General features: G+C 45.3%; 321 protein-coding genes, 12 tRNA genes, 1 rRNA gene, 9 pseudogenes, 1 riboswitch and 1 other annotated feature. Of the genes and pseudogenes, 108 read left to right on the top strand and 235 right to left on the bottom strand.

Annotation, left to right across the window (positions count from 1 at the left end; genetic code table 11):
• Nucleotides 1–105 precede the first annotated feature (105 nt).
• Genes ACZ07B_RS19400 through ACZ07B_RS19390 form a run of 3 tightly spaced genes read right to left on the bottom strand, consistent with a single transcriptional unit; the run spans nucleotide 106 to nucleotide 3,513 of the window.
• Entirely contained in the window at nucleotides 106–234 is a 129-nt protein-coding gene (locus tag ACZ07B_RS19400; RefSeq protein ID WP_187290710.1) for a class III lanthipeptide, read from the bottom strand.
• Nucleotides 197–2,884: a class III lanthionine synthetase LanKC gene (gene lanKC / locus ACZ07B_RS19395; RefSeq protein WP_464877560.1), complete on the bottom strand. Its 2,688-nt coding sequence runs from the start codon at nucleotides 2,882–2,884 to the stop codon at nucleotides 197–199. Before lanKC ends, ACZ07B_RS19400 begins: the two co-directional genes overlap by 38 nt.
• A 14-nt stretch (nucleotides 2,885–2,898) precedes the next feature.
• Nucleotides 2,899–3,513: a trypsin-like serine peptidase gene (locus tag ACZ07B_RS19390; RefSeq protein WP_224912735.1), complete on the bottom strand. Its 615-nt coding sequence runs from the start codon at nucleotides 3,511–3,513 to the stop codon at nucleotides 2,899–2,901.
• A 191-nt stretch (nucleotides 3,514–3,704) separates the two neighbouring features.
• Here ACZ07B_RS19390 and ACZ07B_RS19385 point away from each other — a divergent pair, with 191 nt between their 5' ends.
• The 3 genes and pseudogenes from ACZ07B_RS19385 to ACZ07B_RS19375 form a co-directional block, all read left to right on the top strand.
• Nucleotides 3,705–3,854 (top strand): hypothetical protein, encoded by a 150-nt coding sequence (locus tag ACZ07B_RS19385; protein ID WP_153801663.1) that lies wholly within the window; start codon nucleotides 3,705–3,707, stop codon nucleotides 3,852–3,854.
• Between the two features lie 63 nt (nucleotides 3,855–3,917).
• A complete protein-coding gene (locus ACZ07B_RS19380; protein WP_187290709.1) occupies nucleotides 3,918–4,040 on the top strand; it encodes a class III lanthipeptide in 123 nt (40 codons plus the stop codon).
• An 809-nt stretch (nucleotides 4,041–4,849) separates the two neighbouring features.
• Nucleotides 4,850–5,010 (top strand): annotated as a pseudogene (locus ACZ07B_RS19375) (tyrosine-type recombinase/integrase); the annotation flags it as partial.
• Nucleotides 5,011–5,093: 83 nt separating this feature from the next.
• On the opposite strand, the gene ACZ07B_RS19370 reads toward ACZ07B_RS19375, so the two are convergent.
• From ACZ07B_RS19370 to ACZ07B_RS19335, 8 genes and pseudogenes are all read right to left on the bottom strand, one after another.
• Nucleotides 5,094–5,177: transfer RNA gene (locus tag ACZ07B_RS19370), tRNA-Leu, on the bottom strand.
• Between the two features lie 81 nt (nucleotides 5,178–5,258).
• Nucleotides 5,259–5,340 (bottom strand) — tRNA-Leu (locus tag ACZ07B_RS19365).
• A gap of 11 nt (nucleotides 5,341–5,351) precedes the next feature.
• Nucleotides 5,352–5,427, bottom strand: a tRNA-Lys gene (locus tag ACZ07B_RS19360).
• Nucleotides 5,428–5,454: 27 nt separating this feature from the next.
• Nucleotides 5,455–5,529: transfer RNA gene (locus ACZ07B_RS19355), tRNA-Gln, on the bottom strand.
• Between the two features lie 11 nt (nucleotides 5,530–5,540).
• A tRNA-Glu gene (locus ACZ07B_RS19350) sits at nucleotides 5,541–5,612 on the bottom strand.
• 29 nt (nucleotides 5,613–5,641) lie between these two features.
• Nucleotides 5,642–5,732 (bottom strand) — tRNA-Ser (locus tag ACZ07B_RS19345).
• A gap of 4 nt (nucleotides 5,733–5,736) precedes the next feature.
• A tRNA-Asn gene (locus ACZ07B_RS19340) sits at nucleotides 5,737–5,811 on the bottom strand.
• Between the two features lie 112 nt (nucleotides 5,812–5,923).
• A pseudogene (locus tag ACZ07B_RS19335) lies at nucleotides 5,924–6,384 on the bottom strand (SprT family protein).
• A 103-nt stretch (nucleotides 6,385–6,487) separates the two neighbouring features.
• Between ACZ07B_RS19335 and cmpA the strand changes: the two are divergent.
• Entirely contained in the window at nucleotides 6,488–6,601 is a 114-nt protein-coding gene (cmpA, locus tag ACZ07B_RS19330; protein WP_003225207.1) for a cortex morphogenetic protein CmpA, read from the top strand.
• A 9-nt stretch (nucleotides 6,602–6,610) separates the two neighbouring features.
• Here cmpA and ACZ07B_RS19325 read toward each other — a convergent pair whose 3' ends face one another.
• The 14 genes from ACZ07B_RS19325 to acpS form a co-directional block, all read right to left on the bottom strand.
• A complete protein-coding gene (locus ACZ07B_RS19325; RefSeq protein WP_464877559.1) occupies nucleotides 6,611–8,770 on the bottom strand; it encodes a Tex family protein in 2,160 nt (719 codons plus the stop codon).
• A gap of 107 nt (nucleotides 8,771–8,877) precedes the next feature.
• On the bottom strand, nucleotides 8,878–9,477 hold the full coding sequence (gene rsbX / locus ACZ07B_RS19320; RefSeq protein WP_003234303.1) for a phosphoserine phosphatase RsbX: 600 nt from the start codon (nucleotides 9,475–9,477) through the stop codon (nucleotides 8,878–8,880).
• The gene (sigB, locus tag ACZ07B_RS19315) at nucleotides 9,477–10,265 is read right to left on the bottom strand and encodes an RNA polymerase sigma factor SigB (protein ID WP_003246715.1); all 789 of its coding nucleotides are present in this window, start codon (nucleotides 10,263–10,265) and stop codon (nucleotides 9,477–9,479) included. Before sigB ends, rsbX begins: the two co-directional genes overlap by 1 nt.
• Entirely contained in the window at nucleotides 10,231–10,713 is a 483-nt protein-coding gene (gene rsbW / locus ACZ07B_RS19310) for an anti-sigma B factor RsbW (RefSeq protein ID WP_003234299.1), read from the bottom strand. Before rsbW ends, sigB begins: the two co-directional genes overlap by 35 nt.
• The gene (gene rsbV, locus ACZ07B_RS19305; RefSeq protein WP_003234298.1) at nucleotides 10,710–11,039 is read right to left on the bottom strand and encodes an anti-sigma factor antagonist RsbV; all 330 of its coding nucleotides are present in this window, start codon (nucleotides 11,037–11,039) and stop codon (nucleotides 10,710–10,712) included. Before rsbV ends, rsbW begins: the two co-directional genes overlap by 4 nt.
• A 61-nt stretch (nucleotides 11,040–11,100) precedes the next feature.
• A complete protein-coding gene (gene rsbU / locus ACZ07B_RS19300) occupies nucleotides 11,101–12,108 on the bottom strand; it encodes a phosphoserine phosphatase RsbU (protein WP_003234295.1) in 1,008 nt (335 codons plus the stop codon).
• Between the two features lie 11 nt (nucleotides 12,109–12,119).
• Nucleotides 12,120–12,521, bottom strand: a complete 402-nt coding sequence (gene rsbT / locus ACZ07B_RS19295) for a serine/threonine-protein kinase RsbT (protein ID WP_003246640.1) — start codon at nucleotides 12,519–12,521, stop codon at nucleotides 12,120–12,122.
• Between the two features lie 3 nt (nucleotides 12,522–12,524).
• On the bottom strand, nucleotides 12,525–12,890 hold the full coding sequence (rsbS, locus tag ACZ07B_RS19290) for an RsbT antagonist protein RsbS (RefSeq protein WP_003225190.1): 366 nt from the start codon (nucleotides 12,888–12,890) through the stop codon (nucleotides 12,525–12,527).
• Between the two features lie 4 nt (nucleotides 12,891–12,894).
• Entirely contained in the window at nucleotides 12,895–13,719 is an 825-nt protein-coding gene (gene rsbRA / locus ACZ07B_RS19285) for an RsbT co-antagonist protein RsbRA (RefSeq protein WP_009966610.1), read from the bottom strand.
• 114 nt (nucleotides 13,720–13,833) lie between these two features.
• Nucleotides 13,834–14,184, bottom strand: a complete 351-nt coding sequence (gene ndoA, locus ACZ07B_RS19280) for a type II toxin-antitoxin system endoribonuclease NdoA (protein WP_003156187.1) — start codon at nucleotides 14,182–14,184, stop codon at nucleotides 13,834–13,836.
• Between the two features lie 4 nt (nucleotides 14,185–14,188).
• Nucleotides 14,189–14,470, bottom strand: coding sequence for a type II toxin-antitoxin system antitoxin EndoAI (gene endB, locus ACZ07B_RS19275; RefSeq protein WP_003225183.1), 282 nt, complete (start codon nucleotides 14,468–14,470; stop codon nucleotides 14,189–14,191).
• A 115-nt stretch (nucleotides 14,471–14,585) separates the two neighbouring features.
• Nucleotides 14,586–15,755, bottom strand: a complete 1,170-nt coding sequence (alr, locus tag ACZ07B_RS19270; RefSeq protein WP_395530733.1) for an alanine racemase — start codon at nucleotides 15,753–15,755, stop codon at nucleotides 14,586–14,588.
• Nucleotides 15,756–15,869: 114 nt separating this feature from the next.
• Nucleotides 15,870–16,886, bottom strand: a complete 1,017-nt coding sequence (locus tag ACZ07B_RS19265; protein WP_003234282.1) for a LolA family protein — start codon at nucleotides 16,884–16,886, stop codon at nucleotides 15,870–15,872.
• 165 nt (nucleotides 16,887–17,051) lie between these two features.
• On the bottom strand, nucleotides 17,052–17,417 hold the full coding sequence (acpS, locus tag ACZ07B_RS19260; protein ID WP_015252768.1) for a holo-ACP synthase: 366 nt from the start codon (nucleotides 17,415–17,417) through the stop codon (nucleotides 17,052–17,054).
• Between the two features lie 94 nt (nucleotides 17,418–17,511).
• Here acpS and ACZ07B_RS19255 point away from each other — a divergent pair, with 94 nt between their 5' ends.
• Complete coding sequence (locus ACZ07B_RS19255; protein WP_123372836.1) at nucleotides 17,512–18,111, top strand: rhomboid family intramembrane serine protease; 600 nt, start codon at nucleotides 17,512–17,514, stop codon at nucleotides 18,109–18,111.
• Nucleotides 18,112–18,308: 197 nt separating this feature from the next.
• On the opposite strand, the gene ACZ07B_RS19250 is transcribed toward ACZ07B_RS19255, so the two are convergent.
• The 5 genes from ACZ07B_RS19250 to ACZ07B_RS19230 form a co-directional block, all read right to left on the bottom strand.
• Nucleotides 18,309–19,790 carry a PH domain-containing protein gene (locus tag ACZ07B_RS19250; RefSeq protein ID WP_217003206.1) on the bottom strand — a complete coding sequence of 494 codons (1,482 nt, stop codon included), beginning with the start codon at nucleotides 19,788–19,790 and terminating at the stop codon, nucleotides 18,309–18,311.
• The gene (locus ACZ07B_RS19245; RefSeq protein WP_464877558.1) at nucleotides 19,780–20,259 is read right to left on the bottom strand and encodes a PH domain-containing protein; all 480 of its coding nucleotides are present in this window, start codon (nucleotides 20,257–20,259) and stop codon (nucleotides 19,780–19,782) included. The genes ACZ07B_RS19250 and ACZ07B_RS19245 overlap by 11 nt, the downstream gene beginning before the upstream one ends.
• A 172-nt stretch (nucleotides 20,260–20,431) precedes the next feature.
• Complete coding sequence (locus tag ACZ07B_RS19240; protein ID WP_003246685.1) at nucleotides 20,432–21,916, bottom strand: degradosome RNA helicase CshA; 1,485 nt, start codon at nucleotides 21,914–21,916, stop codon at nucleotides 20,432–20,434.
• A 399-nt stretch (nucleotides 21,917–22,315) separates the two neighbouring features.
• On the bottom strand, nucleotides 22,316–23,689 hold the full coding sequence (locus tag ACZ07B_RS19235) for a UDP-N-acetylmuramoyl-tripeptide--D-alanyl-D-alanine ligase (protein WP_464877557.1): 1,374 nt from the start codon (nucleotides 23,687–23,689) through the stop codon (nucleotides 22,316–22,318).
• A 71-nt stretch (nucleotides 23,690–23,760) separates the two neighbouring features.
• Nucleotides 23,761–24,846, bottom strand: coding sequence for a D-alanine--D-alanine ligase (locus ACZ07B_RS19230; protein WP_042977094.1), 1,086 nt, complete (start codon nucleotides 24,844–24,846; stop codon nucleotides 23,761–23,763).
• Nucleotides 24,847–24,999: 153 nt separating this feature from the next.
• On the opposite strand from ACZ07B_RS19230, the gene ACZ07B_RS19225 reads away from it, so the two are divergent.
• Nucleotides 25,000–25,320 (top strand): thioredoxin family protein, encoded by a 321-nt coding sequence (locus ACZ07B_RS19225; protein ID WP_003234326.1) that lies wholly within the window; start codon nucleotides 25,000–25,002, stop codon nucleotides 25,318–25,320.
• Between the two features lie 14 nt (nucleotides 25,321–25,334).
• Here ACZ07B_RS19225 and ACZ07B_RS19220 read toward each other — a convergent pair whose 3' ends face one another.
• Complete coding sequence (locus ACZ07B_RS19220; RefSeq protein WP_464877556.1) at nucleotides 25,335–26,207, bottom strand: cation diffusion facilitator family transporter; 873 nt, start codon at nucleotides 26,205–26,207, stop codon at nucleotides 25,335–25,337.
• A 246-nt stretch (nucleotides 26,208–26,453) separates the two neighbouring features.
• On the opposite strand from ACZ07B_RS19220, the gene ACZ07B_RS19215 reads away from it, so the two are divergent.
• Nucleotides 26,454–26,618, top strand: a complete 165-nt coding sequence (locus ACZ07B_RS19215; protein ID WP_003225157.1) for a Fur-regulated basic protein FbpA — start codon at nucleotides 26,454–26,456, stop codon at nucleotides 26,616–26,618.
• Nucleotides 26,572–26,751: a Fur-regulated basic protein FbpB gene (fbpB, locus tag ACZ07B_RS19210; RefSeq protein WP_010886410.1), complete on the top strand. Its 180-nt coding sequence runs from the start codon at nucleotides 26,572–26,574 to the stop codon at nucleotides 26,749–26,751. Before ACZ07B_RS19215 ends, fbpB begins: the two co-directional genes overlap by 47 nt.
• A 23-nt stretch (nucleotides 26,752–26,774) precedes the next feature.
• On the opposite strand, the gene ACZ07B_RS19205 is transcribed toward fbpB, so the two are convergent.
• The 8 genes from ACZ07B_RS19205 to dctS all read right to left on the bottom strand — a co-directional run bounded on the left by ACZ07B_RS19205 (nucleotide 26,775) and on the right by dctS (nucleotide 35,306).
• Nucleotides 26,775–27,920: an acyl-CoA dehydrogenase family protein gene (locus ACZ07B_RS19205; protein ID WP_015715274.1), complete on the bottom strand. Its 1,146-nt coding sequence runs from the start codon at nucleotides 27,918–27,920 to the stop codon at nucleotides 26,775–26,777.
• 128 nt (nucleotides 27,921–28,048) lie between these two features.
• The gene (locus ACZ07B_RS19200) at nucleotides 28,049–28,384 is read right to left on the bottom strand and encodes a hypothetical protein (protein WP_003225151.1); all 336 of its coding nucleotides are present in this window, start codon (nucleotides 28,382–28,384) and stop codon (nucleotides 28,049–28,051) included.
• A gap of 94 nt (nucleotides 28,385–28,478) precedes the next feature.
• A complete protein-coding gene (locus ACZ07B_RS19195; protein ID WP_015715273.1) occupies nucleotides 28,479–29,246 on the bottom strand; it encodes an ABC transporter permease in 768 nt (255 codons plus the stop codon).
• The gene (locus tag ACZ07B_RS19190) at nucleotides 29,239–30,165 is read right to left on the bottom strand and encodes an ABC transporter ATP-binding protein (RefSeq protein WP_021481708.1); all 927 of its coding nucleotides are present in this window, start codon (nucleotides 30,163–30,165) and stop codon (nucleotides 29,239–29,241) included. The genes ACZ07B_RS19195 and ACZ07B_RS19190 overlap by 8 nt, the downstream gene beginning before the upstream one ends.
• A gap of 276 nt (nucleotides 30,166–30,441) precedes the next feature.
• Nucleotides 30,442–31,494 carry an AI-2E family transporter gene (locus ACZ07B_RS19185; protein ID WP_003246523.1) on the bottom strand — a complete coding sequence of 351 codons (1,053 nt, stop codon included), beginning with the start codon at nucleotides 31,492–31,494 and terminating at the stop codon, nucleotides 30,442–30,444.
• 148 nt (nucleotides 31,495–31,642) lie between these two features.
• Complete coding sequence (gene dctP / locus ACZ07B_RS19180) at nucleotides 31,643–32,908, bottom strand: C4-dicarboxylate transporter DctP (RefSeq protein WP_014475862.1); 1,266 nt, start codon at nucleotides 32,906–32,908, stop codon at nucleotides 31,643–31,645.
• Nucleotides 32,909–33,028: 120 nt separating this feature from the next.
• Nucleotides 33,029–33,709, bottom strand: coding sequence for a two-component system response regulator DctR (gene dctR / locus ACZ07B_RS19175; RefSeq protein WP_003234347.1), 681 nt, complete (start codon nucleotides 33,707–33,709; stop codon nucleotides 33,029–33,031).
• Nucleotides 33,699–35,306, bottom strand: a complete 1,608-nt coding sequence (dctS, locus tag ACZ07B_RS19170; RefSeq protein WP_116316429.1) for a two-component system sensor histidine kinase DctS — start codon at nucleotides 35,304–35,306, stop codon at nucleotides 33,699–33,701. The genes dctR and dctS overlap by 11 nt, the downstream gene beginning before the upstream one ends.
• Nucleotides 35,307–35,375: 69 nt before the next feature.
• Here dctS and dctB point away from each other — a divergent pair, with 69 nt between their 5' ends.
• Both dctB and ACZ07B_RS19160 read left to right on the top strand, forming a co-directional pair.
• Nucleotides 35,376–36,428, top strand: a complete 1,053-nt coding sequence (gene dctB / locus ACZ07B_RS19165; protein ID WP_167559127.1) for a C4-dicarboxylate TRAP transporter substrate-binding protein DctB — start codon at nucleotides 35,376–35,378, stop codon at nucleotides 36,426–36,428.
• A gap of 83 nt (nucleotides 36,429–36,511) precedes the next feature.
• A complete protein-coding gene (locus tag ACZ07B_RS19160) occupies nucleotides 36,512–37,333 on the top strand; it encodes a manganese catalase (protein WP_024572055.1) in 822 nt (273 codons plus the stop codon).
• 36 nt (nucleotides 37,334–37,369) lie between these two features.
• Here the strand turns inward: ACZ07B_RS19160 and ACZ07B_RS19155 are convergent.
• From ACZ07B_RS19155 to ACZ07B_RS19140, 4 genes and pseudogenes are all read right to left on the bottom strand, one after another.
• Nucleotides 37,370–37,728 (bottom strand): annotated as a pseudogene (locus ACZ07B_RS19155) (YdbC family protein).
• Nucleotides 37,722–38,063, bottom strand: a complete 342-nt coding sequence (locus tag ACZ07B_RS19150; RefSeq protein WP_017697014.1) for a cupin domain-containing protein — start codon at nucleotides 38,061–38,063, stop codon at nucleotides 37,722–37,724. Before ACZ07B_RS19150 ends, ACZ07B_RS19155 begins: the two are co-directional and overlap by 7 nt.
• A 131-nt stretch (nucleotides 38,064–38,194) precedes the next feature.
• A complete protein-coding gene (gene gsiB / locus ACZ07B_RS19145; RefSeq protein ID WP_003246542.1) occupies nucleotides 38,195–38,566 on the bottom strand; it encodes a glucose starvation-inducible protein GsiB in 372 nt (123 codons plus the stop codon).
• A gap of 128 nt (nucleotides 38,567–38,694) precedes the next feature.
• Entirely contained in the window at nucleotides 38,695–39,513 is an 819-nt protein-coding gene (locus ACZ07B_RS19140) for an EcsC family protein (protein ID WP_024572682.1), read from the bottom strand.
• A gap of 117 nt (nucleotides 39,514–39,630) precedes the next feature.
• Here ACZ07B_RS19140 and ACZ07B_RS19135 point away from each other — a divergent pair, with 117 nt between their 5' ends.
• From ACZ07B_RS19135 to ACZ07B_RS19115, 5 genes are all read left to right on the top strand, one after another.
• Nucleotides 39,631–40,083, top strand: coding sequence for a DUF2188 domain-containing protein (locus tag ACZ07B_RS19135; RefSeq protein ID WP_003246574.1), 453 nt, complete (start codon nucleotides 39,631–39,633; stop codon nucleotides 40,081–40,083).
• 77 nt (nucleotides 40,084–40,160) lie between these two features.
• The gene (locus tag ACZ07B_RS19130) at nucleotides 40,161–40,418 is read left to right on the top strand and encodes a GlsB/YeaQ/YmgE family stress response membrane protein (protein ID WP_003246519.1); all 258 of its coding nucleotides are present in this window, start codon (nucleotides 40,161–40,163) and stop codon (nucleotides 40,416–40,418) included.
• A 234-nt stretch (nucleotides 40,419–40,652) separates the two neighbouring features.
• Nucleotides 40,653–41,930: an Nramp family divalent metal transporter gene (locus ACZ07B_RS19125; RefSeq protein WP_032680356.1), complete on the top strand. Its 1,278-nt coding sequence runs from the start codon at nucleotides 40,653–40,655 to the stop codon at nucleotides 41,928–41,930.
• Nucleotides 41,931–42,033: 103 nt separating this feature from the next.
• Nucleotides 42,034–42,300 (top strand): hypothetical protein, encoded by a 267-nt coding sequence (locus tag ACZ07B_RS19120; RefSeq protein ID WP_009966591.1) that lies wholly within the window; start codon nucleotides 42,034–42,036, stop codon nucleotides 42,298–42,300.
• Nucleotides 42,301–42,328: 28 nt separating this feature from the next.
• On the top strand, nucleotides 42,329–42,469 hold the full coding sequence (locus ACZ07B_RS19115; protein ID WP_217003212.1) for a hypothetical protein: 141 nt from the start codon (nucleotides 42,329–42,331) through the stop codon (nucleotides 42,467–42,469).
• 56 nt (nucleotides 42,470–42,525) lie between these two features.
• Here ACZ07B_RS19115 and ACZ07B_RS19110 read toward each other — a convergent pair whose 3' ends face one another.
• From ACZ07B_RS19110 to lrpC, 10 genes are all read right to left on the bottom strand, one after another.
• Complete coding sequence (locus ACZ07B_RS19110) at nucleotides 42,526–44,250, bottom strand: pyruvate oxidase (RefSeq protein ID WP_464877555.1); 1,725 nt, start codon at nucleotides 44,248–44,250, stop codon at nucleotides 42,526–42,528.
• Between the two features lie 63 nt (nucleotides 44,251–44,313).
• Nucleotides 44,314–44,754: an NUDIX hydrolase gene (locus ACZ07B_RS19105; RefSeq protein WP_464877554.1), complete on the bottom strand. Its 441-nt coding sequence runs from the start codon at nucleotides 44,752–44,754 to the stop codon at nucleotides 44,314–44,316.
• Between the two features lie 58 nt (nucleotides 44,755–44,812).
• Complete coding sequence (gene kimA / locus ACZ07B_RS19100) at nucleotides 44,813–46,636, bottom strand: potassium transporter KimA (RefSeq protein ID WP_341283388.1); 1,824 nt, start codon at nucleotides 46,634–46,636, stop codon at nucleotides 44,813–44,815.
• Nucleotides 46,637–46,828: 192 nt separating this feature from the next.
• Nucleotides 46,829–46,972: riboswitch (cyclic di-AMP (ydaO/yuaA leader) on the bottom strand.
• 135 nt (nucleotides 46,973–47,107) lie between these two features.
• Entirely contained in the window at nucleotides 47,108–49,219 is a 2,112-nt protein-coding gene (locus ACZ07B_RS19095) for a cellulose biosynthesis cyclic di-GMP-binding regulatory protein BcsB (protein WP_464877553.1), read from the bottom strand.
• Between the two features lie 5 nt (nucleotides 49,220–49,224).
• Nucleotides 49,225–50,487 carry a glycosyltransferase family 2 protein gene (locus ACZ07B_RS19090; RefSeq protein WP_464877552.1) on the bottom strand — a complete coding sequence of 421 codons (1,263 nt, stop codon included), beginning with the start codon at nucleotides 50,485–50,487 and terminating at the stop codon, nucleotides 49,225–49,227.
• Nucleotides 50,480–52,189: a DUF2334 domain-containing protein gene (locus ACZ07B_RS19085; RefSeq protein ID WP_464877564.1), complete on the bottom strand. Its 1,710-nt coding sequence runs from the start codon at nucleotides 52,187–52,189 to the stop codon at nucleotides 50,480–50,482. The genes ACZ07B_RS19090 and ACZ07B_RS19085 overlap by 8 nt, the downstream gene beginning before the upstream one ends.
• Before the next feature lie 10 nt (nucleotides 52,190–52,199).
• Complete coding sequence (gene epsK / locus ACZ07B_RS19080) at nucleotides 52,200–53,051, bottom strand: cyclic-di-GMP receptor EpsK (RefSeq protein WP_003234384.1); 852 nt, start codon at nucleotides 53,049–53,051, stop codon at nucleotides 52,200–52,202.
• The gene (locus ACZ07B_RS19075) at nucleotides 53,032–54,120 is read right to left on the bottom strand and encodes a lipoprotein YdaJ (protein ID WP_464877551.1); all 1,089 of its coding nucleotides are present in this window, start codon (nucleotides 54,118–54,120) and stop codon (nucleotides 53,032–53,034) included. The genes epsK and ACZ07B_RS19075 overlap by 20 nt, the downstream gene beginning before the upstream one ends.
• Nucleotides 54,121–54,321: 201 nt before the next feature.
• The gene (locus tag ACZ07B_RS19070) at nucleotides 54,322–56,505 is read right to left on the bottom strand and encodes a DNA topoisomerase III (RefSeq protein WP_464877550.1); all 2,184 of its coding nucleotides are present in this window, start codon (nucleotides 56,503–56,505) and stop codon (nucleotides 54,322–54,324) included.
• A 64-nt stretch (nucleotides 56,506–56,569) separates the two neighbouring features.
• Nucleotides 56,570–57,004, bottom strand: a complete 435-nt coding sequence (gene lrpC / locus ACZ07B_RS19065; RefSeq protein ID WP_464877549.1) for a transcriptional regulator LrpC — start codon at nucleotides 57,002–57,004, stop codon at nucleotides 56,570–56,572.
• Between the two features lie 185 nt (nucleotides 57,005–57,189).
• On the opposite strand from lrpC, the gene ACZ07B_RS19060 reads away from it, so the two are divergent.
• Nucleotides 57,190–57,480 (top strand): DUF3817 domain-containing protein, encoded by a 291-nt coding sequence (locus ACZ07B_RS19060; protein ID WP_014478869.1) that lies wholly within the window; start codon nucleotides 57,190–57,192, stop codon nucleotides 57,478–57,480.
• 44 nt (nucleotides 57,481–57,524) lie between these two features.
• On the opposite strand, the gene amj is transcribed toward ACZ07B_RS19060, so the two are convergent.
• The 5 genes from amj to ACZ07B_RS19035 all read right to left on the bottom strand — a co-directional run bounded on the left by amj (nucleotide 57,525) and on the right by ACZ07B_RS19035 (nucleotide 61,356).
• Entirely contained in the window at nucleotides 57,525–58,334 is an 810-nt protein-coding gene (gene amj / locus ACZ07B_RS19055; RefSeq protein ID WP_003234394.1) for a lipid II flippase Amj, read from the bottom strand.
• 505 nt (nucleotides 58,335–58,839) lie between these two features.
• Nucleotides 58,840–59,262 (bottom strand): pyridoxamine 5'-phosphate oxidase family protein, encoded by a 423-nt coding sequence (locus tag ACZ07B_RS19050; protein WP_464877548.1) that lies wholly within the window; start codon nucleotides 59,260–59,262, stop codon nucleotides 58,840–58,842.
• 77 nt (nucleotides 59,263–59,339) lie between these two features.
• Nucleotides 59,340–59,891 (bottom strand): GNAT family N-acetyltransferase, encoded by a 552-nt coding sequence (locus tag ACZ07B_RS19045; protein ID WP_003234398.1) that lies wholly within the window; start codon nucleotides 59,889–59,891, stop codon nucleotides 59,340–59,342.
• 85 nt (nucleotides 59,892–59,976) lie between these two features.
• Nucleotides 59,977–60,480 carry a D-lyxose ketol-isomerase gene (lyxE, locus tag ACZ07B_RS19040; protein WP_003234400.1) on the bottom strand — a complete coding sequence of 168 codons (504 nt, stop codon included), beginning with the start codon at nucleotides 60,478–60,480 and terminating at the stop codon, nucleotides 59,977–59,979.
• Nucleotides 60,481–60,495: 15 nt separating this feature from the next.
• Nucleotides 60,496–61,356, bottom strand: coding sequence for an SDR family oxidoreductase (locus ACZ07B_RS19035; protein WP_003246648.1), 861 nt, complete (start codon nucleotides 61,354–61,356; stop codon nucleotides 60,496–60,498).
• 155 nt (nucleotides 61,357–61,511) lie between these two features.
• On the opposite strand from ACZ07B_RS19035, the gene ACZ07B_RS19030 reads away from it, so the two are divergent.
• Nucleotides 61,512–62,108 (top strand): class I SAM-dependent methyltransferase, encoded by a 597-nt coding sequence (locus tag ACZ07B_RS19030; RefSeq protein ID WP_216996211.1) that lies wholly within the window; start codon nucleotides 61,512–61,514, stop codon nucleotides 62,106–62,108.
• Between the two features lie 19 nt (nucleotides 62,109–62,127).
• Here the strand turns inward: ACZ07B_RS19030 and ACZ07B_RS19025 are convergent, their stop codons facing one another.
• From ACZ07B_RS19025 to pbpC, 4 genes are all read right to left on the bottom strand, one after another.
• Complete coding sequence (locus ACZ07B_RS19025; protein ID WP_464877547.1) at nucleotides 62,128–63,639, bottom strand: class I adenylate-forming enzyme family protein; 1,512 nt, start codon at nucleotides 63,637–63,639, stop codon at nucleotides 62,128–62,130.
• Nucleotides 63,640–63,850: 211 nt separating this feature from the next.
• Nucleotides 63,851–65,935: a mannitol operon transcriptional activator MtlR gene (mtlR, locus tag ACZ07B_RS19020; RefSeq protein WP_327846901.1), complete on the bottom strand. Its 2,085-nt coding sequence runs from the start codon at nucleotides 65,933–65,935 to the stop codon at nucleotides 63,851–63,853.
• 185 nt (nucleotides 65,936–66,120) lie between these two features.
• Nucleotides 66,121–67,023 (bottom strand): aldo/keto reductase, encoded by a 903-nt coding sequence (locus ACZ07B_RS19015; protein WP_217003220.1) that lies wholly within the window; start codon nucleotides 67,021–67,023, stop codon nucleotides 66,121–66,123.
• 100 nt (nucleotides 67,024–67,123) lie between these two features.
• Nucleotides 67,124–69,130, bottom strand: coding sequence for a penicillin-binding protein 3 (gene pbpC, locus ACZ07B_RS19010; protein ID WP_464877546.1), 2,007 nt, complete (start codon nucleotides 69,128–69,130; stop codon nucleotides 67,124–67,126).
• A gap of 150 nt (nucleotides 69,131–69,280) precedes the next feature.
• Between pbpC and ACZ07B_RS19005 the strand changes: the two genes are divergently transcribed.
• Entirely contained in the window at nucleotides 69,281–69,568 is a 288-nt protein-coding gene (locus tag ACZ07B_RS19005) for an antibiotic biosynthesis monooxygenase family protein (RefSeq protein WP_003234413.1), read from the top strand.
• 5 nt (nucleotides 69,569–69,573) lie between these two features.
• Here the strand turns inward: ACZ07B_RS19005 and ACZ07B_RS19000 are convergent, their stop codons facing one another.
• From ACZ07B_RS19000 to ACZ07B_RS18960, 9 genes are all read right to left on the bottom strand, one after another.
• Nucleotides 69,574–69,819: a YczI family protein gene (locus ACZ07B_RS19000; protein WP_003240256.1), complete on the bottom strand. Its 246-nt coding sequence runs from the start codon at nucleotides 69,817–69,819 to the stop codon at nucleotides 69,574–69,576.
• 172 nt (nucleotides 69,820–69,991) lie between these two features.
• Nucleotides 69,992–70,633, bottom strand: coding sequence for a spore germination lipase LipC (gene lipC / locus ACZ07B_RS18995; RefSeq protein WP_024572562.1), 642 nt, complete (start codon nucleotides 70,631–70,633; stop codon nucleotides 69,992–69,994).
• Between the two features lie 63 nt (nucleotides 70,634–70,696).
• Nucleotides 70,697–71,449, bottom strand: coding sequence for an IclR family transcriptional regulator (locus ACZ07B_RS18990; protein WP_014478857.1), 753 nt, complete (start codon nucleotides 71,447–71,449; stop codon nucleotides 70,697–70,699).
• Nucleotides 71,450–71,464: 15 nt separating this feature from the next.
• Complete coding sequence (pxpC, locus tag ACZ07B_RS18985) at nucleotides 71,465–72,472, bottom strand: 5-oxoprolinase subunit PxpC (protein WP_101169847.1); 1,008 nt, start codon at nucleotides 72,470–72,472, stop codon at nucleotides 71,465–71,467.
• A 2-nt stretch (nucleotides 72,473–72,474) separates the two neighbouring features.
• Nucleotides 72,475–73,197, bottom strand: a complete 723-nt coding sequence (gene pxpB / locus ACZ07B_RS18980; protein ID WP_464877545.1) for a 5-oxoprolinase subunit PxpB — start codon at nucleotides 73,195–73,197, stop codon at nucleotides 72,475–72,477.
• Nucleotides 73,198–73,241: 44 nt separating this feature from the next.
• Nucleotides 73,242–74,015: a putative hydro-lyase gene (locus ACZ07B_RS18975; RefSeq protein WP_010886407.1), complete on the bottom strand. Its 774-nt coding sequence runs from the start codon at nucleotides 74,013–74,015 to the stop codon at nucleotides 73,242–73,244.
• Nucleotides 74,016–74,038: 23 nt separating this feature from the next.
• Entirely contained in the window at nucleotides 74,039–75,253 is a 1,215-nt protein-coding gene (locus tag ACZ07B_RS18970; protein WP_024573240.1) for an NRAMP family divalent metal transporter, read from the bottom strand.
• A 14-nt stretch (nucleotides 75,254–75,267) separates the two neighbouring features.
• The gene (pxpA, locus tag ACZ07B_RS18965) at nucleotides 75,268–76,041 is read right to left on the bottom strand and encodes a 5-oxoprolinase subunit PpxA (RefSeq protein WP_454430704.1); all 774 of its coding nucleotides are present in this window, start codon (nucleotides 76,039–76,041) and stop codon (nucleotides 75,268–75,270) included.
• A gap of 205 nt (nucleotides 76,042–76,246) precedes the next feature.
• Nucleotides 76,247–76,996 carry a phosphoglycolate phosphatase gene (locus ACZ07B_RS18960; RefSeq protein WP_003234424.1) on the bottom strand — a complete coding sequence of 250 codons (750 nt, stop codon included), beginning with the start codon at nucleotides 76,994–76,996 and terminating at the stop codon, nucleotides 76,247–76,249.
• Between the two features lie 132 nt (nucleotides 76,997–77,128).
• Here ACZ07B_RS18960 and ACZ07B_RS18955 point away from each other — a divergent pair, with 132 nt between their 5' ends.
• Nucleotides 77,129–77,293 (top strand): hypothetical protein, encoded by a 165-nt coding sequence (locus tag ACZ07B_RS18955; protein WP_032678934.1) that lies wholly within the window; start codon nucleotides 77,129–77,131, stop codon nucleotides 77,291–77,293.
• A 32-nt stretch (nucleotides 77,294–77,325) separates the two neighbouring features.
• Here the strand turns inward: ACZ07B_RS18955 and ACZ07B_RS18950 are convergent, their stop codons facing one another.
• Complete coding sequence (locus ACZ07B_RS18950; protein ID WP_122895042.1) at nucleotides 77,326–77,718, bottom strand: 3-hydroxyacyl-ACP dehydratase FabZ family protein; 393 nt, start codon at nucleotides 77,716–77,718, stop codon at nucleotides 77,326–77,328.
• Nucleotides 77,719–77,803: 85 nt separating this feature from the next.
• Between ACZ07B_RS18950 and ACZ07B_RS18945 the strand changes: the two genes are divergently transcribed.
• The gene (locus tag ACZ07B_RS18945; protein ID WP_217020435.1) at nucleotides 77,804–78,412 is read left to right on the top strand and encodes a dienelactone hydrolase family protein; all 609 of its coding nucleotides are present in this window, start codon (nucleotides 77,804–77,806) and stop codon (nucleotides 78,410–78,412) included.
• A gap of 68 nt (nucleotides 78,413–78,480) precedes the next feature.
• On the opposite strand, the gene sipU is transcribed toward ACZ07B_RS18945, so the two are convergent.
• The 6 genes from sipU to ACZ07B_RS18915 form a co-directional block, all read right to left on the bottom strand.
• Complete coding sequence (gene sipU, locus ACZ07B_RS18940; protein ID WP_024573243.1) at nucleotides 78,481–79,044, bottom strand: signal peptidase I sipU; 564 nt, start codon at nucleotides 79,042–79,044, stop codon at nucleotides 78,481–78,483.
• A 133-nt stretch (nucleotides 79,045–79,177) separates the two neighbouring features.
• A complete protein-coding gene (locus ACZ07B_RS18935; RefSeq protein WP_217003225.1) occupies nucleotides 79,178–80,242 on the bottom strand; it encodes a tartrate dehydrogenase in 1,065 nt (354 codons plus the stop codon).
• A gap of 90 nt (nucleotides 80,243–80,332) precedes the next feature.
• Nucleotides 80,333–81,454: a mannitol-1-phosphate 5-dehydrogenase gene (locus tag ACZ07B_RS18930; protein ID WP_029946494.1), complete on the bottom strand. Its 1,122-nt coding sequence runs from the start codon at nucleotides 81,452–81,454 to the stop codon at nucleotides 80,333–80,335.
• Nucleotide 81,455: 1 nt separating this feature from the next.
• Complete coding sequence (locus ACZ07B_RS18925; protein WP_024573245.1) at nucleotides 81,456–81,887, bottom strand: PTS mannitol transporter subunit IIA; 432 nt, start codon at nucleotides 81,885–81,887, stop codon at nucleotides 81,456–81,458.
• A 24-nt stretch (nucleotides 81,888–81,911) separates the two neighbouring features.
• Nucleotides 81,912–83,348 carry a PTS mannitol transporter subunit IIBC gene (locus tag ACZ07B_RS18920; RefSeq protein WP_010886406.1) on the bottom strand — a complete coding sequence of 479 codons (1,437 nt, stop codon included), beginning with the start codon at nucleotides 83,346–83,348 and terminating at the stop codon, nucleotides 81,912–81,914.
• A gap of 172 nt (nucleotides 83,349–83,520) precedes the next feature.
• Nucleotides 83,521–83,874, bottom strand: a complete 354-nt coding sequence (locus tag ACZ07B_RS18915) for a hypothetical protein (RefSeq protein ID WP_003234445.1) — start codon at nucleotides 83,872–83,874, stop codon at nucleotides 83,521–83,523.
• A 164-nt stretch (nucleotides 83,875–84,038) separates the two neighbouring features.
• On the opposite strand from ACZ07B_RS18915, the gene ycnK reads away from it, so the two are divergent.
• The 3 genes from ycnK to ACZ07B_RS18900 are packed head-to-tail and all read left to right on the top strand — an operon-like array spanning nucleotide 84,039 to nucleotide 86,898.
• Nucleotides 84,039–84,611 carry a copper uptake transcriptional regulator YcnK gene (ycnK, locus tag ACZ07B_RS18910; RefSeq protein WP_080528927.1) on the top strand — a complete coding sequence of 191 codons (573 nt, stop codon included), beginning with the start codon at nucleotides 84,039–84,041 and terminating at the stop codon, nucleotides 84,609–84,611.
• A gap of 34 nt (nucleotides 84,612–84,645) precedes the next feature.
• Complete coding sequence (ycnJ, locus tag ACZ07B_RS18905) at nucleotides 84,646–86,271, top strand: copper transporter YcnJ (RefSeq protein ID WP_217020573.1); 1,626 nt, start codon at nucleotides 84,646–84,648, stop codon at nucleotides 86,269–86,271.
• Nucleotides 86,272–86,283: 12 nt separating this feature from the next.
• A complete protein-coding gene (locus ACZ07B_RS18900; RefSeq protein ID WP_077671286.1) occupies nucleotides 86,284–86,898 on the top strand; it encodes a YcnI family copper-binding membrane protein in 615 nt (204 codons plus the stop codon).
• Nucleotides 86,899–86,942: 44 nt separating this feature from the next.
• On the opposite strand, the gene gdh is transcribed toward ACZ07B_RS18900, so the two are convergent.
• The 4 genes from gdh to gabT all read right to left on the bottom strand — a co-directional run bounded on the left by gdh (nucleotide 86,943) and on the right by gabT (nucleotide 91,501).
• Nucleotides 86,943–87,728 (bottom strand): glucose 1-dehydrogenase, encoded by a 786-nt coding sequence (gdh, locus tag ACZ07B_RS18895; protein WP_024573629.1) that lies wholly within the window; start codon nucleotides 87,726–87,728, stop codon nucleotides 86,943–86,945.
• A 19-nt stretch (nucleotides 87,729–87,747) separates the two neighbouring features.
• On the bottom strand, nucleotides 87,748–88,611 hold the full coding sequence (glcU, locus tag ACZ07B_RS18890) for a glucose uptake protein GlcU (RefSeq protein ID WP_003234455.1): 864 nt from the start codon (nucleotides 88,609–88,611) through the stop codon (nucleotides 87,748–87,750).
• Between the two features lie 122 nt (nucleotides 88,612–88,733).
• On the bottom strand, nucleotides 88,734–90,122 hold the full coding sequence (gene gabD, locus ACZ07B_RS18885) for a succinate-semialdehyde dehydrogenase (protein ID WP_015382777.1): 1,389 nt from the start codon (nucleotides 90,120–90,122) through the stop codon (nucleotides 88,734–88,736).
• Nucleotides 90,123–90,190: 68 nt separating this feature from the next.
• Nucleotides 90,191–91,501 carry a 4-aminobutyrate--2-oxoglutarate transaminase gene (gene gabT, locus ACZ07B_RS18880; protein ID WP_464877544.1) on the bottom strand — a complete coding sequence of 437 codons (1,311 nt, stop codon included), beginning with the start codon at nucleotides 91,499–91,501 and terminating at the stop codon, nucleotides 90,191–90,193.
• Between the two features lie 105 nt (nucleotides 91,502–91,606).
• On the opposite strand from gabT, the gene gabR reads away from it, so the two are divergent.
• Nucleotides 91,607–93,046: a MocR-like transcriptional regulator GabR gene (gene gabR / locus ACZ07B_RS18875; RefSeq protein ID WP_257433777.1), complete on the top strand. Its 1,440-nt coding sequence runs from the start codon at nucleotides 91,607–91,609 to the stop codon at nucleotides 93,044–93,046.
• Between the two features lies 1 nt (nucleotide 93,047).
• Here the strand turns inward: gabR and ACZ07B_RS18870 are convergent, their stop codons facing one another.
• Nucleotides 93,048–93,362, bottom strand: a complete 315-nt coding sequence (locus ACZ07B_RS18870; protein ID WP_003234476.1) for an ArsR/SmtB family transcription factor — start codon at nucleotides 93,360–93,362, stop codon at nucleotides 93,048–93,050.
• A 139-nt stretch (nucleotides 93,363–93,501) separates the two neighbouring features.
• On the opposite strand from ACZ07B_RS18870, the gene ACZ07B_RS18865 reads away from it, so the two are divergent.
• The 4 genes from ACZ07B_RS18865 to ACZ07B_RS18850 all read left to right on the top strand — a co-directional run bounded on the left by ACZ07B_RS18865 (nucleotide 93,502) and on the right by ACZ07B_RS18850 (nucleotide 97,035).
• The gene (locus tag ACZ07B_RS18865) at nucleotides 93,502–93,789 is read left to right on the top strand and encodes a putative quinol monooxygenase (RefSeq protein ID WP_003234477.1); all 288 of its coding nucleotides are present in this window, start codon (nucleotides 93,502–93,504) and stop codon (nucleotides 93,787–93,789) included.
• A 16-nt stretch (nucleotides 93,790–93,805) separates the two neighbouring features.
• Nucleotides 93,806–94,555, top strand: a complete 750-nt coding sequence (gene nfsA, locus ACZ07B_RS18860; protein ID WP_003234479.1) for an oxygen-insensitive NADPH nitroreductase — start codon at nucleotides 93,806–93,808, stop codon at nucleotides 94,553–94,555.
• Nucleotides 94,556–94,718: 163 nt separating this feature from the next.
• A complete protein-coding gene (locus ACZ07B_RS18855) occupies nucleotides 94,719–95,597 on the top strand; it encodes a TetR/AcrR family transcriptional regulator (protein ID WP_464877543.1) in 879 nt (292 codons plus the stop codon).
• 19 nt (nucleotides 95,598–95,616) lie between these two features.
• Nucleotides 95,617–97,035, top strand: coding sequence for an MDR family MFS transporter (locus ACZ07B_RS18850; RefSeq protein WP_015382772.1), 1,419 nt, complete (start codon nucleotides 95,617–95,619; stop codon nucleotides 97,033–97,035).
• Between the two features lie 46 nt (nucleotides 97,036–97,081).
• Here the strand turns inward: ACZ07B_RS18850 and yclQ are convergent, their stop codons facing one another.
• From yclQ to yclN, 4 genes are read right to left on the bottom strand one after another with little or no spacing between them, the layout of a single operon-like run.
• Complete coding sequence (gene yclQ / locus ACZ07B_RS18845; protein WP_014478834.1) at nucleotides 97,082–98,035, bottom strand: petrobactin ABC transporter substrate-binding protein YclQ; 954 nt, start codon at nucleotides 98,033–98,035, stop codon at nucleotides 97,082–97,084.
• Between the two features lie 21 nt (nucleotides 98,036–98,056).
• Entirely contained in the window at nucleotides 98,057–98,815 is a 759-nt protein-coding gene (yclP, locus tag ACZ07B_RS18840) for a petrobactin ABC transporter ATP-binding protein YclP (protein ID WP_003234487.1), read from the bottom strand.
• Nucleotides 98,809–99,756 carry a petrobactin ABC transporter permease YclO gene (gene yclO, locus ACZ07B_RS18835; RefSeq protein WP_003246705.1) on the bottom strand — a complete coding sequence of 316 codons (948 nt, stop codon included), beginning with the start codon at nucleotides 99,754–99,756 and terminating at the stop codon, nucleotides 98,809–98,811. Before yclO ends, yclP begins: the two co-directional genes overlap by 7 nt.
• Nucleotides 99,749–100,699 (bottom strand): petrobactin ABC transporter permease YclN, encoded by a 951-nt coding sequence (yclN, locus tag ACZ07B_RS18830; RefSeq protein ID WP_014475804.1) that lies wholly within the window; start codon nucleotides 100,697–100,699, stop codon nucleotides 99,749–99,751. The genes yclO and yclN overlap by 8 nt, the downstream gene beginning before the upstream one ends.
• Nucleotides 100,700–101,083: 384 nt before the next feature.
• On the opposite strand from yclN, the gene ACZ07B_RS18825 reads away from it, so the two are divergent.
• The 3 genes from ACZ07B_RS18825 (at nucleotide 101,084) to ACZ07B_RS18815 (ending at nucleotide 102,887) form a co-directional block, all read left to right on the top strand.
• Nucleotides 101,084–102,448, top strand: a complete 1,365-nt coding sequence (locus ACZ07B_RS18825) for an aspartate kinase (protein ID WP_327846519.1) — start codon at nucleotides 101,084–101,086, stop codon at nucleotides 102,446–102,448.
• Nucleotides 102,449–102,600: 152 nt separating this feature from the next.
• Nucleotides 102,601–102,714, top strand: a complete 114-nt coding sequence (locus ACZ07B_RS18820; RefSeq protein WP_003234495.1) for a YjcZ family sporulation protein — start codon at nucleotides 102,601–102,603, stop codon at nucleotides 102,712–102,714.
• Between the two features lie 83 nt (nucleotides 102,715–102,797).
• Nucleotides 102,798–102,887 carry a YjcZ family sporulation protein gene (locus ACZ07B_RS18815; protein WP_015482794.1) on the top strand — a complete coding sequence of 30 codons (90 nt, stop codon included), beginning with the start codon at nucleotides 102,798–102,800 and terminating at the stop codon, nucleotides 102,885–102,887.
• 99 nt (nucleotides 102,888–102,986) lie between these two features.
• Here the strand turns inward: ACZ07B_RS18815 and phrC are convergent, their stop codons facing one another.
• The 4 genes from phrC to yclJ all read right to left on the bottom strand — a co-directional run bounded on the left by phrC (nucleotide 102,987) and on the right by yclJ (nucleotide 106,496).
• Nucleotides 102,987–103,109, bottom strand: a complete 123-nt coding sequence (phrC, locus tag ACZ07B_RS18810) for a phosphatase RapC inhibitor PhrC (protein ID WP_003224994.1) — start codon at nucleotides 103,107–103,109, stop codon at nucleotides 102,987–102,989.
• Nucleotides 103,093–104,241, bottom strand: coding sequence for a response regulator aspartate phosphatase RapC (gene rapC / locus ACZ07B_RS18805; RefSeq protein WP_014475800.1), 1,149 nt, complete (start codon nucleotides 104,239–104,241; stop codon nucleotides 103,093–103,095). The genes phrC and rapC overlap by 17 nt, the downstream gene beginning before the upstream one ends.
• Before the next feature lie 163 nt (nucleotides 104,242–104,404).
• Nucleotides 104,405–105,826, bottom strand: a complete 1,422-nt coding sequence (gene yclK, locus ACZ07B_RS18800; protein ID WP_464877542.1) for a two-component system sensor histidine kinase YclK — start codon at nucleotides 105,824–105,826, stop codon at nucleotides 104,405–104,407.
• Nucleotides 105,813–106,496, bottom strand: a complete 684-nt coding sequence (gene yclJ / locus ACZ07B_RS18795; protein WP_003246532.1) for a two-component system response regulator YclJ — start codon at nucleotides 106,494–106,496, stop codon at nucleotides 105,813–105,815. The genes yclK and yclJ overlap by 14 nt, the downstream gene beginning before the upstream one ends.
• 212 nt (nucleotides 106,497–106,708) lie before the next feature.
• Here yclJ and ACZ07B_RS18790 point away from each other — a divergent pair, with 212 nt between their 5' ends.
• On the top strand, nucleotides 106,709–108,175 hold the full coding sequence (locus tag ACZ07B_RS18790) for an ABC transporter permease (protein ID WP_464877541.1): 1,467 nt from the start codon (nucleotides 106,709–106,711) through the stop codon (nucleotides 108,173–108,175).
• 15 nt (nucleotides 108,176–108,190) lie between these two features.
• Nucleotides 108,191–108,871 (top strand): ABC transporter ATP-binding protein, encoded by a 681-nt coding sequence (locus ACZ07B_RS18785; protein WP_128740020.1) that lies wholly within the window; start codon nucleotides 108,191–108,193, stop codon nucleotides 108,869–108,871.
• 104 nt (nucleotides 108,872–108,975) lie between these two features.
• Here the strand turns inward: ACZ07B_RS18785 and gerKB are convergent, their stop codons facing one another.
• The 3 genes from gerKB to gerKA are packed head-to-tail and all read right to left on the bottom strand — an operon-like array spanning nucleotide 108,976 to nucleotide 112,969.
• On the bottom strand, nucleotides 108,976–110,097 hold the full coding sequence (gerKB, locus tag ACZ07B_RS18780) for a spore germination protein (protein WP_216996226.1): 1,122 nt from the start codon (nucleotides 110,095–110,097) through the stop codon (nucleotides 108,976–108,978).
• A gap of 24 nt (nucleotides 110,098–110,121) precedes the next feature.
• Nucleotides 110,122–111,345 carry a Ger(x)C family spore germination protein gene (gene gerKC / locus ACZ07B_RS18775; protein WP_216996228.1) on the bottom strand — a complete coding sequence of 408 codons (1,224 nt, stop codon included), beginning with the start codon at nucleotides 111,343–111,345 and terminating at the stop codon, nucleotides 110,122–110,124.
• Nucleotides 111,335–112,969, bottom strand: a complete 1,635-nt coding sequence (gene gerKA, locus ACZ07B_RS18770; RefSeq protein ID WP_464877540.1) for a spore germination protein GerKA — start codon at nucleotides 112,967–112,969, stop codon at nucleotides 111,335–111,337. The genes gerKC and gerKA overlap by 11 nt, the downstream gene beginning before the upstream one ends.
• Nucleotides 112,970–113,094: 125 nt before the next feature.
• Here gerKA and ACZ07B_RS18765 point away from each other — a divergent pair, with 125 nt between their 5' ends.
• Nucleotides 113,095–113,316 carry a YczF family membrane protein gene (locus ACZ07B_RS18765; RefSeq protein WP_015252828.1) on the top strand — a complete coding sequence of 74 codons (222 nt, stop codon included), beginning with the start codon at nucleotides 113,095–113,097 and terminating at the stop codon, nucleotides 113,314–113,316.
• 14 nt (nucleotides 113,317–113,330) lie between these two features.
• Here the strand turns inward: ACZ07B_RS18765 and ACZ07B_RS18760 are convergent, their stop codons facing one another.
• Nucleotides 113,331–115,085 (bottom strand): right-handed parallel beta-helix repeat-containing protein, encoded by a 1,755-nt coding sequence (locus ACZ07B_RS18760; RefSeq protein WP_326145456.1) that lies wholly within the window; start codon nucleotides 115,083–115,085, stop codon nucleotides 113,331–113,333.
• A 279-nt stretch (nucleotides 115,086–115,364) separates the two neighbouring features.
• Between ACZ07B_RS18760 and ACZ07B_RS18755 the strand changes: the two genes are divergently transcribed.
• Complete coding sequence (locus ACZ07B_RS18755) at nucleotides 115,365–116,843, top strand: peptide MFS transporter (RefSeq protein ID WP_032726541.1); 1,479 nt, start codon at nucleotides 115,365–115,367, stop codon at nucleotides 116,841–116,843.
• A 40-nt stretch (nucleotides 116,844–116,883) separates the two neighbouring features.
• On the opposite strand, the gene ACZ07B_RS18750 is transcribed toward ACZ07B_RS18755, so the two are convergent.
• The 5 genes from ACZ07B_RS18750 to ACZ07B_RS18730 form a co-directional block, all read right to left on the bottom strand.
• Nucleotides 116,884–117,729 carry an alpha/beta fold hydrolase gene (locus tag ACZ07B_RS18750; protein ID WP_124060091.1) on the bottom strand — a complete coding sequence of 282 codons (846 nt, stop codon included), beginning with the start codon at nucleotides 117,727–117,729 and terminating at the stop codon, nucleotides 116,884–116,886.
• 65 nt (nucleotides 117,730–117,794) lie between these two features.
• Entirely contained in the window at nucleotides 117,795–118,259 is a 465-nt protein-coding gene (locus tag ACZ07B_RS18745) for a pyridoxamine 5'-phosphate oxidase family protein (protein WP_015715237.1), read from the bottom strand.
• The gene (gene bsdD / locus ACZ07B_RS18740) at nucleotides 118,256–118,483 is read right to left on the bottom strand and encodes a phenolic acid decarboxylase subunit BsdD (protein ID WP_024571634.1); all 228 of its coding nucleotides are present in this window, start codon (nucleotides 118,481–118,483) and stop codon (nucleotides 118,256–118,258) included. Before bsdD ends, ACZ07B_RS18745 begins: the two co-directional genes overlap by 4 nt.
• A 16-nt stretch (nucleotides 118,484–118,499) precedes the next feature.
• Nucleotides 118,500–119,921, bottom strand: a complete 1,422-nt coding sequence (gene bsdC / locus ACZ07B_RS18735) for a phenolic acid decarboxylase BsdC (protein ID WP_003234529.1) — start codon at nucleotides 119,919–119,921, stop codon at nucleotides 118,500–118,502.
• Between the two features lie 2 nt (nucleotides 119,922–119,923).
• Complete coding sequence (locus tag ACZ07B_RS18730; protein WP_014478815.1) at nucleotides 119,924–120,538, bottom strand: non-oxidative hydroxyarylic acid decarboxylases subunit B; 615 nt, start codon at nucleotides 120,536–120,538, stop codon at nucleotides 119,924–119,926.
• Between the two features lie 89 nt (nucleotides 120,539–120,627).
• Here ACZ07B_RS18730 and bsdA point away from each other — a divergent pair, with 89 nt between their 5' ends.
• From bsdA to ACZ07B_RS18700, 6 genes are all read left to right on the top strand, one after another.
• On the top strand, nucleotides 120,628–121,500 hold the full coding sequence (gene bsdA, locus ACZ07B_RS18725; protein ID WP_464877539.1) for a transcriptional regulator BsdA: 873 nt from the start codon (nucleotides 120,628–120,630) through the stop codon (nucleotides 121,498–121,500).
• 115 nt (nucleotides 121,501–121,615) lie between these two features.
• Nucleotides 121,616–122,422, top strand: coding sequence for a cystine ABC transporter substrate-binding lipoprotein TcyA (gene tcyA, locus ACZ07B_RS18720; RefSeq protein WP_003246699.1), 807 nt, complete (start codon nucleotides 121,616–121,618; stop codon nucleotides 122,420–122,422).
• Nucleotides 122,409–123,113, top strand: a complete 705-nt coding sequence (gene tcyB / locus ACZ07B_RS18715) for a cystine ABC transporter permease TcyB (protein ID WP_003234541.1) — start codon at nucleotides 122,409–122,411, stop codon at nucleotides 123,111–123,113. Before tcyA ends, tcyB begins: the two co-directional genes overlap by 14 nt.
• Nucleotides 123,114–123,126: 13 nt before the next feature.
• Nucleotides 123,127–123,870, top strand: coding sequence for a cystine ABC transporter ATP-binding protein TcyC (gene tcyC, locus ACZ07B_RS18710; protein ID WP_003234543.1), 744 nt, complete (start codon nucleotides 123,127–123,129; stop codon nucleotides 123,868–123,870).
• Nucleotides 123,871–124,190: 320 nt separating this feature from the next.
• Complete coding sequence (locus ACZ07B_RS18705; RefSeq protein WP_003234545.1) at nucleotides 124,191–124,838, top strand: YczE/YyaS/YitT family protein; 648 nt, start codon at nucleotides 124,191–124,193, stop codon at nucleotides 124,836–124,838.
• A gap of 104 nt (nucleotides 124,839–124,942) precedes the next feature.
• Nucleotides 124,943–125,617, top strand: coding sequence for a 4'-phosphopantetheinyl transferase (locus ACZ07B_RS18700; protein WP_003234549.1), 675 nt, complete (start codon nucleotides 124,943–124,945; stop codon nucleotides 125,615–125,617).
• Here ACZ07B_RS18700 and ACZ07B_RS18695 read toward each other — a convergent pair.
• Complete coding sequence (locus ACZ07B_RS18695) at nucleotides 125,612–126,946, bottom strand: aminotransferase-like domain-containing protein (protein ID WP_464877538.1); 1,335 nt, start codon at nucleotides 126,944–126,946, stop codon at nucleotides 125,612–125,614. The two genes, ACZ07B_RS18700 and ACZ07B_RS18695, sit on opposite strands and share 6 nt — an antisense overlap.
• Nucleotides 126,947–127,069: 123 nt before the next feature.
• On the opposite strand from ACZ07B_RS18695, the gene ACZ07B_RS18690 reads away from it, so the two are divergent.
• On the top strand, nucleotides 127,070–128,008 hold the full coding sequence (locus tag ACZ07B_RS18690; protein ID WP_041336873.1) for a DMT family transporter: 939 nt from the start codon (nucleotides 127,070–127,072) through the stop codon (nucleotides 128,006–128,008).
• Nucleotides 128,009–128,061: 53 nt separating this feature from the next.
• Nucleotides 128,062–128,619, top strand: coding sequence for a YcxB family protein (locus ACZ07B_RS18685; protein WP_464877537.1), 558 nt, complete (start codon nucleotides 128,062–128,064; stop codon nucleotides 128,617–128,619).
• A 14-nt stretch (nucleotides 128,620–128,633) separates the two neighbouring features.
• Here ACZ07B_RS18685 and ACZ07B_RS18680 read toward each other — a convergent pair whose 3' ends face one another.
• From ACZ07B_RS18680 to hxlR, 6 genes are all read right to left on the bottom strand, one after another.
• On the bottom strand, nucleotides 128,634–129,860 hold the full coding sequence (locus ACZ07B_RS18680; RefSeq protein ID WP_445214609.1) for an MFS transporter: 1,227 nt from the start codon (nucleotides 129,858–129,860) through the stop codon (nucleotides 128,634–128,636).
• A gap of 101 nt (nucleotides 129,861–129,961) precedes the next feature.
• Nucleotides 129,962–130,690 carry a surfactin biosynthesis thioesterase SrfAD gene (gene srfAD, locus ACZ07B_RS18675; RefSeq protein WP_015715230.1) on the bottom strand — a complete coding sequence of 243 codons (729 nt, stop codon included), beginning with the start codon at nucleotides 130,688–130,690 and terminating at the stop codon, nucleotides 129,962–129,964.
• Nucleotides 130,691–130,718: 28 nt separating this feature from the next.
• Complete coding sequence (gene srfAC / locus ACZ07B_RS18670; RefSeq protein WP_464877536.1) at nucleotides 130,719–134,546, bottom strand: surfactin non-ribosomal peptide synthetase SrfAC; 3,828 nt, start codon at nucleotides 134,544–134,546, stop codon at nucleotides 130,719–130,721.
• A 36-nt stretch (nucleotides 134,547–134,582) separates the two neighbouring features.
• On the bottom strand, nucleotides 134,583–145,334 hold the full coding sequence (gene srfAB / locus ACZ07B_RS18665; RefSeq protein WP_464877535.1) for a surfactin non-ribosomal peptide synthetase SrfAB: 10,752 nt from the start codon (nucleotides 145,332–145,334) through the stop codon (nucleotides 134,583–134,585).
• A gap of 12 nt (nucleotides 145,335–145,346) precedes the next feature.
• On the bottom strand, nucleotides 145,347–156,110 hold the full coding sequence (srfAA, locus tag ACZ07B_RS18660) for a surfactin non-ribosomal peptide synthetase SrfAA (protein WP_464877534.1): 10,764 nt from the start codon (nucleotides 156,108–156,110) through the stop codon (nucleotides 145,347–145,349).
• A 577-nt stretch (nucleotides 156,111–156,687) separates the two neighbouring features.
• The gene (gene hxlR / locus ACZ07B_RS18655; protein ID WP_003246265.1) at nucleotides 156,688–157,050 is read right to left on the bottom strand and encodes a transcriptional activator HxlR; all 363 of its coding nucleotides are present in this window, start codon (nucleotides 157,048–157,050) and stop codon (nucleotides 156,688–156,690) included.
• 231 nt (nucleotides 157,051–157,281) lie between these two features.
• Between hxlR and hxlA the strand changes: the two genes are divergently transcribed.
• From hxlA to nin, 5 genes are all read left to right on the top strand, one after another.
• Nucleotides 157,282–157,914, top strand: a complete 633-nt coding sequence (gene hxlA, locus ACZ07B_RS18650; RefSeq protein ID WP_003234604.1) for a 3-hexulose-6-phosphate synthase — start codon at nucleotides 157,282–157,284, stop codon at nucleotides 157,912–157,914.
• Nucleotides 157,915–157,919: 5 nt separating this feature from the next.
• On the top strand, nucleotides 157,920–158,477 hold the full coding sequence (gene hxlB / locus ACZ07B_RS18645; RefSeq protein WP_338732238.1) for a 6-phospho-3-hexuloisomerase: 558 nt from the start codon (nucleotides 157,920–157,922) through the stop codon (nucleotides 158,475–158,477).
• Between the two features lie 110 nt (nucleotides 158,478–158,587).
• Entirely contained in the window at nucleotides 158,588–160,309 is a 1,722-nt protein-coding gene (tlpC, locus tag ACZ07B_RS18640; protein WP_217020468.1) for a methyl-accepting chemotaxis protein TlpC, read from the top strand.
• A 167-nt stretch (nucleotides 160,310–160,476) separates the two neighbouring features.
• The gene (gene nucA, locus ACZ07B_RS18635) at nucleotides 160,477–160,926 is read left to right on the top strand and encodes a DNA-entry nuclease (RefSeq protein WP_017696127.1); all 450 of its coding nucleotides are present in this window, start codon (nucleotides 160,477–160,479) and stop codon (nucleotides 160,924–160,926) included.
• 26 nt (nucleotides 160,927–160,952) lie between these two features.
• Entirely contained in the window at nucleotides 160,953–161,351 is a 399-nt protein-coding gene (gene nin / locus ACZ07B_RS18630) for a DNA-entry nuclease inhibitor (RefSeq protein WP_015252845.1), read from the top strand.
• 36 nt (nucleotides 161,352–161,387) lie between these two features.
• On the opposite strand, the gene bglC is transcribed toward nin, so the two are convergent.
• The 7 genes from bglC to ACZ07B_RS18595 form a co-directional block, all read right to left on the bottom strand.
• Nucleotides 161,388–162,821 (bottom strand): 6-phospho-beta-glucosidase, encoded by a 1,434-nt coding sequence (gene bglC / locus ACZ07B_RS18625; RefSeq protein ID WP_464877533.1) that lies wholly within the window; start codon nucleotides 162,819–162,821, stop codon nucleotides 161,388–161,390.
• Between the two features lie 71 nt (nucleotides 162,822–162,892).
• Nucleotides 162,893–163,621 (bottom strand): AAA family ATPase, encoded by a 729-nt coding sequence (locus tag ACZ07B_RS18620; protein ID WP_021481826.1) that lies wholly within the window; start codon nucleotides 163,619–163,621, stop codon nucleotides 162,893–162,895.
• An 18-nt stretch (nucleotides 163,622–163,639) separates the two neighbouring features.
• A complete protein-coding gene (locus ACZ07B_RS18615; protein ID WP_032724911.1) occupies nucleotides 163,640–163,981 on the bottom strand; it encodes a DUF3147 family protein in 342 nt (113 codons plus the stop codon).
• Nucleotides 163,969–164,391: a MarR family winged helix-turn-helix transcriptional regulator gene (locus tag ACZ07B_RS18610; protein ID WP_174616579.1), complete on the bottom strand. Its 423-nt coding sequence runs from the start codon at nucleotides 164,389–164,391 to the stop codon at nucleotides 163,969–163,971. Before ACZ07B_RS18610 ends, ACZ07B_RS18615 begins: the two co-directional genes overlap by 13 nt.
• Nucleotides 164,392–164,518: 127 nt before the next feature.
• Complete coding sequence (locus ACZ07B_RS18605) at nucleotides 164,519–164,851, bottom strand: YckD family protein (RefSeq protein WP_464877532.1); 333 nt, start codon at nucleotides 164,849–164,851, stop codon at nucleotides 164,519–164,521.
• 81 nt (nucleotides 164,852–164,932) lie between these two features.
• On the bottom strand, nucleotides 164,933–165,388 hold the full coding sequence (locus ACZ07B_RS18600) for an RDD family protein (RefSeq protein ID WP_464877531.1): 456 nt from the start codon (nucleotides 165,386–165,388) through the stop codon (nucleotides 164,933–164,935).
• Nucleotides 165,389–165,406: 18 nt separating this feature from the next.
• Nucleotides 165,407–165,604: a hypothetical protein gene (locus tag ACZ07B_RS18595; RefSeq protein WP_128737493.1), complete on the bottom strand. Its 198-nt coding sequence runs from the start codon at nucleotides 165,602–165,604 to the stop codon at nucleotides 165,407–165,409.
• A 160-nt stretch (nucleotides 165,605–165,764) separates the two neighbouring features.
• Here ACZ07B_RS18595 and ACZ07B_RS18590 point away from each other — a divergent pair, with 160 nt between their 5' ends.
• Together ACZ07B_RS18590 and ACZ07B_RS18585 are read left to right on the top strand one after the other, a co-directional pair.
• Complete coding sequence (locus ACZ07B_RS18590; protein WP_163131170.1) at nucleotides 165,765–166,628, top strand: transporter substrate-binding domain-containing protein; 864 nt, start codon at nucleotides 165,765–165,767, stop codon at nucleotides 166,626–166,628.
• Between the two features lie 9 nt (nucleotides 166,629–166,637).
• Nucleotides 166,638–167,318 (top strand): amino acid ABC transporter permease, encoded by a 681-nt coding sequence (locus ACZ07B_RS18585; RefSeq protein WP_024572176.1) that lies wholly within the window; start codon nucleotides 166,638–166,640, stop codon nucleotides 167,316–167,318.
• A gap of 48 nt (nucleotides 167,319–167,366) precedes the next feature.
• Here the strand turns inward: ACZ07B_RS18585 and zinU are convergent, their stop codons facing one another.
• The 5 genes and pseudogenes from zinU to ACZ07B_RS18560 all read right to left on the bottom strand — a co-directional run bounded on the left by zinU (nucleotide 167,367) and on the right by ACZ07B_RS18560 (nucleotide 171,823).
• Nucleotides 167,367–168,560, bottom strand: coding sequence for a zinc metallochaperone ZinU (gene zinU / locus ACZ07B_RS18580; RefSeq protein ID WP_024572175.1), 1,194 nt, complete (start codon nucleotides 168,558–168,560; stop codon nucleotides 167,367–167,369).
• Between the two features lie 27 nt (nucleotides 168,561–168,587).
• Nucleotides 168,588–168,767, bottom strand: a pseudogene (locus ACZ07B_RS18575) (hypothetical protein).
• A gap of 238 nt (nucleotides 168,768–169,005) precedes the next feature.
• Nucleotides 169,006–169,590 (bottom strand): L,D-transpeptidase, encoded by a 585-nt coding sequence (locus ACZ07B_RS18570; RefSeq protein ID WP_464877530.1) that lies wholly within the window; start codon nucleotides 169,588–169,590, stop codon nucleotides 169,006–169,008.
• Nucleotides 169,587–170,501 carry a GTP cyclohydrolase FolE2 gene (gene folE2, locus ACZ07B_RS18565; RefSeq protein ID WP_464877529.1) on the bottom strand — a complete coding sequence of 305 codons (915 nt, stop codon included), beginning with the start codon at nucleotides 170,499–170,501 and terminating at the stop codon, nucleotides 169,587–169,589. Before folE2 ends, ACZ07B_RS18570 begins: the two co-directional genes overlap by 4 nt.
• A 116-nt stretch (nucleotides 170,502–170,617) precedes the next feature.
• Nucleotides 170,618–171,823, bottom strand: coding sequence for an MFS transporter (locus ACZ07B_RS18560; RefSeq protein ID WP_015252853.1), 1,206 nt, complete (start codon nucleotides 171,821–171,823; stop codon nucleotides 170,618–170,620).
• Nucleotides 171,824–172,002: 179 nt separating this feature from the next.
• Between ACZ07B_RS18560 and nasB the strand changes: the two genes are divergently transcribed.
• From nasB to cobA, 5 genes are all read left to right on the top strand, one after another.
• Nucleotides 172,003–174,318, top strand: coding sequence for an assimilatory nitrate reductase electron transfer subunit NasB (nasB, locus tag ACZ07B_RS18555; RefSeq protein ID WP_464877528.1), 2,316 nt, complete (start codon nucleotides 172,003–172,005; stop codon nucleotides 174,316–174,318).
• Between the two features lie 6 nt (nucleotides 174,319–174,324).
• Nucleotides 174,325–176,457 (top strand): assimilatory nitrate reductase catalytic subunit NasC, encoded by a 2,133-nt coding sequence (gene nasC / locus ACZ07B_RS18550; protein ID WP_464877527.1) that lies wholly within the window; start codon nucleotides 174,325–174,327, stop codon nucleotides 176,455–176,457.
• Nucleotides 176,458–176,577: 120 nt separating this feature from the next.
• Entirely contained in the window at nucleotides 176,578–178,995 is a 2,418-nt protein-coding gene (gene nasD, locus ACZ07B_RS18545; RefSeq protein ID WP_029946275.1) for an NADPH-nitrite reductase, read from the top strand.
• Nucleotides 178,996–179,026: 31 nt separating this feature from the next.
• On the top strand, nucleotides 179,027–179,347 hold the full coding sequence (nirD, locus tag ACZ07B_RS18540) for a nitrite reductase small subunit NirD (protein WP_014475751.1): 321 nt from the start codon (nucleotides 179,027–179,029) through the stop codon (nucleotides 179,345–179,347).
• Between the two features lie 60 nt (nucleotides 179,348–179,407).
• Nucleotides 179,408–180,859 carry a uroporphyrinogen-III C-methyltransferase gene (gene cobA / locus ACZ07B_RS18535; RefSeq protein WP_124060111.1) on the top strand — a complete coding sequence of 484 codons (1,452 nt, stop codon included), beginning with the start codon at nucleotides 179,408–179,410 and terminating at the stop codon, nucleotides 180,857–180,859.
• A 31-nt stretch (nucleotides 180,860–180,890) separates the two neighbouring features.
• Here cobA and ffoR read toward each other — a convergent pair whose 3' ends face one another.
• Complete coding sequence (gene ffoR / locus ACZ07B_RS18530; protein WP_464877526.1) at nucleotides 180,891–181,901, bottom strand: ferredoxin--NADP(+) reductase; 1,011 nt, start codon at nucleotides 181,899–181,901, stop codon at nucleotides 180,891–180,893.
• A gap of 161 nt (nucleotides 181,902–182,062) precedes the next feature.
• Here ffoR and ACZ07B_RS18525 point away from each other — a divergent pair, with 161 nt between their 5' ends.
• The 3 genes from ACZ07B_RS18525 to ACZ07B_RS18515 all read left to right on the top strand — a co-directional run bounded on the left by ACZ07B_RS18525 (nucleotide 182,063) and on the right by ACZ07B_RS18515 (nucleotide 184,763).
• Entirely contained in the window at nucleotides 182,063–182,917 is an 855-nt protein-coding gene (locus tag ACZ07B_RS18525) for an alpha/beta fold hydrolase (RefSeq protein ID WP_464877525.1), read from the top strand.
• A 99-nt stretch (nucleotides 182,918–183,016) separates the two neighbouring features.
• Nucleotides 183,017–183,901 (top strand): permease, encoded by an 885-nt coding sequence (locus ACZ07B_RS18520; RefSeq protein ID WP_010886400.1) that lies wholly within the window; start codon nucleotides 183,017–183,019, stop codon nucleotides 183,899–183,901.
• A 4-nt stretch (nucleotides 183,902–183,905) separates the two neighbouring features.
• Entirely contained in the window at nucleotides 183,906–184,763 is an 858-nt protein-coding gene (locus tag ACZ07B_RS18515; RefSeq protein ID WP_015252860.1) for a TIGR03943 family putative permease subunit, read from the top strand.
• A gap of 36 nt (nucleotides 184,764–184,799) precedes the next feature.
• Here ACZ07B_RS18515 and putR read toward each other — a convergent pair whose 3' ends face one another.
• The 7 genes from putR to ACZ07B_RS18480 form a co-directional block, all read right to left on the bottom strand.
• Nucleotides 184,800–186,035 (bottom strand): proline utilization transcriptional regulator PutR, encoded by a 1,236-nt coding sequence (gene putR, locus ACZ07B_RS18510; protein WP_003234651.1) that lies wholly within the window; start codon nucleotides 186,033–186,035, stop codon nucleotides 184,800–184,802.
• 152 nt (nucleotides 186,036–186,187) lie between these two features.
• Complete coding sequence (putP, locus tag ACZ07B_RS18505; protein ID WP_464877563.1) at nucleotides 186,188–187,642, bottom strand: sodium/proline symporter PutP; 1,455 nt, start codon at nucleotides 187,640–187,642, stop codon at nucleotides 186,188–186,190.
• 90 nt (nucleotides 187,643–187,732) lie between these two features.
• Nucleotides 187,733–189,280, bottom strand: coding sequence for an L-glutamate gamma-semialdehyde dehydrogenase (gene pruA / locus ACZ07B_RS18500; RefSeq protein ID WP_003234655.1), 1,548 nt, complete (start codon nucleotides 189,278–189,280; stop codon nucleotides 187,733–187,735).
• Between the two features lie 16 nt (nucleotides 189,281–189,296).
• Nucleotides 189,297–190,208, bottom strand: coding sequence for a proline dehydrogenase PutB (gene putB, locus ACZ07B_RS18495; RefSeq protein ID WP_003246421.1), 912 nt, complete (start codon nucleotides 190,206–190,208; stop codon nucleotides 189,297–189,299).
• 190 nt (nucleotides 190,209–190,398) lie between these two features.
• Nucleotides 190,399–191,181 carry a nucleotidyltransferase domain-containing protein gene (locus tag ACZ07B_RS18490; RefSeq protein WP_042977248.1) on the bottom strand — a complete coding sequence of 261 codons (783 nt, stop codon included), beginning with the start codon at nucleotides 191,179–191,181 and terminating at the stop codon, nucleotides 190,399–190,401.
• 83 nt (nucleotides 191,182–191,264) lie between these two features.
• Nucleotides 191,265–192,221 carry a cephalosporin C deacetylase gene (gene cah, locus ACZ07B_RS18485; RefSeq protein WP_049140234.1) on the bottom strand — a complete coding sequence of 319 codons (957 nt, stop codon included), beginning with the start codon at nucleotides 192,219–192,221 and terminating at the stop codon, nucleotides 191,265–191,267.
• Nucleotides 192,222–192,292: 71 nt separating this feature from the next.
• Nucleotides 192,293–193,267, bottom strand: coding sequence for a LysR family transcriptional regulator (locus tag ACZ07B_RS18480; protein WP_464877524.1), 975 nt, complete (start codon nucleotides 193,265–193,267; stop codon nucleotides 192,293–192,295).
• A 117-nt stretch (nucleotides 193,268–193,384) separates the two neighbouring features.
• Here ACZ07B_RS18480 and ACZ07B_RS18475 point away from each other — a divergent pair, with 117 nt between their 5' ends.
• Nucleotides 193,385–194,146 (top strand): class I SAM-dependent methyltransferase, encoded by a 762-nt coding sequence (locus ACZ07B_RS18475; RefSeq protein ID WP_326237388.1) that lies wholly within the window; start codon nucleotides 193,385–193,387, stop codon nucleotides 194,144–194,146.
• Between the two features lie 27 nt (nucleotides 194,147–194,173).
• Here the strand turns inward: ACZ07B_RS18475 and ACZ07B_RS18470 are convergent, their stop codons facing one another.
• Nucleotides 194,174–194,734 carry a shikimate kinase gene (locus ACZ07B_RS18470; RefSeq protein WP_019712415.1) on the bottom strand — a complete coding sequence of 187 codons (561 nt, stop codon included), beginning with the start codon at nucleotides 194,732–194,734 and terminating at the stop codon, nucleotides 194,174–194,176.
• Between the two features lie 276 nt (nucleotides 194,735–195,010).
• Here ACZ07B_RS18470 and tmrB point away from each other — a divergent pair, with 276 nt between their 5' ends.
• Nucleotides 195,011–195,604, top strand: a complete 594-nt coding sequence (tmrB, locus tag ACZ07B_RS18465; protein ID WP_029727058.1) for a tunicamycin resistance ATP-binding TmrB — start codon at nucleotides 195,011–195,013, stop codon at nucleotides 195,602–195,604.
• Nucleotides 195,605–195,653: 49 nt separating this feature from the next.
• On the opposite strand, the gene nadE is transcribed toward tmrB, so the two are convergent.
• Together nadE and ACZ07B_RS18455 are read right to left on the bottom strand one after the other, a co-directional pair.
• The gene (gene nadE, locus ACZ07B_RS18460) at nucleotides 195,654–196,472 is read right to left on the bottom strand and encodes an ammonia-dependent NAD(+) synthetase (RefSeq protein WP_003246440.1); all 819 of its coding nucleotides are present in this window, start codon (nucleotides 196,470–196,472) and stop codon (nucleotides 195,654–195,656) included.
• Nucleotides 196,473–196,601: 129 nt separating this feature from the next.
• Nucleotides 196,602–197,198, bottom strand: a complete 597-nt coding sequence (locus tag ACZ07B_RS18455; protein WP_003246345.1) for a DUF1989 domain-containing protein — start codon at nucleotides 197,196–197,198, stop codon at nucleotides 196,602–196,604.
• A gap of 129 nt (nucleotides 197,199–197,327) precedes the next feature.
• Here ACZ07B_RS18455 and ACZ07B_RS18450 point away from each other — a divergent pair, with 129 nt between their 5' ends.
• Complete coding sequence (locus ACZ07B_RS18450; RefSeq protein ID WP_216996272.1) at nucleotides 197,328–198,668, top strand: amino acid permease; 1,341 nt, start codon at nucleotides 197,328–197,330, stop codon at nucleotides 198,666–198,668.
• A gap of 1 nt (nucleotide 198,669) precedes the next feature.
• Here the strand turns inward: ACZ07B_RS18450 and ACZ07B_RS18445 are convergent, their stop codons facing one another.
• From ACZ07B_RS18445 to ACZ07B_RS18435, 3 genes are all read right to left on the bottom strand, one after another.
• Entirely contained in the window at nucleotides 198,670–199,431 is a 762-nt protein-coding gene (locus ACZ07B_RS18445) for a YqcI/YcgG family protein (protein ID WP_464877523.1), read from the bottom strand.
• Between the two features lie 69 nt (nucleotides 199,432–199,500).
• Nucleotides 199,501–200,130 (bottom strand): LysE family translocator, encoded by a 630-nt coding sequence (locus tag ACZ07B_RS18440; RefSeq protein WP_003246469.1) that lies wholly within the window; start codon nucleotides 200,128–200,130, stop codon nucleotides 199,501–199,503.
• 73 nt (nucleotides 200,131–200,203) lie between these two features.
• Nucleotides 200,204–200,668, bottom strand: coding sequence for a MarR family transcriptional regulator (locus ACZ07B_RS18435; protein ID WP_003246360.1), 465 nt, complete (start codon nucleotides 200,666–200,668; stop codon nucleotides 200,204–200,206).
• Between the two features lie 112 nt (nucleotides 200,669–200,780).
• Here ACZ07B_RS18435 and bmr3 point away from each other — a divergent pair, with 112 nt between their 5' ends.
• Nucleotides 200,781–202,319, top strand: coding sequence for a multidrug efflux MFS transporter Bmr3 (gene bmr3 / locus ACZ07B_RS18430; protein WP_003234681.1), 1,539 nt, complete (start codon nucleotides 200,781–200,783; stop codon nucleotides 202,317–202,319).
• A 44-nt stretch (nucleotides 202,320–202,363) separates the two neighbouring features.
• Here bmr3 and ACZ07B_RS18425 read toward each other — a convergent pair whose 3' ends face one another.
• The 5 genes and pseudogenes from ACZ07B_RS18425 to ACZ07B_RS18405 all read right to left on the bottom strand — a co-directional run bounded on the left by ACZ07B_RS18425 (nucleotide 202,364) and on the right by ACZ07B_RS18405 (nucleotide 209,442).
• On the bottom strand, nucleotides 202,364–203,989 hold the full coding sequence (locus ACZ07B_RS18425) for an L-lactate permease (protein ID WP_464877522.1): 1,626 nt from the start codon (nucleotides 203,987–203,989) through the stop codon (nucleotides 202,364–202,366).
• Nucleotides 203,990–204,020: 31 nt separating this feature from the next.
• Nucleotides 204,021–204,986 carry an L-lactate dehydrogenase gene (locus ACZ07B_RS18420; protein ID WP_014478761.1) on the bottom strand — a complete coding sequence of 322 codons (966 nt, stop codon included), beginning with the start codon at nucleotides 204,984–204,986 and terminating at the stop codon, nucleotides 204,021–204,023.
• Between the two features lie 176 nt (nucleotides 204,987–205,162).
• Nucleotides 205,163–207,142 (bottom strand): alpha-amylase, encoded by a 1,980-nt coding sequence (amyE, locus tag ACZ07B_RS18415; RefSeq protein ID WP_464877521.1) that lies wholly within the window; start codon nucleotides 207,140–207,142, stop codon nucleotides 205,163–205,165.
• Between the two features lie 208 nt (nucleotides 207,143–207,350).
• A pseudogene (locus tag ACZ07B_RS18410) lies at nucleotides 207,351–207,893 on the bottom strand (DUF6773 family protein).
• Between the two features lie 115 nt (nucleotides 207,894–208,008).
• Nucleotides 208,009–209,442 carry a YfcC family protein gene (locus ACZ07B_RS18405; RefSeq protein ID WP_086343423.1) on the bottom strand — a complete coding sequence of 478 codons (1,434 nt, stop codon included), beginning with the start codon at nucleotides 209,440–209,442 and terminating at the stop codon, nucleotides 208,009–208,011.
• Between the two features lie 149 nt (nucleotides 209,443–209,591).
• Here ACZ07B_RS18405 and ACZ07B_RS18400 point away from each other — a divergent pair, with 149 nt between their 5' ends.
• Complete coding sequence (locus tag ACZ07B_RS18400; RefSeq protein ID WP_464877520.1) at nucleotides 209,592–210,743, top strand: M20 peptidase aminoacylase family protein; 1,152 nt, start codon at nucleotides 209,592–209,594, stop codon at nucleotides 210,741–210,743.
• A 38-nt stretch (nucleotides 210,744–210,781) separates the two neighbouring features.
• Here the strand turns inward: ACZ07B_RS18400 and opuAC are convergent, their stop codons facing one another.
• The 3 genes from opuAC to opuAA are packed head-to-tail and all read right to left on the bottom strand — an operon-like array spanning nucleotide 210,782 to nucleotide 213,769.
• Nucleotides 210,782–211,663 carry a glycine/proline betaine ABC transporter substrate-binding protein OpuAC gene (opuAC, locus tag ACZ07B_RS18395; RefSeq protein WP_003246462.1) on the bottom strand — a complete coding sequence of 294 codons (882 nt, stop codon included), beginning with the start codon at nucleotides 211,661–211,663 and terminating at the stop codon, nucleotides 210,782–210,784.
• Nucleotides 211,663–212,511 carry a glycine/proline betaine ABC transporter permease subunit OpuAB gene (gene opuAB, locus ACZ07B_RS18390; protein ID WP_003234703.1) on the bottom strand — a complete coding sequence of 283 codons (849 nt, stop codon included), beginning with the start codon at nucleotides 212,509–212,511 and terminating at the stop codon, nucleotides 211,663–211,665. Before opuAB ends, opuAC begins: the two co-directional genes overlap by 1 nt.
• A 1-nt stretch (nucleotide 212,512) precedes the next feature.
• Nucleotides 212,513–213,769, bottom strand: coding sequence for a glycine/proline betaine ABC transporter ATP-binding protein OpuAA (opuAA, locus tag ACZ07B_RS18385; protein WP_024571578.1), 1,257 nt, complete (start codon nucleotides 213,767–213,769; stop codon nucleotides 212,513–212,515).
• Between the two features lie 289 nt (nucleotides 213,770–214,058).
• On the opposite strand from opuAA, the gene ACZ07B_RS18380 reads away from it, so the two are divergent.
• The gene (locus ACZ07B_RS18380) at nucleotides 214,059–214,361 is read left to right on the top strand and encodes an ArsR/SmtB family transcription factor (protein ID WP_076458377.1); all 303 of its coding nucleotides are present in this window, start codon (nucleotides 214,059–214,061) and stop codon (nucleotides 214,359–214,361) included.
• A gap of 68 nt (nucleotides 214,362–214,429) precedes the next feature.
• Nucleotides 214,430–215,602: an MFS transporter gene (locus ACZ07B_RS18375; RefSeq protein ID WP_464877519.1), complete on the top strand. Its 1,173-nt coding sequence runs from the start codon at nucleotides 214,430–214,432 to the stop codon at nucleotides 215,600–215,602.
• Between the two features lie 197 nt (nucleotides 215,603–215,799).
• Here ACZ07B_RS18375 and niaP read toward each other — a convergent pair whose 3' ends face one another.
• The 7 genes from niaP to ACZ07B_RS18340 form a co-directional block, all read right to left on the bottom strand.
• On the bottom strand, nucleotides 215,800–217,002 hold the full coding sequence (gene niaP, locus ACZ07B_RS18370) for a niacin permease NiaP (protein ID WP_464877518.1): 1,203 nt from the start codon (nucleotides 217,000–217,002) through the stop codon (nucleotides 215,800–215,802).
• Between the two features lie 121 nt (nucleotides 217,003–217,123).
• A complete protein-coding gene (locus ACZ07B_RS18365; protein ID WP_003234715.1) occupies nucleotides 217,124–218,215 on the bottom strand; it encodes a toxic anion resistance protein in 1,092 nt (363 codons plus the stop codon).
• 15 nt (nucleotides 218,216–218,230) lie between these two features.
• On the bottom strand, nucleotides 218,231–219,844 hold the full coding sequence (locus tag ACZ07B_RS18360; protein ID WP_464877517.1) for a YceG family protein: 1,614 nt from the start codon (nucleotides 219,842–219,844) through the stop codon (nucleotides 218,231–218,233).
• An 83-nt stretch (nucleotides 219,845–219,927) separates the two neighbouring features.
• Complete coding sequence (locus ACZ07B_RS18355; RefSeq protein WP_003246458.1) at nucleotides 219,928–220,701, bottom strand: TerC family protein; 774 nt, start codon at nucleotides 220,699–220,701, stop codon at nucleotides 219,928–219,930.
• A gap of 51 nt (nucleotides 220,702–220,752) precedes the next feature.
• On the bottom strand, nucleotides 220,753–221,331 hold the full coding sequence (locus tag ACZ07B_RS18350; RefSeq protein WP_003241242.1) for a TerD family protein: 579 nt from the start codon (nucleotides 221,329–221,331) through the stop codon (nucleotides 220,753–220,755).
• A gap of 34 nt (nucleotides 221,332–221,365) precedes the next feature.
• Complete coding sequence (locus tag ACZ07B_RS18345; RefSeq protein ID WP_003234723.1) at nucleotides 221,366–221,947, bottom strand: TerD family protein; 582 nt, start codon at nucleotides 221,945–221,947, stop codon at nucleotides 221,366–221,368.
• Between the two features lie 21 nt (nucleotides 221,948–221,968).
• Complete coding sequence (locus ACZ07B_RS18340; RefSeq protein WP_014662676.1) at nucleotides 221,969–222,568, bottom strand: TerD family protein; 600 nt, start codon at nucleotides 222,566–222,568, stop codon at nucleotides 221,969–221,971.
• Between the two features lie 284 nt (nucleotides 222,569–222,852).
• Between ACZ07B_RS18340 and ACZ07B_RS18335 the strand changes: the two genes are divergently transcribed.
• Complete coding sequence (locus tag ACZ07B_RS18335; protein WP_185184479.1) at nucleotides 222,853–223,848, top strand: LLM class flavin-dependent oxidoreductase; 996 nt, start codon at nucleotides 222,853–222,855, stop codon at nucleotides 223,846–223,848.
• Nucleotides 223,849–223,885: 37 nt separating this feature from the next.
• Here ACZ07B_RS18335 and znuB read toward each other — a convergent pair whose 3' ends face one another.
• The 6 genes from znuB to rapJ all read right to left on the bottom strand — a co-directional run bounded on the left by znuB (nucleotide 223,886) and on the right by rapJ (nucleotide 230,297).
• Nucleotides 223,886–224,728 carry a zinc ABC transporter permease ZnuB gene (znuB, locus tag ACZ07B_RS18330; protein WP_003246340.1) on the bottom strand — a complete coding sequence of 281 codons (843 nt, stop codon included), beginning with the start codon at nucleotides 224,726–224,728 and terminating at the stop codon, nucleotides 223,886–223,888.
• Nucleotides 224,686–225,381, bottom strand: coding sequence for a zinc ABC transporter ATP-binding protein ZnuC (gene znuC, locus ACZ07B_RS18325; RefSeq protein WP_014475714.1), 696 nt, complete (start codon nucleotides 225,379–225,381; stop codon nucleotides 224,686–224,688). The genes znuB and znuC overlap by 43 nt, the downstream gene beginning before the upstream one ends.
• A gap of 54 nt (nucleotides 225,382–225,435) precedes the next feature.
• Nucleotides 225,436–226,395 (bottom strand): metal ABC transporter substrate-binding protein, encoded by a 960-nt coding sequence (locus ACZ07B_RS18320; protein WP_003234733.1) that lies wholly within the window; start codon nucleotides 226,393–226,395, stop codon nucleotides 225,436–225,438.
• Between the two features lie 187 nt (nucleotides 226,396–226,582).
• Nucleotides 226,583–228,268, bottom strand: coding sequence for a glycoside hydrolase family 13 protein (locus ACZ07B_RS18315; protein ID WP_445214624.1), 1,686 nt, complete (start codon nucleotides 228,266–228,268; stop codon nucleotides 226,583–226,585).
• Between the two features lie 24 nt (nucleotides 228,269–228,292).
• The gene (locus tag ACZ07B_RS18310; RefSeq protein ID WP_003234739.1) at nucleotides 228,293–229,069 is read right to left on the bottom strand and encodes an SDR family oxidoreductase; all 777 of its coding nucleotides are present in this window, start codon (nucleotides 229,067–229,069) and stop codon (nucleotides 228,293–228,295) included.
• A 106-nt stretch (nucleotides 229,070–229,175) separates the two neighbouring features.
• Nucleotides 229,176–230,297 (bottom strand): response regulator aspartate phosphatase RapJ, encoded by a 1,122-nt coding sequence (gene rapJ / locus ACZ07B_RS18305; RefSeq protein ID WP_464877516.1) that lies wholly within the window; start codon nucleotides 230,295–230,297, stop codon nucleotides 229,176–229,178.
• A 122-nt stretch (nucleotides 230,298–230,419) separates the two neighbouring features.
• Here rapJ and cwlK point away from each other — a divergent pair, with 122 nt between their 5' ends.
• A complete protein-coding gene (gene cwlK, locus ACZ07B_RS18300) occupies nucleotides 230,420–230,923 on the top strand; it encodes a peptidoglycan L-alanyl-D-glutamate endopeptidase CwlK (RefSeq protein ID WP_017695036.1) in 504 nt (167 codons plus the stop codon).
• 6 nt (nucleotides 230,924–230,929) lie between these two features.
• Here the strand turns inward: cwlK and ACZ07B_RS18295 are convergent, their stop codons facing one another.
• On the bottom strand, nucleotides 230,930–232,291 hold the full coding sequence (locus ACZ07B_RS18295; RefSeq protein WP_464877515.1) for a YcdB/YcdC domain-containing protein: 1,362 nt from the start codon (nucleotides 232,289–232,291) through the stop codon (nucleotides 230,930–230,932).
• A 186-nt stretch (nucleotides 232,292–232,477) separates the two neighbouring features.
• A complete protein-coding gene (locus ACZ07B_RS18290) occupies nucleotides 232,478–233,899 on the bottom strand; it encodes a YcdB/YcdC domain-containing protein (RefSeq protein WP_464877514.1) in 1,422 nt (473 codons plus the stop codon).
• 173 nt (nucleotides 233,900–234,072) lie between these two features.
• Here ACZ07B_RS18290 and ACZ07B_RS18285 point away from each other — a divergent pair, with 173 nt between their 5' ends.
• Nucleotides 234,073–234,204, top strand: a complete 132-nt coding sequence (locus ACZ07B_RS18285; RefSeq protein ID WP_003246334.1) for a hypothetical protein — start codon at nucleotides 234,073–234,075, stop codon at nucleotides 234,202–234,204.
• A gap of 22 nt (nucleotides 234,205–234,226) precedes the next feature.
• A complete protein-coding gene (locus ACZ07B_RS18280; RefSeq protein ID WP_464877513.1) occupies nucleotides 234,227–235,291 on the top strand; it encodes a DUF4352 domain-containing protein in 1,065 nt (354 codons plus the stop codon).
• A 38-nt stretch (nucleotides 235,292–235,329) separates the two neighbouring features.
• Here ACZ07B_RS18280 and ACZ07B_RS18275 read toward each other — a convergent pair whose 3' ends face one another.
• The 3 genes from ACZ07B_RS18275 to natA form a co-directional block, all read right to left on the bottom strand.
• On the bottom strand, nucleotides 235,330–236,262 hold the full coding sequence (locus ACZ07B_RS18275) for an aldo/keto reductase (protein ID WP_464877512.1): 933 nt from the start codon (nucleotides 236,260–236,262) through the stop codon (nucleotides 235,330–235,332).
• A gap of 135 nt (nucleotides 236,263–236,397) precedes the next feature.
• Nucleotides 236,398–237,558, bottom strand: coding sequence for a sodium ABC transporter permease NatB (gene natB, locus ACZ07B_RS18270; RefSeq protein ID WP_277736892.1), 1,161 nt, complete (start codon nucleotides 237,556–237,558; stop codon nucleotides 236,398–236,400).
• Nucleotides 237,559–238,299: a sodium ABC transporter ATP-binding protein NatA gene (gene natA, locus ACZ07B_RS18265; protein WP_445214626.1), complete on the bottom strand. Its 741-nt coding sequence runs from the start codon at nucleotides 238,297–238,299 to the stop codon at nucleotides 237,559–237,561. It lies immediately after the preceding gene.
• Between the two features lie 143 nt (nucleotides 238,300–238,442).
• Here natA and natR point away from each other — a divergent pair, with 143 nt between their 5' ends.
• Together natR and natK are read left to right on the top strand one after the other, a co-directional pair.
• Nucleotides 238,443–239,144: a two-component system response regulator NatR gene (gene natR / locus ACZ07B_RS18260; RefSeq protein WP_003234759.1), complete on the top strand. Its 702-nt coding sequence runs from the start codon at nucleotides 238,443–238,445 to the stop codon at nucleotides 239,142–239,144.
• Nucleotides 239,145–239,156: 12 nt separating this feature from the next.
• Nucleotides 239,157–240,113, top strand: a complete 957-nt coding sequence (natK, locus tag ACZ07B_RS18255; RefSeq protein WP_221777303.1) for a two-component system sensor histidine kinase NatK — start codon at nucleotides 239,157–239,159, stop codon at nucleotides 240,111–240,113.
• Between the two features lie 39 nt (nucleotides 240,114–240,152).
• Here natK and ACZ07B_RS18250 read toward each other — a convergent pair whose 3' ends face one another.
• Nucleotides 240,153–241,229 carry a helix-turn-helix domain-containing protein gene (locus tag ACZ07B_RS18250; protein ID WP_003246276.1) on the bottom strand — a complete coding sequence of 359 codons (1,077 nt, stop codon included), beginning with the start codon at nucleotides 241,227–241,229 and terminating at the stop codon, nucleotides 240,153–240,155.
• Between the two features lie 234 nt (nucleotides 241,230–241,463).
• Between ACZ07B_RS18250 and ACZ07B_RS18245 the strand changes: the two genes are divergently transcribed.
• Nucleotides 241,464–241,847: an RDD family protein gene (locus tag ACZ07B_RS18245; protein WP_009966469.1), complete on the top strand. Its 384-nt coding sequence runs from the start codon at nucleotides 241,464–241,466 to the stop codon at nucleotides 241,845–241,847.
• A 37-nt stretch (nucleotides 241,848–241,884) separates the two neighbouring features.
• On the opposite strand, the gene lipA is transcribed toward ACZ07B_RS18245, so the two are convergent.
• The gene (gene lipA, locus ACZ07B_RS18240) at nucleotides 241,885–242,523 is read right to left on the bottom strand and encodes a lipase LipA (RefSeq protein WP_014475698.1); all 639 of its coding nucleotides are present in this window, start codon (nucleotides 242,521–242,523) and stop codon (nucleotides 241,885–241,887) included.
• Nucleotides 242,524–242,684: 161 nt separating this feature from the next.
• Nucleotides 242,685–243,812, bottom strand: coding sequence for an asparaginase AnsZ (gene ansZ, locus ACZ07B_RS18235; protein ID WP_124060129.1), 1,128 nt, complete (start codon nucleotides 243,810–243,812; stop codon nucleotides 242,685–242,687).
• A gap of 216 nt (nucleotides 243,813–244,028) precedes the next feature.
• On the opposite strand from ansZ, the gene lmrA reads away from it, so the two are divergent.
• A complete protein-coding gene (gene lmrA, locus ACZ07B_RS18230; RefSeq protein ID WP_014478725.1) occupies nucleotides 244,029–244,595 on the top strand; it encodes a transcriptional regulator LmrA in 567 nt (188 codons plus the stop codon).
• A gap of 38 nt (nucleotides 244,596–244,633) precedes the next feature.
• Entirely contained in the window at nucleotides 244,634–246,073 is a 1,440-nt protein-coding gene (lmr(B), locus tag ACZ07B_RS18225; RefSeq protein ID WP_464877511.1) for a lincomycin efflux MFS transporter Lmr(B), read from the top strand.
• A 41-nt stretch (nucleotides 246,074–246,114) separates the two neighbouring features.
• Here lmr(B) and ACZ07B_RS18220 read toward each other — a convergent pair whose 3' ends face one another.
• Nucleotides 246,115–247,227 carry an aminotransferase class V-fold PLP-dependent enzyme gene (locus ACZ07B_RS18220; protein ID WP_464877510.1) on the bottom strand — a complete coding sequence of 371 codons (1,113 nt, stop codon included), beginning with the start codon at nucleotides 247,225–247,227 and terminating at the stop codon, nucleotides 246,115–246,117.
• Nucleotides 247,228–247,305: 78 nt separating this feature from the next.
• Between ACZ07B_RS18220 and pcp the strand changes: the two genes are divergently transcribed.
• Nucleotides 247,306–247,953: a pyroglutamyl-peptidase I gene (pcp, locus tag ACZ07B_RS18215; protein ID WP_130573403.1), complete on the top strand. Its 648-nt coding sequence runs from the start codon at nucleotides 247,306–247,308 to the stop codon at nucleotides 247,951–247,953.
• Here the strand turns inward: pcp and tatC are convergent.
• The 6 genes from tatC to cwlJ all read right to left on the bottom strand — a co-directional run bounded on the left by tatC (nucleotide 247,950) and on the right by cwlJ (nucleotide 252,255).
• Nucleotides 247,950–248,678 carry a twin-arginine translocase subunit TatC gene (tatC, locus tag ACZ07B_RS18210; protein ID WP_014475692.1) on the bottom strand — a complete coding sequence of 243 codons (729 nt, stop codon included), beginning with the start codon at nucleotides 248,676–248,678 and terminating at the stop codon, nucleotides 247,950–247,952. The genes pcp and tatC overlap by 4 nt on opposite strands.
• Before the next feature lie 60 nt (nucleotides 248,679–248,738).
• Nucleotides 248,739–248,951 (bottom strand): sec-independent protein translocase protein TatAD, encoded by a 213-nt coding sequence (tatAD, locus tag ACZ07B_RS18205; protein WP_003223835.1) that lies wholly within the window; start codon nucleotides 248,949–248,951, stop codon nucleotides 248,739–248,741.
• 12 nt (nucleotides 248,952–248,963) lie between these two features.
• Nucleotides 248,964–250,715 carry an alkaline phosphatase PhoD gene (gene phoD, locus ACZ07B_RS18200; RefSeq protein ID WP_014475691.1) on the bottom strand — a complete coding sequence of 584 codons (1,752 nt, stop codon included), beginning with the start codon at nucleotides 250,713–250,715 and terminating at the stop codon, nucleotides 248,964–248,966.
• 18 nt (nucleotides 250,716–250,733) lie between these two features.
• Nucleotides 250,734–250,910, bottom strand: a complete 177-nt coding sequence (locus ACZ07B_RS18195) for a hypothetical protein (RefSeq protein ID WP_003234785.1) — start codon at nucleotides 250,908–250,910, stop codon at nucleotides 250,734–250,736.
• A 79-nt stretch (nucleotides 250,911–250,989) separates the two neighbouring features.
• Entirely contained in the window at nucleotides 250,990–251,721 is a 732-nt protein-coding gene (locus ACZ07B_RS18190) for a vWA domain-containing protein (protein ID WP_217003255.1), read from the bottom strand.
• Between the two features lie 105 nt (nucleotides 251,722–251,826).
• Nucleotides 251,827–252,255: a cell wall hydrolase CwlJ gene (cwlJ, locus tag ACZ07B_RS18185; RefSeq protein WP_015715185.1), complete on the bottom strand. Its 429-nt coding sequence runs from the start codon at nucleotides 252,253–252,255 to the stop codon at nucleotides 251,827–251,829.
• A gap of 310 nt (nucleotides 252,256–252,565) precedes the next feature.
• Between cwlJ and ACZ07B_RS18180 the strand changes: the two genes are divergently transcribed.
• Both ACZ07B_RS18180 and ACZ07B_RS18175 read left to right on the top strand, forming a co-directional pair.
• Complete coding sequence (locus ACZ07B_RS18180) at nucleotides 252,566–252,952, top strand: YndM family protein (RefSeq protein ID WP_014478718.1); 387 nt, start codon at nucleotides 252,566–252,568, stop codon at nucleotides 252,950–252,952.
• Nucleotides 252,912–253,046: a hypothetical protein gene (locus ACZ07B_RS18175; protein ID WP_119898962.1), complete on the top strand. Its 135-nt coding sequence runs from the start codon at nucleotides 252,912–252,914 to the stop codon at nucleotides 253,044–253,046. Before ACZ07B_RS18180 ends, ACZ07B_RS18175 begins: the two co-directional genes overlap by 41 nt.
• On the opposite strand, the gene ACZ07B_RS18170 is transcribed toward ACZ07B_RS18175, so the two are convergent.
• The 15 genes and pseudogenes from ACZ07B_RS18170 to glnK form a co-directional block, all read right to left on the bottom strand.
• Nucleotides 253,007–253,693, bottom strand: a complete 687-nt coding sequence (locus ACZ07B_RS18170) for an ABC transporter permease (RefSeq protein ID WP_134982394.1) — start codon at nucleotides 253,691–253,693, stop codon at nucleotides 253,007–253,009. The genes ACZ07B_RS18175 and ACZ07B_RS18170 overlap by 40 nt on opposite strands.
• A gap of 18 nt (nucleotides 253,694–253,711) precedes the next feature.
• Nucleotides 253,712–254,635: an ABC transporter ATP-binding protein gene (locus ACZ07B_RS18165; RefSeq protein WP_024572520.1), complete on the bottom strand. Its 924-nt coding sequence runs from the start codon at nucleotides 254,633–254,635 to the stop codon at nucleotides 253,712–253,714.
• 91 nt (nucleotides 254,636–254,726) lie between these two features.
• A complete protein-coding gene (ycbM, locus tag ACZ07B_RS18160; protein ID WP_101169870.1) occupies nucleotides 254,727–255,662 on the bottom strand; it encodes a two-component system sensor histidine kinase YcbM in 936 nt (311 codons plus the stop codon).
• 1 nt (nucleotide 255,663) lies between these two features.
• Complete coding sequence (gene ycbL, locus ACZ07B_RS18155) at nucleotides 255,664–256,344, bottom strand: two-component system response regulator YcbL (RefSeq protein WP_080262630.1); 681 nt, start codon at nucleotides 256,342–256,344, stop codon at nucleotides 255,664–255,666.
• A gap of 96 nt (nucleotides 256,345–256,440) precedes the next feature.
• Nucleotides 256,441–257,378 (bottom strand): annotated as a pseudogene (locus tag ACZ07B_RS18150) (DMT family transporter).
• 20 nt (nucleotides 257,379–257,398) lie between these two features.
• A complete protein-coding gene (gene rtpA / locus ACZ07B_RS18145) occupies nucleotides 257,399–257,560 on the bottom strand; it encodes an anti-TRAP regulator (RefSeq protein WP_003234807.1) in 162 nt (53 codons plus the stop codon).
• Nucleotides 257,561–257,656: 96 nt separating this feature from the next.
• Nucleotides 257,657–257,904: a binding site (T-box leader), on the bottom strand.
• A 56-nt stretch (nucleotides 257,905–257,960) separates the two neighbouring features.
• Nucleotides 257,961–258,881, bottom strand: a complete 921-nt coding sequence (gene mphK, locus ACZ07B_RS18140) for a macrolide 2'-phosphotransferase MphK (protein ID WP_153255622.1) — start codon at nucleotides 258,879–258,881, stop codon at nucleotides 257,961–257,963.
• Between the two features lie 276 nt (nucleotides 258,882–259,157).
• A complete protein-coding gene (garD, locus tag ACZ07B_RS18135; protein WP_327826117.1) occupies nucleotides 259,158–260,690 on the bottom strand; it encodes a galactarate dehydratase in 1,533 nt (510 codons plus the stop codon).
• A gap of 91 nt (nucleotides 260,691–260,781) precedes the next feature.
• Nucleotides 260,782–261,483 carry a FadR/GntR family transcriptional regulator gene (locus ACZ07B_RS18130; protein WP_464877509.1) on the bottom strand — a complete coding sequence of 234 codons (702 nt, stop codon included), beginning with the start codon at nucleotides 261,481–261,483 and terminating at the stop codon, nucleotides 260,782–260,784.
• 69 nt (nucleotides 261,484–261,552) lie between these two features.
• On the bottom strand, nucleotides 261,553–262,920 hold the full coding sequence (gene gudD / locus ACZ07B_RS18125; protein WP_464877508.1) for a glucarate dehydratase: 1,368 nt from the start codon (nucleotides 262,918–262,920) through the stop codon (nucleotides 261,553–261,555).
• A gap of 36 nt (nucleotides 262,921–262,956) precedes the next feature.
• On the bottom strand, nucleotides 262,957–264,324 hold the full coding sequence (gene gudP / locus ACZ07B_RS18120) for a glucarate transporter GudP (protein ID WP_014475680.1): 1,368 nt from the start codon (nucleotides 264,322–264,324) through the stop codon (nucleotides 262,957–262,959).
• 84 nt (nucleotides 264,325–264,408) lie between these two features.
• Nucleotides 264,409–265,875: an alpha-ketoglutaric semialdehyde dehydrogenase GucD gene (gucD, locus tag ACZ07B_RS18115; RefSeq protein ID WP_086343399.1), complete on the bottom strand. Its 1,467-nt coding sequence runs from the start codon at nucleotides 265,873–265,875 to the stop codon at nucleotides 264,409–264,411.
• Between the two features lie 29 nt (nucleotides 265,876–265,904).
• Nucleotides 265,905–266,831, bottom strand: coding sequence for a 5-dehydro-4-deoxyglucarate dehydratase (kdgD, locus tag ACZ07B_RS18110; RefSeq protein WP_003246372.1), 927 nt, complete (start codon nucleotides 266,829–266,831; stop codon nucleotides 265,905–265,907).
• A gap of 226 nt (nucleotides 266,832–267,057) precedes the next feature.
• Nucleotides 267,058–268,002 carry a glutamine utilization two-component system response regulator GlnL gene (gene glnL / locus ACZ07B_RS18105; RefSeq protein ID WP_003234824.1) on the bottom strand — a complete coding sequence of 315 codons (945 nt, stop codon included), beginning with the start codon at nucleotides 268,000–268,002 and terminating at the stop codon, nucleotides 267,058–267,060.
• Between the two features lie 10 nt (nucleotides 268,003–268,012).
• Complete coding sequence (glnK, locus tag ACZ07B_RS18100) at nucleotides 268,013–269,245, bottom strand: two-component system sensor histidine kinase GlnK (RefSeq protein ID WP_464877562.1); 1,233 nt, start codon at nucleotides 269,243–269,245, stop codon at nucleotides 268,013–268,015.
• Nucleotides 269,246–269,546: 301 nt separating this feature from the next.
• Here glnK and ACZ07B_RS18095 point away from each other — a divergent pair, with 301 nt between their 5' ends.
• The 4 genes from ACZ07B_RS18095 (at nucleotide 269,547) to mmuP (ending at nucleotide 274,597) form a co-directional block, all read left to right on the top strand.
• Nucleotides 269,547–270,530 carry a glutaminase gene (locus ACZ07B_RS18095; protein ID WP_464877507.1) on the top strand — a complete coding sequence of 328 codons (984 nt, stop codon included), beginning with the start codon at nucleotides 269,547–269,549 and terminating at the stop codon, nucleotides 270,528–270,530.
• A gap of 22 nt (nucleotides 270,531–270,552) precedes the next feature.
• Nucleotides 270,553–271,989, top strand: coding sequence for an alanine/glycine:cation symporter family protein (locus ACZ07B_RS18090; protein ID WP_029317243.1), 1,437 nt, complete (start codon nucleotides 270,553–270,555; stop codon nucleotides 271,987–271,989).
• Between the two features lie 128 nt (nucleotides 271,990–272,117).
• On the top strand, nucleotides 272,118–273,065 hold the full coding sequence (gene mmuM, locus ACZ07B_RS18085) for a homocysteine S-methyltransferase (RefSeq protein WP_335388827.1): 948 nt from the start codon (nucleotides 272,118–272,120) through the stop codon (nucleotides 273,063–273,065).
• Between the two features lie 119 nt (nucleotides 273,066–273,184).
• Nucleotides 273,185–274,597, top strand: a complete 1,413-nt coding sequence (gene mmuP, locus ACZ07B_RS18080; protein WP_464877506.1) for an S-methylmethionine permease — start codon at nucleotides 273,185–273,187, stop codon at nucleotides 274,595–274,597.
• A gap of 26 nt (nucleotides 274,598–274,623) precedes the next feature.
• On the opposite strand, the gene ACZ07B_RS18075 is transcribed toward mmuP, so the two are convergent.
• The 3 genes from ACZ07B_RS18075 to gamR all read right to left on the bottom strand — a co-directional run bounded on the left by ACZ07B_RS18075 (nucleotide 274,624) and on the right by gamR (nucleotide 276,920).
• Nucleotides 274,624–275,694 carry a branched-chain amino acid aminotransferase gene (locus ACZ07B_RS18075; protein WP_326210760.1) on the bottom strand — a complete coding sequence of 357 codons (1,071 nt, stop codon included), beginning with the start codon at nucleotides 275,692–275,694 and terminating at the stop codon, nucleotides 274,624–274,626.
• Between the two features lie 209 nt (nucleotides 275,695–275,903).
• Nucleotides 275,904–276,179, bottom strand: coding sequence for a DUF1648 domain-containing protein (locus ACZ07B_RS18070; protein WP_326210762.1), 276 nt, complete (start codon nucleotides 276,177–276,179; stop codon nucleotides 275,904–275,906).
• A 33-nt stretch (nucleotides 276,180–276,212) separates the two neighbouring features.
• Nucleotides 276,213–276,920, bottom strand: coding sequence for a transcriptional regulator GamR (gene gamR / locus ACZ07B_RS18065; protein WP_003234841.1), 708 nt, complete (start codon nucleotides 276,918–276,920; stop codon nucleotides 276,213–276,215).
• Between the two features lie 218 nt (nucleotides 276,921–277,138).
• Between gamR and nagB the strand changes: the two genes are divergently transcribed.
• The 3 genes from nagB (at nucleotide 277,139) to gltP (ending at nucleotide 281,193) form a co-directional block, all read left to right on the top strand.
• Complete coding sequence (gene nagB, locus ACZ07B_RS18060; RefSeq protein WP_123373992.1) at nucleotides 277,139–277,888, top strand: glucosamine-6-phosphate deaminase; 750 nt, start codon at nucleotides 277,139–277,141, stop codon at nucleotides 277,886–277,888.
• A 20-nt stretch (nucleotides 277,889–277,908) separates the two neighbouring features.
• Nucleotides 277,909–279,804 carry a glucose-specific PTS transporter subunit IIBC gene (gene ptsG / locus ACZ07B_RS18055; RefSeq protein ID WP_134155990.1) on the top strand — a complete coding sequence of 632 codons (1,896 nt, stop codon included), beginning with the start codon at nucleotides 277,909–277,911 and terminating at the stop codon, nucleotides 279,802–279,804.
• A gap of 144 nt (nucleotides 279,805–279,948) precedes the next feature.
• A complete protein-coding gene (gene gltP / locus ACZ07B_RS18050; protein WP_464877505.1) occupies nucleotides 279,949–281,193 on the top strand; it encodes a glutamate-aspartate/proton symporter GltP in 1,245 nt (414 codons plus the stop codon).
• 36 nt (nucleotides 281,194–281,229) lie between these two features.
• On the opposite strand, the gene trhO is transcribed toward gltP, so the two are convergent.
• The 10 genes from trhO to purT form a co-directional block, all read right to left on the bottom strand.
• The gene (gene trhO, locus ACZ07B_RS18045) at nucleotides 281,230–282,198 is read right to left on the bottom strand and encodes an oxygen-dependent tRNA uridine(34) hydroxylase TrhO (RefSeq protein ID WP_003246287.1); all 969 of its coding nucleotides are present in this window, start codon (nucleotides 282,196–282,198) and stop codon (nucleotides 281,230–281,232) included.
• A 247-nt stretch (nucleotides 282,199–282,445) separates the two neighbouring features.
• On the bottom strand, nucleotides 282,446–283,786 hold the full coding sequence (locus tag ACZ07B_RS18040) for an erythromycin esterase family protein (protein ID WP_464877504.1): 1,341 nt from the start codon (nucleotides 283,784–283,786) through the stop codon (nucleotides 282,446–282,448).
• Nucleotides 283,787–283,891: 105 nt separating this feature from the next.
• Entirely contained in the window at nucleotides 283,892–284,170 is a 279-nt protein-coding gene (locus ACZ07B_RS18035) for a hypothetical protein (protein WP_464877503.1), read from the bottom strand.
• A gap of 54 nt (nucleotides 284,171–284,224) precedes the next feature.
• Nucleotides 284,225–285,016, bottom strand: a complete 792-nt coding sequence (locus tag ACZ07B_RS18030) for a phosphatidylserine decarboxylase (RefSeq protein WP_003234858.1) — start codon at nucleotides 285,014–285,016, stop codon at nucleotides 284,225–284,227.
• Nucleotides 285,009–285,497 carry a DedA family protein gene (locus tag ACZ07B_RS18025; protein WP_003234861.1) on the bottom strand — a complete coding sequence of 163 codons (489 nt, stop codon included), beginning with the start codon at nucleotides 285,495–285,497 and terminating at the stop codon, nucleotides 285,009–285,011. The genes ACZ07B_RS18030 and ACZ07B_RS18025 overlap by 8 nt, the downstream gene beginning before the upstream one ends.
• Nucleotides 285,488–286,021, bottom strand: coding sequence for a CDP-diacylglycerol--serine O-phosphatidyltransferase (gene pssA / locus ACZ07B_RS18020; protein ID WP_014475661.1), 534 nt, complete (start codon nucleotides 286,019–286,021; stop codon nucleotides 285,488–285,490). The genes ACZ07B_RS18025 and pssA overlap by 10 nt, the downstream gene beginning before the upstream one ends.
• A gap of 195 nt (nucleotides 286,022–286,216) precedes the next feature.
• Complete coding sequence (gene cesB, locus ACZ07B_RS18015; RefSeq protein WP_185184498.1) at nucleotides 286,217–287,107, bottom strand: enantioselective carboxylesterase CesB; 891 nt, start codon at nucleotides 287,105–287,107, stop codon at nucleotides 286,217–286,219.
• Nucleotides 287,108–287,277: 170 nt separating this feature from the next.
• Entirely contained in the window at nucleotides 287,278–287,676 is a 399-nt protein-coding gene (locus ACZ07B_RS18010; RefSeq protein ID WP_024571582.1) for a YbfJ family protein, read from the bottom strand.
• Nucleotides 287,639–288,580: an extracellular metalloprotease Mpr gene (gene mpr / locus ACZ07B_RS18005; protein WP_015252930.1), complete on the bottom strand. Its 942-nt coding sequence runs from the start codon at nucleotides 288,578–288,580 to the stop codon at nucleotides 287,639–287,641. The genes ACZ07B_RS18010 and mpr overlap by 38 nt, the downstream gene beginning before the upstream one ends.
• Nucleotides 288,581–288,723: 143 nt before the next feature.
• Nucleotides 288,724–289,878: a phosphoribosylglycinamide formyltransferase 2 gene (gene purT / locus ACZ07B_RS18000; RefSeq protein ID WP_130573415.1), complete on the bottom strand. Its 1,155-nt coding sequence runs from the start codon at nucleotides 289,876–289,878 to the stop codon at nucleotides 288,724–288,726.
• Nucleotides 289,879–290,107: 229 nt separating this feature from the next.
• Between purT and ACZ07B_RS17995 the strand changes: the two are divergent.
• Nucleotides 290,108–290,935, top strand: a pseudogene (locus tag ACZ07B_RS17995) (AraC family ligand binding domain-containing protein).
• On the top strand, nucleotides 290,932–291,852 hold the full coding sequence (locus ACZ07B_RS17990; RefSeq protein WP_464877502.1) for a DMT family transporter: 921 nt from the start codon (nucleotides 290,932–290,934) through the stop codon (nucleotides 291,850–291,852). Before ACZ07B_RS17995 ends, ACZ07B_RS17990 begins: the two are co-directional and overlap by 4 nt.
• 259 nt (nucleotides 291,853–292,111) lie before the next feature.
• Here the strand turns inward: ACZ07B_RS17990 and ACZ07B_RS17985 are convergent, their stop codons facing one another.
• The 3 genes from ACZ07B_RS17985 to ACZ07B_RS17975 form a co-directional block, all read right to left on the bottom strand.
• Entirely contained in the window at nucleotides 292,112–293,362 is a 1,251-nt protein-coding gene (locus ACZ07B_RS17985; RefSeq protein ID WP_464877561.1) for an MFS transporter, read from the bottom strand.
• A complete protein-coding gene (locus tag ACZ07B_RS17980; protein ID WP_076458346.1) occupies nucleotides 293,359–294,276 on the bottom strand; it encodes a bifunctional helix-turn-helix transcriptional regulator/GNAT family N-acetyltransferase in 918 nt (305 codons plus the stop codon). Before ACZ07B_RS17980 ends, ACZ07B_RS17985 begins: the two co-directional genes overlap by 4 nt.
• Nucleotides 294,277–294,367: 91 nt before the next feature.
• Nucleotides 294,368–294,616, bottom strand: coding sequence for a YbeF family protein (locus tag ACZ07B_RS17975; protein ID WP_015715167.1), 249 nt, complete (start codon nucleotides 294,614–294,616; stop codon nucleotides 294,368–294,370).
• A 296-nt stretch (nucleotides 294,617–294,912) separates the two neighbouring features.
• Here ACZ07B_RS17975 and glpT point away from each other — a divergent pair, with 296 nt between their 5' ends.
• Both glpT and ACZ07B_RS17965 read left to right on the top strand, forming a co-directional pair.
• A complete protein-coding gene (gene glpT, locus ACZ07B_RS17970) occupies nucleotides 294,913–296,247 on the top strand; it encodes a glycerol-3-phosphate transporter (protein ID WP_017694971.1) in 1,335 nt (444 codons plus the stop codon).
• Nucleotides 296,248–296,345: 98 nt separating this feature from the next.
• The gene (locus tag ACZ07B_RS17965) at nucleotides 296,346–297,227 is read left to right on the top strand and encodes a glycerophosphodiester phosphodiesterase (protein WP_464877501.1); all 882 of its coding nucleotides are present in this window, start codon (nucleotides 296,346–296,348) and stop codon (nucleotides 297,225–297,227) included.
• Between the two features lie 46 nt (nucleotides 297,228–297,273).
• On the opposite strand, the gene ACZ07B_RS17960 is transcribed toward ACZ07B_RS17965, so the two are convergent.
• Entirely contained in the window at nucleotides 297,274–298,893 is a 1,620-nt protein-coding gene (locus ACZ07B_RS17960) for an APC family permease (RefSeq protein ID WP_003246447.1), read from the bottom strand.
• Nucleotides 298,894–299,160: 267 nt separating this feature from the next.
• Here ACZ07B_RS17960 and ACZ07B_RS17955 point away from each other — a divergent pair, with 267 nt between their 5' ends.
• Nucleotides 299,161–299,421 carry a hypothetical protein gene (locus tag ACZ07B_RS17955; protein WP_003234883.1) on the top strand — a complete coding sequence of 87 codons (261 nt, stop codon included), beginning with the start codon at nucleotides 299,161–299,163 and terminating at the stop codon, nucleotides 299,419–299,421.
• A 40-nt stretch (nucleotides 299,422–299,461) separates the two neighbouring features.
• On the opposite strand, the gene cypC is transcribed toward ACZ07B_RS17955, so the two are convergent.
• Nucleotides 299,462–300,715: a fatty-acid peroxygenase gene (gene cypC / locus ACZ07B_RS17950; RefSeq protein ID WP_086343388.1), complete on the bottom strand. Its 1,254-nt coding sequence runs from the start codon at nucleotides 300,713–300,715 to the stop codon at nucleotides 299,462–299,464.
• A 172-nt stretch (nucleotides 300,716–300,887) separates the two neighbouring features.
• Here cypC and blaOXA point away from each other — a divergent pair, with 172 nt between their 5' ends.
• Entirely contained in the window at nucleotides 300,888–301,691 is an 804-nt protein-coding gene (gene blaOXA, locus ACZ07B_RS17945) for a class D beta-lactamase (protein ID WP_326214284.1), read from the top strand.
• A 26-nt stretch (nucleotides 301,692–301,717) separates the two neighbouring features.
• On the opposite strand, the gene ACZ07B_RS17940 is transcribed toward blaOXA, so the two are convergent.
• The 4 genes from ACZ07B_RS17940 to ACZ07B_RS17925 all read right to left on the bottom strand — a co-directional run bounded on the left by ACZ07B_RS17940 (nucleotide 301,718) and on the right by ACZ07B_RS17925 (nucleotide 305,176).
• Entirely contained in the window at nucleotides 301,718–301,909 is a 192-nt protein-coding gene (locus ACZ07B_RS17940; protein WP_003234886.1) for a DUF5370 family protein, read from the bottom strand.
• A gap of 16 nt (nucleotides 301,910–301,925) precedes the next feature.
• Entirely contained in the window at nucleotides 301,926–302,174 is a 249-nt protein-coding gene (gene csgA, locus ACZ07B_RS17935; protein ID WP_024571599.1) for a sigma-G-dependent sporulation-specific acid-soluble spore protein CsgA, read from the bottom strand.
• Between the two features lie 111 nt (nucleotides 302,175–302,285).
• On the bottom strand, nucleotides 302,286–303,674 hold the full coding sequence (locus ACZ07B_RS17930; RefSeq protein ID WP_015252942.1) for an amino acid permease: 1,389 nt from the start codon (nucleotides 303,672–303,674) through the stop codon (nucleotides 302,286–302,288).
• 317 nt (nucleotides 303,675–303,991) lie between these two features.
• Nucleotides 303,992–305,176 carry a DUF4885 domain-containing protein gene (locus tag ACZ07B_RS17925; protein ID WP_217020533.1) on the bottom strand — a complete coding sequence of 395 codons (1,185 nt, stop codon included), beginning with the start codon at nucleotides 305,174–305,176 and terminating at the stop codon, nucleotides 303,992–303,994.
• A 131-nt stretch (nucleotides 305,177–305,307) separates the two neighbouring features.
• Here ACZ07B_RS17925 and ACZ07B_RS17920 point away from each other — a divergent pair, with 131 nt between their 5' ends.
• Nucleotides 305,308–306,165 carry a hypothetical protein gene (locus tag ACZ07B_RS17920; protein WP_024571601.1) on the top strand — a complete coding sequence of 286 codons (858 nt, stop codon included), beginning with the start codon at nucleotides 305,308–305,310 and terminating at the stop codon, nucleotides 306,163–306,165.
• Between the two features lie 85 nt (nucleotides 306,166–306,250).
• Complete coding sequence (locus ACZ07B_RS17915; protein WP_124060146.1) at nucleotides 306,251–307,021, top strand: serine/threonine protein kinase; 771 nt, start codon at nucleotides 306,251–306,253, stop codon at nucleotides 307,019–307,021.
• Here the strand turns inward: ACZ07B_RS17915 and ACZ07B_RS17910 are convergent.
• From ACZ07B_RS17910 to ACZ07B_RS17895, 4 genes are read right to left on the bottom strand one after another with little or no spacing between them, the layout of a single operon-like run.
• On the bottom strand, nucleotides 307,006–307,269 hold the full coding sequence (locus ACZ07B_RS17910) for a hypothetical protein (RefSeq protein WP_024571603.1): 264 nt from the start codon (nucleotides 307,267–307,269) through the stop codon (nucleotides 307,006–307,008). The two genes, ACZ07B_RS17915 and ACZ07B_RS17910, sit on opposite strands and share 16 nt — an antisense overlap.
• Nucleotides 307,270–307,326: 57 nt before the next feature.
• Nucleotides 307,327–308,313 (bottom strand): sensor histidine kinase, encoded by a 987-nt coding sequence (gene ybdK, locus ACZ07B_RS17905; RefSeq protein WP_217003269.1) that lies wholly within the window; start codon nucleotides 308,311–308,313, stop codon nucleotides 307,327–307,329.
• Nucleotides 308,310–308,981 (bottom strand): two-component system response regulator YbdJ, encoded by a 672-nt coding sequence (gene ybdJ / locus ACZ07B_RS17900; protein WP_217003270.1) that lies wholly within the window; start codon nucleotides 308,979–308,981, stop codon nucleotides 308,310–308,312. Before ybdJ ends, ybdK begins: the two co-directional genes overlap by 4 nt.
• A gap of 1 nt (nucleotide 308,982) precedes the next feature.
• Entirely contained in the window at nucleotides 308,983–309,960 is a 978-nt protein-coding gene (locus ACZ07B_RS17895) for an alpha/beta hydrolase (RefSeq protein ID WP_217003271.1), read from the bottom strand.
• Nucleotides 309,961–310,081: 121 nt separating this feature from the next.
• Here ACZ07B_RS17895 and ACZ07B_RS17890 point away from each other — a divergent pair.
• Nucleotides 310,082–310,204: pseudogene (locus tag ACZ07B_RS17890) on the top strand (MerR family DNA-binding transcriptional regulator); the annotation flags it as partial.
• Nucleotides 310,205–310,354: 150 nt separating this feature from the next.
• Here ACZ07B_RS17890 and ACZ07B_RS17885 read toward each other — a convergent pair.
• The 10 genes from ACZ07B_RS17885 to adaA form a co-directional block, all read right to left on the bottom strand.
• The gene (locus ACZ07B_RS17885; protein ID WP_095010790.1) at nucleotides 310,355–310,708 is read right to left on the bottom strand and encodes a hypothetical protein; all 354 of its coding nucleotides are present in this window, start codon (nucleotides 310,706–310,708) and stop codon (nucleotides 310,355–310,357) included.
• Between the two features lie 201 nt (nucleotides 310,709–310,909).
• A complete protein-coding gene (locus tag ACZ07B_RS17880) occupies nucleotides 310,910–312,082 on the bottom strand; it encodes an MFS transporter (RefSeq protein WP_406901828.1) in 1,173 nt (390 codons plus the stop codon).
• Between the two features lie 126 nt (nucleotides 312,083–312,208).
• Nucleotides 312,209–312,511, bottom strand: coding sequence for an ArsR/SmtB family transcription factor (locus ACZ07B_RS17875; protein ID WP_003234907.1), 303 nt, complete (start codon nucleotides 312,509–312,511; stop codon nucleotides 312,209–312,211).
• 471 nt (nucleotides 312,512–312,982) lie between these two features.
• The gene (locus ACZ07B_RS17870; protein ID WP_003246482.1) at nucleotides 312,983–313,357 is read right to left on the bottom strand and encodes a Na-translocating system protein MpsC family protein; all 375 of its coding nucleotides are present in this window, start codon (nucleotides 313,355–313,357) and stop codon (nucleotides 312,983–312,985) included.
• Between the two features lie 57 nt (nucleotides 313,358–313,414).
• Nucleotides 313,415–313,705: a DUF6407 family protein gene (locus ACZ07B_RS17865; RefSeq protein ID WP_014475635.1), complete on the bottom strand. Its 291-nt coding sequence runs from the start codon at nucleotides 313,703–313,705 to the stop codon at nucleotides 313,415–313,417.
• 63 nt (nucleotides 313,706–313,768) lie between these two features.
• Nucleotides 313,769–314,296, bottom strand: a complete 528-nt coding sequence (locus ACZ07B_RS17860; RefSeq protein ID WP_217020541.1) for a carbonic anhydrase — start codon at nucleotides 314,294–314,296, stop codon at nucleotides 313,769–313,771.
• 76 nt (nucleotides 314,297–314,372) lie between these two features.
• Entirely contained in the window at nucleotides 314,373–316,988 is a 2,616-nt protein-coding gene (locus tag ACZ07B_RS17855; RefSeq protein WP_217020543.1) for a DUF2309 domain-containing protein, read from the bottom strand.
• A 14-nt stretch (nucleotides 316,989–317,002) separates the two neighbouring features.
• Complete coding sequence (locus ACZ07B_RS17850; RefSeq protein WP_217020545.1) at nucleotides 317,003–318,520, bottom strand: NADH dehydrogenase subunit 5; 1,518 nt, start codon at nucleotides 318,518–318,520, stop codon at nucleotides 317,003–317,005.
• A gap of 517 nt (nucleotides 318,521–319,037) precedes the next feature.
• The gene (gene adaB / locus ACZ07B_RS17845) at nucleotides 319,038–319,580 is read right to left on the bottom strand and encodes a methylated-DNA--[protein]-cysteine S-methyltransferase (protein WP_041335168.1); all 543 of its coding nucleotides are present in this window, start codon (nucleotides 319,578–319,580) and stop codon (nucleotides 319,038–319,040) included.
• Nucleotides 319,564–320,202 carry a bifunctional transcriptional activator/DNA repair enzyme AdaA gene (adaA, locus tag ACZ07B_RS17840; protein WP_464877500.1) on the bottom strand — a complete coding sequence of 213 codons (639 nt, stop codon included), beginning with the start codon at nucleotides 320,200–320,202 and terminating at the stop codon, nucleotides 319,564–319,566. The genes adaB and adaA overlap by 17 nt, the downstream gene beginning before the upstream one ends.
• Nucleotides 320,203–320,473: 271 nt before the next feature.
• On the opposite strand from adaA, the gene alkA reads away from it, so the two are divergent.
• Nucleotides 320,474–321,385, top strand: coding sequence for a DNA-3-methyladenine glycosidase II (gene alkA, locus ACZ07B_RS17835; RefSeq protein ID WP_464877499.1), 912 nt, complete (start codon nucleotides 320,474–320,476; stop codon nucleotides 321,383–321,385).
• Between the two features lie 243 nt (nucleotides 321,386–321,628).
• On the opposite strand, the pseudogene ACZ07B_RS17830 reads toward alkA, so the two are convergent.
• The 12 genes and pseudogenes from ACZ07B_RS17830 to ACZ07B_RS17775 form a co-directional block, all read right to left on the bottom strand.
• Nucleotides 321,629–321,769: pseudogene (locus ACZ07B_RS17830) on the bottom strand (hypothetical protein).
• A 46-nt stretch (nucleotides 321,770–321,815) separates the two neighbouring features.
• The gene (glmS, locus tag ACZ07B_RS17825) at nucleotides 321,816–323,618 is read right to left on the bottom strand and encodes a glutamine--fructose-6-phosphate transaminase (isomerizing) (RefSeq protein ID WP_464877498.1); all 1,803 of its coding nucleotides are present in this window, start codon (nucleotides 323,616–323,618) and stop codon (nucleotides 321,816–321,818) included.
• A 433-nt stretch (nucleotides 323,619–324,051) separates the two neighbouring features.
• On the bottom strand, nucleotides 324,052–325,398 hold the full coding sequence (gene glmM, locus ACZ07B_RS17820) for a phosphoglucosamine mutase (protein WP_014478651.1): 1,347 nt from the start codon (nucleotides 325,396–325,398) through the stop codon (nucleotides 324,052–324,054).
• 18 nt (nucleotides 325,399–325,416) lie between these two features.
• Nucleotides 325,417–326,871: a CdaA regulatory protein CdaR gene (cdaR, locus tag ACZ07B_RS17815; protein WP_024571951.1), complete on the bottom strand. Its 1,455-nt coding sequence runs from the start codon at nucleotides 326,869–326,871 to the stop codon at nucleotides 325,417–325,419.
• Nucleotides 326,864–327,685 carry a diadenylate cyclase CdaA gene (gene cdaA / locus ACZ07B_RS17810; RefSeq protein WP_042975593.1) on the bottom strand — a complete coding sequence of 274 codons (822 nt, stop codon included), beginning with the start codon at nucleotides 327,683–327,685 and terminating at the stop codon, nucleotides 326,864–326,866. Before cdaA ends, cdaR begins: the two co-directional genes overlap by 8 nt.
• 160 nt (nucleotides 327,686–327,845) lie before the next feature.
• Entirely contained in the window at nucleotides 327,846–328,472 is a 627-nt protein-coding gene (rsiW, locus tag ACZ07B_RS17805) for an anti-sigma-W factor RsiW (protein ID WP_015252964.1), read from the bottom strand.
• 13 nt (nucleotides 328,473–328,485) lie between these two features.
• On the bottom strand, nucleotides 328,486–329,049 hold the full coding sequence (gene sigW / locus ACZ07B_RS17800; protein ID WP_014478649.1) for an RNA polymerase sigma factor SigW: 564 nt from the start codon (nucleotides 329,047–329,049) through the stop codon (nucleotides 328,486–328,488).
• A 230-nt stretch (nucleotides 329,050–329,279) separates the two neighbouring features.
• Nucleotides 329,280–329,351, bottom strand: a tRNA-Gln gene (locus ACZ07B_RS17795).
• 4 nt (nucleotides 329,352–329,355) lie between these two features.
• A tRNA-Tyr gene (locus tag ACZ07B_RS17790) sits at nucleotides 329,356–329,440 on the bottom strand.
• Nucleotides 329,441–329,462: 22 nt separating this feature from the next.
• A tRNA-Thr gene (locus ACZ07B_RS17785) sits at nucleotides 329,463–329,535 on the bottom strand.
• Between the two features lie 4 nt (nucleotides 329,536–329,539).
• Nucleotides 329,540–329,615: transfer RNA gene (locus ACZ07B_RS17780), tRNA-Val, on the bottom strand.
• A 3-nt stretch (nucleotides 329,616–329,618) separates the two neighbouring features.
• A tRNA-Glu gene (locus ACZ07B_RS17775) sits at nucleotides 329,619–329,693 on the bottom strand.
• A gap of 179 nt (nucleotides 329,694–329,872) precedes the next feature.
• Between ACZ07B_RS17775 and ACZ07B_RS17770 the strand changes: the two genes are divergently transcribed.
• From ACZ07B_RS17770 to ACZ07B_RS17710, 13 genes are all read left to right on the top strand, one after another.
• Nucleotides 329,873–330,328 (top strand): 2-thiouracil desulfurase family protein, encoded by a 456-nt coding sequence (locus ACZ07B_RS17770; protein WP_003234960.1) that lies wholly within the window; start codon nucleotides 329,873–329,875, stop codon nucleotides 330,326–330,328.
• Nucleotides 330,329–330,340: 12 nt separating this feature from the next.
• Entirely contained in the window at nucleotides 330,341–330,823 is a 483-nt protein-coding gene (locus tag ACZ07B_RS17765) for a GNAT family N-acetyltransferase (protein ID WP_464877497.1), read from the top strand.
• 109 nt (nucleotides 330,824–330,932) lie between these two features.
• Complete coding sequence (gene murQ / locus ACZ07B_RS17760) at nucleotides 330,933–331,847, top strand: N-acetylmuramic acid 6-phosphate etherase (protein WP_339238907.1); 915 nt, start codon at nucleotides 330,933–330,935, stop codon at nucleotides 331,845–331,847.
• A 16-nt stretch (nucleotides 331,848–331,863) separates the two neighbouring features.
• Nucleotides 331,864–332,715 (top strand): MurR/RpiR family transcriptional regulator, encoded by an 852-nt coding sequence (locus tag ACZ07B_RS17755; RefSeq protein WP_015252968.1) that lies wholly within the window; start codon nucleotides 331,864–331,866, stop codon nucleotides 332,713–332,715.
• Nucleotides 332,716–332,740: 25 nt separating this feature from the next.
• A complete protein-coding gene (locus ACZ07B_RS17750) occupies nucleotides 332,741–334,108 on the top strand; it encodes a PTS transporter subunit EIIC (RefSeq protein WP_015715132.1) in 1,368 nt (455 codons plus the stop codon).
• A gap of 56 nt (nucleotides 334,109–334,164) precedes the next feature.
• A complete protein-coding gene (amiE, locus tag ACZ07B_RS17745; protein WP_464877496.1) occupies nucleotides 334,165–335,490 on the top strand; it encodes an N-acetylmuramoyl-L-alanine amidase in 1,326 nt (441 codons plus the stop codon).
• Between the two features lie 27 nt (nucleotides 335,491–335,517).
• Nucleotides 335,518–337,446, top strand: coding sequence for a beta-N-acetylhexosaminidase (gene nagZ, locus ACZ07B_RS17740; RefSeq protein WP_464877495.1), 1,929 nt, complete (start codon nucleotides 335,518–335,520; stop codon nucleotides 337,444–337,446).
• Between the two features lie 13 nt (nucleotides 337,447–337,459).
• A complete protein-coding gene (locus ACZ07B_RS17735; RefSeq protein WP_070548397.1) occupies nucleotides 337,460–338,704 on the top strand; it encodes an exo-beta-N-acetylmuramidase NamZ family protein in 1,245 nt (414 codons plus the stop codon).
• A 190-nt stretch (nucleotides 338,705–338,894) separates the two neighbouring features.
• Entirely contained in the window at nucleotides 338,895–340,484 is a 1,590-nt protein-coding gene (gene btr / locus ACZ07B_RS17730; protein ID WP_464877494.1) for a bacillibactin transport transcriptional regulator Btr, read from the top strand.
• A 90-nt stretch (nucleotides 340,485–340,574) separates the two neighbouring features.
• Entirely contained in the window at nucleotides 340,575–341,528 is a 954-nt protein-coding gene (feuA, locus tag ACZ07B_RS17725) for an iron ABC transporter substrate-binding protein FeuA (RefSeq protein ID WP_282627572.1), read from the top strand.
• A gap of 18 nt (nucleotides 341,529–341,546) precedes the next feature.
• Nucleotides 341,547–342,551, top strand: coding sequence for a FecCD family ABC transporter permease (locus ACZ07B_RS17720; protein ID WP_015715127.1), 1,005 nt, complete (start codon nucleotides 341,547–341,549; stop codon nucleotides 342,549–342,551).
• Nucleotides 342,544–343,554 (top strand): iron ABC transporter permease FeuC, encoded by a 1,011-nt coding sequence (feuC, locus tag ACZ07B_RS17715; RefSeq protein WP_464877493.1) that lies wholly within the window; start codon nucleotides 342,544–342,546, stop codon nucleotides 343,552–343,554. The genes ACZ07B_RS17720 and feuC overlap by 8 nt, the downstream gene beginning before the upstream one ends.
• A complete protein-coding gene (locus tag ACZ07B_RS17710; protein WP_464877492.1) occupies nucleotides 343,551–344,303 on the top strand; it encodes an alpha/beta hydrolase in 753 nt (250 codons plus the stop codon). Before feuC ends, ACZ07B_RS17710 begins: the two co-directional genes overlap by 4 nt.
• A 9-nt stretch (nucleotides 344,304–344,312) precedes the next feature.
• Here the strand turns inward: ACZ07B_RS17710 and ACZ07B_RS17705 are convergent, their stop codons facing one another.
• Nucleotides 344,313–345,233: a bile acid:sodium symporter family protein gene (locus tag ACZ07B_RS17705; RefSeq protein ID WP_072557088.1), complete on the bottom strand. Its 921-nt coding sequence runs from the start codon at nucleotides 345,231–345,233 to the stop codon at nucleotides 344,313–344,315.
• Between the two features lie 145 nt (nucleotides 345,234–345,378).
• On the bottom strand, nucleotides 345,379–346,815 hold the full coding sequence (locus tag ACZ07B_RS17700) for a SulP family inorganic anion transporter (RefSeq protein WP_464877491.1): 1,437 nt from the start codon (nucleotides 346,813–346,815) through the stop codon (nucleotides 345,379–345,381).
• 443 nt (nucleotides 346,816–347,258) lie between these two features.
• On the opposite strand from ACZ07B_RS17700, the gene ACZ07B_RS17695 reads away from it, so the two are divergent.
• Complete coding sequence (locus tag ACZ07B_RS17695) at nucleotides 347,259–347,435, top strand: hypothetical protein (RefSeq protein ID WP_249852470.1); 177 nt, start codon at nucleotides 347,259–347,261, stop codon at nucleotides 347,433–347,435.
• Nucleotides 347,436–347,586: 151 nt separating this feature from the next.
• Here ACZ07B_RS17695 and rrf read toward each other — a convergent pair.
• A 5S ribosomal RNA gene (gene rrf / locus ACZ07B_RS17690) occupies nucleotides 347,587–347,702 on the bottom strand.
• Between the last annotated feature and the right edge of the window lie 90 nt (nucleotides 347,703–347,792).

The raw sequence follows: 347,792 nt of genomic DNA, 5'->3' as shown, positions 1-347,792 counted from the left end.
TGATCTGCCTTTTAATAGAGTAACCTCTTTATCAAGTGCTTTGTGCTGAAGAGATAATAGCTTTTTCATTTGTTTCACCTCCTTTAGTCTAAACAGTGAGTAATCTTAGTTACCGCAGAAATACAAACTAACTGTACTGATCTTATCGCAGCCTAAGCTTACTGATGATCTGCCTTTTAATAGAGTAACCTCTTTATCAAGTGCTTTGTGCTGAAGAGATAATAGCTTTTTCATTTGTTTCAGCTCCTTTAATGAACTTGTCTATTTCAAAGAGATTCAGATTATTGTTTTTAGGTAACGGTAACCAACTGCTCCATTTATCACTATCTATATCAGAAAGAGCAAGTAGTAATCCGCTGTTCCCTGTTTGTAAGTCTAAAGATAGTCGGTAACCATACTCTCCTGGACTTAAAATTCCTTCGTGTTTCTTATACAGGAGATAATTCCCGAGTGCTTTAATGGTATATTCTAATGAGCCTGTATTTACCCCTTCACATTTCATTGCATTCGCAAGAATAATCATTCCTCCCACACCTCGAAAGATGCCACTTGCAAATGTGCTATATAAGTCTGTAACATTAGTTAGTTTTTTGAATAGTTCAGTATTACTTTCTGTCATAAAATCAGGAAGATTTTTATTGAATTCAAGCATAATTAATGCAATCCCAGCTGCACCTTCACCAAGATATGGTATCAACCTTTTATAGCCCAATGAATATTCTTTTATTTGTGCTAATTCTAATTTAGAATCAATTTCAATGTTTTTGCTTATTTCTTTATTAAAAATTTCGCTAGCCAGCTTTATTAAGTCATTGTCATTTGTCGCCTTGCCTAACATTAGAATATACAAGCTGATTCCAGACCAGCCATTTAACAAGCCATACGGCATTGCATAAGGATCCCTTACAGTGATGGAGCAGTCTTCTTTATAGGCATCTATTATTCTATTTCCTATTTTTATAGAGCGATCTAGAAAGTCCTTTTTCTGAGTAATGCTATAAAACGCCAGGTAGTTTAATCCAATTCCCGATAATCCGGAAAACAGTGTTAAATCTGAATCTTCAGTATCTGGCAAAGGCATTGTCTCTAACAGTTTAATTGATTCTTCTTTATATCCAATGTCGTATAAAACGGACAATATGCCTGAGATACCATTAAATAAACCGAGCGGGAAATTTTTATATGTTTCCGTGTCTAAATTCAATATTGTCTCCAATACATGATCAACCCATTGATAAACTGAATTGGATAGAGTCCCTGTTCTATCCAAGGCCATTATTCCACCAAATCCTCCATTAGCGATTGATAGACTGCCCATTTTTTCAATGAATTGCCTGATATCTCCGGATATTAAACTTTCTGACTTAGGTTTTAAATGACTCATAATTCCAGCTCGCAAACCTTCAGTTATCTCATTAACATTCTTGTAGTTTATTTTCATTGGTGGAATTGTTAAAGTAGCAGCTTCACTTAATTTCTTGATGGTTGGTAATGTCTTCTCTTGAATTTCTTGAATTTTATTTAAAACTGCATCCCCAAAATTCTCTCCAATCCATTTATCTTGATTTATTTCAATATCAATTGACAGATCAGATAAATTTTCTATCGGTAAAAATAAAAACCTGCAAATTCTAAGTAATGCATACCAATCTGCTTGCTCAAAAGTTTCTGCTTGATCCGTAACGTAACCAGGAGTCATTAAGGCGGGGGTGTATTTGCTTTCGGGAGTTACAGCAGTTTCTAGGTCTATTAATTTGATTGAGTAATCCTCTAATACCAATACATTATTTGGCTGTAAATCTCCGAGTGCAATCTTACTTCTATGAAGATCTTTTAAAGCATCAATCAACTGATCTATCACATGCATCATGCGTTCCATATAAATATCTTTATCTTCTTTATATGAAAACGGAAAGTTTTGAGATACATATTCCATAAGAGAAATTCCTGATACATGTTCTTCAATCAAATAGTTATTTTCCCAAATCTCAAAATAATCGTAAAAATCAACTATGTAAGGCTTCTCACTTAATTGCTTTATTGTTTCAGCCTCTTTATAAATTCGTTTAAAACCATCTAGTTTCAACCGATCCAAACCTGAACCAAGTCTTCCTTCTTTCATAACAAACGTTTTCCCGTTTTTTTCAACTTTATATACTCCACCACCATTGCTAAAATGCAGTGCAGAAATAACATTGTATGAATCAAACTTCGATGTGTCTTCTTTATCAAGTTCTGCATCAACTTTTTTAGTCATGATTTGTATTTCAACAGGTTCTTCAACAAAGTCAGGAACTTCATAATATGGAGCACGGACATCTGGAATTAATGTGCCATCAGGTCGCTGAATTGCTGGAACATTTTGTCCATCTTTATTCACATACATAGATACAAATGCTCCATAACGAAAGAAGACATTTGAATACTTCCAGCGTTTATCATTCAATATATAAGGACCTTTTTTTAAAGCTTTAGTCAGATTATCTAAATCTGAAAGTAATGTTAGAAAAGTCTTGTTATCATAAGGATAGATTGTAATGAATTTACCCGAAGATGCTCTGTCTCCGTTTTTAGAGTTTTTGAATAATAATTGCCTTTCATTAGGAACAAATTTAAAGGATATTTCATTTTCAATGAGATATGGAAGGACAATATCTAAAGTCTTTTGTGCCTCATCAATATCTGTAGTGATATGTATTTTCCATCCTTGTTTGGGCATCTTTTTCTTTGTGTTAATACAATAACTCCAATTAATATCCGTGTTTTGTTTCCACTCTTCAGAATTTAAGTTTGGGATACGATAATTGTTTACTATTTTATTCGGTGTTACCAATTCATAAAATAAATTGCCTGGGCTCAAAAACTCAACATATCTTAAATCCATCAAAATCCCTCACTTTAGGCTAGAATAATTTTTTCTTGCATCTCACTTGTCAATAACTTGTTTAGTATTCTTTCTGTATCTTTAGTCCAAATAGACGCCCAAACCTTATTTTTGAAACTTTTAATTCTTGCAGATGTAACACCAATCTGGAATTTTTCATTATCACTTTCAAAAAACCAAGGACCGCCAGATATCCCATGTTTAAGTTTGGATCTCATTCCAATAAGCTGCTCTTCTTTAAAAAGAGTTAAATCTAAATCTCCTTTAGAGTATTTCTTCTGAGATTTAAAAAATGAAATTGGGTAGCCTGCTAATGTAACCGCTTTATTATGCTCTTCTATCATCCCACTTAAATCAAAGTTAGGAATAAAAGCAACATTCCTCATGCTTTCAGGCAATTTAATCCATCCAAAAGCATAGTCATAAGTTAACCTATGAGTACTAATCCATTTTTCAGGTATTACTATATTTAGTACATCATACGATTCTTTCATTCCACAGTTCTCTACTTCTATTGATATGTTTTTAGCTATTTCATTACTGCCTACATCGTATAGGCAATGAGCTGCAGTAGCAACAAAGAATTCATCTTTGTATATGATAATAGATGCGCTACCTAATGAATTCACTTTTGATTTTCCTAATTGAAAACTAAGTTTACATATATTATCCATGACTCATTACCTTTCTATTTCTTTTTTTTCTTTTTTAGGCAATTTAAGTTATTTATATTGTAATACCCTATGGGAAATATTACAATGGAGAAAAGTGAAAATTTTCACTTTTTTTACAAAATCATAATCAAAAAGGAGGTGTTATAATGTCTGATAAAATTTTGTCACTTCAAAAATTATCAACGAAAAAAAGTGACAGCCCTGATAAAAAGTCAGTTCTCAGTATTTTTATTTGTGAGGGTGGTCAAGGCAGCTCAGTAAGTCTATACGCTTGTACTTCCATAGGTGGTTTTTAATGAAGATTTCCATTAGGTTTTTACTATTTCACAATCTAATGAATAAACTGGAGGTATAGCATTATGAAAAAAGTTCTTTCACTTCAGAAACTTTATGACACCGATATACCTAAGAGTAATAAAATTCAATCCAATGTGAGTATTGGCTGTTTAGGCAGAAGTAACATAAGTTTGTTTATTTGTTAATTTATAGTGAAGTTTATATCATCTTGCTGTCCTTAAAATTTTTAAGGGCAGCTTCTTTATAGCCCTTTTTATTTAGGTTATATCGTACAAATTAGATCAGAGGTTTGGAGGCGTACCAAAGTAGCCGTAATTAACCCAGGTGTATGAATATGGAGCAGAAAAGTGAATTGCTACCATATGCAGGGGTTAATGGTATAGGTTTTACTCTGTGCAATCTATTCAAAAGAAAAAAAGAGAGCAAAGTACAGCTTCATTAATTCATCAGTTGAAATAAAATAACCTGCTCATCTAACCAGGTTATTGGGAACGCGACTGATAGAAGGTAGAGTTACGAGAATGGTGTCCGTTTAAGGAAGTTATAGAGGAAGATCGCCCATTCTTTTTATCAATATTGGACTAAGAATATCTAGTTTAGGGGGATAGAAAGCTAAATAAACAAGTACGGGTGGAAAACGCAAAAGATCTCCCCACAAAAAGATTTTAAACTTTACACAATCACCTTTGAATCTTTTTAGAGTTTGTATAGACTTTCTCTAATTTTAGTGACCTTATATGGACGACAATCGCATCGTAACTTGGAACCATTCTATATAGCTCATTGACATATATTTACATCATGTATTTTCCTAGTACTCAGTAATTAAGATAATCTCTTTTTTCATAATTACCTATCAAATGAATAGATGTTTTCCTATTCGTTCCCTTCACATTCTCTCTTTAATAAACAAGTCCCTCTTTGCTATTCACATGATTTTATAGTAGCGGTTCTTAAATTGAGAAGGAGTTTAACCAACCTGACTTCACAGCTAAAGTATTCCCATGTCAAATTGTTAATTGATCAAAGAGAAGATTATATCACAATAAAAGAACGACTTGGACATGCTCCCATCAGAACAACAACTGATTTTTCTTGCATCTCTTTTCCAATAAACAAAAAGAAACTGCTGATAAGCTGGATGCATTATTCTAACAAGTGGGTAAAAAGGAGTAAACCTTAAAATTATAAGAGAGCATAAAAAAATACCAAAGGTCTACAACCCTTGGTATCATTGATGCGGCCGAGAGGACTTGAACCTCCACGGGTTATTCACCCACTAGGCCCTCAACCTAGCGCGTCTGCCATTCCGCCACGACCGCGTGATCATTAAATTGTGTTTGTGCTGGTTTAGTAGGCTCTTAACCTAGTAAAACCGATTTGCGTGCACTTTGTAAATAAAGTGCGGGTGAAGGGACTCGAACCCCCACGTCGTAAGACACTAGATCCTAAGTCTAGCGCGTCTGCCAATTCCGCCACACCCGCAAAAAGACAAATGGTGAGCCATGAAGGACTCGAACCTTCGACCCTCTGATTAAAAGTCAGATGCTCTACCAACTGAGCTAATGGCTCTTACTATTAGATTTCAAAAAATAAAAATGGCTGGGCTAGCTGGATTCGAACCAACGCATGACGGAGTCAAAGTCCGTTGCCTTACCGCTTGGCTATAGCCCAACGAAATGGAATGACCCGTACGGGATTCGAACCCGTGTTACCGCCGTGAAAGGGCGGTGTCTTAACCGCTTGACCAACGGGCCGATGGTTGAGAACTTATATCGAAATCTTATGGCGGAGAAGGAGGGATTTGAACCCTCGCGCCGCTTACGCGACCTACACCCTTAGCAGGGGCGCCTCTTCAGCCACTTGAGTACTTCTCCAATATGGCTCCACAGGCAGGATTCGAACCTGCGACCGATCGGTTAACAGCCGATAGCTCTACCACTGAGCTACTGTGGAATAATGAGACAAGACTTATTATATCAGCCTTGATTTACAGTGTCAAGAGGTAAATGTTTTTATTTATCTCTCGTAACGACTTTTATAATGTAACATAGGCTTGCCATATTCGTCAACCTTTTTCACGAAAAAATTCTTTTATTTTTCCGCGGCATTTTCCGCACCTGTATCTGTCAGGGTTCATGGCGCGCTTCTTTATATACTGTTGGCCGCAGGCCGTACAGATATACATATAAGTTTTTTTTTTTCCGCTTTTTTCTTAAGGGGTGTACAGAACCTCGGCGCGTTGACTTGCTGCAAAAGCATTCTAAAATCTCTGTCTCTGTGCTTGTACCCTTTTCCTTCAAGATGAAGATGATAATGGCAGAGCTCGTGCTTGATGATGCCGATCAGTTCCTCCCTGCCGTGTTCAATCAGATATTTTCTGTTCAATTCAATGTTATGGGAGGTTAACAGGTACCTGCCGCCAGTGGTTTTAAGCCTGTCATTAAAAAGCGCCTGATGGCGGAACGGCTTTTTAAAATACGTTTTAGAAATATCCTCTGTCAGCTTTTGAAGCTCTATATTATCCATAGTGCACCTCACTTAAAAAACATTGAACGGGACAATTCACCGTTCGCATACAATATGGTAATCACCGTCCCTCTTATGATAAAAGCTGAGGAGGAATGAGCCTATGCCAAATTGGCTTAAAAAGCAGATGCAAAAAGCGTTCCTTGAAAAAGATAATTACCAAATTAAACTGCTGAATCAATGCTGGTATTTCTATAGGAAAAAACACTGCTCGTAAGCAGTGCTTTTATTTTACCATAGACAGCGATACTCTGCCTTTTTGTACATCTACGCCGTCAACCCAAACTGTCACGATATCGCCCACAGATACGACATCAAGAGGATGCTTGACGAATTGATTGCTCAGTTTTGAGATATGCACAAGCCCGTCTTGTTTGACTCCGATATCAATAAACGCTCCGAAGTCCACTACATTGCGCACGGTGCCCTGCAGTTCCATTCCCTCTTTCAAATCTTCCAGCTGAAGGACGTCTGTTTTCAGCAAAGGCTTAGGCACCTCATCGCGCGGATCGCGTTCCGGCCTTGTCAGCTGTTCACAAATGTCTTTCAGAGTGATTTCGCCGATTCCCAGCTCTTTTGCCGTTTCAGAAAGCGCCAGCTGATTGATTTTGTCCTTCAATTCCGCCGTGCCGATATGTTCTGTTGAAAGTCCGAGTTTTTTCAAAAGCGCTTTTGTTTCTTTATATCTTTCCGGGTGAATGCCTGTTCTATCCAAAGGCTCTGTCCCTTCCTGCACTCTTAAGAAACCGATACATTGTTCATAGGTTTTCGCACCGAGCCTTGGGATGTCCTTCAGTTCTTTTCGATTTGAAAACTTTCCGATTTCCTCGCGTTTTTTGACAACGTTGCCTGCTACAGACTTCGATAATCCAGCTACATATTGAAGCAGTGCGGCGGAGGCTGTGTTGACGTTTACTCCAACCTGGTTTACGACAGTTTCGACGACAAACCGCAGAGATTCATTTAAGCGTTTTTGGCTGACGTCATGCTGATACTGTCCGACACCAACAGACTTCGGATCGATCTTAACGAGCTCCGCGAGCGGGTCTTGAAGTCTCCGCGCAATAGATACGGCACTGCGCTCTTCAACCTTAAGGTCAGGGAATTCTTCTCTGGCAAGCTCTGAAGCCGAATAGACGCTTGCTCCCGCTTCATTGACGATCACATAATAAATTTTGCGCGGCATGTCTTTGAGTACATTGACGATGAATTGCTCTGTTTCTCTGGATGCTGTGCCGTTTCCGATCGCCACCATCTCGACTTGATACTGCTCAAGAATCTTTTTCACTTTTTCATGGGCTTCTTTTGTTTTGTTGACTGGCGCATGCGGATAGATCACATCAATTTTCAAGACTTTTCCGGTCTCATCTAACACAGCGAGCTTACAGCCAGTTCGAAAGGCTGGGTCAACACCGAGAACAGTTTTGCCTTTCATCGGCGGCTGCAAAAGAAGCTTTCTCAAATTCTCTGAGAAAATATGAATCGCCTGTTCATCAGCTTTTTCTGAGAGCTCTTTCCTGATTTCACGCTCGATTGCCGGCTGGATCAGCCTTTTATAGCTGTCTTCAATTGTCTCCTGCAAAATCTCTCTTACGGATGTTGAGCGATTTTTGATGATTTGTTTTTCTAAATACGCCTTAATGTGATCCGCAGGCGGTTCAATCGCTACCTTTAAAATGTCTTCTTTTTCGCCGCGGTTCATTGCCAGCACCCTATGCGGAACAACTTTTGCAATTGGCTCTTCATACTCGTAATACATTTCATACACATTTTTCTCATCGGTGTCTGCCGACTTTCCGGCTGCAGACTTAATGGTTCCTCTTTTGAAGGTTTCCTGGCGAATCCACTTTCTGAAGGTCGGCTCGTCTGAGATTTGTTCTGCAATAATGTGCTTGGCACCTTCAATCGCTTCTTCTCGTGTGAACACTTCTTTTTCTTCGCTGATGTATTGGTCTGCAGTTGCTGCCAGACGATCATCTTGGGGAAGTGTCAGGATATAGTCGGCAAGCGGCTCCAGGCCTTTGCTTTTGGCGACTGTCGCCTTTGTTTTACGTTTTTGTTTATAAGGGCGGTAAAGGTCTTCCACTTCCTGAAGCTTCACCGATTGCTCGATTTTACGTTTTAGATCATCTGTCAGTTTATCCTGCTCTGCAATCAGCCTGATGACTTCTTCTTTTCGCTGATTCAGGTTTTGTATGTATTGCCAGCGTTCAGAAATCGTCTGAATCTGAACCTCATCCATTGAACCCGTCTGCTCTTTTCGATACCGGGCAATAAACGGGACTGTATTGCCGTCCTCAAGCAGGCGGATGACACTTTCAACGTGTTTTTGTGATAAACCTATTTCTTTCGCAATTTGCTGTTTTAAAAGGGCTGACGTTTCCATGTAACCAAAGCCTCCAATTTTGTCGTTCTTTCTCTAGTGTATCAAAAACCGAAAAAAACACATAAAAAAAAGAAGCCGGTATTCCAGCTTCTTCTTGTTCTTATTCTCTAGGACAGCTGTCCGAGAATATAGGTCAGGTCATCTTTTCTCGATGTCGTATACATTTTCAGCGAATTCGATATTTCTTCTACCGATTGGCCTTTTTTCAAGTGGGAGCGGATATCAGGTACGTTGAGTCCATCTGTATGTATAATGAACTTTGAACCCTTTTCATAGGTGGCGGTGTGCGTTTTGTATTTTTGCGGCTTGCCTGATAAATAGCCCGAAATCGGCAGAGGATAAAAGCTTTCACCAGACGGGGAATGCAGAATAAACCGTACATTTCCGACAGAGCAGTACGTAAACTGCCTTTGCTCAAAATTGATTTTCAGGATAGATGCTGTAGCGCCTCTTTTGTTTTTCATCGCCTGATTACAGCGTTCGATAATGCTTTCTACGTCTTCATTCGCATAGTTTTCCACTAAGTCTTTGATGGCTGCAGAAGATTCGTTAGCAAGTGATCCACTTCCCAGTCCGTCAGCAACCGCGCAAATTAACTCCTTATCATCAGCTTTCATAAAAAAGCTGTCACCGCAAATCGATTTCCCTTCTTTATTCAGTTGATATACTAGAGTTTGAATATGCTCGTTTTCTTCAACCTGGATCATTACATTAACTCCATCGAGGGATCTTCAATCAAGGCCTCTCTGAGCTTCTTCACAGCTTTGCGTTGCAAGCGCGAGACGTGCATTTGAGATATACCGAGAATGTCCCCAGTTTCTTTTTGGCTTTTGTTTTGAATATACGTAAGGTCTATGATTTGTTTTTCACGATCTGAAAGGACATGAAGCACGCTTTGCAGCATCAATTGCTGGTTGACCCGCTCATATCCGTCCTCCTGTGATCCGACGATATCAAGAATCGTGACGGTGCTTCCGTCCGAATCCGCTTCAATGCTGTGGTCAACGGATAAAGCTTGATAGCTTTTGCCCATTTCCATCGTTTCAAGAACCTCTTCTTCAGAAACATCGAGGAATTCGGCAATCTCTTCGACTTTCGGCGATCTTTGTGTTTCAGTGGTCAGCTGATCAACCGCCATTTTGATTCTTGGACCCAGTTCTTTAATTCGTCTCGGCACATGAACGCTCCATGTTTTATCTCTGAGGAAACGTTTAATTTCACCGATGATTGTCGGAATTGCAAAAGCTTCAAACGATTTGCCGACAACAGGATCGTATCGCTTAATCGCGCCTAGCAACCCGATCATGCCGACCTGGCGGAGATCCTCGTGGAAGCTTTTGCCTTTTGAATATTTTTTCGCAAGCATATCAACCAGATTTGTATACACCCGCACAAGCGTTTCCTGCGCCTGTTCATCTTGCTTTGTTTGGTAATCGCTTATGAGCCGATCGACTTCATCTTTAGTTAGTTTCGTAGTTTTTGATGGTTGTGTCATGATCAACTCGCTCCCCATTTAAATACTTTGTCATCGCTACGGTGACGCCGGAGTGGTTTTGCACTCTGACTTCATCCATGAGCGTTTCCATTAAATATAGACCGAGCCCTCCTTCTGATAATTGATCAACTGTGTGCGAAGGTGTGTACGGCCCTAGATCCTGCTGCTTTTGATCAAAGTCAAAGCTGTCTCCTTCATCCGCCACAATAACCTCTAAACGGTCTTCAAACACACCGAATCGTATTGACACTTCCCCATTTTTATCTTCTTTGTAAGCGTGCTGGACCGCATTTGTGCACGCCTCGCTGACTGCGATTTTCAAGTCTTCAATTTCATCGTACGTATAGCCCATTCTGCTTGCGACCCCTGACAGCGTCAGTCTTATAATTCCCACATATTCAGGTTGGGCCGGCACTTTCATTTCGATGTAATCAGCGTTATTCTTCATTGCACTCCACCTTCTGACTTTGCAGAAATATCAATGATGTCCTTCAAGCCTGTAATGTCAAACAGTCGGATCAGCCGTTCAGAAAGATTTTCAAGTTTCAGCGAACCGCCTTGTTTTTTCACCATTTTAAAGGTCCCTACAAAAACGCCCAATCCGGTACTGTCCATGTAGCTGACATCTTTCAGGCAAATTCTTAAGTCAGCTCCTTGTTCTGCCAGAGGAACGAGCTTCTCTCTAAGCACCGGGGCTGAGTATACATCAATTTCTCCTGCAATGTTTACTTGTATATCATTCTCGTTTTGCTTCACATCAACATTTATATTCATTCGTATCACCTCAAATTTTCCTTCAAATCACTAGTTGCTTTATACCCTGGTCTGACAGACGTTAAACCTTTCTCCGCAAAACAATTAACGTAAAATCATCGTGAAGCTGAAAATCCTGCAATTTGAGGAGGCTGTCATAAATGTTTTTGACCATTTCCTGCGCGGAGGAACACATATGTTCCTCAATGAGCTTCTGCAGATCAGGACGCTCCAAGAAACCGTTTTCCGTTCTGCATTCTGTGACGCCGTCAGAAAATAAAACAATCATATCGCCCTTTTCCAGATGCTGATCGAATTGTTTGTAGTCATAGTCCTGCGAGATGCCGAGAACGAGTCCTTTGGCCTCTAAATCGTAAAACGTGTTGTCTTTTTGAGAATAATAGAATCCCGGTTCATGTCCCGCTGAAGCATATGTAAATTGATGCTTGTCCATATTGTAATTCGCATAAAACATCGTAATAAACATACTGGCATCAACGTTTTGTTCAACAACACGATTCAAATTTTTCAGCACTTGAGAAGGGTGTATGCCCGTTTCCGGCAAAGAGTCCATCGCGTATTTAATCATGGACATGCATAAAGCCGCTGGAATGCCTTTTCCGATCACGTCCGCGATTGCGATATTGATGGATTCCTTGTCTTTGACAAAGTGGTAGTAATCACCGCTCATCTGTTTAGCGGGAACACTGATGGCGCCGATATCCAGCGCTTCTTCCTGAGGAACTTTAGTTCCGAGCAGCGTCTGCTGGACATTTGCCGCGATTTCAATTTCTGATTTGATTTCCTGCTGTATCCCTCTAAGGGTTTGATGCTCCTGATAAGCCATTCCATAACCAATCATGACTTCTATTAAAAAATCCAGCGAATGAAACACATCTTCCGGGAGACTTGGATACAGCTCCTTCAGCACTTTTCTGTGAATGCTGATGATTTCTTCCGGAGGAATTTGGTGCTCGATTGTTTTTCGGCTGAATTTTTGGGCTTGATATAAAGATGTTTCTGTTAATTCGGCTATATATCGACTAAGCAGCTGATGATACCGCTGCTCAATAACCTCCCTAAAATCCACGTTCTTACCTCCTACCGAAGCCATTTGATGGCTTGTATCTCTGTTCCTTCCCCCGCTACGGAATTTAAGCTGAATTCATCCATCAGCCTTTTGACCCCGGGAAGTCCCGCACCAAGTCCTCCAGACGTTGAAAACCCGTCTTCCATGACTTTTCGGATATCAGGAATTCCCGGCCCTTGGTCTTCCGCTATAATTTTCAGGCCTTTTTTTCCTCTGTCTGCGACCTGTTCAATTCCAATCTGCCCTTTGCCGGCATATAAATAAATATTCCTGGCTAATTCTGAAATAGCCGTTGTAATTCTAGCCTGGTCTACCGTGCCGAAACCCAGTTCTTTCGCAACGTTTCGTCCCAACTGTCTGGCGGCCACAATATCCCATTCTGTCATGATTCTTACACAGGATTGGTCGTTCATTCGCTATTCCCCCAATTCCCGCTTCAATGTCTCAAGCCCCTGCTCTAAGTCGAGCGCAGTTTCGATTTCCTCAAGTGCGATTCCAAGTTCAATCAGCGTCACTGCCACAGCAGGCTGAATGCCGGTCAAGACGACTTTAGCCCCCATTAACTTAGACATTGTAATGACGTCGCCCAGCACTTTCGCGATAAATGAATCAATCATATCCACAGATGTCAGGTCAATGACGACTCCGTTAGCACCTGTTTCGTATATTTTATTTAATAAGTCTTCTTGAAAGGTTAATGCTGTTTGGTCATCAAGTTCCCACTGAATGGACACTAATAAGCAATTATACAGTTTCAAGATCGGGATTTTCGGATGTCTCAAAATGTTATTCCCCCAATGAAACGATTTTTCGATCCGTCATTTCCAATGCTGTTTGAATTCCTTTTTGCAGGGTATTCTTAGTTATAACTTGGGATAAATCAATCCCCAAATTGACGATGGTTTGAGCAATTTCCGGGCGGATTCCGGCCAGCAGGCATTTTGCTCCGACAAGCCTTACTGCTTCTGATGCCTGAATAATATGATGGGCAACCATCGTATCGACGACAGGGACACCTGTAATGTCAATCAGCACGACTTGGGAACGGTGTTTGACAACGCCATTAAGAAGATTTTCCATAATTCGTTTCGCGCGTTCAGTATCAATTGTTCCGACAAGAGGCATCACAGTGATATTTTCAAACACCGGGATAAGCGGCGCAGACAGCTCTTGCAGCGCGATTTTTTGCAGGGATACTGTTTTTTCCCATGAGATTGAGTATTGATTAAAAATTTCTGTGTTAATCGGGCTGAAAAAGCGATCAATCTGCCAGATTAATTCCGTGCTCTCTTGATCTGGCAATCTCTTATCATTCATTTTCGTGTAGAGACGCTTCCAGAATTCAGCAAGTGCAGTAGCCAAAAACTTCATAGACAGTCCGATTTGGACCGCTCGAAGCGCCAGTTCGCTGATTTGGCTTTCAGCAGCGTTTTCGTCCTTAACAGACAGCAGCAGAATGTCGATATATTCTTTAGATATATTTTCATACACTTGGTCAGTCAGCTGATAGGATTCTTGCTCGCTTAATTCTTTTAGTGTGTCAGTCCACAGTTGGAGCAGTTCATTTTGATTTTCGGCAATGAACTGGTATACAGTCTGATTCGACATCAAATTCGCTTACCTCCCAATAAAAAACAACATATTTTTTCGTTATTTCACTATTATATCGTTTATGTTTTTTGAAAACAAAAAAAGTTGCTCTATTTGAGCAACCTGCAAATATGTCTAAAAATCAATGAGTGCCAAACTGATTTGTAAGGCTTCATCAACCTTATCCATCATTTCATCATCCAGATGAGTAATCTTATCCGTTAACCTTTGCTTGTCAATCGTCCGAATTTGCTCCAGCAAAATAACGGAATCTCTTTCAAAACCGTAGCGTTTTGCATCGATTTCGACGTGGGTTGGTAATTTCGCTTTCTGTATTTGTGCTGTTATGGCTGCAACAATAGCAGTTGGGCTGAAGCGATTTCCGATGTCATTTTGGATCACTAAAACCGGGCGCACCCCGCCTTGCTCTGAGCCAACAACAGGAGATAAATCAGCAAAATAAACATCGCCGCGTTTCACAATCAAATGATTATCCTCCGCTGACTAAGCGCTCAACTGTCGTTTCAGCCTCGCACTCCGCAAAGTGAGCCTCAGAAGAAATATTCAGGTTGATTTTCGCCATTTCCATATAGCCGCGTCTCATCAAATCACGGTTGTGACGAGTTGTTCGTTCGCTGACATACGCTCTCACTGCTTGTGATATCAGTTCGTTTCTGCTTCGTTTCTCCCGCATCGCTACACCATCCAATTCAGCTACTAGGTTTTCGGGCAAGCTGATTTTCATTTCGGTTCTTGCGCTGGATTCAGACAAAAAACATACACCTCCACCAAACTTACGGATACGACTCTTTTATCCATCCAGTGATAATGATACCATTATTCACTCTTCAAGCAAAGCTGTTTTATGAATTCTCCATTTAGGTAAGTTAATTGCTTGTATTTACCTGCAATAAAGGATTTCTTACTTCCATTATACTCCCATTTTCCAAAAACATACGGGGAACACGGGAACTTATTGTACAGGCCACCTCATAGTTAATGGTTTCGAGCCTTCCTGCAATCTCATCCATGGAAATATATTCATCCCCCTGCCGGCCTATTAATGTGACTTTTGTGCCCGGCGGATATTCCTGATCCAGCTCCACCATAAATTGGTCCATGCAAATTCGGCCGGCAATTTTCAGGCGTTTTCCCTTCACAAGGATGTCGGTCCCTTTCAATTGTCGGAGCCAGCCGTCCGCATAGCCTACAGGCACCGTCCCGATCCATGTATCTCTTTCTGCTGTGTACTCGGCTCCGTAGCTGACGCTCTCGCCTTTTCTGATCAGTTTGACATGTGACAGCGTCGAATGCAGGGTAAATGCCGGACGCAGCTGAAACGGTATCTCGTCCGAAATGTCAGCAGACGGGCGAAGGCCATACATGCCGATGCCGAATCTGACTGCATTAAAAAAGCCTTTTTTCAGCCGGAGTCCGGCGGCGCTGTTCGCGCAGTGGACCATCAGATTCTTTAACGGCAGCGGAGCAATCAGCTCTTTAAAGCGCTCAAACTGCATTAAGAAATAGCCTCTTTCTTTTTCATCCGCTGTCGCAAAATGGGTAAATACCCCTTTGCACTTTAAACGAGGGTTGCGGTCAAGAATGGCCATCACGTTCTGAACTTCTTCCTCTGTTTTTACACCAAGCCTGTTCATCCCCGTATCGACCTTTAGATGAAAATGAAGAGAACCTTTTTTCGTGTGGCGGGCTGCCTCCTGAAGCCATTCAACAGAATAACCCGTTAAGGTCACGTCATACTCAGCAGCGATTGCCACATACTCTGGGGGAACCGCGCCAAGCACCAAAATAGGCGCCTTCAAGCCCTTTTTGCGCAGTGAAATCGCTTCATCCAAAATGGCCACGGCCAAGCATGAAGCACCTGCGTCAAGAGCAGCCTTTGCTGTTTCTGCATCACCATGCCCGTAGGCGTTTGCTTTCACAACTGCCATCAGGTGGACATGTTCACCGATATGTTTTTTCATATTGCTGACATTTTCCTTTATCGCGGACAAGTCAATTTCCGCCCACGTATCTCTGTAAAAAGGTTTTGTGCTCATTACGACACTTCCTAGCTTTTATTCAATATCATTTACATATCATACTAAAATTAAAGGCTAAAGGGAAACGATGTCTAACGAAAAAAAGGCCAAATCATGTTTGGCCTTTGGCGGTTATTTCGATGATTGTCCCTGCATGCTTTTCGCTACTGTCACCATTTCCTCTTTAGAAAGATCTTTAGAAGAGAGAAGGTAATCTACACCGTCATATGTCCATGATAATGATGCATCCGACAGGGCGCCGATGGTGTAGCCGAGATTTACCGGTTCGCCGTTCAGCGTAACGGAGGAGGAAGCCTTGGCAATCTGGGCTTTTTCCTGAATTAACGTAAATGATTTTTCTCCTCCGTACGTCATGATGATGCGCTTCCCGTCCTCAGTAGATATATCTTTTTCTTCAAGCAGCTTGACGCCAAGCGGCAGTTCCAGCGGCGTTTTGACCGCAAATGTATCGGAAGGCTTCGCGCTTGTGGCGACATCCATTTGAGAAAGGGTCATATTTTTCTTTTCATCAAATGATTCTTTATCAAATTGTTTATTAAATTCAAAGCTGCTGAATTCTACTTTGACCATCACTTTCCGGTCGGTATCCATCACTTTAACAGATGACGGGCTCATATCTTTTTTGTTAAATGTGATTTCTTGCGTCGGCAGCATTTTGTTATGCTGATAGTTTGTTTTTGTTTCGAATACGTATTTCTTTTCTTTCGCTGTGAAAACTGCATCCGAATCGTTTTGAACATCCTTTACGAGCGATTCAAACAGATAAACCTGGCTGCTGTTGTTTGGCCAATCGCTTTGAAATCTGAAGCTCTTATTTAAAGACGGCGTGAGAACGAATACTCCGTTTTCATTTCGTAAAATGACTTGATTTTGGTCCTTTTTCGGATTTTCTAAATAAACCCTGTACAGAGACGGCTTTTTGTGCCAGATTTCCACATTGTATACTTGAGGCTCACTCCCTGTCTCGATGGTCATTTTCGCTTTTGCTTTGTACGAGGTGTATTCTTTCGCCTTTTCATCTAACCCGGCCACAATATCTTGCTGTGTTTTTTGCCCGCAGGCAGAAAGAATAAGAACAGCAAGCAGTCCCGTTAAAAGCAAAACAAAGCTTTTTCTCACCTTTTTCAACCCCTTTTTCTCAATTGATGTAAAAGGAAGAAATCGCTTGTTTGACTTTAACGGTACGCTCGGTACACGTTTAGGCAGAACAGATGCGTACCATAAAAGCCTCAAACAACTTGTCTCCCTTAATGCACTATCAAATATATGAGTGGGGTTTCCCTAATATGCAGACTAGCTTGACAACCTTTCAATCACAACCTGCGCGGCAGCGTATTCTTTTGTATGAGTGATCGATACGTGAACGGCAGCCTGGCTCAGTTTCGTGCAAATGATATAGGGCTTGCCATTTTGGTCTTTCCTAATTTCAATGTCCTGAAAGCTGAGCTGCCTCCCAATGCCGGTGCCAAATGCTTTCGAGAACGCTTCTTTTGCCGCGAATCTGCCCGCGAGAAATTCGATTTTTCTTTTCTCTGAAAGCTCATAGTATTGGTCAAGCTCGCTTCGCGTCAAAATCCGCTCGGCAAACCTTTTCTGGCGTCCAGCCATAGAGGCGATGCGTTTAAGCTCGGTAATGTCCAGCCCAATGCCGTAAATCATGTATGATAACCTCCTTTGCGTACGTACTATTTAAATGGTTTGTCTCATAAACGTGTTACTATAGATATACCAAAATGAAGAAAAGGGGCTCGGAATGTTTATACGGACTGAAAATTTTCAAACGTTTATCAGGCTTTACCCCGTTGTCACCTTTATATTGGCTTTGCAAGCTGTTCTCTGGCTGTTTTTTTCACTTCCTGCCCATTCAGTCGTGTTATGGAGGGATACCGTCACAGGCTATAATCTAGGTGTCGCAAACGGTGAATGGTGGCGGCTGATCACACCGATTTTGCTGCACGCCGGTTTCACACATCTGCTGTTTAATTCCATGTCCATCTTTTTATTTGCCCCGGCTTTGGAACGCATGCTGGGAAAAGCGCGTTTCCTTCTTGTATACGCCGGCTCCGGCATCATCGGCAATATCGGCACTTATATTACAGAGCCGCTTGATTACGTGCATGTCGGTGCTTCAGGCGCAATTTTCGGGCTATTCGGCGTGTACCTGTTTATGGTTCTTTTTCGCAATGAGCTAATAGGGCAGGAGCATTCCAAAATGATCATCACACTGCTCGCATTTGCCGTTCTCATGTCGTTTATCAACTCCAATATTAACATGATGGCCCATCTGTTTGGACTATGCGGCGGGTTTCTTCTTTCGTTTTTATGCGTGCAAAAAAAAGAGCGGCGGTATTAACCGTCCGCTTCAGATTGTTGACAAAATCCTAAAATGGTTTTCATTTTAGGATTTTGTCATCTTTTCAGCGTGATTGAAAACCCTTGAAGTCTAGGAATGACGAGCATAGGAGCGGAGCGAATGTTCTAATTCGTGAGCACCGAAGCGCAGTCCTGACAACGAATGCGAGGGTTTGTCGACACGCTGGAGCGGCGGTATTAACCGTCCGCTTTTTCATATGAGTACCAGTTTAAAATGAAGGCTGCATCCTCTTCACCTACATCCCTCACCGTTAATTCTTCCATATGGCTCGATGATTTCACCGAAGTAGAAATGGTATACAAGCGGCCTTTCTTTTGGAAATAGGATTGGCTGAACTTGCAGACCTGCATTCGTTTTTTCAGTACAATGGCGGTTGTTCTGCCTATAAATCTAGACGTCAGCTGAAGACGGTCCCCGTTGATCGTCCATGCAGCCTCTTTATACGCGAGATAGCCGAAGAGCAACTCTATCGGCAGCAGGATGACTGACAGATAGCCCCATGGCTGAAAGAAGATACATAACGGAATGATCAAAAAGAGTGAAAAAATGACAGAACGGAACAAATAGCGTTTCAACGCGCGCCGCGGCAGGCGTCGGCAGTTTTCTTCCAGCGTATATTCCGGCGTAAATGTTCGGAGCATGTACGGAAGCTTTTTTTTATGAATCATTGGAAAGAGAATAGTCAAAGCGCCTTCTTCTTTTTCCCGGTCGCCGCCTCCTGCGCTGACGATGGACACCGTTACAAAGCCGAAAAGCTGGCGAATGATATTTTCTTTGATTTTAATGGCTTGTATTTTTCGCAATGGAATCGTGACTTGATGTTTTTCAATAATTCCCCTTGAAATCACCAGTTCCTGCTCTTTTTTTATGATTTGAAAGTTCGCGTATCTAAACATCATGCCCGCGATGCTGAAAATCCAGGCGATAAATAAACCGATAAAAATCAGTACCGCGTAAATACCGATGCTGGCGTGCTGAAGGAAGGAAAATTTATCAAATAACCAATCCATTGGCAGCACTTCATCAAGCTGGGAAATAAGTGCAAATACAGCGGAGATAATGACTCCGATTCCGCCGGAGGTAGAAGCGGCCATGAGCAATTCTTTCGCGTTCATGCGATAGTGCTCTTGCACCTCAACGGCCGGAACCAACTCCTTTTCAGCTTCAAGCCGTTCTTCATCAAGTTCATTTTCTCGTCTTTGCGCTTTTTTCTTAAAGACAGCTTCTTTGATGCGTTCCGCTTCTTCAACAGAAATAGCAGAAAGAACGGCTTCTGCCTCCTTGCCTCCGCCTGCTGTTTCAATTTGCAGCTTCACAAGCTTAAAGATTTGCTGGACAAGGCCTGCGCTCGTATTCATCGTTTGAATCCGATCAATCGATATGTATCGCTTTTTCGTAACAAATAAGCCTTCTTCGATTCTAAATTCATCATCTTCAATTCGATAGGTAAACCTTCTCCATTTGATAATGCTTGCCGCTACAAGCCAGATGAATAGCACACCGAGCGCAATGGCTCCGTAAAAACGGACAGTATGGTTTGAATTGACAATATACACAAAAAAGAATGGCAGAATGATATTTTTTATCGTTTGAATAATGGTATGGCATAAATTCAAAATGACTGCTGCCGGGTGCAGGCGTTTCGGTTCAGACATCATCGTCAGTCACCCTCGCCAGACGGGAAATGGAGTCTCTCAGCCGATCCGCTTCCTCCATCTCTAAAGCGGGGATCGAATGAACGGTCGCGGCCGTGGAAATTTTCACGGTTGCCAGGTTGTATTTTTTTAATAATGGCCCTTGTGACGTATCGACGTGCTGAACTCTGACCATCGGAACAATCACACGTGTCACCACAAAAATACCTGACTGAATATCTATTTCATGTTCATGGACTTCATATCGCCACACCTTATGACGGACCTTCGGAATGATAAAGACCGTCACAATCGATCCCAGCAGCCAAACTGCGCCGAGCACGCCGCCTATCCAGTACGGCCAATGAAAATAATAGCTTAACACTGCAACTGCAATGACAATAAGCAAGCAAACAGCGGATATGATGATCTCTTGAAGTCGCCAAACCTTTAATCCGTCTGGACTGATTTGGTTTTTTGGCTGCTCTCTCAAAAATACCTACCTCCCTTTTTTTCGTCGTTACTTATACGTCTCTTTTACAGAAAGGTTTCATTCTTAAGCATACAGAGAAAAATGGCTTCCGTCAGCTGAAAGTTTGCTGAATAACAAATCGCGAACATAAAAAAACCCAAAACATCATGTTTTGGGCTCTGAATCGATCAAATTAGTAAGATTTTTTCTGGCGTCTGTCACCTGAAGAACGGCGATCGTTTGAACGCTTTTTATCGTAGGAAGAACGGTTGTTGCTTTTCCCTTTTCCGCCGCGGTAGCCGCCGCCTTGACCGTCTCTGCGTTTAGAAGAGCGCTGGTTCTTGTAGCGTTTGCTGACCATCGGCGCTTCGTCTGTTAAGCGAACCGGTGTGTCGTCTGGCTCTTTTGTAGCCATTTTGATAGCCGCCGCAACCACTGTTACTGCATCATGATCTTCAAGCAGCTCAGCTGCCGCTGTCATGTAGAAGTTCAGGTTGTTTTCACTGATTGTTGTGCGAAGACGTTCAACAGTAACCTGCTGCTGGCCTTCTAACGCTTCATCAAGTGTAGGCTCCTTCATGCGGTCCATTTTGCGTTTTGTTGTTTGTTCAATTGCGCGAAGCATGCTTTTCTCACGCGGTGTAATGAACGTCATTGCCATACCTGTTTTTCCTGCACGGCCCGTTCTTCCGATACGGTGAACGTAGCTTTCAGGATCTTGAGGCACGTCGAAGTTGTATACGTGTGTAACACCTGAGATATCAAGTCCGCGAGCGGCAACATCAGTTGCGACTAGAACTTCGATTGCGCCTTCTTTAAATTTACGAAGCGCAACCATACGTTTCGCCTGCGTTAAGTCACCGTGAATTCCTTCAGCTGCATATCCGCGAAGGTTCAGGGCTTCAGCCAGCTCATCGACACGGCGTTTTGTACGTCCGAATACGATCGCAAGCTCAGGAGACTGAATGTCAAGAAGACGAGTCAGTGTATCGAATTTTTTGCGTTCTTGCACTTCCAAATAGAACTGCTGAATGTTAGAAACCGTCATTTCTTTCGCTTTTACTTTTACGTGTTCCGGCTCAGTCATGAAGCGCTCTGCAATGCGTTTGATCGGCGCAGGCATTGTGGCAGAGAACAGAAGTGTCTGATGCTCGCTTGGCACGTTTGAAAGGATAGATTCAATATCGTCAATGAATCCCATGTTCAGCATTTCATCCGCTTCATCCATTACAACGGTATTTACGTTGTTTAAACGAATTGTGCGGCGGTTGATGTGGTCAAGAAGACGGCCAGGTGTTCCGACAATAATATTCGGATTCTTCTTTAACGCCCGGATTTGCCGTCCAATATCCTGTCCGCCGTAAATAGGAAGAACCTTCGCACGTTTATCTTGTCCGATTTTATACAATTCTTCAGATACTTGAATGGCTAATTCACGGGTTGGCGCGATTACGATTGCTTGAATATTAGGAGACTCGGGGTTAATTTTTTCAACAAGGGGTATACCAAACGCAGCTGTTTTACCTGTACCTGTTTGCGCTTGTCCAATGACGTCTTTATTTGAAAGTCCGAGCGGTATCGTTTGTGCCTGAATCGGTGTTGCTTCTTCAAATCCCATACGATTAATTGCTTTCATGAGATCAGAACTTAAATTAAAATCTTGAAACGTTATAGTCAAATTATTCAAACTCCTTCTAATTGCTGTTTCAGTAATGTCGTGATTTACCACTTATAAAACTGCCCTTTAGACAAGAAGGACAGGATCCATCCGTATACAAAGCCCGAATTACTTTAAGTTTTATCTTACCATTACACTATTTGTTTTTCAATAAGATGAGAAGCAGATCGGCATCTCGAATATGCCGGCTGCTGCTCCATCCGCTCCCAAGAATCCAGCGGAGAACTTCGGGTCACGATGAAAAGTCCGGACGAATATGTTCGTATCGCGAAATAACCTATATATATTGTATCATAGCCGCAGCCGGCCAGATATACATAATTTTCGGCCGGCATACATTAGTGTTTGCATATCATGTTATTTTATGATGCAATATGCGTTTTTTCGCAAAATATTTTCTTATGAAAGCGGGCTCTCTATTAAATCTTTAACGATTTCTTCAAGCTTCATACCTCTGGACGCTTTGAATAAAATCAAATCGCCTTTTGATGCGTTTTTCTTCACAGCTTGGAGGAGATCTTTTTTCTCAGTGTAATGGCTGACGCGGTCTTTCTCAAAGTGTTTCAGGGCGCCTTCCGCGATAAAAGCTCCCAGTTTTCCGTACGTAAAGACGCGGTCAATTTTATCAGGGCTGATCACAGCGCCGCACTCTTTATGGAACGTTTCTTCAAGATCGCCGAGTTCAAGCATATCACCGAGCACGAGCATTTTTTTGCCGTAGCCTTCGAGGCTTTCTGTCAATTGAATTGCAGCTTTCATGGAAGTCGGGCTCGCATTATAAGCGTCATTGATTATCGAAAGGCCGCTGTCTGTTTTGATGAGTTCAAGCCTCATCCCGGTTACCTTAAGGCCGCTCAGTCCTTTTGCCGCATCCTCAGGCGCGATGCCAAAATAAGCCCCTGCAGCAATTGCAGCCATGGCGTTCATCACATTGTGCTTGCCGAGTATCGGAATAAAAAACGTGTTTTCTATCCCTTTGATTGTAAAATGGGTTCCTTCCTCACTCTGGCTGACATCCTGAAGCTGATAATCATTATGCGTTCCCGTACCGTACGTTTTCGTCTGGCAGCTGTATGCATTTTGAAGGAGCGGCTCGTCCCCGATATAAATCAGCACTCCGTCTTCTTTAAGCCCGTTAATGATTTCAAGCTTCGCCTCCGCGATGCCCTCTCTAGAGCCGAGGTCTTGCATATGCGATTCGCCGATATTCGTAATCACTGCCGCATCCGGGTTTGCCAGGCGGCTCAAGAGGTCAATTTCTCCTTTGGCGCTCATTCCCATCTCCAATACGGCGATCTCCGTATTTTCAGGCATCGCTAAAACTGTCAGCGGCAGACCGATGTGATTATTGAAGTTTCCTCCAGTTTTGTGGACACGGTACTTGGTCCCCAGTACGGCGTGAATCATATCTTTTGTTGTCGTTTTGCCATTGCTTCCGGTTACTCCGATGACACGCGTGCCAAGCTCCTGCAAATAGGCTTTTGCAAGCTGCTGAAGTGCGGTAAGGGTATCGTCCACTAAAATGACGGCGTGATTCTCGGGCGGATTTGGTTCTGACCGATCCCAAAGAACAGCCGCTACACCAGCTTCAAAAGCCTGCTCCACAAAAGTGTGGCCGTCAAAACGTTCCCCTTTCAGCGGAATGAAGAGCTGATGTTGTTCCAGTTTTCTTGTATCGGTTGCCACTCCATGAATGACTGTTTGTTCATATTGCGGATTTGTTAGTGTGCCTTTAACCATTTCGGCAATGTTTTTTACTGTTCGCTTAATCAAGTAAGGTCCCTCTCTTTCTTTTGTATATACGGGAAAAAACACTGCCCTTTTACCGGCAGTGTCCTTCTTCATTAGAATGTATGCTTAATCAATTGTTTTTCAGCGTGGCGTTCTTTTGCAAGCTCCACAAGCTGTTCAATCAGGTCAGCATATTCCACTCCGGCTTCTTTCCAGAGCAGCGGGAACATGCTGAAAGGTGTAAAGCCAGGCATTGTGTTGACTTCATTGATCAGAACTTCGCCGTCAGCTGTCAGGAAAAAGTCCGCTCTGACGAGTCCTGAACCGTCGATCGCTTTAAACGCTTTGATCGCCATATCACTGATTGTTGCGTATTCCTCATCAGACACAATCGCCGGAATCATCAGATCAGTATCTCCATCCTCATATTTCGCTTTGTAATCGTAGAAATCTGTCTTCGGTGCGATTTCTCCCACAACAGAGCATTTAGGATCGTCATTTCCAAGAACGCCGATTTCGATCTCGCGGCCGTTAATGCCTTCTTCAACGACGACTTTGCGGTCATATTGGAAAGCAAGCTCAAACGCTTTTTGCAGTTCTTCACGGTTTCGGCATTTGCTGATTCCGACACTTGAGCCGAGGTTCGCCGGTTTTACGAAGCAAGGGTAGCCTAATTCCTGTTCAACCTGCTCACAGCTTTCTTTCGGAGAACGAGTCCAATCTTTCTTAAGGAAAGCTGCGTATTTAGCCTGAGCAAGGCCGGCCTGCGCAAATAAATGTTTCATGACAACTTTATCCATGCCAGCTGAGGAAGCAAGCACTCCGTTGCCGACATAAGGAATGTTCAACAGCTCGAGCATTCCCTGGATCGTACCGTCTTCTCCATTCGGTCCGTGGAGGAGCGGGAATACGACGTCGATGGCTTCATTTTGCTGTGACGCTTCCTGCGGAAACATCTCCTGGTTCAAGGCAGCTGGAGAAAAAGCACTGCCTCCTTGCTCAAATTGAAGCATTTTCACATTTGAAACAGGCTCAGTTAAACGGGCGCCTCTTACCCATTCGCCTTTTTCTGTTATATAAATCGGATGTATATCAAACTTCTCAGTATTTAGCGCTTTGATTACAGCCAGAGCCGTCTGCAGGGAAACATTATGTTCTGCCGACTTTCCTCCGTACACTAATCCTAGACTTGTTTTCAATGGATACTCCCCCCACTACAATTCATCTTTACTATCTTATCATTTTCACCGGAAAATGATCTAATTATTTTTGGGCATGCTGATGTTGAATGCATTTGTATGTAATTCCTTTTTATTTTATATTAAAATGGCATTGAAAAGGAGATGTGACATATGAAAAAAATCACGACAAACGAACAATTTAATGAACTGATTCAATCTGATAAAGAAATCATTGTAAAGTTTTATGCTGATTGGTGCCCAGACTGCACACGCATGAATATGTTCATCGGCGATATTTTGGAAGAGTACAACCAAAACGATTGGTATGAGCTGAATAAGGACGAGCTTCCTGACCTGGCTGAAAAATACCAAGTAATGGGCATTCCCAGCCTGCTTATTTTCAAAAACGGTGAAAAAACAGCTCACCTTCACAGCGCCAATGCCAAAACGCCTGAAGAAGTGACTGAATTTTTATCTGAACATATAAGCTAATTCGTTAAACAGCCTTATTTTATGTCGTCAGGCTCTACATGAACATGAACATGAGTGACATCGTGTTCATGTTTTATTTTGTCTTCTACTTCATCCGCCACTCCATGGCCTTCTTCTACTGTAAGCTTCGGATCAACCGTAATCACCATCTCGATATGAACTGTACTGCCTAAATACCTCGCTTTCACATCCTTTAGGCGATGCACATTTTCGATCCTGCCGACGGTCTGTTTGTAAGGCTCGAGATCTTTTAAATGGAAGCCGTCTGATAAGGAATGTGAAGCGTCTTTAAAGATATCCCACGCCGTTTTGCAAATGATGATGCCGATGATAAAAGCCGTTACCGGATCAATCCACGGCAGCTTCAGCTGGGACGAAAAAACACCGATAAACGCGCCGGCACTTACAAAAGCGTCTGACCTGCTGTCCTTGGCCGCTGCCATCAGGGCAGAGCTTTTAATGGACGCTGCCAGCCTTTTGTTATATAAATAGATGCCATACATAAACACAGCACTGCCTAACGCCGTCCATGCCGCGATAAGATTTGGCGTTTCCGTTGTGCCGCCCGCAATCGCTTTTCCTCCGCCGATTAACACTTCAATGCCGACTGCCATCATAATAAAAGACGCAACAAGAGACGAAATTGTTTCAGCCCGATAATGGCCGTATGGATGATCGCTGTCAGCCGGTCTTTGAGAAATCCGCAATCCTATCAGCACTGCTACTGACGCAACAATATCTGTTCCATTATTTAACCCGTCTGCTCTCAGCGCTTCAGAATGATATAGAATCCCGATAACTAGCTTTACAACAGCAAGGATGACATATGCAAAAATATTGAGGAGCGCCCCTTTTTCTCCCTTTTTCAGATTTTCTGTCCGCTCCATTGAATACCAGCCTCCATTCTATTACATAGTATGGTTCAAAACATGAAAAATAGCAGGACGCGTTCAATGAAGCGGAATATTTCGACAGCAAATTATTGCCCGGGAAACTTTTTGTCGATTTGTTGAATGTTTGTAAATTGGCCAAGAATAGGACTCTTTTCATCTTTACAGGCTATTGCGGACATTGTATACTGAAGTTAATTGATAATGATTATCAATATCGTTTGATTGGAGGTTGGTGACACAATGACACCTCAGTCTGCAGAAATCAGAAAAAAACAGCTCATTCATCTGTTAATACAGAATGGTATATACAAAAAGTCAAAGCGTCATCTGTATGAATTGTCGCTGACGGAGTTAGAAAGTGAATACAAACATGTCAGGAGGGCGCCGGAGCATGCCGAAGCGTAAAGTGAAAACTTACCAACAGCTGATCCAGGAAAACAAAGAGGCGATTATGGGCAATCCAAAGCTGATGAACGTTATTTATGACAGAATTGACCGCAAGCATCAAAAAAATCTGCAAGAGCAAAACAATACATAAAAAGAGCCGGCTAGGCTCTTTTTTTATGACTCAAACGCTTCAGCCGCCAGCTTGTGTATCACGGCGTCATCCATCGGCGGGTTGTGAAGACCGGCGCGCACATCACGGTAATAGCGCTGAAGCGGGTTGGTTCGTTCCAGGCTTTTGGCCCCGACAATTCTCATCGCTTTATCAACAACAGACAGCGCAGCGTTTGTGACGATATGTTTCGCCGCACCGAGCTCGCTGGTCAAGTGTGGACGCCGCTCCGGATCGTCATACAATTGAGCGATATGGAAAAGAAAGTGTCTGGCATTGAGCAGTTCAAGCTCCATTTCGCCTGTTCTTTGCTGTACGGCCGGGACATTCTTGATCGGTCCATTCAAGCTGTTTGGAGAATACTCAGATGCAAATTGCACTGCATAGTCACGAGCAGCTTGAGCCACACCAAGATAAATCGCAGGAATGTGAAGCAGCCAGCCATTGGGCTTAGCTCCACGAGGCCCTTGAAGCAGTTCCACCAGCTTATTCTCATCAAGCATTACTTCGTTCAGTACAAGGTCATGGCTCCCAGTCGCCCGCATCGCCATCATATCCCACGTCTCTTCAATCGACAAGCCGGGATCATCTTTATGAATGAGAAACACGCCTGTTGTTTGTTTGTCTTCAATCCATGCGGTTACTAAAAAATAATCCAGAGCTTGTGACATCGTCGTAAAGGTTTTTCTCCCGTTCACTGCCCATTTGCCATCCTTTTTGACGGCGTGTGTACCCGGACGCCCTCCTCTTGTCGGGCTTCCGGTTTTCGCTTCAGTCGCCGCCCTGTTAATGACGGCTCCGTTTTGAACTTCCTTGGCAACAAATGCAAATACGTCTTCATCCCAGCTGTTGCCTTCTCCAAGCTCCCCGATCACGCTCAAATGCCAGCCGATGCTAAGAGCCGTCGGAGCATCTCCCCGTGCAAGCCGTTCTTGAAACAGGAGCATATCGTAAACAGAAATGCCCCCTCCGCCATGAGATGCCGGCAATGTTAATGCTGTATACCCAGCATCACGCAATTTTTGTATTTTCTCTGCAGGAAAACGTCCCTGTTCGTCATCTTCAGCAGCTGTTTGCTGAAATTCATCCGCAATCCGTCCGATTTTCTCCATCCATTGCCGCTGTTGATCGTTTTGTATAAATAATGACATCCGGCAGCCCCCCAAGTTTTAATTCCGATAAATTTAATATGTATTATAGATTTCCTGCCATTTTTCCGCAACTGTTAATCTTTTGCCCAGTATAGAAAAACACGCCGTTCCCCAAGGGAACAGCGCGATTACACAGGATTTGCATCCCGGTCTTGTTTCATGCCGAGATAAATCAGCATATATGTCAGGTAACCCATCGTCATCACCAGGCCGCCAAAGAAAAAGCTTGAGAAAATCGGCTCTTCAAAAGCGGTCACTGCGGCCAACACAATCCAGCTGGCATACAGATAGATGATAAAATAGCGGATGCCCGTCTTCATTTTATATATCATGTACAGTCCCACGAGAGAAAACAACCCAAGCGCGAGCCTGAAATAAACAAGATGTTCAAACTGAAACATGAATGACACAAATGAGAATCCAAGCAGCAATACGATCGGTAAAGCGGTAATAAAGTTCCTCAATCGAGACACCTCCGTCAGTACCTTTAGTATAAACCAAAATATCAAATGATATTGATTTACGTGAGCTTTTTCACAAAAATGTCATTCCTTGCCTTTAGACCCGAACATCCCGTTTACAGAAGCACCACCAGCCAACAACGATGAAGAATATGGCATGTATGATGAGAATTCCAATTGAAAACAATGGCGTCATGCCTGAAAACAACGCTGTCTCTCCGCTTCTGTATTGCGTAAAGTCAGTGTTCGCAAAAAGCAAAAAGCTGCCCCACTTGTTTTCAAACAACTTCATGAGCTGAACAAGTGTACTCGCTCCGTATAAAACGACAAAAGAAACAACAACTGCTACCGCGCTGTTGCGGAACAGCGAAGAACAAAGCAGCCCGAATAATCCCATCATTACAGCTTCAAGCCAGTTTGACCCGATCAGCGCCAAGGTGTTGACCAGCAATGTCTTTGATTCCGCAGTCACCGATGTGCCAAAAAACACGAGACCGAATAATAATGCCAGAATGTAGTATGCCAGATACAAATAGAAGCTGACCATCACGACTGTGATTAATTTTGACCAAAAGACCTTTTGGCGTTTAACCGGACGAATGAGCAAAAATTTGATCGTCTTTTTATCAAATTCCATCGAAACAATTGTTGCTGCAATTACGATCGTTAAAGCCTGCAGCAAAATGTTCAGGCTCGGTGTATACGATAAATAGCCGATGAAGTTTTCATCTGTTCCGGCACTGATGACAATCCGTTTAATGATCAAAGCCATGAAGAATTGAAAGACAGCCATCAGGATAAGGGAAACCAAAGTGACCTTCCGATTAAAAAGTTTCATATGTTCATTCCAAATTAATTTAGACAAGCTCTTCTCCCTCCTCTTGATGAGCGGTCGTCGCTTTTATAAATTCGTCTTCCAGTGATTGCGTGTAAGGCGTAATGGAAAATACATTCAGATCTTGTCCGACAAGTGATCGGTTCAGCTCCGGTATGTTTTCTTTTGCCACATCAACTACAATCGTCCCGTCTTGGCTCTCAGCTTGATATTGATTGCCTGTCAGCCAATTGAGCGCTTTTTCTTGCGGCTGCACTTCTATAATCGCTTTTTCTGTGGTTTGATCAGTTCCTTGTAAGCTGACTTCCGCTTTGATCTCACCTTTTTGAATGATGATGACACGGTCGCACAAGTCTTCAACCTCCCGCAATAAATGAGTGGCGAACAGGACAGCTGTTCCTTCCATTTCTGCGAGCTCTTTAATATGATCGCGAAAATCCTTCATCCCCGCAGGATCCAGGCCGTTTGTCGGTTCATCTAGAATGAGAAGCTTCGGCCGGTGAAGAATTGCCTGGGCGATTCCCAGACGCTGGCGCATCCCAAGGGAATAGGTTTTCACCTTATCATGAATCGCTGACGTCAGCCCGACACGCTCCACCACTTCATCAAGCCGTTCATCCGCTATTTTTTTGTGCATATTCGCAAAGTGCTTGAGGTTTTCCCAGCCTGTCAGGTACGGATAGAACTCAGGGTTCTCAACAATCGCTCCAACCGCTTCCATCGCTTTTTCAAACTCTGTATCATGCTGGAATCCGCTGATTGTCACGCTTCCGCTGTTTTGTTTCAGCAGCCCGACGATGATACGGATGAGTGTTGTTTTTCCGGAACCATTCGGACCGAGAAGGCCGATGATTTCACCCTCCATGACGTCCATGCTGATCTGTTTTAAAATCTGTTTAGACCCAATCTTTTTATCGAGGCCTTCAATATGTAAAATCGGCTCAGCCATAAAGCCTTCCTCCTTTTTCGACAAAAAATAAACAGTGCCTAACATTAGGCACTGTTTGTATTATAGCATTTGTTGCTTCCAAATGTTTGGTTAAACCGATGATGAGCGTTTGCTCCGACTGTTTGTTCATTTCAGTTTCTGTAATGATGACAGGCATTGTCACCTGTTGTGTTCACCACTGTGCGGAGCAATGCCAAGCTCCGATTCCGAGTCTTAATTCCATGCCCTGAACAGGCAGGCCGGCAGATCGAGGCACACTCATTATTCGATTTTAAACTACTTTTTATCGCTATTCTCTCGGGGTCCTTTAGACCTATCTTCCTTGTTGGTGACATCCAGAATATCAAGGAGAAACACAAAGATCGGAATCCCGATAATTAAACCCCAAATGCCGAAGAAGTGTTCAGAGAAAATGAGTACTGTGAAGGTGAAAAAGATTGGCAGCTCTGTTTTCGCCGACATCAGCTTCGGATTTAAGAAATATGTTTCGATCGCATGAATGGCGAATATGACAAGGACAATGTAAAGCACATACATTCCGCCGCCAGTGCTGTAGGCGATAATGCTGAGCGGAATCAGGGAAATGACGACGCCTGCTACAGGGATCAACCCAAGGAAGAACACCATAATCGACAGCCCAAACAGCTGCGGAAAATGCATAATCCAAAGCGCGATAAACGTCAGAATACAGTTGACGAGCGCAATGATAAATTGAGCCTCGAGCACCTTGCCGAACGTTCTTGCAAATTTGCTTCCGAAAAAAGCAATTTCCTCATAAAAGACCCTCAGTTTGCTCGTTTTAAATTTCGCCATGAATTCAGAAAGCCGTTTTTTCTCAAATAAGAAAAACATGCTGAGAATGAGCGCCATCACGACCTGCAAGCCGAATGTGCTGATATCGGCCAGATACGTATACACTACATTGAAGCCCTCTTTGACATATGAACTGATGTTAATATCTCCGAAGACACTGGTGATCTCATCAAAGAAAGGGATGCTGTCAGGATGATACGCAATATGTTTAATCTGCTTTACCAGCTGCTGGATCTGCGCCGCGACGACCGGATAAAACACAAAGCCCCCGACTGTGAGCAGCACAGCCAGCAACATGTAAAGAAACGTAATGACAACCCGCTGGCTCACGCGGAAGAACTGGCTTACAAACTGCCGCACGACAAGCTCCAAACGATCCATTAGAAATGTGAAAATGAAGGTAAGCAATATTAAGTTGATCATGCTCTTAAATAGATATAACACACCAGTTAACACGACAAAGATGGAGAAACGCCTTACTCCCGGGTGCTGAAAAAATTTAACTAAAGCGGCCATTTATACACTCCTGTTAGGACAAACGTCCTTCATTCAATATAGTATCCATTTGTAAATTATATAACAAAAAAATGCTGAGGTCTCTGTCCTTACCTTAATAATTCTTAAACAATTAAAAAAACGGCCCCATGGATGGGCCGTTCTTTTTTCAGACTGCTGTTTTCATTTTTTTCATGCCTTCAACAGCCTCTACGCTTTTTGCTTCATCAAATTCATTTTCGCTTTTGGCAACAATGATCGTGGCGATTCCGTTTCCGATCAGGTTCACAATGGCTCTTCCTTCACTCATGAAACGGTCGACCCCGAGCAGGAGTGCAAGACCCTCCAGCGGAATGACCTGCAGCGCTGACAGCGTTGAGGCAAGGACGATAAATCCGCTTCCCGTCACACCTGCCGCTCCCTTCGATGTCAGCATCAGAACGAGGATAATCGTAATTTGCTGGCCGATGCTGAGGTCTACTCCAAACACCTGTGCCAGAAAGACAGTCGCCATTGATAAATAAATGGATGTGCCGTCGAGGTTAAACGAATAGCCCGTCGGAATAACAAGCCCGACAACGGATTTGGAACAGCCGTAGCGCTCCATTTTATCCATCATACGCGGAAGCACCGATTCGGAAGAGCTTGTGCCAAGCACGATCAAAAGCTCATCCTTAATGAAGCGAAGGTAATTCCACAGGCTGAATCCGTAAAGCTTGCAGATGATATTTAAAGCAACAAATACGAACAGGAACATCGTAATATAAACAGACATCATTAAGCTTGCCAGCGGTTTGATGGAATCGAGCCCGAAGTGTCCGATTGTATACGCCATCGCCCCGAATGCCCCGATTGGCGCGGCACGCATAATATAGCCGATAATTTTGAAAAAAACGTGAGAAACCTTGTCGAAGAAATCAATGACGCTTTTCCCTTTTTCGCCTAATGCCGCAAGACCCACTCCGAAAAGAATAGAAAAGAATAAGACCTGCAAAATGTCCCCTTTTGCGAAGGCATCAACCATGTTGGATGGAACAATGTGTGTAACAAATTCAATCCAGTCGATTCCCTGACCGCCATTTTGCGTGTATTGTGATACATCTCCCTTTTCAAGCTTGCTGTAATCAAGACCCGCACCCGGCTTCATAATATTGACGACAAATAAACCGATAATGAGTGCGAGGGTGGTGACAACCTCGAAATAGATAAACGCTTTTCCCCCTACTTTTCCAACCTTCTTCATATCGCCCATTTTTGCAATCCCGAGAACGATTGTGAAGAAAATAATTGGTGCAATCACCATTTTAACAGCGTTGATAAATGTATCGCCAAGCGGTTTCATTTCTTTGCCGACATCCGGCCAGACCAGCCCGACAATGACCCCGATGATGACCGCGGTTATGACCTGAACTGTTAAATTTTTAAACAGTTTCATATCCTTCATCCCCCTGTCCTATTCGCCTTTTGTGTCTTTCTTACTAGAATGATAGCGTTTTCATAACGTCTGGGGAAGTTTATGATCATAACGAACATTTTGGTCTTTTTGGTCTCAGGTTTATCCTTTTAACACGTAGCGGTTGACCGGCCGGCCGACTCCGCCGTATTGAACGTCCAATTTGATGATCCCGGTTTTTTCTAAGTAATCAAGATATCGTCTGGCTGTCACTCTGGCGATGCCAAGCGCCTTGGCGACCTCTTCAGCAGAAAGGGATGCGGTTTGCTGTTTCAAAAAAGCAGTGACTTCATTCATCGTGAAGTGATTCAACCCTTTCGGCAGATCCTGTACGGCCTGCTGCGGAATATTCAGGATCGCATCGAGCTGTTCCTGGGACAGCGTATCATTCGCTTCGATTTTTTGTTTATATTGCTTGTACTTTTCGAGTGCCTGTCTCATTCGCTCAAGCTTAAACGGCTTTAAGATATAGTCAACCGCCCCGTTTTGCAGCATGAGTGAGATCGTTTCCTTGTCTTTTGCAGCGGAGACGACAATGACATCCACTTCAAGCTTTTGCTTTCTGATCTCCTGCAAGGTCTTGATGCCGTCTTTTTTCGGCATGTACACATCGAGAATGACGAGATCCGGCTGTTCTTCTTTAATCAGCTTCATGCCTTCCTCTCCGTTTCCTGCCGTTGCACAGACAGTAACGCCTTTAACAGTTGTAATGAAATCCTTATTGACCTCTTGAACCATCGGATCGTCTTCAATGAGCAGAACCTTCCATTCTTTACGAGCCATGCTGTGCTTCCTCCCCCTTCATTGGAAAAACGATAGAAAAAGATGTCCCCTGCCCCGCATGTGAATCAACTTCTATCGTGCCCGATCCTTTGTCTATGATTTGTTTCACTAGATACAGGCCATAGCCTGTGCCGCCAGTTTTATTGACCGTAAAACCTTTGTCGTAAAGGCGAGGCATATGTGCCGGATCAATTCCGCAGCCGTTATCTTCTATTAAAATAGCAAGGATATCATCTGTTTGTTCGATACTAATGTCAATTCGTTTGTCTTCAGATTGAACGGTTTCAAATGAGCCGAAGGCATTTTCAATCAGATTCCCCAAAAGCACCACAATATCATGCTGATCAACATGCTCGGGAAATTGCTGAAGACTGCTGTTTTCATCTATATGAACAGCAATGCCGAGCTCTCTTCCCCTTCTGATTTTACTTAAAAGAAGGCCTGCCGCAGCGTCATTTTGAATCGAGCGGTGCAGAAATTCAGTCACATTTTCCTGCTCAGTTGATGCCTGGAATGCAAGCTGCAAGGCTTTTTCAGATTTCCCCAGCTGGATGAGACCGGCGATCGTGTGCAGCTTATTCATATGCTCATGGTTTTGGACACGGAGCGCCTCCACAAAGTTTCTGACACCAGTCAATTCCTCTGCCATCTTGGCCGCTTCCGTTCTGTCCTGAAAAATCGCAACGGCGCCGATCACTTTTTTCTTCATGACGATCGGAATTCTGCTGCTCATGATGACTTTTCCGCTGACACGAATTTCTTCATTATAAACCGCTTTGTTCCGCTCCACGATTTCGGGCAGGCGCGAATCCTTGAGAACCTCCCAAATCACCTTGCCGATCAGATCCCCATGCACTTCAAAGATCTGTTTCGCTTTTTCATTGAAAATCGTAATGACGAGCCGATTGTCAATGGCGATCACCCCTTCATTCATCGAGTGAAACGTCGCTGTCCGTTCTTCATACATTCGGACAATCTCATGGGGTTCAAGCTGAAACATTTGTTTTTTGATATGGCGGGCCAGCAAAAAGGAACCAGCAAGGCCAAAGCCGAGTGTCAGCACAACGATGAAGGCGATATCACGCTTTAAATGAAGCAGGATGTCAGCGATCCCCGGCAGCGTTTTTCCGACAAGCACCACGCCTATTTGGTTCAGGTCTTGATCCTTAACCGGATAAAAAGCGCGAACCGCCGTGCCGATCTCGCCCTTTGCTTCAGAGAAATAAATGTGCTCCGCAAACGCTGCCTCCTCGTCTGCACCTTCTGATTTCTTGCCGATGCTTGTGCTGACAGGATGCGTATATCGGATGTGATTCATATCCATGACGACAATATAGTCTGCTTCATTAATCATCCTGATTTCTTCAACCGCATGGCGAACAGCTTCTGTTTGTTTTTTTCGCGCCAAGGCTTCTTTCACTTCTGTCATCTCTGACACCGTCCGGGCCGTATTCATCAGCCGCTTTTTCAGCTCCCGCTCCTCTGTATGCTGAATGTTGCCGATGAGCACAATGCCACCGATCAAAAAGGAGAAAATGACGAGTATATAGGATAAGATCGTGATTTTCCAACGGATTGAGAGCTTCTTTTTGTTCATCAGCTTCTCCTTTCAGGTCTTTACGAATGTCATTACCCCCATTATCCTTAACATAGGGGAGGGCTTTTCATGAAGAGTTTGCTTGCATGTCTCGCACTGATGATCGCTGGAATTGCAACCGCTTTATTTATTGGATTCCATGATCATACAGGCAATAAAAAGATTGTTTATGATGACGACCAGGAAGGCCTGAAGGATCAAATCGTGTTTAAATTCAGCCACGTGGTTGCTGAAAATACGCCAAAAGGGCTGGCCGCCAATAAATTCGCTGATCTGGTGAACGAAAAATCAGGCGGGAAAATAAAAATAGAAGTATTTCCGAATGGAAGCCTGTACTCGGACATCGAAGAAATTGAAGCATTGCAAAACGGTGATGTTCAATTTATCGCCCCCTCCACATCGAAGCTCGGCATGCTCTCGCCTGAATGGGGAGTGCTGGATCTGCCGTATGCATTTACAGATTACAACGCCGCCAAAAAAGGGCTGAACGGAAGCATCGGCACACAGCTGTTTGATTCTCTAAAGAAAAACCAATTAAGAGGACTGGCCTATTGGACGAACGGCTTTAAGCAAATCACAACAAATCAAGGGCCGGTCAAAACACCGGATGATTTAAAAGGGCAGGATCTGCGCATTATGCAAAGCGATGTGATTGAGGATCAGTTCAAGCTGCTTGGCGCAACACCTCATCAGGAATCCTTCAATTCTACCTTTCAGCTGTTAGAAAACAATGTAGTCGATGGCGAAGAAAATACAATTTCAAACATCTATTCTAAAAAATTTTATAATGTTCAGGACTATTTGACAATAAGCAGCCACGGTTATCTCGGCTACGCTGTCATGACTGATGAACACTTCTGGAAGGCGCAAACACCAGAAACAAGGCGCATTTTGACTGAAGCGATGAAGGAGACGACGGAGTGGAATGAAACGTATGCCGAACAAATGAACAAGGAGCAGCTGGAAGAAATCAAAAAGAATTCTGCTATACATATTTATGAGCTGTCAGATAAAGAGAAAAAAGAATGGATGAAGCGTCTTGACCCTGTTTACCGGCAGTATGAGCCCATCTTTGGCCGGGAGCTGATCCGGGAACTGTTGGAGCTGCGAATAGATTCATAGTTCCTATCTCGATACGCTGTTTTTCGTTTATCTTTCTATCGATCGGAAATATAAAAAGAGATAAACGAAAAGGAGATGGGTACATGTTTAAGCACACAAAAATGCTGCAGCATCCTGCTAAACCAGATCGTCCAGATCCATTATTCGCTAAAAAAATGCAAGAAATTTTAGGCGGGCAATTCGGAGAAATTTCAGTTGCCATGCAGTACTTATTTCAAGGCTGGAACACAAGAGGAAATGAAAAATACAAGGACTTGCTGATGGATACGGCAACTGAGGAGCTCGGGCATGTTGAAATGATCGCAACGATGATTGCCAGACTTCTTGAGGATGCCCCTCTTGATCAGCAGGAAAAAGCTGCTGAAGATCCGGTCATCGGCTCCATCCTAGGCGGCATGAACCCTCACCATGCTATTGTATCAGGACTTGGCGCCATGCCGGAAAGCAGTACAGGCGTACCTTGGAGCGGCGGTTATATCGTAGCAAGCGGAAACCTGCTGGCAGACTTCCGCGCCAACCTGAATGCAGAATCACAGGGCCGTCTGCAGGTCGCACGCCTGTTTGAAATGACGGATGACAAAGGCGTCAAAGATATGCTCAGCTTCCTGCTGGCGCGTGACACAATGCACCAGAACCAATGGCTTGCCGCCATTAAAGAATTAGAAGCACAGGAAGGTCCGGTTGTGCCGGGTACCTTCCCGAAAGCGCTCGAAAAACAAGAGTTCTCACATCAGCTTATCAATTTCTCTGAAGGCGAAGAAAGCGCCAAGCAAAACTGGCTAAATGAAAAAGCGCCGGACGGAGAAGCCTTTGAATATGTGAAAGAGGCAAAAACGTTTGGAGAAAAACCGGAGTTAAAACCAGCACCGCCTTATGTTCATAATACACTTCCGGGACGCGAGTAAAGAGACAAGCCCAAAACATGATGTTTTGGGCTTTGATTATGCCTTCAGAACCGTCCAGTTTGGTTCGTACCGGATATCGGGGTTATGTAACAGATCGTGAACGAACGGTTTATCCTCTTCGTACACCGTCACCTCTATCGAAAGAATTACAGCCTTCTGATCGTTTTCCTCGTATATGCTGTCATGTTCGTTCTCCATAAAATGATCATAGGCTTCTCTGTTTTCCCATACACTGATGATTTCTGCGGTGAGCGGCTCGTCTATCGTTTTTCGCCAGCCGCCGGCCTGTTTGATAAAGCCGCTTATATGCGATAATGCTCCCCACTGTGACTGCGCTTTTGCAAATGCTTCAGCGTTTGCAGCGTCTACTTCACATATCTCTTTTTGATTAGCATGGCTGCTCCTCTATGATGACGGTTTTGGCTTGTTTATGCTCCACACAGAGATTTACCGTTCTGACGTAAGAGCGTGTGCGGTGAACCGTGCCTTTCGGGATCAGCAGGCTGTCATTTGCTTTGAGCACCGCGGTTTCTTTGTCCTTAAAATCGATCAGCAGCTCCCCTTCAAGAACAATAAACAATTCGTCTGAGTCAGGGTGATGGTGCCAGTCATATTCTCCCGTAAACACCGCAAGGCGCACGCAGTGGTCGTTGACCTCTGAGATTGAAAAATTGGCGTGCTTTTCTTTGACTTCATTTGCGATGGCGAGCAAGTTTTGCATCTTGGACATTAGCGAAAACCCCTTTTTCACTTATTGTATCGCAATAGTGGCATAAATTGAGAAGATTCCAAAAAAAAGCGATCCAGCTGATGTGCCGGATCGCTTTTTTATTTACAGGTTGTCTGCCTTTATGCTTTTGATTAGTCGTTGTTGCGGGCGTTTCCGCCTTTTGAGCCAATTTCTTGGTAGAATTCTTTATCATGATTTTTGCTTGTTGCCTCTCCGCCTTTTCGGCCGATTTCTTGATAGAATTCTTTGTCATGGTTTTCGCTAGTGGCTTCTCCGCCTTTTTCACCGATTTCTTGATAGAACTCTTTGTCATGGTTCTTGCTAGTGGCTTCTCCGCCTTTTTCGCCGATTTCCTGATAGAATTCTTTGTCATGGTTTTTGCTGGTGGCTTCTCCGCCTTTTTGACCAATCTCTTGATAGAATTCTTTGTCATGGTTCTTGCTTGTTGTTTCTCCGCCTTTTCTACCTGCTTCTTCTCTGCTCATTTTGTTATTGTCTGCCATTTTGAATTCCTCCTTTAATTGGTGTTGGTTGTTGTATTCCCGCTCACAATTCTTTTAAACAAACAAAACACATTGGGTATGTTTCCACTAAAAAAAGCAGGCGGATCGCGGTGTCCGTCTGCTTTCTGCTATTCCATCTCTCGTTCTGTTTCTTTCAGTCGTTCAAGAATGCGCCTCTTTTTGTACAGCATCATGCCTGTCTCGGTAATGTCGTTTAATGTTGAGCGATTGGCAGCGGCGCCAAAAACCATTCCGGCAACCGGCACCATCTGGAAAAGTTTTTTCCAGCCAAACGTGTCTCGATAGCCCAAAACGACTTCTCGCCAGCCTTGGATTTGAGAAGCGACATTCTTATATGTACGGTCTTGATCGTAGTGTTTTAATTCCTGCAAAATCGATCTTTTGCCGACAACATCAGCCGACGTCAGCTGCAGGCATTTCACAATGAAGACGCGTTCTTTTTTCTCCTTTGGGTCATAGCCGTATGCGACTGCGATATCCTGTAATGTTTTTAGTGATAAGCCAAGCACTGCCGGAATGTCTGCCGCCAGCGTAAACACGCCGCCCACACCGGTTGTCGCGCCTTGAACGGTTGCTGCGTTGGTTCTGTTTTTGCCCATTCCTTCCGCAATTTCATCCATGACAGAAAGAGGCGCTTTCCGGACGTCCTCCAGCGATTCAAAGATCTCCTCCGGCAGTTTCTTTTGAAATATCCTGATAATCTGTTTTTCAGATGTCAGGTACTGTCCGCCTGTTTGAACAAAGCTGCCGACCTCATCCAAGAGCTTGCCGATCTTTTTCTGGATGAATTCCGGTGTCAGCTTGTCCAGCAGCTGAAACGGGAGACGGCTGAGCTTTTCCCAAAACCAGACTTTTTGCTGATCTTTTTCCCATTTCTCTATCTCTTTTAATTGCTGATGTAAGTCTTCTTTTCGTTCTGTTGGCACCCAATCCGCACTTCCCTTCCGTTTTTTCTACTATATAGTATACCTTCATTTTTTCGGATGCGTTTTTATTTTTCACCTGCGGGTACCATTTTTATAAAAGGAAAAGGAGTGATGGACATGCCTTGGTCGATGAAGGATTATCCTGCTTCATTAAAAAATCTTGAGAAGCCGGTGAGAAAAAAGGCGATAGACATTGCGAATGCGATGATTGATGAAGGCTATGAGGAAGGGCGCGCGATTCCAATTGCGACAAGCAAAGCGAAGGAATGGGCGGAAAACGCCTCTACAGATGAAATTGATGATTTCCTGACGCATGATGATGAGACAGAACGCGATGCTGATCCAAGCAGCGGCAGCGGCCCCGAGCTCATGAATAAAGCAGAGCATGTTATTAAGCATAAAAAAGGCTGGGCAGTCAAAGCCGAGGGCGCCAAACGTGTGTCTGAAATCAAGGATACAAAGAAAGAAGCGATTGAACGGGCAAAGGAAATCGCGGCGCATAAAGGCACTGAGGTCATTGTTCATTTAGCTGACGGCAGTGTGCAGAGAAAGATTAAAACAGGATCATAAAGGAATATGCTTTTAGGTGTTTCGAAATGATCAGGAGCGGTTATTGATTGGTAAATCATTTATGAGAGGTGATCATGATGCTTAGCTTTTTGGTTTCATTAGTTGTTGCAATTGTTATCGGATTAATTGGGAGCGCCATTGTAGGAAACCGGCTGCCGGGAGGAATTTTCGGCTCTATGATTGCCGGGCTGATCGGCGCTTGGATTGGGCACGGACTTCTTGGCACATGGGGACCGAGCCTCGCCGGCTTTGCTATTTTCCCGGCCATCATCGGGGCAGCCATCTTCGTGTTCTTGCTGGGCCTTATATTCCGCGGGCTGCGGAAGGAAGCCTAGACTCGACTCATTAGATACAGGAGGCATCGTTTCGAACTGAAACGATGTCTTTTTATATGGGACCTTATCCCGAATCCCTACATATCATGTTACATAACAGGGAAAAATTCAGAAGTGTATTTTGAACATTTTCGGTTGACAAGAAACCGGGATGGTCATATGATGTAGATAAAATAATTTGCCTTAAGGAAACTCTTTGTTGTACGGCAAAAACAAACAGAATTCAGGTGAGACATGATGAACAAGGACATCACAGCACAATCTCCCCGTTCCAAAGCCGTCCAAGATGCGCTTGACGGGAAAATCAGAGGATTCAGAGGGCTGCTCCCTTTTCTCGGCCCTGCATTTATAGCAGCCATTGCCTATATTGATCCCGGCAACTTCGCAACGAATATTTCGGCGGGTTCTAAATACGGATATATGCTCTTATGGGTGATCTTATTTTCCAATATCATGGCGCTTTTGATTCAATCCCTATCCGCCAAACTCGGTATTGCGACAGGCAAAAATCTGCCTGAGGTTGCCCGTGAAGAATTCCCGAAGCCTGTCTCGATCGGATTATGGATTCAGGGCGAGCTTGTCATTATCGCAACTGATCTGGCGGAATTTATCGGAGCGGCTCTGGGACTGTATTTGCTGTTCGGCATTCCGATGCTTGAAGCGTCTATTATAGCGGCGATCGGTTCTTTCGCGATATTGGAACTTCAGCGCCGCGGTTATCGCTCACTTGAAGCCGGTATTGCCGGTATGCTGTTTGTGGTCGTGATCGCCTTTGCGCTGCAGACCTTTTTCGCAAAACCTGATGCCGTGTCTGTGATGAAGGGCCTTTTTGTCCCGGCGTTTCATGGCACCGACAGTGTGCTTCTTGCAGCGGGTATTCTTGGCGCAACTGTTATGCCGCACGCCATTTATTTACACTCTGCCCTTACACAGCGGCGGGTGGTTGGCAAAACTGATGCAGAACGGAAAAAAATCTTTAGGTTTGAATTTATTGATATTTTAATAGCGATGCTGATTGCAGGGGCTATTAATGCAAGTATGCTGATTGTGGCTGCCGCATTATTCTTCAAAAACGGCCTGTTTGTTGAGGATCTCGACGTCGCATTTCAGCAATTCGGACATCTTGTCAGCCCTATGTCTGCGGCTTTGTTCGGGATCGGGCTGCTCGTTGCCGGTCTATCCAGTTCGTCTGTCGGCACACTTTCAGGCGACGTGATTATGCAAGGATTTATCAACTACCGCATTCCGCTGTATGTACGGCGTTTTATCACGATCATTCCGCCGATCTTGATCATCGCGTCAGGTGTTAATCCGACGACCGCTCTCGTACTGAGCCAGGTCGTGCTGTCCTTCGGGATCGCCTTTGCCCTCATTCCGCTTATTATGTTTACAAGCAATAAACGGATCATGGGATCTCTGATCAACGCCAAATGGGTCACAGTGGTGTCTTGGCTGATTGCTGTATTGATCGTTGCTTTGAATGTGTTTTTAATTGTAGATACGTTTCGATAAAAAAACCGGCTTCTAAAGCCGGTTTTTATTTTTTCGCAAAAGCTCATTGATACCCTTTTTGACAGAAATTTGTTATGATAGAAGAAAAATCGGAGTTTTGATGATGTCAGTATTTATTCTGTTTTATTTGTGGATTGTTCCTATTGTTATCGGCATTTTATGTTCTGTTGCTGCCCATAAATCCAAGGGAAAAATGAGAGTCGCGCCCGGCATTGCCATGATCGTGCTCAGTATCATTTCCCTAATCACGGCGTTTACGGCCGGACACACAAATTTCCACGTGTTTATCGGCGGCATGTTTTTATTCGGCACCTTCTTGGTCGGTTCTGCTTTTCCTTTCTTCTTCGGGCTGAAGAAAAAAGAGAAATAACCCTATTATGAGAAGAGTTCTGTAAGATTTGATAAGAATAAACATACAAGGACAAATGCATCTCATTGCTTTGAAACAAGATGCATTTGTCCTTTTGTCTGTTTCGAGAATGGCGAAATCAGTTCCTAATACATACACCGATCATTTTATGAATTCAAACGTGTTATAGCTGAAAATACGTTTGTTTCCAACAAAAAACAGAGGCCTTTTGGGGCCTCTGTTTTTTTAGAATAACCGTTTCAAACTTTTCTTCAGTGACGGCATTTCAAATTTTTGGTTTTCGAAGAAGTTTTTCAGCATGTACTTGCTAAAACCTTTCGCCTGCCCGTAGGTGATTTTGCCAGGAAGCGGCGGTTCGTTTCCAATCATGACATCCACTACGACCGGTTGGTCAGAGTGCAGCGCCTCATGGAAAGCCGGCGCAAGCTCTTCCGCTTTGGTCACTTTGATGCCCTTTGCTCCGCAGCTTTCTGCAAATGCGGCATAGTCGACATTTTGAAGTTTTGTGACATAGTCGATATTGCCTTTGACCTGCTGCTCGTACTCAATCATGCCGAGATTTTCGTTGTTTAAAATGACGACTGTGATCGGGAGCTTATATTTGACGGCGGTCGGAAGGTCCTGCATGACCATGGAAAATCCCCCGTCACCGCAGACGGCGATCGCCTGGCGTTCCGGTTCGGACAAGCTTGCTGCAATCGCTCCCGGCAGGCCGCAGCCCATTGTCGCAAGCCAGCTGGAAACGATGAAATCCTGGTTCGCGTTCATTTTGAAATGACGCGCCATCCAGACTGTCACAGTTCCGACATCTACAGAGAGCACCGCATCATCGGCTGCCGCTTCCTGAAGACGGGCCACGACCTGCTGAGGTTTAAGCGGTGTTGTTGCCTCTGTCTCATCTTTTTCAATTTCGTTCCACCAATGCTGCATATGTTCTGTGCAGGCATTCAGGAATCTTCTGTCTTCCTTGCGTTCAATATACTCTGTCAATTCGCGCAGACCGAGAGCCGAATCGCAGACAAGGCCCGCTGTCACCGGATACCGTTTTCCGATTTTTGCCGGGTCTGAATCGAGCTGTATCGCCGGTGTGTCATCAGGCAAATAATCACGATACGGGAATGACGTTCCGAGCATGATTAATAAATCACATTCCTCCATTGCCTCGTAAGCCGGCTTTGTTCCAATCTGACCGAGGTTGCCGAGAAAATGCGGGTGCTTATCGGGAACAACACCCTTTGCCGGGAGTGTAACAACGATCGGAGCGGCGGCTTTGTCCGCAAATTCTAAGAGCTCACGTTTCGCCTTTTTCATTCCCTGCCCTGCCAGGATAATCGGCTTCTTAGCGTTATTAATATATTGGGCGCAGGTGACGAGCTGTACTTTTTTCGGTTCAAGGTTCCCTTCAATATACACTGGTGAAGTATACACGGGCTCCCGTTTGATTTTCTCCGCAAACAAATCATCTGACACGCTCAATACCGCAACGCCTTTTTTGCTGTAGGCGGTCTTGATCGCCTGATTTAAGAGATCTGGAAGTGATTCTGCGCTATGTACCTCTCTGTTGAACACAGCCACGTCCTCAAACATTTGCTCCAGCTTGATCTCCTGGAAATAGTCCCGTCCGACTTCGCCAGAAGAAACCTGTCCTGCAATCGCCAGCACAGGGACGCCGTCCGCTTTTGCATCATATAAACCATTTAATAAGTGCACCGCTCCCGGCCCTGCGATTGACAGACAGACTCCGATCTTGCCGGTGAGTTTTGCTTCAGCCGCGGCTGCCAGTGCCGCTACCTCTTCATGGCGAGTTTGAATGAACTTCAGTTGATTTCTTTCGTGTCTTAATTCTTCAATAAACTCATTTATACTGTCTCCGGGGATGCCGTATACGTGATCAACTCCCCATTGCTCAAGCAGCTCTGTCATTGCTTGTCCTGCAGTTTTGTGTGCCATAACGTATCCTCCTTTTTCCTTTTTTCAATACCACAGGAGAAAGGCTTTAAAACCCGGAGACCTTTATCGCTTGCCAAGTCTTCTTTTCAACAGGTCGATCGCCGCGAGCAACCCTCTATCCTTGACGGTGACATTTACATCTTGAGCGCCATTCTTGAAATCATTGATCTGCCTTTTTCGGTTCGGCACCATAAAAAGCGGCAAACGCTCCGGGGAAACCCACTTTAATCCCGCTGTCTCTGTGCCGTCAGCCACTGCTTGTCCGCCTGTTATGCTTCCGAAAAACACATGCTGTTCATCTTGAAACTTTGGCCTTTGGTAAACACCTATTTTCGCAGAAAGCGCTGCATTGTATCCCGTTTCTTCCAATACCTCCCGCACTGCCGATTCCCCGGGATCAACCCTGCCGCCCGGCAAATCCCATAGAGGGACATCTTTTCGTTTCACCAGCAGAATTTGCTGACTTTCGTTCAATACGATCACAAAAGCACCTTGTGTATACACCGCCATACCTCCTTTGCCCGAAAAAAAGGACCAAGGTGATTCCCTTGGTCCTAGAGCTTTACTTTTTAAAATGATACGGCAGTGTGGCAACCATTATGTCCTTTTTCCAGAACAGCCGGACTCTGAGGAGGAAGGCCGATTGGTTGTGAAGGATGGTGTGCCAGCGTTTTTTCGTTATAAATTGCGGAAACAGCACCATAACGGAAAACTGCTCCTTCTTCGCTTTTGCCTCAACTGTTTCCAAAAACTTATCAAACGGATGGACAAGGCTTCTGTACGAGGAGTGAAGCGTAACGAGACGCACGCCGTTATTAAGCTCTTCCCAGCGTTTTTCGAATTTCTTTTCCTGTTCTCTGTCAAATGACACGTGAACGGCGATCACTTGATCGGACAGTGATTTCGCATAGTGAATCGATTTTTGCACGACGGTGGTGACACCGGCCACAGGCACAATCACAACGGTGCCTTTGATTTCTTCCGGCTCTTTGTCTACGATGCGAAGCTGTTCACCAACCGCAGTATAGTGATTTTTAATCGCAAAAAACAGCAAAACGACGATTGGCATAAAGATTAACACAGGCCATACGACATTAAACTTCGTCACAAACAGAATGGATAGAACCATAAACGATATCAGAGCACCGCAGGAGTTGATCAGCATTTTTCCGATCCAGCCTTTTGGTTTTTGCTTGATCCATTTCATGCACATTCCGGTTTGTGAAAGCGTAAATGGAATAAATACACCCACAGCATATAACGGGATTAAGTGCTCCGTCTGTCCTCCGAATAAGATAATGAGAACAATGGAGGCAAAGCCTAAAAAGATAATCCCATTTGAGAAGCCTAAGCGGTCGCCCCTGACTGTAAACATTCGCGGCATATACTGGTCTCTCGCCAGGTTGAAGGCAAGCTGCGGGAAGGCTGAAAATCCCGTATTTGCCGCAAGGACCAAAATAAGCGATGTGACACCTTGGATGACATAATAGAACACATTCCGCCCGAAGGTTTCGGCCGCAATTTGTGAAACCACTGTTTCATCAGGCTTCGGCGCCGTACCATATCCGTACGCGAGCACCGTGATGCCGGAAAACAGAATCGCCAGCAAAATCCCCATCATTGCAAGCGTTCTTGCCGCGTTTCGCGCAGGCGGGTTTTTGAATGCAGGAATCGCGTTAGAAATGGCCTCCACCCCGGTCAACGCTGAGCAGCCGGAGGAAAAAGCCTTAAGCAGCAAAAATAGCGTAATGCCGGCTACAGGTGTGCCGAGCGGTGTATGATGGGCTGGCTGGTCTATTTGTCCTGTCATGAGTTTAAACAACCCGACTGCAATGAGAACCAAAAGCGCCACCACAAACAGATAAACCGGGTAGGCAAGTATGGATGCTGATTCCGAAAGCCCGCGCAGGTTCAAAATCATAATCACTAACACGAGAAAAATAGCGATCGGCACATGATAATCATGCAATGCAGGAAAGGCTGACGTGATGGCATCCGTGCCTGCGGAAATACTTACCGCTACTGTTAAAATATAATCAACAAGCAATGAACCGCCCGCAATCAATCCCGGTTTTTCACCGAGATTTTCTTTAGAAACGATATACGCCCCGCCGCCCTGCGGATAAGCGTAAATAATTTGCCTGTATGAAAGAATCAGTGCGAGCAGCAAGATGAGAACGCCAACCGCAATCGGAATGGAGTACCAAAATGCAGCAGCACTGATTGTTGCCAAAATGATTAGAATTTGTTCTGTCCCATATGCGACAGATGACAGCGCATCTGAGGAAAGCATAGCCAAGGCTTTTAATTTCGTCAGTTTTTGCTCCCCAGCTGCTTGGGATTTTAGTGGTTTCCCAATCAAAAAACGTTTGATTGAATGATACATCGATGTCTTCCCCTTTTAATTTCTCATTTTTCAATTAAAACAATAAAACATCAGTGTCTTGCTCTCACATGTTGATGATAGTCCTTTCTGCTATGATGTCTCTGTATGCGATTTGCATTCAAAAATGAACAACAAAAAACACAGAGGCAAACGGATGCCCCTGTGCCATAACATCGAACACAGGTTTCATTCATCTCCTCTCACGAACGCTTACGAGGTTAGCTGACGGATTCGGGCATATGAGAGTTAGCCCTACCTAAAAAGGATTCACCCCAACGGCAAAAAGCCGTTCTATTGGGTCCCCCGCTCTGATTTCAGATTAAGCGATTTGTTTTCTAAAAGAGATCATACTCCCGTTCCCGCACGTTGTAAAGAGGCTTATTGGCTGAGAGAAAAAAATAAAATGACAGGTTCCACAAATGGAATTTACTTGCCAAAAATAAAAAAACAGAGGCTAAAATCGCCTCTGTTTTATTCTGTATCTGTTTTTCTTTTTCTGCGTCTTACGGCAATCCAAATGAACACTGCCGCAATCACCATAATGAGTGCCAGCACACCAATATACATCCATTTCTGGCTATGATCCTGTGTTGGTTGTTCAGCGCCGGAACTGTTTGTTTCCGATTTGAGCTGCTGGTGGTTTGTAAACACCTGCTGGCTGTTTGTTTCATTAAGGACGGTTGCCGACTCATCGTTGCTGTTCAGATAACTGATGATCTCTTTTGTGACAGCCGTGCCATCTCCTTTTGACGGTGCAAAGACTGCCATTGTATAGCGTGAATCCCAAACCGATGCTTGGGTAAATACCACTTGTTTTGTTGTCTCATTCAGCATCTCGAAACCAGATACATCAAACGATCCGTTTTTTTCCTGCGGCACAAGCAGATCTGATGATTTCTCCTTCAGAAGAGAAAATTGATTGATCCCTCCTATGAAAATGAGGTTTCGTCCTTTTGCATCCTTTGCTGTAACGTCAGATGATTTCTTTACCGTATATGAATGCTGTGCTTCGCTGCCAAAGGATTCCGTTACGAGAGAAAGCTCCTCTAGCTTCGATTGGCTAACGGTGTCAGGAAGCACGATTAACGTTGTTTGATCCTGGTTTCCGGCGTAAGGAAGCGGCCACTCTTGAAAATCCGCTGACGGAGACATGCCTTTGATGGCGTATGATAATGTACTGTTTTTATCGATAAAAACCCACTTTTCTTTATCAGTCGTATTACAAGGGTTGTTTTCCTTTAAACCGGTCGTGACAAACTGAATATCAATGTAGCGGTTTTTTTGCAGCAGCTTAGGGTCCACTTTCACTGTGACATGATAGAATCCGTTTTTATCTTCTTTTCCTAATTCATCAAGCCCGACCGAGTGCGGCTGGCCGTTGATCATCACTTTCAGTTCTGCAGCCTGAGAGGCTGACTCGTTTTCAGCCGTTGAGGCTTGAATCGTTTCAGACTTTTTCAGTTTAAGCGACAGCTTCGCCGATTGGTTTTCATCTAAAACAGCCGAAGCCGGATAAAAATAATGTGCTGAAGATGTTTTGTCGGCTCCAATTGTGATATCGCCCGCTCCAAAATTCTCAAGGGTCAGCTTATCACTTTCTTTTTTTTCAGTCTGCTGAAGCTTGCTGATTGAAAGTGTATCGCCGCTGAGCTGGCCTGTATATGTCTGATCTGTCATCACGCTGATTTTTTTAGTGAGCGCGTCCTCGGACGCCGCTTGCGCAAACAGAACCGGCTGCTGCTTGCCCTCTGCTTTCAGCACCCGCTCCGCAAGCAGAAGGTTTTCTCCTTTTGCCTGTAACCCGGCTTGTTTCAACAGTTTTTTCACTTTGCCGTTCCAATGCTTGTCCACGCCGATAACAATCGTCGGCTTATCGATTTTTTTTAGTTCAGATTCCGTGACATATGCAATACTGACACTGCTGTCCACCGTTTTCAAATAGCCTTCTGTTTTAACAGCAGCTTCTATTTCTGCTGAACTTGGGTTATCCGGAATGACGATAGCTGTTTCTTCCGCTGTATTTCCAGATTGGGCGAAAGGATACGGATAATGGTCCAGCGACGTTCCCTTCGCTTCACTGCTGTCAGCAAGGGTCAGCCGGCTGTCCGGATAAATTTTGATCCAGTTGCCTGATGTATCCTGTCTGACGCACACGCCCTCTTTCATGACGCCGTAGAATTTCAACGATACGTTGTGATAGCCTTGCGCAGACTGGCTTTTATTCAGATTCAGCTTCACTGTTTTCCGTTTGGAATCACCATCAAGCTTTAACGTCTTGACCGGTTCATCATCAATGACAGCCGTTAACGATGATGGAGAAATTAAAAGATTTGATGCCTCGTATTCGATTACCAATTGCTGATTGCCTGAAGAAGCGCCTGCCGGGATCTGATACGTCAGCTCTGCGCTGTCTTTTGATCCATACAGTGTAATCAGCTCGCTTGTCAGCACCTGCTGTTTGGCTTGTTCTTGGCTGCTTTTCCCGAGGAGCGAACCGCTGACCTGTACGTCTTTGGCAAGAGCCGTTTGTCCAGTCATCGCCAGCAGCATGAAGCTTGTGAGAAAAATCATTATTTGTTTCAAAAAGGTCACCCGCTTTTATGTTGATTGTATCGTTCTGTCTTGTACCATTTGACCTCTTGCTTGAATAAACGGTGCTTGATTTCTACGAATAAAGAGTAGATAACAAGCACAATCCATGCCTGCGAGTATGTGAAGTACATGAGAAATACGATAAAAAAGTTTTGCTTGTTCATTTCTGTTTTTTCAATGCTCAACGTAATCATGACCTCTGTCATAAATAAGAAAAACGCCAAAATCCAGAGAATCATTGCCAAAAATCCAACAGACAAATGCAAATCATAAAACAAATTCACTACAAAAATCGCATTTGACATGATCACGCCAAAGAAAAACAGGAAGTACGTAAAGAAAAAATAAAACAAATCAAAGATAATCCGTTTTCGTTTCAGCTTAAAAAACTGCGCCAAAAATTTGAGCACGACATATTGATTGCCGCGCGCCCATCGGGTGCGCTGGCGCCACCATACCTTCCATGTTTCCGGTTCCTGCTCCCACGTGATGGCGGCAGGGAAAAAGCGGATGTGATAGCCGAGATTATATACCCGGATGGTCAGCTCAGTATCCTCAGCGAGCGCTTTGTCATCCCAGCCTCCGAGCTTTTCGATAATGCTTCTGCGGATCGCGAAGTTGGTGCCTGGGATCGTGGCGATTTTGAACCACTTCCATCTGCCTCCCTGAGCCATCCACTGAAAACAGATCGTTTCGATATTAATAAACCTCGTCAGCAGCGTCTTCGCTGCATTGATGACGCGGAATTTCCCTACCACGGCGCCTGCCTTTCCGTCATTCATCAGGCCGAGCACAAGGTAATACACAGCCATTTTCTCAGGCGTGTTGTCGGCGTCATACACACAGATCACATCGCCGTTCGATTCGGCAAAACCCGAGTTAAGTGCAGAGGATTTTCCTTTTCCTGCATTTGGCGGCTTCGTAATCACCATTTTAATGAAATCGTATTTCTCGGAAAATTCATTGACGATATCACCCGTCCGGTCTGATGAATTATCATTAACGACGATAATCTCCAGCCGGTCCTTCGGATAATAAAGGTTGACCATCGCCTTCAGCGTCTGCCGAATCACAACCTCTTCGTTATGCGCCGGGATGAGGACGCTGACCTTCGGCAGTTCCTTCATATTTTCTCTCCACTTCGGGATATTCCGTTCGAAGGTCATGTAGTGGCGAAACCCGCCCTGCATGAGGAACATGTGGTAGAGAAGCATAACCCATATTAAACTTAGCGAGATAAAGAACAGCGTATTACCCAAGGCTTCTTCTCTCCTTAAAAATTCGTTTTTTCAATGTGGCTCTCAAGTAAAACGTATAACTGACAAACATGATGACAAATAAGAGCACAACAGCGGAGAGAATCCATAACGCCTTTTCCAGAGGGGTTTGGCGATGATGATCGAAAAACTCGTCAATGGCGCTTACGCCGTTTTTCACCTGAATCGTTCCGTCACCGCTTGTATGAATTTCCACTTTGTCTGTTTTGACGGTTTGTTTCGTTTTCTTTAAATCAAGCCATTCACTGTCTGGAATGCGTTCCATCTGATCAACCAGCTCCGGCAGATATTTCATCCCGAGGTACGGGTGATAAAATCCTCCGGCTACTCCGCCTTCAAAATCAATCATCTGGGAGATGTGCTCCTCCATCTCACCGAGCGGGTTTTGCTTCGATGTGTCGACAAAGCCGATCGTTTCCGGATAAAGCGTCATTCCGTGCAACATCGAAGGAGCAGTCACAAACGGAGGTGCACCGGATGTTTTCCATGTTGTGCTGCTGAGCTGGACCTGGCCGAAAATGCTTGTAAAATACTGCGAGGCGATTTGATAGCCATAATCGGACATCGTGTAATGCGGCGCTTCAAACGCCAGCGGGTAAAGACCCGATGATGTCAAATCCTCAATGGCACGCGTCAGTTTTTGTTTTGTATACGTTTCTTCCTTTTCCCGAAATGGTTCGAGATAGCTGTGATAGGCTTGTTCGTTCGGGAAGTCCTGTTCTTTCTCCAAAATGGACGGGGGGTCTTCGGCATTTCCGGATGTAATCGGCTGATCCGCCTTTGCATCCCAAAATTCAAAGCCCTCTCCTGTTTCACTGTAGCGATAAGCGTGAGTATAGCCGTGAACAATGATACTGCCGCCCATGCTTTGCAGCTTTTTCAATACCTTGACCATCTTCGGTTGATCAGACAAATACACTTTGTCGCCTGTTTCCGGATTCAAGTAAACCGGAATGACCGCCAGGATAAAAGGAATATGCCGCTTATGCAGGTATGTACCGGCTTGAAGCAGCAATTTTTCATCAGACATCGGGCTGATATCCTCGAGACGCAAATACAATAACGTCGTCCCCGCCTTCTCTCCGAAAGCTTCTCTGAGCTGTTTCGCCACGATCAAATTGTCATTTAACAAATTTGTTAATCCAATGTACACATTCCCTTTTTTGGTTTTCCATATAAAAGAATGCGTTGTGCCGTCATCGGCTTTGAAGGTGTAAAGCGCCGTTCCTTTCAGGCCTGATACACTCAGCACGTTAAGCCCGCTTTCCAGAGACACATCGGCCTTTTCCGACCTGCTGTGAACCTGAAACACATTTTCTTTGCGGGCTAATGAAAGCCCGGAAAATTGGCTGATTTGGCCTGCGTTATAGCCAATGGCGACAACCGGTTTTTTTACGCCGCTGATAAGAGACAGCAGTTTTTTGCTGAGCTTTCTTTTCGTTTGGCCGTAATAAATCACATGGTCTTTCCCTTTGAAATCCGACGCTTCAACGTCTGAATCTTTTTTGACTGTCACATGGGATGTAAAGTGGCCCGCAAGCAAATCGAGCATTTTGACTTGTGACGACTCTTTGCCATCCAAGGTTGAATAGATGATGAGAATGCCGGCATCTTGATCTTTCGCTTGCGCAGAAACGGGAAAAGACGCAATAGCTGAAAATAGAAGCATCATGACGCATAGCAATGTGATTCCTTTATAGTTCATTCATCATCATCTCGTTTTCCAGTTCTTCTAAAAATTGATCAGCTGTTTTGATATCGTTGCGGTAGGGCAAATAGCAAACGTGGAACGTAAGCGACACATACTTTCCATTTTCCAACTGATATGTATCCAATTGTTTCTTCAGCTTGGTCAGAACGGCCGGCATATGTTCAGCAGGCGTGTGCGTCAGCACGATCCCGATACGCTCGTCAGAGGGACGGAATTTCTTATCCGTTTCCCGAACGCTTGTCCTGATTTGCTGACCGACATATTGGAAGAGGCGGTCCGTTTCTTTTTCACCGTACAAAGACTTAAACTCTTTGAAATAATGCATATGGAGCAGCAAAAACACAAAAGAATTGCCGTAGCGCTCCGCCCGCTTGATTTCTTCTGAAAGTTCCAGCTTCATCCTTTGCTTGTTATCAAAACCAGTCACTCTGTCAACAGCAACATAGCTTTTGATTTCGGATTGAAGCCGTGTTATTGAGCGCCGAAGCTCTGCTGTAATATCGTGGATTCTTCCAGAAATAAAAGAAAACAGCAAAAGCGCGATTCCCCACACGACAAGCATTCGCAGCCCTTCCTCAGCCGGAAAGAGCGATGTCTGTCCAGTCTGGAAAAACATCATTAAGGTGCCGAGAACAAAGAGTACGATTAAGGTCACTGCCAGCGCGTAAATCGGGCCGAACCAGATGCCTGCGGCGATGACGCCAAATGTGATGCAAAGGATCAGAGCACCTTCTGATTGCTGGGCTGACACATAATAAATAAACAAAGACAGGGCCGCGATGAGCCCTGAAAAATAAGCAAATAATTTTTGTGATTCACTGAATGATATTTTCATTAAAAAGCTTCCTTTCGGCTAACAGCGGCAGCAGATTGTCAAATGAATGCGTCTGAGTGCCGCTCATATAGCCTCCATAATACGATTTCACCGGATCATGAATTTCAAAGTCATTCATTCTGTCATATATGGCTTTGATGACAGAACTGTTTTCATTCTGTTTTGTCAAAAACAATACGGCTAAGGCATATACGGATGGAGACTCATATTGGACGGCAGGCTCCTTCGTATATGCCGAATACCGCCCGTACAGCTTTCCGTTTTTCTGAAATTCCTGCTTGATCCAGTCCGCTAAAACAGATGCTTTTTCATCCCCTTCCGGCAAATGCCAAGCAGCGTAAAGCTGATCAATCAGGTTGATTTCACTATCATATGTGTATTCCTTCGTCTCCGAGCTGTATGTCTTCGGCAGAAAGCCATTTTTTAAAGGAGCTGAATAGAGAACATTGGCATTCCGCTGTTCTGTTTCTTCGTCTATGATTCCATTCTTCTTTAAGACAGCTAAGGCATCAGGCATGACGTATGAAAGCGTCACATCCTTTGAAGCGGCCTGTGAGTCGTAAAAGTCTGTAAAAAACCCGTTGTTCATATTGTATGTCTTCAAAGACGTGCCGATATCCCTAGCCGTTTGCGCGTAGTCGCTGCGGCCCCATTTTGCGGCGGCTTGGTCAAGAGACAGCATAATTCTCATATCATCTATCAGCGCATTCGTCCCGCTCGCTTGGCCATTTTGAATCTTCCACGTCACCAAGTGATTGCTCATCAGAAATGAATCAGTCAGATGCTGATATTGATCCTGGAAATGTGGTGCGTCATTTTTGCTGAGCAGAAACTCCATCCACAGTCCGAGAGATTCCGACAAGTAAGAAGGCTGGTCTGAAAAATCGGTTTTGATCAGCCCTTTGTCATTCATTAAATTGTGATAGATGAAATATTCCGCCGGCTGGAGCGGGCTGGCATTCACTTCTGTCGCCGACTGATTTTGGGTCTTGTTTCCAGCTTCAACACACCCTGCGGAAAGTCCGATAGATAAGAAGAATAAGATGACAGCAATTAGTACATGCCTCACAGGCAAATCCCCCTTTGTCGCCTGAAGCAAATCAGACGCTCACAAATAGTTATAGACGAAAATATGACTGCCATGTTACAAAGTACATTTACTATAAAAGAAAAAAATGCAGATTGCTAGCTTTTTTTCCCCTTTTTGAACATTAAGAAAACAGGACCTAAGTCCAATAAAAAACCTGTGCGATAGGCACAGGTTTTTTTATTATTTATCCAAACCGAGTTTTTTCAGCTGTTCTGCCAGCGCGTTGTTAATCGGCTCATCTTTATTTTGTTTTTTCATATAAGAGGATACGTCCCGTTTGGTAGCACGCGCTTTGTCTTTGTTTTTTCGTTTTTCAAATACAGAGAGCTTTTCACGGTGACCGCACACACACGCAAAGGTTTGGCCCTCGCCTTGGCCGCGAAGCTCCATTCTTTTATGGCAGTTCGGGCAGCGTGCGTTTGTTTTTCGGGCAATCGTTTTTCTGCTTCCGCATTCACGATCTTGGCACACGAGCATCGTCCCGCGTTTGCCGTTTACTTTCAGCATCATTTTGCCGCATTCCGGACATGCCGTTCCCGTGATATTGTCATGTCGGAAGGTTTGGCTGCTGTTTTTGATTTCTTTTACCGTTTGGTGAGCGTAAGCCTTCATATCTTTAATAAAAACAGCCGATTTCAATTTGCCGGCCGCGATCGCAGACAGCTTTTGCTCCCATTCTGCTGTTAAGGCCGGTGATTTCAGATCCTCCGGAACAAGCTGCAGGAGCTGTTTTCCTTTAGATGTGATAAAAATATCTTGGCCTTTTTTCTCGATTAAAAAGCTGTTGAACAGTTTTTCAATAATGTCGGCACGCGTTGCCACCGTGCCGAGGCCGCCTGTTTCTCCAAGCGTTTTGACGAGGCCTTTTTCTTCTCTCTGCATAAACGCGCTTGGGTTTTCCATCGCTGACAGCAAGGTCCCTTCATTAAAGCGGGCAGGCGGCTTCGTTTGGCCGCTTGTTTCCGTTAACGTGCGGACGGCAAGTGTGTCGCCTTTTTGAAGCGAAGGAAGTGTCTGATCTCTGTCATCCTCCTGCTCATCATCCTCATCCGCCATATCATAAACGGCTTTCCACCCTTGCGACTGCACGGTTTTGCCTTTCGCCGTAAAGGTTTCTCCGCCGATTTCTGCGATGACCTTTGTTTCCTCATATTCGAATGCAGGCATTAATACAGCCAGAAAACGTTTCGCAATCAGGTCATACAGCTTTCGTTCTTTATCACTCAGGCTGCTGAGAACGAGCGGCTCTTCGGTCGGGATAATCGCGTGGTGGTCTGACACCTTCGCGTCATTGACATATCCTTTATGAGATTTAATGCCGCGTTTTTTAATTTGGCTGACATATTGGGCATACGGTTTTACTTCCATGCCTTCCAGACGGTCTTTTAACGTCGGGACGATGTCACTGGATAGAAATCTAGAGTCCGTCCGCGGATATGTAACGAGCTTGTGCTGCTCATATAGCTTCTGCAGTACAGAAAGCGTTTCTTTAGCAGAAAAACCGAAGCGCTTGTGGGCGTCACGCTGCAGCTCCGTTAAATCATAAAGCGCAGGCGCAAAGCTTTTTTTCGCTGTTTTTTTCAGCTCAGCTACGACCGCTTGCTTTCCTTGGAGATTTTTTAGCAGACGGCTTGTTACATCTTGATTGAACGTTCTCGTCTGCTTTGATTTCTTATCCTGCCACGTCAGCGTCATGCCGTCGACTGCAGCACGGATGCCGTAATACGGAACGGGCGTAAACGCTTGAATGTCTGCCTCGCGCTTTGCAATCATGGCAAGCGTCGGAGTCTGCACACGCCCGCATGAGAGCTGGGCATTGAATTTTGTGGTAAGTGCACGGGTGGCATTGATCCCCACAATCCAATCCGCTTCCGCTCTGGCGACGGCAGAATGGTACAGGTTTTCATATTCTTTGCCGCTGCGCAGCTTTTGAAAACCTTCCTTGATCGCTTTATCCGTCACAGATGAAATCCACAGCCGCTTGATTGGTTTTCGGACATTCGCTTTCTCAATGATCCAGCGCGCAACAAGCTCACCTTCCCGGCCTGCGTCAGTCGCGATGACAATCTGATTGACGTCTTTACGGGTAAGCTGGGATTTGACTGCATTGAACTGCTTTCCGGTTTTTTTTATCACCACAAGCTTCAAGGGTTCTGGGATAATCGGCAGATCCTCTAGGCGCCATGATTGAAATTCTTTTCCGTAGCCTTCCGGATCAGCAAGCGTCACCAAATGGCCTAAAGCCCAGGTCACAATATATTGATCACCTTCGAGATAACCGTTTCCTTTTTTATGGCACTTCAGCACCCGGGCTAAATCCCGGCCGACTGAAGGTTTTTCAGCTAATACAACTGTTTTTGACATGCTTGATCACTTCTCTTTCTTTCACGCTCATCCTGTTATTATAACAGACTTCGCGCGGCACTCTCTAACCGCGCCCGTTTTTCGTGTCAATTTCTGAGAAAATGACGTGAGTGACGGTTTGCGCGTAGGGCGATGTTTTGTTAATGAAATCTTCTACCGCTTCGAGGCTTTCGGCATTGATTTTCAGCATATAGCAGGCTGCACCCGCAATCCGGTAGCAAAATTCAATATTCGGCAATGTTTGAATATAGCTTTTGAACCGCTCGTAATCCGCGTTTTTAACGGTTGCTTCCACAATGCAGGAAACGGGAAGCCCCAGTTTTTTCTGGTCGACCTCCAGCGTGTATTGCTTGATGATGCCAAACGATTCAAGCTGTCTTACCCGTTCTGTTACAGATGGTGGCGACAGCTTAATTTTTCTGCTTAATTCCCTCATCGACAAACGGCTGTCCTTCTTCAGCTCCTCAATGATATTCAGATCAATCTGGTCAAGTTTCATTTCAACATCCTTCTTTTTTGATTTTGTACACATTATCTCGGGTATTTTTGTAAATGACAAGTACAGTTCCCTAGAAAAGGCATGTAAAAATGAATGTTTTCCGAACATTTTTTGAAAGCTGTCATATGCCCCCCCCGGATTGTTTATAGTATAAAATGAAAACGTGTCCACAAGGAGGGCGATTTATGCTGCAAACGCCGATCGGAAGACTTCGCACGATGGGTTTTATTGAAGGAATGTCACTCTTAATCCTGTTGTTCATCGCTATGCCGCTTAAATATTGGGCAGGCCTTCCGCTTGCGGTGACAATTGTCGGTTCGGTTCACGGCGGGTTGTTCATTTTGTATTTGCTTGTCTTGGCTTATGCAACCTTCTCTGTCAAATGGCCGCTGAAATGGTCAGCTGCCGGCTTCGTCGCCGCTTTCGTCCCATTCGGAAATTTTTTGTACGACCGCGGATTAAGGAAATATAAATAAGGGAACGCAAAAAAGGCTGGATTTTTATGATCCAGCCTTTTTTATTAAAACCACTTTGTCAGCCACGCGATATAGTAGGCCCCCGGAATAAACATGAGCTGGGCGAGGAGTGTGCCCGCCACCCTTGATGTGACCATTGTGACAGAGGTCCATTTTAAATAGATATAGCTTCGTTTTCCTTTTGCCACATCATCAGCTAGAACGGATACTTTAGGATCAACAAAAATGGCCAGCAGCATGGTCGCAATTCCGTTGATCAAACCCGAAGCCATGACGGCTGTCGTACTGCGCTCCGGCGCCAGAAGGCCTGCGTATAAAGCCGAAAGCACGCCAATCGTATAAATCGATGTAATCAGCATGTTGATGACAAACAAACGCTTCGGAATCAAGCGCATATGAAATCCTTTTACATATGAAATAGACGGCAGACGCAAATAGGAAAGGGCATTTTTGAATCCTTGTTTCGAGAATCCCTTTCGGAAAACTTGAAAAACGGAGCCGCCGCCGCCCGCCAAGTGAATAATCGCCCGTGAAAAAAGAGCGACAAAAGACGGGAGCAGGATAATGCCCAAAATGGTGCCGACTGTCGATCCGAAAATTAAAAAGCGGAACTGCTCCCCTACAATCGCCAGTGCGTTTTTTCCAGCATCATCAATTAAATGCCCGGTAAAGGGCTGCTGCACCATGTTCGACATTCTGGATACGATGACCATGACATTAAACAGAGAAAGCGCGGACGCAATAAATCCAACGCGGGCTCCGGAAAGCCTTGTGGCATAGGCTAAGGTTTCTATCGAGTGAATCAGCAATAAAAAACAAAAAATAAAAAGTACTTGTGTTGTAATGACATGCACGTTATTCTTCCTCCAATTTCATCCTAGAGATAAGACTGGAAAGAAGACAAGGAGGTTTCAGTACGATGTGTTTTTTGCAATAAAAAAACCGTCCGGCGTACGCCGGGCGGTTTGTCTTATTCTTTTCTATACGCAAATAAAGATTATATCATCCGCCAAGTCAGGCGGGTTAGATTCATAAAGCATTGTTCCGAAGAATCATTCTGGAAAGTAAACACCATGGAAATTTCTTGAACACAAGACAACGAAAGCCCTACCTCTCAATCGTCACTGCGGCTCCGAAGCCGCGCCGGTGTGAATTGTAAAACAAAAAAGTCTTTTTTCCATCTCATCGTTAGGGGCGATTTGTTATGAAGGAAAAGAATAAGGGCAGCTGGTTATGCTGCTTGGGAAGCGGTAAGCTTCTCTCTCAAAACAGAAAAAAGAAGTTTACTTTCTTTTTTATTTGCTTATTTTTCTTACTAGCTATTCATAATAACATATCGCCCCTGAAAACACAAATTTTTTATAGTTCGAGTGAGACCGGTGTTTTCTCCCCGGCATTCATTAATCTGATATCCTCCGGTTCAATTTCAAGAATCACCAGATTCGGATCATCCTTGCCGTCAAACCAGCGCTCTAATTTGGAACTCCATATTTTGTCCTTGAGTTCTGCCGAATTGTTGATTTTGGCTGTTCCGGCAACTTCGACATATGCGTCGCCAAAGCCTTCACAATCATAGCCTAATAAAATGTGGACATTGGGGTTGTTCTCAATTTCTTCCGCTTTATGAGTTTCCTTGCTTGTCGGTGTGTAAATCGTCAGCCCGTCATGGAAAAAAGTCATGTAGCGGGAATGCGGTTTGCCCTTTTGAACTGTTGCGAGCGAACCTACTTTATGGTGATCTAGAACATCAAGCACTTTTTGTTTAATGTCTTGCTGATTCATCTCGAATCACTCCTTTTTAACGTCTCCGCTGTTACTTTTCCACATCCGGGGAAGATTTAAACAAGAAAGTGTGCTCTTTATTTTTCGCCTTCCCATTCACGCTTTAACAGACTGTAGTAGACGAGGTCGTGATGCATGCCGTTTACGTATAAGCCGTCCCGTGCCCTGCCTTCCTCTAGAAACCCGAGCCGCTCCGGAACCGCTCTGCTTTTTTCGTTTCCGACAGCCGCACAGATCGCCACACGATTCAGCTCAAGCTCTTCAAAAGCATACGTAATGAGTTTTCGGCAGGCAGCTGTAATAATGCCTTTCCCTTCAAATTCTTTGGCAATCCAATATCCGATTTCCGCCTTACGATTCACTTGATCAAGGTTATGCAGGCTGATCATGCCGCATAGGCTGCCGTCATAAAGGAGCCCCGCCTCAATGCCGTTCAGGTCGGCATACTGGCGCCGCCAATCTGGAATGATGGTTTCTCGGTACGTTTCAGCGCTGCTTGGATTTTCCGCAAAAAACAGCCACTTGCCAAGCCGCTGCTGATTTTGGATAATGAGTTCGGCCAGTCGCTCCGCATCCTTTGGCTCCAATAATCGGATGGTGATGTGCTCATTTACCTTGCAAGTGAACATTGCCTCGCCCTCTTTCCTTTTTTAACCATTATAGCGATGATTCTGTTTTTTTCAATACAAAAAGGATGGGCTGTTAAGCCCATCCTTATATTCGTGGATCGGTAAAGATATCATGTTTATCCGTGCTCGTCGATGACATCTCCGTCACGACGGCACCTTCTTCCCCGGCCTGGAACCAATGCTTTGTATTTGGTGGAATCGTGTATTGCCCGCCCGGTTCTAGCTCAATTTCGTGCCAAACCGTATAGTGTTCTCTGTCTTCCTGAGGAGGTAGAACCTTTGGAAGCGGCGTTTTTTCTCCTTCTACGTAAAGATACACTTTTCCGTAGCGGCAGCGGAAGGTCTCCTGCTTGCCTTCCTGGCCGTCGACCGGCGGATGGCGGTGTTCCGGGCAAGTCTGTCCCGGAAACAGCACCAATTCCTTTGAACAATAACGGTCTGTATTGACGTAGACGAAGAGCTGGAGCCCGACTTTTCTTTCTTTTCCTAAGCCGTAATCCATCAGCTGGATTTGGTCTACTTCCTCGTCCGTTAATACAATCCCTGCTTTTTGATAGTAGCTGTTCACTTCTTCTTTCGTGATGCCCATATGTCTCACTCCCTCTTATGTCGTCACAAAGTTTCCGCCGTTGACATGCAGGGTCTGACCTGTCATGTAAGAGGACTCATCTGATGCCAGAAGCACATAACAGCCGACGTGCTCAACAGGCTGTCCAGGACGGCCCATCGGCGTATCTTGCCCAAATTGAGCAACTGTTTCTTCAGGGAACGTAGCTGGGATTAGTGGCGTCCAGATTGGACCCGGCGCGACTGCATTTACACGGATGCCGTCTTTGACAAGCGCCTGCGCCATTGTTCTTGTAAAGGCATTGATCGCCCCTTTTGTCGCTGTATAATCAATCAGTGTCGGGTTCCCTACGTACGGGTTGATGGATGTCGTATTGATGATGGCACTGCCCGGTTTCAGGTAATCAATTGCTTTTTTAGTCAAATAAAATTGAGAATAAAAGTTTGTTTTGAATGTGCGGTGAAGCTGTTCGCTCGTAATATCTTTGATGCTTTCTTTCGGATGCTGTTCACCTGCATTGTTGACAAGGATGTCAAGGCCGCCTAATTCCTTGACCGTTTTTTCAACCGCTTCATTGCAGAATTCCTCTTCACCTACGTCACCAGCAATCAGCAGGCATTTTACGCCTTCTTGTTCAACACGTTTCTTCGTCTCCTCAGCGTCTTCATGCTCATCCTTATACACAATGGCGATGTCTGCGCCTTCCTTTGCGTAAGCGACGGAAACCGCGCGTCCGATCCCGCTGTCGCCGCCTGTAATAAGAGCTACTTTTCCTTTTAATTTGTCTGCTCCTTTATAATCCTCGTACTCATACACCGGACTTGGATTCATTTCGCTTTCAATTCCCGGCTGGCGACTTTGAGTTTGTGCCGGCAGTTCTTTTGGATAATTTGCCATGATGATTCTCCTCCTTTGTTTTCATGTCTATTTGTTGTGTACCTCACACACTCTTTGGATAAACATGGCTTAGCACCTTCGCATTGCTTTATCAGAAAAATGTTTCACATGGAACGCTGGGAGGAAATTAGCTCAAAAAGGGGGTTGGTTGCTGAATGATTAACATGCTTTCTAGAAGATTCAGCAGGCCAAAGGGCGTCATCGGCATGATTGCCGGGTACATCATGGCTGCTGAAAATCAAACACTGAATCAGTGGACAATCAATCAGCTGGGTATCACGCGCGGGGACAGCATTTTAGAAGTCGGGTTTGGCCCGGGATACTGCATAGAGCAGGTGCTGAAACGCGAGAAGGATGTTCAGCTTCATGGGATTGATGTGTCAGAGGCCATGCTGAAGATGGCCGCCCGCAGAGTGAAATCCAAGGGTGTGCGCCTGATACAAGGAAGCATCGAGACATTTCCTCTCCCCGCCTCGTTTTATGATAAAGTGATTTCCGTTAACAACTACACCATTTGGAATGACCAAACAAAAGGCATGAAACAGATTTATCGGGCATTAAAGCCAGGCGGCAAAGCAGCCATTACGATGCAGCCGCGGGAAGCGGATGCCAGTCCTGAGAAAACCAAATCATTTGGAAGACAGATGATTGCTGACTTTAAAGCAGCCGGCTTCGAAGACATTGATATAGAATTTAAGAACATTAAGCCTGAGCTTTCCGTCTGTGCAACTGCAAAGAAGCCCGCCACATAAAGTGGGCGGGCTTCTTCTTTTATGAATGTACAGCCTGATTGCGCAGGACGTCTTTTTTCACCTTGCCAAGGTTGTTTTTCGGCAGTTCGTTAACAAATTCAACTTCAGGTATTTTGTAAGCGGACAGGCGTTCTTTACAAAATGCGATGACATCCTCTGCCGTGATGCGCTGGCCGCCATTTTTCACGATAAAAGCTTTCGGTTTTTCACCGTAAAGCGGGTCTGGAATACCGACCACAGCCGTTTCAAGGATTCCCGGGATCTGCTGGATAACTTCTTCAACCTGATCAGGATAGACGTTATCGCCTCCGTAAATAATGACATCCTTGTAGCGTCCCGTGATGAAAATAAAGCCATCTTCATCCACATAGCCTGAATCTCCGGTTCTGAACCATCCATTTTGCAGCACTTTCGCTGTTGCTTCAGGATTGTCTTCATAGCCTTTAAATAAGAATGGAGTATGAACAACGATTTCGCCAATTTCTCCTTGAGGAAGTTCTTCTCCGGTCAGAGGATCTTCCACTTTGACTTTAACACCTGCCACAGGTTTTCCTGCAGATGCCGCTTTATCCATTCCCATATCAGGCATCCATGCGCTGATTCCCCAAGCTTCAGTGCTTCCATAGCCGTGTGCGAGCGGAATGCCGATATCAAGATAGCGGCGGATCAGGCTGCTCGGCACTTTTGTTCCGCCTGTCATTAAAATCACAAGCGAAGATAAGTCGGTTTGATGCGTTTCCCACGCTTCAAGCAAATACGTGTAAAACACAGGAAGAGCCATCACAGTTTGAATTTTTTCTTCTTCAATGACCTTCAGCATGTGAACAGGATCTTGATCCTTTGTAAACACAAAGGTTGTTTCTGCAAACGTTCCAAGCATGATGCAAATGAGCGCACTCGTATGATAAATCGGATGGCACGCGAGAAAACGAAGGCCCTTCATGCGTGCTATTGAGCTGTTGGATTTTTTAACGTATCTGTATATGCCGCCATGTGTAATCATGCATCTTTTCGGGTTTCCCGTTGTTCCAGATGTAAACATCAGAAGTGCTGTATCATCAGGGGAAACCATTTCCGTCTCTGGCAAATGATCAGGACCTGCAAACAGCGCTTCAAATTCAGCAGATGTTTCGTAAGCTGTTCCTGTTTCCATTGTTACACACAGTGAGGACAATTCAGGAAGAACTTCATTCAGTGTCTCTTTAAACTCCGCTCCGTAAAACATCGCTTTCGGTTCACTTGCTTTTAAAATGCCTGTCATTTCATATGGTTTCAGCTGCCAGCTGACAGGTACGACAACAGCACCTATTTCAAGCGCGGCGAACATAACAGTTGAGGCGGGATGGCCGTTTTTGCAAAGCAATGCAACACGGTCACCCTTTTGAATTCCTTTTTGAAGCATGGCATTCGCCAGCTGATTAATCCGTTTACGGTAACCTTTATATGTCAGTGTATGGTCTCCGCTTTTTACAGCCTCTATTTCTTCGCTATTCGGCATGTCATGCAGAATCAGATGCTGTAATGTTTCCATATCGTCATCTCCTATATTCTCTTGAATCTTCAATAATTTGTTAGATTTTCTTCCTTACCTCACCCATTTTAACCCAAAAAAGATAACTTGTAAAACTATTTCATTTTGGAATTATTCCAATACTGAATGATAAAATAGTCCCACATTTTCTTATTTTGTTCCCCATCCACAGAAAAACACACGCCAAATTTTTGACGTGTGCCATGCAGGTTTACAGTATGTTTTTTTCTTTCATCCATGTGAAAAATATGCGGTTTAACCGCTGATACAATTCTTGTTCTCCTTCTTCCTGAAACCCCGCCATGCTTTCTCCGCTCTCGATAATTGCCGAGCTGATCGCGCTTAAAATCTCCGAGCCTTCAGCAGATAATGAGCCAGGCGCCATCATGACGAGAATGCGTGTCATCCTGAGGGTATTTCCGTCCATGCCATCCACTTCATAGGAGGTGCTGAGATCAAACATTTTGAAAAAAGGCAGGACGATTTCATCATTTTTGAGATGATAAAGCGCCATGTTTGTTCCGGGGATTCCCAATCCCCCTTGTTTCTCCCGCTCAGCCAGGCAAACCGCGGCTTTTTCCGGATCACGGATCAGGCCATCCTTCTTCAGCTGTTGAAAAAGCTCTAGCAGAAGCATGCTATGGTCCGGGTTTGTTTTGAGTGGAGCTAGCGTAAAATGGCGCAGAACATCTTGGATAACCTCCATATACCGCCCTATGCTTTCCGCCGCCTCCAGCATGTCAGGTACATCAGCTTGCTGCGCCTCTTCCTTCGGGCTTCTTTTTTTGTTAAGAATAAGGGGAATCTTCCGCTTGATATACTGCTTGACCTGGTTTGCGTCTTCCTCATTTAATAGCGGGCTGACCATGATGTAATCAATGTTTTCATAAGGAATCGGTACAGTGGACACAATCATATCATAGGCTTGAACATCCTTCCCCTTTAGCTCGATCAGAGATGACATATCAAACGATTCAATTTCCGGCAGCTCTTTTTTCAGTCTGGAGGCAAGCATTTTCGAGGAGCCGATCCCGCTTGAGCAGACGACAAGCGCTTTCACTTTTGCTTCTTCTTTTTTGATTTCAAGAGCCGAGCCAAAGTGAAGAACGATAAAAGCGATTTCATCATCAGAAAAGGACATGCCCGGAAAATACTTTTCGACGCCTTCTTCGATCGCCATATAAAGCAGAAAATAATCGCGCTTGATCTGTTCCTTCATCGGATTGTATATCTCAATATTTTCTTTTATGCGGCTGACGGCCGGCTCCAAATGGGCAATCAAGCCTTCATATAAAGAGTAGTTTTTCGTCAGATCCATTCTGATTTTGTCTGAAATAAAACCAATGAGCCGCTTTGTTTGCAGGGCTGTTTCCAGCTCAATTTCCTGCGCTTTGTATTCTGTTTTGTATTTTCGATTGGCGCTTCGAAGGTGGATTGTAATATAGCCGACCTCCGCCTCTGGAATCGTCACGCCGAAGGCACGTTCAAGCTCGCCCGCGATTTCAAGAGCCGAACTGTATTCTTTCGCGTTCTTCAGTTCCTCAAGCTCATTTTGCTCCATGGTGATGGTTTCCCCAAGCTTAATTCGTTCGATCGCATACGTCAGATGGACGACGAGCGCTATATAGGAGCTGTCGGACAATGAAAAAGCGATTTTTTCTTTGAGCTGAAATAAGATGCGCTCCATTTTTAGCAGCTCGCCTTTGCTGACAACCCCGAACATTTTCTCTGAAGAATCGGCTTTTCCTTTGATGTTTAATTCAACCGCTTCCAAAAACATTTGGATGTCGAGACGGTTCACAATCAAGTTGCCGACAATTTTCCGTTTCGCATTCTCCGGCCCTATGAGCTGGATGCCAAAACCTCTTTTGCGGATCAGTGTCAGTCCGAAGGGGGAAATCCACTTCTCGAGCTCATCTAAGTCATAGCTGACCGTGGCATTCGTCACCTGGAGATCATGAGCAAGCGTGTATAGTTTGACGGGCTCCTGAGACTCTAATAACGAACAAAGAATGAGCAGTTTCCGTTCGTCGGCGCTGTATTCATGCTGTTCATATGATAAATCAGTAAGCAGCTTTTGTTTATCCTCGGGACTTCCCACTGCTTTCAACCCTTTACCGGGCTGTTTATCTAACGTAAGCCCCACGGTTTCCATCAGCGGTTTAATTGATTTGAGTTCCCTGTGAATGGTTCTCGTGCTGACTTGCATCAGCTCAGCAAGCTCAGTTACGGTTATATATCTGTTTTGTAATAATAAGTGCTTTAACAGCTTTTGTTCTCTGGCAGTCATATACATAAAAAAGACCTCCTAGACAATCTTGATGTGCGGATGAAGTCGCAAGGAGATGCAGTAGAGGATATAGAGAGGTTTTCCTTTAATATAAAACGCTTTCAAGAAAGAATCAATCACTTATAAATGGTAATTTGGCACTAAGCGGTGTGACAATATTGAAAAAGCATCAGCTGGTAAGCTGATGCTTTTTATGGAATATCGTAACCCTGTACGGCTGTAAAAATGCGGAACCATTGATCCTGGTCAAGCTTGTATGACAACGCATTTATCGCGGCGGAAATCCGCTCGCGCTTTCCGCTTCCGACAATCGGCATGATGCCGGCCGGATGCGTATACAGCCATGCGTACATGACCTCGTCCAATGAAGCGGCGCCGATTTCCCCTTGGACGGATTCAAACGCCGTGCGGACACGTCGGTCTTTATCCGTGTTTTCAGTGAATACTTTGCCGCCTGCCAGAGGCGACCAAGCCATCGGCGGAATCCGTTTTTCCTGGCACAGGTTCAAAGTGCCGTCGAGCATATTTTCTAATTCGTATGCGGAAAGCTCAATCTGGTTGGTCACAAGCTTCTCAGGCAAATACGATTCCAGCATCCGATACTGGTGATCTTTAAAATTTGAAACGCCAAAGTACCTGACCTTGCCAGAGCATTTCAAGGCCTGAAACGCCTCTGCTACCCCCTCCGGATCCATGAGCGGGTCCGGTCTGTGAATCAACAGCACATCAATATAATCCGTCCTTAAGTTCATAAGCGATTGCTCAACGGATGCCAAAATATGCGATTTGCTTGTGTTATAATGATGCGATCTGTGAGCGGGCCGTTCAGGCGATTCAAGAACGATACCGCATTTTGTGACCAGCTCTATGTTTTCTCTTAATCCAGGCGAAAGGGCAAGGGCGTTTCCAAACAGCTTTTCGCACGTATAGCCTCCATAAATATCCGCATGATCAAAGGTCGTGATGCCATGATCGATACACCATTCAATGAGACTCAGAAGTTCAGCATCTGAATAGTTCCATTCATTCAGCCGCCAAAGCCCGTGTATGACTCTTGAAAATTGAAGATCCTCCGCCAATTGAATACGCTGCATGCAAAATCCCTCTTTTCTTTGTATAAACCGGGTTTTGCCCCTTACTAGTTCATTCGGCCTCAGATCCCCTTTTTCCTTTCGCTCCTTTTAAAAAGACATTTTAATTCGATTGAAATTGCTTTTTCGCTTTCTCAACGACATAGTGGCTGCCGCCGCGGTCCTGCACATTTTGGATCATCATGGCTACAAGCAGGTCTTTGTTTTTGTAATCGTAGCCGACAAACCAGCCATTTTCCGTGCCGTCTTTATCATCTTTTGATGTTTTCAGCTCGGCTGTTCCTGTTTTCCCGGCCACTGTGATTCCTTTTACGACAGGCTGATACGCTGATCCGCGCTCATCTTCCACAACGCCTTTCAGACCTTTTGTAATGTCTGCCGCTCCTTCCTTGGTGACCACTTGCTTGTGCCAAACATCAGCTGTTTGTGAATCTTTTTTGATCAGCGTCGGTTTGACAAGGTCTCCATTGTCAACAAATGGCGTGTAAGCAGTTGCCAAGTGAAGCGGAGACATTTGCATTTGCCCTTGTCCGTAGCCTGTATCCGCAAGCAAAATGTCTGAATCAAGCTTGTCATTTGCAATAGACGATTTCTGGATCGGGAATTCATACGGAACGTCCTCTGAAAAACCGAATGTTTTTAAGCCTTTTGTGAAGGTATCCGCTCCCATATCAAGCGCATTCTGGGCAAAATAAATATTGTCTGACGTAATAAGGGCGTTTTCCAAATCGACTTGTTGAAGTCTCTCAGACACACGTGTCACTGAATAGCCGCCCCAGCTCGAATCTTTTTGCCACTCCTTGCCATTAATTGTTTTCTTCTCATCGGCTTTAAGGGTGCCGTTTTTGATTCCAATAGCAGCCGCAATCGGTTTAATGGTAGAACCTGGCGCGTATGTCTTATTGAATTTCGCTGAAAACGGATTGTTTTTATCTTTGTTTAGCTTTTTCCATTCCTTATCGCTCCAGCCGAAAATAAATCCGTTTGGATCGTAGGAAGGCGCACTGACAAGGGCTAGTGTTTCGCCTGTCTTCGGCTGCAGCGCGACTGCCGCCCCGCTGTCATCCTTCAGTTCATCATACAGCTTCGTTTGCGTTTTGATATCAATTGTGAGGTGAAGATCCTCGCCGTCCTTTGCTTTCTTTTCAGCAATGACTTCCCCGGTTTGCGGCACGTAGATTTTCCAGCCAGTTGTGCCTCTTAGCTTGTCTTCATACACATTTTCAAGTCCGGCGATACCGATGTTAGACGTATCGCTGTACGTTCCTTCTTTCTTTTTCTTCAGTTCTTCCGCTGTAATGGCGCGGACATAGCCTGTCAAATGGGCTGTCTTTTCGCCATACGGATAGTAGCGGGAGCTGACATTCGTTCTTGTTACGCCTTGTAATGACGTCGCTTCAGAAACTAATTTCTCCTGGTCAGGCTTGACCTTTTTGAGCGGCACAAACGAATCGTCTTTTACCCAGCCTTGATCCAGCTTTTTCTTGATGTCGTCTTCAGTCAAATCAAGTTTTTTGGCGAGTTCTTTTATAACTTTCTCTTTTTTATCGCCAAGCTCTCCGGGAACAATTCCAATTTCCGGAACATCTGTATTGACAGCTAAACCTTTTCCATTTTTATCGTAAATTTGGCCTCGTTTCGGTTCAATGCTCATAATTTGCACGGTTTTGTCGTCAGCCAGCTGCTTGAAAATAAACGATGGGTCCCAATCTATATTCCATGACTCCTCGTCATCTGTTTTTTCTAATTTCAGCACAGCAGTATTCTTGAAGCTGACTTTGCCGGCATTTGTGTTCATGCTGACTTTATACGGGATATGTTTCATTGTCTTGTTGTCTTGATCGTCCTTATCTACTTCTCCCGCAGTGACTTTCAAATTTTTTACGCCGGCCTGCTCATAGATGGCTTTATACCTGTTGACGAAATCTTTTTTGGAGATTTCTTTTTTGACATCTTTAGTCAGGCTTTGATACATGTCATCGAATTGCTGATCGTTCCACTGTTTCACGAATGCTTCCATGCGATCCTCTGGTGAATCTGTTTTGGAGCATCCGATTAACCCAATCAATCCGACGCATAGAAATACTAGTAGAATACACTTTTTTAACATGACTTTCCCCTGCCTTCCACTTGTTATTTTCTCTTAATTGAATTGGTGCGTGCAAGATTTTTTTGAAAATGAAGGAAAAGTTCACCGATTTTGCAGAAATCTCCTATCGTTTGCTGTAGACTATTTGAAAAGACAGAAAGAAGGGATAGCATGGTCAGGGAGGCAGCAATGCTTCACATTAAAGAAGGCCTTGAACAAGAGTTTGAGGATGCATTCCGGCAAGCGGCGCCGATTATTTCCGGCATGAAGGGCTATATCACTCACTCGTTATCAAAATGCATGGAGGAAACGCATAAATATCTGCTTCTTGTGGAGTGGGAAACACTTGAGGACCATACGGAAGGCTTTCGCGGTTCTTCAGAGTATCAAGAGTGGAAAGCCTTGCTTCATCGGTTCTATACCCCGTTCCCGACGGTCGAGCATTTTCAGGATGTGTAATAGATTTATATAATATGAAGTGTAAAACCGATAAGGGAGACAGACCATACAAAAACGGCGGTATAAATATTAAAAGCGCCTGAGCCGTCATTTTCTTTTTTGCGTTCTTCAAGCCCCTGCATAAACATGACCGCACCAAGAAAGACGAGCATGACTGATTGGATAACAGAGGTGTGTTCCGTATAGTTAAAAGCAATAAGCGCCAGTATAATAATGATAACCGCAAAAGACATTTTAAAAATCCGAAACAAAAGGACCATCCTTCCTTATATACGAAATATTGAACGTTATGGCTATATTTGCCTACGCCCTCCATTATTCTAGCGCACTTTGTTTGTCTGTAGAACAGAAGACAGAGAATTTTAAGTTTCTTTTAATATTTCGATCACACATAAAAAACGCGCCTGTCATGAGGCGCGTTTTTTATGAAACTGATAATTCTTTATAGCCTAGCTTGTGAACGGCTTCAGCCATCGCTTGATAGCCTTTGCAGTTCGGATGGACACCGTCAAAGGACAGATATTCCCGCTCCTTGCCTTTGAAGATGCTATAGGCATCCGCGATTTTGACATGGGGTGCTGATGCAAGTGTTTCTAAATGTGAATTAAAGGATGTGATCCATTTGCCGGCGATTTCAATGCCGGGAAACGGATTGTATAAGTTGAACACTCGGATGGCGTACGGGGAAGGATTTTCTCCTTTAATCTCGGCGATTTTGGCAATCATCTTTTCAAAATTCTCATGGCAATGGGCGGATACACGGCTGAAAATCGTTTCATCCTTAGAGGTTTGGTAGGCTAAGACCGAATCGATGAGATCGTTTCCGCACCCTGTGATCGTTATCATATCAGCATCTCGAATGCATTTTTGCACATAGGGATATGACAGGAGTCCCAAAATCTCTTCTGTATTCAGGCCTGATCTGGCAAATATGTTTATTGCCGTTCTTGTTTTCAAGTCAGCTTCCATCATGTCCCCAAAACGCTGGACGAAGCCGGGTGAAAACAGCCCGGAGCCTCTCCCTGTCGTCAAGGAATCGCCCAGAGCTGTATATCGAAGCATCATGTTCTTTCCTCCACTCTTGAACGTCGATACGTTAATGTACGCAGCAGAGAAAAGATTGGCTACTTATGTATATCCTATTTTTCTTGAAATCTGTAAAGCGGCGTCCTTCACCTTTTCTGTTAAATAGGGCAGCCTGTCTTCTGTAAATCTCGCTTCAAAGCCTGCAATGCTAATGCCGGCTGCCACCTGGCGCTTATGGTTAAAGATCGGGGCGCCGATCGCCGCCGTATAGTTTTCGAGCTCTGAATAGCTGACAGTATAGCCATTTTGCACAGAGGCATCAATCTCCTGAAGCAGTTTTTCGGGATCGGTAATCGTTCCGGAGCCAATCGAAATGAGCTCGGTTTGTTTGATGTATGCTTCGATTTCTTCACGGGGAAGAAAGGACAGAATGCTTCTGGCGCACGCTCCCGCGTATAGGGGGGAACGCCTGCCGATCGCCGTATACAGCCGCACAGTCTGTGTCCCTTCTATTTTCTCAACGTATATCGCTTCATTGCCGTCCCTCATGATCAACTGCACGGCCTCATCCACTTCCCGGCACAGCTCTTCCATCACCGGTTTCGCTATTTTTCTGATATCCAGCCTGTCAGCGACAAGCTGTCCGAATTCCAAAAACACCAATCCCAGCGAATAAGCGCCGGACGCATCCCGACTGAGGAACCCCATTTCCTCCAAGGAGCTGACCATCCGGTGAACAGAGGTCTTCGGCATTCCCGTCAGCGACACCAGTTCACTTAAGGTTAGGCTTGGTTTGTGCAAAAACAAATTAAGCAGCGCCATAGATTTGACTACGGTTTTGTTTTTATTCTGCATCATGCATCCCCTTTGCTATGTCAGCCATTCCATCTTTATTCTCGTTTTCAGTTCTTTTATATGCTGTTCCCGTTCTACCGCAAGCGCTTCTGCCTCCTGAAGGGACACAGGCTCAAACTGGACGTGCTCACCCGGCATGATTTGGGAAACAATCGGAAGATCAGCGGATATGATGTGCGCGATCCTCGGATAGCCGCCAGTCGTCTGCCGGTCTGCAAGCAGGATAATCGGGTTGCCGTCAGGCGGCACCTGAACTGTTCCGAATGAAACCGCTTCCGACACCATCTCAAGCGGGGCCTTCAGTTCGAGCGGTTCTCCTTTGAGCCTGTAGCCCATACGGTCAGACTGCGGCGTGACACGAAATGCTTCTTGATAAAAACGCGTTTTTGATTCTTCTGTGAAAAAGGCAAATTGCTTTCCTTCCAGCACCCGAATGACGGGATTCTTCTTCAATGGCAGAAATCTGCCGCGGCTGACTGACCACTTCGGTGCTGCAAATCCCTGTTTTCCAAGCTGCGAACTTAAGCGGGAAAGGATGGTTTGCGAAAGAGCTGACATCTCTCCAATGTTCAGTTCATCTTCTTTTTGAAGCGCTCTGCCATGAAGTCCGCCGATGCCTGCTCTGACGTATGTGCTTTTACTTTCCATGACGGCAGGCACCTCGATGCCGCCGGCTGCCGCCAAATAAGCACGGCTGCCGAGTTTGCAGGGGCCAAAGCTGACCGTGCTGTTTTCCTTGATGAGCACAGGCTTCCATAAAGGCGCTTCCTCGTCATTAATACGCAGCGTGAAGTCCGCCCCTGTCACAGCAATCAGTGTCTGTTTTGAAAAATGAAACGACGGACCGGGCCCCATCATCGTTATTTCGAGACCTGCTTCATTTTCGCCGTTTCCTATCAACAGATTGGCAATGCGCAGTGAAACCGTGTCCATAGCGCCGCTGGCCAGAACGCCGTATTTTTGGTAACCCGTTCTGCCTATATCCTGAACCGTTGTGAGCAGTCCGGGCTTTAATACTTTCATGCTCAATTGGACTCCTCCTTATAGGCGTGATAGTCTTTTTCTGAGATGCGAACGAATTTCACAGTATCTCCCGCCCGCAGCAATGTCGGCGGGTTTTCCTGCGGCCGGAAAAGAGCCAGCGGCGTTTTGCCGATCAGCTGCCAGCCGCCCGGCGTTGAAATCGGATAAACGCCTGTCTGCAATCCCGCAATACCGACCGAACCTGCGGGAATCGACGGTCTTGGTGATGATTTTCTCGGAGCTGCAATGCGTTTTGACATCCCGCCTAGAAAAGGAAAACCGGGCGCGAAGCCAAGCATATACACCACATATTCACCGTCTGTATGAATGTCGATTACTTCCTCCGGTGACAGCTGATTGATCTTCGCCACCTCTTCTAAATCCGGACCGAATTCACCGCCATAGCAGACAGGAATTTCTACAATACGGCGGTTGACCTCATAGTCTTCGGCTATTTCTACCAGCCGCTCTTCGACATCGCGCTTGACCTTCTCAAAAGGTGAGCTTATGCCTTGAGGCAAATGCTTGTACACTTCATACATATCATAAAATACGGTTAGACTTGTAAAAGCCGGGATACATTCAATGAATCCCGGAAATGGCTGTTCTTCTATATAAACGGCCGCGGCATGGACAATGCCGTTAACCTGTTCATTGATTTCTTCTCCGAATCGGATCATCATTGCAGAATCACCGAGCTGTTCGATTTGATATCGTACAGTCATCTTTCTCACCTCTTTTATTTCTCGTTCATCAGGATGACGAGAGGTTACAGCACCGCAAGCGACTCGTCTCGAATATCTGTGATGAGCATATGCCCCGGCGCATGTGTGATGACCATTTCAGGCTTTACATTCATAGCCACGGCTTGCGGGGTCACCCCGCATGCCCAAAAAACAGGAACCTCGCCGTCACGAATGGAAACGGCATCTCCGAAATCCGGTTTCCCGAGATCGCGAATCCCGATTGCTCCCGGATTACCGATATGGATCGGCCCTCCGTGCACAGCCGGAAAACGCGAGGTCACTTGTGCGGCACGTACAGCCAGCCGTTCAGGAACCGGCCTCATGCTGACAACCATCTGTCCGTGAAACGCCCCCGCCGGAACACAATCGATATTCGTTTTATACATCGAGACGTTTGTCCCTTCATCAATATGCCGGACAGCTATCCCATTATTGATCAGTGCCTGTTCAAAGGAGAAGCTGCATCCGATCAGAAAGCCGACAAAATCGTCCTCCCAGTATGGCGTAATATCAGATACTTCTTCCGTTAAGATACCGTGCCTGTAAATACGGTATTTCGGAAAGTCCGTTCTGATATCAGCATCAGGCGCAGCCAGAGACGGCACAGGCGAACCTGCTTCAGTCACATCCAGCACGGGGCAGGGCTTTTGATTTCGCTGGCAAAACAGCAGAAAGTCAAAAGCAAGGTCCTTTTTCAAAACCACAAGATTCGCTTGGGCGTAGCCGCCGGACATGCCTGCGGTCGGCCCGTTTATTTTCCCCTCTCGTATCAGGGCGCGTACATCCTTTGGCGCCATTTTGTTTAATTGCTCCACTTATATCAGCTCCACAATTGAGGAAGTTGTGTAATTAACGTGTAGATTCCCATAACTGCCATTACAATCACTACAAGCGCGCCTGTGCTTGTCAGCCAAAGCGGATGCTTATAATCACCGACAATGTTTTTCTTGTAGGCGGCAACAAGCAGCGTTCCGAGTGCAATCGGCAGAATTAAGCCGTTCAGTGAACCGACAAGGACGAGGATCTTCGCAGGCTGGCCGATTGTGATAAAAGCTAACGTAGAAATCACAATAAATCCGATAATAATACCGCGTGAATTCTTTTCAATTTTTGGAGAAAAGGTTTTGAAAAACGAAACAGATGTATAGGCTGCTCCAATAACAGACGTAATCGCCGCAGACCACATGATCAATCCGAAAATTTTATAACCGACATTTCCTGCAGCCAGTTTGAAGACAGAGGCCGCCGGGTTGCTTTCATCGATGTGCAGGCCTTTCGATACAACGCCTAGAACCGCAAGAAAAAGAGCGATACGCATGACAGATGTAATTAAAATGCCGACAACCGAGCTTTTTGTCACCTGCGGAATGGATTCCTTCCCTTTAATTCCGGCATCAAGCAAACGGTGTCCTCCGGCAAATGTGATATAACCGCCGACGGTTCCGCCCACTAGGGTGACAATGGCAAATATGCTGATGTGTTCCGGGACGAATGTATTTGCGACTGCCTGTCCGACCGGAGGAGCTGTCGTCGCCGCAACGTAGACCGTTAAAATAATCATCACGAACCCCGCGATTTGCGTAAAACGGTCCATCGCTTTTCCTGCTTCCTTGATGACAAAAATCAAAATGGCAATAACAGCACTGATTAAAGCGCCTGTTTCAGGTGTAATGCCGAACAGCACCTGAAGCCCCAGCCCGGCCCCTCCGATATTCCCAATATTAAAAGCTAGTCCGCCAAGCACGACGAGAATGGCGATGAAATACCCCAATCCGGGAAGCACCATATTCGCAATTTCCTGACCTCGTTTTCCAGAAACGGCGATGATGCGCCACACATTGGTTTGGGCGAAAATATCTAAAATAATAGAGATTAAGATGACAAAACCGAAGCTTGCTGCGAGTGTGTTTGTGAATGTTGCGGTTTGGGTGAGGAAACCCGGTCCGATTGCTGATGTCGCCATTAAAAAGGCGGCGCCCATCAGCAATGACCAGCTGCCCGCTTTTTTTCCTGCTGTCTTTTTCTGCTGCTCCATCTATTGTTCCTCCTTTATGTTGACCTCTGTTCTGAAATAGCTGTCACTTCAATTCCAGCCGCTTTGAGATGTTTTCTGATTTTTTGCGCAAATGTCAGCGCATGGGCTCCATCTCCATGAATGCAGACTGTATCTGCTTTTAATGGCACATCATGTCCTTGCTGAGATTTGACCGCCCCTTCTTTCACCATTTTGATGACCTGGGTGACGGCGGCATCATCACTTTCAATGAGTGCGTCCGGCTGGGAGCGCGGTGTCAGCGTGCCGTCCGATTGGTATGTTCTGTCGGCGAACACTTCATTTGCGGTCTGTAGTCCGATCCGTTCTCCCGCTTTTACGAGCTCGCTCTCAGCAAGACCGAAAAGAATCAGGCCGGGATCAACCTTATAGACAGCTTTCGCGATGGCATCCGACAGTTTTTGATCGACTGCCGCCATATTGTATAAAGCGCCATGCGGCTTGACGTGCTGCATGTGAAGTCCCTCTGCTTTTAGAAAGCCAGAGAGCGCGCCAATTTGATAAACGACAAGATCATACGCTTCCTCAGGAGAAATCGCCATATTGCGGCGCCCAAAACCGAGTAAATCCGGCAAACCCGGATGCGCACCCATTTTCACGCCTCTTTCTGCTGCAAGCGCGACGGTTTTTCGCATAACACTAGGATCTCCTGCATGAAATCCGCATGCGATATTCGCTGATGTCACATACTCTAAAATATCTTGGTCAAGGCCTATCTTGTAGGCTCCGAAGCTTTCTCCTAAATCACAGTTTAAATCAATTTGAAACACAGAATCCCTCCTGCCAAAGCAAACGATATGCTTTATGTCATTTATTGTCCCGAAATTCGGAACGACTATTCCGAATTTTTGAACTTTATTTCATTATAAGTGAATCATATCAGTTTGTGAAATACTTTTGTCAGAAAACCTACCATGGTCCCAGAAGAAAACCTGCCAAACTAAAAAAGAGAGTCCATCTTAGGACTCTCTTTTTTTATAGTACCCAATGGCGAATCGCTTTAGCGACACCATCCTCAATATTTGTATCCGTGATATAATCAGCCGTTTCTTTTACGATGTCTTGCGCATTGCCCATTGCGACGCCAAGACCCGCTTCTTTGATCATCGCAATGTCATTAAGGCTGTCGCCCATCGCCATCACATTCTCCATTGTAAAGCCGAGTTTTTCCGTAACCTTGGCAAGGGCTGCAGCTTTGTTGATGCCAAGCGCGTTGACTTCAATGTTTGTCGGACTTGAATTTGTGATTTCGAGCTCTTTGTTTTTTCTCAGCTCCTCAAGCACTTCGTTTCGGATATCGTCATCCTCAATGTCAAAGCCGAATTTGAGCCATTCATGATCCGTAATGTTTTCCGGAAACTCGCCTCTCCATACTTTATTCACCGTAGAAGCCCAGAAATTAGTGTTGTGCTTATTCCGCAAATCCCACATCATTTGAATATGGTCCGTATGAAGCAGCTTCCGTTCCACCAAATTAAAATTCGAATCCCAAATTTCACTGCCGTTTGCCGTGATTAGAAAGGATGACAGCTTTAGCGATTCCGCCAGCTCCCGGCACGTCATCAGCGTCCGGCCCGTGCTGATCACCACATACACACCTTTATCCTCCGCTTCACGAATGGCTTTGCGGTTTTCATCCGAGATCAGCTGCTCGTCGTTCAGCAGTGTACCATCCATATCAATTGCGATCAGCTTGATATCTACATCTTCTCTTTGAACAGACATATATGTACCTCTCTTTATCTTTTTGTTGTGCTTCTCTCTATTCTAATACATTATACCCAGCGGGACAAAAAAGCGATTTCCTATGTTTGAGGAGAACGGATAAGAGGAAAACAAACGGCGAGGTGATCAAACATGACAGAAAGAAAACAGCAAAACAAACCAAATGAAAACCCCGAGCACAACGACTTAACCGATCCGATTCCTAATGAAGAGCTGAAGGAAAATATGAATGATGAAAAACACAAACGCCAGCAAAGAGATAACTCTCAAAGCGAACGGGATTACGACACAAAATAGAACCCCTCACAAAATGTTGTGAAGGGTTTTTTTCATTTTTCAATATAGATGCCGATTTCAGCTTCAGCAACAGGCTGCTCTCCAACTGATGCCTTGGCATGTCCGAACACAAACCCGCGCCGATTGCGCGTGACTTCAAACGTAAGATCAAGCCGGTCACCGGGGACAGCTTCTCCCAGCTTTTCCGCTTTCTTCACCGAAGACAATAATCCCAAGCTGTTCTTATCTGTAATTCCTGTAAAAGCCGCGGTTTGCGCAAGCGCTTCAATCACAAGTGAAAACGGCATTTCTGTTTGCGTATCAGTGATAAACCAGTCGTTCTCACTAATCAGCTTATAAGCTGCCGCATGTTTGCCGGGCTCGCTATCCGTCACGCCATCAATAAACAAAAATGGATAGCGGTGAGGCAAAGATAATGAGTTCATTTTATATCTCCTTTTTTTGACCATTATATCTCAGCCTAAAGTGAAACGATAGGATATAATGGAAAAAACACAAAAGGAGGCCGTTATGTCCCCAAAACCTCTTGTCATTCTCGTACACGAAATATACGGTGTAAACAGCCATATGAAAAAGATGGGCCGGCTGATCAAAATGGCTGGATATGATGTGTTGACGCCCAACCTGCTCGGCGAGGATGAAGTCTACACACTGCAAGAAGAAAAAACGGCATACGAACAATTTACAAAACACGAACGGCTGAAAACGGGAGAAACCATCATCCAGAATGTGATCAGACAAAACGCCGGACGGCACATCTTTGTGATTGGATTCAGCGTGGGGGCTACTATCGCATGGAAATGCAGCAGTATGCCTGAGGTGAGCGGATCGGTTTGTTATTACGGTTCCCGGATACGCGACTCTCTTCATCACGTGCCAGCCTGCCCAATCCTATTGTTTTTCCCTAATTATGAGCCGTCGTTTGACGTAGCGCTTCTTATCAAAAAACTGCGGGAAAAACAGCATACCCATCTTGAGATTTATCAATTCGATGCGCTTCACGGCTTCGCCAACCCTGATTCTGTTTATTTCAACAGGGCCCTTTTCTTCCAAACGCTCTCTATCATAAAAAACGGGGCGGAAAAACGGCTCCGCCCTGTTTCATCAGAAATTTTTTAAACGCGCACGGTGCTTTATAATCGCGTGTTTTGGTTCCGTACGTTCCATGTTCTTTGTTGCATTGCGTTTTATTTTGCCTGTCTCATCTCACCGAATGGATAAAAGACGAGAGATTCAGTACCGATGATATCGTCCTCAGAAGGCATGCCCATTCCGTTTCTGCTATCCAGTGAATTGAGACGGTTATCTCCCATCACAAAATATTTACCGGAAGGAACCTCAACTTCGAAGTCACCTGTTAAGGTTACACCCGACTCTTTGACCTCCTGTTTATATTCCTTTAAGTATGGTTCTTCCACCTTTTTATCATTTATGTATAGCTGATCATTTTTCATTTTAATGCTGTCACCAGGCAAACCGATTAAACGTTTGACAAATGAGCGGCCGCTCTTTTTGTCATGAATGACTATGATGTCGCCTCTGTGAAACCCGCCAGTCCATTTGACTGCTTTATCAACCAGAATTCTTTCTGAGTCTTTAAGCGTTGGGGCCATTGATGATCCTTCAATAAGAAAAGGCTTGTAAAACACCAATCTGATCGTAAAAATGAGAGCTGTGATCATAATAATACTGAGTACAACGATCGTTTTGATTTTTATTTTTTTCTTTAACGTGATTGTTTTTGCATTCAACTTCCTTCACCCGATGCTTTCCTAAGAATTCCAAATTATTATACAGCATTTGGAACTGCTTGGTTAGACTTTCGTGGAAATTTTCGTAAGGAAATGGACAGGCCGGGGCAGCCATCTGCCCCGGCCTGATTCATCAGAGCTTTCTTAAGCGCGAACAGATTTCATCAGTGACCTCAGCCGTTGTGCTTTGTCCCCCAATGTCGCGTGTTTTGATGCCATCGGCAGTCACTTGCTCCATTACATCCAGAATTTTCGCCCCCAATTCTTCCTCTCCGAAGTGGTCGAGCATCAGCTTCGCTGTCCAAATCTGGCCGATCGGATTGGCAAGGCCCTGTCCGGCAATGTCAGGAGCTGAGCCGTGAACCGGTTCAAACATGGACGGATATTTGCCGGATGGATTGATGTTCGCAGAAGGCGCAATGCCGATGCTTCCCATCAGGCTTGAGCTGATGTCGGTTAAAATATCACCGAACAAGTTGCTCGCCACAATGACATCAAACGTTTCCGGACGCGTCACAAAAAAAGCGGCCAGCGCATCAATATGCTGAGATGATGTTTCGATTCCGCTATAATCAGCGGCTGTCTGCTGAAAGACTTCATCCCAAAACGGCATCGCGTGATAAATGCCGTTAGACTTTGTGGCGCTTGTCACATGGCTGCGCCGTTTTTTCGCCAATTCGAAGGCAAAGCGCATGACACGTTCTGTCGCTTTTCTCGTAAACACGGCATTCTGGATGGCGATTTCATCATCGCCTCTGTGAATGCGCCCGCCGACTTCACTGTATTCACCTTCACTGTTCTCGCGAATCACCACGAGGTCAAAATCATTTGGATGCAGAAGCGGCGACGTAATGCCCGCCATTTGTTTGGCGGGTCTCACATTAATGGAAAGCTCAAGCTCCCTCCGAATTTTCAGCAGCAGTCCCCATAACGATATATGATCGGGAACCAGCTTCGGATTTCCGACGGCTCCCAAAAAAACCGCTTCAAATTGAGTAAGCGTATGTATTCCATCTTCGGGCATCATTTTGCCGTGCTCCAAGTAATAATCACAGCTCCATGGAAAAGCCGTGAATGAGAATGACAAACCTCCGTGTACCTCAGCGGCTGTATGAAGCACTTTCTCAGCAGCCGCTACAACCTCTTTTCCTACTCCATCTCCCGGTATTGCCGCAATCTCAAATTGTTTCATCGTCATTCTCCTTCCCCTGTTATCGTAAGCGCTTTCTATTATACTAGATTGCGAGATAGTAAAAAAAGCCCGTGACATTGTGTCACGGGTGGTCGGTTATTGATTTAGTTTCTTTAAAATGATGGCGTGCAACGGTTCATGGGACTGAATGCCGCACACCTCTTGAAGTACGCCGCTGTATCCTTTTTCTTCGATCAGCGCTTGCAGTTCAACCGCTTCAGGGTCACCGGTGAAATCGAAGCGCAGGGCTGCGGCAATTCCTTCCGCCAGTGCATTCGGTTCTTTTATTTTCTTTGCCGGGCCTACAAGTCTATCATTTTCTCCCAGTTTTCTGAGAGGTGACCTCGCTACGCGGGTCACATCGTCCGAAATAAAAGGATTTTCAAAGCGGCCGATAATTTTTTTGATATATTGTTCGTGTTCAGTTTGCTTAAAGCCATACGATTTGACGAGATAGTCACCAGTTTCAAGCAGCGCCGAATGAACAACACGGCGGATTTCCGGATGATCAATTGCTTCTTTGACCGTTTTGAGTCCTCGCTGATAGCCGACATACGCTGTGACCGCGTGTCCGGTATTGACCGTAAACAGCTTCCGTTCGATGTACGGCGTTAAATCATCAACAAACAGTGCGCCGTTTATGACTGGTGTTTTCCCTTTAAAGCCTGATTCATCAATGACCCATTCGAAAAATGGTTCAACCGATACTTTCAGCGGGTCTTCATGATGCTGAATCGGGACGATCCGGTCAACGGCAGAATTCGGAAAACCTACCGTTTCACTGACGGATTTCTGCTCTGCTTCCGTTAAATGGCTGTATATTTCTTTCTTTAAGAAGCTGCTTCCGCCAATCATATTTTCGCAGGCAATGATATTCAGTGTGTTTGCAGTGTTTCTTCGTCTTAAACCTTCTGCGATAGACGGGGCAATCAGCTTCAGCACATTCGGGCCGACAGCTGTTGTGATGAGCGCCGCCTCATTCATCAGCCGGTACAGCTCCTCGGTCTGGCTGCCGCTGTTAATAGCGCTCACCGGGCCAATGATCTCCGATGAACGTCCCTCTTCCGCCAGTTCCACTGTGTATTCTTTTTTTTCGTTGAGGAGGCTGACCATCGTGTCGTTTACATCCGCAAACACCACATCATAGCCGGAGTGGTGAAGCAGCGCGCCGATAAACCCTCTCCCGATATTTCCCGCACCGAAATGTAAGGCGATCATGTCAGTTCACCTCGTTGAAAATGGCGATCAAATCTTCTTCGTTTTTAGCGGAGATCAGGCGTTCAATGTTTTCTTCTTCTGAACAGATAATGGCGATGTTAGACAAAATGTCTAAATGCTCATTATTTTTACCCGCAATGCCGAATACCACTTTTGCCGTGTTGCCTTCTCCGTACTCAACGCCCTCTGGAATTTGTATGATTGAAATTCCAGAGTGAAGCACCTCGCTTTTCGCTTCTTCTGTGCCGTGTGGAATGGCAATGAAATTCCCCATAAACGTAGAAGACGTTTCTTCACGTTCAAACATTTTGCTAATGTAATCCTCTGTCACGTAGCCGTTGTCAATCAGCGTCTGGCCTGCCAATTTGATGGCCTCTTCTTTTGATGATACCGTTTGATTGAGTTTAATATTTTCCTTTGCGAGTACTTGCATGAGTATCACTCTCTTTCTATAAGATTACTTTTTCAGCTTTTCAATCAGCTCGTCGTATTTCGGGCTGTTTAAGAAGTTATCCACTGATATGTGCGTCGCGTTCGGCAGCTTTGCTTTCGCGCGGTCTGTTAAATCTTTGTGGGTGATGACAATATCCGCATCGCTTGGCAGATTGTTAATGGCCGTGTTGGTCACACTGATGTCAAGCTCCGCTTTTTTCACTTTGTTTCTTAAGATGGATGCCCCCATGGCACTTGATCCCATTCCCGCATCACACGCAAAGATAATTTTGTTCACGCTTTCAGGAGACAGCTCAGACGCTTCTTCTGCTTTGGCTTGTTCCGCCTCTAAAGCAGCTGCTGCTTGGCTTTTCTTCCCCTTCATGGACTGCATTTTTTCTGTTGCGGCAGCCAGGTCTTCTTCACTTGCTTTTGAGGATTTCAGGATCACTGCTGAAACGATGAACGATACAGCTGCAGCGACCAATACGCCCGCCAATACGCCGAAATAGCCTCCTCTTGGCGTCATTGCCATCAATGCAATAATGCTTCCCGGTGACGCTGCCGCGACAAGTCCGGCATTAAAGATCGTAAACGTTAAGAGTCCGCTTGCTCCGCCGGCAATGGCTGCGAGAATCAGGGCCGGTTTCATCAGAATGTACGGGAAGTAAATCTCGTGAATCCCTCCGAAGAAATGGATGATCGCCGCACCGGGAGCCGTTGATTTTGAAGATCCTTTGCCAAAGAACATGTACGCCAGCAAAATGCCGAGCCCCGGTCCAGGGTTTGCTTCTACTAAAAACAGAATTGATTTTCCTGTTTGGGATGCTTGCTCGATTCCGATCGGGCTTAAGATTCCGTGGTTAATGGCGTTGTTGAGGAACAACACTTTCGCCGGTTCTACAAAAACACTGGCTACCGGCAGTAAATTAGCGTGTACAATGACTTCCACACCAGCCGCCAGCAATTTATTTAGCGTCAGGACAACCGGGCCGATGGCGTAAAACGCGAGAATCGTTAAAGCCGCGCCGACAATCCCTGCCGTAAAGTTGTTGATCAGCATTTCAAAGCCTTGTTTGACTTTATCCTTGAATAATTTATCAGTCTGTTTAATGAGGTATCCGCCAAGCGGACCCATAATCATTGCGCCTAAAAACATTGGAATATCCGATCCGACAATCACCCCAATTGCCGCTGTCGCTCCGACAACTCCGCCGCGGTGGTCGTAGATCATTTTTCCGCCTGTATACGCTATCAAAAGCGGCAATAAATACGTAATCATCGGGCTGACCAGCGTGTTCAACTGTTCATTCGGAAACCATCCTGCCGGAATAAACAGCGCGGTAATGATACCCCACGCGATGAACGCGCCGATATTCGGCATGATCATTCCGCTCAAATAACTCCCAAAGCGCTGCACTTTCACTTTCATGCCGCCTTGCTGCTGTTCTTGCTGCTGCATATATAAACCCTCCCTGTTTTGTTTGTCGCTGTAAGGTGCAAAAATATGTTCAGAGAATGATGCTTCCCTTTGACTCTATGTTAAAACGCTTACAGTCCCTATACAATTGAAAGTAAAGAGGACTTTGGCACATGACTGTGACAATTTTTTAAAAATAAAAAGGCTCCTGGTTTCAGGAGCCTTTTCTCTTTCCTCTATAAATAATGTTGCCGTTTTGAATCACGTACTTAGCGATCATTCGCTCACTCACAATAAAGACGGGATAGGCGCACACAAGCGCAAAAACAGCCATTGGCACGTGCTGTACGGCCGGCAGCATTGAACCTGCCGCATTGCGGAGGAGCAGCAAAAGATAAATGAGCAGCACAATAGCCGCTAATGATACCAGCATAATCGGAGCTGATACTTTATATTCATAAAGCCGTTCCCGGCAATGTCCGCAGCGAAATTGACAAGGCACATTTGATGATCTGACCATGTCGCCTGTCAAAGGTTTGCCGCAGTTCGGGCATGGTGTTTCTTTCATAGGGTATTCCTCACTTTCTATTCCATATGTCTATTATACCAGAGTCCCTTCTGTTTCGTTTTGTTGCTGTTCAACACATTTTCACATTTTTTATCATCAGCTTACTTGTCTCTGTCTCTAAAATCCTCTACGCTTAAATAGATCTTAATGAAGAGGGTGTATGAATGCTTCCGATTAATAGACAGCAACACATACTGAAGTGGCTGAAAGAAGAAGGCGCGCTCAGAATTTCTGACATCAGCGCAAGGTTTGGCGTTTCGGAAATGACGGTATACAGAGATGTCAATCAGCTGGTTCAGTCAAATCAGGTCATTAAAACGGCCGGCGGCATCACGCTCCCCGCCCGAACACCTCAAACGGATCATATGTGCAGCTATTGCTTGAAGCCCGTCAATCAAGCTCATTCGGTTCAGCTGATTACGGTAAACCAAGACATTGAACAGCTATGCTGCGCACATTGCGCGTTTTTGCGTTACGCGGATAAAACGGAAGAGGTTTCACACTTGATTTGCAGAGATTTTCTGTTACAGACAACCGTCAGTGCCGGTTCGGCTTATTTCGTCGTAAATGCTGAATTAAACCTGCACTGCTGCCAGCCGCAGGCCATTCCGTTTGCGACACTTGACCATGCCGAACGATTTCAAAAAGGATTCGGCGGAGCCGTCTGCACTTTCGACCAAGCGCTGGAAGACATGCTTCAAGACCGAAAGAAACGCTGCACCTGCACCAAGAAATAACACAACACATACAGCGGAAGGTGGTGTCTGAGTGATGAAGCGAAACAGATGGTGGATCATCCTTCTGCTTTTTCTTGTTTTCCTGCCGAAAACAAGCTTTGCTCACGCCTATATTGTCAAATCTTCACCTGGGGAAAACAGCGAATTAAAAAGTGCTCCTGCGCAGGTGGAAATCGAATTTAATGAACCGGTTGAAGAAGGGTTTCACTACATTAAAGTCTATAATTCAAACGGCGACCGTGTGGATACGGACAAGACTGAAATCAAAAAAGATAATCATCACATCATGACAGTGAAGCTGAAGAAGAATCTGCCTAAAGATGTGTACAGAGCGGAATGGAATGCCGTATCCGCGGACGGGCATCCTGTTTCCGGCGTCATTCCGTTCAGTATCGGGAAAGCGGATGGCGGATTCAGCAGCCAAAAAGCAGCCGATTCAGCGCTGAATCCGGGAACAGCAGCAGATCGCGCGATTCTGTATACAGCCTTATCTCTGTTTATCGGAACGGTTTTCTTCCATCTTTTCTGGTATAAAGGGAAATCAGAACAGCTCGTCAAACGGACAAGACGTATCCTGACCGGCTCGATCACAGCACTGGGGCTGGCGCTTTTGCTTCAGCTTCCGATTCAGACAAAAGCGAACGCAGGCGGCGGCTGGGGCAGCGCATTCCAGCCGGGCTACATCAGAGAAACACTGTTTGAGACAGCAGGCGGCTCCGTTTGGATCATACAGGCTGCGCTGTTCGTGCTGCTCGCACTGTCTGTCATCCCTGCGATACGGAAAAACCGCTTTTCATCCTTTGGCTATTGGACAGCGCCGCTCATTTTCTTTTTCGGTCTCCTGCTTGCCAAGGCGTTTACCGGGCATGCTGCTGTCGTTGAAGAAAAAACGGTCGGCATTTTGATGGATTTCCTTCATTTAACTTCCGCTTCCATCTGGGTCGGCGGAATAGCGGCACTCGTTTTGCTGCTCTCAAAAGAATGGAGGCAGCCTGACAAAACGCTCGCGTGGGAGACGGTCAGACGGTTCTCCCCATGGGCGCTCACTGCAGTCGGCGTCATTTTGTTTTCAGGCTTGCTCAATGGATTTTTCATCATTCGTTCAATGGATTCACTGTTCCATACAGCGTACGGCCAAGCTCTTTTAGTGAAAAGCGGGCTGTTTGTTTTCATGCTGGTCTTAGGCGCAATTCATTTTCTGCTTACCAGAAAGCAGCGCCGCACAGGAATCAGCCGAACGTTGAAAGCGGAGTGGGCAATCGGCATCGCTGTATTGATCACAGCGGCTGTGTTTACAAGCCTGCCAAGCCCGCCTGATCCAGCGCCGGAACCGTTCTACCAAACCAAAGCGATTGAGAACGGACAAAGCGTTTCTCTCAGCATCAGCCCAAACCAGCCCGGAAAAAACGTTTTTGAGCTGCGGGTCACCGACCATAACGGAGATCCCGTGAAAAACATCCAGCAAATCACGTTAACCGTTTATAAAACAGGCCTGTCAGGCAGCGAAAACAAAAGCACCTTTACATTAAAAGAAAAAACAAAAGGCGTCTTCCAGGATCAAAACCTGTCGATTAATGAAAAAGGAAACTGGAAGATCAAAGTCCACGGCCTGACCGGCGACTTTAACGAAATCAATATCATGTTTACAAAGACCAATTAAGGAGTGTTTACGTTGTTGAAAAAAATCGCATTGACACTATGTCCGGCTATTGTCGGCTCCCTCTTATTCTTTTCGGCCCCTGCCAGCGCGCATGTTTCTGTAAAACCGGCTGAGTCTGCTGCAGGCTCTTGGGAAACGTATACAATGAAGGTTCCTTCTGAGAAAAATCTGCCGACAACGAAGGTTGTCCTCAAAATGCCGAAGGATGTTGAATTCCAGCAATATGAGCCAATTCCGGGCTGGAAGGTTTCCACTCAAAAACATGATGACAAATCAGTGTCCGTGACATGGGAGGCGACTGACGGAGGCATTCAGGAAGGACAGTTCCAGCAGTTTACCTTTGTTGCCAAAAACCCTGACAAAGCAGAGGAAGCTGCTTGGGACGCATACCAATATTACAAAGACGGCAGCATTGTTGAGTGGACAGGTGACGAGGATGCCGATACACCTCATTCCATTACAAACATCACGTCTGCAAAACAAGTGACAGATGAGCACGGCGCCACGAAAACAGAAGACGATTCCGAAAACTCAGGTTCTTCAGCTCTAGACATTACAGCGATTGTGCTGTCTGCGGCTGCCATTATTTTATCTGTAGCAGCACTTGTAAAGAAAAAGCGTGCCTAATAAAGAAAGCGATCCAGATGTCATGTCTGGGTCGCTTTTTATGTTTAACCGCGGCCTGCCTGGAAAGCAGGATATTTCGTCATTCCGCCGTCCGCAAACAATGTGATGCCTGTAACATAGCTGGATTCCTTCGAAGCAAGCCACACTGCCACTGCGGCAATTTCCTCCGGTTCGCCGATATAGCCCATCGGGATCATGCTTTCTACATCTGCTTTCTGTTTAGGGTCAGCGAATTTTTCAGCATTGATTGGCGTGTTGATCGCACCTGGCCCGATATTGTTGACGCGAATGCCCTTCGGCGCGTATTCCAAAGCCAACGTTTCAGACATCAGCTTAATTCCGCCTTTACTAGCTGCATAGTGGACAAATAACGGCCACGGAATCCTTTCATGCACGCTGGACATGTTGATGACATTTCCCTTGATATCGTTTTCTACGAAATATTTAATCGCTTCACGGCTTCCTAAAAAGGCACCTGTTAAGTTCGTGCCGATGACTTTATCCCAATCCTTGAGCGGCATTTCGTGAGATGGCACAGGATTTTCAAGACCGGCATTATTAATCATAACATCGAGTGTGCCGAACTCTTTAATTGCCGTTTGCACGATATTTTTTACATCTTCCTCTTTCGTGACATCTCCTTGGACGACAACAGCTTCACCGCCCGCCTTGATGACCTCTTCTTTTACCTCGTTCGGATCTTGCTTATTACTATAATAGTTAATGACCACTTTTGCCTGCTCCTTGCCGAAGCGAATGGCCATTGCCTTTCCGAGCCCTGAAGCAGCTCCTGTAATAGCGACGACTTTTCCTTTTAAATCCGGATACATATACATCCTCCTCCATTTGTTATGAATTTGTTTTGGCGATTCCTAAGAATACGGCGGCGGCAATAATCAGGATAATACCGATCGCAATTGCTATAAGCTGGCGTTTCGTTTTCTTTTCACGCAGGATGAAAATACCGCCGAGCGTAGAAATGACAATTCCCATTTGTGAAAGGGAAAAGCTCGTTGCAACGCCGACTCGCGGCTGAGAAATAAACAAAAACATATTTCCGCCTGCCCAGATTAACCCTGGGAGAATATTTCTGATCGCATACTTGTTAAAGGGTTTGTGCCTATAGGTTAAAACTAACCCCCCGACCACCATGCCAATTGCCTGTGGCAACAGCGCGGACCAGCCGGACACATTGAATAATCTGGCCACGACTACATAAACCAAATAACCAAGAGTCGAAACAAGGAGAATCAAAATGCCCTTTTTCAAATTGCTTGGCTCGCCCTCTTTTTTATCATTCTTATCTTCCAAGGACGTGAGAATGATTCCCACAATGATAAAGATCAAAGCGAGAACGCCAAGCGTAATCGCAATCGGTGTTGACCATTCGCGGAACACGATCACACCGAACAGCGAGGTGGAAACGAGCTGCATTCCTGTGGAAATCGGCATTGTTTTCGACACGCCCATCAATTGAATGCTTTTCAACTGGTTGGCCTGTCCAAGTGACCAAAATAAGCCGGATACGATTCCAACAATAAAAATGCGAAGGGACAGAACGGGCTGAACAAAAAAGTAAATAACGATAGAAACAATGAGCGCCCCGATCGTCGTTCCCAGTGTCTGGCTGTACGGCCCGCCGCCTAATTTCACATTGAAGAGAACAATGCTCCCCCAAAACAAAGCCGGGAGAAGAGCCAATAATAAATCCATTGTTGGGGAACCTTCTTTCAAAATGTATTTGCTGTTATTTTGGCTGGAATTGTTGTGATTATTCGCCGGAACACAAAAAGAGCTGCCGGAAAATCCGGCAGCTCTCAGGAGCGTGCATTCTTTTATAAACCGATGGACAAATATTTTGTTTCAAGGTACGGCTCGATACCTTCTGAACCGCCTTCACGGCCGATGCCGCTTTCTTTCATTCCGCCGAATGGCGCTTGAACCGCTGACGGTCCGCCGTCATTCCAGCCGATAATGCCATACTCTAGATTCTCGGAAATATAGATGCCGCGGCGGTAGTTTTCTGTGAAGAAGTAAGCAGCCAAGCCATACGGTGTATCGTTTGCAAGCTGAATCGCTTCATCAATATCAGAAAACGTGACGATCGGGGCGACCGGGCCGAATGTTTCCTCATGCATGATGTTCATGGACGTATCGACATCGGTGAGCACTGTCGGATTCACAAAGTAGCACCCTTTGTCATCGTTTCGGTCATATGTGCCCCCAGCAATCACTTTCGCGCCTTTTTCAACCGCATCATCTATTTGGCTGACGATTTTTTCGAAGCCTCGTTTATTGATGATCGGGCCGACATTGACGCCTTCCTCAAGTCCATTTCCGACTTTCAGCTTAGACACTTGCTCGCTCAGTTTCGCAGCAAATTCATCTTTAATGGATTCATGAACGATCAGGCGGTTAGCACATACGCAGGTTTGGCCGGCGTTTCGGTATTTGGACGCCATCGCCTGTTCAACGGCAAGGTCAATGTCTGCATCTTCATCTACGATCAGCGGGGCGTGTCCGCCGAGCTCCATTGAGACGTGCTTCACGGTGTCCGCGCTGTTTTTCATAAGGATTTTCCCTACAGGTGTTGAGCCTGTGAACGTGATTTTGCGGATTTTCGGACTGCTTGTGAACACATTTCCGATTTCTTCTCCATCGCCGATTACAACCTGAAGAACATCCTTCGGAATGCCCGCTTCATATGCGAGGCGTGCCAGTTCATAAGCAGACAGCGGTGTGTCCGGCGCCGGCTTGATGATAAATGTACAGCCAGCGGCAAGAGCAGGCGCCGCTTTGCGTGTAATCATCGCATTCGGGAAATTCCAGGGCGTGATAGCAGCAACGGGGCCGACCGGCTGGCGTGTGACAACAATTCGTTTACCAGTTGTCGGGGCCGGGACCGTTCTTCCGTACACACGCTTCGCTTCCTCTGCGAACCATTCGATATAGCCTGCGCCGTAAAGTACCTCGCCGACTGCTTCCTGGTAGGGTTTTCCGTTTTCCTTTGTAATTAAATCTGCAAGCTCTTCTTTATGTTCAACAATCAGCTCATACCATTTTTTCAAAAGAGACGCTCTTTCGTTCGCTGATGTTTTAGACCACGTTTTAAACGCTTGATGTGAACGTTCAATGGCTTCTTCTACCTCTGTGGCTGATTGCTGAGGAATCGTTTTGATCTCCTCGCCCGTAGCCGGGTTGTAGACCGTTAATTGATCTGGCATATTGAACATTCCTTTCTTTTCATGATTACTTAAAATGATAGCAGACCCAGCCGTTTTCTTTCCAATGATTAAGCTCGCAGGCCCGCCTCCAAGATGCTGAGCCCTTCATTTAAAAGGCTGTCTGAGATGACGAGCGGTGTCAAAAAGCGGATGATATTACCGTTAATTCCCGCTGTCAGCAAAAGTAATCCGTTTTGATTCGCATAGGCCGCGATCGCTGCTGCTTTTGCTTTATCAGGCTCACGCGTGTCTGGATCCTTGACGATTTCGATTCCGGCCATCGCCCCGAGTCTGCGGATGTCACCGATGAATGGGAATTCTTGTTTCCACTCATACGCCTTGTCTTCAATGATTTTGCCAATTTCTTCAGATCGCTCATTCAGTCCTTCTTCTTCGATAATATCCAAGACTGCCAAAGCCGCCGCGCAGCCGAGCGGGCTGCCGGCATACGTGCCACCCAGCTCCCCTGGCGCTGCCGCATCAAGCATTTCCGCACGCCCGATCACGCCGCTTAATGGCAGGCCTGCCGCAAGCGATTTAGAAACCGTGATCAGATCGGGCACTACATCAAAGTGCTCAATTGCGAAATAAGTGCCAGTTCTGGCAAAGCCGGTTTGGATTTCATCAGCAACAAAAACAATGCCGTGTTCTTTGCAGAATGAAGCGACGTGCTGTACGAACCGTTTCGAAGGAATAATAAACCCGCCTTCTCCCTGCACCGGCTCCATCACGACACACGCCACCGTTTCAGGCGCCACTGAAGCGATAAAGAAATCATTGAATGCTTGAATGACCCTATCGTCATAGCTTTCATCACTCATGCCGGCCGGCTTCTGATAATAATAAGGGAACGGCGCTTGATAAACCTCTGGCGCAAAAGGCCCGAAACCGAATTTATAAGGTTTTACCTTGCTTGTCATGCTCATCGTCATATTCGTGCGCCCGTGAAACCCGCGCGTAAATGAGACAACGCCTTGGCGCTTTGTATACTTTCTGGCGATTTTCACAGCGTTTTCGACCGCTTCTGCACCTGAGTTAAGAAAAATCGCTTTTTTCTCATGGCTGCCCGGTGCAATGCCGCACAGTTTTTCGGCTAACTCGATATAAGTCGGGTACATCATGACATTAAAGCCAGGATGAATCAGCTCCTCTGCCTGCCGCTTCACAGCCTCAACCACCTTCGGATGCGAGTGTCCGACATTTAACGTGCCGATGGCGCCTGCAAAATCAATAAATCTCCGGCCGTCCAGATCGTACAGCTCGGCCCCTTCTCCTTTGACCGCCAGACTGCGGTTGCCGTTGCTCACACCTTTTGACACAAATTGATCCCGTTTTTGCTGCCATTGTGCAGTTGTGATGCTTGCTGTTGTTTGACTCATGTGAATATCCCCCTGTCGGTATTTTCTTATCATTCTGACTTCTCTTTGGTATGATGAAAAGTACCAATTATAACTTTTTGATGGTATCAGAAGGAGAAAATACAAATGGATATCACGATTACACTCGATCGTTCAGAACAAGCCGATTATATCTATCAGCAAATTTATCAAAAGCTGAAAAAAGAAATCCTCAGCCGCAATCTGCTGCCGCACTCGAAGGTTCCCTCCAAGCGGGAGCTGGCTGAAAATCTCAAGGTCAGCGTAAATTCAGTGAATTCAGCCTATCAGCAGCTGCTGGCTGAGGGGTATTTGTACACCATTGAACGAAAGGGTTTCTTCGTGGAGGAACTAGACATGTTTTCCGCCGAGGAGCACCCTCCATTTGCACTGCCGGATGACCTAAAAGAGATTCACATCGACCAGAGTGATTGGATATCGTTTTCACACATGAGTTCCGATACAGACCATTTTCCGATCAAAAGCTGGTTCCGCTGCGAGCAAAAAGCGGCCTCCCGCTCATACCGCACGCTCGGCGATATGTCACATCCGCAAGGAATATATGAAGTGAGAGCGGCCATTACGAGGCTCATTTCCCTGACGAGGGGTGTAAAATGCAGGCCGGAACAAATGATCATAGGGGCAGGCACACAGGTGCTCATGCAGCTGTTGACTGAGCTTTTACCCAAGGAAGCCGTGTATGCGATGGAGGAGCCTGGCTACAGGCGCATGTATCAGCTTTTGAAGAATGCCGGAAAACAAGTAAAGACGATCATGCTGGATGAAAAAGGCATGTCGATTGCTGAAATCACCAGACAGCAGCCAGATGTGCTGGTGACCACCCCGTCGCATCAGTTTCCGTCCGGAACGATTATGCCTGTATCCAGAAGAATTCAGCTGCTGAACTGGGCAGCCGAGGAGCCGCGCCGATATATCATTGAGGACGATTATGATAGTGAATTCACATATGATGTAGACAGTATTCCGGCGCTGCAAAGCCTCGACCGTTTTCAAAATGTCATCTATATGGGAACCTTTTCAAAGTCCCTTCTCCCCGGCTTGCGGATCAGCTATATGGTGTTGCCGCCTGAGCTGTTGAGGGCATACAAACAGCGGGGCTATGATCTGCAGACTTGCTCATCACTTACACAGCTCACCCTGCAGGAATTTATCGAGTCTGGTGAATATCAGAAGCATATAAAAAAAATGAAGCAGCATTATAAAGAAAAGAGAGAACGCCTGATCACCGCTTTAGAAGCAGAGTTCAGCGGAGAGGTTACCGTAAAAGGGGCAAATGCGGGGCTGCATTTTGTTACCGAATTTGATACCAGGCGCACCGAACAAGACATCCTGTCACATGCTGCCGGGCTGCAGCTTGAAATATTCGGAATGAGCCGATTTAACTTGAAGGAAAACAAGCGGCAAACGGGCAGGCCCGCTCTCATTATCGGCTTTGCACGGCTGAAGGAAGAAGATATTCAGGAGGGTGTGCAACGGCTTTTCAAAGCGGTTTACGGACATAAAAAAATCCCCGTTACAGGGGATTGATTCACCAGCGGTCCTGGTCTACATTCAGCACGGCTTCAAGCAGGCCCGGAAATGCCTTTTCAAGGTCTTCAGCGCGAAGCGAATAATACCGGCGCTTTCCTTCTATCCGAACTTGAGCGATGCCTGATTCTCTCAAAACTTTAAAATGATGCGACAAAGTCGATTTGGCAACCTGCACATCTGCACAGGTGCTGCACGTTTTTTCTTTTGCTTCAGCTAATTGCTTGACGAGCTCTAAACGAAGCGGATCACTAAGTGCATGAAGAACCTTTGTCAGCTGCAATGTTTCTGTTTCTGGATGGTTTGGAATGTTCATGACACAAATGTATCACACAACAATTAGAATGACAATTTTACTATATAAGGGTTTTTCCTTTACCTCATTTAGAATACATGTTACATTTAGTTCGATGAAATTCGAACAATAAATTCGCATAACGACGGAGGAGATTTACATGATCGTATTACAAGCTTACATCAAAGTAAAACCAGAAAAACGCGAGGAATTTTTGAGCGAGGCTCAATCACTTGTTCAGCATTCAAGAGCTGAGGAAGGCAACGCGCAATACGACCTATTTGAAAAAGTAGGCGAAGAAAATACATTTGTCATGCTTGAAAAATGGAAAGATGAAGCGGCAATGAAATTCCATAACGAAACTGCACATTTCCAAGGGTTTGTCGCAAAAGGAAAAGAACTGCTGAGCGCTCCTCTTGATGTTGTCCGCACAGAGCTTAGCGAGTAAAGGAAGGGTGTCTCATATGAATGAAGTGATTAAATCTTTAACAGACCACCGCTCGATTCGCAGCTACACAGATGAGCCTGTAGCTCAGGAGCAATTGGACCAAATCATTGAAGCGGTGCAATCAGCCCCTTCTTCTATCAACGGACAGCAAGTGACTGTGATCACAGTCCAGGATAAAGAGCGCAAAAAGAAAATCTCCGAACTGGCAGGCGGCCAGCCATGGATCGATCAAGCTCCTGTTTTCCTGCTGTTCTGCGCAGATTTCAACCGGGCCAAAATTGCGCTTGAAGATCTGCATGATTTCAAAATGGAAATCACAAATGGATTGGAATCTGTTCTTGTCGGCGCAGTAGACGCTGGTATTGCCCTCGGCACAGCAACAGCAGCGGCTGAGTCACTCGGACTTGGCACAGTTCCGATCGGTGCAGTTCGCGGAAACCCTCAAGAGCTGATCGAACTGCTTGAGCTTCCAAAATACGTGTTCCCTTTATCCGGCCTTGTCATTGGGCATCCTGCCGACCGTTCAGCGAAAAAACCGCGCTTGCCGCAGGAAGCTGTCAATCATCAGGAAACTTATTTGAATCAGGATGAGCTGACGTCTCACATTCAGGCATACGACGAACAGATGTCTGAATACATGAATAAACGGACAAACGGAAAAGAAACAAGAAATTGGTCACAGAGCATCGCTTCCTACTATGAGCGCCTGTACTATCCGCACATCCGTGAAATGCTTGAAAAACAAGGATTTAAAGTTGAAAAATAAGCTCTTATTCGGCCTGTCGGATTTTCCGGCAGGCCTTTCATTTACCCGGTTAAAATCCATTGACTTCTATTTTGTTTATTTGGTAAAATTTTTTCATAGTTACTCATTGGTTTTCTGTGAACCAATGGGTTTTCTAATGTTCAAGAAAGAAGGAAGCCATGAGATGCTTGATAAAAAAACAGATATCTTGTTAGTCGCGCGAAAGCTTTTTTCGGAAAAGGATTTTACGTCGGTTTCCATGCAGGCGATCGCAGAAGAATGTAAGATGTCAAAAGCTTCGATATATAAGCTGTTCCAATCTAAAGAAGATCTGCTTTTGGAGCTGCTGTCATTTAACCAGAAGCAAATGGTGGCCGCAGCCTCAAGACTTCAGGAAAATACCGCACTTACACCGGAGGAGCGTTTGACGCAAAAGGTCAAAATGGAACTGGAGGGCTTCAGGCGGAATCAGCAGTTTTTCAATATGCTGACCTACGGAAACCCCAAGCTGCATAATGACCGGGTCAAACAGCATATCCATCAGACCAGATCGACGATTATCTGCTGGCACCGCGATTCGCTGATCCAGGCGTATGGAGAAACCATTCTCCCGTTTGTATGGGATTTGGTCATCATTCTTCACGGCATGATGCGTGAGTTTTTAATGCTGATCAAAATCGAGGAAAAACCGCTTGAGCTTGACCCGATCGCAGAGTTTATCATCAGCACCCTCAATCAGATTATCAAAAACAGGGAAACCCGCCAGTCTCTTCTTCCGCCCGAAGCCATCGAGCTTTATATTCATTCAGCATCCTCCTACAAGCCAAAGGATAAATCAGTCCTATTATCGGAAAGCCTGAAGGAATTACATAAAGGCATCTCTTCCCTGTCCGCCGCGGACTATGACGTAGATGAACTGACTTCCGCAGCCGCTATGCTGGAGGAAGAAGCGAAGAAGGAAGAACCCCGCGCTTTTTTACTCAAATCACTGATTGGCTATCTGGAACAAACCGGTGTTTTAACACAGCCCGTTTCCATGTTAAAAACACTGTTAATTACTTAGAGAAAAGAAGGGATATGTATTGAACACAAGTATTGAACAAAAACCTTTTAACCGTTCTGTCATTGTCGGCATTTTGTTAGCCGGAGCGTTTGTGGCGATTTTGAACCAGACATTGTTGATTACCGCACTTCCCCATATCATGAGGGATTTCAATGTCGATGCCAACCAAGCACAATGGCTGACCACATCATTTATGTTAACCAACGGGATTTTAATTCCGATTACCGCGTTTTTAATTGAGAAATTCACAAGCCGGGCGCTGCTCATCACAGCAATGAGCATTTTCACTGTCGGAACAGTCGTCGGAGCGTTCGCGCCGAACTTCCCGGTTCTGCTGACAGCACGTATCATTCAAGCGGCCGGAGCCGGCATTATGATGCCGCTCATGCAGACTGTATTCCTGACAATCTTTCCGATTGAAAAACGCGGCCAGGCTATGGGTATGGTCGGATTGGTCATCTCATTCGCGCCTGCGATCGGACCGACTCTTTCCGGATGGGCTGTCGAAGCTTTCTCTTGGAGATCATTGTTTTATATTATTCTTCCGTTTGCTGTGATTGATTTGATTCTTGCCAGCATCCTGATGAAAAACGTGACGACTTTAAGAAAAACACAGATTGATATTTTATCAGTCATCCTTTCAACATTTGGGTTCGGCGGCCTTCTGTACGGCTTCTCAAGCGTCGGCTCTTATGGCTGGTCCAGTTCAACCGTCTTGATTTCACTGCTGGTGGGTGTCATCGCGCTGCTCTTGTTTATCACAAGACAAATGAAGCTTGAAAAACCGATGCTGGAATTCCGCGTCTTCACGTTTGGCGTTTTCAGTTTAACAACACTGCTGGGAACCCTCGTCTTTGCATTATTGATCGGTACGGAAACCATCCTGCCGCTTTATACACAAAATGTCAGAGACGTCACAGCTTTTGATACAGGGCTTATGCTCCTTCCGGGAGCCGTTGTGATGGGCTTTATGTCGCCGATTATCGGCAGAATTTTTGACCGTGTCGGCGGAAGAGGGCTGGCGATTGCCGGTTTCTGCATCATCTTCCTGACATCTCTGCCGTTTATGCAGCTGACTGACCATACGTCACTCGCTTGGATTGTCGTTTTATACACCGTTCGTCTCTTAGGCACCGCCATGATCATGATGCCGGTGACAACAGCTGGAATCAACGCGCTGCCGCGCCACTTGATTCCGCACGGAACTGCGATGAACAACACGATTCGCCAAGTCGGCGGCTCGATCGGAACCGCACTATTGGTTTCCGTGATGAGCAACCAGGCGGCACATGCAGGCACGACAAATGTAAAGCACGCCGCCCTGCACGGCATGAACGCCGCTTTTATTGTGGCTGCCGTCATTGCACTTGTCGGCTTCCTCCTCTCATTCACATTAAAAAAACCTCAGCGCCCTGCCGAACAGCAGCCGGCACGCTGATTAACAAAAAAAGAGCCCCGCTATTTAGCGGAGGCTCTTTTTGGTTTTACTTTTCTAAACCGTCTTTCACTTCTTTGATCATTTGTGCCATAGACTCAAGACCGCCTCCTGATAAGTACCAAGTAGCAGAATCAAGGTAGACGACATGATCATTTTTCACTGCGTTTACATTCTTCACATAATCATTTTCAACGACTTGTTTAGTAGATGATGTTTCACCGATCGCTGTACCGCGGTCAATGACAAACAGGTAATCCGGGTTTGTTTTTGAAATGTACTCGTAAGAAACGCTTTGTCCGTGAGTAGACGCTTTGATGTTTTTATCAGCCGGTGTCACGCCGAACACGTCATGGATCAGGCCGTATCTTGATTTAGGACCGAATGCGCTGATCTTCCCGTCGTTCGCCATGATGACGAGACCGTTTTTGTTAAGCTTTTCAGCCGTTTTCTTTACATCTGCGATTGAATGATCGATTTTTGCGAGTTCATCCTTCACTTCATCTTCTTTATCGAAGATCTTACCGATTGTTTCTGCGTCAGACTTAAATGATTCCATATACTTCGCTGTGTCTACGCCAAGGTAAATTGTCGGCGCAATTTCAGAGAATTCTTTGTAAGACTCAGATTGTCTTCCTGAGATAATGATCAAGTCAGGGTCTAAATCTGCCACTTTCTCGAAGTCTGGCTCTTTTAAGCTTCCGACGTCAGCATATTTGTCATCCTTGAATTTGGACAGATATTTAGGAAGGGCTTGTTTCGGCAGTCCCGCTACTTTATCATCAAGACCAAGTTTATCTAGTGTATCTAAGCTTCCAAAGTCAAATACGACAACTTTTTTAGGGCTCTTCGGTACTTTTGTTCCGTTTTTGTCCAGTTGGTGTTTCACCGTGATTTGTTCTTCCTTAGAATCAGAACCTTTGCTGCTTGTGCTTTGGTTTCCGCATGCAGAAATCACAACTGCCGTCACCAAAGCGATGAATAGTAATGCGAACTTTTTCATGCTCTTCACCTCTTCTATATATTAAGAAAAATAGACACCTATTCTTTGATTATCAATCGTCTGAATCGGGATGGTCATATCGTAGATTTCCTCAAGCACTGATGTTTCTATCATTTCTTCAGGCGGTCCTTCTTTAACAATTCGGCCGTTTTTCAAAGCGACGATATAGTCAGAATAGACTGAAGCAAAATTGATATCGTGAATGACGATCACGATCGTTTTTCCAAGCTCCTCTACCAGCCGTTTCAGCAGTTTCATAATTTCAACTGAGTGTTTCATATCCAGATTGTTCAGCGGTTCATCCAGAAAGATATAATCTGTGTCCTGGGCAATGACCATGGCGATAAATGCCCTTTGGCACTGTCCGCCGCTCAGCTGATCCAAGTATTTGTCTTGAATGTCTTCCAGCTTCATATAGCTGAGCGCCTGGTTGATATGAACCCAGTCTTCCTCTGTCAGCCGGCCCTGTGAGTACGGAAACCTGCCAAAACTGACGAGGTCTTTGATCGTGAGCCTGATATTGATTTGGTTCGCCTGCTTCAAAATGCTCATTTTCTTGGCAAGCTCTTTGCTGTCACATGCTCCAATCTCTTGTCCGTCTATGTAAATCTCGCCGGAATCCTTTTTGATCAGGCGGCTCATGATAGACAGCAGCGTACTTTTGCCGGCGCCGTTAGGACCGATAAACGAGGTGATTTTGCCCTTTTGAATCGTGACTGACGTCTCTTCAAGAACAACTTTCCCGCCATATTGTTTGCTTACATTTCTGACCTCTACCATGATTTATTCTCCTTTAACAGCAAGTAGATAAAATAAATCCCGCCGGCAAAATTAATAATGACGCTCAGCGTCGTTGAGAAGGTAAACACTTTCTCAACCACAAACTGCCCTCCGACCAGCGCAATGATGCTGATGAAAACGGAGCCTGCGATTAAGTATGAATGCTTATATGTTTTCAGGAATTCTCTCGCCAGGTTGACGACCAGAAGGCCTAAAAACATAATCGGCCCGACTAGCGCTGTTGAAACAGAAACCAAAATCGCAACCACGATCAGCATCTGCTTCACCACTTTGTCGTAGTCAATGCCCAAATTCACGGCGTGCTCGCGTCCGAGCGACAGCACATCGAAAAATTTTGTAAAACGCCAGACATAAACGCCTGTCAGCAGGAAGATGATGAACGCGAGCCATAACAAATCCGTATTGATATTGTTAAAGCTGGCAAACATCTTGTCCTGCACAACTTGGAACTCGTTCGGATCAATCAGCATCTGCATAAAAGAAGACAGGCTGCTGAACAGCGTGCCAAACACGATTCCGATAAGCAGAAGGAAAAAGATATTTCTCCCCTCACCCTTGAACATGATCTGATACAAAACAAGAGAAAACAGTATCATCAGCAGAACAGAGATGATAAAGTTGATGTTTTTATTCATGATGACCATATTCGCAGAACCGAACAAAAAGATAATGCCAGTCTGAATCAGCATGTAGAGAGAATCAAGGCCCAAAATGCTCGGCGTCAGGATGCGGTTGTTCGTAATCGTTTGAAAGATCATGGTCGAAAACGCAATCGCTCCCCCCGTCAGCACAATGGCTGCGACCTTTTTGATTCGTCTCGGCAGGGTGTAATCCCAATTGCCTAAGTCATAAAACAAAAACAAGCCAATACATACAATGGCTAAACCAACGAGCAAAGCTATTTTCATCTGGTTACGCATAGGCTTTTCTCCTTAACAGCATAAACAGGAAAATGCCGCTGCCGATGATTCCGACCATCAGGCCAATCGAGATTTCATAAGGGAAGATAATGATTCTGCCCAGTATATCGCAAAACAGCACAAAAACCGCTCCCAACAGCGCAGTATGCGGCAGGCTGCTCTTCAGATTGTCTCCTCTGTAAATCGATACAATATTCGGGATGATTAAACCGAGAAACGGCAGCATACCGACAGTCAAAATGACAAGAGACGTGATCAGGGACACGATAATGAGCCCGATGTTCACAACCCGTTTATACTTGAGGCCGAGGTTGACAGAAAAGCTTTCACCCATACCGGCCAATGTGAATTTATCCGCATACACATAGGCAATGATGACGAGCGGAATACTCAGATAAAGAAGCTCGTATCTTCCTTTCACGACTAAAGAGAAGTCTCCCTGCAGCCATGATGACACATTCTGGATCAAGTCATATTTATATGCGATAAATGTCGCGATTGAACTGACGATATTCCCGAGCATTAAACCGACAAGCGGAATAAAGATGGTGTCGTTAAACTTGATTCTTTCAAGGATTTTCATAAACAGAAAATTTCCTGCAAGGGCAAAGACAAACGCGACCAGCATTTTGATTAAAGGACTGGCGGATGTAAACAGCAGCAAGGAAATTAAAATGCCGAGCCTCGCCCAATCCATCGTGCCCGCCGTCGTCGGTGACACGAATTTATTTCTGCTGATCTGCTGCATAATCAAACCGCAGATGCTCATGCTTAATCCCGCGATGACAATGCTGATCAATCGCGGCAAACGGCTTGCAAACAGCGTTGACGCCTCTTGTTTGCTTAAATCGAAGAGATCAAGCGGCGACAGATCTTCTACACCGATAAATACAGATGTGACTGCTAATATGATAAGTAGAATAAATAAGTAACGTAGCTTCATGCTGCCTCCTTACATCCTTACAGCAAAAAGAACGTATCTCCTACTCCGCAAGGACTCAAAACAATATGGCCATATAGTAATTGATTATCATTATCATTTACATATTACCATTTTTCTAGGGTTAGTCAATATTCTTTAAAAATATTAACCTAGTCATTTATCCATTTTACTAATCATTCTAACCATTTTCCATCCCAAAACGTTAGGCTGTTTACCATATTTATCTTTATAACGCAGGTATACGGTCAGCAAACCTGACATTATTCCTCGTGAAAAATACAAATGTTCTCTCCAGAAAGAAATTACCCCTTGATTTACAGTACTGAAAGAGAGATAATAAATACTAAATTTGTGTGAAAATTTTAAACATTAGGAGATGTAAACATGAAGGTCGTTAAATTCGGAGGCAGCTCACTTGCTTCAGGCGCCCAGCTTGACAAGGTGTTTCACATCGTTACCTCAGACCCGGCACGGAAAGCTGTAGTCGTTTCAGCTCCGGGAAAACGCTATGCCGAGGATACGAAAGTGACTGATCTCTTAATCGCATGTGCAGAACAATATTTGGCATCAGGCAGCGCACCTGAACTGGTGGAAGCGGTTGTGGAACGGTACGCTCTCATCGCCACTGAGCTTCAGCTGGGGCAAGGCATTATCGAAAAAATCAGAGATGATCTGTTTACGCTTTTAGAAGGAGATAAAAGCAATCCCGAACAATACCTTGACGCAGTCAAGGCCAGCGGAGAGGATAACAATGCCAAGCTGATCGCCGCTTATTTCCGCTATAAAGGCGTCAAAGCGGAGTATGTAAACCCGAAGGATGCCGGCCTCTTTGTGACAAATGAACCCGGCAACGCGCAAGTTCTTCCTGAATCCTATCAAAACCTCTATCGTCTTCGGGAACGTGACGGACTCATCATTTTTCCCGGTTTTTTCGGATTCAGCAAGGATGGCGATGTGATCACATTCTCACGGAGCGGTTCTGATATTACCGGTTCGATTCTTGCCAACGGACTACAAGCCGATTTGTACGAAAACTTTACAGACGTGGACGCTGTGTATTCTGTCAATCCGTCCTTCGTTGAGAATCCAAAGGAAATCAGCGAGCTGACATATAGAGAGATGCGGGAGCTGTCCTACGCGGGTTTTTCAGTGTTTCATGATGAAGCGCTCATTCCGGCATTCAGAGCGGGGATTCCTGTTCAGATCAAAAATACGAACAACCCCTCAGCCGAAGGCACCCGCGTCGTCAGCAAGCGGGATAACACAAACGGGCCTGTCGTCGGCATTGCCAGCGACACCGGTTTTTGCAGCATTTATATCAGCAAATATCTCATGAACAGAGAAATCGGTTTTGGCCGCAGAGCCCTTCAAATCCTGGAGGAGCATGGTTTGACGTATGAGCATGTTCCATCGGGAATCGATGACATGACGATCATTTTACGGCAGGGGCAAATGGATGCCGCCACTGAACGCAGCGTCGTCAAACGGATCGAAGAGGATTTGCATGCCGATGAAGTCATCGTCGAGCATCATCTCGCCCTGATTATGGTTGTAGGGGAAGCGATGCGCCACAATGTCGGTACAACGGCAAGAGCCGCCAAAGCATTATCGGAGGCACAGGTGAATATCGAAATGATCAATCAGGGATCTTCTGAAGTGAGCATGATGTTTGGCGTAAAAGAAGCCGAAGAAAGAAAAGCCGTTCAAGCGTTATACCAGGAATTTTTCGCGGGCGTATTAATCTCTTAATCGTACATAAATAGCGGGCGGCAGCGCCCGCTATTTTTTATATCACCTTCATATAGCCGAATTGTTCATTTTTTCTCTTGTCCACTATTATCCCTGCCAAATGGATCGGTTCAGCATATCTTATAGTATCCTTCATAGGGAGGTGAAACCTTATGTCAGGATACTCTAACGGCGGCGGTTACGGCGGCATCAGTTCTTTCGCTTTAATCGTTGTATTGTTTATTCTTTTAATTATCGTAGGGACTGCGTTTGTTGGCGGCTTCTAAGCTGCTGACCGTCTCTGCGGGACCCTGTCCGCCACAGTTTTGCAGCAGCATTTGCTAAAGCAATCTCGAAGGGGGTGCACAAAATGTCAGGTTACGGAACTTCTTTTGCTTTGATTGTTGTGTTATTTATCCTCTTGATCATTGTGGGAACTGCATTTGTAGGAGGCTACTAAATAAACGTAATCTCCATGAAGGCGGCACCGCAAGACTATGTCTTGCGGTGTTTTTTTGAAAAGAAAAACCCCTTCTCGCTAATGAGAAGGGGCTTGTTCTTACGTCATTCCTCTTTCTGTCACATGAAAGTCGAGTGCTTCCGCATTAGCAGAAACGCCAGCCGCTGTAAAAATCGCGGCTGCGGCCAAACAAATAACAAACAACTTAGATTTCAATTTCATACAAACCTTCACTCCTTTGTATTTGTTTTCTTGCCTCTTCAACTTGTAGAAAGTAGGAAGCAGACAGTTTAAACCATTTCTGTTCATAGTAGTATTTTGCTACTTCTAGGGCTAAATCCTCTATATCAGCGTACATATTTTTATTTTTTAAGTACTGGAAACATCGTTCGATTCCTTCTTCATTGGGCTGATCCTGATATAGGGATTGCAAAAACTCGAATTTTACGGCATAGTCTGCATCGTCTGTTTCTTTAGCATATTCATAGCCCCGCTTGTGATATTCCGAAGCTTTATCATGTTTTCCCTGTTTATAATAAATCAGGGTGATTAAAAAATAGGCTTGCGGGAGAGAATTGACGATCCTGCTGCTTTCAAACGTGGAGACCGCTTTTTCAAAGTAATCAATGGCAGGGTCTAGAAGGTCTTGATTGTAATAGCATAATCCGAGATTGTAGTATGCTCTTCCGACCAGCTGGGCTTTTTGTTCCGCTTGGGCCATATTGAGCGCCAATTTGAAATGGCGTGCAGCTTGTTCGAAATTTCTTTCATCCATCAGGTTGACCCCGAACACGAAATGGCATTGAATGATTCTCACATTATAGGTTTCCTGCTCCACGTAAATTTCATAAGCGTTTTTTATATTAATCAATGAAAAATACGTTTGCTTCATATAATAATAAGCTTCTGCGATTTTAAAATAGAATTCAGCCCGTTCAATATGGTCTGCGACAAAGGAGAGCTTTTTCTCCGCCTGTTTATAGTATGTAATGGCAGAAATAAATTCCCGCTTATCAAACTCATACATCCCGCGAAAAAAATTCACGTAATAGTCGAGCAGCCCTTTGAGGTCTGCCTGGTTGCTGTCAATGTTTCTTGATAATTCAGACAGGCTTGGCTGGTCTTCGATATTTAATTTCTCTAACGGCTCAAGATAATCCAGCATAAGCTGGTGCCGGAATTCCATTAGTGAATAATAAAGCAGCAAGTTGGAATCATGCTGCATGTGTTTCAGTTCCTGCTGGATTTCAGCTTTTAACACTTCGGCATCCGGCACGCTGAATGTCCGGATATATCTGTACCACTCGTTAATTTTTTGACCGACCGCTGAAGAAGGAATTACCCCGCTCTTCATTCCTTCACCCTCTCCCATCAAAAACTGTTTATGTCATATTTTATCATGTTTATAGACCGTCCCAACCCGAAAAACACGCAATCTTTGTTTTCGGGAGCACGCAATAAACCGAAGCGGTGTATACAAAAGGCGGCTCCATCAGATGATGCCGCCGCCCTGTATGCTATTGCTGTTTTGCCGTTAAAGGAAGGCGGATGATGAACTTTGTGCCTTTCCCTTCTTCACTCTTGATTTCTACTGTGCCCTGGTGCATTTCAACAAGCTGCTTGACGATCGAGAGACCGAGTCCGTATTCACCGTATGCCGTGTTCGTTCTTGAAATATCTGCTTTATAGAACCGTTCCCAAATATGCTCAATATCCTCTTTTGGAATGCCGATACCCGTGTCTTCAATTTCAATAATCGTCTCTTTATAACCTTCCATTCCGCGCAGCCAAATGTCACCGTTTTGCGTAAATTGGATGCTGTTTTTCGTAATGTTGACGAGAATTTGAATGAACCGGTCATAATCGGCATGTACGATGACGTGATCCTCTACCTGGATCATCAGCTTGTTTTGTTTTTCTTCCGCCTGCTGCTGCAAGTGCTCTTTCACGATTTCAAACACCTCGATCAGAGGAACGTTTAGCTTGTTCAAGGTAATTTGCTGGGATCTGATTTTTTCATAATCCAGATTTTCTTTTACGAGCCGCAGCATGCGCTTCGTTTCCTCACTGATCAGCGAGAAGCATTTATCCTTCTTATCCTCAGGAATCGTATGGCTGTTCAGCCCTTCAACCAAACCGTTGATCGTCGTCAGCGGTGTTTTTAATTCATGTGACACGTCAGCGATAAACTGCCTTCTCCGCTTCTCAAGGCGATTGATTTCATCCCTTGACTGCTTTAGTTTTTTCGCCATGATATTAAAGTCAGACGCCAGTACGCCGATTTCGTCCCCGTAGCTGTTTTCCAAATGGATGTCATAATCGCCGGAAGCCACTTTATCTGTCGCTTCTCTCAGCTTTTGAATCCGCTTGACATGGAATTTGGACAGAAGCCAGCTCACAAGAATCGTAATCACAAGCGTGCTGATCACAGCGTAAAACATATAGAGGTTGACCTGATTGACCATCTGTTCAACACCGCTGATCGGAGAAATCAGCAGAACGGCGCCTTTAAATTCGTTCTGGACAAATATAGGCTGCGCCACAAGGGACACTTCATCATCAAAACGGCCATCTACCCTGATCATGACAGTCTGCCCTTTTTTCAGCTTATTCCATTCTGATTTCTTCAGCTGTTCCCTTGGTGGGTGATGAAAGCCTTCAGGAAGAAAATAAGGCTGCTGCTCTTCATTAAAGATGATAAATTGCGTCTTTCTTGTGCTTAACATGTCCTGATAAGGATAGAGCCTGCGCATGTCCACCTGGCCGGCTTGGAATTCATTTGCGATCTGCACCGCATATGACGTCAATTCCTCTACTTTGTTTTGATAGGCAAATTCTTTCACAAAGTGGGAAAACAGAGAAATGATAATGACAAACGCTAAAATCAAAATGCTGATATGGCTTAGCAGCAGCTGATATAAATATTTAATCTTCATCAAATTTATACCCTACTCCCCACACAGTATACAAGAAAGGCTTGTCTTCGCTGGCAAGCTTTTTCCGCAGCCGTTTGATATGAACGTCAACCGTTCGCTCATCTCCATAAAATTGATAGCCCCATACCTGCTCAAGCAGCTGTTCTCTTGAGAACACCTGCCGCGGATTTTGGACAAGGTAATAAAGCAGATCGAATTCCTTCGGCGTGAGATTTTCTACAGGCTCTCCGTTTAATAATACTTCTCTCGTCTTCTTATTAATGGTAAAGCATTCCGTTTCGATCATATCTTCATCAATAACCGCTTTGCCTGTCGCCTTATATCTTCTGATGACGGCTTTGATGCGGGCAACCAATGTCAGCGGGCTGAACGGCTTTGTGACATAATCGTCCGCCCCCATCTCAAAGCCAATGACCTGATCTGATTCAGTGTCTTTGGCAGTGAGCATGATAATCGGCACCGTGCTTGTCTCTCTTATTTTTCTGCAGATGGTCACGCCGTCCATAGATGGAAGCATGATATCCAAAATGATCAGATCCCAATTTTCTTCCGTAAAACGCTGGTACCCTTCTAACCCGTCATGAACGAATTCCGCTTCAAAACCTTCCTTAAAAAAGAACATCTCCGTCATCGTACATACACTAACATTATCTTCTATCATTAATATTTTCATTATATCCTCCGGTTGTTTTGATGCTTTTTTATATAATAGCACCATTTTAAACAGAAGGTTTTGCGTTTCACAATTGTTAGTTTTTATTTCATCAACTAGAAATAGATTGTTCATATTTTTTTCATACCTTTGGACTACTATTAATTTATCAGCAAGCGGGCGCGCCCCAGAGGCGGTCTTATCAATAAAAATACCAATGCGGAGGAACATAAATGAACTTTATCAAACGGGCCTTTTGGAATATGAAGGCTAAAAAGGGAAAAACGTTATTGCAATTATTTGTGTTTACAGTCATATGTGTCTTTGTTCTATCAGGCCTCACTATCCAGTCGGCAGCACAAAAGTCAAGCGAACTGGCCAGACAGGAACTCGGCGGAAGCGTGACACTTCAGGTTGACCGCCAAAAGCAAATGGAAAAACAGCAGGACAGCGGTGAAAAACGCAGCTTCGAATCAACACCGATCAAAGTGTCTGATGCGAATAAGCTTGCAGCGCTTGATCATGTGAAGAGCTACAATTACACCACATCAGCTTCAGCCAACGCGGGAAACTTTGATGCGATTGAAAGCTCAAGCTCTAGTTCAAGTGATTCCAGCTCCAGCAGTTCAAGCTCAAACGCTAAAAACAGTCAAGGCGGAGGACAAGGCGGACCGCAAATGGTTCAAGCCGATCTTTCTATTGAAGGTGTCATCAGCACAGCGTTAGTCGATGATTTCTCTGACGGAGATTCAAAAATCACAGACGGACGCGCGATTACAAAATCAGATGTCGGCAAAAAAGTAACAGTGATCAACGAAACATTAGCGGCAGAAAATGATTTAAGCGTTGGCGATTCGATCACAATTGAATCAGCAACGGATGAGAATACAACAGTAAAGCTGAAGATCGTCGGCATTTATAAAACAACATCTTCAGGAGATGACCAAGCCCAAAATTTCTCTTTCTTAAACCCTTATAACAAGCTTTATACGCCTTACACAGCAACAGCGGCGCTGAAAGGCGACGACTATAAAAATACGGTTGACTCAGCTGTTTACTATATGGACGACGCGAAAAATATGGATGCTTTCGTAAAAGCAGCGAAGAAAACATCAATTGACTTTGATACGTACACACTGAATACAAACGATCAGCTTTACCAGCAAATGGTCGGACCGATTGAAAATGTGGCTTCTTTCTCTAAAAACGTGGTGTATCTTGTATCAGTGGCAGGCGCCGTCATTCTTGGCCTGATTGTCATGATGTCAATCAGGGAGCGCAAATACGAAATGGGCGTGTTAATGGCTCTCGGTGAAAAACGATGGAAATTGATTGGACAGTTCTTGACTGAGATTCTGATTGTGGCCGTTATCGCTATCGGCCTTGCATCTGTGACGGGAAATCTCGTCGCGAATCAGCTTGGAAATCAGCTTTTATCCCAGCAGATCAGTTCATCAACCGATTCAACGCAAACCGCAAGCGGACAAATGCCCGGCGGCGGTGGCGGCATGGGCGGCGGAATGTTCGGCCACAGTTCATCAAACGTGGACATTATCGATTCACTGAACGTCGCGGTTTCTATGAACGACATGCTTATTCTTGGCGGGATCGGCATCCTAATCGCAATCATTGCAACATTGCTGCCGTCAATTTCAGTACTGCGGCTTCATCCGAAAACGATATTGACAAAACAGGAATAGAAAGAGGCGGAACCTATGAGCTTATTAGAATTTCAACAAGTCGGCTACTGGTATAAAGACAAAAGCCAGCCATTGTTTCAGGATATTAACATCGGCTTTCAAAAAGGCAAATTCTACACAATCGTCGGCACATCAGGGACGGGGAAAACCACTTTCCTGTCTCTGGCAGGCGGACTTGACGCACCAAAAGAAGGAAACATCCTTTACGACGGAAAAGCGGTTTCTAAAATCGGCTTAACCAATTTCAGAAATCAATATGTATCAATCGTCTTTCAGGCGTACAACCTGCTCCCGTATATGACGGCTTTACAGAACGTCACAACCGCTATGGAAATCACAGGTTCTAAAGAAAAGAACAAAGAATCATATGCGCTTGACATGCTGCAGAAGGTTGGCATCAACGAAAAACAAGCCCGGCAAAAAGTGCTCACACTGAGCGGCGGACAGCAGCAGCGGGTATCAATTACAAGGGCTTTCTGCTGTGACACGGATCTTATCGTAGCCGATGAACCGACCGGAAACCTTGATGAGGACACATCAAAAGAGATCGTACGGCTCTTTCAGGATCTGGCGCACAAGGAAGATAAATGCGTCATTATGGTGACGCACGATGAACAAATTGCAAAAGTGTCAGACATCAATATCAGACTTTCAAGAGGAAGTTTTACTGTGAAGGAAAACGTCGCAGTCGTATAACAAAACGCGCCTCTGCCAGTGCAGACAGGGGCGCACCCTATATCCCCCTTTTATATAGAAGTGAACATAAAAAGAGCGGCGGCTGCATCCCCCCGCTCTTTTTATCATTTTTTTGCTTCCGCCCCTTTTGACTTCTCTCTTCGTTTCTTTTTCCAAACAGCCACAATAAACAGAAAGAGCGGAAACAATAATTGAAAAGGCAAATGAATATACAGCGGCACCACATTCAGGCCTTCATTCAAGTGCTCCGAAAAGTTAGTCGCAATCGTTATAGAAAGGATTAAGATGCCCAATCCCATCGGATAAGCCAATTGAGAGGGGTTCTTTTCCTTAAAGAGCGTAGATGTCCCAACCACAGTGGCATATAAGTAGAGACTGACCTTAAAGAAGCCGCCGATGATCAGCGCCAGCATAAAAAAGACATCGAGCCGGTCTAAAAATTCTTCGACCTTGATTGTCTGGATCGTGCTTAAAAGCGGAAACTGGGATCTGAGTGTAAGATCAACATCAAGCACGCTGATATTAATCGCCACGGTGAGCGCCACAACCAATCCGCTAATAGCCATGGCGATCATCCCCATTTTTTTCACATCTTTTCTGTCATTCAGGTTAGGGAAAATCATCACAAATAAAACGACTTCGCCAAACGGAACGTACATGGTCTGAGTGAAAACTGAGTAAAGGACAGGAGAAATGCCGTCTGCCAAAACCGGTTTTAAGTTATGCGGGTCTATAGAACCTGAGACAACAATCAGCACGAGGCCGATCGCGCCCAGTAAATACATGGCTCCGAAAAGTAGCTCAGCCGCGCGGGCGAGCACTTCGATTCCTTTTCTTACAGCGTATATGCTAACTATCACTAATAAACCATTTACAATAATGATAGGTGTATCATGATAAGCAAATGTCAGCAGCATTTCTCCAAAGTCACGCAGGACCCTTGCGGCAATATAGGCAAAGTACAAGATATAGAGAAATGAAAACAGCCAGCTCAGCTTGGTTCCCAGCATATCATCCATATATTCTTTCGGAGAAGAATTGGGGTAACATTGATAAATGCCTTGATACAAATAGAAAAGAAACAAACCGGCCGCACACCCCAACAGAACTGCGATCCAAGCATCCCTGCCCGCCATTGATCCGGGTGTAATCAATAAGGAGCTGCCCAGCTCAAAAATGATAATCATGACAAACAGCTGCCTTATGCTTATTCTGGCTTTTTCCATCTGTCACTTCCCCTTTCTTCAGACCTAATCATCTTTAAACTGGTGTTTGATCGGATTGTTTCGCAATCCCGTTCTTCTGATATACGTCTCGGCCTTCACATCGATGGCCAGTTCGGGCAAATATTCTTTGTCCCATGTGTCCTTCATTTTCTCCCACTGCTTCGGATACTTTCTATATATCGTGTCACCAAAACCGACAAAATCTATCTTATTCTTCTTGATCATTTTCACAGTATGGCTGATTTCCTTTTCAAGCTCTTTGTTGAGCGCTTTTTCAATAGCGGCCAACACCTTGGGATTAGATAATTGGAAAGGGTATTTGACAGCATCTATAATTCCTTCAACCGTCACTTTCACATGGATGTGCGGACGTCCGTTCCGCATATCGGGTACCAGCTTTGTATCTTGATGGGTAACCTGCAAGCTGACCGCATCTTTCGTCTTGCCCCAATCAGCATTAATAAACGTATGCTGGACCTTATTCATAAGCCAGACTGCCCCCACGCTTTCATCATCTTCAATCCAATACTTTAAATACCCAGCCTTATCAAAAACCGCCAAGCCGTCTGCCTGAAGAATGGCTTTCGGGTCAGTTGCCTGCGTGTTTTCCATGCTGACTCCTTTTTTATCATCGCCAATCATCAAATAACCCGGAATAATCGGTGCCCTTGTGTCGCTGGCAAGTGTTTTCAAAACGTCCTGAATATTGGTTTTGACCACCCGACCGTATTGCGCTTCCGTGAAATCGAGGGTTTTATTGACTTTGTTTGACGGAATTTTATCAATAGGCGTCAGGATTTTCACGATATTTTCTGCTTTTGTTTTATGGGCAACGACGAAGGTCGCCGTTGTCCTGAATTCCGTGTCCCGGTCAAGATTGTCTAATACAAAATCCAGCCCTTCCTCTTTCGCCAGCTTTTCGCTGATTACGACCAGGTTGGTATGGGCAAAATAAAGCCGCCGCGATACCTTCATAGAGGCTTTTCTGAGTGCTTCCGTCAAATTGTCGCCTTCAATTGAATAGACAGATACAGGCGGCCTGTCCCCAGCACCGCCTCCCTGAAGCCCGCCGGCGACATTTCCAGGATTGATAATTTGAAGATGCAGCACGTAGTTGCCTTCGTTTGTCCGATCGATGCCAATCGCCGAGATAATCGCAAGATCTGTCAGCTCCCGCTTATCCCAGCAGCCGGGCAGCACAATGACGCTCAAAAGCATAAGAACGGCTAATAGACATTTACGTACCATTCTGATCCCCTTCTTCCAAGTCTTTGTTCACCATTCCTCGTGAAGCGGCCGGCTCTGGGCGTTGATCCTTCCCCTGCCGCACCTTATCTTCCTTACTGATCGATTCCGGCCTTTTTTCATCAGCCCACCACGGAATTCGGAAAAGCGCGTCCTTTACACCTTGTGAAGAAAAGGGTGCAAGCGGCGACATATATGGAACGCCGAATGAACGAAGACTGCATAAGTGGACAAACATCATAATGATCCCTAAAATCAGCCCGTAAAAACCCATAACAGCTGAGGCAATAATAAAGATAAACCGAATAAGCCGGGCTGAAATCGCCATTGCAAACGCCGGTGTTGCGAAGCTCGCAATCGCGGTGAGTGCCACGATAATCACCATTGCCGGAGAGACGATACCAGCCTGTACGGCAGCCTGGCCGATTACGAGCGCGCCTACGATTGATACTGCCGAGCCGACAACCCGGGGCAGCCGGACTCCCGCTTCCCTCAGAATCTCAAAAGCAACCTCCATCGTCAGCGCCTCCACAACAGCCGGAAACGGGACAATTTCCCGCTGGGCCGCAATGACCACTAACAGCTGAGTCGGTATCATTTCTTGATGAAACGTCGTGGCTGCCACGTATACAGCCGGAGCCACAAGCGAAATGAAAAAGACTAAAACACGAAGAATTCTTATGCTTGTCGCAATGTCAAAACGCGAATAATAATCCTCAACAGACTGAAAAAATTGGACAAATAAGGCCGGGGCTATAAGCACAAACGGTGTTCCGTCCACAATAATTGCGAATCTTCCTTCTAACAGATTACCCGCTACAACATCAGGGCGTTCTGTATGATACATAGTCGGAAACGTCGTAAAGGTTTCATCTTCAATCAGCTGCTCAATATATCCAGATTCCAAAATACTGTCAATATCTATTTTTTCCAGGCGCTGTTTCACTTCCTTCAGCACCTTTTCATCACATATTCCTTGAATGTACATGAGAGCGATATCCGTATTCGTAACAGAACCTTTTTTCATTTTTTCAACCCATAAATTCGGATTTTTAATGTATCGCCGGATCATGGAAATATTGGTTTGCAGAGACTCTGTAAACCCTTGGCGCGGGCCGCGGAATGACACCTGGGTGCTAGGCTCTTGGATGGAGCGCTGCTCTCCCCCTTGAGTGCTGCAAATCAGCGCTTCATCATAGCCATCGGCAAAAACGAGCGTATTGCCGAGCATTAACTCTGAAAATAGCTTGTCCCAGCTCTTTTCCGCTTTCACCCCGCCCAGCGGGAGCGTTTTTTCAAGAATTTGCTGGATCGCATGAGTATTCTGGATAGACTCATCCTGTACCAATGGGTCAATTAACGACTCATGGATCGTGTTATTATCGACCAGCCCAGCAATATAGATAACAGCTAGGTGGACATGATCCTGCTCCCCGATTTTAATCTCGCGAATGATGACGTCAGAGCTGCTTCCGACTTCCTTTTTCGTTTCCGCTATATTCTTTGCCAAACTTGGAGAAATGTGAACCGGCCTTTCTTTTTCTTGCTTCTGTTCCTGATTCTTTTCTTCTGTATTGCGCTTGTCTTTCGAACTTGTATTGTTCTTTCGCTTAGAAAATAAAGGCATACACAAATACCTTTCCTTGTCGTTTTCTCATATTCTTCCTTTTAAAATTGAGATTATGCATTAGGGTTAGATGCGGTATAACTTCTCCGCCAACGATAGACACTAAAAGCGGAGGATGATGAAGCATGAAGATATTGGGCGTGACAGGAGTTATATTAATTTGTTTATTAGCTATTTCTGTATTGATGGACATGCTTCAAGGGTTCAGTTTAACAAAAGCCGTTTATAACAATATGTCCAGCTTTAAGATGACAACATTTGCGGAATGGGTCGTGATTTTATTTTTTGTGTTAGTACTTGTGAGAGAAATGTACGTGATCTATAAATCGAAAAAAAAGAACCCCTAGAGGGGGCGCTTTTTTCAGACGATAAAATTGCCGTCTATTGTATCACTGCTGTGTTTGTTGATTGTCCCTTTAAAAATGCGGTTGCCGATGATTTTGGAATTGGTTGAGGTGTTTGTTTGAATAGCTGTCGCAGTGCCCGCGGAGAGGTTATTGATGGTGTTTCCAGAGATGATAGAGCCTGCAGAGCCATTGAGATAAATCACAATCGGATTCCCGGCTGTTCTGTTGACTGAAATGGTATTATCAAAAATCTCATGCACACCTGCGCTGATATAGATGGTGACCAAAAGCGGGGATCGCTCTAAGTGGTTGCCGATAATTGAGGTTTTTGCACTTGTGGAGCAATAAATGGGGTAATTTTTGAACTCTTTAAATGTATTGTTTTTGATGATGGCGCCGGCATTGTTTGTGACGGAAACAGAATATGATTCCGGCACTGCTTCAAACGCGTCAGGATTCAGTGTATTCCCTTCAATCACCGCGTTCCCTTGAGCAATCCAAATGCCCCGGCTGAATTTTCTCAGGAGATTATCTTTAATGATCATATTTCCGCCGGAAACGTTCACACCGTCAACGACTTGAATGAGACAGTTATTCAGAAAAGCGATGTCATCTGACAGCACTGCGCGAAGACCGATGCTGCGCCTTGTTTCAGACAGTCCGTTTTGAATTTGGTTTCCGTCTACCTTTACGTCGGAAGACTGATAAACCAATATCCCTGTGTTTTCAAAGTTGCTGATTTTGTTGTTCGTCACAAGAACGCTCTTTCCCCTGACATCAATTCCAGTTGAAAATCCGGTAATAAGGTTGCCAGCGATCACTGCATCACTGGTCTCTTTTCCTTGTGATACACCGAGTCCGGTTATCCCGACTCTTGGCGCAGCCGCCGCGTCTTCAGGGCGTCTCAGAATATTGCCCTTGATCACTGTTTGCGTCCCATATCCGTAGCTGATTGTATTGTCTGAGTGATTTCCTTCTATTAAAATGCCATACCCGTTAAAATTGGTCACAGAACTTGAAACGTTTCCAACAAAGTGGTTATTGCGAATTGATACATTAATCGGTTCCTCATAATCAACGTCACCTTCGCCATATCCTTCAATGTCAATTCCGAATTTCGGGGCTGTTCCATTCCCCGTTCCGGCATCTTCAATCAAGCATTCCTCCACCGTGACCATGTCACATCCGGTAATGGAAATGTTATTTCTCCTCGACCGCCGAACCTCACAGCGGCGGATGATAATTTGCTCTGACGTTCGATAATCTTGATTGGTCTTTAATCCCCTTGGGCTGACTATGATCCCATCGCCCGTAAAATCGGATATTTTCACATCATCAATGACAACATTCGAGCATCCTTCAATACATATGCCAAAGCCCCATTCATGGGTTGACCTTATCCCTGCCGAGGCATACGTATGCTCATCCCGTTCGCCGATAATTTGTCCCCCGGAAATGGTTATATTCTCTTGCTTGCCTACATAAAATGCGGAATAACCCCACGAACTATTCGGTATCACTTTCATGATACATTCGGGGTCCATCATAATCTCAAGGTTGCCGGGAACAATGATCCCCGCGTTTCGAAACCTCTGATTAAGATCTCCGCCAAGCGTTGCGTCTATTAAATATGTTCCCTTTGGAAACCAGACAGTATGATAGCCTTTCGAAACAGCTGTACTGAGGCACTGATTAATCCGTTCTGTCGAATCCGTTTTACCATCTCCAGGAACACCGAAATCCGCTGCATTTAATATGAATTCAGCCAATTGCGAGCCTCCTTCTCTATGATTACTATCATGTTACTCACAAAGGCCCGATCTGCTTGTACATTTCTCTAAAATTTTATTAAAAAAATATAAAGGAATAGTTGTGTAAGAAAATCTCACGATAAAAAGTTTAAAAATTAGGAGGAAATCACTATTTTTAGGTATTTATAATTTTTCCAATATGGAACTATTTGAAATGAGTATAAATTATATTGACACAAGTATTATATAAGAATATGATTTTTATAATACACTTTTTTTAGAAAGGGTTTGGCTGACATGGCTTCGATTGATAACGAAAGTATCATTAAAAGCGTCCCGCAAAAAGGGTTCTTTGGTCACCCGCGAGGACTATTTACACTATTTTTCACCGAATTTTGGGAGCGTTTCTCTTACTATGGAATGAGAGCAATCTTACTTTACTATTTGTATACAGAGACGGTAAACGGAGGGCTCGGCTTTGACAAGGGCACTGCGGTTGCCATTATGTCGATTTACGGATCACTCGTATACATGTCCACCATTATTGGCGGATGGCTCGCTGACCGGGTATTCGGTACCGCAAACACCGTGTTTTACGGCGGCATATTCATTATGTTCGGCCACATTGCACTCGCCTATCCGGGCAGTTCGATAGCATTCTATATCAGTATGGTGCTTATCATTGTCGGAACAGGCTTATTAAAACCAAACGTTTCAAGCGTAGTTGGGGATCTTTACACGAAAGAAGACCCGCGCCGCGACTCAGGTTTCAGTATTTTCTACATGGGGATTAACCTCGGTGGTTTACTCGCGCCGTTAATTGTCGGAACACTCGGACAGAAGTACAACTATCATCTCGGATTCGGAGCTGCCGCGGTCGGAATGCTTCTCGGACTTATCGTATTTGCTTTGACAAGAAAGAAAAACCTCGGGCTTGCAGGTTCCAATGTGCCGAATCCGCTGTCTAAAAAATCTGCGATTGGCACCGGAATCGGTGTTATCATCGTGGCGATCGCAGTGATTATCTCTGTACAAACAGGCGTGCTGACGATCAATCGTTTTATCGACCTTGTAAGTATTCTCGGTATTTTGATTCCTGTCATTTATTTCATCATCATGTTTACAAGCAAAAAAGCGGACAGCACAGAAAAATCCCGTCTTGCCGCTTACATTCCTTTGTTTATCGGTGCTGTCATGTTCTGGGCCATTCAGGAACAGGGAGCGACCATTCTTGCGGTATACGCTGATGAACGCATAAGACTTTCATTGGGCGGATTCGAACTTCAGTCATCTTGGTTCCAATCATTAAATCCATTGTTTGTCGTCATTTTTGCGCCAATATTCGCATGGCTCTGGATGAAGCTTGGCAAACGCCAGCCGTCTACACCAGTTAAATTCTCAATCGGAATTATTTTAGCCGGATTGTCATTTATCATTATGGTATTCCCTGCTATGCAAGGAAAAGAAGCACTCGTAAGCCCGCTTTGGCTCGTTCTCAGCTTCCTGCTTGTCGTGCTTGGAGAGCTGTGCCTTTCTCCAGTCGGTTTATCCGTGACAACGAAACTGGCCCCAGCTGCCTTCTCTGCACAGACAATGAGTATGTGGTTTCTGACGAACGCAGCAGCCCAAGCGATCAATGCCCAAGTAGCCGGATTGTTTGATAAAATTCCTGAAACAATGTACTTCGGCACCATCGGTTTGATTTCTATCGTTCTTGGCGGCATTCTCCTGCTGCTCTCGCCGGTTATCAAACGCGCGATGAAAGGGGTCTTATAATCAGAAACAGCCCGCGGATTTTGATCTGCGGGCTGTTTTTTTATTGATCCAGCCATTTGCTGAAGCTTTGATCAAAGGCTTCCGGTTCTTCCAGCATCGGCTGATGGCCGCTCTTTTCAAAAATAACCTTATCCACATGGGGATATAAACCGTCAACAGCATCCCATAGCGCAACAGGCGCAACCAAATAATCATATCTCCCTAATCCGATATACACCGGCATACGAACATCAGCTAACCGCTGAATAAGATCAAGCCGGGCAAATGTTTTGCCCCATAATTCATCCATGATCGGCATATTCGTGAATACACCGTCCCATAAGGCAGCAGCATGCGGCCGCTCTTGATAAAAGCTTTTCGCTTCAGCGCGGATACACATGTGCACGAAGCGCCTTTCAGGATCTTTTTCGATGTCCTGCGGCAAATTCACGATGTCTTTTTCAAAGCGTTTCTTTCTCTCAAGACTGGCTGTTTCCATGAAAAATGATTCGCTTTTCCGCTGTCTTTCCTCACTGTTATCAGGCGCAGTATTGAAGAGCGCCACCTTCCGAACTTGTTTGGGATATGTCCTGGCATACTCTAAAGCCATAAAAGCGTGCCCAGAATGTCCCAGAATAGTAACATCCTCAAGCTGAAGAAATGCTCTCATCCTTTCGATATCAGCCAAGACGGCATCAAGCCCCGAATCCTCCGCACGAAGCTCCCGCTTAGGCTTAGCAAATCCCCTATGGTCGACAAAGACCCATTGATATTTCTGTTTGATATCTGAGGAAAAAAGGCGCGGATAGTAAACCGCACTCCCGATCACAAGGATGGGTGCGCCCTCGCCCTCAATTCGATAAGCTAAATCAAAGCCGTCCGAGTGACAGATCCCCGCACGTTCCATTTCTCACGCCCCCTTTGTTTTCATTATATAAAAAAAGCCTGACGCATGGCGTCAGGCTATCGATATTACCGCTTTAAATCTTCCAGGGTCTTTTCCCATCTGCCCAGCACCTCTTCAGGGCTGTGAAGCTGTATACGGACACCTGAAGTCAAATCAGCGTATTTCGCAACGTCCTCCTTCACTGAAACGATGCGGCAGGAAAAACGGTCTCTATCATATTCGGCATCTTTCAAAGGCGGTAAAGGCGCGCATTCAAGCTTTACATAATAGGCCGCTCCCTTCCACCACGCCGTGAACTGTGCTTTTCCTGTGCGAAGGATGTTGGCCGAAGTCATTGTGTTTTTCCACAGAGCGATTCGGATATCAGTTCGGCTCAGCGCGATAATTTCACCCGCACTGATCATAGCGGCATGCGGCCAGCCATCCTCTGATACTGTTTGCAGAACGAAGGCCTCATGCTGCTTCTCATTCAGGCATCTCCCGTCAAGCAGCTCAAAGAGACGGTCTGACATACTGTTCACGCCGATCAAGCCTTTCGTTCCGGCACCGCCGGAACTTCAATTGCTGTTTCTGTTTCCTTTGGATCAATTTTAAACGCTGGATTGTATTTTTTGGGATTTGTAATGCTTTCCGGTTCACAGGATCTCCATGTAAAAAAGCATGTTTGGCACTGATAAACTTCCCATGCGCCTTCTACAGGCGATTTGCTCATGACTTCTCCCTTTTTTGAGTCGCATCGAGGACATGTATGCATTTCGAACATCCTTTCCTTATTTATTCATTAAGTCCATTAGTTTTTGTTCCCATTCTTTCGTTGTTAGCGGAGAATCAAGCGGCTGTGAATAATGGCCTCTTGTTTCCGGCGCAACCGGTGTAGTGGCGTCAAGAATCATTTTGTGAGTGATTCCTGATGGATTGGATCCCGGATCAAGCGGCAGGACAGATAAGTCCGGAATGATGACCGCATCGTGTTTCGGATGCATTTTGGTCGAAAGCGCCCACATGACCTGCGGAAGGTTGAATGGATCGACATCCTCATCAACGACAATGACCATTTTGCAGTAGCCGAGTCCGTGCGGCGTTGTGAGTGCGCGCATGCCGACCGCTTTCGCAAATCCGCCATAGCGGGTTTTTGTGGAAACAATCGCGATTAAACCGTGTGTGTACATGGCGTTCACTGCCACAATTTCGTTCGGATACGCTTCTTTTAACTGCTGATAAAGCGGCACGCATGTGTTAATGCCGATCATGTAATCGCATTCTGTCCAAGGCATGCCTAAGTATAAATGTTCAAAGATCGGATTGTTTCTGTGATAGACGCGTTTAATTTTGATAATCGGCATGCTGCGTCCGCCGGAATAATGGCCTGTGAATTCACCGAACGGCCCTTCATATTCGCGCTCTCCGGCAATAATCTCACCTTCAAGCACCACTTCAGCGCCCCACGGAACATCCAGATCAGACAGCTTTGATTTGACGATGCGATATGGTTCGCCTTGAATCGCACCTGCCATTTCGTATTCTGATTGATCATAGAGAAGCGGAGTCGATGCCGCCGTTGTAATGACCGGCTCACAGCCGAGCGCAATGGTGACCGGAAGATTGATGCCGCGTTCTTCAGCTTGGCGCAGATGGATTGCAATATCGTGCTGCGGGACAGGCTGAATGCCGAGGCGGTCTTTTCCTTTGACCTGCATTCTGTAAATGCCGACATTTTGTTTGCCGAAGTTGTCAGGGTCTTCAAGATCACGGGAAATGACACAGGCTTTGTCTAAATAGTAGCCTCCATCACCTTGGTTAATTCTGAAAAGAGGCAGTATATCGAACAAATTGATATCTTCTGTGATTTCATTTTCATGAAATGGCGCTGTTTCCTCACGTTTGACCGGCATCGGAAACTGGTCATAACGCTTTGCGAATTCAAAAAACTGTTCTTTTACCGGTGTGTCTTTCGGCATGCCCAGCATCATGGCATGGTTTGGCCAAGAGCCGATGACATTCATCGCAATTCGAGCGTTATGATAGCCGTAAATGTTGTTAAATAAGAGCGCAGGGCTTTTATCGCCAAGATTGCTGGCTGCCCGTGCGGCGGCCCCTAAATCCGGTTCCGGCTTTACCTCTTCATTCACTGTAAGCAGCTGTCCTTCTTTTTCAAGGGCAGCGAGAAATTCTCTGAAATCTTGATAAGCCATGATCAAGCTCCTCCTTTTTGTTTTTCAATCCCATTCCAGCGCTTCGCTTCAGGAAGCCGAATGCCGAATTGGTCCAACGTTCTAAAAACAATATGGTCAACCATTTCCTCTAAGCTGCTCGGCTGATTATAAAATGCCGGCATCGGAGGAAGAATGATTGTACCCATTTTCGTAAGCGCTAGCATATTTTCGAGATGAATTTGGTTCAAAGGCGTCTCTCTCGTTAAGAGGACGAGTTTTTTTCTCTCCTTGAGCATGACATCCGCCGCACGTGTCAGCAGATTATCCGCCATTCCGGTGCGAATGCTTGCGAGAGACTTCATGCTGCACGGCGCAACAATCATTCCATCGGTATCAAACGACCCGCTTGAAATGGCTGCCGCCTGATCCTTATGTGAGTAAGTGTATGTGGCCAGTTGTTCTACTTCTTGTAACGTATAGCCTGTTTCGTGTTTGATCGTGACGTTTGCCCAAGGAGACACAACGAGATGGGTTTCCACTCCGGCGGCCTTCAGCCACTGCAGCAGCCTGACCCCGAAAATGGCCCCTGTTGCCCCTGTCATTCCGACAACGAGTTTCACTTTGCCCCCTCCTTTACGCTTGAATTCTGCTTTCATTTCAATCATACTCCTGATATATCCATATGAAAAATATCTATTAAATCTATATTTCATACCTAAAAGGTATGATAAGGAGGCGCTTTCTTTTGGACATTCGCCAGCTTCGATATTTCATTACCATTGCCCAAGAACAGAAAATCACGTCCGCAGCCAAAAAGCTTCACATGGCGCAGCCGCCTTTAAGCAGGCAGCTCAAACAGCTGGAGGACGAGCTTGGTGTTGTTCTGTTCGACCGGAACAAGAAAAAACAAATGACTCTTACATATGAAGGAGCTGTTTTTCTAAAAAGGGCAAAAGAGATTCTGCATAGGTTTGAAGATGCAGTCATTGAGGTACAGGAGCTGAAGGAGGAAGTAGCCGGCACACTTGCCGTGGGATCAACGATTTATTGCGCGGCTCTGATGCTTGAAAAAGTAACACAGATCAAAGAGAGATACCCCCATCTCACCTTTAATATTTGGGAAAATGAACCCGCGACACTGTTGGAACTGCTGGAAAGCCGGCAAATCGATGCGGCGGTCACGACAACACTGATCAAAAGTGACACAGTACAATTCAAGCAGCTTGATGACATTCCATGTGTGCTCGTGCTTTCAGATGAAGCCGGATATCCGTGCGGAGAAACCATTAAGATGGAAGACATTCCTTCGTTTCCGCTGATCCTGCTGCGGCCTGTCAACGGAAAAGGCGTCTATAATCAGGTCATGAATGAATTTCATCGTTTGAACCTGGAGCCGCGCATTGTTTGTGAATGCCACGACTCTGCAACTTTGCTCAGCCTCGTGTCATCCGGATTCGGCGCGTCTATTTTGCCTGTCACAATGATTCCCGTTCATATGAGAAATCACGTTCACACCGTCCATATCGAAAATAATCCCTTCATTATGACACCGGCTGTCATGTGGAGAACGGACAGTTATTTGCCTAAACCGGCACAGCAATTTTTGGATTTATTTTAAAAGATTTTGTCTTATGAAAACCAAATACTTGACTCATACTAAAAAAAAGTTATCCTTTAGATTTGTAAGCTAATTTTTTATTTCAATAAAATCAACCAGAAAAGTGGGGAATAAGATGAAAAAAGCATTATTGGCTTTATTCATGGTCGTAAGTATTGCAGCTCTTGCAGCTTGCGGAGCAGGAAATGACAATCAGTCAAAAGATAATGCCAAAGATGGCGATCTTTGGGCTTCAATTAAGAAAAAAGGTGTGCTCACAGTCGGAACGGAAGGAACATATGAGCCGTTCACTTACCACGACAAAGACACTGATAAACTGACTGGCTATGATGTCGAAGTTATCACAGAAGTCGCAAAACGCCTCGGGCTTAAAGTCGACTTTAAGGAAACACAGTGGGACAGTATGTTTGCCGGCCTGAATTCCAAACGGTTTGACGTTGTTGCCAACCAAGTCGGAAAAACAGATCGTGAAGACAAATATGATTTCTCAGATAAATACACAACATCAAGAGCCGTTGTCGTAACGAAAAAAGACAACAACGATATTAAGTCTGAAGCAGATGTAAAAGGAAAAACGTCAGCTCAATCACTGACAAGCAACTACAACAAATTAGCTACAAACGCCGGCGCTAAAGTAGAAGGCGTTGAAGGCATGGCGCAGGCCCTTCAAATGATCCAGCAAGGCCGCGTCGATATGACATACAACGATAAGCTTGCCGTATTGAACTACTTAAAAACATCTGGCAATAAAAACGTGAAAATCGCGTTTGAAACAGGTGAGCCTCAGTCAACATATTTCACGTTCCGTAAAGGAAGCGGCGAGGTTGTTGATCAAGTCAACAAAGCATTAAAAGAAATGAAAGAGGACGGGACTCTTTCTAAAATTTCTAAAAAATGGTTCGGCGAAGATGTTTCTAAATAATCTGCCGGCATTGACGCTTGGCACGGCGATCCCGTGGGATCTGGTGCAGCAGTCATTCTGGCCGATACTTTCAGGGGGAATCTACTATACGATTCCCCTTACGATTCTTTCCTTTATATTCGGAATGATCCTGGCGCTGATTACGGCGCTTGCCAGAATGTCGAAAGTGAGACCTTTGAGATGGGTGTTCAGCGTATACGTATCCGCAATACGCGGCACTCCTCTTCTCGTTCAATTGTTCATCATTTTCTATCTGTTCCCGGCCTTTAACGTCACATTAGATCCATTTCCAAGCGCAGTTATCGCCTTTTCATTAAACGTCGGCGCCTATGCATCTGAAATTATTCGGGCATCTATTTTATCCGTGCCGAAAGGGCAATGGGAAGCCGGCTACACAATTGGCATGACACATCAAAAAACGCTGTTCCGCGTCATTTTGCCGCAGGCGTTTCGTGTGTCGATCCCGCCATTATCCAATACCTTTATCAGCCTGATTAAAGATACATCCCTCGCCTCTCAAATTCTGGTCGCTGAGCTGTTCAGAAAAGCCCAGGAAATCGGCGCGCGGAATCTTGATCAAATTTTAGTGATCTATATTGAAGCAGCCTTTATTTATTGGATTATCTGCTTCCTGCTCTCACTCGTCCAGCATGTCATCGAACGGCGTCTTGACCGCTACGTGGCCAAATAAGGAGGTTCCGAGTATGCTTACCGTTAAAGGATTAAACAAATCATTCGGTGAAAATGAAATTTTAAAAAAGATAGATATGAAGATTGAAAAAGGAAAAGTCATCGCCATACTTGGGCCTTCAGGTTCAGGAAAAACGACGCTGCTCCGCTGCCTGAACGCTCTGGAGATCCCGAATCGCGGAGAGCTTGCATTTGATGATTTCTCCATCGATTTCTCCAAAAAGGTGAAACAGGCGGATATCCTAAAGCTTCGCCGAAAATCCGGAATGGTGTTTCAGGCGTATCACCTGTTCCCGCACCGCACAGCCCTCGAAAACGTGATGGAGGGCCCTATTCAGGTGCAAAAACGGAACAAAGAGGAAGTCAGAAAAGAAGCGATTCAGCTTCTTGATAAAGTCGGATTGAAGGACAAAATGGATTTATATCCGTTCCAGCTTTCCGGCGGCCAGCAGCAGCGCGTCGGCATCGCCCGCGCACTGGCGATTCAGCCTGAGCTCATGCTGTTTGACGAACCGACCTCAGCGCTTGATCCCGAGCTTGTCGGAGAGGTGCTGAAGGTTATCAAGGACTTGGCCAATGAAGGCTGGACCATGGTCGTCGTGACCCACGAAATCAAGTTCGCGCAGGAAGTTGCGGATGAAGTCATCTTCATCGACGGCGGCGTTATCGTGGAGCAAGGACCGCCGGAGCAAATTTTCTCCGCACCAAAAGAAGAACGGACACAGCGGTTCTTGAACCGGATTTTGAACCCGCTGTAATAAGAAAAACAGGGCGCCAGCGCCCTGTTTCAGATTATTGACAAAATCCTAAAACGATTTTCGTTTTAGGATTTTGTGATTTTCAGCGTGATTGAAAACCTTTGAAGTCTAGGAAGGGCGAGCATTGGAGCACAGCGAATGTTAAATTCGTGAGCACCGAAGCACAGGCCTGACAACGAATGCAAGGGTTTGCCAACACGCTGAAACAGGGCGCCCGCGGCGGCCCTGTTTTTTTGTTGAGCCCCTTTCGCCTATTCCGCCCTTCTGTCAGATGTGCTACAATGACAATCGACTGATTTTTAAGAAAGAAGGGACCTCACGTGAAGCAAGAACTTGTTCTGCGCTGGACATTTTATTTTGCCGGTTTGATCATTTTGGCTTTTGGTGTATCCCTGACGATAGAAGGAAAAGCACTCGGCATTAGTCCGTGGGATGCATTTCATTACAGCCTGTTTCAGCACTTCGGGCTTACCGTCGGCCAGTGGTCCATCATTATTGGAGCGCTCATCGTCGGATTCACGTCATTGTTTACGAGAGCTTGGCCGAAAATTGGGGCCCTCCTGAATATGGTGCTCATTGGTGTATTTATAGATTTTTTCAATTTCATTCTGCCTGCCCCCTCGACCTACACAGGCTCGATCATCGTCTTCTCTCTAGGCGTGGTGCTGATTGGTTACGGCGTCGGTGTTTATGTATCAGCAGGCCTTGGCGCGGGGCCGCGTGATTCACTGATGATGCTGATTACAGAAAAAACCGGCTGGAATGTGCAATGGGTGCGGAACGGCATGGAATTAACCATTTTGTTTGCGGCATGGGGCATGGGCGGACCGATCGGTTTTGGCACCATTTTGACCGCCATCCTCACCGGACTTATTTTGCGTTTTTCATTGCCCCAGTCAATCCAGTTGCTGAATTATGCTGTGGCAAGGCGGACAGCCGCTGTGAAAGCATCTCCGCCTGTACACTAAAGCAAAGCCGCCTTGGCTTTGTTTTTTTATTTTCTCCTCTATATGAGTCTTGTGGAAGTATGATAGGATGGTTTTGACAATCTTTTGCAGACGGAGGATCTAGAATGAAGATTTACGGAATTTATATGGACCGCCCGCTTTCACAAGAAGAAAATGAACGGTTCATGTCTTTCATATCACCTGAAAAACGGGAGAAATGCCGGAGATTTTATCATAAAGAAGATGCTCACCGCACCCTGCTGGGAGATGTGCTCGTTCGCTCAGTCATAAGCAGGCAGTATCAGTTGGACAAATCCGATATCCGCTTTAGCACGCAGGAATACGGGAAGCCGTGCATCCCTGATCTTCCCGACGCTCATTTCAACATTTCTCACTCCGGCCGCTGGGTCATTTGCGCGTTTGATTCACAGCCGATCGGCATAGATATCGAAAAAACGAAACCGATCAGTCTTGAGATCGCCAAGCGCTTCTTTTCAAAAACAGAGTACAGCGACCTTTTAGCAAAAGACAAGGACGAGCAGACAGACTATTTTTATCATCTATGGTCAATGAAAGAAAGCTTTATCAAACAGGAAGGCAAAGGCTTATCGCTTCCGCTTGATTCCTTTTCAGTGCGCCTGCATCAGGACGGACAAGTATCCATTGAGCTTCCGGACAGCCATTCCCCATGCTATATCAAAACGTATGAGGTCGATCCCGGCTACAAAATGGCTGTATGCGCCGCACACCCTGATTTCCCCGAGGATATCACAATGGTCTCGTACGAAGAGCTTTTATAAATGGCTCATCAACAGCTTGACACCGCGCTCAATATCTTCCGTTTTCACATTGGAAATATTGATTTTTAATAGATTTTCTTTCTGATAATCTGATAAATAATGACGGTCTATCGCCTCAAGGATCACCCCTTGTTTTTTCAGCCTATGAATCACTCTTGAGGCGGGCAGATCCTGAGGAAGCACCAGATGGGTGTGCATACAGGGTGCCTGCCCGCTGGAGAACGTAAAGCGGCCGCTTCCCAGCTGCCTGTGTGTTTGAATGGCTTGATGTAGCCTAAGCGACCGCTCTTTATAAGAATTTCTGATTTTCTCCTTATGCCTGCCGTACATACCGCTTTTCAGGTAAATCTCCAATGCCGCTTGAGAAATCATCGAACAGTCGATGTCGTTCAGCTTTTTGTACGCATAGAACGTGTCAGTCAGCGCTTCGGGCAAAACAGCCGCCCCCACGCGAAGGCCGGGGAACATCATTTTCGAGAAACTTTTCAAATAGATGACATGTGAGGACAGATCATATGCGTACAGCAGATCTGCCTTTTTATTTTCCTCCAGATCACCGAGGTAATCATCCTCAACGAGGTAGACATCATACGCTTCTGCCAGTCTCACAAGCTCCTGTTTATCACGCTCTGACAAAGAGCAGCCAAGCGGGTTATGGAAGCGGGGCATCGTATAAAAAAATTTAATCGATTCTGTTTGAAATAACCGCTCAACCTCGGCTATATCAAGCCCTTCTTCCGTTCGTTTCACCCCGATGGCGGGAATCCCAAGCGTCTCAAGCTGTTCGACCATCAAATGGTAGCCCGGCTGTTCAATGGCGATCTTCTCTTTCCCATTTGGAAACGGCATGGCACAAAGCAAGGATAACGCCTGCTGGACACCTGATGTAATGAAAATATGCCTTTCATCCGCAAATACCTGTTGATTGGCCAAGAGCTTTCGGAGTACGCGGATGAGTGAGGGAAGCCCCTTTGGCGTCCCATAAATAAACAAATCGTTTTTGTATGTATCAATCGCTTTGTTGATGCAGTGCTGAAAATCAAGATACGGAAACACATCGGGATCCGGCGCAGATGTGGCAAAGTCAATGGGACCCTGCTGCCCGCTTTTGGCTTTTCCCGTCTTTTTCACAATATAATAGCCGCTTTTCGGAACGGAATAGATAAGGTGGCGTTTTTCCAGCTCCTGCAGCGCGCGGATCACTGTGCTTTTGCTGACTTGGTAGCGGGCGGACAGCTGACGGATAGATGGAAGCCTGTCTCCTTCTTGATAGGCGGTGCTTTGCATCATCTCCTCTATCCTCGTTAATAGACTCATATATTTCTCCATGCCTTCTCCCCCTATTTTGTACCGGTACAGTTCATTGTTTTTCTCATTGTACCGTTCTGACCGCGGCCATACAATAAAGGGAGCGACCGGCGCTGCAATTCAGGTAAAGGAGCCATTCCCATTATGGTTAAACATCAGCAAGCCCCCGCTTATATAGCGGCTATTTTATATTCGTTCATTATCGGTTTATCCTTTCTATTCGTAAAAATCGCACTGCAAACAGCAGAGCCGTTTGATATTTTGGCGCATCGGTTCACCATTGCGTTTGCTGCGGCCACTGTACCGATCTTATTCGGCTGGGTAAAGCTATCAATCCGCGTAAAGGACGTCATTGCCATTTTGCCGCTCGCCCTGCTGTATCCCGCGTTATTTTTCAGCTTTCAGGCATTCGGCCTTGTGTACTCATCCTCCTCTGAAGCGGGGATTATTCAGGCAGCCATTCCGATTTTCACGATGGTCTTTGCCGCTTATGTTTTAAAGGAACGCCCAACGTGGACGCAAAAGGGGTTCACGGTTTTATCCGTTGCCGGCGTCATGTTTATTTTTGTGATGAAAGGCGTTGACGTGGAATCAGCCAGCTTAAAAGGGTCTTTGCTGATCCTATTGTCCGCTTTGTCTTCAGCGATGTACAATACTGCTGCCAGAAAAATGACGCAGCGGTTCAAGCTGACCGAGCTCACCTACATCATGTCAGCCATCGGCTTTGTCGTCTTCAACGCCATCGCCCTTGTGCGTCACGGAGCGGCGGGAACAGTCGGCACTTATTTTCTGCCGTTCCGGGAGCCCGGCTTCGTTCTCGCCATTGTGTATTTGGGCGTGCTGTCTTCACTCGTCACTTCATTTCTGTCTAACTATACGCTGTCGCGAATTGAGGCGTTTAAAATGAGTGCTTTTAATCATGTATCTACCATTGTGACGATGATTGCAGGAGTTGTGATTCTCAACGAAAGCCTGGCCTGGTATCATCTTGCCGGGGCTGTTTGTATTATGATTGGCGTGGTGGGGAGCAATATCAATCTGGAGAAAAAAACAAAGCGCCCTGGTATGCCTGCAAAAAAATAAGAAATTATGCTAGACTGAAAGGAAAAACATGGTTAGAGGTGTAAGTTTACCGTATGGTTCAATATGCTAGTGAAAGTATCAATCTTCCAGGAGAAATCACTTTTAAGGATGTAAGAGAAATCTTTTTTTATCAAATCGCAAAATTATCATGTTTTTACTTTCTGTTGTTTTGCGCCATATTTGCTGCAGTTAACTTCATTAACGGATGGCCCCGTATCGTTTATGGCAGTGACGAGCTTAACTTGTTTATGAACAGTATGTTGATTATCGTGATGTCCGTTCTGTTTACACTGCTGCTCCTCCTTCTTCTATATGTGAGGTTTTCCAGAGCATACAAGAAGAACGAACGGATGAAATCTAAAAGAACATATACTCTGAACCAAGAAGGAATTCGTATATGTTCTAAAAAATATGACCTCATTTTCAATTGGGATGAAATCACAGCTGTTTTCGAATATAAAAATATCTTCAGGGTCAATACATCAAGCGGCCAATATATTGCGATCCCAAAACATTTTTTTCATTCCGAAGTGGAGATGAACAGATTCAAGGAGATTATCCTTAAAAATACCGAAACAAAAAAACTCAAATTTAAAAAGGATCAGCATTGACAGTGCTGATCCTTTTATATTGATTGGTGGGTTTCTTTTGCCTTTTGTTTATCTAAAAACGGCACCAGCTCTATTACAGCCGATAAACCCACAAACACGATGCACACAGCGACAATCAGCAAATAACCATGAGTCATGTCAAAAAACAAACCGCCCGCATACACGCTGAGAGCTCCGGCAACCTGATGGATAAAGAAATTGATGCCTAACAGCGATCCGATCAATCCTGTTTGATAGCTTTCCGAAATTGACGCTGCGGTCAGCGGGATCACGCCTGTGTAACTGAGCCCGAATAACAGGATAAACCCGAAGTACCAAAGGTCGCTTTGATGAATTCCGAGAATGGGAATGAGCAGGCAAATGAGGCTGAGCAGCCGAATGAAAAATAAGATGGATAGCATGACGCTTCTGCTCCCGAGGAGATCGGACAGCCAGCCTGCCAATAATCCGCCAATGATGATAAACGCCCCGAACGCGGCCATCATTCCGTTGACATGAGAGACATGCGCATCCTTAAGTATCGGGACGAGGTGAGCATCAATAATTCCCATTGTAAATCCGCAAGTAAACACGCCGAAGTACAGGATATGAATGAGGCGGGATTGCTTCATCACGTTCCAAAACCCCCGCCAATTATAAGATTTTTTCACAGACTCCGCTTGCGCATGCGGCGGGTGCTTCATCCCAAAGACGAGGAGCGGCAGCAGAACAGCCGCCATGACGATTCCCAAAATCGTATAGGTGCTCTGCCAGCCGGCATGATACGGAGCCGCAGCCCAAATGGGCGAGAGAAGCAGCAGGCCCGCAGAGTTGGCATTGGTCAAAATAGCAAGCGCCAGACCTTTGTGTGTGTCAAACCAACGGCTGATGAAATACTGGGTCGTCACGCCGACCGCGCAGGAATAGCCGATTCCGCCAAGCACACCGTAAATGGCGGAAAACACATGAACATTCGGTGAATAAGGAAGCACCAAAAAGCTTGCGCTGATGCAGACAGCTCCAAGCGCCATAATTTTTCTGACACTGAAACGGTCGATGAAAAAACCGACAAAAAACTGGACGATGCCGGTTGTGATCATAAAAATGCTGACAGAAACCGAGATCAGCGACCTGTCGGCATGGAAGGCATCTGCCATTGGCAGCATAAAAAATTGAAAGGAATTTCTGAATGAGTTCATTCCGATGGCGAAAACAAACGTAAACAGCAATACAAACCATTTCATCCTGGGAGACGTGCGCATGTTTCGACCTTCCTTTGTTTGAGTATTTCGACTATTATACCATGCAAAAATTGGCATTCAACACAAAAAAAAGCGGAACAGCCGAAGCTGTCCGCTTTTGATCACGGTTGAATGATCGGATGCTGATTCAAGATCGCAAAAATCCGTTCTGCGACTTCTTCCGTTTGTGACAGCAGGAACATGTGCCCGCCGTCAAATTGATGGAATGTGATGTCTTTTGCCCATTTCTTCCAGCCTTCCGCATCTCGTATGCATTTTTTATCATCAAGCCCGTTAAAGACATGAACAGGCGACTGAATCTGGGCCAGATCGTAAAGCTCAAATTGTTCAAGAGCCCGGTAATCTGATCGGAAAGAAGGCAGGAAAAAGGACATGACCTCCTTATTTTCAACAAGCTCTGCGGGCATTCCGCCTAATTGGATAATATGATCGAGAAACTGATCATCAGGCAGGTGGGACACTTTCTTCCGCTGAATATGAGGCGGCTGGATTGCAGAAATGATAACCGCCTGCGGAAAGACGCCTTCACGCTCAAGCTTTTGCGCCAGCCTGAAGGTGATCATTCCACCCATACTGTGTCCGAACAGCACAAACGGCCGATCAGGGCGAAGGTTCAGTTCTTGCTTGTACAAATCCGTCAGCTCTTCGAGATCCTCAATGGCTGACGTTTGATTCGTGCCGTGTCCCGGCGGCTCGGCAGCGAGCATCTCGCACTCCCCCTGCAAAAAAGCATGGAGAGGGCGAAACGACGCCGAGTAGCCGCCGGCAAACGGAAAACAGATGAGCTGCGTTTTTTCTGACGCATCAAATGATTTGAAGAGTTGGCTCATTGGCCGTCTCCTCCTTTCATCACTTCTTTTATGAAACCGTTACGGTTTGTGTATTAAGAAATTCGAGCAAAATCCCGGCATTCCTATCTAGCGTTTCGCCCTGCAGCATTTCTGCGTGTGTTCCGAAGCCTCTTTTCACACGGTAAGCACCTGTTGTAGCTTCTTCCCATGATGCAAGCCATTCCGGCATGTCAAAATCAGTGCCGGAAGTCAACAGATCAATATCTGCTTTCACCTGGCCTGTGCTGATCAGGCTGACGTAGTATGAGTAAAAGGCATGTGTTTTTTGCTTGAGGCCTTGTTTGACGGCTTCGCTGTTGAGCGCTTCATTGTCCCGATTGACATTCATCAACGCTTCGACATCACTTTCAACCGTGCGTCCGTCCAGATCACTGACACCTTGTTTTTTATAGGAATCGACCATGATGATCCGCTGAACAATACGGCCTTGTTCCTCAAGCTTTTTCGCAGCTTCAAACGCCAGGCTGCATCCCGCTGAATATCCAAACAATGTTAAAGGCCCTTCCGGCTGCAGCTTCTGGATCAAATCCGCATAGCGGTCAAGCCGGTCTTCCTCCTCAATAAAATCAAAGGCGCACAGCTTGTATGACGGCAAGCGGCTGGATAGATTTTGGTACATAAGGCCATAGCCCAAGACCGGCGGGAATGCGAAAATGATCTGCTCCTGATCCTGATTCATTATCGTTACATCCTGCAAGCCATCAGGACCCCCGTTTTTCAAATATGCTGAAATGCCGGCGATCGTCGGCGCTTCAAACAAAAGCTTTACTGGAAGATCAATCCCGAGCTCTTTCTTGATGCTGGAAGCGGCGGTCATGGCCTTCAAGGAATGCCCTCCGAGCGCAAAGAAATCGTCATGAATGCCAATTTGCTTTCTGCCGAGAACCTCAGACCATATTTGTGCGATTGTTTCTTCCATCTCGTTCCGCGGTCCAATCCATTCTTCCGCCAGCTGATCCTGATCAGGTTTTGGGAGCAGCCGTTTATTGACTTTCCCGTTCGTCGTTAAAGGAAGCTCATCCAAGAAGGTAAAGGTTTGCGGCACCATATAAGCAGGAAGCTGTTTTTTCAGGTGCGCCTTCACGTCCTCAGCTGAAAGCTGCGTTCGGTTCACAAGGTAGGCATTGATTGATGCATCGCCAGACTCAGGGCGGTCCGCCACAACGACCGCATCTTTCACACCTGGGTATTCCTGCAGCTGCTTTTCGATTTCTTCAAGCTCAATCCGGTGTCCGCGTATTTTGACCTGGTCGTCAATACGGCCGGCGTATTCAATCGTTCCATCCGGCAGCCAGCGTGCTAAATCCCCTGTGCGGTAAAGCGTTTCTCCCGGCTTGAACGGGTTCTTAATAAACTTTTCCTTCGTGAGGTCAGCACGATTTACATATCCTTTTGACACGCCCATTCCGCTGATGCACAGTTCACCGATCGCCCCGAATGGCTGGAGCTGGCTTTGCTCATTCAGAATATAAACACTGGCATTGCTGATCGGCTTTCCGATCGGCAATGAGGAGATGGAATCCGGTATATCATGCACGACGTGAGCAGTCGCAAACACTGTTCCCTCAGTCGGCCCGTAGCAGTTAATCAGCTTGCCCGGCCCCATGACCCGCAGCGCTTTTCTGACATGAGGCACTGAGGCGCGCTCTCCGCCGAATAATATACAGCGAAGCCCCTTCATCCAATCCTCTCCCGCATCTGTGAGAAGATTAAATAGTGCGGTTGTCGCAAACATGACATTGACATTCTCTTGCAGGATCAGATCTGTGAGCCGTTCTGTATCAAGCAGCGTATGTTCATCTGCGATAATGAGCCGTGCCGCATTCAGCATAGAAGCATAGAAATCAAAGGTAAATGCGTCAAAGGCGTAATTGGAAACAGACAAGAACGTATCCTGATCAGAAAATGCCATGTAGTCTACATGCTTGACCAAACCTTGAATATTGGCATGAGTGGTCATATTGCCCTTTGGCTTTCCGGTTGTGCCGGACGTGTACATGATATATGCCGGATCATTAGGATCAATCGCGGTTGCAGGATCGCTTTCCTGTTCTTCAAACCGTGTTTGATCATCAATGAAGAGCGTTGTGCCTGTATACGGCAGCTCATCCGCTTGTTCTTTCATCTCCTGATGCGTCAGAAGACAGGCTGCCGCACTGTCAGCCAGCATATACGAGATTCGGTCCTCTGGCAGCTTCGGATCAACCGGCAGATAGGCTGCTCCCGCCTTTAATACACCGAGAATGCCGATCACCAATTCAAGTGAGCGCTTCGTGTACAGCGCTACAACAGAGCCTTTGCCCGCACCGTGTTTTTGCAGCCGGCGTGCAAGGCGGTTCGCTTCCTCATCTAATTCGCGATAAGACAGGGTCTGGCCGGAATACGTAAGCGCAGGTGCATCCGGATTGACGTTCACTGCTTCCTTGAACCAATCCGTCAGAGGCTTTGTTTCATGAGCTTGAGCCGGCGGGTTTAAGCCGGTTAGCAAAAATTCTCTCTCCCTGTCGTCAACGAGGTTGATCGTGCTGACAGGCTGATCCGGATTCTGGATGAGCTGCTGAATTGCTGTGAGAAGCTGAGATTTCAAGCGCAGGATAAACGCCTCATCAAACACATTCTCGTTATAAGCAAGCTTAATCAGCATCTCATCTCCCGGGGAAGCCATCAGGTTGAGATCATAATTCGACTTCTCAAAAACATGAACATCCACCATATCAAAGCCGTTTTCACTGCTTTCTTCATTTTTCGCATCCTGAAGCGGATAGTTCTCGAAAACAATGATGTGGTCAATCAGTTTCGGCTGATCGGCCTGGCTTTGGATGTCATAAAGCGGCACATATTGATGCGGCTCAGACTGCAGCGATTGCTCCTGCAGCTGCTTGAGCAAGCCGTTAAATGTGATACCCTCAGACAGCTTCACACGTCTCGGGACAACGTTGATAAACAGCCCGACCATATGTTCAACGCCTTTGATTTCCGCGGGACGCCCTGAAACAACTGTACCGAAGGCCAAATCGCCAGACTGCTGATAGCGGCTGATCAATACGCTCCAGACTGCCTGCAGCGCCGTACTTAAAGTGGTATGCTGCGATTTTGCAAGCTCGGTAAAGGCCTTTGTCTCCGCCTCCGGCAGTGAAAAGAGCAGCTCTTTCGGCTCATAGCCGTCCTTTTGTTTCTTTCTTTGCTCCGCAAACGTCGTTTGTCCTTCAAAGTCCTCTAAATACTCGCGCCAGTAACGCAGTGATGCTTGTTTATCCTGCTTTTCAAGCCACTTGATGTAGTCTTTATACGGTTTGACGGGGGGCAGGCTGTACGGCTTTTGTTCGCGCAGAGCATTGTATACCTTAAATAGATCCTGTACGACGATGCCGAAGCACCATCCGTCCAAAATAATGTGGTGGTAGCTCCACACCCATTCAAAGCTTTCTTCAGCTTTCTTGAAAATGGCTGCCCGCATCGGAATATCCCGCGTCAAATCAAAACCCCTGATCTTATCCTGTTCTTTGTACTCATTGATTTTGGCTGTTTGCTCGCTGCCCGTTAAGTGTGTCAGATCGATTTCTTCTATATGGAACTGCCGTTTTTTCAATACGACTTGGACAGGTCTTTTTACTTTTTCGTGAATGAACACGGTACGAAATACATCGTACCGGTCCATGATCACATTCATGCTTTCTTCAAGACATTTGATATTCAAGCTGCCTTTTACTTTCATCGTGATTTGTTCAAGGTAAAAGCTTTGGCCGGGATTCAGGATGGCATGAAAAAGCATCCCTTCCTGCATCGGCGATAGGTAATACATATCTTGAACCTGATCCTTGCTAAATTGACTCATATGTTTCGCTCCCGCCTTCTGTAATTCCCTTGCGTTTTATTTTAAATTCTCCTCAAGCATGTCAAAGATATCTCCCATCTCGTCCATTTCAAGGTCTTCGGCGCTGAAGTCGCTTGGTGTGAATTCCTTGTCTTCTTTTTCCGTGCAATGGCGGATTAGCATCAGGAGGTTTTCTTTAAACCGTTCCATTTGCTCCTCGACTGTAGCTCTTTCAAACTCCTTTTCATTGTAGGAGCAGGAAAGCACAAACCGGCCGTTTCTGATCATGCCGCTGAAGCTTAATGCGTACAGCGCTTCTGATTCCTCGCTTACTTGGCGCCCCATATCGAAAGCGGACGGTTCAAAGAAATCGGTTTTGACTTCACTGTCGAATTGGCCCAAATAGTTGAAGCTGATCTCCGGTGTGAAGCCCTTTGTTTCCGCTGTTTCTGTGAAATAACGAAGAATGCCATAGCCAACACCTTTGTCCGGAATGCGGCGCAGGTTTTCTTTGACTGTTTTGATCACAGCTGAGGCATCTGCTTCAGACATGTCGAGCACAACAGGGTATTGTGCCGTAAACCAGCCGACCGTTCTGGAGATATTCACATTCGGGATGATGTCCTCCCGGCCGTGTCCCTCAAGGTTAATGCCAATTTTGGCCCCCTTTGTCCATTCTTTCATTGTCAAACCAAGCGCACTGAGAAGAATATCGTTGATTTCAGTTCCATATGGCTGATGAACATCTGTTAAAAGATGCTTAGTGTCTTCTTCCGTTAATTCACATAGGACGGATGATGTATCCTTGACGATCCGCTGCTCTGTTTCACAATCCTTCGGTAAAGGAGAAACCTGTTCAGCGGCAATTTGCGACCAGTATTCAGCCTGCTGTAAAAGATGCGCTGATTGGCTGAATGCCGCCAGTTCTTCCGCCCAATCCTTGAAGGAGTTTGTTTTTTGCGGGAAGACAAGGCTCTCTTCTTTCTCAGCCTGCATGTAGCCTGAAGCAAAGTCTTCAAGCAAAATCCGCCATGACACACCGTCGACCACGAGATGGTGTACAGCAATGAGCAGGTGATCCCCAGCTTCTGTGCGATATTGCTCCGCCTTTAAAAGCGGCCCGTTTCGCAGATCGAGACTGCTTTGCAGCTTGTTCGCGAGAAGCTTAATCTGGCTTCTCAGCATCTCTTCATCGGAGCCGTACAGATCCACGATTTCGAAGCTGACCTTGCTCTCACCGATCGGTTTATACACCTGAACGATGTCCCCGTTTTCCTCGCGGTAGACCATACGGAGCGCGTCATGATGCTCGATCAGCGCCTGCAATGTTTTCTCCACCCGTTCAGGGTCAAAGCCCTTCGCGGCGTGAAGCATCACCGATTGGTTCCAGTGGTGCTTGTTCGTGAAGTTCTTTTCAAAGAACCAGCGCTGGATCGGCGTCAGGATGACTTCGCCCTCCACCGGGCCTTGGTCTGCCTGTTTGCCTTCGGCACGCTCTACATATTGGGTAAGCTCCTCGATCGTCGGATGCTGGAAGAGATCTTTCATTTCCAGCTTCCAGCCGTGCTGGTTCAAGCGGCTCGCCATTTGAATTCCTTTGATGGAATCTCCGCCAAGCGAGAAGAAATTGTCGGTGACACCGACTTCAGACAATCCAAGCACGTCCTGCCAGATGCCGGCAAGCAGCTCTTCCATGTCGGTCGTCGGCGCTTTGTATTCTCCGCTTCCCGCTTCGATGTCCGGGTCAGGCAAGGCTTTGCGGTCCACTTTGCCGTTTGCCGTAACCGGAAGCTCGTTCAGCGTCACCCAGAACGCCGGGATCATGTAATCCGGCAGGGTTTCCTTCAGTGCTGATTTCAGTACTTCTATGTCAGCTGTTTCCGGTGTGACATACGCCGCGATCGCTGTATTGCCGCCTTTATCCTTGACAGCTGTCACCGCCGCATCCTGCACCTCAGAAAGCTGGGCGAGCTGGACTTCAATTTCTGAGAGCTCGATCCGGTAGCCGCGGACCTTGACCTGCTGGTCGATCCGGCCGATGTATTCGATGCCGCCGCCCGTCCATTTCACCAAATCGCCGGTGCGGTACATGCGCTCACCCGGCACAAACGGATCAGCGACAAACCGCTTCGCGGTTTCGTCTTCTCGATTCAGATAGCCGCGTGCCAGTCCGCGCCCCGCCACGCAAAGCTCTCCGGCTACGCCTTCCGGCTGCACCTGATTGCCCTCTCCGAGAATGTATACTCTCGTATTGGCAATGGCCCTTCCGATGGAAAGCGAGCCTTCCTCCGGATGGATTTCTGCGCTTGTGGCAACGACCGTATTTTCTGTCGGCCCGTAGTTATTGACGAGTGTGTACGGCTTTTTCACTGCGCGCTTCAGCTTGTCTCCTCCGGTCAAGAGGACGCGAAGTGATGTGTTCTCAAGCTCCATGAACTGTTCCGCAAGCTGTGTCGGCAGGAACGTGATCGTTACGCCGTTCGTTTCAAAATAATCGTTCAGGCGGACGATATCGAGGCGGATCGCTTCATCAATGACGTGAAGCTCAGCGCCGATCGTCCAGGTCGGGAACATCTCCCAAATGGAAGCGTCAAATCCAAAGCCTGCGTACTTCGCACTGCGGTCCTCCGCTGTCATACCGAACGCGTCGTGGTGCCAGAAGCACAGGTTCACAAGCGCATGGTGCTCGACCATGACACCCTTCGGCTGTCCGGTCGTTCCAGACGTGTAAATCATGTACGCCAAGTTCTCCGCGGTTACAGCCGTCTCTGGATTTTCCTCGTCGTTTTCATCAAGCGGCAGGCTTAGAATCGTGCGGCTTCCGTCGAGAAGAATGACATCTCCCGTATAGCTGTCCGGCACTGAAATGCCTTCCTGTTTCAAGAGAAGTCTCGCGCCGCTGTCCTGTAAAATATACTCAATCCGCTGATCCGGATAGTCAGGATCAATCGGCACAAACGCCGCTCCGGCTTTCAAGACGCCGAGCACCGCGGCGGACATTTCAAGCGACGGCTTCGTGAGAACGCCGACGCGGTCATCCGGGCTGATGCCGCAGTCCATCAGAATCCGCGCGAGACGGTTTGCCTTCGCATTCAGCTCGCCGTACGTCCAAGACTGGCCGTTGTATGTGACAGCCGGGCGGTCTTTGTGGCGCTGGACAGTCTCTTCGAATAGCTGATGAACCGTTTTGTCTCTCGGCACAGGCAGCGCTTTGCCCTTCCATGCCTCAAGAAGCGCTTGCTTTTCTGTCTCGGTGACCAGTGACAGGCTGGAAAGCGGCTGGTTCGGGTTATCCGCAACAGCCTTTAGTAGCCGCAGAACGTATTCGCTCCATTTTTCAGCTGTTTCTTTTGCGAACAGATCCGTCGCATATTCGAGCTGCAAGCCAATGCCATTTTCATCAGTAAATCCGCCCAGTGTCAGATCAAACTTAGAAGTTCCCTGATGAGCCTCATAAGGTGAAATGCTCAGATTTTGCAATGTAAGCTGTTCTTTATCAGGGTTTTCTGTCGTCACCATCACATTAAACAATGGGTTTCGGCTCATATCCCGAGGGAGATCAAGCTGATTAACCAGATCTTCAAACGGATACTCCTGATGCTCAAGCGCTGACAAGTTCGTCTGCTTTGCTTGCTCCAAAAGCTCCGCAAATGTTTGCTGTTCTTTCGCTTCCATTCTCAGGGCAAGTGTATTGACGAACATTCCCGGCATGTCCTGAACATCAGCATTCGTCCGGCCGGCAGTAACGGAGCCGATGACGATATCCCGCTGTCCGGAAATTTTGCTTAAAAAGACGTGGAAAACAGCATGGAGCACCATGTGCAAGGTCGTTCCGGTTTCCGCAAGCAGTTTTTCTACCGCCTTTGCCGTCTCACTTCCCGTACGGAAACGGATCGTATCTCCTTTAAAGCTTTGCACAGGCGGACGGGCGTAATCGAGCGGGAGATCAAGCTCTGGCAGCTCGCCTGAAAGAACTGACATCCAGTACGCCTCATGCTCCTTCATCCGTTCTTTTTGCTCAGCTTCATGTTGCCAAACGGCGAAATCTTTATAATGAAGCGCCGGCTCCGGAAGCTGCTCTCCTTTGTAAAGCAGCGCCAATTCTTTTACAAAGATGCCTCTTGAGACGCCGTCTGCGATGATATGATGCATATCTAAAAGCAGCAAATGTTTTTTCGCTTCTATTCGAAGCAAAGCTGCGCGAATGAGCGGTGCGTCGTTTAAGTCGAATGGCCGGATAAATTCCTTAATCTTTTGGTCCGCTTCGTCTTCTTTGGCTTCAAACAGATGAAGATCAACCTCCGCCTCCTCAATGATGCGCTGAACAGGCTCACCATTAGCTTCCATAAATGACGTCCGCAATGATTCGTGACGGTTCACAAGCTGATTGAGTGAGTCGCGCAGGCGCGAAATATCAAGCTCTCCTTCCATTAGAAGAACAGATGGCATGTTGTAGCTTATCGTCTGGCGGTCAAGCTGATTGAGCACGTACATCCGTTTCTGTGCGGATGACAATGGATACATATCCTGCTTGTCAGCCGGTTTGAGGACTTGATGGCCGCCTGAAACGGCAGACGCCTCCATATAAGCCGCCAGCTGGCGAACAGTTGGCTGCTCGAACAGTGCTTTAAGCGGTACGCTTTTCTCCAATTCCGCCTGAATGTTGGCAATCAGCATCATCCCTTTTAATGAATGGCCGCCTAAATCGAAAAAATTGTCGTCAATGCCGATGGCTTCTATGCCAAGCGTTTTCTGCCAAATGCGGCATAAGCTTTCTTCAAGCGCTGTCTCCGGTGCGGCCAATGCCTTGCCTCCGGATTGTGCCGCGTTCGGCTTCGGCAAAGCGTTTCTGTCGGTTTTTCCGTTTGCCGTCAGCGGAATCGCGTCAACCTGCACAAAGAAAGCAGGAATCATATGAGACGGCAGTGTTAGGGAAAGCTGCTTCCGGAGCTCTGCTTTTTCAATAGCTTGATCCGACGTATAATACGCGCAAAGCTCTTGAAGACCGCCCTCGGAAACCGCTAATACAACCGCTTCTTGAATTCCGCTGAGGCTGAGCATGACCGTTTCAATTTCTTTCGGCTCAATGCGGTAGCCGCGGATTTTCACCTGATCATCAGCCCGGCCGATAAATGCAAGCGTACCGTCAGAAAGTCTTCGTACGACATCTCCGGTTTTGTACATGAGGCTTCCCGGCGAATATGGATTTTCTACAAATCTCTCGGCTGTCAGCTGAGGCCTGTTGAGATACCCTCTCGCAAGCCCCTGTCCCGTGATATAGAGCTGTCCGCTCGCTCCCGGCGGCACAAGCTTCAATGCTTCATTTAAGACAAGCGCGCCGGCATTCGCAATCGGGCGTCCGATTGTCGGGCGTTTCGCAAATGCATCCGGCTCAGACAGATCAACCCGCCCGGCGATGGCGCCGATCGTTGCTTCTGTCGGGCCGTAGTGATTGATAAATTCGGTATGTCCATACATCTTACGGAAGGCGAGAACATCAGTCGGGATGATTTTTTCTCCTCCCAAGACGATCAAGCGCAAGGATTCAAAGTTCGCATCTTTTGCAAAACTGGCGGTGTTCACTATTGTATGGAAGAGAGACGGTGTCAGTTTGATATAAGTGATCCCATGCTCCTTGATATAGTGCGCTATCTCATCCGGCGCCGTATAGGTTTCCTTCTGGACGATATGGAGCTCGCCCCCGCCCAGAAGTACAGGGAACATGCTCGTATAGCCAAGGTCAAATGCGTAAGATGAAAGCAATACAGTCTTATCATTTTCCGTCAGGCTCGCCTCTTCACTAAACCAAGAGACATAGTTTGTCAGATTGCGATGCTCAATCTGCACGCCCTTTGGCTTTCCGGTCGTACCGGACGTATAAATGACGTATGCAAGATTGCGAGACCCGGAAATGGATGATGGGCGCTCCTTGCTTTCATTTCTCCATTTACCGTCATCAAGGCTGACGATTGTCCCTTCATATTGCCCAATAGCCGTCATGTTTCTTTCATTCACGACCGCAAATTTTGCTCCGCTGTCCTCTAATGAATAACGGATTCGTTCTTCAGGTGTATCAGGATCAATCGGAAGGAAAGCTGCCCCCGCCTTCATGACACCGAGAATCGATACCATGACTTCAGCTGACCGGTCCATAACAATCGCGACAATGTCTTCATTTCCTGCCCCTTGGGCACGAAGATGATGCGCCAGCTGGTTCGCCTGTTCATCAAGCTCGCGATAGGTCAGCAGATTTCCGCCAGCCTTCACCGCAGGATGGTCAGGTGTTTGCTGGGCCTGTTTTTCAAAAAGTGCTGCAAAGGTTGCTTCGGTAATTTGAGTCATATGTCTTTCTTCTAGCAAAGCAGCCGTTTCTGCAGATGAAAGCAGATCTACATCAGACAGCCGAACGTTCGGATTAGCCGCGGCCGCTTTGATGATATTGACAAAGTGGCGGCTCCAGCGGCGGATCGTCTCGTCCTTAAACAAGGCAGTCGCATAGTCAAAGCTTAGGCCGATATCCTCTTCACGCTCGACCGCTTCCAAGGAAAGATCAAATTTCGCAACATGATGAAGCATGGAATACGAGGAAATCTTCAAATCTCCTAATCTTAATGAAGGAATCTCCATATTCTGCATGTTGAACATCACGCTGAACAGTGGACTTCTGCTTGTATCCCTTGTAAGCGGAAGCTTTTCAATCAGCTCCTCAAGCGGATAGCTCTGGTGCTCGAATGCTTGAAGGCTGGCTGTTTTGACCTCTTCAAGGAATTGCGCGAAGGTTTTATCTCCCGCTGGTGCCGTTCTGAGTGCCACCGTGTTGACAAACATACCCGGCACACCTTGCAGATCAGGATGTGTTCTGCCAGCTGTCGGCGAGCCGACAATGATATCATCCTGTGACGCGTACTTGGAAAGGAGTACATTGAACGCCGCCAGCAAAAACATGTACATTGTCGTATCTGTTTCTGCCATGAGCGATTTGATTTGAGCCGTGATTTGCTTATCAAGCCCAAACATCACGCGCTCTCCCGCAAAGCTCCGTTCAGCAGGCCGCTCGAAATCCGCGGGAAGATCCAGTATTGGCAGTTCGCCTTTAAAGACATCGAGCCAGTATTCCTCATCTTTTTGATAATTAGTTTGTTCTTTGTGCCAAACTGCGTAATCTTTATAGTGAATTTGTGGCAGTTCCAGATCTGCGCCTTGATATATTTTGGCAAGATCACCGATTAGAATGCCTGTTGAACTTCCGTCAGTAATAATATGATGCATATCAATGAGCAGCAGGTGGCGTTTTTCTTCCAGCTGGACAAGCTTCGAACGGACGAGCGGCGCGCGGTTTAATTCAAACGGCTGAACAAATGCTTTGATTATCTCTTCCGCGTCTTCTTCCCGTCCCTTGGCAGCCTCCAGCTGGAACGATATGTTTTTATGAACGGTTTGCACAACCTCTCCGTCGATCATGTCAAACGATGTACGGAGGATTTCGTGCCGGTTGATTAATTGCTGAATCGCGTTTTCAAGCCGGTCTTTATCTACTTCTCCCTCCAGCAGAAGTACAGCGGGGACGTTGTAGCTTGTGTTTGCTTGTCCAAGCTGATTGAGGATATACATTCTCCGCTGGGCCGGGGATACAGGATAATGCTGCTGATAAGATGCTTGCCTGATCGGTTCAAACGTCTGCTCCTCCTTGCTTTCGTTCTCTTCCAAATACAGTGCCAGTTCTTGAATAGTCGGCTTTTCAAAAAGCACTTTTATCGGAACTTCCTTATGAAAATGCTCTTGAATTTTCGCCGTCATCATCATCGCTTTCAAAGAATGGCCGCCGATCATAAAGAAGTTATCGGTAACGCCTGCTCTGACGCCGAGTATTCCTTCCCAGATCTCCGCTAATTTCTTTTCACTCTCTGTTTCTGGTGCTGCGTATTCCGGCTGCACGGCTTCTGATTGCGGTGCAGGCAGTTCTTTTTTGTTGATTTTCCCGTTTGGCGTGAGCGGCAGACTGTCCATTTGAATCAGGTGGGCAGGGACCATATAGTCAGGCAAAGACTGAGACAGTGTTTTTCTCAGCTCGCTCACAGCCACTTCACGGTCCGCCGTAAAGTACGCGCAAATTTCATTTTCATCCGCTTTGTTCTTGCGGATGATCACCGCAGCCTCTGTCACATGCGCAGCCATGTTCAGTTTTGTTTCAATTTCGCCAAGCTCAATTCGGAAGCCGCGCACCTTCACTTGATTGTCGATTCTTCCTAAAAATTCGATATTGCCGTCCGGCAGCCATCTTGCCAAGTCACCAGTGCGATAAATTCTCTCACCAGGTCTGAACGGATCTTCGAGAAATTGCTTCTCTGTCAGCTCAGGGAGATTGACATACCCACGCGCTACACCGATTCCGCCTACGCAAAGCTCACCAGGCGCGCCGATTGGCTGCAGGCATTGCTGCTCATCCAGGATGTAGGCAGTGGAATTTCCGATCGGCTTCCCGATTGGGATAGAGCCGCCATACTCGCGGTCGATCAGAAAACTGGTTGAAAACGTCGTGTTTTCTGTCGGGCCGTATCCGTTCCACAATGAAAGCGACGGCGATGCCTGTTTTACTTTGCTGACAATATGCGGGACAAGGGCGTCTCCGCCGATGATTAAATGGCGCAGTGTGCCGAACATACCCGCATCCTTTGCTGCAAGCTGGTTGAATAAAGGTGATGTCAGCCACATGGTTGTGATGCTTTGCTCACGCAGGAATGCAGCAAATTGTTTCGCATCAAGCAGTGTCTCTTTTTTGACCGGATAAAGCGCTGCGCCATTCAGCAGTGCGCCGAATACCTCAAACGTTCCGGCATCAAAGCTGACTGCCCCCGTTTGCGCCATGCGGTCCTCTTCAGTAACAGGAACGTACCCGGCATTTTTGACGAGGCGCAGAATGCTTTTATGTTCGATCATGACGCCTTTCGGTTTGCCCGTTGAACCGGATGTGTACATGATGTACGCCAAATCAGACGGGGCGGATGGCAGGTTGAGATTGTCAGCCGCTTCGCTCTCTTCAAAGCCTATGTCCAGTGTAAGAACCGGAACTTGCAGCTGATGTGCCTGCCCTGTATAAGAATTTCCGATCAAAACCATTCGAACGGAGCTGTCCTCTGCCATGAAACGAAGACGATCCCCAGGAAGCGCTGGATCAAGCGGCACATATGCGGCTCCTGCTTTTAAAACAGCCAGCATGCCGACAACGGTTTCTACTGAGCGATCGTTCATAATCGCTGCTGTTTCCCCTTTTTGAAGGCCTTGTTCGACAAGCTTTCTCGCCAGACGGTTAGCGGCTGCATTCAGCTCGCGGTACGTCAGCTCGGTTCCTTCATATACGACGGCAGTGCTCGCCGGCGTCCGTTTCGCTTGCTCTTCAAACACTTGGTGAACAGCCATTCCTTCAGGGAGTTCGGCTTTCGTGCTGTTAAACACCTCGACAATTTGCCGCTGCTCTTCGTCTCCCACAAGCCCGTACTCACGCACAAAAGCGGCCGGCTGATCGACAGCTGCTTCCATCATGCGGGTAAGGTGCTCCGCTGTCCGTTCGATAAAAGCGGAATCAAAGGCGGCTCCGTTATATTTAATTTTGACGGTCCACGTTTTGCCCGGATACACAATCAGGTTGAAATCGAAGCTCGTTTGTTCAAATGCGCTTTCTACCTTAATCGAAAACCCGAGGCGGTCTTCCATGCTGCCGTTTTCAAGCTCTTGATCAAGCGGATAATTTTCAAACGCGACCAGATGGTTTAAGAGATTGCCATCAAGAGCTGAGCGTTTTTGAATCTCATAGAGCGGCACGTAATCGTAACGCTCTGCCTCTACTGCATGCTGCTGAACAGCTGTGAAAATATCAGCGAATGCAGCATCTCGTTCAACTTTCACCCGCACTGGAATGGTGTTGATAAACAGCCCCGCCATCGTTTCGATTCCGTTGATTTCAGACGGTCGTCCCGAGACGACCGTTCCGAAGACCACATCATCCGTAAAGTTGTATTTGCTGAGAACAATGCCCCAAACGGCCTGAAATAGGTTAGGCCCTGTCACTTGATGGAGATTTGCGGTTTGCTGAATACGGGCAACCAGTGTTTCGTCCCATGTAAATGAATATTCTTTATTGACGTATTCGTCTTTTTTCACAGGCAGGCGGCCCGGGAGCACGCTTGGCTGTTCAAAACCCGCCAAGCGCTCGCTCCAGTAGCTCTCCGCTTCTTCATTGTCCTGTTTTCCAAGCCACTTGATGTAATCGGAATAAGGCTTGCCCTGACTGTTTGCCGGTGTCCTGCCTGCTCTGAGCGCTTCATAGTTTTGGAACAGGCTTTTCATGAGGACGCCCATGCTCCAGCCGTCCATCATAATATGATGATTGCTCCAGACAAGATACAGCTGATCTGCAGCAAGGCGGAAAACCGCTACCTTGAACAATATGTCTTTTGCCAGGTTAAAGCCTTGGCGCTGAACGTCTTGTTTGTAACGCTCAATGTGCTCCTTCTGGCGGTTCTCGTCTGCATGACTGATATCCTCATAATGCACCTTTGTTTTGCGTTCCGCTAACACGACCTGACGCGGTTTTTGCAGCTGCTGATGCACAAATACCGTACGGAGAATATCGTATGACCGAATCAGTTCATTGACGCTTTTCTCAAAGATTTCAAGATCAAAAGCGCCGTGAATCCCAAGCTCTATTTGTGTGAAGTACGAGGAAGAATGCGGATCAAGCATCGCATGATACAGCATTCCCTCCTGCATTGGTGTCAGTGCGTACACCTTTTGAATCGATTTTTTGCTCATATGCCACCTCTATTAGAAAATTTCCATTAATTTATCCAGCTCATCCAGCGTCAAATCGTCGTCACCAAGATCACTCGGGGTCAGTTCCGTACCGTCTTGAGATAGGCAATGTTCAATGATTCTGAGAAGATGCGCTTTAAAGCTGTCACTGAATGTTTGTACTGTTTTTTCATGAAATTCAAGAGAATGATAGGCCAGTGACATCGTCAGTTTTCCGTTTTCGATATATCCAACAACATCCAGCGCATTCGGTTTTTCTGTTTCAGGGCTTAATGACTGTCCTGATGGCAGCTCTGATCTCGTAAACAAACCTGCATCCGACATTTCGTCAAACTGACCTAAATAGTTGAAGCTGACATCCGGCTGAATCGAGAACGCCACATCTTCTTTATGTTCCGGTGCCGTCAGATAGCGCAGAATGCCGTATCCGACTCCCTTATTCGGCACATGTCTGATATCTTCTTTCATTTGCTTCAGCTGGTAGCCCAGATCATCCGCATGCTTCATATCGAGCACCATTGGGTACATACTTGTAAACCAGCCGACTGTGCGGGAAATGGTCAGATCTTCTATGATTTCTTCACGTCCATGCCCCTCTAAATGAACACTTACTCGATCCTGACCCGTCCACTCCTTCATTGCCAATCCGAATGCCGTCAGCAAAATATCATTCATTTCTGTGTGATATGCCTCATGCACCTTTGTGGTGAGCTGTTCTGTCTCTTCAGCAGTCAGCGAGAATTCAATTGTCTTTGTATGTTTCATTCGCTGATCACCAGATTCGCGGTCTTTCGGAAGCTTTGCTGCGACTACTTGTTCTTCAAGCTGTCTCCAATACTCTTTTTCTTTCAAAAAGGCTTTGGAGTTCGCGAAGTCTTGCAATCTCTCTGCATACTCTGCAAATGAATGTGTTTTCTGCGGGAGAACCGGTTCATTGCCTTGCTCAAGCTGTGTATATACTGCGGCGAAATCCTCCAGTAAAATCCGCCACGACACGCCGTCAACCACTAAATGGTGAATGGCAAGAAGCAAGTGGTCTCCGTCTTCCGCTTGGAACAAGCCTGCTTTTAACAAGCCGCCTTCCTGCAAGTCGATGCTGCTTTGTAAACGCTCCGCTTCTCTCTCTATACGGTCTTCGTAATCTGCAGCTTGGCCCTCAATCTGGATGACCTCCAATTGAGCTGAAGCAGCTTCAAGACCTCTGTTGTATTGAATGACGTCTTCCTGTCCCTCACGGTAGACCATACGGAGCGCGTCATGATGCTCGATCAGCGCCTGCAACGTTTTCTCCACCCGTTCAGGATCAAAGCCCTTCGCGGCGTAAAGCATCACCGATTGGTTCCAGTGGTGCTTGTTCGTGAAGTTCTTTTCAAATAACCAGCGCTGGATCGGCGTCAGGATGACTTCGCCCTCCACCGGGCCTTGGTCTGCCTGTTTGCCTTCGGCACGCTCTACGTACTGGGTAAGCTCTTCGATCGTCGGGTGCTGGAAAAGATCTTTCATTTCCAGCTTCCAGCCGTGCTGGTTCAAGCGGCTCGCCATTTGAATTCCTTTGATGGAATCTCCGCCAAGCGAGAAGAAATTGTCGGTGACACCGACTTCAGACATTCCAAGCACGTCCTGCCAGATGCCGGCAAGCAGTTCTTCCATGTCGGTCGTCGGCGCTTTGTATTCTCCGCTTCCCGCTTCGATGTCCGGCTCAGGCAAGGCTTTGCGGTCCACTTTGCCGTTTGCCGTAACCGGAAGCTCGCTCAGCGTTACCCAGAACGCCGGGATCATGTAATCCGGCAGGGTTTCTTTAAGCGAAGACTTTAGTGCTTCTATATCAGCTGTTTCCGGTGTGACATACGCCGCAATCGCTGTATTGCCGCCTTTATCTTTGACAGCTGTCACCGCCGCATCCTGCACCTCAGAAAGCTGGGCGAGCTGGACTTCAATTTCTGAGAGCTCGATCCGGTAGCCGCGGACCTTGACCTGCTGGTCGATCCGGCCGATGTATTCGATGCCGCCGCCCGTCCATTTCACCAAATCGCCGGTGCGGTACATGCGCTCACCCGGCACAAACGGATCAGCGACAAACCGCTTCGCGGTTTCGTCTTCTCGATTCAGATAGCCGCGTGCCAGTCCGCGCCCCGCCACGCAAAGCTCTCCGGCTACGCCTTCCGGCTGCACCTGATTGCCCTCGCCGAGGATGTATACTCTCGTATTGGCGATCGCCCGTCCGATGGAAAGCGAGCCTTCCACCGGATGGATTTCTGTACTCGTGGCAACGACCGTATTTTCTGTCGGCCCGTAGTTGTTGACGAGTGTGTACGGCTTTTTCACTGCGCGCTTCAGCTTGTCTCCTCCGGTCAAGAGGACGCGAAGTGATGTGTTCTCAAGCTCCATGAACTGTTCCGCAAGCTGTGTCGGCAGGAACGTGATCGTTACGCCGTTCGTTTCAAAATAATCGTTCAGGCGGACGATATCGAGGCGGATCGCTTCATCAATGACGTGAAGTTCAGCACCGATCGTCCAGGTCGGGAACATCTCCCAAATGGAAGCGTCGAACCCGAAGCCCGCGTACTTCGCACTGCGGTCCTCCGCTGTCATGCTGAACGCGTCGTGGTGCCAGAAGCACAGGTTCACAAGCGCATGGTGCTCGACCATGACACCCTTCGGCTGTCCGGTCGTTCCAGACGTGTAAATCATGTACGCCAAGTTCTCCGCGGTTACAGCCGTCTCTGGATTTCCCTCGTCGTTTTCATCAAGCGGCAGGCTTAGAATCGTGCGGCTTCCGTCGAGAAGAATGACATCTCCCGTATAGCTGTCCGGCACTGAAATGCCTTCCTGTTTCAAGAGGAGCTTCGCGCCGCTGTCCTGTAAAATATACTCAATCCGCTGATCCGGGTAGTCAGGATCAATCGGCACAAACGCCGCTCCGGCTTTCAAGACGCCGAGCACCGCGGCGGACATTTCAAGCGACGGCTTCGTGAGAATGCCGACGCGGTCATCCGGGCTGATGCCGCAGTCCATCAGAATCCGCGCGAGACGGTTTGCCTTCGCATTCAGCTCGCCGTACGTCCAAGACTGGCCGTTGTATGTGACAGCCGGGCGGTCTTTGTGGCGCTGGACAGTCTCTTCGAATAGCTGATGAACTGTTTTGTCTGTCGGCACAGGCAGCGCCTTGCCCTTCCATGCCTCAAGAAGCGCTTGCTTTTCTGCCTCGGTGACCAGTGACAGGCTGGAAAGCGGCTGGTTCGGGTTCCCAGTAACTGCATCTAAAAGCTCCATCCAATATTGCTTCCATCGTTCAATCGTTTCCTGCTTAAACAGAGCTGTATTGTATTCGAGTACGAATGTAAGCCCTCCGTCGGTTTCGTCAGCCGTCAGCGTGAGGTCAAACTTGGCTGTTTTCCGTTCAAACGGATGCGGCTCAAGCTGAATCCCTTTCATTGTTAAATCCTTTATATTCGCATTTTGCATTGAAAAAACTGCATCGAATAACGGGTTTCTGCTTGTGTCACGCTGAACTTGAACATTTCCGATCAAATCCTCAAGCGGGTAATCCTGCGCATCAAAAGCGCTGAGTGCCGTTTCTTTCACTTCGTTAAGATAGTCAGCAAAGGTCTTTTCACCCTTCGGATACGTGCGAAGCGCCAATGTATTGACGAACATTCCGATGACGCGGCTGACGTCCGCTTGAGATCGTCCGGCCACAGGTGAACCGACGATGATATCGTCTTGCCCGCTAAGTTTTGATAAAAATGCACTGTATGAAGCCAGAAGCACCATGTAAAGCGTGGAATCCGTTTCTTTTGCAAGCCTGCGCAGAGCATCAGCTTTGCCTGCTTCTAATGAAAATGCAATGCGGTCTCCCTCAAATGTTTGAACGGCAGGCCGACTGTAATCAGTCGGAAGCGTCAGCACCGGCAGCTCTCCGTCCAGCTCCTTCAGCCAATGCTCTTCTTGCTTCTTGTAAAGCTCAGACTGAATGAACTGCTGCTGCCACACGGCATAATCCTTATATTGAATACGGAGCGGCTCAAGGGTTTCTCCGTCGTACAGCTTTGAAAGCTCCTCAATCAGCACACCGACAGATGCACCATCAGAAATAATATGATGCATATCGAACAGCAGCACATGCTCAGTGTCTGAATGCTTGATAAGCCCTATTCTGAACAGTGGAAGTTGGTCGATTTTGAAAGGCTTAATAAACTCAGAAACGATCCGCTCTGTCTCTTCTTCCGGGGCTTCGAAATAGGCTATCTCGCACTCAGCCTCTTCCCAGATCCGCTGCACCGTTTCTCCATCTTTTATTTCAAACGTGGTTCTCAAGGCTTCATGACGCTGCATTAACTGCTGCATGACGCTGTTAAGCCTTTCAACATCAAGCTCACCTGTCAGGCGCAGAACCGCCGGCATGTTATAGCTCGTTTGCGCATCTTCAAGCTGCTGAAGCACGTACATCCGTTTTTGCGGTGAAGAAACAGGATACGTATCTTGTTTCTCTGCCGGGCTGATACTTGCGGCTGTCCCTTTTTCAGCAGAGGCAATCACCTGTGCTAAGCCCTCAACCGTCGGTGACTGGAAGAGATCCTTGAGTGACAGCTCAACGCCCAGTTCCTGATGAACCAAGGCAAGCATCTTCATGCCTGCTAATGAATGTCCGCCAATGTCAAAGAAGTGGTCATAAGCGCCGACTTGTTCAGCCTGAAGCACCTGTGCCCAAATGTCTGCGACTTTTTGTTCCGTTTCATTGCGTGGCGCAACATATGAAACACCTCTTGAAACGTTGGCATCAGGAATCGGCAGCGCTCTCCGGTCAATTTTTCCGTTCCCTGTCAGCGGCAGCTCGTCCATTTGGATAAACACCGCAGGAACCATATATGCCGGCAAGTCCTTCGCAGCATGCTCTCTCATCTCTTGTGATGAGATGTCTCCCGCTCCGACATAGTAAGCGCAAAGCAGTTTATCTCCCGCTCCTTGATCAACGGCAAGCACAACACTTTCCTGAACACGATCATGGGTTTGCAGCTGATGTTCGATTTCTCCAAGCTCGATGCGCTGTCCGCGAATCTTCACCTGATGGTCGATTCGCCCGATAAATTCGATGTCGCCATTCGGCAGCCATCTCGCAAGGTCTCCCGTTTTATACATGCGTTCGCCGGATGTAAACGGATGGGGAACAAATTTCTCCTCAGTCAGTTCTGGACGGTTGTAATAGCCTTTCACGAGTCCTTCGCCACTGACGCAAAGCTCTCCGGCAATCCCGGCAGGCTGCACGTGTCCCGTACTGTCAAGAATGTATACTTCCGTATTGCTGACCGGTTTTCCAATCGGAACAGACAGCGTGTGCTCCTCCAATTCATCAACCGGATGATACGTCGCGAAAACCGTGCTTTCAGACGGTCCATACATGTGAAGGAGCTTGCCCTTTCCAACCGTTTGCAAAGCTTTTCTGACATGCTCAACCGAAGCCCGTTCCCCGCCAAACATAATCTTGCGAAGCGTTGACAAGCACGCCGGATTCAAGTCCACAAGCAAGTGGAACAAAGCGGTTGTAATCATGAGAATGCTGATGTTCTCCCGTTCAATGACGCGGGACAGGCGAGCCATGTCCAAAACGGTTTCCTTCGGTATCAGCACCAGCTTGGCTCCGTTTAACAAAGATCCGAACATATCGAACATAAACGCGTCAAACACGTAATTGGAAAGACCGAGAATCGTATCCTGTTCTGTAATGCTGAGATAATTCGTTCCCTTCACCGTGCGGAGAATATTGGCATGTGTCACGATATTCCCCTTAGGTGTTCCAGTCGTCCCAGAAGTATACGTCAGGTTGGCCATTGCCGCAGAATCAAGAGGCAGTGCGAGATTTCGCGCATCGGCATGATAGCTCTCTTCCTCATCGGCTAGCACGATAACGCCCTTAAATTCCGCTTCTTCCGCTAAAGCCTTTAATTTCCTCTGAGTGAGAAGCACCTTTGCTCCGCTGTCACGGAAGAAATGCTGCATCCGCTGAATCGGATGTTCCGGATCAATCGGAACATAAGCCGAACCTGATTTTAATACTGCCAAGATCGACACAATCATATCCATTGACCGCTCGCATAAGACAGCCGCTGTCCTGCCTTCGCCAGCCCCAAGAGAAAGAATGCCGCGGGCTAAACGATTGGCCCGTTCATTCAGCTCACGATAAGTGAGTGATTCGCCTTCATATTGAAGCGCAGTATGGTCTGGCGTATTCGCCGCTTGCTCCTCAAACAGCTGAACAATTGTTTTGTCTTTCGGATAAGGTGTTCTGCCCGGGTTAAACTGCTGAATTTGCGAAGCAGCCGCCTCTTCAGAAAGAAGCTTATACTCAGAAATCGGCTTCTCCGGATCAGCCGCAGCATCTTCAAGCAAACGCGCAAAATGCGTAAGCAGCCTGTTTGCCGTGCTTTGTTTAAACAGCTTCGTGCTATAATCCAAATCAAGCTCAATGCCTTCATCGATTTCTCTCGCCTGCACCGTCAAATCAAATTTGGCAATCTTGAAATTGGTCTCATGAACAGACAAGGACAGATCGCCGACAGCCGGAATACCCTCTGTCGCGTTTTGAAGGCTGAACATCGTGTCAAACAGCGGATGCCTGCTAACATCACGCGGGATGTTCAAATCTTCAACAAGCCACTCAAACGGATAGTCCTGATGAGAAAAGGCATTCAGCACCTGTTTACGAACACGCGAGATCAATTGGGTAAACGTCTCATCCTGCTTGACCTCACTGCGAATCGCAAGCGTATTGACGAACATCCCGACAATGCCCTCTGTATCGGAATGATTTCTGCCGGCTGACGGTGTCCCGACAATGATGTCATCCTGCCCCGTATACTTTGACAAAAGCGTATAGTAAGCGGACAGCATCACCATATATAAAGTGGCGCCGTTTTGTTCAGCCAAACGATTGAGGCGATCCTTTACCCCCGCATCCAGCTTGATTGACACCCGATCCCCTTCAAAGCTTTGAACAGGCGGTCTTGGGTAATCGGACAGAAGTTGAAGCACAGGGAGCTCGCCTGCAAAGACTTCCTTCCAATAAGCCTGGTCCTTCTTGTACCCTTCAGCAGCCTGTCTGCTTTGCCATACAGCGTAGTCCTTATACTGGAGACGAAGTTCAGGAAGCTGTTCGCCTTTATAAATGCGTGCTAACTCGTCCAGCATAATGCCAATGGATACACCATCAGAAATCAAATGGTGCATGTCAAACAGCAGCATATGACGGTTCTCTTCAAGCCCCAGCAAACCGATTCTGAACAGCGGAGCTTTCGCTAAATCAAATTTCCGAACGAATGAAGCTATAATTTCCTCATCTGAGCGGCCGCCTCTTTCAATCATTTCGATGTTGAAATCAACGCTATCGTGAATGTTCTGTCTCGGCGTGCTGTTTTCAAGAACAAATGATGTTCTCAATGACTCGTGGCGTCGGATTAACCCCTGAAATGCGCGCTCCAGCTTTTGAATATCTAAAGGCCCTTCTAATATTGCTGCTGCCGGCATGTTGTAGCCGACTCCCGCATCCTCGAACTGGCTGACGATATATGTTCGCTGCTGTGCCAGGGAAAGCGGGTAATGCTCCTGTTTTTCAGCAGGTTCAATCACCGAAAACTCCCGGCTTTCTCTGTGATCAGGCTCCTCTGCAAGAGCCGCAATCGTCGGATGCTCAAACAAATATTGAAGCGGAATCTCGACGCCTGTTTCCTTATGAATCTTTGTTAAAAGGGTCATGGCTTTCAATGAATGCCCGCCAGTTTCAAAGAAATTGTCAAAGATCCCCGCCTTCTCAACGTTCAGTACGTCCTGCCAAATGGCTGCGATTGCTTTTTCAGTCTCATTTCGCGGCGCTGTATAGGCAGTGCCGCTGACAGCCTTCACCTCTAGTGCAAACAGCTTGCGGCGGTCGACTTTGCCGCTTGGCGTAAGCGGAATTTCTGTCACTTCTGTAAAGTAAGCCGGCACCATATAGTCAGGAAGCTGTCTGGCCGCATGCGCCCTCAAGCCGGCTGGCGCAAATTCGCTTTCAGGCTTCTGCACAACATATGCGCAAACCTCAAGATTTCCCTGTTCGTCAGGGCGTGCCAAAACAACGGCTTTTGCAACGTCTGGCGCCTGCTGAATCACGGCTTCAATTTCCCCAAGCTCAATCCGGTATCCGCGGACTTTGACCTGGTCATCCTCTCTGCCTAAATATTCGATTGTTCCATCTGGAAGCCAGCGTACCACATCCCCGGTCCGGTACATGCGATCGCCCGGCACGAATGGATCTTGTAAAAACTTCTCTTCCGTTAATTCAGGCAAATGTAAATAGCCTCGGCCCACACCGTCTCCCGCGATATAAAGCTCGCCCGCCACGCCTTCAGGCTGCAGCCGGCCTTTTTGATCCAAAATATATAAGCGGTTATTCCCCAGCGCTTTCCCGATCGGCACATACGCTGATTGAACTGCATTCTCAGGGATAACCGGATGAACAGACGCGTCAACGCATGTTTCAGTCGGTCCGTACACATTGGTCAAACGCGGCGCTGTGCCGGCTTCTTTAAACAGCTTCAGCAGCTTGTCCGCAACAACAGATGACAGGCCTTCTCCTCCGATCAGCATGTGTTTCAGTGTTAGGCCTTCAAAATCGCCCGCTGCTACCAGCATTTGCAAATGAGCCGGTGTTCCATCCGTCGCCTCAATGCTGTTTCTCCGATAATATGCAGCAAGGGCGGCCCCGTTCGTCACTGTTTTCTTCGGTACGATATAAAGGGTTTGTCCCAAAAGAAGCGACGCGAAGATCTGCTTCACTGACGCATCGAAGTGGAACGGCGCAAGCAATGCCATCCGCAGGGTTTGGCTGCCGCTTTGATAAATCGTCTGCTGCAGAGATTCAACCAAATGATGAACCTGGCGATGCTCGATCATAACGCCTTTCGGGCGTCCGGTTGTTCCCGATGTGTAAATAATGTAGGCAAGGTTCCGTGCGTTCACATCTGCATTCAGGCTTTCTTCTGCACCTTCCGCAATCGCCTGATCTAAGTCAACCAGCTCAGCATCGGCTTCAGGCGCCGCAACCTTCGATTCAGTCAGGATGAAGTCCGCCCCGCAGTCCTCCAAAATATATTGAATGCGCTCAGCAGGAAAACCCGGATCAATCGGCACATAGGCTCCGCCGGCTTTTAAAATCCCCATGATAGCTGTAATCATCCGTTCAGAGCGTTCAATCAAAACCGCGACAGGACTGTCCGGGCCAACCCCTTTCTGTTTCAGCACATTGGCGATGCGTGCCGATTGTTCATGTAACGTTCGATAGGACAATGTACGATCTTCAAATACAACCGCCGGATGATCTGAAAGCTGCTCAGCCTTTTCTTGGAACAGTTCCGGGATCGTCATGTCCTTACGGTAGCTCACAGATTTACCGCCCGCCCTCGCAAGTAGCTTCTCTTTCTCCGCATCAGAAATCATCGTTAATTCATCAATTGTATGTTCTGGATGCGTTAACGCGTTCTCCAGCATTGTAATCATGCGCTCACAAATAATGTTGATTTCTTCACGTGAAAATAAATCAGTGCGGTAATCAAAATCTATGGTGAGTTTCCCAGTATCCCATCGATCCTTCACATGGATCGAGACATCATTTAATCCGCTTCCGCTGAAAATCGGCTCAGTCAAAAAGGCAAGATCCTCTTCTTTCTGCCACTGCATCACCTGATATTCAAGAGAAACAGTAAACAGCTTGGTCAGAGAGCTCTTTGTTTCACGCAAATCGTTGATCAGGAGATTATACGGGTACTTTTGGTGGCGGAGTGTCTTCATGAGATCCTTCATCCGGTCTTTGACAAATTCTAAAAACGCCTGCCCGCCGTCAATGTTTGTCCGAAGCGGAACCGTAGAAACAAACATGCCAAGCATCTGCTTCTCTTTCGCATTTGTCCGGTTGCCCATAAAGGTTCCCGTCACAACATCATTCTGGCCGCTGACCCTGTACAAGTAGGCGGCGAGCAACGATTGAAATACCGAAAGAACACTGACTTTATTCGCCTCACAAAATGACAGAATCTGCTGATGAAGCGCTTCAGGCACATCTTTAGAGAACCTCTCAGCATCTAAACTTCCTCCTGCGGAAGCATTCCGTTTCAGGGAAACAAGTTCAGGCACCGATTCAAATTGTTTGTTCCAAAACGCCTTGTCCTTTTCAAACCGCTTCGATTGAGCATAGTCCTGTTCAGATAAAACATGATCGATAAATGAATGCGAGATTCCTTCTTTTGTCTCTGAGCCGCTGGCTAATTCTAAATAAATGTGCATGATCGCATTCCCGAGAATATTCATGGAGATACCATCAGAAATCACGTGATGAACATTTGCGTAAAACCACACTTCATTTTCCTTTATGGTGAACAAGGAAAAACGAAATAAATCACAATCGTACAGCGGCAACGGTTTCTTCGTTTCCTCCCGGCTCCATTGTGAAATAAACTCTATCGCATTCGGATCTTCAGTAGTGTCAGTATGTTTTATATCAACAGGCCGATACTCGCTAATATATTGAACAGGCTCCCCGTTTTCATCTAGCCGCAACCGAAGGCGCATGGCTTCATTTCTGCGAATAAACTCTTGAATCGCCTGCTCAACAAGTACATAATCAATCGCATCAGCTGAAACCAGCTTACCAATCCCCGCAAGATTTGAAATGCTCGTGTGAGGATAAAATTTTTCTGTATACCAAATTCGTTTTTGTGCATCCGTTAAAGGGTAAAAAGTTATTTCCATATTGTCATACCTCCCCTAATCTTTATAAGCAGTGAACATGTGCAACGCATTTTCTCTTTCTTATCCATATCAGCTTTTAATTCTTATGAACTAACAGCCGAAATAGCCCAAAGTACTACACTTAAAAAGCAGAGCTTCCAAACAAAAAAACAGATTGCCGCTATTAAAACGGGCAGCCGTCAGTCAGCATTGCGGCGTTTAACATAAGTGGATAAAGACCGCAAGATCCCCTATCCTAATAGGAAACAATTTTGGCTATTTATTCATTGTTTTCAATATTTTTTATCTTACTACCGTTCACTTTAAATGAAAAAAATGTTTTTATCACCGAAAAATGGGTGAAAAGTTTCATGCGGGATGCCGAAAGATTCCAGTTTATTTACAGGGATATTTTTGCGGGATGCCGCAATCATTTCCACTAAACATTATTTACAGAAAAATAAAAATTTTTAAACCAAACTGCTGCGTTCAATCTTTTTTTATTGCTGAATGCAATTTACAATCTTTACATGACTATGTGTACCGCGCAAAAACCGAAAAAAAGGCAAAAAAAAAAGACACCCTTGCGAAGAGCGTCTTATAACGATTCTTTCATGACATTTTTGTCGATATCAATCAATTCCATATAGCCTTTCCCCCACTCATACATGGCTTCAAGAATAGGCATGAGGCTTTCTCCATGCGGGGTCAGAGAATACTCAACCTTCGGCGGGACAACCGGATACACTTCCCTGTGAACAATCATATCCTGCTCAAGCTCTCTCAGCTGATTCACGAGGATCTTCTGCGTAATATCAGGAATCAATGTTTTTAATTCATTGAACCGTTTTGTGCCTTCTTTTCCTAAATGCCATAAAATGAGCATCTTCCATTTACCGCCAATCACTGCAAGCGTTAATTCCTTCTCACAATTAAACCTTTTGTCGTCCATCCGGCTCAATAGAATCCCCCCTTAGTAACCTTTTTGTATGTTAGATACGTATCATCACTTACTTACTTTTTTGCAGACTCTTTTTTCATTATACTCACTCATAAAATCAAGCGAAAGAAATCTGATTGTCTCTCCTCACAGTATCCTCCAAGTAACTTGTTGACTTCAAAGTGCCTACTTCTCATCAAATAAGAGAACCTATAGAATGAAAAATAATTCGAAAAAGGGAGTGGATCAACAATGGAATTACAGCTTGCATTAGACCTCGTCAACATCCCGGAAGCCATTGAGCTCGTCAAAGAGGTAGAACAATACATCGACGTAGTTGAAATCGGAACACCGGTCGTCATTAATGAAGGCCTAAGAGCCGTTAAAGAAATAAAAGAAGCATTTCCTCAATTGAAGGTTCTTGCAGACCTGAAAATCATGGATGCCGGAGGCTACGAAATTATGAAAGCGTCGGAAGCAGGCGCTGACATCATCACCGTTTTAGGGGCTACAGACGATGCAACGATTAAAGGCGCAGTAGAAGAAGCCAAAAAACAAAAGAAGAAAATCTTAGTGGACATGATTAACGTGAAAGATATCGAATCCCGTGCGAAAGAAATTGACGCACTAGGCGTTGACTACATCTGCGTCCACACTGGCTATGATCTTCAAGCAGAGGGCAAAAACTCTTTCGAAGAATTAACGACAATCAAAAATACCGTAAAAAACGCAAAAACCGCAATCGCGGGCGGCATCAAACTTGATACACTGCCAGAAGTGATCAAGCAAAACCCTGACCTTGTCATTGTTGGGGGCGGAATTACAAGCGCAGCTGATAAGGCGGAAACAGCTTCAAAAATGAAGCAGCTGATTGTCCAAGGATAACTCCGATGAAAACGACTGAATACGTAGCGGAAATTCTCAATGAGTTACACCGTTCAGCAGCTTATATTTCTAATGAAGAGGCTGACCAGCTTGCCGATCACATTCTTTCATCCCACCAAATTTTCACCGCGGGTGCGGGGCGGTCTGGCCTGATGACAAAATCCTTCGCGATGAGATTGATGCACATGGGCTTCAACGCCCATATTGTAGGTGAGATTCTCACTCCGCCGCTCGCCAAAGGAGATCTAGTTATTATCGGCTCAGGATCAGGCGAGACAAAAAGCTTGATTCATACCGCAGCAAAAGCAAAAAGCTTACACGGAATTGTTGCCGCTTTAACCATCAATCCGGAATCAAGCATCGGAAAACAAGCGGACCTCATCATCAGAATGCCTGGTTCTCCTAAAGACCAGTCAAACGGAAGCTATAAAACCATTCAGCCAATGGGATCATTATTTGAACAAACTTTGCTGCTATTCTATGATGCAGTGATTTTAAAACTCATGGAGAAAAAAGGACTCGATTCTGAAACTATGTTCACTCACCACGCAAACCTTGAATAGCATCACACAACCGGCCTGAAGATCAGGCCGGTTTTATTTTTTCTAAAATAAAACTTTAAACCCAAAAACCCGATAAGTAATATGACCTACAAATCATAAAGGGAGGAATTATGTTGATAAAACGACTTGAGATGAAGCTAGGAACTAAAATTCTTTGCCTGGTTTTCGTGGTGATTCTTTTGTTTTCCGCATCAGTTGGCACTGTGATGCTTAAGGAAATTACAGAAAGCATGAAACAAATGGCAACTGAAAAAGCGAAAGGTGATCTCGCTTTAAGCAGCGCTTATATTGATGATGTCATGACAGGCGACTGGCAGGTGAAAAACAATAAGCTCTATAAAGGGCAAACACAAATCAATGGAAATGAAGATATCGTTGATCTGCTTGGCGAAAAAACAGGTGATACCATTACCATTTTCCAAGGCGATACTCGTGTTGCAACCAATGTCATGAAGAATGGCGAAAGAGCTGTCGGCACCCAGGCTTCTTCTGAAGTTATTGCCGCTGTTTTAAAGAAAGGAAAGCGTTTTTACGGACAAGCAGATGTAGCAGGTTCTTCTTATCAGACTGCATACATGCCGTTAAAAGATCAAAATGGGAACATCATCGGCATGCTGTATACCGGAGCTAATCAAAGTATTTTAGCATCACTTACACAATCACTTTTCACTCAATTCGCTACCGTTCTTGTTATCGTCATTATGGTATCAGTCATCCTTGTCTTGGTTTTCACCAGAAAAATCAACAAGCGGCTGAACGCTTTAAAAAGTGCCTTTGAAAGTGCCGGAAACGGAGATATGACAATAGAGGTGTCAGACAAAACCGGTGACGAGCTATCAGAACTAAGCGTCTATTATAATAAGATGAGAATGAAGCTGAACGATACCATACAAACCGTACAACAATCAGCCCTTCAGCTTGCGTCAGCCTCTCAGCAGCTCTCAGCCGGAGCAGAGGAAACAAATCAAGCTTCAGAAAAGATCACAGAAGCTGTACAGCAGATTGCAAATGGAGCCCAAGATCAGATCACCCGAATTGAAAACAGTGAAAGCTCATTAAAACAAGCTTCAGCAGACATCCGGGATATTTCTGCAAATACTGCCGCTATCGCTGACAAAGGGCAGCTCGCGCAATCAAAAGCAGACATTGGGCAAAAGGAAATTGCAAATGTACAGGCGCAAATGGATGCGATTCACCAGTCAATTCAGAAAAGCGGAGAAATCATACACCAGTTAGACGGCCGCTCTAAACAAATTGAGCAAATTTTATCGGTCATCACCCAAATTGCCGATCAGACAAACCTGCTTGCGCTGAATGCAGCAATTGAAGCTGCCAGAGCCGGTGAACAAGGAAAAGGCTTTGCTGTTGTTGCTGATGAAGTACGTAAATTAGCGGAAGAGTCTCAACAGTCTGCGGGACAGATTTCAAAACTGATCATAGAAATACAAAAGGATATGAACCGGTCTGCAAGATCTGTTGAGCATGTGAAAACAGAAGCTGCAGAAGGAGTCACCATGATCCAGCGCACCAGAGATGCATTTAAGGAAATTGCAGCTGCAACAGGTGAAATCAGCGCCGAGATTAGTGATTTATCAGCATCTGTAACAAACATTTCAGCCAGTGCACATCATATAAATGATTCCTTTGCAGCCAATACGGCCGACATTAAAGAATCTACTAAAAATACCCGGCAAGCGGCTGCATTAACAGAAGAGCAATTTGCTGCAATGGAGGAGATTACCGCAGCTTCTGAAACACTTTCTCAATTAGCTGAGGAGCTTACCGGTATCATAAGCCAATTTAAAATGATTAATCAAGCCGAAAACGGCTGATGACTTACTATCATTATTGTAAATTGGCAATCGTATTTTGCTGAAAACAAATATTTCGATCTGCTAAAATTACGATTTCTGCAATAAACTGAGCGTAAAACATAAAATTTAAACCTTTACACCAAATGCTTTCTGGATTACTCTTGTGTCAGTTTTAAAAGCGGGAGGTGAACATCACGACGGACATCATAAAAACGATACTTCTCGTCATCGTCATCATAGCAGCTGCAGCTGCCGGCCTGATAAAAGGAGACTTTTTCTCAGCTGATCAAAAAACGTCTCAAACGAAAGAATATGATGAAACAATCGCCTTCCCATCTGACCGATATCCCGAAACGGCCAAGCATATTAAGGATGCGATAAATGAGGGGCACTCAGAGGTGTGCACTATCGACAGAGACGGAGCTGAGGAACGCCGCGAGCAATCATTAAAGGACGTACCTTCCAAAAAGGGGTATGACAGAGATGAATGGCCAATGGCCATGTGCAAAGAAGGCGGTGAGGGAGCTTCTGTAGAATACATTTCTCCCGCTGACAACCGCGGAGCAGGCTCTTGGGTCGGGCATCAGCTTACCGATTACCCAGACGGCACAAAGGTTTTATTCACAATTCAGTAAACAGTACATAGAGGAGGAACAGCACATTGATCAAATCATGGAAGCCGCAAGAACTTTCGATTTCATATCATCAATTTACTGTATTTCAAAAGGATTCTACACCTCCTGTAATGGATTGGACTGACGAAGCGATTGAAAAAGGATACGCTGCGGCAGACGGAGCCATTTCCTTTGAGGCACAGCGAAATACAAAGGCCTTTATTCTTTTGCGCCTGAACAGTTCAGAAACAGTAAACTCCTACGAAACAAAAGTGACTGTTCCTTTTCATGTCACAGAAAACGGAATTCATATTGAAAGCATCATGTCTAAAAGACTGTCCTTTGATCTGCCTAAAGGAGACTATCAATTGACATGCTGGACTGTGCCGGCTGAAATGTCAGATTTGCACGCCGACACTTATATTATTGATGCTGTTTCTGTGTAATGAAAAACCCCTGAGAGAATAACTCTCAGGGACTCTTTATAAACTTTCTCCGTTTGTCTTGATGACATCTTGATACCAATAAAAGCTTTTTTTCTTCAAGCGTTTTAAATCGTATGTGCTTACTTCATCACGATTGACATATACAAATCCGTATCTTTTTTGGTAGCCGTTCAGCCAGCTTAACAGATCAGTAAACGACCAGCTGCAATAGCCGATTAAATCGACACCGTCACTGATGGCTTGTCTGCATTGCTCAAGATGCGAACGCAAATAATCAATTCGATAATCATCCTGTACAGTGCCGTCCTCAACTTTATCAAATTCACCCAAACCGTTCTCTGTTATAAACACTGGAAGCTGATAGCGGCTTGTAATTCGGCGAAGACCGATACGCAGCCCAATTGGGTCAATTGTCCAATCCCAGTTGCTCGTTGTCAGATGCGGATTTTTTTTCGTTTTGAACACTCCGGGTATCCCCGTCTCCTGATTGGTTCCCTTTTGGCCTGTCGTATTCATTTTCCCTTCAGACACACCATCAAGCGGATTTCGTTCATAGGTGATCGTCTGATAATAATTGACACCTACAAAATCAGGCTTCCCTTTGGCAAGCAGCTCCATATCTCCTGCTTCGATTGTCGGCGCCCATCCCTGTTTTTCCAAGTAGCGGAATGGAATTTGCGGGTAGGTTCCCCAGCAATACATGTCAAGCCACCAATTGTTCATAAATTCTTCGGCGTTTTCATATGCCAGTATATCCTCTGGATGGCTTGATAAAGGGTAAGCCGGAGAATAAGCAAAGCTAGGACCTATTTTGCCTTTAGGCACATATTCTCTAAATGATTCGATGGCTTTTGCATTAGCCAGAAACGCAATATGGTTTGCTTCGTAAAATCGTTTTCTGTCTTTCACTCCAGGCGGATGCATGGCTGTAATAAATCCGTGATTAAAATTGTAGTTCTGTTCATTTAACGTAACCCAATATTTCACCCTGTCTCCAAAACGTTTATAAAGAGTAATACAGTAGTGATTAAAATCCTCTATGATGTTTCTGGATTCAAACCCGCCGTATTCGTCCATAAGCGCTTGAGGCAAATCCCAGTGATATAAAGTCAGAACCGGCTCGATGTGATGAGAAAGCAATTCATCAATCAGACTATCGTAAAACGCTAGACCTGCTTCATTGATCTCTCCTTTTCCTTTTGGAAAAACCCGTGGCCAGCTGACGGAAAATCGATATGCTTTTAACCCCATCTCAGCCATCAGAGCGACATCTTCTTTAAATCGGTGATAATGGTCAACCGCAATGTCGCCATTGGTTCCTTTAAACGTTTTGCCCGGTATTTTCGTAAACACATCCCAAACAGAGGGGCCTTTGCCATCTTCATTCCAAGCGCCTTCAATCTGGTACGCTGCAGAAGCAGAGCCCCACAAAAAATGTTTCGGAAAAGATTCTGGATGCTGGTGGATCATAGTGTTTATCACTCCTGAATTATTGATAAACCTATCATAGGCTATGAAACGCGTTTCATATCAACTCGATGTTAGTCGCGGAACAGCTCAGCTAATATTTTTTCTCTTTGTCCAAGAAAATATCGTGTTAATTGAACATGCTCTGTATTCTCATATTCAATATGATGTATTCTTCCACCATCAAAGCTTAAAATATTAGCATTGGGATAGCCCAGTAGGATTGGGGAGTGAGTCGCAATGATCATCTGTACATTTCCGCCCTTCACCAAATCATGTATAACTCTCAAAAAAGCTAATTGTCTAGCTGGAGAAAGTGCTGCTTCTGGCTCATCTAAAAGGTAAATCGCTTTCTCTTTAAAACGATGACGGAATAGAGACATAAAGGACTCTCCATGTGATTGATTGTGTAGCGGCCTCCCTCCATAGGAACGGTATGGCTGAGGAGCATCTAGTTCCATCTCATCCAGATGAAGAGAAAGATGATAAAACGATTCAGCCCTTAAGAAGAAGCCATTTGTTACCTTTGGAAGCCAAGATAAACGTATGTAATCTCCTAAATGGGAATCTGACTCCCGTAATTCATAGACATTATTTCGGCTTCCGCCCGCTGTATTGAATTCACACTTATCTGCTATCGCTTCAAGCAAAGTAGATTTTCCAGATCCATTTTCCCCCACAAAAAAAGTCACTTGGCTAGTAAATAAGATGTCATTTAATTGACTTATAGCTGGGATAGTAAAAGGAAATCTGTCAAAGTCCAAAATCTTATCTCGAAGAAGAGTAACCTTTTTTAAAAACATAGCATCTCCTTTCTATACTCAGTTAAATAATATATTGAGAAAGATCTTCTGCATCCATAAAAACATAGCCCATCCTAGTATTCCAACACATAATGCAAACCAAAACGGCACATGAATTTTCAGCAAAAAAGCCAAAATAGCTAGTAAACAAACTGTAGCTGGGATTCCTGTAAGCACACCAGATGCAAATTGACTTAATTGAGCTGTTTTTTCACCTTGTATTTGCATCCAAAAAAGGCTTAATAAGCTGACCAAGGGCAAAGCAGCAATGATGCCGCCATAGGTCGGATGTCTTTTTGATATTTCAGTAACAAAACCGATAATCAACGCAGAGATGATTACTTTACTTAAAACTGCCATTGTTTAGCTTCCCTACTTAAAAGTTCAAATGCCTGTTCAAGTAATTCCTTTTCTGATGTGCTCATTCGTTCAATTATTTCTTTTAATTTTTCTTTATCTAGCTGTGTATGCTGTTCAAGAACAGATCTTCCTTCTTGTGTTAAGAAAACTAAAACTTTTCGTTCATCCTGTTGGCTTCGCCGTTTAGCTATAAATCCCTTTTGAATCAAACGTTTAGTATGCTCTGACGCTGTATTGTGAGAGACAGACAAGTATTCAGCCAAAGCTCCTATTGTTGCCTCACCTTGCTTTTCAATATGCTGCATAATCCGTATTGCCTGGTGAGAAATATTATCTTTATGTTGATAATGTAATAAATAATAAATATCTGTCCACTGCTGATTAAGTTTAGAGATTAAATCCATTTCCATCATTATACACCCCATTTATATCTTATTATAAGATATAATCAACAAAAGCGATATATTTTTCCGGAAAATTCATTCAGTAACTTTTAACAATAAAAAAGCACCCAATTCCAATTGGATGCTTACCATTTTAATGTCTTTTTTCAAATTTATGCGGATGAGGATGGTGCTTTGGAACAAAGCCGTTTTGTTTCATCATTTCAAAGTGTTTGTCCAAGTGATTTTTGATGTGTTCTCCTCTTTCTTTAGGCAGGATACCGTATTGTACATACTTTGAGATCACGTCTTTGCGCTTTTTAAGAATCTCTGCTTCCAGTTGTTCAATCTCTTTCTTTTGCTGATCTGTCAGTGTAACATTTGCGGGAGGCTGCTGCTGTTTTTCAGCGGCCTCAGCTGTATCGGTCAGAGAAATGACAGCCGCTGCAATGAACATTGTGATGATGTTGATGGTTATTCGTTTCATCCAGTTTATTCCTCCAATCCTATTTTTCATATGTTTTGCTGCCTTGTATTTTTTATGCATAAAAATAAAAAGAGCGAACCATTATTCGCTCTTTCTAATCTCTTCGTCAGCATTAAGTTCTTCTTCACCTGGTGCCGCATAAGTGACATATGTTCCCGCGATTAAATCATGCAGGGTCCGTTTGTCTTCTCGTACGGCAATCAGAATCAGGCTGGCGATCAAGCCGAGTCCGAAGGTTATACAGTAAACCAGGCCGGCTACAATAACCCGTAAAAACATTGTTAACAGACTGACCTGTGATCCGTCTTTTTTTACGATTCTGATTCCGCAGATCCTTTTTCCGATAAGATAACCGCGCCAAAACACCGGCAGCAAAATAGAATACAGCAGAACAACCAAACTGATGAACATGCTGTCGTTTGGGTCTTTTCCTGTAATCAGCCAATAGATCAGCAAAAGCGGCACGGAGACTATAATATAGTCTAACAATGCAGCTCCAAGTCTGATCCAAAATCCGGCTGGTTTGTAAATATTCATTTGACTCCCCATTATGGTTTAAATGTTTCCATTTTCTTTCTCATCGGATATATCATATGCCTTAGGGGCATCAGCAAGACTTAAATTTATTCTGAAGATCGATTTCATGCTTCTTGACCATTTCTTACGGTATTGGCATAGAGGAATAACGGATCTACTGCATCCTTCACGTCCACATGTGTTTCCTTGGTACGTCGGGCATTCATCCTTGGACAACTCCTTTGTTCATCACCAATTCCCTTCATAGCCGCTATTAAACACCCACTATGCCTTTTGTATACACAATTCGAACTTTTTGAAAACGCGATCAACATATTGCAACCCCTTATGTTCAATGCTATCTTTTTAGTTGATTAACAGATTGGGGGAACTATAGGTGAAATCATTCATGCATTCCAAAGCCGTTATATTCAGTTTCACAATGGCTTTCTTTCTTATATTGGCAGCCTGTTCCGGCAAAAATGAAGCCGATTCCAAGGATACAGGCTGGGAGCAAATCAAGGACAAAGGGAAAATCGTAGTCGCTACATCAGGTACGCTTTATCCCACTTCTTATCATGATACCGACTCTGGCTCCGATAAGCTGACGGGCTACGAGGTTGAAGTCGTTCGTGAAGCGGCAAAACGCCTGGGACTGAAGGTTGAGTTCAAGGAGATGGGCATTGACGGGATGCTGACAGCGGTGAACAGCGGACAGGTTGACGCAGCCGCGAATGACATCGATGTGACGAAGGACCGCGAGAAGAAGTTCGCATTTTCTACTCCATATAAATATTCATACGGTACGGCAATTGTCCGAAAAGACGATTTATCAGGGATTAAAACGCTTAAGGATTTAAAAGGGAAGAAAGCGGCTGGCGCGGCTACGACCGTCTACATGGATGTCGCGAGAAAATACGGCGCCAAAGAAGTGATTTATGATAATGCGACGAATGAGCAATATTTAAAAGATGTTGCCAACGGACGCACTGACGTCATTTTAAACGACTATTACCTGCAGACACTTGCGCTCGCGGCATTCCCGGATCTCAACATTACAATTCATCCTGACATCAAGTACATGCCGAACAAACAGGCCCTTGTCATGAAAAAAAGCAATGCGGCACTTCAGAAAAAGATGAACGAAGCATTGAAAGAGATGAGCAAGGATGGCTCTTTGACTAAACTGTCGAAACAATTCTTCAATAAAGCAGATGTATCAAAAAAAATTGATGCCGACGTTCAGGACGTTGATTTGTAATCGGACGCCATGATCAATAGCATTCAATGGGAATATATTTTCAACACGAAGCTGGCTATTGAATCGTTCCCTTATGTCATAAAAGGCATTGGGTATACACTGCTCATCTCTTTTGTAAGCATGTTTGCGGGAACTGTGATCGGCCTGTTCATATCACTCGCCAGAATGTCTAAGCTTGCTTTGTTAAGATGGCCGGCGAAGCTCTATATCTCATTTATGCGGGGCGTTCCGATTTTAGTGATTTTGTTTATCCTTTATTTCGGGTTTCCTTATATCGGCATTCAATTTTCCGCGGTCACGGCTGCTTTAATCGGCTTTAGCCTTAACAGCGCCGCCTACATTGCGGAAATTAACCGTTCAGCCATTTCATCCGTCGAAAAAGGACAGTGGGAAGCCGCATCCTCGCTGGGTCTTTCCTATTGGCAGACGATGAGGGGCATCATTTTGCCGCAATCGATACGTATTGCGCTGCCTCCGCTTGCCAATGTATTGCTCGACTTAATCAAGGCGTCATCTCTCGCTGCGATGATTACAGTGCCGGAATTGCTCCAGCATGCGAAAATCATCGGGGGCAGAGAGTTTGATTATATGACCATGTATATTCTGACCGCTCTCATTTATTGGGCCATCTGCTCCATTGCCGCGGTCTTTCAGAATATCCTTGAGAAAAAATACGCTCATTATGTTTAAACAAACGTTTCATTAAAAAAAGCCGTTCCCCATGGGACGGCTTTTTTTCTATTGATTCAGCTTCCATTTAAACGGGTCCTCAAACAGCGACCAGTCGGAATCAAATTCATACTCAGTCAACAGGCATTGATCAAGCTCTTTCGTGATCGTTTCTTCATCCAGGTCAGTTCCGATAAAAACTAGCTGCGTTAGGCGGTCGCCGAACTCCGGGTCCCACTCCTCCAGGATTTCCGGCTCCTGCTGTTTGACTTGCTCCTGCTCAAGCTTCGGCAGCGCCGCCACCCAATAAGATACAGGCTCAATCGTAACCGACGGACCTGCTTGCGACATCAGCAAAGCGAGGTTGTTATGAGATGCGCACCAGACGATTCCTTTGGCACGAACCACGTTCTTTGGCATTTGATCTATCCATTGATAAAACCGTGTAGAATGAAACGGCAAACGTCTCTTATATACAAATGAAGAGATACCGTATTCTTCTGTTTCCGGGGTGTGTTCCGCATGGCCTGCCGTCAGCTCTTGAATCCAGCCGGCCGATCCGCTCGCTTCCTCAAAGTTAAATAACCCTGTATGCAAAATCTCCTGCGGTTTTACATTTCCTTTGACGGAACGAATGAACTTGGCTCTTGGCTGCAGTTTACGAAGAACTTTTTCAAGCTGTTCGAGCTCTTGCTCGCTGACCAAATCACATTTATTTAAGATCAGTACATCGCAAAACTCAATTTGATCGATCAAGAGGTCGGCGATTTCTCTTTCATCCTCTTCCCCCAATGCTTCTTTGCGGTCCAGAAGGCTTTCGCCTGACTGATAATCATGCCAAAAACGGTTGGCATCAACCACTGTCACCATCGTATCCAGCTGACAGAATTTTGTAAGATCGATTCCCATCTCTTCATCGATATAAGAGAAAGTCTGGGCCACCGGGATCGGTTCGCTGATTCCTGTTGATTCGATGACGATATAATCAAACCGTCCGTCTTTTGCCAGCTTCTCAACTTCAATTAATAAGTCTTCGCGAAGCGTGCAGCAAATGCAGCCGTTTGACATTTCCACAAGCTTTTCATCTGTTCTGGAAAGGCCCCCTTCCTGCTTAACCAAGCCCGCGTCAATGTTCACCTCGCTCATATCGTTTACGATAACCGCTATTTTCAAGCCTTCGCGATTTTGCAGAATGCTGTTCAGCAATGTTGTTTTTCCCGCACCTAGATAACCGCTCAGTACGGTAACCGGAATTTTTTTCATAATAATGCCTCCATTAAAATAGAATGATTACGATTTAAATTGTATACTTTGCCATATGTACAATGGTGTAGAGCAGCTTTTCGCGCTCATTTCTCGCTGCCGCCCGATTTATAAATCAGTAAAGGCTCCAACCGCGTTTAATCCTTTTCCCCATCGCAAATCCCTGCCCTTGCCGACATTCGGAAAACCGCAGCTTGCATAAAGCAATTGCTCCACTTGCGTTGCTGAACCGATGGAAAGCGCAAATATCTCATCAGAAAGTAGCTTGGGTTTCGTTTCCAGTTTTCAAGAGACGCTTCATGGGGATCAATGACAGCAAGATCCTTAATCGATGCCTTTCCGCTTTTCACAGATGCACAGACAATGATAAGCCATTTATCATAAAACGTAATTGTTACGATTTAAATTGTATGGTCTTTTTTCCTTTTTGTCAACGGTTTTCAATTCAGCTGATCACCACTTTTGTATGTTCAGGGATATTTTCATATATCCATTTCGCATCTGGAATGGTCAGCCTGATACAACCGTGAGATGCTTTTGTTCCTAGTTTTTCTGCTTCCGTTTTGATGACTTTTTGATCCTTAGTCATTGGCACACTATGAAATAGAAATTCACCGTGATTTTTCCATGATACCCAGTATTCTGCGCCTTCCTGGTATCCTTCGGAAAAAAACCATTCTCCCCGTTCAGGCTCTACATAAAAGGTGCCCTTTGGAGTAGCATCATCTTTTGTTTGATCAAGACCAGAAGAGATCATCATTGTATAGATGGTGTTGCTTCCTTCCTTGATGTAAGCCTTCTGCTCCTTCACATTCACATCAATCCAGACATGCTTCTGTTTAATATCCGGGTATTCTCCGCCCGAAGGCTTTGTCCAATCAATGCTTGTTTTTGCTGTTTTTCGAACGTCCGTTATGTTTTTGACCGTTTTCTTTGTATTGATACTTGCGTGTTCTTCTGCATGATCGGAGCAGGCTGACAGCAGGCTGGCTGGCATAAGAACTGCAACAATGAATAATGAGAGTTTCATATTTTATCCACTTCCTTCGAAAAACACAGCTTCGCATAGGCATCGTGGAGATGGATCGATTCTTCATTGCAGCATTCAATCTCAAAGGCAGACACCCATTCAAGCTCAAACAAATCTGCAGCAATCAGCCGGGCGAGATCCTCAACAAACCTCGGATTTTCATAGGCCGTTTCTGTCACGGCTTTTTCATCAGGCCGCTTCAATACCGGATGCAGTCTCGCAGAAGCATTTGATTCTGCGGCGTGAAGCAAATCAGCTTTAACATCACTTGGCAGCGATGCGGCCGGATGAATATCCGCCCAAATGCTGACCGTTCCCCTCTGATTATGGGCACTGTATTCGCTGATTTCCTTGGAGCAAGGGCACAGAGTCGTTACTTTTGCTGAGATGCCGGCACGCTGTTTAAACGGCTGATCTTTGCGATAGGTGACAGACATGAATATATCAGCATGCATCAAACCCGCTTTCTCAAGCTTCGGGCTTTTCCGTTCGAAAAACCACGGAAACCTCACTTCAACTGAGGCAGATGATGTGTCCATGTTTTCCGCAAGCTCTTTCGTAAATTGCTGAAGAGAGGAAAATGAGAGAATCCAGCCGTTTTGATGATAGACATGCAGCAGCTCTGTTAACCGGCTCATGTTAATCCCCTTCTGATTTCTCGGCAAATTACAAGTCATTGTAAAGTTCGCAGCTGTTGTTTGCTCGGCAGGCATCATGGCAGAAGTGATTGTGACTGGATGGGACACATTAGCGACACCTACATGCTGAATGTCAAAAAAATAATCCTTCCTGATATTTTGCAGGTCCGTCATTTTCTCTTTTTCCACTGGTTTCTCGCCTTTGATCGGACTGACCGATCCAAAGTATTGAAGACGCTCCGTTTTTTTCGGGAGCAGCGTATGTTGATTCATTCAGAAAACTCCTCTCGCTAACAAATCGTAATAATTACTATTTATTTTGATCGGTTCACTGTTGAAAATCAAGAGAAAATAAAAAAGACACGCACAAACGCGTGTCCGTCAAAATCCTAAACATCCGCCGGACTGCTTTCCGCGCTCCAGCTTTTCCGCCAGTAATAGCCTGCGGCAAGCACAAGTGCAAACGCCAGCAGCGCGATACAGGAAAACGTGATAAAACCGATAGCATATGTGCCTGTCATCTGTTTGAGAGATCCTAAGATGTTCGGCAGGAAAAACCCTCCGATTCCTCCGGCCGCACCGACGATTCCCGTCACCATGCCAATTTCTTTGCGAAAACGCTGCGGCACGAGCTGGAATACTGCGCCGTTTCCCATTCCGAGCCCCATCATTCCGACAAACAATAGAACAATAACCATTGAGAGAGATGGCAGGCTGCTGACTCCGGCCATACACAGTGCCACGATGACAAATAATACAGAAAGAACTTTCGTGCCGCCGACACGATCCGAAATCAAGCCCCCGACAGGCCGGAAAAAGCTCCCCGCCGCCACACATAATGTAACGAAGTCCCCTGCGTGAATTTTTGACAGCTGGTATTGATCAACAAAGAAAATAGATAAAAAGCTTGAGAGCCCGACAAATCCGCCAAATGTGACGCTGTACAGCAGGCAGAAAAACCATGTTTCCTTTTGCCCGAACACATGCAGATAGCTTTTGAGCGGCTGCGGAGCCGGCTGTGCAGGAGAATCCTTTGCCATGGATACAAAAAGAATAAAGACGATCAATAATGGAATTAGCGCAATTCCCATGACAATGTGCCAGCCGAACTGCTCTGCCAGACGAGGGCCAAACAGGGTTGCAAACAACGTGCCGCTGTTCCCCGCTCCGGCAATCCCCATCGCAAGTCCCTGCAAATGAGGCGGATACCAGCGGCTGGCCATAGGCAGCGCTACAGCAAAGCTTGCCCCCGCCACGCCAAGCAGAATCCCGATGGCATACAGCTCAGTCAGGGAACGGCCGCCGAATGTCCCCCAAAGCAGCGGAATCATCGTCACCAGCATCCCGATCACTGCCGTTTTTTTCGGTCCGATTCTGTCCGTTAAAATACCAAGAATGATACGAAACACTGATCCAGATAAAATCGGCACAGCTACGACAAGCCCTTTCTCAAAAGGAGACAGGCCAAAATCCTGAGAAATATAAACACCCAGCGCCCCAAGCATAACCCATATCATAAAACTGACATCAAAGTATAAAAAGGAACAGAGCAAAGTGAGTGGATGACCGCTAGTTTTCAGTTCCGACAGCTTCATAAGATTCCCCTTTCTAGACCCTCATTATTTTACATTTTCTGAATCAAGGATATAGGACCCTTATTTTCTGGAAAAGACATGTGTAAGTTTTTGTGACACGTTTAATGCGTTAACAGTGCATTGTGACATAATTTTTAATAGGAGAAAACTTACGAGCTTCGCCAAAGGAGGTCTGATACATGAAGAAACAACGATTGGTGTTAGCGGGAAACGGCATGGCCGGAATCCGCTGTATTGAAGAAGTATTAAAGCTGAATCGCCACATGTTTGAGATTGTCATTTTCGGAAGCGAGCCGCATCCCAATTACAATCGCATTCTCTTATCCTCTGTATTGCAGGGTGAAGCGTCACTCGATGATATTACACTGAACAGCAAGGATTGGTACGACAAGCACGGGATCACGCTTTACACAGGCGAAACGGTTATTCAGATTGATACAGACCAGCAGCAGGTCATCACAGATCGGAAACGCATCCTGTCTTATGACAAATTCATTGTGGCAACAGGCTCCTCCCCTCATATTCTCCCTATCCCCGGGGCAGACAAAAAAGGTGTCTATGGATTTCGGACAATAGAAGACTGCCAAGCGCTGATGAACATGGCCCAGCACTTTCAAAAGGCTGCGGTAATCGGAGCCGGCTTATTAGGACTGGAAGCTGCAGTCGGTTTACAGCATCTCGGTATGGATGTCAGCGTCATTCACCACTCCGCCGGCATTATGCAAAAACAGCTCGATCAAACAGCGGCGCGGCTGCTGCAAACAGAGCTGGAACAAAAAGGCCTAACCTTTCTTTTGGAGAAAGACACCGTCTCCATTTCCGGCGCCACGAAGGCAGACCGAATCCATTTTAAAGATGGCTCTTCATTAAAAGCAGACTTGATTGTGATGGCGGCCGGCGTCAGACCGAATATTGAATTGGCTGTATCCGCTGGAATCAAAGTGAACCGCGGGATCATCGTGAATGACTTCATGCAGACAAGCGAACCGAATATCTACGCCGTTGGTGAATGCGCCGAACATAACGGAACGGTGTACGGATTGGTGGCACCGCTTTATGAGCAGGGAAGAGCTCTCGCCAGTCATATTTGCGGCGTTCCATGTGAGGAATACCAAGGCTCAGCACCATCTGCGGCGTTAAAAATAGCTGGAATCGATGTGTGGTCAGCAGGAAAGATCCAAGAGGATGAACGCACGACGAGCATCAAAATCTACGACGAACAAGCAGGCGTTTATAAAAAAGCACTTTTTGTAGATGACAAACTGGCCGGCGTTATTTTATTCGGAGACACCCGTGACAAGCAGCGGCTTCTCGACAGCCTGCTTAAACAACGAGACATCTCCATTGTCAAAAAGCAGATCATCGAACCGGAGACAAGCGGCCCTTTATTTGAATCCATGCCTTCCAGTGAAACGATTTGCCAATGCAACACAGTGACGAAAGGCGCGATTGAAGACGCGGTGCACACGAATAGCTTAACAACTGTTGAGGAAGTCAAGCACTGCACCAAAGCCACTGGGTCCTGCGGAGGATGCAAACCGCTCGTTGAAGACCTTTTGAGGTACATGACCAACAGCGAATATACGAAGCCCGCCGGCACACCTTCGTTTTGCAGCTGTACTGATTTTACAGAAGACGACATCATCGCTGAGCTTCAGCGCAGGCCATTCAATAATCCGGCAGAAGTGATGAACCAGCTTGACTGGAAAACAAAAAAAGGATGCAGTACTTGTGTTCCTGCGATTCAATACTATCTGGAAATGCTGTACCCTGGGTTTGTCCAGCCTGAGCCAGCCACTGAAGAGACATGCATCCTGATTCCGCAAATGTACGGCGGGCGGACAAACGCGGAGCAGCTAAGAACCATCGCCAACATCATTGAGGCATACAGCATTTCCGACGTATCCATCACTCACGGCCAAAGGCTGAAGCTTTCCGGGATCAAGCCTGCGGATCTCCCGAACATAAAAAAAGACCTGAAGATGCCCGTTTACACCAATGAACACCGACACGCGCTGCAAAGCATCAAAGCATGTACATGCGGGCAAAATCGATCGATTCAGCAGCTGGCAGCCCAAATCGAAAGACAACTTGAGACGCTTCCCTTACCCGCTCCCATTTCTATCAGCTTATCATGTGAAACAGACTGCACCGATGCCGCCCTGCAAGATGTCGGCGCAATTCGGACACAAGCTGGCTGGGACATTCACATCGGCGGCGTCCGGGGAACTCATGCCCGTTCAGGAGCTCTGTTTTGCGTGACTGAGAACGAAGACAGCACTGCCAGCATGATCAAAGGACTGATCCAGTATTATCGGGAAACGGCTCATTACTTAGAAGTTGTTCATCAGTGGATAGACCGTCTCGGGATCGTTCATATCAGAGAAGTGCTATTCGAAGAAGACCTAAGGGCACAGCTGCTGGAAAGCCTCCAAACAGATCTGTCACTGATTCAAAACCCGACTGTAGAGACGGGCGCATATAAGAAAGGATGAGGCATTTTGACTGAACGACTGCTTAGATATTTCCGTGATAAACAGCAAGACGTCCAATCAGAAAAAACATATGACACCCAATGCCCGTTTTGCAGCATGCAGTGCAAAATGCAGCTCGTGGAACAAACCATCGTCACGCGCAAAAAGTACACTGCGATCGGGATTGATAATCCTACGACACAGGGTCGGCTATGCATGAAGGGCATGAATGCTCACCAGCATGCCTTGAACTCCTCTCGCATCACCCGCCCTCTGCTGAAGAAAAACGGCGAGTTTATCCCTGTTTCCTGGGAAGAAGCATTGAATTACATTAAAGACCAAGTGACAATGATCCAAGCAGAACACGGCCATGACGCCATGGCGGTATACGGAAGCGCCTCGATTACAAATGAAGAGGCGTATTTGTTAGGGAAATTCGCACGGGTGGGCTTACAGACAAAATACATCGACTATAACGGGAGGCTTTGTATGTCCGCCGCAGCAACCGCAGCCAACCAAACATTCGGAGCCGATAGAGGCTTAACGAATCCTTTATCAGACATTCCCCACACCCGTGTGATCATTCTGGCCGGCACCAATATCGCGGAATGCCAGCCTACGATTATGCCGTATTTTGAAAAAGCGAAAGAAAACGGAGCTTACATCATTGCCATTGATCCGCGTGAAACAGCAACAACAAAAATCGCCGATCTTCATCTGAAAATCAAACCCGGCACAGACGCCGCCCTTTCCAACGGCCTCGTCAAAATCATCATTGACGAACAGCTTATAAACGAGGATTTCATTCAATCACGAACAAATGGATTCGAAGAGCTGAAGCAGCATACTGACTCGTTGGACCTGAATGACATCGCCGAACAGACGAGTGTCCCGCTGGCGGATATAAGAAAAGCTGCTGTAAAGTTTGCCAAGGAAACGTCCGGCATGCTGTTTACAGCCCGAGGGATTGAACAGCAAACCGATGGAACAGCGGCTGTGAAAGGCTTCTTAAACATGGTGCTGATCACAGGAAAAATCGGCAAGCCTTACTCAGGTTACGGGGCGATCACCGGACAAGGCAACGGGCAAGGTGCAAGAGAGCATGGCCAAAAAGCCGATCAGCTTCCGGGCTATCGATCTATTGAAAACGAACAACACCGGGCACATGTTGCGAAAGTGTGGGGAATCCATCAGGATGATCTGCCGCGAAAAGGTGTCTCAGCCTATGAAATGATGGAAAAAATCAATGACGGCGACATCAAAGGATTGTTCCTCATGTGCTCCAATCCTGCTGTCTCCAGTCCAAATGCGAATCTCGTGAAAAAGGCTTTACGTAAACTGACATTCTTTGTTGCAATCGATTTGTTTATTTCTGAGACTGCGAAATACGCAGATGTGATTTTACCCGCCTCCTCTTACTTAGAAGATGAAGGCACCATGACAAATGTAGAAGGACGCGTGACATTAAGAGAAGCAAGCCGGCCATGTCTCGGCGAAGCAAAGCATGATTGGCAGATCATTTGTGATCTCGCATCCGCTCTCGGCAAGGGTCGCTACTTCTCTTATACGTCAGCGGAGGATATTTTTAATGAATTGAGAGAAGCGAGCCGAGGCGGGATTGCCGATTATTCAGGCATCTCATACGACAGGCTCAGACGTGAAGGCGGCATTCATTGGCCGTGTCCGGAATCTGATCATCCCGGAACTGGGCGCTTGTTTACAGAATCATTTGCTCATCCGGATCAAAAAGCGGCATTAAGTGTGATTCCAAACGAACCATCTGTTCCAAAAGAGAAGCCAACAGCCGATTATCCGCTTTATTTAACGACAGGCAGAGTCATGTCTCACTACTTAACAGGCGTCCAAACAAGAAAAAGCGCCGCCCTTGCCGCGAGACATTTTGAATCGTTTATGGAGATCCATCCGCAAACAGCAGCGACCTACAATATCGAGGACCGTGTACTGGTAAAAATAGAATCGCCGCGGGGAAGCATCACCGTCCGCAGCAAATTATCAGAACAAATCAGAAAAGATACTGTTTTTGTTCCCATTCATTGGGCAGACGCTCAAAATGTGAATGATTTAATCGGAGAAGCCTTAGATCCAGCCTGTAAAATGCCCGGTTTTAAGGTATGCGCCGTCCGAATCAGACCTATTTAAATTTTTCATAAAATTTTTAGAACTTTTCGTATATTTTGTTACATTTTATAACATGTATCTTAAATATTCCTTTTTGCTGTGCTACGCTGGAAAAAACATTGATAAGGAGCGGATCATCTGATGGGAAAAAAACAGCTAGTTCTTGTTGGTAATGGAATGGCCGGGGTAAGGGCCATTGAAGAGATACTGAGTGTTGCTAAAGACGAGTTTCAGATCACAATTTTCGGTGCCGAACCGCATCCCAATTACAACCGAATCCTTTTGTCAAAAGTGCTTCAAGGCGATACAGATATTAAAGATATTACGTTAAACGATTGGGACTGGTACGAAGAAAACAACATTCAATTGTATACAAATGAAACAGTCATCAAAGTGGACACGGAAAACAAAACAGTCATCACAGATGCAGACAGAATCCAGCCTTACGATGAATTGATCTTGGCGACAGGCTCGGTCCCTTTTATCCTTCCGATTCCGGGCGCAGACAAAAAAGGCGTCACAGCTTTCCGGGACATAAAAGATACAGACACAATGCTCGCCGCGTCAAAACAATATAAAAAAGCTGCCGTCATCGGCGGAGGACTTCTTGGTTTGGAAGCAGCTCGCGGACTGCTGAATCTTGGCATGGATGTGTCCGTCATCCACCTCGCCCCATTCCTGATGGAGCGCCAGCTTGATGCAACGGCAGGACGCCTGCTGCAAAACGAGTTAGAAAAACAAGGTATGACCTTTTTACTTGAAAAGCAAACAGAAGAAATTGTCGGTGACGACCGTGTCGAAGGCCTCCGCTTCAAGGATGGCACAAGCATTGAAGCTGATTTAGTCGTCATGGCTGTCGGCATCCGCCCAAATACAACGCTCGGGGCCGAGAGCGGCATTCCGGTTAACCGCGGCATCATTGTCAACGATTATATGCAGACTGAAATCCCGCACATTTACGCGGTCGGCGAATGTGCCGAGCACCGAGGAATCGCCTACGGGCTTGTGGCACCGCTCTATGAACAGGCAAAAGTGCTGGCGAAGCATATTTGCGGCATCGAAACAAAACCGTATGAGGGCTCCGTTCTCTCCACACAGTTAAAGGTATCAGGCGTCGAGGTCTTCTCTGCCGGTGACTTTAACGAATCAGAGGAGAAAAAAGCGATTAAAGTCTTCGATGAGCAGGACGGCATCTATAAAAAAATCGTCCTGAGAGGCAATCAAATTGTCGGTGCTGTTTTATTCGGCGACAGCAGCGAAGGCAATCGCCTGTTTTCTATGATTCAAAAAGAAGCCGATATCTCTGAAACCTCTAAAATATCAATCTTACAGCCTCTCAATCAAGAAGCAGGCACAAGCATAACCGCAGCGATGAGCGACGATGAAATCATCTGCGGCTGCAACGGCGTGTCAAAAGGTGCGATTATTCAAGCCATACAGGAAAAGGGCTGCTCGTCAACGGACGAAATCAAAGCATGCACCGGTGCATCCCGCTCATGCGGAGGCTGTAAGCCGCTCGTAGAAGAAATCCTCCAGCATACGCTCGGATCAGACTTTGATGCGTCAGCGCAAAAAGAAGCCATTTGCGGCTGCACCACATTGTCGAGAGATGAAGTCGTAGAAGAAATCAAAGCCAAAGGGCTGTCACATACAAGAGAAGTCATGAATGTGCTCGGCTGGAAAACGCCAGAAGGCTGTTCTAAATGCCGGCCCGCTCTGAACTACTACTTAGGCATGATCAATCCAACCAAATACGAGGATGACCGGACATCCCGCTTTGTTAATGAACGAATGCACGCCAATATTCAAAAAGACGGAACATACTCAGTCGTTCCTCGGATGTACGGCGGCGTGACCAACTCCACAGATTTGCGCAAGATCGCCGATGTCGTTGACAAATATGAGATCCCGCTCGTGAAAATGACAGGCGGCCAGCGAATTGATCTTATCGGCGTGAAAAAAGAAGACCTTCCGAAGGTATGGGAAGATCTTGATATGCCGTCGGGCTACGCGTACGGAAAAACGCTCCGCACAGTGAAAACATGTGTAGGCGAGCAATTCTGCCGCTTCGGTACACAAGACTCCATGGCACTGGGCATTGCGCTTGAGAAAAAATTCGAAGGGCTGAACACGCCTCACAAAGTCAAAATGGCCGTGTCTGCCTGCCCGCGAAACTGTGCGGAATCCGGCATTAAGGACCTTGGCGTTGTCGGCATCGACGGAGGCTGGGAGCTTTATGTCGGCGGAAACGGCGGAACCCATTTGCGTGCCGGCGATTTGCTGATGAAGGTGAAAACAAATGAAGAAGTCTTAGAATACGCAGGCGCTTACCTGCAATATTACAGGGAAACCGCAAACTATCTGGAGCGTACGTCCGCATGGCTTGAGCGCGTCGGTTTATCCCATGTCCAATCCGTGTTAAACGATCCGGAAAAGCGGCAGGAGCTGAACGGCCGAATGAATGAAACACTCTCTGTCCACAAGGATCCGTGGAAAGACTTTTTAGAGGATAAACAAACCTCTAAAGAATTATTTGAAAATGTCGTGACCACATCATAATGACAAAAACAATCATTGAGGAGGAATGGACATGGTAAACAAAGACGTAACAAAAGTATGTATCGGAAAAATTGAAGAATTGCCTGAACAATTAGGCAAAACAGTGTATATTGAAGATAAGGAGCTCGCGGTTTTCAAGCTTTCAGACGGAAGCATCCGCGCCATTGAAAACCGCTGTCCGCATAAGGGCGGCGTCCTGGCAGAAGGCATCGTCAGCGGTGAATATGTTTTCTGCCCGATGCATGACTGGAAAATTTCCTTAGAAGACGGAATCGTCCAAGAACCTGACCACGGATGTGTCAAAACATATGAAACGCTGATCGAAGGAGAACATGTTTATCTCGTATATTGATCAAAAGACCGGATCACTTTTCTAGTGGTCCTTCATTTTTTACAGTGACGGAAGGATGACATGATCATGAAGAACGGAATCGTATATTTCGTGGGAGCCGGACCCGGCGACCCAGGCCTGCTCACCATCAAAGGAAAACAGGCGCTCGAGGAAGCAGATGTGATTTTATATGACCGGCTCGCCAACCCGAAGCTGCTCGAATTTGCATCACCGGACTGCCAGTTTATTTATTGCGGAAAACTGCCAGACCGCCATTTTATGAAACAAAAAGAAATTAACGCCCTGCTGGTTGAAAAAGCATTAAATGGGTTAACCGTCGTTCGCTTGAAGGGCGGAGATCCGAGCGTATTCGGCAGAGTCGGCGAGGAAGCAGATGCTCTTCATGAGCACGGCATTCGCTATGAAATGGTGCCGGGAATCACCTCTGGAATTGCAGCGCCGCTATATGCGGGCATCCCCGTCACGCATCGGGATTTTGCATCGTCTTTTGCCATGATTACAGCGCATGATAAATCATTAAAAGGCACGCCGAACCTTGACTGGGAAGGGCTGGCCCGAAGCGTTCAAACCCTTGTTTTTTACATGGGTGTCAAGAACTTGTCTTATATTTGCCAGCAGCTTATTTCATACGGGAAATCGCCTTCTGTCCCTGTCATTGTCATCCAATGGGGAACGTGGGGCCGCCAGCGGAGTGTGAAAGGAACACTTGAGAACATTCAGCAAAAAGTGCAGGAACACCAGATTACAAACCCTGCGATTATCGTCATCGGAGACATCGTCAACTTTCAAACACACAGCTGGTTTGAAAGCAAACCGCTCATCGGCCGGCATTTGATGGTTGTGACTCATGGCGAAGATGAAGACCAGCTTGCAGACAAGCTGCGCGATTCCGGCGCCGATGTCATCGAGTGGCCGAAATGGCGGATCGAAAACATGCCTGTCAATGAAGAAATTCTTCGAAAGATTGGCACCTTTGAAGACATTTTTTTCACATCGCGCCGGGCGGTTTGTGAATTTTTCAGAGCACTGGCTTCTCAGAAAATCGACATCCGCCAGCTGACAGCCAAACTGAGTGCAGCATCTGAGCAAGCAAAGACGGAGCTTGAAAAACGGGGCTTTCTTGTCACCGCCATTCAGCCTGATTCAGAAAAACGTCTTGTTGTCGGGAGCCGCCATGCAGTGGAATTCATGCAAAAGCATGAATCCTGTTCGTTTTATATCACTCATGAAAACGTCATAGATGACCGGTTCACCCACATGATTCAGCGTACCATCAGTGAATCCCCGCTGCACATGGTCATTTGCCCGAACAAGCTGTCCGTTCAGCAATTGATCAATGGTGGCGAACAAATTGGCATTTCGCCGGAACCGTCAGCAAGCCGGCCCCCTATCGTCTGTATAGGCGATGACTCAGCTGCCGGGGCTTATGGATTCACAGCCATCCAAGAACAGGATGAATTATTTGCTTTCATCCAAAATCAACAAGCGGAAAGAAAACTCCTTCACAGCTGATGGCAAACAGCCCTTTCCCCCAAGGGCTGTTTTATTTATGTACCAATTTTTTATGATGGGTTGAATACATCGCCATATTCTCAGCCTTAGGATCCAAATAAGCCTTTGCGCTGTTGACTGCTGTCGGGCCCTCGGTAAAGCCGCCGGCAATTAATCTCAGCTTGCTTTCATAAAAAGCCGCATCGCCCGCCACAAACACGCCCGGAAGATTCGTTCGCATATGTCTGTCAGCTTTCACCCTTCCTTCTTCAATCTCCAGCCCCCACTCCATCATCGGCCCTAGATCAATTTTGAAGCCATGATTAATGATCAGCTCATCAACCTCTATATCTTCCCTTTGGCCTGATTCAGCATGACAAATCGTCACGCTTTTGATGCGCTCTTCATCGCCGCTCAGCTGCTCTAGACAATAAGGAGTAAGCACCCGCACCGATGATTGTTTCATTTTCGTCACGCTGCTTTCCATTCCGCCGAATTCCTCACGCCGATGAACGACAGTCACAGACGCGGCAATCGGTTCAAGCTCATTAGCCCAATCGACCGCAGTATCTCCGCCGCCTGATATCACCACGCGCTTATCTTTAAACGCATCGAGCTTCTCCACTCCGTAATGAAGATTTTTGCCCGCATAACGGGCCGCATCCTCACTGTCAAACTCATTGACCTCAAGCGTTCCCATGCCGCAAGCCAAAATCACAGTTCTTGTATAGTGCTTTTCCCCTTCAGAACCCGTCAGTACAATGGTGCCGTCATTCAGGTGTTCAAACCCGGTCACACGCTGATTCAATACGATATCAGGATCAAACGTTGCCGCCTGCTCCTTCAGCTGCTCGATCAGCTGCTTTCCCGCAATCCCCGGTATGCCGCCGATATCGCGAATGATTTTCTCAGGAAAGAATAAAGACACCTTCCCTCCGAGCTTCGGCAAAAATTCGATTACCTTTGTTTTTAGCTCCCGCATCCCGCAGTAAAAAGCAGTAAACAGCCCAATCGGCCCCCCGCCTATAATCGTAACGTCATATACCTCTTGATTCTCAGCCATCCGTCCTGCCTCCCGTTCACATCTATATCAAAGTTTTAATTGAGAATGAATATCAATACAAAGTATATCATATTTCAAGGGCCTTTGTTTATTCATTTCTTTTACCTTGTGGTCAATTGCTCAAAACTCTATAATAGGCAAAAACCAATTGGGTGAAACAGATGAAAAGACGAGTCGAAACGATCACCTTCTATGGCAGTACACTAGAATATTCTGTGACAGGCAAGGGAACTCCGATCCTTGTCATGCATGGCGGGCATTCAAATTGTTACGAGGAATTCGGATACACAGCGTTGATTGAGCAAGGGTATTCCATCATTACGCCTTCAAGGCCCGGCTATGGACGAACGTCAAAAGAAATTGGAAAAAGTCTTGCCAACGCCTGCCGTTTCTATGTGAAATTATTAGATCATTTACAAATCGACAGTGTCCATGTGATCGCCATCTCAGCAGGAGGGCCGAGCGGCATATGCTTTGCCTCACATTATCCAGAAAGAGTAAATACATTGACCCTGCAATCCGCGGTCACCAAAGAGTGGCTCACCCCAAAAGACACTGAATATAAATTGGGGAGAATTCTCTTCCGCCCGCCGGTGGAAAAGTGGATATGGAAGCTGATTTCTTCTTTGAATAACGCTTTCCCGCGTTTGATGTTTCGAGCTATGAGCCCCCAATTCAGCACGATTCCGTTTCAGCGAATCAAGTCCTTAATGGATGAAAAAGACATAGAAGCATTTCGGAAAATGAACAGCCGGCAGCGCTCGGGTGAAGGATTTCTGATTGACTTGTCACAAACCGCCGCTGTCTCTTTAAAAGACCTGCAAGCCATCATATGTCCCGTGCTGATTATGCAAAGTGTTTATGATGGATTGGTTGACTTGTCACATGCACATCATGCAAAAGAGCACATTCGTGGCGCTGCTCTCTGTTTGCTTCACTCATGGGGACACCTGATTTGGCTCGGAAAAGAAGCTGCAGAAACAGACAGTATCCTACTCGGCTTTTTGGAATCCTAACCAAAGTGAAACGATCCTTTCCCCTCCTCCGTCAAACAAGCAGTGCCTTTTTTTCTGGTATCATAAGAAAGGCAGCTTAACATGAGCGGAGGTTTTATTGTGACAGCACAATCATCTTTTCTTCAGCTGAATTCTATTTTTATCAGCATTTTAATAGAAGCCATTCCGTTTATTCTGATTGGCGTCATACTTTCCGGAATCATTCAAATGTTTGTTTCTGAAGAAATGATTGCAAGAATCATGCCGAAAAACCGTTTTCTCGCCGTTTTATTCGGTGCGCTGGCCGGCGTTTTATTTCCCGCCTGCGAATGCGGCATCATCCCGATTACGAGGCGGCTTCTGTTAAAGGGAGTTCCTCTGCATGCGGGGGTTGCTTTCATGCTGACCGCGCCTATCATTAATCCTATCGTTTTATTTTCTACTTATATTGCGTTCGGGAATAGATGGAGCGTTGTCTTTTACAGAGGCGGACTGGCTCTCGCCGTTTCGCTGATCATCGGGGTCATCTTATCCTATCAATTTAAGGATAACCAGCTTTTGAAGCCTGATGAACCCGGGCACCACCATCATCATCACGGCACCTTGCTCCAAAAACTGGGCGGGACCTTGCGGCATGCCATTGATGAATTTTTCTCCGTGGGAAAATACTTAATCATCGGCGCCTTTATCGCAGCCGCTATGCAGACGTATGTCAAAACATCCACTCTGCTTGCGATCGGGCAGAATGATGTATCCTCTTCCCTCGTGATGATGGGTCTGGCGTTTGTCCTGTCGCTTTGTTCAGAAGTTGATGCGTTCATCGCGTCTTCCTTCAGCAGCACATTTTCATTAGGATCGTTAATCGCCTTTCTCGTCTTTGGCGCAATGGTGGATATTAAGAATCTATTGATGATGCTTGCGGCCTTCAAAAAACGATTTGTTTTCCTGCTGATTACATACATTGTCGTGATTGTTTTAGCGGGATCACTACTGGTAAAGGGGTGATTGGGTGTTTCGTCTATTGGTGCTGATGGGATTTACGTTTTTCTTTTATCATCTGCATGCCTCAGGAAATCTAACAAAATATATCAATATGAAATATTCCTATCTGTCCTTTATTGCGATCTTCCTGCTGGCTATTCTGACCGCCGTCCAAGCATATCTATTTATCAAGTCGCCTGAAAAAAGCGGGCATCACCATGACCATGATTGCGGGTGCGGCCATGATCACGAGCATGACCATGAACAAAACAAGCCATTTTATCAGCGTTATTTGATTTATGTTGTTTTTCTTTTTCCTTTGGTGTCAGGCATCTTCTTCCCGATTGCAACGCTTGACTCATCCATAGTCAAAACAAAAGGGTTCTCGTTTAAGGCGATGGAGAGCGGAGATCACTACTCCCAAACACAGTATTTGCGGCCTGATGCCAGCCTTTATTATGCGCAAGACAGCTATGACAAACAAATGAAACAGCTGTTTAATAAGTATTCCAGCAAAAAAGAGATTTCTCTGACCGATGACGATTTCCTAAAAGGAATGGAAACCATCTATAACTATCCGGGTGAATTTCTCGGACGGACGATAGAATTTCATGGATTTGCTTACAAAGGAAACGCAATTAACAAAAATCAGCTGTTCGTATTAAGGTTTGGCATCATTCACTGTATCGCTGATTCCGGCGTGTACGGGATGCTTGTGGAATTTCCGAAGGACATGGACATCAAGGATGATGAATGGATTCACATTAAGGGCACTCTGGCCTCAGAATATTACCAGCCATTCAAGTCAACTCTCCCTGTCGTCAAAGTAACAGACTGGAATACCATTAAAAAACCTGATGATCCGTATGTTTACAGAGGATTTTAAGTGAAGACGAAACCAGTACAAGTACTGGTTTCTTTTTTATTTCTTTTTCATCAGCATCAAATCGAGATAGAGCTGGCACCGCGTTCTGAAATCGCTTAAATCGATCGACGTCATCTCAGTAATCTGTTTGATGCGGTAATTCAATGTATTTTGGTGAATAAACAGCTGTTCTGCCGCTGGTTTTGTTTTGCAGTTGTTGAGGAGATAGATTTCCAAGGTTTTGAGCAGCTCAGTGCTGCTTTCTTCGTCTTTCGCTTTTAATAAAGCTAAATCTTTATTCTCGTATTCTAAAAATTCATTTTTCTGTTCGATGCTTTCTAAATAACGGTAAATGCCGAGTTTGGCATATTCATATGGAATGTTTTCCTGATTGCCGGTGATTTCTGCGGCTTTGATGACTTCAAGTGCTTCTGTGTAGCTCTTGCCAAGTTTTAATAGGTGATTATATTCGTTTCCGATACCGATATAAATAGGGGTAGGTATTTTTTGAAAGTGAAAATGTGTTAACAGCTTGTTAATAAACTCAGAAGCTGCTGAGGAGACGGAGCTTTTTTGGGAAAAACTCGCTACGACGATGACAATGTTTGATTCGATCGTTAAGACATGACTGACCTTATCCCGTAAATTCAGGTACGACCTGATATTTTCCTTTAGATCCTCAACCGCTTCCCCATCCCCATTTGCGGCGTGCAGGATAACAACTGAAAACATGGAAGGCAGCACGGTGTTGATCCTTTCAGCTTCCCGTCTGAGTTCCTTCTCAGAGGTAAATTGCTGATAGATCGCTCGTTTGATGAGATCCTCTGCTTTTTCTTCCTTTTCCTGTTTCAATTTATTCGTTTTATAAATGATTTTCCCGACATGGAAGGAGGTCTCGTACAAAAAGTCGAGCTCTTCATCCGTCAGATTTTGGTCCAGCTCCTGAATCCAGATGTAGCCCATGACTTCCCCTTTGTGCTTTGCACTCACGACCACCCTCTGGTTTAACCCGATGCTTTCAATTTTATTGACGCGAAAAGGCTCAGGCTCTGTTTTCAATTTTTCAATAATTCCGTCCTTCAGAAACCTCTCAAAAATCTGGACCGGACACTTTTTCGAAAAAATAGTCTGCTGGTTGGCAGAATCAAAATGGTTAATATAGTAAGAATTATAGGCTAACAAAAAGAAATCCGCGCTTTCCAGTATCACTGGCTTTTGCAGTTCATAGCTAATAAAATCAATTAGCTTATCAACATCTGAAAATGAAAAAACTCTCTCTAAAAGCTCTTCCATACCTTTTTCTCCTATACTTTTTTTACTTTAATCATATCCATACGGGGTCTTTTTGTATAGAAAAAAATACGTTTGTTTCCAAAAGAAAAAAATGGCCGCTTAAAAGGAGAAAAGAGGAAAAAGGGACAGCCCCTTCCTCCTCCTTTCGATCTTTATTGCGACATTGTATCTTGGTAGTCGTTGAACTGGTCTGTGACAGCTTGTGACGGAGCCTGCGTCAATATGCTGACAAAAAAGACAGATAATAGACTCGCAGCAAAACCAGGTATCATTTCATACAGAAAGTCCGAAAGACCGGCATTCGCCCAAATGATTACAGTCGCTGCTCCCACAATCATGCCGGCGAGTGCCCCCCATTTGGTCATTCGTTTCCAAAACAGACTGAGCAGTACAACCGGCCCGAATGATGCACCGAAGCCCGCCCACGCGTAGCTGACCAATCCAAGGATGGTGTTATTTTTCTCCCAAGCCAGAACCAACGCGACAATTGAAACAGCCAGAACAGCCAGACGGCCTAAAAACACCAGTTCTTTATCTGAAGCTGAGCGTCTGAACATCGACTTATACAAATCTTCTACGAGAGAGCTTGATGTCACAAGCAGCTGGGAAGAAATTGTACTCATAATCGCGGCCAAAATCGCTGAAATCAGAAAACCCGTGATAATCGGATGGAACAAGATATTCCCTAACTGAATAAAAATCGTCTCAGGGTCCTTCAGTGTCATGCCCCGCTGATGGTAATAAGCGATTCCGCCCAAACCGGTCAGCACTGCGCCTACTGCAGACAAAATCATCCAGCCCATCCCGATTCTGCGCGCTCTTTTGATCTCTTTGACAGACGTGATCGCCATAAAACGCACAATAATATGCGGCTGGCCAAAGTATCCCAGCCCCCAGGCAAACAAAGAAATAATGCCAAGGACGCTCGTTCCTTTGAAAATATTAAACATATCAGGATCTACAGAGCGGATTTTAGCAACTGTATCACCTGCTCCTCCCGTGTGGAAAAACGTAACGATCGGCACAAGAATGAGTGCGGCAAACATAATGATCCCCTGAACAAAATCTGTCCAGCTGACTGCCAAAAAGCCGCCAAACAGGGTATATGCCACAACAACACCTGTCACAATCCACAGGCCGGTGTGATAATCCATCCCCAAGATGCTGTTGAATAAAACGCCGCCGGACACCATGCCGGACGATACATAAAACGTGAAAAAGACTAAAATGACAATTCCCGAAAACAGTCTGAGAAGCTTTGTTTGATCTCCGAAACGATTTTCCAGGAATCCGGGAATTGTAATGGAATTCCCCGCTTTTTCAGTATAGGTTCTCAGCCGCGGTGCGACGTAAAGCCAGTTCGCCCACGCTCCAAGACAAAGTCCGAACACAATCCAAACTCCGCTCAGACCAGTAGAAAACATGGCGCCCGGAAGCCCCATCAGCAGCCAGCCGCTCATATCGGCAGCGCCGGCACTAAGAGCGGTTACTGCCGGACCTAAAGAGCGTCCTCCCAGCATGTAATCCGTCAGATTCGACGTACGCTTGTAAGCAAAGTAGCCGATTAGCAGCATTCCCGCCATATAAATACAAATCGAAATAATCAGCTGTGTGTTTTCTATGGCACTTCCTCCTCTTTTTTATAGTATATGGATGAAATGGACACCCCCGCAGGGAGGATGCCCATTTAGTCCCGCTTAGAACATTTCACTGATTGTTTTTGCTTGCATATGCAGAGCCAAGTAATCCGGCCCGCCTGCTTTTGAATCCGTTCCCGACATTTTGAAGCCGCCAAACGGATGGTAGCCGACGATAGCACCTGTACAGTTGCGGTTGAAGTATAGGTTTCCGACATGGAATTCCTGTTTCGCACGCTCGATGTGCTTGCGGTTGTTTGTGATAACCGCGCCTGTCAAACCATATTCAGTATTGTTTGCCACTTCTAAAGCTTCATCAAAGTCTGACACTTTACAAAATGCAACGACAGGTCCGAAAATTTCTTCCTGCATGAGTCTTGCTTTCGGATCAAGGTCAGCGAAGATCGTCGGTTTGATGAAGTATCCTTTCGAATCATCACCAGTACCGCCGCTTACTAAACGCCCTTCCTGTTTTCCAATCTCAATATAGCTCATAATTTTATCATAAGAACCTTGGTCAATGACAGGTCCCATATAAACATCTGCACTGTCAGGTTTAGCTGTTACTTTTGATTCCGTAATTTCAATGACACGCTCTAATACTTGATCATACACTTTTTCATGAACAACTGCACGTGAACCTGCAGAGCATTTTTGTCCCGCAAAGCCGAATGCTGAAGTAAAGATCGATTGAGCCGCTAATTCAATGTCCGCATCCTCATCAACAACAACCGTATCTTTACCGCCCATTTCAGCGATGACACGCTTTAAATGCTGCTGGCCCGGCTGAACCTTCGCCGCGCGTTCGAAAATTCTCGTACCAACTTCTCTTGATCCCGTAAATGTGATAAGGCTTGTTTTCGGATGGTCAACAAGATAGTCGCCTACTTCCGCTCCGCTTCCCGGAACAAAGTTGACTACGCCTTTTGGCAATCCGGACTCTTCAAGCACCTCAACAAATTTTGCTGCAATAACAGGTGTAGCACTCGCAGGTTTCAGAACCACTGTGTTTCCAGTAACGATCGGCGCCACTGTTGTGCCTGCCATGATCGCAAACAAGAAGTTCCAAGGCGGGATAACGACTGTCACTCCAGTCGGCGTGTATACATATTGGTTTTTCTCGCCTTCACGGCTGTTGACCGGTTTGCCTTTTGCCAGTTCGATCATTTGGCGTGCATAATACTCCATGAAGTCAATCGCTTCAGCCGTATCGGCATCCGCCTCGTTCCAAGGCTTTCCTGCTTCTTTCACAAGCAAAGCTGAGAATTCATGTTTTCTTCTGCGGACTTTGGCAGCAGCGCGGAACAGGACAGCCGCTCTCTCTTCAGGAGACGTATATCTCCACTCTTCAAATGCTTTTGCAGCCGCTTGAATCGCTTGCTCAGCGTGCTCTTGAGACGCTTTTGACACTCGGCCGACGACTTCTTCTTTATCAGCCGGGTTGATTGAAACGATTTTCGCTTCCGTTTCCACTCTCTCGCCGTTAATGACAAGCGGATAGTCTTTTCCTAAATATTCGCTTACTGTCGCAAGCGCTTTTTTAAACGCTTCCACGTTGTTTTGATCTTGGAAATTTGTGAATGGCTCGTGTTTGTAAGGTGTTGTCATGATAATCTCTCCTTTTTTACTTCTTTGTCATTCCTTTGAAAGCAAATGCAATGTTTGACGGACGTTCTGCAAGGCGTCTCATAAAATAGCCGTACCAATCCTCGCCGTATGGCAGGTAGACTCTCATGTTATAACCTTCTTTTACGAGGCTGAGCTGGGTTTGCGACCGCATGCCGTACAGCATCTGAAATTCAAACTTGTCATTGGCAATGCCATGTTCCTTGGCAAGCTGCTTTGTAAAGTCGATCATTTTGTCGTCATGTGTGGCAATCGCTGTATAGTGACCGTTTAAGAGCTGCTTTCGGATGATTTTTTTGTAATTTTCATCGACATCGCTTTTCTCCGGGAAAGCTACTTTTTCTGATTCTTTATAAGCTCCTTTTACAAGGCGAAGGAACGGGTTTAAAGAATCCAAATCGTCAATGTCTTTTTCCGTCCGGTACAGATAGGCTTGCAGCACTGTGCTCACATGCTCGTATTTCTTTCTGAAATCTTTGAAAATATCAAGCGTTTTCTGGCATCTGACTTCGTCCTCCATGTCAATGGTGACCATGATTTTATGTTTCTCGGCCGTCTGAAGGATTTTTGTCATATTTTCATACACCAAATCCATATCTATATCCAAACCTAAAGACGTCATTTTTAAAGAAACGTGTGAGTTCAGCTCCTGATCCGCGATGGTCGCAATGGTTTGAATGCACTCTTCCGTACGCTCCCGTGCGACCTCGGCGCTGTTCACAAACTCGCCTAAATGATCGACAGTAACTGACAAGCCTTGGCTGTTAAGCTGTCGAATGGTCGGGATTGAACTGTTAAAGTCATTCCCGCCGATAATTTTACCCGCTGCTACCCGGCTTCCCCAGTTCCTCGCCATTTTATTGAGAAAGCCGCTTTTGGATAAAAATAAGAAAAAATCTCTTGTGATCACTTCCAACCTCAACACCCCGCAATCTAAGAAGTATTTGTATGAGTTTATTGTAAATGGACAAAACCGACGTTCACAATATTCTCAAAATACAAAGATTCTGATTATTTTTGTGGGTTTGCCACAATCAGATAGTTAGAAAGTCGGGGGGGATTCTGTCGAATAAAGGAGAAAAAGGAAGCGACAAAAAACATCAGCTTCCTCCATCCTTCCACACCTCTTCAACCGTATTCAAAAGCAAACGGTTCAATTCAGATGTCATATCTTTTTTCTCTGCCTTCAGTTCTTTTGCCGCTTCCATGATTCTTTCGATTTCCGTTTCAATGAATTGGTGAATAACATTGATTCTTGCTTCGAGGTCAAGCTCTTCTCCTCTTCTTTTCCGTTCAAGCAAGGTTTCCATTTCAGCCTTCAGCTCGGGTTCAGCAACAAGTTCATTCATCAAAACAGTAAAGTCCATTGGCGGTATGGTTCCGTGTTTTTCAATCCATTGGCAGGCCAAAATAGGCCGAAGAACGTAGAAGTACTTTTTAATTTTGACCTCTTGTCCTTGTAGATAATCCTTGACGTTCCTTCTCGCCATATTGATATAGTGATACACGCTTGCTTCAGGCTTAAATGCCTCCGTGCGCAGTTTTCTTAACTGCTCTGCGGTCGTAAATGCTTCATAATACACAATGTCTGAGGACAGCCATTCGAGGAGCGGAGGGTTTGACTTTTTGAAAAGCCGAAGCGTTTTTCTCAGCTCCCAGCCGCTGATATCCAGCAAATCGTGAATCGGTTCCTCAATGACATCACGCTCCTGCTCAATTGAAAAATACCACTCCTTTTTCGGCACATAAATAAAGCGGACGTCGTAATCACTATCCTGCGAGGGAAATCCCCATGCGCGGCTTCCTGACTCGACGGCATACACGATTTTGACTCCGTATGACTGCTCGATCCGTTTTAATTCATCAATGATTCTTTGTTTCATATCTATTCGTCTCCAGTCTGTTCTCATTCCGGCAGTTTGCAGAAAAAAACCGCCTGATGATATGCGGCGGCTTTTCACATTTATCAGCCTTTAAGATGCTGCTTAAAGAAAGCAAGTTTTTCCGTTTGAAAAGCAGGGATATACTCATGTCCGAAGTAGCGGTACACCTTCAGCTCTTTCTCTGTTTCCAAATGATTGTAGGCGGCAAACACGGTCGACGGCGGCGTGACCTTGTCAATCAGGCCGATTGACATCAGGACAGGCACCTTCACTCGGTCAGCGAGATTCATAATATCGAAATATGAAAGTGTCTTCATCGCCTGCACTTCTGTTTCCGGGCTGCCATTTCTTCTGAAGAAGGAATTGATTTCAAGGTACGGCTGTTCAAGCGCCACATCAATGGCCCGTTCGAAGTTGCTTAAATAAGGATAATCGGCAACCGCGGCTTTTGGAATGTCTGACAGCGCCGCTGCGGCAATGGTTAAACCTCCGCCTTGGCTTCCTCCTGTCACACCGATCCTTGTTTCGTCAACCTCGTCGAAGCTGCTGATGACCTCAAGCGCGCGGACGGCGTCCAAATAAACACCGCGGTAATAGTATGTATCTTTATCAAGAATTCCTTTCGTCATCCAGCCCAAAGCGTGACCGTGCGGTGAAATACTCGTATCCTCGCTGCTCTGCTGGCCGCGGACAAGCATGCCGAATGTGGCGTAGCCATGGAGTGCCCAGTTTACCATTTCATGAATCTCACCATCATAGCTTGCATTGTAGCCATGATATTTCACGATCGCCGGATGCGGGCCTTGCTTGTCAGGCACCGCGTACCATCCGGTAATGCGGGCGTTTCCGAAGCTTTTATATGTGAGACGGTACACTTTTACTCCGTCAGCAGGATAGTCAACCGGCTGTAAATCAGGTTCTGCTTGGACTTTTGCAAGTTCCTCCAAAGACAATTTCCAAAACTCAGAAAAATCTTTCGGTGCTGTTTTTTCAGGCTTATATGTTTGCAATTGGTCGAGCGGCAGATCGAATAGTTGCATTTCCGATTATTCCCCTTTGTTTTATAAGATTTAGTTTGTATTCCTATACTACCACGTTTCGTCTTTGTTTTCTAAATATTTTCATCTTTGTTTCCCAGACAGCCTTCATCAAACGTTTGTTTAAGACTTTCCCGGCTTAGTTCCATAAAGGCCTGGGCCGTCAGACTGACATAGCGGTTCTTTAAAAAGACAAAGACGAGGGTTCGTGATGGCGCGGATTGAATCGATAAATAGATCACACCCGGATCTTTATCCCTTCTGACCATATTCGGTGCCATAGTCACACCTAATCCATTAGCCACAAGAGATTGGGCGGTTTCAATATGGCTCGTCTTAAAGGCAGCATTCGGCTTAAAGCCGCTTTCCGCACAGAGATCGAGAACTGTCCTGCGAAAGCCGAAGCCTTCTTTTAACAGAATAAAGGGCACGTTCCTTACCATGTCAATCGGCACACACGGCTGGCGTCCCTCATCTTCTTCCAGCGCTTTCTCAATCAGCGCGACCAATTCCGGCGGCATCCACCTTTGTTTTTCCTTCGGCACCACGAGAACAACCGGTTCCGTGAGCAAGGGTGTAATGGAGAGCCGTTCATCCTCGATGGGCAAGGATAAAACAGAAAGGTCAACTTCTCCCTTTGCCGTCATCTCCTCTAATGAAACCGGATCTTTTTCAACAAGCTGAACCTCCACATGAGGATAGCGCGCCAAAAACTGCTTCAGCAGCGGAGGAAAGAGATATCTCCCTGTTACAGCAGGAATCCCGATGGATAATTTATGACCGATTCCCTGTGATCGCTCCTGCATTTCCCGAAGCAAATCATCTCTGGAACGAATGATGTCCTCGGCTTTTTCAATGAAACGCCTGCCGTGAGGTGTCAGTGTAACAGAGCTATGGGATCTGTGAAAAAGGGTAAGCCTCAGCTCAGCCTCAAGCTTTTTGATTTGCTGGCTGAGAGACGGCTGTGCGATATGAAGATGTTCCGCCGCCTTTGTAAAGCTTTGGCGCCGGGCAATTTCAGCTGCATATTCCATCACTTTAATATCCATTTCAGCCTCCATAGGTTGAACCTATCATTTTCATCATTTTTATATCTTGGACGAATCATAACAGAAATTGCTAACATAATCCATATCATCATTTACGAAAAGAAGGAGCTGGTTCAAATGACAAATGAAACACCGTTTTCTAAAAACGCCGAGATGTATCGGGATGAAAAGGTATTTGCCGAGGGGGAAGATTTGGGGTTGATGATCAAAACAGCGGAATGCCGGGCAGAGCTTCGAGTGCTGGATATAGGAGCGGGCGCCGGCCATACGGCGCTGGCATTTTCTCCTTATGTACAGGAGTGCATCGGTGTTGATGCGACGAAAGAGATGGTTGAGGTTGCGTCCTCCTTCGCGCAAGAAAAAGGAGCTGAAAACGTACGCTTTCAGCAAGGAACGGCAGAGTCACTCCCCTTCCCCGACGATTCATTTGACATCATCACCTGCCGATACGCAGCCCACCATTTTTCAGATGTCCGCAAAGCTGTCAGCGAGATTGCACGCGTACTGAAACAGGACGGACGTTTTCTCTTAGTTGATCATTACGCGCCTGAAGATCCCATTCTTGATGAGTTTGTCAATCATTTGAACCGGCTTCGAGACCCTTCCCATGTTCGAGAAAGCTCATTATCAGAATGGCAGGCGATGTTCAGCGCTAATCAACTGGCCTATCAAGACATCCAAAAGTGGAACTTGCCGATTCAATACGATAGCTGGATCAAACGAGGCGGAACTCCCGCTGACCGGGAAAAACAAATCATTACCCACTTGAATCACGCATCAGACGAAGCACGCGACACGTTCTGTATTACATTGAACCAAAACGGACAGCCCATCTCCTTTTGTTTAAAAGCAATTTTGATACAAGGGATAAAACGATAAAAAAAGCCGTGCGCTGCGCACGGCTTTTTACATCGGCTGATAAAGATCCCAGCCAATTTTTAATGTCTCAACAATGTAATCGGCAACCTCTTCCGGGGAAAGGTTGTCTGTTGCCACTTTTGAATTGTGCTTGTCATAAATGACTTTTCTTTCGTTAAACAGCTGTTCCATTTCATCCATTGAACGGTTATGCAGTACAGGGCGGCTTTCGATCAATAAATCCGCGCGCTGCTTCCAGTTCTCCCATGACAGGTCCAGATGAAGCACGAGACAGTTTTCCAGACAGCAATTTCTGATTTCTTCTTGTTTAAAAGATCCCCCGCCCAGAGATACGATTTTGAATCGTTTATGATGGCAGATGTCTAAAATATATTCCTTCTCCGTTTTCCGGAAAAAGTCTTCTCCCTTTTTCTCAAATATCTCAGGAATTGTCATATTGAAATCCTTTTCGATCTCTTGGTCAATATCAATAAAATCTCTATATAATTTTTTAGCGACCAATTGGCCGATTGTTGTTTTTCCTACACCCATGAATCCGATCAGGACGATATTTCTTTCTCTTACTGGGATGGCTCGTTTAGCGTTCATCTTCGGCGAAATCCTCCTAAGGAATGAAATTTTATATTCATTATATGCTTATTTAGCGAATATTTATATAGATACCGGCTTTACCGGTCAAGCTTATAGTGCGCTTTGTTGTTTAGCCATTTTTTCCTGAATGACATTCATTGTACAACATTTCTGCAGGTATTTTAATACTTCGACGCAAAAAAGCATTAAAACCTTCCGCCTTTATTGTTTTCCAGCTGACTCTTCGATGGAAGGGTCTTTTTCTGTATGATAAATAGGAAGGGAGAAATGGCGATGATCATTTGGATAAACGGGGCATTCGGTTCCGGAAAAACACAAACAGCCTTCGAACTGCACAGAAGGCTGAACCCATCTTACGTGTATGATCCCGAGAAAATGGGTTTTGCGCTGCGCTCCATGGTGCCGCAGGAGATCGCAAAGGACGATTTTCAAAGCTATCCTTTATGGCGGGCGTTCAATTACAGTTTGCTAGCTTCTCTGACAGATACATACCGCGGCATCATTATTGTGCCTATGACGATTGTACATCCTGAATACTTCAATGAGATCATCGGCAGGCTCAGACATGAAGGCAGGATCGTTCACCACTTTACACTAATGGCTTCAAAGGAAACCTTGTTAAAAAGGCTGCGCACCAGAGCAGAAGGAAAAAACTCCTGGGCCGCCAAACAAATTGACCGCTGCATTGAAGGTTTATCATCACCCATTTTTGAGGACCACATTCAAACAGACAACCTGTCGATTCAGGATGTGGCAGAGAACATTGCCGCGAGAGCCGAACTCCCATTAGATCCTGATACGAGAGGCAGCCTCCGAAGGTTCGCCGACAGATTAATGGTAAAGCTGAATCATATCCGCATCAAATAAAGCTTCTGTACACGACAAAAGCCCGCTCCGAGAGCGGGCTTTCTTCAACTTATTTCCACCAGTCATCAAACATAGACGCCGGAACCTGGCGTTTATGTTCAGTCATGCTGTAGCGTTTTTCCAGCGCTTCTGATACTTTCGCTGATACTTCTTTTCCTTCGAGATAATCGTCAATCTCGTCGTAGGAAATGCCAAGCTCTGTTTCATCCGACTGCTGCGGTTTTTCGTCAAGCAGATCGGCAGTCGGTTCTTTTAAGTATAAGCGTTCCGGTGCACCCAGCTCTTTCAGCAGGGTTCTTCCCTGGCGCTTCGTCAAGCCTGTCAGCGGCAGGAGGTCTGCTCCGCCGTCACCGTACTTCGTAAAGAAACCAGTCACTGCTTCAGCAGCATGGTCTGTTCCTAACACAAGCAGGCCTTCCTGGCCGCCGATCGCGTATTGCGCGATCATTCTTGTTCTTGCTTTTACGTTTCCTTTATTAAAGTCAGTCAGCTGATCGCCTGTTTCCTGCTGATACTGATCAGAAAAAGCGCTGACTGTCGATTTAATATCAAACTTCCATGATTTATCCGGCTTAATAAACTTCAAAGCAAGCTGGGCATCGTCTTCATCCTGCTGTGTGCCATGCGGAAGACGGACCGCGATAAATTGAGCGTCTCCGCCCTCTTCGCGAATGCTCTCCACCGCAAGCTGAGCGAGTCTTCCCGCAAGTGTTGAATCCTGGCCCCCGCTGATTCCCAATACAAAGCCTTTAGCACCGGTTTTCTTTACATATTGTTTTAAAAAATTGACTCGGTCCTCAATTTCTTGCTTTGGATCAATTGAGGGCTTCACATGTAACTCACGCATAATCTTTTCCTGCATGCTCATCCCAATCATTCCTCCTGTACATTTTCCCTTATTACTGATCATTTCCCCAAATCAATGAAAATGAATCATGACTGTTATGTATCCCTATTAAATATAGCACAGGTCTTCATTCACAGTGAACAAGAGAGATCAGCTGACTTCAACCCGTATGGATGTCACACTGTCGCCATTGCATTTCCCTTTTTCAATCGGGCAGGAAGAAAACGCGACAATTAAATCCATCTCCGCCCTGAGCCTTACATAATCTCCGGCATTCGAAAGCGGTGTTTCCACAGACAGATTCCCTTTCTCATCAAGGACAGTATTCATAAAAATCGCAAATGGGTAATGCATGTGAGGCTTCGGTACGCCAAACTGCTCAAGCGCACGGTTCATATTGTCATAGCACGTATCCTGAAACTCATCCTTTTGCTTCCCATATAAGAGCCTGTTCATATCAGGACGGCAGGCGGGCAGCAGCAGATCATGCTTGCCGACCGTATCTTCAATCAGGGTTAACATCGGCTTATACAGGTTGGAGTAGAGATGGTCGTTGACCTTCACATGAATGGAGTGATTGGCGTCTATCGTCGCTCCCTGATCAAGGTGTTCATAAAAATCCTTGGCATGGTATGCGACAAAATCAGCCACCTGCTGCCCTTCTACATCAACCACTTTTAAAATCTGCCCCTTTTTCAGCTTCAGCCCCAGCCCTTTTTTCGGCTCCACAATATATTGCTGTGTCATTGGTTTGCTCCTTTTTTCATTAGTATGAGCGTCCGCTTCCTTCTCCATGTAAAAAGAGGCAAAAATCCGATGTATATAAGCTTCGGACAGATCACAATCTAACCTTAGATAAAAGGGGTTGAATAAATAATGAGCCAAACAAAAAAAGACCAGCCAAAAGGGAATCTGGCTTGGTGGCAGCTGTCACTGATCGGAGTCGGCTGCACGATTGGAACAGGCTTCTTTCTCGGTTCCAGCATCGCAATTGTAAAAAGCGGTTTTTCCGTTCTCCTTTCATTTCTGATCGCAGGGATCGGTACGTATTTTGTCTTTGAACAGCTCGCCAAGCTATCGGCGAAGCAGCCGGAAAAAGGTTCGTTTTGTGCGTATGCCCGAAAAGCATTCGGCAAATGGGCAGGCTTCAGCAACGGCTGGGTGTACTGGTCATCAGAAATGCTGATTACCGGAAGCCAGCTGACAGCCATTTCGCTATTTACGAAGCATTGGTTTCCTCAAATGCCGTTATGGGTGTTCGCCTCAATCTACGCAGTACTGGGGCTCCTTATTATTTTCACCGGCCTGTCCGTCTTTGAAAAAACAGAAAACGTGCTGGCAGTCATTAAAACAGCTGCTATTTTTATGTTTATTGTCATTGCCATCCTGGCTTTATGCGGTATCCTGTCCGGCGGAAATCATGGCATACATGTTCCAAATAAGACGAGTGAGTTTTTCCCATACGGCGCCATGGGGCTGTGGACAGGTTTAATCTACGCGTTTTACGCTTTTGGCGGGATTGAGGTCATGGGGCTGATGGCGGTTCACTTAAAAAAACCTGAGGAAGCGTCTAAATCAGGGAAACTGATGCTGGCAACGCTGGCGATTATTTATATCATTTCAATCGGGCTGGCTCTGCTTTTGGTTCCGTTACACAAGTTTACAGAACAGGACAGCCCGTTCATTACGTCGTTAAAAGGATACAACCTTGAGATCATCCTTGATATATTTAACGGGATTTTCATTATCGCCGGGTTCTCGACCCTTGTCGCTTCGCTATTTGCGGTTACGACATTGCTTTGTACGATGGCTGATGACGGCGACGCGCCGAAATGCTTTACTCTAAAGGAAGGCAAAAAAATATGCTGGCCGGCACTTGGGCTGACGTTTGCGGGGCTTGTTCTCTCCATTATTCTGTCGTTAGTGCTGCCTAAAAACATTTATGAGCATATGACAACAGCTGCGGGGCTTATGCTTTTATACACTTGGCTGTTTATCCTGTTCTCCAGCAAAAAGCTGACTGATCCCGAGGGCATGGGAAAAACACAAATTTATTTAGCGATGGTTCTGATTGCTGCGGCTGTGTCCGGTACATTGTTTGAAAAATCAAGCCGGCCCGGTTTTTTCGTCAGCATAGGTTTTCTCGTGATCATCGCCATCGTGACCATGATCTATCAAAAAAAGCAGGGTCATAAAGATCGCCCTGCCAGTCCCTGATTTATTGCATTTTGTTGAACATGTTCTTTAAATAAGAAAACGGGCACTTCGATACCTGTTTTTCGTCATCACGGAGGAAATACTGCTTCCATTCACGATTATTCTTTCCTCCGTACCAGCCTAATTGCGGGTGAATCGGAGCCTGATCATAGGCCTCTAAACGAGATCGGATCAGCCTGCTCATGTTACGGCCAAATGCAGTTGATCCATTTAGGTCATCAAACACCCACCTTGGCTGAAACGTGACCATAAAAAAAGGAAAGCTCCGGCTTCTTCTTGCCTCGTGCCCCGGTGTAGCGCACAGAATGAAATACGGCTCGCCGTCAAAACAAAACTCCCATTTATAATGCTCAGGATCGGCCGGAATGTCTTCCGGCCATTCTTTTTCGTCTTGATGACTCAGTCTATTTAAAAAGCGCCAAAACAGCTCTTCATACGCTTCAATCGAATAATGCTCCGCCAAATCTTCCGGTGTATCAAACAACACAACGAGGGATGCGTATTTTCCCGTGTCCCGCGATATCTTGCCGTACTCCGCAAGCAACGGAGCCAGTTCCTCCGCTGTACGGTTTTCCCGCGGATCTCCGGCAAAAGCAATCCGAAGCTGATCAGTCAGAAACGCCTGACGTCCGGGAATGCACGGAAACGTATCCGCGTCGTCCCCCAGAGTTTCTGCCAGCAGCTCAAAAGCGATTCTTTGCCATTCAGGAAGCTCTTCCTGAATACGTTCCAGAAAACTTTTGGTGTAAATCCCATTCACCATTGATCCACCTCCAGTATCATCTGGATACTATATTAAAACTGGAAGCGGCAGGTGACTGTCCTTCATGAATCAGCCCAATAACTGTTTGATGCCCTGATAACCAAAGTAAAAGCCAAACACAAGGAGGGATACACCGGCGATTCCGGTCAATCCTCTCAATAGCTTTTCATGAAGCAGGTTTCTGAACGTACTGGCTGTGATAGCCATGCAGAAATCCCAGATTAAAATGCCGATCATGATGCCGGAGCTATAGATTAGAAGCTGATTCATATTGTAGGCCTCTGCTGTTTTCGCAAGAATGCTTCCGTAAATTCCAAGCCAAAAAAGGATGCTCAATGGGTTTGACAATGAAATGAGAAAACCCGATGCGAATGTTTTCCTGTATGACGGTTTCCCCCGCGAGCTTCGCACATCCATCGGTTCTCTGACGTTTTTCAGCGTTTCAATTCCGGTATAGGTCAGGACAAAAAAGCCGAACAGCCACAAAAACGTTTTCACAAATGGAGCGGTCAAGAACTGCGATAGCCCGAAATAGATAAAAAGCATGTACAGCCCATCCGCTGTCATGGCGCCTAAACCGAAAATCCATGCATGCCAAAAACCGTTTTTAATTCCTTTGTCTATTTGCGCCGCATTCACTGGCCCCACAGGCGCAGACAAGGACAGTCCCAGCACAATATAGCTCAAAAAAATGTTCACCGGCCCGTACTCCCTTCTCTTATGTAACTTGTACAATTTATTCGGGAACGGGCCAAGCTATGCACAAATTCACTTACTGTTTCAGACGTTCAAGCTCTTCCTCCATAATATCGGCGGCTTTGCCTACAAAACTGAAAATGAGTTCCAGCTCCTCTTCCGTATATTCGCGGCACAAATCCATCGTTGACTCAGACAGAGGACGGAACAAATCCTTTATATGTTTTTTCGAAGCAGTCAAAGGGACGATTACGACTCTCCTGCGATCGTTCGGGTCCTTTTCACGAGCCACATACCCCGCTTTTTCCAGCCGGTCAACAAGCGCCGTGACTGACCCCGTGCTGAGGCCGGTTTTTTTCCCCAGCTCTCCAGCCGTCATCGGCCCTGCTTCATTTAAAATGTCAGCTGATTTCAAATCGGTGGGAAACAGACCGAGAGCTTGAGCGGCTGCCTGATGAAACAGAACCGTTCTTGTGCCCAGTTTTCGAAAAAGCTGAACAGCAGTCTTTTCCAACTCACTTCTGGAATTTCTTGTTGACAACTGACAGTCCTCCCTATAAAATCGAGTTTATCTTGATAATCGAGATATTCAACAATCAAACTATTATCATGATATCAGAACTTACATAGAAAAGTAAGAGGAGGTAGAACAAATGGACACAACAACAGCAAAACAGGCTTCCACCAAATTTGTGGTCCTCGGTCTCCTGCTGGGCATCTTGATGTCTGCAATGGACAATACGATTGTTGCCACCGCGATGGGCAATATCGTAGCCGATCTTGGAAGCTTCGATAAATTTGCCTGGGTGACGGCATCCTATATGGTGGCGGTTATGGCTGGCATGCCGATTTACGGCAAGCTTTCCGATATGTACGGCCGAAAACGTTTTTTCCTGTTTGGACTTATTTTTTTCTTAATCGGTTCTGCTTTATGCGGGATTGCCCAGACGATGAATCAGCTGATCATCTTCCGGGCCATTCAAGGGATCGGAGGCGGCGCGCTCCTGCCGATTGCCTTTACCATTATCTTCGATTTGTTTCCGCCGGAAAAACGCGGAAAAATGTCCGGCATGTTCGGTGCTGTATTTGGATTATCCAGTGTTCTTGGTCCGCTCTTAGGCGCGATCATTACAGATTCGATCAGCTGGCACTGGGTGTTTTACATCAATGTGCCGATCGGCGCATTGTCATTGTTTTTCATTATTCGCTACTACAAAGAATCTCTGGAGCACAGAAAGCAGAAAATAGACTGGGGCGGCGCGATTACCTTAGTCGTATCCATTGTATGCCTGATGTTCGCCCTTGAGCTTGGCGGCAAAACATACGATTGGAATTCCATTCAGATCATCGGGCTGTTTATTGTATTCGCCGTTTTCTTCATTGCCTTTTTTATTGTGGAGAGAAAAGCAGAAGAGCCTATTATTTCTTTCTGGATGTTTAAGAACCGCTTGTTTGCCACAGCACAGATTCTCGCTTTCCTGTATGGCGGAACATTTATTATTTTAGCGGTATTTATTCCGATTTTCGTTCAGGCGGTCTACGGCAGCTCGGCGACAAGCGCGGGCTTCATTCTGACGCCGATGATGATTGGATCAGTCATCGGAAGCATGATCGGCGGGATCTTCCAAACGAAGGCAAGCTTCCGCAATTTGATGCTGATATCTGTTATAGCTTTCTTTATCGGCATGCTGCTTCTTTCCAATATGACGCCTGACACAGCACGGGTATGGCTGACAGTCTTTATGATGATTTCAGGCTTTGGTGTAGGCTTTAACTTCTCCCTGCTGCCGGCGGCATCGATGAATGATCTTGAACCTCGCTTTCGGGGAACGGCAAACTCTACAAATTCATTTTTGCGATCATTTGGCATGACCTTAGGCGTCACCATTTTCGGAACGGTGCAAACAAACGTATTCACGAACAAGCTGAGCGACGCCTTCAGCGGTATGAAAGGCTCAGCGGGATCAGGTGCTGCGCAAAATATTGGCGACCCGCAAGAGATATTCCAAGCGGGAACACGTTCCCAGATTCCTGATGCGATCCTGAATCGCATTATTGACGCGATGTCATCAAGTATTACGTATGTCTTTTTGCTCGCTTTGATTCCAATTGTCCTCGCGGCGGTTACCATTTTATTTATGGGGAAAGCCAGAGTGAAAACAACAGCCGAAATGACAAAGAAAGCAAATTAACATAAAAAAAGCAGTACATGCTGGGCATGTACTGCTTTTTTATATTACACTCCTAATCTTGCAAGAATAAACGTCCATATACAAATGATCAATAACAGAATCAGGCTGTACACCACTGTCCTTTTAAACAGTTTAGATTCCTTGCCTGTTTGGCCGACCGCTGCGGCAGCGATGGCGATAGATTGAGGAGAAACAAGTTTCGCCATGACACCGCCCGCCGTATTTGCGGCTAACAGCAAGTCTGAACCCGCACCGATCTGCGCTCCGGTGACAACCTGCAAATGACCGAACAAAGCGTTATTGCTGACAACAGAACCAGTAATGAACACGCCAATCCAGCCAAGAACAGGACTGACAAACGGGAACAGGTCTCCTGTTTTCGCCAATGCTAATCCAATTGAAGAGCTGAGCCCTGCGAAGTTGGCCAGATTGGCAAACCCCATCACGAAGCAGATCGTCATAATCGGCACCCACAGCTCTTTTCCTGTCTCCTTCAGGGAAGCAAAGGCATCCCGGGAGGAGAACTTTTTGCTGAACAGCCCTGTCACGATGACCGCCGCTAAAATCGCTGTACCAGTCGCTGACAGCAGATCAACTTTAAAGACTGCATCTAACGGCATGGCAGATGGCGCAATCGGCGGCATTTTCATAATTTGCTGATGCAGAAAAGGCATTTTGAACAGGAGCGTTGATTGATATAACAGCCCGCCTTCTTGGAAAAGCGCTTTGAAGGCAGGAAGGCTCCAAATGGTGATCGCCGCAGTTAAAATGTAGAAAGGAGACCACGCTTTCGCAATGTCAGCGGCACGGTATGCTTTTTTCTCACCAGCATCGCCGGCCCCTTCCTCGCGGTAAATCTCTTTCGGCTGCCATTTGCGGAGGAAGAGGGCAAGCCCGCCCATGCTGAATAAGGCAGCCAAAATGTTTGCTAATTCCGGCCCGAGCACCGCCATTGTCAGTGTCTGAACCGCTGTATACCCACCGCTCACAACCAGAAGAGCGGGCCATGTCTGTTTGATTCCTTTCATTCGGTCTAATAAGAATACAAGCAGGAATGGTATTAAAAATGAGATCATCGGCAGTGTCCACATTAATGTCCGAGACAGCTCAAGAGCAGACAAATCACCAATCTGCGCCCCTGTGATGACAGGAATCCCGATCGCCCCAAAGGCTCCGGAGGCGGCGTTTGCAATCAAGCAGAGCGCTGCCGCTTTTAACGGTTTAAAACCAAGTTCGACGAGCAGCGCCGCGCTAATCGCAATCGGAACACCAAAACCGGCAGCGCCTTCTAAAAACGCGTTAAAACAAAAACCAATTAATAATAGCTGTAATCGTTGGTCAGGCGAAATGCCGGCAATGCTGGACCGAATAATGGTAAATTTCCCGGTTTTCACTGCGATTTTATACAGCCACACCGCCATCAGGACGATGTAGCCAATGGGCCACAGCCCGCTCCCGATTCCTAACAAAACAGAAGAAATCGCTTTTTCAACCGGCATATGAAATGCCCAAACGGAGACGAAGAAACTGACGGCTAGGGTAAGAAATGCCGCAAGAATGCCTTTCATTTTCAAAACAGTTAAAGCCAAAAGAAAAAAGAGAATCGGAGTGAGCGCCACAAGTGCGCTCACATACTCGTTTCCAAACGGATCATACAACTGCTCCCACATTGACAATCAGCCCTTTACTCTAAAGTTGCGGTTAGTTGACTTTTTGTTCTGCAAAATGAGGTTTTAAAATGTTTTTAAGGACGCCGGCGCTGTGAAGGAACTGTTCTTTTTCTTTCTCGTTTAAGTTCAGCTCAGTGATACCTGCGATCCCTCCGCGATTCACGACAGCCGGCACACCGATGTACACGTCATCTGCACCGTATTGCCCGTCCAAATATGTGCTGACAGTTAATATGCTGTTTTCATTATGAAGAATGGCTTTTGTAATGCGAGCAAGACTCATCGCAACCCCATAATAAGTCGCGCCTTTTTTCTCAATGATATGGTAAGCTGCGTTTTTCACATCATCTACAATTTGGTCCAGCTCCTCTTGTTTGTAAGCATCGTTTTTCTCAACGAGTTCACTGACCGGCACACCGCCGACATTCGCGTGGCTCCAAACAGGAAGCTCTGTGTCGCCGTGCTCTCCGATAATATGCGCGTGCACGTTTTGAGGCGCTGCGCCAAAGTATTCGCTCAGCATGAAACGGAATCTCGCAGAATCTAGTGTTGTGCCGCTTCCGATCACCCGCTCTTTTGGCAGGCCGCTGAATTTCCATGTTGCGTAAGTCAGGATATCAACCGGATTTGTCGCGATTAAGAAAATGCCGTCAAATCCGCTCGCCATGACTTCACTGACGATGCCTTTGAAAATCTTCAAGTTCTTTTCTACTAATTCAAGGCGTGTCTCACCAGGTTTTTGGTTTGCTCCGGCGCAAATGCAGACAATATCAGCATCCTTGCAGTCTTCATATGTTCCGTAAGATGTTTTGACCGGTTGTGGCGCAAACGCCTTTCCGTGGTTTAAATCCATCACATCGCCCATTGCTTTTTCTTTATTTACATCAATGACCACAAGCTCATCTGTGATCCCTTGGTTAATTAACGCAAATGCATAACTGCTTCCAACAAAACCCGCTCCGATTAAAGCTACTTTATTTACATGTTTGTTCATCATTAATCATCCTTCCAGGGTATGTTTCTCTTTGATGTCTTTTTATTTGTGAAATATTTCACATTTATATTGTGCAACACTTCACAAACTTTTGCAAGGGAAAAGTTTTGTCTGATTTATGAACAAAAAAGAAACCATCATTGATGGTTTCTTTCGGTAAGTCCCGTCTAGCATTGCCCTCAATGAGGAAGAGAACCGCTTAAGCCCGAGTCATTATATAAGCCATTTTGCACGTAATCAAAGCCAGGCTGATTCTGACCGGGCACTTGGACACTGCCATTATTAAAAATCACTTTGGCGTTGGTTGTATCCGTGTCCGCAGGCAGCGTCAGCGTGTAAATTCCATCTGCATTTTTAGTCATTGGTTTTCCAGGCCAAGATCCGGTCAATTCAATTGCCCGGCCCCCATCATGTTTATAGATATAAGCATTTACCTGGCTCCAATGATTCGGATTTTGATAGCCGATGGTTTTGGCCGAAGCTGGATCTCTTTTAACAAAGCTGTATTCCTCGGCCCTCGTTACACCATCACTGTTCGTTCCTTTTAACATGATGGTGTATGTTTTGCCAAATGGATCTCCTTTTCCGATTGTGAATTGATCTCCATCCTTAAACGCTGTCTCTGGTCCATTATTGATTTGATAAACGGCTTTTGTTGTATTCGCATCTGCACGCAGGGTAATCGTCAGTTGATCATTGAAAGAATGTGTTACACCTGTTTTGTAATTCTCAAGGAAAACATGAGGCGCTTTTGCAATATCATCAGGATAAAGCACAGCCACAGATCTGGCATTGATCGTGCCTGTCAGTTTACCATCATTCACTTGAAATGAACCCGCCCCAGCTTTATTATCATACCTGCCATTAGGCAATTTTGTTGGCGTATTGATAGAAACAGAGGAAGAACCTGCATTTGCCAGCACAACGCCATGTGAGCCGCGCTGATTCATAAATATCTGGTTGTTTCCATTCGGGTTCGAGAGTTCCTCAGGCTGTCCAGCCATCACATTGTGAAATCTATTGACCGCAGTGATAGCCTGATCTTCAAATAAAGCACTCCCGCGATCGCCTATTTGGCTTTTCCCCGGGAATCTCACACCATTTCCGCCTCCCTCAGGTCTGGAAAAGAAAAGAGGCGTACTGCCTGAACGAGAAGCTATCACCGCCCAGCCTAAACGGATATCATCATCGCTCATCCATGTCGACTCTTCATCATCATTGGCATACGTATCATGCGACTCTACCCATGTCACTAGCTTGTCCGCAGACACATCAGATGCATAGTGGGAGATATTCGACACGCCCAGATTACGATTCTTTAAAGCGGACCTTATGGAATGCCCATAGTTAGACGCTGTCACATTCATATAATTCGCATATGCAGCATCTCTGGAGGCACTATCCTGCAGGATTTCTCCGTATTGGAACTCTGCAGCTGTATTTGTGATATTCGGCCAAAATTGACTGCCGTAACTCCCATCATCCGGAAGCTCTATATGTTTGGCGGCATCAAAACGAAAACCGTCTGCTCCATCATTCAATGCTCTTTCTAAGAACCGTTTCAGATAGGACTGTACTTGTGTATTTTGTGTATTCCAGTCATACAGCCCGAGCAATGAATTCTGCGTGACATCCCATCGATCAGACCAGTTTTTAATTTGTGTGTTTCCATGTGTCCAGTTTGGAATACTCTTAACCTCATTGGAAATCGCGGCATAATCACTGGTGGTATGATTGATGACCGCGTCAACAATGACCTTTATGCCATATTCTTCAGCGGCTGCACACATTTCTTTAAATTCTTGTTCAGTACCTAAGTAACGGTTGCCAATTTGGTACGATGTCGGCTGATAGAGCCAGTACCAGTTCGACATGCTTTTATCTCCTTGATTCCCTTCCTTTACTTGGTTAATCGGAGATGTCTGAATGGCTGTATATCCTGCATCATGAATATCCTTCATATTATGTTTTAACGTATTGAACGACCAATTCCATGCATGAAGAATGGTTCCGCTTTTGATCGACGGTGCTGTCAGCTCATTCGATTTGTTCGCCGTTTCAGCACTCGCAGCCGCCGGTCCTGCCAGAACCAAATGAAACAGCAATAAAAATCCAGCGAATAACGGCAGTAAAGAGGTTTTGAATCGTTTTGCAAACATTCTTGACACTCCTTATTTGATTTTTTGAAGACTTACTTCGGAGTCAAAAATCCCTCTTACTTCATTCTTCCGCTTCCTCCTTTCAAACCGATGTGAAGACTGGAGAATTTTGTCAACGCTTACATTTTAAATTATCACAATCACTCTATCAAAACAACTTGGCAGAGTGAATACAAATCAATGTTCCTATAAAAAAAGCTGCCCGAAACTATGAACGCTTCCCTCGCTTTCCAAACAAAAAAAAGAAACCATCTATTTTTCAAGATGATTTCTTTTTTATTTCTTCTTTTACCGCTCTTCTGTAAGCCAGCTTCACAATCACATACCGAAGCAGAAACAGAACGCCGCCGCAGACGATAAAAAGAAGAATCATTTTCAGCCAAGCGAAGAATGTATGGGGAATCCCCCTGTCGTACATCGTAAGCACCACTACCGCAAAGGCGACAGCAATTGATTCTATTCGCTGCTGCTTCACCCGTTTTTGCAGTTCTTCTTTGGTGTCTATTCTCGGCATGAGCATTCCGGATGCCGCAGCCCTGATGCAGTAATATAAGATAATGATGAACAAAAACACAAGGCTTGCAGCCCATTCTTTAAACGGAAATGCAAACATAATCCCGCGGATGATCACATCAAGCAGCGCAAATGCTCCCGCTATCATCCCAATCTCCGACCAGATTTTTTGTTCTTTTTCTTTTACTCTCTTATTTTTCCCATTCACGCCTGAAAGTCTATTACGCAGATTATTCATGACCTTCCTCCCGCACTTTTACGAATGGCTTATGGCTTACATGTTACAATAACAGCCTGCGCTTCTGCAATGAATAACTCAAAAGCCCGCCGTACAAGCCGGCGGGCAGCAATCGTTAAAACGGCCCCCAATTGATCATGACGCCGATCACGATAAAGACAAGCCCGATCAAGAACCAAATCAGAGCAAGCGGCACCATAAACCGCAGCCACTTGACATACGGAATACCGCTGGCGGCAAGCACCGCCATGAGAACGCCGGATGTCGGATTCACACAGTTGACGACCCCTTCTCCAAGCATAACTGCCTCCACCGCAACCTGTCTCGTGATTCCCATCAAATCAGCGAGCGGCGCCAGGATTGGAATAAATACAACGGCTTCGCCAGACCCTGAAGAGATGAGAAAATGAAGCAGCGCACTGGCGATATACATGCCGATTGCCCCGGCAATCGGGCTGAATCCGTCCAAAAGTGAAGCCAAAGCATTGACGACAGTATCGAGGAGCTTTCCATTTTCAAGGATAACGGAAATGCTTCGTGCCATCCCGACAATCAGCGCCCCGTATACAAGACTTTGGCAGCCCGTAATGAAGGTTTTGGCAATATCGTTCGCCGCAAGCCTGCCTATTAAACCGGCAAGGACAGAAATAAAAATAAATGTCGCAGCCATTTGGGAATCTGACCAGCCAAGCTTCAAAGCGCCGTATAAAAATCCGACAAGTGAGAGTCCCGCCACAGCCAAAATCAGCTTATGGCGAACGGTAAACGGCACTGACTGATCTTCTTCTTTACCGGCTTCGCCCATTCCTGCCGCAGGGAACCAATCTGTTCCTAACACACTGGCATCTTTTGATTTTTTTAATTTTCTCGTATACAAATAGATATAAATAATAGAAGACAGCAAAAAGCATATGTATATCAAAACTCGCAGGCCGATTCCAGAAAAAAGAGGGAGCTCCGCGATTGATTGTGATAAACCGAGCGGTGACGGTGATAATATGGTGGAGTTAAATCCAGCGTAGCAGCCGATGTAAATAACAGCGGCTCCCGCGACTGCGTCCCATTTTAAGGATCGTGCCACAATGAGGCCGATGGGGATAAAACCGATAACTGAATTCACGACAATCCCGGTTGTTCCGAGAATGGAGAACAATGCGCCGACAATACAAATAAATAATAATTGCTTTGTGCGGAATTTGCTGATGACATTGTAAATCAGGCCATTGATGGCACCCGTTTTTTCTAGAATAGCAATGGTGCCGCCTGTGAATAGAATCAGAAAGATGATGGGTGCTGATCCAACCATTCCATCCTGTAGAGAAGTAAAAAAGCTGATCAAGCTGACCGGAGACTGTTCAATGGAATGATAGCTTCCCGGAACAGCGGTCGTGACATCCCCCTTTGTCACGCGGTCAAATTCACCCGCCGGCACAATATATGAAGCGATTGCGCAAATGAAAGCAATCATAAATAAGAGGACATAGGCGTCAGGCATTTTAAATGTCATACGTTTTTTCTTAGGCTGTGTTTCGGCTGCTGGCATACTCATATTTCGATCCATCCCCTCTGTTTGAAAATATTAATTATTCTGAATAGTAGCAATATGTGCTATATTATATACAGCCTATCTTCCTGTTTCAATATAAATAAAGTAAAGAAGGTAAAAATTCATTCTGATAGAAGGAGGTATTTCTTACCATGCAAAAGCTTTCAGAAGACATGAAACAAACCATTATGGACATCTTCGAGCATCTGCACGCGAACCCTGAAGTCAGCTGGAAGGAATATGAGACAACTTCATTTTTGAAACAAAAGCTTGAGGATTTAGGGTGCCGGACGCGCACGTTTTCAGACTGCACCGGGGTTGTCGGCGAAATCGGCTCAGGCTCACCTGTTGTAGCGGTACGCGCTGATATTGACGCGCTGTGGCAGGAGGTTAACGGCACATTTCGCGCCAACCATTCCTGCGGACACGATTCACATATGACAATGGCATTGGGCACGTTAATGCTGCTCAAAAAACAACCTGAGCTTCCGAAGGGCACAATCCGTTTTATCTTTCAGCCGGCAGAAGAAAAAGGCGGCGGCGCCTTGAAAATGATAGAAGAAGGCGTGCTTGATGATATCGACTATTTGTATGGCGTTCACGTCCGTCCGATCCAGGAAACACAGAACGGCCGCTGCGCTCCGTCTATTCTGCACGGATCAAGCCAGCACATTGAGGGAACGATCATCGGGGAAGAGGCTCATGGCGCCCGTCCGCACCTCGGGAAAAACAGCATTGAAATTGCGGCATTTCTTGTACATAAGCTCGGACTCATTCATATTGACCCGCAAATCCCGCATACCGTCAAAATGACAAAACTTCAAGCCGGCGGTGAAAGCTCTAACATCATTCCAGGAAAAGCATCGTTCAGCCTTGATTTGCGCGCACAGACCAATGAAGCCATGGAGGCGTTAATCGCCGAAACAGAAAGAGCCTGTGAAGCGGCCGCCGCTGCATTCGACGCAAAAATCGAGCTGCAAAAAGAACACAGCCTTCCTGCGGCAACACAAAACAAAGAAGCTGAAGCGATCATGGCAGAAGCCATTACGGATATCATCGGGGCTGAGCGGCTTGATGATCCGCTTGTCACCACCGGCGGAGAGGATTTCCATTTTTACGCCGTGAAGGTGCCGAATCTGAAAACAACGATGCTCGGACTAGGCTGCGGGCTCCAGCCGGGGCTCCATCATCCGCACATGACCTTTGACAGAAATGCGATGTTCAACGGCATTCACATTTTAGCGAATGCCGTATTAAAAACTTTTCAAAAGGCTGATTCACCCGCTGCCGCTTACGTAAAATAACGCAAAAAAAAGCAGCCTGACACAGGCTGCTTTTTTGATTACTTCTTCAAATCTTCAATTGAGTTGACGTTTTTCATATATTGAGGAACAACAAGCCCCATCTTCACACCAGTCATACTGGTGCCAATATCATCATATTTGCCTTTATATTTAGCGGCGTATGCTTTATGGGTATTCGGCAGCCATGCGGAAAGGGATGCATCCGCACTTCCCGTCGCAATTGCAGTCCACATCGGCCCAGCCTCTACCTGAGTAAGTGTTACCTCATAGCCCAAGTCTTCTAAGACTTTGCCTATGACGTTTGTACTTGCAATCTCACTGTCCCACGCCACATAGGCAAGGTTGATTTTGTCTCCCTTTACCTTTTGAACGCCTTTTGTCCATTCGGCAATCTGATCCTTGTGTTTATTGACGTACTCGGCAGCAACTTTGGCAGGTTTCTCGCCTTCTTCCACCTTGATCATGATTTCGCCCATTTCGTCTTGCGTCCATTTAAACTGGCTCAGAAGCTTTGCGGCATTCGGCTGTTCTTTGCTGAAGCCTTTGCGTGTGATCGTATGGATTTCCTCTGCGCTGCCATAAGATTGTTTCGGATCATCGAGATATTTCAGCTTATATCTGGAGAACATCCAGTGCGGTGTCCATCCTGTAATGATAATCGGTTTCTTACGGTCGTATGACTTTTTAAGCGTAGCGGTCATCGCAGCACTTGACGCTGAAATCAATGTCCAGTCATTCAGGTCATAATCCTTCATCGCTTTGTCAGTCAGGGACATAATCCCTGAACCGGGGTCAATCCCGATGATGGTCTTATTCACCTGTTCTGCTGCGGATGCATTTTCATCGTTTTCTGAACCGCAAGCCGCAAGTGAGAGCGCCAGCATGGCGGAAACGCCGATGCCGATGATTTTTTTAAGCATCAGGCATTCCCCCTGCTTTTCTTCTTCACTTTAATATTTTGAGTAATACGGTCCAGGGTAATGGCAACGATAACGATGGCGATACCGGCCTCTACTCCGACCCCGGTTTTCAGCTGTGTAACGGCACTGTATACTTCAGAACCAAGTCCCGGTGCACCGACCATTGCGGCGATAACAACCATTGATAACGCAAGCATGATGCTCTGGTTAATTCCGGCCAAAATCGTTTTTGTCGCAAGCGGAAGCTGAACTTTAAACAAACGCTGAGCTGTTGTAGAACCGAATGCCTCAGTCGCTTCAATCAAATCCGCCGGCACTTGTTTAATACCGAGAACAGTCATGCGGATTGTCGGCGGCATCGCGAAGATAACAGATGCAACAACACCCGGCACAACACCGATGTTAAAGAAGAAAATCGCCGGCAATAGATATACGAAAGCAGGCATTGTCTGCATTAAATCAAGAATTGGCGTTACAATACGGCGAACCGTTTCTTTCTGAGACGCCCAAATTCCGATCGGAACCCCGACCACAATCGAAATAATCACAGATGTCAAAACAAGCGCCAATGTTTGCAGCATTGGGTCCCAATATCCTAAATAATCGATCAGGAGGAATCCAATCAACGTAAATAACGCAATTCCCCTTGTACTGATCCACCACGCAAGTGCGGCGAAAATAATCGTTAACAAAATAGATGGAATAAATCCAAGACCGGTGACAATTCCATTTACAAAAGCGGCCAATCCGTTTGCAATTCCGTCGAAGAATCCGCCAAACGTCATCGTAATCCAGTCAACAAAACGGTCAATGATATCTGCTAAAGGTATTCTAGGCAGTCTATCCATCTTACTTCACCTCCTGTACAGAAGGATCTTGTGTTTGTTCGCCAGTGCCTTCAGCGTTGATATACTCGTTATTGCCGGCAAGTGCGCCAATCAGCGCGCCTCTTACGACAATTCCTTTCATTCTTTGCTTCTCATCCACAACCGCAATTGGAATATTCGCATCGGACACAACGTCAAAAATCTCAGTCAGATACGTATTCTCTGGTACAGTCGTAAATTCTGTATTCAAGATGTCTTGAAGTGACAAATCAGACTCAGCCGCTTTTTTCGCATCAGACGCATAGATAACACCTAATAATTTCTTTTGTTTATCCACTGCATAAATTGAAGAAATTCCAAGGTTTTTCATCAGTGTCAATGCTACGCGAGGCCCTTTATCAATCCGCACTGTTTCAGCTCGTTTCATAATGTGGCCTGCTGTGAGGACTTTAGACAAATCAACATCTTCGACGAATTTCTCAACATATTCGTTAGATGGATTCATCAGGATTTCTTCAGGTGTGCCGATTTGAACGATATTGCCGTCCTTCATTAGGACAATTCTGTCGCCGATCCGCAACGCTTCGTCCAAGTCATGCGTAATAAAGATAATTGTTTTTCCGACATTATCGTGAAGATCAAGAAGCTCATCCTGCATATCTTTACGAATCAGTGGATCAAGCGCACTGAACGCTTCGTCCATCAGAAGGATGTCCGGATCATTTGTCAACGCGCGGGCAAGGCCGACACGCTGCTGCATCCCGCCGGAAAGCTGGTCTGGATATTGGTGTTCAAATCCTTCGAGCCCGACGAGCTTAAGAGACTCAAGCGCTTTTTGCTGCCGCTCTTGTTTGTCTACACCTTGAAGTTCCAGTCCGTATTCTGTGTTTTCAAGTATCGTTCTGTGCGGGAACAGAGCGAACTTTTGGAAGACCATGCTGATTTTCTTCCGGCGGACTTCCCGGAGCTGGTCTTTAGACATATTTGTTATCATGTCACCATCAATGTAAATATTTCCGGCAGTCGGTTCAATAAGCCGGTTTAACATCCGTACTAAAGTTGATTTACCGCTCCCTGATAGACCCATGATGACAAATATCTCACCATCATATACTTCAAAATCTGCCTGATTAACCCCAACGGTTGATCCGGTTGCTTTCAGGATCTCTTTTTTTGTCTTTCCGTTGGCAAGCATTTGAACTGCCTTCTTTGTTTGTTTCCCAAAAATCTTAGAGACTTTCTCGACTTTTATCTTAATTGGTTTCTCATCTACACTCATATTTTCCCTCCATATTAAGCAATCTTTATTACCGTAACATTTATGTAACTTCCCACACAAACAGCATATTCTCTTTTATTCTGTACCATTTCTTTATAAACATCCATGTGACCACATGATCTTATTTATGCTTCTAAATGCTCTGTAATCCTCCTATATGATTGTATTTTACGGGTGATTTTTCGCCTATCTTTAGTTGAAAACGCTTTTATTGGAATTGAATTCCTTCTTCCTCTTATGACTTCCCTCTCCTTTACTGGAAAAATAAGTTGCTTTTTCAACATCAATTATGTATTATAGTTTCATGACTATGAAACAATCAGATGATCAAATCAGAGCGCAAATTTTTAAAGCACTGTCTGATGAATCAAGGCTTGCCATTATTCGTACGCTTTATGTCAGCGGAAAAGAACTCAGCTGCGGTGAAGTAGGTGAAAAGTGCAATATTGTCAAAACCACGGCATCTTATCATTTTAAAACGCTGCGTGAAGCGGGATTGACGGCAACCCGGAAAGATTCGCGGACAAAATACGTCAGTCTGCGTGAAGACACCTTTCACACATACCTGCCTGGCTTTTTGGAAACCCTCTAACAAAGGGTTTTCTCTATACATATCTGTTTCATAGTTTCAAAGTTATAAAACAATAGGAGTGATAAAATTTGAATCGCATTTGGCTTTTCTTCAGTGTCATGTTTGTCATTGGCACGGATACCTTTTTGCTTTCGCCGCTTCTCCCCCTTTTACAGGATCAGTTTCATGTCTCTATTGATTTGTCAGGCTGGATGGTCAGTGCTTATGCACTCGGTTATGCGCTCTTCGCTTTCATTGCAGGCCCAATCTCAGACCGGCTGAACAGGAAAACAGTCATGCTGTGGGGACTTGCAGGCTTTATCGTATCCACGTTTTTATGCGGCATCGCTCCCTCTTTTGCCGCCATGTGCCTGTTCCGTTTTGCCGCAGGCGTTAGCGCTGCGTTTGTGACGCCTCAAATTTGGGCGTCCATCCCAGTCATTGTCCGGCCTTCTCAGATCATAAAAGGCATGGGGATTGCGACAGCAGGTTTGGCCGCTTCACAAATGCTCGGACTTCCTATTGGAGGGTTTCTCGCTTCCTTTACATGGCATACGCCATTTTTCGTTTTGTCAGCGTGCTCGCTTATTCTTCTATTGATCCTGGCGGCGGTCATGCCTGATATCCTGCCTTCTGAACCATTGGCGCGACCATCAATTGTCAACCCCTACCGGGAGCTTTTTTCATTGCCGAAAACATCGGTCATTCTGCTTGCCTATTTTCTGTTTCAAACCGGAAACTTCGCTTCGTTCAGCTTTCTGGGTACTTGGCTTTCCGCGGATTATCATTTAACCGTGTCACAAATTGGCGCAGCTATGCTTGTACTCGGACTGGGAAATATGCTCGGGAGCCTTATCGGCAGCCGGGTTTCAGAAAAGCTGGGCATGTTTAAAACACTGATCAGCGGGATGCTGCTAATGGGCGCTCTCTATTTCGCTCTTCCGTTCTTTCCAAACTTGTTTTTAGTAGAAGCCGGCTTTTTTCTCACGTTCTTTACAGCTGGCATCATCTTTCCGTTAATGATGGGTGTCTTTCAATCCATTGCACCGAATGCGCGAGGAACCATCGCTTCCCTTTCCAATGCCGCTATGTATGCCGGAACCACTGTCGGTACAAGTATTGCAGGTTTTTTATATCAAAGCACACAGCATTTCGGAGCTGTCACAGGATTTACTGCCATTTTGTTCATACTTTCTATGACGCTCTACCAGGCAATCAGTAAAACCGGGAAACGCCAATCCGCAGCCCGGGCGCAATTGTAAAAAAAGCACCTCATTCAGAGGTGCCTCAGATTGTTGACAAAATCTTTTCAGCGTGATTGAAAACCCTTGAAGTCTAGGAAGGACGAGCATAGGAGCGGAGCGAATGTTCTAATTCGTGAGCACCGAAGCGCAGTCCTGACAACGAATGCGAGGGTTTGTCGACACGCTGAAAGCACCTCTTTTAAGAGGTGCTTTTCCTATTCTAGCTCAGTTTGTTTCGTTTCTTTCCCCATAATCAAAATACAAGCAACCGCGAGTAAGATTGCAATGCAAAAGATTGAAAAGATGACCGAAAACGAAATATGACGGGCTGCCAGAGTTCCGACGAGCAAAGGCCCGAAGATGCCGCCGATTCTTCCAAACGCTGCTGTCGTTCCTGAACCTGTTGCCCGAATCGCAGTCGGGTATTGCTCCGGGGTATACGCATACATCACGCCCCACGCACCGAGATTGAAAAACGATAACAGCATGCCAGCCGTAAGCAGAAGACTTAAGGAATCCGCTGTTCCGAAGAAATAGGCGCTTCCTGCTGTGCCAATCAAGTAAATGACAAGTATCCACTTCCGGCCCGCTTTTTCAATCAGCCATGCGGCAGAGAAATAGCCAGGTAGCTGAGCAAGCGTCATCAGCAGGACATATTCAAAGCTTTGAATCATGCTGAAGCCTTTCAGCAGCATGACACTCGGGAGCCATAGGAACATGCCGTAATAAGAAAACACCACACAGAACCAAACGATCGACAGCATCACGGTCGGCCGTATATACTGTCTTGCCCAGATGCTTTTTACATTCTCCCACACCGACCTCTTTTTGGCAGAAAGCGATTCATATTTCGGCGAATCAGGCAGACTCGTCCGCAGGTACAGCGCATAAAAAGCAGTCAGCCCAGTTAACAGAAGGGCAGCCTGCCAGCCGAAGCTTGGTATCACAAAGTAAGAAATCAAGGCCGCTGCGAGCCAGCCCACGGCCCAAAAGCTTTCCAAAAGCACAATCACTCTGCCCCGCTTTTCAGGCACAACCGCTTCCGAAACGAGTGTTGAAGCGACTGGAAGCTCGCCGCCAAGTCCCATACCAATCACGAAACGAAGGATTAGAAATGCCGATAAGCTTGTCACAAAAGCGGAAATGCCGCTTCCGATGGAAAAGCATAAAAGGGTGATGATAAACACTTTTTTGCGGCCGATTCGATCAGCAAGCAAACCAAACAAAAACGCACCCGCAGCCATGCCGATGGAATTGACGCTTCCGATCCATTTCATTTCCTCGGGCGACAGATTCCACTCTACATGGAGCGCGGCGATAATAAACGATAATATTCCGACATCCATTGCATCAAACAGCCACCCCAAACCGGCGACGCCCAGCAGTTTACGCTGGGATATAGGCTGTTGTTTTCCCATTGCCAACACCTCTGATATGCAAAATGATTACCGTTTAAGTTTACACCTGTCTTTACACATTGTCATTAACTAAATGATGTAATTGAAAAACCCCGCTTATGTTCCACAAGCGGGGTTTTTATTATTGCTGCAATGCTGCTTTTTTAATATTATCCTGAAGCTGTGCAATTCGTCTCGCGCCGTCTTCGCGGAGGCGCTTGTTTTCTTCTTCGATTTGTTTTGTTTCCTGCATGCCGCTGACAATCGTGTTCCAAGACGATTCGATCGTTTCAATATCTATGCTCGGTCTGCCGGCCATTCTGGCAATTTCAACACTTTGGCTCGAGATGTTTTCAGCATTTCGTTTCAGCATCTCGTTTGTTCGGCGGTCAAGCTCGCTCATGGAATCAGCCACAAGCTTTTGCCGCTTTACCGTAACAGCCTGAATAATGCCGTTTTTGAAAATCGGAATGGTAATGATAAACGCGGAGTTGATTTTCCCGATCAGCTTTGCATTTCCGCGCTGCAGGAGACGGATTTGTGGTGCGGTTTGAAGCGCCACCATCCTTGCCATATCCAGATCATACACCCGTTCCTCAAGCGCCTGAATGCCGTTGCGCAATGTATCGAGCTGCATTTGCGCCAGCTGGTTTCCGCTTGCCGCTTTTTCCTCATATGAAGGAAGGATCGACTGCATCTCTTCCAGTTTCATCTGCCCGGCAACGACGTATTTTTCAAGCTCCATATAGTATTTGATATTGTTTTCATACATTTCATCGAGCGTGTAGTTCGTCTTCGTCATCTCATCTTTGTATTTTGAAATCTCAACGTGGATTTTTTCAATCTCTCCGCCAAGTGTCTGATACTTTTTAAAGATTTTTTCAATCATGCTGCCGCCGCGTTTAAAAATTTTCGCCATTAATCCCTTTGGCTCATCAAAATCATTTTTGTCGAAGCGGTCCATGATTTTCCCAAGCTGAGTCAGCATTGTGCCGGAGTCTGTCACGCTTGTTGTTTTCATCATCCCTAAGATGCGGTCAGAGAACTTGGATATTTCAACGGCCGGCTCCTTGCCGTACTCAAGCAGCTCCATTTGGTTTTTGACGTCAATTTGTTGAGCAAGCCGCTTCACTTCTGGTTCCTGACGGAGCTGAAGACGGATATCGTCAGCTTTTTGCTGGGAAATCTCTTCATTTTTATCGAGAACAAGCGGATTTTGATTTTCTGTTGTCATGCTTTTCTTCTCTCCTTATTTTTGGGTAATGGTTCTGAAGAGCCTTTTCACAAGCGAAGGCTCTTTGTAGTCCTGCTGAAACACCATGTCATCCAGCCAGTGGATATCATACTGGTCCTCTTCAATAAACTGCTCAATATCCTGGTGTCCGGGCGGATTATAAATGATGATATCGATTCCGATTTCATTCAGGAACAGCAGGGCGGCAGCATCCGAACGCGCGAGTCCGCCGCTCATTTCCGTATGATATAAAACGAGTTTCGGAACGGTTTGCGCATAGTCGAACATTTGAATCAATTTCAGCAGATTAGCAGGCAGGTTTGTTGTTTGTTTAAACAAATAGATTTGAACATCCTTGACTTGTTCCTGATGCAAAGCCTTAAGCCGCGGGTGCCTGCACATTCTCGAAATCGTTTTGGCAATGGCAGTCTGAACGCCTGCCGGCAGCTGTTTGTACTGCCACACATTGCTTGCCATCAGCTTGTCCGGATCAATGTTCCCTTCTTGATCAAGTGCGTGGCTGTAGTGAAATTGATAGTTCGACTTTATTTCTTCTGTAAATGGAAAGCTTCTGACCATTTCTGTTTCCTGATAATCCGCTAGAGTATGAAGCCTGTTCCAATATTCCTTATTGTCTTTCGACACGCCCATAATTTTGGCGAATACATTCGGAATCTCAATGGAATATTTATCTGCTTTGAAATTCGGCCGAATAAAGGCGCGTTCTTTCGTGATTAAAAACAATTCATCATAGGTCGTTTTCAGCGTAACAGGCACCGGTGTGTGATCTCTGAACTGCCACGGCTTATACAGCATGGATTCCTCGTGATTCAGCACATGTTCAATTTCCTTTGTTGAGCGGTAAGCCACTGTTGATTTCCGGTCAGGTTTTTCTTTCGGAAACGGCTGAAGCTCAGAAACATCCGGGAGCTTTTCCGTAAAACCGAGCTCCTGCTTCGGGTCGACAAGCGCCAGCTGATCCGTTCCCGCCGGATGGAACAGTAGTACATCACAGCCGACTAGCATCAGATAATATAAGAAATAGAGCTGGCTTTTCGTCGCATCTCCATACCAAACAACCTTCGGCATCTCCCGCTCTATATCGGTTTTTTCCAGCCAAGGGTTCAGATGGTTTAAGGAAAACTTCGAGACATCAAGCAGCACTCTGCGAAAATCAGGATGATTCAGCCCCTTTTCATGACTGTCCGCAAAGGTATGTAAAAGCGTCATCAGCGCTTTTCTTAAATGGCGGTGCATCAAGGGATTTGAGTGCTTCGCAATCAGCTTTTCCCCGTCCAGAAAGGCAACAAAGCGGCTGACTGACAGCCCTTTTTCTTTCTGATTGATGGAATGAATATGCTGAAGCTTTTGAAATGTTTCCGGTTCGATTGTTTTATCAAGCGTTTCACTCAAAATCGTTATGCGGTCGTTTACAGACAGCTCATACAGCTCGTTATAGTAGTCCGTCTCATCAATAGGCGTGCCCAATATCTGTCCGGCAAGACGAGAAAAAGAAAGGCCTTGTGCAGTTTCATAGTGATCCCGCTCCGGCAATGGCTGAAACAGCAGGCTTTTCCAATCGCCATCAGCCGGAAGTGCTTTATGAATGGTTAGTTCTTCTTGTCTCATCATATCCTCCTTTCCGGTTTGTCATTGAACGATATTTCGGTAACAAAAAAGGAAGGACATTGAACCTCCCTCCTTGTTTTGTTTTATTCTTCTTTTGAAGCGGCTGTTTGTTCGCGCACCTGCTTTTGTTTATTGATGTAGTGAATGATCAATGTTACCGCAAATGCAGCGATAATGATGATGAAGAATACAGAGTGCGGCATTTCGTAATGGAAAGCGCTCCCCGCCATTTTCAGCGCGATAATGCCGATTAAGACGAATGCTGTGTTTTCCAGCTCAGGAATTTTATCAATCAGCACAAGGAACACTTTTGCCACTGTACGCATCATTAAAATACCAAGCATACCGCCAATCAGAAGCACCCATACTTTTTCAGATACTGCAAACGCGGCCAGGATGCTGTCCACAGAGAAGGCAAGATCCATTAATTCTACTGAAATGACAGTCGCCCAGAAGATCCCGAACGTACGGACCATCCAAGAGTTTTTCTTCATGCCGTCCGCTTCCTCTTCTTTTTCGCCTATCCAGAAGTGCTTAATGACGAGCCAAGCCAGGTAAAGCGCGCCAAGCACCTTGATCCACCAGAATTTAATGAGAAGCATACCGAGCCCGATGAAAATAAACCTGAAAATATAAGCTCCAAACAAACCATACGTTAACGCTTTTTTCCGCTGTTTTTCCGGCAGGTGTTTAACCATGACCGCAAGAACAAGCGCGTTATCGGCCGATAAAAGACCTTCCAGAACAACAAGGGAACCGATCAAACCCCAGGAAACAGGATCAGTCAGAACTTCCCCCCACATTTTCCAATCGAAAAATGAAGCATACGTAGACAAAATATGATGTAAAAAGTCCAAGTTTTTTCCTCCTATTAATTTGAAACGGTGACTTCTCTATTTGTCACTCGCTTACACTTGCAAACCGTAATTCCGGCACAATGCAGCCAGTCCGCCGGAAAATCCGCTGCCGATCGCATTGAATTTCCACTCGCCGCCGTGTCTGTAAAGCTCACAAACGACAACAGCTGTTTCAATGGAGAAGTCTTCTCCCAAATCGAAGCGAAGAAGCTCATTCTGCGTTTCTTCATCCACAACGCGGACAAATGCATTGGAAACTTGTCCAAAGTTTTGGCTGCGTGCTTCAGCGTCGTGAATGGTCACTGTGATGCCGATTTTCTCAATGTGAGCAGGGATTTTTGAGAAATCAACGATAATCTGCTCATCATCTCCGTCGCCCTCACCCGTGCGGTTGTCACCCGTATGGATGACACCGCCGCTCGGATGTTCAAGGTTATTATAGAAGACGAAATCGAGATCATTTACGCAGTTATCATGCGCATCAACTAAAAAGGCCGAAGCATCCAGGTCAAAATCGTGTCCGCCGGAATACTTGTTTGTATCCCAGCCTAAGCCGATCACCGCTTTTGTCAGTCCCGGATTTGTTTTCGTTAAATCAATGCGCTGTCCTTTTGATAATTGAATGGCCATACTGCCTCTCTCCTTTCTGCTCTTCGTATTTGTCTTAACCGACTTGCAAACCGTAGTCTGTTGCAATGCGGGCAAGGCCCCCTTGGTAGCCTGAGCCGATTGCGGAGAATTTCCACTCGCCGTTATGTCTGTAAAGCTCCCCTGCAATGATTGCCGTTTCAATAGAGAAATCTTCTGCAAGATCGTAACGGATGAGCTCTTCATTTGTTTCTTCATTTACGATGCGGACAAACGCGTTTGATACTTGTCCAAAGTTTTGGCTGCGCGCCTCTGCATCGTGAATGGTAATAACAAATGAGATTTTATCAATGTTTGCCGGTACAGCGCTGAGATTTACTTTTACATTCTCATCATCGCCTTCGCCAGCACCAGTCAGGTTGTCGCCTGAATGAACGACTGAACCGTTGCCGCCTTCAAGCTGGTTGTAGAAAATAAAGTCGTTTGGAGATGCGCATTTGCCTGCAGCGTCTAACAGAAACACACTTGAGTCAAGATCAAAGTCGTGCCCGCCGTCATACTTGTTCGTATCCCAGCCTAAACCGACAACAACCTTTGAAAGACCCGGATTTGTTTTTGTTAAATCTACTTTTTGTCCTTTTGCCAATGAAATTGTCATGTTTCATCCACTCCTTTTCTTTTATACGTATCGGCTGATAATATCTTCTAATCTCGTATCGTTTGTGCCTTCACCGATCGCCGCAAACTTCCACTCACTGCCGCTGCGGTAGATTTCTGCTGTAATCAGGCTTGTTCTGCCGGCGTAATTGTCTCTCAAATTGTACTTGAGCATTTCCTCGTGATTAGATTGATCAACTACGCGGATAAACGCATTTTGAATCATGCCGAAATCTTGTTTTCTTCTGACACAATCGTAAATGTTCACTACAAATACAAGCTTATCGATGTTTCCAGGCACTTTATCTAAATCTATCATAATTTGCTCGTCATCGCCCGCACCGTCACCCGTCAGGTTGTCGCCTGTATGCTGTACACCGCCGCAGCGGCTTTTCAGGTTGCCGAAATAAATCAGATTTTTCTTTTCGGTGAATTTTCCGTTTTCCAGCATCAGCACTGAAGCGTCACAGTCGATATTCGGACCGCCTCCGCCAAGCAGTTTGCTGAAGAACCCTCCGCCTGAGGACACTGGGTCCCAGCCGAGACCGACCATCAATTTTGACAGACCGGCTTTTCCTTTTGTTAAATCAATTCGTTGACCTTTTTCTAAAGAAATTGCCACACGATTCACTCCTACTCATCAAAATGTGAAGATAGTCACATTTATTTTTACGCTCACAAGGAAAATAAGCCGTAAATTACTAATATATACGTTTGTTATTATATCAAAGTTTCGTAAAAGTTTAGAATAATTGACGAAAAACCTCGAAAAAAAACTTCCATATTTGATATATGATTTGCAAATGCTATAAAGTGCGCTTCTTAAACAAACCATTTGACGCGGGCAAGTCATTTTGCCTATTCTTGTGTCACCATCTAAAAAACAGACAGAAAGGAAGCGGCCTTTTGATTCATTTAAGCATACTTGATCAGGCACCTGTTTCTAAAGGAGAAAGCCCTGTGACAACTCTCCAGCATTCGGTTGAGCTTGCCCAATTAAGCGAAGAGTGGGGCTATAAGCGTTATTGGTTTGCCGAGCATCACAGCACGAAAGGACTGGCAAGCACAGCGCCTGAAATCATGATCGCCCGCATCGCAGCACAGACAAACACTATTCGTGTCGGATCAGGCGGCGTGCTTCTGCCCCAATACAGCCCATTTAAAGTGGCTGAAACCTTTCGCCAGCTTGAGGCCCTGTATCCAAACCGGATTGACCTCGGCGTCGGCCGTTCCCCCGGCGGCACGACAAAAACCAGGATTGCGTTAACGGACGGGGTGAAAAAAAGCTTAACCGAATTTAACAGACAGCTACAGGATGTCTCGTATTTTCTAACAGATTCCCTTCCTCCCGACCATCCGTATGCCGGAATCAAAGCGGCGCCCCTTATTGGCACGGCACCCGAGCTATGGGTGCTTGGTCTTGGTGAAAACAGCGCAAGACGCGCGGCGCACCAGGGGATTGGATATGTGTTTGGGCATTTCATTAATCCCGAGCGAGGAGAAAATGCATTCCGCATCTACCGGGAAAGCTTTCGGCCCTCAGCCCATTTTTCGAATCCGTCCGCACTTTTTACGATTTTTGTCATTTGCGCGAAAACAGATGAAGAGGCAGAAGAACTCGCATTAAGCCAGGATTTGTGGCTTCTTCGCGTCGGGAAAGGCTTGGACAGCCGCGTGCCAAGCATCGAGGAGGCTAAAGCCCATCCCTATACAGCGTCCGATAAAAAACTCATAGAAGAAAACAGAAAGCGGATGGTGATCGGTTCTCCTACCACTGTCAAACAACAGCTGTTAGACCTCACAGACCGCTATGAAACAAATGAAATCATGGTTCTGTGCAATGTGTTTAATTTTGAGGCGAAAAAAGAATCGTATGAGCGCCTTGCTGGATTGTTTCTATAAAAAAAGCAGTTTTCCCTAGGGAAAACTGCTTTTCATGTTATCGGCTCCTTTTTTTGCGCTGAGCTTCTTTTTTGATAAACGTCCAAACTCCCTGAACTGCAAATCCGATTAATAGCAACACGATCAATAGCAGGGTAATAGACGGACCTGGCGGCGTCCCGAGCTGATAGGATGATGTCAGTCCCGTAAATACGCTGAATAACGAAATGAGTATGGCTGTAATGAAAACCATGTTAAAGCCTTTTGCAATTCTGATGGCGAATGCTGCCGGCAATACGAGCAGGGCTGATACAAGAAGGACCCCGATGATCGGAATAATGACTGAAATCGCAAGGCCTGTGACAATACTGAATGACAACGAGAGAACGTTTGTATTGATTCCCGATGTTTTGGCTGTTGCTTCATCAAACGTCAGCAGGTAGAGCGGCCTTCTCAGTACGATAAAATAAAGCAGGATCAGCAGTGTGATAATACTGATAATATAGACCTGCTGCTGGTTTACTGTCACAAGCGATCCAAATAGGTATTGATCGATGCTCATATTGGCTGTGCCTTTGGAAAGGCTGATTAAAAACATCGCGAAGGACAAACCAGCTGCCATTAAGATGGCAATGGACACTTCTGAATAAGTCCGATACGCCCGCCGCATGTATTCAATTCCGATCGCGCCAATGGTCACGACGACTATGCTTGCTGCGGTTATATTGGTGCTGAGAAAAAAGCCGATGGCAACACCTGACAATGAGATATGTGAAAGTGTGTCAGCCATTAAGGCCTGTCTTCTGAGAACGAGATACACTCCTAGTATCGGAGCCATGACGGCGATCATGCCGCCTGCTAGAAAAGCTCGTCGCATGAATTCCAAGTCAAACATTTCCATCCGCCTTTTTCTCCTCTCTCTAATCGAATCACTTTATCTAAAAATTGCTGTACTTCGTTTTGTTCGTGAGTAACCATCACAACTGTGCGGTTGTGATTTTTCACAAGGTGATGCATAAATTCGTAAAATCCTTTTCTGCTGTCGTAATCAACAGCTGTCGTCGGTTCGTCCAGCATCAGCAGATCCGGGTTGCTGGCGAGCATTCTGGCGATACAGATTTTCTGTTTCTGTCCGCCTGATAAATCACCGATTTTACGGTGGCGGAGCTCCCACATTTCCACCATTTTCAGTGCTTTTTCTACTTCAAGATGATCTTCTTCATTTAAACGTTTAAACCATTTCCCTTTTGTGTAGCGGCCTGACTGAACAAGCTCCAGCACCGTGCTCGGAAAGCCGGCATTAAATGAAGAAATTTGCTGCGGGACGTACCCTATGGTCAGGCGTTTCCCTTCTGTATTCCTTTTACTGATCGTCACTGTGCCTTCCCACGGTTTCAGCATGCCGAGCATTACCTTTATGAGCGTCGATTTAGAGGCGCCGTTTGGCCCAGTGATGCCGACGAACTCACCGCTTTCAATATCAAGTGATACTTTATCTAAAACAGGCGTATGGGAATAGCCGAAAACGATATCTTTCAATGAGACGAGATTCATGTTAATCTTCCTTTCTCACAAAGAAATAGTGTGCACCCTCCGGCGCACACTATCTTATGATTTAACCAATAGTGAATCTTTCAGGGCATCGAGGTTTTGTTTCATAATGTCGATATACCCTAAACCTTTATCCTGTTCTTCTTTGCTCAAGCCTTCCAGTGTATTCAGCACTTCTGTCTTCGCGCCGATTTCACTGGCGAGCGTATCTGCGACCTTTGAGGATGCAATTTCTTCAAAGTAAATGACTTTTACATTATGTTCTTTGGCATATGTTTTCAGCTTTGCCAAGCTGGCTGCGCTCGGTTCTTGGTCAGGTGAAAGCCCTGCAATCGGAACCTGCTTCAAGCCGTATTCTTTTGCCAGATAGCCAAAAGCTGTATGCTGCGTGATAAATTCCTTTTTCTCCGCTTTTTTTGCGGTTGTACGATATAGTTTATCAAGATCCTGCAGTTTTGCAATATATTCTTTACTATTTTTCTCATAGTATTCTTTGTTATCCGGGTCCTGCTTCACGATTTGCGCCGTAATATTTTTAACTTCCTTCTGGGCCAGAACAGGGCTAAGCCATACGTGAGGGTCCATTGCATGACTGTGCTCATGCTCCCCATGATCATGCTCTTCGTGTTCTTCTTCAGAGCCTTCCATTAAATCAATGCCTTTGCTTGCATTAACGAAAACGGCATGGCCTTGGCCCATGCTTTTTTCAGCTGACGGAACCCATGTCTCCATGTATTCACTATTATAAACGAACAAATCAGCATCCTGAATGTTGGCAATGTCTTTCGGCGTCGGTTCCCAATCATGCGGTTCAACGGAAGATGGGATTAACAGATCCACATCGCCTTTGTCTTTTACAATTTGTTTTGTGAATTCATACATCGGGTAGAACGTTGTGACAACGTGCAGTTTATCACCCTTTGAATCCGCCGACCCTTTTGTTGATGAGTTACCGCATGCTGCAACCAATAAAAAGCACGCTGCAATCACAAACAAACCGCTCCATTTTTTAAACATATCGTATATCCCCTCTTTTTCAGTAACTTTAAATCAAAATGATAACGATTTTGTAATCCTATATCATAATAAACCGAAGTCATTACGTTTTGCAAGAATAAATTTCATTTTCATTTATTCTTCCCGCCTGTAGAGCGGATATATGTACTAAAAAAACCCGGCTAAAAAAGCCGGGCTACTTCAATCATTAGTTTGTTTTGTCCAGAAGATAGACCCTGCTCTCATAAGGCCGGAACACCATTTCGTCAGCAAGATCATCGTTGTTATAATTGCTGAGAAGCAGAGAGGCCTGAGCTTTGCCGCAGTTCTTGGGCCACTGAAAAACAGCCTGCTCTTTTGAAAAATTATTGACCGACAAAAGCTGCTGTTTACTGTTTTCTCTCATGTATACAAACAACTGCGGATCATCCGGAAGCAAAAGATCAAAGCTCCCTTTCATGAGGTCAGCGTACTGCTTTCTCAGGCTGATCAGCTTTTTGTAATAGATTAAGACCGAATCAGGATCTCCCTGCGCTTCCTCCACATTGATTGCGGTGAAGTTTGGATTGACCTTCAGCCAAGGCGTGCCGTCAGTAAATCCGGCATTTTTGCCGCTGTTCCACTGCATCGGGGTCCGGGCGTGATCCCGGCTTTTGGCTAAGATCGATCTCATCACATCATTTGGATCATAGCCTTTTTCAAACACCCGTTTATGATACATATTGATCGTTTGGATATCTTTGTAGTCTTCAATCCGGGTAAACGGCGCGTTTGTCATCCCGATTTCTTCTCCCTGATAAATATACGGCGTGCCCTTCATAAAATAAAGTACGGTTGCCAGCATTTTCGCTGATGTTTTGCGGTATTCCCCATCGTCTCCGAATCTGGACACAATCCGGGGCTGGTCATGGTTGCACCAAAACAATGTATTCCAGCCTTGATGTTCAAGCTTCTTTTGCCATTTTGTCAAAACCGATTTTAAATCAGAAAGCTCAAGGGGCTTCAAATCCCAATGTTCTTTTCCGGGCTGCTGATCAAGCTCCATATGCTGAAAGTGAAAAATCATATTCAGCTCATGCTTATCTGTTCCCGTATATTTCAGGCCTTCTTCCGGTGTGACACTGCCGACCTCTCCGACAGACATGACATCATATTGGGAAAACACTTCATCTGTCATTTCTTTTAAATAGTCATGGATTCGTTCGCCATTTGGCTGAAAGGGCTTCGGCTCTGCCTGCTGATTGATATAGTCCTCATACGAAGGAAGATATTCTTTCTTAGAAATGAGATGGAGCTGATCAATTCGCAAACCGTCGACCCCTTTATCGAGCCAAAATTTCATCATGTCATACACCGCCTGGCGAACTTCGGGATTTTCCCAGTTTAAATCAGCTTGTTTGACGGCATTCATATGGAGATAGTATTCCCCGGTGTGCTCTTCGTATTGCCAGACCGGGCATCCATAGTTTGAGAGCCAGTCCGTCGGCGGGCCGTTCTTTGTGCCGGGACGCCAATAATAATAGCTGCGGTATTTGCTGTTTTTGTCCAGCTCCGCTTCTTTAAACCACGGATGCTCGACCGAGGTGTGATTTAACACAAAGTCCATCACCAGCTTTAATCCCCGCTGATGCACCTGGTCCAGCAACTCGTGAAAATCGTCCATTGTTCCGTAAGAATCCATAATCGCCTTATGGTTTGTCACATCATAGCCGTAATCAACATTCGGAGAAGGATAGATCGGGCAAATCCAAATCACATCTGCCCCGAGCTCCTTTATGTAGTCAAGACGGGAAATAATCCCCCGCAAGTCCCCAATTCCGTCTCCATTGCTGTCCTGAAAGCTTCTCGGGTAAATTTGGTACACCACTGCATTCTTCCACCAGTCCGTTTTCATCCCGCAATCCCCCTGTTTTGTCTTCTATTCAAGCTGAGATGGATAAAGTGTCATTCCGCCGTCGACGAAAAGTGTTGCGCCGGTCACATAGCTTGCTTCCTCAGATACGAGCCAAGCTGCTGCTGCCGCCACTTCTTCAGGCTTTCCGAAGGCTTTCATCGGGATTTTTTTCAATTGTTTTTGCCTGCTCTCTTCCTTTTTCGTATCAACATTTGATTCTGTGGCAATGGTGCCGGGCGCTATCGCATTGACGCGGATTCCCTTATCCGCATAATTGAGCGCCAGCGTTTCCGTCATCATCTTGATGCCGCCTTTGGATGTGGAATACTGAACGTTGACAGGGCGCGGAATCTGCTGATGAACACTTGAGATATTCAGCACATTGCCCTTGATATTGTTTTTCATCATGTGGTTAAGTGCTGCTTTCGCTCCCAGAAAGGTTCCGGTAACATTGACATCAATCACTCTCTGCCAATCTTCAAGACTCATCTCATGCGGCATCGCCTCAACACCGTTAAAACCGGAGTTGTTTACCATCACATCGAGCGTGCCGAAATGCTCTAAGGCTGTGTCCAAGAGCGCCTGAATCCCCTCTTCTTTTGACACGTCCGCCTCAACTGCGACGGCTTTCCCTCCGTTCTGCTTAATGATTTCCAGAGTTTCATCGGCTCCAGACGGGTCGCTGTGGTAATTTACAACAACATTCATTTTCTCCTGTCCGAACCGTTCCGCAATGGCTTTCCCGATTCCTTTTGAAGACCCTGTCACAATCGCTGTTTTTCCGGTTAAATCTTTGTACATACTTGATATCCTCCTCTGTTTCTCACTATGCAGTGGAAAATACCCTGTTTTTCCGAGTTGAAAACAGCACAAAAAAAGCAGAGAACCTGTAGTTCTCTGCCATTTCCTATTGAAAACGCTGCTCAGCAAGCTTCTTTTTAATATTCATCAGCCTGCGATAAAAGAAAGCGGCGGACTCGTAATGTTCCAGCTGATTGAAACGTTCCGCAGTATCATGCAGCAGATCTTCGGCGTCGGCAAGAAGCTGCCTTGATTCCAGCAGGTCAAAGCATTCTGTAAGCACGTTCAGGTCGCCGCTTCCAAGATACAGCTCATGAATGAGGCGGAATTTCGTCAAGTACATGTCATCCTCCCATTCAGCCGCGCTCTTTATCCCGCGGTCATACGCCTCTACTGCCTTGTCGTATTTTCCCTCTTTACAGTAGATATGGGTCAGTGAAAATACAGCTTGAACAGCTTGCTGAAAGTTTTGCTCCTCAAAAATGGCGGCGGCTGTTTTGAAATAGCCCTCCGCTTCTTTGTAATCACCCAGACTGTACTTACAGTGTCCGACATTATAATAGGCAGCGGCGATCATGTATGCTTCTTCAAGCTGCCTGGCATGATCTAAAGCGCTGCACAAGTGGGTCAGTGCTTTTTCATGATGATACACATCGGTCAAATTTCCGGCGATGATAAATTCACACTGAACCCGGCGGCGACCGTACAGTTCATATTTCGTATAGATATCAAGCGCCTGGCTCGCATAATTCATGGAAAAATACGTTTGTTTGATGTGATAATACACTTCTGCGACTTTAAATAGAAACTCAGCTTTTTCGATCTCATCCTCGACATACTCGAGCTTTTCCTCGGCATGTTTATAATGGTCGATCGCTAATATGAAATTTTTCTGCTTGAATTCGTACATTCCTCTGAAATAATAAAAGTAGTATTCCAATAAGCCCGTGAGTTTTTGCTGATTGCTTTCAATTTCGTTCAGCATATCAGAGAACGGAGGCTTGGTGTCGCTGTCTTTCACCGGCATCAGCTTATCAAGCATGATTCGATGCCGGAATTCCATCAAAGAAAAATATAAAAGCAAGTCCTGGTTCTCTTCCATATCTTCTAAATCGTATTCAATCTCCTGCTTTAACGCTTCTGCTTGATCTGCTTCAAATGCGCGAATGAGCTTGTACCATTCATTCAGCTTTACTGCTACTTCTTCTGATGGAATCTTTGCTCTCATCGGTCTGCCTCCTTCCTCCTGCTACTATTTATGTTATATTTTATCATAGCTGTTCGCTTTTAGAGAGAGTCAATCACTTAAAAGCGTTAACATTCAGCACATCTTGAGAAAGTGAGACCGATATGAAGTTACCCGCAAAAACATTTGTTATCTTATGTATTCTATTTCTTCTAGATCTTTGTTTTAGTTATATTCGGCATGAATGGCATTCTCAAAACGCCCTGCAGGACATGCCTGTCCCCTCGGATCTTCATCCGATTGTGAAGCAGAATGCCGATGCACTCAAAGCCGCTGCAGCGAATAAAGGCATTACCGTCGTCATTACTGAAGGATTCAGGTCCTTTAAGGAACAAGATGAATTATATAAACAGGGACGTACAAAAAAAGGGAATATTGTCACCTATGCAAGAGGAGGGGAATCGTATCATAACTATGGTTTAGCGATTGATTTCGCCCTTCAAAAAAAGGATGGAAGCATCATATGGGATATGGAATATGACGGCAATCAAAACGGAAAATCAGATTGGCTGGAGGTTGTCGAGATCGCTAAGACACTCGGTTTTGAATGGGGCGGGGATTGGAAACGATTCAAGGACTACCCCCACTTGGAGATGATTCCTAACTAGACACCCTCACAGCCTTTTCTTTTTCCTTATGTGCGCATCAATATAGGAAGGGTAAACCGGCTTATAGACAAGTTTGTAGTGCTGGTCACTGCCGGCAGTAAAATCAGGCTGCCATTCCAGCTTCACATCAAAAGCGGCTAAAAACGCTTCTCTCGCTTCTTCAGCGGAAACATCCGGCCTGTGATTTATCGCTTCCAATTGTTCAGGTTCAATATCAGGCGCCATAAAAGCGTCAATCAACCCAGTTTCCGGATTGACAATGATGCGGGCAGCGCCGAACCGCAGCGGCACTCCTTTATACCAGACAGAAAAATGGTTGCGGACTCTCCCTCTTTCATCAATTCGAACGGGATTCACCCTGAAAAACTCAGCCGCTCTCGGATAGAGGGCATACAAAAATTGAAGCGCTATCTCTTGGCATTCTTCCATGGAGCATTGGCGGTTGTTCGGCCGCTCCATAAAAGAAAGCGCTGCTTTTAATTTTCCTGTTCTTTTATCCGTCTTCATTTTGATTGTGTTTTTATTTCTCGTTTCAAAATAGCTTCCTATGCTTAAATCCTTACGCTCCGGCGCAGCGCCCCTGCGCCACGTGCTTCCAATTTGTTCTCCAAAGTCTCTTTCACTGACTTTCTGCATATCAGAGGTAAAACCCAGCAAGGCAAATATATCAACTTCTTCCTTGTACTGAAGCGGCGGCAGTGGCGCCGTGTTTTCTATTCTTTCATCTGCGATATGCTGGTCGGGCACAATTTCGTCTACATCTGCGGGATAGCTGTATCCCGGGAGAATCGGTTCATAAACAAGCCTTGGTTCCTGTTCGCCATCAATGACATCGTACATCAGCTCAAAAGACATTGTGTTTAAGTAATGGGACACAACCTTCTCTTTTGCTACAAATTCCGTCGGAACTTCGGCTTTATGCCCTTCCCCGTAATATAGAAAGTGGACAATCTGACCGCTGCGTGTCATATCAATTAAAAAGCCTGAATTGGGAATCGGAAGCCCCAGCTCCATTTTGGTATAGACAAACCGGATGTGCTGCCCCCGTTCTTCCTTGCCTTGAAAATGAAAATTCATAAATGTGCCGGGATGATTGGCAGCGGCAAACTGAAGAGCCGTCAGCTTCAGCTCGGCATCTGGAAGTTGTTTGTCTGTCTCGGAGCGGACAGTTGTTGAAAAGGTGAGCAAAGCGCCGTCATTTCTAAGTTCAACTGTAATGTGCTTTTCCGGATCTTTAGGGTCCTTCCAGATAAAATATGCCTGCCCGTTCTTCTTTTGCTTTTGGTCGTAATCTTCTATCTCAAGCTCATAATGCGTCGGTACATTTCCGATCTCCTGCGCCTTCTTTTTCAGCTGTTTATTAACCAATGAAGTCATCCCTTTCAAAGAGTCTACGACAAAGAGAATCCTGTTTATTATATAAAAAGACCTTTCTTCATTTAAAGTGAAGAAAGGTCCTTTTCTATTATTGTCATTGTTTTTCGAGATTCTTTCTGTTACTTTCATCACATACTCTCTTCTATATCCGAGGCAATTGTGTGACTTTTGGCTGTTTCACCATATGCTGAAGACAGGCTCTCCTGTATGTGCATCGATAAAATGGGGATACACCGGCTTATAGACGAGCCGGTAGCTGTGATCTTCATTATCATGATATTCTCTCTCCCAGCCAAGCTCAACTTTAAAATGCTGCCAAAAGATAGACTTGGCTTGTTCAACTGAAATGGCCGGCACAGGATCAATGGTTGCCAGCTCATTTGGATCAATATCCGGTCCCATATAAACGGTGATATCCCCTGTCTGGCGGCTGACACAAATTCTGATCTGCCCAAATCGGATCGGAACTCCGTGACAATGCGCTTCAAACGTAAAACCAGCGACTGCGTTTTCTTCTTCATCTTTTTCGTCGTATCTGATCCTAAAATATTGATCGGCATTCGGAAATAAAGCAAATAGAAAGCGAAGCGCGATTTTTTCACACTCTGCCAAGGTTACTGTCAGCGGCCCTTTTTTCTCCATAAATGACATGACGCCTTCGAGTTTTCCTGTTTCTTTGTTATAGATGGTTTTCAGCACTTGATGAGTCCGTCCCTTAAACCAGCTGTCCATGCTTTTATCCGCCGGCTGATACACAGGGTCATCCGGATTCCGCCAAACGATTCCGATTCTCCCATCTCCCAAATCCGCTTCCCGCTCTTTGACAAACCCATTTTCAATACCAATCATGCTGTCAGGATCGGCCTTTTCGCGGATGCCCTCGAATAAAGGGAGAGGAAAGCTCTCCGGCTCCCTGTAATCATCGTCATCATCAACTCCTCCTTGTTCTTCTTGAACCAAATCCGCAGGTACGGTAATCGCCCTACATTCAGGCTCATACACCAAATGCGGCTGATCATCTCCGTTTTTGTAAACAGAACGATGGAGAACCTCAAACAAAAGGTCGAACTCCACGTCCTTCTTGATAAAGGCAAGTGCCTCTTCAACATCCGCGACCCTCTTTGGCTTGATGATGCTGCCCGCTTCGCCGTAATAGCGGAAGTAAACGATCTCACCTGATAAGGAAACATCAGCCATAAATCCGCTCATGGGGAGAGGAAGCCCAGCCTCCATTTGAACATATGAAAATCTCACTTTATCGCCGTATGCACGGTCACTTTCTTCACGAACAAAGGCAGAGAGTGCCCCCGGATGATGAGTCTCGACAAATTGGCGCATGATATCCTCTAGTTTCTCCTCAGACAGCCTTTCTCCGCTTTCAGGCTCAATATCACGGGAAAGGGATTCCAGCTCCCCGTCCGGTCCAAGTTCCACGATAATGCCGATATTCTCATCCTGAGGATCTGTCCAACAAAAATAGGCTCTTTTGTCATCACCGCCATAATCTTCAATTTCCAGTTTTAAGTGTGTCGGCACCCGGCCGATTTCCAGTGCTTTTTGTTTCAGTCCCTCTTTCTTCACAAAGGCAGCCCCTTTCATCCTTCTTAAGTTCCCTCCAACTAATCAAAAAGTAATAGTCTAAAATACACAGTTTTCTGAGTTTACCAGTTTTACCAGAACATTTTTCACCAAAAATAGGATTATGAACCTATTCAATATAAAAGCTAATAATCTTAAAATTAATTCCGTTGTAACTTTTTATAGGTCCATTCATGACAAAGGAGGGCGGAGTTTCCAGAAAATCCGGTGAAAACCGTGAGAAAAGAACTGATTTTTTTGGTTATATGATGCTAATCCATTCAAAAAGATCCATTTCTCAAAGACAAAAGACTCCCCTTTCCTAAACCATTTGAGGAGGAAAAATGAATGTTTCAGAAAAAAACGTACGCTGTTTTCCTAATTCTTCTGCTGATGATGTTTACAGCTGCTTGTTCCGGCAGCAAAACAAGCGCGGAGAAGAAAGAATCAGAAACAGAAAAAAGCTCAGATATAGCTCAAGTCAAAATCAAGGATGTCTCTTACACACTTCCGTCTAAATATGATAAGTCCACTTCAGATGACCAGCTTGTGTTAAAAGTCAATGTCGCGGTGAAAAACACAGGAAAAGACCCGCTGAATGTAGACAGTATGGATTTCACATTGTATCAAGGTGATACCAAAATGTCTGACACAAACCCTGAAGACTATAGCGAAAAGCTTCAAGGCAGCACGATTAACGCTGACAAATCCGTTGAAGGAAATCTTTTCTTCGTTGTAGATAAAGGCAAGCAATACGAGCTTAACTATACGCCGGAATCTTACGGTGATAAAAAGCCAAAATCAGTTACTTTTAAAATTGACGGAAAAGACAAAAAAATCCTAGCGACGGCAGATAAGCTCCAAGATTCTGCAAAAGCGTTATCAGCTTATGTTGATGTCCTTCTTTTCGGCAAAGATAACGCCGATTTTGAAAAAATCACCGGCGCTAACAAAAATGAAATTGTAAATGATTTTAATGAATCAGCTAAAGACGGTTATCTCTCAGCTTCTGGCCTTTCCAGCACATATGCGGACAGCAAAGCGCTTGATAATATCGTGAACGGCATTAAAGAGGGATTAAGCAAAAACTCTTCCATTCAAGCAAAAACGACTTCAATCTCTAAAGACGAAGCAATTGTTGAAGCCACAGTTAAACCTGTAGATGCATCTTCTCTTTCAGACCGTATCGAAGACAAAGTGAAAGACTACTACAGTAAAAACTCTAGTGCCAGCTATGAAGAGGCAGTGAAATACGCGCTTCAAGTCTACCCTGAGGAATTCAAAAAGCTTGGACCTGCTTCATCTGAAAAAACAGTTGAAGTGAAAATGAAGAAAAATGACATCGATCAATGGCAGCTTGATATGGATGATTACAGAGCAGCAGAATTAGTCGAAGCATTCATCAAAGAATAAAACACCAAAAGGAAATAGCCTTGACGGCTATTTCCTTTTTATTTAAAAATGTCGCTGATGAAATTCACTTCGTCTTCGGTGAGTTCAATGTTCAAGGTTTTCAGGTTATCCTGTAATTGCTCAGGTCGTTTAGCTCCTGGAATAATGGCATCAATCGCCGGTCTCGTTAACAGCCACGCCAAGGCGACATGTGCCGTATCCGCTTGTTTTTCCTCCGCTACTGCTTTCAGCTTATCTACTTTTTTGAGATTGTGGATAAACGTTTCACCCTGAAATTGAGGTTTATCCTTTCTGAAATCATCAAAGACTGTGTCTTGCGTGAATTTTCCTGTCAGCAGTCCGGACGCAAGCGGAAAGTAAGGAATAAAGGAGATGCCTTGTTTTTCACAGTATGGAAGAAGCTCTTTCTCGGCATCACGCTGTATGAGAGAATATTCGGTCTGGAGGACCTCCAAATAGCCGTCAGCATTAAAATCCTGCAATTGCTGATAATCGAGGTTCGAAGCGCCGATTGCTTTGATTTTCCCCTCATCCTTCAGCTCTTTCAAAGTGCCCGCCACTTCAGCGAGAGGTGTTTTTCCATCCGGAAAGTGAACATAATACAAATCAATGTAATCTGTTTTCAGCCGCTTTAGGCTCTTCTCGACCTCGCTGCGAAGAAACTCCCGGCTATTGTCTAATTCAATGCTGCCGTTCACTTCTTTATGAGCTCCTTTGGTGGCGATGATGAGCTCATTCCGCACGCCGCGTTCCTGTACGACTTCGCCGATTAATTCTTCAGATCGCCCCAATCCATATATAAAGGCGGTATCGATAAAATTGACGCCGCCATCCAATGCCGTGCGCACTAAATCCTTCCCTGTTTCATCATTTAGATTTGGAAATAGATTATGCCCGCCGACCGCATTCGCGCCGAATCCGATCCGCTTCACCTTCAGCTTCGTTTTGCCGAGTGTACGTGTTTGATCCATTGTTCCTTCTCCTTTGAAACCAATTTTGATGAAAAATAGTGCAGGGTCACTTTTTGTATTAGATATCCTTTTTCTATTTTCCTTCTTTTTTCAGGATATACAAAAAGGAGAAAGTGTATTTCTCCTTTCGCAAGTTTATTTTGGAAGAACCCATTTGTCTTTCAGGAAACAGGCTCTGGCTAGTAAAAAGAAGATGGCGATGAGCACGGCGATGGTTCCTGACGTAGACAAAATGGCAGCCGGGTCAATCATCCCGAATAAAAGCTGTTTAAATAACGCATGCAGGTTCAGAAACGGGATGAGAAAGTATGATAAGTCAAATTGGTTCGGTGCCTTGCTGAAGATGAAAAACATCGGGAATACAGGCAAAAAGACGACGAGAGACATATAACTTTGCGCTTCTTTTACCGAGCTGGACATGATGCTGATGAAAAGCTCCATCGCAGATATCAGCAATGCAGAGAGCACAATGATTAAGGCTGAAGCGCCGATTACACTCCACATATGATCTCCCAGCTGGAAGGCCGTTTTTAAATTTTCGGTAAATAACACGGTGGACAAAATCAAAAACACCAAAGCCAATACACCTGAAGCCACGCCAAAAGTGGAAACCGCAAGCCACTTGCCGACCAGCATTTTGTTTCTGCTGACTGGCGTTAATAGCAGCGCCTCGATTGACTTCCGATCCTTTTCACCGGCCATGATATCAAGAGCGATCGGCATTGCGCCGGAAACAATGGAAGTCAGAATCAGCATGGGCAGAATGGCGGAAAGCATAATAGCGGAAGTCCCTTTCTCCTCATCCGCTTCCTTTTGCTGAATCGTAAATGGCTGGATGACCGATTGATCAATGCGCTTATTTGTTAAACGTTCCTGCACAATTTCATTTTTGTACTGATCTAAGGCAGACTGCACAAGCTGCATGGCATTTGAAGACCCTTGATCGATTGAATTGCCGTAAACATCAACCTTAAAAGGTGTCATGCTGTTGACATATGAGTCGAACTCTTTCGGGACGTTCAGATAGGCATCTGCTTTTCCTTCATCAACTGCCTCTTCAGGCTTTGCAAATGTTTTTACGCTGATTTCGTCAATCTCATTAAGCTTGCTTTCCAGTGCGGGCGGCAGCGAATGGCCGACAGCCAGCGTGTATTGCTCCCCTTTGTCGGACAGCATGCTTTCATAAAAGAAGACAAGTCCAAGCATCATAATCATCGGCACTAAGATTGTAAGTAAAATCGTTTTTCTGTCGCGCAAAGCGTCGATCATTTCTTTTTTATAAATATGGCTCAGCATTTAAGAAATCCCCCTGACAAGCTTAGACATAAAGATGTAATTCAAATCCTCACTGCGCTCGCTCTCGTATAGTGATTCAAGCGCCCCTCGATAAATCACCTCTCCACTGTGAATCATGATGACACTGTCACAGAGCGCCTGCACTTCCTCCATAATGTGGCTGGAGAAAAGAATCGTTTTTTGTTCTCTTTTCAGCTGCTGTATAAATTCGCGGAAGATGTTGCTTGACGTAATATCAAGCCCAGTTGTCGGCTCATCAAATAAAATGATGTCCGGATCGTGAATCAGCGCTCTGGCAATGGCGACTTTCTGCCTCATGCCTTTAGAAAACCCGCCCACTCTCCGGTTCATATAATCGCGCATGCCGAACCGCTTCGATAAATCTTCTATTCTTGCTTTGATCTCGTGGCGGTTCAGCCCATACAGCCTGCCGAAGTATTGGAGATTTTCTTTAGCGGTCATCCTGTCGTAAAGCCCAGTTTCTCCTCCGAATAAGACACCGATTCTTTGTTTGACCTCAGCCGGCTGCTTGACCGTGTCAAAGCAGTCTACTGTGATTACACCCTGTGATGGTTCAAGCAAGGAAGCAATCATTCTCAGCATCGTGGTTTTGCCGGCACCGTTTTCTCCGAGAATGCCGACGACTTCTCCTTTTTCAATTGTTAAACTTACATCTCGCACCGCTTTGACTACTTTTTTCTTATCCTGAAACCTGCGGCTGCAATCGGTCAGTGTAATCATGTCACAATCTCCCTTATCTTTATTTCTAGTAATGACTATATACGAAAAGCTGGATTAGTTGGATAAAGTTGTCGCGAAGAGTTCTTTTTATGTCGCGAAATGGGATAGAATAAAGATGATTCTATGTAACTAGGGGAATGATAATGGTAAAAGTCGGACTTGTAGATGATTATCGAGTAGATTTAGAGAAGCTGGAAGCGATCGTGTCCAGAATGCAGGACGTCGAAATTGTCTTTTCCACCGATTCAGCGAAGGAAGCCTACAGGCGGGTAAAGAACGGAGACATTGATCTGCTGCTTGCCGATATCGAGATGCCCCATATGTCTGGCTACGAGCTTGCTGATTTGATCAAATCCCATTCACTTGATGTGGATGTGATTTTTGTTACCGGCCACGGCGGTTATGCGGTTCACGCCTTTGACCTGAATGTCCATGATTATATTATGAAGCCGTACTATGCCGACCGTCTGGCCGCTTCCTTCGACCGGTACTTGAAAAAGAAAACGGAAACGAGTTTGAATGGGCGTATATTGATAAAGCAAAAGTCTGAAATGCACGTCCTGCAAAAGAAGGATATTATTTTCGCAGAACGGACGGGACGTTCGACGACGATTGTGACAACCGCCGAAGAGGTGCAAACGTATCAAACATTAAATGATATTAAAGGCGACCTGCCCGAAAAAGATTTTCTTCGTTCGCATCGTTCCTTTATTATCAACATTCATTACATAAAGCATTTTTCCGCTTATACCAAGCATTCATTCACAGTTTCCTTTGAGGGAACGTCTAAAAAAGCGATGATCACTAAGCAGCAGCTTGATTATTTTCAAAACTACTATTTTTGAGGAGTTTAGTACGTGATTACCCTTTTTCAATGTCTTTATCTGATTTTATTTAGTTTCATATGTTATCAGGGAGCTGCTGCTTTTTCACACAGCACAGCCGCCTCTTGGCTCGCCGCTGCTTTAGGCGCAGCTGCTGCAGGATTGTACATTTGGAATACGAAGCGGGTGTGGAAACACTGTTCCTCAGGGCTTTGTGCGTGGATTGCCGTGATTCAAGTGATGTCGGCGGGAGTGGTGCTGATCGGCACAGACATCATGCCGGCATTATGTGTAATCGCGATATTTGCAGGGTGTGAAGGGCTCCGTATCGGACAGTCTGCTTTGCAGGCAAGGCTTTCTGATCAAATTGATAAGCTGACTCAAGCTGAACAGCACGCCAATCAAATGCTGATTGATGTCAGAAGCCGGAATCATGACACAATGAAACATATCACTGCAATCAAATCAGCTCAGCCCAAGGCAGATACACAAGCATATATTCAAAACTGGGCGGATCAATTCAGTCAATATGACCGTTTTTTGAAAGGAGAGAACGCGTACGTTGCAGGGGTGCTTTATGATTTTTTAGAAAAAGCCCGCGCCTCGAATGTGAGTGTTTCGCTGCATATGCATACACCGCTTTCTTCCCTTCCGTTTTCGCCTGCTGATCAGGTCAGCTTGGTCGGCAACATATTAGAAAATGCGCTCGACAGCGCGGCGGAGACCCGAGAAAAAGCAGAGATTAAACTGGAGACTTCACTGCGCAGCGGGCTTTATGTACTGACTTGTGAAAACAGCACTCCCGGGATGGACCCAAAAGTGCTCGATACAATTTATCAATCGTTTGGCCGCTCAACGAAAAACGGCGCTCATGAAGGCATGGGCACATATATCATTCAAAAACTGGTGAAGAGCGCTTTTGGCAGGCTGGATTTTACCTACCGCCACCCCGTCTTCCGGTTAGAAATCAAAATTCCGTTTCAGAAATAAAAAAACCTTGAAAAGCCAAGCTTTTCAAGGTTTTTTTCATTATGAGGATAATGCTTGTGCAAAACGATCGGCTTCATCTTGCAGCGTGCTTTCAATTTCTTTGTAACGGCTGGAAATCGTTGATGCGCTGACGCCGTATTTTTTCGCCAGTTTAGCTTGAGAAACGGACGCGCCGTTAAGAGAAATCGCGTTTACATAATATTCAACTGCCGCCGCAAAAGCTTCCGGCTTTCTGATGACAGGTGATTTTTTCTCGCAGAATGTTTTCCAGATGTCAATAACAGCTGGGATCAATTCAGTCGGATACTCTTCCCCGCTCATGCCTTCTTCAATAGCCGCAGCGGTTTCTTTCTCCAAGTCATTTGCCCACTCAACAGTGCTTACTTCCGCTTTCTCTGCTTGTGGCTCTTCATCTTTCTCAGCTAACAACGCGAACAGAACGTTGTTGAATTCCTGCTTCATGAAGTCCTCCGGCGTTTTGCCGTCCTTCACAGCGGCATCCGCATATTTCTTCACCTTGCTGATCAGCGCTTCTGTTCTCTTCACCGGGAAGATCGTGAACTGCATGAAGAATTCTGCTTTTTCCGCTTCGTGGATTGGGTATCCAAGAATCAGGCTTCCCACTGGAGGAAGGTCTTGATTGCTGGCGTCCATTTCCACTTCGAATTGTTTTGCCGTAATGACATCTTCAAAGTGAATGATGCCTTCCTTCAGGTCCTTCAGCAGCAATAAAGCAGGCGTCATGCTCTGCCATGATTCTACGATCTCACGCGTTTTCGGACGAGTGATCGAATCGCCTTTTTTCTGAAGGTACTCTTCGAAGATTGTCTTCTCACCAGCAAGCGGGTGGAAGAAGATTCCCCAGATTCCTAAGTTAAATACGCTGATGTCTTTCGTCTGTCTGTCCATAGCAGAAAGAAAATCATGCTGGTTGATAAAGCCTGAAATGCTTTCTCTATGTACTGTGAAGGCATACTCCACTAAGTCTTCCTGAATTTGTTTCGCTTCTTTTGCCGCTAGTTCCGCCGGGAAGTCGACAACTTTACTTCCGCAGCATTTTTTATATTTCTTGCCGCTGCCGCATGGGCAAGGGGCATTTCGTTTCACTTTTCCCACAATAAACCCTCCGAATTCTGTTGTAACTTTTCTATTTTAACAAAAATAACTTCTGAGGGCTTGGTTTCGGGCTAAAAAAGAATTTGGTAATGTAATAAGCTGGCTGATTATGCCAATTTACCTATGACATTTTCACCAACTTTTGTGATTTAAGGCTTATCACCTATTCCCACTTTAGGCCCTTCTTTTTTACAATCATTAGGTATTTATTTAACATTTTAAGGAGTGTTTCTATTGGAACTAGCTGGTTTCATGCTGCGCGCCTGCGCTCTTTTACTTGATGTAATCATTGCCGCAGCAGTGATTTTGGCAGCCGGATTTACGTTTGGCGATGGGTCCGCCGGTGTCATTATTGTCGCCATATTGATGCTGATTGTGTACCCTTTGCTGATGCCGCTGACAAATTGGAAGGGCACGCTGGGCAAAAAAATCATCGGGCTGCAAATCGTGAGGGACGAAACATATAAAAAAATATCCTTCCCGCAAGCCATTGTCCGTTACCTGATAGCGTGGGTGCATGTGTTCTCCCGCCTGATCTATTTGACTGCCGCATTTACGAAGAAAAAACAAACCGTTCATGATATGGCTGCGAAAACCATTGTGCTGAAAGCAGAATAACCTTGAAGAATAGCATTCTTCAAGGTTTTGTTTTTCATTAATTCGTATTCTGGCCCCCGCCGTTCAGCCCTTCTTTGATCAGGCTGTTGACTTGGCTGCTCATCAATAAACCGATGTGTCCAACGCCATGGATTTGAACGTTTCTCGCACCATCTAATCTTGATAAGTAATTCATGACAATCATATCGGCACTGCTGTAAATGGATGTGTATAAAATCTTTTGATTTGGATCTGTTCCCGGAAGCGCCTTGCCTGTCGTCAAACGGTTGGCGCCGCCAAGCGTTACGACGTTTGCAACTTTATTTCCGCCGTCCAGATTTTTTATGTAGTAAAGTGTGTTCGCGCCCCCCATGCTGTGAGCGACAATATCCACTTTTTTCGCACCCGTTTCATCTAAAACCTTTTGCACAAATCGTGATAATACCGGGCCATTGTTATAATTTGTGCCTGTCTTGTCCCAAAAATCAACTGCATACAGCTTGTCCCGCGACCAGCCCTGAGATACGAGATAGCTCTTAATTCCCGCAAAATTGAATGATGCCCCTCCAATACCGTGAACCATAACGACTGGATTGTGTTCAGCGGCTTTTGCTGACGGCTGCAACGCAAACAGCGATGTAACAGACAGCATCAAAATTGTTACAAGTGCAATGATCCTTCTTTTTACAAATTTCATAATATCCTCCTTTTTTTGTAACAAATTCTCCAAATATATTACGTTACCAAATTAATTAAGTAAAGGGTAATTTTGGCTTATTTTTAAAGAAATTTTAAGATTCATAGGTTATTATTGGTCCTAAAAAGCCAAAAAAAGAAGGCTTATTCGCCTTCTTTTCTTCAATACTCAATGAAATAAGCTTGGATTTTTTGAGGATCATTTGTTTTGGTAAGCGCAAGCATCAGCAACATCCGTGCTTTTTGGGGGTTTAAAGAGTTCGATGCCAGCAGGTCCTTTTCCGCATAGTCTTGGTTTGGTGTGACGACACCATTTCCCGTGCGGGTAGAGCGCACCACTGTGACGCCTTTTTTGACTGCGCTGTCCGCCCCTTTTTCGGCTGCGTCAGATAAAGACCCGTTCCCAGAACCGGCAAATACAATCCCCTTTGCTCCGGCTTTTACAGCAGCGTCAAACAGGTAGCTTCCGTCATTTTGGTATCCATAGATAATGTCAACCTGCGGCAGCTCATCAAGATTAGAAACCGAGAAATCCGTGTCCTTCGTATGCTTACGGGTAATCTCATTATTAAAATAGATATCATCGGCAATTGTTCCGACAAAGCCCATTTCATCTGATTTAAATGTATCTGTTGTGGTTGTGTTTGTTTTGGTGACATATCGGGCTGAGGCAATCCGGTCGTTAAGAACAACAAGCGTCCCTTTCCCTTTTGCCTCAGGGACACCTGCCACTTTCACTGCATTGTACAGGTTAGAAGGCCCATCAGCGCTGATGGCTGTGGAAGGTCTCATCGAACCGACAATAACAACCGGTTTATCACTTTTCACGGTGAGATTCAAAAAATAAGCGGTTTCCTCCAATGTATCTGTTCCATGAGTCACGACGATTCCGTCTACATCATCTGAAGCGAGCAAGTGGTTGATGCGTTTCGCCAGCTTCAGCAATATTTTATTATCAATATTTGTGCTGCCGACGTTAACAATCTGCTCGCCGCCGACGTTTGCAATGTCCTTCATTTCTGGAACTGCCTCGATCAGTGATTCAACGCCGACAACACCTGCTTTATATTCAGTTGTTGAGGTTTTCGATTGATCGGCACCAGCTATCGTGCCTCCTGTCGCTAAAATTCTAATGTTTGGCAGATCCTTTTTTTCAGAGGCAGAAGCCGAAGAGACTTTTTGTGTCTGCGTTTTTTCTTTCGGGGATTCTTTTGTTTCAGGAGAATGTGAACATCCGGTAAAAACAAACAATAGTGCGGTAAAAAGTACGAGCATTCGTTGTTTTTTCATCTATTTCTCTCCTTACATCCATATGATGATTAATCATTGAACATTTTATCTATTCAGTCAAAAGATCAGTCAGCTTTTCTCTCAGTATTTTTTGTTGTCATATCCTTCTTTTTTTGTCTTTTCATACAATGAATTTTTCTTGACAATTGATGATTGAATCAAGATAATAGACCAGTCACTATATTTTTGATTGCAATTCAGTAAGGTGGGAATGTTATGAGTTATGGAGATTCCCGTGAGAAAATCCTTTCGGCAGCTACCCGGCTTTTTCAGCTGCAGGGGTATTACGGCACGGGGCTGAACCAGATTATAAAGGAAAGCGGCGCGCCTAAAGGTTCTCTTTACTACCACTTTCCCGGGGGTAAAGAACAGCTTGCGATCGAAGCCGTGAATGAGATGAAGGAGTATATCCGTCAGAAAATCGCGGACTGCATGGAATCCTACACCGATCCAGCGGAAGGCATTCAAGCCTTTTTGAAGGAGCTCTCCTGCCAGTTTTCATGTACGGAAGACATTGAAGGCTTGCCTGTGGGCTTGCTAGCGGCTGAGACGTCATTGAAAAGCGAACCGTTGCGCGAAGCCTGTCATGAAGCCTACAAAGAATGGGCCTCTGTGTATGAGGAAAAACTGCGGCAGACTGGCTGCAGCGAGAGCCGTGCAAAAGAAGCCAGCACTGTGGTTAACGCGATGATTGAAGGCGGCATCCTTTTATCTTTGACGGCAAAAAACAGTACGCCGCTCCTTCATATCTCCAGCTGCATTCCTGACCTGCTGAAGAGATAAAAAAACGACATACTACATGCAGTTGATAGAGAGGGGAAATGATTTTGGAAACAACAGCTAAAGCATCTCAGCAATACAAAGTGATGCCGATTATGATTTCCTTGCTGTTGGCCGGTTTTATCGGCATGTTCAGTGAAACAGCGCTGAATATTGCGTTAACCGACCTCATGAAGGAATTGAACATTACAGCGGCAACCGTCCAATGGTTAACGACGGGCTACCTGCTTGTACTCGGTATCCTTGTTCCTGTTTCAGGACTGCTGTTGCAGTGGTTCACAACAAGACAGCTTTTTACCGTGTCACTTATCTTTTCAATTTTAGGTACATTCATTGCGGCGCTTGCGCCGAGCTTCTCGTTTTTATTAGCGGCAAGGATCGTTCAGGCACTTGGAACCGGTCTTTTACTGCCCCTAATGTTTAACACAATCTTGGTGATTTTCCCGCCTCATAAACGGGGCGCCGCAATGGGAACGATCGGTCTTGTCATTATGTTCGCGCCCGCCATCGGCCCAACTTTCTCAGGATTGGTTCTGGAGCATCTCAACTGGCACTGGATTTTCTGGATCTCTCTTCCGTTCCTTGTGCTGGCGCTTGTGTTCGGTATCGCATATATGCAGAATGTATCTGAGACGACAAAGCCGAAAATCGATATATTGTCTATCATCCTGTCGACGATTGGCTTCGGCGGCATTGTGTTCGGATTCAGCAACGCGGGTGAAGGCTCCGGGGGATGGTCCAGCCCGACTGTTATCGTGTTGCTGATTGTCGGCGTTGTCGGCCTTATCCTATTTTCAATCCGCCAGCTGACAATGAAGCAGCCGATGATGAACCTCCGTGCGTTCAAATACCCGATGTTTATTTTGGGTGTGATCATGGTGTTCATTTGTATGATGGTCATTCTGTCATCTATGCTGCTTCTGCCGATGTATCTGCAAGGCGGCTTAGTCCTGACTGCATTTGCATCTGGTCTTGTTCTCTTGCCGGGCGGTATTTTAAATGGATTTATGTCCCCTGTTACAGGCCGCTTGTTCGATAAATACGGGCCGAAATGGCTTGTCATTCCGGGATTTGTGATTGTCACTGTTGTACTATGGTTCTTCTCAAATGTCACGACCACTTCAACGGCTGTGCTGATTATCATCCTGCACACCTGCTTGATGATCGGGATTTCTATGATCATGATGCCTGCACAGACAAACGGTTTAAACCAACTGCCGCGCGAATTTTATCCAGACGGCACCGCCATTATGAACACGCTGCAGCAAATGGCCGGCGCTATCGGAACAGCGGTTGCGGTCAGCATTATGGCTGCAGGCCAGCATGATTATATGAGTACAGTTAAAAACCCTGCCGATCCGGCAGTCATCCCGCAAGCTTTGACAGCGGGTGTACAGCACGCATTTGTGTTTGCAATGATTGTTGCCATTATCGGTTTAATTGGCGCTTTCTTTATGAAGCGCGTGAAGGTAGATCATTAATATGAAAATCCCCTGACTAATGTTCAGGGGATTTTTCATGTTTACTTGTGGATCGTTTTCGCCGCGATTTCATCAATCGCGTGCCGCATTTCCTCCTTCGTATTATAAAAATGGGGAGCGAGACGGATAACATTTTCCCGCGGCGCGCAAATCACTTTTTTCTTCTTCAGCAACGCCGCCGTTTCCGATGCCCGCTCATCCCGGATCGCAACCATGCCCGGCTGATCCCCACCTTGTGCCGCCGCCAGCTGCAGGCCTTTTTCAGCGGCATATTGAACTGCATCGGCACAGATCGTTTTCACATGATCCCTGATATGAGGAACCCCAATATGATTCAGCAGCGATAAAGCCGCTGCAGCTGCGTATACGCTGATAAAAGCTGGGGTGCCCGTTTGAAAACGGCGCGCGCCTTTCGCATAAGCCCCATCAAATCCGCTCTCTCTTCCGAACCAAGCTGATGCTTTCGGCTTCAGTGCGTCAGCCAGCTCCTTTCTCACATAAAGAAACGCCACACCCGGTATGCCGAGCAAATACTTCCGGGTGCCTGCTGCCAGCATATCTACGCCCCATTCCTTCACATCAATGGGAATATGCCCGGCTGATTGATAAGCATCTACAAACAATAAAGAGCCCTTTCTCTGAGAAATCTCGGCAATCGCTTTTATATCCTGAACATAGCCGTCACGATAATGAACGTGAGGAACACACGTCAGTACTGTTTCATCCGAAATATGCGTTTCATATTGTTCGAGCGGCATCACACCGTGTATTGATGGAATGACGGATACGGTATAATCGGAGTGTGCCTGCCAAACATGAGGCACCGCCGGAAAATCCATATCTGTATATACAACGTGCTTCTTTCCAAATGCAGTTAAGGACGATGCTACAGAAACCAGCGCATCAGAAACTGACGGCACAATCGCCACTTCATCCGGTTCAGCCCCGATCAGCTTTGCAAACTCGTTTCTCGCAAACTCTGTTTTTTCGATTGCTTCTTTCCAGTTCGTCCCCATATACAGCAGGCTATCATGATAATCCTGGATCGCCCTTGATACAGGCTCTGCCAAAGCGCTCTGAGAACAGCTGGCAAGCATCGTATGCATCTGCAAGGTTGGGAATAAATGACGATACTGCTGCGGCAAATGCTCCATTATGATTCACTCCTTTACATTATTTTGATGAAAAACCCATAAATAAACAATAGAATAAAAGAAAAAGGAGATGAGAAGATGAGAAAAAAAGTGCTGATCACAGGCTTTGACCCTTTTGACAAAGAAACCATCAATCCATCATGGGAAGCAGCGAAACGGCTTAATGGCTTCGAGACAGAAGAAGCCATTATTACAGCGGAACAAATTCCAACCGTCTTTAGATCCGCTCTGGACACTCTGCGCCAAGCCATTCAAACACATCAGCCGGATATCGTAATTTGTGTCGGCCAAGCAGGAGGACGGATGCAGGTTACACCGGAACGAGTGGCGATCAATCTTGCAGATGCGCGAATCCACGATAACGAAGGGCATCAGCCGATTGATGAAGAGATTTCTCCAGATGGGCCCGCCGCTTACTGGACAGGGCTTCCCGTGAAACGAATAACTGCTAAGATGAAGGAACACGGCATTCCAGCTGCGGTTTCCTACACAGCGGGGACCTTTGTATGCAACTATTTGTTCTACGGGTTAATGGATCACATTAGCCGGACATCCCCGCACATTCGCGGCGGTTTTATTCATATTCCTTACATTCCGCAGCAAACAATCGACAAAACAGCGCCGAGCCTCAGCCTGGACACGATTGTCCGGGCATTGAGAATCGCCGCTGTTACGGCCGCACAATATGATGAGGATGTGAAGTCACCGGGCGGTACGCTGCACTAAGCGGCCGCCGCTGTTTCTTCCCTCAGCCTCTTTTTATAGACAAACGCCGATAGGGTGACACTCACTTCAAACAGGACAAGAAGCGGGATCATCACGAGAAAATCAGAAATAAAATCAGGCGGTGTAATCAATATAGATACGACAATCAGCAGAAAATAGGACAGCTTTCTCGCTTTGGCCAGTCTGTAAGGATTTAAGATGCCCAGCCTTGTTAAAAACATCACCACCAAGGGCATCTCAAACAAGAAGCCGAACGGCAGGCTCAAATTCACCATAAACCTAAAGTAGCGGTCAGCCGTAAACATCGTTTCAAAGTGGCCGGAGGATAAATGAGTCAAAAAGCTGAGCACGATCGGAAACAAGACAAAGTATCCGAAGGAGATGCCCGCCAAAAACAACGCAAATAAACCTGGTATGTACATGAGCGTCACCTTGCGCTCCGTTTTCGTCAGCGCCGGTGCAACGAAACGCCACAGCTGGTACGCAGCAACAGGGATAGAAGCCGCAATGGCACAAATGCCGGAAAGCATCATATACACCCAGAGGATTTCACTCGGCCCAAGCACAGCCAGCTTTCCATCCAAATCCCTGATCAGCCAGTCATAAATGTCCTGTACGAACAAAAAAGCCGTGATGAGAAATAGAAAAAATGCCGCAAGGGTGACGATAATCCGGCGGCGAAGCTCTTCTAAATGCCCGATCAGATGGGTTTCTTTTTTATCCATTCAAAAAAGCCCTCCCTTTCATAAAAAAAGAGGCAGACCCGGTGTCTGCCTCATCAGCACTCAGCCCGCGTTTTTGTCCTGCTTCACCGCTGTCAGCTCAGCTGATTTCTCTTCTTTTTCATCACCAGACACAAGTGATTTTGTGGCGCTTTTAAATTCCAGCAGTGTCCGTCCGGCGGCACGCCCGATTTCCGGCAGCTTGGAAGGGCCAAAAATAATGAGGGCGATGACGAAGATCAGAATCAAGCCCGGTATTCCAATGTTTGAAAACATAATTTTCACTCCTTAATTCGTGATTTTTGCCCGCTTCTTAATCATTTGTTTTTCGTGGGCTTTGTTGTGCGCAAAGAAACGATCCTCTTCGACCTCATCGGATTGCTTCACCCCGCCTTGGATTGTTGTGGATGATACCTTTCTCAACCCGGTTTGGTCTTTCTGGTAAACGAATGAAGCCCGCGTGGAAATGGCTGCGCCCGGCTCGGTCACAAATGGCATCACCCGATAATCGGCTTTCCACTGGTGAGGCGTCACTGTACAGCGGACATATCCGCGATAGTCGTTAAAGAACTTGATGTGCGGATTTTCTTTTAAAATTTGGTCCGTATCCGCTCGCTTATCCGCTCCGTTCCCTCCGGAAGTGATCGAGGTTCCGACAAATTCGGCTCCGAATATTTTTGAACTTGTTTTCTCGAAATCGACATGCAAATTCGATGCCCAGCTTGCGTGTACATCACCTGTCAGTACGACAACATTATTCAGATTTTTGCTTTTAATGAAATTGATAACCCGTTCGCGCTGAGCCGGGTAGCCGTCCCACGAATCCATGCTGTAGATCGGGCTTGCGCTTGTCCCGAAATTCCACTTGGCAAAGAAAATCTGCTGCGCCAGCACATTCCAGTGGGCTGTCGAGCTGCCCAAATTGTTGAAGAGCCACTGCTCCTGTTCTTTTCCAAGCAGAGTCCGATTCGGATTGCGCGATTCATCAGAAGGCGGCTTATTGCCGTCGTTATTGGCTTGGTCGTCCCTGTACTGGCGGGTATCAAGCACATTGAAGGACGCCAGGTTTCCGTACGTAAAGTGCCGGTACAGCTGCATATCTGGGCCATTCGGCAAAGAGGAAATGCGGAGCGGCATATGTTCATAGTATGCCTGGTATGCTGCCGCGCGACGGAGCACGAATGCTTCAACCGACTGTCCTTTTTCAGGTATTTTATTGGCATAGTTGTTTTCAACTTCATGGTCATCCCAGGTTACAACCCAAGGGAACGCCGCATGTGCAGCTTTAAGATTGGCGTCAGAACGGTATTGAGCGTGACGGTTCCGATAGTCTTGCAGCGTAATGATTTCCGCGCTGTTGTGCGTGCGGACATTGCCTGTTTTTGATACATATTCATTTGGACCGTATTCATATATGTAATCACCGAGATGGAAGACAAGATCAAGCTTTTCCTTTGCCATATGCTTGTAGGCCGTATAATATCCGTGCTCATATTGCTGGCAGGAAGCAAATGCAAAGGTCATTTGCGGCACATTGGCGCCAGGGGCAGGCAGTGTTTTTGTTTTTCCGACAGGGCTTAGTTCATGGCCGGTTTTGAAACGGTAATAGTACACTTTGTTCGGCTCAAGCCCATCCGCTTCCACATGAACGGAATGGGCAAGACTCGGTTTAGCCATTTCAGTGCCTTTTCTTACGATTTTGCGGAAATGCTCATCCTTTGCGACCTCCCATTTGACAGGCACTGCTTGCTTCGGCATTCCCCCGCCATTCAGCGGATCTGGTGCCAGGCGTGTCCAAAGCACGACACTGTCAGAAAGCGGATCACCTGACGCTACCCCTAATGTAAACGGATAGCTTGAGAATTTAGGCGCGGCATTTACTTCAAAGGCCCCAACCGACTGGGCAATCGTTAATCCAAGAGAAAGTCCTGCAATCTTCCCCGCTCCTTGAATAAATTTACGGCGGTCAAACGTATTGTTTTGAAAGCTTTCCTCTTTCAGTTTCTGTACCCATTCATCAAAACGACTGTCGTATGCCATTCAAGATCCCCTCTCTCCTCATTGATCGTCTCCATTATAGGAAATCATTGTTAAACGACTGTGAAGAAGTGTGAACCGATTGTAAGCGCTGAACATCAAAAACAGGTCTTCCCTCACAAGCCTGCCGCTGAAACATGCCGAAAGCTGGCTGAATGACGCGTTTTCTGCATATCCTGTCGTTTGCAAGCCGCCCATTCGGACTATTTTTCTTCACATGATCTTAAAAAAACAAAAACACCGAGCCATTTCGCAGAATGACTCAGTGACTTATCAGTTATTTCGAAAACAATCTGCTGAAAAAGCCCTTCTTTTTCGGCTTTTCAGCAGGAGGCTCTTGTTCTCTTACAATCCCTTTTTCCTTCGCTTCTTTTAGCCAAAATGGAAATTCAGCAAGCAGAGCATCATAAAGCTCATCATCAGAAATGCGGTCAATCTCTTCGATATGCAGGAAGTTCGTGTTATCAACGACACGCCCTTCTAACGTATCCAGTTTATTGAGAAAATCAAAGTTTCCGTTTCCGATGCCGACAAACTGCCAGAACACCGGTTTATCAGAAGAAGCTTTAATTATCGGTTTGATTGACTTTTTACAGCCCCCGTCATTGATAAAAACAATGAAAGCAGGATACGAGCTCGGCTCCTCCGCAACATATTTGCACAGCACGTCCTTCATGACTGGCGGCTCATCATTTCTGCCGAATTTATGCAAGCGGTCATTATTTAAAATTTCACGATCGACATAGCCCGAAAAATCCTTTTCTGAAACTGGCTTTAATCTGGAAAATTCATTATCATACACCCATACATCCAGCAAACCGTTATCATCAAACTGATCAGCCACTGCCAAAATCCGCTCCACCACATTTTGAACCGTCCCGTTTTTGTAGAGCGGTCTCATCGATCCCGTAATATCAAGAACCAGTCCGACACGAGCCGTCACCTTCGTTAACTGCTTTTTCTCCAGTACGATCTTTACACTTTTCTTTTGCAGGTCAATTGTTGCCATTCTGTCATCTCCGTCAGCTCTTTTTTCTTCGATTATCTCACAGGAATATTTTCCATTGCATCTTTTCAAATAAAAACACCGTTCAATTTGAACGGTGTCCTGTCTCTAAAATGTGTTATATACATTTTCACACGTCTCCGCCGTCGGCTGATAAAAGCAGTGTGACTTAAATCTGGCCACAAACGGCTGGTTATACCACTGGGCTGGACAGTCTCCCTCCGGCCTGAAGTACCACAAACTAAATTTTGCCGGCCAGCGTCTTTCACCGTTAATCGACCGCCGTGCAAGAGCACGCTCGCTATCTCGCGCCCTTTGATAAAAATATCCATGAGTCACAGCCTCAAACGCGTGTGGCTGATAAATCATCTGCCTGATGGTGCGGAGGCCTTTAAAATCTGAGCAATTCGCCCGCAGCCGATTAATTCCTACGTTGCCGACAAGCAGCATCCCCTGCTTGCCTTCGCCTTCCGCTTCCGCTCTGAGCAGCCTTGCCATCAGATCGACATCCGCACTCGTTGCTCTCACGACCGCCATCACGTCACCTCCCCTTGATCTCTTTTCATCATATTTCATTACTTCAGAAGTGATGACGGAGGGACAGGAGAAGTTTTTAAATTTTCATCTAAAAACAGCCAACATAATGGGCTGTTGGGCGTCAAAGCAGCGTCCGGTGCGGTACAAGCTTCACGTTTCCGCTGTCGAAGCGCCGCAGCCTCAATTCCTGATTCACATCATCGACCCCTCCCCAGCAGATTTGCACCCGCCTCCGAAAAGAAATAAGGTTTAACTTTTTACATTTGAGGAATTATACATAACAAATCAAATGACAAAAGGAGGAATTGTAATGACACATGTGAAAGCGCTCGCGATTAAAGGTATTATGACGATTATTGTGTTGTATCTGGTGCTTGGTCTGGGCTTTGGTTTCACGTTTGGTGATACGCTGCTAATGACGATTGTGTTAGGGGTTATTTCTTATTTGCTGGGCGATCTTTATGTATTGCCGAGATGGAATAATATGATTGCAACTTTGGCTGATTTTGGCTTGGCCTTTCTTGTGATCTGGCTGATGGGCATGCCGCTTTCCCTGGGGATGACTGGCGGTGAAGTTGCGTTGGCGGCTTTATTCGGCGCGATCGTCATGGCAATCGGTGAATATTGCTTCCATTTCTATATGATGAGCAAAGAGATTGGCAAGAAGCATTATCTTGAAACAAGAACAGACTCATAATAGAAAGGCCGGTGCTGACAGCATCGGCCTTTTATACTTATTGGGCGCCTTTGTTTACGCATCCTGCTTGTCCGCATTCCTGATCGCCATGTAGGAAAAGAACAATCCGAATGCCGCTAACGATAACGGGATATACACAACAGATGAAATCGAGAAGCCCGGACTTGTTGAGCTGATGAGCATCACAATTACTACAGATGAAATGATGGTCGCCGGAACCGAGTGTCTACGCATCCCAAAAAAGATGGGAACTAAACTGGTTCCAGCGGCGCCAAAAGCGAAAACCGCCATTTTGACCGCCTGTTGAGAAATGATCTCGAAAGTAAGCTCTCCTGGTATGAAATGGTAGATCGAGTTCAGCCAAAAGAAACCGGCGGCTATGAGTATATTTGAAAGTAAAATCGTGATAAACGTCAGTCCGCCCGCGATCATGAGCTTAGCGGTGAGCAGCTTTTTACGGCTGATCGGGTACGTGAACATCACAAGAATGGTTTTGTTTTTATATTCCGAAATCACCAATTTTACGATCAGCACAGCGCCAAATACGATAAATACCGCTCTGACGAAGGTGCCGATGATGAGGAATGCTTCATCTGTACTTTGGAACGAAACCCCGCCATCGGCTTTTTCGGAATAACTGATCAGCCACATAAAACCCATAATGATCACGTTGGCAATGAGGGCACCTCTGGTATACCAGCCCATTTTCATTTTTCTTAATTCGATTCTGATCAAATTCATCAACGTGTCTCTCCTCCTTTACGCACTGATGCTATTGCCGTTGATCAATTTGATAAAATAATCCTCCAGCGACGTATACTTTTTGTTCATTGATTCAATGTCTACATCATTTAAAATCAGCGCTTTGGATATAGCAGGCTGTGAGGCTTCGGCTTCGTAAATTCGGATTGTTTTCTCATTTAAAATTTTAAAGTTGGTTAATTGCAGCTCTTTCTCAAGAACAAAGCAGGCCTTTGTCTGATTCGATGTAACAAGCTCGATGTATTCAGTGTTCTGGCCCCTGACATCCTCCATTGATACCTCTTCAAGCAGCCTGCCGTCCCGAATGACGCCGATTGTGTCCGCGATTTGTTCGATTTCACCCAGCAGGTGGCTTGAGATCAGCAGTGTCATCCCGTACTCTTTGCTCAGCACTTGAAACAATTGCCTGATCTTTTTAATGCCGATAGGGTCAAGACCATTCACCGGCTCATCCAAAATGAGCAGGTCCGGCTTCGTGAGGATGGCACGCGCAATTCCAAGGCGCTGCTTCATCCCGAGGGAAAAGGTTTTGACGGGTTTTTTGTCGATTTGTTTTAAATTCACCATATCCAGCACTTCTTGTATGGCTTTTTTATTGTGATATCCCATATATTCACAATGCAGATCTAAATTTTCTTCAGCTGTCAGGTTTTCATAAAAAATCGGATATTCAATCATGCTGCCGATGTTCCCCAGCACCTCATATGACGTGTGGGTGAACTTGTTCCCAAGAATGATGATTTCACCGCTTGTCGGTTTGACAAGGCTCGTCAGCATTTTCATAATGGTTGTTTTCCCCGCGCCGTTCGGGCCGAGAAAGCCATAGATTTCACCTTTTTTAATATGCATGCTGACATTGGATACGACCTCTTTGCCCTGATATGTTTTGGTCAGCCCGTTTGTTTGTACGATATAAGTCAACTTTGTTTCTCCTTCCCTCTCTTTTCCTGTTTTCTATTGTAGCGGCGAGCCCTGTCATTTTTATTTCTCAAACCTTAAGAAATTCTTACGATTAATATGTCATGCGTTTCAATGTGATCGTAAATGCAGTCCGTTCGTACGGCTTGCTTTGGACGGATATGGTGCCTCCCATTTTTTCTGTAAGCCGTTTTGTGATGGTTAAACCCAGTCCGCTTCCTTGAAATGCTTTATTTCTGGATTCTTCAAGTGTGTACAGCCTCTCAAACACCCGCTGCTGATCGGTTTCACTAATCCCTTTTCCGCGATCCCATACGGTGATGGCGATGTTCCTCTCATCATAAGACAGCGTCAGCCCGATTAACTTGCCGGCCGCGCCATATTGAATCGCATTGGACAATAGGTTTTGCAGGATTCTGTCCAGAGCCTCTTCATTCGCCTGCGCATACACCGGCGTATCCGGGATATCGATGGCTGCTTGAAAGCCTTTTGACTGAACAGCGTCATAATAGTGCAGGATATTTCGTTTGCATATGTCGTTCATATGTACTTTGGTAATCGGGATCTCTTTATCTTCAGATTCTAATTTCGCTAAATCAAAAAAGGAGTTGATCATCTGAATGAGTTCATTTGTTTTCTGGCGGAGCTTCCCCAGCAATCTTTCCCGCTCTTCGTCCGGCATGTTCGGGTCACTTTGAATGGCTTCGATATAACCGAGAATGACCGTTAACGGCGTTTTCAGGTCGTGAGACATATTGGTCAGCATCCGCTTCATGGATTGCTCTGTTTTGGCAAATTGGGCGCTGATCTGCTGACGATTCTCAACGATAAGATTGATATTAACAAGCAAGCTTTTGAGCGCATGATCGTCTGTAGGAAGCAAAATTTGTCCTGCCGAATCCCGGCTGAGCATGTAGCTAAGCTGGTCAGCCGTGTAAGCCAGATTCCCGTCCCGCTTCTTTTTCATTATGAATTGAATCACATTCAGACACGCCAGAGCGATGACAGCGGCCACCCATAGCACTGTCATTCTAAAACTCTCCTAATTTATAACCGATGCCCCATAACGTTTTAATATATTGAGGGGAGGAGGGGTCATCCTCAATCTTTTCTCTGAGCCGCCGCATGTGTACGTTAATGATGTTCTGATCATCAAAGTACTCTTCATTCCAAACGGAACGGTAGATTTGTTCTTTCGTAAACACTTTTTTAGGATTTGATGCAAATAAGCACAGCAGCTGCCATTCTGTTGACGTCAGCTGGAGCGGTTGTCCGTTTTTCAAGACGGAAACATTGTCTACATCTATCGCCAGCTGGTGAATCCGGATCACCTTATTCACAGCCGGCTCCTCTGCCGAATATTGCGTCGCCCGCCGTATCGCGGCTTTTACTCTGGCTGTCAGCTCAATCATCGAAAACGGTTTGGCGATATAATCATCCGCCCCAAAGCCCAGTCCCAATGCCTTGTCCACCTCTCCGTCTTTTGCCGAAATCATTAAGACCGGTATATTGCTTTTTTCCCGGATGATTTTCAGAAAATCCATGCCGTTCAGCTTCGGGAGCATGATATCAAGGAGGACCAAATCGTATGAACCCTGCTGAAACAGCCGGATGCCCTCTTCTCCGTCGAAGGCATGCACAATTCCAAAGCCTTCTTTTGTTAAATAATGATCCACCATTTCACTGATTGAGTGGTCGTCTTCTACAAGCAATATGCGCTGCATCTTCTCACCTAACCTTTACAAAATCAAAAAACACACACGTAATTACACTTATTGTAATTGAAAAACGTGTGTGTTTTATATAAATTATTCTTTTTTTCCTGTTTTCAGCTTCCTGTATTCCATGCCCGTAATGACAAAGAATACGGCAGCGCATCCAATGACTTGAATAAGCCCGAGCCGTTCACCGAGAAATAAAGCTCCATAGAAAATCGTCAGGATAGGCCCTGCCATTGAAATGGCGGCGGCTCGCTGTGCCCCGATTCGTTTTATGCCCTCAAGCATTAGCACAAATGGAATCACTGTGGTAACGACTGCAATTACCGCGAACAAACCATACATAGAAAGCGGATATGCTGCCATTGGCGTATTCATGCCAGCCGCCGATTTTATCCCTGTGTAAAGCATCATGGCAGCTCCAGCAGCTGTCATCCCGTATGCATTGAGACGGATCCCCCCGATTTGATGGACGAGATGCCCGGAAAGGACAAGATAACCAGCATAGACGGCCGAAGATAACAAAATGAATACAGCTCCAATCATATTCGCCTGGAAAAGCTCAGCATTCCAGCCGCCCAGCGCCAAGAAAAGCCCAAACATGACCGCCAGAACTGCGAAGAGGTCCTGAATTGAGGACCTTTTCCGGTCACGACACGCGGTGAATCCAAACACAAACAACGGATAGCTCATCAGCAATATACGTTCAACCATTGCGGATACATGGTTCAGCCCGATAAAATCAAGCAAGGGAGACAGAAAAAAACAAAACACTCCCGCGCCACAAGCCTTCCATAGGTCTCCTTTTTTCTTACCGTCTGGCATTGGAGGACGGTATATTAAAAAATCAGCCAAAACAGCGGAACAGCCAGCAGCTGCCTGTATAGCAGCACGGCATCTGGCTCAGCACCCATTTGGTATGCCCATTTTATCCAAATCGATTTAGACGCAAAACAAACTGTTCCGATCAGCAAAAAAATCGTACCTGCTGCGGCCTCACGAATCTTACTCTGCTCTTCTGCTCTCATCTCATCTCAGCTTTTCTCCTTTACTTATTCAAATGCTTTTGGATAAAATCCAGAAGCGTATATCCTTGAGCAGTCAGAATAACACCTTTTCCGCTGCAGGCCGGGCAAGGTGTTCCTTCGATTTCTCCCGCTCTTTCACATTTAGGACATGCGACCTCAAGATCATCAGTTGCAATGACCATTTGATATCCTCCTTTCTAACTCATCTGCTATGCCACCACCAGCCATCGTCCATTGGCCGTCACCTCCTTTAAGAAACACAAAAACCCCCGTCCTATGCAAAGGACGAGGGTCTCGCGGTACCACCTTTATTAACAGCTATACAGCCGTTCACTCTAAGTACAGAAAACCTATGTTTCGATACTCCTCTCTTGGTAACGGGGAGAGAAACCCGGCATCGCCTACTATCCGTTCAGCAAAGCAATTCAGAAGCCCATTCGGCATCAGGGGAGGATCGGTTCACACCTGCCACCGACTCTCTGAACCTCCATTCTGATGCGTACTTGCTCTTCCTCACGATTGTTGATCCGTTCTATTATTTGTAAAGTTTATAATACTTGGTTCATGAAATGAAGTCAATTCTTAATCCGATATTACACCGAGTGCTTCCAGCGCCATATGAACGTGCTCCTCCTGCTGTGTTTGCAGAGCGAGCTTGGCGATTTCCACCGGATACGCCGCCTGCATCTCTGAAATGTGTTCCTGCATTTTTGCCCATTTCCGGCCGCCTGCTTGATTATAGTATTCAAGTAAACGGGCAGTTTCTTTTTCCCCGAAAATGGTTTGATAAAGAACAAAATCCTTGGCTGGATCGGCAACCTTCGCTTCTGTCCAATCCAGAAGTCCTGTGACACGTTCATTTTGGTCGATAAGAATATGCGGCGGGTGGAGATCGCCGTGTATCAGTGCAGAAAAACCAGGCCAGTATGCATCATCATTTATCCACTTTTGCCATCTTTCCCAAAGCTGACTAGATACACCAAGCTTATTCTTCACATCAACCATAGAGTCTGCTGTCATTTGCCTGAAATCTTCTGGCCTTATCACTTCTATTCCGGATTGCCCAGCAGATATTTGATCCGTGCCATGTAATTCAGCCAGTATGTCGGCAAGTGTGCGGACAAAGTCGTCTGACGGCGGCTGATGATCCATATTCCATACATATTGCTTTTGTTCCAAGTCAATTCCAGCAGCCGGCGTCCCTTTTAACATTGGGTAAGCGATCAATTCCGGTGTATGAATTCTCCAATCCGGCACATCAGCAGTCAGATTCGCGCGGAGAAAGGCAAGCGTTATGCCTTCTGCAGATGCTCTTTCCACAACATCACTTCGCCGCGGTTTTCGCAGCACCCATGGCATACCTGTGTCGTCCTTGGCAAATACAACTTGAAAGTCCATTCCGGTTTCATTCAATTGCGCGTTCTCAGAATGAACCGTCAAACCTTGGCTGCGTGCAAGCCCGACAATCTCAGTGATAAGCTGTTTTTCGTTAAGGTTTGTCATCCCATTTCCCCTTTCTCATGCTCAGGCCTGCAGTAGAGAGAAGGGATGCTTGAAGGCACAAAAAAGGGCAGGCACGCCACCCTCTTTTTTGATAACCATATAAGGGCTTATACATAGGCGGATTCATCCCGATTCTCCCGCATTCAGGCGAGAGTTGTTCACTATTGAATTCGTGTCACTCGGAATCTAATGAATGCCATGCTATAACCCCTCCATTTCCTATACGCTGATTTTCATTTTACAGCATATTCCATCTTCCTGCTATAAAAACATGAATCAAGTCACTGGAGCAGGATTAAACAAGCACAAATCATTATGAAGGCCCCAACGGTCTGCCCACGTTTGTTTATGGCCGCTTGCTACATCCAAAATCGTCCTGAAGATTTCCCAGCCTACGTCTTCGATACTGGCCTCTCCTGTCGCGATTCGTCCGGCATTGATATCGATTAAATCAGCCCAATGCTCTGATAAGGAATGCCGAGTCGATACTTTCAGCACCGGTGCAGCAGCCAGGCCATATGGTGTTCCCCTCCCTGTCGTAAACACCTGCAGATTCATGCCCGCAGCCAGCTGCAGGGTGCCGCACACAAAATCGCTTGCCGGTGTCGCCGCGAACAGCAGGCCTTTTTGCTCTGCTCTTTCACCAGGGCCGAGCACGCCGGAGATGGGGCTTGTGCCTGATTTCGCTACCGAGCCTAACGCTTTTTCCACCACATTGGATAATCCGCCTTTTTTATTGCCTGGTGACGGGTTTGCGCTTCGGTCTGCGTCTCCCCGCCGAAGATAGCTGTCATACCACTTCATCTCTTTGATCAGTGATTGTCCGACCTCTTCACTGACAGCCCGCGGCGTTAATAAATGAATGGCATCCCGCACCTCTGTCACTTCAGAAAACAAAACCGTTGCACCTGCGCGAACCAATAAATCAGCCGCATACCCCACGGCAGGGTTCGCCGTCACGCCGGAAAACGCATCACTGCCACCGCATTGCAGGCCGATAACCAGATCCGAAACAGGACATGACACCCGGGTTCTGCTGTTCAGCCTGATTAACCGTTCCTCCGCCATTTCCAAAATGGATTGGATCATCGCCGCAAAACCTCGGTGATCCTGGAGCGATAGAATGTCATCATCATTTTCGGAGGCAATTCTTTCCGGGAGGAGCTTTTCACAGCCCAATCCGATGACCATTACTTCTCCGCCGAAGTTCGGATGCTTCGCGAGATTTTGAATCGTGCGGATCGGAATGACAGCGTCGGGCGCATTGATCGCCACACCGCATCCGTATTGATGATGCAGCGGCACAACGTCATCGACATTTGGGTATTTCGGCAGCAGCTCTTCTTTTATTCGTTTGACTGCATAATCCAAAACGCCAACAACACATTGAACACTTGTCGTGATGCCGAGGATATTTTTTGTCCCCGCACTGCCATCCGCATTTCGGTATCCCTCAAACGTGTAGCCTTCAAGAGGGGGCCGCGGCTGCGGCACTCTGTTTGCGAGAGGAAGATCGTCTAACGCCGGAGGAGCGGGCATTCTCACGAGGGCTTCCCGTATCCAGCTCCCGCGTTTGATCGTCTCATCAGCAAATCCGATCACCTCTCCGTAACGCACGATCTCGTCCCCTTGATTGAGATCGGTGAGGGCCACCTTATGGCCTTGAGGAACATCCTCTTCAAGTACGAGCCCGCATGAGAAAACAGTGCCCTTTGGCAGTCCTCCATCATTTACAATAATCGCAGTGTTATCTATTTCATGCACTTTGATGTAAAGGGGGGTTTGGTTCTTCCTGAGGTTCATCGCCATATGAAAATCACTCCTCATATCTTAGTAAGCGTTTTCTAAATTGGTTTTAAAAAAACCGCAGCTCTTACGTTTCAACTGCGGTTGCTCACCATTATTTTTCATCCATTCCTTTTAGAATTTTGTCACGGACAAATTTCAGATGTTCATACATGTGGTAATGTGCTTTGTACGGATCTCTTTTGGCAAGGGCGTCGTAGATTTTTTTGTGATATTCGACCGTTACATCTCTCTCCCTGTACGGAATTTGGCTGTCAATTTTCGCATGGGTAATCAGCAGGGACTGAATCATCCCTTCAACGACGGGGTTATTAGCGCTTAACGCAATAATTCGATGGAACTCTTTATCCGCTTCACCATAAAGATTGTCAGTGCTGTTGGCAATATCGTCGATCGTCTTATGCAAACGCTGAAGCTCTTCCTCATTGATTTTTTCCGCGGCAATTGTCACGAGCCCGAGTTCTAGCGCCATCCGCGCTTCAATGATAGCCGGAAGATTATCAGTGGCCAAAGCAAGCATGACTGAAAACGGCTGCATGCCAATTTTATCGTTGAAATATGTGCCCCCTCGTGTTTTTCTCGTAATGACGCCCAGCGTTTCAAGTGAACTGAGCGCCTCCCTAAGCACCGGCCTGCTGACATGCAAAATGTCCATCAGTTCCATTTCTGTCGGCAATTTGTCTCCGGCCCTCAACTGTCCGCTCGATAATAAATGGACAATCCGTTCGATGACCTGCTTGGCTAATGTTTTCCGATTGACTGTATCGACTTTCAAATCCTCTAAACCTTCGTACACGAACAACTCTCCCTTCAGTTGTTCAATTGTAAGACAAAATAGCGGATATGACAATATTTACAATCAAACTTATCGCACAAGACACGGGCGCTTCCGGTCAAATTCCCAGTTGCGGATCAGAAACTGCATTGGGATCGCGTCATTCCGTGCGCCTAAATTCATTTTCCGATAGATCTCATGGCCTTTTTCCACTTGTTCCATATCAATATCGACGCCTAGTCCAGGCTTATCCGGCACCTTGACACAGCCAGAAGAAATCTCAAAAGGCTGTTTCGTTAATCGCTGCCCGTCCTGCCAGATCCAATGGGTATCAATCGCCGTGATCCGCCCCGGAGCCGCTGCTGCTACATGGGTAAACATCGCTAGGGAAATATCAAAGTGGTTGTTGGAGTGCGAGCCCCATGTCAAACCCCAATCATGGCACATTTGCGCAACCCGCACCGACCCTTGCATCGTCCAAAAATGCGGATCAGCCAGCGGTATATCGACCGCGTGGAGCTGAATCGCGTGACCCATTTCCCGCCAGTCAGTCGCAATCATATTTGTCGCAGTCGGAAGCCCTGTCGCGCGGCGGAATTCAGCCATTACTTCACGAGCGGAGTAGCCATTCTCATCCCCGCATGGATCTTCCGCATACGCGAGCACATCTTGCTTTCCTTTACATAATGCAATAGCTTCCTCTAATGACCATGCCCCGTTCGGATCAAGAGTGATCCTTGCCTCTGGAAAACGTTTCGATAATGCGGTAACAGCTTCGATTTCCTCTTCTCCCCGCAGCACCCCGCCTTTCAATTTGAAATCCTGAAAGCCATAGCGCTCCTGTGCGGATTCGGCAAGACGCACAATGGCCTCCGGCGTCAGCGCTTCCTCATGGCGCAGACGGAACCAGGCACAATCTGACTGCTCATCGCTTTGATACGGCAAGGTCGTCCGATTTCGGTCGCCGATGTAAAAGAGGTAACCGAGCATTTTTACTTCATCACGCTGCTTCCCTCCGCCCAGCAAAGCCGCGACCGGTTCCTGAAGAAACTTTCCAAGCAAATCTAACAATGCCGCTTCCAGTGCGGTGACGGCGTGCACAGTGGTGCGCAAATCAAACGTCTGGTTTCCTCGCCCTCCCCTGTCCTGATCGCCAAACTGCTTTCTGACCGTTTGCAATATCGCCTGGTACGCACCGATAGATTTTCCGACAACAAGCGGCTCTGACAGCTCCAGTGTGCGGCGAATATGCTCTCCGCCAGGCACCTCGCCGACTCCCTGATTTCCGCTGCTGTCTGTTAAGATTACGATATTCCGGGTAAAAAACGGGCTGTGTGCTCCGCTTAGATTCAGCAGCATGCTGTCATGTCCCGCAACAGGAATCACCTTCATTTCAGAAATTGAGGGAATATTCGATCTCTTTTCTTTTTGAACCTGCTCTTGTATCGGTGAACTCATGCATTTTCCTCCCTTTATAAAGCGCTTTCATAAATATTAGACAGGCAACGATTGATCGGGGTCTTGTTCTTGTTTCTTTAACACGACCCGTTTGATCGGCCCGACCAGCAGCAAATAGCTGAGGATCGCCGCAATCGCGTTAGCGCCGACAAACACAAGCGCGCCATTGAAAGATCCAGTGGCATTGACAATGTATCCGATAATAATCGGTGTTGTAATTGAGGCAATATTCCCGAAAGTGTTGAACAAACCGCCGCTTAATCCTGCACATTCTTTCGGAGACGTGTCCGACACGACAGCCCAACCCAATGCGCCGAAGCCTTTTCCGAAAAACGCGAGCGACATAATGACAACGACGAGCCATGCTGAATCTGTGTAGTTACAGACAATCATACTGCAAGACAGCAGCATGCCGGCAATGATTGGCACTTTTCTTGCAAAGGTCAGTGAACGGCCTTTTTTGAGTAAGATGTCTGACACAATACCTCCAAGCACGCCGCCGGCAAATCCGCACAGCGCCGGCAGGGAAGCGACAAACCCAGCTTCAAGAATAGACATGCCGCGGGCCTGAACCAAATATACCGGAAACCATGTGAGAAAGAAATAGGTGAGAGTCGTAATACAGTATTGCGCGATGTACACGCCAATCAGCATGCGGTTCGTTAACAGCTGTTTGATATACGGCCATTTCGATTCTGTTTCTTGTTTGCTTTTACTGTCATCCATGGAAATCAGCCCGCCGCCCTGTTCGATGTACGCAAGCTCAGCTTCATTAACCTTTGGGTGTTTTTTCGGTTCATACACCGTTTTTAGCCAGATGACAGCCAGAAGAATGCCCGCAATACCCATGACAACGAAGACGGAATGCCAGCCGAAAGAGTGGGTAAGCCAGCCCATTAAAGGAGAAAAAATGACGATTGCGAAGTATTGTGCTGAATTAAAAAAGGCTGAAGCTGTCCCGCGCTCGGAGCTTGGAAACCATGAGGCAACAACTCTGCCGTTTCCGGGAAATGAAGGCGCTTCTGATAAACCAACCAGAAAACGCAGTGCAAACAGCAGGATAATCGCTGTGCCGGCGGAGAAAAAGCCAATCGCCCCTTGCAGCAGCGTAAAAAACGACCAGAAAAAGATGCTTAACGCAATGATAGTCTTTGAACCAAAACGGTCCAGCAACCAGCCGCCCGGAAGCTGTCCGATGACATAGGCCCAGCCAAAGGCAGAAAAGACATATCCCATGGCGACCGAGTCCAATCCCAAATCGTGCTGGACGGAATCTCCGGTGATGGAAAGCGTCGCTCGATCCGCGTAGTTAATAGAGGTCACAAGAAACAGCATAAACACGATGAACCAGCGCACGGACGTTTTTTTGCCCGCCGGTGTAACATTCGCAAAGTCTTTTTTCATAGTATCTTCTCCTTTTCAAAGTAGAGAATCATATGCTGGCTGTGATAAAGCCGGGAAAGAGACGCATGCCTCTTTCCAGCACCATTACGGCTTCACAAAAACGGTTTTGATCGCTGTGAAAAAGTCCTTCGCTGCCTCACCCTGTTCTCGGGAGTGGGAGCTCGACTGCTTCATGCCGCCAAAAGGCGCCTGCAGCTCAACACCTGCGCTTTCTGCATTGATCCGAACCAGCCCGGCATCGATTTCATCAATGAAAGAAAGCATTCGGCCGATGTTTTCCGTGAAGATGGATGCACTTAATCCGAACTTCACATCATTGGCGATGTTCAGCGCCTCTTCCATCGAGTCCACCTTGATCAAGGCGATCACCGGACCGAAAATTTCCTCCTGGGCAATTGTCATCTCAGATGTCACATTGTCAAAGATGGCAGGCTGAACATAATAGCCGTTTTGATACTTTCCGTTCTCCAGCTTTTCTCCTCCTATTAAAAGGGAAGCCCCCTCCTGTTTGCCTTTCTCAATGTATGACAGGCAGTTATCAAGCTGATTCTTGCTGGCAATCGGTCCCATCCAGACATCCTCTTTTAAGCTGTCTCCGATTGTAATATCTTTTGTGCGCTGGAGCAGTTTTTCTTTAAAGCGCTCATAAATTTCGCTTTGTACAATGACACGGCTTGTCGCGGTGCATTTCTGGCCGGTTGAACGGAAGGCCCCCGTTATGACAGCTTCGGCCGCAGCTTCAAGGTCAGCGTCATCAGCTACGATGACAGGGTTTTTGCCGCCCATCTCAAGCTGGTACTTGGCTCCCCTCGCTAAAGCGGCTTGCCCGATGATTTTTCCGACTTGATTTGAACCTGTAAACGTAACGGCGTTTACACCGTCATGCTCAGCAAGCCCCTGCCCGACAACAGAACCCGGGCCTGTCACCAAATTGATGACCCCTGCCGGGAGCCCCGCTTCCTCAAAGCAGGCAATGATCTTCGCGCATGTCACAGCTGTTTCTGTCGCCGGTTTGATGACAACGGTATTGCCGTATACCAATGCCGGCGCCATTTTCCAAATCGGAATCGCCACTGGGAAGTTCCACGGAGAAATCACGCCGACCACACCGAGCGGAACACGGGTGGTAAACATGAGTGCGTCTTTGTCAGTAGACGGAATGACGTCACCCGTTTTTCGCATGCCCTCTCCGGCGTAATAGCGCAGAATGGCAATCCCCCGGGCTGTTTCTCCCTTCGCTTCCGGCAATGTTTTACCCATTTCACGCGTTGCACAGGCGGCGATTTCCTCCAAGCGCTGCTCCATGATATCCGCTGTTTTGTATAAGTATTGGCCGCGCTCGGCACCCGTCAGCTTTCTCCAAGCCGTTTTGGCTTCATTGGCGGCGGCGACGGCACGTTCCACATCTTCAGCCGTTGAATTCTGTACATATCCGACAATATCATTCACATCGGCAGGGTTTTCGACCTTGACCATATCGCCTGATTGAGACTTAACCCACTCTCCGTTAATAAAGTTGAGGTACGTGTTTTGTTCCGTGATCACAGACATGCCCATTGCCCCTTTCGTGTTTTTTCTGGTCAAACCGTCGCGGCTTTTTTCGGAAAACGGTCAGCCGCCTGCTTCAAAATTGCTTCCAATTGCTGATAATGATCTTTTTCAACCGGGCCGACAGGCGGTCTGGCTGTATTCCTTACATTCAAACCCATGATTTCCATACCGGCTTTAATCAAGGATACGGCGTAGCCTTTTCGTTGTTTGCGAATGTCGTTGATCGGCAGAATCACATGCCGATAGAGTTCCTTCACCAGCTCGTCATTTCCGTTTTTCAATGCATCATAGAACATTCGCGAAATATGCGGGATATAATTTGAAATCGCTGAAGAGTAAGAGTGGAACCCGATCGGCAGATATGCCGGCATCGTCACTTCAGCCATCGGCATTCCGTTGAGCCATCCCAAGCGGTCGCCGATCGTATAGACGAGGTTGATATTCAAATCCATATTTCCTACCCCGTCTTTGACACCGACAAGCTGTTCACATTCGGTCAGACGTTTGATCTGTTCAACAGAGAGAACTGCGTTATCGCGCTGATAAAGAATCGCGTTCAAGTCAGTGCTTTCAATAATCGTTTTCGCATACTGGTACAGCCCCTCCTGTTCGCCATGCACCAAATACGGAGGCAGAATCAAGTAGCCGTCGGCGCCTTTTTTCTCCGACAGCTGCGCCCAATCAAGCGCTGTGCTGAGGTTGCCGCCCACCCCCGTGTAGACCGGCACCTTTCCTCCGGCTGCCGAGACTGCGACTTCAACCATCTGCTCATATTCCTTCTGGCTGAGAGATTGGAATTCACCAGACCCGCAAGCGATAAATATCGCTTCCAAGCCCTCATTCAGCAAAAACTCAATGTTTTGAAAAAGAGCTTCTTCCTCCAGTTTTCCTTGTGTGTTAAAAGGAGCAACCGGAAAACCTAAAATTCCAGCGGGTGCTTTTCTGATACGGCTCATCAACATAACCTCCTGTTATTTGTGTATACAGCCTCTATCTGTAAGCGCTTTTATTATTTTTTCTTCCACATCCGCTCCTTCCCATATATCCTTTTGTTTAATTGTAAGACAAATAAACAATAAGTCAATATCTTTATTTTCTGATATTTTATAAAAAAGCGGTAAATCACTGTCCGGCCGGGATTCTGCGCAGCAAAAAAACAGCCAGGTCAGCCGGCTGTTTGGTTTATATCCTTCTTTGTTTCATCGTCTCATGCAAAAGCTTTGCTTCCAAAAAAAACACGTGGATGAATTTTTTCATATTTATTCTAGCAGGTGCAAGGGGTTTTGCATCCTTGGATTGGAGTTCTTTCATTTTCTGGCTGACAACCGGAAAATCAAAGAATTTGGATGCATAGGTTTCAAATTTTGGATTCGAAAAATCAGTTGTGCCCAGTGAAGCAAAATGGTGCAGCGAATGAATAATCGCTCTGCGGATACGCTGCTCCGAGGCTTTCATTTCGCGATTGACTTCCGTCTGTGAGGCCCCTGTGCCCAGCTTCCGTACCGCTACTTGGGTGAATATTTGTTTTAGCGAAGGGCTTTGTTTTTCGTGCGGCTCGGATTGCTCGTGTTCTGCTAAATACTGCAGGACCGCCATGAGATCATGTGCGCCGCCTTCTCCCATCATGCCCAGCTCGGACAACAGGAATGTTCCTGCCTCTTTTAAACCGCTGTCACTCTTCTGCTGGGGACGCGCTTTCCGTTCAGTCCGATTGACAAGCCGGCTTAGAGAATGCTGAATGGCTCCAATCGAGTGTTCAAGCTCGATCCGCTCCTTCACCTTTTGGAGAACCGTGACAATTTCAATGCGGTTAATCGGCTTATGGATAAAATATTCGATGCCGAGCGAGTACGCTTCCCCGACCATTTCCTTCGCCTCCACTTGAGAGATCATTACGATTTTGCCGGAGTACGTATTCTGGATCTGACGAATCGTCTCAATGCCGTCTCTTCCGGGCATTAACAGATCGATTAATAAAATATCAATCTGCTTAAATTGCAGCATATGCCCTTCCACTTGGCTTCCGTCGTCTGCTTCACCAGCAGCTTCCCCGAGATCTTCGTCCTCAATGATCTGCCTTAAAATTGACCGCACCGCACGGTCATCATCTGCAATAAAAAAACGCATAGCTTTTGGTTCACCCTTTCTGAATCAAATGCCGGACAGGCAGCCTGATGGCAAACACCACTCCCCGCTGCTGATTATCAAACGTGATATCCCCTTCTAGCTCTGTCACGATTTCCTTTACGTAGGAAAGTCCGATACCCGTAGAAGGCGTGCCAAATTCGTCATATTTTGAAGTAAAGCCCGGGTCAAACACAATGTCTCCGATTTTCTCGGAAATCCCGGGGCCATTGTCTTCCACCTGGAATTCTACCATACTCTCATTTGGCTTACGGAGCCTCAGGCTGACCATTCCCTCTTCATCCATAGCCTCTACCGCATTTGCTGTTAGATTATTAATGATCGAAAGCACGATAAATACGTGATATTCGTCATGCTCTCCCTCGATCGAGCAGTAAAAATCAATCTGCTTCCCTAGTGCTTCAGCGTACTTTTCATTCATTCGAATCACGAGCTGCAGCAAATCAGAAGCCCTCATATAATCTCTCAAACTCTCATTCGAAATCAGTTTTGAAAGCCCTGCGAATATCCGCTGGTTGTCCTTTTTCACTTCATGAATCTCTCCGGCCAGTCTCAAGATTCTGCCGCTCAGCTGAACATCCTTGCCCTTCATTTCCCGATAGAGCTGATACGAATCGTTTGTCACTTTCTCTGTCGTTTTCAATGTCTTTTTTAGGTGCACCGTTTCTTCATATAAATTGGAAACGATCATCAGCATGTGCCCGTGCTGCTGCCTTGTCTGTTTTTCTCTCGATTGTGTTTCATACAGCTTCAGCACACTATAAAAGCTCATCACAATAAATGTGTGAGAAATCGCAATCACCGCAATGTCAGTGATTTTCTCAGGCGTGACAACCGTATGAAAAATGAGAAATTGCACAGCCAGCTCGACACAATCTGACACAACTTCAATCATAAACCCAATGAAACCGAGCATAATCGGCCGTTCACGGAAACGATTGGCCTTTAATATGGAAAACAGACAGGCGTAAGTCATATAAAAGAAAAAGCCAGACGCTTGATCATACAGAATCGGAGTCAGCCCATTGTGTCCTCCGCCCCATAATTCCAGAAAGACGCGAAAGATGAAAACAGCCGCTCCAGTCAGAAAACCCGGCAGCACAGCGGGCACTTGCCGCAACAGCGATAAAAAGAAGAAAAAAACCGGTGCCCCAAAGCTGACCCGGAATTCTTCATTGAGGGGATAAAATTTCAGTTCACCGGCCAGCGGCACCGTTATCAGCATGAGGGCCAGTATATATCCGTCTTTTTCAATAAACCGTTCCAGTTTTATGTTGATCACATCCTCGCTTTTTATTTTGGGGAATCGGGAGAAAACCTGCAAATTGCTTTTGACCCAGAACATGAGGTTTTTATAAATCTTACTGCTTATTTTCAAAATGTTTTTGTCGTATTTTGTATGATTCTGTAGTCTCCATTATACAGTAATTATACCTTCCGCTATTATGAAAGCGTTTAACGCCCCTTTAGCCTTCGTTTTGATACACCTCAGTCCTTTAAGAAAAAAATCAGTGAGGAGGAATTCGATGAAAGAATTGATAAAAGAGCAACAGAAAGACATAAACCCGGCGTTACAGCTTCATGATTGGGTTGAATACTATCGCCCTTTTGCCGCCAATGGACAAAGCGCAAACTATATCCCCGCTTTAGGAAAAGTCAATGATTCACAGCTCGGCATCTGTGTATTGGAGCCTGATGGAACGATGATACACGCCGGCGACTGGAACGTCTCTTTTACCCTGCAAAGCATTTCAAAAGTGATTAGCTTTATTGCCGCCTGCATGAGCCGCGGCATTCCCTATGTGCTGGACCGCGTAGATGTCGAGCCGACAGGCGACGCCTTTAATTCAATCATTCGGCTCGAAATCAACAAGCCGGGAAAGCCCTTCAACCCCATGATCAACGCGGGCGCCCTTACCATCGCTTCGATTCTTCCCGGAGAATCGGCATACGAAAAGCTCGAGTTCCTTTACTCGGTGATGGAAACTTTGATAGGAAAACGGCCGAGAATTCATGAGGAAGTATTCCGTTCTGAATGGGAAACCGCCCACCGCAACAGAGCGCTGGCCTACTATTTAAAAGAAACAAACTTTTTAGAAGCTGAAGTAGAAGAAACACTTGAGGTGTACTTGAAGCAATGCGCTATGGAGAGCACCACAGAAGACATTGCGTTGATCGGCCTGATCCTTGCTCATGACGGGTATCATCCGATTCGACGCGAGCAGGTGATTCCAAAAGATGTGGCAAAATTGGCCAAGGCATTAATGCTGACGTGCGGCATGTACAACGCTTCAGGCAAATATGCGGCGTTTGTCGGCGTGCCGGCCAAAAGCGGCGTCTCCGGCGGCATCATGGCGCTGGTGCCTCCAAGCGCCAGAAGAGAACAACCTTTTCAATCCGGATGCGGCATCGGCATTTACGGGCCTGCCATTGATGAATACGGCAACAGCCTCACTGGCGGTATGCTGCTAAAGCATATGGCGCAGGAATGGGAGCTCAGCATTTTTTAAATATGAAAAAAGAGGTGATTGTATGCAGCAAATCCTGGAACATATCGTCGGTATTGCAAATGATCTTTTGTGGTCAAAGCTATTAATTGTTTTGCTCCTTTCTCTGGGAATCTATTTTACGTTCAGGCTGAAGTTTTTACAGGTTCGCATGCTGAAAGAAATGGTCAGGGTATTAAGAGAAGGTGCTGCTTCCCGGTCGAAAAACACCATTTCTCCGTTTCAAGCCTTTTGCATCAGCATGGCGGCCCGTGTCGGAACGGGAAATATTACGGGCATTGCCATCGCCATTGCACTCGGCGGGCCCGGTGCAATCTTCTGGATGTGGATTATCGCTATTATCGGATCAGCATCCAGCTTTGTGGAAAGCACACTGGCTCAGATTTATAAAGTAAAAGATGTAAACGGCTTCCGCGGCGGGCCGGCGTATTACATGGAAAAAGGGCTGAACAAAAGGTGGATGGGCGCGCTGTTCGCTGTGTTAATCACCTTATCGTTCGGTATCGTCTTCAACTCGGTTCAATCAAATACAGTCAGCCTTGCCTTTGAAAACGCGTTTGGCACAAACCGCCTGACATTGGGACTCATTTTAATTGCTGTATTCGGCACGATTATTTTTGGCGGAGTCAAGCGCATTGCAAAGCTGGCTGAATCCATTGTCGTCGTATTGGCTGTCCTGTATATCGGAGTTGCGTTTTTCGTCATTTTCACCAACATTACGCAGCTGCCAGGTGTGCTTGCGCTAATCGTGAAAAATGCGTTTGGTTTTGATCAGGCCGCCGGCGGGGCTTTGGGCGCGGCACTCATGCAAGGCGTCAGACGGGGAATCTTTTCAAACGAAGCGGGAATGGGAAGCGCACCGAATGCCGCTGCCACCGCCACAACAAGCCATCCCGTCAAACAGGGGCTGATCCAAGCTTTTGGTGTACTGACAGATACACTGGTCATTTGTACAAGCACCGCCTTTATCATCCTGTTTTCGGATGCCTATCATACTCCGGGTCTGAGCGGAATCGCCTTGACACAAGCCTCCCTCAGCTCCCATGTCGGATCATGGGCATCAGGCTTTCTCGCGATTCTGATTTTGTTATTCGGATTCTGTGCTCTAATTGGAAACTATTATTATGGCGAAACCAATATCGGCTTTTTGAACAAAAGCAAAAAACTGATTTTTGTCTACCGTATCGGCGTGCTGGCAATGATCGTGTTTGGCTGTGTTGCCAAAGTCCAGCTCGTCTGGGATCTTGCTGATTTGTTCATGGGTTTGATGGTCGTCGTGAATTTAATCGCGATTTTCTTACTATCAAAGGTCGTTTTTACGGCGCTGAAAGACTATACACGCCAGAAGAAAGCAGGCAAGGATCCGGTCTTTTATAAAGATGTGCTCAAAAACCACAATGGCATTGAGTGCTGGCCGGTTTCAGACACAAAGACTGACACGCACAACAAACAAATATCATAAGAAAAGGGTGTTCAGACATATGGGCTGAACACCTTTCCCTTTTTGCGTTTATTGACAAACACGTAAGCCTCCATTACGATTTTCATATCTTTTTCAAAAAAATCTGAAAGAAGGCATCGGTACATTCTATGAATCCTATCCAACACATATTAGATACATACCCGCTTATTGTGCTAGACGGCGCCATGGCGACCGAGCTTGAACGCAAGGGCTGTAATTTGAATGACAGTCTGTGGTCGGCAAAAATCCTGATGGAAGAGCCAAATCTGATTAAACAAGTTCATACTGATTATTTCGCGGCAGGCGCCGATTGTGCAATCACTGCCAGCTATCAGTCTACATTTGAAGGCTTTGCCGCACGCGGGCTGAGCGAAGCGGAAGCACGCCGGCTCATCGAGTTGTCCGTCAGCATCGCAGCTGAAGCACGTGATGAATTTTGGTCGCTTGAAGAGAACCGTCTGAATCGGCCAAAACCGATCATTGCGGCATCTGTAGGCCCTTATGGCGCTTATCTTGCGGACGGCTCTGAGTATCGCGGCAACTACGGAATCTCAGAGGATGAACTGATTGAATTTCATCGCCCCCGGATGAAGGCGCTGATCGAGGCCGGGGCTGATGTTTTGGCATGCGAAACGATTCCGTGTCTGACTGAAGCCAAAGCGATTGTTCGGCTGTTGAAGGAATTTCCTGAAACGTATGCATGGATCAGCTTCAGTGCTAAAGACGGCCTGCATATCAGTGACGGAACACCTGCAGCTGACTGCGCATCGTGGCTTGATGAACACCGCCAAATTGCAGCACTCGGCATCAACTGCACGCCGCTTCAGCATATCCCTTCCTTGATAGAGGAGTTAAAAAAGAACACGTCAAAACCGATCATTGTCTACCCGAATTCAGGTGAGCAATATGATCCGGAAACAAAAACGTGGAACGGCGCAGCATGCGCAGAATCTTACGGGGCGAGCACCCGCACCTGGCATGAAAAAGGAGCGAGGCTGATTGGCGGCTGCTGCCGGACAAAACCCGAAGATATTCAAGAAATTGCGGCTTGGGCCCGCTCTTTAAAAACAACTTGACTTATCGGAATAGTTTGTATATTCTAACTTAAAGCCGGTTCGCCGGAGTCTCGTGTCACTTTCTGACATGAGATTTTTTATTAGGAGGAAATAAATCGCTGATAGAAAGTTGGAAAAAGATGAACTCTGCCCACAACAAGAATGAGACAACCTTTCAGAGAAGTATGAAAAGCCGGCACCTCTTTATGCTTTCCTTGGGAGGTGTCATCGGAACCGGGCTGTTTTTAAGCTCTGGTTATACCATTCAGCAAGCAGGCCCGGCCGGAACGATACTTGCCTACTTAGTCGGGGCCGGCATCGTCTATCTGGTCATGCTATGCCTCGGTGAGCTGTCAGTCGCCATGCCTGTGACCGGCGCCTTTCACACCTATGCAGCCAAATACATAGGGCCGGGCACCGGATTTACGGTCGCTTGGCTGTACTGGCTGACATGGACCGTGGCATTAGGATCAGAATTCACAGCAGCCGGCCTGTTAATGCAGCGCTGGTTCCCCCATACATCGGTTTGGATGTGGAGTGCCGTCTTTGCGCTGTTCATTTTCTTGCTTAACGCATTTTCGGTCAAGTTTTTCGCTGAATCAGAATTTTGGTTTTCCAGCATCAAAGTATTAGCCATTGTATTATTTATTCTTTTAGGCGGCTCTGCCATGTTCGGCATCATCCCGATCAAAGGCGGAGAATCCGCTCCGATGCTGTCCAACTTCATGGCGGAAGGCGGGCTTTTTCCAAATGGATTTGTCCCGATTTTGATGACGATGCTGTCCGTTAATTTTGCCTTTTCGGGAACGGAACTAATCGGAATCGCAGCCGGTGAAAGCGTTGATCCTGACAAGACGATACCAAAAGCGATTAAAACAACGGTCTGGCGTCTCTCACTCTTCTTTGTCGGAACAATTTTTGTGCTGTCAGGGCTGATTCCGATTCAAGATGCAGGTGTCATCAAAAGCCCGTTTGTCGCTGTCTTTGACAGAGTCGGTGTACCATACGCAGCCGATATCATGAACTTTGTTATCCTGACAGCGATCCTGTCAGCGGCTAATTCCGGACTCTACGCTTCTTCCCGGATGCTGTGGTCTTTATCAAAAGAAAAAACGCTTCATCCGACATTTGCAAAGCTGACGTCAAAAGGAACCCCTTTTAACGCGCTGGTGTTCAGCATGATCGGCGGCATTCTGTCGTTGCTGTCCAGCGTATTTGCGCCAGACACTGTATACGTTGTGCTCGTGTCGATTTCCGGTTTTGCCGTCGTTGTCGTGTGGATGGGAATCGCTGCTTCTCAATTCATGTTCAGAAAACGTTATATCGAAGCGGGAAACAAGGTTACTGATTTGAAATACAGAACCCCTTTGTATCCGTTCGTGCCGATTGCCGCGTTCCTGTTATGCCTGGCTTCCATTGTTGGCATTGCCTTTGATCCGAATCAAAGAATCGCACTCTATTGCGGCGTTCCGTTTATGGCCATTTGCTATGCAATGTATTATGTAAAAAACCGCAAAAGCCAGCCGGCTGCTGATATGACTCATTCAAAATAAAAAGAACCTGCCTCCGGGCAGGTTTTTCACACTTCCACTGTCCAGTTAAACGGGCCTTTCACCTTTCCAAGCTGAATATCTGTTATCGTTTCATACAGCTTTTTTGATAGCTCCCCGATTTGCCCGTCGCCTACAATCACCGTTTTTCCATGAATGTTGAGTTCACCGACAGGCGTAACGACTGCTGCCGTGCCTGTGCCGAAGACCTCTGTCAATTCTCCGCGTGCAGAGGCCGCATACACCTCATCAATCGATATTCTCTCTTCACGAACCGGAATGCCCCAGCTTCGAATCAGTTCAATCGCAGACGCACGTGTAACCCCGCTTAAAATACTTCCGCTTAAAGCAGGTGTGACAGCTTCCCCGTTTATGACGAAAAAGATGTTCATGCTCCCTACTTCTTCCACATATTTCTTTTCGATGGCGTCCAGCCACAATACCTGGTCATAGCCCAGCTCATTCGCTTTCCGCTGTGCCTGAAGACTGGCCGCGTAGTTTCCAGACGTTTTTGCACATCCGACTCCGCCGTTCACCGCCCGCACGTACTCATCTTCGACGTAGATTCTTACCGGCTTCAGCTGATCGTCGCCATAGTAGGAGCCTACAGGCGAAAGCACGATCATGAATGTATAGCTCTTGGATGCCTTCACACCGAGACTCGGTTCTGTGGCAATCACAAAAGGACGAATATACAGTGACGTTCCTTTTTCCTTTGGAACCCAATCTTTCTCCAGCTCAACTAATTGCGTCAATGCCTCAAGCACCAGCTCTTCGTCTAAAGGAGGCATACTCATGCGCTCACACGATCTGTTCAGCCGTTTGACATTTTGATCCGGACGGAACAGCAGCACCCTGCCGTCGTCTGTTCTGTATGCTTTTAATCCTTCAAAAACAGCCTGGCCGTAATGAAAAACAGATGAAGACGGATCAAGCGTAAGCGGTGCGTACGGCGCAATTCTCGGATGATGCCATCCAATTCCCTCTTCGTAGTCCATCACAAACATATAATCTGTAAAATATTGACCAAATCCCAAGGATGACGGGTCGGGCTTTTCCTTATGAAATACAGTTTTTTCTCGTTCAATAAGCTTATTCAATCTAATCAGCACACCTTTCACATAATTGTTTAAATATTCAGTCTTTTTAAAGCTGTAAAAAGTATACAGCCTTTCCTTTAATAATACGCCGCTTCACACCTATAAATTTCAGAATATTCTTTAGGATCATCAGCTATTATACACCACATTCATTGTCAGATGAAGCTGAAATTAAAGAAAAACAGCCAGTTTTATTCTGGCTGTTTGATTTAGACCGCTAAACAAAGGACGACAATGTGGCAAATCAGCAAAATATACACTGCGAATACAAATTGCCAATTGATCTTCCGCGCCCATGCAAACACCACCATCAAAACAGGCAGCATCACAGTCCCCGCCAGCTTGTTAACCGTCAGATCCGGACTGTTCGCAACATCATAATGAATCGGCATTTCGGCCGGTAGAACAGGGTAAAACACAATTGATAGGATAAAAGCAGCAATGACAGCTCCCCACAGCACTTTTCCATTCGTCAATAGAAACATAGAACGACCATTCCCTTCTTAAAACACATTGCTTTATGAATGATATGACTGTTCTACGGTGAATTTCGTTCGGTCTCCCCGGGTAATAATTTGCGCATATTCCACCACTTCTTCATTTTTATCATAGGTAAGGGATTCTGATAAAAACGCAGGCGCTCCGACATTGGTTAATAAGTGGCCGCTGATCGTTTCATCCGTTAAAATCGGTTCGATCGATTCCGTGCCCCTGCTGATTTCAATATTGTATTTTGTCCTTAACAATTCAAACAGCGAGCCGGTGCATTCCTCCTGCGCCAGCCCCGGTGCCGCCTTCCAGGGAATATATGAGGTATGATACTGCAAAGGTTCCCCCTCGGCGTATCTGACTCTGACAAGCTTGTTGACAGGTTCATTCTCTTTCATTTTCAAAAGCTCGGCAATGGAGTGATCGGCAGGAATCACCACAAGCTCAAGCACTTTTGATTCGGAACGAAGGCCTCTCATTTGTTCTGCAAAGCTCGTAATCTTATGCGGAATCGGCGTTTGTATTTTTGCCGCCGATACAAATGTCCCTTTTCCTTGAATTCTTTTAATATATCCCTCAAGCTCTAGCTGCTGCAGAGCCAGTCTCACAGTTGTTCTGCTGACATCATATTGTTCGCAAAACTCACTCTCCGTCGGCAGCTGATCATTCGCCTGATATTTGCCCGATTTAATTAACTCAATGATTTTAAACTTGATAACAGAATATAAAGCTGTCATTTCATTCTCCCCATTCTGTATGCAATCCGTTCTTTTTGATTGAGACCATAATACCATTTGCCATCCCAATATGAAAGATTTGTATCCTTCTTTTATAACAAATTTTCAGAAATTAATATTGACAGTTTGATAAGGGCGGTGCTAAATTCGTAATGACAAGTATCATAAATTGGTCATAACAAATATGATGCTTGTCTATCTCTTTGAGGGGGTGTCACATGAAGATTCTGATCGCCAAGCACTACGAAGAACTCTGTAAGTTAAGCGCTGCCATTATTAAAGAACAAATACAAGCTAAGAAAGATGCCATTCTCGGCCTGGCAACAGGAAGCACACCGGTCGGCTTGTATAAGCAGTTGATTTCAGACTATCAGGCAGGCGAAATTGATTTTTCAAAGGTTACTACATTTAATTTGGATGAATACGCTGGTCTCTCTCCATCTCATCCGCAAAGTTATAACCATTTTATGTATGAGCATCTTTTTCAGCATATCAATATGCAGCCTGATCTTATTCATATCCCGCAAGGAGACAATCCGCAGCTTGAGGCGGAATGCAAAGTATACGAGGATCTCATCCGTCAGGCGGGAGGCATTGATGTCCAAATTCTCGGCATCGGCGCCAATGGCCATATCGGTTTTAATGAACCGGGATCTGATTTTGAAGACCGGACACGTGTTGTGAAGCTCTCGGAAAGCACGATACAGGCAAATGCCAGATTCTTCGGCGGTGATCCGGTGCTGGTGCCGAGACTCGCGATTTCAATGGGCATTAAAACCATCATGGAATTCAGCAAACATATTGTGCTTTTAGCAAGCGGCGAGGAAAAAGCAGACGCCATTCAAAAGATGGCTGAAGGTCCTGTCACGACAGATGTACCGGCCTCTATTCTTCAAAAACACAATCATGTAACCGTTATCGCCGATTATAAAGCAGCTCAAAAATTAAAGAGTGCATCATTCTCATAACACAATAAAAGGAGACTGTCATGTTTAAAAAGGCATTTCAAATTCTGCAGCAGCTTGGCCGCGCGTTGATGACTCCGGTTGCCGTCCTGCCGGCAGCAGGTCTTTTGCTCCGTTTCGGAGACAAGGATTTACTGAACATCCCTATTATAAAGGATGCAGGCGGTGTTGTATTCGATAATCTCCCGCTGATTTTCGCCGTGGGGGTCGCGATCGGATTAGCCGGCGGAGAAGGTGTAGCCGGACTTGCCGCTGTCATCGGATACTTAATTTTAACCGTCACCCTCGACAATATGGGAAAATTACTCGGCCTTCAGCCTCCGTATGAAGGAGCCGAGCACCTGATTGATATGGGGGTTTTCGGAGGAATCATTATCGGGCTTCTTGCCGCCTATTTATATAAGCGGTTTTCATCAATCGAGCTGCATCCGGTCCTTGGATTTTTCTCTGGAAAACGCTTTGTCCCGATTATTACTTCCGTCAGTTCATTGGTGATCGGTGTCATTTTCTCATTCGTTTGGCCGCTGATCCAAAACGGAATTAACGCAGCCAGCAGTTTAATTGCCGATTCAACAGTCGGCCTGTTCTTTTATGCAACGATCTATCGTTTGCTGATTCCTTTTGGCCTGCATCATATTTTTTATACGCCTTTCTATTTTATGATGGGAGAATACACAGACCCATCAACAGGCAACACCGTAACCGGCGACCTGACAAGGTTTTTCGCGGGAGACCCGACAGCCGGGCGCTTTATGATGGGGGATTTCCCTTACATGATTTTCTGTCTGCCGGCAGTTGCTCTTGCCATTATCCATACCGCGCGTCCGGAAAAGAAAAAAATGATCTCTGGTGTGATGATTTCTGCGGCACTCACATCTATGCTGACCGGAATTACAGAGCCGGTTGAGTTTTCTTTCTTGTTCGTTGCGCCTGTGCTCTATTTGATTAACTCTATTCTTGCCGGCGTCATCTTTGTCGTTTGTGATTTATTCCATGTCCGCCACGGCTATACGTTCTCAGGCGGCGGAATTGACTACGTCTTGAACTACGGACTGTCTACAAACGGCTGGGTTGTCATTCCTGTCGGGATCGTGTTTGCTTTCATTTATTATTATTTGTTCCGATTTGCGATTCTGAAATGGAATTTGAAAACGCCCGGCCGTGAGACAGATGAAGACGGTCAGAATGAGGAGAAAGCTCCAGTTGCAAAAGACCAGCTTGCCTTTCACGTGCTGCAGGCCTTGGGCGGACAGCAAAATATCGCTAACCTGGATGCATGTATCACAAGGCTTCGTGTGACCGTTCATCAGCCAAGCCAAGTCAGCAAGGATGAATTAAAACGGCTTGGTGCAGTAGGTGTGCTGGAGGTCAACAACAACTTCCAGGCAATATTCGGAACCAAGTCCGATGCCTTAAAAGACGACATCAAAACAATCATGGCCGGAGGCGTCCCTGCCACCGCCGCCACGCTGGACACGGTAACTGACAAACCGCAGAAGCCCGATTCCGGTGAGACCTTTATTTATCCGATTAAAGGAGAAACAGTCTCTTTAGGGGATGTGCCTGATCAAGTCTTTTCAGAAAAAATGATGGGCGAGGGATTTGCGATTATACCATCAGAAGGAAAAGTCGTTGCACCTGCGGACGGCGAGATCGTCTCGATTTTTCCGACAAAACACGCCATCGGCTTTATGAGCGCCGGCGGCACTGAAATCCTGATTCATGTCGGCATCGATACCGTCAAACTGAATGGGGAAGGCTTTGAAGCACATGTCACAAGCGGACAAGCCGTCAAACAAGGCGAACTGCTTCTCACCTTTGATCTCAATTACATCAAGCAGCATGCCGCTTCAGCCATAACACCGGTTATTTTCACAAATACCTCTGAAGAAGATCTAAAGCACATTCAAATGAAGTAAAAAAGTCCCCCCTGCTGCGGGGGACTTTTTCGCCAACATAATGAAAGCGCTGTCAAAATAAAATAACTTGAAAAAAGGTGTTTGCATTTGAATCACGAATGATATGAATATGCCTAAATTCTATCGTTCTAAAGGGGGATTCATTTGAAAAAATTAATCGCGTTTCAAATTTTAATCGCTTTGGCTGTCGGCGCAGTGATCGGCCACTTTTTTCCTGATTTCGGGATGGCACTGAGGCCTGTCGGAGATGGATTTATCCGCCTGATTAAAATGATTGTTGTGCCGATTGTGTTTTCTACCATTGTCATTGGAGCCGCAGGAAGCGGAAGCATGAAAAAAATGGGCAACCTCGGCATCAAGACGATCATTTGGTTCGAAGTGATTACAACGTTGGTATTAGGGCTTGGACTTTTATTAGCGAATGTCTTAAAACCAGGTGTCGGGCTTGACCTCTCCCATTTGGCAAAAAAAGATATCCATGAACTTTCCGGCTACACAGACAAAGTTGTTGATTTCAAGCAAATGATCCTGGATATTATCCCTACAAACATTATTGATGTCATGGCCAGAAATGATTTGCTTGCCGTTATTTTCTTCGCCATTTTATTTGGTGTCGCCGCAGCTGGTATCGGCAAAGCTTCTGAACCAGTAATGAAGTTCTTTGAATCTACCGCTCAGATTATGTTCAAGCTCACACAAATCGTCATGGTCACTGCTCCTATCGGCGTGTTAGCCCTGATGGCTGCTTCTGTGGGCCAATATGGCATTGAACTCCTCCTCCCTATGTTTAAGCTGGTTGGCACCGTATTCCTTGGCCTGTTCCTGATCCTCTTTGTCCTCTTTCCGCTTGTCGGTCTCATCTTTCAGATTAAGTATTTCGAAGTATTGAAAATGATATGGGATCTGTTTTTAATTGCATTTTCCACCACCAGCACTGAAACCATTCTCCCTCAGCTGATGGATAGAATGGAGAAATACGGCTGTCCCAAACGAGTGGTATCATTTGTCGTTCCCTCCGGCTTGTCATTGAACTGTGACGGCTCCAGCTTATATTTATCAGTTTCTTGTATCTTTCTCGCACAGGCCTTTCAAGTAGACATGACATTGTCCCAGCAGCTGCTCATGATGCTTGTGCTTGTGATGACCAGTAAAGGCATTGCAGCTGTACCCTCAGGATCGCTTGTAGTTCTTCTGGCGACTGCCAATGCTGTAGGACTGCCGGCTGAAGGCGTTGCCATTATAGCGGGTGTTGACCGCGTCATGGACATGGCGAGAACAGGTGTGAACGTACCGGGACATGCGATCGCCTGTATCGTGGTATCAAAATGGGAAAAGGCCTTCCGCCAAAAAGAATGGGTTTCCGCAAACAGCCAAACTGAAAGCATATAGAAAAAAAGAACACCTCAATACGAGGTGTTCTTTTTTTTATTCAGCAGCAGCGTGATCTTCTGTTTCAATCGCTGCCAGTCTTGCGTTTACTTCTTCTTCGGTCATATTATGCTCTTTCACATACAGGTTTCTTGGGTTCGTGCGGCATTCGTGGCTGCAGCTGCGCATATATTTATACTCATTTTCCGGTGTGCATATCATTTTTTTATTGCAAGATGGATTTGCGCAGTTCACATAACGCTCACACGGTTCTCCTGTAAAGTAGTCCTTGCCGACAATCACATGCTCGACACGGTTGACAGGCACGCTGATTCTTTCATCAAATACGTAGCACTGGCCGTCCCAAAGCTTGCCTTGCACCTCTGGATCTTTTCCGTATGTCACGATTCCGCCGTCAAGCTGTGCTACATCTTCAAAGCCTTGCTTCACCAGCCATCCTGAGAACTTTTCACAGCGTACGCCGCCTGTACAGTACGTTAAAATCTTTTTGCCTTCAAGCATATCTTTGTGTTCTTCGATCCATTCAGGTAATTCGCGGAAGGCTTCGATGTCAGGACGGACCGCACCTCTGAAATGGCCAAGGTCATACTCGTAATCGTTACGCGCGTCGATGACAATTGTGTTTGGATCCTGCATCTTCTCATAAAATTCTGCAGGCTTCAAATGCTGGCCTGTTGTTTCGTTCGGATCGACATCATCTTCAAGACGAAGCGTTACAAGCTCTTTTTTATGGCGGACGAAGATTTTTTTGAAGGCATGGCCTTCTGCTTCATCAATTTTAAATACCATGTCCGCAAAACGAGGATCAGCTTTCATTGTTTCCATATATTTTTCAGTCTGTTCAACCGTACCTGATACCGTACCGTTAATTCCTTCAGAAGAAACAAGGATACGGCCTAACAAACCAAGCTCCTTACAAAAAGCCAGATGCTGCTCTCTAAACGCCTCTGGATCTTCAATCGGAACATATTTATAGTAAAGTAATACTCTGTATTGTTTTTCCATGTTTAAACACCCTGTTCAATTATAGTTAGTTGCTATGCACACTCTTACTATATCATACAGGAAAATGCCGCAAAGATGAACAGATCCGCCCAGACTGATAAAAATATCCAAGCTCTTACAAACCTAAGCGGCACAAGGGTTTCTCACGGTACATAAGTATTTTCCATTCATTTACTAATCAATATAGTTATCTGAAAACTATCAAACAAAAGGTGAGCTCCACCTGTTATAGCACAGGGGACACCGCTCATTTGATAATGACAGATGGCGTGATATGCTCCAGCCAAATGACACCGTCATATTGTTCCTTAAGGATCATCTGCTCTTCTGTGAATCCCCAATAGAGTGCTGTGCGGGGGGTATACATCCACGAAGTGCCTTTCTTGTTTTTGGTATGGAGAAAATCAACAAAAACAGCCGGTCGGTCCGCCGCTTTCAGCAAAGCTTCAAGGCTCTCAGACGGCGGCGGGCTTGTAACCGGCTTAACAGTCTTATTATCGGAGCTATCAAGACTCGCACCTGAGTAAGCATAAATGCCAATCGTATATGTTTGTTTTTTCAGCTGCTCCGGCAAATAATCACCCATGTTAGGGCCGTTTAGCTGTACCCAGTCCTTTATCATCTTCGTATTCTGTTTGCGTAGATGGTAATTGTGGCCCCAGACAATGATTTTCTTTTTCGGATAAAGGGTGTCGGCTACCCACTGAAATTGTTCAGCCATCATGCGGTCTCTCATAAAGAATGAAAAATTCTCAATATTCTCCGGATACTCCTCTAGTTTTTCTTTCATTTCTTCCAGCATATATGTTTCCATTACGTCAATTCTCAGCTGAAGAGAATGCATAAACATCTCATAAGCTTTCGGCTCTTTTGGAAGGTTTTCTTTTAGCTCTGAAGCATGTGTTTTAGTGAACTTGATCAGCTTCTGATAGTTTTTCACAAGCTTTTCCTTCTTTTGCGAAAATTCATCAAACGTATTGCTGTCTGTCACTAATGTTGAAAAATCATTTTCTGATTGGGAGAGCAACTCTGCTTTCTCAGGGTCCACCGCTTTTACCCATTGAGTCGCAGCATCATTGAATGAATTCTTCATGCTTTGAATATCAAAACCGGTAAGGATCAGCGGATCGCCTTTCTCTTTTTGCTCTTTCATGTAATCAAACAATTCAACGACATCTTCTGTGTGCCATACAGCGTAAATGGAGTTTTTCATCGTGCTTTTAGGGGTTAATTGGTCCATATTAAGGTAGGATGCATTTGTATCAGGAAAGCCAGACTCAAATGCCAATACATCGTATCCCAGCTCTTCGTGGAGATATTTGATCATTCTGACCTTTGTGGCGTTGATTTCACCAGCGCCGTGTGTCGTTTCCCCTAACTGAACGATTCGTTTCCCTTTCAGCACCTTCTTTAGAAATCGAAGGTCTTTGTTTGAAGCATCGGAAGCATCCAGTGGCTGTGCATGTCGTTCAATCCATGAATCCCAATATTTTTCTTCAGAAGCAGCACGTGTCGAGACTGAAAAAGAAGAAAACGCCAGACAGACAATCAGCAGCGGCAGGGTCATTCTCACTATCATTCGTTTCAATTCTATCTCTCCTTTTCTGCTAGGTTCTCTAGTCATTACGAGATAGATATAGAAAAAGATTCCTTTTTTCACCAACAAAAAAAAGCTTCTCTGTTGAAAGAAGCTTTAGCTGGATTCTCTCATCACCTGATGAAAGTAAAACCGATACGTATTTCGTAAAAATGTCTCAACCGGAAGCTGCACATCCGCTTGGTATTTGCTGATGATGAATGGAAACCGCTCGATTCCTTTGTCGCGTAAATTGTTCGCTTGTTCATCATCTATTGCCTTCTCATGCAAAGCCGCTTCAACGATCGGCCAGCACACTTCTCGCACTTGCCGCAGGACGGCTTCATCTCCGGTGTTCTGATAATCTGTAATCCAGCTGATGATTTGTTTCTCCATGAATCTCACCTTTCTTCAAAAAAAGAGGCGCTGCGTTTATGCAAGCTCCTCTTTTTACTCTTCGTAACCTATAAGTTCTCCGACTTGGACTTCTTGGCCTTCTGCTAAATGGGCAGACGGCTGGAACGCGTCTTTTTCAAAAATCAAAATGACGGTTGAGCCAAATGAAAAGTATCCCAGCTCTTCGCCGATCTCCAATTCAGCACGGGTGCTCGTCTGCACGATAGAATTAATATTCATCGCGCCGACAGGAATCATCAGGACATTTCGGCTTCCGCTATTCAGCTCGTACACAAACCGGTAATTTTTCGACAGCACATCTTTTCCGTATTTTAAGCCTAATTGATTTACCGGGTATGAGCGATTTCCGAGCTCGGCCAGCTTTTGATACCTGCAGCTGATCGGAGAATGGAAACGGTGATAATGCCTCGGGCTTAAATACAGCACGACGAAGTAACCGCCGTTGTATTGATGGTCTGCGCTTTTACAGCCGGTCAGCTCAGCGAATGAGTAATCTTTTCCCTTCACCGTAAAGGTTTGATTCGGATTGATGATTCCTACCGTCTGAACTACACCATCAACAGGGCTGACCACCGCATGCGCCTCTTTTGACACAGGGCGCCGCTCCAGATTTATTTGTCGAATGAACAATTCGGACAGCGATCCGTAATCAGCAGCCGTACCGTCCACATCATCCCAATTCAGCCGAAAATGTTTTGAGAAAAGCGGAATGACCGGTTTGCTGATTTTCGACTCGCAAAATCCTTTAATCAGATAGGATGACAGACGATGATTCGTCAGCTCTATCAATGATCGATACAGAATCTTTACAGCCGTATTAAACATGAATAATCCCTATAACCCTTCCGATTGTAATAAAAACAAAGCACCATAAAAAGGCGCCGATTGCAGCAAACGCAACATACGTTTTCAGATCCATTTTGCCGATCCCCGAAAAGTAGCACGTCACATGTCTGACGCCGGGAATAAAATAACCTAAAATAAGAGAATATGGACCGTATTTCTTCATCCATTTTTCCACTTTCATCATTCTCTTTTCTTTTAAGCCGACCCACTTGCCGTACTTGTCGATAAACGGGCGTCCGGCTTTTCTGCCAATCATGTAGCTGATCAGCATACCTAACAAAGCCCCGACAAAACTGATCAATATCGAAAGCTCATAATTCAACACATCGGTATGCGTGAAATAGCCAACAACGGTCATCATTACTTCATCTGGAATCGGCAATCCTACAATCCCTAATACCAACATCAAAAAAATAGCGAGATAACCGTAATCCGCTATGAGCTGCTGAACTAATTCCATCTCCCGGACTCCAGGTTTTCTGCCGCATGTTTTTTAAAATGAGGGAATTTTATTTTACTCACCATTAAATATGAAAGTCCGCAAGTGCCGATTGCCAGAAGGATCGGGTTATAGGTGAAGCTTAGAATAACGAGACACATGCCCGCAAACGGAATCGGCATACCGATAAATGTCGGGAGCTTGCTTTGTTCAATGTTAAATTTAGAGAGGCGAAGCATTCCGCAAATGCTGTACGTCAATGCGCATAAGATCCCGATAAATGGCAGGGTATACAACGCGACACTGTAAGCAAGCATAGAAGGAGCCACCCCAAACGTAACCAGATCGGCAAACGAATCCAGTTCTTTCCCCATATCAGAAACGGCATTCAGCTTACGAGCAGCCATCCCGTCAAAGAAATCAAGGAACATGCCTGTAAAAATAAAAAGCACTGCTGAATGAATGTTGTGATATAGCAAGGAATGAATCGCCAGCAATCCGCAAATGAAGTTTCCTATCGTAATCATACAGGGGATGTAATTCACAGTGTAACCAAACCTCCAATTGTAAAACCATCTATATTATTTGACGATAGTGATCGAATAGCGTTACAGGAAAAATTTTTCTCCAATAAGCATGATAACATAGAATGCTCCCCAAAAAAGCAGCATTCAAATTCTATTATTATACAACATTTGTTACCTTTTGAAAAATGAATGCCAATCTTTTCATGTTCCTTACTATTTTATCCCCCCGCATAAAAAGGACAAGACGCGTTGATTGACGTACTCTGGCTGCTCCAGAGATAACAGATGTCCGGCGTTCTTTACGATTTCAGCCTGAATTCCCGGCACCAATACCGAAGCCCGCTCAAAGGCCATTTGCTGATGGTACATGACCTCGTGCTCACCGAACATCAGAAGTACCGGGACTTGTATTGATTTCAATTCCTGGTCTGTGAACACGTACGGAAAGCCGTTTTCTGTCGGCTTCAGGCTCCTTTGCTCATCCTGCCATTCCACGCCCGCCACAATTTGTCTTTGCAGTAAAGGATGCAGATCATAACTGTCGCCTGTGATCCACTTGATATATGATTCAGCTCCTCTTGCCCCTGTAAGCTCTGCAGCGTATTTATAGACATCCGGATGAAATGAAATAAACGCTTCAGCGGGACTCATAACAACCGCCCGTTCTACTCTTTCGGGCGCGCGGAGTAAGAAATTCACGATATGGGAGCCGCCAAGCGAAAGGCCGGCCAGGTGTGCCGTCTCAAGTCCAAGAGAATCAAAGACATCTTTCATCCATTCTGCAAAATCAGCTCTCGTTTCCATGGCTGCTGATGGTATACTTTTATTTTTGTCTCCTATTATATCGACCGTATATGTACGAAATTGACGGCTCAACGCCGCGATATTCGGATACCACATCGCAGAGCTGAAAAGGCCTCCGTGAAGCAAAATGAGCGAAGGTGCGTCCTTTGGCCCACTTGCAATGATATGTGTTTTTCCAAAACGAGTAGAAACATAGAATGCTTCCGACTCAATCGGCCACAAAGAAAGGCTTTGATCATATGCCTGGTAAAAGCGCAGACCACTTTCAACCGCGGCAAACTGCATTGAATCTTGTATCATTTTCTTCTTTTTCCTCCGGGTTTGATTGATATAAAATAAAGGATAACGCCCCTTTTGTCTCGTAAGAAAAAATACCTATTTCTTATTATCTCACATAATAAATTTCCAGTATATAGTTTGGTTTCCTGCAATAAATAAAAAAGGCAGTTCCCTTAAAATCAAGGAAACTGCTATTCTTTGAAGACTAATGGAATGGCATGATCTTTTTTATCCTCTGTTAACGAGATCTGATGGGTTACTGATGTTTCACCCTTCGTCAACGCGACTGAGTAATCGCCTTTTCTGCCGGTATCCCATTTGATATCTCCGTTTTTGTCTGTTTTACCAAGTATCTCGCCAATCTCTGTACTCGGCTCCTCATCTGAAGAGGGCGCTTTGACAATCGTCACTTGAACCCCTGCGACCGGCAGCCCCTTAGCATCCTCCACATGAAGAGTGACAGGAATAGTCGTTTCTTTTTGAGAAGAATGCGTCTGCGAACTGCATCCGCATAAAAACAAAATAGACATGAATATGGCTAGTTTGCTGTATTTATTGATTTGCCCAATATTGAATATTGTTGAATACATCGTTCGTCACCCTTGTTCCCAAGTTATATGACGATCCTCCGTTCGTGTGAATGGCAATAGCTGTCTGCCCTGTATCACTGTAGTTTCGATAAACAGGCGAGCCGCTTTGGCAGCCGTACGTATCGGTTGTATAGGTCAGCTTATACGTTTCAGCGGAGCGAATCGGCTTTGTATCAGACCACATCGTGCCAAAGGTTTTGTCACACGGGAATCCTGTCACTGACGAGGAAAGACCCACGGGACTGCTGCTGTTTGTAGTCCGGTAGCCGTACCAGCCAACCGTGTTTCCAGGAGAACCGTTTAATTTAATAGCTCCGTAATCATAGTTGGTGTCTTTGCTTTCCGTCCATCCTTTGACGGAGTAAAACATCGTGCCTGAATAAGTACCGTACGGATATGACGAACCATTGCGGCCCGGCGCGGCGGTTATCGTCGAAGCCCATCCATGATCCTGGCTGTACACACAATGTCCAGCCGTGACGACTGTATTTGGATTGACTAAAAATCCGGTACATCCATAAGTGCTTGAAGTGTTGGGATACTTGATTGACAGTTGAACGGTTGCTCTATATGGAAAAGATGTCGTGCTGGAGATTCTGGTGCGTTCATCAGTTCCGATAATGCTCGAAGGCTGTAAGGTTTGAATATTTTTCTCCAGTTCCGTTTGGCCGCCGTATAACGATTTACTTGTTTTTCCGGTTCCCTCATAAGGGGCGGAAACCTGTTCTGCTTTTGACGTTTGGTTTTTCGTGGCATCAGCTTCTTTACCGGTATTCGATACAGAAGTTTGCGGGTTCTCTGCCGCTTTTGCCGGTACGCCAAAAGATACCGCTGCTGCCAAAGCCAAACACAAAACCGTTAAGTAAGCGAACCATTGTTTTCTGAATCTTGGAACTAATTTCATTTTGTCATCTCCCTCCTTTAGTGTCAACCACCCGTATTGATGGAAGACTTTTACATTATAATCAGGTTTCTGATTCTTATGATAAAACTTATATGGAGGAAGAAAAAAACAGGCCTTGTACCATGACAAGGCCTGCTCAAACTCTATTTTATCGTTAGCTGATCCAACGCTTTCTTTGCATTCTCTCTTGCCGTTTCAACTGTATCAGCAGCAGAAAGCGCAACTGCCATACGACGTCCGGCTTTCGTTATCGGCTTTCCAAAGACGCGCACTTGAGTCTTTGGGACTGCCAGTGCGTTTTCCAATCCTTCAACAGTGTAATCCGCTAATTCTTCCGGCGCTTTGAGGGGCCTGCTGGCGCCAGGAGAAAGCTGTGTGATTTCTGTAATCGGAAAGCCCAGAATCGCCCGGACATGCAGTGCAAATTCTGACAAATTTTGCGTCACCAGCGTGACAAGACCCGTATCATGCGGACGAGGAGATACCTCACTGAAATATACCCTATCTTTCGCAAGGAACAGCTCAACACCAAACAGGCCGTATCCGCCAAGCTCATCCGTGATCGTTTTCGCAATATGCTTCGCTTCTTCTATTTGCTGCTCTGTCATATCATGCGGCTGCCACGATTCGATATAATCCCCGTCCTTTTGCACATGACCGATCGGCTCGCAAAATGCCGTACCGTTAACCGCTCGTACGGTTAAGAGTGTGATTTCTGATTCGAATGGGATAAACTCCTCAACGATCACGCGGCCGTTTTTCACCCGTCCGCCTTCCATCGCCGTCTCCCAGCAGCTCTCTAAATCCGCTTCAGAGCGGCAGATACTTTGGCCTTTTCCAGAAGAACTCATCAATGGTTTAACGACACAAGGAAAACCGATCTGTGCTGCCGCTTGTATAAATTCATCATATGTATTCGCAAATTCATAGCCAGCCGTCGCAAGTCCAAGCGTTTCCGCCGCAAGCCGTCTGATGCCTTCCCGATCCATCGTCAGCTTGGCCGCACGGGCATTCGGGATGACGTGAAATCCTTCCTCTTCAAGCTTCAGCAATTCATCCGTCGCGATCGCCTCCACCTCAGGCACAATCAAATCCGGATTTTCTTTCTCAATGATGGTTCTGATCTGCTCTGGGTCCAGCATATCAACGACATAACTGTTATGCGCGACCTGCATCGCCGGAGCATGCTCGTAACTGTCAACTGCCACCGTCTGTACCCCAAGACGCTGGGCTTCAATCACTACCTCTTTACCTAACTCACCTGAACCTAACAATAAAACCTTCTTTGATTGATACATCTTTGCCCTCCTATCTGTTCCAAACCATTATAACTGAAATATTTGAAAAATAAATTTTTATTAAAAAAGGGATAATTATTATTGAGGAATGAAATCTTTTAAATTCTTAAACGAAAGCAGACCAATAACGGTCTGCTTTCTCTATTCCTAAACAGCAACATCATACAAGAAATCCCCCTAAATCATGCTACACTTAATCCAAGACCACCACACCGACAGGAGGCATCCCATGCAAAACGAAACCCGCACACTGCAGCTTGACCCACACCTTCATATAGAAGCCTACCGTTTCAAGGGAATTATGCAAAAGTTCCCGAACCACTTTCACGATTAGTATGTGATTGGATTTATTGAAAAAGGGCAACGGTATCTGGCCTGTCAGGATCAAGAATATATCATCAATCCAGGTGATCTTCTCCTCTTTAACCCCCGTGACACGCATAGCTGTGAACAGATTGACGGCCGGACGCTTGATTATCGGTGTATCAATGTTATGCCGGATATCATGGAGAAGGCGGTGAAAGAGATTACTGGCTGCGGGCATCTCCCTTATTTCTCCCAGCATGTGTTATTCCGCCATGAGCTGACAGCCAGCCTGCAGGAATTGCATATTTTGATATCCGAGGAAAAACAAGCTTTGCGTAAAGAGGAGCTGTTTCTTCATCTATTAGAAGAGCTGATCCGCCGTTATTCAGATGTCACGTTCCTTAGCAGCGTTCCAGAACCATCAGACGAAGTCAAAATGGTTTGTGAATTTTTAGAAGAGCATTATGCCGAAAATGTCACACTCAATGATTTGAGTGAATTAACAGGCTGGAGCAAGTATCATTTATTGCGTTCATTTACAAAACAAAAAGGCATTACCCCTAATAGCTACATGGAAACAATCCGGATTAATCAAGCGAAAAAACTTCTTGAACAAGGGGTAAGGCCGATTGATGCGGCATTTCAGACAGGATTCAGCGATCAGAGCCATATGACGAAGTTTTTTAAACGGCAGGTGGGGCTGACGCCGAAGCAATACATGAAGATTTTTGAAAAGGAGCTTCACAGATGAACATACAAAGAGAAACTTCGGGGCATATCGCAGCCATTGTGACCATTCTGATTTGGGGGACGACCTTTATTTCGACAAAAGTTCTGCTGGCTGACTTCTCTCCAATGGAAATATTATTTTATCGGTTTTTGATGGGCTTTATCGCTCTTATCCTCGTCCGTCCCAACATGATTCCGTTCAGGAATTGGCGGCAGGAGCTGTTATTTGCCGGGGCTGGTTTATTTGGCGTAACCTTATACTTTCTATTAGAAAATATAGCTCTCACCTATACATACGCATCCAATGTCGGCATGATCGTGGCCATTATTCCGATGATCACTGCGGTGCTGGCCCATTTTCTGCTTGAAGGCGAAAAACTGCGGCTGACTTTTTTCATTGGATTTGGCTCGGCACTGATCGGGCTTTTATTGATTACGTTCAACGGCAATATCGTACTGCGTCTAAATCCGCTCGGAGACATCATGGCTGCCGGGGCTGCTCTCGTGTTTGGCGGATACTCGATATTCATGAAAAAATTAAGCGCTTACGAACACCACATCATCGAGCTGACACAGAGAGTATTTTTGTATGGTTTATTGTTTATGGTTCCCGCTTTATTTTTGTTCGACTTCCATTTTGACCTTAGCCGATTTTCATCTGCTTCAAATATACTCAACATGCTTTTCTTAGGGATTGGCGCTTCGGCCCTGTGCTTCGCCACTTGGAATTATTCAGTCGGCGTGCTCGGAGCCGTCAAATCCAGTGCTTATATATACATGGTCCCGGTTATCACAATCGCCGCCTCCGTCCTGATCCTGCATGAAAACATGACATGGATCGCTCTTCTAGGAGGCGCCCTTACGCTTTTAGGCCTCTACATCTCGGAGATGAAACCGAAAGCGAAGCTGTTGGAGAACGAATGTAAAATAGATGCTTAATGTCTAAATTACAGTTTATGGGTAGACGACAGACATCTCACGCTGCGTTACAAATCAACTATTGTGAAAATATGTTAAATAATCTCAACTTCCCAATAGATGTTTGAGGTTTTACGCTAATATAATCGTTCAGAACGCTTCAAACAAAATTCCGAAAACGCCCGCATAGTCGGTATGATCGACTTCATATTAGAACAAAAATACAAAAAAAGCATCTCTGAATAATCCCGAAATCAGAGATGCTTTCCCTTTGTCCTCATCACTTGTCTATCACAGCCGCACTGTCACGCGTAACCGCCGCTGGCTCCCTCAGCATCACATTCATTACGCTCGCAAGCACGAGCATTCCAATCGACAAATAAAAAGCCAGTGTATACTCACCCGTTACCGTGTAGATGACGCCGGGCACATACGCACCTAGTGCCGATCCGATCTGATGGGCGAGTGACAGCCAGCCAATCATGAGGCCGATCGAGTAGTTTTGAAAGTACTGGGTGGCGAGTATTTGAGTCGGTGCTACCGTTGCAAAGTCCACTAATCCAAACAAAATCGCAAAGGCTAAAAGCAAGTAGGGCTCGTGGCTGTAAATAAGAATCACGATCAACAGCGCCCGCACCGCATATAAAAAGCACAGGATTTTCCGGCTGCTCCACCGATCCGCTACAATTCCGGACAGCAAGATGCCAGCAATATTAAAGCCTGCCAGCAGACTGACAGCAGCACTCGTGACTGTCGTTGAAAAGCCATGATCATGAGAAAACGGAATCAAATGGGTATCCATCAGCCCCACGGTCGTAAAACCACAGATCAAAAACGGAAAAATCAAGAACCAGAATTGCCTCATACGAAACATCCCGGCCACTGAAAGAGCTGTTGTTTTGGGTGCTGTTTCTTTTTCTGATGCAGCCAGTCCGCCTATCGGCTCTGTATTCTTTTCTGAAGGATTGTTCCGCAGCATCAGCAGCGCAGCCGGAAAGACAATCAAGATTAACAGCAGTCCCAACACCACAACCGTCAGCTTCCAGCTAAACCAATGGATCAACATGAGTGAGCCGGGAACGAGAAGCATTTGCCCCGCGCCAAAGCCTGCTTCCATGATCCCAAAGGCTAGTCCCCGCTTTTTGCTGAACCAATTGACGACCAATACACTTGCCGCCACATTCGATGCTCCGCCCACTCCAAGCGAGACACCCAGCCCATAAAGCAAAAACAGCTCCCAAGGCGAAGTCACTAGGTATGTTAAGAAAATGCTGACTCCTGTCAGTAACGCACTCCATGCCAAAACAGCCCGGGCACCCCATTTGTCCACAAGCCGACCGATCACAGGCTGTGATATGCCATAAACAATAAAACTCATCGTCGAAATCAGCGAGATGGTGCTTCTATCCATTGAAAACTGCCGTTCCCACGGCTCCACAAACGCACCAAACGACAGCCGCACCCCCTGAACCGCCAATAAGATCAAGAAGGTGACGGAGACGATGACCCAAGCATAATGCAGTCTTTTCATGACAGCTCCAAATCCCACCGTTCTTCTGTCAGCTGCTGTCCCCATAATGGCGCTTCTTGTTTCACTTCACTTATCTTGAATCCAAATTTTTCATAGAGCGGACGAGCCTCAGCCATGGTACTCACCGTCCAAAGGAAAATGCGGTCAAACTTCATGTCTTGGCAGTATGCAACCAGATGCTCCAGCAATTGCGTGCCGAGCCCCCTGCCCCGAAAATCCGCATCAACCAGAAACCATCTGAGCTGGACTGTCTTTTCATCATGCTTGACCAACCCGACAGAGCCGGCAAATTTCCCGCCGCTTTCCGCAATCCATATTTTTTCGATGTCAGCGTCAAATGTCTCCTGAAGATAAGCTAAAAACGTGTCATCCCAACCGTGAGCCTCCGCGTAAAATTGTCTTTGTTTCTCAATAAGGAGTTGAAGATCCTCCGAAAGAAAATAATCTCTAATCGATATCTCTGATGATCTGGCAGAAAGCGACTGTGAAAGGATCGCTTCAATCTCTGCCATCGCCTCGGCAAGCTTGTGCTGCTCCTTTTGGTTGATTTCATTCAGCATCAGTTCTACTTGTTCGTTGGCTTTCTCCTCCAGCTTTTTATAAATCGTTTTTCCTGTTTCTGTGACAAAAATATAATGTTGGCGGGCGTCATCTTTGCTCCTCTGTTTATAGATCAAATCTTCTTTTTCAAACTGCTTCACAATCCTGCTGACATATCCCCGGTCAAGCCCCAGCTTATCCTGAAGAGCTTTTGCCGTACAATTAGGCGTATTATAAATCTCAAATAAAATCCGTGTTTCTGTTAAGGAAAACGGGCTGTCGTAAATGTGCTCATTAAGGAAACCAAGGACGTTTGTATAAAATCGATTGAACTTTCTGAATTTTAACCCGACAGATGATTCTCTTGTTTTCAAATCAATCCCCACTTTCTAATATCGTTGACTAAGGCAATTATAATCACATATAGTTGCTTTAGTCAACAATATATTAGAAAGTGAGGTCTTTTTAATTTCCTGATTCCTTCCTTTTCCTTACCACAATCAATGTGATATAGGATAAAGCCAGAGAAACCAAGCTATAGACAACAGCCCATCCCAAAAATGATTCATTAAAAATGGTAAAGGTGAGCACAAGAGAAATCACCAAACTAAGCATTGGCATCAGATACGGGTTTTTACAAATACAGGTCCCGACAATCGATAGCAGCATAATTCCTAACGGTAAAATAAAGAATGCGATATCTAATTCATCCACCTTTAAACAGCCTCCCTCCAGATTTTTATGTTACTAGTAAAAAAACATAACTGTATTTAGTAAAAGGATAATATTTACTTCCCTAAGGCCCAATTTGAAAATTACCCGTTTACATTCGCTCCGGACTATGATAATTTAAGAAAGCGCTATCATGATAAGTTAATAGCTTGGATGGAGATGAGGAGAGCCAGGAATCCAACCCCTTTTGACAAGGGGTGTTTTCTGGCTCTTTTTGTTTTTCGGGAAAGGAGGCACGCCACACATCCAGCACAAACAGCAAAGGGGGATAATTGTTAATGCTTAATATATTTAAACCGGCTCCTCACATTGAGAGACTGGATGATTCAAAGATGGATGCGGCATACAAACGGCTCAGGCTGCAAGTATTCATTGGTATTTTCATTGGCTATGCAGGCTACTACCTGCTGCGGAAAAACTTTGCCTTTGCCATTCCTTATCTGCAGGAACAGGGATTTTCGAAAACAGAACTGGGTTTGGTGCTGGCCGCTGTGTCCATTGCGTACGGCTTCAGCAAATTCATCATGGGAATGGTGTCTGACCGCTGTAATCCGAGATATTTTCTGGCGACAGGCCTATTTTTATCAGCAGTCGTTAATATTCTATTCGTTTCAATGCCTTGGGTGACTTCGAGCGTCACCATCATGTTTATTTTTATGTTTATCAACGGATGGTTTCAAGGAATGGGCTGGCCGCCATGCGGCAGGACGATGGCCCATTGGTTCTCTATAAGTGAACGCGGCACAAAAATGTCGATCTGGAATGTCGCCCATAACATAGGCGGCGGTATTCTTGCTCCGCTTGTCACTCTTGGGATCGCGATGTTCGTCACTTGGAAAAGCGTGTTTTTCTTCCCTGCCATCATCGCCATTATCATTTCATTTTTAATTGTTTTATTGGTTCGTGATACGCCTCAATCCTGCGGACTCCCGCCAATTGAAGAGTATCGGAATGACTATCCAAAACACGCTTTTAAAAATCAGGAAAAAGAATTAACAACAAAAGAAATTCTTTTTCAATATGTGCTGAACAACAAATTTCTTTGGTACATCGCTTTTGCCAATGTATTTGTTTATTTCGTGCGGTACGGCGTGGTTGACTGGGCGCCTACTTACTTAACAGAAGCCAAAGGCTTTTCTCCTGAAGACTCGCGCTGGTCATATTTTCTTTACGAATACGCAGGCATACCGGGGACGATCTTGTGCGGCTGGATCAGTGACCGATTCTTCAAAAGCCGCCGGGCACCGGCAGGCGTTTTGTTTATGGCGGGTGTTTTCATTGCCGTATTGGTGTACTGGCTGAATCCGGCCGGCAATCCGCTCGTAGACAATATCGCCTTGATCAGCATTGGCTTCTTAATCTACGGACCTGTTATGCTGATCGGCCTGCAAGCGATCGATCTAGCACCGAAAAAAGCGGCCGGAACTGCAGCCGGTTTGACCGGATTTTTCGGATACATCGGCGGATCCGCTTTCGCAAACGCCATTATGGGCTTTGTCGTTGACCGTTTTAATTGGAACGGCGGCTTTATCATGCTGATCTCTTCCTGCATTCTTGCCATCGTCTTCTTGGCTTTGACGTGGAATACAGGAAAACGGGCAGAGCATGTTTAAGAAAGACACATAAAAGATTAATAGTTTTCCAACACGCCGTTTACATCCGTTTTTTAATATGAAAGACAGGTAGTGCTTATCTATAAGGAGGAAAAATCATGAGAAAAAATAGAATACTGGCCTTGTTTGTTCTGTCGCTGGGCTTACTCTCATTTATGGTAACGCCAGTGTCGGCAGCGTCAAAAGGAAACCTGCTGTCACCTGACCGTATCCTGACCGTCGCGCACAGAGGGGCTTCTGGATATGTGCCTGAGCACACGATTCTGTCTTACGAAACCGCTCAGAAAATGAAAGCAGATTATATTGAATTAGATCTGCAAATGACAAAAGACGGGAAATTGATTGTCATGCACGATGAAAAACTGGACCGTACCACAAACGGAACGGGCTGGGTGAAAGACCATACGCTCGCAGACATTAAGAAGCTTGACGCCGGTTCTTGGTTTAATGAAGCCTATCCGGAAAAAGCAAAGCCGCAGTACGTCGGCCTTAAAGTTCCTACATTAGAAGAGGTATTAGACCGTTTCGGAAAGCACGCGAACTACTACATTGAAACAAAATCGCCTGACACCTACCCAGGTATGGAAGAAAAACTGATCGCTTCTTTGCAGAAACATAAATTACTGGGGAAGCATTCTAAGCCAGGCCAGGTGATCATTCAATCGTTCAGCAAAGAAAGCCTGGTAAAAGTCCATCAATTACAGCCAAACCTGCCGACCGTTCAATTGCTGGAAGCCAAACAAATGGCGTCAATGACAGATGCTGCCCTGGAAGAAATCAAAACATACGCTGTCGGTGTGGGCCCGGATTATAAAGCTTTAAATCAAGAAAACGTCCGTATGATCCGCAGCCACGGCCTCCTGCTTCACCCTTACACAGTCAATAATGAATCTGATATGCATCGCCTGCTTGATTGGGGCGTAACAGGAGTGTTCACCAACTATCCTGATCTTTTCCACAAAGTAAAAAAGAGTTATTAAAAGCAAAAAACCTTGCGACAACTATCGCAAGGTTTTCTTCTATATTTTATTCTTTTCCGGCAGCAGCTTCTGACTGTCCATTAAGCAGCTGAGAATTTATCTCTTTCGCATCCTTTAAGTATTCTGTCTGGTAGCCGCTCTTCAGCGCCCACACATAGAATACAAGTGATACCATCGCAATCAGAACCATATCCCAGCCATAATGAATGACATTCAGGCCGCCGAATTTATCACTGCCCAAATAAGAAATGACCATCATGGCCAGCAGATAAAACACCATCCAGACGCCGGCTTTAAAGTTCCGGCCAAACCCTTTCCATTTCGCCTTCGCCTGATAATAGAAATAAATCGGAAGACCGATCAGGATAATAAACAGAACCTGTCCTGTTAACGGCCAGCGCGCCCAATACAGCACCAGTGACGCAAAGATAAATCCAAGCGGCGCAATCACGTTTAAGCCTTTTAAACGAAGAGGCCTGTACAGGTCTTTCCCCGTCCGTCTCAATGTCATGACTGTGATCGGGCCGGTGATATAAGAAATTAAAGTAGCAACAGAAATAATTTCCGCTAATACGCCCCACCCTCTGAACAGGAACAAAAAGATGAACGAAACAATCAAGTTAAAGAACATTGCTTGTCGCGGAACGCCGTAAATCGGATGAAGCTTCCCGAATATACTCGGCATGTATTTGTTTTTTTCCATTCCGTAAATCATTCGGGACGTTGTCGCCGTATACGTAATCCCCGTTCCAGACGGTGATACAAATGCATCTGCATATAACACAATAACAAGCCAGTTAATATTCAGCGCAATCGCCAGATCAGCAAAAGGAGAATTAAAATTCAGATGGCTCCAGCCGTGAGCAATATCAGAAGGATTCACCGCTCCGATGAAGGCGATCTGCAGCAGGACATAAATCACTGTCGCAACGAAAAGAGAGCCAACAACCGCAATCGGAATTGATTTCCCCGGATTTTTTGCTTCACCCGCCATATTAATCGGGCTTTGGAAACCATTAAACGCAAAAACGATACCGGAAGTGGCAACCGCTGTCAGCACACTTGCCCAGCCATTCGGCGCAATGCTTTGACCACCAGTAAAGTTTTCTCCATGGAATCCGACAAACAGCAAAGCTCCAATCGTAAGACCCGGAATAATAATTTTAAAAATCGTAATTAATGAATTCGCTTTCGAAAATAGATTGACTGTCCAGTAGTTCAGCAGAAAATAAATGAGAAGCAATACAGAGGCAAATGCTAGTCCTTCCCCAGTCAGTGTTCCATTTTTCACCAAACCGCTTGTCCATTTCGCCCATTCCCAAGGCCAAGAACTCATATATTGAACGGAGGCCACCGCTTCAACCGGAATGACGGACACAATCGCAATCCAGTTGGCCCAGCCCGCAATAAAACCGATAAACGAACCATGTGAATATTGCGTATATTTTACCATTCCCCCCGCTTCAGGGAACATAGAACCTAGTTCACTATAAGAAAGAGCAATAAATAAAATGACGACCATTCCAATAACCCATGAAATAATAGCAGCTGGTCCTGCTATTTGAGCCGCACGCCAAGCCCCGAACAGCCAGCCTGAACCGATCATCGACCCGAGCCCGACCATCATGAGGGAAAACGTTCCCATTCTTCGATGCAATTGATTCATATCGTAAACACCTTTCATGTATGATGACATTCTCTTGCTAATTATATTATTATTCTGATTACTTTACTTTGTCAATATTTATCGAATTTTGACTGAAACTATAATAAGTCAATGTATATTACCTTCCAATACAGGAATGAAGTCACTAATTTCTTCTTAAATGGAATTTACTGTGAATTCCAATGATAAAAACACAATAGGTTTAGCTATTTCCAAAACGGGAATGATACAGGAAACACTATTCTTAAAATAGAAAGGAGTATCACCATGAAACAAAAGCTGTTACTTTCAGGTCTCGCTGTTTCAACTGTCGGCATCACTTCTTATCTATTAAAGGACCCGTCAAATCGCCAAAAGGCAAGAGAATTCATTCACAGCATGAAGATGAAAATAACAAAACAGCCAGACATGGAAACGTTCCCAGTTGATAAAGCCGGCCACCCGGACCCGCAAGATATCGAGGACAACAAAATGGTATCAGAAGGCTCCATGTATCCCGTCCAATACTACGATGAAAAAAAGAAGTAATCAAAAAGCTCTCTTCGATAAAGGAAGAGAGCTTTTTAATTTAACTTTTTCGTCTAATTCCGCTCATTACAAAGCCGCTTTCAGGCAATGACGGCATTCTGGCGAGACTGTAATGCAGTGATTGTTCCGGAACATCGTATTCAATCTGATGGACGAGGAAATCCAGGCTCGCTTTCATGACTTCAATTGTAATGCCTTCCCCTGGACAGCGGTGGCCTTTCTCGGCGTGCCCCCCGCCTTGAGGAATCATATCAAACGGATTTTCTTCCCGCTCCGCAAATCGTTCAGGCCGGAATTCATCGGGATGATCCCATAGACGAGGGTCGTGGTTCGTTCCATATACATCAAGCAGCACCGATGTGCCCTTCTTAAACTCACAGTTATTCCATACAAAATCTTTTTTGACAAGCGCCCCTAAAAACGGGCCGAACGGATAATATCTGCGGACCTCCTGCACAAACATTTCTCTTTCCTGGCTGTTTCCAGACCGCAGCCATTCCTTATATTTCGGATGCTCATGAAGCGCCAAAGCTGAAAACACCAGAAAGTAAGAAATGGCGACAATAGGCCGCAATACATTAATCAGCTCAATGGCTGCCATGCGGGAATCCAGCTGGCTTCCATCTTCTTGTGTGTGAAAAGCCATTTCATGCAGCGCTGTTCCAGGAGTCGTTTTCAGCAAGCCGGCACGAGCATCTTCAATCATGACTTCAATCCATTCTTCCGCACGTGGCCTTGCTCTTCTTCCCTTCCAATGACGCGGTCCCACAGCACCGAACGCGTCGACCATGTCAATGAAGTCATCCGCTCTCTCTTTGACTTCCGTTTCCTTCAACGGAACACCTGCCCAATAGCACGCTACCCGGCACAGGATTTCTTTTGCTTCTTCAAATAACACAACCTCATCTGCCTTCTCCCATCTTGTGACTGCTGCTCTCCACTCCTCTGTCATCAACTCAGCCAAACGTTTTTGATGCGGCGGTGTCATTAATGATAGAAAAAGCATCTTCCGATGGATATGCGCGCTGCCATCCATTCCCTGAATCGCATTAACACCAAACAGCGATTTCTGCACCCGCTTAGGCAAAGCGTTCTGCCGCTGGAACCGATCCGTATCATAAAACACCTTCGCCGCCTCAGCGCCAGTCATGCAAATAAAGTTTTTTCCCAACAAACGGGCCTGAAACAGATCTGAATTGTAGCGCTCTGTTCTGTTTTTAATAAATAAATACCCTTCCTTCAGCAGTGTCAGGCTGTTATCGAGACTTTTGTCATGTGGAATCTGCTCATTCATCCGCTTACCCTGCCTTCCTTTTTACCCTCTATTTTCACGTTATCTTCCGAACATAAACCCAGTAACAGTATTTGTTTACAAAACCAAATTTAAGCGCTTTTTGATTATTTTTTAAAGGAAGAACAAACGAAAGAGAGAAAAGGTAGTTAATCAAAACAAAGGGGAGAACAAAATGAAAAAATGGATATATGTTGTGCTTGTGCTGAGTATTGCAGGGATCGGCGGCTTCTCCGTCCACGCAGCATCATCTGCTCATGAAAAACACTTGAATGTCAGCAGAATGAATGTCGATGACGAATTCAAGGATACGGATGGAACCTTCATTCTTCACGATTTACAAAAGGATCAGACATTTGTCTATAACAGAAAACGGGCAAATCAAAGACAAACTCCGCAATCCACCTTTAAAGTCGTGAACGCTTTAATCGGCTTGCAGGTCAAAGCTGTAAGAGATGAATACGATGTTAAACGATGGGACGGGGTCAAGCGTGAATTCGAATCATGGAACCGCGACCATACGCTTGGCTCGGCCATGCGCGAATCCGCAATCTGGTATTATCAGGAATTAGCGAGAGATATCGGCGAGGAAAGGATGAAAACATGGCTTCATACACTATCTTACGGCAACGAGGATATCAGCGGGGGAATCGACCAGTTTTGGCTGCAAAGCTCGCTCACAATATCTCCGCTGGAACAAGCAACCTTTTTGGAGAACCTATTTAAAGAGGAGCTTCCATTTGACAAGCCGGTAATGAAAACCGTCAAGCGCATGATGATTCAAGAGGAAGGCGATCATTACACGCTCTACGGGAAAACCGGAACCCGCCTGACAGATATGGGATTAGGATGGTTTGTCGGATTCATCAAAACAGAGCATGGCTCTTATGTCTTTGTCACCAATGTCGATGATTCCGGCACAAAAGCCAAAAACATCACCGTGGATATCCTGAAAAAGTATGGCCTGATCACATCCTAAATAAAAGAGCCCTGCACGGCAGGGCTCTAAATCTCATGCTCAAAACAATAATGATTCACAAGCTCTTCAATCAAATCATGATCGGGATATTCCCCGTTAAATTCAAATTCGATTTCTTCCACAAATTCTCCTTGATGGTACACATGGATGGCTCCGTTTTGACGGACAACGCTAAACTCCGGCTGAAATGTATATCCGCTTCGTTCAATTGCTCCCATTTCTTACCCGCCTTTCTCAAAGCAGTAATTCATACACCTCGTTTAATTCCTTGGCCCGTTTTTGATCCTGTTCATTCTGGGCATACTTAATTTCTTTTTCTAATACATGGTTCAAAAAAGACATTTCATTATCATCTAAGTCTTTTACAAATTCCCCTTCATTTGCATAACGCTTCGCCAGCATCTTCTTGCAAATACGCTGGCAGACTTCATTTTCTAGATGATTCGAAAGTGATTCGCGCAAATAACCGAGTGTAACATCCATTTTATGAACACCTTTCCTTCTGCTATCTTTACCCTATAGCTTGCTAAAATAGGGAAAATCCATACGCGAAAAATAAAAAAAGAGACATCCGCGAATGTCTCTTTTTTATCGTTATTCAGCTGCTTGTTCGCTTTTTGTCAAATTGGCCTGCGTGCGTTTGCCAATCCCAAACACATAATAACTAATGACCACAAGCGCTAAGAAAATTACGCCTACAATCAGAGAGATACGAGTATCATCGTTAAACCACATGCCAACCAGAACCATCAGCAAGAAAGCAATCGTCAAATAGTTTGTAAAAGGAGCAAACGGCATTTTGAATGGATGTTTATCTAATGCAGCGCCCTTCGCTTTTCTGAATCCGATATGGCTGATCAAAATGATAAACCAAGGAATCATCCCTGGGAGCACGCTTGCGCTGTATACATAGACAAAGATCTTCGGCGGAGCGATATAGTTCAGCACAACACCGACAGCCAAACCGATCAGCACCGCAATTGTGCCATACAGCGGCACACCATTGCGTGAAATCTTCTTAAAGAATTTCGGTGCTTGTCCATTGACACCCAGTGTATACAGCATGCGGCCCGCGCTGAAAATACCGCTGTTACAGCCGGACATTGCAGCAGTAATCACGACAAAGTTAATAATGCCGGCCGCTGCCGTAATTCCAATTTTCGAGAACGTAGACACAAACGGACTTCCGAGTGAGTTGAGCTCATCCCAAGGATACACCGTCACGATCACAAAAATAGCACCAATGTAGAAAATCAAAATACGCCAGATAATACTTTGAATCGCATTTCTTAGCGTGTTTTGCGGGTCCTTCGCTTCACCCGCTGTAATCCCGATCAGCTCAACTCCTTGATAGGCCGCAATGACAAGAGACAGTGCAAAGAAGAAACCCGAGAAACCTCCTGCAAAGAAGCCCCCGTGAGACCACAGGTTTGACAAACCGATCGCATCTCCGCCGTTGCCAAAACCGAAGAAAATAATTCCGATTCCCGCAATAATCATCAAGATAATCGTCACGATTTTAATCATCGCAAACCAAAACTCAAATTCCCCAAACGACTTAACAGAAATTAAATTCGCCGCACCAAGAATCACCATTGCCACGATACCAGGTATCCAAGCAGGCAAATCCGGGAACCAATACTTCATATAAGAACCGACAGCGATAATTTCTGACATGCCGACGATAATCCACTGGAACCAGTTGCTCCATGCTGTTATATAACCTGCCATCGGATGAATATATTGATGGCCGAACGTCGCAAAAGAACCTGTGCTCGGCTCGACATACAGCATTTCACCCATCGCACGCATAATAAAAAAGATAAAAATTCCGCATATTGCATAAGCCAGAAGGACAGATGGGCCAGTCCATGAAATCGTGCTGGCAGAACCCATAAACAAGCCAACACCGATCGTACCGCCCAAGGCGATCATCTGAATATGGCGCGCACCCAGGCCCCTCTTTAATTCTTTATTTGCCACTCCTCTTCCTCCTCCTATCAAAATACTCATAAATGAGAAAACAGCAGACCTGCTTGCCTTCACATGAATCAGTGATAACAATCAGAAAATTCAAACTTAAAATTGTTATATAATCTCCTAAATTACTTATTTCATCATAATAAATTTCTCTGGAAAATACAATTGTTTTTTTCAGGTAAACACCTTTGTTCAGAGTTTTGAATCGTTCACTTCTTTTAAAATCTTTTATATAAAAATAATAAAATTGTTTGAATATTGAAATTAATACACCCCTTAGATTCTCATAAAAAATAAGCTGTTCTACATGAACAGCTTACTTAATAATTCACACCCGTTTGACGCTTTAATGCTTCAAGCCACCCGGTATCTCCGGTCCCATAGCTCTTGCTTTGTCCCACATCTCTCAGAGATCCATTGCTGTAATCAATTGATAGGATGAAATCCGGAATGGCATTATACCCGGCTTCCGCGATTTTACTGAGCTCTGAACGATAGTAAGATATAGCATAAGAAGCCGTTTGCTTCTGCACTGGATCTTTTTCAAGCTCTTCCTTATATACATCTATTAAGTCACGTCCCTCAGGCGTGACGTACCGTCCATCAATGACTTCTAAATCCTTCAATTGATAGCCTGTGACTTCGTACATCTCACGAGCTGCCTGATACTTTTGATAGGCCTCTTCGGAAAATTGTGTTGAATCACTGCTTTGGCTTTTCATGATGTGTAAAAATAGTTCTTTGCTGTTGTCTCCAGATTGCAGCACTTGCTCAATTTGCTTGATCAGATCCTGATCGTCTGTCCCGCTCACCCGCACCTGATAGTCAATCGGTGTGATTGTAAACGTCAGCTCTGTCCCCTCTGGAATATGAATATGGTTTCGATTCAACAGCACTTGCAGCTGCTGGTTAACCTGTCCCCGCTGATACACCTTTTCATTCTCAGCTTCCACTTCCCCATGAAATGTGACATTCCGAAACGCAGCATCCTGGAGGTTATAGTTTTGCGCCTTCCCTTTGAATAGCCATTCTGTTTCATTATCGTAAGCGGCCTGTCTTTCTGCAGCTGACAGATCACTTCTGAAATAAGGAGACTTTGAATTTTGGTACTTATCCTTAATATAGCCTAATGGATCAGACTTTGTTTTATTAATCGCATTCATCCTGCTGTATTTTTCATCTAGTATTTTGATTCTGATATCACTCTCAGATTCATAGGGGTTTTGGGATTGAATCACTGTTTCTTCCCCTGTGTCTGTCACTGTTCGATCATTCGCTGATTGATACACTTTGCTGAACGTCCCGCTGTTTCCCGACACGCTGGTTTTAGAATAATTGAACTGATTGATTCCCCCAGTTGAAGATTGTGACTTAAGCCTGCTGTATGCCTTTTCCAGAACTGCCGCTGGATTTTCAGTCGCATTCTCCCGTTTGGCAGGCGCATTCTTGCTCAATATGTTCTGTGCCATCAGCTGAGTGCGGATAAATTGCCGATTCAGACGCATTGAATTCCCTCCCGAGTATTCTCTCTTATTCTTTTTTATCGGCAAAGATAATGTATATATTAACCTCAAAAAACATTTATTTACACCTAAATCGTTATTATGTATGATGGAAATAAAAGGAGGTTGTTTGCATGGTGAAAAAATGGCTTATTCCATTCGCTGTTATGCTGTCTGTCTTATCTACCTTTACGTATTCGGCATCAGCTGTCGGAGTTACTGCTATCACAGGAAACAATTCATTTGATACCGCAATGCCGATCGGTTATTGGAAATATAAAAATATCGATACAACAATACTGGAAGCTGGTCAAGACGAAGCCTATTTCACTTTTACGGCTAATAAGGGAGAAAAAGTATACGTGAGGAGTACATACCAGAGCGCGTATACAGGGATGAAAATTGAAATTTATGATAAGAATAGAATACCTGTTTCTCAAGGGACAGAAGTCATTAACCCTAATACGTTTTCTTCTTTTATTTATGCAAATGCAGACGCCCAAAACACGACAGATACCTTTTATGTGAAAGTGTCACGAGGCACCTATACCGGAAACATGTATTTTACACTTTCAATTGAAGACCGAATCAAATCAGGCAGCGGAACGTTCCAATTCAGCGGCGTTGCTGAAAATAAAGGAAATACAAGCCTTAGCCCCTCAGGTTCTGACTCCAGCGTGATCAAGGTTGATTTAACAAACCAATCTGGGATACCGCGTGATGCCATTGTAACCAGAGTTCAGACAACCGCCACTCAAACACCAAGCCAGGGAAATACACGCCACCTGATCATGACGAGCGAAAACAACGAATGGCGCCGTGCTCTTGTAAACAGCTCGACTTCAGGGTCTTATGATATCTCTTTGTCAGATCAACTCAGTGTGGCAAAGGTATGGAGTTTTAAATATAATACATTAGCGACAGCCAGATCGACGATGAGCAACGTAAAAGCAAAAATAGATTATGAATACGACGTGACAAAGCAGTTTTAACTTATACCGAGCCGGTTATCCGGCTCTTTTTTATTCTCAGTCTAGAAGGTAAACTATAGTCAGTACAACCAAGGGAAGTGCAGACATGGCATTAAAACTTCTAAAAAAACTGCTATTTGACCGCCCTCTAAAGAACGGCGTTATCTTAAATCATCAATACAAAATCGAAGAGTGCCTCGGTATGGGAGGCTACGGTTTGGTTTATTTGTGCACCGATATCCTAGCTCAAACACCTTATGTCTTAAAACAGCTTCGGCCGACAAAAGCGAAAAAGGAAAAAGAAAAAGTCCGGTTCCAGCAGGAAATAAAACTTCTCAAAAGCATTCACCACCCGCAAATTCCGGGCTTCATAGATGAGTTCATCATAGACGGACAGGCTTATTATGTCATGCAGTTCATTGAGGGAGAGAATATAGAAGAATTATTATTTTTTCGAAAACAGCCGTTCACAGAGCTTATGGCATTACAACTGATTTCGCAGCTGCTTGAGATTATAGAATACCTGCATGATCGCCTTATCTTCCACAGCGACATCAGAACGCCTAATATCATCATCAATGACGGCAGGCTCTGCCTCATCGATTTCGGCCTTGCCAAACAATTGACTCCTGAAGAAATGGAGGAAATAAAGGTACGAAAACAGGATGACTTCTTCGATCTCGGAGAAACGCTGTTATTCCTGCTGTACTCTCAATATAAAGGAAAAAAGAAGAAAAACGGCACTTGGCTGGAGGAATTAACACTGACAAAGGAAGTAACCTTGCTGCTGAAAAGATTATTGGGCATTGAGGAAGAGTATCAGCACACCGCTTCCATTCGCGAGGATCTAAACCGGGCCATTCAATCGGTCACATAAAAAAACCCTTGTCCCAAAAGCGGAACAAGAACTTTTTTTGGATTAACTGCTGCTGTAGCTCCGGCGTTTGTAACGATGACTGCCGCCATAACGGTCGTAGTGTCTTCTTTTGCCCGAACTGCTGCTGTAGCTGCGATAATGTCTGCGCCGACTGCTGCTGTAATGCCGGTGTCTGCGATATCGGTCACTAGAACTGCTTGAGAGGTACTTAATCGTTTTGATGATTTTTTTAAACATATGCTGTTCACCCCATTTCTTTCTCCTATTATATAAATTTTATAGGAGAAAGAAAAACATCAGCGGGGTCACTCTTTTGAAAACAAGAACCCCGTTCCGTTATCATTTGTATGCAGCTCATAAGTAATCGCAAGCAGCCTGCATGTATCCTCAATAATCTTTAACCCAAGTCCCTCACTGCTCTCATTCCGATCAAATCCAATACCGTCATCACGAATAAAAACATCGCCATGTTCAATCGTGACTTCCATCTTTTCAGCTTTTGAATGCTTTAACGTATTTTGAAAAATATTATCAAACAGCCTTTGCATCCATAACGCGTTGCTCATCCATATCACATCTTGATCTGCCGGCTTATAGTGCAGCTCAATCCCACTCATACTGTATAAATAATCCCACTTTTTCACCGCTGTTTCTAATAGCTCGTTTAGACGCACTTCTTCATTTACAATATAAGAGCTTTCCAGCGTCTCAGCGGAATATAGATTGAATTCATTGGTTAATTCCGAGATATATTCGATTTGCTGATACAATGATTCGAATACAGCCTGACCATGACATTGGTCTTCCAAATAAAATAACTGCAGCCTGAGAGCCGTTAAAGGTGTATTAATGTCATGCCGCAGTTTTTGCAAAAGCTCCTTTTTGATTTCCTCTTGCTGTCTCAGCTCCAGTTCACGATATGTCGTCCGTTCAATTAACAAATTGACCGACTTGATCAGTTCCCCGATTTCATCCGCACGCTTCACTTCAATTTTATCGGGCACCCTTTGATCACTCGCCAAATGCCGAATGGTTTTATTTAATAGATTGATTTTATGCAACAGAGAATGAATCGACTTTGAAAATAAAAAAGCTAACAATAAGAGCGATATCAAAAATACAACGATCATTGCCGGGTACGCAAACGACCTGTGAAAGGGCATACCATGATTCATCGTTTTAAACATGCTGTCATAAATCACAGACATCAAAACACTGACCGCCAGCAATAGCATCGGAACACTAATGACGGCCGTAAACAATAACAACTGATATTTTGTCTTGAGCTTCATTTCTTCACAACGGTATTCAGCCGATACCCTTCTCCATATATATTTTCAATCATCTCACCCGCTTGATCATTGATTTTAGCTCTGATTTTTTTAATATGCACATTGACAATATTCGGGTTTCTATCTTCGAGCTGCCATAGATATTCAAAGAAATGTTCCTTTGTCAGGATACTGTCTCTATTTTCATATAAATAAAAGAAAATTTTCCGCTCAATCGCAGTAAATAATACCTCATCATGCAGGCTTTCATTGAACACTTTTTTCGTTACTGCATCAATATACAAATGTTTGATTTGCGTAAAGGTGCCATAATGATGCTCAAGCATATTCCGCATTCTTAATAGCAGCTCTCTCGGATCAAAGGGCTTTACCATATAATCCTCGCCGATCTGCAAACCTTGAAGTTTGCTGTCCATGTCATTACGGGCCGAAAGAAAAATAACCGGAATGCCCAGCCCCAGCTCTTTGATTTTTGCAGTCATTTGATACCCGTCTTCACCCGGCAGCATCACATCCATAATGACCAAATCCACCTTCTGAATCACCGAAAGCACATCCGCTCCATCTGTTTTCCATATCACACGATATCCCTCACGCTGCAAAATCTTTTGCAGCAAATCACCAATCATCACATCGTCTTCAACGATTAAAATATGATAACCCTTCATCCTAGCGAACCTTTCTCATAAACTCCATGGACAGTTTATATATTTGATCAGGCTGATATAAATAAATACTGTGTGTTCCCCTCAGTTCCTTTATATCGGCAGTATTGAATTGAGCCGCAAACGCTTTATAGTCTTTTCTGTTTTGTATAGCATACTTTGAATGTCTATTTTGGTCAGAGACCGCATCTAAAATCAAGACGGGAGTTTCCTTTGGCGCCGGCAGATTCACAGATTTGCTGCCGTTTTGGTAAGACTGTAAAAGCTCATGCTCCATATCTGCATTAAAAAATTGCTTAAAGTTAATGGCTTTATAGATTTCTTTTTCTTCATCAGTTAAAAACGACTGCCGAATCACCTCAGGATTATATACAGCGGAAGGTATAAACCGATGAAAACCAATCGAGGTTAACAGGTGGAACCCTCTCACTTTCAATCTGTCAACTCCGCTCAATTTATACGTGACGTACTGCTGGGGCAATCCAATATCCATCGCAATAATGGCCTTGATTTCCTTAGGATATTTCTGTGCCCAATACATCGCTTCAATCCCGGATATCGAATGAGGCATTAAAATATAAGGAGGCTTATTTCCGCTTTTCATAAGCGCTTTCCTCGTCTGTTCCAATACCGTATCAATATCTCTGTCATCGTGAGACACTTCACTGTATCCATAACCTGCCCGATCTACAACAGCAATCTTGCTTTCTTTTGAAAACTTGCTGTACAGCCCCTTCATTTCATAAGCAGGCGCAGCAATCCCCGAACCGGACATAAACACAAACGTATCCTTCCCGCTTCCCTCTTGATACACATTCATCTTTTTCCCATCAACATCGACTACTGCGCCTTTACCTTTCAGCAGTGCCGCCTCCTTATTTAGCTGGTAATGGTGATAAATAAATACCGAGACGGATACAAGCAAAACCAAAGCAGCCAAGCTGACAAAAACAATTTTGAGGACTTTCCATAATGTTTTCATATGATGCTCCTTTCACTTGATACTGAAAGGATACAATATGAAAATAAATTTCTGATTAACTTTGGAACAGTTTTATTTTCACATTTAACTTTGCCCTTACGGAAAGGTGTACATTTGGAGCATGGAGGTGATCACTCGGCTATCGATCGGCGAATTTTCAAAGATATGCAAAGTATCAACAAAAACACTGCGATACTATGATGAAATCGGACTCTCCACCCAGAAGACATTAATCCTGAAATGGATATCGGAAGGTCTATCCGCAAAGTCCGAGAATTTCTTATACGCAGCCTTCTCCAAGGAGAACGACATTGAGAAGGCTACCGCTTATATCAATCTTTCACAAAACATAATTCAGGGGTATTTAATATTTAATCTATTTATTCCTATTTATTCACACAACAAAGTCACCACAAAGCTTTTTCTCTTCTTCCTGCTCGATAAACAGATAATTTTCAGGACGGCCCAAAACAGAAAAAAGCGCCAAAAGCAACTTCCATCCTCGAAGTGGACTTCCGCATCTAAACTTCAACACTTCTCCTTCCGCTAAAGTAAACCTCAAAGTTGGGCTTGTACACCAAGCAATCTTCACTTGAATAACATGCTCACCAGGCGGTAAATCAATTCGCAGCCTCCCTCCATCTTTGATATTTCCCATCTCAGCCCCATCAATTAGCACTGAATACTCTCTCATTTTGTTGATGTACTGCGATGTCCTGCTCATTTCAATGTACGTCTTTTGATTCACGATGACACATCCTCAAAGTAATGATCTTACAGGCGAGAAGCGCTAGAACCCTTCCGCCATACCGTTATTTCTCTTCCTAGTATATTATAACTTGCCGTGTTTCAGCTCTCCGTCGGCAAAAATCCCTTTTCAGTGTGCCTTCTACTTGAGCTTATAAAAAACACCCGCTTGTATAACGAGCGGATGTTAGATCTTTCGAAATTATTGATTGATATCTTTTAACGTCTGTTTCGGTTGTGAATGAAAAATCGTCAATGATGTAATAATGGCAATCATAACCCCTAACGCACCAACCCAGGTAATCGAGGCCAATGATACGTTTTCCACAAAAACCCCTCCTATACCTGCGCCGATTGCCATGGCAAATTGCATCATTGACTGATTCATGCTAAGCAAAACACCTGACATTTCCGGTTCTATTGTAGCCAGGTGAAATTGCTGTGTCGGACCGGTAGACCATGCGGCAAACGACCATAATATGAGAATCACCAACACTCCGATATAGGAATGAGTAACAAGTGACAGAAGAATCAGTGTGACGATATGCAACGTCATCCCGCCAACGAGTGTAAAGGACACTCCCCATTTATCGGTGCTATATCCCCCAAACTTTGATCCAACCAAACTGGCAATTCCAAATATAAGCAAAACACCACTGAGCAGCTTGCCATTTATACCTGAGATGTTCAAGAGATACGGTGACAAATAAGTGTAAGCAACAGAATATCCCCCGAGCCAGAAGAAAGTGATTGATAATCCCATAGCCACTTTCCGTTTTTTGAAAAGAGCAAGCTGTTGAAGCAAAGGCACAGGCTTATCCCCTTCAGTATGCGGAAGAGTAAAGAAAATAACGACCATTGCGATCAATCCCAACAAAGCAATTGCTCCAAATACAGACTTCCAGCCTAATGCTACTGCTATCATTCTTCCAAGCGGAACACCAATGATTAAAGAAGCGGTAAATCCCATCACGACCGTAGCGATGGCACTTCCCTGCTTCCCTTCCGATGCAATCTTAGAGGCAATCGTTAATGCGGTGACAACCACCACACCTGCTCCCATCGCCATAATGATCCGCGCTGCAATAAACCATCCATAACCAGGCAGTACAAAAGCCAGGACATTACCGAACACAAACAAACCTAGGGCATACATCATCAATTTGCGTCTATCCATACTTGCTGTCAACGCCATAAGTACGGGTGTAGAAAGAGCATATACAAGTGAGAAAATGGTAATAAGCTGGCCCGCGGCAGCTAAAGTGATCCCGAGAGTATGAGCAATTTGATCCAAAATTCCGGAAATGATGTACTCTGAGGTTCCAACTAAAAAGCTGACAATGGCTAAAATATAAATTTTCCAAGTGTTAGACATAAAACATTCACTCCTTAATTATTAATAAACATATCACGAATTATCGATATGTTATTATAAAAAATAAACACATCGTAATATGTCGATATGTATGGTGTAAAAATAAACATCTTTTGATGTTTATTTTTATATCTCTGTTTTAAGAAAGTCAGCAAGTTTCCCAATGGCTTCTTCATCTCTTTTGTAATATGTGTACTTTCCAATACGCTCCGCCTTAATCAAGCCGGCTCTTAAAAGGATGGTAAGATATTGAGAAGCTGTCGATTGCGTCATTTTCAATTTGTCTGTTATTTGACTGACACATACCCCGATTGTGTTCATATCAATCCCTTCATGGGGTGCAAAATGACGATCGGGCTCCTTCAGCCATTGTAAAATTTGCAGCCTTGATTCATTTGATAAGGCTTTGAATACTTCAATTGGTTCCATATGGATTATTATATCGTTATATTCCGATATGTCAATCCGTTTTTTGGATATATTTAATTAAAGCTAATTCCGTGAAATGAAACTGAAGACAGCATATCAATTTTGTTCACCTCTTAAATTTATCATCAAGCTTTACGAAATTGGTCTCATAATCATGTCACTAAACACTTGGGGGAACCCGGCAGGTGACAAGGATGTTTTCAATTAAAATGAATTTAATATTGTTCAAGTGACTAATCACCAGCATCAAATTTAGATGTAAAAAACATCCGCTCATAACAACAGCGGATGTTAGATCTTTCGACAGGAATAACAAGTCAGTATACTATGAATTGACATCTCTTTATGTCCGCTTAGGATATGAATAAAAGTTATCAATGATGCCATAATTGTAAAACAAAAGAAGCGGCAGTTCATTATGTTCAATTCACAACAGATTCCATACCGTCAAAACATTTTATTTTCTTTAGATTATAAGATCTTTTCCAAATTTTTCTCTAGATCATTACATAATTTAAACACCATCACTCGTTCACCTGTCCGGGAGCTTAAATCAGTATGAAAACTTTTCACTTTTTCTCCGGTTATTTTTAAGATAATATCCTTAAGGCCTTCTATACCTGATTCGACTAACTCCGAACGAGTTTGTTTGATAGATAACATACCCTCTTTTGATCCACAAACTACATATTCGGCTGGTGTTAAAATCCCTTTTAAATTGACGATGATCATGTCCCGCAGTATATCAGTCTTAACAGATACAGACCCCCGTCCAAGATAATCCTTCTCCCATTGAGTAATGGACTTACTGATCTCTGATTCAATAGAACCCTTCGACTTTTTCATATCTAATACATCTCCTGAGCAAAAAAATTGGCATATTCTATTTGTGATTTCGTCTCATTAATATTCTCTTACAACATATCCTTCATATACACCTTCAATATCCAAATCAGTTTTACCGTTTCTTGTGACCACTATCATTTTGGATAACATATTTTCTTCCATCATAGAGTGGACATGCAAAAATCGAACATTTCCTGAATGGGTTTCCTCAACTTCTTCATAAGACTTTAGATGATAAAAATCAATTGCTTTTCTAATTAGTTTTTTCATACATTCCATATTTTCACGATCAAACGAGTTCATTTCCTCTATTGTTTTCGTGACAAAATCAGTTAAATTAGCGCTCATACAATCTCCTTAGAACTGCTTTCTCCATATATAGGTGCGTTTAGAAGTTGAACCTGCATTTCATCATGACAAGCAATGATCAGGTATGGCTTGACCTGTTTTAGCATCAGGACCCTCCATAATTGAGGGTTTTCCATCCTTATGATTAACGAATAAACCTCTTACTTTAACATATGACGGCACTAGTGGATGATGTCGAATCATATCAACACTTTTTTCAATGGTGTCACTGCTATTTTCATTTAGCCATTCATCGACCGTACCACCAAAAAATTCAGGCTTGCAATTTTGAAAGAGATAATCCAATGTTTGTATTTTATCTTTCATTGTTTCAAGTTGAGTTAGTCCATTACCTGCGGAAGTCTTCTTATCTTTTGTTCCTACTACAAAAATCTCCTCAACACCTTCCTGGTAAATCGCAAAAATAACAGACCTCATGATTTCTCCATAAGGATGTGAAATACCGGCACCATAGCTTTGTATAGTCAACATATTCTCTGCAGAAGTGTTAGTCGCTTCTTGTAAAATAGGCTCCAAACCGTTTTCAATATCCGTCAAAAATAATACTTTTTTATTTTGGTTTACATTCATACAGCACACCTCTTCCTTATGTTTATCATTTTTGTATTGAGTAACAAATCCATTTGATAAATGCTTAGATTCATCATTACCAGCTTTCCCAACATCCTTCTGGATCAAGACTAGCCAGTCGGACCCATCCATTTTGAACTTTTTGCAGAAATGCTGAGTCATGATTTAATAACCGTTCTACATATTCTCTAGGTGCTTGGATGAGTATCAATAAACGAAGAGGAGAATGATAGGCCTCGTGATCTGATTCCATGACGGATTGCCAAGGCAGTCCGGCTAACAAATCGCTTGCATTCCCCTGCATAACGCCGAGACCTGCAGTAACGGTTTGAGTTGCTTTATTTCCGCTGCCATAATAATGAGGTGCTACCGTTGATGCGTAATATTGTAAATTAATCCATTGGGCTACAGTTCCAGGTCCTGCAATAATATTTGCTAGGAGTTCACCGCTTTCATCCTGCTTCCAATCATAATTATGGAGAAAGGCTCTGCCTTCCAAATCACAATCCTGAGTTAGTTCACGTTTACCGATAATAAAAGCGGCATTACGAGCCAGTCCCCATTCCGGACGTATCTCACTCCAATCTTCCGCAAATCGGTTTGCCTCAGCCTTCGGATTTTTTAGCTTCGATTGGAAATTCGGTAATTGGGCTAGACGTTCTGCGTTTACATGATGTCTCACTTTCGGCATAACAGCTTCAATTTGTTCAAATGCTTCTTGTGCAGCTTCGGAAAGCTCTGGTACATAAAGCCAATGTAATTCATCCACCGTTGTATTATGTTCAGCCGCTGCAAAAACCGTATCCTCAGGGATTTTAATTCCTTCAGTTAAAAGAGCTTCTCGTACCTCTGATAGATTACATAAAGCAGCTAAAACTCTTGCATTAAATCCACCGGCCGCTCCACCGCAGGCACCACAATCAAGGGCTGCGGAATAAGGATTATTAGTACTTTGACTGCCATGCCCGCAGATCACGACCAAGGGTGCGATGTTTTCTGTTAACCCCATCATTTTTAATGCTTGGCGAGCATAGTTCACTTTTTCTTCATCAGTAAAACCCACAGGTATTTCTGCCTCTGTAGTATCATGATGAAGCGAGAGTTTTGTATCAGGTTTGCGCAACCAAGCCTCACGGAGATTACGAATGAAACGACCCGCCTTTCTTGGCACAAAGCTACGGGCTGCCATTTGCAGAGTAAGCCAAGGTCCACTTAGCTCAGGCAGTAGTAAGCTCGAAAGCGCATTCTGCTTCATCGTTTTAAAGGTATGGCTTAAAGAATGAATTGCTTGCTTCCGTTGATTGTATTTTTTGAATACATCCTCATCTGCGAACTCTTTTATTTTATTTTGCGGTTTTTGTATGATCGGTAAGGAAGCATGACTGTGTTTACTGCCAAGTTCACAAGTTGCAATCGGCACCCCGAAGAAACCAGCAATACCAATCGTTTCAAACGGGCCTTCTTTTTCTAGTTGACGACGAAAAGGTTCTGATCGTACATCGATGCAGAATGCTAATTGAGCTAATGCAGATTTTTTACCGCCGGTTTCACGTTGTTTCGAGATGATCTTCTGGCTTAATCGATCAGTGTACGTTTGTTCCCAAGCTTCTAACCAAAGTTTCTTGCGAAGTTTCTCATCAAAGCTGTAGGCAAATGATAAATATTCGTTTTGTTCAATGGCCGTCATCTGTGACCATTCTTCTAATGTAAGCCCACCCCAATGAATCCAAGCTGCTATAAGGGGAGCAATTGAAATTTTTTTCTTAGATCGTTCATTAGTCAAAGGTAAGTATGGCTTTATAAGAGCCCACTCCATGGATATTCGAACCGCTAAATATTCTGTTAGGAGTGCATGTTCGTGGCTCGATTGCTGGGAGCGCCAAAGCATCATCCCTGCCCATCCAGGTAATGAAAGTAAATGACCTTCAAGATAAGTCTGGATTTCTGACTCTGGGATTTCTAGTGCGAATAAAGCTTCCTGTAAAGCCAAATGTGCCTCTTTCGGCCAACCCTTTACCCTTTCTCGCTGCTTTTTGCTAAGTGCTGGATCATATTGAATGAGATGCTGCCAAGCACGATAGAAACCTTCCTCACGATTAGGCATTGTCCAGCCTGCTTGAGAGTCATCAAGATATAATTTACTCCATTTAATGACATGATGATCTAGTATATTGACTAGCCTTTCACCATCTTGATTCTCTATATACGAACTTAGTGGCTGCATAAACACATTCTCGATATGATCCAATCCACTACATTCACTTACTAATTTCTCCAGCTCATGTGATGATAAAAGGTCGGAAGGCAGGGGATCTAACTTTAATGCAGCATGACAAAATCGCTCTGCTACGTCCCGTGGGATGTGATAGGAATGTGAATCAAGCCAACGCTGAAGCCCCATTTCCACAAAATCTTCATCAATCTCACCTTTATTCTTTGCTGAACGGATCATAGACGCACTAGGGTATATATCAACATCGCGAGTGTTTTTCAACCAACTTGCAATCTGATCAAAAGGTTGGTTTTCAAGTCCCATCCACGGATTACGTGCAGCAAATGTAGAAATAGGCCAAAGTGGCGCAATCACTCGGCTGGCAGATGTAATGAAAACGTTAAGATCCCTTTCTTGAACATCAATATCTGTATCTATCTTTTTTACATTATCTTTCGTTAATACGGATGTAATGCCCATCTCAGATTAGCTCCTTATGAAATATATTGTTTAAGGTAGTCTGGGTGACTCTCTACTGACTTTGGTTTTGCTTCACCTAATCGGACTAACCAAAGATAGAGTACCGCGAAAAAAACGGAAGAACGATGACGAGCAACCCACGTACCTAAAGCACTGCCAAAGAGTAAGAGACATACGACAATCATGACAGCTGACATTGGAGGTTGAACACTTTGAAAAATGGTTGTATGCAGCCACTTATAGAAAAGGTTATGAATGATAAAATATACGAGGGCTGCTCCTCCTAAAACAGTTAAGCCGGCAATCCGGCCAATTCGGCCCTCTCCAAAAGCGACAAGCTGAGTCCAAGAAACGGACAATGACCACCCTAAGATCAGCGCACTAATGAATTGATATCCCTCTCCAGGAGCAGTGAGCCAAAAAGCAACACCTATAACTAAGGCTAACGTACGACCAGCCACGAGCCATAAATAGGATGATCTCTCTTTAACACGAGTCGATACTTCATGACGCTGTACGGCTGAACCAGCCTGTAAAAACAACGTAGCTTTAAATAAACCATGTAAAATAAGATGAATAATGGCTGCTATATAGGCCCCTAGTGCACACTGAATGAGCATAAATCCCATTTGTCCAATCGTGGAGCCTACTAACTGGCGTTTATAATCAACCTGGACTAAACTAATACCAGTTCCAATCAATACAGAAATGCCAGCAAGCAGAAGTAAGACAATCGAAGCGATACCACCATGAAATAGAGGTGAAAATCGAGTTAGTATTATTCCTCCTGCATTTACTAAACCTGCATGCATAATCGCAGAAACAGGGGTTGGAGCAACAATAGACTCAACTAACCATCTTTGGAATGGCCATTGAGCTGCAGGAATAATCACTGCTAATACAATCAATAGCTGAATCCCTGTTCTCTCCCATTCTCCCAGCCCAGCTAAACTTTCATTTGTTACAACCAATGATAACTGCCATTGACCTGTGGCATGAAAAAGCCACATCATCGCAAAAAACAAAGAAAACCAACTTAACAAAAATAACCGGCCAGAAATTTTGGCTGCTTCACTAGCCACTTGCCAAGCACTGTTTAACCTTATAAGTAAGGTTAAACCAACAAGAGTTGCTCCCCAAAATAGAACCATCAAGCGGAGATCACCACTTAACCATGTCATTGAAGCAGCACCTGTTGTGAAAGTAAAAAGTGTAAAATATTTTCGATAAGATCGATCCCCCATTAAGTAACGTACAGAAAAACGCTGAATGATGAATCCAATTGCAAGAACAAAGAAAGTCATTAAACAAGCTAAGGAATCTAAGTGCCAAGGGCCAACATTTCCACTCACACCACTATTGGCAAGAATCAGTAAGGAAACCAAAAGTGGTAAAGCCAAGATCCCAATATGAATGCGAACAAAACTCAAGGGTACTCGCGGATATAAAAACAATAGTCCACTAATCCCAGAAGCCATAAGCATAATAAAAAATAATGTTAATAATGATGACAAACTCAGCGAAACTAACATTCTAAATTCTCCCTTTTTTAAAACTCATTATTGTTCAAAAGACCTTTCAATCAGATCATATTTGTCTATTATTTATTTCAATTTTTATTTATCTCTATTTTTTTCCAACAAAAAAGCCGACAACTTCAAAATTTCAATGATTATGTTAGATCATTGAATCCTGAAAATTGTCGGCTTCACTTCAACTAACTTCAGCGAAGTTTTTTGAAGTGCTACCTTATTATTGGTCTTTACTTTATGCTATGTTTTCATTTCCTTTAATATAGTCCTGATTATCAAATAAATCGACTCATGTTCTCTTCCTTTTTTATTAGGATACTTTTTCATCCTATCAATATTTAAAATTAAATATGAAAAGAATGCTAAAGGCCTACATATTTTAAAAGGAAAAATAAACATCTGCATCGATTATTAAGTTACGTATAAGATATGCTAAATTTTAAAAGTTGTCAAGTTTATCAGTAAACTGGTCTTTACTTTCCTCTAAAATAATCCAACCCATATAGATGATTCACTTTCAATGAGGAACATCCATTTCAGATGAAGCTCGCTTTTCCAGATCGAGGAGCAGTGTCTTCATTTCGAATCCGCCCCGATAACCAGTTAATGAGCCATTCTTTCCTATTACACGATGGCACGGTACAGTAATTAATACCGGATTAGCCCCAATAGCTGCACCTACAGCACGAACAGCTGCTGGTTTATTTATTTCATTTGCAATGTCGGAATAGGATTTCGTCTGTCCATAAGGAATTTCACAAAGTGCATTCCAGACTGCTAGCTGAAATTGCGTACCGGCGTACTCAACTGGAACAGTAAAGTTTTTCCGCTTTCCTTCTAGATATTGAGTGATTTCAACGGCATAGGGTTCAAGCTTATCATCATCTTCAACAAGAAGACTTCCTGGAAAGCGTTTCTTAGCCCATTCGAACAATTCCTCGATTGGTTTGTTCTGTGAACCTACAAACACAAGCCCCTTTAAAGTTGAAGCAATGTAAAAATTCCAATCCTTGAACATTAGTAAAGACCAATAAAGGGTTGGTTTATTCTTTGTTTCCATTGTACGTTTCCTCCATTTTACTCATTTGACGAAATTGTGCTGGTGTCTGTCCAGTTTTCTTTTTAAATAAAGTAATAAAATAAGGCGCGTTAGCTATACCCACACATATAGCGATATCTCCAATCGATTTATTTGTCTGAATCAAATACTTTTTAGCCGCGTGTACTCTAACTTGTTGTATATACTCAACCAGCGTAATGCCTTTAATCTTTTTAAATGTTCGATGCATATGATACGGGCTCCCATGACAAATATCTGCTAACGATTCAAGCGTTAATTTTTCTGTGAAATTTTTATCAATGTATTCAGTAATTAAATCAACCCACTCGCTATCAGGCATTTTTTCATTAGTGGGCTTGCAACGTTTACAAGGTCGAAAATTTGCGCGGAGAGCTTGTTCTGCGTTTGGAAAAATACATACATTTTCTTTTTTCGGAACGCGAGATTTACAGGATGGTTTACAGAATATACCTGTCGATTTAACAGCGTAGAAAAATTGATTATTGTACGCTGCATCATTATTTATAATTGCTTGCCACTTTTCATCTGTTATCATTTCTACATCATTCGAAATTCTATGATCATGGCTCTCTTTATGTCCGTTATTGATACTATCCAGCATTTATCTCACCTCTCCTTACATGGCTCATCTAATTCATTTTGAATTGAATCCCAATTTAAATTTTCGACACGCGTTTTTATATCTTGAGCCATTTTTATATACTCCCGTTTAGCATTCTTGATAACTACACTATAACCTCATAAATAGAAAAAAATAAGGTGGTTAGAATGTAATAGCAAGATAACAAAATGAGTAAAGATGATTATGTGATAAACTAATTTCAACCAGCGTGAGTTTTCTTATAATTATTTAAGATAAGGAGAATGAAAAAGTGACATGGCATGAAGTCAATGATGTTATTGTCATTACATTACCTGAAATTTTCGACATGAATGCGAACCTAGGCTATCTAACCAGAGAAAAAAATGAATGCATGTATGAAATAGAGAACAATATCATTACAAAAGTTATAGCCAATGGGGAAATTCGGTCCTTAGTGCAGGTAAGCGTAATCAATAATAAACAAATGGTTGTTCAATTCCTAAACGATTCTAGACCTGTTGAGCAGTGGAAACGGGAAGAGATTGTAAAATATATTCATGAATGGTTTGATCTTGATAACGATTTAACACCATTTTATGAAATGGCAAAAGCAGATCCATTACTTAAAATGCCTGCCCGAAAATTTTATGGGTTGCGAGTTATCGGCATTCCCGATTTATTTGAAGCTTTATGTTGGGGAGTTTTAGGACAACAAATTAACTTAGCCTTCGCGTACTCCTTAAAGAAGCAATTTGTAGAAGCATTTGGCGATTCTATTGAATGGGATGGTAAAAAGTATTGGGTGTTCCCACCGTACAAGCGAATTGCACAGTTAACCCCTACCGACCTGGCAGATATTAAAATGACGGTAAAAAAAAGTGAATATATCATTGGAATAGCCAGATTAATGGCAAGTGGAGAATTATCGAGGGAAAAATTAATGAAAATGAACTTTAAAGATGCTGAAAAAAACTTAATGAAAATACGAGGAATCGGTCCTTGGACAGCCAATTATGTTCTAATGCGCTGCCTTAGGTTCCCGACAGCTTTTCCAATCGATGATGTGGGTCTAATTCATTCGATAAAAATATTACGTAATATGAATCGAAAGCCTACGAAAGATGAAATCTTAGAAATATCGTTTTCATGGAAAAAATGGGAGTCATACGCTACCTTTTATTTATGGCGTGTCCTTTACTGAATCATTTCAACTTAAACCGGAATGTACTCAATAACAAAAGAATGAATTTTAAAACCTAAGGCCCACAAGTACATTCTCTTTTCATCTTTCATTTTAATGTCATGAATTTCTCGCCCCTTATTAAATGTCATAAAAAATCTGTTGTCATTACAATAGGCTCTCCGGTCTGCTATTACATAAGAAAATTCAGGTGAAAGTAAAAGCAATTTCGCTCCACTGAAAAATTCATGCAGTCTACTAGTTTTAAAGCCTTTTAAGCTCGTTAACTGGCCTTATGAGGAAACATCTTAAATCTATAGCCATGGCCGATCGATAGTCGGGTCCTGTACCATCAACTTCTTTAATCTATTTTTCCACTGTAGACGTTCTTTCTCTTTTGGACATAAAAACACCCCTTTAGATAATCTTATCCAAAGGGGTTAAACATTTATTACTCCACAGTAACACTCTTCGCAAGGTTACGCGGTTTATCAACATCACAGCCGCGATGCAGTGCAGCATAGTAAGCGATCAGCTGCAATGGAACAACAGATACCAACGGAGCAAGCGCTGGGTTTACTTCCGGCAGTACGAATCTGTCATCCGCATCGTCTAGGCCTTTTAGTGAGATGATGCATGTGTTTGCTCCGCGAGCGGCAACTTCTTTGACGTTTCCGCGGATGCTTAGGTTTACGTGCTCTTGAGTTGCCAGTGCGAATACTGGTGTTCCTTGTTCGATCAAGGCAATCGTTCCGTGCTTTAGCTCACCGCCGGCAAAACCTTCTGCCTGGATGTAAGAAATCTCTTTCAGCTTCAGTGCGCCTTCGACACATACGAAGTAGTCAAGGCCGCGTCCGATGAAGAAAGCGTTTCTGGATATAGTCAGGTATTCACGGGCGATCATTTCCATTTCGTCTTTCTGGTCGCATAGAGCTTCCATTGCGTTTGCAGCGATACCGAGTTCTTTGACGAGGTCAAATCCGATATCGATGCCGTTTTTGTCAGCAGCCACAGAAGCAAGAACCGCAAGAACTGCAATTTGTGCAGTGTATGCTTTCGTTGACGCAACAGCGATCTCAGGGCCTGCATGAAGCAGCAATGTATAGTCAGCTTCACGAGAAAGCGTTGATCCAGGTACGTTTGTGATTGTCAGGGCTTTGTGTCCGAGTGCTTTGACTTGAACGAGAACCGCGCGGCTGTCTGCTGTTTCTCCGCTTTGAGAAAGGAAAATGAAGAGCGGTTTCTTAGACAGAAGCGGCATGTTGTAGGAGAATTCACTCGCTACATGCACTTCAACCGGCACGTTTGCCCACATTTCAATATATTGTTTACCGACAAGTCCTGCATGGTAGCTTGTTCCGCAGCCAATGATATAGATGCGGTCCGCTTCCGCTACAGCGGCAGCGATATCACCAGGCACAGACAGCTTGCCGTTTTCATCTTGATACGTTTGGATGATTTTGCGCATAACAACAGGCTGCTCATCCGTTTCTTTCAACATGTAGTGAGGGTACGTGCCTTTTTCGATATCACTGGCATCAAGCTCAGCAATATAAGACGCACGTGTAATCACGTCACCATCAAGGTTTTTGATGACAACTTGGTCATCAGTGACGATAACCATTTCTTTATCCATCAGCTCAACATATTCGTTGGTTACTTGAAGCATCGCCATTGCATCAGATGCTACGACGTTGAATGTATCTCCAAGACCTACTAATAGAGGGCTTTTGTTTTTCGCTACAAAAATCGTTTCTCTGTTGTCGTTATCGAATAAAGCAATTGCATAAGAGCCTTTTAACAGTGTAAGTGTTTTACGGAACGCTTCTTCTGTCTCAAGTCCTCCATTGACGAATTGCTCGATTACTTGAACGACTACTTCTGTATCGGTGTCACTTTTGAGCTCTACATCTTGCAAATACTCTTGCTTCAGCTGAACATAGTTCTCGATCACGCCGTTATGAACAAGTGTAAAGCGACCCAGTGCGCTTTGATGCGGGTGAGCGTTCAGATAGCTTGGTTCGCCGTGTGTAGCCCAGCGAGTATGCCCAATTCCGGCTTTCGCCTCTACATTGGCATCCACAACTTCACGAAGATCTGCAATGCGTCCTTTTTCTTTGAACACATGGATTCCCTGTTCGTTGGCAACAGCAATACCAGCAGAGTCATAACCGCGATACTCAAGCTTCTCTAACCCTTTTAATAAAATTTCCTTCGCATCAAGCTGACCGATATAACCTACGATTCCACACATATTTTTCTTCCTCCTAAGATTGTAAAAGGAGACGAAGAAAGTCAAATTTCAAGGGGACTTTCAATCGTCCCCTCCTACATGTTTTTTGGAAGATCATGTGATTTCTCTTTGTTCAAGGAGTCACCCCCTTGGTTTGAAGAAATCCTTACGGCTGTGATCTGCACACTCAGCCGGGAGGCATCCGCCGAAAATTCGATAACCTCCATCCTCGTCAACTAAGCCTTTTTCCGGGCGCTTAGTTCGGGCGCTATAATTATAGGTAAAGCAATAATCCCGTCTTCTTTTCCTATTGAGAAAATAAGAACAAGACAAGCTTGATTTTACAACATGTGGCATAAACGGTCAATTGTTTTTTAAACAACTTTGCCGTATGTCTCACAATTATCTTATGTAATCCTCGCTTGTCTTGTTCACTCTCTGATAATAGACTTCGTTACTCTAATCCCATTTCTGACCGGACGACTTCAACAATGCGATTGACATACTCATCGCACAGCTCTTTCGTCTTCGCTTCAGCCATGACACGGACGAGCGGTTCAGTTCCTGAAGGGCGCACCAAAATCCGGCCGTCGCCGTTCATTTCTTTTTCAACTTCAGAAATAACTGCTTTTACTTTTTCATTTTCTTCAACTTTATATTTATCAGTCACTCTCACATTGACTAACAGCTGCGGGAACTTCTGCATTTCAGCTGCAAGCTCTGACAGTGGCTTGCCTGTGGCTTTCAAAGTGTTCATCAGCATAATAGCAGACAATAATCCGTCCCCTGTCGTGTTGTAATCAAGGAAAATAAGATGTCCTGACTGCTCTCCGCCGACGTTGTAGCCGTCTTTTTTCATTGCTTCTACTACGTAGCGGTCGCCGACAGCTGTCTGTACGCTTTTGATGCCTTCTTTTTCGAGCGCCTTATAGAAGCCGAGGTTGCTCATCACGGTTGAAACCAAAGTATCATCCTTTAAACGGCCCTCTGATTTCAGATGTTTTGAGCATATGTACATGATTTGGTCGCCGTCTACAATATTTCCTTTTTCATCGACAGCAATCAGGCGGTCGCCGTCACCGTCGAACGCAAGACCGAGATCCGCGTTTTTCTCTTTGACAAACGCGCTGAGCGCTTCGGGATGAGTCGAACCGACGCCGTCATTAATGTTTAATCCGTTCGGGGAAGTCCCCATTGTAGAAACATCTGCATCTAAATCAGCAAACAGGTGTGTCGCCAAGGATGACGTTGCGCCATGGGCACAGTCCAATGCCACATGAATGCCTGTGAAATCTTCATCAGCTGTCTGTTTTAAGAATTGCAGATATTTTTGTCCGCCTTCAAAATAATCGTTTACAAGTCCAAGATCTGCTCCGACAGGTCTTGGCAGCTTATCCTCAGGTTCGTCCATCAGGCGCTCAATTTCAGCCTCTTGTTCATCAGAAAGCTTAAATCCATCTCCCCCAAAGAATTTGATGCCGTTATCCTGCACTGGGTTATGAGAAGCGGAAATCATGACGCCCGCCTCTGCATCCATCGCTTTTGTCAAATAAGATACACCTGGTGTAGAAATGACACCCAGACGCATGACTTCTGCGCCAATGGATAAAAGTCCGGCGACAAGGGCTCCCTCCAGCATATGGCCGGAGATGCGTGTATCGCGGCCTATCAGCACTTTTGGACGTTGTTTGTCTTTTGTCAGCACATAACCGCCGAAACGTCCGACTTTAAAGGCCAGCTCAGGTGTAAGCTCACTATTGGCGACACCTCTTACACCGTCTGTTCCAAAATACTTGCCCATTTTATAATCGCTCCTTTTTTATTCCGATGAGGATTGTGAATTCGCAGTGGATTCATCCTCATCCTGATCTTGGTTTTGATCTTTATTTTCGTCTTGGTTTTGATCGTTGTTGTTTTTATCAGTGTTCTTTGTATCTTCTTGCTGATTGTTCTTTTGATCATTTGTTTGTTTATCTGTGTCATCCTGGTTCCCTGATGTATTGCTGCTGTTATCATTCGTTGATGTATTGCTTTTCTTAGACGTCAGCTTGATTTTGGCGTTTTTCCGCCCCAAGGACCAAGTTACATTCTGTGGCCCGTTCACTTCAAGCTTCACGCTATGCTCCCCGTCCTCTAAATCTGAAACATTCACATACAATTCAATATCTGATTTTTTCAGTTTATTTATATTCGTGGGAGAGCCTTTAGCCGTTACATCTATCGCTTGTGATTCAGGATCAAGAAATTCAATGTTTTGTGAGCTGCTCAGCCCTACAGTCTTGATAGGGACATTCTCGAACTTCTGATCCGCTTCACTATCGACTTCTATATGCAAAGTCACCTTTGACGGTGAGATTTTTTTGACACCGTCAGGAAGCGGAATATCTGCCTCGATATCGGAATCCTTGTTAATTTTACTTAAATCTAAGCTGACGCCGTCAATAAATTCAAGAGAATCCAACACATCCTGTGAGCCGTAAACCGTTACCTCACTGGGGCTGGATTCAATATTCGCTATGCTGACACCGTCAGGAAGGCTTCCTGTCCGTTCAATTTTAAAGGGCACTTTTTTACTCGGGCTTGTCACCGGAACGGTAATCTTGATGACCGAGGGCTCCACGTCGACAGGAAGCGCGTTTCCGTCTTTATCATAGACAGTCACTTTCGCTTCCTTTTCAATCGTTTCATCTGCGTTTTCCAAATTCACTGAAGCTTTTACAAGAGAAATATTATCGATGACATTTTTCGATCCGGTAATCTGCACATTTTTCGGACTGACAATCGGCTGCTCCGGAGAATAGCCTTTTTTCATCTTGCTTTTGTTGTAGTACTCCACTTCTACGGGAAAACTTTTGGTCGTCCGTTCCTGAATGGTCACTGTCGTAACAGACGGATTAATTGAGATTGTCAGCCCATCCGACACGTTTTTGGCCTTAAGCTCAACCTTATGCGTGCCGGTTTTCAAATGTTCCATATCGGCATATATTTCAAAGTTCTTGGTCTGCCGAGCCTTTTTCACGGCGCTTGTCGAGCCTTTTATCGTGACATTAACCGTTTGCGGAACACCCGTCACGACGTAATTTTCATCATCATAATACGCTTTAACCGGGATATCAGTCAGAGTTGCTTCATCAGTTGTTGATGTCGGAAAGAAAGATTCACCCGGTTTTTTTGGAGTCGGTGCTTGGTTGCTGTTAACCGCCACATAAAGCAAGAGCGCGAAAAGCAGAGCAATGATTTTCACAGCCCAGCGGTTGTTTAAGAATTTATCCATTTTTCTTGCCCCTCCAATACCAGCGGTTAGAAGAAGTGTCTCTGGTGTTTTTCTTAAACTCGGCTTCAAGCATTTCTTTCAGCGCTTCTTCTGTTAGCTCTCTGTGAAGGTCGCCGTTCCTTGCCACACTGACGCCGCCGGTCTCTTCAGACACAATAATCGTCAAACTGTCTGTTACTTCACTGATACCGACAGCCGCTCTGTGCCGCGTGCCCAGTTCTTTTGAAATAAACGGGCTCTCAGAAAGCGGCAGATAACAGGCGGCCGCGGCAATTTCATTATTTTTCATAATCACCGCACCGTCATGAAGCGGGGTGTTTGGGATAAAAATATTGATCAGCAGCTCAGAGCTGACTTTGGCATTCAGTGGTATGCCGGTCTCAATATAATCCCCCATTCCAGTATCCCGCTCAATGGTAAGCAAGGCGCCTATACGGCGTTTCGCCATATAATTGATCGCTTTTGTAATGGCCTCAATCGTTTTCTGCTGCGCTTCTTCAACAGGCGTGCCGCTCCTCGAAAAAAAGCGGCCGCGGCCTAGCTGTTCAAGCGCTCTTCTCAGCTCAGGCTGAAAAATAATAATAATTGCTAAAAATCCCCATGTTATCGCTTGGTCCATCAGCCATTGAAGTGTGCTGAGGCCCAAATATTGGCTGGCCATACGAACAAGCACGATGACTACAATTCCTTTTAACAGCTGAACCGCTTTCGTGCCGCGTATCACCATAATCAATTTATATATCACATACCAAACAAGGAGAATATCAACGGCATTGCCGAGGTACTGCAAAAAAGGGATATCCTCAAAAGCCATTTCCTCGTCCTCCAAGATTTCAGTCATTTCGTATTTTGTGTTTTACGTGTTACGCATATGTACTTTACATAGCGAGCCCATTATACCACATTTCGATTTAGCAAGTGAAATGTGCCAGCCCTCTCAGCCCGCAAAAAAAGAGCAAAGCGGCTAACGCGCTTTACTCTTCTCCGTTCGGACTGAATGCATCGAGTACACTTTTCCCCGCAGACTTCATCTTGTACCATGTCCAGTCGAATAATTGATTGATTTCTTCAATCTGACCGGTGACTTGTCCAGCAGAGGCCATATACTTTTCGCCGTTTACGACGGTTACATCCCCGTCTATTTTGCCTTTAATAATCAGCTTGCCGTTTTTGACAGTGACATCACCTTTGACCGTCTCACCTTCTGGCACGGTCACAGTATGGTTATGAACCACAAGATTCGGCTGCTTGGATACGCTGAAATTGTGGTCATTATGCCAGCTGTTAAAAAAACCTCCGCCCATCAAAATGATGAATACCGCAGCAGCTGCGATAACGGGATGGGTTCTGAACCATCTTTTTACAGAAGCTCTTTTCTTCTCCTTAGGCAATTTTGCCATGACATTAGCGGTAAAATCCGCGGGGGCTTCGACATGCGATGTGCTCCGTACGAGCGCTATGGATTTCTCCATCTCGTAAAAATGCTTTCTGCATTTCTCGCATGTCTCCAGATGTTCATTTAATACGTGTTCATCTTTTGGAAGGATATCTCCATCAAGATGCATATGCATAAGCTGCACAATTTGTTCAGGACAGCTCATTTCATCACCCCACTTAAAGATCCCTTAATTGTTTTCTAAGAGCCTCTCTGCCTCTGTGAATCCGCGTTTTCACAGTCCCCACAGGAATGTTTAGAATCTCCCCAATTTCAATTAATGAGAGTTCGTCAATATACTTTAATACGATGACTGTTCTGTATTTGTCAGGAAGCTTTAAAATTTTCTGCTGTATCGTGTTTGAGAGCTCCAGCGACACAACTGCATCTTCAGGCAAAACACCATCTGCGGCGATTTGAGAATACATGGTCAAGCCTTCCGTACCAGCCACCTCTGCATCGAGGTAATAATCCGGCTTCTTTTTGCGAATGCGGTCAATGGTCAAATTGGTCGCGATTCGATAAAGCCAAGTTGAAAATTTCCGGTTAATATCAAAACTGTCGATATTAACGTACGCTCTGATGAAAGCTTCCTGTGCAATATCCTCCGCCTCATGCACATTGCCAAGCATACGGTAGCAAAGCTGATAAATTTTATCTTTGTAAATATCTACGATGTCCGCAAATGCATTCTGGTCGCCTTTTTTGACTTGTTTAATTCTTTTTTTAATCATCATTTCCATATTTATCTAACCTCTGCCTTCACCGGTCTGTATGTATACGAGCTTCGTTTCAAAAGGTTTCAATTTTTTTATAAAATAAGTTTATCAAATTTTTGGCAGGGTGTAGATGGTAATTCGTGAATAAACTACCTTAACATATTTTTAAAATTATTATACAGACTGAACAGTTAGAAGTTGGAATGATTTTTCCGAAAAGAAAAAAGACACCTTTTGATCAAAGGTGTCTGTGACTGGGCTAGCTGGATTCGAACCAACGCATGACGGAGTCAAAGTCCGTTGCCTTACCGCTTGGCTATAGCCCAATAATGGTGGAGGGGGGCAGATTCGAACTGCCGAACCCTGAGGGAGCGGATTTACAGTCCGCCGCGTTTAGCCACTTCGCTACCCCTCCACATTAAATTTTGAAAAAACAGTGCCGGCAAGAGGACTTGAACCCCCAACCTACTGATTACAAGTCAGTTGCTCTACCAATTGAGCTACACCGGCAAGATGGTGGAGGATGACGGGCTCGAACCGCCGACCCTCTGCTTGTAAGGCAGATGCTCTCCCAGCTGAGCTAATCCTCCAAATGGTGACCCGTACGGGATTCGAACCCGTGTTACCGCCGTGAAAGGGCGGTGTCTTAACCGCTTGACCAACGGGCCGTTGTGTTCTCGTCGAGCTGACAAAAGTTATTATATACAGGTCACCCCCTGTTTGTAAAGACGAAAATTAAATTTTTTATTTTCAAACTTTTTAACTCCTTTTTTAACTGAAAAAGCCTCCCAACTAAAGCCATTTATTTTATGATAGAGACAAGCAAAGCAAGAGAGGAGAAACCAATATGATTCTAGTCAGTTCCTGCCTTGGAGGCATTGAATGCAGATATAACGGCTCTCACGCAGCGTCGGAGAAAATCAGAAAACTCGTCGATGAAAAGAAAGCAGTCATGGCTTGCCCTGAACTTCTCGGCGGCTTCTCTACCCCACGCGAACCCGCAGAAATCATAGGAGGCACCGGCGAGGATGTCCTCAATGGAACAGCGAAAATCGTGACAGCTTCAGGAGAAGACGTCACAGAACTATATATGGAAGGCGCCGCGAAAACATTGGCTTACGCAAAAGAAATCAACGCTTCTGCCGTCATATTAAAAGAAAACAGTCCATCTTGCGGAAGCGGTTTTATCTATAACGGCACATTCTCTGGCAAAAAAATCACCGGCAGCGGAGTAACCGCCGCACTGTTAAAACAAGCGGGCTACCGCGTCATTTCGGAAAACGAGCTTAACGACATATTGTAAGGAGGCCACCCCATGACTCAAGACATTTCTTTATCCTTCTATAAACCTGAACACTTGCCCGAGCTCCAATCATTCACGCTCACCAACGATGACAAACGCTTTACCTCCCTCCCGAAAGAGGTGCTGTCTCAGGCTCTGGGCATACAGGACCGATACCCGGTTGTCGTCTTAAAAGACGACCTTCCAGTCGGTTTTTTCATTTTACATGCATCAAAAGAAACGCTTGCTTCTTATTCTAACAATCCATTTGCTTTACTGCTCAGCTCCCTGTCTTTAAACGCTGTGCATCACGGAAAAGGCTATGCGAAAAAAGCCATGCTTTTGCTTCCCGCTTTTGTGAGCGGATATTTTCCATGGTGCGACGAAATCATCTTGGCCGTCAATCATCTGAACATACGCGCAAAACACCTTTATATGAAAAGCGGGTTCCTTGATAAAGGACGGCGAAGAATCGGGCCGCTTGGAGAACAGTTGATCCTTCATCATTTCTTATAGTCTTGAGTGAAATAAAATTTCAAAAATTTAAAAACATAGTTGAAATATCATAACAGAAATGAATATACTGAATATTGAGATATATCATTTTAAAACAGGGGGCATCCTCATGTCAGAACCATTAAACCTTCACCGTCTTACAACAGAATCACGCAATAGCCAAACAGTTGAAATCCACAAAGCAAACACTCTCGGCATCCTCAAAATGATCAACAACGAAGATATGAAAGTCGCTGCAGCCGTTCAAGAGGTTCTCCCCGACATCAAAACAGCTGTAGACTGCGCTTATGAATCGTTTCAAAATGGAGGCCGGCTCATATATACAGGCGCCGGCACAAGCGGCAGACTCGGCGTCATGGATGCTGTTGAATGTCCTCCCACCTACAGCGTAAGCCCAGATCAGGTCATCGGAATCATGGCTGGAGGCCCCGAAGCCTTTTTACAGGCAGCAGAGGGCATTGAAGACAGTGAAGAAGCAGGAGCTGAAGATTTAAGAAACATACAGCTCACTTCAAATGACACCGTCATTGCCATCGCAGCGAGCGGCCGCACACCCTACGCCGCAGGCGCCCTAAGATACGCCCGCAAAGTCGGAGCACACACCATCGCCCTTACTTGCAATGAAAATTCCGCCATCAGCAAGGATGCGGATCACAGCATTGAGGTTGTCGTCGGACCTGAGACCATTACAGGATCAACACGTATGAAAGCCGCAACCGCTCATAAAATGATTCTAAACATGATATCTACCGCTGTAATGGTCAAAATCGGCAAGGTTTACGAAAACTTGATGGTAGACGTCAACGTCAGCAACAAAAAACTAAAAGAACGCGCCATCAGCATTATCCAAAGCCTTACAAACGCTTCATACGACACAGCCAGATACACTCTGGAACAAGCCGATCATCACGTCAAAACAGCAATCGTCATGCTCAAAACAAGCACAGATCAGAAACAAGCAAAGACATTACTCGATGAAGCAAACGGTTTCATTGACAAAGCAATCGAACATTACCATCCATGATAAGGAGAGAACTAGAATGGCCACAGGCGGTTTAGCGATCATCCAATCAATGAAGCATAAGCTCCCTCCATCCGAGCGCAAACTTGCAGATTATATCCTAGCCCATCCCCACAAAGCAATCGAAAGCACGGTCAACGAAATCAGCGCCTTAGCCAATTCAAGTGACGCTGCCGTCATCAGGCTCTGCAAATCACTCGGTTTAAAAGGATTTCAAGATTTAAAAATGAGAGTAGCGGGCGATCTGGCAAAGCCTACGTTTCAGGGCTACCGGGATATTGTTCCCCACGAGCCGCTGCCCTCCATTTCCGAAAAAACGGCCGGCAATGCCATTCAAGCCATTCAGGATACTTCAGACCTGATGGACTACAAAGAGCTTGAACGAGCGGTTTCTCTGCTTCTCAAAGCTCATACCGTGCATTTTATCGGCCTCGGGGCTTCCGGCATTGTCGCCAAGGACGCCCAGCAAAAGTGGCTTCGCATTCATAAACAAGCAACCGCGTTTACAGACACTCATCTTGTGGCATCTTTAATCGCAAATGCAGATAAAGACGACATCGTATTCGCCATTTCGTTTTCAGGAGAGACACAGGAAATCATTGAACTGTTTGCCATGGCCAAGGAAAAAGGCATCACAACGATCAGCCTCACACAATTCAGTCAGACATCCGTCTCCGCACTGGCTGATGTCCCTTTGTATACAGCCCATTCCAATGAAGCCTTGATTCGAAGTGCAGCCACTTCCTCCCGCCTCGCCCAGCTTTTTATAATTGATGTTTTGTTTTTAGGCATGGCGGCTGAGCAGTATGAAACGACAACCGGTTATATAGATAAAACGAGAGCAGCCATACAATCTATGAGAATAAAATAAGGCATCTTGAAGGGGAGGGGTTTTAATGAGCAAAGAAAATAACTACCATCATCTCGCACAGAAAATCCTTGAGCTATGCGGAGGAAAATCCAATATTTCTTCATATACGCATTGCATGACACGCCTGCGCATTACGCCTTACGATGAAAGCAAAGCAGATGCTCAGGGTTTAAGAAAGCTTGACGGCGTATTGGGGGTCGTTGAAGCTGAAACCTTACAAATTATCCTCGGCACAGGAGTCGTCAATCATGTTACAGCTGCTTTCTCAAAGCTCGTGTCAGCAGAAGAAGGTGCCGATGTCAAAGAAGCTGCGGCCAAAAAGAAAGCCGATATCAATCGAAAAAACGCCACTCCTTTTAAACTTTTCTTACGTAAAATTGCCAGCATTTTTATCCCTCTTATTCCCGCTCTAGTCGCTTCCGGTTTAATTACTGGGATTACCAAAGCAATTATTCAAGCAGGCTGGCTCTCTGCAGACTCACAAATTGCGATTATCCTGACAGTCATCGGATCAGGGCTGTTCACTTATCTCGGCATTCTCGTCGGTATTAACGCTTCGAAAGAATTTGGCGGGACACCCGCACTTGGGGCTTTGGCCGGGATCTTGATTATCAATCCGGAGATCGCAAAAATCAGTTTATTTGGAGAAGAGCTTCTCCCGGGCAGGGGAGGTCTGATCGGCGTCCTTTTCGCAGCCATATTCATTGCTTACACCGAACAATTTATTCGCCGTTTTATTCCTCAATCACTCGATATCATTGTCACACCCACCGTTTCACTGTTAATCACCGGAATCGTAACGTATGTCGTATTTATGCCTTTAGGCGGATTCATTTCTGATGCCATTACATCCGGCCTTCTGTCCATCCTGGACATCGGCGGCATCGCTGCAGGCTTTATTCTGGGCGCAACCTTCCTTCCTCTCGTCGTAACCGGACTGCATCAAGGCTTGACGCCTGTGCACATGGAACTGATCAATTCAATTGGCAATGATCCTCTGCTCCCTATTTTGGCTATGGGAGGTGCAGGACAGGTAGGCGCGGCCTTTGCCGTTTTCGTGAAGACGAAAAAAACAACACTGAGGAAAGCAATCGCCGGCGGGCTTCCATCGGGACTGCTAGGCATTGGTGAACCGCTTATTTTCGGAGTCACGCTGCCGCTTGGCCGTCCGTTTTTAACAGCATGTTTAGGAGCTGGAATCGGTGGTGCCTTTCAAGCGTATTTTCAAGTAGCCACCATTGCGATTGGTGTCTCCGGACTGCCGCTTTCCTTTCTAGTCCTGCCTTCGCAAATCATCCTGTATATCGTTGGGCTCTTTATTTCCTACGCGGCCGGCTTTTTATTGACCTATGCATTCGGATATAAAGATGAAATGGCTTCTCAGTTCGATTAAATTGTTTCTGTTTTAGGGATAGTAAACGGGATAGAAGCACAGAAAGGGGCTAGCCTGTGAAAACAAAGACACTGTTCATATTCAGTGCCATTTTAACCCTATCGATATTCGCGCCAAATGAAACCTTCGCACAAACAGCAGACAACTTGGTTGAGCCGAAAACCATAAATGCAGAAACTGCACAATTCTCGACGAAGAAGCTAAAGAAGGTAGATCAGATGATAGAACGGGATATTGCAGCAGGATTTCCAGGCGCCGTTCTTGTGGTGGTGAAGGATGGACGCATCATAAAAAAAGCAGCATACGGCTACAGTAAAAAGTACGAAGGGTCAGAACTGCTGCGCCGTCCGGCCAAAATGAAAACCCGCACGATGTTTGACTTAGCCTCAAATACAAAAACGTACGCAACAAATTTTGCATTGCAGCGCTTAGTCAGCCAAGGAAAACTTGATGTCTATGAAAAAGTTTCTGCATATTTGCCGGGTTTCAAGGATCAGCCGGGTGACCTCATAAAAGGAAAAGACAAGATACGTGTCATTGATGTCCTCCAGCACCAATCAGGGCTCCCATCAAGCTTTTACTTTTACACGCCGGAAAAAGCCGGCAAGTACTATTCCCAAGAACGGGACAAAACGATTGAATATTTGACGAAAATTCCGCTCGATTATCAAACCGGGACAAAACACGTATACAGTGACATTGGATATATGCTACTTGGGTGTATTGTCGAAAAACTCACTGGCAAACCGCTTGATGTCTACACGGAGCAAGAGCTCTACAAACCGCTCAGGCTGAAGCATACCTTGTACAATCCGCTGCAAAAGGGCTTTAAACCGAAACAGTTCGCAGCTACTGAACGAATGGGCAATACACGTGACGGCGTTATTCAATTCCCTAACATCCGCACAAACACGCTGCAAGGAGAGGTGCATGACGAAAAAGCGTTTTACTCAATGGATGGCGTGTCTGGGCATGCCGGATTGTTCTCAAATGCAGATGATATGGCCATACTGCTGCAAGTCATGTTAAACAAAGGTTCATACCGAAACATTTCTTTATTTGATCAGAAAACAGCCGACCTGTTTACAGCACCTTCAGCAACAGACCCGACATTCGCTCTTGGCTGGAGGCGGAACGGAAGTAAAAGCATGGAATGGATGTTTGGCCCTCATGCCAGTGAAAATGCTTACGGGCATACCGGCTGGACAGGGACAGTTACAATTATTGATCCAGCATACAATTTAGGCATCGCATTGTTAACAAATAAAAAGCATACACCAGTTATTGATCAGGAAGAAAATCCAAACGTCTTTGAGGGTGATCAATTTGCAACAGGCAGTTATGGAAGTGTTATAACCGCGATTTATGAAGCGATGGAGTGAATGATTAGACGATAGGAGGAAGTTTCTATGAGACCTGTCTTTCCGCTTATCCTTTCAGCCGTTCTCTTTCTTTCATGCTTTTTCGGGGCCAGACAGACAGAAGCCTCTGCATCCAAACGTTCAATCGATGCCAATCAGATTGTCAATCGTATGTCGTTAGATGAAAAACTCGGCCAGATGCTGATGCCTGATTTTAGAAATTGGCAAAAGGAAGGCGAGTCCTCTCCGCAAGCCCTTACAGAAATGAATGATGAAGTCGCCAGCCTCGTCAAGAAATATCAATTCGGAGGCATCATCCTTTTTGCAGAAAATGTAAAAACAACAAAACAAACTGTCCAACTGACAGACGATTACCAAAAGGCAAGTCCAAAAATCCCGCTCATGCTGAGTATTGATCAGGAAGGCGGCATTGTAACGCGGTTAGGGGAGGGCACTAATTTCCCAGGGAATATGGCGCTGGGCGCAGCCAGAAGCAGAATCAATGCGTATCAGACCGGCAGCATCATCGGGAAAGAGCTCTCTGCCTTAGGCATCAATACAGATTTCAGCCCTGTCGTGGACATTAACAATAATCCTAATAATCCTGTAATCGGCGTACGGTCATTCAGCTCCAACCGAGAACTGACATCACGCCTCGGTTTATACACGATGAAAGGGTTGCAGCGGCAGGATATCGCGTCTGCCCTCAAACATTTCCCGGGACATGGAGACACGGACGTTGACAGCCATTATGGACTGCCGCTAGTTTCCCATAACCAAGAACGGCTTCGCGAAGTCGAGCTTTATCCTTTTCAAAAAGCAATTGATGCTGGTGCTGATATGGTGATGACAGCCCATGTTCAATTCCCTGCCTTCGACGACACCACATACAAAAGCAAACTCGATGGATCGGACATTCTGGTTCCAGCTACACTTTCGCAAAAAGTGATGACAGGTCTTCTTCGTCAGGAAATGGGCTTTAATGGGGTCATCGTTACCGATGCGCTCAATATGAAGGCAATTGCAGATCATTTCGGACAGGAAGAGGCTGTGGTCATGGCTGTTAAAGCTGGTGTCGATATTGCATTAATGCCAGCCTCAGTCACTTCAATGAAAGAAGAACAGAAATTCGCACGTGTCATTCAAGCTTTAAAAGAAACCATAAAAAACGGGGATATTCCTGAACAACAAATCAACAAATCAGTTGAAAGAATCATTTCCCTGAAAATAAAACGCGGCATGTATCCAGCGCGAAACAGCGACAGTACAAAAGAAAAAATAGCCAAAGCCCAAAAAATCGTAGGAAGCAAGCAGCACCTGAAAGCAGAGAAAAAAATAGCTGAAAAAGCAGTAACTGTATTAAAAAATGAACAGCACACTTTGCCGTTCAAGCCTAAAAAAGGCAGCCACATCTTAATTGTGGCACCTTACGAAGAACAAACTGCTTCAATCGAACAAACCATTCACGATCTCATCAAGCGAAAGAAAATCAAACCCGTATCTGTCGACAAAATGAATTTTGCCAACCAAGTATTTAATGCCGAGCATGCAAAACAAGTAAAAAAGGCTGATTATATCATAACCGGCTCCTATGTCGTCAAAAATGACCCTGTCGTCAACGACGGTGTCATCGACGACACAATATCAGATTCAAGCAAATGGGCCACCGTGTTTCCGAGAGCTGTCATGAAAGCCGCACTGCAGCACAACAAACCATTTGTCTTAATGAGCCTGCGCAACCCCTATGATGCAGCCAATTTCGAAGAAGCAAAGGCACTGATTGCAGTCTATGGCTTTAAAGGATACGCAAATGGCCGTTATCTTCAACCTAATATTCCGGCCGGAGTGATGGCGATTTTCGGCCAGGCAAAACCTAAAGGCACACTTCCAGTTGACATCCCATCAGTCACGAACCCGGGGGACACCCTTTATCCATATGGCTACGGATTAAATATCAAAACGGGAAAACCGCTTTAATAAGGAGGGACACATGAGAAAAACAATATTCGCTTTTCTGACAGGGCTCATGATGTTCGGAACGATAACCGCTGCCTCTGCTTCACCCGATTCAAAGAATCAAACGGCTAAAAAACCTAAAGTCCAGACTGGGATAGACACGCTCTTGCCAGACTATAAAAAACAGCTCAAGGGAAAACGCATCGGACTGATCACCAATCCAACCGGAGTAAACGCATCTCTGAAAAGCAGTGTCGATATTCTTTACGAGAACCCAGATATCAAACTGACAGCTTTATTCGGCCCTGAACACGGCGTCCGCGGTGACGCCCAGGCTGGAGACGAAGTAGGCTCTTACATTGACGAAAAAACCGGGGTTCCCGTATACAGCCTCTACGGAAAAACGAAAAAACCGACTCCAGAAATGCTGAAAAATGTCGATATTCTAATGTTTGACATTCAGGATGTCGGGACCCGTTTCTACACGTACATTTATACAATGGCATACGCAATGGAAGCCGCTAAAGAAAACGGCATTCCATTTATGGTGCTGGACCGTCCGAATCCTCAAGGCGGGAATCATATTGAAGGACCAATCTTAGAACCTGAATACGCCTCATTTGTCGGATTGTATCCCATTCCATTGAAGCATGGGATGACGATAGGCGAATTGGCTTTACTGTTCAACAAAGAATTTAGTATTGATGCCGATCTTACAGTGGTAAAAATGAAACACTGGAAGCGAAAAATGGATTTTGACGATACCCGATTGCCTTTCGTCCTCCCTTCGCCTAACATGCCGACGGTGGAAAGCACATTTGTTTATCCTGCAACCGGGCTGATTGAAGGAACAAATATATCCGAAGGGCGAGGGACAACAAAGCCATTCGAATTGATCGGAGCTCCCTTTATCAAAAGCACAGAACTTGAAGAAACATTAAACAGCCTCCATTTGCCGGGCGTTACATTTAGGGCAGCATCCTTCACACCGACGTTTTCTAAACATCAAGGAACGCTTTGCCACGGTGTGCAGCTCTATGTGACAGACAGAGATAAGTTTGAAGCCGTTAAAACGGGTCTTTCAGTCATTAAAACCATACACGATCTCTATCCTGAGGATTTTGAGTTCCTGTCAACAGGTTCATTCGATAAACTGGCAGGCAACGGCTGGATCAGGACAAAAATTAAAAATGGAACTTCGATTGAGAACATCATAAACAGCTATGAAAAAACACTCCAACAATTCAGCAAAACAAGAAAAAAATATCTCATTTATTAGAACGTAAGCATCGTATGTTACACGTGTAACATATTCTTACCGAACGAAAGACCCTTACTTTTACACATAAGTAAGGGTTTTTTTCATACTAAAAAACCACCCGCTTTATATAGGAAAACTTTCATTTATTTGGTACAATTTTTATTGAAAATGATTATCAATTGAATGCTTCTGAAAAGGTGGTCTACTCGTGCAAAATGCAGTGATTTATCAACCAGTACAAATTGAATATCTAAAAAAGACAAGTGATCTCTTCTCAGAACAGCAGTTAGCCGATTCATTCGTGCTGATTTTTCATTTAAAAGGAAACGGCTATATTTCGATCGGAACAAACACCAATCCTCTGCAAAAAAAGACACTTTATGTTTGTCCGCCTAACGAGACCTTTGGCTTTACGCCAGCAGCCGATGGACATATAGGTGCCTGTATAATCAGGCTTCAAAGCTATATCAAGGAAACCGGGCAAGATATTTTCACACCGTGCACAGAATCGGAATTAGCCAACCTGAAGCTTATGAATGTTTCACATATCGAAAATCTTGCAGTCCGGCTTCAAGAGCTTGCCGCACTATGGAATGAATCGTCTCAGCTTTCTCAGCTAAAATGTGGGATTGAAATACAAAGCCTGATTTATGACCTTTTTACTGCCAGTTTATCTGATCAAACGGATACACATTCAGCAATCGAAAAAACAAAACACTATATCGAAACCCATGCCGATACAAAAATCACGCTTGCCCAGCTGTCGCAAATGGCAGGAATCAGTGCCAAACACTACAGTGAAAGCTTTAAAAAATGGACAGGACAGAGCGTAACAGAATTTATTACGAAAACACGAATCACAAAGGCAAAACGGCTCATGGCAAAATCAAACTGCAAATTGAAAGAAATCGCACACCAAACCGGTTATCAAGATGAATTTTATTTCAGCAGAACCTTTAAAAAATATACAGGCTGTTCACCTACAAGCTATATGAAAAAACGCCGAAAGAAAATCGCCGCATACGGAAGGGGCACAATGGGCCATCTCATCCCTCTTCACCACATACCTTTTGCGGCCGCTCTGCATCCGAAATGGACGTCTTACTACTATCAGCATTATTCGACAGATATACCCGTCCAGCTCAGTGCATACCGGTTTAATGAAAAGTGGGAAGAAAACCTGTACACGTTATCACAGGCAGAACCAGATGTGATTGTCAGCATGGATTCTATTTCTCCAGAAGAAAAAGATCGCCTGAATCGCATCGCAGAAGTCATGTACCTTCCTTCAGAAGAAAGCTGGAGAACCCACTTTCTGCAAACTGCCTCATTTTTAAAGGAGGAGTCCGAAGCAGAAAAGTGGCTAGCGGATTATGACCAGCAGACAACAGCCGCCAAAAAAACACTTCAGCACGTTCAAGGGCTGCGTTTTCTCTTTTTGAGGCTGCATAAGCAAAACTTCTATCTGGCTCATAACCGAAGTGTCCGCGAAGTTTTCTTTGGGGATTTAGGATTCAGCTCGGCAACAACGGCTGACACACCTTCAGAACAAGCGATTTCGTTAGAAAATATCGCAAATTACCAAGCTGACTGTATGATGCTTTTTCTTTTTAAAGAGCCGGAGACCATAGCTTACTACCAGCAATTACAGCAGACAGAAGCATGGCAAAACCTAAGCGCGGTACAGAATAACCGTGTTTATCTTCTATCCCTTGATCCGTGGAATGAATACTCAGCTTGCGGGCACGAACGCATCGTTCAGCAAACTGTTTCTTTACTATCCGGAGATTATCCATGATAAATCAGGAATTTGTCCATGGTGTTATATCTGTTCATTCTCTATAATTCCAATTGATAATAGTTATCAATTGAACAGGGGGCTCTATAGATGAAAAAGATATCTCTTACCTTATTAATCTTGCTTCTCGCGCTGACAGCGGCAGCTTGCGGCAGCAAAAATGAATCAACTGCCAGCAAGGCAAGCGGCACAGCATCTGAGAAAAAGAAAATTGAATACCTTGATAAAACATATGAAGTAACTGTACCGACAGACAAAATCGCCATTACGGGAAGCGTTGAATCAATGGAAGACGCGAAATTGCTTGACGTTCATCCGCAAGGCGCAATTTCATTCTCCGGCAAATTCCCTGATATGTTCAAAGACATTACTGATAAAGCCGAACCAACCGGAGAAAAAATGGAGCCAAATATTGAAAAGATTCTTGAAATGAAGCCAGATGTTATCCTAGCTTCAACAAAGTTTCCGGAAAAAACGCTGCAAAAAATCAGCACAGCAGGCACGACGATCCCAGTTTCTCATATCTCTTCAAACTGGAAGGAAAACATGATGCTGCTTGCCCAGCTGACTGGAAAAGAGAAAAAAGCTAAGAAAATTATTGCAGACTATGAACAGGATCTAAATGAAACAAAAACAAAAATCAACGATAAAGCGAAAGATTCAAAAGCGCTTGTCATCAGAATCAGACAAGGCAATATTTACATTTACCCTGAACAGGTGTATTTCAACTCCACACTATATGGTGATTTAGGCCTTAAGGCGCCGAATGAAGTAAAAGCTGCAAAAGCGCAAGAGCTTATTTCATTAGAAAAATTAAGTGAAATGAACCCAGACCATATTTTCGTCCAATTTTCTGATGATGAAAATGCAGACAAACCTGATGCCTTAAAAGATTTAGAGAAAAATCCAATCTGGAAAAGCCTTAAAGCAGTCAAAGAAGACCATGTGTATGTCAACTCAGTGGACCCTCTCGCACAAGGCGGCACAGCTTGGAGCAAAGTCCGTTTCCTGAAAGCGGCTGCTGAAAAATTGACACAAAACTAATTCAGAGTAGGTTTTTGTATGTATTCAAAACAGTGGACACGTATCATATTGATTACTTCTCCATTTGCTATAACGCTGTCGCTTTTGCTTTCAATCCTTTATGGGGCAAAGCATCTTAGCACAGATATTGTTTTTACATCTCTTATTCATTTCGATCCGGGAAACACAGACCATCAAATTATATGGCACTCCCGGATTCCAAGGGCTGCCGGCGCTCTGCTCATAGGGGCAGCCCTTGCTGTTTCTGGAGCGCTTATGCAGGGCATTACGCGCAATTATTTAGCTTCGCCATCCATTATGGGTGTTTCAGATGGTTCAGCGTTTATCATTACGCTTTGCATGGTTCTGCTCCCGCAATCATCTTCGATTGAAATGATGATATACTCTTTTATCGGCTCAGCGTTAGGAGCGGTGTTAGTATTCGGCCTTGCCGCCATGATGCCAAACGGATTTACCCCCGTGCAGCTCGCCATCATCGGCACAGTCACAAGCATGCTGCTCAGCAGCTTATCAGCGGCCATGTCGATTTATTTTCAAATTTCTCAGGATCTCAGTTTCTGGTACAGTGCCAGACTTCATCAAATGAGTCCGGATTTCCTGAAGCTTGCCGCTCCGTTTTTCCTGATTGGCATTATAATGGCCATTTCTCTCAGCAAAAAGGTAACCGCTGTATCATTAGGGGACGACATTTCTAAAAGCCTGGGGCAAAAGAAAAAAACCATTAAAATCATGGCGATGCTTTCCGTCATCATTCTAACCGGCAGTGCCGTAGCGCTGGCCGGAAAAATTGCGTTTGTCGGGTTGGTTGTTCCGCATATCACGAGATTTCTCGTCGGCTCTGATTACAGCAGGCTGATTCCGTGTTCCTGTATTTTGGGCGGAATCTTTTTAACCCTGTGTGATCTCGCAAGCAGATTTATCAACTATCCGTTTGAAACACCGATTGAGGTCGTAACATCCATTATCGGCGTACCTTTCTTCCTTTATTTAATTAAACGAAAAGGAGGGGAGCAAAATGGCTAAAAAATATGCATTGTTCATCGCTTTGATTCTTGTTGTCAGCTATTTCAGCTTAACGAGCGGATCATTTTCTGTTCGTCCTGCTGAGCTGCTCTCCACTCTTTTTCAAATCGACCCGAATCCGCAGTATGAAATTTTGCTGTTCGATTTAAGACTGCCGCGGGTTGTCATGGCTGCTATTATTGGACTCGGTCTTGGCATTGCAGGCGCTGTTATCCAGGCCATCACGAGAAACGGGCTTGCTGACCCTGGAATTCTCGGAATCAACGCAGGGGCGGGAGCTGGCATTGTAGCGTTTATGCTCTTATTCCAAGGCCAGAAGGAAGTGACATCCATAGCTGTAGCGATGGGAATGCCGCTCTTTGGATTGATAGGCGGACTCATCGCGGCGATCCTGATTTACATATTTGCATGGCACAGAGGCAATTTAGATTCAGGAAGAATTATTCTGGTAGGGATTGCGATCAATTCAGGATTCAGCGCCCTGTCTTTGTTTTTATCTTTAAAAATGGACCCGCAAGACTATCAAATGGCCATGGTGTGGAAAAACGGAAGCATCTGGTCTGCCAACTGGATGTATATCACAGCCGTTCTCCCATGGATGCTGCTGTTTATACCGATTCTTATCGGCAAATCCCGCCTGCTCGACACCATTCGTTTTGATGAAGACACAGTCAGAAGCCTCGGCATTTCATCAAATAAAGAAAAAACCATCCTGCTCGTTGCCTGTGTAGCAATCATCAGCGCCTGTGTCTCCGTAGCGGGAAGCATGGCGTTTGTCGGCTTAATTGCTCCCCATATCTCACGGAGACTGGCTGGCGTCGAACATCGCTATATCCTGCCACTGAGCGGTTTAATCGGGATGCTTCTTGTGATAAGCGCAGACTTTGCTGGAAAACTGTTTTTTCAGCCCGCAGAAGTGCCCGCAGGCATCATTTTGGCGATCCTCGGAGTTCCTTATTTCTTATATCTGCTTTTCAAGCAAAAAAAGGGGGAGAATGCTTGAAAGGATCTCTTTCAGAACACAAAGCCGGCAACAGGAGGTTCACGCTGTACCTCCCTCCTTCCTACAGCACAGACAGCGGGGGATTTCCTGCTGTTTACGTGCAGGATGGCAGTTCTTTGTTCCAAAACCAAATCGAATTATTAGAAAGCGCATTTCAACAGCAAAGGCTCCCTGAACTCGTGCTGATCGGTATCGAACCCGAAAACCGGCTTGATGAATACACCCCATGGCCGGCTGCATCACTCAGTGATCGGTTCACGGACTTCGGCGGAATGGGATATCACTATCTGTCTGATATAACGAACCAGTTCATTCCGCTAATCGAAGAAAACTGGAACGTCACCAGGGAACCGCAGTCAAGAGGAATGATCGGTGCCTCATTAGGCGGCCTCATCTCAATGTTCGCCATATTAAAATATCCGTCAATGTTCGGGAAAATAGGCTCTATATCAGGTTCATACTGGTACGAGAACGCAGCGGAAACCATTCATATATCTTCTTTAAAGCCCGGCACTGCACGTGTTTTCATGTCTGTCGGGAGTGAAGAAGGCCGTGAAAAACAATCCATTCAGCGATATATGCTGAAAAAAACAAAGCAAGTTCATCAAAGTCTAAAAGAAAAAGGCTTCACTGAAGACCAGTTGTATCTTTCAATTGAAAAAGGAGCGGTGCACCACCGCAAGTATTTCTGCAAACAGTTCATCAACGCGCTCGAATGGCTATACGGAAAAAACCGCTCAACCCTATGAGCGGTTTTTTTATGCTTTCTGCAACATTGGTTTTAATTCAAAACGATTCAGCATATAGCCAAACAAAGCAGCCAATATCTGCTGAAACAGCATGCCGATCACAACAGGAACGGCAACCTGAGACGGGAAGAACGTAACGGCAAGAACTGCGCCGGCACTAATATTCCTCATGCCTCCCGTAAATATAAGAGAGACTATTTCCTCTTGCCGCCTTTTCATCATTTTTCCGATCAGCCAAGCAGCGGCATAGCCTGTTAACGCGATAAAGAATACCGTTACAGCTATTCCTGCAAATCTCAAATCAATGGATTTGAAATAAGGAGCAATCGCTGAACTGTTAATCGCAATCACTGCCATCAAGCAAAGCTTTGAAAAAGGCGACAGCGCACTGCTCACAGACGCAGTTCTTTCTGGAGATGACATCTGATTAAACAGCATGCCCAAAAAAGAAGGAATCACGACCATTACAATCAGACCTTTCATCATTCCCCACACATCCATGTGAACCTGAGCGCCGGCCAGCAATGAAAGACTCAGCGGTACGATTAGCGGTGACAGCACAGTATCAACTAAAATAATCGAAAGTGTCAAACCGACATTCCCTTTGTACATCGCTGCCCAAATCAAGCTTGTAATCCCCGTAGGAATCACAACAGCCAATGTTAAACCGGTAATCGTCAAAGGATCACCTTTAAATATAAGATGGCCGCTGCCCCAAGCAAAAAGCGGCATGAAAATATGAAGAACGAATAGTGCAAGAATCATAGGGAGAGGGTGAGACAATGCATGTCTCAAAGATTGAAAGTTCGCGCTCAAACTGCCTGCAAACGTAATAAAAGCAAAGATCCAAGGCACAGCCCATTCATACCCATTTAAAAACTGAGACAGCAGCACGCCCAGCACCACACTAGTCGGCGTCAACAGCGGCATCACTCTCCCCAATACACGGTTCAGCTTTTGAAGCATCATATGCAAGTCCCCTATTTAAAATTTCTCTTCTCTCTATTATATCAATGCTGCTTAAGTGTATGTTATATAAAAAAGCCCAGATCTCATTAATCTGGGCTTCTCTATTTTATGCCATCTGTTTCATTAGAGATTTACTCGCTTTATTCAAACCTTTTAACTCAGCTTCAATGCCTTGTTCCTTAAACTTCGCAACAATCTTATCAAGTGCGGCCGCACCAGAATCGTCCCATACGTGAGCTTCAGTTAAGTCAATCACAACCCGCTCAATATCCTCTTGATATATAAACGCATTCGTAAGATCAGTCACTGACGCAAAAAAGATTTGCCCCTTCACTTGATACGTTCTAAGCTTTTGATCCTCTGCATGAGAAACGATTTTCAGCTTCGAGATTTTTGCTACAAAGAACACGGCACTTAAAAGAACACCGACAAATACACCCTTAGATAAGTCATCCGTCACAACAACCGTAACCACAGTCACAACCATGACAATCGAGTCCGTGAGCGGCGCTTTTTTGAGACCTTTTAAAGAAGACCAATCAAAAGTGCCGACAGACACCATAACCATTACAGCTACTAACGCCGCCATTGGGATTTTCACCACGACATGACTTAACACCGCAATTAAAAACATCAGAAAAGCACCGGCAACAAATGCTGACAAACGTCCGCGACCGCCCGCTTTTGTATTAATGACAGATTGTCCGATCATAGCGCAGCCTGCCATTCCGCCAAAGAATCCAGTCACGATATTCGCAATTCCCTGTCCGCGGCTCTCTTTATTTTTATCACTGTCCGTATCCGTCATTTCATCAATAATCTGCGCTGTCAGCAAAGATTCAAGCAACCCGACAAACGCTAAAGCAATTGAATAAGGAAAAATAATTTGCAGTGTTTCAAAGGTAAACGGAACATCAGGGATTAAGAAATGAGGCAATGAACTAGAAATATTGCCCATATCACCAACCGTCCGCACATCCACATGGAAAGTGACCGCAATAATTGTCATCACAATAATCGCCACAAGCGGAGACGGAACAGCAGTCGTAAACCTTGGCAGCACATAAATAATAACCAACGACCCGACAAGCATCGCATACATGCTCCAAGAAGCACCTTCAAACTGGGGAAGCTGCGCAGAGAAGATAAGGATCGCCAGCGCATTCACAAACCCGATCATCACAGAACGCGGGATGAATTTCATTAATCTTGCAATTTTACTGATACCTAAAATCACTTGAATAATGCCAGTCAAAATCGTAGCCGCAAATAAATACTGAAGCCCATGATCAGCAACCAGCGACACCATAACGACTGCCATTGAGCCTGTCGCAGCTGAAATCATGCCAGGTCTGCCGCCAAAAATAGAAATAATAATGGCTATACAAAATGACGCATAAAGACCGACCATCGGATCCACACCGGCTATAATAGAAAAGCCAATCGCTTCAGGTATTAACGCTAACGCAACTAAAATGCCAGCAAGAATGTCTTTTCGGATATTCCCGAACCATTGCTGTTTTAATGTAAAACTATTATTCAAATATAACGACTCCTTTTTAGTAAAAAATAAATCCGCACCATATCTATTGTATTGGGAGCTTTTTTTATTTTACGGGAGAAAATGAAAAGAAAAACGACCGGAGAAAACGGGGAAACGTTGAGTATATTGTATTGAGGCAAGGAGTTGTCATACAAAGAGTATCATAATAAATTTTTATCAATTACGCAAGATGATTGCTGAAGAAAAAAATGGCTCAAATATAGTCTGAGACATTTTATCATATCCGGATGAAACCAAGAATCGTTTTAATGACAGTAATATCTTTTCTCTCATTTGGCAACCCGAGCCGGTTTCCGAAAAAATAACCTATCATCATTATCTCAGGCTGATAAATATGAGCGGCCTCATTTAACTCTGTATTTTGGCAATCAATAAAACAGCTTTTGCAGGGATTATTCTTAGTTTTTTCTTAGGACTTATTTATGGCCGGCATGTTCGCCATTATCTTAATTGTCACCAATCAATTTTATCATGGAAAAACAGAACAAACGACAGGCATGCTGCTCGCTGCCAATGGATTGGCGGCACTACCCTGCCAATTGCAGTCGGATGGATTCTGGATGAGTCTCCCGTTCAAACTGCATTTTGATTATTTATGACTCTCATGTTGATCATGCTGGGGATTGTATTGGAATTCAAAAGTATTAGAAAACTTTAAAAAGCAGAAGCTTGATAAAATGAATACTGCCGAAAGCAACTCAGCACAGATATAAAATAAAAAACCCAGCTCAATGAGCTGGGTTTAAGCTTGCTTGGCGGCGTCCTACTCTCACAGGGGGAAACCCCCGACTACCATCGGCGCTGAAGAGCTTAACTTCCGTGTTCGGTATGGGAACGGGTGTGACCTCTTCGCTATCGCCACCAAACAAATTGAGAGTGTTCTCTCAAAACTAGATAACAGGTGTGACATCATTCAAAAATATGGTTAAGTCCTCGATCGATTAGTATCTGTCAGC

This window comes from Bacillus sp. 9.4 (genome assembly GCF_055486415.1).
Note: the sequence above shows the minus strand (reverse complement) of the source record. Positions and strands in the feature narration are given on the sequence as shown.

Coding starts and splice junctions, on each gene's coding strand:
- ACZ07B_RS18030 (WP_003234858.1), bottom strand. CDS start 285,016: ATGTTTAATACGGCTGTAAAGATTCTGTATCGATCATTGATAGAGCTG.
- znuB (WP_003246340.1), bottom strand. CDS start 224,728: ATGGAAATGTTTGACTTGGAATTCATGCGACGAGCTTTTCTAGCAGGC.
- ACZ07B_RS18755 (WP_032726541.1), top strand. CDS start 115,365: ATGGCTTCGATTGATAACGAAAGTATCATTAAAAGCGTCCCGCAAAAA.
- ACZ07B_RS18560 (WP_015252853.1), bottom strand. CDS start 171,823: ATGAAGCTGTCGGAACTGAAAACTAGCGGTCATCCACTCACTTTGCTC.
- ACZ07B_RS18025 (WP_003234861.1), bottom strand. CDS start 285,497: ATGGAATTAGTTCAGCAGCTCATAGCGGATTACGGTTATCTCGCTATT.
- ACZ07B_RS17915 (WP_124060146.1), top strand. CDS start 306,251: ATGGCATTAAAACTTCTAAAAAAACTGCTATTTGACCGCCCTCTAAAG.
- natA (WP_445214626.1), bottom strand. CDS start 238,299: ATGATTACACTGACCGATTGCAGCCGCAGGTTTCAGGATAAGAAAAAA.
- ACZ07B_RS18975 (WP_010886407.1), bottom strand. CDS start 74,015: ATGGCGCCAAAGGATGTACGCGCCCTGATACGAGAGGGGAAAATAAAC.
- glpT (WP_017694971.1), top strand. CDS start 294,913: ATGCTTAATATATTTAAACCGGCTCCTCACATTGAGAGACTGGATGAT.
- ACZ07B_RS18990 (WP_014478857.1), bottom strand. CDS start 71,449: ATGCAGAATAAAAACAAAACCGTAGTCAAATCTATGGCGCTGCTTAAT.
- ACZ07B_RS18365 (WP_003234715.1), bottom strand. CDS start 218,215: ATGACAACAGAAAATCAAAATCCGCTTGTTCTCGATAAAAATGAAGAG.
- ACZ07B_RS18350 (WP_003241242.1), bottom strand. CDS start 221,331: ATGGCCATTCAATTATCAAAAGGACAGCGCATTGATTTAACGAAAACA.
- ACZ07B_RS17765 (WP_464877497.1), top strand. CDS start 330,341: ATGACTCAAGACATTTCTTTATCCTTCTATAAACCTGAACACTTGCCC.
- rapJ (WP_464877516.1), bottom strand. CDS start 230,297: ATGAGAGCAAAGATTCCATCAGAAGAAGTAGCAGTAAAGCTGAATGAA.
- ACZ07B_RS19225 (WP_003234326.1), top strand. CDS start 25,000: ATGAAAAAAATCACGACAAACGAACAATTTAATGAACTGATTCAATCT.
- ACZ07B_RS17705 (WP_072557088.1), bottom strand. CDS start 345,233: ATGCCGCTGTTGACGCCGACTAGTGTGGTGCTGGGCGTGCTGCTGTCT.
- ACZ07B_RS17925 (WP_217020533.1), bottom strand. CDS start 305,176: ATGCGTCTGAATCGGCAATTTATCCGCACTCAGCTGATGGCACAGAAC.
- ACZ07B_RS18610 (WP_174616579.1), bottom strand. CDS start 164,391: ATGGAAATGGATTTAATCTCTAAACTTAATCAGCAGTGGACAGATATT.
- yclN (WP_014475804.1), bottom strand. CDS start 100,699: ATGAAGCTACGTTACTTATTTATTCTACTTATCATATTAGCAGTCACA.
- glcU (WP_003234455.1), bottom strand. CDS start 88,611: ATGGATTTATTATTGGCTCTTCTCCCGGCTTTGTTTTGGGGGAGCATT.
- ACZ07B_RS18275 (WP_464877512.1), bottom strand. CDS start 236,262: ATGGATCAAACACGTACACTCGGCAAAACGAAGCTGAAGGTGAAGCGG.
- ACZ07B_RS18480 (WP_464877524.1), bottom strand. CDS start 193,267: ATGGATATTAAAGTGATGGAATATGCAGCTGAAATTGCCCGGCGCCAA.
- dctR (WP_003234347.1), bottom strand. CDS start 33,709: ATGGCTCGTAAAGAATGGAAGGTTCTGCTCATTGAAGACGATCCGATG.
- mmuM (WP_335388827.1), top strand. CDS start 272,118: ATGAATCCTATCCAACACATATTAGATACATACCCGCTTATTGTGCTA.
- ACZ07B_RS18405 (WP_086343423.1), bottom strand. CDS start 209,442: ATGAGTATGCCAGCAGCCGAAACACAGCCTAAGAAAAAACGTATGACA.
- ACZ07B_RS18730 (WP_014478815.1), bottom strand. CDS start 120,538: ATGAAAGCAGAATTCAAGCGTAAAGGAGGGGGCAAAGTGAAACTCGTT.
- ACZ07B_RS18360 (WP_464877517.1), bottom strand. CDS start 219,844: ATGAGACAAGAAGAACTAACCATTCATAAAGCACTTCCGGCTGATGGC.
- ACZ07B_RS17920 (WP_024571601.1), top strand. CDS start 305,308: ATGGTGAAAAAATGGCTTATTCCATTCGCTGTTATGCTGTCTGTCTTA.
- ACZ07B_RS18190 (WP_217003255.1), bottom strand. CDS start 251,721: ATGGCAACAATTGACCTGCAAAAGAAAAGTGTAAAGATCGTACTGGAG.
- ACZ07B_RS19160 (WP_024572055.1), top strand. CDS start 36,512: ATGTTTAAGCACACAAAAATGCTGCAGCATCCTGCTAAACCAGATCGT.
- hxlA (WP_003234604.1), top strand. CDS start 157,282: ATGGAATTACAGCTTGCATTAGACCTCGTCAACATCCCGGAAGCCATT.
- ACZ07B_RS18750 (WP_124060091.1), bottom strand. CDS start 117,729: ATGGAACGTGCGGGGATCTGTCACTCGGACGGCTTTGATTTAGCTTAT.
- gabT (WP_464877544.1), bottom strand. CDS start 91,501: ATGAGTCAAACAACAGCAAGCATCACAACTGCACAATGGCAGCAAAAA.
- garD (WP_327826117.1), bottom strand. CDS start 260,690: ATGGCGATGAACCTCAGGAAGAACCAAACCCCCCTTTACATCAAAGTG.
- niaP (WP_464877518.1), bottom strand. CDS start 217,002: ATGGGAAAACAACAGCCTATATCCCAGCGTAAACTGCTGGGCGTCGCC.
- ACZ07B_RS17940 (WP_003234886.1), bottom strand. CDS start 301,909: ATGGGAGCAATTGAACGAAGCGGATATACATTTCAGCCGGAGTTTAGC.
- ACZ07B_RS19220 (WP_464877556.1), bottom strand. CDS start 26,207: ATGGAGCGGACAGAAAATCTGAAAAAGGGAGAAAAAGGGGCGCTCCTC.
- ACZ07B_RS17960 (WP_003246447.1), bottom strand. CDS start 298,893: ATGAATCAATTGCATCGAAGAATGGGAACGTTTTCCCTCATGATGGTC.
- yclP (WP_003234487.1), bottom strand. CDS start 98,815: ATGGTAGAGGTCAGAAATGTAAGCAAACAATATGGCGGGAAAGTTGTT.
- ACZ07B_RS18820 (WP_003234495.1), top strand. CDS start 102,601: ATGTCAGGATACTCTAACGGCGGCGGTTACGGCGGCATCAGTTCTTTC.
- pbpC (WP_464877546.1), bottom strand. CDS start 69,130: ATGTTAAAAAAGTGTATTCTACTAGTATTTCTATGCGTCGGATTGATT.
- gudD (WP_464877508.1), bottom strand. CDS start 262,920: ATGAGTTCACCGATACAAGAGCAGGTTCAAAAAGAAAAGAGATCGAAT.
- yclQ (WP_014478834.1), bottom strand. CDS start 98,035: ATGAAAAAGTTCGCATTACTATTCATCGCTTTGGTGACGGCAGTTGTG.
- ACZ07B_RS17870 (WP_003246482.1), bottom strand. CDS start 313,357: ATGAAAAAGTCGAAGGGTTCTATTGAATCAGAGATCAGTAAGTCCATT.
- srfAC (WP_464877536.1), bottom strand. CDS start 134,546: ATGAGTCAATTTAGCAAGGATCAGGTTCAAGATATGTATTACCTATCG.
- gerKA (WP_464877540.1), bottom strand. CDS start 112,969: ATGCCTTTATTTTCTAAGCGAAAGAACAATACAAGTTCGAAAGACAAG.
- ACZ07B_RS18525 (WP_464877525.1), top strand. CDS start 182,063: ATGAAAAGACGAGTCGAAACGATCACCTTCTATGGCAGTACACTAGAA.
- ACZ07B_RS17865 (WP_014475635.1), bottom strand. CDS start 313,705: ATGAGCGCTAATTTAACTGATTTTGTCACGAAAACAATAGAGGAAATG.
- bsdC (WP_003234529.1), bottom strand. CDS start 119,921: ATGGCTTATCAAGATTTCAGAGAATTTCTCGCTGCCCTTGAAAAAGAA.
- gdh (WP_024573629.1), bottom strand. CDS start 87,728: ATGTATCCGGATTTAAAAGGAAAAGTCGTCGCTATTACAGGAGCTGCT.
- ACZ07B_RS18605 (WP_464877532.1), bottom strand. CDS start 164,851: ATGAAACGAATAACCATCAACATCATCACAATGTTCATTGCAGCGGCT.
- znuC (WP_014475714.1), bottom strand. CDS start 225,381: ATGAATCTCGTCTCATTGAAAGATATCGTTTTCGGCTATTCCCATACG.
- nasD (WP_029946275.1), top strand. CDS start 176,578: ATGGGAAAAAAACAGCTAGTTCTTGTTGGTAATGGAATGGCCGGGGTA.
- natR (WP_003234759.1), top strand. CDS start 238,443: ATGGTAAAAGTCGGACTTGTAGATGATTATCGAGTAGATTTAGAGAAG.
- cobA (WP_124060111.1), top strand. CDS start 179,408: ATGATCATGAAGAACGGAATCGTATATTTCGTGGGAGCCGGACCCGGC.
- ACZ07B_RS18790 (WP_464877541.1), top strand. CDS start 106,709: ATGAACTTTATCAAACGGGCCTTTTGGAATATGAAGGCTAAAAAGGGA.
- murQ (WP_339238907.1), top strand. CDS start 330,933: ATGTCAGAACCATTAAACCTTCACCGTCTTACAACAGAATCACGCAAT.
- ACZ07B_RS18090 (WP_029317243.1), top strand. CDS start 270,553: ATGCAGCAAATCCTGGAACATATCGTCGGTATTGCAAATGATCTTTTG.
- ACZ07B_RS17880 (WP_406901828.1), bottom strand. CDS start 312,082: ATGTCTAACACTTGGAAAATTTATATTTTAGCCATTGTCAGCTTTTTA.
- dctP (WP_014475862.1), bottom strand. CDS start 32,908: ATGAAACTGTTTAAAAATTTAACAGTTCAGGTCATAACCGCGGTCATC.
- ACZ07B_RS17720 (WP_015715127.1), top strand. CDS start 341,547: ATGTATTCAAAACAGTGGACACGTATCATATTGATTACTTCTCCATTT.
- rapC (WP_014475800.1), bottom strand. CDS start 104,241: ATGAAGAGCGGGGTAATTCCTTCTTCAGCGGTCGGTCAAAAAATTAAC.
- putR (WP_003234651.1), bottom strand. CDS start 186,035: ATGGAAGAGCTTTTAGAGAGAGTTTTTTCATTTTCAGATGTTGATAAG.
- ACZ07B_RS18865 (WP_003234477.1), top strand. CDS start 93,502: ATGATCGTATTACAAGCTTACATCAAAGTAAAACCAGAAAAACGCGAG.
- epsK (WP_003234384.1), bottom strand. CDS start 53,051: ATGAAAATATCATTCAGTGAATCACAAAAATTATTTGCTTATTTTTCA.
- adaA (WP_464877500.1), bottom strand. CDS start 320,202: ATGCTGGATAGTATCAATAACGGACATAAAGAGAGCCATGATCATAGA.
- ACZ07B_RS19015 (WP_217003220.1), bottom strand. CDS start 67,023: ATGCAGCGTATTCAATTGGCGGAGGATCTTCAATTTTCAAGAGTCATA.
- ACZ07B_RS18445 (WP_464877523.1), bottom strand. CDS start 199,431: ATGGTGAATGGGATTTACACCAAAAGTTTTCTGGAACGTATTCAGGAA.
- ACZ07B_RS18695 (WP_464877538.1), bottom strand. CDS start 126,946: ATGGAGAAATATATGAGTCTATTAACGAGGATAGAGGAGATGATGCAA.
- bglC (WP_464877533.1), bottom strand. CDS start 162,821: ATGATCCACCAGCATCCAGAATCTTTTCCGAAACATTTTTTGTGGGGC.
- dctB (WP_167559127.1), top strand. CDS start 35,376: ATGAAGAGTTTGCTTGCATGTCTCGCACTGATGATCGCTGGAATTGCA.
- adaB (WP_041335168.1), bottom strand. CDS start 319,580: ATGGAAACAAAGAATAAACCAACCCTTTATTGGTCTTTACTAATGTTC.
- gabD (WP_015382777.1), bottom strand. CDS start 90,122: ATGCCAGATCAATTAACGGTCTACAACCCGGCTACGGGCGAGGAGATC.
- ptsG (WP_134155990.1), top strand. CDS start 277,909: ATGTTTAAAAAGGCATTTCAAATTCTGCAGCAGCTTGGCCGCGCGTTG.
- ACZ07B_RS18680 (WP_445214609.1), bottom strand. CDS start 129,860: ATGCGCACGTCTCCCAGGATGAAATGGTTTGTATTGCTGTTTACGTTT.
- cdaR (WP_024571951.1), bottom strand. CDS start 326,871: ATGGATAAATTCTTAAACAACCGCTGGGCTGTGAAAATCATTGCTCTG.
- ACZ07B_RS18450 (WP_216996272.1), top strand. CDS start 197,328: ATGAGCCAAACAAAAAAAGACCAGCCAAAAGGGAATCTGGCTTGGTGG.
- mmuP (WP_464877506.1), top strand. CDS start 273,185: ATGAACTCTGCCCACAACAAGAATGAGACAACCTTTCAGAGAAGTATG.
- ACZ07B_RS18380 (WP_076458377.1), top strand. CDS start 214,059: ATGTATTATAGTTTCATGACTATGAAACAATCAGATGATCAAATCAGA.
- rsiW (WP_015252964.1), bottom strand. CDS start 328,472: ATGAGCTGTCCTGAACAAATTGTGCAGCTTATGCATATGCATCTTGAT.
- tcyC (WP_003234543.1), top strand. CDS start 123,127: ATGCTTACCGTTAAAGGATTAAACAAATCATTCGGTGAAAATGAAATT.
- pxpB (WP_464877545.1), bottom strand. CDS start 73,197: ATGACTGTACGATATCAAATCGAACAGCTCGGTGATTCTGCAATGATG.
- bmr3 (WP_003234681.1), top strand. CDS start 200,781: ATGGACACAACAACAGCAAAACAGGCTTCCACCAAATTTGTGGTCCTC.
- ACZ07B_RS18700 (WP_003234549.1), top strand. CDS start 124,943: ATGAAGATTTACGGAATTTATATGGACCGCCCGCTTTCACAAGAAGAA.
- ACZ07B_RS17990 (WP_464877502.1), top strand. CDS start 290,932: ATGAACATACAAAGAGAAACTTCGGGGCATATCGCAGCCATTGTGACC.
- ACZ07B_RS18400 (WP_464877520.1), top strand. CDS start 209,592: ATGCAAAAGCTTTCAGAAGACATGAAACAAACCATTATGGACATCTTC.
- kimA (WP_341283388.1), bottom strand. CDS start 46,636: ATGTATCATTCAATCAAACGTTTTTTGATTGGGAAACCACTAAAATCC.
- ACZ07B_RS18320 (WP_003234733.1), bottom strand. CDS start 226,395: ATGTTTAAAAAATGGAGCGGTTTGTTTGTGATTGCAGCGTGCTTTTTA.
- yclO (WP_003246705.1), bottom strand. CDS start 99,756: ATGCGTAACCAGATGAAAATAGCTTTGCTCGTTGGTTTAGCCATTGTA.
- rtpA (WP_003234807.1), bottom strand. CDS start 257,560: ATGGTCATTGCAACTGATGATCTTGAGGTCGCATGTCCTAAATGTGAA.
- rsbX (WP_003234303.1), bottom strand. CDS start 9,477: ATGATCCAGGTTGAAGAAAACGAGCATATTCAAACTCTAGTATATCAA.
- ACZ07B_RS18785 (WP_128740020.1), top strand. CDS start 108,191: ATGAGCTTATTAGAATTTCAACAAGTCGGCTACTGGTATAAAGACAAA.
- ACZ07B_RS18855 (WP_464877543.1), top strand. CDS start 94,719: ATGCTTGATAAAAAAACAGATATCTTGTTAGTCGCGCGAAAGCTTTTT.
- pcp (WP_130573403.1), top strand. CDS start 247,306: ATGAGAAAAAAAGTGCTGATCACAGGCTTTGACCCTTTTGACAAAGAA.
- ACZ07B_RS19400 (WP_187290710.1), bottom strand. CDS start 234: ATGAAAAAGCTATTATCTCTTCAGCACAAAGCACTTGATAAAGAGGTT.
- ACZ07B_RS19255 (WP_123372836.1), top strand. CDS start 17,512: ATGTTTATACGGACTGAAAATTTTCAAACGTTTATCAGGCTTTACCCC.
- srfAD (WP_015715230.1), bottom strand. CDS start 130,690: ATGAGCCAACTCTTCAAATCATTTGATGCGTCAGAAAAAACGCAGCTC.
- ACZ07B_RS18310 (WP_003234739.1), bottom strand. CDS start 229,069: ATGTACAAAGATTTAACCGGAAAAACAGCGATTGTGACAGGGTCTTCA.
- ACZ07B_RS19005 (WP_003234413.1), top strand. CDS start 69,281: ATGGTCAGGGAGGCAGCAATGCTTCACATTAAAGAAGGCCTTGAACAA.
- ACZ07B_RS18600 (WP_464877531.1), bottom strand. CDS start 165,388: ATGAATATTTACAAACCAGCCGGATTTTGGATCAGACTTGGAGCTGCA.
- ffoR (WP_464877526.1), bottom strand. CDS start 181,901: ATGGCTGAGAATCAAGAGGTATATGACGTTACGATTATAGGCGGGGGG.
- trhO (WP_003246287.1), bottom strand. CDS start 282,198: ATGGAAAAACAATACAGAGTATTACTTTACTATAAATATGTTCCGATT.
- ACZ07B_RS18945 (WP_217020435.1), top strand. CDS start 77,804: ATGTCCCCAAAACCTCTTGTCATTCTCGTACACGAAATATACGGTGTA.
- lanKC (WP_464877560.1), bottom strand. CDS start 2,884: ATGGATTTAAGATATGTTGAGTTTTTGAGCCCAGGCAATTTATTTTAT.
- cmpA (WP_003225207.1), top strand. CDS start 6,488: ATGCCAAATTGGCTTAAAAAGCAGATGCAAAAAGCGTTCCTTGAAAAA.
- ACZ07B_RS17850 (WP_217020545.1), bottom strand. CDS start 318,520: ATGTTAGTTTCGCTGAGTTTGTCATCATTATTAACATTATTTTTTATT.
- ACZ07B_RS17860 (WP_217020541.1), bottom strand. CDS start 314,296: ATGAATGTAAACCAAAATAAAAAAGTATTATTTTTGACGGATATTGAA.
- ACZ07B_RS18925 (WP_024573245.1), bottom strand. CDS start 81,887: ATGCAAGTACTCGCAAAGGAAAATATTAAACTCAATCAAACGGTATCA.
- ACZ07B_RS18935 (WP_217003225.1), bottom strand. CDS start 80,242: ATGACGATGAAACAATTTGAGATTGCGGCAATACCGGGAGATGGAGTA.
- gucD (WP_086343399.1), bottom strand. CDS start 265,875: ATGTCTGTGATCACGGAACAAAACACGTACCTCAACTTTATTAACGGA.
- ACZ07B_RS17965 (WP_464877501.1), top strand. CDS start 296,346: ATGAGAAAAAATAGAATACTGGCCTTGTTTGTTCTGTCGCTGGGCTTA.
- rsbT (WP_003246640.1), bottom strand. CDS start 12,521: ATGAACGACCAATCCTGTGTAAGAATCATGACAGAATGGGATATTGTG.
- sigB (WP_003246715.1), bottom strand. CDS start 10,265: ATGACACAACCATCAAAAACTACGAAACTAACTAAAGATGAAGTCGAT.
- ACZ07B_RS18010 (WP_024571582.1), bottom strand. CDS start 287,676: ATGTATTCAACAATATTCAATATTGGGCAAATCAATAAATACAGCAAA.
- ACZ07B_RS17750 (WP_015715132.1), top strand. CDS start 332,741: ATGAGCAAAGAAAATAACTACCATCATCTCGCACAGAAAATCCTTGAG.
- ACZ07B_RS17755 (WP_015252968.1), top strand. CDS start 331,864: ATGGCCACAGGCGGTTTAGCGATCATCCAATCAATGAAGCATAAGCTC.
- ACZ07B_RS17895 (WP_217003271.1), bottom strand. CDS start 309,960: ATGAAAACATTATGGAAAGTCCTCAAAATTGTTTTTGTCAGCTTGGCT.
- sigW (WP_014478649.1), bottom strand. CDS start 329,049: ATGGAAATGATGATTAAAAAAAGAATTAAACAAGTCAAAAAAGGCGAC.
- acpS (WP_015252768.1), bottom strand. CDS start 17,417: ATGATTTACGGCATTGGGCTGGACATTACCGAGCTTAAACGCATCGCC.
- phrC (WP_003224994.1), bottom strand. CDS start 103,109: ATGAAATTGAAATCTAAGTTGTTTGTTATTTGTTTGGCCGCAGCCGCG.
- ACZ07B_RS19385 (WP_153801663.1), top strand. CDS start 3,705: ATGTCTGATAAAATTTTGTCACTTCAAAAATTATCAACGAAAAAAAGT.
- pxpC (WP_101169847.1), bottom strand. CDS start 72,472: ATGAAAGTATTAAAGCCCGGACTGCTCACAACGGTTCAGGATATAGGC.
- ycnK (WP_080528927.1), top strand. CDS start 84,039: ATGCTTCCGATTAATAGACAGCAACACATACTGAAGTGGCTGAAAGAA.
- ACZ07B_RS18345 (WP_003234723.1), bottom strand. CDS start 221,947: ATGACAATTTCATTGGCAAAAGGACAAAAAGTAGATTTAACAAAAACA.
- ACZ07B_RS19035 (WP_003246648.1), bottom strand. CDS start 61,356: ATGGCAAATTATCCAAAAGAACTGCCGGCACAAACTCAAAGTCGCCAG.
- csgA (WP_024571599.1), bottom strand. CDS start 302,174: ATGGATGTTACACTCGGTTATTTGCGCGAATCACTTTCGAATCATCTA.
- ACZ07B_RS19070 (WP_464877550.1), bottom strand. CDS start 56,505: ATGTCAAAAACAGTTGTATTAGCTGAAAAACCTTCAGTCGGCCGGGAT.
- ybdK (WP_217003269.1), bottom strand. CDS start 308,313: ATGAAGCTCAAGACAAAATATCAGTTGTTATTGTTTACGGCCGTCATT.
- gabR (WP_257433777.1), top strand. CDS start 91,607: ATGGATATCACGATTACACTCGATCGTTCAGAACAAGCCGATTATATC.
- gerKB (WP_216996226.1), bottom strand. CDS start 110,097: ATGGAAAAAGCCAGAATAAGCATAAGGCAGCTGTTTGTCATGATTATC.
- ACZ07B_RS19050 (WP_464877548.1), bottom strand. CDS start 59,262: ATGAATCAGCAAGACATTAAACAAAAAGTGCTTGATGTTCTAGATCAC.
- alr (WP_395530733.1), bottom strand. CDS start 15,755: ATGAGCACAAAACCTTTTTACAGAGATACGTGGGCGGAAATTGACTTG.
- nirD (WP_014475751.1), top strand. CDS start 179,027: ATGGTAAACAAAGACGTAACAAAAGTATGTATCGGAAAAATTGAAGAA.
- lrpC (WP_464877549.1), bottom strand. CDS start 57,004: ATGAAACTTGACCAGATTGATCTGAATATCATTGAGGAGCTGAAGAAG.
- feuC (WP_464877493.1), top strand. CDS start 342,544: ATGGCTAAAAAATATGCATTGTTCATCGCTTTGATTCTTGTTGTCAGC.
- zinU (WP_024572175.1), bottom strand. CDS start 168,560: ATGAAAAAAATTCCGGTTACCGTACTGAGCGGTTATCTAGGTGCGGGA.
- cesB (WP_185184498.1), bottom strand. CDS start 287,107: ATGATACAAGATTCAATGCAGTTTGCCGCGGTTGAAAGTGGTCTGCGC.
- ACZ07B_RS18070 (WP_326210762.1), bottom strand. CDS start 276,179: ATGTTTCTATTGACGAATGGAAAAGTGCTGTGGGGAGCTGTCATTGCT.
- lipA (WP_014475698.1), bottom strand. CDS start 242,523: ATGAAATTTGTAAAAAGAAGGATCATTGCACTTGTAACAATTTTGATG.
- srfAB (WP_464877535.1), bottom strand. CDS start 145,334: ATGAGCAAAAAATCGATTCAAAAGGTGTACGCACTGACACCAATGCAG.
- nadE (WP_003246440.1), bottom strand. CDS start 196,472: ATGAGCATGCAGGAAAAGATTATGCGTGAGTTACATGTGAAGCCCTCA.
- ACZ07B_RS18035 (WP_464877503.1), bottom strand. CDS start 284,170: ATGGAGAAACAAATCATCAGCTGGATTACAGATTATCAGAACACCGGA.
- opuAC (WP_003246462.1), bottom strand. CDS start 211,663: ATGCTTAAAAAAATCATCGGCATCGGCGTTTCCGCCATGCTGGCGCTC.
- ACZ07B_RS18950 (WP_122895042.1), bottom strand. CDS start 77,718: ATGAACTCATTATCTTTGCCTCACCGCTATCCATTTTTGTTTATTGAT.
- ACZ07B_RS19215 (WP_003225157.1), top strand. CDS start 26,454: ATGACACCTCAGTCTGCAGAAATCAGAAAAAAACAGCTCATTCATCTG.
- ACZ07B_RS18455 (WP_003246345.1), bottom strand. CDS start 197,198: ATGACACAGCAATATATTGTGGAGCCGAAAAAAGGGCTGGGGCTGAAG.
- ACZ07B_RS19205 (WP_015715274.1), bottom strand. CDS start 27,920: ATGTCATTATTTATACAAAACGATCAACAGCGGCAATGGATGGAGAAA.
- rsbV (WP_003234298.1), bottom strand. CDS start 11,039: ATGAATATAAATGTTGATGTGAAGCAAAACGAGAATGATATACAAGTA.
- phoD (WP_014475691.1), bottom strand. CDS start 250,715: ATGGCATACGACAGTCGTTTTGATGAATGGGTACAGAAACTGAAAGAG.
- ACZ07B_RS18920 (WP_010886406.1), bottom strand. CDS start 83,348: ATGCAGCAGCAAGAACAGCAGCAAGGCGGCATGAAAGTGAAAGTGCAG.
- ACZ07B_RS19190 (WP_021481708.1), bottom strand. CDS start 30,165: ATGGCTGAGCCGATTTTACATATTGAAGGCCTCGATAAAAAGATTGGG.
- nasB (WP_464877528.1), top strand. CDS start 172,003: ATGAAGAAACAACGATTGGTGTTAGCGGGAAACGGCATGGCCGGAATC.
- ACZ07B_RS17770 (WP_003234960.1), top strand. CDS start 329,873: ATGATTCTAGTCAGTTCCTGCCTTGGAGGCATTGAATGCAGATATAAC.
- ACZ07B_RS18425 (WP_464877522.1), bottom strand. CDS start 203,989: ATGTGGGAGCAGTTGTATGATCCGTTTGGAAACGAGTATGTGAGCGCA.
- ACZ07B_RS19045 (WP_003234398.1), bottom strand. CDS start 59,891: ATGTTCACTTGCAAGGTAAATGAGCACATCACCATCCGATTATTGGAG.
- ACZ07B_RS18620 (WP_021481826.1), bottom strand. CDS start 163,621: ATGTTTTTAAAAAAGGTTACTCTTCTTCGAGATAAGATTTTGGACTTT.
- feuA (WP_282627572.1), top strand. CDS start 340,575: ATGAAAAAGATATCTCTTACCTTATTAATCTTGCTTCTCGCGCTGACA.
- ACZ07B_RS19060 (WP_014478869.1), top strand. CDS start 57,190: ATGCTGCAAACGCCGATCGGAAGACTTCGCACGATGGGTTTTATTGAA.
- ACZ07B_RS19030 (WP_216996211.1), top strand. CDS start 61,512: ATGATTAACATGCTTTCTAGAAGATTCAGCAGGCCAAAGGGCGTCATC.
- ACZ07B_RS18285 (WP_003246334.1), top strand. CDS start 234,073: ATGACAAAGGAGGGCGGAGTTTCCAGAAAATCCGGTGAAAACCGTGAG.
- ACZ07B_RS19125 (WP_032680356.1), top strand. CDS start 40,653: ATGATGAACAAGGACATCACAGCACAATCTCCCCGTTCCAAAGCCGTC.
- lyxE (WP_003234400.1), bottom strand. CDS start 60,480: ATGGGCATCACGAAAGAAGAAGTGAACAGCTACTATCAAAAAGCAGGG.
- lmrA (WP_014478725.1), top strand. CDS start 244,029: ATGAGTTATGGAGATTCCCGTGAGAAAATCCTTTCGGCAGCTACCCGG.
- glnK (WP_464877562.1), bottom strand. CDS start 269,245: ATGCTGATAACGGTGCCGCTGGCCGGTGAACTGAAATTTTATCCCCTC.
- ACZ07B_RS18685 (WP_464877537.1), top strand. CDS start 128,062: ATGGTTCAATATGCTAGTGAAAGTATCAATCTTCCAGGAGAAATCACT.
- ACZ07B_RS18170 (WP_134982394.1), bottom strand. CDS start 253,693: ATGAATTTGATCAGAATCGAATTAAGAAAAATGAAAATGGGCTGGTAT.
- ACZ07B_RS18955 (WP_032678934.1), top strand. CDS start 77,129: ATGACAGAAAGAAAACAGCAAAACAAACCAAATGAAAACCCCGAGCAC.
- srfAA (WP_464877534.1), bottom strand. CDS start 156,110: ATGGAAATAACTTTTTACCCTTTAACGGATGCACAAAAACGAATTTGG.
- nfsA (WP_003234479.1), top strand. CDS start 93,806: ATGAATGAAGTGATTAAATCTTTAACAGACCACCGCTCGATTCGCAGC.
- ACZ07B_RS19110 (WP_464877555.1), bottom strand. CDS start 44,250: ATGGCACACAAAACTGCAGGACAAGCAATGACAGAGCTGCTTGAGCAA.
- ybdJ (WP_217003270.1), bottom strand. CDS start 308,981: ATGAAGGGTTATCATATTTTAATCGTTGAAGACGATGTGATGATTGGT.
- ACZ07B_RS17855 (WP_217020543.1), bottom strand. CDS start 316,988: ATGGGCATTACATCCGTATTAACGAAAGATAATGTAAAAAAGATAGAT.
- yclJ (WP_003246532.1), bottom strand. CDS start 106,496: ATGAAAATATTAATGATAGAAGATAATGTTAGTGTATGTACGATGACG.
- gamR (WP_003234841.1), bottom strand. CDS start 276,920: ATGACAGCTTTATATTCTGTTATCAAGTTTAAAATCATTGAGTTAATT.
- ACZ07B_RS18220 (WP_464877510.1), bottom strand. CDS start 247,227: ATGGAGCATTTGCCGCAGCAGTATCGTCATTTATTCCCAACCTTGCAG.
- cwlK (WP_017695036.1), top strand. CDS start 230,420: ATGAAGTTACCCGCAAAAACATTTGTTATCTTATGTATTCTATTTCTT.
- ACZ07B_RS18420 (WP_014478761.1), bottom strand. CDS start 204,986: ATGATGAACAAACATGTAAATAAAGTAGCTTTAATCGGAGCGGGTTTT.
- tcyB (WP_003234541.1), top strand. CDS start 122,409: ATGTTTCTAAATAATCTGCCGGCATTGACGCTTGGCACGGCGATCCCG.
- ACZ07B_RS18960 (WP_003234424.1), bottom strand. CDS start 76,996: ATGTCTGTTCAAAGAGAAGATGTAGATATCAAGCTGATCGCAATTGAT.
- ACZ07B_RS19120 (WP_009966591.1), top strand. CDS start 42,034: ATGTCAGTATTTATTCTGTTTTATTTGTGGATTGTTCCTATTGTTATC.
- purT (WP_130573415.1), bottom strand. CDS start 289,878: ATGTATCAATCAAAGAAGGTTTTATTGTTAGGTTCAGGTGAGTTAGGT.
- mphK (WP_153255622.1), bottom strand. CDS start 258,881: ATGACAAACCTTAACGAAAAACAGCTTATCACTGAGATTGTCGGGCTT.
- ACZ07B_RS18095 (WP_464877507.1), top strand. CDS start 269,547: ATGAAAGAATTGATAAAAGAGCAACAGAAAGACATAAACCCGGCGTTA.
- ACZ07B_RS17875 (WP_003234907.1), bottom strand. CDS start 312,511: ATGGAACCAATTGAAGTATTCAAAGCCTTATCAAATGAATCAAGGCTG.
- cdaA (WP_042975593.1), bottom strand. CDS start 327,685: ATGGCTTTTGAGGATATCCCTTTTTTGCAGTACCTCGGCAATGCCGTT.
- ACZ07B_RS18180 (WP_014478718.1), top strand. CDS start 252,566: ATGACACATGTGAAAGCGCTCGCGATTAAAGGTATTATGACGATTATT.
- gerKC (WP_216996228.1), bottom strand. CDS start 111,345: ATGGTACGTAAATGTCTATTAGCCGTTCTTATGCTTTTGAGCGTCATT.
- amyE (WP_464877521.1), bottom strand. CDS start 207,142: ATGTTTGCAAAACGATTCAAAACCTCTTTACTGCCGTTATTCGCTGGA.
- ACZ07B_RS18290 (WP_464877514.1), bottom strand. CDS start 233,899: ATGAAAGGGGCTGCCTTTGTGAAGAAAGAGGGACTGAAACAAAAAGCA.
- hxlB (WP_338732238.1), top strand. CDS start 157,920: ATGAAAACGACTGAATACGTAGCGGAAATTCTCAATGAGTTACACCGT.
- opuAA (WP_024571578.1), bottom strand. CDS start 213,769: ATGAGTGTAGATGAGAAACCAATTAAGATAAAAGTCGAGAAAGTCTCT.
- ACZ07B_RS18315 (WP_445214624.1), bottom strand. CDS start 228,268: ATGAAAACGGACTGGTGGAAGAATGCAGTGGTGTACCAAATTTACCCG.
- tcyA (WP_003246699.1), top strand. CDS start 121,616: ATGAAAAAAGCATTATTGGCTTTATTCATGGTCGTAAGTATTGCAGCT.
- mpr (WP_015252930.1), bottom strand. CDS start 288,580: ATGAAATTAGTTCCAAGATTCAGAAAACAATGGTTCGCTTACTTAACG.
- lipC (WP_024572562.1), bottom strand. CDS start 70,633: ATGATGCTTCGATATACAGCTCTGGGCGATTCCTTGACGACAGGGAGA.
- mtlR (WP_327846901.1), bottom strand. CDS start 65,935: ATGTATATGACTGCCAGAGAACAAAAGCTGTTAAAGCACTTATTATTA.
- ACZ07B_RS19150 (WP_017697014.1), bottom strand. CDS start 38,063: ATGTCCAAGATGCAAAACTTGCTCGCCATCGCAAATGAAGTCAAAGAA.
- ACZ07B_RS17985 (WP_464877561.1), bottom strand. CDS start 293,362: ATGAAAAGACTGCATTATGCTTGGGTCATCGTCTCCGTCACCTTCTTG.
- ACZ07B_RS18470 (WP_019712415.1), bottom strand. CDS start 194,734: ATGAACGCTAAACGAGCCATCCCAGTAAGAGAAAGAAATATCGTCCTG.
- ACZ07B_RS19135 (WP_003246574.1), top strand. CDS start 39,631: ATGCCTTGGTCGATGAAGGATTATCCTGCTTCATTAAAAAATCTTGAG.
- tatAD (WP_003223835.1), bottom strand. CDS start 248,951: ATGTTTTCAAACATTGGAATACCGGGCTTGATTCTGATCTTCGTCATC.
- ACZ07B_RS18930 (WP_029946494.1), bottom strand. CDS start 81,454: ATGATCGCCTTACATTTCGGTGCGGGAAATATCGGGAGAGGGTTTATC.
- blaOXA (WP_326214284.1), top strand. CDS start 300,888: ATGAAAAAATGGATATATGTTGTGCTTGTGCTGAGTATTGCAGGGATC.
- ACZ07B_RS17695 (WP_249852470.1), top strand. CDS start 347,259: ATGGCCGGCATGTTCGCCATTATCTTAATTGTCACCAATCAATTTTAT.
- rsbW (WP_003234299.1), bottom strand. CDS start 10,713: ATGAAGAATAACGCTGATTACATCGAAATGAAAGTGCCGGCCCAACCT.
- ACZ07B_RS18915 (WP_003234445.1), bottom strand. CDS start 83,874: ATGAAAGAAACACCATGCCCGAACTGCGGCAAACCTTTGACAGGCGAC.
- cwlJ (WP_015715185.1), bottom strand. CDS start 252,255: ATGGCGGTCGTGAGAGCAACGAGTGCGGATGTCGATCTGATGGCAAGG.
- cah (WP_049140234.1), bottom strand. CDS start 192,221: ATGCAACTATTCGATCTGCCGCTCGACCAATTGCAAACATATAAGCCT.
- glmS (WP_464877498.1), bottom strand. CDS start 323,618: ATGTGTGGAATCGTAGGTTATATCGGTCAGCTTGATGCGAAGGAAATT.
- cypC (WP_086343388.1), bottom strand. CDS start 300,715: ATGAATGAGCAGATTCCACATGACAAAAGTCTCGATAACAGCCTGACA.
- ACZ07B_RS18615 (WP_032724911.1), bottom strand. CDS start 163,981: ATGGCAGTTTTAAGTAAAGTAATCATCTCTGCGTTGATTATCGGTTTT.
- dctS (WP_116316429.1), bottom strand. CDS start 35,306: ATGAACAAAAAGAAGCTCTCAATCCGTTGGAAAATCACGATCTTATCC.
- ACZ07B_RS18585 (WP_024572176.1), top strand. CDS start 166,638: ATGATCAATAGCATTCAATGGGAATATATTTTCAACACGAAGCTGGCT.
- folE2 (WP_464877529.1), bottom strand. CDS start 170,501: ATGAATCAACATACGCTGCTCCCGAAAAAAACGGAGCGTCTTCAATAC.
- ACZ07B_RS19250 (WP_217003206.1), bottom strand. CDS start 19,790: ATGATGTCTGAACCGAAACGCCTGCACCCGGCAGCAGTCATTTTGAAT.
- ACZ07B_RS19185 (WP_003246523.1), bottom strand. CDS start 31,494: ATGGCCGCTTTAGTTAAATTTTTTCAGCACCCGGGAGTAAGGCGTTTC.
- ycnJ (WP_217020573.1), top strand. CDS start 84,646: ATGAAGCGAAACAGATGGTGGATCATCCTTCTGCTTTTTCTTGTTTTC.
- tmrB (WP_029727058.1), top strand. CDS start 195,011: ATGATCATTTGGATAAACGGGGCATTCGGTTCCGGAAAAACACAAACA.
- opuAB (WP_003234703.1), bottom strand. CDS start 212,511: ATGGATAGACTGCCTAGAATACCTTTAGCAGATATCATTGACCGTTTT.
- ACZ07B_RS19025 (WP_464877547.1), bottom strand. CDS start 63,639: ATGGAAACATTACAGCATCTGATTCTGCATGACATGCCGAATAGCGAA.
- ACZ07B_RS18195 (WP_003234785.1), bottom strand. CDS start 250,910: ATGGGCGGCTTGCAAACGACAGGATATGCAGAAAACGCGTCATTCAGC.
- kdgD (WP_003246372.1), bottom strand. CDS start 266,831: ATGAGCCGTATCAGAAAAGCACCCGCTGGAATTTTAGGTTTTCCGGTT.
- ACZ07B_RS18690 (WP_041336873.1), top strand. CDS start 127,070: ATGGTTAAACATCAGCAAGCCCCCGCTTATATAGCGGCTATTTTATAT.
- nagZ (WP_464877495.1), top strand. CDS start 335,518: ATGAGACCTGTCTTTCCGCTTATCCTTTCAGCCGTTCTCTTTCTTTCA.
- natB (WP_277736892.1), bottom strand. CDS start 237,558: ATGCTGAGCCATATTTATAAAAAAGAAATGATCGACGCTTTGCGCGAC.
- gsiB (WP_003246542.1), bottom strand. CDS start 38,566: ATGGCAGACAATAACAAAATGAGCAGAGAAGAAGCAGGTAGAAAAGGC.
- ACZ07B_RS18970 (WP_024573240.1), bottom strand. CDS start 75,253: ATGGAGCAGCAGAAAAAGACAGCAGGAAAAAAAGCGGGCAGCTGGTCA.
- ACZ07B_RS18475 (WP_326237388.1), top strand. CDS start 193,385: ATGACAAATGAAACACCGTTTTCTAAAAACGCCGAGATGTATCGGGAT.
- tlpC (WP_217020468.1), top strand. CDS start 158,588: ATGTTGATAAAACGACTTGAGATGAAGCTAGGAACTAAAATTCTTTGC.
- glnL (WP_003234824.1), bottom strand. CDS start 268,002: ATGCGTTTTTTTATTGCAGATGATGACCGTGCGGTGCGGTCAATTTTA.
- ACZ07B_RS19325 (WP_464877559.1), bottom strand. CDS start 8,770: ATGGAAACGTCAGCCCTTTTAAAACAGCAAATTGCGAAAGAAATAGGT.
- ACZ07B_RS18765 (WP_015252828.1), top strand. CDS start 113,095: ATGAAGATATTGGGCGTGACAGGAGTTATATTAATTTGTTTATTAGCT.
- ACZ07B_RS18280 (WP_464877513.1), top strand. CDS start 234,227: ATGTTTCAGAAAAAAACGTACGCTGTTTTCCTAATTCTTCTGCTGATG.
- ycbM (WP_101169870.1), bottom strand. CDS start 255,662: ATGACAGTGCTATGGGTGGCCGCTGTCATCGCTCTGGCGTGTCTGAAT.
- nagB (WP_123373992.1), top strand. CDS start 277,139: ATGAAGATTCTGATCGCCAAGCACTACGAAGAACTCTGTAAGTTAAGC.
- ACZ07B_RS19380 (WP_187290709.1), top strand. CDS start 3,918: ATGAAAAAAGTTCTTTCACTTCAGAAACTTTATGACACCGATATACCT.
- glmM (WP_014478651.1), bottom strand. CDS start 325,398: ATGGGCAAGTATTTTGGAACAGACGGTGTAAGAGGTGTCGCCAATAGT.
- ACZ07B_RS19130 (WP_003246519.1), top strand. CDS start 40,161: ATGCTTAGCTTTTTGGTTTCATTAGTTGTTGCAATTGTTATCGGATTA.
- ACZ07B_RS18825 (WP_327846519.1), top strand. CDS start 101,084: ATGAAGGTCGTTAAATTCGGAGGCAGCTCACTTGCTTCAGGCGCCCAG.
- ACZ07B_RS18570 (WP_464877530.1), bottom strand. CDS start 169,590: ATGAAACTCTCATTATTCATTGTTGCAGTTCTTATGCCAGCCAGCCTG.
- gudP (WP_014475680.1), bottom strand. CDS start 264,324: ATGAAAAAAGACTTTGCGAATGTTACACCGGCGGGCAAAAAAACGTCC.
- tatC (WP_014475692.1), bottom strand. CDS start 248,678: ATGGATAAAAAAGAAACCCATCTGATCGGGCATTTAGAAGAGCTTCGC.
- bsdD (WP_024571634.1), bottom strand. CDS start 118,483: ATGCATACATGTCCTCGATGCGACTCAAAAAAGGGAGAAGTCATGAGC.
- ACZ07B_RS17955 (WP_003234883.1), top strand. CDS start 299,161: ATGAAACAAAAGCTGTTACTTTCAGGTCTCGCTGTTTCAACTGTCGGC.
- ACZ07B_RS18490 (WP_042977248.1), bottom strand. CDS start 191,181: ATGAAACAAAGAATCATTGATGAATTAAAACGGATCGAGCAGTCATAC.
- ACZ07B_RS18870 (WP_003234476.1), bottom strand. CDS start 93,362: ATGAACATTCCAAACCATCCAGAAACAGAAACATTGCAGCTGACAAAG.
- ACZ07B_RS17735 (WP_070548397.1), top strand. CDS start 337,460: ATGAGAAAAACAATATTCGCTTTTCTGACAGGGCTCATGATGTTCGGA.
- ansZ (WP_124060129.1), bottom strand. CDS start 243,812: ATGAAAAAACAACGAATGCTCGTACTTTTTACCGCACTATTGTTTGTT.
- ACZ07B_RS18815 (WP_015482794.1), top strand. CDS start 102,798: ATGTCAGGTTACGGAACTTCTTTTGCTTTGATTGTTGTGTTATTTATC.
- pruA (WP_003234655.1), bottom strand. CDS start 189,280: ATGACAACACCTTACAAACACGAGCCATTCACAAATTTCCAAGATCAA.